The organism is Amycolatopsis sp. NBC_01480 (genome assembly GCF_036227205.1).
Lineage (GTDB): Bacteria > Actinomycetota > Actinomycetes > Mycobacteriales > Pseudonocardiaceae > Amycolatopsis.
Map to the genome: position 1 here is coordinate 506,651 of NZ_CP109442.1, position 461,373 is coordinate 968,023.

Here is a 461,373-nt window from a genome sequence, read left to right on the forward strand (position 1 = left end):
GTCTGGTCGAGCGCCTCGGCGGCCAGGTGCTCAACCTCACCGGCACCGACACCGCGTCGCAGCAGGCGATGGCCGACGCGAGCGAGCGGTACAACGCGGCCGGCTCGCAGATGGAGCAGGCGACCACCGTGGAGCAGGCCCGCCTGGTCAAGGAGACCGCGGTCGAGGGCCTCTACTACGTGCGCGCGGCGCGGCTGGCGATGGGCATGGACCCCGGCCCCGAGCTGCCGGAGGAGGCCGAGCGCGAGCGCGCCGGCAAGGTGACCGAGCACCGCGCGGTGGACGTCGAGGGCGAGCACTACGAGGCCTCGCCGGAGCCCGGCCAGAACACCCCGTACTACTACCCCGGCGGCCGCGTGGCCGGCCGGCCGGTGCCGCAGGGCTGGTACAGCGAGCCGTGGTGGAAGCCCGCGCTGGTGGCCGGCGCCTGGGGACTGGGCTCGATGTTCCTGTTCAGCGCGATGTTCTCCGGCATGGGCGGCATCGCCAGCGCCTCGGCCTGGGAGTCGGGTTACGACGCGGGCCAGCAGGACGCGCTCGACTCCGGCGGTGACGCGGGCGGAGACGGCGGCGACGGCGGTGGCTTCGACGGCGGCGGCGACGGCGGTGGCGGGTTCGACGGCGGCGGCTTCGATGGTGGCGGATTCGACGGCGGCGGCTTTGACGGGGGCGGCTTCAACGGCGGCGGTTTCGACGGGGGCGGCGGCTTCGACTTCTGACCCCCTGATGCAGACGAGGGCCCCGCGGCATGCGTGCCGCGGGGCCCTCTGTCCACACCGGACTCATCCGGTGATCGGGCGGATCCCCAGCAGCGTCCCGGAAAGGTACTCGGCGGCCTCGCTGCACAGGAACGCGGCGAACGGCACGATGTCGTCCGGCTGCCCGACGCGGCCCCCCGGGTAGGTGGCACTGACCCGGGCGATGTGCTCCTCGGACGCGGCCACGCGCATACCCGGCGTGTCCGTGAGGCCCGGTGCCAGCGCGACAGTGCGAATGCCCTGATCGGCCAGCTCCTGGTGCACGACATTGCTCAGCAGGTGCACCCCGGCCTTGGTGGCGCTGTACGGGGCGCCGCCGGGACGGCTCTGGGTGCCGGCCATGCTGCCGACGTAGATGATCCGGCCCCCGCCGCCCCGGATCATCACCGGCGCGAAGTGCTTGGTCACCAGGAAACAGCCGATCAGGTTGCTGTCGACGATCCGGTGCAGGTCCGTCAGCTCGAAGTCCAGCACCCGCATGGAACCGGCGGGCGGCATCCAGCCGGCGTTGCTGATCAGGGCGTCGACCCGGCCCCAGTGCGCGTCGACGGCCTCGGCGGCCGCGCGGACCTGGTCCTCGTCCGAGACGTCGGCGACCACGCCGAGCGGCTTCGGCGCGCCCGGCACTTTGGCGATGATCTCGTCGACGGTGCCGGCGGCCTTGGCCTCGCTGCGGGCCAGCACCGCAATGCGCGCGCCCTCCGCCGCCAGGCCGAGCGCGAGCGTGCGGCCGAGGCCCTGGGCCGCGCCGGTGATGACGATGACCTTGTCGCGGATATCCACCTGCATGGGGTGCTCCTTAAATTCATGGGCTCTAGCCTAAGTTTAGCCTCCAGCCTAAAATTGGGTAGGCTGACCCCGTGACGACAGGACGACGGGAGGCCAACCGGGCCCGGATGCGGGCGCGGCTGCTGACGGCCGCGCTGAAGCTGTTCGGCGAGCACGGTTACGAGGGCACGACCATCGACCAGATCGCCGCGGAGGCGGACGTCGCCCGGCAGACGGTGCTCAACCACTACCCGCACAAACGCGATTTCCTGCGGGAGTGGGGCCAGGACCGCCGCGACCAGCTGCTCACTGTCACCGAGTCCGACGAGCCCGCGCGCACCCGGCTGCACCGCTACTTCGCCGCGCTGGCGGCCATGAACGAGCGCGAGCGCGCCCTCACGCGGATGCTGCACGTGAGCCTGCGCCACGACGAGGTGGTCGCCACCCAGCACCCGGTGCCGGAGGCGACGATCGACGCGATCCGGCAGGGCCAGGAACGCGGTGAACTCAAGGCGGGGCTCCCGCCGCGCACCGTGGCCGAGGTGGTGACCGCGATCTACGGCGACACCCTCCGTCGTTGGCTCACCGAGGACGCACCGCCGTTCGACCTGGCCGGTGCGCTGGCGGAACGGCTCGACCTCCTGTTGGACGGCCTCGCCGCACCCAGGGACTCGTGAGTGTTCATGCCGGTTCTAACCGTCATAAACACTCACGAGCCCTGAACTCTCCCCAGCCGGACTCACGCCGCCTGGCAGCTCGGACACCAATAAAGGTTGCGCCCCACCAGTTCCTGGTGCGCGACCGGTGTCCCGCAGACCAGGCACGGCATCCCGGCGCGACGGTAGACGTACACCTCGCCGCCGTGGCGGTCCTCGCGCGGGGCGCGGCCCTGTGCGGCGGGCATGTGCTCCGGCGCGACCGTGTCGATGCGCCCGACGCGCACGCCGTGGCGCATCAGGGTCACCAGGTCGGCCCACATCTCGTCCCACAGGCCGCGGTCGAGGGCACGGCCGGGGACCATCGGGGCGACGCCGTGGCGGAAGAGCACCTCGGCGCGGTAGACGTTGCCGACGCCGGCCAGCACCGCCTGGTCCATCAGCAGCGCGGCCACCGACGTACGCGAGCGCGAAATCCGCTCCCACGCGAGGTCGGGCTTCGCGTCGCGGCGCAGCGGGTCCGGGCCCAGGCGGGCCTTCAGCGCGTCCACCTGGGCGGCGTCCAGCAGCTCACAGCGGGTGGGCCCACGCAGGTCGGCCCAGTGGGTCCGGCCGACGAGCCGCATCCGCACCTGGCCGACGGGCTCGGTCGCGGGCAGCGGCGTCTCGTTGAACGTGCCGTACAGGCCGAGGTGGACGTGCACCGTCCCCTGTGGACCGTAGTGGTGGAACAGGTGCTTGCCGTACGCCTCGGCGGAGGTGAGCACCTGCCCGTCGAGCCGCGCGGCCTCGTCCGCGAACCGGCCCTGCGGGCTGCTCACTTCGACGGGCGCGCCGCCGTACCGGCGCTTGTGCAGGCGGGCCAGCCGATGGAGCGTGTGCCCCTCGGGCATCAGGCCTCCGGCAGGGGCGGCGGGGTGCCGGTGCGCTCGTAGTCGAGCAGCTGCTGGACGCGGCGGCCGTGGCGCTCGTCCGGCGACGGCGGCGTGGCCAGGAACGCCTCGACGATCGCCGTGGCCTCCTCGGCCGTGTGCATCCGCGCGCCGACGCCGAGCAGCTGGGCGTGGTTGTGCTCGCGGCACAGCTTCGCCGTCTCGACGCTCCAGCCCAGGCCCGCGCGGGCGCCGGGCACCTTGTTGGCGGCGATCTGCTCGCCGTTGCCGGAGCCGCCGATCACGAGGCCGAGGCTGCCCTCGTCGGCGACCACGCGCAGCGCGGTGGCCACGCAGAAGGCCGGGTAGTCGTCGGCCGCGTCGTAGACGTGCGGACCGACGTCGACGATCTCGTGCCCCTGCTCGCCGAGATGGCGCACAAGGTGGTTCTTCAGCTCGAAACCGGCATGGTCGGATCCCAAGTAGACACGCACAGGCCGGAGTCTGCCATCACCCGCGGCGTCCGGCATGCTCCGGGGGTGGGCATCTGGGCGCAACCGGGCAGTGACGTGCGGCTCGAATGGGGTGGTGAGGGCGTCGCGGCGCTGGGCGGCTCGTGCGCCGTGCTGGTGGTGGTCGACGTGCTTTCCTTCTGCACCACCACGGATCTCGTCACTTCGCGCGGTGGCCGGGTGCTGCCGGTGCGCTGGCGCGACGAGCGCGGAGTCGCCGAAGCGCGCGAAGCCGGCGCCGTCGTCGCGGGTGAGGGCTCGTGGACGCTACGGCCTTCTTCTGTGACGGAGATCCCGTCCGGGACCCTGCTCGCGCTGCCCTCCCCCAACGGGGCCACGCTCTGCGCCGCGGCCGCCGCAACGGGCGCGCACGTGCTCGCCGGCTGCCTGCGCAACGCGTCCGCCGTCGCCGCGAAGGCCCACGAGCTGGCGGACGGCCGCGCGATCGGCGTCATCCCCGGCGGTGAGCGCTGGGGCGTCGACATGCTGGGCGAGGGCAAGGAATTCGGCCCGCTGCGGCCGTGCGTCGAGGATCAGCTGGGGGCGGGCGCGATCGTCGCCGCGCTGCGGCAGCGGGGCCGGTCGGCCTCGGCGGAGGCGGCGCTGGCCGCGGCGGCCTACGCGCCCACGGACGTCGCCGCCGCGCTGCGGGGCTGCTCGTCCGGCCGGGAGCTGGCCGCGACCGGCCACGAAGCCGACGTCGCGCTGGCCGCGCAGGTGGACGTCAGCGAGAGCGCACCCGTGCTGTGCCAAGGAATTCTGGAGGCACCATGAGCTGGGCCGAGGTGGCCGACGGCGTGCACCTGAGCCGCCACGAGGAGCTGGACCTGACCACTGGGCTGGTGATCGGCGCCGAACGGTGCCTGGTGATCGACACCGGCGGCGACGTCGACCAGGGCGCGGAGCTGGCCGCCGGGATCCGGGAGCTGACCGACCTGCCGTGGAGCGTCGTCTACACCCACGCGCACTTCGACCACTCCTACGGCACCACGGCGTTCCTGCCCTGCGACGTCTGGGCGCACCCGCGTTGCCTGCGCGAGCTGGTCGAGCACGGCGAAGCAGCGAAGGCCAAGTGGATCACGCACTACCGCGAAGAAGGAAAGCCCGAGATCGCCGACGCGCTCACGCGAACCGGGATCATGCCGCCCGACCGGCTCGTCACCACGCGTGAAGAACTGGACCTCGGCGGCCGCACCGCCGTGCTCGTCCACCCCGGCCCCGCGCACACCGACCACGACCTCGTGGTGCACGTGCCGGACGCGGGAGTCGTCTTCGCCGGCGATGTCGTCGAGCACGGACCCGAGGGCTTCACCGCGTACTCGTTCACCAACGAGAGCGACCTGCCCGGATGGCCCGCCGCGCTGGACGCGATCCTCGCGCTGGAGCCGCGGATCGTGGTGCCCGGCCACGGCGACGCCGTCGGGCCCGGCTTCGTCCGCGAGCACCGCGACGGGCTGCGCCGGCTGAACGAGCTGAAGGCCGCCGTCAAGTCCGGGGAAACGGGGCGGGACGAGGCGCTCGCCGCCTCGCCCTACCCCGCCGACGTCACCCGGGCCGCGCTGGCGAGCCCGTGAGACTCAGTCGAAGTTCAGGTCGCCCGTGCGGGTGCGCTTGAGCTCGAAGAAGTCCGGGTAGCTGGCGAGCGCGCGGGCGCCGTCGAACACCTTCAGCGCGTCCTCGCCCCGCGGGATCGAGCTGAGCACCGGGCCGAAGAACGCGACGCCGTCGATGTGGATGGTCGGCGTGCCGACGTCCATGCCCACCGGGTCCATGCCCTCGTGGTGGCTCTTCGACAGGGCCTCGTCGTACTCCGTGGAGCTCGCGGCCTCGATCAGCTCGGCCGGGGCGCCGATCGCGGCGAGGGACTCCTTGATCACGGCGAGCCGGTCCTTGTTGCCCTGGTTGTGGTAGCGCGTGCCGAACTCGGTGTAGTAGCCGCGCAGCGCCTCCTCGCCCTGCGACTGGGCCAGCGCCGTGGCCACGCGCACCGGGCCCCAGCCGTCGTCGAGCAGGTCCTTGTACGCCTGCGGCAGGTCCTCGCGGCCGGAGTTCAGCAGCGAGAGGCTCATGATCCGGAAGTGCAGGTCGAGGTCGCGGTGCTTCTCCACCTCGAGGATCCAGCGGGAGGTGATCCACGCGAACGGGCAGATCGGGTCGAAGTAGAAGTCGACCCTGGTGGACTGCGGTGTCGAAGTCATCTGGCTTGCTCCTGGGCGTGGCTCTGACGGTGGGCGGGTACACCTCTGACGCGTGGGGCTCGCCCCACATCGTGCAGCAACGCCAGCGGTTGCCCCGGTTGTTCCCTTGTCGCCCGCCGGGCGGCTCGCATGATTGGATGCTCTGCAGCCTGAAAACCGTAACCGAAATCGACGACCAGAGGTGCCAGTGCCCGCCCCCAACCTGACTCGTGACGAAGCCAAGCAGCGCTCCGGCCTGCTGGATGTCGCCTCCTACGACATCGAGCTGGACCTGACCGACGGCCACGGCGGTCCCGGGGAGAAGACCTTCCTCTCCACCACCACCGTGCGGTTCTCGAGCGCCCGGCCCGGCGAGTCGTCCTGGATCGACCTGATCGCCGACGGCGTCCGGTCCGCTGTGCTCAACGGCACCGAGCTCGACGTGAGCGCCTACGTCGAGGACAAGGGCATCCCGCTGCCCGCGCTCGCGGCCGACAACGAGCTGGTGGTGACCGCGGACTGCCAGTACACCAACACCGGCGAGGGCCTGCACCGGTTCGTCGACCCGGTCGACGACGGCGTGTACCTCTACACGCAGTTCGAGACCGCCGACGCCAAGCGCATGTTCGCCTGCTTCGACCAGCCCGACCTCAAGTCGGTCTACCGGGTCGCGGTGCGCGCGCCGCGGGACTGGAAGGTCGTCTCCAACGCGCTCGCCGAGTCCGCCGAGGACACCTCCGACGGCGCCCGGCACACGGTGTTCGCGGTGTCCGAGCGGATCTCCACCTACCTGGTGGCGCTGATCGCCGGCCCGTACGCCGAGTGGCGCGACGAGTTCTCCGACGCCCACCGCACCATCCCGCTCGGCATCTACTGCCGCGCCTCGCTCGCCGAGCACATGGACGCGGACCGGCTGTTCGCCGAGACCAAGCAGGGATTCGGCTTCTACCACGAGAAGTTCGGCACGCCCTACCCGTTCTCCAAGTACGACCAGCTGTTCGTGCCGGAGTTCAACGCGGGCGCGATGGAGAACGCGGGCGCGGTCACCTTCCTCGAGGACTACGTCTTCCGCAGCCGCGTCACGCGCTACGCCTACGAGCGCCGCGCCGAGACGCTGCTGCACGAGATGGCGCACATGTGGTTCGGCGACCTGGTCACCATGCGCTGGTGGGACGACCTGTGGCTGAACGAGTCGTTCGCGACCTTCGCCAGCGTGTTCGCCCAGGCCGAGGCCACCGAGTACAAGAACGCCTGGACCAGCTTCGCGAACATCGAGAAGTCCTGGGCCTACCGGCAGGACCAGCTGCCCTCGACGCACCCGATCGCGGCCGACATCGTCGACCTGCACGCGGTCGAGGTGAACTTCGACGGCATCACCTACGCCAAGGGCGCCAGCGTGCTCAAGCAGCTGGTGGCGTACGTCGGCATCGAGCACTTCCTCGACGGGCTGAAGGTCTACTTCGGCAAGCACGCCTGGGGCAACGCCACGCTGGCCGACCTGCTGGCGGCGCTGGAGGAGGCGTCCGGGCGCGACCTTTCGTGGTGGAGCGCGCAGTGGCTCGAGACCACGGGGCTGAACTCGCTGAGCCCGCGGTACGAGGTGGCGGCCGACGGCACGTTCGCCTCGTTCGCCGTGGTGCAGTCCGGCGCCAAGCCCGGCGCGGGCGAGCTGCGCACGCACCGCGTCGCGGTCGGCGTCTACGACGAGGACGGCCAGGGCCGGATCGTCCGCACCGAGCGGGTCGAGCTGGACGTCGACGGCGAGCGCACCCCGGTGCCCGGCCTGGTCGGCAAGCCGGCGGGCAAGCTCGTGCTGGTCAACGACGACGACCTGACCTACTGCACGATGCGGCTCGACCCGGCGTCGCTGACCACGCTGATCGACCGGATCTCCGACATCGACGAGTCGCTGCCCCGCACGCTGTGCTGGTCCGCGGCCTGGGAGATGACCCGCGAGGCCGAGCTGAAGGCGCGCGATTTCGTCACGCTGGTGGCGCGCGGCATCCACGCCGAGAGCGAGGTCGGCGTCGTGCAGCGGCTGCTGCTGCAGGCGCAGACGGCGCTGAACTCCTACGCCGACCAGAAGTGGGCCGTCGCGCAGGGCTGGCCCGCGCTGACCGGCCGCGTGCTGGAGCTGGCGCAGGCCGCCGAGGCGGGCTCGGACCACCAGCTCGCGTTCGTCAACTCGCTGGCCGGCGGCGTGCTCGACGAGCCGACGCTGGGCATCATCGCGGGCTGGCTGGACGGCTCGGCCCCGCTGCCGGGCCTCACCGTCGACACCGACCTGCGCTGGCGCCTGCTGCACGCGCTGGTGGCGCACGGCAAGGCGGGCCCGGCCGAGATCGAGGCGGAGCTGGCCAAGGACAACACCGCCGCGGGCCGTCGGCACGCGGAGCGCTCCCGGGCCCTGCAGCCGACCGCGGAGGCCAAGGCCGACGCTTGGCAGCGTGCCATCTTCGACGACGAGATCCCCAACGCCGTCAGCGATTCGCTCATCTCGGGCTTCTCGCACCCGGGCCAGAAGGGCCTGCTGGGCGAGTACGTCGGCAAGTACTTCGAGGTGATCGACGAGGTGTGGGCGCGGCGTTCCAGCGAGCGCGCCCAGCCGACCGCGATCGGGCTGTACCCGTCCTGGGCCGTGGAGCCCGCGGCCGTGACCGCGTCGGACGAATGGCTCGCGGGCGACCACCCGGCCGCGCTGCGGCGCCTGGTTTCGGAAGGCCGCGCGGGCATCCTGCGCGCGCTCGCCGCCCGGGAGTTCGACAGCCAGGCCTGACGCCGACTCGTGAGTGGCTATGACGGTTCTAACCGTCATAGCCACTCACGAGCAGGTCCGCCAACGACGAAGGGGACCTCCTCGGGTGAGGGGGTCCCCTTCGGGCGTTTCAGGGTGCGCGTCAGTGCTTCGGCGCGATCCCGGCCTGGTCGCTGAGCATGCGCAGGGCGTTCACCAGTCCGCCGATCAGGTCACCCTCCTTGAAGGAGGCGACCATGCTGGCCACGGCGAGCTTGGCGCCGCGGTCGGCCACCCGCTGGTACGCGTGCGTCCCGGTGACGATCTCGATCGCCCGCTGCGCCGGCGACACGGCCACCAGCACGGCGTTCGCCGGGTCGTCCGTGCCCGCGTGCAGCTTCTCCGCGCCGGCCCGGGTGTCCTCGCCGAGGTCGCCCAGGTAGACGCTGAAGTCCAGGCCGGTCTCCCGGCTCGCGAACGTCAGCGCCTCGTCCAGGCGCGCCAGCTGCTGCACCGTGAACGGCACGGCCGGCGCGGCCGGCTCGTACATCTTCGCGGCCGAACGGCGGCCGCTTCCGGTCACCACCTCGCCGAACGGCAGGTCTTTCTCTGCTGAGTCTTTTGCAAGCACGTCCACCGCGGTGGACGAGTGCGTGAGTTCACCAGCTGCCACGAGCGCCTCCTGCCGCGGTCGGGGCGCCCGTGGGCGCCGCACTGTCCACACCGGTCGCCCGGTGCCCGGCACCGACGCCGTCCGGGTTGGCGCTCCACCACATCGCGGGGTACTCCCACGGCTGACCTGGCCGGTAACGCGGCGTCCCCGAGAACTTCTTCCGCAGGGTGGCCGCTCCGACCACCAAGTAGATGGCCAAGGGGATGACCGCGTAGACCAGGATCGTCTCGACAACGTTCACGGCGGTGAGCGTATCGGATGGCCCCGGCGATCACCGCGCGGCGCCGCGCCGGGAGGCGACCGCTCGTCGTCGGAGAACGCCCGTCCGCCGCTTGGCCCGCCCGCGCTGGCACGTTGGGCCGAAGCCGGGCAGGCCGAAAGGTTGCAACTCAACGTACAGGCGGCCGTACCGGTCGCTGCCGTCTTGTCGGAACCTTGAAATCCTCGTAGCTTTTTCACCTGTACGGGCCTTGCGCCCCGCTCCTCAGCCCCAGCAGGTAACGCACCGGTCCCAGGAGGCCACCTCATGCAGAGCGTTCAGACCCCCGCTCAGGCGAGCAACGAGACCGTTTCGTCACCCACCGAAACCGAATTCACGCCCGGAACCCGTGTGACGTCAGGCACAAGGGTTACGCGGGGTACTCGGGTCACGCGCGGTACACGCGTCACGGCCGGCACCCGCGTCACCTGCGGAACCCGCGTCACGCGCGGCACCCGGGTCACCCGTGGCACCCGCGTGACCAACGGGACCCGCGTCACCCGGGGCACCAGGGTCACCCGCGGCACCCGGGTCACGGCCGGCACCCGCGTCACCTGCGGAACCCGCGTCACGCGCGGCACCCGGGTCACCCGTGGCACCCGCGTGACCAACGGGACCCGCGTCACCCGGGGCACCAGGGTCACCCGCGGCACTCGGGTCACGGCCGGCACCCGCGTCACCTGCGGAACCCGCGTCACGCGCGGCACCCGGGTCACCCGTGGCACCCGCGTGACCAACGGGACCCGCGTCACCCGGGGCACCAGGGTCACCCGCGGCACCCGGGTCACGGCCGGCACCCGCGTCACCTGCGGAACCCGCGTCACGCGCGGCACCCGGGTCACCCGTGGCACCCGCGTGACCAACGGGACCCGCGTCACCCGGGGCACCAGGGTCACCCGCGGCACTCGGGTCACGGCCGGCACCCGCGTCACCTGCGGAACCCGCGTCACGCGCGGCACCCGGGTCACCCGTGGCACCCGCGTGACCAACGGGACCCGCGTCACCCGGGGCACCAGGGTCACCCGCGGCACTCGGGTCACGGCCGGCACCCGCGTCACCTGCGGAACCCGCGTCACGCGCGGCACCCGGGTCACTCGCGGCACCCGCGTCACCATGGGCACCCGGGTCACGAACGGCACCCGCGTCACGCGCGGCACCAGGGTCACCCGCGGCACGCGCGTCACCATGGGCACCCGCGTCACCAGCCAGGCCGAATTCGCGCTCGCTGCCTGAGGCCGCGCCGTCTGGGACACCGCCCAGCGGGGCTGAGCGCGCGACGGGACCCGTCGCGTCAAGCAGGTTCACCGGCTCGCCCCGGTCGCCATCCGGCGGCCGGGGCGCCGACGTGTCCGGGGCCGTTCAGGCCGCGGAACCCAGGTACGGCCGCCAGAGCGGGTCCGCTTCCGTGGAGTGCGCGAGCAGGCGCCAGTGCGGGCCGTGCGGCGCGCGCGGGACCACGCGCAGCCGCCAGCCGATCTCCGACAGGAGCCGGTCGGCCTTGCGGTGATTGCACTTGGCGCAGCAGGCGACGCAGTTCGTCCAGCTGTGCGGCCCGCCGCGGCTGCGCGGCAGGACGTGGTCGATCGTCTCGGCCCGCCCTCCGCAGTAGGCGCAGCGGTACCGGTCGCGGTGCATCAGCCCGGCCCGGGTCAGCGGCACCTTGGCGCGGTAGGGCACGCGCACGTAGGTACTGAGCCGGATCACCGACGGGACGGGCAGCGAGACGGTCGCGGCGTGCAGTTCGACGCCGCCCGGGTCGCCGTGCACCACCTCGGCCTTGCCGCACATCACCAGCACCACAGCCCGCCGCAGCGGTAGGGCGGTGAGGGGCTCGAAAGTCGCGTTCAGCAGCAGTACGCGGCGGCGGCCCCAGGACGGGGTCGCCGGGTCCCGGCCTCTACGCTGGCCGGGCGGACGGGAGACACCCCCTGGTCGGGTTCCCGGCCCAGCCGGGACCGCTCCGCCGGATGCGGAACCTCCCGGGCAGGCACGCAGGACCGCCTCCGGCAGCTGGTCGGCCATGGCTTGGCCGGAGCCGCCGGGGGGGATGGGTTGTCGGTCTGGCACTCGACCACCTCCACCGGTGCAGGCATAGTCGACCACACATGGCCCCCCGTGCGCACCTGTCTTCGGTGACGTGTCATGTTCCGGTCACCTGCCGTCGGGGAAACTGCAGTGAAGAAAGGACTGTTCCAGCTCGTGAATCTCGTGCTCAGCGCCCCGCCGGCGTGCATATCGGACCCCAGCACCTGGTGCTCGCAGGTCTTTTCGATCACGCACAACCAGTGGCTCGCCGGCTCGGCGGACTGGATCGTGACCAAGCCGCTGCGGATCATCCTGATCCTGGTCGTGGCGTTCCTGGTGCGGTATCTCACACGGCGGCTGATCGACCGCATCACGACGTTGCCGGGCACCTCCGGGAAGATCCCCGCGCTGCTGAAGCCGCTGCGCGAGCGCGCGCCCGACGTGCTCGGCCCGGCCGTGGTGGAGCGCCGCCGCCAGCGGGCGAAGACCATCGGCTCGGTGCTGCGCTCGATGAGCACTTTCCTGATCTACGGCCTGGCGTTCATCCTCGTGCTGGGCGAGCTGGGCGTCGACCTGGCGCCGATCATCACCACCGCCGGCATCCTCGGCGTGGCGATCGGCTTCGGCGCGCAGAACCTGGTGCGCGACTTCCTGTCCGGCATGTTCATGATGATCGAGGACCAGTACGGCGTCGGCGACGTCGTGGACATCGGCCCGGCCACCGGCACGGTCGAGGCCGTGGGCCTGCGCATCACCACGCTGCGCGACCTGCAGGGCACCGTCTGGTACGTCCGCAACGGCGAGGTGCTGCGCGTCGGCAACTCCAGCCAGGGCTTCGCGGTCGCGGTGGTGGACGTGCCGCTCGGCTACTCCGCCGACGTCGACCTGGCGACCACGGTCCTGATGGGCGCCGCGAACAAGGCCACCCAGAGCGAGCCGCTGTCGGTGAACGTGCTGGAGCCGCCGGAAATGCTGGGCGTGGAGAAGGTCACGCCGGAGGGCATCGAGCTGAGGCTGACGGTGAAGGTCCGGCCGGGCAAGCAGTGGGCCGTGCAGCGCGCGTTGCGCGGGCAGCTGCTCGGCGCGCTGGAAGAGGCGGGCTTCGAACCGCCGCTCGGCCGGTTCATGTCCTCGGCACCGGCCGCCGACAAGTAGCGCGCGGCAAGGCAAGATGGAGGGGTGTCGACTGTGAGTGGCCCGGACCCGGCGAGCCTGTACGAAGCCGTGGGCGGTGAACCGACGTTCCGCAGGATCGTCGCGCGGTTCTACGCCGAGGTGGCGACCGACGAGGTGCTGCGCCCGCTGTACCCGGAGGAGGACCTCGGCCCGGCCGAGGAGCGCTTCCGGCTGTTCCTCATGCAGTACTGGGGCGGCCCGCACACCTATTCCGACCAGCGCGGCCACCCGCGGCTGCGGATGCGGCACGCGCCATTCAAGATCGGCCCGATCGAGCGGGACGCCTGGCTGCGCGCGATCCGGATCGCCGTGGACGAGGAGAACCTCGAGGAGCCCTACCGCCAGCAGCTGTGGGCGTACCTCGAAATGGCGGCGCACAGCATGATGAACAGCTTCGTGTGATGCGCCGTCGGGTGGCGGGGCGACGGCCACCGGAGGCCGCGCCCCGGCCGTCCTGGTGGCAAAACGCCGTCTTCTACCAGGTGTACGTGCGCTCGTTCGCCGATTCCGACGCCGACGGCGTGGGCGACCTCGAAGGCATCGTCAGCCGGCTCGGCTACCTGGAGCGGCTGGGCGTCGACGCGCTCTGGCTCACGCCGTTCTACCGCTCCCCCATGGCCGACCACGGCTACGACGTGGCGGACCCGCGCGACGTCGACCCGATGTTCGGCACCCTCGGCGACTTCGACGTGCTGCTCACCGAGGCACACAAGCGCGGCATCAAGGTGACCGTGGACGTGGTGCCGAACCACACCAGCAACCAGCACGCCTGGTTCAAGTCCGCGATGGCCGCCGCCCCGGGCAGCCCCGAGCGCGAGCGCTACATCTTCCGCGACGGGCGCGGGCCGGACGGCGCCGAGCCGCCCAACAACTGGGTCAGCGTGTTCGGCGGCCCGGCCTGGACCCGGGTGCCGGACGGGCAGTGGTACCTGCACCTGTTCGCGCCGCAGCAGCCGGACCTGAACTGGGCCGACGCCGAGGTCCGCTACGACCTCGAGCGCACCCTGCGGTTCTGGCTCGAACGCGGCGTCGACGGCTTCCGCATCGACGTCGCGCACGGCATGGCCAAGCCGCCTGGCCTGCCCGACATGGACGTCAGCACGGCCGGTTTCGGCGGGGACACTGTGGACGACCCCCGTTTCGACAACGACGGCGTGCACGAGATCCACCAGATGATCCGCAAGGTGCTCGACGAGCACCCGGACACCATGGCCGTCGGCGAGATCTGGGTGAACGACGAGGAGCGGCTGGCCCGCTACCTGCGCCCGGACGAGCTGCACCTGGCGTTCAACTTCCGCCTGGTGCTCACCCACTTCGACGCCGACGCGATGCGGACCTCGATCGAGCGCTCGCTGGCCGTGCCGCGCGCGGCCGGCGCGCCCGCGACCTGGACGCTGAGCAACCACGACGTCTGGCGCACCGCGAGCCGGTACGGCGGCGGGCCGGCCGGCGTCCGGCGCGCCCGGGCGATGGCGCTGGTGGAGCTGGCCCTGCCCGGCGCGGTCTACCTGTACAACGGCGAAGAGCTGGGGCTGGAGAACGTCGAGCTGCCGCCCGGGGCGATGCAGGACCCGCGGGCGCGCACGCAGGGCCCGGAGTTCAGCCGGGACGCCGCCCGCGTGCCGATGCCGTGGGACGGTGACCTGCCGCCGTTCGGCTTCTCGCGCAACCCGCGCACGTGGCTGCCGATGCCGGCGGCGTGGGCGGACGTGACCGTCGAGCGGCAGCTGGGGGACGACGATTCGACGCTTTCGCTGTACCGGCGGGCCGTCGGGCTGCGCAAGACCCATCCCGCGTTCCGGGTCGGCGACGAGCTGGAGTGGTACGGCGCGCCCGCGGGCTGTTTCGCGTTCCGCCGCGGCAAGGGCGGGCTGATCTGCGCGCTGAACACCTCGGCCAGCTCGATCGCGCTGCCGCCGGGCGAGCTGCTGCTCTCCAGCAGCCCGCTGGTGGACGGACGGCTCCCGCCGGACGCGACGGCCTGGCTGGTCTGAGCCGGGGTCAGCCCGCCACCGGGCTGGTGCGGAACGAGCGGAAGCCGCGGCGGAGGTAGTTCGGCAGGGCGTGCGGGTGGTCCTGCGTGGAGGTGTGCAGCCAGACGCGGCGCACCGGCACGTCGTCGGCCTGGGCGGCCTCCCATGCCGCGCGCACGACGAGGGTGAGCGCGTATCCGCCCAGCCGCTTCCCGACGTGCTCCGGCAGCAGGCCGAACGTGGTGATCTCGACGTCGCCGCCCGGCTGGGGCTCGAAGTCCGCGATGCCGACGGCCACTCCGCCGTGGCGGACGAGGCGATACTGGCGCAGCGGGTGGGCGAGCCACCGGGCCCACTCCTCGTCCGAACGGGACACCCCGGGCCAGTCGTAACGGGCGCCGATGCCGAGGTGCAGCTCACGGATCAGCGGGGACTTCGCGGTGATGGCCTCGAGCGCCAGGCCCCCGACGGGCGCGGCGGGGCGCAGCCCGTCGGGGGCGGTCAGCTCGAGGTGGGTGACGATGGGTTCCACACCCGCCACCCTAGGAGGGGGGCCAGGGCCCCGTCGCCGGAATTGCTGCCCGGCTAAGCGTCGGCGCGCTGGCCGGCGGCGTCGAGGCCGAGCATGGCGAGCAGGCCGCGCAGGTCCTGGGCGTCGTGAGCCTTGCCCGCGACGGTGCGGACCGCCTGGTCGCGCTGGGTTCGCAGGCCTACTTCAGCCGAAGCGCGGGCACGGGCGAACTCACTGGTTTCCAGAGAAAGGGGACGTCGTTCCGAGCGCATGCGGCTCCTCGCCGAGATCGAAGGGGCCCGGCGACCGGGTGTCCACCTGCCACGGGCGGGACTGCCGGCCGACGACGACGCCGGCCCTGATGCCGGCGCGCGGGATGTTCTCGACCGCGATGACGCTACACGAGCCGTACCCGGCGGCACCAGTAAGCAGGCACTACGGGGCAGATCAGGCAGTAGGGTCTCCCCCATGCCCGAACAAGACGCTGGCCCTTCGCTCGAGCCGACGCTGGGCGAATGGCTCAAGGCGCGGGCGGAGACCGAGGCCCACCTCAAGGCGGCCCCACCACCCGGCGCGGCGTCGGCCCAGCACCTCGCCGACCTGCTCGCGACGGAGGAGTCGTGGCAGGCGCAGTACACCGAGCTGCTCGGCCGGGACACCCCGGAGCACCGGTTCCCGCGGTCCAATCGCTGACCGCGCAACAAGATCATCATCTGTCCATAAAGGACGTACACTGTGGACGCAAAGCGCGGATTCCGGGGCGCCGCCCCCGTTCGGCAAGAGGTATGGCGTCCGGGGGCCCGGCGTGCTTTACTGTCGAAGGTCTTGTTTTGTGTTCGTGCGGTGGGTACGTCCCGCAGCCACGCTCGCAAGATGCAGCGGGCGTAGTGGTTCTCCTTCACGGGAAGATCAAACCGTCGGTTCTCGACCCGGATGCCGAGGTGGCATCTCGATTTCGTTTTTCAGTGGTGGAGATTTCTATGACGCAAGGCACCGTGAAGTGGTTCAACGCCGAGAAGGGCTTCGGCTTCATCACGCCGGACTCCGGCGGTGGCGACGTGTTCGTGCACTACTCCGAGATCCAGGGCAACGGATTCCGCAGCCTTGAGGAGAACGCGCGCGTGGAGTTCGAGATCGGGCAGGGCCAGAAGGGACCGCAGGCCACCTCGGTCACGGTTATCTGATTTTTCCCAGGCTTTCACGAAGGGCCGGCAGCCGCTAGGGTGCCGGCCCTTCGTCGTGCCCGGTCCTTCGTCGTGCCGGTCTCAGGCGGCCGCTGTCGTCACGGCGCGGCGCAGGTACCGGACCGTTCCGCCGGCCAGCGCCAGCGAGACCACCAGCTCGAACAGCGAGGTGACGAACCGCGCGGCCTGGTCGGGCCGGGCGCTGACGGCGAAGTAGCGGGCCAGCGACAGCATCAGGGGGCTGCGGGTAGCTACTGACACCGCCGCCGCGATCGCGATGGCCAGGAAGATCAGGCCGCCGCGCGCGATCGCCGCCCGGGCGTCCGCGCAACCGGTCCGCGACGAGCCGACCCACGGGGACGATCGACCCGGCGACGTAGGCGAGCACGTCGCCGGCCCCGAGGGTGCGCAGGACGTAGAAGATCAGCAGCGGCGGGACCACGTCGAGGAGGATGGCGCGCAGGGTCGCGCGCCGGGCGGTGCGGGACTGAGCAGTGTCGGCCGCGGGTGCGGAGGTCACGGGTCAAGTCCTTTGTAGGCAGTCAGTTTTGGTGGGCGGCCAAGGATCCGTGCACCTCGGGCACCAGGCTTTCGAGAGCCGGAACGGCAACGTCTTCCCCGGCGACGACCACCACCGAGGCGAGGCAGGGCCCCTCGGAAAACCAGGCGACGGCCGTGGCGGGCGCCCCGTCCCCGGCTCCGGGGAGCAGGTAGCCGCGGGCTCCCGGCACGTCCGGCAGGGGCACGGTGGGCGGGCTCATCACCGCGAGGATCGCCGCGCAATCCGAGGCACTGGCGAGTTCGAACACCATCGCATGCGCCAAGCCGACGCCGTCCTGACCGGACGCGCGCGCACGGCTGGCGGCGTCCTGGTCGGACACGTGCGCCAGGCCCGCGCCCTCCCGGCCCGACTCGTGCGTCAGGCCCGCACCGTCCTGGCCGGACGGCTCGCGGTCGTCGACGGACCAGGTGGTGACCCATCCGCCGCGCAGGCCGTGGCTCCGCATCATCAGCCGCTGGGCGTGCTGTTCGGAGCCGGAAACCGCGTAGCCGGGCGGAAAGCCGTAGCGGGCGCTGATCGGCCCGGAGGTGAGCGGCTCGCGGCGCCGTCCGCCGATGAGCGGGGTCGCGGGCACCAGGACCGAGCGGTCGGCCTGCCCCGGGGACGCGGGCTCGTCGTCCTCCCCGGCGAGCAGGGCGGCGAAGACGATGGTCATGGCCGCGGTGTGGTCGTCGCCTTCGCCGGTCCCGGGTGAGGCCGTCGCGAGCAGCTTGGCCAGCAGCTCCTGCTCTTCACGGAAGGCCTCGACCCCGGCCCCGGTCATCCGGATCCAGGTCCGCGGCCGCCGGTTCTCGAAGACCTTCTCGGTCTCGATGTACCCGTGCTCCTCCAGGACGCCCAGGTGCCGGCCCAGCCCGCCGTCGCTCTGCCCCAGCGCGTCCCGCAACTGCGAAAACGTGCACGGCCCCCGTCGGTCGAGGACGGCCAGCACACCCAGGCGCACCCGCTGGTGGACCACCTCGCGCAGCCCCGCCTCCAGCTCCCGCTCGGCCATGTTCACTCCCGATGGTTGCGTACTCTCGATTCGAGAGTACGGCGGGATCGAGAGTTTGAGGAGGGCTCGCCCGGAGAACGCCCGGACTGGGCCGGCACAGGGTGGTGGCCGGTTCGCGGGGAACCATCGGGAGGCGGTGGTCGTTGACTGGGGAGGCAGCGGCCAGGATCCGGATTGACGGACCGGCCGTACCAGCGGTGCTCAGGTCCCCGGCGCAGAGGCCGGCGGAACCACCGCGGGAACCGGCCTCGGCGCTGTGCCCCCGCAGCCGCCAGACCAGCTCAACACAGGAGTCCAGCATCGACACCCTCGACGATCCGGCCACGTCCTCCCCGCACACCCCGGTGGCGCCCTCCCCGGGCACCCTGACGGCGTCTTCCCCCAGCGCCCCGGCGGCGTCTTCAGCCGCCCTGACGGAGCCCGGCCCGGCAGGCACTTCCGCCGAAAACCCTGCCCTGGCACACAATTCGCCCACAAACACCACCCCGGCAGACAGTTCGCCAACGGACACCGACCCGGCCGAAAGCCCGGCCGGGAAAACCGGTGGGCGGGCCAGTGAGCCGGTGATGGCCGGGCGGCAGACCGCGACCGAGGCGTTCCTCGTCAAGGTGTTCGCCGTCGTGCCGCTGCTGGCGGTCGCCGCGGCGGTGCCGTTGGCTTGGGGGTGGGGGCTGAGCTGGCTGGACATCGGGCTGGCGGCCGCGTTCTACTGCCTCACCGGGCTCGGCGTCACGATCGGCTTCCACCGGTACTTCACCCACGGCGCCTTCCGCGCGCGGCGCGGGCTGCGGATCGGGCTGGCCGTGGCGGGCAGCATGGCCATGCAGGGGCCCGTGGTCGCCTGGGTGGCCGACCACCGGCGCCACCACGCGTACGCCGACCGAGACGGCGACCCGCACTCCCCCTGGCGCTTCGGCACCACGCCCGCCGCGCTGGCCAAGGGATTCTGGCACGCGCACATGGGCTGGCTCTTCGACCGCGACAAGACCAACCCGCGCCGCTTCGCCCCCGACCTGCTCGACGACCGCGACATCAGCCTGGTCGACAAGCTCTTCCCGGTGCTCACCGTCGCCACCCTGCTCGGCCCGGCGCTGCTCGGCGGCCTGATCACGATGAGCTGGTGGGGCGCGCTGACGGCGTTCTTCTGGGCCGGGCTGGTCCGCGTCGCGCTGCTGCACCACGTCACCTGGTCGGTCAACTCGCTGTGCCACATGATCGGCGAACGCCCGTATGAGGCCCGCGACCGCTCCGCCAACTTCTGGCCGCTGGCGATCCTGTCCTTCGGCGAGTCCTGGCACAACTCCCACCACGCCGACCCCACCGGCGCGCGCCACGGCGTCGGCCGCGGACAGCTGGACATCTCCGCCCGGCTGATCTGGGTGTTCGAAAAGCTGAGCTGGGCCTCCCAGGTCCGCTGGCCCCGGCCGGAGCGCCTGGCCCGCAAGCTCCGCAGCGCCTGATCAACAGCAGCCTGACCAACAGCAGTCTGACCCACAACTGCTCGGCAGCTAAAGAAAAACCCGGCGGCAGGCTCGACACGAGCCCGCCGCCGGGTCCTTTCCCCAAGCCTTGTCCTACCGCCGCAGCCTCACGTCTGCCCGGCGCGCAGCAGCATCCGGGCGACCAGGTCCTCGTCGTCGGCAGCGACCCGGGCGGGCGGGGCGCCCAGAGGCGTGCCGCCGGTCCGGGAGACCACCTCGGTGACGAACCGGCCGACGGCTTCGGGAGCGGGGACCACGTCGCCGCCGAGGCGGGCGAGCACCAGCGGCGCCTCGTCCGGGCGCGGCTCCACCGAGACGGCCCAGCCCTGGCGCGCGCTCCACACCAGCATCAGGTCGCGGCCCGGGTACGACGGCGCACGCCGGCTGAGGCCGAGGTACGCGGTGACAGTGTCAGTGACTTCGAACGACGTTCCTTCAGGCGGAACGCCGACGGCAGTGGCCACCGCGCTCACGTAACCCGCGAGTGCGCTGCGCAGCAGCTGGTGGTCGTCACCCTCGGCAAGGTCGGAAAGAAGGTCGGGTCTGGACAGGAGCATCAGATCTCCGTTCCACCGTCCCACCGCGCCGGCGAAAACCGGCAGGAGCGGTGTAGAGGCCGCGGTGCCGTTCGGAGGGACGGCAGCTGACCGCCAACGACTCTACCCGGGTTCGCGGTCAGAACCAGGGCATCAACCGCTCTGACCGCCGCTCATGTCCCCTCCGCCGCCGTTTCCGGAGTCGGCGAAACTGCTCGCGATCCACCCCGCGAACAGGGCGGCTTGCACGTACGGCGCGGCCTGCCCGACCGCCCGGCCGACGGAGCGGGTCCATTTTTCAGGGTGCTCCGCCGGCTCGGGCGCGGGCTCGCCCGCGGGACGGTCGGTGCGCCACGGCGTCTCGTCCGCGCGCACCTCGGCGAGGAAGTCCGCCGTCGGGTCACCGTCCTGCTCGCTCATGCCTCCACGATCGCACCCCGGGCGGCCCGGCGCCACGGAGCGAAAGAAACCCGCAAGGACTTCAGAACAGCAGCGGCAGCAACGCGTGCCGCCGTTTCAGCACCGCCCCGTAGCGCGCGTCGAGGCGCAGCCACGAGTCCGTGGCCGTCACGCGCACCACGTCACCGTCGATCGTGGAGTCCAGGAAACCCATGCCGGACAACGCGAACAGGCACCGCAGCTGGACCTTCACCTCCAGCTCGCCGCCGGTCACCGTCAGCACCGCCTGGTCCATCAGCGAGGCCGGCGGGGTGCCGTGCGGGCCGGCGTTGTCACGGGCCAGCGTGACGCCGCGGTCGGCCAGGTCCGAGACGACCGCGACCGGCAGCTCGTCCACCAGCTGCCACCGCCCGGACGCCGGCAGCTCCGCGTGCCACATCAGGTCGCGCGCCGGGCCGGGGTCCATCACCGGGCCGCCCGCGACGGTCAGCGCGGCGAGCAGCTCGTTGCCCGACACCGTGATGTCGGACGGCGTGATGGTCCCCGCCACCGCGCGGGTGGCGAGGACCTCGAACGGGGTGGCCGTCCAGGCCTCGACGACGCCGTCTTCGCGCTGGCGCAGCCGCACCGACGTCTGCCCGTCGAGGCGCACCGCCCGCGCGACGAACGCGCCCAGCGTGTCGCGGTCGCCCGCGTCGGGGATGCGCAGCTCAGGCATCGGCGAACACTCGCTTCAGGAACTCGGTTTCCGGTGCTGTCAGCCGGCGCGGCCGCAGCTTGGTGGTGTCGTACGGGGCCAGCACGGTCTCGGCCGTGACGGCCACCGGGTCCGACTCCTCGGGCCCGGTGTGCACGCGGTAGGCCAGCGTGATGCTGGCCGCCCGCATCTCGGTGAGGGTGATCTCCACGCGCACCGGGGTGTCCGGCGCGACCACGATCGGCTGCCGGTAGTGCACGGCCAGCTTGACCACGACCACGCCCTTGGGCAGCTCGGTGAGCCCGGCCTTCACCGCCTCGCCGAACAGCACCGGGATCCGCGCCTCTTCGAGCAGCGTCACCATGTTGGCGTGGTTGACGTGCCCGTAGACGTCCATGTCCGACCAGCGCGGCCGGACCTGCGAAACATAGGTCACCGAACCGTGCTCCGGATCTGGCGGGCCGCCACCGAAAGGGTCGCGAGGTCGAGCCGCCCGGACCGGGTGATGTCGTCGAGGGCCACGCGCGCCCGCGACAGCCGTGACGCGTTGACCTTCTCCCACTGCGCGATCTTGTCGTCGGTCGGCAGGTCCTCGTCGCTGTGGCGCAAGGCATCCAGCGTGATGGCGCGCAGCGAGCCGTACACGTCGTCACGCAGTGAGAGCCGCGCGAGGGCGTGCCACCGGTTGCCGCGCTCCAGCGCGCTGATCTCGGTGAGCATCTTGTCGATGGCCAGGTGGTCGGACAGCGCGTAGTACAGGTCCGCGGTGTCCCCCGGGCGGTGCACGATGTCCAGGCCCACCTGCTGCTCGGCCAGCTCGGCGACCTCGACCACGTCGAGCAGGCCGTAACTGTGCAGCAGCAAGGCGATCCGCCTGGCCAGGTCGGCCGGCACGCCCTCGTCCACCAAGTCCTGCGCGCCCGCCTCGACGGACTCGCGCTCACGGCCGCGCAGCAGGTCGCCCAGCCGCGGGACCAGCTCGCCGAGCACCGGGCCGAACCGGTTGATCTCGGCCAGCGGCGCGAGCGGCTGCGGCCGGTTGGTCAGGAACCAGCGCGCGGCCCGGTCCAGCAGCCGCCGCGTCTCCAGCACCATCCGGTCGGCCACCTCGGTGGACACCACGTTGTCCAGCGCGTCGATCTCGGCCCACAGCTTCGGCAGGTCGTAGACGTGCGTGACCACGGCGTACGCGCGCACCGCGTCGGTGGCGGTCGCGTTCATCTCCTCCATCAGGCGGAAGACGAACGAGATGCCGCCGCCGTCGACCAGCTCGTTGGTCACCAGCGTGGTGATGATCTGGCGGCGCAGCGGGTGCTGCCCGATGGCGTCGGTGAACCGCTCGCGCAGCGGCTTCGGGAAGTACTCCGGCAGCCGGCGCGCGAACACCTCGGAATCGGGCAGCTCACTGGCCAGCAGCTCGTCCTTCAGGTCCAGCTTCACGTGCGCGAGCAGCGTCGCCAGCTCCGGCGAGCTGAGCCCCTCGCCGGCCTTGTCCAGCGCGCGGAACTCCGAATTGCTGGGCAGCGCCTCGAGTTTCCGGTCGAACGCGCCGGCCGCGACGAGCGCCGCGACCTGCCGCGCGTGCACCGAAACCATCGGCCCCGCGTGCGCGCGGCTGACGCCGAGCACCGCGTTCTGCCGGTAGTTGTCGGCCAGCACCAGGTCGGAGACCTCGTCGGTCATCTCCTCCAGCAGCTCGTTGCGCTGCGCCTGCTCCAGGCCGCCGGTGGCGACCAGGTGGTCGAGCAGGATCTTGATGTTGACCTCGTGGTCGGAGCAGTCGACGCCGGCCGAGTTGTCCAGCGCGTCGGTGTTGATCTTGCCGCCGGAGCGGGCGAACTCGATCCGGCCCAGCTGGGTCAGGCCGAGGTTGCCGCCCTCGCCGACCACCTTGGCGCGCAACTGGTTCCCGTTCACGCGCAACGCGTCGTTGGCCTTGTCGCCGGCCGCCGCCTGCGATTCGGACTCCGCCTTGACGTACGTGCCGATGCCCCCGTTCCAGAGCAGCTCGACCGGGGCCAGCAGGATCGCCTGCATCAGGTCCATCGGAGCCATCGCGGTGACGTCGTCGCCGAGCCCCAGCGCTTCGCGCACCTGCGGGCTGACCGGGATCGTCTTGGCCGAGCGCGGGTAGATGCCGCCGCCCTCGCTGATCAGCGAGCGGTCGTAGTCGTCCCACGAGCTGCGCGGCAGGTCGAACAGCCGGCGCCGCTCGGCGAACGACGAGGCCGGGTCCGGGTTCGGGTCGAGGAACACGTGCATGTGGTTGAACGCGGCCACCAGGCGGATGTGCTCGGACAGCAGCATGCCGTTGCCGAACACGTCGCCCATCATGTCGCCGATGCCGACCACGGTGAAGTCCTCGGTCTGGGTGTCCTTGCCCAGCTCGCGGAAGTGCCGCTTCACGCTCTCCCACGCGCCCTTGGCGGTGATGCCCATGGCCTTGTGGTCGTAGCCGACGGAGCCGCCGGAGGCGAACGCGTCGCCGAGCCAGAAACCGTACTGCGCGGACACCTCGTTCGCGATGTCGGAGAACTTCGCGGTGCCCTTGTCCGCCGCCACCACGAGGTAGCTGTCGTCCGCGTCGTGGCGCACCACGTCCGGCGCCGGGACCTCGCGGCCCTCGACCCGGTTGTCGGTCAGGTCGAGCAGGCCGGAGATGAACATCCGGTAGCAGGCGATGCCCTCGGCCAGCTGCGCGTCACGGTCCAGGCCCGCGTCACCGGTCGCCGCCGGCGGCCGCTTCACCACGAAGCCGCCCTTCGCGCCCACCGGCACGATCACGGCGTTCTTCACCGCCTGCGCCTTGACCAGGCCGAGCACCTCGGTGCGGAAGTCCTCGCGGCGGTCGGACCAGCGCAGCCCGCCGCGGGCGACCTCGCCGAAGCGCAGGTGCACGCCCTCGACCCGCGGCGAGTACACGAAGATCTCGAACTTCGGCCGCGGCTCCGGCAGCTCCGGCACGCCGCTCGGGTCGAGCTTGATCGCCAGGTACGGCCGCGGGCCGCCTTCGGCGTCGGTCACGTGGTAGTTCGTGCGCAGCGTCGCGTTGATGACCGCCATCAGCCGGCGCAGGATGCGGTCCTCGTCGAGGCTGGTGACCTCGTCGATCATCGAGGTGATCTCGCTGACCAGCGTCTCCTCGCGCGTCGCACGGTCCACATCGGACAGTTGCGGGTCGCAGCGCGCCTCGAACAGGCGCAGCAGCCGGGTGGCCACCTCGGTGTGCTTGAGCACGGTGTTCTGGATGTAGGACTGGGAAAACGGGCTCCGCGCCTGCTGCAGGTAGCGCGAGTAGGCCCGCAGCACGGCGGCCTGGCGCCAGGTGAGCCCGGCGCGCAGCACCAGCCCGTTGAAGCCGTCCACCTCGGCGTCGCCCTGCCACGACGCGTGGAAGGCGTCCTGGAACCGTTCGCGCAACTCGGAAACCGCCACGTCGTTCGATTCGTCCAGCGCCTGCGGCTCGATGCGCAGGCCGAAGTCGTAGATCCAGCTGGCGCCACCGTCCTCGCGGAACAGCTCGTACGGGCGCTCGTCGACGACCTCGACGCCCATGGCCTGCAGAACCGGCAGCACCTTCGAGAGCGTGACGCCCTCGCCGCGCAGGTAGAGCTTGAAGCGGCGCTCGCCAGGCTCGGCGTCGGCCGGCAGGTAGAACGACAGCGCGAGGTCGCCCTCGTCGTTGAGTGTGTCGAGGCGGCGCAGGTCGGCCAGCGCCTCCGCGGCGGTGAAGTCTTCCTTGTAGCCCTCCGGGAACACCGCGGCGAACCGCTGCCCCTGGTCGACCGCGGACTCCTCGCCCATCATGCCGATCGGCTGGCCGTCGCCCGCGCGCTCGCGCCGCTCGGCCAGGATCGCCTCGACCATCCGGTCGTCCCAGCCGCGGACCACGGAGTTCAGCCGCTCCTGGATCCGCGTGGTGTCCGGGTCGACCTGGTGCGCCGGGTCGGTGTGCACGATGAAGTGCACCTGCGCCAGCACGGTCTCGCCGATCCGGGCGCTGTACTCGAGCTGGGTGCCTTCGAGTTCGTCGAGCAGCACCTCCTGCATCGCCAGCCGCGAGCGCGTGGTGTAGCGGTCGAGCGGCAGGTAGACCAGGCAGGAGTAGAAGCGGCCGTACGGGTCGCGGCGCAGGAACAGCCGCAGCCGGCGGCGGTCCGAAAGCGTGATCGCGCCCGTGGTGGTCGCGTACAGCGAATCGGTGTCCGCGGAGAACAGGTCCGCGCGCGGCCAGTTCTGCAGGACTTCCAGCATGCGCTGGCCGGAGAAGGACTCCATCGGGAAGCCGGCGCGGTGGATCGCCGCGCGCACGCGCTTGGACACCACCGGGATGTCGAGCACGTTCTCGTGCAGCGCGGTGGTGGTGAACATGCCGAGGAACCGGTGCTCGCCGGTCACGTTGCCGTGCTCGTCGAACGTCTTCACGCCGACGTAGTACGGGTACACCGGGCGGTACACCGTCGAGGGCGCGCTGGCCTGGGTGAGCACCAGCAGCAACGGCGAGAGCGCGTTCACCGAGCTGTCCGGGCCCGCGGTGAGGCCGCGCGCGGCGAGGCTGTCCTGGCGCAGCACGCCGAGGCCCGAGGCCAGCACGGCGCGCAGGGCGGGCTCGTCGGAGTCCGGGCTCGGGTTCTGCACCAGCTCGTACCGGCGATAGCCGATGAAGGTGAAGTGGCCGTCGGCGAGCCAGCGCAGCAGCCGGGCGCCCTCTTCGACCTCGTCCGCGGCCAGCTTCGGCGGCGCCTGCTCCAGGGATTCGGCCAGCGCGCAAGCGGTCTGGGCCATCTTGTCGGCGTCTTCGACGACCTCGCGCACGTCGCCCAGCACCGAGGCGAGCCGGTTGTCCAGCTCCCGCGCCCGGTTCGGGTCGGTGACCAGGTCGATCTCGATGTACATCCACGACTCGGCGGCCGACATCGCCGGCGGGTCGGCCGGGTCGGCGTCCGGGTGCAGGCCGATCAGCTCGCCGGTGAGGTCGCGGCTGACCACGACGATCGGGTGCACGATGCGGTGCACCTGCACGCCGTCGCGCGCGAACTCGGCGGCGATGCTGTCGACGAGGTAAGGCATGTCGTCCGTGACCACCTGGACCACGGTCGCCTCGCGCGTCCAGCCGTCCTCGGCCGTCGACGGGTTGAGCAGCCGCACGGCGGGCCGCCCGGGGATGCGCTGCTTCGCGAGCTGAAGGTGCGAGCGGACCGCACCGACCAGCGCGACCGGATCGTCGCCGACGATCTCCTCCGGCGGGATGTGCCGGTAGTACAGCCGGATCAGGTCACCGATCTCCGGCGCCTGCGCCGCCGCGGCGGCGATCAGCTCGTCGCGGCTCTGCTCGGGGCTGGTGGCGCGGCGCTGGCCGCCGGACCCGTGACCGACTTCGGTTCCGGGCTGGGACGAGACTCCCGTCGAGCTCATTGAGGCAACTCTCCACTGTGCGAAAGATCCGCGAAGCCCAAGACTGCGCGAGATCGAGACCAGTCCGTCACCACATCGTGCCGGACCACCCCACCCTAATCCGCCGCGATCGGGCGCTTCACCAAGACCGGCGGGTTGGTTTGCCCTTGTCCGGACGGGCTATAACGCCTGATCGGTCAAGCTACCGGCGAGTCCGTGACACCCGTTCACCCGCCGAACCCCTTGGCACATCCGGTGCCCGCTCGCCGCGGCCGGTGACGGGGCGGCTTCGTGATCGGTTCAGTCAGAACCGGCCCGCGTCACCCGATCACCGAGACCGCAAAAGGTTGCCTCCGCGCACTGCGAGGATTCCCACACCGAATTCGCCCGGACCGGTTGCCGGGCCGGCCCGGTCGAGGGTCAGTCGACGGACCCGTTCCGCTTCCCGTCCCGCCCGGCCGAGTGGCCGTTCATCGGGCGCTGCTGCCCGTTTTCGTCGCGCGAGCCCAGCTTTTTCACCAGCGCGGCGGCACTGGCCGTGCCGGCCTGGTGCTCGGCCAGCGCCCGCGCCAGCAGTTCGGCGAGCCCCGCGTCCGGCGGCGGCTCGTCCTCCGCGATCGCCCGGGCGTAGCTCTCCGGGAACGGCTGCGAGGTGGGCGTCCAGCTGTCGAAGTCCTCGAGCGGGTCGAGGGACGGCGGCATCCGCAGCCGCGGCAGCCACGGCTCCGCGGCGGCTTCCTCTTCGGTCAGCTCGGGCCGGGGCGGCGGTGCGAGGTCGGGGCGCTCCCGCTTCCACGGCGGATCGGCCTCGGCGGCCGGCGTGACTGCTGCGGCCTGGGTTTCGGGAACGGGTTCGGCCGTGCGCTCGGCTTCTTCGCGTGGGCCGGACTCGTCCGCCCGGCGACGGCCGCCACCGGAACCACCCGAGCCGGAAATGCCGAGCCGGTCCAGAACCGACCGCGCGGCCACGGAGCCGTGCTCGGAGTCGTGCCGGGTCTTGCGCCCGCTCTGGACTTCGCGCCGGGCCCGTTCCTCACGCGCCCACTCATCGCTTTCCCAGAGCGGCGCGGCGGTCTGGTCGGCGGGCGCCGGGGCCAGCGCCAGCTCCGGCAGGATGTCCGACAGGTCCGGCATCGCCAGCGACAACCGTGCCGGCTCGGGCTTGCGCGCCGGGGTTTCGACGACCGGTGCTTCGACAGCTGGTGCCGGTGCTTCGGCCGGGGTTTCCACCGGTGGCTCAACGGGTTCGGGTGCGGCGGCCACCTCGGGCCGCCGGAACGGCTTGACCCAGCCCGGCAACGCGGCGGGCTTGGCCGCAGCCGCACGCCGGGCGGCCACGTCTTCCTGACGCCGCCGTCCGCCACCGGTCTCCGCGACCTCACCAGTGCGTTCCACGGGCCGCTGCGGGCTTTCCGGCCGCCGCTCGACGCCACTGGCCGCCCGCCGGTCCGCGTCCTCCTGGCGCCGTTTGCCGCCGGACGACCGGTTCTCGACCGGCTGCGATTCCCTTGCCGCAGCGGGCTTTTCCCGCGGTTCGACGACCGGCTCCGGTTTCCGCGCGACGGGCTCGGCCTGGCGCGGCGAAACCGGCGCGTCCGGCCGGTCGCGGATCACCGGGATGATCGCGGTCTGCTCGACCTCGCGCTCCCCGGCCGTCCGCCCGAAGGACCAGGACGGCGTGACGCGCTCCGGCTCCGCGGGCGCCGGCGGTTCGGCCGGCGCCTCCGGCACCGATCCCGCGGCGGTGAAGTACGCGGTTTCGACGGCCGGTTCGGGAGCGGGCCGGGGCTTTTTCTCGCGGATCAGCTCGGCCGGCCGCATGAACGTCGTGGTGTCGTCGTCCCGCAAGGGTTCCACCGCGATCGGCACCGGGCGCGACGGCGGCGCGGCCAGCACGTCGTCGAGGTCGACGGCCGCGAGGGTGTCCGCGCCGAATTCGCCCGCGAGCAGACCGCAGGCCTGCCGCCGAGAACGTGAGTGCAGGTGCTCCGCGGCGCGCGAACGGTGCAGGCACGCGATGGCCTCTTCCGCCCGGCCGAAGCGTTCCTCGATCTGCGAAAGCTCGAGCCACAACCGCGCGGTGACGGCGTGCAGGCCGTGCCGCTCGGTGCTCGCGACGGCCTCGCGCACGAGTTCCGTCGCCGCTTCGCCCGCGCCGGCGGGCAGGTGGATCCTGGTCGCCACGGCCAGCCGGAGCCAGCTCGCGGGCGCGACCCCCGCGGCGCGCACCGGCTCCGCGAGCGTCGGCTGCGCGATCTCCAGCGCCATCTCCGCGTCGCCGCGGTCCAGCAGCGTGCTCACCAGTTGCAGCACGAGCCGGACGCGGACCAGGCCGCCGTCGTCCTCGGGCCGGTCCATCTTCTCCAGGAAGCCGAGCCCGGTGCGGGCGGCGTCGGCGGCCGCGGTGAGGTCGCCGTGCCGGCGGCGGTGCGCCGCGGTTCCGTTGCGCAGCAACGCCCGCACGAGCAGCCGGGTGTCGGAGTCGAGCGAATCGTCGTGCTGCACCAAGCGATCGGCCTCGACGAGCACCCGGTCCAGCTCCGCCTTGCGGCCGAACTGCGCCAGGCAGCCCACCAGGTGGCACAGCGCCTCCGCGCGGTGCACCGGCGAGACCACCGGGTCCGACAGAACCGGGCGCAGCGCGGCGATCCCGGTCAACGGCGTGCCGAGGCTGCGCGCGCACACCGCGAGATCGATCCGCAGCCGCGCGGCGATGTCGCCGTACCCGGCGTGCTCGGCTGCGCGCAGGGCGGCGACCGCGCGGCCGACCGTCGAAGGCCGGGAGCCGATCCGCACGCGCGCCGAGACCACCAGGCTCTCCGCGCGGATCCACTGCTCGTCCGCCCCGGCGGACTCGGCGAGCGCGGCGGCGCGCTCCCCGAGCACCAGAGCCAATTCCGGGGCGCGCAGGTGCAGCGCGTCCGCCCGTTCGATCAGCCGCCCGACCGCGGAAAGGGTCCCGCCCGGAGCAACGGCGGAGCGCCCGCCCACGACTGCGGGCGAGCTCGACCGGTTGTGCCTGCTGGCTTCCACGCGGGACCCCGCCCCCTTTAGTCGCGGGTCAGCTTGCGGTGGGTGACCCGGTGCGGGCGTGCCGCCTCGGCGCCGAGGCGCTCGATCTTGTTCTTCTCGTAGCCCTCGAAGTTACCCTCGAACCAGAACCACGCGGCCGGGTTCTCGTCCGTGCCCTCCCAGGCCAGGATGTGCGTCACGACCCGGTCGAGGAACCACCGGTCGTGCGAGATCACCACCGCGCAGCCGGGGAACTGCTCGAGCGCGTTCTCCAGCGAGCCGAGGGTTTCCACGTCCAGGTCGTTCGTCGGCTCGTCCAGCAGGATCAGGTTCCCGCCCTGCTTGAGCGTCAGCGCCAGGTTCAGCCGGTTGCGCTCGCCACCGGAGAGCACGCCCGCCGGCTTCTGCTGGTCCGGGCCCTTGAAGCCGAACGCGCTGACGTACGCGCGCGAAGGCATTTCGGTCTGCCCGACGTGGATGTAGTCGAGCTTGTCCGAAACCACCTCCCACACCGTCTTCTTCGGGTCGATCCCGGCGCGGTTCTGGTCCACATAGGACAGTTTGACCGTCTCGCCGATCTTGACCGTGCCGCCGTCCGGCTCCTCGAGCCCGACGATGGTCTTGAACAGCGTGGTCTTGCCGACGCCGTTCGGGCCGATCACGCCGACGATGCCGTTGCGCGGCAGGTCGAACGACAGCCCGTCGATGAGCACCCGGCCGTCGAAGCCCTTGCTCAGCTTGTCGACGTCGACCACGATGCTGCCCAGGCGCGGGCCCGGCGGGATCTGGATCTCTTCGAAGTCGAGCTTGCGGTGCTTGTCGGCCTCCGCCGCCATCTCCTCGTAGCGGTCGAGCCGCGAGCGGGACTTGGTCTGGCGGGCCTTGGCGTTGGACCGCACCCACTCCAGCTCGGTGCGCAGCCGCTTGGCCAGCTTGGCGTCCTTCTTGCCCTGGACCTCGAGGCGCTCGCGCTTCTTCTCCAGGTAGGTCGAGTAGTTGCCCTCGTAGCCGACGACGCGGCCGCGGTCGAGCTCCATGATCCACTCGGCCACGTTGTCCAGGAAGTACCGGTCGTGGGTCACGGCCAGCACGGCGCCGGCGTACTTCATCAGGAACTGCTCCAGCCACAGCACGCTTTCGGCGTCCAGGTGGTTGGTGGGCTCGTCGAGCAGCAGCAGGTCGGGCGCGGACAGCAGCAGCTTGCACAGCGCGACGCGGCGGCGCTCACCACCGGAGAGGTGGGTGACCGCCTCGTCCGCCGGCGGGCAGCGCAGCGCGTCCATGGCCTGCTCGACGGTCGAGTCGAGCTCCCAGGCGTCCGCGTGGTCCAGGTCCTCCTGGAGCTGCCCCATCTCCTCCATCAGCGCGTCGCTGTAGTCGGTCGCCATCAGCTCGGCGATCTCGTTGTAGCGGTCGAGCTTGACCTTGACGTCGCCGAGCCCCTCCTCGACGTTCTGCCGGACCGTCTTCTCCTCGTTCAGCTCCGGCTCCTGCATGAGGATGCCGACGCTGGCGCCCGGCTGGAGGAACGCTTCGCCGTTGCTGGCCTGCTCGATCCCCGCCATGATCTTGAGAACGGTGGACTTACCGGCACCGTTCGGCCCCACCACGCCGATCTTGGCGCCGGGGTAGAACGCGGTGCTGACGTCGTCGAGGATGACCTTGTCCCCGACGGTCTTGCGCACCTTCTTCATGGTGTAGATGAACTCGGCCATGCCAGCGATCGTAGAGTGGCCCGTTCCGCGCCTCGACGGCGGTCACCGTGGTACTACCGACGGTCACGCCCAGATCACGCGGACGGCATCACCGCCCGGCGTGTCTCACTCGACTCGCTTGCCGTCGGCGAGGTTCTTGAGCATCGCGTTGTACGCCGCGAGTTCCTCGCCGCCCGTGGTCTCCTCGCGCCGGTCCTTGCGCTTGGCCTCGCGCTCGTCGGCGCGCGCCCACTGCACCAGCAGCGCGATCAGCACCAGCAGCACGGGCACCTCGCCCGACGCCCACGCGATGCCGCCGCCGAGGCGCTGGTCGGTGAGCAGGTCGCCGACCCACGGCAGGCGCAGCTGCGAGTAGAAGAGCTGGCCGATCACGTTCTGCATGTTCATCAGGATCACGCCGAAGAACGCGTGGAACGGCATGGCGGCGAACATCATGCCGAGCCGGCCGATCGGCGGGATCCGCCGCGGCGCCTGGTCGACGCCGATCACCGGCCAGTAGAAGACGTAGCCGGCGAGCAGGAAGTGCGCGTTCATCGCCAGGTGCGCCCAGTGGTAGTTCAGCGCGGAGTCGAACAGGCCGGAGAAGTACAGCGCGTAGAACGAGCCGACGAACAGCAGCAGCGCGACGATCGGGTGCGTCAGGAACCGCGAGACGGGCGAGTGCACGGCCGCCAGGAGCCACTCTCGCGGCCCCGGAGGCGCGTCGCGGCCCGCGACCGGCAGTGCCCGCAACGCGAGCGTCACGGGGCCGCCCAGCACCAGCAGCACCGGCGCGACCATGGACAGCATCATGTGGCCGCCCATGTGCACGCTGAACATCGCCGGCGAGTAGCGGCCGATGCCCGAGGACGTCGCGAGCAGGATCACCAGGCAGCCGCCCAGCCACGCGACGATCCGGCCGACCGGCCAGGCGTCGCCGCGCTTGCGCAGCCGCCACACGCCCGCCAGGTAGAGCCCGGCCAGCACGATCGCGGCGGTCCCGTAAACGAGGTCGAAACGCCAGTCGGTGAGCAGGCGCCAGAACGTCGGGGCGCCGTCGAGGTTGTAGCCGATCAGCAGCTCGGTGGTGGAGGGCTGGGTGACCGCGTCGGCCGGCGGCGGCGTGCGCGCCAGGCCTGAGGCGAGGCCGATCGTGACGAACATGATCAGCACTTCGACCGCGGCGAGCCGCAGCAGCTGGCTGCCGCCCTGCCCGTTCACCAGACCGGCGACGCCGCGGCGGCGCTGCTGGTGGCCGAATACGCCGAGCAGCAGCAGCGCGACCGTCTTCGCGACGACGAGCAGGCCGTAGTCGGTGGTCAGCAGATCGCCGAGGTTGATCCGCACCAGCGCGTTGATCACGCCGGAGATCGCCATCACGATCCAGCAGACCAGCGCCATCCGGGAAAACCGGGTCGCGGCGACCGTCAGGTGGTTGCCGCGGCGCCAGCCGAGAGCGAGCAACGCGACCAGCCCGCCGACCCACAGCGCGGCGGCGACCAGGTGGAACAGCAGGCTGTTGGTGGCCATGTCGTGCGAGCCGCCGCTCGCGGAGTGGCCGGTGACCGCGACCGGGACCAGCCCGGCGACCGCGACGAAGAACAGCACCGTCGTCCAGCCCCAGGTCAGCACGAGCCGGCAGCCGAGGGCGAGCAGGACCGCGATCAGCGCCGTCCACAGCCAGGCCTTCGGCTGCTCGATCGCGTCGACCAGGTCCAGGAGTGTCTGGGGCGAAAGGACTTCCCCGAACGGCTTGCCCGCGCCGTCGGCGGCGGTGAACGCCACCGAGAGCAGCGCGGCGGCGAACCAGACCCACGCGGCGATGCCCGCGGTGCGCACCGCGGCGTACCCCTCGGGCCCGAGCGTGCCGGACTTCTGCGGGGGCACCAGGAACGCGGCCAGCAGCAGCGCGCCGATGCAGACGACCGACGCGGCCTCCGAGAGCACCCGCACGACCGTGATGCCGTAGCGGGTGACGAGCCCGGGGTCGGGCAGCCCCGCGATGAGATAGCCGGCCCCACCGGTGAGGGCGACCAGTCCCACCGCGATGAGGGCGGCCAGGACCACCCCGACCGACAGCAGCGGCAGCACGCTCGCCCGGCGCTGGGCAGGCACTTCCGGTTTCGTCACGGCATCCGAGGGCACCTCACGAGACTAGGCCGGGCCGCTTTCCCGCGGAACGGGGGCATGATGGGTGCGGTGCGGATCATCCTGCTGCGTCACGCCGAGTCGCTCGGGAACGTGGACGAACTGGCCTATACCCGGATTCCCGACCATGCCATCGCGCTGACCGACGCCGGCCGCGAACAGGCCCGCGAGGCCGGCCCGGTGATCCGGGAGCTGCTGCACGGCGAGCGCCCGGCCGTCTACCTGAGCCCGTACCTGCGCGCCCGGGAAACGTTCGCACTGCTGGGAATCGAGGGCGCGTGCGAGCGCGTGACCCAGGAGCCGCGGCTGCGCGAACAGGACTGGGGCAACCTCCAGGACCCGCGGGAGCAAGAGGTGCAACGCCAGCAGCGGCACGACTTCGGGCACTTCTTCTACCGGCTGCCGTACGGCGAATCGGGCGCGGACGTCGACGACCGCGTCGCCGGGTTCCTGGCGGACCTGGCCCGGCGCGGCGAAGATCACCCCGGGACTGTGCTGATCGTCTCCCACGGGCTCACCATGCGGCTGCTGTGCCGCCGGCTGTTCGACTGGAGCATCGACCTGTTCGAGTCGCTGTCGAACCCGCGCACCTGCGAATACCGCGTGCTGGAGTCCGACGGCGGGAAGTGGCGGCTGGACCGGCCGTTCGCGCAGTGGCGGGAATCACCCGACGGGGAGACGCAGGGCTAACGGTGCTCTGAGCCGGACGCGGGTGCCCTCGCCGGGGGCCGAGTCGATCGTGGCGTCGCCGCCGATTTCGGTGAGCCGGCCGACGATCGAGTGCTCGATGCCGAACCCGTGCCGTCGGTTCTCCGGACGGAAACCCGTGCCGTGGTCCCGAATTGTGACGCTGACACCGTCGCGTCTCGCTTCGACGGAGACGACCGCGCGTCGCGTACCCGAGTGCTTCAGGGTGTTGCGTAAGGCTTCGCGCGCCGCGCCGTGCAACGTGTCCACGGTGGCTTCGGGCAGATCGCCGAGCGCGGAGAGTTCCACGACCTCGGCGGCCAGGCCGTCCGCGGCGAGTTCCGCCGTCAGCGCTCGTAGTCGCTGTACGAGGCCTGCGGGTTCGGTGTCGTCGGTGCTGTCAAGACTGTCGAGACTGAGGCGGAGGCGAAGCGCGTGCTCACGCGCGGTCCGGCGTACGCGGTCGAGGCTGCCGACGGGGTCGACGACGTCCGCGGGCGCGGGCAGCGCGAGCGACTCCATCACCTGAAGCACGGTGTCGTGGACGGCGCGCCGGTGGCGTTCCCGCTCCGCCGCGCGACCGCGGCGCTCCCCGACGCCGAGCGCGAACCAGGCGGCACCACCGAGCAGGACGAGCACGGCCGCCGCCGCGATAGCCACCGACACGAGTCCCCCTCCCCAAACCAGCCTGAAATGACGTTCCTCGCGCATTCATTTCAGTTTATGGCGGAGTCAGCTTGCCCCGGCGGGCGTGGGGTGTCAACGGGGTCAGGCCGAGGCTGTGACCTCTTCGTGACGCCGGGCGCGCACGGCCGCCAGCGCGGCCGGGACGATCAGCGCGGCGATCAGGGCGACCACCACGAACGAGACGCGGAACGACGTCGCCTGCGCGATCCCGCCGATCAGCGGCGGGCCGGCGAGGAAGCCGGAGTAGGCCACCGTGGAGACGAACGCCAGCTCCCGCTCGCCCCCGCCGCCGTCGGCCCGTTTCCCCGCACTGCCGGCCAGGCTGAGCGCCAGCGGGAACGCCGCGGCGAGCCCAGCTCCGGCGAGCGCGAAGCCGACGTACGCGAACGCGGCGGGCGTGAAGACCGCAGCGCAGACAAGGCCGACGGCGGCGACGCCGGCGCCCGCCGCGAGAGAACGCGTTGCGCCGAAGCGTTCCTGACTCCACGCGCCGCCCAGCCGCGCGAGCGCCATGGCCAGCGAGAAGCCCGAGTACGCCAGCGCGGCCGCGCCCTGGCCGACGCCGTGGGCGGTGACCATCAGTAGGGCAGACCAGTCGGAGCTGGCGCCTTCCGCGATCGCCGAGCACAGCGCGATGGAGGCGAGCAGCCACAGCGCGGGACGTCGGATCGCGGCCTTCGCCGGCGCCGTCGCCTTGGTCTCACGCGGCGGCCGATCCCCCGGCACGGCCTTCAGCACCACCGCGAGCACGACCAGCGCCCCGATCGCAGCCACGCTCAGGTGCCGCGCGGGCGACCAGTCGTGCCCGGCGGCCAGCCCGGCCAGGAGCGAACCGGCGAGCGCGCCGAAGCTGAACCCCGCGTGCAGCGTCGGCATCACGGCCTTGCCGGTGCGGCGTTCCACCGCCACGCCGGCGATGTTCATGGCGACGTCCAGCGCGCCGACACCCGCGCCCAGCACGAAAAGCGCGCCGGCGAGCAGCACTACCGACGGGGAGAAGCCGACCAAGGCGAGGGCCGCGGCGGCGACCAGCGTGCTGCCCGCGACGGCCGCGCGCGCACCGTAACGTTCGGTCAGCCGGCCGGAAACCGGTGCGCCGCAAAGCATTCCGACGCTGGCGCCGAGCAGCGCGAGCCCGAAGATCCCGGGTTGCGCCTGCACGTGCGCGGCGATGGCGGGCGTGCGCGGCGCCCACGAACCGAGCGCGGCGCCGTTGAGGGCGAACACCGCGAACACCGCCGTCCGGTCGCGCATCTCGCCGCCCTCTCTGCCGGGAGCTGTTGGCCCAGAATGACTTAAGCGCTTCAGAAAGTCCAGGGCGCGCTATGCTCCGCCGATGACGAGCACCCGGCGACGGCGGCCGACGCTGGACGACGTCGCGGAGGCGGTCGGGGTGTCGCGCGCGACCGTGTCCAACGCCTACAACCGGCCCGACCAGCTGTCCACGCAGCTGCGCGAGCAGGTGCTGCGCGCGGCCAAGAACCTGGGCTACCCGGGGCCGAACCCGACCGCGCGCAGCCTCGCCACGAGCCGGACCGGCGCGATCGCGTTCCTGCTGGACTCCTCGTTGTCGGCGGCGTTCTCCGACCCGGCCCTTTCGGTGACCCTGGACGCGCTGGCGAAGGCCGTCGACCCGGCCGGCCACGCCCTGCTGCTCCTGCCCGGCACCGAAGCGCAGGGCGGCCCGCCGGCCGAGCGGGTGCTGGCGGCGCAGGCGGACATCGCCGTGGCGTATTCGCTGGCCGACGGAACGCCCGCGCTGGAGCCCGTGCACGACCGCGGCCTGCCGCTCGTGGTGATCGACCAGCCACTGCTGCCGGACACGGCGCGCGTCGGCTGCGACGACCGTGGCGGCGCCGCGCTGGCCGCCCGGCACTTGCTCGAGCTGGGACACCGCCGGTTCGGGGTCCTGTCGGCGCCGCGGCTTTCGTCCGCCGGGCCATCGGCCCTGGAGTCCGCGCGTTCCAGTTCGTTCCGCGGCACGCGCGAGCGGCTGGCGGGCTACCTGGAGACGCTGGCTTCGGCCGGCGTGACGGACGTAGCCGTGTCGGAAGCACCGTGGCTCTCGGCGGACAACGCGGCAGCCAGCGCCGCTTCGCTGCTACGCGGCTCGCCGCGGCCCACCGCGCTGCTGTGCATGTCGGACCAGCTGGCGCTGGCGGCCGTCGCCGCGGCCCGGCAGCTGGGCCTGCACGTGCCGGAGGACGTCTCCGTGGTGGGCTTCGACGACATCCCGCAGGCCGCCTGGGCGGACCCCCCGCTCACCACCGTCCGCCAGGACCTGGCCGGCAAGGGCAGGATCGCCGGCGAACTGGTCCTGCACCTGCTGGACGGCGGCGCCCCACCGCCACCCATCGAACTGCCCGTCTCGCTCATCCGGCGTGACAGCACCGCACCCGTTTAGCAATACCGCTCACCGATTTGTGGACAACCGCGCCCTTTCGAGCGACGGAAAACTACTTGTCCACAGACGTAGGAATGCGGGCAGACAAATCCCCCCTAACCCGGCATCGTGGAACCCACACATTCCACGGCGGCCCTCCTGGCCGCCCGAAGAGGGGGAGTTCCATTGATGTTCCGCCGAGTGCCTGAGCCTGCGTTCCCGGCCCTTCCTGCACTGCCCGCGTTGCCTTCACCGTCTCCGTTGCCTTCACTGGCGTCCCGCCGCCCGCACCAGCCTGCCCGACTGCCCCGCGTCCTCCTCCTGGCCGCGGCCGGTCTGCTGGCCGGATCGGGCATCGCCCAGGCCGCACCGTCCTCCACTTCTTCTACTGCAACAGGACCTGCCCCCGCCTTCGTCCCTGCCGCGGCTCCCGCCCTTGTCGGCGCACCCGCACCCGCTCTCACGCAGAACGGCGCTCCCGCCCCGGCACCGGCACCGGCACCGGCACCGGCACCGGCACCGGCACCGGCACCGAATGGTGGCGCCGCCCCTGGCGGCGCACCTCAAATGGACCCAGCCTGCACCGCCGGCGAATTCTGCCTCTGGTCCCAGGAGTCCTACACCGGCGACGCCCAGCATTTCGACCTCCGCACCAGCAACCCCAGCGACTGCATTCCCCTGCCCGAGGGATTCGAGTCTCATTCTTTCGTGAACCACATGACACGCGACGTCACCATCTACCAAGGCGAAGACTGTTCGACCGACGGAGATTTCCACACCTATCCGGGTGGCGGCACTTACGTTCCGAAGTCTCCGTTCGTCGTCCGCGCCATCAAGATCTGGGAATAGCCCACCCCTAGACCGGGCCCGCCGAGCCGGTTAGCTCCAGGCCGAGTCGACTCGCAGCCGATCGCCGGACCCAGGGGCCGCTCCCCCAGCGGCCCCGGCCCGTGGACGCACCCACCGCCCGGTGCGTCCACGGGCTCCTCCCAGCCCTCCCGGGGCACCGCCCCCTGTCGTTTTCCACCGGCGCCCCGGGAGCCCTCCTCCATCCGCCGCAGGTCGTGGAGCTGCCACTCCCTGAGCTGTGCGCCCGCCACTCCCGTCCCGCCTGCCACCACTGCCGCCCCATGCCCTACTGCTTCCGCGCCGCCCGCCCACCAGTCCCGTGCGGCACACCTCGCTTCGATCCCGGCCGCCCGCTGCTTCTGCCCCGCCCGCCCGCCACTGCCGTCCCGCACACCTCACTTCGATCCCGCACGTCCGGCGCCCTCGTTCCCTGCGCCCGCCCCCCGTGGCGCGTGCCCACCCGATTCCGTCCGGTGCGCCCGCCACCTCGCTCCGCGCACCTGCCAATCCCGTCCCGCCTGCCCACCACTCCCGTCCCCGGCCCACTGCCCCCGCGCCGTCTACCCACCTCTGCCGCCCGTGCACCCACCGCTTCCGTACCGCGCGCCACCACTCCGTACCGCGCCCACTCCCCGCGCTGCCTGTCCGCCACTCCCGTCCCGTACGTCCGCCACCTGCCCGCCGTCAACGCCGAAGCCTGCCCACCACCGCCTGCGCTCACCCCGCCCACCGTCGGCGATCACCGACCCACCCGTCCCCGTGCCCGACGTCGGGCGCCTCACCCCCGCGGACGACCCCGCGAGAAACCTGTGCAAATCCGTCACCGAAGACCTGAAACGATTCGACGGTGTCGAACGATCGAGAGGATGGTGACGACTAAGCTGCCGGTGCTGGAGATCGGCAACCGTCGTCGACCGGGCCCTCGTAGCTCAGCTGGATAGAGCAAGAGCCTTCTAATCTCTAGGTCGCAGGTTCGAGTCCTGCCGGGGGCACCACCAGGGAAAACGCTGTGCGCGGTCCGCGCACAGCGTTCCCGCAGCGAGAAGTCGTTCTCATGCAGCCGCCCGCAGAGGCCTACGCCCCCGGCAGCCCACAATGGACGGCCACCTCTCCCGTCCACACCACACCGCACCCCGGAAGACGGATCGTTGAAGCGGCCGAATGGTCCAACAATCCCGGCCCGAGTTCCACTTGAGACAACCTTGTTACCTCACGGGCGAAATGCCCACCAGTCGTCCAGACCACCCACCCGCGCGACGACTTGATCACACCGAGCCACAACCGCCACCCACCCAACGCCACCCGCGAACCGCCCCGCCCAGCCGCCGTTCCCCGCACAGCCGGTCGCCCACGCAGCCGCCGCTCCACGCGGAACCCGTCGCCCGTCCAACCACCGTTCCCCATGCAGCTACCGCTCCACGCGCAGCCGGTCGCTCAACGCCGCCCGCCCGGCAGCTGCTCACCCACCCTTCAAGCCGGCCCACCTCAGCACCGGCAGGCCGACCCAACCGTGCCGCGCGCGAAGCCAACCGCTCGCGCAACTCGGCCCGCAGCGCACCCACACCAGCGAAGCGACTCACCCACCTCTCGCGAAGCCGTCCACCCGCCGGCCCAGCCCACCGCTCACCCACAACCCCCGAACCGACTCAGCCACACCCGCGAAGCAGCCATCCGCACCACCCACGAAGCCAGCTGCCCGCTCAACGCACCCGCCGCTCACCCATCACCAGCGAACCGACTCACCTGCACCCCCGAACCGGCCGATCCGCACCGCCCGGGAAGCCAGCCGCTTGCTCGGCACCGTCCGCTGCCCGTCCGCGCAGTCGCTGCTGACCAGCGCCGCAGCACAGCCAGTCGGCCTCATCAGCCGCTCGTCCGCACTCTGCGCGCCGCCGGCTCGCCCAACCCTGCGGGCAGCCACTCGCCCCATCGCCATGCAGCCCTCGCCGAGCGACCCCGGACCGCCGGGCGACGTACCCAGCCTCACCGCCGGCGACCCGGCCGCACCCGCCCAAGCCCGCCGCCCGTCGGCCATTCAGCAAAGGACACCGTCGTGGAGCAGCCACCTCCCAGGTCCCGGCGCCGCGGCGCCAACGAAGCCGCCCGGGCCGCGTTTCAAGAGGCTCGACGGGCCGGTCTTGTGCGCCGCCACCTGCTGAAGCTCCGTTATCTCGCCGACCATCCCCACCTGGCGGAGGACGACTCGCTGCCGGAGGACGGCGGCCCCGTCCAGGGCCAGTTCGGCCCGGCGCCCCGACGGCGCTCCAGACGCAAGGTGCCGGTACAGCCGACCCTCGACTTCACCACCACACCGCCACCAGAACAGTCCACATCGGACGCGGAAGCAGCCTGACGCCAAGCACGGCAACGAGATCGGGCGAGGCCGTTCACGCCGGCAACCGGGCTGGCGTTGGCACGGTGACAGCAACTTTCAGGCCCCGTTCCCACCCTGTGAGACGGGACACCCGCCCCCCGACGCCGAGCGCGAGCAGGCGTTCAGCCACGACATGAACGGGAGATGAAAACAACCGGCGCAATCATCACTCCATTGGCCCAACCAAATATGGAACCCAGCAGGTCCAGGCCCTTAAACACCGGGCTCGAACCCCTCCCGGAGACCCCTTCGGGTGGCCTGACCAGGCCCTAATACCCGGGCAAGCGGGCCACGCCGGGGCAGGACTGGCAAGATGGACCCCGAGACCGGGATGTTCGTACGGGGCACCCGGCTCACAGATGAGAAAACAGGTAAAAGCATGGCTCAGGGCAGCGTCAAGTGGTTCAACGGCGAAAAGGGCTTCGGCTTCATCGCCCAGGACGGCGGCGGACCGGACGTCTTCGTGCACTACTCCGAGATCCAGGGCAACGGCTTCAAGTCCCTGGACGAGGGGCAGCGCGTGGAGTTCGAGATCGGCCAGGGCCAGAAGGGCCCGCAGGCTCAGCGCGTCGTCGCTATCTGATCCACTGGCGATAACGGGAAGGCCTTCACTCCTCGAGGGCGAAGGCCTTCCCGGCTGGCCACCAGCGCCGGACCCGCTCTGACGGCTTCCCGGACCGGGCCAGAACCACCTCATCGAGACCCACCGCGCAGGATCCTCCCAGCATCACGCTGGGGCATTCAGCACAACGGACCGCGCGGGGGCGTCCAGCACAGCAGCAGCGGAGACCGACTCACCCGGTCCGCACTGCACCAAGCCAAGCCCGGCCCGCTCCAATCCGGACCGAGTCAGGCCACTCCGCACCGAGCCAAGCCGCTCAGGTCCGCACTGCACCGGACCAACCGCTCCAGTCCGCACCGAGCCAAATCGCTCGGGTCCGCACTGCGCCGAGTCAATCGCTCCGGTCCACACCGAACCGGACCAAGCCACTCCGGACCGCGGAACCAAGGTCTGAGCCGGCCGCCTCCCATCTTCGGAGCAGACCTCGCAGACTACTTCTTTCGGGTACGGTCGGCTGTTCCGTTCGCACCGAGCAATGGCCATCCGGCCTGCCTCGGCGCAGAGCGGAGACTCGTCACTGTCAGCGGCAAAGACCATCGAGGACACCGGCCTGCGGGTCAGTCCGCATCGACTGCCCAGCGGTAGGAAACCCAGCCGCGCCACAAGAATCCATGCCCGGCCGAGCCCCGGGGTGCACCGGGCCGTGTCCGCCAGAACCCACGGAACAGTCCGCATCAGCTGCCCGGCGGCAGAAAACCCAACTGCACCACAGGAATCCACACCCGGCTAAACCCCGCAAGCACCCGCCGAGCCCGGCAGGCCCGCGGCCCGGCTCCGGAGGGGGAACCCGGCCGAGGGCCGAAACCGGCCAGCGGAGGCCGGGCCGGAAGCCGTCAGCTCCAGTCCACTTTGAACACCCACACGTAACGCCCCGCGTCGCGGGCGGCGGCCGGAACGTCGATCACCAGCGAGCCGTCCTTTTGGTGCCACGAAAGGCGACCCCGGTAACCCAGCATGGTGACCCGGTCCCCCGCCTTGATCGGCACCGGGGCATCAACGACCAGCTGGCTACCCGGCGCGACCAGCGAGCTGATGTAAAACGACGAGTTCTGCTTGACCGTGAACCGCAAATCGCCCAGTTGGGCCATGCGGGACCAGTACGTGGTGCCGTAGATCGACTCGCCGTTGGTTTTCAGCCAGGAGCCTGCGTCGCGGAGGTGGGTTTGCATCACGGACGGGATGGTGCCGTCGAAGTCGGGGCCGATGTCCAACAGGAAGTTGCCGTTCTTGGAGACGATGTCGACCAGGGTGCGGACCACCTCCTCCGCCGTCATGTACTTGTCGTCCGGGGTGGCGCGGTTGTAGCCGTACGAAAACGGGTCCAGGCCGCGGCTCGACTCCCACTTCGCGACGACCGTGTTCGGGTACGTCGTGTACTCCGGGGTCGTGAAGTCGTGATCGGGGATGCCGCCGCGGTCGTTGACCGTGACGTCCTTGGCGTGCCTGCGGTTCTTGGCCTGGTTGAAATACTCGGTGAGCACCGCGCGGCTGTCGTTCACGCCGCCGATGTCGAACCACAGCACGTCCGGGTCGTACCCCGAGATCAGCTCCAGCACCTGCGGCGCCTGGTAGTCCTTCACGAAATCCCGGCCGGCCCGATAACCCGTGTACGGCAGGCTCGCGCCGGTGTACGGGTTGCGCGGCGCGTGCCCCATCCACGGGTTGTCCGGGTTGAACCACTCCGGCAGCGAGAAATACAGGCCGTTGCGCAGATTCGGCGTGTACTTGCGCGAGGCGGCGAAAAGCTCGGCGACAACGTTGCGCTTCGGGCCCAGCTTCACCGAATTGCGATCGCTGAGTTTGGTGTCCCACAACGAGAATCCGTCGTGGTGCTTGGAAGTCAGCACGTAGTACTCGGCACCCGCGTCTTCGATCAGCCGCACCCAGCTGCGCGGGTCGAACTTCTTCGCGGTGAACATCGGGATGAAGTCGTCGTAGTTGAAGTTCTCGCCGTAAGTCTTGGCGTGGTAGGCGTAAGTCGCGCCGTTCGGGTCCTGCAGGTTCTGCCAGTACCACTCCGCGTACTGCTGCCCGACCGGCGCCCACGCCGGCACCGCGTACACACCCCAGTGGATGAAGATCCCGAACTTCGCGTCCGAGAACCAGTACGGCGCCCGGTGCGTGGAGAGCGACTCGTCCACCGGCCGGAAATCCGGCACGCCGAGCGTGATCGGGACCTGCTGCGTGGCCAGCGTGCCGCGCCCGGACGTCACCTTCACCTGCCCGTTCGTAGTCGTGCCGGGCGGGACGGCGGGGTCCGGCGCGAGGCCGAGGCGCACCAGCGACTGCTCCCCCGGCGCGAGCGACCGGATCGTCGCGGGCACCGAAGTGCGGCCGCCGGGGACGTCGACGGTCACGGTGATCCGGTCCCGCGCACCCAGCCACACCGTGCCCGCGTTGACCACGGTCGCCTCGACGGCCTGCGGACCGCCGTCAGCAAGCAGGTTCGTGGTCGAACGGCCGTCCAGGACCAGCGCGGCCCGGCCCTCGGCGACCGGCTGCAAGGTCAGGGCGAACACGTGCAGGCTCGACACGTTCGCCGCGGGCTCCGCCGTGACGGGCAGCGTGATCGCGACCGCGTCGCGCAGCGGGTCGACCCACACCTGGCCGGTGCCGATCGACACCGGGCTCTGGTCGACGCCGCCGCCCGGCGCGTACCGGAACGGCGTCACCAGCGCGCCGCTGCCGGAGTACCAGTCCGGGCCTGAAAGGCTGCCTTCGCTGGTGCTGCCGTCGACGTAGTGGACGGTGGCCGTACCGCCGGTGGTCCCGTAGCTGGCGGCAACCAGGAAATACGCCGCGAAGTACCGGCCCTTCGGCAGGTCGACGCGCTGGCCCAGCGCCACCACGTTGTTCTTCGCGCCCGCGGCGGCAGACCCCAGCCGGTACGGCACGCCGCCGGCGGTCACCGTCTGCCCGACCGGCAGGTGCTCGGCCGGGAAGGCGTAACCGGAGCCGTCGAAGTTCCCGTCGTGGACGGTCGCGCTGTCGATGCCGTCGTTGGAGAACCACTGATCGAGCGGGACGAGCACCGGGGACGGCGCGGGCACGATGGGCGTATCGGGGGCGTCCAGTGGGCCAGAGCCGGTTGCGCCGAATGCCGGAGCGTTCCCGGCGACGCCCAGTGCGACGGCGCCGCCGAGGGCCAGGCCGAGGGCTTGGCGGCGGGGGTAGGTCGTCATTGAACCTCCACAGCGAGAGTCCAGTGGTCCGATGCATCCGCATGTCGAACCGCGTCGCGGACGCGTTTGAGCGAAATTTCCCGATGAAGTGACCCGATTCATCTGATGAATCATCGTGACTAGCGGGAGGTGTGCTGTCAAGGACAAGTCGGGTGAGGCCCACACGCCGACCGGCGGCCCGCACTGTCCGAAAAGGACTCAGAGTGCCTCGAGGGCTTCCAGAAAGCTCTCGACCTGGTCCGGGGCGAGCTTCTCCAGCCGCCGGGCCAGCCCGGGGCGGACGCGAGCGGCGATCGCGGCCGTCGTGCGCTCACCCTCGGCGGTGAGGGTGACGCGCGAGCGGCGCGAGTCCTCCGGGTCGATGCGGCGCTCGATCAGGCCCGCCTTCACCAGCCGCGTCAGCGCCCGGCTCACCACGGCCGGGTTGAGCCCGAGGTCGCTGACCAGCCCGCCCGGGGTGTCGACGCCGAGCACGATGGTGCGCAGCAGGAAGAAGTCGGCCAGGTCCAGGTCGGCCGCCTCGGCGACGTGGGCCCGGGCGTCGGCCAGCGCCGACTTCTGCAGCCGGAACACGGCGTCGAGCAGGCGAAGTTCCGGGGCCGGATCGCTCATGCGACATAGCCTACCATTTGCTAACTATTGACATTTGTCAACTAAGTGCTTGACTCGGAGCCATGACCGACCCTGACCGCATCGACTTCCACCACCACGTCTTCCCCGGCGGCGAGCTGGCCGAGCTGCTCCAGCGCGCCCTCGTCGAAGAGTCCGGCTGGACCTTCCCCACGAGCGCGCCCCAGTGGACCCCGGAGACCAGCCTGGCGTTCATGGACGACCTCGGCACCCGGACCGCGATCCTGTCGCTGCCGAACGACCTGGAGCACAACCTGGAGCCGGAACGGCGCCGGGCGTTCGCGCGCGAGGTCAACGAGCTGGCGCACCAGGCCGTCGTGGACCACCCCGGCCGCTTCGGCTTCTTCGCTCACCTGCCGACTCCGACCGACGTCGACGCCGCGCTCGCCGAACTGACCTACGCGTTCGACGAGCTGGGCGCGGACGGCGTCACGCTCACGAACGTCTACGGCACCGGGGGAACCGCCCGTTCGATCGGCGACGAGGTCTTCGAACCGCTCTGGGCGGAGCTGGACCGCCGCCGCGCGCTGGTGTTCCTGCACGGCGAGCAAACCCCGGGGCGCAACCGGATGCCGAACCGGTTCCTGCCGACGCCGGTGAGCGAAGTGCCGAACGAGACGTACAAGGGCGCCGCGGACCTCGTCACCAGCGGGCGGAAACGGCAGTACCCGAACGCGCGGATCATCCTTTCGCACTCCGGCGGAAGCACCCCGTTCCTCGCCGCGCGGGTAGCGGTGCTCTCGCCCCATCTCGGCTGCGAATTGAGCCCCGAGGAAATCATCAACGACTTCCGCACCTTTTTCTTCGAGACGGCGCTTTCCGGCTTCGAGACGAATCTGGCCGCGCTGGAGAACTTCGTGCCGCCGGAGCAGATCCTGTTCGGCACCGACTTCCCCGCGGTCAGCCCGCAAATGGCGGGCTGGTACACGAAAAACGTCGACGCCTACTTCGAGGACCGCCCCGAAGTGCTCCGGAAAGTCATGCACGGCAACGCCGAAACGCTGCTGCCCCGGCTGCGGGAAGCACCACGTGGCTAAGCACCCGTTCAGCTACAGAAACCCAGTGGGGCGTCGTACTTGTCCGCCCCGATGGCACCTCCCCACTGGACGCACTTGCCCGCCGCGGCGGCCGTGACCGGACCGGCGTACCAGGAGTACGAGCCGGCGTCCTGCACCCGCTGCCCGCCTTCCACCTGCAGGTACGCGGAGGCCTGTGACGGCGTGCCGGTTCCCGTGGTTTTCATGGTGCTGACGCAGTTCTTCCCGTTCTCGGCGTTGTAGGACAGGTAGACCTGCCCGGCCGTGCCGAGCGCGTGGGAAGCCAGCACCGAATACCCCGTGCCGCACGCGGGCGCGCCCAGCTGGCTCTCGGTGAACGGCGCGTACCGGATCGAGCGGTCGGCCTTCTGGCCCGCGGCGGGCGCGGCCTCGAACAGCACCCCGGCCGACGTGCTGTTCAGCGGCACCAGGTCGGAGTACGAGGAGTCGTACGGCCAGACCAGCAGACTCGTGTCGTTCGGGGTCCAGCTGACGCCCTCGTCGAACGACGACCGGATCCGCAGCTGCTGGCGCCGGTCGCAGACGGACGGGCCGGCGAACAGGGTCCGGTCGTACGCCGCGCCCGCGGTGGTCGCGTCCAGTTCGAGGACCGAGCCCTGCATGTCGGAGATGACCAGGTCGTTGGCCAGGGTGAACTTCGCGGCGAACGTCTGGCCTCCGTCGTGGCTCACGGCGTACGCGCGGTTGTGCGTGCCGCCGTCGTCGCACCACACGGTGTCCCCCAGCGAGCGGTTGTTGCGCGCCGCCGCGTAAACACTGCCGTCGGCGAGCTCGGTGACGTTGATTTCCTCCGGGTTCATCGTCGTCGCGTCGGGCTCGGCGTCGGTCGCGCCGAGGTGCCAGGTGACGCCCTGGTCGTCGCTGTAGATCAGGGCGCCGACGTTCGGATCACCCGGCGACTGCTGGTAGCTCATCCCGGACACGAGCCGCCCGGCGTGCGCGCCGCGGGTCAGCACGAGCCCGTGCCCCGGGCCGGTCACCAGCCAGCCCGGCGCCGTGGCGAAGCCGAGCTGCGCGGTCAGCTCCTTCGGCGCCGTCCAGGTCTTGCCGTCGTCGTCGCTGTAGCTCACGCGTGGGATGCGGCCGCAGGTCGACGGGGCGCCGCACTGCATCTGGGTCAGCACGACGATCCGCCCGGTGCCGGGGACCACGAACGGGACCGCGTTGTCCTTCGTCTGCCCGTAGCCCTTGACCACGATCGTCGAGGCGCTCCACGTCTTGCCGCCATCGGCGGACCGTTTCATGACAACGTCGACGTCCCCGATGTCCGCGCAGCTCGCGCCGGTGTGCCGGCCCTCGGCGAACGCGAGCAGCTCCTTGCCGTCGGGGCCCTTGACCACGGCCGGGATCCGGAAGCAGTCGTAGCCCTCCGCCCCGGCCTGGAACGCCTCGTAGCTGGCCGGCTGGGCCACAGCCGTTGCCGATGGCCCCGCTGTGACCGCGCCGGCGGCGACCGGCGACGTTGCCAGCTCCGCCGCGATGGCGACCGCGCCCAGCACGACGGGCAGGAAGGTTTTCCGTTTCACCGCGACAACTCCGTCCTGGAACCCGCCACGGTCACCCCGGGCGGGACTCTCGAAGAGGGAGCAAGCATCGGTGTGCCGCGTACAAGTGCCGTACAACGGCGTCCGGCTCGCGGCACGCGGGGACGGGCGGACCCGCCCCCGCCGCGGCCGGATCAGGGAATCGACTTGCCCAGCGCGAGCAGCGCCGCCGGGGTGAGGAAGGTGTAGAGCGAGGTGAGCGTGAGGATCACGCCGAGCACCTTGCCCGGCAGCTTGCCGTACGTCGTGGCCGCCACCGCGAGGAAGGCGACCAGCCAGACGACCAGGATCGAGTGCAGCATCCAGCTGCCGTCGAAGAACTTCCACCACAGCAGCGGGACGATCGCGACGGGGACGGCGAGGTTGCCGATGGGCCGCAGGTCGAGCCCCTTCACCAGCGTCACGCCCAACGCGGTGAAGAAGGTGCCGTAGAAGGTGACGATGCCGGCGAGCGGGATGCCCGTCGCGGGCGGCGCGACGGCGATGATCACGGCGGCCTGCAGGAGGTCGACGATCCCGGCGAGCGCCGTCACCCAGCCGACCGAGGTCAGCGGGTTCGGGCCGTCCTCGGCGGGTTTGGCGCCAATTCCGAGAAAGGCGAGCCCGTTGAGCCAGACGGCGAGTCCGGACACGACGAAGATCACGGTGATGGGCGGCACTGTTCGTTCCTTTCCGATGCGGAATTCGGCGGAACCGCCCGCCCCGGCGACCGTGGTAATGTCGGGGACGTCGCGGCCCCGCGGGTTCGCCCGGCGGCGGAACGGGAGTCCACTCGGCACACCGCCGGTCGAAAGGTCAACGGGCACAACGACAAACGTGCGCTGCCGTCCTTGGCGGACGGGCAAGGTCCGGCTCGGGCGGCAGTGCGCACTCAGGATCCGGCCGGGGCGTTTTCAGTGGGCGACCCGGCGCGGTTACCGAAAGACCTCCTCGAGTCCTGGTACGGCCATGGTGAAGAGTTCATCGGCAAGCCATTTCGGAACGATGTCCCCGAGAACAACTTGATGTTTCCGGTGTTTCGGGAAGATGAACGCGCGCACCATTGTCACGAACATCGGCGAAGTGGTGTGAAACGCGGGGTCGGTCAGATCCGGCCGGCCCAGGATTCCCGGCGTTCCGTGCCGAGTTCGGTGTCGTACCCGTGTCCGGGGTGCACCACGGTCTCCCCGGGCAGCACCAGCAGTTTCCGGCGGACCGAATCGTCCAGCGCGGAACGGCTCGACCACGCGTCGCCGGTCAGGCCCGGGCCGCCGGCCAGCAGGGTGTCGCCGCTGAAGAGCAGCCCGTCTTCGGGCAGGTGCAGGCATACGGACCCGGCGGTGTGCCCCGGCGTGTGCAGCACGACCACCGGCGAGCCGGCGACGGTGAGCACCTGCCCGTCGGCCAGCTCCGCGTCGGGGCGGCGGCCGGGGTTGACGCGGGCCCACAGCTTCTCGTCGCCGGGGTGCAGCAGCACCGGCGCGCCGGTCGCGTCGGCCAGGGTGAGGGCGGCGTCGGCGTGGTCGTTGTGCGCGTGGGTGCAGACGATCCCCAGCACGTCGCGGCCGTCGATGGCGGACAGGATCGCGCTCGCGTCGAAGCCCGCGTCGACCACCAGCACCTCCTCCTCGTCGCCGAGCAGCCAGATGTTGGTGTCGACCGCGAACGACACCCCGTCGAAGCGATAGTTCCCGGCGGTCACCGTCAGGTCCACGTCCACGCCGGCACGGTCGCACGCCGCGAGGGGTCCGGCGGTCTCAATTAGCGACAGTCCCGACCACGCGAGGTAGTGCTTGACGAACGGCGCACCGGCTCCCTAGGTTGACCGACATAGGACGTCGGACATCCTATGTCTGATCACCTCAACGAGGAGGCGGGAACCCGGTGCCACCGATCCGCAGATTCGGCGCGATCCTGCTCGCCGCGGCCACGGTCTGGCTGCCCTTCGCACCGGCGGCCGCCGCCGCGCCCGGCTGTAGCTCGTCGGTCCCGTTCACCTCCGGCACCGAGGGCTACGACACCTTCCGCATCCCCGCGGTGGTGCGCGCGGCGAACGGGGCGCTGGTCGCGTTTGCGGAAGGACGGCGCGATTCGGCCGGCGACTCCGGCGCCATCCAGACCGTTTCGCGCACCTCCCGTGACGGCGGCTGCACCTGGGGCCCGCTCGCGGTGGTCACCACCAACGGCGACGCCACCGCGGGCAACCCGACCCCGGTGCTCGCGCGCGACGGTGAGCTGGTGCTGCTGACCGTCCACAACGGACTCGTCTCGGAGCGGCAGATCATGTCCGGCCAGGCGTCCGATCAGGACACCCGGCGCGTGTTCGTCCAGCGCAGCAAGGACAACGGCCGCACCTGGACCGCCGCACGCGACATCACCGCCGACACGAAGCTGCCGGACTGGCGCTGGTACGCCACCGGCCCCGGGCACGCGACGCTGCTGCGCCATGGACCGCACACGGGCCGGATCGTGGTGCCCGCCAACCACTCCAGCGCCCCGTCGGCCGGCTCGTCCGACGTCGGCACCGAGGCGAAGTACTACGGCGGCCACGACCTGTACAGCGACGACAACGGCCGGACCTGGCACATCGGCTTCATCGACGATCGCACCGACGGCGTCGTCGCGGCGAACGAGACGTCGATGACCGAGCTGCCCGACGGCACGCTCTACTTCTCCAGCCGCAACCAGGGTTCCGCCGCCGAGCACCGGGTCGACGGGTACAGCAATGACGGCGGGAAGACGCTAGTGCGGCCGTACCAGGTCCAGCCGACGCTGTCCGGCACGAAGGTCGAGGGCAGCGTGCTGCAGACGACGATCCCCTGGCTGATGCTGTACTCCGGCCCGGCCGACCCGGCCACGCGCGCGGTGATGCAGCTGCGGCTGAGCACCGACCGCGGGCACACCTGGCGCCCCGGACGCACGGTGGCGGCCGGTCCGGCGGGCTACTCCGACCTCGTGCAGGCCGATCCGGGCACCGCCGGATTGCTGTACGAGACGGGAAAATCCGGCCCGTACGAGAACATCGTGTTCCAGCGGATCCCGCTCGGGCAGACCGGCTGACCCCGGGCACGGCGGCGGCCCCGCCCTCCGGCAGGATCGGGGACGATCACGACGGAGGGGGAAACCGATGGCCGAGGACCGGTGGATCCGGCGTTACCACCCGGCGGACGACGCGCCGGCCCGGCTGGTGTGCCTGGCGCACGCGGGCGGCGCGGCGTCGTACTTCCACCCCGTCTCCCGGGCGCTCTCCCCGGCCGCGGACGTGCTCGCCGTGCAGTACCCGGGACGGCAGGACCGGCTGGCCGAGCCGCCGCTGCGGTCCGTGCCCGAGCTGGCCGACGCGATCACGGCGGCACTGCTGCCCTGGCTCGACCGGCCCGTGGTGCTGTTCGGCCACAGCATGGGCGCCACGCTCGCGTTCGAGATCGGGCTGCGGCTCGAGGCCCGGGGCACCGCGCCGCACGCCGCTGTCGTCTCCGGACGGCGCGCGCCGGCCCGGCACCGTGAGGAAACCGTGCACCTGCGCGACGACGAGGGCCTGATCGCCGACGTCGCGCTGCTGGACGGCACCGACTCCCGGGTGTTCGAGGACCCGGAACTGCGCGAGATAGTCCTGCCCGCGCTGCGCGCCGACTACACCGCCATCGAGACCTACCGACCGGCCGCCGACGCCCAGCTGACCGTGCCGCTCCACGCGCACACCGGCGAGGACGACCCGCACGCCGGCGTCGAGGAGGTTCGCGCCTGGTCCGCGCACACCACCGGCGCCTTCACCTTCACGGCTTATCCCGGCGGCCATTTCTACCTGAACGAGCAGGCGCCCGCGCTGATCGCGGCCCTGCGGACCGTCCTGGCTTCGGCCTCGTAGGGTTCCCCGGATGGAACTGCGAGGCGTGTTCGCCGGATTCGGCAAGAGCAAGGCGTTCGCCGCGATCGGCCGGGCGCTGATGCCGGCCGACCGGGTGCTGCTGCGGATCAGCGGCGGGCGGTTCGGCGTCGGCACCGCCCTCGGGCTGCGCACGCTGCTGCTCACCACGATCGGCCGCAGCAGCGGCGAGCCGCGCCAGGTGCCGCTGCTCTACGTCGAGCGCGCGGGCGGCTACGTGGTCATCGCGTCGAACTGGGGCGGCGAGAAACACCCGGCCTGGTCGGCGAACCTGATCGCGCGGCCGGACGCGACGGCCTCGGTCGGCGGGCGGACCGTGCCCGTGCGCGGGCGGCTGCTCGACAGCGCCGAGCGGACGGAAATGTGGGACGCGGTGGCGTCGTACTGGCCGGCCTACGACCGTTACGCCGTCCGGGCCGCGCACCGCGACATCCGCGTGTTCCTGCTCGAACCCCGTTAAGGAGAAGACGTGCCGCAGTACGCGATCCTGATCTACGAGCGCGAAACCCCCGGCGGCATGGCCGACATCCCGCCCGAGGTGCTGGCGGCGCACGGCCGCGTCGAAGGCCTCATCGCCGCTTCGGGCGGCACGCTGATCGCGGGATACGCGACCGAGCCGACGTCGATGACGCGCTCGCGGCGCGGTCCGGTCGTCACCGAAGGTCCGTTCGTGGAGGGCAAAGAGGCGATGTCGGGCTTTTTCGTCGTGGAGGCGCGGGATCTCAACCATGCCGTGGAGATCAGCGGGTTCGTACCGGTGATGGACGGCGGTGTCGAGGTCCGGCCGCTGCTCGGCGGCTGAGCCGGTTCACGGAGCCAGCACGGGCGGCAGGCCGAACAGCTCGGGCAGCGCCGGGTCCTGGAACACGACGAGGTGCGACACCCGCCCGGCGCGCACCGTGAACAGCTGCAAGGTGTGCAGGCGGTAGACGTCGTCGTGACGGCAGTAGGCGGCGAGCGTCGGCTGGCCATTGGCGGCCGACGGCATCAGGCGCCAGTGCGGGCCGCGCATCGCGAACAGCCGGACCATGAACCGGCCGTAGTCCGTGGCTCCGCGGTACCAGAGCGGCACCGGCGGCATTTCCAGCACGACGTCGTCGGTCAGCAGCGAAACCAGCGCTTCGACGTCCGCCGCTTCGAAGGCCTGCACGTAACGGTCGATCACCGTGCCGTCGGTCTCGGCCAGCCCGTCGGCCGAGGCGCCCGCGACCCCCGCGCGGGCCCGTTGCAGCGCGCTGTTCACCGACGCCGTGGTGGTGCCGAGCATCGTGGCGACCTCCGCGGCGCTGAACTCCAGCACGTCCCGCAGCACCAGCACCGCCCGCTGCCGCGCCGGCAGCAGCTGCATCGCCGCGACGAACGCGAGCCGCAGCCCCGACCGGGCGGCGGCGAGCGCGGCGGGATCGCCGAGGCGGGCGTCGGGAAACGGTTGCAGCCAAGGCACGTCGAACGACGGGGTGAGCGGGGCGTTCGGATCGTCGCTCGGGCCGCCGAGACCGGCCGGCAACGGCCGCCGCGCCCGGCCTTCGAGCGCGGTCAGGCAGACGTTGGTCGCGATCCGGTACAGCCAGGTGCGCACCGAAGCGCGCGCGGCGTCGTAGGAATCCCACGCCCGCCACGCGCGCAGCATCGTCTCCTGCACGAGGTCCTCGGCCTCGTGCACCGAGCCGAGCAGGCGGTAGCAGTGCACCACCAGCTCGGCCCGGTGTGCGGCCGTGCTGGCCGCGAAATCGGGCACGTCAGTGCGCCGGGGCGTTGCTGTAGGCGGCCACCGACCACTCGCCGCCGAGGCGGGTGAACACCCAGGTCGCCACGATCTCCCGGGCCGCGGGCACCGCATCCTCGCCCGCGAGCCGGACCCCGCCGCGGCTGACCGCGATCGCGGTGTCGCCCGCGACCCGGATGTCCTGCGGCTCGTCGAAGGCGCGCGAGCCCTTGAGCGGGCCGTCGAACCCGGCGGCCATGTGGTCGCGGATGGCGGCGCGGCCCTGCTTGAAGACGCCGGGCAGCACCACGGTGGCGCCGTCGGTGTAGAAGGCCGCGAACGCGTCGGCGTCGTTGTCGGCCCAGCTCTGGTAGAGGCGGTTCATCAGGCTGCGGATTTCGGTGTCGCTCATCGGTTTCTCCCTGACGACGGGGTGTGGTCGCAGGTACATACCGGCGGCGCGGCCGGAACTCATCGGTCCGCCGAAGAAAAGTTCGCCGCCCGGGACTGGAGGTAGCGGCGCTCGGGCAGGCTCGTGGTGCGCTTGGCCGCGCGCAGGTAGTGCTCGCGGGCCGCGGCGTGGTCGCCGTCGAGCTCGAGCAGGTGCGCGCGGACGGCGTCGAGCCGGTGCCCCTGCTTGATCCGGCTGTCGCCCTCGATGGTGGTCAGCAGCGCCAGCGCTTCGGCCGGGCCGTGGACCATGGCGATGGCGATCGCGCGGTTCAGCGTGACCACCGGGCTCGGCGCCAGCTCCTCCAGCACGCCGTACAGCTCGAGGATCTGCGGCCAGTCCGTCGTGTCGGTGCCGGCCGCCTGGTCGTGCAGCGCGGCGATCGCGGCCTGCACCTGGTACGGGCCGGCCGGGCCGCGGCCGAGCGTGCGGCTGATCAGCTCCACGCCCTCGACGATCACCGGCACTGTCCACAAGCGACGGTCCTGCTCGGCCAGCGGCATCAGCGCGCCGTCGGGCCGGGTGCGGGCCGGGCGGCGGGCGTCGGTGAGCAGCATCAGCGCGAGCAGGCCCGCGACCTCACCGTCGTCCGGCAGCAGCGCCAGCACGGCGCGGGTGAGCCGGATCGCCTCCGCGGTCAGCTCGACGCGGTGCAGCTGTTCGCCGGAAGACGCGGTGTAGCCCTCGTTGAAGATCAGGTACAGCACGTGCAGCACCACGCGCAGCCGTTCGGGCCACTCCTCGGCGGACGGCTCTTCGAAGGTCGAGCCCGCGGCGGCGATGCTCTCCTTCGCCCGGGTGATCCGGCGCGTCATCGTCGGCTCCGGCACCAGGAACGCGCTGGCGATCTCCGCCGTGGTCAGGCCGCCGACCGCGCGCAACGTCAGCGCCACCTGCGAGCTCGGGGTCACGGCCGGGTGGCAGCAGAGGAACAGCAGGGTCAGCGTGTCGTCCCGCTCCGGCGGCCGGTCCTCGCCCGGACCGGCGACGATCCCGACGGGCTGCTGGACCGCCACCGTCTCCTCGCGACGACGGCGCGCGCTCTCGCTGCGCCACTGGTCGGTCAGCCGCCGCGTCGCGACGGTCAGCAACCAGGCACGCGGGTTGTCCGGCACCTCGCTCCCGGACCACTGTTCGACGGCCGCGAGCAGCGCTTCCTGGACCGCGTCCTCGCACGCTTCGAACTGCCCGTACCGGCGCACGAGCGGGCCGAGCACCTGCGGCACCAGCGGCCGCAGCAGCTCGGCGACTGCGTCGGGCGTCAACGAGCGGGTCATCAGCCGAATTCGGTCTCGGATTCCGCGTCGGCGAAGAACACCACCGGGCGGACCTCGATGCCGAGCCCCTCGATGCCCGCGTCGGGGATCATCGCGGCGACCTCCAGCGCCCGGTCGCGGCTCTCGCACTCGACGAGGTAGTAGCCGGCCAGGAATTCCTTCGACTCGATGTACGGCCCGTCGGTCACCACCGGCGCCCCGCCGCGCACGCGGACCACGGCGCTCTCGTCCGGTGAGCCCAGCGCCTGGGTGCTGATCAGCTCTCCCGAAGCGCGGATCTTCGTGATGAAGTCGCCGTGCCCGGTCATCACCGAGTCCCGGGTTTCCTCGGACAGCGCTTCCCACACCGCGGGGTTCATGTGCATCGTCAGCAGGAACTTCACGTCGTCCTCCCCGGAGCCGGTCCTTCAGGCCCCACCCTATAAAGCTCGTGAGTGTTTATGACGGTTCTAACCGTCATAAACACTCACGAGTCCTTCAGCGGAGCCGCGCGGCGATGCCGTCGAGCAGGCATTCGAGCCCGAGGGTGAATTGGGCGTCCTCGTCGGGCGGGGCCGGGCCGTCGGCGCCTTCGCTGAGGAAACCGCGCATGTACCGGCCCAGCAATGGGTACGGCCCGACGTCGCCCTCGCCGTCGCCGAACCACTCGCGGGCCAGCCGCTGGACGTCCTCGACGCTGCCGAATGCGTTGCGCTGCAACATCTTCTGTTCCTCGGCCCGTTGCAGGGCCTGGCCGACGATGTAGCCGTCGAGCAGCCGCTGGTAGCCGAGCGCGGCCGGCAGCTCCTGGCCCTGGCGGTCGAAGCTGGCCAGCATGAACTCCTGGCGCCGGTTCGACTCCGGCCCGGCCGGCGGGCGCGTGTGCACGAGCTGGGCGAACCAGAGGTGGCGTTTCATCATCGCCCAGGAATCGAGGGCCACCCGGGTCAGCTCACCGCGCCAGTCGTCGCCCGCGTGCTCCGGCGTCGGGATCTCCGCGCCCGCGGCGTCCAGCATCAGGTCGACCAGGCCGTCCTTGCTGTGCACGTACCGGTACAGCGACATCGGCGTGGACGAGCCCAGCGCGGTGGCCACCGCGCGCATGGTCAGCGCGTCCGCGCCGCCGGCGTCGGCCAGCGCGACGGCGGCGCGCACGATCTCCGCCCGGCCCAGGCCCCAGCGCCGTTCCGGGGGCTCGGGCAGCAGCCAGATGGGTGGGGTGGGTGGTCCCTGCGCGCTCACTCGGCCTCCTGTCGCTTGTGTACACCGTACTCGACGTGTACAACGTACATAGAATGTACGACGTACACGAACAGGAGCCTGGGGATGACCGAACGAGTTCCGGTGCTGATCACCGGTGGCGGAGTGGCCGGACTGACCGCGGCCCTGCTGCTCCAGCAGCAGGGCGTGGCCGCGGTGCTGGTGGAGAAGCACGCGAGGACGTCGCCGCAGCCCAAGGCGCGGCGGTTCAACCAGCGCAGCAACGAGGTGTTCCGCTCGCTCAGCCTGGGCGACGCGGTCGCCGAAGCGAGCGCGCCGCTGGCGTCGTTCAACGGGATGCTGGCCGGCACGACGCTCGCGGACGCGCAGTGGCCGGAGATCACCGAAGCGATGCGCGCCAGCTTCGCGAAGCACGCGACCATGGGCGAGCGCAGCCCGGCGCCGAGCGTGCTGTGCCCGCAGAACGTGCTGGAGCCGGTGCTGCGTGACGCCGCGGAAGCACGCGGCGTCTCGGTGCGGTTCGCGACGGAACTGGTGTCGTTCACTCAGGACGACACCGGCGTCACGGCTGAGCTGCGACCTGCGGACAGGGAGCCGTACCGGCTGGAGGCGGAGTACCTGATCGCCGCCGACGGGTCGCGCAGCCCGATCCGCGAAGCGCTGGGAATCCCGCGCAGCGGCTACGGGCACCTGGCCGACAACCTGGACATCGCGTTCCGCGCGGACCTCACCGAGTTGGTGCGGGACAAGCGGTTCAACCTCTGCACGATCGAGAACCCGGCCGCGTCCGGCGCGTTCGTCTCGGTGAACGGCACCGACCGGTGGCTGTTCTCGACCTCGGACTTCCCCGGCTCGGCCACGCTGGACGAGCCGGGCTGGCGCGAACTCCTGCGCACCGTCGTCGGCGTGCCGGACCTGGACGTCGAGGTGCTCGGCCGGATGCCGTGGGAGTCCGCCATGCACGTGGCCGACCGGTTCGCGCACGGCCGGGTCTTCCTGGCCGGCGACGCCGCGCACGCGATGCCGCCGATGGCCGCGGCCGGCGCCAACACCGCGATCGCCGACGTGCACAACCTCGCCTGGAAGCTGGCGGCGGTGCTCCGCGGCACGGCTTCGGCGGCGCTGCTGGACACCTATCACCTGGAGCGGTACCCGATCGCCTACGCGACGGCGGAGTTCTCCAGCCTGGTCAGCGGCCACCTCGGCACGATGGTCAAATCGGTCACCAGCGGCGAAGGCCCGCGCTTCGACCCGTCGGCCGCGGTGTTCGGCGTGCAGTACGACGCGGGCGCCTTCATCCCGGACGGCCGCGGCCCGGCGCCGGTGGACCACTACGGGCCCGCCGGACGTCCGGGCACCCGGGTGCCGCACGCCTGGCTCGACGGCACCGACGCGACTGACGCGCCCGACGCGCCCCGTGTCTCCACTGTGGATCTTGCCGGTCCGGGCTTCGTCCTGCTGACCGGTCCGGACGACCGCCGTTGGACGGCCGAGGCTGACGCACTCGGCGTCCCGCTGGTCCACGTCGACAACCCCGCCTGGCTGACGGAGGTCGAGCTGGGTGACGACGGCGCTCTGCTGCTGCGGCCCGACGCCGTCGTCGCCTGGCACTCGACCTCGGACATCGGGCTCCGCGACGCGATGTCCCGCCTGCTGACCAGTCCAGTCGCAGTCAGCGCGTGAGGCCGGTGAAATAGCCGGCCGGGTCGCCGACCCGGGCGACATACCCGTCGGGCCGCACCAGCACCTCGCCCTCGCCGTGCGCGAAGACGACGTGCTCGGGCAGCCCGGCGGGCCGTTTCCGGCCGATGTGCACGAACCGGCCGCCACGCAGCAGTTCGTACAGCCGTCCTTCCGGCAGATCGGCGTCCTCGGCACGGGCGCCGACCCGGCGGTCCGCCCCGCGCGGCGGCGCGTACCGGATGCCGATGCCGGACACGACGCCCGCGGCGCGGCGGCCGAGCGGGCCGACGGACAAAGCACCGGCGATCATCCGGTCGCGGGCCGGCCACTGCTTGCCCATGGCCAGCCGGATCATCGCGCCGCTGCTGCGGAGCACGCGCTTCCCGACCGGGTGCCGCTCGGTTTCGTAGGTGTCGAGCAGGCTCTCGGGCAGCCGCCCGGACAGCACGGCGGCGAGCTTCCAGCTGAGGTTGGCCGCGTCCTGCAGACCGGTGTTCATGCCCTGGCCGCCGGCGGGCGTGTGGACGTGCGCGGCGTCGCCGGCGAGGAAGACCCGGCCGGCGCGGTAGTGCGGCGCCTGGCGTTCGTCGCAGTGGAAGCGCGAAAGCCAGCGCGCGTCGTGCATGCCGAGATCGGTGCCCAGCGAGCGGCGGGTGACATCGCGGACCTCGTCGAGGTCCAGCGGGGTGTCTTCGGGGACCTGGCGGCGGCGGTCCCACGCGGTCACGCGGTACCAGCCGTCGCCGAAGGGCGCGACGAAGGCGAACGCGTCGCCCAGGCTGTTCACCCGGATCGCGTCCTCGGCCGGCTCGGTGAGGCGGACGTCGGCGAGCATGATCGACTTCAGCACCGGGCGGCCGTCGAACGGCAGGCCCAGCTCGCGCCGCACCACACTGCGCGCCCCGTCGGCGCCCACCAGGTACCGGCCGCGGCGGCGTTCGCCGTCGGCAGTAGTGACGTCCACCCCGTCGGCGTCCTGACGCACACCCGTCACCTTGGCGCCGAGGACGAACTCCACGCCGAGCCGTTCGGCCCGGGCTCGCAGCACACCTTCGGTGCGCGTCTGCGGCGTGATGAGCATGTAACGGTGCCGGCTCGGCAGCCGGCCGAAGTCCAGGTCGGCCGGGATGAACAGCCGCAGCCGGCGCAGCCGCAGGCCGGTGGCGATCAGCTCGTCGGCGATCCCGCGCTGGTCGAACTGCTCCAGCGTCCGGGCGTGCACCCCGAACGCCCGGGTGAGGTTCGAGCCGGTGGTCCGCCGTTCCAGCACGGTGACGCTCACGCCGGCCTCCGCGAGGTCCCCCGCGAGCAGCAGCCCCGCCGGTCCGGCACCGACGATCAAGACGTCCGAGTCCATCTCCGCTCCCTAGGTCAACAAGCGTTGGTCAACACCTGTTGGCAACGGTAGGACCGGCCTCGCTCGACTGTCAACAGCCGTTGGCCTACAGTCGTTGGCATGACTTCGGTGAAACCCCGGCGTTCGGACACAACCCGGGCAGCGATCCTCGGAGCCGCACGTGAGCGCTTCGCGGCGGACGGCTACGATCGCGCGACGATCCGCGCGATCGCCGCGGACGCGGGCATCGACCCGTCGATGGTGATGCGCTACTACGGCAACAAGGAGAAGCTGTTCGCCGCCGCCGCGGACTTCGACCTGCGGATGCCCGACCTCGCGGCGGTCCCGCGCGAGGAGGCCGGCGCGACGCTGCTGCGCCACGCGCTGACCCGGTGGCAGGACGACGAGACGATGTTCGCGCTGATGCGCGCCGGCGTCACGAACGAAGCGGCGGCGGACCGGCTGCGCGCGATCATCGCGGACCAGGTCGCCCCGGAGGTGGCGAAGCTGTGCGCGGACCCGGCGCAGGTTCCGGTGCGCGCCGGGCTGGTGGCGACGCAGCTGCTCGGCCTCGCGCTGTGCCGGTTCGTGGTGCGGATCCCGCCGGTCAGCACGATGAGCACGGACGACGCCGTGCGCTGGGTCGGCCCGGCGCTCCAGCGCTACCTGCTGGGCGACTGACTACTCGAAGCGCGACGCGTCCCCCGCGCCGTACCGCACGACCTCGGCCTCACCCGAGGAGAAGTCGATCACCGTGGTCGGCTCGACGCCGCAGTCGCCGGAGTCGATCACGGCGTCCAGCACGTGGTCCAGCTCCTCCTTGATCTCCCAGCCCTGGGTGAGCGGCTCGCCGGAGTCCGGCAGCAGCAGGGTGCTCGACAGCAGCGGCTCCCCCAGCTCGGCGACCAGCGCCTGGGCCACGACGTGGTCCGGGATGCGCACGCCGACGGTCTTCTTCTTCTCGTGCATCAGCCGCCGCGGCACCTCCTTGGTGGCCGGCAGGATGAACGTGTACGGGCCCGGGGTGGTCGCCTTGATCGCGCGGAACACGGTGTTGTCCACGATCACGAACTGCCCGAGCTGGGCGAAGTCCTGGCAGACCAGCGTGAAGTGGTGCCGGTGGTCCAGCTTGCGGATCGCCCGGATGCGCTCCATGCCCTGCTGGTTGCCGAGCCGGCAGCCGAGCGCGAAACAGGAGTCGGTCGGGTAGGCGATGAGGCCGTCTTCGCGGAGCAGGTCGACCACCTGTCCCACGGAGCGCCGCTGGGGGTTCTGCGGGTGCACGTCGAAGTACCGGGCCATGCGGGGAGCTTAGGGGTGATCCACCCGGGCGGCGCGGGGGGCGGGCGGGCGGCGGTCGCGGCGGCGCGGCAAAGTGAGGCGCGAAGGAGGTTCCCCGTGGACGCACTCTGGTCGACCGGCACGCAGTGGTCGCTGCTGCCGCCGGTCCTGCTCGCGCTGGTGCTGAGCACCGCGATCGGCCTGGAACGCGAAGTCGGCAACAAGGCCGCGGGCCTGCGGACGCACACGCTGGTCGGCGTCGGGGCCGCGGTGATCATGCTCGTGTCGAAGTACGGGTTCGCCGATCTGCTGAACACCGAGCACGTGGCGCTCGACCCGTCGCGGATCGCGGCGCAGATCGTTTCGGGCATCGGCTTCGTCGGCGGCGGGCTGATCTTCGTCCGGCGCGACGCGGTGCGCGGCCTCACGACGGCGGCGACGGTGTGGCTGGCGGCGGCCGTCGGCATGGCGTCCGGCGCCGGGCTCCCGGTACTGGCCGTCGCGACGACCATCGGGCTGGTGCTGATCACTCGCGGCTTTCCGCTGCTTTCCCGGTTCATCGACCGGCATCGGCGCTCGCTTCCCATTCTGCGGTTGAGCTATGCGGACGGGCACGGAGTTTTACGAAACGTTCTCACCGCCTGTACCGGACGCGGCTGGGTCGTGCATCAGGTCGCGGTCGACCGGGAGACGGTTTCCGAAGAGGGACAACGGATCGCGGTCGTCACACTGCGCCTGCAAGGTCGCGGCGACCTCACCGATCTGACCGCGGAACTCGCCGAATTGCCCGGCGTCCGGAGTACCACGACGGGCGCGGAAGACCCGCTCGAAGATTGATCAGGGTCCCGCCGCCCACAACGGGCCGATCTTGGGGCAGTATGGATGACACACGGAAAACCCCGGCGTCGCAATGGATTCGAGCGGCCGGGGCGAAACCATCCAAATGGGAGGTGAGGCTATGGCCCCCGGCGGTGGCGAGGACCTGACGTCCGTCCGGCCGACCTTCGACCCGAGCTGGCGCGGCTACGATCGTGGCCAGGTCCGGGAATTCGTGGCCTGGACCCAAGACGAGTTCCAGCGGATGGCCGCCGAACGCGAAGCGCTCGCGCGCCGGCTGGCCCTGCTGGCCGAGCAGAACCGCGAGCTGCACGCGAAGGTCGACCGCATCAGCCGCGTCCCGATCGAACCGGACGCGCTGCAGGAGCGGTCCCGGCGGATGATCGAGCTGACCCGCGAAGAAGCTTCGGAGATCATGAAGCGGGCCAAGGAGAACGAGGAACGCTCGCGCGCCGCCGCCGAAGCCGAAGCCGTCCGCCTGACCGAGGAAGAGCGCGCGCTCGTCGCCGCCACCAAGGCCGACCGCGAGCAGCAGCGCCAGGAACACAAGGACTTCATGCGCGCCGCGGCCGCCGAACGGGCCGAGGCCGACTCCGCCGCGGCCGCCCGCCGCCGTCGCCTGGAAGACGACCTCACACAGGCGCTGAACTTCCGCCGCACCGAGGCGCTGCGCGTGCTGGCCGAGCAGGCCGCCGCCGCGAAGACGGAGGCGGAAACCCTGGTCCAGAGCGCCACCGCCGAATCCATCCGGCTCCGCGAGGACGCCGACAAGCACGCCGACGACGTCACCAAGGCCGCCGACGCCCACGCCGCCAAGGTGACCGCCGAGGCGGAACAGCTGGCGCTCCAGCTGACCACCGACGCCCGGACGCAAGCCGAGCAGGTGACGGCGAAGGCGCAGGCCCGGGCTGACCGTCTCACCGCCGAGGCGCAGTCTCGCGCCGAACAGCTGACCACCGAGGCCGAGGCCCACGCCGCCAAGGTCACGACCGACGCGAAGTCCCTGGCCGAGCGCGTAAAAACCGAGGCCGACACACACGCCGCCCACGTCACCACCGAAGCGAAATCGCTGGCCGAGCACGTAAAGGCCGAGGCCGAAGAGCACGCCACCCGCGTCCGTGCCGAAGCCGCCCAGCTCACTGCCGAGACCGAGCGTCACGCCACGCAGGTCAAGACCGAGGCGAGCGAGTACGCCACCCGCGTCACGACCGAGGCCAAACGGCGCAGCGCCCAGCTCGCGACCGAGGCGGAGACCCGCGCGAGCCGCGTGATCACCGACGCCGAGCAGCACGCCGGCCGGGTCACCGCGAAGGCCCAGCAGCACGCCGCCCAGGTCACGAAGGACAGCAACGAGTACGCCACCCGCGTCACGAAGGACGCCGACGAATACGCCGCCCGGGTCACGACGGCGGCCGAGCACCGCGTCGCCGAGCTGGCCGCCGTCCACAACCGCCTGAAGGCCAGCCTCGCCGGCTGCCGCGAGCTGCTGGCCACCGCGAACGCCGCACTGGACCCGGTCGACGAGGCGGATCCGGATCCCGGCACCGTCCCGATCCAGCGCCGCAAACCGGCATTGACCGAAGCCACTCCCTCTGCCTGACCTGCGGCAGCCCGCTCCGGCCGGCGAGACTCTCGGCCCGACGACCACGGCAGCGAGCGCGAAACGCGTGACCGCCGTGGTCGTCGCCGTCCTGCTGCTGGCCGCCTGCACCACGCTCGCCAACCGCGTCGTGCCCGGCTGGGCCTATCCCGTCTGCGGCGCCGTCACCGCCGTGCTCCTGCTCGCGCTCGCGCGGTGGGCCGGCCTCGGCGCCGCCGACCTGGGCCTGAGCCGGTCCACGTTCAAGCGCGCCCTGCTCACCGGCCTGCTCGGCGTGGTGCTGATCCTGCTCGTCTTCGGCATCGCGGCGGCGGTCCCGTCACTCCGGACCGTTTACCACGACGGCCGCGTCGGCACCCCGGACCTGCTGCAGCTGCTGTGGCTCACCCTCGGCCGCATCACGTTCGGCACGGTGCTGGTCGAGGAGATCGCGTTCCGCAGCGTGCTGCCCGCGCTGCTCGGCGCGCGCGACGACCGCTGGCGCTGGCCGCCGATCCTCGGCGCGGCCGCGTTCTTCGGGCTGTGGCACTTCCTGCCCGCGCTGGCGATCGGCCGCAACGCCGCCGTCCACGACGCCCTCGGCGCCGTCCCGCCGGTGGCCCTGCAGGTCCTGGCCATGGCCGCGGCCGGGGTCGCGGGCATCTTCCTGCATGCCTGGCGCCATTTCGGCCGGGGCGTCACGGCCTCGATCCTGGTGCACTTCACGACCAACGTCGGCGGGCTGGTCATCGCCGTCATTGTCCAGGCCTGAATACGCCGGGAGGGTATAGTTGGGCGGACACGGCGAATACGAAGGGGACGGTGCGCGATGACGGGCTACGGGAGCGAGCGGGATGCCTACCTCAAGCGCCTGCGCCGCATCGAGGGGCAGATCCGCGGCCTGCAGCGGATGGTCGAAGAGGACAAGTACTGCATCGACATCCTCACGCAGGTGTCCGCCGCGACGAAGGCCCTCCAGTCGTTCTCGCTGGAGCTGCTCGACGAGCACCTGGCGACCTGCGTCGTGCAGGCCGCGGCCGCCGGTGGCGAGGAGGCCGACCTGAAGGTCCGCGAGGCCTCCGACGCCATCGCCCGCCTGGTCCGCTCCTAGCCCGCCCGAGAAGCCCGGTCTCGTAGTCGCCGCAGTGCAGCGGATGACGCTTCCGCTGCACTGAGTGCAGCGGAAGCGTCATCCGCTACGCCAAGCCGGCCGAGCGTCAGCGCGCGGCACGGAATCCGCGCAGACGCAAGCTGTTCGACACCACGAACACCGACGAGAACGCCATCGCCGCCCCCGCGATCATCGGGTTGAGCAGGCCGAACGCCGCCAGCGGCAGTGCGGCCACGTTGTAGGCGAACGCCCAGAACAAGTTGCCCTTGATCGTGCCGAGGGTCCGCCGCGACAGCCGGATCGCGTCGACGGCCGCGCGCAGGTCACCGCGGACGAGCGTCAGGTCGCCGGCCTCGATGGCCGCGTCCGTGCCGGTGCCCATCGAAAGACCGAGGTCGGCCTGGGCCAGCGCGGCGGCGTCGTTCACGCCGTCGCCGAGCATGGCGACGACCCGTCCCTCGGCCTGCAGCCGCTTGACGACGGCCACCTTCTCCTCGGGCAGCACCTCGGCCACCACCTCGGTGATGCCGGCGGCGTCCGCGATCGTCCGCGCGGCGCCCGCGTTGTCCCCGGTCAGCAGGACCGGGCGCAAGCCCAGGGCACGCAGCCCGGCCACCGCTTCGGCCGAAGTCGGCTTGATCGTGTCGGCGACCACCAGCACCGCGCGGGCCGCGCCGTCCCAGGCCACGAACACCGCCGTCGCACCACGGGCTTCCGCGGCGGCCTTGGCTTCGGCCAGGGTCTCGTCGATCGCCACGCTCCAGTCGGCGAGGAACGCGGCGCGTCCCGCGATCACCGCCCGGCCCTCGACGATCCCGGTGACGCCCAGCCCCTCGCTGTTGCGGAACTCCTGCACACCGGGCAGCTCGCCGACCCGCTCGCGCGCACCGTCGGCGATGGCCTTGGCGATGGGGTGTTCGGACGAGTGCTCGACGGCGCCCGCGAACCGCAGCACCTCGGCCTCGGTGGTCCCGCTCGCGACGTGGACTTCAAGCAGACTCATCCGCCCGGTCGTGACGGTCCCCGTCTTGTCCAGCACCACGGTGTCGACGCGGCGGGTGGATTCGAGCACCTCGGGCCCCTTGATCAGGATGCCCAGCTGCGCGCCGCGGCCGGTGCCGACCAGCAGCGCCGTCGGCGTCGCCAGGCCCAGCGCGCACGGGCAGGCGATGATCAGCACCGCGACCGCCGCGGTGAACGCCTCGCTCGCGTCGCCCCCGCTCGCCAGCCACGCGACCAGCGTGATCAGGGCCAGCATCAGCACGATCGGCACGAACACCGCCGACACCCGGTCCGCCAGCCGCTGCACGGCCGCCTTGCCGTTCTGCGCCTGCTCGACCAGCCGGGCCATCTGCGCCAGCCGGGTGTCGTCGCCGACGCGGGTCGCCTTCACCACGAGCCGGCCGCCGACGTTCACCGTCGCGCCGGTCACGCCGTCGCCCACCGCGACCTCAACGGGCACGGACTCGCCGGTGATCATGCTGAGGTCGACCGCGGAGCCGCCCTCCGCGACCACGCCGTCGGTGGCGATCTTCTCCCCGGGACGCACCACGAAACGGTCACCGACCCGCAAGTCGCCAACCGGGACCCGGAACTCCTTACCGTCACGAAGCACCGTGACGTCCTTCGCGCCCAGCTCGAGCAGCGCGCGCAACGCGGAACCCGAACGGCGCTTCGCGCGGGCCTCGAAGTAGCGGCCGGCGAGGATGAACGTGGTGACGCCTGAGGCCACCTCGAGGTAGATGTTGCTGCTGCCCGAGCCCGGGGTGACCGTGAACTCGAAGCCGTGGCGCATGCCGGTCATCCCGGCCATGCCGAAGAACAGGGCGTACAGCGACCAGAGCGTCGCCGCGGCCACGCCGAGCGAGATGAGCGTGTCCATCGTCGCGGCGCCGTGGCGCAGATTCGTCCACGCGGCGCGGTGGAACGGCCAGGCCCCCCACACGACCACCGGCGCGGCGAGCGTGAGCGAGAGCCACTGCCAGTTGTCGAACTGCAAGGCGGGGATCATCGCCAGCAGGATCACCGGGACGGTCAGGACGGCGGAGTAGATCAGCCGTTCACGCAACGGCCGGGTCTCGTCGTCCTCCTCCGTCGCCGCGGGCTTCTCGGGCTCGGGCTTCTGCGCCGTGTATCCGGTGGCCTCGACGACGTCGACCAGGTCGTCCACGGAGACCGTGTCCGGGAACTCGACGTGGGCCTTCTCGGTGGCGTAATTGACGCTGGCCGTGACGCCGTCGACCTTGTTGAGCTTGCGCTCCACCCGGGCCGCGCACGACGCGCACGTCATCCCGCCGATGACCAGTTCGACCGTCCGGGGGGCGGTGTCCGCCGACGTGCTCATGCTGACTCCCTCTTACGCGACGAGCCGGTAGCCGGCCTCGGTGACGGCCGCCGCGACCGCGTCCGCGGCGAGCGGCGCTTCGCTGGTGACCTTGACCCGGCCGGACTCCAGGTCGACGTCGACCTCCCGGACCCCCGTGAGTTCGCCGACCTCTTCCCGCACCGCGCCGACGCAGTGCGCGCAGGTCATACCCTCGACGGTGTAGGTGGCTTCAGTCATCGATCCGGCTCCTTCGGCAGTGGTCTCGCCCGATGCCTTCTTTATACCCCTCCGGGGTACGGGTTTACCACCCGGCCCGCCTGTGGGGCCGGTTACCCGTCGCGGCAGACTGCGGGTATGCGGAAGATCTACGCGATCGGGATCGGCGCCGGCGACCCGGAGCACCTGACCGTCCAGGCGGTGGACCGGCTCAACCGGGCCGACGTGTTCTTCATGCTCGACAAGGGCGACGCGAAAGCCGACCTGGTCCGGCTGCGCCAGGAGATCTTGGACCGCTTCGTGGCGCGCCCGGGCTACCGGGTGGTGAGCGCGAAGGACCCCGACCGCGACCGCACGCCGCAGGACTACCGCGCCGCGGTCGCCGACTGGCACCAGGCGCGCGCCGAGGTCTACGAGCGCCTGATCCGCGACGAACTCGCCGACGGCCAGACCGGCGCCTTCCTGGTGTGGGGCGATCCCTCGCTGTACGACAGCACCATCGCGCTGATCGAGGCGGTGCTCGCGCGCGGCAACGTGTCGTTCGGCTACGAGGTGGTACCGGGGGTGAGCAGCATTTCCGCGCTGGTCGCCCGGCACCGCACGACGATGAACCAGATCGGCCGCGCCGTGCAGCTCACCACCGGCCGGCGCCTGGCCACCGGCTGGCCAGAGGACGTCGACGACGTGTTCGTGCTGCTCGACGCGCACACGACGTTCGACCGTTTCGTGGACGCGGGCCTGGAGATCTACTGGGGCGCGTACGTGGGGACGCCGGACGAAATCCTGCGCTCCGGCCCCCTCGACGCCGCGCTCGCCGCGGAGATCAGCTCGGTGCGGGCGGAGGCACGGGAACGGCACGGGTGGATCATGGACACCTACCTGCTGCGCCGGCCCGCCTGATCCCGCCGCAGGCGTCCAGTCTGTAAAAGGTGCTGATATAGCAGTAGGGCCCCGGGAGAACCGTTGGAGGTTCTCGACCGGGGCCCTACTGTCATGTTGAGTTCGGCGGCGTCCTACTCTCCCACAACCCTTCGGTTGCAGTACCATCGGCGCTACCAGGCTTAGCTTCCGGGTTCGGAATGGGACCGGGCGTTTCCCTGGCGCTATAACCACCGAAACACTACGAAACAACACACACCCACCACCAGAACTTCGATGGTGTCGGTGTGGTGTTTCAGAGCTGTAGAGTGGATGCGTAACATCTTCGTGGGCAAGTCCTCGGCCTATTAGTACCAGTCAACTCGACAACACATTACTGTGCTTCCATTTCTGGCCTATCAACCCAATGGTCTCTTGGGGGCCTTAACCCACATGGGGTGGGATACCTCATCTTGGAACAGGCTTCCCGCTTAGATGCCTTCAGCGGTTATCCCTTCCGAACGTGGCCAACCAGCCATGCCCCTGGCGGGACAACTGGCACACCAGAGGTTCGTCCGTCCCGGTCCTCTCGTACTAGGGACAGCCTTCCTCAAGTATCCTACGCGCGCGGCGGATAGGGACCGAACTGTCTCACGACGTTCTAAACCCAGCTCGCGTGCCGCTTTAATGGGCGAACAGCCCAACCCTTGGGACCTACTCCGGCCCCAGGATGCGACGAGCCGACATCGAGGTGCCAAACCATGCCGTCGATATGGACTCTTGGGCAAGATCAGCCTGTTATCCCCGGGGTACCTTTTATCCGTTGAGCGACACCCCTTCCACCAGGTGGTGCCGGATCACTAGTCCCGACTTTCGTCCCTGCTCGACATGTCTGTCTCACAGTCAAGCTCCCTTGTGCACTTGCACTCAACACCTGATTGCCAACCAGGCTGAGGGAACCTTTGGGCGCCTCCGTTACTCTTTAGGAGGCAACCGCCCCAGTTAAACTACCCATCAGGCACTGTCCCTGAACCAGATCATGGTCCGAGGTTGAGATTCCCAATTCGACCAGAGTGGTATTTCAACAACGACTCCACAGTAACTAGCGTCACCGCTTCACAGTCTCCCACCTATCCTACACAAGCCGAACCGAAAACCAATACCAAACTATAGTAAAGGTCCCGGGGTCTTTCCGTCCTGCCGCGCGTAACGAGCATCTTTACTCGTAGTGCAATTTCGCCGGGCCTGTGGTTGAGACAGCCGGAAAGTCGTTACGCCATTCGTGCAGGTCGGAACTTACCCGACAAGGAATTTCGCTACCTTAGGATGGTTATAGTTACCACCGCCGTTTACTGGCGCTTAAATTCTCAGCTTCACCCCCGAAGGGATTAACCGGTCCTCTTAACGTTCCAGCACCGGGCAGGCGTCAGTCCATATACATCGTCTTGCGACTTCGCATGGACCTGTGTTTTTAGTAAACAGTCGCTTTCCGCTGGTCTCTGCGGCCACCCACCCCTAGCCTGTAAAAAGCTTCAGGATGTTTGGCCCCCCTTCTCCCGAAGTTACGGGGGCATTTTGCCGAGTTCCTTAACCACAGTTCACCCGATCGCCTTAGTATTCTCTACCTGACCACCTGTGTTGGTTTGGGGTACGGGCCGTGCATGCACTCACTAGAGGCTTTTCTCGGCAGCATAGGATCACTCTACTTCGCCTCAAACGGCTACGCATCACGTCTCAGCCTCATGGAACACGGATTTGCCTATGTTCCGGCCTACACGCTTACACCAGGACAACCATCGCCTGGCGGAGCTACCTTCCTGCGTCACCCCATCGCTTGACTACTACGAAATCAGGTCCCACGCTCCACACACCCACCTAAGCCCGAAGGCTTCGCTGAGCGGCTTTGGGTGGTTAGTATCAAACGCCTCGTCATGGGCGCACATGCTCGGGTACGGGAATATCAACCCGTTGTCCATCGACTACGCCTGTCGGCCTCGCCTTAGGTCCCGACTTACCCTGGGCGGATTAGCCTGGCCCAGGAACCCTTGGTCATCCGGCGGCAGAGTTTCTCACTCTGCATTCGCTACTCATGCCTGCATTCTCACTCCCACACCCTCCACGACTCGTTCACACGGCCGCTTCCCTGGATGCAGGACGCTCCCCTACCCATCAACACGACTACACAAGGACTTCAAGAGTCCAAGCGGATCTATTGTGTCAATGACACAGCTTCGGCGGTGTGCTTAAGCCCCGCTACATTGTCGGCGCAGGACCACTTGACCAGTGAGCTATTACGCACTCTTTCAAGGGTGGCTGCTTCTAAGCCAACCTCCTGGTTGTCTGGGCAATCCCACATCCTTTCCCACTGAGCACACACTTAGGGGCCTTAGCTGGTGTTCTGGGCTGTTTCCCTCTCGACGACGAAGCTTATCCCCCGCCGTCTCACTGCCACACTCTCACACCACGGTATTCGGAGTTTGGTTGATTTCGGTAACCCGGTAAGGCCCCTAGACCATCCAGTAGCTCTACCCCCGCGGTGAAACATGTGACGCTGCACCTAAATGCATTTCGGGGAGAACCAGCTATCACGGAGTTTGATTGGCCTTTCACCCCTACCCACAGCTCATCCCCTCAGTTTTCAACCTAAGTGGGTTCGGGCCTCCACGACGTCTTACCGTCGCTTCACCCTGGCCATGGGTAGATCACTCCGCTTCGGGTCTAGACCACGCGACTCACACGCCCTATTCAGACTCGCTTTCGCTACGGCTACCCCACACGGGTTAACCTCGCCACGCAGCACTAACTCGCAGGCTCATTCTTCAAAAGGCACGCCATCACCTTATTACGGCTCTGACGGCTTGTAGGCACACGGTTTCAGGTACTCTTTCACTCCCCTCCCGGGGTACTTTTCATCTTTCCCTCACGGTACTAGTCCGCTATCGGTCTTCAGGAAGTATTTAGGCTTACCGGGTGGTCCCGGCAGATTCACAGCAAATTCCACGAGCTCGCTGCTACTCGGGAACACCACCAAAATCGATGAAACTGGTTTTCGCGTACGGGACTCTCACCCACTCCGGTCGCCCATCCCAAGGCGTTCCACTAACCAGCACACCCATCCGAGAACGTGTCAGCATTCTCAAGGCGGGTCCCACAACACCGACTACACAACCCCTGACAGGTATCACATGCAATCGGTTTAGCCTCTTCCGCTTTCGCTCGCCACTACTCACGGAATCACGGTTGTTTTCTCTTCCTACGGGTACTGAGATGTTTCACTTCCCCGCGTTCCCTCCACACCGGCTATATATTCACCGGCAGGTAACACCACATCACTGGTGCTGGGTTTCCCCATTCGGAAATCCTCGGATCACAGCTCGGTTGACAGCTCCCCGAGGCTTATCGCAGCCTCCTACGTCCTTCATCGGCTCCTGAAGCCAAGACATCCACCATGTGCCCTTAACAACTTGACCACAAAGATGCTCGCATCCACTCTACAGTTCTCAAACACCACACCAGAAACAACAGTGTGTTGCCTCAGGACCCAACAGCGTGCCAATGAACACCCGACAACCCGAGCTAACGAAACAAACGTTCCACGCGACACCCGAAGATGCTGCAGTACTTGCTTGAACCTCACTCACCATCGCCGGCGATAACCAGTAGTTCCACAATTCCTTGAGCAAGCTCGGCAACACCACAGGCGGGTGTTAAACCGTGCCCACTCCACACTCGGTTCCGGGTATCCCGGGAATGTGGATGTGTTGTGCTCCTTAGAAAGGAGGTGATCCAGCCGCACCTTCCGGTACGGCTACCTTGTTACGACTTCGTCCCAATCGCCAGTCCCACCTTCGACCACTCCCTCCCTTACGGGTTGGGCCATGGGCTTCGGGTGTTACCGACTTTCATGACGTGACGGGCGGTGTGTACAAGGCCCGGGAACGTATTCACCGCAGCGTTGCTGATCTGCGATTACTAGCGACTCCGACTTCACGCAGTCGAGTTGCAGACTGCGATCCGAACTGAGACCGGCTTTAAGGGATTCGCTCCACCTCGCGGTATCGCAGCCCTCTGTACCAGCCATTGTAGCATGTGTGAAGCCCTGGACATAAGGGGCATGATGACTTGACGTCATCCCCACCTTCCTCCGAGTTGACCCCGGCAGTCTCCCACGAGTCCCCGCCATAACGCGCTGGCAACGTAGGATAAGGGTTGCGCTCGTTGCGGGACTTAACCCAACATCTCACGACACGAGCTGACGACAGCCATGCACCACCTGTACACCAACCACAAGGGAAGCCCCATCTCTGAGGATGTCTGGCGCATGTCAAGCCCAGGTAAGGTTCTTCGCGTTGCATCGAATTAATCCACATGCTCCGCCGCTTGTGCGGGCCCCCGTCAATTCCTTTGAGTTTTAGCCTTGCGGCCGTACTCCCCAGGCGGGGCGCTTAATGCGTTAGCTACGGCACGGACAACGTGGATGTCGCCCACACCTAGCGCCCAACGTTTACAGCGTGGACTACCAGGGTATCTAATCCTGTTCGCTCCCCACGCTTTCGCTCCTCAGCGTCAGTATCGGCCCAGAGACCCGCCTTCGCCACCGGTGTTCCTCCTGATATCTGCGCATTTCACCGCTACACCAGGAATTCCAGTCTCCCCTACCGAACTCAAGTCTGCCCGTATCGACTGCACGCTGAAGGTTAAGCCTCCAGATTTCACAGCCGACGCGACAAACCGCCTACGAGCTCTTTACGCCCAATAATTCCGGACAACGCTTGCACCCTACGTATTACCGCGGCTGCTGGCACGTAGTTAGCCGGTGCTTCTTATCCAGGTACCGTCACTTGCGCTTCGTCCCTGGCGAAAGAGGTTTACAACCCGAAGGCCGTCATCCCTCACGCGGCGTCGCTGCATCAGGCTTTCGCCCATTGTGCAATATTCCCCACTGCTGCCTCCCGTAGGAGTCTGGGCCGTGTCTCAGTCCCAGTGTGGCCGGTCACCCTCTCAGGCCGGCTACCCGTCGTCGCCTTGGTAGGCCATTACCCCACCAACAAGCTGATAGGCCGCGGGTTCATCCTGTACCGCCAGAACTTTCAACAACCCCCCATGCGAGGAGATGTGATATCCGGTATTAGACCCCGTTTCCAAGGCTTATCCCAGAGTACAGGGCAGATTACCCACGTGTTACTCACCCGTTCGCCACTCATCCACCACCGAAGCGGTTTCAGCGTTCGACTTGCATGTGTTAAGCACGCCGCCAGCGTTCGTCCTGAGCCAGGATCAAACTCTCCAACAATGAACAGTTCGATCGAGACCATTCTCTCAATCATTCTCAAAGGAAACCCCGACGAGGGGGTTTCATATAAGCTCTACTGGCTTAGTTCACTAGCACACTGTTGAGTTCTCAAGCAACACACCCCAGAAGAAACCAGAACCCCTCAGGGCCAGCCTCAACCGAAGCAGTCATTCCTAGCAGTTTTTGGTGGGACACCCACTCCATCACCTTCCGGTGAGAGCTTGGTTCGTGCCCCGGCGGCCACCCGGTTTCCCTGGCGACTTGGAGAACTTTACATGCCGAAAAACCCTCCGGAACAGGGGGGTCCCTTAACTGGATCTTCGCAGGTCAAACCACGCGAACCAGCCAAGCGAAGCCAGGATCGGCCGCTCGCACCCCCGAACCTACTCGCAAACCGCCCTCAAGAACATTGCTCCGACTACATTGCGTTCCATTGCACCGATGGATAGCTCTGATTAGCGTCGGCGGCATGGCACAGCTCCAGCTCGGCGACGGCACCTGCCTCGCGTACGACGACCACCGGCCCGAGAACACCGGCCTTCCCCTGCTGCTCGTCCACGGCCACCCGTTCGACCGCTCGATGTGGCGTCCCCAGGCGGAGCACTTCGCGCGGCGCGGCCATCGTGTGGTCGTCCCGGATCTCCGCGGATACGGCGAGAGCACCGGGCCCGCCGTCGAAACCCTGGCCGGCTTCACCCGGGACCTCATCGCCCTCGCCGATCACCTGGGCCTGGCGGAGTTCGGGCTCGGCGGCCTGTCCATGGGCGGGCAGATCGTCATGCAGACCGTCCGGGACCACCCCGGGCGCGTCAGCGCGCTGCTTCTCGCCGACACCTTCCCTACAGAAGAGACAGCGGAGGGGAAGGTGGCGCGCAACGCCGCAGCTGACCGCGTGCTCGTCGAGGGCATGGCTCGCTACGCGGACGAGCTGCTCCCGAAGATGGTGTCGGCCGAGACCCTGCGAGACAGCCCCGACGTCGCGAAGCACGTTCTCACGATGATGCGTGACGCTCCCGCCGAAGGAGCCGCGGCGGCGTTGCGGGCCCGCGCCGAACGGCCGGACTACCGCGAGGTGCTCGGCCGGGTCGGCGTCCCCACGCTGGTGGTCGTCGGCAGTGAGGACGAGTTCACCCCGGTCTCCGACGGCGAGCTGATGCACCGGCTCGTCACCGGTTCCGCGCTGGCGGTGATCCGGGGCGCGGGCCACTTGCCTAACCTGGAGCGCGCGGCCGAGTTCAACGACGTGTTCGGCCGGTTCCTGGACACTCCCCGGCTCCGGCCGGCCTCAGGGGAAGAACGGTGACCCACCCCATGAAGACCGTATTCGTGACCGGCGCGAGTGCCGGCTTCGGCGCCGCGATCACGCGCCGGTTCGTCGCCGAGGGCGCGCGGGTCGTCGCCGCGGCCCGCAGCGAGGACAAGCTGGCGGCGCTGGCCTCGGAGCTCGGCGAGGCCGTGCTGCCCGTCGTGCTCGACGTGCAGGACGCCGACGCCGTCACGTCCGTGATCGCCGCGCTGCCCGAAGGGTGGGGGCAGGTGGACGTGCTGGTGAACAACGCCGGCCTGGCGAAGGGCCTCGAGCCCGCCCATCAGGCGCAGCTGGCCGACTGGGACCAGATGATCGCGACCAACGTGACCGGCCTGGTGCACGTCACGCGCGCGCTGCTGCCCGGCATGGTCGAGCGCGGCCGCGGCCACGTGATCAACATCGGCTCGATCGCGGGCACCTACCCGTACCCCGGCGGCAACGTCTACGGCGCGACCAAGGCGTTTGTGCACCAGTTCAGCCTGAACCTGCGCAGCGACCTGCACGGCACGGGCGTGCGCGTGACCAACATCGAGCCGGGCATGGTCGGCGGCACGGACTTCTCGAAGGTGCGCTTCGGCGGCGACGAGGCCAAGGCCGGCAACGTCTACGCCGGCACCACGCCGCTGACCGCCGAGGACGTCGCCGAGTCGGTGTACTGGGCCTCCGCGCAGCCGCCGCACGTGAACGTGAACGTCATCGAGATCATGCCGGTGGTGCAGAGCTCCGCCGCCCTGCAGATCTACCGCGAGAGCTGAGCCGGGAACGCCGTCAAGGACTCCTTACCGGCGCTGGACGCGGGTAAGGAGTCCTTGGCGGTGGATCAGGACGGCGCGAACTCGGCGAGGCCGAACAGCTCGTAGAGCGCCTGCTGCGCCGGGTCGCGGTCGGTGAGGATGCGGCGGGCGCGCGGGCGGCCGCCGGTGGACGGGTAGCGCAGCACCGTTTCGCCGATGCCGCACAGCTGGTCCAGCAGCTCGCCGACGGACAGGTTCATGCCCGCGTTGTCCGCCTCGCGCCGCATCACGTGGGTGACGGTGGCGGCGAGCACCGAGACGAGCGTGTGCACGGCGATGCGGTGGCGCGTCCACTCCCAGCGCGGCTTCGGGCCGACGGCGGCCGGGCCGGTCAGCCAGCGGAACGTGGACTCCAGGTGGGTGCGCGCGCGGTAGGCCGTGACCAGTTCGGCCACCGGCCAGTCGTGGTCGGTGACCAGGATCTGCTTGCCGAAGAACTCGTCGACGAGCCGGGTGACGGCGGCCTGGTCCACCTGCCAGGTCAGCCGCAGCTCACCCGGGTGCGTGCCGCTCAGCGTGGTGGTCAGCACGCGTTCGGCGCGGCGGCCGCGGGTGACTCGGGCGATCTCGGAGCGCACTTGCGCCCGGTCGCCGCGGTGGGTGCCCGCGGCCAACGCTGCGGCGAGGCCGTCCAGCTCGCGGACGGCGGTGCTCAGCTCGTCGGCGAACGCCCGTGACTGCGCGGCGTGCAGCGTGGCCGAGTGGGTGAGGATCACCCGCCTTCGCACGCCGTCGACGACGGCCCGGGTGTCGATCGCCGTGAGGCCGGCGAAACGCTCCGGGTCCACGCGCCGGCGCAGCGACGCCGGCTGGGTCAGCAGTTCCGGATGGTCGGCCAGCGGCAGTGATCCGACAAACCCACTGCGCGCGCCGAGGTCCAGCTGCGCGGCCTGGCCCGAGTGGAAGACGAGCGTGAGGCCGGTGGCGGGATAACGCTCGCCCAGTTCCCCGGCCAGCGCGCCGAACGTCGGGGCCGCGCCGCCCTCGCGCCGGTAGACCCGCGACGAGAGCGGGATCGCGCCGTCTCGCGTCACCACCAGGCCCAGCCCGGCCAGGACGTCCTGGCACGCCGAAGGCAGCGTGCAGTCGGCGGCGGTGAAGGCGGCGAACTGCGGCACGTCGACCGCGAGCGCCGACGTGCCGTCGTCGCCCAGCAGGTCGAGCACCGCTTCCGCGATGGCGGTCTCGATGGCCGTGATCCGCTCCGGGGTGAGGCGTTGCAACGCGCGCCAATGAGCCTCCGTGGTCACCGCGGCTTTCGGCGGGCGCGGGCGAACCAAGTCCTGCGCAACGGAGCCCGCCCACCACTCGCCGAGCGCGGTGCCCGGCGCGGTCGCACGGTGCAGGACGGCGAGCGCGAGGTGGAGGCCGAGCGTGGTCTTCGCGCGCTGGGGGCCGACCACGGCGTCGACCCGCCGGACGAGGTCGAGCCGCCGCAGCGTGCCCCAGACCGCGGCGATGTCGCCGAACGTCCGGTGCCGCGCGCCGCCGGGGGCCGATCCGCCGCCGGCCAGCGCCCCGGCGATCTCCTCGGCCGTGCCGAGGTAGCGCTGGCCCACCACCCGGGGCTCGCCGTCCACCCGCGCGGACTCGGCCAGGTAGTAGTAGGTCCGGCCGCCGATCCGCTTCCCGATCACCGATGCCACACTTTAGGTAATACACGCGCAACCGGTGATCGACAACCTTCCCGGGCCGCTGACCTGGGCGGACGATCTTCGGTCCCGAATGGGTGAGGCAGTGACGAGCGGGGCACTGGTCGGCGACCGGACGCGGACCTAGCGTGGCGGGAATGGCACCCGACCCTGACCTGACCGCCCCCACCCCGTCGGCGATGCGACGCGCGCTCGCCCGGGCCCGGGACGGGAAGACGCTCGACGTCGCCGAGTCCACCGTGCTGCTGCACGCGCGCGGCGAAGACCTGGCGACGCTGTCCGACCATGCCTCCCGAATCCGTGACGCCGGCCTCGAAGAAGCCGGTCGCGCGGGCATCATCACCTACAGCCGCAAGGTCTTCATCCCGTTGACCCGGCTTTGCCGCGACCGTTGCGGCTACTGCACTTTCGTGACCGTGCCGGGGCGGCTGGAGTCGCCGTTCCTCTCGCCCGACGAGGTCCTCGACATCGCCCGCAAGGGCGCGGAGATGGGCTGCAAGGAAGCGCTGTTCACGCTCGGCGACCGGCCGGAGGACCGCTGGAGCGCGGCCCGCGACTGGCTCGACGCGCACGGCTACGACGACACGCTCTCGTACGTCCGCGCGATGGCCATCCGCGTGCTGGAGGAGACCGGCCTGCTGCCGCACCTGAACCCGGGAGTGCTGAGCTGGCAGGACTTCCAGCGGCTCAAGCCCGTCGCGCCGTCGATGGGCATGATGCTGGAGACCACCGCGACCCGGCTGTGGAGCGAGAAGGGCGGCCCGCACTACGGCTCGCCGGACAAGGAGCCCGCCGTCCGGCTGCGGGTGCTGGAGGACGCCGGGCGCAGCTCGGTGCCGTTCACCACCGGGGTGCTGATCGGCATCGGCGAGACGCACGAAGAACGAGCCGAGGCCCTGTTCGCCATCCGCAAGACCGCGCGGGAGTACGGCGGCATCCAGGAAGTCATCGTGCAGAACTTCCGCGCGAAGCCGGACACGAAGATGCGCGCGACCCCGGACGCCGACCTGGAGGAGCTGGCGGCCAACATCGCCGTCGCGCGGCTCGTGCTCGGGCCGAAGATGCGCATCCAGGCCCCGCCGAACCTGATCGGCAACCAGTACGACCTGATGATCCGCGCCGGGATCGACGACTGGGGCGGCGTTTCGCCGCTGACCCCGGACCACGTGAACCCCGAGCGCGCCTGGCCGCAGATCGACCAGCTCGCGCGCCAGACCGAGAAGGCCGGCTACCAGCTTCGCGAGCGGCTGACGATCTACCCCGAGTACGTGAACATCGGCGAGCCGTGGCTCGACCCGCGCATCACCCGGCACGTGGCCGCGCTCGTCGACCCGGCGACGGGGCTGGCGCGCGAGGGCGCGATGCCGGTCGGCATCCCGTGGCAGGAGCCGGACGGCGGCTGGCAGCAGTCCGGCCGCACCGACCTGCACACCGAGATCGACACCACCGGCCGCACCGACGACCGTCGCGGCGATTTCGACTCCGTCTACGGCGACTGGAACGAGCTCGCGGGCAAGATCAAGCCGGGCCCGCAGAAGTTCGACACCGACGTGCTGGAAGCCTTGCGCAGCGCGGAAAAGGACCCCGCCGGGCTGTCTGACGACGCCGCGCTGGCCTTGCTGCACGCCGACGGCCCCGAGCTGGACGCGCTGACCAAGCTGGCCGACGACCTCCGCCGCGAGGTGGTGGGCGACGACATCACGTTTGTCGTCACGCGGAACATCAACTTCACCAACGTCTGCTACACGGGTTGCCGCTTCTGCGCCTTCGCCCAGCGACGCACGGACGCCGACGCGTACACGCTTTCGCTGGACCAGGTCGGCGACCGCGTCGACGAGGCGTGGGCCGCGGGCGCCACCGAGATCTGCATGCAGGGCGGCATCCACCCGGACCTGCCGGGCACCGCGTACTTCGACCTGGCGGCCGAGGTGAAGCGGCGGCAGCCGGACATCCACCTGCACTCGTACAGCCCGATGGAGGTCGTCAACGGCGCCTCGCGGACCAACCTGTCCATCCGGGACTGGCTGATCCGCGCGAAGGAGTCCGGAGTGGACTCCCTGCCGGGCACCGCGGCGGAGATCCTCGACGACGACGTGCGGTGGGTGCTCACCAAGGGCAAGCTGCCGACATCCGCGTGGATCGAGGTGGTCACCACCGCGCACGAGATCGGCCTGCCCACCACGTCCACGATGATGTACGGGCACGTGGACAACCCCAGCCACTGGGTCGCGCACCTCAAGCTGCTGGCGCGGCTGCAGCGCGAGGGCATGGAGAAGAACGGGCGGCGCGGGTTCACCGAGTTCGTGCTGCTGCCGTTCATCCACCAGAGCGCGCCGATCTACCTGGCCGGCTTGGCCCGCGCGGGCACCACGCTGCGCGAGAACCGGGCGGTGCACGCGCTGGCCCGGCTGCTGCTGCACGGCACGTTCGACAACATCCAGAGCTCCTGGGTGAAGCTGGGCGAAGAGGGCAGCCGCGCGGTGCTGCAGGGCGGGGTCAACGACATCGGCGGCACGCTGATGGAGGAGACGATCAGCCGCATGGCCGGCGCCGCGAACGGCTCGTACAAGACCATCAGCGACATGCGCGCGATGGTCGAGCCGCTGGGCCGCCCGCTGCGTCAGCGGACCACGGGGTACGGCACGCCTTCGGCGGAGCGGATCGCCGCGGCGGACGCCTCCGACGGGGTGGCTACGGCGGTGCGTAAGCCGCTGCTGCCGTTGCTGACTCCGTAAGGGGTTTGCTTTGAAGGGGGCTTTCCTTGCTGCGGCGGGGAAAGCCCCCTTTTTTACGGGTTTCGGTGCAGGCGCCGGAGCGCGAGGGCGAGCTGGAGCCGCAGGCGACCGTGCGGGGTGCGGACGGACCAGCCGAGCAGGTGTTCGGCGTGGGTGAGGCGTTCTTGCAGGGTGGAGTGGTGCAGGGTCAGCGCCGCGGCCGCCGCGCGCAGACTGGCGGCACGAGCCACCGCGACTAGCGTCTCCAGCACCCAAGGGGCGGCGGCGCGCGCTTTTTCGACGGCCTCGACGTCGGCGACCGGCGGGGTCGACGGGCCTACGGCATCGGCGAGGACGGCTAGGCCGCCCAGATCGGCGAAGTCCACTACGTGGGGGCCTGGATCGACTTCGGTGCCTGCGGCGGTGAAACGCAACGCGATGCGGGCGGCGGCCCAGGAGGCGGGCAGGTCCCGGATGGGGACGACTGGGCCGAGACCGGCTTGCGGGAGGTCGGACGGGGCGGTTGTGTTTGGTACGCCGGGGTTTGCGGCCCGGTCGGCTGGCGGGGCTGACTCGGCCTGGCTGCCGCGCTGGGCGACGGCGGGGTGCGACGGCCCGGCACTGGCGGGCGAGCCCGAGGAGGTCGGCTGCGGAGCACGATCGACCGAGGTCGTTGGCCCGGCAACAGCGGAGTGCTGCGACGACGCGGCAGTGCGGGCAGCCGAACCCGGGGAAGCATCGCGGGCGGCCGAAGCCGGGGAGGCAGCGCCTGCAGCGCCAGCGGCCAAGGATGTCGGCCCGGCAGCATCAACGGAGCTGGCCACGCTGGACTGCGACGGCCCGGCATCGCGGGCGGCCGAACCCGGGGAGTTCGACTCCACAGCTGGGGCAACCGAACCCGGAGCCTCAGCACCGCCAGCACGGGCGCCCGAGGAGGTCGACCCGGCAGCAGCCGAGAGGACTCCACTGGACTGCGGCGGTCCAGCGGCGCGAGTAGCCGAACCCGCAGCAGCGCGGGCGCCCGAAGACGTCGACCTGGCAGCACCAGCCGAACGGGCCATGCTGGGCTGCGGCGGCCCGCCAGCACCAGTCACGCGGGCCGTGCTGGACTGCGGCGCCCCAGCAACACCAAGGCTCACAGGCCAGTCCCCCGGTGGGGCGAGCTCCGCGCGGCCACCGGGCCGGGCCACGGCGCGGGCGGTGGCGCCCAGGCCGAGGCGGCGGGCGAGGCGGAGGCGGGTCTTCTCGTCGACCGTCGGGTCCAGGACGGCTTCCACAGTGGCCGGGTCCGGGTACGCGGGGCGGCCGCGGGTGCGGTCCAGGACTCCGCGGGCCGCGGCGGCCGCGCGTTCCAGCACCATCGCGTCGACGACGCCGCCGGGGCCGGGGCGTTCCAGCCACAGCGCGGGTGGGCCGTCGGCGCGGACCGGGGTGCTCGGCCAGGCCGGGTCGGGGTCCGTTTCGGCGGGCACGGCCCGGCCGTCCGGCTCGACGCGCAGCCGGACGTGGTGCTCGGCGTCCGCCAGGCGGGCCGGGCAACCGGCCAGCACGGCGGCCCCGCGCACGATCGGCTCCAGCCCCGCGCCCGCCTCGACCAGCTGGTCGAAGTACGCGATCACCTTGACCGTGGCCGCCGCGTCCGGGTCCAGCGCGGCGAGGTGGCTGACGAGGTCCCTCATCGCCCCATCATGCCGCCGAAACGGCTCGTGAGTGGCTACGACGGTTCTAACCGGCACCGCCACTCACGAGGACTCAGCCCAGCACCCGCCGCAGCCACGGCACGCGGGCTTCGCTGGCCTGCTGGGAAAGCGCGGCCTGCGGCGCCGTCCCGTCGAAGCCGTGGAACGCGCCGGGCCACATGTGCAGCTCGGTCTGGATCCCGGCCAGCGAAAGCCGCGTCGCGTAGGTGATCACCTCGTCGCGGAAGGTCTCGGCGTTGCCGACGTCCAGGAACGCGGGCGGCAGGCCGGAAAGGTCCGTCGCGCGGGCCGGGGCGGCGTACGGCGAGACGTCGGGGCCGCCGCGGGCGTCGCCCAGCAGCGCGGTCCAGCCGACGTTGTTGGCGGTCCGGTCCCAGCTGCCGGAGCCGGCCATCTGGTACGCCGACGGGGTGTCGTTCCGGTCGTCCAGCATCGGGTACAGCAGCAGCTGGCCGAGCAGCGCCGGGCCGCGCCGGTCCCGCGCCAGCAACGCCACCGCGGCCGCCAGCCCGCCGCCCGCGCTCGCGCCGCCGACGAGCACGCGCTCCGGGTCGATGCCGAACTCCGCCGCGTGCTCGACCGTCCACTCCAGACCGGCGTAGCAGTCCTCCACCGGCGCGGGGTGCGGGTGCTCGGGCGCCACGCGGTAGTCGATCGCGACGAACGCGAGGCCGAGTTCCACCGCGTACTGCTTGAGGAACAACAGATCCCGGCCGCGGTTCCCGCCCAGCACCATGCCACCGCCGTGCAGCCAGTAGAGCACCGGCACCGCGGTGGTGACGCCCGCCGGACGGCCGACGATCGCCGGGATCGGGCCGTTCGGGCCGTCGGCCTCGACCTCCCACAGCTCGAGCGTGCCGTCCTCGGTCAGGTCCTCGAGCGGCAGCTGCCGGGAGGCGACGGCCGCGCGCACCACGGGCAGCGACTCGACCGACTCGATCCGCGGCATCTCGGCCCGGATCACGGCCAGCGCCGCCGCCAGCTCGGGGTCGTACGGCACCGGCGGGCCGGTCTGCGGGCGGGTCGACGGGTCGGTCGCGGTCATCTCGATACCTCCAAGGGCAATGCCGGTCGGGATCGATCTTCGTCGCGAACGGCCCGTTCGCACCTCAGCCACGCGGCGGGAATACCCCGCCATCCGGCGGGGCCGGGGTGAACGAGGCCTTCACAAACGGCGGCGAAGGTGAAAGATGACCAGGCCAGGCGCCGATGGGGGCAGCCGTTCACCGGGACTGGGCCGAACGCCGCAGCGGTGTTCATGATCGACGATAGTTGTCGAAATTTTGCGTAAGTCCGTCCAACTATTGCGGTTCCCTGTCAGAAATTCGTATGATCCAGCTCACACTGTCCCCACCAGTGCACACGAGCCCAAGAAAGGTGAGTGCTGCTCCCGTGACTCCCCCAGGTGTCTTCAGCGCGCCCGAAAAACGCCCACCGGCCTCCGGAAAACGCAGAATCGCGGCATTGACCAGCGCGGTGCTGGCGGCCGCCGGGCTGACGGCGCTCACGCTCGCCGCCTCACCCGCCGCCCTGCCCGCGGCGGCCGCCCCGGCCGCGTCCGGCTCGGCCCTCGACGTCGCCGGCCGCGGCGCCACCGTCCCGTTCGTGGAGCAGGAAGCCGAGAACGCGGCGACCAACGGCACCGTGATCGGCCCCGACCGCGCGGCGGGCACGCTCGCCGGCGAGGCGTCCGGGCGCAAGGCGGTGACGCTTTCGAGCCAGGGCCAGTACGTCGAGTTCACCCTGAGCGCGCCGTCGAACTCGCTCGACTTCCGCTACAGCCTGCCCGACAACGCCCAGGGCACCGGGATCAACGGCAAGATCGCCGTCTACGTCAACGGCGCCCACAACCGCGACCTCGACCTCACCTCGCGCTACGGCTGGTACTACGGCGGCTACCCGTTCAGCAACGACCCGGGCCAGGGCAAGGCGCACCACTTCTACGACGAGGTCCGCACCCTCTTCCCGGCCAGTTACCCGCAGGGCACCAAGATCCGGATCCAGGTCGACCCCGGCGACGTCACCCCCGCGACCATCGACCTGGCCGACTTCGAGCAGGTCGCCGCGCCGAAGACGCAGCCGGCGAACTCCCTGTCCGTCACCGATTACGGCGCCACCTCGGGCGACGGAGGTGACGACGCGGCCGCGTTCGACGCCGCCGTCGCCGCGGCCAAGAGCCAGGGCAAGGAGGTCTGGATCCCGGCGGGCACGTTCGTGCTGAACCACCACGTGACGGTGGACCAGGTGACCGTGCGCGGCGCCGGCCCGTGGTACTCCGAGCTGCACGGCTCGCGCGCGGGCATCTTCGGCAAGGGCGAGCCGGCCAGCTGCAGCACCCCGACCTACCCCGGCAACCCGGCCGTGCCGGGCAGCAGCACCAACGTGAAGCTGTACGACTTCGCGATCATGGGCGAGGTCGACGCGCGGGTGGACTGCGACCAGGCCAACGGCATCGGCGGCGCGCTGGGCGGCGGCTCGGTGGTGCAGGACCTGTGGATCCAGCACACGAAGGTCGGGCTGTGGCTCGACGGGCCGTTCGACGGGCTCACCGTGCGCGACAACCGGATCCTCGACCAGACCGCGGACGGGCTGAACCTGCACCAGGGCATCAGCAATGTGCTGGTGACCAACAACTTCCTGCGCAACACCGGTGACGACGGGCTGGCCATGTGGGCCGAGCACGACGCCGACCACAACAACACGTTCTCGTTCAACACCGTGCTGCTGCCGATCCTGGCGAACAACATCGCGATCTACGGCGGCCACGACAACACCGTTTCCGACAACGTGGTGGCCGACAACCAGGACCAGGGCGGCGGCATCCACGTCGCCAACCGGTTCAGCGCGGTGCCGCTCTCGGGCACCACGACGGTCACGCGCAACACCGCGATGCGCACCGGCGTGCTCGACTCCAACTGGCAGTTCGGAGTCGGCGCGCTGTGGTTCGACGGCCGCGACTCGGCCATCACCGGCCGGGTCGACGTGGTCGACAACGACTTGCTGGACAACAACTACGAGGGCGTCCAGTTCATCGACAGCGCCACCAGCGACGTCCACTTCGACGGCCTGCGGATCACCGGCGCGGGCACGTTCGCGTGGCAGTTGCAGGCGAAGCCGACCGGCACGGTGAAGAACGTCGTCGCGACCAAGATCGGCCGCGCGGGCATCTACAACTGCATGGGCCCGGACGCGATGACCGGGCTCGCCGACCAGGGCGGCAACTCCGGCTGGACCACCACGTTCTGCGGTTCGTGGCCGACGCCGGTGTACGACGGCGACAGCGGCGGCACCTCCACCCCGCCCACCACGCCGACGACCCCGACCACGCCCACCCAGCCGCCGACCGGGAACGTCGCGCTGCACAAGGCGGCCAGCGCGAGCGGCTCGCAGGGCGGCTTCCCGCCGGGCAACGCCGTGGACGGGAACACCGGCACGTACTGGGAAAGCGCCAACAACGCGTTCCCGCAGACGATCACCGTGGACCTGGGCAGCGCCCTGTCCGTCGGCCGGCTGGTGCTGAAGCTGCCGCCGTCGAACGACTGGGGCACCCGCACCCAGACGCTCGCCGTCTCCGGCAGTGCGGACAACTCCAGCTACACCACGTTGAAGGCGTCCGCGGGCTACACGTTCAACCCCAGTAGTGGCAACACGGCGACCGTCACGTTCACCGCCGCGAGCACGCGTTACCTGCGGCTGACGTTCACCGGCAACACCGGCTGGCCCGCCGGGCAGCTGTCCGAGCTCGAGGCCTACGCGTCCTGACTCCCCGCGAATCCCCAGAAAGGTGAGTGCCCAGAAGATGTCCCCCACCTCATCCCGGCCCCGCGGCCGGGCGGCGCTGCTGGCGGCCGCGCTGGTCTCGTCCGGGCTGACCGTGTTCGCGGTCGGCTCGGCGAGCCCGGCGGCCGCGGCGACCTGCCCGGCCACCGCGTCCGGCGGCGCTTCGACGCCGTTCCGGACCGTCGAGGCCGAATGCTCCTCGACCAACGGCACGGCGATCGGGCCCGACTACACGCAGGCGAGCCTGGCGTCGGAGGCTTCCGGCCGCCAGGCCGTGACCCTCGGCCAGGGCCAGTACGTCGAATTCACCCTGCCTGCCGCGGCCAACTCGATCAACGTCCACTACAGCCTGCCCGACGGCAGCTCCGGCCGGATGTCGGTGTACGTCGGCGGCACGAAGCTCGGCAGCGGCCTTTCCGTTACCTCGCAGTATTCCTACACCGACACGCCCAGCATCCCGGGCGCAAAGACGCACCACTTCTTCGACGACGCCCGGATGCTGTTCGGCCAGAACGCCGGCGCGGGCACGAAGGTCAAGGTGCAGCTCGACTCCGGTGACGTCGGACAGGCCACCATAGACCTGGCCGACTTCGAACAGGTCGGCGGCGCGGGCACGAAACCGGCGAACGCGCTTTCGGTGACCGATTACGGGGCCACGGCGGACGATTCGTCCGACGACACCCAGGCGTTCCGCAACGGCTTGTCCGCCGCGCGCTCGCAGGGCAAGGAGCTGTGGGTGCCGCCCGGCCGGTTCGAGATCGGCTCGGCGCTGCAGATCGACCAGACCACCGTCCGCGGCGCCGGGCAGTGGTACACGGTGCTGCACGGCAACAACATCTTCAACAACGGCAGCGCGTCCGGCAACATCAAGCTCTACGACTTCGCCGTCTTCGGCTCGGTCTCCGCGCGCAACGACAGCAGCCCGGACAACGCCTTCCACGGGGTGCTCGGGGCCGGCTCGACGGTGTCCGGGCTGTGGATCCAGAACACCAAGTGCGGCCTGTGGCTGATGAGCGGCGCTTCGTCGAACCTGACGATCGAGAACAACCGCATCCTCGACACGCAGGCCGACGGCGTCAACTTCGACGGCGCCGTGACGAATTCGACGCTGCACAACAACTACCTGCGCAACAACGGTGACGACGGGCTCGCGCTCTGGTCCAACGGCCAGGCGGATTCGGGCAACTCGCTGACCAACAACACCGTGGTGCAGCCGAATCTGGCCAACGGCATCGCGCTGTACGGCGGGTCGGACAACACCGTGAGCGGCAACCTGGTGCAGGACACGAACGCGCTGGGCGGGGGCTACCTGGTGGCCAACCGGTTCAGCTCGGTCCCGCTGTCGGGCACCGTCACGTTGTCGGACAACACCGCGCTGCGGGCCGGGGCGCTCGACCCGAACTGGCAGTTCGGCGTCGGCGCGCTGTGGTTCGACGCGCGGGACCAGGCGATCAGCGGCGTGGCCATCAAGGTCAACGGCTTCACCGCGATCGACAGCCCGTACGAGGCGATCCAGTTCATCGACGGCAACGGCGCGGGCAAGGTGGTCGGCGGCATCACCATCGACGGCGTGACGGTGCGCGGCACGGGCACTTTCGTGGCGCAGTCGCAGACGCAGGGCAGCGTCTCGATCAGCAACCTGACCGCGTCCGGCGTCGGGGTCACGGGCACGTACAACTGCCCGTACCCGTCCTCGACCCCGGCGATGACGTTCAGCGGCTCGGGCAACACCGGCTGGACCGGCACCTGGGGCGACTGCTCCTCGTGGCCCGCGCCGAACTCCGGCCCGCCCCAGCCGCCGCAGTCGGGCACGAACATCGCCCGCGGCAAGCTGACCACCGCGTCCGGCTCGGTCGGGGGCTTCCCGCCGGGCAACGCGGTGGACGGCAATGCGAGCAGCTACTGGGAGAGCACCAACAACGCGTTCCCCCAGACGCTGACCGTCGACCTCGGCTCGGCCTCGGCCATCAACAAGGTGACGCTGAAGCTCCCGCCGTCGGCCGATTGGGCGACCCGCACCGAAACGCTCACCGTCCAGGGCAGCCCGGACGGCAGCTCGTGGACCACCCTGGTGCCCTCCCGCGGCTGGACGTTCGACCCGTCCTCCTCGAACACCGCGTCGGCCGCCTTCGGCACCACGACCCAGCGTTTCGTGCGGCTGAACATCACCGGCAACACCGGCTGGCCGGCCGGGCAGGTCTCCGAGCTGGAGGTCGCGGCCGCCTGAGGACGAAGGCCTCCCCGCCCGAGTGGCGGCCCGGACGGGGAGGCCTTCTTTATCGTCTACCCACACCGGAAAGTCCACATGAGACTCCTGGTCCGCGGGGCGGGTGGACGTCCCGATGCCGGGCGCACGCCGGCCGGACGCGCCCGCGGCCCACTCACCCTCGACCGAGTCGCACTTTTGCATCCGATTGCAGTAAAATTTCGGACATGACGCGTCGACTTGCCGAAGTGGCCCATCAGGTGGGGGTCAGCGAAGCCACGGTCAGCCGGGTGCTCAACGGCCGGTCCGGGGTTTCCGCGAGCACTCGCGCCGCCGTGCTCACCGCGCTGGACGTGATGGGCTACGAGCGGCCGACCCAGCTGCGCGGGGAACGGGCCCGCCTGGTCGGGCTGGTGCTGCCCGAGCTGCAGAACCCGATTTTCCCCGCGCTCGCCGAGATCATGGGCAACGCGCTGGCCCAGCAGGGGTTCACCCCCGTGCTCTGCACCCGCACCGCGGGCGGGGTGTCCGAGGCCGAGTACGTGGAGTTGCTGTTGCAGCAGCAGGTGTCCGGGGTGGTGTTCGCCGGCGGGCTGTTCGCCCAGGCCGACGCCGTGCACACGCACTACCACCACCTTGTCGAGCGGCGGCTGCCCACGGTGCTGATCAACGCCGCCGTCGACCACCTCGGGCTGCCGCAGGTCTCGTGCGACGACGCGGTGGCCGTCGAGCAGGTCGTCGGGCACCTCAACTCGCTCGGGCACGAGAAGATCGGGCTGGTGCTCGGGCCGGTCGACCACGTGCCGTCGCAGCGCAAGCTCGAGGCGTTCCGCGCGTACGCGGCGAAGCTCGGCCTGCCGGTGCTCGACGAACTGGTGGAGCACGGCATGTTCTCCATCGAGGGCGGGCACGCGGCGGCCGCCCGGCTGTACCCGCGCGGGGCCACCGCCGTGCTGTGCGCCAGCGACCTGCTCGCGCTCGGCGCCATCCGCGCCGCCCGGCGGCAGGGCCTCTCGGTGCCGGACGACATCTCCGTCGTCGGCTACGACGACTCGGCCCTGATGAACTGCACCGACCCGCCGCTCACCACCACCCGCCAGCCGATCGAGGCGATGGGCCGCGCGGTGGTGGAGCTGCTGGTCAAAAGGATCAACGGCGGCACGGTGGCGGCCGAGGAGCTGCTGTTCGCGCCGGAGCTGGTGGTCCGCGGGTCGACCGCCCGGCACACCGCGTAACCCCGGCAGTCCCCGAAGGGGGCCTTGAGGGACCACCGAGTCCCTGAAGGCCCCCTTCGGCGCGTCCGGGGACATAAGCCGGCCAACGGCGCCGCGTCCTGTTCGTAACTTGCAACTTCTCGTCGGGTTATTGCGGGCTTCCGGTCTCACACTTTAGAGTGACCGCCATCACGACACAGCCGTCGCGACCGCGAGAAGAGGCTTGAGATGAGCAGTCCCTGGTCCCGAGCGCCGAGGCCCCGCCGCACTCCCAGAACCGTGCTCGCCCTGCTCACCGCGGGTGGGCTGGCCGTGAGCCTGGCCGCCTGTGGCGGCGGGACGGACAGCGGTGCCGCGGGTGGCAAGGTGCAGATCACCGTCACCGGGCAACCGCCGCAGACGCAGCCGTTCGAACGCAAGGTGTTCGACGCCGACGTGGCCGAGTTCGAGGCGTCCCACCCGAACATCGACATCGTCCCCCACGAGGGGTTCATGGACCCCAAGACGTTCTCCGCCAAGCTGGCCGGCGGCCAGCTCGAGGACGTCTACTACGTCTACTTCACCGATCCGGCGCAGATCATCGCCCGGCATCAGGCCGCCGACATCACGGAAGCGGCCAAGAGCGTCCCGCACGTGAACGACATCCAGCCGCAATTGCTGGACAACTTCCGCGACGCGAACGGCAAGCTCTACGGCCTGCCGACCGCGAACTACACCATGGGGCTGGTCTACAACCGCAAGCTCTTCCAGCAGGCCGGGCTCAACCCGGACCAGCCGCCGACGACGTGGGACGAGGTCCGCGCCGACGCGAAGAAGATCTCCGCACTGGGGAACGGCGTCGTGGGGTACGCCGACTACAGCAAGAACAACCAGGGCGGCTGGCACATGACCGGCTGGCTGTACTCGATGGGCGGTGACGTCGCGCGCAAGGACGGCGACAAGTGGGTCGCCGACTTCGACAACGACAAGGCCCGCGCCGCGCTGAACTACCTGCACGAAATGCGCTGGGACGACAACTCCATGGGCAGCAAGCAGCTGCTGCAGGACGTGGACGTGCAGCAGCTGATGGGCGCCGGCCAGCTCGGCATGTACATGGCCGCCCCGGACAACGTGCCGGTGCTGGTCAAGCAGTTCAACGGCAAGTACGAGGACTACGGGATCGCCGGCATGCCCGGCGGGCAGGGCACCCTGCTCGGCGGCGAGGGCTACATGATCAACCCGAAGGCCTCGGCCGCGAAGGTCAAGGCCGGGCTCGAGTGGATCCAGTGGAAGTACCTCAACCCGGACCGCTTCGACAAGCACGTCAAGCAGTACGCCGACGGGCAGCAGCCGGTGGGCCTGCCGACCGAGCCGACGCCGGACATCTGGCAGGGCGCCGTGCGCGACCAGCAGCTGGCCGTGAAGAAGAAGTACGCGAACGTGCCGGCGCAGAACTACCAGGCCTACGTCGACACCGCGAACCGGATCAAGGGCAGCATCGAGCCGCCGAACGCGCAGCAGATCTACGCGGCCCTCGACAGCGTGATGCAGGCGGTGCTGACCGACCGCAATGCGAACGTCGACCAGCTGCTCTCCTCCGCGACGTCGAAGGTCAACAGTGCCCTCGCCCAGGTCAAGTGACGTTCTCGACTGGCCCGCGGCGACCCCGCGGGCCAGTCGGCCCGTCGCGACAGCGGCCGAGCGCCGCCGTTCCCGGCTACGGCGGAAGATCAAGGACAACATCACCGCGTACAGCCTGTTGTGCGCCGCGATCCTGGTGTTCGCGATGTTCTCCTGGTACCCCATCGTGCGCGGGGTGCTGCTGAGCTTCCAGCAGGTGGACTTCGTGAACCCGCCGACCTGGGTGGGCTTCGACAACTTCGTGCGGCTCTTCCAGGACCCGCTGTTCGGGGTCGCCTGGCGCAACACGTTGCTGTTCACCGGGTTCGCGCTCGTTTTCGGCTTCGCCGTGCCGTTCCTGGCCGCGGTGCTGCTGAACGAGCTGCGCCACGCGCGGGCGTACTTCCGGCTCGCGGTGTACCTGCCGGTGATGCTGCCGCCGGTGGTCACCGCGCTGATGTGGAAGTGGTTCTACGACCCGGGCCCAGGCCTGTTCAACTCGGCGCTGACCGCGGTGGGCCTGCCCGGCGCGCAGTGGCTCGACTCCAGCACCACGGCGATGCTGTCGCTGGTGTTCGTGTCCACCTGGGCGAACATGGGCAGCACGACGCTGATCTACCTGGCGGCGCTGCAGACCATCCCGGGCGAGCTGTACGAGGCCGCGGAGCTGGACGGCGCCGGCATGTGGCGGCGGCTGCGGCACGTCACGTTCCCGCAGACGCGGTTCGTGCTGCTGGTGCTCCTCCTGCTGCAGATCGTCGCGACCATGCAGGTGTTCACCGAGCCGTACGTGATGACCGGCGGCGGCCCGGACGACTCGACCGTGACCGTGCTCCTGCTGCTGTACCGCTACGCCTTCGTCTACAACGACTTCGGCTCGGCCAGCGCGATGAGCCTGCTGCTGTTCGTGGCGCTCGGGGTGTTCTCGGCGATGTACGTGCGGATGACCCGGCGAGCGGACGCTTAGGAGGTTCCGGTGACCATTACCTTGCCACACAAGAAGAAGCGTGCCGAAGCACCATCCGGGCGCACGCTGGTCTCGCCGTCGCAGCTGCGCACCCGCGGCGGCAAGACGCTGTACGTGATCGTGTTCGTGTGCACGTTCGTGGCGTTCACCATCGCGTTCCTGTTCCCGCTGTACTGGGCGGTGACCGGCGCGATGAAAACCCCGGCGGAGCTGGCCCGCACGCCCGCGACGCTGGTGCCGCAGCAGTGGCACCCGGAGTCCTTCGCCGAGGCCTGGAGCCAGATGAACCTCGGCAAGTACCTGTGGAACACCGTGGTCGTGGCCGGCGGTGCCTGGCTGGTGCAGCTCGCGGTGGACGTGCCGGCGGCGTTCGCGCTGTCGAAGCTGCGGCCGAAGTTCGGCAACGTCGTGCTCGGGCTGATGCTCGTCACGCTGATGCTGCCGGCCGCGGCCCTGCTGGTGCCGACGTACGTGACCGTGACCGACCTGCCGCTGCTGCACCTCAACCTGATCAACTCGCCCACCGCGATCTGGCTGCCCGCGGCGGCCAACGCGTTCAACATCTACCTGCTCAAACGGTTCTTCGACCAGATCCCGGACGAGCTGATCGAGGCCGCGCGCCTCGACGGGGCGGGGCCGGTCCGCACGCTGTGGCGGATCATCCTGCCGATCTCCCGGCCGATTCTCGCGGTGGTGTCGATCCTGACCATCGTCGCCGCGTGGAAGGACTTCATCTGGCCGCTGCTGGTGTTCCCGGACACCGGCAAGCAGACGCTGAGCGTGATGCTGCAGCGCGTGGCCATCGACCTGCCGCTGAACCTGCTCGTCGCGGGCATGGTGCTGGCGAGCATCCCGATGATCGCGCTGTTCCTCGTGTTCCAGCGCCAGATCTTCGCCGGGCTGACCGCCGGTTCGATCAAGGGCTGATGTGAACTCTCGAAACCCACAAGGGAGGGGTAACGCAGTGACCGCTTCGGGGCAGCTGTCCACCACCGAGGGCTCGGCCTGGTGGCGCAGCGCGGCGATCTACCAGGTGTACATCCGCAGTTTCGCGGACGGGAACGGCGACGGCGTCGGCGACCTGACCGGCGTGCGGTCCAAATTGGACTATCTCGCCGGGCTGGGCGTGGACGCGATCTGGTTCACGCCGTGGTACCCGTCGCCGATGGACGACGGCGGCTACGACGTCGCCGACTTCCGCGACATCGAGCCGCTGTTCGGCACCTTGGGCGAGGCCGAGCAGCTCCTGACGGAGGCGCACGAGCTGGGCATCCGCGTCATCATCGACATCGTGCCGAACCACTGCTCCGACGAGCACCGGTGGTTCCGGGCGGCGCTGGCCGCGGCCCCCGGCTCGGCCGAGCGGCAGCGGTTCTGGTTCCGCCCCGGCCGCGGGCCGGACGGCTCGGAGCCGCCGAACAACTGGAAGTCCCGCTTCGGCGGGCCGGCCTGGACCCGGGTGACCGAGGCCGACGGCAGCCCCGGCGAGTGGTACCTGCACCTGTACAGCTCGCGGCAGCCGGACTTCAACTGGGACAGTCCCGACATCCGCGCGGAGTTCGAGGACGTGCTGCGGTTCTGGTTCGACCGCGGGGTGGACGGGTTCCGCGTGGACGTCGCCGACGGGCTGGTCAAGGACCCGGTCCTGCCCGACGTAGACGACGGCGACGAGACGCCGTTCTCCGATCAGGAGGGGCTGCACGAGATCTACCGCTCGTGGCGCAAGATCGCCGACAGCTACCCGGGCGAGAAGATCCTGGTCGGCGAGATGTGGCTGCCCGACATGTCGAGAGCGGCGCGCTACCTCCGCCGCGACGAGCTGCACTCGGCGTTCAACTTCGACTTCCTGACCTGCCCGTGGGATCCCGGCCGCTTCCGCGACGTCATCTCCCGCACCCTGCGGGCGCACGAGGAGGTGGGCGCCCCGGCCGCGTGGGTGCTGTCGAACCACGACGTCACCCGGCACGTCACGCGGTACGGCCGTTCGGGCGACACCGGTTTCGCCTTCGCGGACCGTCTACATGGGACACCCGTCGACCGCGTGCTCGGCACCCGCCGGGCCCGCGCGGCCGCCCTGCTGACGCTGTCGCTGCCCGGTGGGCTGTACGTCTACCAGGGTGAGGAGCTGGGCCTGTGGGAGGTCGAGGACATCCCGTCCGGCCTGCGCCAGGACCCGGTCTGGGCCCGGACCCAGGGCGCCGACCCGGGCCGTGACGGCTGCCGGGTGCCGATCCCGTGGTCCGGCCAGGCGTCGCCGTTCGGCTTCGGTGAGGGCGAGCCGTGGCTGCCCCAGCCGGCGGAATGGGTTGCGTACACGGCGGAAGCGGAGGCCGGCGACCCGGACTCGATGCTGTCGCTCTACCGCCGGGGCCTGGCGCTGCGGTCTTCCCTCGGTGAGCCGGCGTTGTCCTGGCTGGACGCGGGCCCGGACGTGCTGGCCTTCTCGCGTGCGCCGGGTTTTGTGTTCCTGCTGAACTTCTCGGCCGCGCCGGTTCAGTTGCCCGCGCATTCGGAAGTCCTGCTGGCCAGCGGGCCGTTGCCGGACGGGCTGCTGCCCACCGACACGGCGGTGTGGCTGCGTTCCTGAGTTCCAGTGCCCGTCCCGGTGTTCTGACGCCGGGGCGGGCGCTGCGATGGGACAATCCCCGCTGGCGGCATCCACTTCCGCAGGGGGCGACGATGAGCAGATGTCGCTGACCGGGAACCTGGTGGTGAAAACCGGCTTCCGGGCCCTGTCACTGGGTTACCGGCTCGCCCCCGAGCACCCGTTCCCGGCCGCGATCGAAGACGCGCCCGCCGATGCTGCTGCAGTCCGGCGCCAACGAGGTGCTCCTCGACGACTCCACGCGGCTGGCCGCTCGCGCGAGGGACGCCGGGGTGGACGTGATCCTCGACGTCACCGCCGGCGTGGCGCACGGGTTCCAGTGGTTCGCCGGGGTCCTCGAAGAAGCCGATCAGGCACTCGACCGCGCCGCGCTTTTCCTTGCCCAGCAGGTCAAACGGTGAGCTTCAGGATGTCCACGCCGCGCGCGTGGTCCGCCACGTACACGTATCCGTCGTGCCAGTACGGGGCCCACGAGCTGGCGTCGGCCGGGCGGAAGTAGGCGATCTGACGCGGGTTGGTCGGGTCGCTGACGTCCAGGAACCGGGTGCCCTGCGCGTAGAACGACTGCACCAGCACGTGGCCGCGCACGTCGAAGTAGTGCGCGGAGCAGTCGTCGGAAGCGGGATCACTGCCTTCCTGGCCCTCGACGCTCCAGGTGCCGACGCTCTGCAGCCGGAACGGGGCCGACGGGGTCGAGCGCCAGCCCTCGCCGCCGTAGGAGCCGGCCAGCGACGAGATGGTCAGGACGCCGTCGCCCGCGCAGCCGTCGACGAAGTTCTCCTCGGTGGCGTACACCAGGTCGTGGCCGCGCCAGGCACCGTCGGCGGCGGGGCCGACCGGGTGGAAGCTGTTGTGCAGGAACCTCGACGGCGCGGCGGTTTCGGCCACGCCACCGCCGGCGTACGGCACCGGGGCGTCGGCCGTGGCGCGGCGGATCCGGCCCTGCACCGGGTCGTGGTGGAGGCCGGAGGTCCAGTAGCCGCGCACGCCGCCGCGGCCGGAAACCCAGGCGACGCCCGCGGCATCCACCTGGACGTCGTGCACGTAGTCGGTCTTGCCGTCGTTGCGGGCCAGCTCGATCGGGTCCGGGTGGACCTTCGGGTGGCGCGGATCGCGGACGTCGGTGACCCAGATCGGGCGGCCGCCCCAGTCGGCGGGCTGGTCGTCGGCCTTCGACGGGCCGCCGGTCCACAGGTAGCGGCAGCCGTCGACGCAGCTGGTCGTGTGCCCGGCCGGCAGGCGCACGTAGCTCAGGATCTGCGGCGACTCCGGCCGCGAGAGGTCCACGACGTAGATGCCGGACTCGCCGGTGTGCGTGTTCCCGTTGAAGGCGCGCGGGTCGCGGGAGAGGAAGACCAGCTTGCGCGCCGCGTCCACCTCGGTGTCCTCGGTCTCCCACAGGCCCGGCAGGCTGAGCTGCCCGATCGCCTTCGGCGCGGCCGGATTCCGGGTCAGGTCGTAGACCTTGAGGCCGAACTCGCCGGACACCACCATCACGTCGCGGCGGCCGTACTGCAGGAAGTTCGCCGAGATGGCGCCCTGCGCGTCGGGCAGGTTCCCGACCGCGCGCACGCCCTTCACCGCGCCCGGATCGCCCGCGGTGCGCTTGACCTGCGCCGCCGGCTTGTCGTCCTCACCGCAGGCCGCGGCGGGCAGGCCGGTGGAGACCAGCGTCGCGGCCACCGTCGTCAGAGCCAGCACCGGGCGGAGCCACCAACGACGCACACGAACCTCCCAGAACGCCCAGCGTGACTGTCGCACTGTAAGACGGTAATTAACCGGACACAACCGTCTTTCGTTCCTTGAGGCTGGTAGTAAGGCACCATGCGTTCGCGTCTGCTCGTCCTGCTCGCCACCGCGGCCGTGGCCCTCGCCGGCTGCTCCGCCGTCGAGCCGGCCCAGCCCGGTGCGCTGGCCGTCGGCCTGCAGGAGCCGGGCACGCTGCTGCCCGCCGACGTCGACGACCAGGCCGGGCGCCTGGTCACCGGCGCGCTCTGGACGCCGCTGGCCGACTACGACACCGCGTCCGGCCGCCTCACCCCGCGCGCCGCCGAATCGATCACCAGCCCGGACCGCGTGCACTGGACCGTGCGGCTGCGGGCGGGCGGCCGGTTCCATGACGGCACCCCGGTCACCGCCCGGTCCTATGTGGACACCTGGAAGGCCGTCGCGGCGGAGAACTGGGCCGCCACCCCGGTGCTGAAGGAGTCCTTGCGCGCCAAGGAGATCTCCGCCCCGGACCCGGCGACGATCCGGATCGACCTCGACCGCCCCTCCAACCAGGTGCCCGCGCTGCTGTCGGCTCCGGGGCTGGTGCCGCTGCCCGCGTCCGTGCTGGCTTCCCGCGACTGGAACGGCTTCGCGCGCCACCCAGTCGGCAACGGCCCGTTCCGCCTGGAAAACGGCTGGGTGCCCGGCACCGGCGGCAAGCTCGTGCGCGTGACACCCGCGCCGGGCAAGGCGAACGAGGTCGACCTGCAGGTCGGGGATCCGGCCGAGCAGTACGACCAGGTGCGGGACGGACAGCTCGACCTCGCCACTTCGGTGCCGGGCGAGCGGCACGAGGCGATGCACGCCGACTTCGATGGCCGGCACACCACCTGGCCGCTGCCCGAGGCCGGCTACCTGGTGTTCCCGGTGCGCACGCCCCGGTTCGCCGACGCCACCGTGCGGCACGCGTTCGCGCTGGCGGCCGACCGGGAGGCGCTGGTGAAGGGCCCGCTCGCGCAGCAGGTCGACCCGCCGCGGGCGCTGCTGCCGCCCGCCGAGGCCCCCGGCGAGCGCACCGGCACCTGCCGTCCGTGCTCGTTCGACGCGGCGGCCGCGAAATCGCTGCTCGGCCAGTCCGGCTTCACCGGCCCGGCGACGGTCTATTTCGACACCGGCGCGGGCACCTGGACCGGCGCGCTGGCCGCCGGCCTGGGCGGGACGCTCGGCGTGCCCGTGACCGCGCAGCCGAGGCAGTCCGACGGGCCGCTGGACAGTCCGTCCACAGTGGACCTCAAGGCCAACACCCCGAGCCCGGCGGAGCTGCTCACCGGTCTGGCCGCCGCGTCGGGGTACACCGATCCGGGCTTCACGCAGGACCTCGCCGCCGCCGAGTCCGCCGCGACGCCCGAGGAGTCCGGGCAGCTCTACCGCGTCGCCGAGAACCAGCTGCTGCGCGACCTGCCTGTCGCGCCGCTCTGGACCGGCCACGGCCATGCCGTCTGGGCGCCGCGCGTGCACGACGTCACCGCGACGCCGTTCGCCGACGTCAGGCTGGCCGACATCTCGGTCTGAACTCCTCAGACGGTCGCGTGCTCGGCCACGACGTCGACGAACCCCGAGGTCAGCGGGTCGGGACCGGGGCGGGTGTACGCCACGAGCCGGCGGCGGACCGGGGTGGACGGGCGCAGGACCCGGCCCTCGAAGCGCGGCGGCAGGACGTTCGCGGGCACCAGCGCCGGCCCCAGCCCGGCCGCGGCGAGGATCGGCGCCGCGGCGGTCTGCTCCGTGCGCACCGCGGGGCGCGGCCGGAAACCCGCGTCGGCGCAGGCGCGGTCCACCAGCTCGGCGAGACCGTGGCCCGGTGCGTAGTGCACCCACGCGCAGTCGGCCAGGGTGGCCAGATCGACGGTGCCGTCCGGGCCTTGTTCGGACTTATTGCCGTCGGTGGGCAGGACGACCACGAAGTCCTCCGTGCCGATCTCCCGGACGGGCCCGTCCCAGCCCTCGGGGACCGGGCCGACCGCGACGTCGGCCTCCCCCGCCGTCATCGCCTCGCGCAGCTCGTCGGCGTGCCGGTACTCGAACAGGCGCACGTCCACCTCCGGCCGTTCGCGGCGCCAGACACGCAGCGCCGGCGGCAGCACGCCGAGGCTCACCGAGTAGACCGTCGCGACCAGCAGCTCACCGGCCATCAGCCCGCCCGCCTGCCGGGCCGCACACCGGGCACGCTCGGCGTCGGCCAGCGTCGCCCGCGCGTGGGGCAGCATCGCGCGTCCCATCGGCGTGAGCCGCACCGCGCGCGGCAACCGCTCCAGCAACGGGCCGCCGACGGTCTGCTCCAGCGCGCGCATCTGGTGCGAGAGGGCCGGTTGCGTCACGTGCAGCTGTTCGGCCGCCCGCGTGAACGAACCCGTGTCGACGACCGTGACGAGGTACTCGAGCTGCCTCAGGCTTGCCATGAACAGATCTTATCGCTCTTGTGAAAACTAAGCCTTGGACTCATGGCATCTTCGGTTCCAGGATCGAGGTATGAGCACAACGCGGAACGTCGCCATGGTCGCCGGGGCGAACGGGATCATCGGCCGGAACCTGATCGAGCACCTGCGCGGCCTCGGCGGCTGGGACGTCGTCGGCCTTTCGCGCCGCGGCGGTCCCGGCGCCATCGCCGTCGACCTGCTCGACGCGGCGGACACCCGGGCGAAGCTGGCCGGCGCCGGCGACGTGACCCACCTCTTCTACGCCGCCTACCAGGACCGGCCCACCTGGGCCGAGCTCGTGCCGCCGAACCTGGCGATGCTCGAGAACCTGGTCGACGGCCTCGAACCCGCCGCGCCCGGGCTGCGGCACGTGAGCCTGATGCAGGGGTACAAGGTCTACGGCGCGCACCTCGGCCCGTTCAAGACGCCCGCGCGCGAGACCGACGCGGGGCACATGCCGCCCGAGTTCAACGTCGACCAGCAGGCGTTCCTCGAACGCCGTCGCATCGGCAAGGCGTGGTCCTGGTCGGTGATCCGGCCGTCCGTGGTCGGGGGGACAACGCTGGGCAACCCGATGAACCTGGCGCTGGTGATCGCGGTGTACGCGTCGATCTCGAAGGAACTCGGCCTGCCGCTGCGGTTTCCGGGCCGTCCGGGCGCGTACACCAGCCTGCTGGAGATGACCGACGCGCGGCTGCTGGCCGAGGCGACGGTGTGGGCCGCGACCTCGACGGCGGACCAGGCGTACAACATCGCCAACGGCGACCTGTTCCGCTGGAGCGAGCTGTGGCCGAAGATCGCCGCCTACTTCGGGCTCGAAGCCGCGCCGCCGCTGCCGATGTCGCTGGACGTCGTCATGGCCGACAAAGGTCCACTGTGGACGAAGATGGCGGCGGAGCACGGCTTGAAACCCTCGTACGCCGACGTTTCCGCCTGGGGCTTCGGCGACTTCGTGTTCTCCTGGGACTACGACATGTTCGCCGACTCGTCGAAGTCCCGGCGCGCCGGGTTCCACTCCTACGTGGAGACCGAGCAGATGTTCTACCGGCTCTTCGACGAGTTCCGCCGCGAGCGCGTCATCCCGTGATGTGCTTGCTTAACCGCGGCCGATGAACGGCATGGTGGTGGCCGTGATGGTGAGGAACTGGACGTTCGTGTCCAGCGGCAGCGCGGCCATGTACAGCACGGCGTCGGCGACGTGGCCGGCGTCGAACGTCGGCTCCGCGACCACGCGGCCGTCGGCCTGCGGGATGCCGGCGGCCATGCGCTCGGTCATCTCGGTCGCGGCGTTGCCGATGTCGATCTGTCCACACGCGACGTTCCAGGCGCGGCCGTCGAGGGAGATCGAGCGGGTCAGCCCGGTCACCGCGTGTTTGGTGGCGGTGTAGCCGACGCTGGCCGGGCGCGGGGCGTGCGCGGAGATCGAGCCGTTGTTGATGATCCGGCCGCCCCTCGGGTCCTGGTCGCGCATCAGGCGGACGGCCTGCTGCGCGCACAGGAACATGCCGGTGAGGTTGGTGTCGACGGTGCGGCGCCAGTCGTCCACGGACAGATCGGCGATGGTGCCGCCGATGGACACGCCCGCGTTGTTGACCAGCAGGTCGAGCCGTCCCCACCGCTCGCGGACGGCCGTGAACAGCCCTTCGACGGCCTCGGCATCGGCGACGTCGACCGGCACGGCCAGCGCGTTGCCGTCACCGTCCGCGGTCTCCTGAAGCGCCTCTTCGCGGCGGCCGGCCAGCGCCACCTGGTAACCCGCGCCGAGCAGCGCGCGGGCGATCCGCCGGCCCAGTCCGGAGCCCGCCCCGGTGACCACCGCCGTTTTCCCGGTCATGCCGTTCTCCTCCCGAATGCCGCAGACTGTACTGATGGGACCACGAAACACTCTCCTCGCCGGACTCGCCCGCCAGCTGGGTCACCCGCGCGGCTTGCGCGGCCGGGCCGTCGGACGGCTGCTCAACCGCGCGAACCGCGGCCGCGTGACGGCGGCGGTCGAGGCCCTGGCGTTGCGCCGGGGCGAAACGGCCCTGGACATCGGCTTCGGCGGTGGCCTCGGCCTGGACCTGCTGCTCCGAGCCACGAACGGCGGCACGGTGCACGGCGTCGAGCTGTCGGCCACGATGCTCGCCGGCGCCCGTCGCGCCTTCCCCGCGAACATCGCCGCCGGACGGCTCGTGCTGCACGAGGGCACCATGACCGCGCTGCCCTTGCCGGACGCCTCGGTGACGGCCGCGATCACGGTCAACACGGTGTATTTCGTCTCGGACCTGACCGCGGCGTTTTCGGAGATCGCCCGGGTCCTGGCCCCGGGCGGCCGCTTCGTCCTCGGCATCGGCGACCCGTCCGCGATGGCCAAGGCCCCGTTCACCGACCACACCTTCCGGCTACGCCCGGTCGAGGACTTGGAACACGCCCTCACGACGGCCGGCCTGGACATCCGCCGCCACGATCGAATCGGCGAGGGCCTGGCCGCCTTCCACCTCCTGGTCACCGAAGCGACCGGCTGACGCACCGGGATCGGGGCTGCGCAAGGAAGCACGCCCTGTTTGCCGGAGCGGCTCGAGCCCTCGCGCCCGCCCACAACACCACAAGACCCGGTGCCCGGCCCGCGACGCCCGGCACCCGACTTCCGGTTGGCCACGGCCGACCCCCGCGACCCCCGACCCTCGCGGCTCGCGGCTCGCGGCTCGCGGCTCGCGGCTCGCGGCTCGCGGCTCGCGGCTCGCGGCTCGCGGCTCGCGGCTCGCGGCTCGCGGCTCGCGGCTCGCGGCTCACCGTAACCCTCTGGCCGCCGAAGCGACGAAAGCCTCAGCGGAAGCCAAGCAACCTGAAGCCCGGCCACAAACGCAGCGCAGCCAGCCACCAGTTCACCCCTGGATCCCTAGCCACAGCCCAAGCAGTCACCAGCCACCCCCGAACCCCCAGCCGCACAGCCGCACAGCCAGCCATCACCTCAAGCCCGAACCCCCAGCCCCACAACAGCGCAGCCAGCCACCACTTCAAGCCCGGATCCCCAGCCGCACAGTCGGCACATCCCCCTCCTCCAATTTCTCGGCCCGGCGCACCGCGGCCTTCACCGGCACGACATAACGCCCGTCCTTCGGGAACAGCGAGGTCGACCAGGTGCTGTCCCCGATCCGGGCCCGGACCGGGATCATCCCCCAGCCGTAGCTCACCGACGCCGATTCCTCCCGCAGGAGCCGGCATTCCTCCTCCGGCACGGTGATGAAGTACCACGGCGCCGGACCGCGCCAGAACCACACCTCACCACCGAATTCGAACTCGAACTCCACCGGCTCACCTCCTCCGCTGCCCGGACCCTGCTCAGGACACTACCCAGCCACCCCGACAAAAACGGCCCGGCGAGCGCGCTGCTCACCGGGCCGTCCTCTTGATCAGGGAATCTACTTCGCGGGCAGGCCCAGCGCGGCCAGCGCCGGGCCGGCCATGATCACGCCATTGCCGGTCACCGGGTCATAACCGGGGGCGCCCAGGTCGATCGCGCTCGAGACCAGGGCCGTGCGGATTTCGGCCGGGGTCGCGGTCGGCTTGCCGGACAGCAGCAGGGCGGCGATCGCCGCGGCGTGCGGGGCCGCGGCCGAGGTGCCGTAGAAGGGCTGGAAACCCGCCACTGACGTGGCGACGCCGTCCGCCGCCGTGATGTCCGGCTTGGCGCGGGTCGCGCCGCCCGTCGAGGAGACGTTGCCGGGGGTGAGGGCGGTGCCGTCGGCGTTGTAGAACATGTGCCGCTGGCCGTCGGAGGTGAACCGCTCCCACTTGCTCGACGCGCTGAACAGTCCGGGGTACGGGCCGGTCGGGTTCGGCGGGTCGCCCGCCTCGAGCGCGCGGCCGAACGCCGTCGCCGCCGGGGCCGCCGCCACGCTGAACGCCGCGGCCGCCGCCGAGTGGCCCGAGGTCACGCCCGCCGTGCTGAATGCCTTGAGCGAGCCCGAATCCACGAACCGGCCGCGGATCACGTTCAGCGCGATGAACCGGTCCGCGCCGCTGGTCTTCACCACGGCGAGGCGGTATCCGGAGCCGGTGCTGGGCACGGTCGCGCTCTCGTACGGGTCCTGCGTGCCGGTCTGCCGGTTCGTGCCGGAGGCGACGACCTTGCCCGTCGAGTCGAGGATATACAGGTCGTAGTCGTTGGCGGACTTGCCCCACGGGTCGGACCAGAACAGGGCCACCGGCTTGCCCAGCGAGCCGGGCGACAGCGGGTCGCTGGTCTGCGTGGCGCTGCCGGGGTCGAAGTCGTGCGGAGTGCCGGTGACACCCGGCAGCGCGGTGTCCGAAGCGCGGAAGTCGCCCTCGTAGTAGCCGCTGGAGCCGTCGGTCAGGTTGCCGGAGTTGCCGGCCGAGGAGAAGTACTCCGCGCCGGCGGCCGTGACGTCGTTGACGGCCTGTGCGACCTGCGTGTCCTGGAACGGCGACTCGTCGAAGTAGGCGACGTCGTCCACGATCACGGTGCACTTGCCGGTGGTGCGCAGCGCACGGATGTTCGCGGCGAAGCCCGCTTCGCTGCCGAAGGCGGTCGCGAAGCCGAGCGTCGCGCCCGGAGCGAGGTCGTGCACGATCTCCAGCATCGCGGTGCCCTCGTCGCCGCTGCCGGCCTGACCGGACAGCACGTCGACGGTGGGCAGCTCGCCCGCGGACTGCGACTTCGACAGCGAGTCCACGCCGTCCGACAGCACGCACACCTTGATGCCGGTGCCGTCCACCCCGTACTTCGTGCGCGCGGTGTCGGCGCCGTGCGCCTTGTCCCCTTCCGACACCTGCACGGCGGCGACGGCCTTCGCGGCCAGCTGCTGCTGCGGACTGGGCTCGTTCCAGGTCATGGCCTGCGCCGCGGGCGCGACGGTGGTGACGTCCGTGCGGGCGGCGATCGCGTCCACCGCGGACAGCGGCAGGTCGGCGCGCACAGAACCGTCGGGCGTGGCGTCGCGGACCGTGCCGCCGGCCGCCTTGACGGCGCGCGACACGGCCGTGCCCGCCGCACCGGTGATGTCGACGGACACGGTGCTGGCCTGGCTGACCGCGACGCCGGACTGGTAGCCGGGGAGTTCGGCGGCCAGCGTCCGGTCCGCGCGCAGCCGCTTCTCGACGACGAGCTGGCTCGACTGCTTGAGTTCGGCGGGCGTCAGCGTCTTCTTGATGCCCTGCAACGCGTTGATCCCGGCTTCGGTGCGCGCCGCGGCAGTGTCGGCGGCCGAAGGCTGCGCGGCCGACACGCCGGCCGTCAGCAGCAAGGCACCCATCGCGAGCGGCACCGAGCGCGCTGCGGCACGCCTAAATCTCACCATTCGAGTTCTCCCCGTTACTGAACGCACCCGGCGCGCGTTGCGGGACCGGTCCATGACCGGCCGTGATCAGGAGAATCTAAGGAGCGGTCCGTGCCCTGACCACCCACCAAAGTTTGGATCCTCGGCGCTTCCGCATGGTGGGACGGATCAGTACAGCGTGCGCACCAGCTTGTCGCGGCCGTTGACCGGTCTCGATCTCGCCAGGCGGCCAACTCGGCACCACGGCCGTGGTCGACGAGTGCCAGGATCCGGTCGCGGTCACCTCCACCATGCGCAGGAATCCGCGTCCACCCGATCGACTGAACGCCACGGCTCTCATCTGTTGCCTGCCAAGGGTTTCCGGCCGCGTTCCCGGGACAGCCTCGCACCTCAGCCGCGCCGAAGGTCAAGTTCTTGTCGGTGGCCGCGGTTAACGTCCCATCCATGCCCCACGACATCCGCCGCGTGTCCGGCCAAGACGCCCCCGCACTGAACGCTCTGCTGCACGCATCGTCCGCCTACCAAGGCGACTACGCGTCGATCCTGGACGGCTACGAGGTGACACCCGAGTACGTCGAGCGCCACCTTGTCTTCGCCGCCTTTCCCCCTGCACCCCCTGATGCCGGCCCCCTGGGCTTCTACAGCCTCACCGACGCCGAATTGGACCTGCTCTTCGTCGCCGACCCAGCCCAGGGCACCGGTCTGGGCGCCGCCCTGATCGCGCACATGCTGAAAACCGCGCGCGCCAAGGGAATCCCGTCCGTCCGCGTTGTCTCTCACCCACCGGCGGCCAGCTTCTACGAACGCATGGGCGCCCGTCGAACCGGCACCATCCCACCTCGCCCACCGAAGATCTCCTGGGAACGCCCGGAACTGACCTTCGACACTGGAGGTGTCTGAAGTGGACGGTATCCGCGCCGGTATTTCCTTGATTGCCTTGACACTGCGGCGATGCGAAGCACTCCTGGCGACGACTTGGAGCGCACCGACCACCCCGCCCACAACCCCGATACGAGCCATCCCACGCCGCCGCAGAGTTGATGGGCGCCGCTTGCCGCGACTACGCCGGACCACCACTGAGGCGGTCAGGCCTCCCAGCCGGACGTCCCGGCTATCCTCGCCCGATGGAGCAGGACCACCCCCTCGTGCGCGACGTCCACCCAGACCTCGTCGCCGAGTTGTCGGCGCTCCTGGAAGCAGAAGGCGAACAGTGGCTGGCCATCAGCGTGCACGACATTCGCCTGGTGAGCGAGTGCAGCTGTGGTGACGACTTCTGCAAGAGCTTCCACACCGCCGACCATGAGCCGGGGAAGCCGTACGGCCCGGGGCATCGATGCGTGCCTCTCTCGCCGTCGGAAGGCATGCTGGTCCTGGATGTCGTCGACGGCCGGATCGTCTACGTCGAAGTGCTCAACCGGTCGCGCTGAGACCCACCGGGTCGATCGGGCGGCGCGCCGACTCACCGCGGCTCGGCCCGCGACCGGCGGTCGGAACGGAGCGGCGGGCCGTCCGTGTCGCGGGGACCGGCGCCGCGCTACAGCACGCAAAGGACACGCCGTCCCGGGCGGCGCCTTCACGGCCTGGCCGCGGCCTGACACCTGCCCCGACCCGCAAACCCCGCGGGTCAGGGCCGCTCCACACTCACATGTTGATCATGTGCCCGGCCAGCCCGTGCACGGCTTCCTTCACCGCCTCGCCCAGGGTCGGGTGGGCGTGCACGTTGCGGGCCACTTCGTGCACCGTCAGGTCCCACTGCTGGGCCAGAGTCAGCTCCGGCAGCAGCTCGGTGACCTCCGGGCCGATCAGGTGCCCGCCCAGCAATTCGCCGTGAGTGGCGTCGCTGATGAGCTTCACGAAGCCGCCCGGTTCGCCGAGGCCCTGGGCCTTGCCGTTGGCAGTGAAGGGGAACTTGGCGACCTGGACGTCGAAGCCCTGTTCCCGTGCTTGGGCCTCGGTCCAGCCGAAGCTGGCGATCTGGGGCTGGCAGTAGGTGGCGCGCGGGATCATCACGAAGTCCAGCTCCATGGTCTCCGCGCCGGCGATGGTCTCGGCCGCCACCACGCCCATCGACTCGGAGGCGTGGGCCAGCATGAGCTTCGCCGTGACATCGCCGATCGCGAAGATGTGGGGCACGTTCGTGCGGCCGCGGCCGTCCACGGCGATGGCGCCGCGCTCGGTCAGCGCGACGCCGGTGTTCTCCAGGCCGTAGCCCTCCACGTTCGGCTTGAACCCGATGGCTTGCAGGACCTTGTCGGCCTCCAGCACCTGCTGCTCGCCGTCCTTGGAGACAGTGACGTGGACCCGGCCGTCCGAGTCGTCGATGGCCTCGACCTTCGTGGAGGTCAGCACCTTGATGCCGAGCTTGCGGTAGCGCTTCAGCAGCTCCGCGGAGACCTCCGCGTCCTCCAGCGGCACCATCCGGTCGAGGAACTCGACGATGGTCACGTCCACGCCGTAGTTGTGCAGCACGTACGCGAACTCGACGCCGATCGCGCCGGCGCCCGCGATCACGATGCTGCCCGGCAGCTCGCTCTCCATGATCTGCTGCTCGTAGGTCACCACGCGGTCGCTGCGCGAAGTGCCGGGCAGCAGCCGCGCGGTCGCACCGGTGGCCACCACGCAGTGGTCGAACGTGAGCTGCTCGCCGTTGACCTCGAGGGTGTTCGCGTCGACGAAGGTGCCGTGGCCGTCGTACTCGGTGATCTTGTTCTTCTTCATCAAGAAGTGCACACCCTTGACGCGGCCGTCGGCGACCTTGCGGCTGCGCTCGTACGCGGCGGTGTAGTCGAAGCGGATCTCACCGTCGGAGGAGATGCCGTAGGTCTTGGCCTCCTGCTTGACGATGTGCGCGAGTTCGGCGTTGCGCAACAGCGCCTTCGACGGGATGCAGCCGACGTTGAGGCATACGCCGCCCCAGTATTTCTCCTCCACGACGGCGGCGCTCAGGCCCAGCTGCGTCGCCCGGATCGCCGCCACGTACCCGCCGACCCCGGCCCCCAGCACCACGACGTCATAGTGTGCACTCATAACGCAAAACTTACCCCCATCCGCGAGACGGGGCGGCGTGACCGTGCTCGCTCAGCGGGCCGCTCAGGGCCGGTCCGCGGGCGGCCGCACCCCGCGGATCCCGGCCAGCAGCTCGGTGATCGCGGCCATGATCCGCGCGGTCGCCTCCTCCAGCACGGCGCGGGTCAGCTCGGCCTCGCGCAGGTCCGAGAGGTCGACCGGCGGGCCGGCGACGAGGTCCACGGTCTTGCGCGGGATGCCGCGCGGCAGCCACGCCGTGGCGGGCAGCAGGTGGTGGGTGCCCCAGTTCGCGAGCGGGATCACCGGCACCCCGGTCTCGAGCGCGATCCGCGCGGCCCCGGTCTTGCCCTTCATCGGCCAGCCGTCCGGGTCCTTGGAGAACGTGGACTCCGGGAAGATCGCCACGCACTCGCCGGACCGGACCGCCACCACGGCGTCGCGGTAGGCGCCGGACGCGGTGGGCGCGCCGCGGTAGACCGGGATGTGCCCGCCCGTGCGCATGATCCGGCCGAGCACCGGCACGTCCCAGAGGCTCGATTTCGCGAGATAACGCGGCACCCGGCCGGCGCCGAGGCAAAAAGCCGTCGCCGTCGCCGGGTCCGCGAACGACAGATGGTTCGAGGCGACGACCACCCCGCCCGAAGCCGGGATGTGCCGGGCACCGCGCACCCGGAACCGGGAGAACAGCACCAGGAACTGCCAGATCACCTCGATCGCCGCGCTGTACCAGGGCCCGCGGCCGCGGCGCGCGAACCTCCGGCCGTAGGCGGACATCTGGCGGAAGGTGAGCAGTTCGCCTTCGGGGGCCGCCTGTTCGAGCGGGGTCCAGCGTTCTCGCGTCCGGTTTCGCAGCGCCATGACCGCTATTCGTAGCCGATCCCGACAACGATCGGTGGTCACCGCGGCCCGGACGCGGCGCGGATCACACCCACCGGGCCGGCACCGCAGGCTGCCGCGCTGCCCCGACGTGTCGGCGGCGGCACGCTCAGCTCGCCGCGAACCGGTCGGTCGCGCTGATCAGCTCGTGCAGGGTGCCGGGCTCGTCGAAGGCGTGGCCGGCGTCGCCGATCATCTTCAGCTCGGCGCCCGGGAGCACCTGCGCGAGTTCCCACGCGGTGGTGGCCGGGGTGACGGCGTCGTAGCGGCCCTGCACGAGCACACACGGGACGCCGGTGAGCTTGCCGGCCTCGCGGATCAGCTGGTCGTCGGCCAGCCAGCCGCCGTGGCGGAAGTAGTGGTTCTCGATCCGGGCGATGGCGAGCGCGAACTCCGGCTCGGTGAACGCGGCGACGACCTCGTCCTGCGGCGTGAACTTCACCGTCTCGCCCTCCCACCGGCTCCACGCGACCGCGGCCGGCCGGTGCAGTTCGGGGTCCGGGTGGTGGAGCAGCTCGTGGTAGACCTCGATCAGGTTTTCGCCGCGCCGCGCGTACGGCACCGGTGCCAGGAACCGGGACCACGCCTCGGGAAACAGGCAGGCCGCACCGCCACCGAAGAGCCACTGCAATTCCTTCACGCGAAGCGTCGCGACGCCGCGCAGCACCAACTCGCTGACGCGGTGCGGGTACGCCTCGGCGTAAGTGAGTGCGAGCACGCTCCCCCACGAGCCGCCGAACAGCTGCCAGGTCTCGATGGCCCGGTCCTCGCGCAGCCGTTCCATGTCCGCGACCAGGTGCCAGGTGGTGTTGACCGTGAGGTCGGCTTCCGGGGTGCTGCAGTGCGGTGTGCTGCGCCCGCAGCCTCGCTGGTCGAACAGGACGATCCGGTAACGCTCGGGGTCGAACAGCCGCCGGTGCCGGGTCGACGCGCCGCTGCCCGGGCCGCCGTGCAGGAACACGACCGGCTTGCCCGCGGGGTTCCCGCACTCCTCCCAGTAGATAACGTTTCCGTCGCCCACCGGCAGCATCCCGTGGTCGTAGGGTTCGATTTCCGGGTACAGACCGAGCATGACGCCACTATGCCCGAGAAGGCACCTTGGAGGAGCGATGAAGGCGCGGCCGCATGTGACGCTCGAGGATGTGGCACGCAGCGCGAGCGTGTCACTCGCCACCGCCTCGCGCGTGCTCAACGGCACGACCTCGGTGCGCACGGACCTGCGCGATCGGGTCGTGTCGGCTGCGGCGGAGCTGTCGTACGCGCCCAACGCGCACGCGCAAGCCCTCGCCGGTGGGACACATCGGACAGTCGGGGTGATCTGTCACGATGTGTCCGATCCGTACTTCGCGGCCATTGCGGACGGCGTGATGCGGGTGGCGGACAGCAACGGGCTCCTGGTCATGCTCGCCGGCACTTTCCGCGATCCCGGGCGCGAAGTCGCGTACGTCTCGATGCTGCGGGCCCAGCGCGCGTCGGCGATCCTGCTGATCGGGTCCGCGTTCGAGGACCGTGCGTGGGAACGCGCGATGGCCGCCGAGCTGGAGCCGTACCGGCGTGGCGGCGGCCAGGTCGCGGCCGTGAGCCGGCACCGGGGCCTGAAGATGGACACCGTGCAGCCGGACAACCGCGGCGGCGCGGCCGAGTTGGCCCGCGCCCTGCTGGGCTTGGGGCACAAGCGCTTCGCCGTGCTGTCCGGCCCGCGGCGCCTGAGCACGGTCGTCGACCGGCTGGACGGCTTCACCACCGAGCTGGCCGACCACGGAATCACCCTGCGCGAGGACGACGTGCTCGAAGCCGCGTTCACGCGCGAAGGCGGCTACGAAGCAGCGAAACGCCTTCTGGAACGCCCCCGCCGAAGCCTGCCGACATGCGTCTTCGCCGTCACCGACGTGATGGCGATCGGCGCGCTGACCGCCCTGCGCGAAGCCGGTGTCTCCGTGCCGGGCCAGGTCTCGGTGGCGGGCTTCGACGACATCCCGGTGGTCCGCGACCTGACGCCGCCGCTGACCACGTTCGCCCTGCCACTGGAACAACTGGGCGCCCGGGTGATGGACCTGGCCCTCGCCGGCTCCGGTCTCCGCCCGCGCACGGTCCGGCTCCCGGGCAAGGTCGTCCTGCGGGAGAGCACGGCCCGGCCCCGCCGCTGACCCACCTGTCGCGACGGCACATCCGCAGGCCCAGATCCACTTCGGCAACGGGCACCGCCCGCACTCACCCGGTTCCCGTCCCGATCCCGCCGCCGGTCTGTCCACAGTGGATCGTCGCGGTGGGTGGTCTGGGATTTCCCCGCGGTCGGCGGTTAGGGGCGTTGGTTACGCTGCCGGACGTGGCTCAGGTGCTGGTGGTGGAGGACGACCCGACGATCGGCGGGGTCATCGAGGGCACCCTGCGGCGGCAGGGGCACGTGGTGCGCTGGTGCCGTGACGGCCGCGGCGCGCTCGAGGTGACCTCGGCGGACCTGGTGCTGCTGGACCTCGGCCTGCCCGATCTCGACGGGCTCGAAGTCTGCCGCCGGCTGCGGGCCGCGCTGCCGTCCGCGGTGCTGGTGATCCTGACCGCGCGGCAGGAGGAAATGGACGTGATCGTGGGCCTCGACGCCGGGGCCGACGACTACCTCACCAAACCCATCCGGCTCCCCGAGCTGCTGGCCCGGGTCCGCGCGCACCTGCGCCGCGGCGGGACGGCGGCCGAGGTCGCGCCGCCGGTGACCGTCGGGGCGCTGGTGGTGGACACCGCCCGGCGACGGGTCAGCCTCGGCGGGCGCGAGCTGGATTTGCGGGCGAGGGAGTACGACCTGCTCGCGCGCCTCGCCGAGCAGCCGGGCGTCGCGGTCAGCCGCACGACGCTGATGGCCGACGTCTGGGACTCGCACTGGCGCGGCTCCACCAAAACGCTCGACGTGCACATCGCGGCTTTGCGGCGCAAGCTCGCGGCCGCGGCCGTCTCGCCGGAGCAAGTGCCCCGGATCGTCACCCTGCGCGGCCACGGCTACCGGCTGGAAGAGGCCTGACCGGTGCACCACCCGATCACAACACCCACCTGGCCGACCAGCACGCCGACGGGCGGCCCGCCGGCCACGGCCTGCCGACGAACGCCCGACCCCAGCCGCGATCCGATCACGACACTCGCCGACTCGACGCCCGCATCGGCGACCAGCCTGCCTTCGAGCTCCACCATCCGACGGAAGCCCGACTCCAGCCCCTGCCCGACGACCGCATCGGCAACCGCCCCGCCCTCAAACGCAACCAGCCGACGAACGCCTGGCCCCGCCCACCTGACCACAGCACCCGTCCAACCGACGACCACGTCGGCAACCGGCCTGTCCTCGAGGCCAAGCAGCCGGACCAAGCCCGAGCCCAGCCGCCACCCGACCACCACGCCCGCCAAGGTGACCACCGCCCTGGCAACCAGCCCGCCGCCGAACACGACCAGCCGACCAGGGTCAGGCCGCCCACACCGCCCAATCACCACGCCCGGCAGGCCTAGCACCTGCCCGCCTTCGAGCACCATCAGCCGACAAAGGCCCAACCCGACCACTGCGCCCGCCAAGCAGGCCGCTGCACCCCCAGCCACCACCACAGGAAGGAGCCCCAGCCCATGCACCGCCGCATAGTGACGCTCACCGTGCTTGCGGCGGTGCTGGCGACGAGCCTCTTCGGACTCCCCCTGGGCGTCGCGGTGTTCTGGTACTACCGCTCGGACACCACGTCGGAGCTGGAGCGGGCCGCCGACGCCGCAGCCGTGGTCGTGTCGGATGCGCTGGCGGCGGGGCGGACGCCGCAGCTGCCGGCAGGCACCGAGAGCGAAGTGGGGGTTTACGACCAGGAAGGGCGGCTGCTGACCGGGCACGGGCCGGCGCGGGCGGACGGCATCGTGCGGGGCGCGGCGGGCGCGGATACCGACATGGCGACCGGGCCGGTGGGGTCCGAGCAGGTGCTGGCGGTCCCCGTGCTCAGCGGGGCGCGGCTGACCGGGGTGGTGCGCGCGTCCGTCCCTCAAGCGGAGCTCACCCGGAGGGTCGGGCTGACCTGGCTGGCCATGGCCGGACTCGCGATCGCCGCGGTGGTCGCGGCCTGGCTGGTCGCGCGGCGGATCGCGGCGCGGCTGACTCGGCCGCTCGACCGGCTGGCCGCGGCCGCGACCCAGCTCGGCGAAGGCGACTTCACCGTGCGGGCGCCGCGGGCGGGGATCACCGAGATCGACGAGGTCGGCTCGGCCCTCGACGTCACCGCGGCGCGGATCGGCGACACCCTCGACCGCGAGCGCGCGTTCTCGGCCGAGGCCTCCCACCAGCTCCGGACGCCGCTGACCGGGCTGCGGCTCCAGCTCGAAGCCGCGCTCGAGGAGCCAGCGCAGGACCCGTACGCCGCCATCCGCGCGGGGATCGGGTCGGCGGATCGGCTGGAACGCACCATCGAGGACCTGCTCGCACTCTCCCGCGAACGCCGCGCGCCCCGCGCCGAGCTGGACCTCGACGCCGTCCTCACGGAACTCCGGGCCACCATCTGGGCCGACGGCCGCACCCTGCGGATCGAGGACCTGGACCCGCCGCCCGCGCGTGCTTCGGCGGCGGCCGTCCGGCAGGTGCTCGCCGTCTTGCTCGACAACGCGGTGGCCCACGGCCGCGGCACGGTCACCGTCACCGCGCGCGACGCCGGCGGGGCGCTGGCAATCGACGTCGCCGATGAAGGCCCGGACCTCGGCGACATCGATCCCTTCACCAAAACCGCCACCAACCACGGCATCGGACTGCGGCTGGCCCGCAGTCTCGCCGAGGCGGAGGGCGGGCGGCTGCGGCTGTCGCGGCCCGATCCGCCGACGTTCACCCTGCTCCTGCCCGGGGTGGATGGAACGAATCACCACGATCAACCGTGAAAGTGCAATGAATCACCCAGAAGTAGCTCAACAGCACAACGATTACCAGTTTTCGGGTCATAATCCGATCGATACCGTGGCTCACACCCGACCTCGACGAGGAGGAGCCAGGTGAAGTCCGTTCTGCCCGACCCCGGCCTGCGCGCGGCCCTGCTGCGCCGCAAGCCCGTCGCCGATCTGGTGGCGGAAGCCGACCACGGACGGCTCAAGCGGTCGCTCGGCCTCGGCCAGCTGACCATGCTCAGTATCGGCGCCACGCTCGGCAGCGGCATCTTCGTGGTGCTCGGCGAGGCGGTGCCGGTGGCCGGGCCCGCCGTCGTGCTGTCCTTTGTGCTCGCCGGGATCACCGCGCTGTTCTCGGCGCTGTCCTACGCCGAACTCGCCGGCATGATCCCGCTTTCGGGCTCCTCGTACTCCTACGCGTACGCGACGCTCGGCGAGATCGTCGCGTGGATCTGCGGCTGGTGCCTGGTGCTGGAGTACGGCGTGTCGGTGGCTTCGGTCGCGGTCGGCTGGGGCCAGTACCTCAACGAGCTGCTGCAGCTGGCGTTCGGCGTGGCCATCCCGGACGCGCTCAGCCAGCCGCCCGGCGCGGGCGGGCTGGTGAACGTGCCGGCGATCCTGGTCGTGGTGCTCGCGATGGTCCTGCTGCTCTCTGGCGCCAAGGAGAGCGCGCGGGCCAACGCGATCATGGTGACCGTGAAGATCGCCACGCTGGTGATGTTCTGCGCCATCGCGTTCACCGCCGTGCAGGCCAAGAACTTCACCCCGTTCCTGCCGCTCGGCCTGGCGGGCATGAGCGCGGGCGGGGCGAAACTGTTCTTCTCCTACATCGGTTTCGACGCCGCGTCGACGGCCGGCGAGGAGGCGCGCAACCCGCAGCGCGACCTGCCGCGGGCGATCCTGCTCTCGCTCGCCATCGTCACGGTGCTGTACTGCCTGGTGGCGTTCGCGGCGGTCGGCGCACTGCCGTGGCAGCAGTTCGGCGACCAGCAGGCGGCGCTCTCCCACGTGCTGACCTCCGTGCTGGACAACAAGTTCTGGGCCGGCGTGCTCGCGGTCGGCGCGATCGTGGCGATCTCCAGCGTGGTGCTGACCGTGCTGTACGGCCAGACGCGCATCCTGTACGCGATGTCGCGCGACGGACTGGTGCCGAAGGCACTGTCCACAGTGCACCCGAAGACCGGCGTGCCGCGGACGAACACCCTGGTGGTGTCCGGCTTCGTCGCGGTGCTCGCCGCGTTCATCCCGCTCGGCAAGCTGGCCGACGCCACCAGCATCGGCACGCTGTTCGCGTTCGGGCTGGTCAACATCGCCGTGCTGATCCTGCGCAAGCGGCGGCCGGACGACGCGCGGTCGTTCCGCGTGCCGTTCTCCCCGGTGACGCCGATCCTGGGCGTGCTTTGCTGCGCGTACATGATGTTCAGCCTCGACGGCGCGACCTGGATCGTGTTCGGCGCCTGGATGGCGCTCGGGCTGGTGCTGTACTTCGCGTACGGCATCCGGCGCTCGCGGCTGGCGGTGCAGTCGTGATCGTCGCCGTCCACCAGGGCCCGTACGACGAGCTGCCGGCCGCCGTGGCGGAGGCGTCCACGCGGGGTGCGCGAATCCTCGTGACCGCCGAGATGATCACCTCCGGCTATGCGATCGGCGCCGCCGCGGTCGCCGAACGCGCCGAGGCCGCCGACGGACCGCTGAGCCAGGAGCTCGGCGCGCTGGCCCGCGAACGCGGCGTCGCGCTGGCCTACGGCTACCCCGAACGCGCCGGCGACACCGTGTACAACTCGGTGCAACTCCTGTCCGCACAAGGGAAACGGCTCGCGAACTACCGCAAGACGCACCTGTTCGGCGACCTCGACCACAGCCAGTTCTCCCCCGGCGCCGAACTCGTCGTGCAGGCCGAGATCGACGGCCTGCGGATCGGCCTGCTGATCTGTTACGACGTCGAGTTCCCCGAGGCGGTCCGCGCGCACGCCCTCGCCGGAACGCAGCTTTTGCTCGTACCAACGGCTTTGATGCGCCCGTACGAACGGGTGGCCGACGAGCTCGTGCCCATCCGCGCGCACGAAAGCCAGCTGTACCTCGTGTACGCGAACCGCTGCGACGTCGAGGGCGAGCTGGACTATTGCGGCCACTCGACCATCGCCACGCCCGACGAGGTGGTGGCCAAGGCCGGTGACGGGCCCGAACTGATCCTCGCCGACCTCGACCCGGTCGCGCTCACCCGGCCGACCAACACGTACCTGGCCGACCGACGGCCCGAGTTGTACGGCTCACTGACCGAAGGACCCAGCGCATGACCTCCGCCGTCCCGACCGCGATCCCGACGGAAGAGCCCGCCGGGCGCCCGATCACCATGTTCGGCCCGGATTTCCCGTTCGGCTACGACGATTACCTGAACCACCCCGACGGCCTCGGCTCGATCCCGTCCGAGCGGCACGGCACGGAGGTGGCGGTGATCGGCGGCGGGCTTTCCGGCGTCGTCACCGCGTACGAGCTGATGAAACTCGGGCTGCGGCCGGTGGTCTACGAGGTCGACCAGCTCGGCGGCCGGCTGCGCACGCACCATTTCCCCGGTCTGCCCGACGAGGTGGTGGCCGAGATGGGCGCCATGCGGTTCCCGCCCGCGTCCACCGCGCTGTTCCACTACATCGACAAGGTCGGCCTGGAGACCACGCCGTTCCCGAACCCGCTCGCGCCCGGCACCCCGAGCACGGTCGTGGACCTCAAGGGGCAGAGCCATTACGCACGCACGCCCGACGATCTGCCGGACGTGTTCAGCGCTGTCGCCAAGGCCTGGCAGCGGACCCTCGACGAGCACGCGTCGTTCGCCGAGATGCAGACCGCGATCCGCGACCGCGACGTCAAGACGGTCAAGCGGATCTGGAACGAAATGGTGCCGCGGCTCGACCACCAGACGTTCTACGGGTTCCTGTGCGACTCGCCGGCGTTCGCCTCGTTCCGCCACCGCGAGATCTTCGGCCAGGTCGGCTTCGGCACCGGGGGCTGGGACACCGACTTCCCGAACTCGATCCTGGAGATCCTGCGTGTCGTCTACACCGGCGCGGACGACGAGCACCGCTCCATCGCCGGCGGCAGCAGGCAGCTCCCGCTGCGGCTGTGGGAGCACGTGCCGGAGCAGCTCGCGCACTGGCCCGCGGGCACGAATCTGGCTTCACTGCACGAAAACGGCCGGCCTCGCCCCGGCGTCACCCGGCTGCACCGCACCGCGCCGAACAACATCACGGTGACCGACGCGTCCGGCCACATCCGCACGTTCGGCGCCGCGGTGTTCACCGCGCAGAGTTGGATGCTGCTGTCGAAGATCGAATGCGACGAGGCGCTGTTCCCGATCGACCACTGGACCGCGATCGAGCGCACGCACTACATGGAGTCCTCGAAGGTGTTCGTGCCGGTGGACCGGCCGTTCTGGCTGGACCCCGACCCGGCCACCGGGCGCGACACGATGAGCATGACGCTCACCGACCGGATGCCGCGCGGCACCTACCTGCTCGGCGACGACCCGGACGCCCCCGCGGTGATCTGCCTTTCCTACACCTGGGCCGACGACTCGTCGAAATGGCTGCCGCTGAGCGTGTCCGAACGGGTGGAGGTGATGCTCCAGTCGTTGCGGGAGATCTATCCGGGCGTGGACGTACGGCGGCACATCGTGGGTGACCCGGTGACCGTTTCCTGGGAGGCGGAACCGCATTTCATGGGCGCGTTCAAGGCGAACCTGCCCGGGCACTACCGCTACCAGCACCGGTTGTTCACGCATTTCGTGCAGGACCGCCTCGAAGATCGTTTCCGTGGACTGTTCCTGGCCGGCGACGACGTTTCGTGGACCGCCGGCTGGGCCGAGGGCGCGGTGCAGACGGCGCTGAACGCGGTGTGGGGCGTGCTGCGGCACTTCGGCGGCCGGACCCCGCCCGCGAACCCGGGACCAGGGGATCTGTTCGACGACCTCGCCCCGATCGCGCTGCCCGACTGACGCCCGGGTCCCGTCAAGGCGTACCCGGTGGTACCAGCCGATGGTGTTCCCGGCGGCGACACCCTTCCTGATTAATCTGCCTGACTGAACCGATCATGCGAAAATATGACGTATGAACACCGAGCCGGCGCCGAGATGGCGGAGACTGGAACCGGACGAGCGCAGGGAGCAGATCTACGAGTGCGCGGCGCGGCTGTTCGGCGAACGGCCGTACTCGGCTGTGTCCACTTCGGACATAGCCGCGGCGGCCGGGGTGGCCAGGGGGCTGATCAACCACTACTTCGGCACGAAACGCGAGCTGTACCTGGAAATCGTGCGGCGCGCGCTCACCGTGCCGCGGCTGGCGGTGGAGATCCTGCCCGAGGGCCCGCTCGAGGTGCGCGCCGAAGCGGCCATCGACTGGTTCCTCGACATGGTGCGGGCACAGGAGAAAACCTGGCTCGCGGCGATCGCCCCCGAGGGCATCGGCCGTGACCCCGAGGTGGACGGCCTGCTCGAGGAGGCCGACCGCGTGTCGGCCGACCGCGTGCTCGAAGCGGTGGGCCTCTCGCGTGAGAGCGCGAACGGCGAGCAACTGAACGCCGCGGTGCGCGCGTTCGGCGGCATGGTGAAGGCGGCCGGGCGCGAGTGGCTGGTGCGCGGCTCGCTGGACCGGGCGCAGGTGCACACGCTGCTGAGCAAATCGCTCGTCACGCTCGTGGGGCAGGTCTTCCCGCTGATCCAGAACCCGCCCCGCCCGGCCGAACGCGCCGGGGAGTGACAGAACCCCTGGCACCACGAGGGGGAGGAGGGTGCCAGGGGTTCCGGCCGGCGGCCAGGGCCCCCGGTATCCGCCACGCTACGCCGTCCGGGGCACAGTTCGGTGCCGGTTCGGCTATTCCGGACCGGTGAATTTCACCGAATCCGCAGCAAGGCCCTCGCCGGACTGCGTGGTCTGGAGATCGATGGCCGGGAGTTCGGCCGGCTCGGCCTTCAGCACCCGCAGGCGCTCGGCCAGCCCGTCGAGGCAGCGGTGCACCGCGTAGTCGTACAGCCGGTCGTAGTAGTCCGCGGTGAGGCGGGGGTTGCCGGCCAGGTCGTGCATCGCGCGGCCGTGCGTGGCCAGTCCGGGCAGGTCCGCGCGGTCGCGGTAGGTGGCGTACTCCTCGGTGTTGTCCAGGCGCAGCGCGAGGGCGCCGTCGCGGTCGTCCTCCATCGCGACGAACTGGCAGGCGGTGGCGATCAGCAGGTTGAACGCCAGCACGCTCTCCGCCGCGAAGCCCGCGTCCAGCAGCATGCGCATGCCGAGGTCGAGGGGGCGCTTGGCGGCGGCCACCGACGGGCCGAAGATCACCATCCGCCGGGCGGTGCCGGGATAACGGCGCAGCACCACGCGGAGTTCGACCAGCAGCTCGCCGAACCACTCCGGCCAGTCCCGGTCCTCCGGGGGCAGCCGCAGGTAGCCGACAACCCGGTCGAGCACCGCGGCCACGACCGAATCGCGGTCGCCGACGTGGTGGTAGACCACCGCGGGGTAGGCGTCCACGGCTGCGGCGAGCTGCCGCAGCGTCCAGTTGTCCAGACCGAGCTCGGCGGTGAGCGCGAGGGCCGCGTCCACGACCTTCTCCGCGGTGACGGCCGGCAGTCCCGCGGCCGCACGGGACCGCGGGCGGCTCCCGGCTCGCGGGGACGAAGACGGCATGCGGGGTACCGTAGCCGGATCAGCGAGCCCGGTGCCAGGCCTCGTGCCGGTGGGGCACTATCGGGGTATGCCACGCGCACGGGCCAACGGCCTCGAACTCGAATACGACACGTTCGGCGACCCGGCGAACCCGCCGCTGGTCCTGGTCATGGGCCTCGGCGCCCAGATGATCACCTGGGAGACCGGGTTCTGCGAACTCCTGGCCGGCCACGGCTTCCACGTGGTCCGCTTCGACAACCGCGACATCGGCCTGTCCAGTTACCTCGACGAGCTGGGCGTCCCGGACGTGCCCGCGGTCATGTCCGGGCAGGCGCCCGCGCCGTACCTGCTGGCCGATCTGGCCGACGACACCGTCGGGCTGTTCGACGCGCTGGGCTTCGCGAAAGCCCACGTGGTCGGCGCTTCGATGGGCGGGATGATCGTGCAGCAGCTCGCGATCGACCACCCCGATCGGCTGCTGAGCGTCACTTCGATCATGTCGACCACCGGCGACCCTTCGGTGGGCCAGGCGTCGCCGGCCGCGCTCGCCACGCTGACGCGCAAGCCCGCCGCGTCGCGGGAAGAGTCGATCGAACAGAGCATCGCCGCGTACCGCACGACCGGCTCCCCCGGTTACCCGGCGACCGACGAGTACCTGCGCGAGAAGGCCGCCCGCGGCTACGACCGCGCACTGCACCCGGAGGGCACTTTCCGCCAGGTCGCGGCGGTCATCGCCTCCGGCGACCGGACCGAAGGGCTGCGCGACGTGCGGCTCCCGTTCACCGTCCTGCACGGCGAGGCCGACCCGCTGGTGAACGTCAGCGGCGGCAAGGCCACCGCGGCCGCGGTCCCGGACAGCGAGCTGGTCCTGCTGCCCGGCATGGGCCACGACCTGCCGGAGCCGCTGTGGGCGGAGATCGTCGCGGCGATCGTGCGGACGGCCGCGCGCGCCTGAGCCCCCAGAAGCCGAGGTTCCAGAAGCCGAGGTTCCAGAAGCCGGGGGTCAAGAAGACGTCAAGAAGGCGACGGCGGGCGTACGGAAAACGTCCGCTGTCGCTGCTGTCCCGGCCGCGGGCGTTGCACTGAAGGCATGCGCACCACCACGGACGGAAGGCTCCCGGGCGGGCTCGGCTTCCCGCTCGGCGGAGTGGCTGTAGTCGTCGCCGCCATCGCCGCGGACATCGCGGGCGCTACCGCGCATCCGGTGTACGCGCTGGTGGCGCTGGTACTTGTGGCGCTCGGCGCCGCGGCGGTCACGACACCGGCGGCGGCCGCGGGCGTCGCACTGGTCGCGTGGGCCGTCGACTCCGGTTTTGTGCTCGGCCGAGCAGGCCAGCTGGTGTTCGACGGCGCGAGCGGGCGAGTCGCCCTCGCGCTCGGCGCGGCGACGCTGGTGGGCCTCGCCGCCTCGGCGATCGTCCGCGCCGCCCGCCGGCGTGTCGTGATCCCGCGGGTCGCGGTCATCCCCGCGCCGCGGGTTGGTGAACCCCAGCGTGGGGCCGATCGGGTCGCCCCCGCGTGACGAGAGTCGTAATCGACTCGCCAAGGCACCGTGGGAGTGCCAGGCTGAGGCGGTCACACGTCGTCATTTCCGGAGGTAAGCATGAGTGAACCGAACCCGTCGCCCAGCGGCGAGGAGGACGACGTCAAACGCAAGTTCCGCGAAGCGCTCGAGCGCAAGCAGGCCGGTGCCCGCAGCGGCGCCGCGCACGAGAGCGCCGGCGGCAAGAACCAGCACGCCCACGGCCCCGCCGCGAACAAGCGCACGTTCCGCCGTAAGAGCGGCTGACCGCAGGCTGTTCCCGACCGAAGCCCCCTCGCCTCGTGCGAGGGGGCTTCCGTCGTTCAGGCCCAAGGTCCGTCAAGGCCTCCTTACCCGCGTCGGACGCGGGCAAGGAGGCCTTGACGGTGTTGGCCCAGGTCAGACCGTGAGGATCGAGCGCAGCCGGCCGACGTCGGCCATGCGGCGCTCAGCCAGACGGTCGGCAGCGGCGGCGGGCGGGACCCCGTCGGCCTTCGCGAGCGCGTACACGGCCTTCGTGGTGTCGAAGATGGCCGTGGTTTTGCGTTGCGCACGGGCGAAATCGAAGCCGTGCCGCTCGTCGTCCACCTGGATCACGCCGCCGGCGTTGACCAGGTAGTCGGGCGCGAACAGGATGCCGCGGTCGGCCAGCAGCTTGTCCACGCCCGGGTGCGCCTGCTGGTTGTTCGCCGCGCCGCAGACGATCTTGGCCCGCAGCGCCGCGACCGTCTCGTCGGTCAGCACGCCGCCCAGCGCGCACGGCGCGAACACGTCCAGTTCGGACCGGATCAGAGTGTCCACATCGGACACAACCTCGACGCCCGGGTAGGCCGCGCGCGTGCGCTCGAGGGCCGGCGCGGAGACGTCGGTGATCACGACCTGCGCGCCGGCCTCCACCAGGTGGCCGGCCAGGATGTGCCCGACCTTGCCGACGCCGGCGACCCCGACCCGGCGGCCGGACAGCTCCGGCACACCCCAGGTGTGGTCGGCCGAAGCGCGCATGCCCTGGTACACGCCGTACGCGGTGAGCACGGACGAGTCGCCGGCGCCGCCGTCCTCCGGCGAGCGGCCGGTGACGAAGCTGGTCTCGCGGGCCACGACGTCCATGTCCTGGACGTACGTGCCCACGTCGCAGGCCGTGATGTAGCGGCCGCCGAGCGACTGCACGAACCGGCCGTACGCGCGCAGCAGCGCTTCGGACTTGATGGTGGCCGGGTCGCCGAGGATCACGGCCTTGCCGCCGCCGAGGTCGAGCCCGGCCAGCGCGTTCTTGTACGCCATGCCCTTGGACAGCGCGAGCACATCGTCGAGCGCCGCGTCTTCGGAGGCGTAGGGGTAAAAGCGGGTGCCACCGAGCGCGGGCCCCAGCGCGGTGGAATAGATGCCGATGATGGCCTTCAGGCCACTGGCCTCGTCGTGGCAGTACACGACCTGTTCATGGCCGCTGTGCCGGCCGAACACTCCGTCGGTCACGGTGGTGACTCCTTTGTCTACCGGCGCGCGGTTCGTGGCCGCACGCAGTGTGAGGGTGGCTTGCGCGCTCTGCCCGGGCGAAGGTCGTCCGCCCGGGCATCGCGCACACCGCCAACCTAGATCCCCGCGCGAGGCGGGACCACCGGAGGTCGTCGGTATCCGGTGGTGACTAGCCGGTGACGACCTTGCCGAGCGTGCCCATCGCCGTCTCCAGCTGGGTGTCCGAAAGGTACGGCGCGGGGCCGAACCTCAGGTGCTCGCCGCGGCTGTCGGTGCGGACGCCGTGTTCGGCCAGCGCCGCGCGCAGCCGTCCGGCCTCCGGGCTGCGCAGGGAGAGGAACCCACCGAGCCGGTCCAGCGGCGTCTCGCGGTCGCGGGAGACGACGTCCGCGGGCAGGCCGAGGTCGTCGAAGCACTCCGCGAGCAGCCCGACCTGGTGCCGCGAAACCTCGCGCAGGAACTCCGGGTCCAGCCCGTGCTCGGCGAAGAACCGCATCACCCGCACACCGCGGTAGTGGCTGGACGGGTCGTAGGTGGCGCCCGCGAACCGGTTGCCGCCCGTGGCGTACGCGACCTCGCCGGGCCGGCGCGTCTCGGCGAGCGTGCCGAATTCCGCGTACCAGCCGGTCACCACCGGCCGCAGCTCCTGCGCGTGCGCGGGCAGCCGCAGGAAGCAGTTGCCCTCGCCGAGCTGGAGGTACTTGTAGCCGCCGCCGAGCACCCAGGCGTTGGTCAGGCCCAGGTCGTGCAGCGAGAACGGGACCACGCCGAGTGCGTGGTAGGCGTCCACGACCAGCTCCACCGACCCGCCGAGGCAGGCGTCCGCGAGGTGCGCGAGCCCGGGCACCAGCCGTCCGGTCTCGAACAGCACGGCCGAGACGAAGACCGCCGCGGTGTTCTCGTCCACCTCCGCCGCGATCCGTTCGGCGAGCGTCGGCACCGGCTCCACCGGGACCCGGACCACCTCGACACCCTCCTCTTCGAGCCGCGAAAGCTGACGGCGCAGGGTGTGGAACTCGCCGTCGGTGGTCACCAGCCGCGGCCGCTTCGGCAGCTCGATCGCCGACAGGAAGCGGACGACGAGCTCGTGCGTGCTCGCGCCGAGCGCGTACTCGCCGTGCGGGTCGGCGAGCAGCGCGCGGAACCCGCCACGCAGCTGGTCGGCCTTCGCGAACGCGCGGTCCCACTTCTCGTCGACGTCGCGGGCCGCGTCGGCGAAGGCCTCCAGCAAGCCCTCCTCGGCGACGTCCGGCCAGGCCTGGTGCGAATGCGCGGACAGCAGCAGCCGGTCGGCCACGCCGAAGCGCGAGTAGTGCGGCGCGAGCGCGTTCGGGGTGGCGCGCAAAGCGTCTAGCGAGGTCACAGTTGGCTCCGTACTGCCCAAAGGTCGGGGAACATCGGCTGGAAGAGGGTGGTGCGCAGGTAGGTCGCGCCGGACGATCCTCCCGTCCCGGTCTTGTCGCCGATGGTCCGTTCGACCATCTTCACGTGCCGGTACCGCCACTCCTGCATCCCTTCGTCAAGGTCGACGAGACACTCCGCGACCACTGATGGGCCGCCGTCGTCCTGGTAGACCTTCAGCAGTACCGCCTGCAGTTCGGAAGAGGGTTCCACCGGGCGAGTGACGTCTCGATCACAGCTGACGTCGTAACCACGGGCCGACAAATATTTGAGGAACGAATCGAACACCGAATCGCGCCCCATCGCGGCCGCGATTCGCTCGCGTTGCCCGCCGCCTTCGGGGTAGTGCGCGAACACCCGCTCGTCGCGCCGGCCGAGCATCGCCTCCAATTCGCGGAACTGCGCCGACTGGAAACCGCTGGACGCGTCGAGCCGGGCCCGGAAGCTGGTGAACTGGCTGGGGGTCATGGTCTCCAGCACGTCGATCTGCGCGACCACCACCTTCAGCACGGTCAGGATCCGCCGCAGGGTGCGGATCGAGTGCGCCGTCCGGCCGGCGGCCAGGCTCTCCTGCAGGAACTCGGCCTCGTGCAGGATCTGCTTGAACCACAGCTCGTAGACCTGGTGGATCACGATGAACAACAGCTCGTCGTGCTCGTCCGAACGCGGCCGCTGGGCTTCCAGCAGCTCGTCGAGCGCGAGGTACGAGGTGTAGCTCAGCGCGGCCTCGGTGTCGGCGGTTCCGGTCATGGTGTCCTCACCTCGTGGAAATGGCGGAAATGGCACTGTCGAAATGGCGCTGGGCCGCGGGGGCCAGCGCCGTGTACAGGTCGTGGAACAGCGTGATGGCCGCCGCGCGCCGCCCGGGCGCGGGGATCAGCTCGCCGGGCAGCTCCGGGTCGAGCGAAGGGAACACCCGGAACGTGTGCACCAGCCGGGTCCGCACGGAAAACGCCTCGGCATCGCTGAGCGTTTCCCGGGGGCAGCTCCCGAATTCGGTGACAAAGGCGTCGTACCGCGCGGAAAGCTCGTCCAGGTCCCAGGCGCGCCCGGCGAAGCGGCGTACGTCGAGCGCCGCCGACGGGGTGCCGAGCATCAGCCCGGCGTGCTCGGTCACGTCCAGCTCGGCCAGCAGGGCGAGCACCTCGGCCTCCCGGTCGTGCGGCGCGATCCAGGTGCCGTCCTGCACCGGGCCGAAACCGAGGAACCGCAGCCGCCGCACGAGCCGTTCGCGCGCCGGGCGCCGGCTCTCCGGGATGCCCGGCCACAGCACGGTCCAGGTGCCGGCGGGCCGGTCGCCGCGGCCGAGGCCGAAGATCCGCCGGTCGCCGTCGGCGAGCAGCGCCACGGTGCGCGGGGTGAGCGAATAGTGCACCAGCCGCCCGTCACGGTGCGGGGCGAGCAGGCCCCGGCGCACCAGCCGGGTCAGCGCGATCCGGGCGGCGCCGTCGGAGAAGCCCAGCTCGGTGAGCAGCGTGACGAGGCCGCCGGACCAGACGCGCCGGCTCTCGCGCGGCGACACGTAGCTGCCGAGCAGCGTGATCACCAGCTCCTGCGGGCCGGCGGCGTTCGGTTCGGGCACGGGACGACTCTATACACCCCAGCCCGCTGCGGTGTAGCTTTCCGGGTGTGACCTGCTTCCCAGCGTGGAGAGGAGCCGGATGACGAGGCTGGTGGTCGTCACGGGCGGAACCCGCGGCATCGGCGCCGCGATCGCCGCGCACTTCGCCGCGGCCGGCGACACCGTGCTCGCCCCCGGCCGCCGGGAGTGCGACGTGACCGACGAGGCGGCCGTGCGCGCGTACTTCGCCGGCGTCGGCCCGGTGGACGTCCTGGTGAACAACGCCGGCGTCTCGTCGAGCGCGCCCACCGCGAAGACCACTTTGGACGACTGGCAGAGCCAGCTCTCGGTCAACGCCACCGGCGCCTTCCTGTGCACCCGCGAGGTCCTGCCGGGGATGCGGGAGCGCGACCGCGGCCGGATCGTCACGGTGGCGTCGACCGCGGGCCACGCCGGTTACCGCTACACCGCCGGGTACACGGCGTCGAAACACGCGGCGGTCGGGCTGATGCGCGCGGTTTCGGCGGAGGTCGCCGGCACCGGCGTGACGGCGAACGCGGTGTGCCCGGCGTTCGTGCGCACCGACATGACGGCGGACTCGATCGCCCGCATCCACGACCGCACCGGCCGGGACGAGGCGGCCGCCGAAGCCGCGCTCGCCGCGTCGTCCCCGCTCGGGCGCCTGCTCGAACCCCGGGAGGTCGCCTTCGCGGTGGCTTTCCTGGCCGCGGACGAAGCCGCCGCGATCAACGGACAGACCCTTGTACTCGACGGTGGAGGAATCCAGAAATGAGCCCGTTCCGCGCCACGCCCCCGCTCACGAAATCGTGGGAGCACTTCGGTTTCACGGTGGACGACGGCGTCGCGACGCTGACCTTCGACCGGCCGGACAAGCTGAACGCGCTCACCTTCGACGTCTACGCGGACCTGCGGGACCTGGTGCTGGAGCTGCCGCACCGCGGCGATGTGCGGGTGCTGGTGATCACCGGGCGCGGCCGCGGCTTCTGCTCGGGCGGCGACGTCGAGGAGATCATCGGCGAGCTGCAGAAGATGGAAACGGCCGAGCTGCTGGAGTTCACGCGGATGACCGGCGCCGTGGTGAAGGCGCTGCGCGAGACGCCGATCCCGGTGATCGCCGCGGTCAACGGCATCGCCGCGGGCGCGGGCTCGGTGATCGCGCTGGCCAGCGACTTCCGGCTGCTGGCGCGCTCGGCGAAGTTCGCCTTCCTGTTCACCAAGGTCGGGCTGGCCGGCGCGGACATGGGCGCGGCGTACCTGCTGCCGCGCCTGGTCGGCCTCGGCCGCGCCACGGAACTGCTGATGCTGGGCGACAAGCTCGAGGCCGCCCGCGCCGAAACGATCGGACTGGCCACCCAGGTCGTCGACGACGAGGAGCTGCCGGCCGCGGCGCAGGCACTCGCCCGGCGTCTGGCCGACGGGCCGGCGCTGGCCTACTCCACCACCAAGGTCCTGCTGACCCGCGAACTCGACACCGACCTCGGCGGCGCCATCGAGCTGGAGGCGATCACCCAGGCGCTGCTCATGACGGCCAAGGACCACAAGGAGTTCTACGCCGCCTGGACCGCCGGCCGTAGTCCACAGTGGACGGGACGCTGAGCTACCGGTAGCTCAGCAGCCCGGCGGCGTCGCCGTCGAAGTGCGAATGCTCGTTGAAGGTCAGCAGGTTCACCCCGCCGCGGCCCGAGGTCACCTTGGTGATGCCGCCGTTGACCGTGACGCGGTTGAGCTTCAGCAGGCCGGTCTCCGGTGTGCCCAGCAGCGCGCCGCAGACCGCGCCGATCACCCCGCCGGAGGTGAACACGACCGCGTGCTCCCCCTTGCCGAGTGACGCGACGACGTCGGCGAGCGCGTCCGTGCAGCGCGCGAGGAACGTCGGCCACGTCTCGGCGCACGGCCCGTCCGCGCCCGCCTCGACCCAGGCGCGCAACGCGGCGTCGAGCACGCTTTGGTACGCGCGGGAGTCTTCCTGGGCCGCGCCGCCGGCGTAGTGCCGGGCGATGTCGACGTGGTCGTACTCGTTCCAGCGCGGGTCTTCGACCACGGAAACGCCCGCGCCGAGCGCCTTCAGCGCGGTGGCGGCGGTGTCCCGCTGCCGGGCGAGCGAGCCGGAACGGGCCTGGCTGAAGCTCACCCCGCGGCGCTTCAGCTCCGCACCGACCACAGTGGACTGTTCGAACCCGCGCTCGGACAACGCGTCGTAGTCCTCGGCACCGAACGAGGCCTGGCCGTGGCGGACGAGGTAGATGGCGCCCATTCAGGCCCTTCCCTTCGTGATGACCTCGCGGCAGCGCCATTCGAGGTAGCTGACGAACGACCCGAAGTCCTTGAACGCCGGGTTGTGCGTGTCGCCGTCACAGTAACGGCGGTAGAGCTGCTGGATCACGACGGCGAGCCGGAACAGCCCGTACACCTCGTAGAACCGCCAGTCGCCGACCTCGATGCCGGCGGCTTCGGCGTAGTGGGCGACGAACTCTTCGCGGGTGTACATGCCGGGCAGGTGCGTGGGCTGGCGCCGGCTGGCCTTCATCACGTCGTCGTCATCGGCCTGGACCCAGTAGGACAGGGTGCTGCCCAGCTCCATCAGCGGGTCGCCGAGGGTGGCCAGCTCCCAGTCCAGGACGCCGGTGATCTGAAGGGTCTCCGGGCCGTCGAGGACCAGGTTGTCGAGGCGGTAGTCGTTGTGGACCAAGCAGATCCGGGTCTCGCCGGGCCGGTTCCCGTCCAGCCAGCCGATCACCTCGGCGAAGTCGCCGACGTCGTCCGTGCGGGCTTTCTCGAAGCGTCCGGTCCAGCCGCGGACTTGGCGCTCGACGTAGCCCGCGCCCTTGCCGAGGTCGGCCAGCCCGGCCGCGTCGACGTCCACCGAGTGCAGCTGAACGAGCCGGTCGACAACCCGGCCGGACAGCTCGCGCGCCTGCTGCGGCGTCAGGTCGAGGCCGGCGGGCAGGTCGCCGCGGAGGATCAGACCGCTCAGCCGCTCCATCACGTAGAAGTCGCCGCCCAGCGGGCCGTCTTCATCGGTGCCGAATGCGAGCATTTCCGGCACGTACGGGAACACCGGCCTCAGCGCGCGCTGCACGCGGTACTCGCGCCGCATGTCGTGCGCTGAAACGGCTTTGCGGCCCGCGGGCGGGCGTCGCAGGATCAGGTCGCGGCCCGGGTAGGCGAGCAGGTACGTCAGATTGGACGCGCCGCCGGGGAACTGCCGGACCGCCGGCGGGCGGTCGCCGAGCCCCGGCACCCGGCCGGACAGCCAGGCGTGCACGGCGGCAGCGTCGAAGCTGTCCTCGGCGCGGACGTCGACCGTCCCCTCGGTTGCGCTCATGCGAACCTCCGCAGCAGGCTCTCCGGGGCCAGCCGCACGGCCAGGGACAGCGGGACCCACGGCCACGACGGCACGTACGCCAGCTTCGGCTCGGCCTCGACCGCTTTCGCCAGTGCGCGAGCGCCGGCCTCCGCGCGCGTGGCCAGCGGGCTGCCGCCGACCCGGCTGTACATTTCGGACTCGATGTAGCCGGGCCGGATCTCGGTGACCGCGATGCCCTTGCGGCGCAGTTCCGCCCGCGTGCCCGCGACAAACGCCGAAATACCCGCCTTCGAAGCGGCGTACGCGGTGGAGTTCTTGGGCAGCCCGCGGATCGCCATGAACGAGGACAGCACCGCGAGGTGCCCGTCGCGCTGCTCGCGGAAGATCCCGGCGGCGGCCTCGATCTGGGCGGCCGCGGCGACGAAGTTGGTCTCCAGCGTCTGCCGGTTGGCGTCGAACCGGCCGGTGCCGACCGGCTGGCCCTTGCCGAGGCCCGCGTTGACGATCACGCGGTCGAGCGAGCCGAGATCGGCGCGAAACCGGTCGAACACGGTGAAAACGCGGTCGTGCTCGTTCACATCGAGGCTGCTGGTGACGACGGTGATGCCCGGGTAGGCCGCCTTGAGTTCGGCGGCCAGCCGGTCCAGCCGGTCGGTGCGCCGCGCGCAGAGCGCGAGGTTGCGGCCGCGGGCCGCGAACTGCCGGGCCATGCCCTCGCCGAGGCCCGAGCTGGCGCCGGTGATCAGGATGTTCTGCCGCAGGACCATGAACCGGATCCTACCGGCTGGTAACCAAACCGGTGGCCCGGCGCTGGGGGCATCGCCGGGCCACCGGTACCAGGTACGGCCATCGGCGGTGCACGGGGCGCGGACCGGCTGCCGGGGCCGAAGAAAACGCCGCGCCGGGGGCCCGGGCGCGACGGGTACGAAGGCCATACAAACTCGGCTGCGCAGGTCCGGGCAATGGTTCACAGTTGCCAGTACTAGGCCGTTCGCTCCAACGACTACGCCCTGATCAGGGCGGACCCTGCTAACGTCTGCGTGTCGGCTTGGGCACTCCAGGTGAACGGACCAGCGGCGGGGACGGTCGGATCAGGACATGGCGGGTGGAGCTGCGAACGGCGCCGGACCGGGCGCGGCGCAGGAGCGGACCGCGTTCGCGGCCGCGCTGCGGGCCGCCATCGCCACCAGCGGGCTCTCCCTCGACCGGATCCAGGCCCGGCTGCGCGCCCGCGGCACGGCGGTGAGCGTCACCGCGCTGAGCTACTGGCAGTCCGGCAAGCGCCAGCCCGAACGGTCCGGTTCGCTGTCCGCGGTGCGGGTGCTGGAAGAGATCCTCGGCGTGCCCACCGGTTCGCTGCTCGGCCTGCTGCCGCCGCCCCGGCCGCGGGGCAGCGCGGCGCGGCGGGACCGCGCCGGCGAGGAGCCGCTCACCTTCACCCGCGAGACGCTGCAGCCGCTGCTCGACCGCGTCGGCGCGCCGAACGCGCTGGACCAGCAGAACCAGCTCAAGCTCGTCGGCCTGCACGACCTGTGCGAGATCGCCGAGGACGGCGGCCAGCGCTCGGTCACGGCGCGCGCGGTCTTCCAAGCCGGCGCGGACGGCCAGGACCGCTGGCTTTTGGTGTACACCCAAGGAGACTCCGCGACGGTGCCCGAGCTGCACGCGGTCCGCAACTGCCGCGTCGGCCGGGCCGAAGTGGACGACGCGCACGGCATCCTCGTCGCCGAGCTGCTTTTCGAACGCACGGTGGACCGCGGTGAGACGCATCTGATCGAGTACACGCTGACCAACTCGGGCCCGCCGTACCCGGAATGCCGGAACACGCACTATCGCGAGTTCCGGCGGCCGGTGCGCGAATACCTGCTGGAGGTCCGGTTCACGCCCGAGGCCGTGCCCGCGCGGTGCTGGCAGTACGCCCGCCCGAACGACGGAACGCCGTCCCGCCGCCGCCTCGAACTCGACGGCGGGCACGGCGTCCACGCGGTGGCACTGGACTTCGGGCCGGGCCTCTACGGCATCGAATGGGAAGAGGACTCGTGAGTGTTGCGGACGGTTCTAACCGTCATGAACACTCACGAGCCCTGATCAGGAAAGCTTCGAGCGCAGGACCTTTCCGGTGGCGTTGCGCGGCAGCTCGTCCAGGAACTCGACGTCGCGCGGGACCTTGTAGCGGGCCAGGTTGGCCTTCACGTACTCGCGCACGCCCTCGACGTCCAGGGTCGAATTCTCGGCCCGCACGACAAAAGCCTTGAGGCGCTGGCCGAAGTCCGCGTCCTCGACGCCGATCACCGCCGCCTCCACCACGTCCTCGCGCTCGACGAGCAGGTTCTCCACCTCGATCGGGAACACGTTCTCGCCGCCGGAGACGATCATCTCGTCGTCGCGGCCGTCGATGAAGAGCAGGCCTTCTTCGTCGAAGTGGCCGACATCGCCGCTGGAGAGCAGGCCGTCGATGATCTCCTTGTGCCGCCCGTCGGTGTAGCCGCCGAAGCTGAGGCCGCTGCCGGCGAACACCCGCGCTGTCACGTGCGGCTCGGTGATCTTCTTGCCGGTCTCGTCGTACAGCGCGACGCGGCAGCCCACCGGCGCGCGGCCGACGGTGCCGGGCGCGCGCTGCCAGTCCTCCGGCGTCGCGACGGTGACGACCGCGACCTCCGTGGAGCCGTACAGGTTGTGCACCACGGGGCCGAACTCCTCGTTCGCGCGATTGCCGAGGTCCGGTGACAGCGCGGAGCCCGCGACGAAGATGATCCGCAGGCACGAGGTGTCGTACTTCGCGCGGGTCTCCGCGGGCAGGTCGACGATCCGCTGGAGCATCGTCGGCACCAGGACCAGCGCGGTGCAGCGGTGCTCGGCGATGCCCTTGAGCGCCTCCTCCGGGCTGAACTTCCGCCGCATCACCACGGTGCAGCCGAGCGCGAAGGACAGGATGAACTGAGAAAGCCCCGTGCCGTGGAACAGCGGCGCGCCCATGTACGTCGCTTCGCCGGCGCGCAGCGGGATGCGGTCCAGGAACTGGGCCGACGCCAGTGCCGAGGTGTGCGGCCGCGGCGCGCCCTTGGGCGTGCCGGTGGTGCCGCTGGTGAGCAGCACGAACCCGCCGGGCTTGACCGGCGAGGGCACCGGCCGGTCGTCGGTGCTGGCGATGACCTCGTCGAGCACCGGGATGGCCCGGCCGGAGTGGTCCTGGACCTGGTCGACCCAGGCCAGATACCGGTCGACCGACGGCGAGATCGCGTCCAGCAGGCCGGTGAACTCCTGGTCGTAGACGAGCGCCGTGACGCCTTCGCGCTCGGCGACGTCGGCCAGCTGCGGCTTCGCGAACCCGGTGTTCATCAGCAGCAGGCGCGCGCCGAGCTTGCCGGACGCGGCCATGGTCAGCACCAGCCCGCGGTGGTCGCGGCACAGCGCGGCGATCACCGAGCCCGGGCCGAGGCCGCGCTCGGACCAGGCCCTGGCCAGCGCGTTCGACTGGTCGTCGAGCTGCTTGAAGGTGAGCGGGCCGAGCTCGTCGATGATCCCGACGGCCGTGGGGTCGCGGCGGGCGGCGATGTGGTTGGCCCCGGCGAACGGGCCGTACTTGCGGAGCGCGACCAGCGACCGCACCCCCTCGTCGAGGCGGGGGAACGGGACCAGGCCCGCGCGGCGCATCACGTCGACGCTGCGGACGGTCTCCGTCACCTTGTCCGTGACCAGGCTGGCGAGCTCGGACACACCGGCCGGGTATCTCATCCGGGCACCTCCGTTGCTGCGGCGGGAGAGAGAGCCACACCGCCGTCGGCGTACCGGCGGTATGGGGGCTACTCGACAGTAGCCGAAGCCGGGCCGGCATGCACCAGGCAGCCGCGGCCGGGTTCGGCGCCCGGAATTGTCGGTGCCGTCGCGCACAATGCGGGGGTGCAGGTGATCACCGGGCAGGAGGAGGACTCCGGCTACACGATCGACGACCCGTCGGGGCCGCTGACCGGGCTGTCCGAGGCCGAGTGGGTGGCCGAGGTGCGGCGTCGGGAGGCGGACGGGGCGCCGCGATGGGTGTTCCCGTCGGTGGCGGCGCTCTACCCGGTGCTGGTCGCGGCCGGGGTGCGGGTGCGGCGGTGCCACGACCTGAGCCTGGCCGAGGGCTTGCTGCTGGCGTACGAGGGAGAGGAGGGGCAGTCGCGGAGCCTGCGGGCGGCGTGGGCGCGGGCGAACGGGCAGGAGCCGCCGGACGACGGGCCCGCTTTCGCCGGCGGGGGTGTCGGCGAGGTGGCGCAGCCGACGCTGTTCTCACCGCGCGGGCCGGGGCTGCCGGCCGGGGTGACGGTGCTGGCCGCCGCGCGGCGGGTGCTGGCGGAGCAGGAGAAGCGGGTCGCGGCCCTGCCCATGCCCGGGCGGATGCGGCTGCTGCTGGCCGCGGAGTCCGCGAGCGCGCTGGCCGCGGAGGAGATGACGGCCGACGGGCTGCCGTGGCGGGTCGACCTGCACCTGGAGCTGCTCGAACGGCGGCTGGGGCCGCGGGTCCCGGCCGGGCAGCGGCCGAAGGTGCTGGTGGAGCTGGCGGCGCGGATCACCGAGGCGTTCGGCGGCCGGGCGGTGAACCCGGACTCGCCGCCGAGCGTGGTGCGGGCGCTGGCGCGCGAGGGCATCGAGGTGCCGTCGGCGCGTAAGCACTTCCTGCGCGAGATCGACCATCCGGCCGTGGAACCGTTGCTGGAGTACAAGGAGCTGTCCCGGCTGCACTCGGCCAATGGCTGGGCCTGGCTCGAGGAATGGGTCGCCGACGGGCGGTTCCGGCCGCACTACATCGTCGGCGGGGTGGTGTCGGGGCGCTGGGCCACGCGCGGCGGCGGGGCGCTGCAGATCCCCAAGGTGCTGCGCACGTGCGTCCGGGCCGACCCGGGCTGGTCGCTGGTGGTGGCCGACGCGGCGCAGCTGGAGCCACGGGTGCTCACGGCACTGTCCGGCGACCGCCGGCTCGCGGAGGTCGCCGCGGCCACGGACCTGTACGCCCGCCTGGGCGAGGCGCTGTTCTCCGGCGCGAGGTACGTGCCGGTGGTCGCCGGCGACACGCGCGACGACCGGTCGAAGGCGAAGATCGCCATGCTGTCGGCCATGTACGGCGGCACCTCCGGCGAGGCCGGCCCGCTGCTGGCCTTGCTGCGCCAGCGTTTCCCGGACGCCGTGTCCTATGTGGAGCATGCTGCCGCGGCTGGCGAACGCGGCGAACGCGTGCGCTCCCGCCTGGGCCGCACCTCCCCCGCCCCGTCGGCGGCGTGGCGAGCCCTGACCGGCGGCGTCGCCGACGACGAGGCCGCGGAAACCCGCGCCCGCCGCGCGTCCCGCGGCTGGGGCCGGTTCACCCGCAACTTCGTCGTGCAGGCCAGCGCGGCGGACATGACCGCAGTACTGCTCGCGACCCTGCGCCAGCGGCTGCCCGCTCCCGCCCACCTGGTCTTCTTCCAGCACGACGAGGTCATCGTGCACACCCCGGCCGCCCTCGCGGGCGAAGTGTCGGACCTCATCGAAGCCAGCGTGGCGGAATCCGCCCGTCTGCTGTTCGGCGAGGCCTGCCCGGTCCGGTTCCCCATGCACATCGCCCCGGTGGAGACGTACGCAGACGCGAAGTAGGCGGCTGTCGATCCCTTGGCAGAATGGTCATCCGGCCGAACCTGGGGGAACACGATGGCGCGCTCACTGTCCCGCACCACAACCGCGCTCTGGACCGCCGTCCCCTTGCTGTTCGGGCTCGCCCTTCTGGCCTACCTCGCGGGCGGCGCCCTCACCGCGATCGACGAGGTCCGGGAACGGTGCGCGAAGGAGATCGTCCCCGCCAGCGCCCCGCTCGACCACATGGACGGCGGTTTCCTGCCCCTGCACTGGACTTGCGTCTTCGAGGACGGCACCACCTACGAGGGCGTCCCCTCCTGGACCAATCCGGTGGTGTTCGGCGCACTGGGTGGCATCATGGCCTGTGTGATGGCGAGCCTGGTGCTGGATCGGCGTTTCCGGGGCAGGGCACGAAACTCGCCCACCTGATGCGGGAGATCGTTGCGACGCCAGGTTGTACCGCATCACCCGTCCCACCAGCCCGGCGAATGATCACCGACCACACGGCCTACCCGACAAGCCAGTCGTTCGGAGCAACGGGAGTAGCTGCTCGTACAGTTTGCGATTGTTCAACGAGCCCGAAATCAGCCGTGCAGCGCTATCGTGGCCGGGCCGTCGATCACTACGTTGAGATCACATGATGCGAAAGTCGACAAGAAAACTACTGGGAAGTCTCTGGGGATATCTTCTTCTCGCCGCCGTGGTCCTGTTGTGGTTCATGCCTTCCGTCGGTCCCGGAGCGATCGCGATCCTGTCGGCTTTTGTCGTCCTCTACTGCCTGTTCCAATCGCCGATGTGGTGTTGCGCCGACACTCGCCGGGGCGAGTTCTGCCGCAACAACGCCTACGGTCTTCTCATGGGCTGTCACTTGCGGCAGCACAAGTCGCAGAAGTTCAAGTTGATGATCCGGCAGCAGGCGTGGAGCAAAGCAGCCCGGCGAGTGTTCAGCGGAGTGGGTGGTCAGGCCGCCACTTTTTCCGCATTCGCGGGGATGCTCTCGGCGGGAGTGGCGACCGTTGCGTTCATCGTGAAATGAACGCAAGCCCTCAGGCGAACGCGTCGTCCAGTGCCTTGGTGATGCGTTTGAGCGAAACCGGATGCGCGGTTCCCAGCGTCTGGGCGAAGAACGAGACCCGGAGTTCCTCGATCATCCAGCGCACCTCGTTCAGCGCCGGCGAAGACGTGCCCGGCGGCAGGGAAGCCAGCGCCGCGCGGTACTCGCCGGTGATCCAGGCGACGTCGGCCGTGCGCTGGAGGTCGCGGGTGGGCTCGGTGGGCAGCTTCTCCAGGCGGCGCTCGATGCCGCGCAGGTAGCGGACCACGTGGCGCAGCCGGGGCGCGCCGGTTTCGGTCACGAAACCCGGGTACACCAAGCCGTCCAGCTGGGCGCGGATGTCGGCCAGTGACTCCGCCGGGCCGCGGGCGTCCGGCAGCTGCGTCTCGACGTCGTTGGCCGCGCGCAGGATGCGCTCCACCTCCGTCAGCACGTCCAGCACGGCCGGGTTGAGGCCCGCGCGCACCTGCTCCAGCAGCTTCGCGAAACCCGCCTCGGCCCAGACCGGGCCGCCGGCCGCGGCCATCAGCGAGTCCACCGCGCAGTCGACGCAGTCCTCCAGCAGCGCGGCGACGCTGCCGTGCGGATTGCGGTTCAGCACCAGCTTCGAGGAGTTCGACAGCGAGCGGGTGATGAACTTCATCGGCGAGTTCAGGTTCAGCCGCAGCATCCGCCGCGTGCCGGCCCACATCGCGTGCTCCTGCTGCGCCGGGGTGTCCAGCAGCCGCACGGCCACGGACGCGCCCTCGTCCACCAGCGCCGGGTACGCCTTGACGTCGTGCCCGCGCTGCTTGGAAGCGAACACCTTCGGCAGCTCGCCGAACGCGGGCGCGGTCAGCCCCGCCTTCTCGATGCTGTTGGCCGCGCGGGAAATCGTCTCGCGCACGCGGGGGGCCAGCCGCCGTTTCAGCTCCTCGATGTCCTTGCCCTCGGCGACTTTCTTGCCCCGCTCGTCGACGATCCGGAACGTCATCCGCAGGTGCTCCGGCACCGCCGCGAGGTCCCACGCGGAGTACGGCACCTCGACGCCGCGCAGCGCCTCCAACTCGTCCGAGAGCACGTCGACCAGCGGACCGTCCGAAGGGGACACTCGCGAAAGGACGTACTTCGCGGTGTCCGGTGCCGGCACGAAGTTGCGCCGCAACGCCTTCGGCAGCGATTTGACCAGCTGCGTCGCCAGTTCCTCGCGCAGGCCGGGCACCTGCCAGTCGAAGCCGTCGGCGCTCACCTGGTTCAGCACCGGCAGCGGGATGTGCACAGTGACGCCGTCGGCGTCCGCGCCCGGCTCGAACTGGTAGGTGAGCTTGAAGACCAGCGAGCCCTGCGTCCACGAGTCCGGGTAGTCCGACTCGCGCACCCCGCCCGCGGTTTCGTTGATCAGCATGGACTTCTCGAACGACAGCGCGTCCGGGTCGTCGCGCCGGGCCTTCTTCCACCAGCTGTCGAAGTGCCGCACCGAAACCACGTCGGCCGGCACGCGCTGGTCGTAGAACTCGAACAGCGTCTCGTCGTCCACCAGGATGTCGCGGCGCCGCGCCCGGTTCTCCAGGTCCTCGACCTCGTCGAGCAGCGCGCGGTTCTCGGCGAAGAACTTGTGGTTCGTCTGCCAGTCGCCCTCCACCAGCGCGTGGCGGATGAACAGCTCACGCGACAGCTCGGGGTCGATGCGGCCGTAGTTCACTCGCCGGTCGGCGATCAGCGGGACGCCGTACAGCGTCACCTTCTCCACCGCCATCACCGCGCCCTGCTTGCGCTCCCAGTGCGGCTCGGAGTAATTGCGCTTGACCACGTGCGCGGCCAGCGGCTCGACCCACTCCGGCTCGATCCGCGCGTTGACCCGGCCCCACAGCCGCGAGGTCTCGACCAGCTCGGCCGACATCACCCAGCGCGGCTGCTTCTTGAACAGCGACGAGCCCGGGAACACGCTGAACCGCGCGCCGCGGGCGCCGAGGTAATCGCCCTTCGCCGGGTCCTTGAGCCCGATGTGCGAAAGCAGCCCGGCGATCAGCGAGGTGTGCACCCGCTGCGGCTCGGCCGGCGTGGTGTTCAACGCGATGCCCAGCGGCTTCGCGAGCTGACGCAGCTGGCTGAAGATGTCCTGCCACTCGCGCACCCGCAGGTAGTTCAGGTACTCGCTGCGGCACAGCCGGCGGAACTGGTTGCCGGTCAGCGCCTTCTGCTGCTCGGCCAGGTAGTCCCAGAGCTTGAGGTAGGCCAGGAAGTCCGAGGTCGGGTCGGCGAACCGGGCGTGCTGGGCGTCGGCCGCCTGCTGCTTCTCCGCCGGCCGCTCGCGCGGGTCCTGAATGGACAGTGCGGCGGCGATGATCATCACCTCACGCACGCAGCCGTTGCGCGAGGCCTCCAGCACCATGCGCGCCATCCGCGGGTCCACGGGCAGCAGCGCGAGCTGGCGCCCGGTCTCGGTCAGGCGGGTGGTCTCGTTCGCGTCGAACGCGCCCAGCTCCTGCAGCAGCTGCACCCCGTCGGCGATCTGACGGCGGTCCGGCGGCTCCACGAACGGGAACGCGGCCATGTCGCCGAGCCCGAGCGAGGTCATCTGCAGGATCACCGACGCCAGGTTGGTGCGCAGGATCTCCGGGTCGGTGAACTCGGGCCGGGCGTCGAAGTCGTCCTCGGAGTACAGCCGGATGCAGATGCCGTCCGAGGTCCGGCCGCAGCGGCCCTTGCGCTGGTTGGCCGATGCCTGCGAGACGGGCTCGATCGGCAGCCGCTGCACCTTCGTGCGGTGGCTGTAGCGGGAGATGCGCGCGGTGCCCGGGTCGATCACGTACTTGATGCCCGGCACGGTCAGCGAGGTCTCGGCGACGTTCGTGGCCAGCACGATGCGACGGCCGGTGTGGCGCTGGAACACCCGGTGCTGATCGGCGGACGAAAGCCGCGCGTACAGCGGGAGCACCTCGGTGTTGCGCAGGTCCAGCCGGTTGAGCACGTCCGCGGTGTCGCGGATCTCGCGCTCGCCGGAGAGGAACACCAGCACGTCGCCCGGGCCCTCGGCGCACAGCTCCTCGACGGCCTCGGCGATGGCCTGCGTCTGGTCGCGGTCCGGGTCGGCGCCGGGGTCGTCCGGGTCGACGAGCGGCCGGTAGCGGACCTCGACCGGGTAAGTCCGGCCGGAAACCTCGACGATCGGTGCTTTGTTGAAGTGCTCCGAGAATCGCTCCGGGTCGATGGTCGCCGAGGTGATGATCACCTTGAGGTCGGGCCGGCGCGGCAGCAGCTGCTTGAGGTAGCCGAGGATGAAGTCGATGTTGAGGCTGCGCTCGTGCGCCTCGTCGATGATCAGCGTGTCGTACTGGCGCAGCATCGGGTCGGTCTGGATCTCGGCCAGCAGGATGCCGTCGGTCATCAGCTTGACCAGGGTGTCCTGTCCGGACTGGTCGGTGAAGCGGACCTTGTAGCCGACGGCGTCGCCCAGCTCGGTCTTCAGCTCGCCGGCGATCCGGTCGGCGACCGTGCGCGCGGCCAGCCGCCGCGGCTGCGTGTGCCCGATCTGGCCGCGGATGCCGCGGCCCAGCTCCAGGCAGATCTTCGGCAGCTGCGTGGTCTTGCCCGAGCCGGTCTCCCCCGCGACGATCACCACCTGGTGGTCGCGGATCGTGTCGCCGATCTCGTCCTTGAGCCGGCTGACGGGCAGCTCGGCCGGGTACTCGATCTTCGGCACGTTCTCGCGCCGGCGCTGCACCTGCAGCTCGGCGGCGTCGAAGTCGGCCGCCAGCTTTTCGGCCACGGCCTGCTTGTCACGGGCCCTGCGGGCACCGTCCAGCCGCCGCCGAAGCCGATGCTCGTCACGCGACATCAACTCGGGCAGCCGGGCGCGCAGCGCTTCGAGCGGGGATTGAGTGGACATACTTGGGCCAAGGATAGCCGTGCGTGACGGACGGGGCTCCTGAATATGCCGCTCGCGACAGCTCGTGAGTGTTCATGCCGGTTCTAACCGTCATAAACACTCACGAGCTTCTCAGGGCGTGGGCAGCAGGCGCCGCGGGAGCAGCCAGGTCAGCCGTTCCGAGCGCACCACTGCCAGCGGCCCGATCACCGCGAGGAGCAGTACGTACCCCGCGACGAACGGGGCCACCCGCTCGTCCAGCCCGGCCGTCGTGGCCATCGCGGCCAGCACCAGCGAGAACTCGCCGCGGGTCAGCACGGTCAGGCCGATGTTCACCCCCGCCTGCCGGTCGAACGAGTGCAGCCGGGCGGCGAAGGCCCCCGCCGCGAGGTTGAGCACGAGCGTCAGCGCGACGGCCGCGAGCACCGGGAGCACCGCCGTCCCGACCGCCCGCGGGTCGATGGACAGGCCGAAGATGAAGAAGAACAGCGCACCGAACGCGTCCCGCAGCGGCAGGACCAGCTTGTGCACCCGCGGGGCGACCTTCGAGCTGCCGAGCATCATGCCGACCATGAACGCGCCGATCGCGTCGGACACCCCGACCTCTTCGGCGACGGCCGCCCCGAGCACGGCGACGCCCACGAAGCAGACCGTCAGCAGCTCGTCGTCCGCCGAGCCGAAGAGCTTCGAGACCGCGCGACCGCCCCAGCGGGCCAGCGCGGCCAGCACCAGCAGGAAGCCGAACGCCTTGCCGAAGTCGGCCAGCGCCGCGCCGAAGCCGTCCGCGCCGCTGAGCACCGGCTGCAGCAACGCCAGGTAGAGCGCGAGGAACAGGTCCTCCAGCACGATGATGCCCATGATCAGCCGGGACTCGGGGTTGTTCAGCCGCCGGGTCTCCAGCAGCAGCTTCGTGACGATCGCGGACGAGGAGATGCCGATGGCGCCGGCGATCACCAGCGCCTCGCGCGTGCCCCAGCCCAGGGTGAAGCCGAACGCGAGCCCGCCGCCGACGTTGAGCAGTAGGTAGCCCAGCCCGGCGCCGACCAGCCGGCGGCCGCCGCGCGCGAGGTCGTCGAGGGAGAATTCGAGGCCGAGGTAGAACAGCAGGAACACCAGGCCGAGGGCGGCCAGCACGCCGAGCTCACCCGGGTTGTCCACAAGGGACAGACCGGGGGTGTTGGGGCCGAAGACGAAACCGGCCAGCATGAAGAGGGGAATCGTGGGCAGCCCGATCCGGGCGCCGAGGCGGGCGACGACTCCGGCGGCGAGGAACGCGCCGCCGACGGCCAGCAAAGCATGACCGTTGCTCATGGGGGACTCCTCCGGAGCTTGAGTACGGGGTGACCAGGGCGTACTCAGCCGCGCGGTGGGCCGCGGGCCTCCGGCGCGCGGACCGGCCGGAACGGGGCGTCCGGGCGAACTTCCGCGGCCATCGGGCCGACCGCCGGGCGCGGCGGCGTCACCACCGCGGGCGGTTCGGCGAACGGCAGCGGGTGCGACGCGTGCAGCGTCGGCCGATGCCCGGGCACGGCAGCCGGAGCCGGTGCCGCGGCACGGGCCGAGTGCGCCACCGCCGAGGTACTCGAAACCGTTGCGGTTTCAGGGAAAACTCCACCCAGGAACAGGGCGAGCAGCACCAGGAGGAGGATGGACCGGTGCCGTGGCGCGGAGGCGACGGCAGCAGTCATCGTGCTTCCACTTTACCATCTCTTTAACGTCCATTGTGGACCTGCCCGCCGAGAGATCGGTCACGTGCGAAGAGCCGGCCCGGCGGTAGCATCGGCGCCACACCTACCGGGAGGCACACCGATGGCCGACTACGACGTGGTCCTGTTCGGCGCCACGGGCTTCACCGGCGCGTTGACGGCGGAGCACCTCGCGCGCTCGGTCCCGCCCGGCTGCCGCTGGGCGCTGGCGGGCCGCAACCCCGGCAAGCTGGACGCGCTGCGCACCCGGCTCGCGGAGAGCGACGACAGTCTCGGCGACCTGCCGCTGCTGACCGCGGACGTCACGGACGAGGCCTCGCTGCGGGCCGTCGCCGCGTCCGCGAAGGTCGTGATCAGCACGGTCGGCCCGTACCTGGAATACGGCGAGCCGCTGGTCGCCGCGTGCGCCGCGGAGGGCACCGATTACGTCGACCTGACCGGCGAGCCCGAGTTCGTCGACCGGATGTACCTCGCCTACCACGCGAAGGCCGCCGAGACCGGCGCGCGGCTGGTCCACTGCTGCGGCTTCGACTCGATCCCGCACGACCTCGGCGCCCACTACACCGTTCAGCAGCTGCCCGAGGGCGTCCCGCTCCAGGTGGACGGCTACGTGCGAGTCGGCGCGATGCCCTCGGGCGGCACCTTCCTCACTGCGATGACGTCGTTCGGGCGCTACTCGCAGATGACGCGCGCGGCCCGTGACCGCGCCGCGGCCGAACCCGCGCTCGCCGGCCGCACCGTGCGCACCCCGGCGGGCACCCCGCACCGCGCCCCCGGGACCAGGCACTGGGCCGTGCCGCTGCCCACGATCGACCCGCAGATCGTCGGGCATTCGGCGCGGGCGTCCGAGCGGTACGGCCCCGAATTCCGCTACCGGCATTTCGCGGCTTTCGCGCACCTGCCTTCGCTCGCGGCGGGGGCCGTGGGGATGGGCGCTCTCGTCGCGGCCGCGCAGGTGCCGCCGGCCCGCCGGGCGCTTTCGCGGCTGCTCGCACCCGGGCAGGGCCCGAGCCCGGAACGCCGGGCGCGGTCATGGTTTTCCGTGCGTTTCGAGGGCACCGGCGGCGGTGAGCACGTGACCACGGAGGTCTCCGGCGGCGACCCCGGCTACGACGAGACGGCGAAGATGCTCGGCGAATCCGCGCTCTGCCTCGCCTTCGACGAGCTGCCGGAGACCGCGGGCCAGGTCACCACGGCCACCGCGATGGGCGACGCGCTGATCGGGCGGCTCACCCGCGCCGGGATGACCTTCCGGACGCTCTGACCTGCGACGCGACCCGGGTGGTGTACGCGGATCGGGCCTCGGGATCGAGCGAGGTCAGCGCCCGGTCGTCGCCGATCAGCGTGCGCGCGAGCGCCATCAGCGGCTCCGGCGTGAGCGCGGCCAGCAGGTCCCAGCCGCCGACGTAACGCGGCACCGGGATCTCCGCGCGACGGCTGCGGCAGCTGCCGACCACCGCCCGCGCGACGTCCTCGGGGTCCACTGTGGGCAGTCCCCGGCCGAGCGGCACGCCCGAGGCCAGCCCGGTCCGGACGGCGCTCGGCAGGACCGCGCTCACGCTGACCCCGCTGGACGCGTACTCCCGGCGGACCGCGGCCGTGAGGCCCACGGCGGCGAACTTGCTCGCGTTGTACACCGCCATGCCGGGCAACGGGATCTTGCCCGCCATCGACGCGACGTTCACCACGTGCCCGCGGCCGCGCGCGATCATGCCCGGCAGCACCAGCCGCAGGCCGAGCACCAGGCCCCAGACGTTGACGTCGAAGGTGGTGCGGCCCAGCTCGTCCGGCTCCTCCAGGAAGTCGCCCAGCGGCATCACCCCGGCGTTGTTCACCAGCACGTCGACGCGGCCGAACTCCTCGGTGACCGCGTCGATGAAGGCGGCGAACGAGTCCCGCTCGCGCACGTCCAGCGAGTAGGCCCGGCCGCCGAACGCGGCCGCGGCTTCCTCTGCGACCGCGGTGTCCAGGTCGCCGACGCACACCGTCGCGCCGGCGCGGGCGAACTCCTCGGCGGTCGCCCGGCCGATGCCGCGGCCGCCGCCGGTCACGGCGACCACGCAGCGGCTCAGGTCAAGGGTGGGATACCAAAAAGGCCGGAACGGTTTGGTATTTACCAGCACAGCGCGCATCGGCGGGCTCCTCTTCGGACACCAGGTAGTCGGATTCGGCGAAGGCGCCGACCTCCCCGCGCAGCCGCCCGGTCGAGAACGGCCAGCTGAAGCTGTTGCGCCCGTTGACATCCGTGTAGTAACTCGAACAGCCACCCGACTGGTACACGGTGCCCGGCAGCGCGGCCTGTACCTCGGCGTTGAAGCGGTCCTGCGCCTCGCGTCGCACTTCGAGAGTTCCCGGACCAGTGCGCAGAACGGCCGCGACGACGTGCCGCAGCTGCGCCTCCATGATCATGAACGCCGAGGTGTGGCCGGTGCCGAGGCTCGGCCCGAGCAGCAGGTACAGGTTCGGGAAGCCGGCCACCGACGTGCCTCGGTAAGCCTGCGGGCTGCCCTGCCAGTGGTCGTCCAGGCTGCGGCCGTCGGCGTCGAAAACCCGGGCGGACACGGGCATGTCGAGGATGTGGAAACCGGTGCCGAAGATGATGGCGTCGACCTCGGCCGACGAGCCGTCCGCTCCGATCACCCGTGCGCCCTCCACCGCGCGCACCGCCGTCGGGTGGACGTCCACAGTGGACCGCGTGAGCGCCCGGTAGTAGGTGTTGGACATCAGCAGCCGCTTGCAGCCCAGGGTGTAATCCGGGGTCAGAGCCCGGCGCAGCGCCGGATCTCGCACGGTCAGGCGCAGGTGCGCGAGCCCGATCCGCTGCACCTGCCGCAGCAGCCACGGGTGCCGGAAGCCGTAGCCGAGCGCCTCCATCAGCCCGTACTCGGCCGACCGCAGCGCCCGACGCAGCGCCGGGAACTGCCGCACCACCAAGCGTTCCAGGCCCGGCACAGCGTGGTCGGGCTTCGGCAGCACCCACTGCGCGGTGCGCTGGAACAGGTGCAGCCGCGCCACCTCCGGCGCGATCTCGGGCACGAACTGCACCGCCGACGCGCCGGTGCCGATCACCGCGACGCGCTTGCCCGCCAGGTCGTAGCCGTGGTTCCAGCGGGCGGAGTGGAAGACCTCGCCCGGAAACGCGTCGAGCCCCGGCAGGTCCGGGATCCGCGGCTCGTGCCACGGTCCGGTGCCGGCCACCAGGATCCGCGCGGTGTACCGGCCGTCGGAGGTCTCCAGCTCCCAGCGGGCGCCGGTCCACTGTGCCCGCGTCACCTCGACGCCGAACCTGATGCGGCCGGCCACGCCGAAGCGCTCGGCGGTGTCCCGCAGGTATTCGCGGATCTCGGCCTGGCCCGCGAACGCGCGGCTCCACTCCGGATTCGGCGCGAACGAGTAGGAGTACAGCGCGGACGGGACGTCGCAGGCGCAGCCGGGATAGGTGTTGTCGCGCCAGGTGCCGCCCAGGCCGTCGGCCTTCTCCAGCACCGCGAGGCTTTCCACGCCCGCCTGCGTCAGCCGGATCGCCGCGCCCAGCCCGGACGCCCCGGCGCCGATAACCAGCACTTCGTAGTCGCGCATTTTCGGAGACTAGCAGTATCTCAATACCGACGGTACCCCGATTGGCCGGACGTTTAGAGTGCTCCCATGGCCCGACTCACCCGCGCGGAAAGCCAGGCGCGCACCCGCGAGCAGCTCGTCGACACCGCGAAGGAGCTGTTCCTGCGCGACGGGTACTCGGTGACCTCGCTGGAGAAGGTCGCCGACGAGGCCGGGTACTCCAAGGGCGCCGTCTACTCGAACTTCCGCGGCAAGGACGAGCTGTGCCTGGCCGTGCTCGACCGGATCCACGACGAGCAGGTGAACCTCGTCGCGGGCGCGCTGGCGGGCGCCGAGGGGATGGAAGGCCTGCTCACGGCGTTCCAGGCCTGGGCCGAGCGCAGCATCGGCGACGAGGCGTGGACGGCGCTGGAGGTCGAGTTCGCCACCAACGCCCGCCGCGACCCGCACGTGCGCGCGGAGCTGGCGAGCCGCGACAAGGCCATCCGGGACACCATCGCCGACCTGCTCGCCGGCTACGCCGAGCGGTTCGGCATCACCCTGCCGATGCCGGCCGGCGACGCGGCGACGGCGCTGCTCAGCCTGGGCATCGGCCTCGGCGTGCAGCGCGCGATCGACCCGGCCATCCCGGTGCACGTGCTGCCGGACGTCATCCGGCTGTTCGCCGGCGGCGGCTCGTCCACAAAGGACTGACCCGCGGAATTCCGTTTTGCCCCTTGCCGTCTGAGTCACTCTTGGTTATCGTGGCGCTACGCCGCAGCAGCACCCGAAGCACCGTTTCCCCGGCCCGGCCAGGGAATTCGAGGCTTCGATTGTCCTGTCCACGTGTGCTCCCCCTGCGGAAAGGGATCCCCAGCCCATGCGCAAGACGATGCGGCCTGTCCTCGTCACCGGCCTTTCGGTGGCCTCGGCCCTCGCTGTCGTGATCGCCACCCCCGCCCTGTCCTCGGCCGCCCCCGCGGCGCCACCCGCGCTGTCGGCCGCCGCACCGCTCCGGATCTCCGACGGCGACCTGTCTTCGCCGGAGAAGAAGGAAATCGCGATGGAACTGGTGTCGAGCGCGGAGAACTCCTCGCTCGACTGGAAGGCGCAGTACTCCTACATCGAGGACATCGGCGACGGCCGCGGCTACACCGCCGGCATCATCGGCTTCTGCTCCGGCACCGGCGACATGCTGGAGCTGGTGCGGGCGTACACCGACGCCGTGCCGGACAACCCGCTGGCGAAATACCTGCCCGCGCTGGAGAAGGTGAACGGCTCCGATTCGCATGACGGGCTCGGCTCGGCGTTCGAGAGCGCTTGGAAGGAGGCCGCGGGGACCGCGGAGTTCCAGGCCGCGCAGGACAGCGAGCGCGACCGCGTGTACTTCGACCCGGCCGTGAACCAGGGCAAGTCCGACGGCCTCGGCGTGCTCGGCCAGTTCATCTACTACGACGCCATCGTGATGCACGGCCCCGGCGACAGCTCCGACAGCTTCGGCGGCATCCGCAATTCCGCGCTCCAGCAGGCGAAACCGCCGTCGCAGGGCGGTGACGAGACCACCTACCTCAAGGCGTTCCTCGACGCCCGCAAGGTGGTCATGAAGCAGGAGGAGGCGCACGCGGACACCTCGCGCGTCGACACCGAGCAGTTGGTGTTCCTCAACGACGGCAACCTCGACCTGCACACGCCGCTGAAGTGGCAGGTCTACGGCGACCCGTATGAGATCAACTGACGCCGGCCGCGCGGGAGGCCCGGGATTACTCCGCTCGGGCCTTCCGCGCTCGGCCATCACCCCTAAGATCGCCGGGTATGAGGCGACTTCTGGTGGTGCTGCTCTGTGCCGCGGCCGCCGCGATCTTCGGCGCGGACGGGCTTTCCGACGCCGCGCCGGGCGCCACCGCCGAACACCTGCCGCTGGCGTACAGCGGCTCGGCCCAGCAGGTGGTCACCGTGGTGGCCACTTCCCCGTCGTCGACCACGGCTGTGCTGACGGCCTGGCAGAAGTCCGGCGGACGGTGGGCGCGGGCACTCGGGCCCTACCCGGCGTTCGTGGGCGCCGACGGCGTCGGGAAGGCCGGCGAGTCCACTTCGCACACACCGGCCGGGGTGTTCACGCTGACCGAGGCGTTCGGGATCCAGCCCAGCAACGGGACCCGGCTGCCGTACCGGCAGGTCGGCCGCTCGGACTGGTGGGTCTCCGACGTGCGGTCTCCGTTCTACAACCAGCATTACTCCTGCGCCCCTGGCCACTGCCCGTTCGACGAGTCGGCGGGTGAGGACCTCGGCGCGGCCGGCCCGGTCTACGACCACGCGACGGTGATCGACTACAACCGCAACCCGGTCGTTCCCGGCGCCGGGTCGGCGTTTTTCCTGCACGTGTCGGCGGGCAGGCCGACGGCCGGCTGCGTCGCGATCCCGGGCGCCGACCTGGACGCGGTGATGCGGTGGCTGGACCCGGCGGCCCGGCCGGTGATCACCATCGGGGTGGCCTGAAGACTCGTGAGTGTTTATGCCGGTTCTAACCGGCATAAACACTCACGAGTCACTGGGCGAGCAGGTCTTCCGCCGTGCGGGTGTTGATGATCCGGTCCGCGGCCAGCCCGGCCTTTTCGGCCCGGACGCAGCCGTAGACCTGCCAGTCCAGCTGGCCGGGGGCGTGCGCGTCGCTGTCGATGGCGAATTCGCAGCCGAGTTCGGCGGCCAGGCGCAGCAGGCGCATCGGCGGGTCGAGGCGTTCCGGGCGTGAGTTGATCTCGACCGCGACGCCGTTCTCACGGCAGGCGGTGAACACCTTCTCCGCGTCGAAAACCGACTCCGGACGCCCCTGGCCGCGGACGAGGCGGCCGGTGCAGTGCCCGAGGACGCGCACGTGCGGGTTGGCCACCGCGTCCAGCAGGCGCGGGGTCATCTCGCGCGCCGGCATCCGCAGTTTCGAGTGGACGCTCGCCACCACGAAGTCCAGCCGGGACAGCAGGTCCTCGGTCTGGTCCAGGCCGCCGTCCAGCAGGATGTCGACCTCGATGCCGTGCAGCAGCCGGAACGGGGCCACCGCCTCGTTCACGCGCGCGACCTCGTCCATCTGGCTGCGCAGCCGCTCGGCGGACAGGCCGTGGGCGACGGTGAGCCGCGGCGAGTGGTCGGTCAGGACCATCCATTCGTGGCCGAGCGCGCGGCCCGCCTCCGCCATCTCCAGGATCGGGCTGCCGCCGTCGGACCAGTCGGAGTGGGTGTGGCAGTCGCCGCGGAGAGCGGCGCGCAGCGGGCCGCCGTCGGGCAAATCCGCTTCGCCGACCTTCGCCGCATACGCCGGGACGCGGCCCGCCCAGGCGTCCTCGATCACGCCGGCGGTCGCCTTGCCGATCCCCTTCAGCGCCTGCAGCGTGCCGGACCGGATACGGCTCTCCAGTTCCTCGGGCGAAAGCCGGTCGACGACGCTCGCGGCCTGCCGGAAGGCGCGCACGCGGTAGGTCGGCTCACCCGCGCGCTCCAGCTGGAACGCGATGTCGCGTAATGCCCGGGCCGGATCCATACGTCCTGTTCTACCCCCGCGGCGGGAGCTCGTGCAGCTCGACGTCCACCAGTTCGCCGCCGCGGATCTCGGCGGTCTGGTACGTGCAGAACGGCTGGCGCCGCCGGTCCGTGGGCGAGCCCGGGTTGAGCAGCCGCAGGCCGCCGGGGGTCACCGAGTCCCACGGGATGTGGCTGTGGCCGAACACGAGCACGTCCGCGTCCGGGTACAGGGCGTCGCAGCGCTGCTCGCGGCCCTTGGCGTCGCCCGTCTCGTGCACCACGGCCAGCCGGACGCCGCCGAGGTCCACCCGCGCCACCTCGGGCAGCCACGCCCGCAGCTCCGGGCCGTCGTTGTTGCCGTACACGGCCACCAGCCGCTTGCTCGCCACCGCCAGCTGGTCGAACGCGTCCAGGTCGACCCAGTCGCCGGCGTGCACGACGACGTCGGCCAGCGCCACCTCGGCCCAGACCTCCTCGGGCAGCTCCTTCGCCCGTTTCGGCAGATGGGTGTCCGCCACGAGCAGCAGCCGCACGCCGGTCACGCCTCCTGCTCCCCGATCGCGTCGAGCACCCGCTCGAGGAACGAGCCGATGTGCTTGCGCAGCAAGTCTTCCGCACCCGCGGCGTCGCCCTTCTTCGCGGCGGCCAGCACGGCCTTGTGCTCGGCCCACTCCTTGCGCCAGCTCGGGCTCGCGTCCCAGCCGACCACGGTGATCAGCGCGGCCCGGTCCTTGAGGTCGTCCAGGATGGACACCAGCAGCGGGTTGCCGCAGCCGAGGTAGAGGGCCCGGTGGAACCGGCGGTTGAGCAGGCTCAGCGCGGCGTGGTCCTTGTCCGCGAGGGCGGCCGAGGCCTCCTTCAGCGCCTCCGCGGCGTCCTCGAACAGCGACGGGTCGCGCCGCTCGACCGAGCGCCGGACGGCCTCGGGCTCGAGCACCATCCGCACGTCGTAGACCGACTTCGCCAGCTCCGCGTCGACCACGCACACCGAAGCGCCCTTGTACGGGCTGAACGTCACCAGCCCCGAGTTCGACAGCACCTTCAGCGCCTCGCGCACCGGCGTCTTCGACACGCCCAGCCGCTGCGCCAGCTCGGCCTCCACCAGCGGCTGCCCCGGCCGCAGCTCCCGGGTGAGGATGCCGCGCCGGATCTCCTCCAGCACCACTTCGGTCCGGGAGGCGGGAAGGCTGAACGTCGGTGGCATCGGGCGCTCCAGGCTCTCGCGAGATCTGTGTTGTCCAACTTAGCCAAGCGCGGCGTCGCCGGGTCCCGCGGCGCGCTCGGTGCGAATGATCGTATATCAGATGCCATACTCGGGTGGACGAGGAAAGAGGTGGGGACAACCGTGGCCATCAGGAAACCCGAGGACCTCCGCAGCCACCGCTGGTTCGGCGGCGACGAGCTGCGCAGCTTCAGCCACCGGGCGCGGGCCCGCCAGCTGGGTTATCTGCCCGAGGAGCACCTCGGCAAGCCGGTTATCGCGATCCTCAACACCTGGAGCGACATCAACCCGTGCCACATGCACCTGCGGGAACGCGCCGAGCAGGTGAAGCGCGGCGTCTGGCAGGCGGGCGGCTTCCCGCTGGAGTTCCCCGTGGCGACGCTCTCGGAGACCTACCAGAAGCCCACGCCGATGCTCTACCGCAACCTGCTGGCGATGGAGACCGAGGAGATCCTGCGGTCCTACCCCATCGACGGCGCGGTGCTGATGGGCGGCTGCGACAAGACCACCCCGGCCCTGCTGATGGGCGCGGCCAGCGCCGGGCTGCCGGCGATCTTCGTGCCCGCCGGGCCGATGCTGCGCGGGCACTGGCGCGATCAGACCCTCGGCAGCGGTACCGACATGTGGAAGTACTGGGACGAGCGGCGCGCCGGGCTGATCGGTGACGCGGAGCTGGCCGAGCTGGAGCGCGGCCTCGCCCGCTCCCCCGGCCACTGCATGACGATGGGCACGGCGTCCACCATGACCTCGGCCGCCGAGGTGCTGGGACTGACGCTGCCGGGCGCGGCGTCGATCCCCGCCGTCGACTCCGCGCACCACCGGATGGCCGCGGCGAGCGGAGCGCGGATCGTCGGGCAGGTCTGGGAGGACCTGACCATCACGAAGATCCTCGACCGGTCCGCGTACGAGGATGCGATCACCACCGTGCTCGCGCTCGGCGGCTCGACCAACGCGCTGATCCACCTGATCGCGATGGCCGGGCGCAGCGGGATCGGCCTGACGCCCGCCGATTTCGACGCCATCGCCCGGCGCGTCCCGGTGCTGGCGAACATCCGTCCCGGCGGCGCGTGGCTGATGGAGGACTTCTACTACGCCGGCGGCCTGCCCGGGCTGCTCTCGCGGCTGACCGATCTGCTGCACCCCGACCGTCTGACGGTCAGCGGGCAGACCCTCGGCGAGACGCTGGCCGAGGCGCGCGTGCACAACGACGACGTGATCCGGCCCCGGGACAACCCGCTCGCGGCCGAGGGCGGAATCGCCGTGCTGCGGGGGAATCTGGCGCCCTCGGGCGCGGTGATCAAGCACATCGCGGCGGCGCCGGAGCTGCTCACGCACACCGGGTCCGCGGTGGTGTTCGACGACTACCGCGACCTGAAGAAGCGGATCAACGACCCGTCGCTCGGCATCACCGCGGACTCGGTGCTGGTGCTGCGCGGCTCCGGCCCGCTCGGCGGCCCCGGCATGCCGGAGTACGGCATGCTGCCGATCCCGGATCACCTGCTGGCCCAAGGCGTTCGGGACATGGTGCGGATCTCCGACGCCCGGATGAGCGGCACCAGCTACGGCGCGTGCGTGCTGCACGTGGCGCCGGAATCGCACGTCGGCGGCCCGCTCGCGCTGGTCCGCGACGGCGACCTGATCACCCTCGACGTGCCCGGCCGCGTCCTGCGGCTGGAGGTCGGCGACGCCGAACTGGACCGCCGTCGCGCCGAGTGGACCGCCCCGCCGCCGCGGTACGAACGGGGCTACGGCGCGCTGTACTCCGAGCACATCACGCAGGCGGACGAGGGCTGCGACTTCGACTTCCTCGCCCGCTCCGGCGCCACCCCGGAGCCCGACCCGCGCTGACCGGTTTGTTCCCCGAGGGGCACTAGTCCGCCATGTCCGGCTCTGCCCGTACCCTGTAGCGCGGGACGCTGCAGGAGAGGTGGACAGTTGCCGTACGAACCGCGTTGGCCGGAATCCGAGGGCGAGCGGACCGAGGTCCTGCCCGTGGTGATGCCCGGCGACGTGCCACCGGACCCGGTCCCCGAGCCGTCGCGCCGCTTTGCCCGTCCTCGTTTGCGCCGCGCCGGCTGGGTGGCCGGCGGGGTGTTCGGCGTGCTGCTGGTCGCGTACCTGATCGACCTGCTGACCAGCCAGGGCAGCGTGCCGCGCGGGGTCACCGTGGCGGGCGTCGACGTCGGCGGGCTCGACCGGCCGGTGGCCGAGCGCGAGCTGCGCAGCCAGATCGAGCCGCGGCTCACCCAGCCGCTCACGGTGACCGCCGGCGCCGCCCGCTCCACGCTGTCGCCGACGCTGGCCGGGCTGCGCCTGGACTGGTCGGCCACCCTGGACCAGGCCGGCGACCAGCCGGTGAACCCATTCATCAGGCTGTCTTCCTTCTTCACCAGCCGCGAGATCGGCGTCGTCTCGCACGCCGAGGCGGACAAGCTCGACCCGGCGCTGGAAGACCTGCGCGGCCGCGTCGACCACGACGCGGTGGAAGGCACCGTGCGCTTCGAAGGTGCCACGCCCGTCGCGGTGCCGCCGCAGGCTGGGCAGAAGCTCGACGTCGCGGCGGCCAAGCGGGCCGTGCTCGCCGGCTGGGCGAGCGGACAGGAACTGGCGCTGCCGGTCGTCCCGGCGCCCGTGCGGACCACCGCGGAAGGCGTGCAGACCGCGCTCGAACAGTTCGCGAAGCCCGCCGTGGCCGCACCGGTGACGATCAAGGGCGAGGGCGCCGACGCGACACTGCAGCCCAAGGACATCGCCGCGGCGCTGTCGTTCGAACCGGCCGAAGGCGGTGGCCTGACGCCGAAGATCGACCCGAAGAAGATCACCGACGTCGCCGGGCCGCAGCTCAAGGCGTCGGAGAAGGAAGGCAAGGAGGCCACCGTCGGCTTCTCCGGCGGACAGCCCGTGGTCGAGCCCTCGGTGGACGGCAAGGCCGTGGACTGGGAGCCGAGCCTCAAGCCGCTGCCGGACGCGCTCAAGCGCGCGGACCAGCGGGAGCTGAAGGCCGTGTACAAGAACAGCCCCGCGAAGGTGACCACCGAGCAGGCGAACCAGCTGGGCGTCAAGGAGGTCGTCGGCGAGTTCACCACCGGGGGCTTCGCCGCCGACTCCGGGGTCAACATCAAAGTGGTGGCGCAGAAGGTGAACGGCGCCATCGTGAAACCGGGCGAGACGTTCAGCCTCAACGGGTTCACCGGCCCGCGCGGGAAGCCGCAGGGTTACGTCGAGGCGGGCGTGATCGAGAACGGCGCCCCGGCGCGCGAGGTCGGCGGCGGCATCTCGCAGTTCGCCACGACGCTGTACAACGCGTCGTACTTCGCCGGCATGAAGGACGCCGGGCACCGCGAGCACAGCTACTACATCAGCCGCTACCCCGCGGCGCGCGAGGCCACGGTGTTCCAGAACCCCAACGGCTCCAGCGTGATCGACCTGAAGTTCACCAACGACTCCGACACCGGCATCGCGATCCAGACCATCTGGTCGCCGTCCTCGCTGACGGTGAAGCTGTGGGGCACCAAGCGGTACACCGTCGAATCGGTGCCGGGCGAGCGGTCGAACCCGACGGACCCGCCGACGAAACCGGGCCCGGCCGAGAACTGCCACGCCTCCAACGGCGCGCCGGGCTTCACCACCACCGACACCCGCGTACTGAAGGACGTCTCCAGCGGGCGGGAGGTCTCGCGCCACACCCGGACCGTCCGCTACAACCCCCAGCCGAAGATCACCTGCGGCGCCTGAGCCCCGCACCGCCCGTTCGGCTGTTCACGCTCCGCGCCGGAACAGGTACTCTTTGCGTCCTGCATCGATCGGGGGACGTCGATGGGCGACAGGGACGGGAGTACCGCGCGGTTCCGCGACATCCTCGCCGTGCGGGAGTTCCGCGCGATCTGGCTGGCCGAGCTGCAGTCCGTGCTGGGCGACCAGCTCGCCCGGGTCGCGTTGTCCGTGCTGGTGTTCCAGCGGACGGAGTCGGCGGCCTGGCCCGCGCTGACGTACGCGCTCACCTACCTGCCGGACCTCATCGGCGGCCCGCTGCTGGGCGGGCTGGCCGACCGGTTCCCGCGCCGCGCCGTGATGGTCACGGCCGACCTGCTGCGCGCGCTCCTGGTCGCGGTGCTGGCGATCCCGGGCCTGCCGCTGCCGGTGCTCGCCGTGGTGCTCGTGGTGGTGCAGCTGGCGAACGCGCCGTTCTCCTCGGCCCAGGCGGCGGTGGTCCCGGTGCTGCTCGACGGGTCCCGGTACGTGCTCGGCCAGTCGCTGCTGAAGATGACCAACCAGATCGGCCAGCTCGCCGGGTTCGCGCTCGGCGGGGCGGTGATCGCACTGATCGGGCCGGGGCTGGGGCTGGCCGCCGACGCGGTGACGTTCGGCGTCTCGGCCGTGGTGCTGGCGCTCGGCGTGCGCTCCCGCCCAGCCGCGGACGTGCGCGCGGACCGCGTTTCGACCCTGCGCCGGCTCGCCGCCGGGGCGGGCACGATCTGGCGTGACCCGCGGCTGCGGGTGCTGGTGGGGCTCGCCTGGCTGGCGGGGTTCGTGATCGTGCCGGAAGGTCTGGCCGTGCCGTACGCGGCGGAGATCGGCGGCGGTGCGGCGACGGCGGGACTGCTGCTCGCGGCGCACCCGGCGGGCATCGTGCTCGGGGTCTTCGCGCTCGGCCGCTGGGTGCCGGACGCGGTGCGGCTGCGGCTGGTCGGCCCGCTCGCGGCGGGTGCCGTGGTGCCGTTGCTGGGGTACGCGTTCAAACCCGGTTTGGGGGTGACGGTGGTGCTGCTGCTGGTTTCCGGTGCCTGCGCCGCCTACCAGGTGACGGCCAGCACGACGTTCATGAGGCTGGTCCCGGACGCCGAGCGCGGCCAGGCGTTCGGGCTCGCCGGCTCGGGGCTGATCGCCGTCCAGGGGATCGGGCTGATCGCCGGCGGGGTGGTCGTGGCCCGCCTCGGGTCACCGTCGGTGACCATCGCGGTGATCGCCGCGGCGGGGGTGGTCACCGCGGTCCCGATCGCGCTCGTCTGGCGGCGGACGTACCGCAGCGTGACGAGCTGACCGGGAGCCGCGGCCCACGCGTCGTTTCACCAGTTCTGCCCGCGCATGTGCGCCACCCCCTCTCCCGGTCGGGCACGGTCGCCGATCACTGTAGGTGCATCAACCGACACCATCCGCACCCGGACAGCCGAGTGACAGCGAGTATCCAGGTAGCTACGGTGCTCTGGTGGCCGGGGGCGCACCTCTTGACGGAAACCCACGGACGGACCAGGACAGTCCGTACGAAGTTCACCATGCCAGGATCACCGGAGCAGGCCGCTGGGCACTATGGCGGTTACCGAACCGAGGCCTGATCGCCTTCATTCTGGTCGCCGACGCGGCCGCACTGGCCGGGGCGGTCTGGACCACTTGGGTGAACCAACCCGGCCGGGTGGACCTGTTCCCCGCGTTGGCGCTGATCGGCTGCGTGCTGTTGCACACCGAGCTTTCCCGTCCGGTGGAGCAGCTGCGCGAGCGGTTCGCGGGCACCCCGCACATCAGCCTTGACACTGTGTGGACCTTCGCCGCGGTGCTGTTACTCCATCCGGCACTGGCGGCACTGGTCATCACGATCTCGTTCCTGTACCGCTGGCTCCGCGGCCGGCCCGCCCCGTTGTTCCGGCGCGTGTTCTCGGCCGCGGCCACCGTGCTGTCCGGTTACGCCGCGGCGGCGGTACTCGTCCTGCTGACCACGGTGCCGTTCGCCTCGGCGGCGCGCGACGTGGCCGAGTTCGGCGCGATCGTGGCGGCCGGACTGGTTTTCCTGGTGGTCAACACGGCGCTGATGACGGTGGCCGTCTACTTCGGCACCCCGCACGAACGCGTGCGCGACGCCCTCGCCGGCCCGGAGGAGTACGGGCTCGAGGCCGCGACGATCGGGCTGGGCGTGCTGCTCGCGTGGGCGCTGGCGGACTGGCCGATCGCGCTGCTGCTGGTCATCGGGATCACCTTGACGCTGCACCGGAACGTGCTCATCCGCCAGCTGCGCCGACAGGCCCGCAGCGACGCGAAAACCGGCCTGCTGAACGTCGCCGCCTGGCGCGCGGCCGCGACCGAGGAGCTGGTGCGCGCCAAGCGATCCGGGCGCACCACCAGCGTGCTGATGCTGGACCTGGACCGCTTCAAGCTGGTCAACGACCGGCACGGGCACCTGGTCGGCGACCGTTACCTGCTGGCAGTCGCGGACACCCTGCGCACCGAGGTCCGCGCGGGCGACCTCACCGGGCGGTTCGGCGGCGAGGAGTTCGTGGTCCTGCTGCCGGCGACCGCGCCGGTGCACGCGCACGCGATCGCCGAGCGCATCCGCAGCCACATCGCCGCGCAGACCGGCGGACTGCCGGAGCCGATCACCGTCTCGATCGGGCTCGCCGCGGCCCCGCCGGCGGCCATGGCGGACGTCGACGCCCTGCTCGAAGCCGCCGACAGCGCCCTGTACGAGGCCAAACACGCGGGCCGCAACCGGACTGCGGGACACCAGTTGGCCGGATGACCACGAAGCAGGCCGGACCCGGGTAGTCTCCCGACCCTACGGAAGGGGGACGCGGTGGCGGACGAACCGGCGATGGGCCTGTACGGGCTGACGAAGCGCTTCGGGACCACGCTCGCGGTGGACGACGTACGGCTGGAAGTGCCGAAGGGGTCGTTTTTCGGGCTGGTGGGGCCGAACGGCGCGGGCAAGACGACCTCGCTGTCGATGGCGGTCGGGCTGCTGCGCCCGGACGCCGGACAGGCGCACGTGTTCGGCGTCGACGTGTGGCGGGAGCCGGAGCGGGCCAAGGCGCTGATCGGCGTGCTGCCCGACGGACTGTCCATTCCGGAGCGGCTGACCGGGCGGGAACTGCTGACGTACATGGGACTCCTGCGCGGGCTCGCCCCGGAAACGGTGGCGGAGCGGGCACAGGAGCTGCTCGGCGTGCTGGAGCTGGTGGAGGCCGAGCGAACGCTGGTCATCGACTACTCCGCGGGCATGCGCAAGAAGATCGGCCTCGCCATGGCGCTGCTGCACGGCCCGCGCCTGCTGGTCCTCGACGAGCCGTTCGAGGCCGTCGACCCGGTTTCCGCCTCGACCATCCGCACCATCCTGCAGCGGTTCGTCGGCTCGGGCGGCGCGGTGGTGCTGTCCAGCCACGTGATGGCGCTGGTCGAACAGCTCTGCAGCCACGTCGCGGTGATCACGCGCGGCCGGGTGGTGGCCTCGGGCGCCGTCGACGAGGTGCGCGGCGAGGGCAGCCTGGAGGACGCGTTCGTGCACATCGTGGGCGGGCGCACCGGTGGAGCGGAAGGACTGTCGTGGTTGGCGTCCTCGTCCGACTGAAGCTGCGCGTCCTGCGCAATTCCCTGCGGGGCCGCCAGGTCGCCGGCATGCTCGTCGGCGGGGTGTTCGGCCTGCTCGGCGCCGCGGGCACGCTCGCGCTGGCGATCGTGCCGATCCACGGGCCGCAGGTCACGGTCGACCTGCTGACGTCGGTGTACGCGGTGTGGGTGCTCGGCTGGGTGCTCGCGCCGGTGGCCACCGGCGGCGGGGACGACACGCTGCGGCCGGAGCACTTCGCGCTGCTGCCGATCGGGCGCCGCAAGCTCGCCGTCGGCCTGCTGGCCGCGAGTTTCGTCGGCGTGGCGGCGGTGGTCAGCCTGCTCGCGTTCCTCGGCCTGTTCGTCTACGGCCTGCGCCTGGGCATCGGCGCGGCGCTCGTCGGGCTCGTGTTCACGGTGCTGCAGCTGGCTTTCGCCGTGTTGCTCTACCGCGTGGTGATGGCGGCGCTCGGCGCGCTGCTGACCTCGCGCAAGGGCAAGGAGCTCGGCATCATCCTGGTCGCGCTCACCGGGCTTTCCGGCGTGGCGCTGAACTTCGCGCTCAACAGCCTGGGCCCGGCGATCGTGAACGGGACGGTGCCCGGCTTCATCGGCGTCGTGCACGTGCTGCCGTCCGGTTGGGGCACGCTCGCCGTGCGCGCGGCGGGCGACGGCTCGTGGGGCACGGCCTTCGGCCTGCTCGCGGCGATGATCGCGCTGCTCGCCGTGCTCGTCGCCGCGTGGGGCGCGCTGCTGACGAAGCGGGTGACCAGCCCTTCGTTCAACGGCTCGTCCCGGACGAAGGTGAAGGAGCCGGGCGCGCGAACCCGGCGAAGCCTCCTGCCGGCGACGCCCGTGGGAGCGGTGGCGCGCAAGGAACTCTGGACGTGGCGGCGGGACGCGCGCCGCCGGGTCGCGCTGCTTTCGACGCTGCTGATCGGCGTTGTCGTCACCGTGGTGCCGTCGCTGTCCGGCGGCAGCCGCCCGGTGCTGCTGCCCTACCTCGGCGTTGTGGTGATCCTGTTCTCCTGCATGCAATCGGGCAACCTCTACGGCTTCGACGGCAGCTCGCTGTGGCACACGCTGATCGTGCCGGGCGCCGAGCGCGCCGACATCCGTGGACGGCAGCTGGCGTGGGCGCTGATCGTCGCGCCGGTCGCCGTGCTGCTGGCCGTCGTGCTGCCGGGCGCGGTGGGCAAGACGGGCGCGTACCCGTGGGTGCTCGGCCTGGTGCCGGCGCTGCTCGGTGCGGGGGCGGGGGTGCTGATGCTGCAGTCGGTGTTCCTGGCTTTCCCGCTGCCGGACCAGCGGCGCACCTCGAGCCCGTGGTCGTCCGGCGGCCGCCCCGGCTGCGCCCGCCTGCTGCTGATGCTCGCGACGATGCTGCTGATGGTCGTCGGCGTGCTCCCGGTGCTGGTGCTGGGAGTCGTCGGTGTTGTGGCGGATCTGCCGGTGCTGCAATGGATCGGCGTGCCGGTCGGCGTCGTCACCGGGGTGCTGCTCGCGTGGTGGTGGGGCGGCATCGCCCAGCGCCGGCTGGTCAGCCACGGGCCGGAACTGCTGGCCACGGTGAGCAAGGAGCGCTGAGTAGCCGATGCGTCCGGTGATCTACTCGATGAGCGTGTCGCTGGACGGTTTCATCGCCGGCCCGGACGGCGACATCGGCTGGACCGTCCCGAGCGCGGAGGTGTTCCGCTTCCACGTCGAGCAGACCCGGACCGTCGCGGCGCAGCTGTGCGGGCGCGGCCTGTACGAAACCATGCTGTTCTGGGAGAACGCCGAGCTCACCGACGAGGCGGAGCTGGAATTCGCCCGGCTCTGGAAGCCGCTCCCGAAGGTGGTTTTCTCCCGCACGCTGACCTCGGTGGAGGGCACCGCGCGCCTGGCCACCGACGACGTCGCCACTGAAGTCGCCCGGCTGCGCGCCCAGCCGGACGACGGCATCGTGGCCATCGGCGGCGCGGGCCTGGCCGCCGATGCCATCGCCGGCGACCTGATCGACGAGTACCGCCAGTTCGTCTACCCGATCGTTGTCGGTGACGGGACGCCGTTCTTCCCGCCGCTGGTGCAGCCGCTGGGGCTGCGGCTGGTGGAGTCGCGGGAGATGGGTTCCGGGGTGGTTTACCTTCGGTACCAACGTTTGCGCTGACGCCGTCCGGGGACTCCGCGCCCTGCTCGCCAACAGCGGCTTCGAACAAGCCGTGCCGCTGAGGTGGTTCAGTCGGTGGACAGGAGCTTGCCCGGCAACGTGGCAAGCTGGTCACGTTCGGTGGACGTGAGCGCCGACACCTACCGCCGGGCCGTCCACGTCGCGCAGGGCACGCCGTTGACCGAAAACGACCTGCGCCGCATGAACGCCCACGGTTCCTGGCCGCGGATCGCCGGCGGGCTCCAGTACCTCTACGCCCACATCCACCAGGTGCCGGCCATCGTCATCCCCGCCGTCGAGGGCCGGCACCGACCACGCGAGCGTGACCGAGCAGGCCGGGACCTGGGGCTCCATCCTGCCCGCCGTCTGGAGCTTCATGCTCGCCGCCCGCGCCCGCGCCCGTGGCCTCGGCACGGTCTGGACCACCGCGCAGGCCCCCACTGGAACGCGAACTGGCCGCGGTGCTCGGTGTCCCCTACGACGACATCATGCTCGCCGCGTTCATCCCGCTCGCCTTCACCGTCGGCACCGGCTTCCGGCCCGCCAAACGCGTCGGCCGCGGCCAAGTCCTGCACTGGAACAGGTGGTAACCGACGGCGTTTTACGCGGTCGGGTCCCAGTCTGCGAGCTGTTCCATCGGCTCGGTGTCACCGGTGGTCTCCAGGCCGTCGAACGGGATGCGCTCGTAGAAGTAGAGGACCATTTCGCTTGCTGCGCCTCGCATCGCCAGGTCGCCCGGCTCGGCGTCGGCGGCGAGGTCGTCGCAGCGGACGCCGTCGGCGTTGAGGGTCAGGCGCCAGGAGCGGCCCTCGGCCACGTGCAGGTCGATGGTCGCCGGCTTGAACGGCCAGGGGACGGTCGTCGCCGAGACGGTCGTCAGGAACTCGTCGACGCCCTCGACCGCGACGTCCGCCGGCAGCGGCTGCGCGGCCCCCTGGGCGGACTGGACATCGTAGGTGTGGACGGCGAACTCCTGGATCTGGTGCCGGGCCACGGCTCCACTGGTCTGCGGGGCCTGCGATTGGCCCCACCAGGTCCAGCAGCCGCGGTCCGGGCCGGCCTCGCGCAGCGCGTCGAGCATGAGCCTGGTCGACTCGGCGAGCCAGGTATCCAGGGCTTCGCGGTCGCGGGGCGCGGTCGGGGCGCCCTTCGGGCTCGTCTTCGCCGGGGGCTCGGCGCCCGGGCCCGCCGCGACGATGAAGGCCTGGCGGCGGCGGCCGTCGCCGAGGTGCTGCGCCAGTTCGCGCAGCGTCCAGTCCGGGCAGGCCGGGACCTGGACGTCAAGGTCGGGGGCGGACGCGATCGCGGCGCGGAACGCGGCCGAGCGGTCTTCGATCAGCCGCAGGACCTCGGGGAACTCCAGTGTGTTGTGCACTTCGGTGGTGTATCACGCGCTCCGGCCGCCGGGTACCGAATTTCGGCGCCCGACTCCAGCATCGAGTCAGTGCTGCCCCGACGGCTCGCCCGGGGACCACACGCCGAACCACTGCTCGGCGTCGTACTCCTCGAACCGTTCCACCTCGGTGAACCCCAGCTTGGCCGCGAGGCGCATCGAACGGTCGTTGGCGGTCTGGGTGCAGAGCACCACCGGCTCACCCGGAACCGCGGCGGCGAACCAGCCGAGGACCGCCGCGCACGCCTCGGCCGCGTACCCGAGCCCCCACGTCTCCGGTTGGAACAGGTAGCCGAGTTCGGCCTCCCCCGCGTCCGGGCCGAGGTGGCCCGGGCGCTCGGCGTCGCGCCGGTCGAGCGTGACCACGCCGATCATCGCCCCGTCGAGGTCGGCCACGAACAGGCCAGGGCGCCGCCGGGGCGTCTCAGGCATCGCGCGCTCGAACTCGGCGCGCGGCCGGGGACCGCCGATGTAAGTGCCGACTTCCGGCGAGGTGAACAGCTCGATGATCACCGCGCGGTCCCGCGCCTCGGGCTCACGCAGCACGAGCCGCTCGGTCCGGATCGGGCCGGGCGGCCAAGCGACAGCACCAAGGTCAGCCACGCCCGCAGGCTACCAATGGCTGGACGCCGCCGGTCGGGATCCGGCGACCGTGGTAGTCAGTGGATGATCGTCTTTCCAAGGAGGCAAGAGCTGTGCGAGTCATCGGCCTGACCGAATTCGGCGGACCCGAGGTGCTGCGGGTGATCGAGCTGCCCGATCCCGTGCCGGGCCGCGGTGAGGTGCGCGTGCGGGTGCGCGCGGCCTCGGTCAACCCCACCGACACGCTGTTCCGTTCCGGCACCACGAGCGCGCGGTTCAACGGCCGCCCCGGGCCGTACGTGCCGGGGATGGACGCGGCGGGCGTGGTCGACGCGATCGGGCCGGACACCGACACCCCGCTCCGGCCGGGGGACGCGGTGATCACGATCGTCCGCCCGTACGAGCCGCGCGGCGGTGCGTACGCCGAGCTGGTCGTGGTGCCCGCCGCGTCGGTGGTGCCGATTCCGTCCGATGTGGACTTCCCGGCCGCGTCGACGCTGCTGATGAACGCGCTCACCGCCCGCATGGGGCTGGACCTGCTCGCCGTCCCCACCGGTGGCACCGTCGCGGTGACCGGCGCGGCCGGCGCCTTCGGCGGATATGCCGTGCAGCTGGCCAAGAGCGACGGCCTGCGCGTGCTGGCCGACGCGTCACCGGCCGACACCGAGCTGGTCACGAGCCTGGGCGCCGACGAGGTCGTGCCGCGCGGTGACGACGTCGCCGAGCGATTCCGCGCGCTCGCGCCCGGCGGGGTCGACGGCGTGCTCGACGGGGCGATGCTGCACGAGCTGGTCGTCCCGGCCATCCGGGACGGCGGCGGGATCGCCGTCATCCGCGGCTGGGACGGCCCGGCCGGCCGCGGGATCGGGGTGCACCCGATCTGGGTCAACGAGGGCGCCACCGACCATGCCCGCCTGCTCCGGCTGCGGGACCAGGCCGAAGCGGGCGAACTGACCCTGCGCGTGGCCGGGGTGCTGCCCGCCGCCGAGGCGGCCAAGGCACACCGTCGGCTGGCCGAGGGCGGGCTGCGCGGCCGGCTGGTGCTGGACTTCACCGCCGTTTAGCGGCTCTTTCACCGCTCAGACGGAGAGATCCGGCGGGGTCGTGTCGAGCAGGCGCGGATCGGGCTGTTCGCCGGACATGGCCAGCAGCCCGATCACCGCGCGGCCGAGGGTGAGCAGGTCGCGGGGATTCTTCTTGTCCAGGCCGCCGATGAGCTGCTTGAGCACCGTCAGCTGGTCGAAGTAGATGCGCTCGGTGACGAGGTTTTCGTTCTCGTCGAAGAGGAAGTAAGCCGTCATCCTGGTGCGGTGCCTGGCTTTCGTCGGCGGGATCTTGCCGAGGTAGCCCAGGTGGGTGCCCAGCAGCCAGAACTCCACGATCACGGCGTCGTGGCTGTGCCGGAGCGCGATGATCTCGTGGTCCTGGTCGGGGAAGGCGACGCGGGTGTCGTGGTAGTAGCCCCGCACCTCGCCGTCGCCGTCGTGGACGGTCATCGACGCGATCAGCTCGTAGTGCGGGTGCGGGAACGTCGACAGGGTCTGGTCCCAGTCCTGCCGGACCTCGTCGGTGAAGTGGTCGAGGACCAGCTTCTGCCGGGCCCGCAGGACTTCCTCGGACGGAAAAGTGAAGGTGGACAAGGGCTCTCCCCGATCAGGCGTAAACAGGAAACCTACGCTGTAGGAATATGCGGACGACTGTATCCCTACGGTGTAGGATTTGTCTACCGCGGCCACCGGGAAGCGGAGCAAGGGAGGCGCACATGGCCGACGGCAAGCCGCGGCGCGGTCGCCCGGCGGGCGGGAAACCGGTCCTCACGAGGGAGCGCATCGTCACCGAGGCGCTGATGATGGTCGAGCAGGAAGGCCTCGACGCGGTCACCATGCGGGGGCTCGCCCGGCGGCTGGGCGTCGACGCGATGAGCCTGTACCACCACGTCGACAACCGGGAAACGCTGCTCAACCGGATCACCGAACTCGTGCTCGCCGGCATAGAGTTGCCGCCCGGCACCGGCTCGTTCCGCGACGACGTGCACGCGATGGCCCAGGCGTTCCGCCGCGTCGCACTCCGGCACCCGCACAGCGCGCCACTGGTGCTCACCCGTCAGCTCGGGTCGTTCGCGGCGCTGGCCCCGGTCGAGGCGGTGCTGTCCATCCTGCGCGACGCGGGTTTTCCGCCTGGTTCCGCCGTGCACGCCACGCGTTCGGTGCTGGCCTTCGTGATCGGCAGCCTGCTGCGCGAGGTCTCCGCGGGCCCCACCTTCAGCGGCGACGACCTGGGTGGCGTCGAACGGCGCCTGGCCGAACTGCGGGCCTCCGGCCTGCCCCACGTCGTCGAGGCGGCGCCGGACCTGGCCGTCTGCGATCACGAGGAAGAGTTCGAATTCGGGCTCGACCTGCTGATCGTGGCGTTGGAGCGGCAACTGCAGCGGTCGTGATCGCACTCCCCCGATGTCACGTTCTTCGCCCGGGCGGTGTCCTGGAGGGGTGTTCGCCAGTCGGCGGTATCCGGAAGGGACGACCGGATACCGCCGACCTGGATGCGGCCCGCGCGTTCGCCGAAAGGCTGCGCGACAGCTAGTTCCGGTACCGGAACAAGATCCGGCCGCGGGTGAGGTCGTACGGGCTCAGCTCCACCAGCACCCGGTCATACGGCAGGATCTTGATGTAGTTCCGCCGGATCTTCCCGCTGATGTGCGCGAGGACCTTGTGCCCGTTCTCCAATTCCACCCGGAAAGTGGCGTTGCGCAGGCATTCGACGACGGTGCCTTCGATTTCGATGGCCGATGTGGTTGCCATGTCAGCGAAGCTCCATTTCCAGGCTGCTGCCCGCGCGCCGGGCGCCGACACTTTCGAACAGCGCCACGGCCGCCGCGTTGGATTCGTTCACGTCGGCCGAAGCCTCGGGATGGCCGGAACGGTGCAGTGAGCCCAAAACCCCGGCCAGCAGCGCACGGGCGATGCCCCGGCGGCGCAGGTCGGTGCGGACGGCGATCAGCCTGATGCGCGGCTGCCGCAACGGAACCAGGCGCAGCAGGCCTACGTATCGCTCGTCCTGTGCCGCCACCGCGTACTTCGACGTGTCGAACGCCGTGGCGCCGTCCGGGCGGACCAGCACCTCGGCCGGCATCTCCTGCCAGCCGACGGTGGCCTCGACCTCGTCGCGGATCACGCGGTCCACCGCGCGCAACGGGCCTTCTTGCGCTTCGCCGACGCCCAGCACCTTCACGCCCGGGGGTGGCAGCACCGAGCCGAGCCCCGTGACCGCGGGGTCGGTCGGCACGAGGTACTCCCACTCGCGGCGCCGGGTCGTGAAGCCGGCTCGCTCCCATTGGGACGTCAAGTCGACATCGGCCTCGTCGACCACCGTGTACAGCGGCTTGGGCAGATCAGGCAGCATCGCCTCGGCGAGCTGGTCGAAAACCGGGCGGTGCCACGCGTCGATGCTGACGAAGACCCGCCCGTCGGGCCGGTGTGTGGCCTCGCCGCGGCCGACCACGCGGTCGTCCTCCAGCGCGTGCCAATGCCGCTCCGCGACCCGGGTGATCAGCACGGCGTGCTCGCCCGTGCCGGCAGAGAAATGCAGAGATTCCATGGGATGACGCCTTTCACCGATTGCCTGTTCGAGGCGCTCCCGGCGACAGCTACGTCAATCGCCCGACCGTGACGGCGACAGGGAGCACCCATGCAGATGCAGCGTTCATGGGTCTCACCTCCTCGCACGATGTCACGGTCCCCGGCACGGTAGCGGGCCTCACGGCCTCCCGCCAAACCCTTTTCCGGACGCCCCCGTGACGGCCCGGTTCAGCGGGCCGCCGCCTCCTCCGGCGCGCCGAACCACTCGGTGAGTGCCTCTCGCAACGAGGGTCCGGCGGGCTCGCCAATCGTTGCGGCCCAAGCGATGTGGGCGTCCGGTCGGATCAGGAGGGCCTCGGCGGTCCGGTCGTCGGTCTTGGCGGTCCGGATGTCGACGCGATGCCGCCAGCCCTCGGCGGCATCGAGGATTTCGGGCCGCCCGGCGAGGTCCAGCAGGACGGGACGGGCGGGGTGCATGAGTTCCGCGACGGTGGTCGTCCCCTGGTCGGTGTGCAGGGTGAGGTCGGGTGCGAAAGTCCCCGCCAGTGCGTGGGAGCCGGAGGCCGGGTAACGGATGTCGGCGCCGGCGATCAGGGCGGCCATGCGGCGCGCCGCCTGTTCGTCGGCGACCAGTTCCTGGAAGACCCGCCGGAGCGCGTCGGCGGCCTCGTCCTGCCCGCGCCGCAACGCGACCTGCGCCCGGGTGTGCAGCAGCGTTCGCTCGGCGGCGCTTCGGCGTTCCTGGTCGTAGGTGTCCAGCAGGCCGTCCGGCGCCCAGCCGTGCAGCTCGGCGGCCAGCTTCCAGGACAGGTTGACCGCGTCGAGCAAACCGGCGTTGAGCGCGACGCCGGTGGCGGGGAACTGGTGCGCCGCGTCGCCGGCCAGCAGGACCCGCCCGTCTCGGTACCGTTCGGCCTGACGGGCCTGGAAGGTGTAGCGCGACAAGCGATTCGGCTCGCCGAGGGGAAGGTCCGCGCCGAGCACGCGGCGGATGCTGTCCCCCAGTTCGGCCAGGGTCATCGGCACTTCGTCGTCGTACTCGGCCGACTCGTCCTCGGTGGTCTGGATCATCAGCCCGCCGACGGCCAGCCACCCGAAGGCGAACACCCCGCGGTCCGTCCGGGTGAAGCCCGCGGCGAGCCGGCCGATCCCGGGGACGTCGAGGTCGCCGTTGTCGAGGCGGGTCACCGAATCGGGCAAGGTGAGCTGGCCCAGCCGGTTGACCTCCGGGTACGTGGTGCCGGGGAACCCGATGCCGGCGGCGGCGCGGACCCGGCTGTGCGCACCGTCGCAGCCGACCAGGTAGCGAGCGGTCACCTGGTACGGCCCGTCCGGGCCGCGCACCTCGACGGTGACCGCGGCGTCGTCCTGGCTCACCCCGGTGACCTCGTGGCCGCGGCGGACCTCGACGCCAAGCTCGCTCGCGCGTTCCCCCAGGACCCGCTCGAGCCGTGGCTGCGGGATCCCGATGCCCCGCAGCGGGGAGCCGGCCAGGTTCGACAGATCCACGTGCACCCCGCCGAACGGCACCGCGAACCCCTGGCGGGCGGGATGTGTGCCGGCCGCTTCGACGCGGTCCAGCAGGCCGCGGTAGCGCAGCAGGTCCAGGATCTGCCCGCCGAGCCCGTTGGCCCGGGCGGTCTCCCGGATCTCCGGCCGGCGTTCCAGCACCAGCGGCCGCAGCCCGGCCAGGCTCAGCTCGGTGGCCAGCATCAGCCCGACCGGCCCGCCACCCACGACGATCACGTCGACGTCCATCACGCTCCCGTTTCCCCAGGTTCCGGCTTCGGTGGGCGATCTTGCACCATCGGCCGGGTCTTGCCGCAAGCCCTGGGGTGCGCTATAAGTTGAGAGTGGGAAGGGGCTTGGTGCTCCTTCCTTTTGTCGTCTCTTGTGGACGGCAGGGTGTCGTGGCGGCGGTTTTTGTCGGTGGGTGCCGGTACCTTCGGGGGCATGGCAACACTGGTGACTTTCCACGCCCATCCGGACGACGAGTGCATCGTCACGGGCGGCGTGATGCGCAAGGCCGCCGACGAGGGGCACCGCGTCGTGCTCGTCGTGGCGACGCGGGGCGAGGTGGGCGAAGTGCCCGAAGGCTTCCTCAACGAGGGTGAAGAGCTGTGGGAGCGGCGCGTCCGGGAGGCGCACGCCGCGGCGGAGGTGCTCGGCGTGAAGCGCCTGGAGTTCCTCGGCTACCGCGACTCGGGAATGATGGGCGAGCCGACGAACGACGCGCCGGGCACGTTCTGGACCGCCCCCGTGGAGGAGGCCGCCGAGCGGCTGGCCGCGATCCTGCGCGAGGAGTCCGCCGACGTGCTCACGGTCTACGACGACTACGGCAACTACGGCCACCCGGACCACATCCAGGTCCACCGCGTCGGCATGCGCGCCGCCGAACTGACCGGTGTCAAGCGCGTCTACCAGGCCACCGCGAACCGCGACTACATGCGCCGCGGCTTCGAGGAAGCCGTCAAACGAGGCGACCTCCCCGCCGACGCCCTCCCAGACCCGGACGACCAGCGAATGGGCAAGCCCGAGTCCGAACTCACCGCCGCCGTCGACGTCACGGCCTACCTGGACACCAAACGCGCCGCAATGCGCGCCCACCCCAGCCAGATCAGCGAGGACTCGTTCTTCCTGGCCATGCCGGACGAGGGCTTCCGGTTCGCCTTCGGCACGGAGTGGTTCATCCGCGAGGGCCAAGGCCCGGGCATCACGGAGACAGACCTGATGGCCGGTTTGTGACGGCGCCCGGTACCGCCCTTGTGACCGGGGTGGGCCGCCGGGCCGGGCTGGCACGGCCGGGTTGGCGCAGCCGGGCTGGCACGGGCGGGCTGGGGCTGGGGCTGGGCTGGTTGACCAACCGGGGCTGGGCCGGCGCGCTCCGAGGTTGGGCTGGCGCGGCCCGGGGCTGGGCTGGCTGGTTAGCGCAGCCGAGGTGGGCGGGCGCAGCCCGAGGCGAACTGGCGTGGGACTGGCGCAGCCCGGCGTGGACTGGGTTGGTGCGGCCAAGGGTCGCCGACCGGCTGGAGCGCGCTGACCGGCCCGGCTGGGGGGGTCGGCTAAGTGCCTCGGGGGGTTGGGCGGCAACGGGTTTCGTTCCGGCCGCGCGTGAGCGAGAGCTTCAGGCGAGCGGGGCTGCAGCCGCTAGTGAGCAGCAGCCTCAGTCGAGCGCGGCGGTCACGTCCAGTTCCACCAGCTGTCCCGGATACCCAAGCTGCGCGACTCCCAGCAAGGTGCTCGCCGTGGTGAACGCGGCGGCGATCTCGGAGGTGGTGAAGCGTTCCCAGACTGCTGACAGGGTGGCGCGGTCGGACGTGACCACGTAGACGACCGTGCGCACCACGTCGTCCGGGTTGGCACCGGCTGCGGTGAGAGCGGTGGCCGTGTTGGCGACGACCTGGTCCACTTGCGCGAGTACGTCTCCGGGCACCACGGTGGCGTCCACTACCAACGGGCACTGACCGGCCAAGTACACGGCGCGGCGTGCCTCAGCTGTGGTCACATGGTGGTAGCCGGGGGTCGCGTGCAGGGCGGGCGGGTTCTGCCGGTGAATCGTCACCACCGGCATCCTGGCTGAACGGCAAGGGCCGAACCACCGAATAACCGAGCCGCCCAGCCCGCGGGCCAGACCGCCTTACCGGGCCAGCCTGACCAATCAGGCCACCAAGCCGGACGTTCAAGGGAACGGAGGGGACCATGCGCCGCACAGTCGACTGGGTCGACGGCACCATCGAGATCATCGACCAGGTCGCGTTGCCCGGCGAGTACCGCATGCTGCGGCTGCGGACCGTCGACGAGCTGATCGACGCTATCCGGCGGTTAGCCGTGCGTGGGGCGCCCGCGTTGGGTGGGGCGGGCGCGCTCGGAGTGGCGCTCGCAGCCTTCGCGGGTCGGGACGCCCGGGCCGGAACCACGCACACAACTGCGATCCGAGCGGAAGCCGCACGCGCGGCCGACGTCCGGGCAGAGGCCACTCCCCCAGCCGAAGCCACGAGCACAGCCGACGTCCGGGCCGAAGCCACGAGCACAGCCGACGTCCGAGCCGAGGCCAAGCGGATTGCCGAGGCGCGGCCCACCGCGGTCAACCTCAGCTGGGGCGTCACCCGCGCGCTGGCGAAGCTCGACGACGGGCCCGAAGCCGTGCTCGCCGAGGCGTTGGCTGTGCTGGACGAGGATGAGCGACTCAACCGCGCCGCGTCCGCGCATGCGGCGGAAGTGGTGCTCGGCGCTACCCGACGGCGGCCGTTGCGGTTGCTCAGTCACTGCAACGCCGGGCATCTCGCCACGGTCGGGTGGGGCACTGCGCTGGGCGTCGTCTGGCATTTACATGAGCGGGGGCTGGTGGAGTCGGTGCTGGTCGACGAGACGCGGCCGCTGTTGCAAGGCGCGCGGCTCACCGCGTGGGAGCTCGCCCAGGCCGGAGTGCCCTACCGCATCCAGCCGGACAGTGCGGCCGCCGCCGCGATGGCACTCGGGCTGGTCGACTGCGTGCTCGTCGGCGCCGACCGCATCACCGCGAACGGCGACGTCGCCAACAAGATCGGCACCTACGGCCTCGCCATCGCCGCCGCGCATCACGGGGTGCCGTTCGTGGTTGTCGCGCCGTCGTCCACTGTGGACGAATCGCTGGCCACCGGTGCGGACATCACGATCGAGGAGCGCGCGGCGGACGAGCTGACCGACTTCGGCGGGCTTCGGGTGGCTCCCGACGGCGCCGCTGTGTTCAACCCAGCCTTCGATGTCACGCCCGCTGCCCTGATCACCGCGGTCGTCACCGAGCACGGTGTTCGCACGCCATCAGCCGACGGAGCACGCGTGTGACCAGCTTCAGGAAGACGCCACGCCGTGGACCGCTCGCCGCGATTCGTACCAAGTGTCACCGACCGGCTCGCCGGCCAGGTTCCAGCTCCAGGACACAGCGGGCGTGATCCGCGTGTAGACGCCCGGCCCGACCATGCCCACCCGGTCGACCGGGGGCTCGGCGCGGCCGTAGACCCGAATCCCCCTGGCAATAAACGGGTTCAGCGACACGAGGTCGTCGATCACCAGGGACACTTGATCCTGGCCGGACTCGATGTTGCGGAACTTGCGGGTGCCGAGGACCGATGCGCCGGAGCCGCCGACCCAGAAGAACGTCCCGTCGAACTCGAAGGCCAGCGGGACCACGTCGGGCTGGCCATCCGGGCCGACGGTCGCCACCCGGGCCAGTGGCTGCGAACGCAGGTAGGCGACCTCTTCGTCAGTGAACGACACACGCATCCCCTCTCGACAAACGGCGGTGCAGCAGCACCGGCTCAGGGTAAGCGCCCAGCACCCACCAGCGAACGATAGAAACCCCGATGCGCCTCAGCCGCCGCCGACCACGTGTACCGGCGCGCCAAAACCCGCCCCGCCTCAAGATCTTCCGAACCCGACGAAAGCGCCAGTCGCAGGGCGTCCGCGAACTCGGCCGGCGTCGAGGCGAAGCGGGCGACGCCGTCGAAAACCTCGCGCAGCACGGGCAGGTCGCGCGTCACCACGGGGACTCCGGCGGCCAGCGCCTCCATCGCGGCCAGGCCGAAGCCCTCCTTCGTCGACGGGAAGGCGAACACGGCCGCCGAGCGCATCAGCGACGGCAGCTCGTCATGCGGGACCGGGCCGAGCACCACCGGATCCACCCCCAGCTCAGCGGCGCGTTTTTCCCACTGTGTCCGGTAATCCCGGTAGTCGAACAGGGTCTCGCCGCCCGCAACGACCAGGCGCAGGTCCGGCTCGTCCAGCCGGGCGAACGCCTCCAGCAGGTCCAGCGAGCCCTTCCGCGGCTCGATCCCGCCCACGGCCAGCACATAACGCCCCAGCCGCGCGCGCCAGTCGCCATAAGGAGCCGAAGAGAACCGCGAAGCATCAACGCCGTTGGGAATCACCGTGGCCCGGATCCCCCAGCCCGCCTCGACCTCCACGGCCACCGAAGCCGAAACACAAACGTGCGCGAACGGCCGGACGATCGCCCGCTCGTGACACGCCGCCAGCTCCGGCGTGGTGAACGTGTCGAGGTGGTGCACCGTCCGCACGCAGCGGTCCACGGCGTTGGCCGAGATGCAGTCCTGCGCGTGCACGATGTCGTACTCATCCGGCGTGAAAGCCGCCCGCAGCACCGAAATCGACCGCAGGATGCGCGCACCCACCGTCTCGTCCGCGACGTCCGGGAACGGCACGATCGACAGCCGCACGCGCGGGTCCACCGGCCGGAAGAAGCCGCTGTCGCCGCCGCGGCCCAGCGTCCACACGGTGACGTCCTCGCCGAGCGCGGCCAGCGCCTCCGCCAGCGCCAGGGTGTGGACGACCCCGCCACGCGGTTTCGTCGAGTAGCTCAGCAAAGCGATCCGCATGTCAGGCCTCCCGGTAAACCGCGGGTTTGCGCTCCCCCAGGTGGTGCAGCACGCGCCGGGCGTTCGCGAGCTCCTGCGCCACGTCCAGCTCGGCCACCGCGATGCCCGCCTTCGACCAGGTGCGCGCCAGGATCTCGCCGCCCGGCCCGACCACCTTCGCCTGGCCGAGGAACCGCATCCCGCCCATCGCGCCGGTCTGGTTGGACGAGGCCAGCACCACCTGGTTCTCCGCCGCCCGCGCCTGGTCGTACAGGTCGAACAGCCGCGACTGCCGGTCCTGAGTCATCCGCGGCGCGCGGTTGGTGATGCTGGTCGGCCAGGCCGACAGGCAGGCGACGATCTCCGCGCCGTCCACCGCGAGCGAGCGCGCCGACTCGGGGAACGTCTTGTCGTAGTCGATCAGCATGCCGACCCGGCCCACCGGCGTGTCGAACGCGGTGAAGGAGTCACCGGCCTCGTACGCGACGCTCTCCCCCGGCGGCTGGTGCACCTTCCGGTGCCGCCCCAGCACACCGTCGCCGGTCACGCAGGCCGCCGCGTTGTAGCGCCGCGGCCCGTCGGCCTCGCAGTAGCCGACGCAGACGGTCATCTCCGCGGCGAGCGACTGGATCGTCTTGAGCTCCGGGCCGTCCGGGTCGAGCGCGGGCGGCAGCGCCTCGGGGTCCGGATGCCGCAGGTCGGCGAGGTAGCCGCCGAGCGCCGCGTCCGGCAGCACCAGCAGGGCCGCGCCGGACTGGCGGGCGTGGTCGATCAGCGTCGCGATGCGCTGCACGTCGAACTCGAGGTCGCGGCCGAAGTGCGCGGCCACGGCGGCGATCCGGATCTGCCCCATTCACGCGACACTATCCGGGTACGCGCTGGGCCGTCGGTCGGCCAGGTGCGCCATGGACCGGCGCGCCGTGGCCAGGGCCCGCTCGACGTCCAGCTCGGCGATCGCCATCCCCTCGCCGACGCCGGTGTCGGCCAGCACGTCGCCGCCCGGGTCGACCACCTTGGCGCTCGCGACGAACCGCAGGTCGCCGAAGGTGCCCGACTGGTTCGCCGAGAGCCAGACGATCTGGTTCTCCAGCGCGCGGGCCCGGTCGAACAGGTCGAACCGGCGCTTCCAGCGGTCCTCGGCCAGGTCCGCGCTGGGGTTGGTGCGGCTGCCCGGCCAGGCGGACATGCAGATCCCGATCTGCGCGCCGTCGAGCGCGAGCGCCCGCGCCGATTCGGGGAACGCCTTGTCGTAGCAGATCATCATGCCGAGCCGGCCCACCGGCGTGTCGAACGCGGCAAACCCTTGCCCGGCACCGTAACTGGCGTTCTCCGACAGCGGCTGGTGCACCTTGCGGTGGTGGCCGAGCACGCCGTCGCCGCTGACGCAGACGGCCGAGTTGTAGCGGCGGTCCCCGTCGCGCTCGCAGTAGCCCGCGGTCACCACCAGGTCGCCGGCGATCGCGGCGAGCCGCCGGATCTCCGGGCCGCCGGGGTCCAGCGCGGGCGGCCCCTCGGCCCCGCCGTCGAGGTTCACCAGGTAGCCGCCCAGCGCCGCCTCGGGCAGCGCCAGCAGTCCCACCCCCTCGGAGCGGGCCTCGGCGACCAGCTTCTCGATCCGGGCGAAGTCGCCTTCGACGTCCCGGTCGAACGGGGCCGCCGCCGCGGCCATCCGCAACACGCTCATGACTCTCCCAATCCGGTGACCCCGCCGGTGACGGCCGGGGTCAGCTCACCGTCCGGCCAGCGCAGCTGCACGCCGGAGCCGGGCACCAGCTCGCCGCAGGCCGCGGTCACCGCCCCGTGCGCCGGGGCGGGCGCGCCCGCGGTCAGCATCGCGAACCCCGGGAAGCAGGTGAACCAGTCGCCCACCGTCGCGCCGTCCGGGCGGGGCACGCTCGCGACGTCCAGCACCGCGCCGCAGCCCGAGGCCTCCGCGAGCATGCCGAGCGAGCCGGCGATCCCGGCCATGGACACGTCCTTCGCCGCCGCGGGCCGGGCCCGCGCCACCGCGCCCAGCTGGTCCCGCAATTCCGGCGGACGCCGGCCGCTCGTGGAGTCCCACTGCCGGCCGGTGTAGCCGGGACGCCAATTTCCGCTCAGGTCGGCGGTGAGCCAGACCTGTTGTCCGGCAACACCTCCGCCACCAGGCACCGGGTGCTCGGTCCGGCCCAGCGCGGTGACCGACAGCGAAGCGGGCACGCCGAACTGCGTGTGCCCGCCCAGCACCGGCACGCCGTACGCGGTGCTCGCGCGCTTCAGTCCGGAAAGGACCCGCGAGGCGAACGACGCGTCACGCGCGCCGAGTGCGTCCAGCAGCCCGACGGGTTCGGCGCCCATCGCGGCCAGGTCGTTCACGTTGACCAGCACCGAGCACCAGCCCGCCCACTCCGGGTCGCGCTCGACCATCGACGGGATGATCGCGTCGCATGCCGCCACGAGGTCGCTGCCCGGCACGGGCACGCCGTCGTCGCCGACGAAGCCCGGCACGCCGGTGAGCCCGTGCAGCAGCGGGCCCAGCGCGCTCTTGGCCGAGCGGGCCAGCGCGGCGATCCGGTCGATCGGCCAGCGCATCAGCATGTGGTCCGTGCCCGCGACGGTGACCGGGCGGACGGACGACCAGCCGATCCGGCTGAACATCCGCTCGTTGCACGCCTGCACGGTCGCCTCGAACCGCAGCGCGCCTTCCGACTCGGCCCGTGCGCAGGCCGCTCGCACCAGCGCCGTCCCGGTGCCGTGCGGGCTGCCCGGCGCGACGACCAGCCGGCCGCCCTGCCACCAGCCCAGGTCCGGCCCGTCGTCGACCGGGCCGAGCCGGACGCCGCCGAGCACGGTGCCCGCGGCGTCCCGCGCGAGCAGGACCACCGTGCGCGGGTCCGTGTCGCGATCGTCCAGGTCGTGCCGGTCGAACAGGCCCTGCCGGTCGACGAACGCGTCGTGCCGCAGCGCGTGGTACTCCGTCAGTCCATTGTGGTCAGCCGGCTCGACGCGGAAACCGGGCCGCGCGGCGACGCTGCGGACATCGCCCAGCAGCGCGAGGATGTCGTGGTCCATCTCAGCCTCCCGCCGCGCTCAGCACACTGCACGCACCACAGGCCGCACAGCCCGCGCCCTGATCGGCGCCGGTCATCCCGGCCGCGCGCAGCAGCGTCGCGACCCGCCCGGTCACGTCCCGTACCAGCGAGGTGGACGGCGCCACCGCCCCGTCCCGCCGGGCCAGCGTGCCGAGCATCGGCCGCATCGGCACCACAAACGGGTACACGCCCCGCTCGATCAGCCGGGCGGCGCCCGCGACCAGCTCGTCCGGGTCCTCCCCGAGCCCGATCAGCAGGTACGTCGACACGTGGTTGCGGCCGAACACGCGCACGGCCTCGTCCCAGGCCGCCTCGTACTCGGCCATCGGCACGGTCGACTTGCCCGGCATCCAGCGCCGCCGGACGTCCTCGTCCAGCGACTCCACGTGGATGCCGATCGCCGTCGCGCCCGCTTCTTTCAGGTCGGTGAGCACGCCGAGCTCGCCCGGCGGCTCGATCTGCACCTGGATCGGCAGGCCCGGCACCGCCGCCAGCACCGCGCGCACACAGCGGACGAGGTGCCGCGCGCCGCGGTCCGGGCCGGAGGTGGTGCCGGTGGTCAGCACCATCTGCTTGACGCCGTCGAGCCGCACCGCCGCCTCCGCCACCTCGGCGAGCTGCGCCGGGGTCTTGGCGGCGACGGTGGACTCGGCGCGCAGCGACTCCTCGATGGTGCAGAACCGGCAGCGCTGGTCCTCGCCGTACCGGATGCAGGTCTGCACGACCGTGCTGGCGAGCACGTCCTTTCCGTGCAGCAGCGCGATCTTCCGGTATGGCACACCATCGTTTGTGGACATATCGTAGAACTTCGGCCGTGACACCGGTTCCACGGACAGCCCGAGGTCGAGCGGGCCGCGGAAGATCCGCCCGTCCCGCACGGAGTACGGGCTGGTGTCGTTCAGCGGCAGGGCGGCGTTGGCACCGTCGACGACCAGGTGCCCGTCGTCGCTCGGCCCGGCGCCCTTGCTGCGCCGCACGGGTGCGTCCATGCGCACCCCGCGGACGGCGATGTCGGCGCGGGTGTCCAGATCGGTTTCAAGGTCGTCTCGGGTGCCGACGCGCACAGGCCCGCCCTCCTAGAACATGTACGTGGAGTTGATGATCGCGCCCTTGCGCGCGTAGTGGATCAGCGCGTCCTGCACGTCGAGCGGGTGCGTCGGGATGACGCCCTCGATGAGGTCTTCTTCACGGGCGCCGTGCAGTGAAAGGCCGAAGCGGCAGCAGAACACCTTGCCGCCCTCGCCGATGAACGTCTTGAGCTGGTCGTTGATGTTCATCTCGCCCGGGAACGCGGCGTTGCCGGTGGTCGGGAAACCGCGCGTGGCCAGGCAGTTCAGCGAGCCGGGGCCGTAGAAGTAGATCGCGGTCTCGAAGCCCTTCCGCAGCGCGCGGGTGGCCTGCAGGATCGCCACGAAGCTCACCGAAGACTCGTGCGCGATGCCGTGCACCAGGGTGAAGTAGGTTTCCCCGTTCTCCGCCTGGTAGTCCGGGAAGACCTTGGTCCCGCCGTAGAGGTTCGAGCCCTGCGGCAGCGACGGGTGGGGGATCTCGTCGAGGCTGGTCTTCTCGGTGTCGGTCAGCTCTGCCATCGGTCATTTCCCTTTCTTCGGTCCGTAAAGCACTTCGAACGTGCTCCGGAAAACATGGCCGGCCAGCTCGCCGTCGCCGACCACCGCGGTCAGCTTGGCGAGTTCGCCGGAGTGGTCGCCCCACGGCTCGTCGGAGGCGAAGAGCACGCGGTCGTGCCCGATCCCGCGCCGGGAGATCTCCTCGGCGAGCCAGCGCGGGGTGAAGCCGATCGCCCAGGAAAGGTCGGTGTAGACCTGTTTCCCGGCGGCGATCCAGTCGAAGAACCGGCCTCCGACGAGTTTGATGTGCCCGCTCATGCCCCCGCCGAAGTGCACGAGGTGCAGCTTCACCTCGCTCGCGTACGCCTCGACGAGCTTGCCCACCTCATCGATGTCCGACGCGGCGCCGGGCGAGGTGTGCACGTGGACGACGAGGTCGTTTTCCCGTGCGGTGGCGAAGATCCGGTCCAGCTGCGGTTTGCAGGCCGGGTCGCTCGCGCGGCCGCCGAGCAGGAAGCTCAGCTTGAGCGCCCGCACGCCGGGCTCACCGGCGAGCTTCAACGCCTCGTCGGTCAGCGCGGCGTCCTCGGGCCGCGGCGAAACCCACAGCGCGGCGACGATCCGGTCGTCCTTCCCGGCCGCTTCGACGCACAACTCGTTGAAGGAGAAGGCAACCGCCGGGTCGGGCACCCCGTAGTTCGGGATCACCAGCGCCCGTTCGGTGCGCTCGCGGTCCAGGTCGGCCAGCAGCTCGCCGATCGTCGCGCGCGAGCCGATGGCCGGCGCGACCGGCGGGCCGCCGTAGAACGGGTACGCGGGCAGCACCCCGAGGTGGCGGTGCGCGTCGGTGATCCAGCCGCCGGCCATCACGCCACCGTCCTCGGTGCGACCCAGTCCTCGTCGCGGGGATAGGTGGCGACGGGCGTGCCGGAGATCCAGCGGACGTCGGCCGCGCGCTCCCCCGCGAGGATGCGCCGGGCCAGGTACTCCGCGTCCGCGGCGACGCCGCAGAACCGGCCGGAGCCCCAGGTGTGCTGCCACGGCAGGCCGAGGAAGAACAGGCCGGGGCAGCTCGTGACGCCGCGGCGGTGCGTCGGGTAGCCCTTGCCGTCGAACACCGGGACGTCGATCCAGCGATGGTCCCGGCCGTAACCGGTGCTCCAGACGACGGCGGAAATCCTTGCCGCGTCAAGGGTTCGCGGTCCTTCCGGCGGTGACCACACCGGGACGTAACGGGCTTCCTGCGGCGCGTCCACGCCTTGGGCGGCGATGTACTGGTCGATCGAGTCCTTGATGCCCTCGGACACCGCGTCGGCACCGTCGAGATTGCGGCGCAGGTCGTCGGCGAAGGCCAGCTCGCCCCGGCGGACGTCGCTCAGCCGGCCGTAGAGCTGCATCCCGTCACGGGCGAAGGCACGCAGGTCGAGGTCGTGCCCGCCGTCGCGGCCGGTGACGTAATGGTTGGCGCGGAAGCGAACCGCGTCCGCGTCGGCGAACTCCTCGATGCCGCGGGCGTAGTAGCCCATGTCGTCCAGCCAGGCCACTACGTCGCGACCGCGGTACCGGCGCGCGACCCGCGGCGCGGACCCGACCGCGAGGTGCACCCGCCGTCCGGCCAGGTGCAGGTCCTCCGCGATCTGGCAGCCGGACTGCCCGGTGCCGACCACGAGGACCTCGCCCTCGGGCAGCTGCACCGGGTTGCGGTACTCCGAGGAGTGCAGCTGCACGACGTCGTCCGGCAGCCGCTCGGCCAAGCGCGGGGTCAGCGGCACCTGGTACGGGCCGGTGGCCAGCACCACGTGGTCGGCGGTCAGCTCACCCGCGCTGGTGGTGAGCCGGAAACCGCCGCCCGGCAGCTGCCGCAGCCGGGTCGCCTCGACGCCTTCGACCAGGGGCACGTCGAACGAGCGCACGTATTCCTCGAGGTACGCGACGATCTCGTCCCGCACCATGAAGCCCTCGGGATCCTCGCCCTGATAGGGGAACCCGGGCAGCCGGCATTGCCAATTGGGGGTCACCAGGCAGAAGCTGTCCCAGCGGCGGGCACGCCATTCGTGCCCGGCGCGCTCGCGTTCGAGCACCAGGTGCCCGACCCCGGCTTCGGTCAGGCAGCGGGACATCGAGAGCCCCGCCTGGCCGCCGCCGACCACGATCACCGGCCGGTGCAGGCCGTCGAGCTGGAATTTCATGGGATTCAGTGCACCGGCGGATGATGTCCGATCCGTTTCATCCGGAACACCGGCGTGTTACCAGACTCGCCCTGGGTAACGCTTGGCCACACCCTGCGTTAACACCGGTTCCCTTGCCAGGGACCAAAAAGGAGCCTTTCGGCCAGCTCAGCGGTCCTTCGGAGCAGTCGCGGCCGGATCGTGGATCCCGCAATCGGCGGTGATCTCGGCCGTCGCTTGCGCCGCGGCGAAGAAGGCCTCGGCCAGCGGCGAGGTGCGCGACGCCGCCATCGCGAGGCACACCTGGTCGGGCGCGAGTTCCGGGACGGGCACGTAGCTGATGTCCGGACGTGAGTAGAAGACCGTCTCCGAACGAGCCACGAACGAAATGCCCCGGCCGGCCGCGACGTGCTCGAGCTTCTCCTCCACGCCGCGCACCCGGAGCCCGGGGTCGGGCAGCGGGCGCCGGGTCGGGTGCGTGTCCGGGCCGGCGTGCCAGACCAGCGGCTCACCGGCCAGGTCGGCCTCGGTGACCTCCTCCTTGCCGGCCAGCCGGTGGCCGGCGGGCAGCACCACCAGCAGCGGCTCGGTGTACAGCGGGGTGACGCGCAGGCCGGTCTCGTCGATGGGCAGCCGCACATAACCGACGTCGATCCGGCCGTCGAGCAGCATCGGGGCCTGGTCGTCCCATTCGGTCCGCTGCACGTCCAGGACCACGTCCGGATGCCGGACCTCGAACGCCCGGGCCGCCGGGATGACCGGGATGCCCGTCCGGAACCCGACTGCCAGCCGCCGGCTGCCGCGCGCGGCCACGGTCACGCGGCGGCGGACCGCGTCCGCGGAGGCGAGCAGCGGACCGGTGTCGGACAGCAGCTGCCGGCCGGCGTCGGTCAGCGCCACGCCGTGGCTGTCGCGGGTGAACAGCGCGGCGCCGAGATCCTGTTCCAGCGCCCGGATCTGCCGGCTGAGCACCGGCTGCGCGATGTGCAGCTCTTCGGCGGCCCGGCCGAAATGCAGCCTTTCGGCGACGGCGAGGAAGTAGCGCAGTTTGCGCAGGTCCAGATCCATGGAGCCTCCCGGTCCGGCGATGCCTTCAGGGTATCACCACTACTGAAAGAAGTCTTGGACAGTTACTCCGGTCAATGGTTGGCTGAATAACATCAGGACTTGAGGACAGGGCGCAAAACGGAAATGCTTCCTGGAATTCGTCGAGCCCTTCGTATTATTCCAATCCAGAAATCAGGAATACCCATGAGCAGCGTCAGCATTATCGGGCTGGGAACGATGGCCCGCACTCTGGCCGCCCGGGCACTCGCCGGCGGCAACGCCGTCGAGGTCATCGGCCGCGACCCGGCCAAAACCGGGGAAGTGGCCGCCGCGCTCGGCGCCACGGCCGGCGCCGTCCCCACCGGGGACATCGTCATCCTCGCCGTGCCGTACGCCGGCGCCGGGCCGGTCGTCGCCCAATTCGGCGACGCGCTGGCCGGCAAGATCGTCATCGACATCGCCAACCCCGTCACCCCCGACCTCAAGGGCCTGGCCACCCCCGACGGCAGTTCCGCCGCGCAGGAGATCGCCAAGGCGGTCCCGGCGAGCACGCCCGTGGTGAAGGCGTTCAACACCGTCTTCGGGCACGTCCTGACGCCGGGCCGCACGCTGGACGTGCTCCTGGCCGGCGACGACACGCGGGCCAAGACCAGCGTGTCGGCGTTTATCAAGAGCCTCGGGCTGCGCCCGCTGGACGTCGGCGGCCTGGAAATGGCGCGGTGGCTGGAAGGAACGGGCCTGCTGATGATCAGCCTGGCCGGCCACGGCGTCGGGAGCTTCGACTTCTCGCTCGGCATCGACCTTCTCGGCTGAGCACCACTTCACTCAAGAAGGAGCAGCAGCGTGCGCGTTTTCGTCACTGGCGGGACCGGCCATTCCGGTTCACACATCATCCCCGAGCTGATCGCCGCCGGGCACGAGGTGACCGGGCTGGCCCGGTCGGACGCGTCCGCGGCGGCGCTGTCCGCGCTCGGCGCGAAGGTGCGGCGCGGCGACATCGAGGATCTCGACGGGCTCAAGGAGGCGGCCGCGGATTCCGACGGCGTCATCCACGTCGCGCACCGGCAAGACCTGCTTCCCACCGGCGGGATCGACGCCGTGGCCGCCGCGGAGGTCCCGATCATGCTCGCGTACGGCGATGCGCTCGCGGGCACCGGAAAGCCGCTGGTCGTGGCCGGGAGCATCGGCTCGCCCGGGAACCTAGGCCGGCCGGCGACCGAGGCGGACCCGGCCCTGTCCGCCGGCGCCGAGCACCGGGGCACCCTGCGGGCCCGCAACGTCGTGGAGACCACCGTCATCGGCCTCGCCGAGCGGGGAGTGCGGTCTTCGGTCGTGCGGATCGCCAACATCGCGCACAGCACCACCGATCGGGCCGGCTTTCTCGTGCAGCTGATCGCGCTCGCGAAGGAGAAGGGCTTCGCCGGCTACCCCGGAGACGGCGCGAACCAGTGGAACGCCGTGCACATCCGCGATGTCGCGTCCTTGTTCCGCCTGGCGCTGGAGAAGGGGCCGGCCGGCCGGTACTGGCACGCGGTCGGGGACGGGGGCATCCCGCTCCGCGAGATCGCCGAGGCCATCGGCAGCCGGCTGGGCCTGCCCGTCGTGAGCATTCCCGCGGACGAGCTGATGGTGCCGGGCTATTTCGGCTTCCTCGCGAACATCGTCACGCGGAATTACCCGGCGGACAATCTCGAGACCCGCCGGACGCTCGGCTGGGAACCCGTTCAGCCCGGCCTGCTCGCCGATTTGGACAACGGCCATTACTTCGATTGACAAAAATTCCCGAGGGGACGCGAAGAATAGGACAACGGTGGGATTCATCGGCAGCGGAGCCATCGGCACCACCATCGCGCGGCTCGCCGTCGAGGCCGGGCACCAGGTCGTGCTCAGTAACTCGCGCGGCCCCGAAACGCTCGCGGGCACGGTCGCGGAACTGGGGCCGCGGGCGTCCGCGGCGACAAGCCGGGAGGCCGCGGCGGCCGGTGACCTCGTTGTGGTCACGGTGCCGGTCAAGGTCTTCCCCGACTTGCCTGCCGGGCCGCCGGCCGGGAAGACGGTCATCGACACCTGCAACTACGGCCCCGAACGTGACGGGCAGATCCCCGAGCTCGACAGCCAGTCGCTCACCTCGAGCGAACTGCTGGAGCGGTACCTCCCGGGCGCCCTGGTCGTGAAGGCGTTCAACAACATCTTCTTCAAGCACCTGCGGTCACTCGCCCGCCCGGCGGGTGCGGCCGACCGCTCGTACCTGCCGATCGCCGGGGACGCCGCGCCGGCGAAGGCGGCAGTGACCGAGTTCCTCGAAGCCATCGGGTACGGCGTCGTGGACGCGGGATCCCTGGCCGGCAGCTGGCGGCAGGCGACGGGCACGCCGGTCTGGGGAACCCCGTACGGGCCTTACTCGAACGAAAAGGGCCAGCCAGCCGCCGAGGACGCCATCCGCGCAGCGCTGGCCGCCGCCACGCGGTAGCCGATCCCCCGCAACTCCCTGAATCCCAGGGAGTTGCGGGGATCAGGCTACGGGCGGGGGCCGACGACCTCCTTGCCCGCGCTGACCGTGATCGCCATCGCCGGGCAGGAGTCCGCGGCGTCGAGCACCGTCTCGTCCGGCTCGACGGTTTCGGCGCGAGCGCGCGCGGTGGCGCCCTCCAGCTCGAAGACCTCGGGCATCAGCGACGCGCACATCCCGGAACCGATGCAGGTGTGCTCGTCGACCTCGACGTGCCAAGCCATCGTGTCACCATCCGATCGGCATCGACCGCGCTCCGCGGACGAGCATCTGGGTTTTCCACACGATATCGCCTGCCACGTGCAAGCCCGGCATTTCCCGGGTGAGCGCGCGCAGCGCCTCCTGGAGCTCCAGCCGGGCGAGCGGCGCGCCGAGGCAGTGGTGCACGCCGTGGCCGAAGCCGAGGTGGTGGTTGTCCTCGCGGGCGAGCACCAGCCCCTCGGCGTCGGTGAACTGGAGCCGGTCGCGGTTCGCCGCGCCCATCGCGACCAGCACCGGCTCGCCTTCCCGCACCAGCACGTCGCCGACCTGGACGTCCTCGGTGGCGTACCGGGCGAACCCGGCGCCGGCGCCGAGCGGCACGAACCGCAGCAGCTCCTCGACGGCCGACGGGATCAGCTCGGGCTCGGCGCACAGCCGCGCCCACTGCCCGGGCTCGTCCAGCAGCGCGTACACGAAGTTCGGGATCTGGCTCGCCGTGGTCTCGTGCCCGGCCACCAGGATGCCGACGCACATGTCCACCAGCTCCAGCTCACTGAGCCGGTCCTTTTCGTCGCGCGCGGAGATGAGCGCGGACATCAGGTCGTCCTGCGGCTGGGCTCGGTGCTCCGCGATCAGCCCGGCCATGTACGCGCGCAGCTCCTCGCGGTTGCGCTCGGCCTCCTCCGCGGTGAGCCCGCTGGTGGTCAGCGCCGCGTCGCTCCACACGCGGAAGCGCGGCCGGTCGGCGGTCGGGACGCCGAGCAGCTCGCAGATCACCGCGACCGGGATCGGCAACGCGTAGAGGTCGACCAGGTCGGCCGGCTGCCCGGCGGCCTTCATGTCCTCGATCAGGCCCTGGGCCAGCTCGGCCACCCGCGGGCGCAGCAGCTCGACGCGGCGCATGGTGAACGCCTTCGCCACCAGCGTGCGCAGCCGGGTGTGGTCCGGCGGGTCCATCATCAGGATGCCGCCGGTGCGCCGGTGCTCGGCCATCCGCGGCTCGTCCTTCTGCTCGGCCATCGCGCGGGAGAACCGGCGGTCGCCCAGTACCAGGCGGGCGTCGGCGTACCTCGTGGCCAGCCAGGAGTCCTGGCCGTGCGGCATGCGGACCCGGACCATGCCCTCGGCCTCGCGGGCGGCCGCGTAGGCCTCGTTGAGGGCCAGGCCCTCTTCCTCGTTGAACGGGTAGGCGAGCGGTTCGGTGGATGTGGTGGTCATGCGGAGAACTCCCGATCTGCTGGAAAGTCCGGTTTGTAAGCGCCTGCTTACAAAGCTACCGATGGTGACGCACCGCGTCAATGCGCACACGGTCCGCACGCCGGTTAACGTGCCCGCTAGTTACTAACCCGACTACAGCTACGGCGGAACCAAGTCACTACGAGCGGATCGCCGGCGGCCGCGTCTCCGCCTACTTCCGGTCGGCTTAGTAACCTCGTCGCGGACGGAGGCGGTATGACCGGAGAACAGCAGGCCCGCAAGCGGGACGCCGCGGCGACGAAGGCCGCGCTGCTGGACGCGGCCGAGGAGTTGTTCGCCGAGCGGGGCTTCGACCGCACGACCGTGCGGGACATCGCGAAGCGCGCGGGCGCGAACCAGGCGCTGCTGTTCCGCTACTTCGGGTCCAAGGAGTCCCTGTTCGGCATCGTGATGGCCCGGGGCGGGCTGGCCAAACTGGAGACGACCCCGCCGGAGCAGCTCTTCGAAACGACGTTGCGCACGCTGCTCGAACCACCCCGCGACGGCAGCCCCCGCCGTTCCCTTGAGACCTACCTGCGCTCGACCGGCAGCAGCGGCGCCGCCACCACGATGCGCGAGCACGTCGGCGAGGAGTACGCCCGGGTGCTGGCCACCCTCACCGACCAGCCGGACGCGGAACTGCGCGCGGACCTCGTCCTGGCGTGGATGCTGGGCATCGGCCTGGTCCGCTCGGTGACCGGCAAGGAGCCACTGGCCAGCGCCGGCGCCGAGGACATCGTCCGGCTGATCCGGCCGGCTGTGCAGACTCTGCTGGAGCGCAACGGATAATCCCGTTGGCAGGCCTCGGCCGCAGCCCTAACGTCCCGGGCATGACTCCGTTTCCGCCGACCGCGTTCGACCGGCTGACCCGCGCCGAGCTGCTCCCCCCGGTGCGCACGCTGCTGGCCTCGCTCGGCGTCCGCGGCGAGCCGGAGCCGTTCGCCGACGGTTCGCTGCCGGTGTACGCGGTGGGTGACTTGGTGCTGAAGCTGTTCCCGCCCGTCCACCTCGGCGAACTGCGGACCGAGCGCACGATGCTCGAGGTCCTGCACGGACGCCTGCCCATCCCGACCCCGCGCGTCGTCCAGGCCGGAGAGTACGACGGCTGGGGTTACGTGCTGATGGAACGGCTGCCCGGCGTCACGCTCAAGGAGGCTTGGCCACATCTGTCCACGGAGGACAAAGCCGCGCTCGCCCCGCGGCTTGGCGAGGCGCTGGCCGCACTGCACGGCCTGGACGACCCCGCTTTGGCGGTTCTCGGCCCTTGCGACTGGCGCGCTTTCCTTACCGGGCAACGAGATCAGGCTGTCGACCACCATGCCGCCACGAAGCTGGACTCGCATTGGCTGGCGCAGATCCCGGCGTTCCTGGACACGGTGGACCTCGGCGAGCCCGCGACCGTCCCGCTGCACACCGAGTTCATGCGCGACCATCTGATGGTCATGCCCGGCAGCTGGGAAGTCACCGGCCTGTTCGACTTCGAGCCCGCGATGCGTGGCGCCGCGGAGTACGAGTTCGTGGCCGTGGGCCTGTTCGTCTCCGGCGGCGACGCGGATTTCCTGCGCCGCCTGCTCCTGGCGTACGGCTACCGCCCGGCGGACCTCGGCGAGGACTTCGCGCGCCGGTGCCTGGCGTATGCGCTGCTGCATGTGTACAGCAACTTCCGCTGGTACCTCGACGTCCTGCCTGCCCCACCCGAGCCGACGCTGGACGCACTCGCCACGACCTGGTGGGGCACCGCGGGCTAGCGGTGCAAGGGACGACCCAACCCGCGCCGCAGCAACTCGGCCAAGTGCACCGCACGGCGGCCTGACTCCTGCTCGATCTGCGTACGGCAACTGAACCCGTCCGACAACACCACCGCGGAGTCCGCCACCGCACGCAGGGCAGGCAACATCCGATCCTCAGCAACAGCCTTCGACACCTCGTAGTGCCCCCGCTCGAACCCGAAGTTGCCCGCCAGCCCGCAGCAACCCGCGTCCAGCGTCGTGTTTCGGACCCCCGCCGCGGTCATCGCGGCCTCGTCCGCGGCGAAGCCGAGTACGGCGTGCTGGTGGCAGTGCACCTGCGTGACCGTCTCGACGTCCAGCGACGCTTCGAGCGGCTTCGGCGCGTCGGCCAGCAACTCGGCGAAAGTCCGGGTACGCGAGGCCAGCAACTCAGCCGTCGCGTCGCCCGGAAGCAGCGCGGCCAGGTCGCCGCGGAACAGGGCAGTACAGCTGGGCTCCAGGCCCGCGACCTCGTAACCGGCTTCGAGGTACGGCCGCAGCACCTCGAGCGTCCGCCGCAGCACCCGCTTGGCCATGTCCAGCTGACCGGTCGAGACCCACGTCAGTCCACAACAGACACCGCGGTCCGGCAGCACCACGTCGTAACCCGCGGCGGTGAGCACCTCCGTGGCGGCGTCGAGCACGTCCGGGGTCAGGTAGTTGTTGAACGAGTCCGGCCACAGCACCACCGGCCGCGGCCCGCTCGCCCACCGTCGCAAGTCCTTGCGCGCACGAGTGAACGGCACCGTCGCGAACTCCGGCAACGCCCGTTCCACAGCGATCCCGCCAACCCGCTTCAGCGCGGCGGCGGCCCAACGCCGACGTGAGAAGAAGTTCGCCACCCGCGGCGCGAGCGCGGCGCCGCGCAGCCACAGCGGCAGCCAGCCCATCGAGTAGTGCGACGCCGGACGCACGCGGCCGCGGTAGTGCTGGTGCAGGAACTCCGCCTTGTAGGTGGCCATGTCGACGTCCACCGGGCAGTCCGACAGACATCCCTTGCAGGACAAGCACAAATCGAGCGCCTCGGCGACCTCACCCGAGCGCCAGCCGTCCTTGATCACCTCACCGTTGACCATTTCGGCGAGCAGGTGCGCGCGCCCGCGGGTGGAGTGCTGCTCCTCGCGGGTGGCGCGGTAGCTCGGGCACATCACGCCGCCACCGCTGGTGTTGCGGCACTTGCCGACGCCGACGCAGCGGCGCATCGCCTGCCCGAAGCTGCCCTGGTCCTCGGGGTAACCGAGCACGGTCACGTCCTCGAGCGCCAGCGGCGCGCGCCGCACCCGCAGGTCGGCGTCCACCGGCCGCGGGTCGACCAGGATACCCGGGTTCATCCGGCCGTCGGGGTCGAAGATCGCCTTGAACCGGCCGAACAAGGCCATCATTTCCGGGCTGTACATCCGCGACAGCAGCTCGGACCGCGCCTGCCCGTCGCCGTGCTCGCCGGAAAGCGAGCCGCCGTGCGCCGCGACGAGGTCGGCCGCCTCCTCGACGAAACCGCGGAAATCCGCGATGCCGGGCGACGACAGCAGGTCGAAGTCGAGGCGCAGGTGCAGGCAGCCCTCGCCGTAGTGGCCGTAGACCACGCTCTGACGGCCGTACCGGGCCATCAATTCCTTGAAACCACGCAGGTACGAGCCCAGCCGCTCGGGCGGCACCGCCGCGTCTTCCCAGCCGGGCCAGGCTTCCGAGCCGTCCGCGAGGCGCGTGGCCAGGCCCGCGCCCTCTTCGCGGATACGCCACAGCCGCCGTTGCGCCGCCGGGTCGTCGAGCACTACCGAGCCGGTCACCACCGACTCCAGCGCAGCCGCCAGCTCACGCGCCCGCGCGGCGGCTTCGGCCGGCGACTCCCCCGACAGCTCGACGAACAGCCAAGCGCCACCCGGCGGCAGGCCGTCCGCGCGGCCGGGCTCCAGCAGTGCGACGAGCTGCGCGTCCACCCCCTCGACGGTCAGCGGCGACCACGGCAGGATCGCCGGCACCGCGTCGGCCGCCGCGATGTCCGAGGCGAAACCGAGCACGGCCAGCACCCGATGCTTCGGCAGCTCGGCCAGCGCGACGGTCGCCTCCAGCACCGTCACGCAGGTGCCCTCGCTGCCGACCAGCGCCTTCGCGACGTCGAAACCGTTCTCCGGCAACAGGTGCTCCAGGCCATAGCCGGAAACCCGGCGCGGCCAGGTCGAAAGCTCCTTGCGCAGCAACGCAAGATTGTCACGCACCATCGCGCGCAGCTCCGTGAACACCCGGCCCTCGGTGCCGGGCCGCGCCGCACGATCGTCCACTTCGGACGGTTTCATGGGGCCGACGGTGAGCCGCGTGCCGTCGTAGAGCAGCACGTCCAGCTCACGCACCACGTCGACGGTCCGGCCCCAGGCCACGGAGTGCGAGCCGCAGGCGTTGTTCCCGATCATGCCGCCGAGGGTGCACCGGCTGTGCGTGGACGGGTCGGGCCCGAACCGCAGGCCGTGCAGCGCGGCGAGCGCCTGCAAATCATCGAGCACGGTGCCGGGCGCGACCCGCGCGAGCCGGGCGTCGGGGTCGAGCCAGCGGACGCCATGCACGTGCCGCGAGGTGTCCACGACGATGCCCGGGCCGCACGAGTTGCCCGCGACGCTCGTGCCGCCGCCCCGCGCCACCACCGGCGCGCCCCGCTCACGCGCCGCCGCCACCGCGGCGACCACGTCGTCCACCGTCTCCGGTAACACCACGCCGAGCGGCACGTGGCGGTAGTTGGACGCGTCGGTGGTGTACAGCGCGAGCGTGGCGGCGTCGGTGAGGATCTCCACGCCCCCATTCAAGACACCCGGTCAGACCACCGCCGTACGGACCCCGTCGAGACGACGCCCGGACAGCGCCGCGGCCTCCGCGAGCGGCGTCGTGCCACGCGCGGCGGAATCGGACAGCAGAGCCGAAACCACGTCGCCGATCGCCGCCACCCGCGCGGACGCCGCGGCGTGGTCCAGGCCCTCGACCTCCCGCGCCACGGTGTAAACGACACCGCCCGCGCTCGCCACGTAGTCGGGCACCCAGACGATGCCGCGCGCGGCCAGCGTTTCCGCCACGCCGTCGTCGACCAGCTGGTTGTTGGCCGGGCCGACGATGAGCGGCGCGGTGAGCACGGTGTTTTTGCCGAGCACGCCGCCGACGGCCGCGGGCACCATGATGTCGGCGTCGAGTGCCAACGCCTCCGCCGGCTCGGCCCAGGCGTAGCCGAGGTAACGGGCGTCTTCGCGGGCCTGCTCGGTCACGTCGGAGACGGTGACCTCGGCGCCGGCCAGCCCGCTCGCGACCAGCCGCCCGACCGAGCCGAACCCGCACACCACCACCCGCCGTCCGGCCGGGTCCGGGGTGCCGAACACCGCCTCAGACGCGGCCCGCAGCGCGGCGAGCACCCCCTGAGCGGTCGGGCCGCTGGACGAGCCGATGCCGCCCGCGGACTCGGGCACGCAGAACGCGGGCGCGCCGTGCTCCCGCAGCACCAGCATGTCTTCGGGGCCGGTGCCGATGTCGGGCCCGGCGAGGTACTGGCCGTCCAGCGAGGCGATCAGTTCGGCGTGGTCGAGCAGCACGGCGTGCCGCTGGCCGGCGTCGAGACGCTGGCCGGGCCGCAGGGCGATCACGCTCTTCGCGCCGCCGAAGTCCATGCCCGCGACGGCGCACTTGTCCGTCATCGCGGCCGAAAGCCGCAGCACGTCACGCTCGGCCTCGTCCAGGCTGTCGTAGGCCTTCATCCGGCAGCCGCCGAGCGCGGGCCCGAGCGCCGTCGAATGGATCGCGACCATCGTGGTGACGCCGGAACGGCGGCCTCGGCGCACCACCAGCCGTTCGTGGTCCCAGGGCAGGGGGTGGACGGTCATCGAGGTCACCTTCCGCATGTCCGACGCTGTCTTCCCGGTGAAGTTAGAGTCGTGACCAGTGGTTTCGAGTCGGCGGCGAACATAATTCGGCATCGGAGGCGACGGGGACGTGCTGGACGAACTTGATTCGGCGATCGTTCGCCTGCTGCAGGAGGACGCCCGGCAGACCAACCGGGACATCGCGCGCAAGGTCGGAATTGCGCCTTCGACCTGCCTGGAGCGCACGCGGCTGCTGCGCGAGCGCGGCGTGATCCGCGGTTATCACGCCGAAGTCGACCTCCCCAGCCTCGGCCGTTCGGTGCAGGCCATGGTGTCCGCGCAGGTCCGCCCGCTCAGCCGCGCCGTGATCGACGCCTTCCAGCGGTCGATGGCGGAGCGGCCGGAGGTGCTCTCGGTGTTCGTGGCGGCGGGCAGCGACGATTTCCTCATCCACGTCGCCGTGCGCGACATCGACCACCTGCACGCTTTCCTGACCGACCGGCTCGCCCTGCGCAAGGAGGTGGTCGGGTTCCGCAGCTCGATCATCTTCCGGCACCTGCGCAAGTCCACCGTCGAAGAGCTGCCGATCGGCCGTGCGGCGGAGAACCCCTGAAAAGACGCGACATCACCCGGGAAAACACGGGAAATGCCCGGATTCCGGTGTTCCCGGGGCGAAACTGTCGGTGGTCCTTGTTCTACTGGACCATGAAAGCGAGGTACCGACATGACTGTCGAACTGACAGACACCGACATCGGCAGTGACATCGAATACGTGGCACTGAATCATCGTGAACGGGCCACCCTGGCCGCCGTGGCCGCGGGCCGCGCGCAGATCAGCTGCAGCTGTGAGCCGGACCTGTTCGTCGACGGCCTGAGCTGCTGTGACCAGGGCACCGTCCGCCGGCTGGCCCGGCTGGGCCTGATCGAACCCGTCTCGGCGGGGGCGCACGGGGAGCGGGTGCCGGCCGTGCTGACCGCCGCCGGAATGGCGGCCTTGAACGAGCCGGGCGCGATCGTGGCCGCCTAGCAGCGGGCCCGGAAAACCCGCTGGCCTCCGGGGCCGGCACCCGGCAGCATTACCGGGATGGACGTGTTCCTGGAAACGGAACGGCTGATTCTGCGCCGCTTCACCCGCGAAGACGCGGATCTGCTGTTCGAGCTCTACAACGACCCCGCCGTGATGCGTTACCTCAATGGCGGCGCACCGGCCGACCGGGCCGAGATCGCCGCGGTCGACCTCCCGGCATTCCTGGGTTACTACCCGCGTTTCGCCGGTTACGGCTTCTGGGCCGCGCTCGACCGGGAACACTCGGGCTTCCTGGGCTGGTTCCACTTCCGCCCACAGCCGGGCGACCCCCTGGACGAACCCGAACTCGGCTACCGCCTGCACCGCGCCGCCTGGGGCCGCGGCTACGCGACGGAAGGCTCCCGCGCCTTGCTGGCGAAGGGTTTCACCGAACTGGGCGCCAGCCGCGTCACCGCCGCCACCGTCACCGCGAACCAGGGCTCACGCCGTGTCCTGGAGAAGCTCGGCCTGCGTTACCTCCGCACCGTCCCCGCCGACGAGCACGACACCGCCGAAGGCGCCGAACACGGGGTGCGCGAGTACGCCATCACCCGCGCCGAATGGGCCGCGCTGCAGCATTGACCGCCGCCGCCCCGCCCCTCACCGCGCCACCCCGCGCCGCTCCTCGCCGCGCCCCTCTTCACAGCACCGCCCTCGCCGCGCCTCTCGTCGCCACCCCGCTCCGCGCCACCCGTCGCCGCGCCACCTCGCGCCGCGCCGGATGCGCCCCAATGTGGCGTTCGGTGCGTCCAGCGCACCGAACGCCACATTGGGTGCGTCCAGCGCAACCAACGCCACATTGGGGCGCTTCAGGCCGAGCGCACCCATTCCTCCCCCAGCCGGGTCAGCACGGCCTCGCCGCCGGTGAGGTCGGCGAGCCAGGCGGCGAACGGCTCCTCCTCACCCACACCGAGGCCGACCTCGAAGTGGGCAGTGGCGTCGAAGCGGGTCTCGTTCAGTGTGTACGGCGATGAGCGCAGGTCGTTCTCCAGGCGGCCCGCGCGGGTGTAGTCCACTTCGACCTCGACGAGGCGCAGCCGCCGGTACTCGACCACGCCGACCGCGTCCAGGGCTTCCGACACCGCCTGCCCGTACGCGCGGATCAAACCGCCCGCGCCCAGCAGTACACCGCCGAAATGCCGGGACACCACCGCGACCGTGTCGGTGACCGCGCGGCGCCGCAGGACCTCCAGCATCGGGATACCCGCGGTGCCGGCGGGTTCGCCGTCGTCGCTGGAGCGCTGGGTGCGGCCGTCCGGGCCGAGGACAAACGCGTGACAGTGGTGGCGCGCGGCCGGTTCGGCCTTCCGCCGGGCCGCGATCGCCGCGCGCGCAGCGGCTTCATCGGCCACCGGGGCGAGGGCGCAGAGGAAGCGGGAGCGCCGGATCTCGATCTCGTGCAGTCCCGGACTCGGCACGGAGAGATAACGATCAGTCATCGACGGCTCGCCTCATGCGACCAGTCAACCACCCTGACCGCGCGGACGAACGCCAGGTCGCGACGGCGTTTCGCCAGGTCAGCGCCGGTGTGGTCCGAGCACCGGGAGAGAAGGCCCGACATATGGGAGTACCCCGGGGGGCGTCAACGTAAGCGTGGCATTTCCCACCCGGGCCCGGCGACGTATGTCGATTACAGCGAATTCACACTATCGTCATAAGACCCGGCGAACCCGGGAGTAACACCACGCGCGCGGCCCGCCCCCCACCACACCGGCTGACCGTACCCAGCGCGTGGCTGCACCGACCACTGTTCGGCCGCCCAACGGCGTGTGGCCCGTGAATAACCCGCAGCCCGATCGACGACGACCGGGCTGGGCCGTCCCGCCTGGCTCTTCCCGTGCGCGAGCAGCAAGCTCCCGCGAGAGGGCAACGGGCGAGCCCGCGGCGAATTCCTTCCCCGACTGACCATCGCGGTTCCGGACCACTTCGTTAACCGGTTCACTGTCGAACCATCCGATGGAGTGAGTACCGGGCGCGCCAACGCCTTGGGAGGCGGCCAGCCGTGACCCACCGTGCCAGTTCCGGTTCCAGCACACCGGCCCTCGCGGGTCTGTACGACCCTTCTTACGAACACGACGCCTGCGGGGTCGCGTTCGTCGCCGACCTCGCCGGCCGGCGCGATCATCAGATCGTGGCGAAAGCCCTGGTCGCGCTCAGGAATCTGGAGCATCGCGGGGCGCGTGGCGCCGAACCGGACACCGGCGACGGCGCCGGCCTGCTGATCCAGGTGCCCGACGCCTTCTACCGCGAAGTCGTCGACTTCACGCTGCCCGAAGAAGGCGCGTATGCCGTCGGCACCGCTTTCCTGCCCCAGGAAGAAAAACGCCGCGGCCGCGCCATGACCACCATCGAGCGGATCGCCGCCGAGGAGGACATGCGCGTGGTGGGCTGGCGCGAGCTGCCCGTGGACACCGCGCACTGCGGGCCCACCGCCGCCGAGACCATGCCGCACTTCACGCAGCTGTTCCTGGCCGGGCGCCGCCACAACCGCGAAGGCCTCGCCCTGGAACGCGCCGCCTTCTGCGTGCGCAAGCGCGCCGAACACGAACTCGTCGAGGACGACGTCTACTTCCCCTCGCTGTCCTCGCGCACGATCGTCTACAAGGGAATGCTCACCGAAGGTCAGGTCGAGCGGTTCTTCCTCGACCTGACCGACGAGCGCGTGACGAGCGCCATCGGCCTCGTGCACTCCCGCTTCTCCACCAACACCTTCCCGTCGTGGCCGCTCGCGCACCCGTACCGGTACGTGGCGCACAACGGCGAGATCAACACCCTCAAGGGCAACCGCAACTGGATGGACGCGCGCGAGGCACTGCTGGAGACGGACCTCGTCCCCGGCGACCTCAAGCGGATCTACCCGGTGATCACCCGCGGCGCCAGCGACTCCGCGTCGTTCGACGAAGTGCTGGAGCTGCTGCACCTCGGCGGCCGGTCGCTGCCGCACTCGGTGCTGATGATGATCCCGGAGGCCTGGGAAAACCATCAGGAAATGGACCCGGCGCGACGCGCGTTCTACGAGTTCCACTCGACGCTGATGGAGCCGTGGGACGGGCCCGCGCTGGTGGCGTTCACCGACGGCACGCAGATCGGCGCGGTGCTCGACCGCAATGGCCTGCGCCCCGGCCGCTACTGGGTGACCGACGACGGGCTCGTGGTGCTCGCCAGCGAGGTCGGCGTGCTGGAGCTGGACCAGTCCACGATCGTCCGCAAGGGCCGGCTCGAGCCGGGCCGGATGTTCCTCGTCGACACCGCCGAGGGCCGGATCATCGAGGACGAGGAGATCAAGAGCGAGCTGGCCACCGCGCACCCGTACGACGAATGGGTCGACGCCGGGCTGCTGCGCTTGGAGGACCTGCCCGAGCGGGACCGCGAAGTGCCGCTGCACGCCGCGCTCGTGCGGCGCCAGCAGTCCTTCGGCTACACCGAAGAAGAGCTGGAGACCATTCTCGAGCCGATGGCCCGCACCGGCGCGGAGCCGATCGGCTCGATGGGCAACGACTCGCCGCTCGCCCCGCTGTCCACGCGCTCGCGGCCGTTGTTCGACTACTTCATCCAGCTGTTCGCCCAGGTGACGAACCCGCCGCTGGACTCCATCCGGGAAGAGCTGATCACCGCGCTCGGCACGCAGATCGGCGCGGAGCCGAACCTGCTGCAGGCCGACACCGCTTCGTGCCGGCGCATCGTGCTGCCGTTCCCCGTGCTGGACAACGATCAGCTGGCGAAATTGGTGCACGTCAACGACGACGGCACGCTGCCGGAGTTCCAGGCCGTCACGGTGCTCGGCCGCTACAACGTGCACGGCGGCGGCGAAGCGCTCGTACAGCGGCTCGACGAGATCCGCAGCGAAGTGTCCGAAGCGATCGAAGACGGCGCGCGGCTGATCGTGCTGTCCGATCGCGGCGTCGACGAGCATCACGCCGCGATCCCCTCGCTGCTGCTGACCGGCGCGGTGCACCACCACCTCGTTCGCGAGAAGACGCGCACGCAGGTCGGCCTCATCGTCGAGGCGGGCGACGCGCGCGAGGTGCACCACATCGCGCTGCTGGTGGGTTACGGCGTGGCCGCGGTGAACCCGTACCTGGCGATGGCGACGGTCGAGGAAATGGCGCACCAGGGCCTGATCCCGGGCGTCACCGGCAAGCAGGCGACCACGAACCTGATCAAGGCGCTGGGCAAGGGCGTGCGCAAGACGATGTCCAAGATGGGCGTCTCCACCGTCGCGTCCTACACCGGCGCGCAGATCTTCGAGGCCGTCGGGCTGGGCGCCGAAATCGTCGACACCTGTTTCACCGGAACCACTTCACGGCTCGGCGGCGTCGGGTTCGACACCATCGCCGACGAGGTCGAGCAGCGCCACCGCCGGGCCTTCCCGGCCGACGGCGTCCGCCCGAGCCACCGCGAGCTGGAGACCGGCGCGGACTACCAGTGGCGCCGCGAGGGCGAGCCGCACCTGTTCAACCCGCAGACCGTGTTCAAGCTGCAGCACTCTACGCGCAGCGGGAAGTACGAGGTCTTCAAGGAGTACACGAAGGCCGTCAACGACCAGTCGGAGAAGCTGCAGACGCTACGCGGGCTGTTCGACTTCAAGTACGGCGAGCGGACGCCGGTGCCGATCGAGGAGGTCGAGCCGGTCTCGGAGATCGTGAAGCGGTTCGCCACCGGCGCCATCTCGTACGGCTCGATTTCGATGGAGATGCACCAGACCCTGGCCATCGCGATGAACCGCCTCGGCGGCAAGTCGAACACCGGCGAGGGCGGCGAGGACGCGGAACGGCTGTACGACCCCGAGCGGCGCTCCGCGGTGAAGCAGGTCGCTTCGGGACGCTTCGGCGTGACGAGTGAGTACCTGGTCAACGCCGACGACATCCAGATCAAGATGGCGCAGGGCGCGAAGCCCGGCGAGGGCGGGCAGCTGCCCGGCGCGAAGGTGTACCCGTGGATCGCGAAGACGCGGTACTCGACCCCGGGCGTCGGCCTGATTTCCCCGCCGCCGCACCACGACATCTACTCGATCGAAGACCTGGCGCAGCTGATCCACGACCTGAAAAACGCCAATCCGGCCGCGCGCATCCACGTGAAGCTCGTGTCCGAGGTCGGGGTCGGCACGGTCGCGGCCGGGGTGTCCAAGGCACACGCGGACGTGGTGCTGATCTCCGGCCACGACGGCGGGACGGGCGCTTCGCCGCTGTCGTCCATCAAGCACGCCGGCGGGCCGTGGGAGCTGGGCCTGGCCGAGACCCAGCAGACGCTGCTGGCCAACCGGCTGCGCGACCGGATCGTGGTGCAGACCGACGGCCAGCTCAAGACCGGCCGTGACGTGATGATCGCCGCGCTGCTCGGCGCCGAGGAGTTCGGTTTCGCCACCGCGCCGCTGGTGGTTTCGGGCTGCATCATGATGCGCGTCTGCCACCTCGACACCTGCCCGGTGGGCGTCGCGACGCAGAACCCCAAGCTGCGCGAGAAGTTCAGCGGCAAGGCCGAGTACGTGGTGAACTTCTTCCAGTTCATCGCGCAGGAGGTCCGGGAATACCTGGCAGAGCTGGGTTTCCGGTCCATCGCCGAGGCCGTGGGCCACGCCGAGGTGCTCGACAAGCGCCAGGCCGTGGACCACTGGAAGGCGGCCGGGCTCGACCTGTCGCCGATCTTCCACGTGCCCGGGCTGGCCCCGCGCGCGGCCCGGCACCAGCAGGTGGCGCAGGACCACGGGCTGGACAAGGCGCTCGACAACACGCTGATCCAGCTGGCCGAGGGCGCGCTGTCCTCGGGCGACAAGGTGCGGCTGGAACTGCCGGTGCGCAACGTGAACCGCACCGTCGGCACCATGCTCGGCTCCGAGCTGACCAAGAAGTGGGGCGGCGAGGGCCTGCCGGACGACACCATCGACGTCACCTTCACCGGCACCGCGGGCCAGTCGTTCGGCGCGTTCGTGCCGAAGGGCATCACACTGCGGCTCTACGGCGACGGCAACGACTACGTCGGCAAGGGCCTGTCCGGCGGACGGCTGATCGTGCGTCCCGACAAGACCGCGGTGATCGCCGCGGAGGAGCACATCATCGCCGGCAACGTGATCGGTTACGGCGCCACCAGCGGCGAGATCTTCATCCGCGGCAAGGCCGGCGAACGGTTCTGCGTGCGCAACTCCGGCGCGCTGGCCGTCGTCGAAGGCGTCGGCGACCACGGCGTCGAGTACATGACCGGCGGCCGGGTCGTGGTGCTCGGCGGGGTCGGGCGCAACTTCGCGGCCGGCATGTCCGGCGGCATCGCGTACGTGCTGGACCTGCCGGTGCACCGGGTGAACCCGGAGATGGTCGATATCGACCCGCTCGACTCCGAGGACGCCGACTTCCTGCGTGAAACCGTCGAAAAGCATTACAACGAAACGGAGTCCGCGGTCGCGCGCACGCTGCTCGCCGACTGGGACGCCGCCATCGACCGCTTCGGCAAGGTCATGCCGAAGGACTACAAGCGTGTGCTCGCCGCTCAGGTTCAGGCCGAGCGGGATGGGCGCGACGTGAACGAGGCGATCATGGAGGCCGCACATGGCTGACCCCAAGGGCTTTCTGACCACCACCCGCGAAGAACCGAAGCGGCGTCCGGTCGATCTGCGGCTGATGGACTGGCGCGAGGTCTACGAGGACTTCGCATCGACGAAGCTGGAGAAGCAAGCCGGACGCTGTATGGACTGCGGCATCCCGTTCTGTCACCAGGGCTGTCCGCTGGGGAACCTGATCCCGGAGTGGAACACCCTGGTGTGGCGGGAAGACTGGCAGGAGGCGGCCGAGCGGCTGCACGCCACCAACAACTTCCCGGAGTTCACCGGCACGCTGTGCCCCGCGCCGTGCGAGACCGCCTGTGTGCTGGGCATCAACGACGATCCGGTGACGATCAAGCGGGTCGAGATCTCCATCATCGACCGGGCCTTCGCCGAGGGCTGGGTCACGCCGCAGGTGCCGATCGCCAAGACCGGCAAGAAGGTCGCCGTGGTCGGCTCCGGCCCGTCCGGGCTCGCCGCGGCGCAGCAGCTGACCCGCGCGGGCCACAGCGTGGTGGTGTACGAGCGGGCCGACAAGATCGGCGGGCTGCTGCGTTACGGCATCCCCGCGTTCAAGATGGAGAAGCACCGCCTCGACCGGCGGATCGCGCAGATGGAGGCCGAGGGCACGGAATTCCGGACCTCGGTGAACGTCGGCGCCGACCTCACCGTGGAAGAACTGCGGTCTTCGCACGACGCCGTGGTGCTGGCGGGCGGCGCGACGGCGTGGCGCGACCTGCCGATCGACGGCCGCGAGCTGACCGGCATCTACCAGGCGATGGAGTTCCTGCCGCCGGCGAACCGGGTGGCCGCGGGTGAGCTGGACGTGTCGCCGTACTCCGCCGAGGGCCTCGACGTGGTGGTCATCGGCGGCGGCGACACCGGCGCGGACTGCGTCGGCACCTCGCACCGCCAGGGCGCGAAATCGGTGACGCAGCTGGAAATCATGCCGCGGCCGCCGGAGTCGCGGTCGGACGCGAACCCCTGGCCGACGTACCCGATGATCTACCGCGTCTCCTCGGCCCACGAGGAGGGCGGCGAGCGGCTGTACTCGGTGAACACGCAGGAATTCCTGAGTGACGCCGACGGCCGCGTGCGCGCGCTGAAGCTCGTCGAGGTGCGCAACGAGGGCGGCAAGTTCGTCCCCGTCGAGGGCACCGAGACCGAGCTGCCGGCCCAGCTCGTGTTGCTGGCCATGGGTTTCCTGGGCCCGCAGCGCGAAGGGCTGATCGAGGACCTCGGCGTGGAGCTGGACCAGCGCGGCAATGTCGCGCGGGACAAGGACTTCCGCACCAGCCTCGACAACGTCTTCGTGGCCGGCGACATGGGCCGCGGCCAGTCGCTGATCGTGTGGGCCATCGCCGAGGGCCGCTCCTGCGCCGCCGGCGTCGACGCCTACCTCACCGGCCGCGATTTCCTGCCCGCCCCGATCGCGCCGACCGACCGGCCGATCTCCTGAGCTTCGGGCCGGGGGCACCAACGTTGTTGCCCCCGCCCGATCTGCTTACGCCCCAATGTGGCGTTCGGTGCGTTCAACGCACCGAACGCCACATTGGGTGCGTCCAGCGCACCCAATGCCACATTGGGGCGCTTCCCGACTGATCACCGAGCGAAACCCCTATCGCGCCATTCAGGTGATTTCCCGACCGGGGTGGCATCCGGGGTGCCACTGAGCGCAACCTGGAAATAAGGGAGGAACACCGCCGGTCGCCGAGGGGGCTCGGGTGCCGGTGGTGTCCGCCGGCACGGCGGGAACGGGGAGGGGACCCTGGCATGACTGTTGATCTGAGCACCACTCTGGCCTGGACCACGGCGAGCGGCGACGCCGCCACGATGCTCGACGAGCTCCAGCCCAACATCCTGAAGGCGCACGCCCGCGATCACCTGTCCGTGCTCTTCCTGCAGTTCGGCGAAACCAGGAAGGACGGCGCCGCGGCGAAGGCTTTCCTGGCGGCGCTGGCGAACCAGCAGATGAAGTCCGCGAAGACGCAGCTGCAGGAGATCAGCACGTTCAAGGCCGCGGGCACCGGGGGGACGCCGTACGTCGGGGTCGGGCTGACCGCCGCGGGGTATCACGCGCTGGGCGTGAAGCAGGTGCCGCAGGACGAGGCGTTCCTGCGCGGCATGCGCGACCCGGCGACGCGGCAGAAGCTCGCCGACCCGCCGCGGTCCACCTTCGATCCCGGTTACCACGGCGAAATCCACGCTGTGGTCCTGATCGGCGACGCCACCGACGGTGCGATGACCGCGCGCCGCAACGAGGTGCTGGCCCTGCTGCCGGACTCGGTCACCGTGCTGGCCGAAGAGGCGGGCCTGGGCCGCACCAACTCGCGCGGCGAGGGCATCGAGCACTTCGGCTACGTCGACGGACGCAGCCAGCCGCTGTTCCTGGCCGAGGACGTGGACGCGGAGAAGAACTCGACCGACGGCATCAACGTCTGGGACCCGTCGGCCCCGCTTTCGCAGGTGCTGGCCGCCGACGTCGCGGCACCGGACCCGGCCGTGCACTTCGGCAGTTACTTCGTTTTCCGCAAGCTGGAGCAGAACGTGCGGCGGTTCAAGCAGGCCGAGCTCGACTTGGCCGACACGCTCGGGCTCACCGGCGACGACCGCGAGCGCGCGGGCGCCATGATCATCGGCCGGTTCGAGGACGGCACTCCGCTCACCACGCAGCGCGAGGACGGCGCGGAAAGCCCGGTGTCCAACAACTTCACCTACGAAAGCGACCTCGGGGCCGGGAAATGCCCGTTCCAGGCGCACATCCGCAAGACGAACCCGCGGGGCAGCGGTGGTTTCGAGAAGCCCGCGGACGAGCGCCTGCACCTGATGGCGCGCCGTGGCGTGCCGTACGGCGAGCGCGCCGACGACCCGAACGCCGACGTGCCACCGGCCCAGCGCCCGGCCGGGGGTGTCGGGCTGCTGTTCGTGGCGTTCAACTCGGCGCTGGGCAGCCAGTTCGAGTTCACGCAGGCGACCTGGGCCGACAACCCGGGCTTCCCGAAGGCGCCGGTGAAGCCGGGCCTCGACCCGGTGATCGGCCAGGGGCCGCGGGAATCCTCGGAGTACGTGCCGGGCTGGGGCGGCACCACCACGGTCACCGCGCCGGCCGTGCCGCAGGCCGTCACGTGTAAGGGCGGCGACTACTTCTTCATGCCGTCGCTCGCTTTCCTGCGCGCGCTCGCCTGATCTTCGCGCGATGCGGGACGGCCCTTCCGCGGTCGGGGCGGAAGGGCCGGGCCCCGCAGTTGCTGGGGGTATTGGCCCCTTCGCGCGCCCGTGCGAAGGGGCCACTCAGTGTCAAGCCGCGCCGTGGCCGGGCCGGGGTGCTTGACTGACCCGCATGGAGAGAACCCCGCAGAAGATCACCACGTTCCTGATGTTCGAGGGCCGGGCCGAGGAAGCGCTCACCTTCTACCTGTCACTGTTCGAGGACGCCGCGATCGTGGCCATCAGCCGGTACGGCGCGGGCGGGCAGGGGCCGGAAGGCACCGTCGAGCACGCCACGTTCACCCTGGCCGGCCAGGAGTTCATGGCCATCGACAGCCCCGTCAGCCACGGATTCGGCTTCACCCCGGCGGTCTCGCTGTACGTGCAGTGCTCCGACGAGGCCGAACTCGACCGGCTCTACGCGGCGCTGGGCAAGGACGGCCAGGAGCTGATGCCGCTGGGCTCGTACGGCTTCAGCACCAAGTTCGGCTGGGTGAACGACCGGTTCGGCGTGTCCTGGCAGCTGAACCTGGCCTGAGCGGGCCGCCGGACTGGCCAACAGCCGAAGGACCCAGCGTCTGATCATTCAGCGGCGGGACTCCAGCAGGTCGAGGGCGAGCAGCCCGGCACCGAGCCGTCCGGCCTCGTCGCCGAGCTTGGCCAGGCGCAGCTCCGGCAGCCGCTGGAAGGTCAGCGCCGAGGAAAGCCAGTCGCGCACCGGGTCCAGCACGTAGTCGGCCGCGGTGAACAGGCCGCCGCCGAGCACCACGACCTCCGGGGCCAGCAGCGTCAGCAGGGTCCGGATGCCGTGGCCCAGCCCGTCGAGGGCGTCGGAGACGACGGCGACGGCCGCTTCGTCGCCGTGCCGGGCCGCGTCGACGACGGGCTGCGCGCCGTCCACCGGACGGCCGGTGTGCTCGGTGTAGCGCCGGGCGATGGCCGCCGCCGAGGAGATCGCCTCGAGACAGCCCGTGGCGCCGCAGCCGCAGAGGATGCGGTGCCCGACGTCGATGTGCCCGACCTCGCCGGCCAGCCCGTGCGCCCGGTAGAGCCGCCCGTCCAGCATCAGCGCGGCCGCGATCCCGGTGCCGACGGCGATGAACGCCGCGTCCGTGCAGCCCTGCCCGGCGCCGACGCGGAACTCGGCCAGCCCGCCCGCGCTCACGTCGTGCCCGAACGCCACCGGCAGCCCGAGCCGGCTCTCCAGCAGGTCGCCGAAGGGCACGTCGCGCCAGTCCAGGTTCGCGGAGAACCGCGCGACCCGCGCCTGCTCGTCGACGATCCCCGGCACGACCACGCCGACCGCGCCCGGCGCGCCCGTCCCGGCCTGCTCGGCGAGCACCGAGACGATCTCGGCCACCTGCTCGGCCAGCGCCTTGCCGTCCGCGCTGCGGGCCGTCGTGGCCCGCTGCGTCGCGAGCACGTTCAGGTCACCGTCGAGCAGGGCCGCCTTCACGGTCGTGCCACCCACGTCCAATGCCGCCACCAAATCAGCCATGCCGGGATTCTCACACCCCCGGCCTCACATCGAGGTGACGTTGACTGCCGGTAGCCGGATCGGCCACAGACTGTGGCCGGGTCAGGCCTTCCAATCCGGGTGCCCGGGCATCACCGGGGTTTTCGCTGTGTACAGCCAGTCGTGGAAAAACGCGCCGAGGTCCCGGCCGGAGAGCCGCTGGGCCACGTCGAGGTAGTCCTGGGTCGAGGCCGAACGGCCGTGGAAGGTGTCGTAGAAGGTCCGCTCGATCCGGTCGAACATCGGCTGCCCCACCACGTTCCGCAACGCGTACAGCGTGAGCGCGCCGCCGTTGTCGCTGCCGGAAAGCACGCCGGCGGGCGAGTTCAGGTGCGCGACCGGGCCCTCCTGCTCGAGCTGCTGGTTGTTGATGCCGTAGCGGCCGCGCATCTGCTCGTCGAACGGCTTCCCGCCGTGGGCGGAGACGTACAGGTCCTGGTAGTAGATGGCGTGGCCCTCGCTCAGCCACATGTCGTCCCAGTCGTGCACGGCCACCGCGTCGCCGAAGAACTGGTGGGTCAGCTCGTGGACCTGGGTCGGCGTCTCCCGCGGGTCGGCCAGGAACTCCGCGCCGTACGTGGGGATCGCGGCCGTCTCGAGCGCGACGCCGCCGTAGAGCGTGTCGACGCCGAGCGCGCCGGCGCTCGCGTACGGGAACGGGCGGCCGATCGTCCGCTCCAGCCAGGCGACCTGGGCCGGGGTGTCGCGGACGCGGTCGAGCGCGGCGGGCTTGGCGGCCTTCGTGACGTAACTGCGCACCGGGAGCCCGTGCGGGCCGACCTGGTCGACCTCGGTGAAGTGCCCGGCGGCGATCTGCACCACGTCGGTGGCGGCGGGCCGGTCCAGCCGGAAGACCGACGTCTGCCGGTCACCGTCGCGCTGCTTGCTCACGCGCGTCCCGCTCCCGACCGCGTCGACGTCGGACGGCGTGGTGATCCGGATCGTGTAAGTCGCGGGGTCGGCCGGCACGTCGTTCGACGGGAACACGGCGTGCTCGCGGTCGGGCTGGCCGAGCACGGCGAACCCGTCCGGGGTGTTCTCCCAGACCGGCATCGGGTTTTCGAACCCGGGCGGCAGTGGCATGACCGGGGAGACCGGGCTCTTCGCGCGGTCCACGACGTAATCCACCTTCACGCTGAACGCGTGGCCCCGCGCCACCGCGCGCGCCGGCGTGACGATCAGCTTCTCCCCCTTGACTTCGAACCGCGCCGCGCGGCCGTCGACCGTCACCGAGCGGACCTGCGGCACGGCCGAGTCGAGGCCGAACGACGAAAGCGCTTGCGTGGAAACCGCCCGCATGGTCACCGAAGCGTTCATCGTGGTGACGCCGGGCCGGTAGTCGACCGCGACGTCGTAGTCCCGCGCGTCGTAGCCGCCGTTACCCAGTTGAGGGAAGAGCCGCTCGCCCGCGCTGAGCGCGCCGGGTGTCCCGGGTTCTGCGTTCGCGGCCGCGGCCGTGCCGGTGGCCAGCACCACGGCGAGCCCGGCCACGGCGGCGTTTTTCCAGATCCGTTTCGTCATGTGTCCACAGTGCACTCCAGCGCCCGGAGCCGCATCGGCTGACCAGCCGGAGCCGCGTAACCGGAAAGTCGTACCCACGGCTGCGCGGCACGGGCGACGCGCGCGAGACCGCCGGGGCTTACGGTGATCAGCGTGCGGAACCGGCTGATCGACCTGTGCTTGGCCCTCGCGGTCACCGGTGTCCTCGTGCTGGACGGGCTCCACCGGGTCCGCACGCCGCCGTTCTGGCAGCTCGCGACCGCGGCGATGTTCGTGGTGTTCCTGCTGCGCCGCCGGTACCCGCTGAGCACCGCGCTGGCCGGCATCGCGTTGTCCTGGTTCGTGCCGACCACGCTGCTGCCGGCGACCTTCTTGATCTACAACGTCGCCGCGCGCCGCGGCCCGAAGTGGCCGACCGCCGTCGCACTGGCCGGCAACCTCGTGCTGCTGCTCGCCTTCCACCCGCCGAAGAGCCTGGCGGACTGGGAATCCACGGGCGTCGTCTCCGTGGGCTTCATCGTGCTGCCGCTGCTGGCCGGGCTGTGGATGTACCAGCGGGCGGCGCTGCTCGACGCCCTGCGCGGGCGGGCCGATCAGGCCGAGCGCGAGCGCGACCTGCTGGCCGAGCGCGCGGTGGCGGCCGAGCGCCGCCGGATCGCCCGGGAGATGCACGACGTCGTCGCCCACCGGGTGAGCATCGTCGCGCTGCAGGCCGGCGCGCTGTCGGTGCGGGCGCCGGACGAGGAAACGGGGCAGCTGGCCGAGGTGATCCGCGAGTCCAGCGCCGCCGCGCTGACCGAGCTGCGCGACATCCTGCGGGTGCTGCGCGACGACGTGCCCGATTCGCGCGCCCTGCCCAGCCCGACGCTGGCCGGTGTGGCGCGGCTGGCCGAAGACCTCACCGCGGCGGGCGCCCGGATCGTCGCCGAGCTGCCCGATCCGCTGCCGGAAGTGCCGGACCAGGTGGGCCGCGCCGCTTATCGGGTCGTGCAGGAATCGCTGACCAACGCGGCGAAACACGCGCCCGGCGCGACCATCCACGTGCGGCTGGGCCAGGAGGACGGGCGGCTGGTCGTCGAGGTGGCCAACCCGCTGGGCGGCTCGGCCGGGCTGCCGGTGTCGGGCTATGGGCTGATCGGCATGCGCGAGCGCGTCACCCTGGCCGGCGGCGCCCTGCGCACCGGCCCGGACGGCGCGGGCCGTTACCTGGTGCGGGCTTCGTTCCCGGCCGAGGAAGGAACACCGTGATCAAGGTCCTGCTGCTCGACGACGAGGCACTGGTCCGCAGCGGCATCCGGATGATCCTGGAGTCCGATCCGGAGATCCGCGTGGTCGCCGAGGCCGGTGACGGCGAGGGCGTCGCGGAGCTGGTCGAGCAATACCAGCCGGACGTGGTGCTCACCGACATCCAGATGCCGCGGGTCGACGGGCTGGAGGTGACCCGCGTGGTGGCCGCCGGACCGGGCGCGCCGCAGGTGGTGGTGCTCACGACGTTCGACCTCGACGAGTACGTGCACACCGCGCTGCGCCACGGCGCCACCGGATTCCTGCTGAAGGACACCCCGCCGCGGGACCTGGTCCGCGCCGTCCACCTGGTCCAGCGGGGCGAGGCGATGCTGGCCCCGTCGATCACCCGCCGCCTGCTGACGCACTTCGCGTCGGGGGAAGCCCTCCAGGGCGCCAAGACCCGGCTCGACGTGCTGACCCCGCGCGAACGCGAGGTGGCCGTCGCCGTCGCGCACGGTTCCAGCAACGCCGCGATCGCCGCCGCGCTGGGCCTGAGCGAGGCCACGGTGAAGGTGCACGTGGGCCGCATCATGTCCAAAGTGGACGCTACCAATCGCACCCAGGTCGCCATTCTGGTGCACGACGCGGGCCTGGCCTGACCCCTGGGTCAGGGGTGGCCGCCGGGGCGGCGGGCAGGGCAGAATCGGCCCATGGAGTTCAGGGATGTGCTGCGGGGCCGCCGGATGGTGCGGAGCTACCGGCCGGACCCGGTCGACGACGAGGTACTCCTGCGGATCGTGCGGATGGTCCACCGGGCGCCGAGCGGCGGGTTCAGCCAGGGCCACCGGCTGGTCGTGATCACCGCGCCGGAGGTGCGGAAGCGGATCGCCGAGGCGTCGGAGGAGCCGTACCTCGAAGCCGGGTTTCCGCCGTGGATCTCGCAGGCGCCCGTGCACATCGCCGTCGGCGTGCGCGAGGAGTCCTATCACGAGCGCTACCGCCAGCCGGACAAACTGGAGGCGGACGGCACCGAGACCATCTGGCCGGTGCCGTACTGGTGGTTCGACAGCGGCGCCCTGCTCACCCTGCTCCAGCTCGCCGCGGCCGATGAGGGCCTTTCGACCGGTTTCTTCGGTCCGGACGACTCCGACGAGATCGCCGCACTGCGCGCGGCCATCGGATTCCCGGACGACGTCGGGCTTTCCGGGGTGCTCACGCTCGGGTACGAGGCGGCCGGGGCGCCCGGCCCGTCCAAGTCCAGCCTGAGCCGGCAGCGGCTGCCGCTCGACGCGCTCGTGCAGTGGACGCGCTGAGGCCCGGGGTACGAACGGACACGATGGCGGGAACGTCCGAGCAGGGTCGTGGCACCGCCCCCGGCACGTGGTTAGCGTCGAGGGCAGGAGTTCGGCTAACGGAGGAGACCGCCATGGACCGGCGCACGTTCGGCAAACTCGCGGCATCCGGCGGGGTCGCTTCGGTGTTCGCCGCGAGCGGTCTCGGCGGCGCCGTGGCCTCGGCTTCGTCTGGTTCGGCGGTTTCGTCCGGCAAGCCGGGGCGCAGTGTGGTGCTGGTCCACGGCGCGTACGCCGACGGTTCCTGCTGGGCGGACGTGATCCGGGGCCTGCAGGCCGCCGGGGTCACCGCGACCTCGGTGCAGAATCCGCTGACCTCGCTGGCCGACGACGCCGCGGCCGCCCGCCGGATCCTGGACCTGCAGCCGGGCCCGACCGTCCTGGTCGGACACTCGTACGCCGGCTCGGTGATCAGCGAGGTCGGCGACCACCCGGCCGTCAGCTCGCTGGTGTACCTGTCGGCCCGCGCGCCGGAAGCCGGTGAGGACTACCCCGCGCTGGCCGCGAAATTCCCCACTCCGCCCGCGAACGCAGGAATCGTGTACGTCAACGGTTTCGGCGGTTTGACCGAGGAAGCTTTCCTCGACGACTTCGCCAACGGCGTCCCGCGTGACCGGGCGCGGGTGCTGTACGCCGCGCAGGGCCGGGTCGCGCAGACCTTGTTCGGCACCAAGACCACGGCCGCGGCTTGGCAGCACAAGCCTTCCCGGTACGTGATCACCACCGAGGACCGCACCACGGCGCCCGAATTGCAGCGGTTCGTCGCGAAGCGGATGAACGCCGAGGTGCTGGAAATCGCCTCGGGCCACCTGTCGCTGATCACGCACCCGCGTGAGGTGACGCGGTTCATCCTGGGCGCGGTGCGCGCGTAAAGCCGGTCACAGCAACGGCGGCACCGCCGGGTCGGTGGGAATCTCGAACAGGGCGGGCTTTCGCGCGGCGAGCGCGTCTTTCACCAGTGCGGCCAGCGTCGCGGGGTCTTCGACGCGGCGCCCGGGCACGCCGTAACCCTGGGCCAGGCTGACCGCGTCGAGGCCGGGCAGCTCGAGCCCCGGCACCGCGCCGGACACGTGGTTGAACCCGGCGAACGCCTTGAGGATCGCGTACTCCCGGTTCGCCATGACCACCGTCACGATCGGCGCGCCGGCCTGGGCCGCGGTCCACAGCGCGGACGAGCTGTAGTGCAGCGAACCGTCGCCGATGATGGCCAGCACCGGGCGGGACGGGTCGGCGATCGCCGCGCCGACGCCCGCCGCGAGGCCGTAGCCGAGGCCACCACTGGGGGTGGTCAGGAAACTGTCCGGAGTGGACAGCCGGACCCGGTCGTGGAACTCGGCCAGATTGGACGGTGACTCCTGCGCCACCCGCACCTGCGGGGTGATCACGCCGGCCAGGTGCGCGTACACACTGTCCGAAGTGGGCCGTCCGGTCGTCCCGGCGGCCGTTACCAGGCGGACGGGCCGGGGCTCCGGCGGCGTCCGCTTCCGTTCGGCGACCCGGCCGGCCAGCTCGGCCAGCGCCCGGCCCGGATCCCCGATCACCGAGGTGCCCAGCGGCGCGCGAGCGGCCTCGTCCGGGTCGTCGGTCAGGTGGAACAGCTTGGCGCCCGGTGAAATGTAGCGGCCCGGCGAGTACGGGTAGCAGGTGAACGCGGGCGCGCCGACCACCAGCACCACGTCGTACCCGGCCAGCCGCTCCCCGATCTGGCTGGCCCCGAACGGCAGGAAACCGCGGAACCACGGGGAAGTCTCGTCGAACACGTTCCGGCCCGAGGACGGCGCGGTGAACACCTCCAGCCCGGCCCGCTCGGCCAGGCGGTGGGCGTGGTCCCAGTCCCCCTCGGCAGTCGCCGCCGCGCCCAGCACCAGCGCCGGCCGCGAAGCGCCGTCCACGGCCCGCGCCACCTCCGCCATGGCCTCCGCGGCCGGTGCGGCGCGATGCCGGACCACGCGGGCCGCCAGATCGTCCACTTCGGACTGATCGGCGGCGGCGGACCAGTCGTCCATCGGCAGGCTCACGAACACCGGGCCCGAGGGCGCGGCCTGCGCCGTGTGCACCGCCCGCGCCAGCGCCGCCGGCACGTCCTGCGGCCGCGGCGGCTCGAACGACCACTTCACCGCCGGGCGCGGCACCGTCGTGGCGTCGACGTTCACCAGCCAGTTCTGCTGCGTGATCATCGCCCGCACCTGCTGGCCCGCGGTGACCACCAGCGGCGCCCGGCTCCACGCCGCGGTCAGCAGGCTGCCCACCGCGTTGCCCAGCCCCGGTCCGGTGTGCAGGTTGACCAGCACCGGCTTGCGGGTGACCTGCGCGTACCCGTCGGCCATCAGCACCACGGCCGCCTCCTGCAGGCCCAGGTAGTAGCGCAGGTCCGGCGGGAACCCGGCCAGCATGGTCAGCTCGGTCGAACCCGGGTTGCCGAACACCGCGTCCACCCCGAGGGCCCGCAGCATCGCCCAGACCTGCTCCCGCAACGACATGAACGCTCCTCCTGCTGTCCCGCCTTTCCGTTACTTTCGCACGCGTTCCGGGCTGGTGCCGTTCGGGTCAGCGCCGGTTCAGCGTGGCGCCCTGGGGGCCGGCGGTGTGGGAGAGGAGCTTGGCGAAGCAGTTGTCGGCGTCGATCCCGGCCGCGTCGCACCACGAGTTCGCCGCCGGGCCGGAGCTGTAGCCGACCGGCACCACGATGACCCAGTAGCCCGCGTTCTTGAACGTCGAGTAGTCGCCCGAGGACAGCAGCAGCGCGGTCGGCTGTTGGATCTTCAGCTGCCGGTAATGGGCCAGGATGGCGGCATTGTCGTAGGTGATCCCGTTGTCCTGGGTGCCCACCGCCTTGGACGACAGCTGCGGCACCCATTGCCCGGTCAGCGCCTCGACCTGGGGATAGTCCGCGGCGGCTTGGGCCCGCAGCACCGCCTCCGGGTCGGCGTCCGTGGTGGCGGGCAGGGTCTCGGTGGTGGTGACCGGCGCGGCGTACGAGGTGCTGGGATCGGGAACGTAGTAGTTCGGTCCGCTTTCGGGCGTCGCGGTGCTCTGGGAGGTCCCGCTGGTCAGCGCCGCCCCAGCCGTCGTGGTGCCGCGGGAGACCGTGTACATCACCACCGCCCCGACCACGACCACGAGCAGCCCCAGCGCAACAACGGCCGCCACGACATACGAACTACGCGACGACGGCGGCGGCACCATCGAGGGTTGCTGCGGCAGGTAAGGCGGCTGCTGGACGATCGGCAGGGGCTGAGGTGTCCCGAACCCCTGGGGCACCGGCGGCAGCGGCTGGAACTGCGTCGTGGGCGGGGGCGGCCGATGGGCGTCGGCGGCCTGGTCCAGCTGCCGGAGCGCGTTGTCGTCGAACTGCGTGTCGTTCAGCAGGAACGCTTCCCGCAGCGCGTGAACCCACTCCGCAGGCGTCGCCCTTCCGTTCTCCCGCAAGGGATCCGACAGAGTCCGGTGGAGCAGGCCGGTCAACGGCGCGGGGAAGCCGGCCGGGATCTGCGACGGCCTCGGCCAGGAACCGTCGGGGTTCTGGTCCAGGTTCCCCGGGACGAGCAGCAGGCCGCGGTACATCGCCAATGCGAGCGCGTACCAGTCGCTGTAGCGGTCGTGCGCGGTGATGGCCCCGGTGACCACCCGCGGGTCGACCCAGTGCGGGGTCTTCATGCCCTTCGGCTCGATGCGGTCCGCGGGCTGGAGCCCGTCCGCGTCGATCAGCACCGCGCCGGGCGAAGGAGCCTCACGCCAGACGATGTTGGCGTCGGAGAAGTCCCCGTGCGCCAGGCCGTTCGCCGACAGCCAGGCGAAGATCTCCGCGACGCGGATCAGCACCGAGACCCGCACCCAGGCCGACGGCGGGTTCGCCCGCGCCGTGATCATGAAGGTGAGGGTGCGGGCATTGCCCTGCGGCCGGAAGAACTCAGCGGGCACCAGGGGCATGACCACCCCGGTCACGGCGCCGGCCGGGTCGTGATCGACGTCCGTCGGCCAGCAGACCGAAGCCTGCGGCGAGCTGCCGAGGGCCACCGCGCCGCCGGGGAACACGGTCCGGCCGACGTCCACCACGGCGAGCAGCTTCCGGAGCGGCTCCGGGTCGCGGACCGGGGCGAGGTAGCGCTTGTAGACCAGTTCGCGATCCCGGCCGCGGCCGCGGAAGAGCTGGGCGGCCCCGCCGGTCGCGAAGACCATGTCGTCGAACTCGTAGGACCCGTGCCTGCCGTCAATCCTCATCGGTGCCCGCCTCCTCGGCGTCGGCGGAAGTGACCGGCTCGGCTCCGGGATCGAGCCAGACGACCACGGCCGTGCGGTCGTCCTGGGAGCCCACCCGGGCATAGCTCAGCGTTTCGAGCATCCAGCGCTCGGTGCACGGGTGCGCCCAGCGCCGGGCCAGCCAGCTCCGGATCCCGGGTGACTCGTAGACGTCGTCGGCGAGGCCGTCAGTGCAGAGCACCAGCTTGCCGACGCCGGCCGGGTCCAGCCGGCGGATCTCGACCTCCTGCCGCACGGCAGCGGACGGGATGCTCGCGGAGACCACGTTCACCGGTCCCTCGCCCGTCGCGAAGATCCCGGTGAACGGCTCGTCGGTCGCGTTCGTCGCGGACAGCACGGTCGCGTCGCCGACCCTGGCCACCAGCACCGGGCCCGCGGACCGAGCGGTCGGCAGCACCACGACCGCGATCGTGCAGGCCAGTGCCCGGCTGTCCTTGATCCCGTACGCCGGTCCCCAGACGTCGGCGAGTTCCTGTTGCGCGCGTTCGATGCCAGCCAGCAGGACCTCCTCGCCGGTCTCCGCAAGGCCGGTGAGATCGGCGGCCGCGACGGCACCGGCGATGGACCGGGTCAGGTGCCGGGCACCGAGCTGGGACAACGGGCGCGAGCCGAGACCATCCGCGACGACGAGGACCACGGCCGCACCGTCGCGCGAAAGCTCGACGGCGTAGGAGTCCTGCCGGGTCTGCCCCGACCAGCCGTGCCGCCGCCCGGCGACGCTGGCCGCGCTGACCCAGAACGGCCCGAGCGTGCCGGCGTCGAGCGCCACGTTCGACAGGTTCCACAGCCCGGTCGACGGCAGCTCGGCCGCTTCGACCCGCCGCTGCGCATCACCGACGTTCGGTGCCTCGAACGTCAAGTCGGCCACCATTCGCGGCGCCCCAGCCGGCTCCGGCACGGCCGGGAACAGCGCAGGCAGGTCGCGGGGCAGCCGGCGATGCTTGACCGGCTCGACCGGCGTGACGCACTCCAGCCGGTGACGTCCGGGCATGGCGGACATCAGACCGCCTGCACCGGCAGCGCGGTGAACTTGCTGGTGTCCACGTCGACCTGGAGGCCACCGCCCTGGGGCTCGCCGAACGACCTCGACGTCGTCCGGATGCTCGCGGTCAGCGCCGACATGATCTCTTTCACCTGCGAAGCCGGCTCCCCCTGCTTCGCCACGAACGCGAACCTCGTCGCGATGGCGCCGAGAGTGTCCTCTCTGGCATCGGCGAAGCCGAAGGTGACGATTTCGGGGTTGAACCGCCAGTTCCGGTCGGTGAGCGCACGCAGCGGTTCCACCCAGTCTTCCTTGGCGATGTGCTCACCGTCGCTCATGAAGAAGACGACCGGCTTGTAGAACCGCGTGCCCTTGCCCAGGCCGCGGATCTCGTCTTCGATCTGCTTCTTCGCGATACGGAACGCGGCGGCGAAATTGGTGCCGGCCTGGGGCGCGAGCACCGGCATCACCACCGGCCCGAGATCGCACAACGGCAGCACGGACGTCGCCATGTCGGAGAAGGTGATGATCGAAACCCGCGCGATCTCCCCGACCTGCGGATCGTCTTCGATCATTTCCCGCAGGTCCGGCAGCGCGGCGTTCACCGCGTCGATCGGCTCGCCCGCCATCGAATAGGAGACGTCGATGACAAGGAAAACCGGGAAAACCGGGTGACGCTCGTCCTGGGCGAATTCCGACATACCACTACCTGCGATTCCGCTGAGATTTTTGGTGACGTGGTTTTTCCGACGCCATTCGTGGTCGCAGTTCCGCCGGGGGCCGTTACGAAACGGTGCCAAGTACTGGCCCGGGCCCGGAGTTGGTTGCCGGCCGCTAGGATCAGCATCGGGTCGGGGGACGCCACGAGGGGACCCCTATGACCGAGCACGTGCTGCCGCCGAGACCGTCCGGGCCGAGTTACGAGGACGCGCCACCGCCGCCCGTGCCGGTGGCCACCAGCGGGTTCGCGATCGCGTCGCTGGTGCTGGCGATCCCGGCCATCAGCCTGCCGCTGAGCATCGGCTTCGGGATCGCCGCACTGGTGCGGATCCGCCGGACCGGGCAGAACGGCCGCGGCCTCGCCATCGCGGGGCTGGCGGTCAGCGGCGCGTGGCTGCTGGTGCTCGTGGTGGGCGTTGTGCTGTCACTGCTGGGTTTGAAGGCCGCGAGCCCGGCCGACGAGTTCCTGAGTGCCCACCAAGGCGACTGCCTGATCAGCCTGGACGACCAGCGCACCGACCTCCGGGCCGTCTCCTGCGACAACCCGCACGATGTCGAGGTGTTCGCCACCGTCCCGCTGACCGGCGACGCCTACCCGGGCGAGGACACCCTGCGCCCGCTCGCGCAGAACGCCTGCGAGGCCGCCCGGAAGACGTACTTCACCAGCACCGACCCGCCCTCTTACGTCCACACGGCGGCGCACTATCCCGGGCCGTCGGACTGGTCAGCCCACGCGCGCACCGCAGTCTGCACTCTGGAGAGCGACAACATGCTGGCGGGCCGCGTGGTGCACTGAGGTCACGGTGCGCCGGGCGGGACGAACGGCAGCCCATCCGGAGCACCGGAATCCAGCAGTGCCAACAGCTTGTCGGTGTCCAATTCGGACTCGACGGCGTCCGCGAGCCGTTCCAGCATCTCCTCGCGCAGGTCGGCGAAACCCGGCGCGCCCGGGACCGGGGACCACGGCACCCGGGCCTGGGCCGCGACCTCCGTGAGCCAGGCCCGCCGGAATCCGTCGTTCTCCAACGCGCCGTGCCACGTCGTGCCCCAGACCGCGCCGACTCGGTGACCGTCCAGAAAGGACTCGGCGTCGGCCGGAGCAGCGATGCCGTGGTGGATCTCGTAGGCGTCGACCCGGTGTCCGCGCCAGGTGCCGGACGGGCGGCCGAGCACCTTCTCCCCCGCGAAGGTCACGTGGGTCGGCAGCAGACCTAGCCCTTCGACGCGGCCCACGCCGGACTCGACGTCGTCCTCAATGGATTCCGCCAGCATCTGGTAACCCCCGCAGATCCCCAAAACCGGCCGTCCCGCGGCGGCGCGCGTGACGACGGCGTCAGCCAGTCCCCGCTCGCGGAGCCAGCGCAGATCGTCCACAGTGGCCCGGGATCCGGGCAGCACCACCAGGTCCGCCGCGGCGACCGCGTCCGGATCGGCGGTCAGGCTCACGGTCACGCCGGGCTCGGCCGCGAGGGCGTCGACGTCGGTGGCGTTGGACGCGCGCGGGAACCGCACCACGGCCACGTGAAGGCCGCGCGCCCCGTCACGCGCCTCGCGCCGCCAGCCCGCGGCGGCGAGCGCGTCCTCGGAGTCGATCCACACGCGGTCCAGCCACGGCAGCACCCCGAGCACCGGGCGGCCGGTCACCTTCTCCAGGCTGTCCAGGCCCGGGCGCAGCAGGCCGACGTCACCGCGGAACTTGTTCACCACCCAGCCCGCCACCAGCGCCTGGTCCTCGCGCGAGAGCAGGGCGAGCGTGCCGAACATCGACGCCAGCACCCCGCCGCGGTCGATGTCGCCGACCACCAGCACCGGCAGGGAAAACCGTCGCGCCAAGCCCATGTTCACGTAGTCGCCGGCGCGCAGGTTGATCTCCGCGGGGCTGCCCGCGCCCTCGCAGACGACCACGTCGAACCGGGCGCTCAGCCCGGCGAACGCGTCGAAGGCGATCTGCGCCAGCCCGGCCCGGCCGGTGGCGTACTCGCCGGCCTCCAGCGTGCCGAACGGCCGGCCGAGCGCGATCACGTGGCTGCGCCGGTCGCTGCCCGGTTTGAGCAGCACCGGGTTCATCGCCGCCTCGGGCTCCACTCGCGCCGCGCGCGCCTGGAGCCATTGCGCCCGGCCGATCTCGGCGCCGTCCGCGCACACCATGGAGTTGTTGGACATGTTCTGCGCCTTGAACGGCGCCACTCGCACACCGCGGCGCGCCAGCCAGCGGCAGATCCCGGCGGTGACCAGGCTCTTGCCGGCGTCGGAGGTGGTGCCGGCGACCAGCAGCCCGGTCATCGCGCCACCACCGCGGCGACGGCGAGGGCCGCGACCCCGACCGCGCGCGAGAGCCGCACCGCGCGACGCAGGTCGGCGGGTTCGGGCGCTCGGCCGTCACCCAGCGTGCCGCGCCGTTCGATCTCTCCGCCGTAGCTGTTCGTGCCACCGAGCCGCAGGTCGAGCGCTCCGGCGAAGGCCGCCTCGACCTGTCCGGCGTTCGGGCTCGGATGCAGCGAGCCGTCGCGGCGCCACGCCGTCCACGACGCCCGCGTCCGGCCACCCGCGAGCGGCGCGCAGGCCGCCGTCAGCGCTGCCCCGACGCGCGACGGCAGCAGGTTGACAACGTCGTCGGCCCGTGCGGACGCCCAGCCGAAGTTGCGGTGCCGCGGCGAGCGGTAGCCGACCATGGCGTCCAGCGTGTTGAGCGCGCGGTAGCCGAGCAGCCCGGGAATCCCCGCGACGGCGCCCCACAGCAGCGGCGCGACCACCGCGTCCGAAGTGTTCTCGGCGATCGACTCCGTGGCCGCCCGCGTCAGCTCCGCGCTGTCCAACTCCGTCGCGTCGCGCGCGCAGAGGTGCGAAAGGCGCTGTCGCGCCGCGGGCACGTCGCCGTCTTCGAGCAGCCGAGCCATCTCCTGGCCTTCGGCGGCGAGGCCACGGCCGCCGAGCACTATCCAGGTCGAGACGGCCGTCAGCGTGAAGCGGGCGAATGGGCGTCGCCGCGTCGCCGCCTGCGCAGCCAGCCCGAGCCCCGTCACGGCGCCCGCGCAGAGGGCCGTGTACGCCGCTCCGCGCGGCTTCGAGTCGGCCCACAGCCGGCGTTCGACGGCGGCCGCGGCCGTCCCGAACAGCGCGACCGGGTGCCCGCGGCGCGGATCGCCGAACAGCGTGTCGGCGGCAAATCCGGTGATCAGCCCGGCCGCGGTGACAGCTTGTCGGAGTGGCACGTGGCGAACGTTAGCGCGTGCACGACAATGCCGGGTATGACCAAGCTGACCAACCGGCTCGCGACGCACTGCGAGACCCTGGCGCGCGCCCTACGCCGGTACCGCCGCGAGGACGGCAAGGTGCTGGTCCTGGGCGGCGTCCGCTCGGGGAAGTCGCGGCACGCGGAGCGGCTCGTCGCGCATCACCCGCACCTCGTCTACGTCGCGCCCGGCCTGCCGCCGAGCGAGGACGACCCGGACTGGGCGGCGCGCGTCGCCGCGCACAAGGCCCGCCGTCCCGCGCACTGGACCACGGTGGAGACCACGGATCTGGCGACGGTCCTGCGCACGGCCACCGGCCCGTTGCTGATCGACTGCCTCGGCACCTGGCTTTCCCGGGTGCTCGACGAGGTCGGCGCGTGGCGGCAGAAGCCGGGCTGGGAGCGCCGCCTCGACGACCGGCTGGAGGACTTCCTGGCCGCGTGGACGCAAGCGCGGGTGCCGGTGGTCGCGGTCAGCAACGAGGTCGGCAGCGGTGTGGTGCCCGCGACGTCGTCCGGGCGGCTGTTCCGTGATGTGCTGGGCGCACTCAACAACCGGGTGTCCGCCGAGTCCGACCGGGTTTCACTGGTCGTCGCGGGACGGGTGCTCGACCTGCCGTAAGGAGAACACCGTGCCGCGCTTCGACATCCCCGCGCCCGACGCCGCCGCCCGGGCCGCCGCGTACGAGCGGCTCGACGGCCTGGTCAAGCCGCTCGGCGCGCTCGGCCGCCTGGAAGAGCTGGCGGCCTGGCTGTGCGCCTCGCACGGCGTGGTCCCGCCGCGCCCGCTGGACGACGTGCGGGTGGTCGTGTTCGCGGGCGACCACGGGGTGTCGGCTTTGTCGGCTTACCCGCGCGAGGTGACCGCGGCGATGGTGCGGGTGTTCCTGGCCGGGCGCAGCGGGGTGAACGTGCTCGCCGCGCAGGCCGGGGCGCGGGTGCGGGTCGCGGACATCGCCGTGGACTGGGACGGCTCGGACGTGCCGGCCGAGGTGACCGCGCACAAGATCCGCCGCGGCTCGGGCTCGATCGACGTCGAGGACGCGCTGGCCCCCGGTGAAGCGCTCGCCGCGTTCACCGCGGGCCGCGAGATCGCCGCCGAGGAGGACGGCGCCGACCTGCTCATCCCGGGTGACATGGGGATCGGCAACACCGCGGTGTGCGCGGCCGTGGTCGCGGCGTCGCTGGGCCTGCCGGCGGCGGAGGTCGTCGGCACCGGCACCGGCGTGTCCGAGGACGGCCTGGCGGTGAAGACCGCCGCGGTGTCGGCCGCGCTGGCCCGCGCGGCCGACCGCGTCGAGGACCCGTTCGACCGCCTGACCGCGCTGGGCAGCGCCTGCCTGGCCGCCACCGCGGGCTTCCTGGTGGAGGCCTCGACGCGCGGCATCCCGGTCCTGCTGGACGGCGTCTTCTCCGGCGCAGCCGCCCTGGTCGCGCGCGACATCGCCCCGGGCGCCGAGCAGTGGTGGCTGGCCGGCCACCGTTCGACCGAGCCTTCGCAGGCGTACGCGCTCAAGGCTTTGGGCCTCACGCCGATCCTCGACCTGGGCCTGCGCCTCGGCGAGGGCAGCGGCGCCGTCCAGGCGGTCCCGACCCTTCGCGCGGCCCGGGCGATCATCGCGGACATGGGCCTGCTGGCGGATCTGGCGTGACGCTCGGCCGCTTCGGCGACGCGGTCCGTCTTGCGGTCGGCACCCTCACGACCGTGCCCGTGCCGGCCCCGCGAGTCATCGACCCGCGAGTGGCCGGGACCGCGATGGTCTTGGGCCCGCTCGCCGCGGTCCCGCTCGCGGTGGTGGCTGGCGTGATCGTGGCGGTCGGCGACGCTCTCGGACTGCCCGCTCTGGCCGTGGCGGCACTCGCTCTCGGCGCCGTGGCACTGGGCAGCCGAGGCCTGCACCTCGACGGCCTGGCCGACACCGCCGACGGCCTCGGCGCCTCGTACGACCGCACGAAAGCCCTCGACGTCATGCGCCGCGGCGACTCCGGCCCCACGGGTGTCGCGACGCTGATGTTCACATTGCTGGTCCAGGTCGGCGCGATGACCGGCGCCATCGCGGCTGGGCATGGTGTCGTGGCGGTGGTGATCGCGGTGCTGGTGGGACGGTGCACGCTGTCGATGTCCTGCGCGCGAGGGGTCCCTTCGGCCCGGCCGGAGGGCTTGGGGGCGACGGTCGCGGGCTCGGTGCCGGTACTGGTGGCCGTCGTGACTGGAGTGGTCGCGGCGGCGCTCGCCGGCTTGGCCCCGGGCCTGAATTGGTGGCGTGGCCCGGTAGCCGTCGCCCTGGGTTACGCCGCCGCGGCGGTCCTGCTCGCCCGCTGCGTCCGCCGCCTGGGCGGGATGACGGGTGACGTGCTGGGCGCAGGCGTGGAAGTCGCGGTGGCCGGGGCGTTGCTGGCGCTGGCCGTCTGAGCCGAATTCCGCGTAGCCGGACCACGGCTGAAATCAGAGCAACGCGGCCAACGCGGCCAGGAACCCGTCCGTCACCTCACGGGAGCGGACGGCCAGCCGCACGTGTTCCGGGCCCAAACCGGGAAAGGTGTCACCGCGGCGGACCGCGTAACCGGCGTCGCGAAGGCGGGTGCGCAAGGACGAGTCGGGGTGGCGCACCAAAACGAACGGGCCCCGCGGATCGCCCAGAACAGCCAACCCCAGGGCGGCCAACCCCGAGACCAGATATTCCCGGTCGGATTCCGCGGTCACGGCTAGTTTCTCCGCCTCTTCCACCGCGGCCGGACGGCAGCAGGCCACCGTGGCGACACCGGCCAAAGTGGACACCGACCACGGCGGCTGGACGGCGCTCAGCCGCGCCACGACGTCCGGCGGGCCGAGCAGGTAACCCGCGCGCAAGCCCGCCAGGCCCCAGGTCTTGGTCAGGCTCCGCAGCACGACCACGCCCGGCAACGACTCCTCCGCCAGGCTCTCCGCCTCACCCGGGACCGCGTCGAGGAACGCCTCGTCCACCACCAGCAGCCGGCCCGGCCGGGTCAGCGCGCGCAGCGTCGACGCGGGGTGCAGCACGGACGTCGGGTTCGTCGGATTGCCCACGAACACGAGGTCAGCCGACGCGGGGACCTGCTCCGGGCGCAGCGTGAAACCGTCCGAAGAGGACAGTACGACGCGCGAAACCTCGTGCCCCGCCGCGCGCAGGGCCGCCTCCGGCTCGGTGAACTGCGGGTGGACGACCACCGCGTGCTCCGGCCGCAAAGCCGAAGCCAGCAAGGTGAACGCTTCCGCCGCGCCCGCCGTCACCAGCACCTCCGCGACCGTGCGCCCGTGCCGTCCCGCGACCGCCTCGGCAGCCGCCGTCGAGTCCGGGTACGCAGCGAGCGTGTCCAGAGCCAACGCCAGTTCTCGCCGCAGCCACTCCGGCGGCCGGGGCAGCCGGACGTTCACCGCGAGGTCCACCAAACCCGGCCCGACCTCGCGGTCACCGTGGTGGTGCAGGTCGAATTCATCCATGGGAATTCACCGGCGCGAACGCGCGCACCCGGGCGGCGAACCGCTGCGCCAATTCCGGATACCCGGCCCAATGCACATGCAGATACGAAGCGTGCAGCGAGTCCGAGGCGAACCCGTCCCGTAGGCGGTCCCAGCCCCACGCCGGGGTGGCGCCGTGGCCGGGGGTCACCTCGGTGCGATGGAACTCGTGGCCGGTCACGCGCGCGCCCGCCGGGGCCACCACATTGTCCGAAAGAGACACTGCGGTCCGGTAGCCGAGCTTGCCGCGCTTGGTCATCGCGGCCGTCGCGGGCAGGGCGCCGACCATCGGCAAGCCGTCGAGGGACTCGCACAGGTACAGCAGCCCCGCGCACTCCGCGCTCACCGGCATCCCGCGCGCGATCGCGGCGGCGACCTGCTCGCGCAGCTCCCGGTTCGCCGACAGCTCGGCCGCGTGCACCTCCGGGAAGCCGCCGCCGAAGTACAGCCCGGCGCAACCGTCCGGCAAAGCCTTGTCCCGTAACGGGTCCACGTCCACCACATCGACGCCCGACGCCACGAGAAGCTCGACGTTCTCCGTGTAGCGGAACGTGAACGCGGGCCCGGCGGCGGCCGCCACCACCGCGCGGGGGCCGGAAGCCGAGTCACCAGGCGTCCACATCGGACCGGAAAGCCGCGGGGCACTGCGCGCGACCCGGACCACCGCCTCCAGATCAACCCCGCCCGCGACCCATTCCGCCAGTTCCGGCAGCACCCGCTGTGAATCCGCCGCGCGCTCGGCGGCCGGGACGAGTCCGAGGTGCCGGCTCGGCGCATGCACGTTCTCGTTGCGCCGCAAGGAACCCAGCAGAGGGACGCCGGTCGCCTCCAGCGCGGAGGCGATCTCGTCCTCGTGCCGCTGCGAGCCCAGCTTGTTCAGGATCACGCCGGCGAGCCGCACGCGGGTGTCGTAGCTCGCGAAGCCCAGCACACTCGCCGCGACACTGCGCGAAGCGGCCGAAGCGTCGACGACCAGCACCACCGGCGCGTCCAGCAGCCGCGCGACGTGGGCCGTCGAGGCGTAACCCTCCGTGCCGAGCGCGCCGTCGAACAGGCCCATCACGCCCTCGATCACCGCGATGTCCGCGCCGGCGGAACCGTGGCGCAGCAAGGGAACCAGCCGCTCGTCGCCCTGCAGGAACGGGTCGAGGTTGCGGGCCGGACGGCCGGTCGCCAGCGCGTGGTAACCCGGGTCGATGAAGTCCGGCCCCACCTTGTGCCCGGACACCCGGTGCCCGGCCGCGCGCAAGGCCGCCATCAGCCCGGCCGCGACGGTGGTCTTGCCGTGCCCGGAGCCGGGCGCGGCGATCACCACCCGCGCTACCACTCGATCCCCCGCTGCCCCTTCTGCCCGGCGTCCATCGGGTGCTTGATCTTGGTCATCTCGGTGACCAGGTCCGCGGCCTCGATCAGCTCGGGCGGGGCGTTCCGGCCGGTGATCACCACGTGCTGGTGGCCGGGCCGCGAGACCAAAGTGGACACCACGTCGTCCACCTCGAGCCAGCCCCATTTGAGCAGGTAGCTGAACTCGTCGAGCACGTAGAAGTCGTACTTCTCCGCGGCCAGGCAGCGCTTGATCTCCGCCCAGCCCTCACGGCCGTTCGCCGCGTGGTCCTCCTCGGTGCCGGACTTGCGCGTCCAGCTCCAGCCCTCGCCCATCTTGTGCCAGTCGACCGCGCCGCCCTCGCCGGTCTCTTCGTGCAGCTTCCCGAGCGCGCGGAACGCGGCTTCCTCGCCGACGCGCCACTTCGCCGACTTCACGAACTGGAACACCCCGATCGACCAGCCCTGGTTCCACGCGCGCAGCGCCATGCCGAACGCGGCGGTCGACTTGCCCTTCATCTCGCCGGTGTGCACCACGAGCAGCGGCCGGTTGCGGCGCTGGCGCGTGGTGAGCCCGTCCTCCGGGACGACGGCGGGTTTCCCTTGTGGCATCAGGCAGCCCTCCCGGTTCGCGCGCGCACCGCCGACGCGAGCGACTCCGCGGCGACGTCCGCCAGCGGCACGTGCTCGGCCCCGAGATGCCCGGCCAGTTCCCCCGCGAGCCCGAGCCGCATCCGCCCGCTCTCGCAGTCCATCACGATCGCGGTCACGCCGGCGAGCAGCCCGGCCGCGGCCTGCGAGCGCGCGACGGCGTCCGCCCCGCTGGTCGCCCGCCCGTCGGTGACCACCACCAGCAGCGGGCGACGGCGCGGGTCGCGGATCGCTTCCACGCGCAGCACCCGCTCGGCCTCCAGCAGTCCTTCGGCGAGCGGCGTGCGGCCGCCCGTCGGCAGGCCTTCGAGCCGGGACGCGGCGGCGTCGACGCTGATCGTCGGCGGCAGCGCCAGCTCGGCCGAGTCACCACGGAACGTCACCAGGCCGACCTTGTCCCGCCGTTGGTAAGCGTCCATCAGCAACGACAGGACCGCCGTCTTCACTTCGCGCATCCGCGTCCGCGCGCCCATCGAGCCGGACGCGTCGACGCAGAAGAGCACGAGGTTTCCTTCGCGCTCTTCGCGCAATGCGAACCGCAAGTCCTGCGTACGCACCTTCAGGCCCGGGCCGCTGCGGCCTCGCGAACGCTGGTGCGGAGCCGCCGCGCGCACGGTCGCCACCAGGTGCGGCCGGCCGTCGCGGACACTCGGCGGCTGGACGCCGATCGTGCGCCCGCTGTCCGTGATCGCCCGCGACCGGCGGCCGCGCTCGCCCTCACCGGTGCCCTTGACTCGGAACACGCGGGCGCGGAACGTGTCCCCGGCGCCGACCGTGTTCTGTTTCCCGGGCCCGTCACCGTTTCCGGGCTGGGGTTGCTGAGCGCCCTCGCCCGGCGCCTGGTCCGACTCCGCGGGCGGCGCCGAGCCCGAGCCGGGGCCGTCGTCTTCGGGGCCATTGTCTTCCGGACCATTGTCTTCCGGACCAGACGGCGGCTGCGCGTCTTCCAGCGCCTGCTCCAGCTGTTCCTCGGAAATCCCCGGCGCGTCGAAGGGGTTGCGCCGCCGACGATGAGGCAGCGCGAGCCGCGCGGCGACGCGGATGTCGTCGGTGGTCACCTCGTCGCGGCCGGCCCAGGCGGCGTGCGCGACGGCCGTGCGCGCCGTGACGATGTCGGCCCGCATGCCGTCCACCTCGAACGACGCGCACACCTCGGCGATCTGCCGCAGCGCGTCGTCGGGCAGCTTCACGGCGGGCAGAAGGCGTTGTGCCGCTTCGATGTCCGCGGCCAGCGAAGCGTCTTCCTCCGCGTAGCCCGCCGCGAAGCCGTCCGGATCCGCTTCGTAGGCGAGACGACGGCGGACGACCTCGACGCGTAACTCCGGGTCCCGGCTGGACGCGACCTCGACGGTCAGCCCGAACCGGTCCAGCAGCTGCGGCCGCAGCTCGCCCTCCTCCGGGTTCATCGTGCCGATCAGCACGAACCGCGCAGCGTGCGAGACGGACACGCCCTCGCGTTCCACCGTCGCGCGCCCCATCGCGGCGGCGTCGAGCAGGGTGTCCACCAGGTGGTCGTGCAAGAGGTTGACCTCGTCCACGTACAGCAGGCCGCGGTGCGCGGCGGCGAGCAGGCCCGGCTGGTAGTCCGTGACGCCCTCGGCCAGCGCCTTCTCCAGGTTCAGCGAGCCGACCACCCGGTCCTCGGCCGCGCCGACGGGCAGCTCCACCAGCCGCGCGGGCCGCCGGTGCGCCGCCGCGTCAGCCGCGTGCGGGCCGTCCGGGCACAGCGGGTCCGGCGCGGCCGGGTCACACGAGAAACGACAGCCGTCCACGACGTCGACACTCGGCAGCAGGACCGCCAGCGCCCGCACCATCGTCGACTTCGCCGTGCCCTTCTCACCCCGCACGAGCACCCCGCCCACAGCGGGCGAGATCGAGGACAACACCAGCGCCAGGCGCAGGTCCGGCATCCCGACGACGGCGGTGAACGGGTACGGCTTCAACAGCACTCCTCGGGGTCGGCGTCCGGCCGATCATCGCACAGGAAACCGGTCGTCTAGCGTGGTCCGACGTGCGTGGAGAAAGGTCACATCAACCTGCCGAGGCGAGTGCGCTGCGCGGCGTGACCGACGGGGGGTCCGGGGGCGTGCCCCCGGCGCGGGGTCCGGGGGCTCGGCCCCTGGGCAGCAGAGCACGCCTGATCGTGGTCGGCATCGGGGCCGACGGCTGGTCAGGGCTCTCCAGCTCAGCTCGGGAAACCGTGCTTACGGCCGACGTCGTGCTGGGCGCGCCCAGGCAGCTGGCCTCGCTGCCGGAAGAGGTCCGCACCCAACCGTGGCCCAGTCCCCTGCTGCCCGCACTCGACGACGTCCTCGCCGAGCACTCGGGGCAGCGGATCTGCGTCCTGGCCAGCGGCGACCCCCTGCTCTCGGGCATCGGCACCACCCTGCGGGACCGCGGTCACGAGATCGAAGTCCTGCCCTCGCTGTCCTCGGTGACGCTGGCCCGCGCCCGCCTCGGCTGGTCGGCCGAAGAAACCGAGGTGGTCACCGTTGTCGGCCGCGCGGTGTCACGGGTCACCCGCGCACTCGCGCCCCGACGCAAAGTGCTCGTACTCGGCGCAAGCGCGACCGACCTGCGTGACCTGCTCAAAGCCCGCGGTTACGCCACCACCACACTGACCGCCCTGGAAAACCTGGGCGCCGAAACCGAGCAGATCGCCGACGGCTGGACGCACGACCCCGGCCCCCTCACCGTGTTCGCCCTCGACTGCGCCGGCCCCGCACTCCCCCTCACCGGCCTGCCCGACGACGCCTTCGAGCACGACGGCCAGCTCACCAAACGCGACCTCCGCGCGTCCGCCCTCGCCCACCTCGCGCCGAGCCCCGGCGAGCTGCTCTGGGACGTCGGCGCGGGCGCGGGCAGCATCGGCGTCGAATGGTCCCGCGCGCACCCGCTGAACCGCGCCATCGCGATCGAGCGCGACCCGGCGCGGGCCGAACGCATCACGCGCAACGCGGACACGCTCGGAGTGCCCGAACTCCGCGTGGTCACCGGCCCTGCCCCGGACGTACTCGCCGGGCTGCCGAAGCCGGACGCCGTGTTCATCGGCGGCGGCCTCACCGTCCCCGGCCTGCTCGACGCGTGCCTCGGCACCGGCGCGCGGATCGTCGCGCACGGCGTGACGCTCGAAGCCGAGCAGGTGCTCGCCCGCGCGTACGCGGAGCACGGCGGCGAGCTGCAACGGATCACCGTCGAACACGCGAAGCCGCTCGGCGGGTTCACCGGCTGGACCCCTTCGCGCACCGTCACCCAGTGGTCTTGGCAGAAGGACTCGTGAGTGTTTATGCCGGTTCTAACCGTCATAAACACTCACGAGCCCTTTCCGGAGAACGGAGCGGAACATGACCGTCTACTTCATCGGCGCGGGCCCCGGCGCGGCGGACCTGATCACCGTCCGCGGCCGCGACAGGCTCGCGCGCTGCGGCGTCTGCCTCTACCCCGGCAGCATGACGCCGACGGACCTGTTGGAGTACTGCCCTCCGGAGGCAGAGCGCATTGACACCGCCGGCCTGAGCCTCGACGAAATCGCGGCGAAGCTCGTCGACGCGCACCGCGCGGGCCACGACGTCGCCCGCCTCTGTTCGGGCGATCCTTCGCTCTACAGCGCGGTCGCGGAACAGATGCGGCGCCTCGACCTGGCCGAAGTGCCGTACGACGTGATCCCCGGCGTGCCTGCCTTCGCCGCCTCGGCCGCCGTCCTCCGCCGTGAACTGACCGTGCCGGAGATCGGCCAGAGCCTGGTGATCACCCGGGCGCAGGCGCGGTCCACCGCCATGCCCGGCGGCGAGACGCTGGCCAACTTCGCCCGCAGCGGCGCCACTCTCGCACTGCACCTGGCGATCAACCACGTCGAGCGGGTGGCCGCCGAGCTGGCCGGGTCCTACGGCGCGGACTGCCCGGCGGCGATCGTCGCGCTGGCCAGCCAGCCGGGCGAGACGGTGGTGCGCGGCACGCTCGCCGACATCGCCGCGCAAGCCCGGGAGGCCGGGCTGACGCGGGCGGCCACCATCTTCGTCGGCCGGGTGCTCGCGGCCGAAGGATTTCCCGACAGCTTCCTGTATTCGAGCACCCGTGACCGCGCGAGCCAACCGGAGTCGTTGTGACCAACCTGCGCTGGGGCCTGCTGGCCGCCGGGACCATCGCCGCCGAATTCGCGGCCGGCGTCGAGCAGAGCCGGCACGGCGTCCTCGGCGCTGTCGCCGCGCGCTCGGCCTCGCGGGCGCGCGAGTTCGCGACGCGCTTCGAGATCCCGAAGGCGTACGGCGGTTACGAAGACCTCCTCGCCGACCCGGACATCGACGCCGTGTACATCGCGACGCCGCACCCGATGCACGCCGAGTGGGCGATCCGCGCCGCCGAGGCCGGGAAGCACGTGCTGTGTGAGAAGCCGCTCACGGTCACCGCTCCCGAGGCCGAGAAGGTCATTGATGCCGCGCGCCGTAACGACGTCTTCCTCATGGAGGCGTTCATGTACCGGCTGCACCCGCAGACGCGGCGGCTGGCCGAACTGATCTCGTGCGGCGCGATCGGCGAAGTCCGGGCTGTCGACGTGACGTTCAGCTACGACTATGACGCCGAGCGCCTCGGCGATCCCGCGCTGGGCGGCGGCGGGATCCTCGACGTCGGCTGTTACTGCACGTCGCTGGCCCGGCTGGTCGCGCAGGCCGCGACCGGCGAGGCGGTGGTCGAACCCACCACCGTCACCGGCATGGCACGGCTTTCCGAACGCGGCGTCGACGAGTACGCGATGGGCCTGTTCCGGCTGCCCGGCGGCATCATCGCGCAGCTGTCCTGCGGGTACCGGCTCGCGCAGGACGACCACATCCGCGTTTACGGCAGCACCGGGCAGCTGTATGTGCCGAAACCCGCGTGGATCCACGAGATGCGCCCGCCGGGCACTTCGGTGATCGTGCTGACTCCCACCGGCGGCGAGCCCGAGGTGATCGAGATCGAAGCGACGCAAGGTTTGTTCACCCGCGAGGCCGACCACGTCGCCGCGCACGTGGCCGACCGGCAGGCGCCCGAGCTGACCTGGGCGGAAACCCTGGCGAACATGCGCACGCTCGACCGCTGGCGCTCGGCCGTCGGTTACGGCGGATGAGCGTCCTGGTTCTGGGCGGCACCGCGGAGGCACGCGCCCTCGCGGCCGAGTTGCACGAACGGGACTTTCGCGTCGTCTCGTCGTTGGCCGGTCGCGTCGCACGACCGCGGCTGCCGGTCGGCGAAGTGCGTGTCGGCGGCTTCGGCGGTGTCGACGGCCTCGCCGCGTGGCTGCGCGAGCACGAGATAGAGGCTGTTGTAGACGCGACGCACCCCTTCGCCGAACGCATCGGCTCCAACGCGTTCGCAGCGGCGGAGCAGACCGGCGTCCCGTTGCTGCGCCTCGAACGGCCCGGCTGGCAAGAGAGCGAAGGCGACCATTGGCACTGGGCCGGCGATCTGGCCGAGGCCGCCGCGCTACTGCCCGGCCTCGGCCGCCGGGTGTTCCTGACCAGCGGACGCCAGGGTCTGGCGGCGTTCGCGAGCCTGAACGAGCTGTGGTTCCTGATCCGCTGCGTCGACCCGCCGGAGCCGCCATTACCGGCGCACCACGAGGTGCTGCTGGACCGCGGACCGTACGAAGTGGACAGTGAGCGCGCGCTGATCACCGAGCACGGCGTGGACGTGCTCGTCACCAAGGACAGCGGCGGCGCGATGACCGCCGCGAAACTGACCGCCGCGCGTGAGCTGGGTCTGCCGGTGGTCGTCGTGCGCCGTCCGGCCCGGCCGGCCACCACCGTGGCGGCGAACGTCGCCGAAGCCGTCGAATGGGTGCTGCACCGATGATCGAAGAGTTCTACCGCGTCCTGCACAGCCGCCGTGACGTCCGCGGCGAGTTCACCGGCGAGCCGATCGACGACGGCGTGCTCACGCGCGTGCTCGAAGCCGCGCACGCCGCGCCGAGCGTCGGGCTGAGCCAGCCGTGGGACTTCGTCCTGGTCCGCGATCTCGGCACCCGTGAAGCGTTCGCGAAGCACGTCCGCGAGGAGCGCGACGTCTTCGCCGCTTCGCTCGACGGCGAGCGCGCAGACACCTTCTCCCGCATCAAGATCGAAGGCATCCTCGAGTCCAGCCTCGGCATCGTGGTCACCTACGACGCCGGGCGGGGCGCGCCCGCGGTTCTCGGCCGGCACGCGATCGCCGACGCCGGGCTGTACTCCGCCTGCCTGGCGATCCAGAACCTGTGGCTGGCCGCGACGGCGGAGGGCCTCGGCGTCGGCTGGGTCAGCTTCTACCGCGAGCCGTTCCTGGCCGAGCTGCTCGGCATCCCGGACGGCATCCGGCCGGTGGCCTGGCTGTGCACCGGCCCGGTCACCGCACTGGCCGAGGTCCCGGACCTGGAACGACACGGCTGGCGCCGCCGCACCCCGCTCGCCGACGCGGTCCACCACGAACGCTTCACCCCGCGGACATGACGACGCTTCGGACCCACGTTGACCAGGGGTCTGCGTAACCGACATCGATCACACGCTAGCCTCCGCCGATGCGTCCGATTGCCGTAGCGCTGGGGTTGCTTTCGGCTCTTTGCGCCCTGGCTTTCCCCTTCCTGCCGGTCGTGCAGGACACCGCGGAGTTCTCGTGGCCCACCGGCACCGACACCCGTTCCCTCAACGCGCCCTTGACCGGTTACTGGGCCCAGGACCTGCAAGCGGAAGTGCCGTGCCCGGCCATCCACTCCCTGGACGCGCGCACGAACGGCCCGGCGCTGCTGCTCGCGACCGTCCCGGACGGCCGCACCGACCCGCGCGCGGGCAAGGGTGTCGGCCTCCAGCTGCGCGTCGACAACGGTGTCCTTCTCGCCTCCAGCCAGGGTCAGCAGCTGGTGCAGCAACCGCTGCCGCAGGACGGCTGCACGGTGAAGCTCAGCTCGGACGCTTCGCAGATGACGCTCTCGGTCGCCGGGACCACGGTGTTCCACACGACCGGCGACGTCCGCCCGCGGGTGGTCGGCATCTACTCCTCGATCAACTCCGCGCGCGACCCGATCGCGGGCCTGCACGTGACGGTCGTGCCGGACACGCGCTACCAGACCTCGCCGACGCCGCTGAAGCTCGGCGTCGGGATCCTCGCGCTGCTGGCGTTCATCGGCTGCCTGATCGTGGTGTGGCGGATGGACTCCGGCTTCGCGCGGCGCGCGCCCCGCTGGGCGCCGGTCGGCTGGTGGCGGCTGACCGGGCGCGACGCGACGGTGATCCTCGCGCTCGGCGCGTGGGTCTTCATCGGGCCGGTGACCTCGGACGACGGCTACATCCTGACCATGGCCAGAGTCACCGAGCAGACCGGTTTCCTGACCAACTACCACCGCTGGTTCGGCGTCGCGGAGGCGCCGTTCGGCTGGTTCTACCACGTGTACGAGCTGATGGCGCACGTCAGCGTGGTACCGCCGTGGATCCGGCTGCCGTCCTACCTGCTCGGCGTGATCAGCTGGCTGCTGATCAGCCGTGAGGTGATGCCGCGGCTGGGCACGCAGGTGCGCGGCAGCCGCGCGGCGGGCTGGGCCGCGGCGGCGGTGTTCCTGGTCTGGTGGATGCCGTACAACAACGGCGTCCGGCCGGAACCGGTGGCAGCACTGGGTTCCCTGCTCGCGATCTGCGCGGTGGAGCGCGCGCTGGTCACCCGCCGACTGCTGCCGTTGTGCCTCGGCCTGACCGCCGCCGCGTTCACCCTGGCCGCGACGCCGACCGGGCTGATCGCCGTGGCCCCGTTCCTGGTCGCCGCGCGCCCGTTGTTCAAGCTGGTCCGCCAGCGCGCGACGAACGGCTGGCTGCCGATCCTCGCGCCGATCGCGGCCTCGGGCCTTCTGGTGCTGGTGGTGGTGTTCGCCGACCAGACGTTCGCCACCGTGCAGGAGGCCACGCGCATCCGCACCGCGGTGGGCCCGAACCTGTCGTGGTTCCAGGAGCTGGTGCGTTACCAGCTGCTGTTCGAAAACCTGCCGGACGGCTCCGCGCCGCGCCGCTTCCCGGTGCTGCTGGTGTTGCTGTGCACCGGAACCTGCCTGGTCGTGCTGCTGCGCCGCGGCCGCATCCCGGGAGCCGCGCTCGGCCCGAGCCGCCGGCTGATCGGCACCGTCGCGTTGTTCTTCCTGCTGCTCGCGCTGACGCCGACGAAGTGGACGCACCACTTCGGCGCGTTCGCCGCGGTGGGCGCCGCTATGGCCGCGTTGACCGCGCTGGCCACGAGTTCGACGGTCTTGCGCTCGAACCGCAACCGCGCGGCGTTCCTGGCCGGGCTGCTGGTGGTCGGCGCGCTCGCCGCGACCGGGCCGAACACGTACTGGTTCGTCTCGCGCCTCGGCGTGCCGTGGACCAACGTGGCGCCCTCGCTCGGCGGCATTTCGCTGTCCACCATCCTGCTGGTGGCGGCCGCGGTCGCCGGGATTTACGCGTTCGTGGAGAACATCCGCGCGAACCGGCCGGGCGCGGCCGCCGCGTCGCAGGAGGGCCGCAGCCGTTCCCTGCGGCTGGGCTCGCTGTCGCTGGTGGTGGTGTGCGGGCTGGCGGCCGTCGGCGAGTTCTACACGATGGCGATGGCGATCCACACCCAGTCCGGCAGCTACAGCCTGGGCGCGGCGAACTTCGGCCACCTGTTCGGCAAGAGCTGCAACCTCTCCGATCACGTGATGGTGGAGCGCGACCCGGCGAAGAGCATCCTGCACGCGCAGGCCGAGCAACGCACCGTGCCGGTGAAGCCGGAGGAAACCTCGCCGCTGCCCAACCCGGACCTCGACAACGGCCGCGTGCAGACCGGTTTCCACACCCGCCCGACCGACGACAAGGACCCGCTCGCCGAGCCGCCGCACGGCTTCACGCCCGCGCAGGTGCCGATGTGGAGCAGCTACCTCGACACGCAGACGCGCGCGGGCCGGCTGCGCAGCGACTGGTACGCGCTCACGGAAAAGCCCGCGGACGGTCAGATCGTCGTCGCCACCGCGGGCCAGGCGCGCCGTCCGACGTCGGTCAGCCTCGACTACGGCGTGAACACCGCGGCCGGGGTGAAGATCCTGCGCAGCCAGTTCGTGCTGCCGCCCGGCGCGGGCACCGGCGGCTGGGGCGACACCCGGATCAACCTGCGCGACCTGCCGCCGGAGACGAACGCGGTGCGGATCAACATCGTCGACAACGACCTGACCGAGGACGGCTGGATCGCCGCGTCCGCCCCGCGCGTGCCGACGTTCACCACGCTCACCGACAAGCTCGCGGGCAAGTCCGTGTATATCGACTGGCCCGCGTCGTTCGTCTACCCGTGCGCGAACCCGGTCACCTCGCACGACGGCGTCTCGCAGGTCCCGGACTACCGCATCACCGCGGGCAGCCTGGCCGACGAGGCCGACTGGGCGTCCAGCACCAACGGCGGCCCGAACGGCTGGCTGGAAGAGCTGGCCGACGAGCCGGAGGTGCCCAGCTACCTGCTCGGCCAGCCCAGCCAGTCGTGGGGCCAGCTGCTGCAGGTGGAGCCCTTCACCGAGGGCATCGCGCCGACCATCCACCGGAGCAGCAAAACCGTCTGGGGCTGGTGGTCGCCCGGGCCGGGTCCCAAGCAGCCCAACGGAAAGGACCCGACCCGCTGAGCCGACGCCGTCAAGGACTCCTTACCGGCGTGCCACGCGGGCAAGGAGTCCTTGACGGCACTTCAGCGGTAGCTGCGCGGCGTCCACACGATCGCCGCGCCGCCGGGCCCGGCCTCCACGCGAGTCTGCGACGAGCCCACGATCAGCAGGCACCGCATGTCCACAGTGGATGGGTCCAGCCCGCCCAGCGTGGTGACGCGGATGTCCTCCTCCGGCCCGCCCACGTCGCGGGCCACCACGAGCGGGGTGGCCGGCGAGCGGTGGCGCAGCAGCACTTCCTGGGCCGACGCCAGCTGCGTCACGCGCGTGCGTGACGCCGGGTTGTACAGCGCCAGCACCAGATCCGCCGCACCCGCCGCGTCGAGCCGGCGTTCGATGATCTCCCACGGCTTCAGCCGGTCCGAAAGCGAAAGCACGCAGTAGTCGTGGCCCAGCGGCGCGCCAACGCGGGCAGCGGCGGCCTGCGCGGCCGTCACCCCCGGCACCACGCGCACCCGCACACCCGCGCCGACGCCGGCCGAAACCTGCTCCAGCACCGCCGAAGCCATCGCGAACACCCCGGGGTCACCGGAGGAGACGACGGCCACCCGCGCACCGGCCCCGGCCATTTCCAGCGCTTCGGCCGCGCGGTCCGCCTCGACCCGGTTGCCCGACGGATGCCGTTGCTGGCCCGCGCGCTGCGGCACCCGCGCGACGTACGGCCCATACCCCACCACGTGGTCCGCCGCCGCCAGCTCCGCCGAAGCCTCCGGCGTCAGCCATTCCGGGCCCGCCGGGCCGAGGCCGACGACCACGACCTCGCCGCCTTCAGTGGTTTCAGCCGTAGCAACAGCCGGTTCGGGAGCACCGTCCACGCGGGACGCATAAGCCGGGCTTGGCAGCAGCGCCAACGAAAAGTACGGCACCGAGGCCGGGTCGACGTCCGCGAGCGGCAGCACCCGCTGCTCGCCCCAGGTCGCGCGCTCGACGTACCACGCGTCGTCCAGCTTGCCCGCCTCCGCGAACGCCTCGCGCACCGAGCCGAACGTGCGGCCCAGCTTGAGCACGGCCGCGGACTCCGTGTCGGCCAGCCGCCGCGCCAGCTCCGGCGCGGGCAGCGTGCCGGGCAGCACCGTGAACACCTCGTCGCGCTGCACCAGCGGGCGGCCGAGCACCGAGGACGCCGCGCTCACCGACGTCACGCCGGGCACCACCTCCGCGGTGTAGCGCCCGGAAAGGCGTTCGTGCATGTACATGTAGGAGCCGTAGAAAAACGGGTCGCCCTCGCACAGCACCACGACGTCACGCCCGGCGTCGAGGTGCTCGGCCAGCTTCTTGGCGCTCAGCTCGTAGAAGTCCGCGATCGCGCCCTCGTAACCGCCGGGGTGATCGGTGGTCTCCGTGGTGACCGGGTAGACCAGCGGCTCCTCCAGCTGCCCTTCCCGCAGGTACGGCGCCGCCACGGAACGCGCGATGCTCCGACCGTGCCGCGCGCTGTGGTACGCGATCACGCCGGCCTCGCCGATCAGCCGGGCCGCCTTGACCGTCATCAGCTCCGGGTCGCCGGGTCCGAGGCCGACGCCGTACAGCTTCCCGGGCGTCATTCGGCCACGCTCGCGAGCGCGTTCACGGCCGCCACGGCCATCGCGCTGCCGCCGCGGCGCCCGTGCACCACCAGGTACGGCGCGGGCGAGGCCTTCGCCAGCTCCACTTTGGACTCCGCCGCGCCGACGAAGCCCACCGGCACGCCGATGATCGCGGCCGGCGCGCCGACGCCCTCGTCGAGCAGTTCCAGCAGCCGGAACAGCGCGGTCGGCGCGTTGCCGATCGCGACCACCGAGCCGGGCAAGCGGTCGCGCCACAGCTCCAGCGCCGCCGCCGAGCGCGTGGTGCCCATCCGCTCGGCGAGGCCCGGCACACTCGGATCGTCCAGCGTGCAGACGATCTCGTTCGCCGCGGGCAGCCGCTTGCGAGTGATGCCGCTGGCGATCATCTTCGCGTCGCACAGCACCGGCGCGCCCGCCTCGAGCGCGGCGCGGCCGGACTCGACCACGTCCAGGCTGTAGCGCAGGTCGTCGACCAGGTCGACCATGCCGCAGGAGTGGATCATCCGCACCGCGACGCCGGCGACGTCGTCGGGCAGGATCGCCAGGTCCGCCTCTTCGCGGATCGTGGCGAACGAGTGCCGGTAGATCTCGGCCCCGTCCCGCAGGTAGTCGATCACGAGTTTTCCTTTCTCACCAAGGCTTCCGCCAGACGGGAGACCGGGGTCCACCGCCCGTCGACACGGTAGCCGCCGCCCTCGGCGACCACGTCCAGGTGGGCCCCGGCCGGGCGCCCGCAGCGGCGTGCACAGCCGGCGACGTGCGCGCGGACGCCACCGGGAACCAGCTGGGCGGCGTCGGCCCGGACGTCGGCGAGCGACTTCGCGCAGCCCGGCCGCCCGATGCACGCGGTGATCTCCAGCGCGGCAGGGTCAGTGCTCAGCCCCGCGGCGTTCAGCCGGTCGGCGTCGGTCGCGCCAGGCAGCACCACCGAACGCCACGGCGTCACCACGGCGGACGCGGCGACGTCGGCGAGCACCCGCACCTGCGTGGCCGTGAACTGCCCGAACCGGGGCGCGACCCCGACCGCGGAGCCGAACCGGCCCACCGTCGGATCCACTCGCACCGGCCGGTCGACCGGATGCTCGCGCGGTCCGGCGGGCAGCAGCGCCTGCGGGTCGGCCAGCTCGGCGATCCGCCATGCCGTCCCCCGCGTTTCGCCAAAAGTGGCGGCCACGGCGAGCATCGCGTCAACGGCGTCGGCCAGCGGCACTGACCAGCCGGTGTCCGCGCCAGCCAGCAAGACCGTGCCGAGCGACGGCGTGACGGCGCGCCAGCAGACATCCGCGCCCTCACCGGCGACGTCACCACGGCCGTCGTCGAAGGCGAACAGGAACCGCCCCGGCAGCGAAGCGAGCGCGGGCCGCGCGCACAACTCGATGTCCAGTGCCTGCGCCAACCCCCGGACGTCGGCGATCCCGCCGTGGAGCCCGCTGAGCGGCGACGCCAGGACGTTGCGGACGCGCTCGTGCGAAGGCGAGGGCAGCAATCCGGCCGCTGTCAGGCGCTTCGCCAGCCCGGGACGCGTGACGCCGCGAAGCTGGACGTTGCCGCGCGAGGTGAGGTGGATGTCGCCGTCGCCGAGGTCTTCGGCGCACGCGGCGAGCACCCGAAGGCGCTCCGCGGTGATGGCGCCGCCCGGCAGCCGGACGCGGGCCAGCGGGCCGTCCGCCGCGTCGTGCGTGGCGAAAACACCGGGGCACGCGTCGGCGCGCACGCGGGCGGGGCTGCACATGACGCTCACTGTAGCTGGCGAACGATTCAGCAACCCTGTGATCGGATGTAGTGCATATGCTATATTTGGTCGCACAGGTGAGATGGGAGTGGTTCCGATGCGGAATCAGGGCGAAGCAGTCCTGCGCGTCGAAGAACTGCGGATGCGCTACGGGACGAACGACGTGCTGCACGACGTCGCGTTCACCGCGCACCGCGGTGAGGTGCTCTGCCTGCTGGGGCCGAACGGCGCGGGCAAGACGACGACGATCGAGATCCTCGGCGCTGCTGCCGGACTCCGCCGTGGTGGTCGAGATCGGCCAGTCCTGGCGGCCGTGGGCGACCCTCGGCGTGCTGGCCGCGTGGGCCGTGATCGGATTGGTGCTGGCCCCGATCCTGCTGCGCCGGATGGCACGGCGGGAGTCCGGGTCTTCGGTGGCGGCACGACGGGAAAGGGCGCTGCAGCGTGCGTGAGCACCGTGAGCACAGCCGACGTACTTCCTCCCGCGGAGGCTGAATGAGCGAGAACGTCTACAACCGGATCTCGGTGCTGCGCGCCGAGCGCGGGATCTCCCGCCGCCAGCTGGCCGACGCGCTGGGCGTGCACTACCAGACCATCGGCTACCTGGAGCGCGGCGAGTACAGCCCGAGCCTGCACCTGGCGCTGCGGATCGCGGAGTTCTTCGAGGTGGCGGTGGAGGTGCTGTTCTCCACCGCCCCGTTCCCGCGGATCGGCGACCGCGAGCACACGGGCTGACCGGCGGGGTATCAAGGACGGTGTGATCGTCCCCGAACACCTGCGCGCCGCCGAGCTGCTGATCGACCACGTGCCGGCCGAGCACAACCGGTACAAGGCGTCCGGCGAGCCCGACGTGGTGAGCTGGGCCGAGCCGTGGCGCAACCACACGCAGTGCGCGTCGTTCCAGACCCAGGTGCTCAAACGCGCCTACGACTGGGCCGACGACGAGTTCTTCACCGCGCACTTCCGCTCGGTCAGCCCGCCCTCGCGCACGTACTGGTGGGTGTTCAGCCGCCGCGCCGTGCCGCACTTCGAGCCCGTTGACACGGTCGCGGGCCTGCGGGCGGGCGACCTGGTGGTGATCGACTACGGCCACCGGCGGCCGGTGAACACCGGGCACATCGTGCTGGTCCGGGGCGCGCCGGTGGCCGACGGGGCCGGCGCGTACCGGGTGCCGGTCGCCGACTGCACCGCCGATCCGCACGGCACCTCCGCGGAGTTCCCGGACAGCCGTAGCCCCGGTGGGCAGGGCGCCGGGCGCGGGCACATGGTGTTCCACGCCGACCCGGCCACCGGGGGTTTCGGCGGCTACGCGTGGAGCGTCACGGCCCGGCGCAGCCATCCCGCCGGCGAGCGGCCGATCGTCGCGGTGCGCGTGGTCTGACACGTCACCTTGACGCACGTGGCCGCACCCGGCGAGAGTGAGCGGGCACCACGCGTCGGCAGGTGGAGGAACCCGGTGAGAGTCCGGGACGGTCCCGCCACTGTGACCCGGAGTGATCCGGGGAGCCAGGAACTCCCGCCGGCGCGACCGACGACCCGGGGCGCGGACACCCCGAGTGAGGAACACCGTGATCCTGCTGCTGTCCACTTCGGACACCGACCTGCTCAGCGCCCGGGCCGCCGAGGGCGAGTTCCGCCTGGCGAACCCGGCTCGCCTGGACCTCGCCGAGCTGCCCGGCCTGCTGGACGGCGCGTCGATCGTGGTGGTCCGGATCCTCGGCACCCCGCGCAGCTGGCAGGAGGGGCTGGACACGCTGCGCGCGTCCGGTTCGCACGTGGTCGTCCTCGGCGGTGAGCAGACGCCGGACGCGGAGCTGATGAAGCTCTCGACGGTGCCGTCCGGCATCGCGGCGGAGGCGCACGCGTACCTCGCGCAGGGCGGGCCGGAGAACCTCACCCAGCTGCACCGTTTCCTGTCCGACACGCTGCTGCTCACCGGCGACGGCTTCGAGCCGCCCGCCGTGCAGCCCGCCTGGGGAGTGCTGGAGCGGCCCGCGTCCCCGAACGCCGGGCCGGTGATCGGGATCCTCTACTACCGCGCGCACCACCTGTCCGGGAACACCGCGTTCGTGCACGCGCTGGCCGACGCGATCGAGGCCGCGGGCGGGCGGGCGCTGCCGATCCACTGCGCGTCGCTGCGCACGCGCGAGCCGGAGATGATGGCCGAGCTGGGCCGCGCGGACGCGCTGCTGGTCACCGTGCTGGCCGCGGGCGGCACCCGGCCGTCGGAGGCCGGCGCCGGTGGCGACGACGAGGCGTGGGACGTCGCCGAGATGGCCGGCCTGGACGTGCCGATCCTCCAGGCGCTCTGCCTGACCAGCGACCGCGAGACCTGGTCGGGCAGCGATGAGGGCCTGACCCCGCTGGACGCCGGCAACCAGATGGCCGTGCCGGAATTCGACGGCCGGCTGATCACGGTGCCGTTCTCCTTCAAGGAAATCGACGAAGACGGCCTGCCCCGCTACGTGCCCGACGCCGAGCGCGCGTCCCGCGTCGCCGGGATCGCGCTGGCGCACGCGCGGCTGCGTCACACGCCGCCGCCGGAGCGCCGCATCGCGCTGATGCTGTCGGCGTACCCGACGAAGCACTCGCGCGTCGGCAACGCGGTCGGGCTGGACACGCCGGCGTCGGCGATCAAGCTGCTGCGGCAGATGCGTTCCCGGGGTTATGACCTCGGGGCGGACGCGTTCCCCGGCGTCGAGCCGACCGGTACCGAACAGCCGGACGGCGACGCGTTGATCCACGCGCTGATCGCGGCCGGTGGCCAGGATCCCGAGTGGCTGACCGAAGAGCAGCTGTCGGGCAACCCGATCCGCGTGCCGGCCGCGCGGTACCGCGAGTGGTTCGCGCGGCTGCCCGCGGAGTCGCGCGAGGCGATGGAGGAGCACTGGGGCCCGGCGCCGGGCCAGCTGTATGTCGACACGTCGTCGAATCCCGAAGGCGACATCGTGCTGGCCTCGCTCCAGGCGGGCAACGTGGTGATCATGATCCAGCCGCCGCGCGGGTTCGGCGAGAACCCGGTGGCGATCTACCACAACCCGGACCTGCCGCCGAGCCACCACTACCTCGCCGCGTACCGCTGGCTGGAGGAGGAGTTCGGCGCGCACGCCGTGGTGCACCTGGGCAAACACGGTTCGCTGGAATGGCTGCCGGGCAAGACGGCCGGGCTCTCGGCGGCCTGCGCGCCCGACGCCGTGCTGGGCAACCTGCCGCTGGTCTACCCGTTCCTGATCAACGACCCGGGCGAGGGCGCGCAGGCGAAACGCCGCGCGCACGCCACGATCGTCGCCCACCTGATCCCGCCGATGGCGCGCGCCGAGTCGTACGGCGACCTCGCGCGGCTCGAGCAGCTGATGGACGAGCACGCGAACATCGCCGCGATGGACCCGGCGAAGCTGCCCGCCGTGCGCGCGCAGATCTGGACGCTGATCCAGGCCGCCAAGCTGGACCACGACCTCGGCATCGACGAACGCCCGCACGACGCGGAGTTCGACGACTTCCTGCTGCACATCGACGGCTGGCTGTGCGAGGTCAAGGACGCCCAGATCCGCGACGGCCTGCACATCCTGGGCGAGGCGCCGGTCGGCGAGGCGCGGGTGAACCTGGTGCTGGCCATGCTGCGCGCCCAGCAGATGTGGGGCGGCAAGCAGGGCGCGGTGCCCGGCCTGCGCTCGGCACTGGGGCTCAAGGAGAATTCCGACACGCCATTGTCCGAAGTGGACGCCATCGAGACCACTGCCCGGACGCTGGTCGAGGCGATGGAGGCGCGCTCCTGGGCGCCTGCGTCCGTGGCCGCTGTGGTGGCAGAGGTGCTGGGCAGCCCCGACGAGCAGGTCGCGCACGTGTTGACGTTCGCGGCCACGGAGATCGTGCCGCGACTCGCGGGCACCGACGCGGAGCTGGACGCCGTGCTGCACGCCCTCGACGGCGGCTACATCCCGGCCGGCCCGAGCGGTTCGCCGTTGCGCGGCTTGGTGAACGTGCTGCCGACGGGCCGGAACTTCTACACCGTCGACCCGAAGGCCATCCCCAGCCGGCTGGCCTGGGAGACGGGTCAGGCGCTGGCCGATTCGCTGCTGCGCCGGTACCGCGAGGACAGCGTTTCGCACGAGTGGCCGCGTTCGGTCGGGCTCTCGGTGTGGGGCACGTCGGCGATGCGGACGTCGGGCGACGACGCCGCGGAGGTGCTGGCGCTGCTGGGAGTGCAGCCGGTGTGGGACGAAGCGTCACGGCGCGTCACCGGCATCGAGGCGATCCCGCTGTCGGAGCTGGGCCGCCCGCGCATCGACGTGACGGTGCGGATCAGCGGCTTCTTCCGCGACGCGTTCCCGCACGTGATCACGCTGATGGACGACGCCGTCCGCCTGGTCGCCGGCCTGGACGAGCCGCTGTCGGAGAACTACGTCCGAGCGCACGTCTCCGCGGATTTGGCTGCCCACGGCGATTCCCGCCGCGCGACGACCCGGATCTTCGGCTCGAAGCCCGGCGCGTACGGCGCGGGCCTGCTGCCCCTGATGGACTCCGGCAACTGGCGCGACGACAAGGACTTGGCCGAGGTGTACGCGGTCTGGGGCGGCTTCGCCTACGGCCGTGACCTCGACGGCCGCCCGGCGCGCGAGGACATGGAGCAGTCGTACAAGCGCATCGTCGTCGCCGCGAAGAACACCGACACGCGCGAACACGACATCGCCGACTCCGACGACTACTTCCAGTACCACGGCGGCATGATCGCCACCGTCCGCGCCCTGACCGGCACCGCTCCCGCGTCGTACGTCGGCGACTCGACAACGCCGGACGCCGTCCGCACCCGCACCCTGGGCGAAGAGACGGCGCGCGTGTTCCGCGCCCGCGTCGTCAACCCGCGCTGGCTCTCCGCCATGCGCAAACACGGCTACAAGGGCGCCTTCGAACTGGCCGCGACCGTCGACTACCTCTTCGGCTTCGACGCCACGGCTGGCGTGGTGGGCGACTGGATGTACGAGAAGCTGTCGGAGTCGTACGTCCTGGACCAGGTCAACCAGGACTTCCTCCGCCAAGCCAACCCCTGGGCCCTGCGCGGAATCATCGAGCGCCTCACCGAAGCCGCCGACCGCGGCCTGTGGTCCGAACCGGACCCCGACCTCCTGGCCCAACTCCGCGACGTCTACCTGACCTTGGAAGGCGACCTGGAAAGCGAGTGACCTGGCGGGTGGGCTGGCGCGGTCAGCGGCTGCTGCGGTCGGTGGCTGCTGCGGTCGGTGGCTGCTGCGGTAGGTGGTTGCCCAGGCATCCTCGCCGCCGCACCACTTGGCTGCCGCGCCGCCTCATCCCCAGGTGCCCAACCACTCCGCCACCGCACCACCCGGCTGCCGCGCCGCCTCATCCCCAACCGCCCAGCCACCCGTGGCCGCGCCACCCGGCCGCAGCCCGCCCTCCCCCGCCGCGAGCCGCACTCGGTCAGCCGCCGCGATCCCGGGCCCGGCCAACCCTCCCGGCGTTCGCCACTGCCGCGACCGGACCACTGGCCACAGTGGTCCCGGCGCGCGAGGACGATCCGGTTGGGCCGCCAGGGTGAACGCGACGTCACCAATCCCGGCATATCGCCCGTAGCCGCCCTACGGATGTCGGAAGCTCCGCCTTACGCCTTGACTTCGCAATGGTCTAGTCCAATGCTGTAGCGCACCTCGCCTCGACAGTTGGAGGACAGATGCGACGAAGCAGACTGGCCGCCGTCGGGATCGCCGCCGCCACCGTGCTCGGGGCTGCCGCGACCTTGGCCGCGACCGCCAACGCGCAGCCCGATGCCGCGGCCGCCCCCGCCGCGCTCGGCAACAACTGGTACGCGTCGGCCCCGTATCTCATGCCCCAGAGCAACAACCCGCCCGACCCGGTCACCGTGATGAACGCGACCGGGCAGAAGGCGTTCCAGCTGGCGTTCATCCTCGCGCCCAACGGCGGCGGCTGCTCGCCCACCTGGGACGGCACGTCCGCGGTGTCCTCGGACACGGCCGTGGCCGGTGTGATCAGCAAGATCCGCGGCGCCGGCGGCGACGCTTCCGTGTCCGTCGGCGGTTACGGCGGCACCAAGCTCGGCCAGACCTGCGGCTCCGTCTCCGCGACGGCCGACGCCTACCAGCAGGTCATCACCAAGTACGGCCTCAAGGCGATCGACTTCGACCTCGAAGAGCCCGAGTACGAAAACACCGCCGCGATCGCGAACGAGCTGGGCGCCGCGAAGACGTTGCAGGCCAACAACCCGGACCTGTTCGTCTCGGTGACCATGCCGGGCACGGCGGCCGGCACGGGCTGGTTCGGCACGCAGCTGCTCGACCAGGCCAAGTCGATCGGCTTCTCCCCCAACAACTTCTCCATCATGCCCTTCGACGGCGGCTTCAACGGCGGCTCGTCGCAGGTGTCCGCGCTGGAGGCGTTCCACGGCCTGCTCGTCAGCCACATGGGCTGGGACAGCGCCACCGCGTACTCGCACGAGGGCTTCTCCGGCATGAACGGCAAGTCCGACGCCGCGGAGATCTTCAACCTCTCGGACTTCCAGACGGTGTACGACTACGCGACCAGCCACAAACTCGGCCGCTTCACCTTCTGGTCGGTCAACCGCGACCGCGCCTGCGTGGGCACGACCGACAACGGCGTCTGCTCGAACGTCCAGCAGAACGACTGGGACTTCACGAAGTTCACCACCCAGTTCGCCGGCGCCACCCCGCCGCAGACGGGCCCGCCGACCAGTCCGCCTACCAGCCCCGGCACCTGCGCCGCCACGGAATGGTCCAAGACGCAGGTCTACACGAACGGCAACACCGTCTCCCACAACGGCCACAAGTGGACCGCCAAGTGGTGGACCCAGGGCGAGGAACCCGGTACCACCGGCCCGGACGGCGTCTGGACCGACAACGGCACCTGCTGATCCTCGCGCTCCATCGAACGCCGGGTGGTCCCCGACCCACCCGGCGTTCGCCTTGTCCGGCGCAGGCCCGTTCGCATGCACCTTGCTCGCGGTCGCTTTGTCCGGTGTCCGGCCCCTCCCACGCTCGACTTGTCCGGCACCCAGCCCGTCCCGCACTCAGCCGATTCCACGTTCGCCTTGTCGCGGCTTCGACCTGTCCTGCGCTCGGCCCGTCCGCTGTCGCCTTGTCCCGGCTTCGGTCTGTCCTGAGTTCGCCGTGCCCCGGCTTCGGGCCGTCCCGCAGTCGGCCCATCCGGCGTTCGGCTTGTCCTGCGCAGGCTCCACGGCCGGATTCCGCGACAGCTGCCTTCGACTCCGGCCCCGCCCTCAAGCCCGTGGCCGCCGACGGTTCAACCCAGCGAAGCCGAGCGTCCGTCCATCGAGAAAGTGTTTCGTACCAACAGAATCGCGTCAGGGACGAACGCCGGGCAGGTGCGTGTTCGCGCGGCGCACATCCGCGGCGAGCGCCGGGACCTCGATCACCTGACGACCGGCCGCCGTCAGCTGCTCGACTCCCTCGGCCTCCACGAAGAGTGACGGCTCGCGCCACGCCATGACCACTCGCGGGATCGCCGTCGCGAGGATCAGCTGGGTGCAGCTGCGCGGGTGTGACGCGCGGGCGCTGCACGGCTCGAGCGAGCTGTACATCGTCGCGGTGGCGAGGCGGGGGTCGTCCGGGGAGAGCTTGGCGAGCGCGGCCTCCTCGGCGTGGTTGCGCGGATCGCCCTCACCGGAATGCCCGGTGGCGAGCACGGTTCCGTCGGGGGCGGCGATCACCGCACCCACGCGGAACGTCGAGCTCGGCGGGCACTCGTCCGCGAGCGCGATCGCCTGGCGAAGCCGCAGGACGTCGAGCGCCGACGGTTCCGCCGCCACGCGGTAGTGCAGCACCGCGACGTCGCCCAGCTGGCGCACCTCCGTCAGCCGCAGCGGGCGCGGGACCGCGCCGGTTCCCAGGAACCGCGGCGCCCGCGGGTCACCGACGGTGATCGGCGCGATGGCGAGCCGCAGCTCGTCGGCCAGGCCCGCGGCGAGGAACTGCGTGTGCACGGCGCCGCCGCCCTCGACGAGCAGCCGCCGGACGCCGCGCGCGCCGAGATCGTCGAGGATCCGCTCCAGCTCGGGCGGTGTGCCTGCGTCGACGAGCGTCGCGACGTCACGCAGGTCGTCCGCGGACATCGGCGGCGCGTAAACGAGTTTCGCCGTGTCGCCGGTGGTGAAGAAGCGCGAGGTCGGGTCGAGCTTGCCGCTGCTCGTCACGGTCACCTTGATCGGCTGCTCGGGCCGGCCCTCGGCCACCCGCTCGCGGCGCAGCTCGGCCGAGCGGACGAGCAGGCGCGGGTTGTCCGCACGGACCGTGCCCGCGCCGACGAGGATCGCGTCGGACTCCGCGCGCAGCCGGTCGACCTCCGCGAAATCGTCCTCATTGGACAGCAGCAGCCGGGTGCTGCTCGCGTCGTCGAGGTAGCCGTCCAGCGACTGGGCGGCCGAGAGCACGACGTGGGGCCGGGCGGTCATCGAGGTTCGGCCATCGCTCACACCGGCAGCACGGCGTACTGGCGAACGTGCAGGTCGGTGTAGGTCACCGGCCCGCGCGGCCCCGGCACCCGGTCCAGGTTGATGCCCGTCTCGGGGACCGCGAGCAGTTTGAAACCGTCGAGCAGCCGGGTCGGCGCGTTCCAGAACACGCCGGTGCCGGTGTAGCCGTCGAAGAACGCGTCGGCCGCGGCCGGGTCCTCAGTGGCGATACCCGCCGCGAGGCCGGACGTCTGCTCGTTCGCGACCTCCACGGCCTGCGCCAGCCCAGTCACCTTCTCGACCGTGACGGTCGCTTCCCGCTCGGAGTCCAGCGCCCACTCGTACCCGACGGCGTGCTCGTGCGGCGCCAGCGACGGCGTCACCCCGCGCTCGGCCAGCGCTTCCGCGATCGAAGGCCAGACCGCGTCGTGCGCGCCCTCGTGGATGAGCAGCAGGTTCAGCCGGTTGCAGACGCCGAGCCGGTCGAGGCTGGCGGACACGAGGTCGCGTACCTTGCCGGCGTCCGCGGCCGCGTCGACGTACAGCACTCCGCCGCCGTCCGCGTGGGCCAGCGTGCCCACGCCGTGCATCGCCGCTTCCCGGGCCAGCTCGCGCGTGCTGTCGCCGCTGCCGCGCAGGATCACGAGCGGCACCAGCCCGGGCAGGCGCACCAGCGCCGACGCGGCCTCCCGCTCGACCCGAGGCACCAGCTGCACCACGGCCGGGTCGATCCCGGCGTCGGCGAGCGACGGCGCGATCACGGTCTCCCGCAGCCGTTGCGCGGAGCCCAGCGCCGCCGAACCCGTGCGCAGCACCCCGGCGTTGCGCGATTTGACCAGCTGCGAAGCCACGTCGACGGTCACGTTCGGCCGCGCCTCGTAGTTCGCCCCGATCACGCCGACCGGCCGCCGCCGCTCCACCAGCCGCAGCCCGCCGTCCAAAGTGGACACGTCGATGGACCGGGCCTGGTGCGGCGCGCCGGACAGCAGCTCCAGCTGCTCGGCCATGCCGGTGAGCCGCTCGGGGGTGATGGTCAGCCGGTCCAGCAGACCGGCGCTCATCCCCTCCGCACGCGCCTTGGCGATGTCGGCGCCATTGGCCTCGAGGATCTCCTCGCGGTACGCGATCAGCCGCTCGCCCATCCGAGCCAGCGCCCCGTCCACCACCTCATTGGTCGCGGCAGCCAGCGACGGCGCAGCCCGCTTCGCCGCCCGCGCGCAGCCCTCGACGGCCTTCGTGACCTCGTCCAACGTTACGTCTCCCTCCGCGCGGTCCAGCAGACGTCCAGTCTGCCGCACCCGCCCACATCGGAAGACGACGGGCTCAGCCCTCGGGAAACGTCAGGCCGCGCACCACCCCGCGCCCGGCTGGGCACCAGCTCGCAACCCGCCCGCACTAGTCCGCGCCCAGCTGGGCACCAGCTCACGGCACGCCCACACCAGCCCGCGACCGGCCGCGTCAGCCGGCGCGCAACGATCCGGTCAGCTCGCGACCAGGCCCAGGCCAGTTCGCGACGGACCACGCGTCACCTCGCGCCTCAGATCGCAACGCGCCCAAGTCAGCTCGCAACGGGCCACCCGTCAGGTCGCAATGCGCCCGCTTCAGCTCGCAGCTCAGGCCGCGGTGCGCCCGGGTCAGCTCGCGTACCAGGTCGTGCCTCGGCTCACAGAGTGCCCGCGCCAGCTCGAGGCTCAGGCCGCAGAGTGCCCGCGTCACTCGCAACAGGCCACGCCTGAACTCGCAAGGTGTCTGGGCCACCTCGTGTATCAGGTCGCAACGAGCCTCGGTCAGCCCGCAACCGGGCCACGCCTGAGCACGCAGGGTGCCCGGGTCGGCTCGTAACGAGCCCGCCTCAGCTCGCGGTCGGCCGTGCCAGCCGGGTCGTGGCAGGCCGATCAGCTCGCAACAGGCCGTGCCGACTCGCGGCACGCCGACGTCAGTTCGCGACGGGCTCCAGCAGCCACAGCGCGCCCGCCAGCAGGCAGCTCACCGTGAGCACGGCGAACACCAGCACCCACAGCACCGCGGGCACGCCGGTGAGCCGGCCCAACTGGTCGGCGTCGGAGTCACGCGCCGCGCCACGCCGCCGCTTGACCTGCAGCTCCGCCACCGGCCGGACTCCGCCGAACAGCAGGAACCACGTCAGCAGGTACGCGAACGGAGCCTGCACCACCGGCGGCGCCACCAGCGCCACGAGCCCCAGCACCACAGCACTCGCGACCACGGAAAACACCCCGTAGGCATTGCGCACCATGATCAGCACGCCGAGCAGCAGCAGCGCGACCACCACGAGCACCGCCGTGATCAGGTCGGACCCCAACAGACTCGCGAACAGCAGGCCCAGCACCGACGGCGCCACGTAGCCGGCCATCGCGGTGAAGGCCATGCCCGGCCCCTCGGGCTTCCCGCGTGACACGGTGACGCCCGAGGTGTCCGAGTGCAGCTTGATCCCGCGCAACCGCCGTCCAACCAGCACCGCGGCCAGCCCGTGACCGGCCTCGTGCACGATGGTGATCACGTTGCGGGCCAGCCGCCACGGCGTCCCGCCGACCAGCACCACCAGCAACGCCACACCGCCGGTGATCAAGGTGATCGCGCCGGGTGTCTGTGCCTGGGTGAGCGCGTTGTCGATGGTGGTGTCCGTCCCGCTTCCGGCAGCGGCGGCCAGCCCGGACGCACCGGACAGCCCACCCGGCACCAGGCGGCCGAAGACGGACGAGGCATCGAAGGCGGTCGAAATCACGCCGCCACCTCACCACAGCCCGCATCTGGCCCCTGTTAGCGCCCGCTGTACCTCGGCCAGCTCGCTCAGCTATGGGCGCGTCATCCCATCGCGGCTCCTTCCTCGTTTTCACGGTGTCGTTCGGTCTCAACGGTCGGTTTGCTTCACGCCGGAGGCGGGAACGCGGGCGGGGAAGGCCCTCTTGCATACGAAGCGTGCGGCACGACCGCGCCCCGCGGGCTCGACGGAGCACGGTGGCGCTCGGTCTTCCCGGTCGGGCCGCCCCGCGCCATCGCACGCGAGGTAGACAGCCTCGGCGCCACCGCACGCGAGGGACGACCGCCGAGAGGTGCGGGCGGCCGCGGCCGTCGATCGGTGCGGAGATGGCGGAGACGGTCGGGCCGGGCGCCGACGGTGCGGAGCGAGCGAGCGCCCAGAGGTGCGGGCGGCTTCCCCGGCGAGGCCCAGGGCAGGGCGGCAGCACCGCCGAGGGGCCGAGGGCGACCGGGTGTCAGGCGGCCATCACCTCCTCCATGATCGGGACCGCGTCGCGGTCGACGCGGAGGAGGAGGGCGGCCCAGCTGCGGTAGGGGCGCCAGGCGCCGGCCAGGAGTTCCAGGTCCGCAGGGCCGACGGAGTCCAGCAGGCCGTACTCCTCGCGCATCGCGTGGTGGAGGCGGGCATCGGCGCGCGGGAAGAAGTCCGAGTGGCCGGCGCCCCGGGCCAGGATCTGCTCGGCGGAGAACTGGCCGATTCCGGGGATCTCACGCAGCCGCTCGAGGGCGTCTGCCACCCGCATCTCGCGGAGTTCGGCGGGGTCGAGCCGGCCCTCCGCGGCCGCTTTGGCGACGGCGCGCAGCCGGGCGGTGCGGAAGTCGGCCAGGCCCGGTTCGAAGGGCAGGTCCGCGAGCACACCCGGCGCCGGGAAGGACAGCACCCGGTAACCGCCGACGTCGACGACCTTCCCGTATCGCTCAGCCAGCCGCCGCCGGAACCGCATCGCCTGGCTGAAGCGCATGCCTTGCGCGAGCACGGACCAGCAGCCCGCCTCGTACGGCGAAGAGAACAGCACCGGCCGCAGCCCCGCTCGCCGCGCCTGCAACCCGGCCAGCACCGGGTCGCGGAAGCCGAGGCCGGTGAAGCCGGACCCGTCGACGTCCAGGGACAGCATGCGGCCGACCTGGGCCAGGACCCGGCCCGCCGCTTCCACCGGCGCGCTCACCTCGACCTCGACGGTGCCGAAGGCGCCGGGAACCGCCGAACTCGCGGTGGACGGTGGGCGGCCGGACCGATCCGAGTCAGCCGGGCCGGTGGCGAAGGGGCTCGCGGCGACCGAAGCCGGATCGTGGGAACTCCGGCCGTACGGGCCGATGTCGGGCGAGGGCCGCAGCGGGGACACTGCGCCGAAAGCGTCGGAAGAACCGGCGAAAGCGGGGCCGGGCGAGCCGGTGGTGAAGACATCGGTGCCGGGCTCGCCGGGCGGTCTCTGCCGGATCGTGGCGCCGACATGGCGCCAATCGCCGTCGGAGGGGAAGGCCAGCCGCAGCACGCCGGGCTCCGAGGCGGCGTCCGGGCGGCCCGCCGGGCCGAAGCCGGCCAGGAAGCGGGTGGCGGCGGACAGGTCGAACGGGCCCCGCACGGCGATCTCGCCGGTGGGCAGCTCGGTGCGGGCCAGGATCGGTGTGGTCATCGCGGGTCCCTCCTCTGCGGGCTCCGGGGTTGGAGGCCGTGGTGGGGAGATTAGGAATGGGGGCTGACAATCCGGGGCCTCGAACTCCTGATCGGGGATATCTTCACTCGATCGTGGAGGGCGGATAGTGGGCATACTGCCGGTATCCGAACCCGCCGCGCCCCCAGGAGCCCCCGTGCCGACCAGCCGTCCGACCGACCGGGACCGATCCGCGGACCGGAAAGCCACGCCACCGGCCAGCCAGGACCGGCTCGCCGGCCTGCTCACCAGCCCCGTGAACGCGACCGCCGAAGGCTTCCTCGACGGCCTGGGCGACGTCCCCCAGGCCGGGCCGACGACCGGGATCGCCCAGCGCCTGATGCGCACGACGCTGCTCCCCCAGGTCTACGAGCACTACTGGCGCCCCACCCTCGGAAGGCTGTTCAAGGGCCCGTTCGGCCCGAGCATGGACGGTGAGGTCCGGCTGGCGACCGAACTGCTGGCGCTGCGCCCGGGCCAGGTCGTGCTCGACGTCGCGTGCGGCACCGGCCGGTTCACCCGCGCGTTCGGCGAGGCGGTCGGCGACGAAGGCCTCGCCATCGGCCTGGACGGTGCGCGCAGCATGCTCGCCCGCGCCGCCGCGGAGCGGAATCCGTCCAGTGTCGCCTACCTCCGCGCGGACGCCGTCCGGCCACCGCTCGAGGAGTCCACTGTGGATGCCATCTGCTGCTTCGCCGCGCTGCACCTGTTCGCCGAGCCCGAACGCGCGCTGGACTCTTTCGCTCGAATCCTGCGTCCCGGCGGCAGAATCGTGTTGCTCACCAGCGCACGCCCCGGCTGGCAGCCCGCAAGGCTGGCCGGCTCGGCGGGCGGGATCCTCAGCGGGCAGCGGATGTTCGACCGCGGCGAGATCGCCGCGAGCCTGCGCGCCCGCGGCTTCATCGCGCTCAGCGAGCGGTATTCGGGGCTGATCCAGATCGTCGCCGGGAAGCGGCCCGAGCCGAGCTGATCCACTTTGTCGGTGCCCCGGGTTAGCATCGCCGCATGACCCACTCCGCGCCCGTCCCACCCGACGACAGCCACCTGCGCGCCTTGCTCGAAGCCACGGCCGAAGCGGTCGAGGCCGCCGAACCGCTCGGCTCCGACCACACCGGAGCCGGCGCGGAAGTCCGGGCTGCCGTGGGCCAGGAAGTCCAGGCACGCGCGGAAGAACTCGTCGCACTGAGCCAAGACCTGCACGCCCATCCCGAAGAAGGCTTCGCCGAGCACCGCTCCGTCGGCGCGCTGGCCGATCTGCTGCGCGCGCACGACCATGAGGTGACGGTCGGGCTCGGCGGCCTCGACACGGCGTTGCGCGCGAGCACCGCGGACAACGGCGGCCCGCACATCGCGGTGCTGTCGGAGTACGACGCGCTGCCCGGGCTCGGCCACGCGTGCGGGCACAACGTCATCTGCACCGCGGGCGCCGGCGGATTCCTCGGCGCCGCCGCGGTGGCCGAACAGCTCGGCGGGCGCGTGTCCCTGATCGGCACGCCGGCCGAGGAAGGCGGCGGTGGCAAGGAGACGCTCGCCAGGGCCGGGGTGTTCGACGACGTCGACGCGGTGATCATGCTGCATCCGTTCAGCCACGACATCGCACTGCACCCCTTCCTGGGCCGGCGCCAGCTGGAGATGGTCTTCCACGGCGTCGGGGCCCACGCGTCCGCGCAGCCGTTCATGGGGCGCAACGCACTCGACGCCGCCGTGGCCGCGTACCAAGGTGTGTCGGCATTGAGGCAACAGCTGCCGTCGACCGATCGCGTGCACGGCGTCTTCACCGACGGCGGAGCGCGTCCGAACGTGATCCCGGAACGGGCGGCGCTGCTGTTCTACCTCCGTTCCGCGGATCCGGAGACCCTGCGCGACCTGGCCAAGCGGATGACCGCGATCGCGCACGGCGCCGCGGAGATGACCGGCTGCGGCGTCGAGCTGAGCTGGGACGCGCAGCCGGCGTACCTGCCCATCCGGTTCAACACCACGCTCGCCGGGCGCTGGTCGGCCAACCAGCTCGGCACCGGCCGCAAGCCGCTGCCGCCGGGCATCGTGCCGGAGTTCCTCACCGGCTCGACCGACCTGGGGAACCTGTCCTTCCGGATGCCGTCGCTGCACCCGATGATCGCCGTCTCCGGGGCCACGGTCGCCTTGCACACCAAGGAGTTTGCCGAAGCGGCCGGGTCGGCGTCCGGCGACAAGGCCGTGGTCGACGGGGCGCTCGGGCTCGCGCTCACCGCCGCCGACTATCTGGCCGACGAGGCACTGCGCAAGGCGGTACACGACGAGTTCGAGGCCTCCGGAGGTGCACTCGACGTCCCGTCGTTCTTCGGCTGACCGGGCGGGAATCCGGTGAACGCTGAGGAACGCCTGAGGATTCTCAGCTGATTCTTCTCAGCAAAGCCCCGGGTATTTCCACAGGATTCTCACAAGCATGAGCGCGAACCTGGGTACATGACCGAGAACGAGAGTCGGCCCGGCCCCGCCTCCACCGGTGGGCACCAGCCGCACCAGAGTGTCCACCCCCAGTACGGTCCGTACCCCCAGTACGGCTACCAGCAGCAGGCCGCGCCGAATCCGCTCTTCACGCCGCAGCCGCAGCCGGTCATCCCGCAGCCGCGGCGGAACAGCCGCAGGCTCGCGGCCGTGGTCAGCGGGACCGCGCTGGCCGCCGCCCTGATCGGCGGCGGCGCGGGTGCCGCGATCGTCGGGCTCACCGGGACGTCGGCCGCCTCCTCGACCAGTTCGTCGGCGGTCACCGGCCAGACGGTCAGCAACACGACCTCGAACGGCGACGTCAGCGCGGTCGCGGCGAAGGTCGTGCCGAGCGTGGTGCAGGTCAACGTGACCACCGCGCAGGGCGAGGCGATCGGCTCCGGCGTCATCCTCAGCTCCGACGGCCGGATCCTCACCAACGCCCACGTCGTCGACGGCGCCCAGAGCGTCACGATCACCACCTCGGACGGCAAGAAGTACCAGGCCAGCGTGATCGGCGCCGACACCAAGGGCGACATCGCCGTGGTGCAGGCGAAGAACGCCAGCGGGCTGACCGCCGCCACCCTCGGCGACTCGAGCAAGCTCGTCGTCGGCCAGTCGGTCGTCGCCATCGGCTCGCCGGGCGGGCTGCAGAACACCGTGACCACGGGCATCGTCAGCGCGCTGAACCGGCCGCTGTCGGACGTCGGCCAGCAGCAGCAACAGCAGCAGTCGCCGTTCGGCCAGCAGACCTCGAACGAGTCGTCGAACAGCGGCCCGAGCTACACCGCGATCCAGACCGACGCCTCGATCAACCAGGGCAACTCCGGCGGCGCGCTGGTGAACGCCCAGGGCGAAGTGATCGGCATCAACTCCGCGCTCTACAGCCCGTCGGCGTCGGCGAACGGCTCCGCGGGCAGCGTCGGGATCGGCTTCGCCATCCCGATCAACGACGCCAAGACGATCGTGAACCAGATCGTCAACGGCTGACCAGGTCGTGGACGGACCGCGGTCGGGGCGGCCCGTCCTCTTCCTCGCTCACTGTCGGGGCAGGCGAGGAACCCGGTGAAGGCCGCTCTCCCAGGGAATCGGGGCCCGGGGAGAGCGGCCTTCACGCTGTTCACAGGTCGTAGGACAGGGTGAACGTGTGGTGGCCCGCCTCGTCCTGAGTGATCGCGGCGGTGCCGGAAAGCCCGGCCAGCTCACCCGATCCCGAGCCGTCGAGGACGACCAGCGACAGCCCTTCGTCGCCCGCGGCGTGCCGGAGCACGAAGGTCCCCTTGCGGCCGTCCACCGAAACCGAGAGCCGTTCGAAGGCGACGTACGCGCGTGAAGTCGCGTTCGTCGCGGTCAGCATCTCGACGGTGCTGCTGCCCTCGACCGAGCCGGTGAACGTCTTGGCGATCGCCACCCGCGCGAACTCGGTGCCACCCGCCTCGTCCTGGGCCTGCGGGTCCCACTTGTCCAGCTCGAACGTGGCGACGGCGATGCAGGTCATGACGCTGGTTCTCCTCTTCCCGGGTGCCTGACTCGCCTCAGCCTGCTGGGCCTACCTGCCATCTCCTGTCAGGTTTTTCAGCGCCTCCTGTTGCCGAAGAGCCCCCGCGTGACCTCACGGCCCAGCGCGTTCGCGGCGGACCGCATGAACGACTTCACCGCCGGGTTGCTCATCGCCTGGGAGATGATGCTGGGCTCTTCCTTCTCCGGCTTGGGCGCCGGAGCGGGGGCATCCGGCGCGGCGGGCGCCTCGGCGGGTGGGGCGGCAACCTTCGCGGCCAGCTTCTCGTACGCCGACTCACGATCGATCGTCTCGCTGTACTTGGCGTGCAGATCGGAAGCGGCCACCGCGGCGGCGACGGCGTCCGCGCCGGCCGAGCCCATCTTCGACCGCGGCGCGCGCAGCCGCGTCCAAGCGACCGGCGTCGGCGCACCCCGCTCGGACAGCACGGTGACGATCGCCTCGCCGATGCCCAGCGACGTCAGCGCCGACTCGAGGTCGTAATGCGGCGTCTTCGGGTACGTCTTGACCGTGCGGGTGAGCGCCTTCTGGTCGTCGGGCGTGAACGCGCGCAACGCGTGCTGCACCCGCGCGCCCAGCTGCGACAGCACGGCGTTCGGGATGTCGGTGGGCAGCTGCGTGCAGAAGAACACGCCGACGCCCTTGGACCGGATGAGCTTCACGGTCTGCTCGATGCGCTCCAGGAACGCTTTCGACGCGTCCGCGAAGAGCAGGTGCGCCTCGTCGAAGAAGAAGACGAGCTTCGGCTTGTCGAGGTCGCCCTCCTCCGGCAACTCCTCGAACAGCTCGGCCAGCAGCCACATCAGGAAGGTCGAGAACAGCGCGGGCTTGGCCTGCAGATTGTCCAGCTCCAGCAGCGTGACGACGCCCTTGCCGTCGGACTGCCGCATCAGGTCGTGCACGTCCAGCTCGGGCTCGCCGAAGAAGTCCTCGCCGCCCTGGGCCTCCAGATTGGACAGCGCGCGCAGGATGACCCCGGCCGTCGCGGCCGAGACGCCGCCGATGCCCTTGAGGTCGGCCTTGCCCTCGTCGCTGGTCAGGTGGGTGATCACCGCACGCAGGTCCTTGGTGTCGAGCAGCGCGAGGCCCCGCTGGTCGGCCCAGTGGAAGATCAGGCCGAGCGTCGACTCCTGGGTTTCGTTCAGCCCCAGCACTTTCGACAGCAGCACCGGGCCGAAGCTGGTGATCGTCGCGCGGATCGGCGAGCCCTTGCCGCCCGTGCCGAGCGAGAGGAACTGCACGGGGCTCGCGGCCGGCGCCCAGTCGTCGCCCAGTTCCTGAGCACGTTTCGTCAGCTTGTCAGACGGCTCGCCCGCCGCGGCCAGCCCCGAAAGGTCGCCCTTGACGTCGGCCAGCACCACCGGCACGCCCGCCGCCGACAGCTGCTCCGAGATCAGCTGCAGCGTCTTCGTCTTGCCCGTGCCGGTCGCGCCCGCGACCAGGCCGTGCCGGTTCAGCGTCGCCAGCGGCAGCCGCACCGCCGCCGACGAGTCCGCCGTCCCGTCGATCACGACGGCGCCCAGCTCGACCGCGCCACCCTCGCTGACATAGCCGCCGGCGATCTCCGCCGCGGGCCCCGACCCCTGCTCGGCCACTGGCCGCACCCCGTTTCCGAGTCCGAAATCACACCGTTTCACCTGGCCGCCCGAGCGTAACGCGCCGAATGCGCAGGTAACCCCGCTGACATCCCCGTGTCGGGTTAGGGTTGTCCAGGTGACCGACCACCTAGTCTGGATCGACTGCGAGATGACGGGGCTCGACCTCGGCAAGGACGCGTTGATCGAAATAGCCGCGCTGGTAACCGACTCGGACCTCAACGTCCTCGGCGACGGCGACGGCGTCGACATCGTCATCCACGCCGACGACGCCAAGCTCGACGGCATGCCCCAGGTCGTCCACGACATGCACGCCAAATCCGGGCTCACCGAAGAGGTCCGCGCGTCCGCCGTCACCCTCGCCGAGGCCGAGCAGCGGGTGCTCGACTACATCCGCGAGTTCGTCCCGGACCCCGGCACCGCCCCGCTGGCCGGCAACTCCATCGCCACCGACCGCGGCTTCATCTCCCGCGACATGCCGGCCCTCGACAGCCACCTGCACTACCGCATGGTCGACGTGTCCTCGATCAAGGAACTCGTCCGCCGCTGGTACCCGCGGATCTACTACGCCAAGCCGGAAAAGGGCCTCGCCCACCGCGCGCTCGCCGACATCAAGGAGTCCATCGGCGAACTCGACTACTACCGCAGCGCCGCCTTCGTCCCCCAGCCCGGCCCGACCAGCGACCAGGCCAAGGCCGCCGCCGCCGAAGTGCAGGAACGCCACCGGGGGTAACCCCCTGAAAAGCGTTCGCGCGGGCACGCTAGGATTGCTCGCAGCAAGGTGACCACAAGGTTCCCTCGCAGATGGTGGGCGTAGCTCAGCTGGTAGAGCACCTGGTTGTGGTCCAGGAGGTCGCGGGTTCGAAACCCGTCGCTCACCCTATCACCCCAGCTTGGTCGGACTCTGGTGAGTCCTTCACGGGCTGGGGTTTTGCCATTTCTTGTGGGGGTCGGCCCCCCCCACACCCCCGCCGGGGGCTTGCCCCCGGACCCCCTTAGGCGTGGGGGCGTGGCGTTGTCGGGTTGGCTGCCGCGGTGAGCGTGATCACGTTGGCGACCGGAGCTCCTGGGCCGTCTTTGGGTGGTCGTTTCGGGGGTGGATGTCCGGATGAGACGGGGTCCGACCAGGGTCTGGGCGGGTGCACTCGGTTAACAGGACCCCCTTGAAACACGGCCTGAACACCCTGCTAATCTTTTCCACGTCGCCGAGGGAGACCAAAGCGGCGGGCAACACAAGCGCCATTAGCTCAATTGGCAGAGCAGCTGGCTCTTAACCAGCGGGTTCGGGGTTCGAGTCCCTGATGGCGCACCCTCACCCCCCAGGTCACTTAAAATGGTGACCTGGGGTTTTGTGTTTTCTGGAAGCAGATCTTCCGCTTTCTGACTGTCCACTGTGGTCGGTAACGTGCCCGAGACGAGCCCGAGCCGTCGCGTTGCCGTCCGCGGGATGATCTTGGCCGTCGCCTCAGCTGCGGCGAGAGCGACTTCGGGAAGCACCGTGGTGTAGGTGTCTGCGGTCACCGTGATCGAGGAATGCCGGAGCATGTTCTGCACCGTCTTCATGTCCGCACCAGCCGCGAGCGCCAACGTCGCCGCACCATGGCGAAGGTCATGCAACCGGATCGGCGGCAACCCAGCCAGACGCGCCAGCTCCTGGAACCTCGCGGTGACATCCGCCGGATGCAACGGACTGCCATCAGGCTGAGTGAACAACAGGCCGCTCTCGACCCAATCCGAGCCAAGCCGGCCGCGGGCCGTGTCCTGGTCCGCCAGATGCTGACGCAGGACGAGCACCGTGTCGCGATCCAACGCGACCAAGCCTTCGGACGAGGTGGTCTTCGGCGAGGCCTGCCCGGTTTCCCACCCGTACTGCACGATCTGATTCGCCACCTCGAGCGTCGCTGCGTCGAGGTAGGTGTCGGAGCGGCGCTGTCCGCACGCCTCCCCGCGCCGCAGCCCGACATGAGCAATTAGATGGAACAACGGATACAGCAGGTCGTTGACCGCATAGTCGAGGAACCGGCCAGTCTGTGCCGGAGTCCACACCATCACCGGCGACGGGATCTCACCCGTCAGCCGCCACCGCGCTACCCGTTCTTCGGTCCATACCTTCGGTATCGGCCGGTTCGCCGGTGGCAACTCCACTAACGACGCCACATTCACCGTCAGCAGGCCTTCCTTGACCGCAGGGCTCAGGATCGCTCGTAAGGTTTCCCGGATCCGGCGGATCGACGTCGGACCGACCGGGCGCTGCCACTTCACCGCCGCAACCTTGCGTGGGTCGCCGCTGGCGCGGCATTCGGCGATCACATCGTTGTGCTCCACGATCGCGTCGAACATGCCGTCCAGATGCGCCACGGACAGCTTGTCCCGCCGGATGTGTGCGAGGTGCGGCCGCAGGTAGAGCCGCACGTGTGACTCGTAGGAGCGGTAGGTGTTCCGGCTGCGCGTCGCCTTCTTCTTCGCGAGGAACGCGGTGAACACCCCGTCCATCAACGGATGCTCCAGCACGGCGGCACCAGCCCGCACCAGCCGACGCATACCGTCGACCTCCGGCAGCTTCTGCCGAGCCGAGATCGCCGCCGCGATCACATCCGCGATCTTGCGCAGCATGTCCTCGTCATCACCGGCCAGGGCAAGCAATTTCCCGACGTGATCCAGACCTTCCTGCGCCTTCTTCGCCGTCTCGAAGCCGCTACGCCGCCGCGGACGCCGATTCCCTGCACGGTCCTTGGGCAGCTCGACCCGGTAGCACCACTGCCCATGCCGGCTCTGCTCCAGCCGCGGGCACGCCGACCCCAGTTCGCGGCCGTTGCTGTCCCTGCAGGAACAGCGCTTGTACACCGATCCCTCCGCCATCCTTACTCACCATCTCTCGGTCGAATCAGCGGGTTGCCGCGATACTCGCGCTGCAGACCACCCTTGGGGAAGCCCGAGTCACAACAGATTCACCCGATGGACGGATCGAGACCGAGCACCCGAATAAGCCCCACGACCGGGACCCGGTACTCACCGCCCACCCGCAACACCGGACACGGGAAATCATCCGCACGCGCCAGCATGTACGCAGTCGTCCGGCCGATCCGCAACGCCCGCGCCGCCGTCATCAGATCCACCACCGCAGGCAACGCCGCCAGCTCAGCCACCGTCATCACCGCCGACGCATCGCCCTCCGGCACAGCCCCCTCAATTCTCATGACACCTCCGCAAGCCGGCGATACGCGAGGTCGTGGCAGGCCGGGTCCAGATCGACACCGACGAACGAACAGCCGTGCTCCAGTGCGGCCAGGCCCGTGGTTCCACTGCCACAGAACGGATCCAGCACCACGCCACCACGCGGGCACCCCAGCCGGACACAACGCCGGGCGACCTCCAACGTTCCCGCCGCCGGATGCCCCACCCCCGCACGCCCCGCCGGCACCCGCCACACATCCGCCGCAACCTCAGCACGCGGCCAGAGCCACGGCGACTCCGACCTGGTCAGCAGGAACACCATCTCGTAACGCTGAGCAAGCCGATCCCGCACGCTCTCCGGGCGCGCGTTCGGTTTCTCCCACACCACCGCGTTCCGCAGCACCCAGCCCCTCTCCTGCAACGAGAACGCCACCCGCCACGGCACACCGACCAGATCCTTACTTCGGTGAGCCGATTGCGGTGGCCGGTGCGCCCCATAGCTGGACGCGGACCGTGCCCGGGCGGTCCGCGCCATCGACCCGGTGGCCACATAATTTCCCCACGACCCGCCGAAGCTGTCACCGAGATTCAGCCACACCGTCCCGCCAGGAGACAGAACCCGGTGTACCTCGTCGAAAAGACCCGTCAGCCGCGCGACGTAACGACCCACAGTGGACTCGGCCCCGTGCTGACCCTCGATCCCGTAGTCGCGCAACCCCCAATACGGAGGCGACGTCACCACGCAGTCCACCGATCCCGCCGGCATCCCCGCGACCACCTCCGCGGCATCCCCCACGCACAGCGTGACCGCCTTCGCCGTCAGCCCCATGTGCTCGGGCAGCTCCCCGCTCTCAGTTCCCGGATCAGAGATGGAAGGGGCGGCATCCTCGCGCCGGCGGCAGGGTGCGATGAAGGTTCTCATGCGGCCTTCACCGTGCCGTCCGGGGCGAGGCCGAGACGTCCGAGGCCGACGTCGTGGAACTGCGGGTTGAGGTCGATCCCGATGTAGGAGCGGTCGAGCTGACGTGCGGCCATTCCGGTGCTGGCGGCGCCGCTGAACGGGTCGAGCACGACCCCGCCCTCCGGGCAACCGGCGGCGACGCACCGCAGCGGGAGATCGATCGGGAAGGCCGCGAAATGCGCTTCCCGCAGGGGGCGGGTCGTGATGGACCAGACGTCGCCAGGGTTCTTGCCACGCTGGGGCACTGCGGTGTGCTGCGCCCCGGTCGGGCGCACCTCGTCGCGGTGCCCTACCTCCGCGAAGGGGCTGGCATCGCGGTGCTTGCCGTACGCCCCGTGTCCGCGGTGCCGTGCAGTCACGTCGATCCCGGTAACGCGGTCTTTGTTCGAGCCGCCGATGAGCTTGCCCTCCCTGCGCGATGCAGAACGGGCAGGTGGTTCGCGGACCGGATCGAGGTCGAAGAAGTACTTCTGCTGTTTGACGAGCAGGAACAACATCTCGTACCGGTTGGACAGCCGGTCCCGGACAGATTCGGGCATGGCGTTGGGTTTGTGCCACACGATCGCGTTCCGCAGGATCCAGCCGTCGGTCTGCAGCGCGAACGCGACCCGCCACGGTATGCCGAGGAGGTTCTTGCGGGGCACGCTCTGGGTACGGCGGACGCCGGCGCTGCGGACGGAGTCCCGCAGCGGTGCCGCCGCGGTACGGCCGGACAGGGTGCTGGCCCGCATCGCGTCACCCCGGGTGGGGCCGGGCGGGTCGGCGGAGTAGGAATCGCCGAGGTTCAGCCACACCGTTCCGGTGTCGGCCAGCACGCGGTGCAGCTGCGCAAAGACACCTCGGAGCCGATCGACGTAGTCCTGCGGGGACGGCTCCAGGCCGTGCTGTTCGTCTTCGCGCCGGGCGCCGCACCGGCGGCAGTGCTGAGGCGCGGCACCGCGCTGCGCGGCCGACGCCGGATACGCCACGCGGGGGTGTTTCGGCTGGGGCAGGTTGCTGCCGCGGCCGGCCGCCGGGTGCGTGCAGCCGGGGTCGCCGCCGGCCCAGGTGCCGGTTCCGTAGTCGCGCAGTCCCCAGTACGGCGGACTGGTGACCACGCAGTCCACCGAGCGGTCGGGCAGGCCGGCCAGGGTGGTGGTGGCGTCGCCGGTGTAAAGCGTGACCGCGTCGTCGCGGTAGTGAACATGCTGATTCACGCCGCCTCCTGGTGGTCGCTGTCGAACGCAGTGGTGCCGGTGTCCGGGCACGCCGGCGCTTCGCGGGACCGGTGGGTGTGGACCGCCCAGAACGCGGCCGGCAAGATCAGCGCCGGGTGGCTGCGCTGCCGGGACCAGGTCCAGCACTCCGGTGGCTGGGCAGCTCCGCGCACGGTGCGGTCACGGGTGACGTAGCCGAGGTAGGCGGGGTTGGTCAGGACGGTCCGCACGATCGCCCAGCTCCATGCCCGCGGCCAGCCGGAAACGGGGTCGACAGGCAGGGGGTGCTGCTGTTCGGTCAGCCGCCGGGCGATGGCGCGGTCGCTGAGGTTGCCGTGCAGGGACCAGGTGAAGATCAGCGGCACGACCGGTGCCCGCAGCTCGTCGATGACCAGCCGAGGCCGCCGGTCCCCGGCCCGGTGGCGTTGCAGGGTGTAGCCGTAGGGCGCGGGCCCGTGCCACCAGCCTTCGCGAGTCCTCTGCCGGAGCGCTCCGCGCGATCGCCGGGCCAGCTCGCGCTGGTACGCGCGAATCCCGCGATCCGCGATTTCCCGCCTCCCGCCGTCGTTGTCGTACGGGGCGGTCAATCGCTCGGCCAGGTATTCGCGCAGCCGCTGCCGCCGGCTCCGGAATTCCGAGTCCGGCGCGCGGTCCTGCGCGCCGGGATACAGCACGGGATCGCCCCGGCGTGGCACCCGATGCGGACGGTGCCCCCGCTCAGTCGTGGTGTTCATGACGGCCCCTTCGGTGCGGCCCCGTGGGGTTCGGAAACAGCGGTGCCGGCTCATGCCGCAGCCCCCACGGTGGTCTCCGGCCGAGCCCCATCCGGACGTGATCCGCGCACGCGCCGCTGCCGTCGTCGCGGTGCGGGCGGCAGCGGGAGAGACAGCGCCGGCGCCGGTTCGGCGGCGTCGGGGTCGGCCCTGAACACCAGCACAGTGTGGTGGGCAGGCAGGGCGACCGGGTGCCCGAGTGCGCGTTCCGCCCGGGCGGCGGCGCGGCGCTGGGCGAGGGTGGCGCGGGTGAAGGCCCGGCCCCGCCGCACCGTGGCGGTGAGCGCCAGGCAACGGGCGACCGGTGCCAGCCCCGCCGTGCTGCCGAGGAGGGCGATCTGGCCGGGGACGTCGAGCAGATCGTGCCGGACGGGATGGCGCAATGGAGGGCAGGTGATGACCACGTGCCCGCCGGGCCGCACCAACGACCGGTACTGCATCAGCAACTGGTTCAGCCGGTCCAGCGCACCGGTGAGATCGCCGTACGGGCCGGTGGGCCGAAGGGTGGTCAGCAGGAGATCGACGCGCCCGGTCAGCCCCGCCGTTGCCGCGGCGGCCGCGGTACCGGGGCGGCGGTCGAGAACGAGGACCATGCCGTCCACGAACACCCCGCGGGCCTTCGTCGCGGTCACGTTGGCGCGGGCCAGGCGCCACCACCGGCGCTGCCCGGTCAGCCCGATCGCGTGCCGCCCGCAGCGCAGCGCTTCAACGACGGTCGTGCCCGCTCCGCAGTCCGGATCGAGCACCACGCCCCCGGGCCGGGTCAACGCCGCGATCGCGTAGCGGGCGACCGCCGGAGCCATCAGCGCGGGGTCGGTGCCGGTGGCGTCGTGGTAGCCGTCGTCGTCCAGCTGGGCCGCCACGCTGGCTCTGCCCGTGGGCCAGACCGACGTCAGCACCGGCCCCTCGGGACGCTCCCCTATCGGCCGGGAGAACCACTCGTCGGCGTACTCAGACATCCGAAGTTTCCTTCCCGTCGGTGGCGCCGTCCTCCGGTGTGGTGACCGGCAGCCGTCCGAACAGAACGACGTCGTGGTGCACCCGGCGAACCGGCGGCGGACCGGCGACGCCGGCGCGCGGCGATCGGCCGCGTGCAAGCGTCGCGGCTCCGGTCTGCTCGCCGACCGCGGAGCTGGCCACCCGGTCCGGTGCCGGCGCGGTGAGCACGGCGATGTGGTCGAGACACCGCAGCCCGTAACTACCCAGCGTTTCCACCATGACCGAGTATGGGTCGAGCAGCCGGCCGCCGTGCGAATCACTGTGCGTGACTGTCGCGGCGAGGCCGTGCGGGGTGAGCAGCGCGCCCCAGTCGGTGCACGCGAGCCAGTCGGTGGCGTGGGGGTCGAGCGCGGTGATGATCAGATCGAACCCGCCGTCCGGTCGGGTTCCGGCCGGGTCCCGCGGGGAGACGGAGTCGGGGTTCGGACCGGCCGACGGGCGCAGGCCGAGTCGGCTGAGTCGGGGTCGCGACCCCGACTCGGCTCCGGCGCGCCAGACCGACCTGATGTCGCCGTCGGGGTAGTCCGGACCGGGTGCTGCGGTCGCGGTGTCGACCCCGCGGCCGAGTCGGGCGACGGTCCAGACCGCTTCGGCGAGTCCGGCGTACGGGTCGCCCTCGTGCGTGCGGCAGGGGGCTCGCGAAGGAGGGCGCGGGGGCAGCGGTGGGGTGAGGAGAAGGACGCGGTCGCCGGGGCGGGTGTAGGTGGTGACGAGCGTGAGGATCGTGCGGCCGAGCCAGCCGGCGAGCAGCGCGGTGCCGGGCAGTACCTCGGCGTCGCCGAAAGGCCACAGCGTGGTCGGGCGGGCGGTCCGGATACCTCCGAGGGTGGTGGTACGGGAGCGCGTGCGGAGTCGGTCGCGGCCGGCGTGCGCCGCGGGAGTCGCGGCGCGGCGACGCAGGCGGCGGCGGGGGCGGTGTCCGGGTTCGGGGTGCGGTGTCGAGGTCATCGGTGGCCTTCCTCGCGGGTGGTCGGCGTGGTCTGCCAGGTCACCCCAAGAGGCCGGTTTCGGGCCGGATTTTCGACACCAAGAACGCAACTTTTTTCGGGACCACTCCGACGTGCCCGGCCCTCACCCTCGTGAGCGCACGTCAGCTACATGGGATATTCGCGCCCGAGCAGCACGGAAACCCGATTGTGGCGGCATCCACATTCACCAGATTGCCCGCACCCTTGACGTCGAAGCCGATGAGCGGGGCAATTTCACGGGTACCCGACGCCCGCCACCCGCAGGATGTGCGAGCCTCGAATCTCCACCTCAGGCGGTGGCCGGGCTACTAAGACTCGCCTAAAAGACCAGGCCAGACACTACTAAAGGTCGCGCGGGCGCACGCCGCCCACACCTGGCTCGGGAGTAGTCTGGATCGTTTCACCCGGGGCGGGTTTAGTAGCTTTAATAGCTCCCGAAAGCTGGTCCTTGTTCTTTTCTTGTTCTTTTCTTGTTCTTTTCTTGTTCTTTTCTTGTTCTTTTCTTGTCGTCGTTCTGGCGTCCTGACGGGGCTGATTCCGACACCTCGAACAGGAGCAGGACCATGACGAACGACGACGCTGTTTCCGCGTCTATCCGGGGCGAGCACGAGGGTCACGAGTGGCTGCCGTTGGACACTGCGCGCGATGCCTTCGGCTGGCTGGTCACCGGGCCGGAGCCGATGGCGGTGCAGGGGTCCCGGTTCCCGGGGTTGCCGCGGCGGCCGGTGCCGCTGGACGAGTTGCGGGACCGGGTGATGAGTAAGCAGTGCCCGCCGCGGACGCGCGATGACGTGTGGGCTCATCTGGTGCTGCAGTCCCGGGCCCGCGGGGGCGCGTGGACGGTGGCGTGTGTCGGGATGGCGCTGCCGTCGCTGGCCTCGAGCGCGCGGTGGCTGGCCGCCCGGTACCGGGGCGAGCGGGCGGATGTGCACGCGGCCGTGCTCGCCGGGTTCGTCCAGGCGCTGGCGACGGTGGATCTGTCCGATCCCGGCATCGTCGTGCGCCTGCACTACGCGGCTCGGCGGGCCGGGCAGGCGGCGTTGGAGGAGTCGCTCGACGCGCCGTTGCCGGCCGGGACGGGCTATCGCTCCGCGGCGCCGCGTCCGCCGTATGGCCACCCGGACTTGGTGCTCGCGCGGGCGGTCGGGGACCGGATTCTCACCCCGGCCGAAGCCGAGCTGGTCTCGGCCACCCGGCTCGGTGAGACGTCGATGACCGACTGGGCGCAGCGCCACGGCACGGTCCTCAAGACCGCGTTCAAGGCGCGCGATCGGGCCGAGGACCGACTCGTCGCCTGGCTGCGGGAGCAGGTGAGCGACACCGACTCCGAGGACCCGGTCGCCGACGCCGCACTGACCGCCCTGCACCCCGGCACCCCCGACGCGCCGGTCAGCGAAGAACCGCGTTCGTCACGTGCTGTGAGTGGCCGTCCGCGGAACGGTAAACCCGCTGGTCAGAAGAAATCTTCACGCTTGGTGTCGAAAAACGACCCGAAATCCGGCCTCTTGGGGCGCGGGGAGACCCCCTCTGGCTCTCCGCGTACCGCCGAGCACGAGCCGACTTCGGAGGTGCGCCGATGCGCCTGACCCATCGCCCCCTAACCCAGCACACCCACTCACCTCTGTCCCCGTCCACGCCGGTCCCAGCGGGTCTGACCAGGCGACAGCCACGGGCGCGAGCTGCTGCCCGTCGCCGGTCAACCCTCCACCGCAGCCGGCATGGTCATCAGATCTTTCCTGCGTCGTCCGTGCGCAACACGGTCCTGCGGTTGATCGCCGCGGAGATCGTGGCTGCGGTCATGCTCAGCCTCCTGGCCGCCGATCCGGCGCAGGCCTCCACTCAGGTCCTCGCGATCGCGACCAGCATCGAGCAGGTCTTCAGCAACGTCCGCAATTGGCTCTTCGGCATCCTGACCGGGCTGGCGACGGCGATCCTGACTTTCGGCGGGGTCCGGTACCTGCTGGCCAACGGCGACCCCGCCGAAGTCGAGAAGGCCAAGGGCGCGTTCAAGTCGGCCGGATGGGGCTACGGGCTGGCTGTCCTGGCGCCACTCGTGGTCGAGATCCTGCGCGGGATTGTCGGGGCCTGAGGTCATGGCCGAGACCCGACGTCCCCGTGAGCCCGCACCCGATCGCGGCGCCCCCGGCACCGGCGTGCGCTCCGTTCCACCGGCACGCCGCAAGCGGGGCCTGCTCGCCCCCACCACCCCCGAACGCGCCGGCCGCGGTTCCCGGCGGCGATGGCTGCGGCTGCTGGCACTCGGTCTGATCGTGGTACTCGCCGGTCTGCTGGCGATCAACGCATGGGCGGCGCCCGAACCTCCCGCACGGCCCGGCGCGCAGGAGGCTGCGCTCGCGCCGTCCGCGCCGCCGCTGCCTCTTCCCGCCGATCCGCCGGCGAACGCGTGCGCCCCGGATTCGGTGGACCCGGCGTGTCACTTGCCGACCGGGTCGCCGCGGCCGTCGGTGCCGGCAAGCCCGCTGCCGCCGGTCACCGCACTGCCACCGCCGGCGAGTTGCTTCCCCGGCCAGATCGGCTGCACACCCAGCGGCGCGAGCAGCGCGCCGAGTGCGAGCCCGGGGCCGCCGTGTGCCGGTGAAGACTGCATCCCGCAACCCGATCCCGCCCCGCCGTCCGCCGGGCCGGGGCAACCGGGTCCGAGCCTGCCCGGGGGCGACACGGACTGCGGGATCACCAACATCAGCGGCTGCATGACCGCGGCGATCAACGCCGTGTTCCGCGAACTGGTCACCTCGGCGCTCGACCCGCTCCTGAAGCTGCTCGGCGAGACCGCGTTCTCCACACCCACGCTGGATTCGCTGCCCGGCGTGACGAACCTGTGGAACCACTCGTGGCTGATCGTCTTGGCCTGCTACAGCGGGCTGATCATGGTCGGCGGAATCATCGTGATGGCGCACGAGTCGGTCCAGAGCCGCTACTCGATCAAGGAGATCGCGCCCCGGCTCATCGTGTCGTTCGTCGCCTCGATGCTGTCGCTGTTCCTCATCGACAAGGCGATCCGGCTCGCCAACGCCCTGTCCGCCGCCGTCCTCGACGGCGGCATCGACCCGCCGAAACTCGGCGACACCCTCGCCGGGGCAATCAACGGCGCCTACTCCGCCGCCGCCTCGGGCGGGTTGTTCCTGATCCTGATGCAAGGGGTTCTGGTCATCGCCGTGGTCGCGCTGCTGCTGATCTACGTGGTGCGGATGATCCTCACGCTGATCCTGATCGTCTCCGCGCCCTTGTGGGTCGCCTGCCACGGACTCCCGCACACCGACGGCATCGCCCGCTGGGGCTGGCGGGCACTCGGCGCGACCCTCGGCATCCAGATCGCGCAATCACTCACCCTGATCGTCGCGATCAACACCTTCCTCAACGGCAGCGTGCACCTGTTCAACTCGCTCGGCGGCGGCCTGATGATGCTCTTCGCCGCGCTCGGGCTGCTCTACATCCTGTTCAAGATCCCGTTCTGGTTCCTCTCCGCCACCAAGCTCGGCACCGGCCGCTCCTTCCTCGGCGGCCTGATCAAAACCTTCATCGCCGCGAAGACCTTCGGCGCCATCGCCGGCCGCGGCAGCCGATTCGCCACCTCCCGCACCCCCGCCATGCCCACACCCACCCGGAATCCCGGGATGGGCAGCCGGACCGGCGCCGGTGATCCTCCCTGGCCTCCGCCACCCCGGATGGCCCCGAACCCGGACGCGGTGAACAAGCGCATGCGCGAGCAGTACAACGCCGAGCGGCTACGCGCCGCCGGGCAGCCACGCCGGCCCTCGCAGGAACCGCGGTTCCTGCAACCCGGCCCGCAAACACCGACCCACGACCCCGCCCTGAAACTCGGCGGGCGGCAGGCCCTGCCCGAGTTCAGTTCCCCGGCCCGGCCCGCCACACCGATCCCGCCGCCGACGGCCAGGCACCGCGGGAAGCCCGCCACGACGCCGCGGTTCCAGGCACCCGGTGCGCCGGCCCGCGCGGGCAGCTCGACGCCTCCGGCGCGGCCGGTCGCGGTGGCGGCGGTCCCGCCGCACCTTCGGTTCCAGCCGGCCACCCCGGAGCCCGGGCACATGTCCCGGCCGGTCACTCCCGCAGCGCCGTCGCCTGCTGCCCCGGTGTTCCGGCCCGCGCGTCCCGAACCGCGTCTCGGCGACGCCCGGCCCCGCACCCCGTCCGTGCCGCCGCTCGCGTTCCGCGCCCCGGCCCCACCGCCGACACCGGCGCCCACGTCGAAACCGGCGCCGAAGTCTCCGTCCCGTGGAGGTACACCGTCATGACCCAGCAGCCCGTGCGCATCCCGTCCGATGTCGACCGCGAGGACCGCATCCTCGCCAACCTGACCGCACGGCAGCTGACGATCCTCGCCATCACCGGGATCGTCCTCTACGGCGCGTGGACCCTGACCCGCGAGGTCGTGCCACTGCCGGTGTTCCTCATCCTCGCGGTCCCGATCGGGACCGCGGCAGCGGTGCTGGTGCTCGGCCGGCGCGACGGCATGAGCCTGGACCGGCTCCTGCTCGCCGCGATCCGCCAGCGACTGCAACCACGGCATCAAGTGGCCGCACCCGAAGGAGTCCGGACCGCCCCGGACTGGCTGACCAGCCACATCACCACCAGCGATCCCACCGGCACAGCGGACGGCTGGCAGGTGTCCCCGGCGGCGCTGCGGTTGCCCGCCGAAGGCGTCACCGACGCCGGTGTCATCGACCTCGGGACCGACGGCGTGGCCATGGTCGCGGTGGCCTCGACGGTGAACTTCGCGCTCCGCACCCCGGGCGAGCAGGAAGCGCTGGTCGCGTCCTTCGGCCGGTATCTGCACTCGATCTCCGCGCCGGTGCAGATCCTCATCCGGGCCGAACGCCTCGACCTGAGCCGGCAGATCCGCGACCTGCACCAGGCTGCCCCTGGGCTGCCGCACCCCCGGCTCGAAGCCGCGGCCCGCGAGCACGCCACCTATCTCGATCAGCTGCGGCGCTCCACGGATCTGCTGCGCCGCCAGGTGCTGATCGTGCTGCGGGAACCGGTCCGCCCCGCCGGCCCGACGGACGGCCTCGGTGGCGCGTCCCCGCTCGCCGTGCTCCGCGCCCGCCGCGGCCGGACCCGGGCCGGCCAGGTCACCGACGCCGCGCGGCGTTCGGCGGAAACCCGGCTCGTGCGGCGGCTGGGGGAAGCGGTCGAGCTGCTGGCCCCGGCCGGGATCACCGTCACCCCGCTGGATGCCGGGCAGGCCACCGCCGTGCTCGCCACCGCCTGCAACCCAGACAGCCTGATCCCGCCGACCGCAGGCCTAGCGGGCGCGGATGAGGTGATCACCACCGCCGCCGATCCCGACGATGAACCCCCAGCCCCGCACCGGACGACAGCCGACCAGCGCGAACCCGGCAGCACGGCCCCGGCGATGGCGGCGCTCGACGAGTGGGAAGGCGGTGACCTATGAGCAGGAAGCTCGGCCGCGCCCGGCGCCGCGCGGGATCCGCGCCCGCGGGCAGGGCCGGCGCGTTCACGCCGGACTCGCTGTCGGTCGCGCCCCGGCATCTGGAGATCGGCGGCGAATGGGTCTCCTCCTTCGCGGTCACCGGCTATCCCCGTGACGTGCACGCCGGGTGGCTGCAGCCGCTGCTGTCCTACCCCGGCCGCGTCGACGTGTCCCTGCACGTCGAGCCGATCGACCCGGTCACCGCCGCGAACCGGCTCAAGCGCCAGCTCTCCAAGCTCGAGTCCGGCCGCCGGCACACCAGCGAGAAGGGGCGGCTGCTCGATCCGATGGTCGAGGCCGCCACCGAGGACGCCTACGACCTGTCCGCCCGCGTCGCCCGCGGCGAAGGCAAGCTCTACCGGCTCGGCCTCTACCTGACCGTCCACGCCACCAGCGAGGATGACCTCGCCGAGCAGGTCGCCGCTGTACGGGCGTTGGCGGCGTCGCTGCTGATGAACGCCCAGCCCACCACCTACCGGTCCTTGCAGGGCTGGGTGTCGACGCTGCCGCTGGCGCTGGACCTCATCGGGATGCGCCGTACCTTCGACACCGCCGCGCTGGCCGCCGCGTTTCCCTTCACCAGCCCGGATCTCCCGCCGGCCGACCCGACCAGCGTCGCCGCGCCGGACGGAGTCCTCTACGGGTTCAACGTCGGCAGCCAGGGCCTGGTCCACTGGGACCGGTTCGCCGCCGACAACTACAACGCGGTCATCCTCGGGCGGTCCGGGGCGGGCAAGTCCTACCTGGTGAAGCTGGAAACCCTGCGCAGCCTCTACCGCCAAGTCGAGGTCGCGATCATCGACCCCGAAGACGAATACCGGCGGCTCTGCGAGGCCATCGGCGGCACCTACATCCACCTCGGCAACCCCGAGGTCCGGATCAACCCGTTCGACCTGCCGATCGCGGTCCGCCCGGACGGCCGCCGCACCGCACCCAAGGACGCACTGACCCGCCGGGCCCTGTTCCTGCACACCGTCATCGGGGTCCTGCTCGGCGCTGAACTGTCCGCGCCACAACGGGCTGTGCTCGACCAGGCGATCCTCGTGACGTACCGGCAGGCCGGGATCACCAGCGACCCCCGCACCTGGAGCCGGCACGCGCCGCTGCTGGCCGACCTCACCGCGGTCCTGGCCGGTGCCGGTGACCCGGTCGCGGTGGATCTCAGTGCCCGGTTGCACCCGTTCATCGAGGGCGCGTTCTCCACGATGTTCTCCGGGCCGACCACGACCAGGCCGGAGGGCCATCTGACCGTGTTCAGCCTGCGCGACCTGCCCGACGAACTCCGTCCGATCGGGACACTGCTCGTGCTGGACACGGTGTGGCGGCGGGTGTCCAACCCGGCCATCCGGCGCCCGCGGCTGATCACGGTCGACGAAGCGTGGCTGCTCATGCACGACCCCGCCGGCGCGCGGTTCCTCCACCGCATGGCCAAAGCCGCCCGCAAACACTGGGCCGGCTTGACGATCGCGACCCAAGACGTCGGCGACGTCCTCGCCACCGAACTCGGGAAAGCGATCATCTCCAACGCCGCCACCCAGATCCTCCTGCGCCAAGCGCCACAAGCGATCGAGGAGATCGTGGCGACCTTCAACCTGTCCGAAGGCGAGAAGCAGTTCCTGATCTCCGCGGACAAGGGACAAGGTCTCCTGAGCACCGGCACCCAGCGGGTCGCGTTTCAAGCTTTGGCTTCACCGCAGGAAGATGCCTTGATCACCACAGATCCGGCCGAGCTGGCTCAGTACGCAGATCTCGAAGGTAGCACGGACGACAGCGGATTCGTCGACCTCGGCATCGAGGACGCCGGGCCAGGTCTTGATGCGGACGCGGACGATCACGTCGACCTCGACCGTGCCGCCTAGCGCAACTGTGGATTGCCTCAGCCACAACCGTTTCTGCTCTCTCTTTGTTTCCCGACTTTCGTTTCATGAGGTGAGGTATGTCTTCTTCCACCACCGTCTCCGGAGTTCCGGCGCGGCCGGGCCGGTTGCTGACGCAGAACCGGGAAATGCGCGCAATCGGTGTCTGGAACTGGACGCTGCCCGCGCTGGCCGCCCGGCTGCCCGACGGCCGGACACAGGTGACCTGTCCCGCAGCCTCGGCGTGCGCCCGAATCTGCTACGCCCGCAACGGAACCTACCTCTTCCCCGCGGTGAAAGCGAAGCACACCGCCAATCTCGCGTATGTTCTGGACGACCTGCCCGGGTGGGAAGCCGCCATGATCAGCGAGTTGTCGGCGCCCCGCTTCGCCGGGACATTCATCCGAGTGCATGACGCCGGGGATTTTTTCTCTGATGCCTACACCCTGGCGTGGCGCCGCGTGATGAAAGCGAGCCCACAGGCGACGTTTTACGCCTATACCAAGGAAGTCCGCCGGTTCAAGCGGTTGATCGAGCCCGACCCGCCCGGGAACTTCCTGTGGGTCTACAGCTACGGCGGTCGCGAGGACTCCGCCATCGACCCTGATCGGGACCGGGTCGCCGACGTGTTCCCCGATGCCGACGCGATCGCCGCGGCCGGGTGGTCCTCGCAGGAAGCCTCCGACCTGCTGGCAGTGCTCGGCCCCCGGCTGGTCGGGGTGACGGCAAACCGCATCCCGCAGTTCCTCAAGCGCATGGGCGAGCGGCGGCTCTCCGAATGGCAAGCCGAGATCGACGCCAAACGGGCACGCACGCGGCGCAGTCACCTCCGGCTCGTGCCCGGCGACCGGCCCACCTCGGCCCCTGCGCCCGGAAGCCGTCCGGGACCGGACGACGCCGAGCGCGACGCTGCCTGAACCCGCAGCCTCCTTCGGACTTTCCCTGCGCGAGAAGAGGTTCTTGATGTTTCCTGCTCAGTCTGTCGTCGCGCAGGCGGGGATGCTCGCCTCGCCGGTGCAGGACTACCTGCGCGATCCCGCTGGCGCGGTGCGCGCGGTGGTCACGGCGCTGCGGGACGTCGCGGTGTCCTGGGGCCCGGTCGCCGGCCCGGTCCTGGTGCTCGTGGTGACCGGTCTCGCCGTGGGGCGCCGGTGGTGGGCGCGCCGGTGCCATGACCGGATGGCCGCCGACGCCCGGGTGGTGACGGTGCTCGCCCCGCCCGCGGTCGATCCGGACGGTGCGGCGGCCTTGTACTCCAATTTGGTCGGGCTGCTGCGGTCCGGGTGGAAGCGCCGGATACACGGTCAGCCGCACGTCGTGTGGGAGTACGTGTTCTCCCACGCCGGAGTCGCGTTGCGGCTGTGGCTGCCGGGTGTGGTGCCGCCCGGGATGGCCGAGCGCGCAATCGAGGCCGCCTGGCCCGGCGCGCGTACCCGGACCACTCCGGCCAGACCACCGATCCCGCTGTCCCACCCGCCGGGGAAGTCGGTCGAGGCCGTGGGCGGCGAGCTGCGCCTGGCCCGCACCGAAGCCCTGCCGATCCGATCCGGCTTTCCGGTCGACCCGGTCCGGGCGCTGCTCGGCGCCCCGGTCGGGCTCGCCACCCACGAACGGGCCGTCGTGCAGATCCTCGCCCGCCCGGTCACCGGCGCCCGCGTCGGGACCGCGCGGCGGGCGGCCCGCCGAGTCCGCGCTGGCCGCTCCGCGACGCCGGCCGGGCGGGTGCTGGACCTGCTCACCCCGCACACCGGCTCCCGCACACCCCGCGCCACAGCGACGAAGCAGGTCGTCGATCACCAGACCTCGCTCGAAACCTCGGCGCAGGACCGGGTCATCGTGGCCAAACAGCGTGGCTCCCAGTACGAAACCCGCATCCGCTACGCCGTGGCCACCCTCGTCCCCGAGCACGCGACCAGCACGGAAAGAGGTCCGGTGCGCGAGCACCTGCGCGGACGCGGCCACGCCATCGCCAGCACGTTCGCGGCCTACACCGAGCACAACTACTACCGCCGCGCCCGCCTGTCCCACCCCGTGCAGGCCGTGGCCGAGCGGCGGCTCGGCTCCGGTGACCTGCTCTCGATCCCGGAACTGGCCGCGCTCGCGCACGTCCCGACCGACGAAGCGGTGCCCGGGCTCCAGCGTGCCGGGGCGAAAGCGGTACCGCCGCCGCCGGGCATCGCCACCGAAGGCCCCGGGGTCAAGCCGATCGGGATCACCGACTCCGGCCACTCCCGCCCGGTCGGGCTGCGCGTGGCCGACGCCCGCCACCACCTGCACATCATCGGCGCGACCGGGTCAGGCAAGTCCGAGCTGATGGCCCGGATGATCCTCGACGACGCCGACGCCGGCCGCGGCCTCGTCGTCATCGACCCGAAGGGTGACCTGGTCGCCGACGTCCTGATGCGCCTGCCGGTACGGCTCGGGGAGAAGGTCGTGCTCTTCGACGCCGACAGCCGGTCCCGCCCACCGGTGCTCAACCCGCTCGGCGGCGCCGACACCGCCCGTGCCGTGGACGACCTGGTGTCGATCTTCTCCCGCATCTACGCCTCCAGCTGGGGGCCCCGCACCGAGGACATCCTGCGCTCCGGGCTCCTCACCCTGCGCGCGCTTCCCGGTACACCCGTCCTGACCGATCTGCCGAAACTCCTCACCGTCCCCGCGTTCCGGCACCGCGCACTCGAACAGGTCTCCGACGACATCCTCACCGGCTTCTGGACTTGGTACGACGACCTGTCCGACGCCAGCCGGGCCCAGGTCGTCGCACCCTTGATGAACAAACTCCGCGGGCTGCTGCTCCGCCCGTTCGTGCGGGCCTCCCTCGCCGGCGGCGAGTCCACCGTGGACATGAGCGCGGTCCTCGACGGCGGGATCTGCCTGGTACGCCTGAACAAGGGCACGCTCGGCACGGACACCGCCCGGCTGATCGGGTCGATCATCGTCGCCCGCACCTGGCAGGCCGCCATGCAGCGAGCCCAGATACCACCGCGCGACCGCCGCGACGCGGCGTTGTACATCGACGAATGCCACAACTTCCTCAACCTCGCCTACCCGCTGGAGGACATGCTGCCCGAATCCCGCGGCTACCGGCTGGCGCTGATCCTCGCGCACCAATTCCTGCTCCAGCTACCGGCACCTCTGAAAGAAGCCATCTCCACCAACGCCCGCTCGAAGAACATCTTCGCGGCCTCACCCGAAGACGCACGTGACCTCGCCCGGCACACCGCGCCCCGGATCTCCGAACACGACCTCGCCAACCTCGGCCGCTACCACATCGCCGCACGGCTCGTGCTCGACGGCGAGGAAGCACCCCCGTTCACCGCGGTCACGGAGAAGCTCCCGCCCGCGATTCCTGGGCGCAGCAAGAAGATCCGGCACCTCGCACTAGTCAACACCGATCCGCCGTCCGCGCCGGAGCCCGTAGAGCACGTCCAGCCGGCGGCGTTCGACCCCCGCCGCGCAGCGTGACACCACCACGCGCTTTTCCTTTGCCCGCAAGCACCTTCTCACCCGGCCCGGACTGGTGAAGGGACGGTATTCCAACACTGCATTATTCTCTGACCTCGCCTGTCCTTGGCATGAGCGCGATGCTAAGCCCGACCATGGCGGCCTCGGCGTGATCGTCGACGCCTTCAGGAAGCGCGCCGACGCCGTACGGTTGCTCCGACTGCCAGCGGTAGCTCGCCCTCGCGGCTTCACCGAAGCCCCGCCACTGGATTGCGGTCGGCGAACCGAGCAAACCGGTCCGGTGCTGCGGCCTCGCAGCGCCGACCCGCGCCCGAACTGGGCCACCGTCCCACTCACACCATGTCGATATCCGTTACTCCCACCAGTCAGGGCAACGATCAGCTGGATCGTGGTTGGAACACGACAACCCATGGAGCATCTCGATCGCGAACACCGTGGATGACTGCTGCAGCGCCAGATCGTGACTCAACTCCCGCTCGTCACACGATTCGTTGCCCATCGTGGTGATGACCGGCATCCATTCGCCACCACCGGTGGCGTACTCAGCCCAGGTGTAGCCAGTGTCCACTCTGTTGTGGACAGCATGGTTACGTCTCTTCTGAGCTTTGCGTATCTGGCGTACGTGTGACTGCCAAGCGACCTTGTTATGGTTCGAAAGCTTGTCCCAAATTTTCTTCAGCAGTGCACCAGCCATCATTTTCCCAGGTTTTGCCAGTGGATCCAGCTTGCGCAGGATGCAGCCGAGCACGGCCTCGGTTTCAGCCGCTTGGGCCATGATCAGACCGCGAAGCCGTTGCATGGCGGACGTGTCAAAGCCGCCAGGCTCGCCGCGTCCGTCCTCGCTAGGTCGCCAGTAGATGTCATTGAGGATGTCCGACCACTCACGTAGCTGCTCACCGAACTGAGGCCTCTGAAGGTCCCGCCAGTCGCCGGGTGGCGAGTCGTCACGTAGATCATCCCATTCCGGCGGCACCGCCTGCTGTTCTTCCACACGGACAGTATGACCTGATCGTCATCTCAACGCCACTGAAATAACGACTGATAAAGGGTCGATGTTCTGCGAATGATTCCAGCATTCCGGTGTCCGGCTAAGGTGCACGCTTGTCATGTCAGCCTGGCCAGCAAGTACAGCGACTTCTTCATCTTATCCAATGCTGCACCAATGCAATTCCGCTCATTTCCTTGGAGGTATCCGTCATCGTGGTCAGCAATCCCACCCCGCAGCGCCAGTTGCGCACCCACCGGCCGGAACGCCCGGTGCAGCGTGTGCTCAACTCCGCCGAGCACCATGCGTGGCTGGCCCGGCATCTCACCGACCGCGACCGGTGGCTGTGCCGGATGCTGTTCGAGCACCACGTGCTCACCAGCACCCAGATCATCGACATCGCCTTCACCGGCCGCCGCGCCGCGAACCTGCGCCTGCGCAACCTCTACCAATGGGGCGTGGTGCACCGGTTCCAGCCGCACCGCGACCGCGGCTCACACCCGATGTACTACGTCCTCGACACCGCCGGAGCCGTCGCGCTCGCCCGCGAAGACGGCATCGACCCCAAGGAGCTCGGCTACCGCCGCGAACGCGAGATCGGCCGCGCCTTCTCCCTGCAGCTCGCGCACACCGTCGGCTGCAACGGCCTGTTCACCACCCTGGTCCACCAGGCACGCCAGCCCGGCGCCGCTGGACAGCTGATGGCCTGGTGGTCGGCGGCCCGGTGCGGGCGGCACTGGGGCGACATCGTCACCCCGGACGGCTACGGCCGCTGGCGCGAGGCAGGGCGGGACGTCGAGTGGTTCATCGAGTTCGACTTCGGCACCGAGCCACTGTCCCGCCTGGCCGGCAAGCTGGCCCGCTACGAACGCCTGGCCGGCACCACCGGCATCACCACCCCCGTGCTGATCTGGCTGCCCAGCGCCGCCCGCGAATCCAACGCCCGCCGGGCATTGGCCGAAGCGCTGCGCGGACTCGACCGGCCTGCCCGGGTACCGGTGGCGACCACCAGCGGCGACGCCGCCGCCGACCCACTCGACATGACCGCGCCCCGCTGGCGACGGGTCGACGAACCCGGCGCCGCCGGGCGGGTGACACTCGTCGATTTGCCCGCGCGCTGGCCTGAACTGCGCTCTTCGGCGCCGGGCAGCGGGCAGCGTCCAACGGGCGTCAACCCGGCCGCCGAGCGCCAGGACCTAGCGCCGCCCTCGCCGATGCCCCCGCCCGATCCCGTACAGCCCTGGAGGTGACAGGCGCGATGGGCAGGATCGCCGCGGCCGGGGCCTCGTTAGTGTTCGTGCTCATCCTGCTCATCGGCGGCGGCACGATCGCCGTCGTCCAGGCCGTCTTCGGCAGCTCCGGCGGGAGCGCGAACTGCGCTCCCGCCGTTGCGACCGCGACCTCGGCCGCCGGATACGGCCCGCAGGAGATGACCAACGCCGCGACGATCGTCGCCGTCGGCAAACGCATGAACGTCCCCGAACAGGGCTGGGTCATCGCCATCACCACCGCGATCACCGAGTCCCAACTGCACAACCTCGACCACGGCGACCAGGACAGCGTCGGGCTGTTCCAGCAGCGGCCCTCGCAAGGCTGGGGCACCGTCGCCCAGATCATGGACCCCGCCTACAGCAGCGAACAGTTCTACCGGCACCTGCTCGCGTCGCCGAACTGGCAGACCATGCCCGTCGCCGAAGCCGCCCAAACCGTGCAGCGCTCGGGCTTTCCCGACCGCTACGCGACAAATGAGCAGACCGCCCGCCAGATCCTCGGCGCCGTGCAAGGCGCGACCTGCAGCACCAGCGACGCCACGCCTATTCCGGTGACCGGCCCGGCGAAGATCGTCATCGACGCGGCGCGCTCGCAACTCGGCGTCACTTACGCCTGGGGCGGCGGCACCGCCACCGGGCCCAGCCGCGGCATCCGCGACGGCGGCGTCGCCGACCAACACGGCGACTACACCAAGATCGGCTTCGACTGCAGCGGCCTCACCCTGTTCGCCTACGCTCAAGCCGGAATCTCCCTGCCCCACCAAAGCGGAGGCCAATTCAACGTAGGTACCCGGATACCCCGATCGGCTGGCCTGGCCGTGCTGAATCCCGCAGACCTCGTCTTCTACAGCCCTGAGACCATCCACCACGTCGGGATCTATCTCGGCAACGGGCAGATGATCAACGCCTACGAATCCGGCACCGTGGTCCGGGTCCAGCCCGTCGACCTGAGCGAGTACGCGGGTGCCGTCCGGATCTTGCAGTGAGACGATCAATCACCCGATGATCTCGATGGAGTCGATCCGTCGTGTGTGATCAACATCGTCGTGTTCGAACGTGCACAAAGGCTCACTGAGGACTTCGGGATTCTCGTGCAGCATCTCCCGCAGTTGCTGCGCTGTTGCGTCGGTGGCGGCCTGCTGGCGGGAACATGCGGCCTCCCAGAGCTGCGCCACCATCCGGCCTTTCGCGAGCGGGTCCGGCACGAACAACTCCCGGGCTTCATCCACGGTCAGTGTCATCTCGAAGGACTGCATGAACGTCCACGAGATAAGGAAATCCGGAGTACTCATCAGTCTCTTTCCTATCGGGGCAGTGGGTGTGGTCCGGTGCGGGGACGACCTCGCTTGCCCGTCCCCACACCGGATGCGTGCTTTGCTGTTCATGAGCTGGAAGTTGCCAGTAGCCGAGGCCGCGAGCGAGTGCGCTTTACTGGCAGGGCTTCGCGCTCGGGCCGTTCACTTGTCACTATCGATGCGAAGGAGTTCGGCCAGCGCCAGCGGTGGCTTCTGCACGGGCCGCGGGGCCGCCGTCAACGTCTCTGCGTTGGCGGCGGTGTGGAGTGCGTCCAGCTTGCGGCGAACGGCGCTGAGTGACTTGTACGGATGGCCCATGGATCCGTGGTCTTGCGCCGCCTGGCTCTGCAGAGAGCACACCAACATCAACGCTTCTAATGGGCTCATCTCGAAGACGGCTGTAGTCGCGGTGAGTCGCACAGTGGCAGCCTGCTTGCTGGTCATCGTTTCTTTCAGCGCGGCAATGTTGCCCTTGGTCAGTTTGGTGAGTTTCACTTCCGACATGACATTTCTTCCTTCTATTTTCCGATTGTCGTCATAGGTTTACTGATCCGAGTTACATCGGCCTACGCATCCATTCGAATGAGGCTCCGATGGAGTACCGGCCGTCGTCATCGGCGGAGATCCGGGCAGGCAGGTAACCGTCCTCACAGGTCGACTGATAATCGATCTGCACGACGTTGTCGCCGTCCCAGTAGGCGTCGTCGAACCCATCGGAGTTGTCGTTGATCCAGGCCACGACAGCCTCCGCGACCGGACGTCGGAAGCGTGGGCATCCGGCCTTGCTCCACCCACAGCCAGCTGAGGGCAGCGCGGGAAAGGCAGGCTCAACGCTGTCGATGGCGACCAGGATTTCATCGTCCTGCGGTGTAAGCCGTGCAGAGTCGGCCTGCGCCGCGGCATCGACCCGCGGGCCAGGGGTCGGCACAGTGAGTTCCCAGCACCATCGGCGGTAGCCGATCGCATAGCGGCCGTTCTCGTCGGGTTCGATCCGTTCCGGCCGGTGCCCTTCAGCCTCCAGAACGGTCAGCACCTCGCCGTCGAAGCTGGCGGTGTCTGGCCATTCGTCGGGATCCTGCGCGTGCATCGCGTTGATACACGCGGCCACAGCCTCAGCGACCGGACGTCGGAACCGAGGCACGGCGAAGCCGTTCCACCGCTGATGGTCGATAGCAGCCGGGAACGCCTGCGTGGCGTCGTCGAGCGCGACGTACACCTCGCCGTCGACGGCGGGAATACTGGGCGTGTACATAACAAATCCTTTCCATTATTATCAAGTGGCATTACAAACAGGCATAATGCAGGTATTCACCAGAAGTAATATTTCTCAAATTCGCCGCATACATTCGGACTTAAATCGACGATCCACAGATCCACACGGGAACGAATCAAAGACGCATTGCAAATGCATTCGAATCAAGATCAGCGATACTGGGCAATTCGTGCCGCGATGACACCCGAGAAATTCCGCAGCATCGTCTTCGTGACCTTTGCCTGCAAACTGGACATTCACCGCGCCAGTGAGGCGCGTCGAACCGAGGTCGGCCGGGCCGTTCGCCGAGATCGGCACTAGCCTGCGTCGGTCCGGACCGGTTCGTCACCGACTGGCCTGACGTTAGCTGTGTGGTTTGTCTGCGTATCGAGGAACGGGCAGCAGGGAGTAGCTGGTCATAGACGGCACCGCCAGGGCTACCGTCGTCACTTCGAAGCGACGGACTTCGTCAAGATGTCTCGAAGAGTCTTCTCAGGGAGGCCGACCGCCTTGCCCATTCGTTGTGTGCCCCAGTCCGGCCGAGCGGCAGACAACTCGGCGACTGCCGCGTCTCTGGCCTGCTGGTTCTCTCGCTCGTTGTCCTTGACTTGCGCCGTCCGGGCTCGGAGGGTCTTGTGCATATCCCGGCTGGCCTTCCACCGGGCTACCGCGCGGGCGCATCGCACGACTGCATCGTCGTCGGAGTCCCCCGTCTCGGTCGGCATCTCCGTCTCGACTCCGACGAGTTGGCCAGCCCGCGCGAGCCTGAGCAGCAGGTCGACCTGTTCCCGGACGGAGGACTGCAGCTCCGGCAGTTCGTCCCCGCTGTACAGCGCCTCCACCGAGGCGCCACCCCCGCCGACGATGAACTCCCGGCATGCTTCGATGACCGCCTGAACCTCCGGCGTCAGCTCCAGCGGTTCCACCGGGTCATCACCTGCGCTTCCCTGTCGCCGCATGTCCTTGCGGCGACCCCGTCGCCGTGTCGGTCGTCGAAGTGGTGACGCTGGCCGGGTCGTCGGTTGTTCGCCCTGTTCAGCCCACTTCGGGTGACACGTTAGCCGGTCCGGGGTGGTAGGCGCCGCCGGGCGTGCTGCGTAGCTGTCCATCCCGCACCATCCTCCGGCATGACTGCTTGACCCGGTCAGCGCCGAGGCCGAGACCGGCGGCGATCTCGGTCGGTGTTCCGCCGGGGTGCTCTCGAACCCACGTTGCGATCTGCTCTCGCGTCCGCTGCGGCTTCGGCCCGGTCTCGTCCTGCAGCTCGCTGGCGTTGTCTCTGGTGTTCGCCGGCGGCTCGTCGCTCCTGGATGAGCGCTGGTGCCGATTGATCAGGTCGGACTGGGCCGGCGGCAGGCTCGTGAAGCCATAGTGCCCGTGCTCGAGACACCAGCGGCGGCGTTGCTGGTCGTACTGCAGCAGGTGCGTGGCGTACGCCAGGCCTTGCTGGGTCACGGCCAATGCGGAGGCGTTGAAGCCGGGCCCTCCGGGTGTGCAGAACGCAACCTCGACCACCGTGTGCCCGTCCACCTGTTCCGGCACCGCCAGGCGGAAGCCGACCACGTCCTGACGGTCGCGCGGCCGGGGCTCTGGTGGCCCGACCTCCACGAGCATCTCCAATTCTGATGTCTGCGCCTGCGTCACCCACTCGAAGAATTCGCTCAGCTCAGGGTAGGAATCCTTTCGGAGTGCGCTTTCGGCCAGCTCGACGATGTCAATGGCGTCGTCGGGCGTCTCGTATGAGTTGGTGTCGTCCATCGTTGTTCCTCCCATACCTGGTGTTCTGTGTGGCCGCGTGTTCCGTGTGGCCACGGCACGCGTGCATCAGCAGGCGGAGATGCACGCGACCGTGAGCGGCACGGCTTAGCTCCGGTGTCGTAGGTGGCTCTGTTGGTGCGGCACGCACGGCGCTACTCGTCCGAGTTGGATTCCTGTACCGCACGGATGATCTGGTGAGCCGTGGATGTCACCCGCTCGGCGGCTTCGGCAAACAGGTCGGTGTTGCCGTGCGCCCAGCTGGCGACGTCAATTCGGTCATACGACGCGGTGTCCAATCCAATGGCACCGGCCGCGAGTAGCGCCACCGACTGCGCCTGGGCCTCCATCTGGCCGCGGTGTAGTCGGTACTCTTTCGCGTCGTCGACGTGATTGAGCAGGATGTGCGCCAGCTCGTGGAGTGCCGCGAGCGCGGCGGCCGTATCGTCCAACGTGTCGCACACCCACACCTCGCGCGCGGCCGGATCCGTGTAACTGTCTACTCGGCCGGGTGGCCCACCTACCACGTTGTATCCGGTCGCCCGGATCTGAGCGGCAACCGCTTCCCATGCACCTGCGATCTCCTCGTCGGTGGCCAGGACCTGCGCCCCCGCGCCTGCCGGGGCCTGTTCCCCCTCGGTCTGGCTGATGTCGAATCGCGGGGACGGCCGGACGCCGCGAATCGTCATGCGCGGCTTGCCGTCGCTGTCGAAACCGCCCGGGCCTTCCTCCAACGCCTCCTCCACCGACAGCCGGTACTTGATTGGCTCGAAGATGTAGAGCGCCTTCTCGCCGGTCTTGGGATGGCGCCCGAGCCTCTTCCAGGCTTCAAAGGTCTTCACCATCGACGGGGTGAATCCGCGCTCCGCAGCCTGCAAGGTAATCAACATGAGGTTGTTGAAGCTCCAGCTGGCCCCGAAGCCCTGTGCGGTACGCAAGAACGCCGTCCAGCGCTCACCGTCTACCATTTCGGCGATGCCCGCCTCAAGCTTGCCAGTCAGCGCGTCGACCCGATCTTGACGCTCCTCCGGCGTCAGGCGCTTACGCCTCCCCTTCTGCCCCTTCGCCGCAGTGTCCGGTGACTCCGGCTCACGAGGGGCGGGTTCAGGAGAGGTATCAGGGCGCGCCGCCGGTTCGACCGGCGCCGGAACGTCTGACTTGCTCAGCGCAGCGACAGTATCGGCCATTGCCGGTGCAAGGGCTTTCGGCACCTTCACCTCAAACTTCACGTCGCCGCCGAATTTCCGGACCTCGACAGAGCCGCTGACGCCGTCACCGTATGAACCGAAGTGAACGTTGTTCTGATCATGGCTGTGAGTCCGGCCGTCGAGAGCAACCGACATGGTCTCACGCATCGCGGCGTGTTCAGCGTCTCGGGCGTCACTCTCCGCCTTGTCGACACGCGCCTTTCCGAGCGCCTCCATTACGTTCGGAAGCAATCGCCGCCGGAGCTCAGCTGCGACGTCCCGACTCGTCCGATCCCGGGACACGCTGATCATGAGGCCACTCCGGACGAAGCGCCTCAAGTCACCTGTGACCGCTTCGGACAGAAACAGCCGGTTGTTCCCGGACTTCTTGTGATGGTCCGTGCCTATGCGGATTCGGATATCCTCCGGTCCTTGAAGGTAGGCGTCACTAGCGTCAGCCATGTAGCCGGGCTCTGCTCTCCATTCCTTGCCCAGTTCTACCGCGATAGAAGTTGCTACATGAACCACATTAACCATCGAAGAAATTCCTTTCATCTACAGCGAGAATTTAGGAGGTGCATGCACAGTGAAGGAACCATGCAGACAAGGACCACACAGCACCGACACGGCGCGAACACTTCCTCTCAGTCTTCCAAGATTCCCAGCAGTCGCAGGTAACCGAGTAACGCTTCCTGAACATTCGGAACGTCCACCTCAGAACGGACAGACGGAAGATAGATCGCCCCATCGGGGAGGTCTTCCTTAGGGTCGGCAGGTAGGCCGTATTTACGTCCTATATCCAGCGGCCCATGAAACCGCGATGGAATTTCGTGCATTGCAGGCAAAACTAGCGCACGAAGCATCGCCGGGTGACAGAATGCGAACATTATAAACGCTGGATCTACCGCATCATTCGACCCCTTAACCTGCACTCGGAATCGCCCGGAAAACTTTCCTTCATGACTCTTCTTTCCCTCACTGTTAATACTCACATCAGCCCACAGCTCTGAAGAAAATCCGAGTTTCGACAGCGCGAAAGCCAAAGCTGCGATACCATGGCCGCGCTTTTTGATACTGTCGACGGAAACGACGGAACTATACGCAACCGAAGCACAGAGCACGATTACGCGACCCGATCGCGTGGTTGGAACAATCTCATAGTTGATCATGTTTTCTGGCTCTTTCGCAAGATATCTCCCCACGTCAACCTCGCAACCTGCAACATCCCATATCGAGCGGAATCCTGTAAGATCATGCTCGCGGTCCACTAGGTCAACCGATTCCGCCGCAATCTCCATGGCATCCTCGGCTTCACTAATCCAACCTTCAGAGGCAAGTTTTCGCACCTCTTCACGGGAGTTGACTCCGTGCCAGTCCTCTCGAAAGTTGCGACCTTTCAGGAACACGTCGAGATAACTTAGCCCCACCTCGGCCATTTCGGAAATCGAGTCGTATACATATTCTACTTCATTCGATAGCTGATTTACACGCATTGATTACACCTCTTAAGGTAGAATCCGAATAATCGACGTAGAGTGCGGTACTTAGCTTGACCGAACTGGCCAGCGTCAGCACGCGGCGCGGAGCTTGTTCCAATCTTTTTCTCCCATGCCGCGATGCACACGGGACTCAACCGCCGCGTCCCAGGTTTTTCCAGCGGCAAGCAGGCGGCACATGCCAACGCTTGCACGGGGCGAGATGACAACCGTCATGGCGCTCTCTTCAGCGTTTTTTCGCAAGCGTCGGACGTAGTCGAGGACTTCGAGAGCTTTTTGCTTGTCAATCCCAGTAGCCAAGCACAACGACTGCTCTAGGGCTTCATCTACTCCTATTGTTTCGATGGAAAAGCGGTCAAGGGTAGCCGCGTCGACCTGCTGGCGTCCAACGTACGCACGGTCCGGGCCGCGCCCATAGGTGTTGGCCGACGCCACACAGCGAAAGTCAGGGTGACGTTTGACCATTTGATCCGGGAACGCCATGTGGCCATTCGCCAAACTTGCATTGATCACCGCGAGCACACTTGGGTGCCCGTTGTCGAACTCGTCGAAATGGAATACTCCACCGTGCTCGAACGCTTCCCGGAAAAGCGACCTGACGTACTCACCCTCAGCCTGCATATACCCGATAATTTGAGAGGCCGCAGTCATTGGAGAAAGACTGATTGAGTAGTAAGGAATGCCGATGCTTTCCGCCGCTTGCTCCGCAATGGTACTCTTACCGGTACCCGCCGGGCCGACCATCAGCACATGCTCGCCCGCAAGCAGGTCGGTAGTCACGTCAGCAAGCTTTTCGTGAGAATTTGGAATGATCCTACGCTCGCCGGAAGCTCGCTCCACTACAGTACGCGTCGGCACGATGATGTTATCCATCTCGGATTTGATCATTGCGGCAACCTCGTCCCGATCAACTTTCGGAGCAAGACTCGCCACCAGCGATTGAAATGCAGCGAAGGCGTCACCCGCAGGAGCAGACAGGGTAGGAACAGGGGTCGACACAGCTTTCTCCTCGTGCTCGTTGGCCGGTACGGCACTAAGCTTGTTGGGTGCTTTTTCTTCCACCGCACCCGAGGTGGTGACATCGTCTCCAGCACACTTGTGCAGTGTCCCGGCGGCGCCGATTAGCACCCACTTTCCGGAAGTATCGCAGTCCTCGCAATGGTCGCCGCCCTGCTCCGTGTCATGAGCCCAGTAAAGCGACCTGTTGCCACATTTCTTGCAACCGCTCCTTATTGTTCGCCTTGAATGCTTGACCAGCATCGTAGATCATCTCCTCACGGCTTTTCTTGGCGACTTTTTACTTTGTGCTCGCTGCCGGAATTGAACCGGTCTGCAGCCTGATAAGGCAGAGGCTTCCTAGCCAGCGGCACCCGGCCAAATGGCGGCCGATAGTTTAGAGTGTCCAATACGCGCCTGGCTCTTACTCACGTCGCGCACCTGTCCAGACCTACGGAGTAGCCGTGTTTACGGTCCGCTTGGCTTTCTATTTGCGCTGTTGGTGCTGTCACCGCCGACACGTGAATCATTCACCAGGGATGGGCACTTCGTTCTCAGCGTTCACGCCTGGTCTCACAAGCCGGACAAGTCGACGGCATGAACCATGAGCGGGACGCATTCCCGCGAACGTTTGTACGTATCCGTTCCATTGGGTCGAATACGGAACACTGAGAGCTGTCTCACTATTGAGATATCAAGCTTCTTTACTGCACAAGGCGCGATTACGCGCTACACAACGGACATCGCGGCGGGTTTCCACTTCGCACCGGACAATGATCCGGCATGAAGTGCACCGTGATGACACCCCTTCCCTTGCGGCTAGCTAGAGCTAGCGCCCCACGTCACGCACTTTAATCGCGTTGCGCGACACGGCAGGAATTCACTCTCCATCTTGGCCAGCAAGCGGTTTTCCGTTCAAAGAACGGCGATCTAAGCCCAGGGGGTGGCCCGGTGTGCATGCAGTTCTCAAAGATCAAATACTGAATCGAATCGCCGCTCTTCGCGTCGGCGGGAGTCCTTCACCGGCTCCGCGTCAAGCGGTACGTCATATACATTGCCACCCCGTACGGGGATTTGCAAGATTCCCCGTACGTGATCCAAGTCACATCTGAAAACTTGCAGGTCAAGGCGCTTGAATCGCGCTTCCGTCAGCCAAATGGAGCAACGACGACGCCCAAGGGATGAGCAAGGAGGTGGGGTGGCCGTGGTTGAGACAGGAGTCAGACTCAGTGAGCAGGCGCGAGCTACGGCTAAGGGCTTAGCGTCAGAGCTAAGGGCGTGCGCAAGCTAAGGCTAAGCCGCCCAGACCCGGGCCCTAAGCAGTTCCAGGGGGCTTAGCGCGCTTACGCGCCTGTCGATCCTCTCACTGTCAGCGCTTAGCAGGTTCCAATTTATGTCCACAAAGGACACCTGTCGCCGGCGGTTGGGACGGGTAGCTGCACCACGCCGAACGGAGGCGGAAGAAGTGCTTCAGACGATGGAGTGCCGTGCTCACGAGAGGGTGACCTGCGCACTCAACATGACCCCGGAATCACAGAGGAGACAGCCGACCACCCCCACACCGACTCTTCACGTGCCTGCTGGCGACGAAGTCGGGGGGAGCGCCGGCACCGACGGTGCCTGATTGACCTGGGACAAGGAGGGAGGCTGCCCACTCCTCTCTAGAGGGATCCCGCAGGAGAAGCCAGACGAGAAGGAAGAAAGGAAGTTGGACAGGCAGACAACTTCGGATCCGAATTCGTATCTCCGCGACACCGGCCGAAGATGCTGATAGTGGCTCAGCTGGCTTGCCGGTTCTGGATGTTTGACTGTTGCAGGGCCGCGGCGAGGTTGAGAGTGCCTGGGTCCAGGCGTTGGTCGAGTCCTGCCAACGAGGTGGTGAGGATACTCAAGGTACGCGGGATGCTGTCGTGCTGGCCGAGGCGCGCTTGGACGCGCATGAGGTCGCGGTAGATCGCTTCGTTGTAGGGGTCGAGCCGGCGGGCGTGTTCGAGGAGGGCGAGTGCGCGCTCGGGGTCGTCGCCGCGGACGTGGCGGATCAGGGTGCTCAGCGCGTCGAGTACGTCGCGCCGGAGCGCTTCGCGGGGGCCGTCGATCCAGTCCGCGGCGATGCCTTCGGCGAGGTCTGCGCGGTACAGCTCGGTGACGCGGTTCAGCGCCGCGACCGCGTCGGTCGGCGAGCCCTGGCGGCTCGTGGTGAGCGCGTCCTGCAGCTGCCAGAGGTCGACGGTCACGATCGTCGGGTCGAGCCCGTAGTGGCCGTCCTGCAGGACGGTGAGGTCGAGGGTGTTGTCCTCGGTGGTTCGGCGAAGGCCGCGGCGCAGCTGGGACAGGGTGGCGTGGAAGCTGTTGTACGGGCGTTCGCCCGGCGCGTCCGGCCAGAGCGCGGCGGTCAGGGTCTCCCGGCGGCAGCCTGCGCGGTGCAGCGCCAAGTAGACCAGGATCTCGCGTTGCCGCGGCGCGAAGGCGCCGATGAGGTCGCGGGGCTCGGGGTCCGCGCGGGTCAGGTGAAGTCGGCCGAGTACCTGCAGATGCAGCCGCGTGGCCGGGTTTCCGGATGCCGGCGGGTGCCCCGCGGTCGTGGCGTCGTCGGGCACCGCGGATGGTGTGGCGAGCCCGGGCAGGTCATTGCCGGTACCCCGCAAGGACGGCCCGCTCCCCCTGGTGTCCACTGAGCTGGAGGGGACCGCCACCGGATGCCGGGCAGGGACGTCGAGGTCCGCCAAGGCAGACGCTGCCGCCGTTTCGTTACCGGGTGCTGCGGGGACGAACTCGTGCTCGGAGATGTTCTGCTCGGTTGCCGCCGGGCTCCCAGCCCGGCTCGGCCGCGGCGTGGCGGGGTCGTCGGTTGCGCCGGCGGGGTTGCGGCTCGGGCCGTCGCCGCTGGGGTCGGCCGCGTGCAGCAGCGCGAGGAGGTCACGGGCGTCGGTGCCGGGCAGGGTGAACAGCCGGGCTCCGGTCAGGTCGTCGCTCAGGGCGGGGCTGGTCGTCTCCACGGTGCCGTCGTCGCGGACGCGGACGGTGCCGCCGGGTCGCCAGGGGCCGAGGAACACCCCGGCCAGGCCGTAGCGCGCACCGTTCTCGAGGATGGTGTGCGCACGCGGGACCGTGTCCAGGGTGGGAGCCGCGATCACCAGGACGGTTCCGTTGCGCGGCTGCGGTGTGCGCGCGGGCGGGTCGTGCTTGGCGACGTCGGCTGCGTGGGTGCGCGCGAGCAGCTCGGCGTCCAGGACATCGAGGGCCGCGGGCAGATCTTCCACGATGCGAAGTTGTTGCGGTGCCCGGTCCTTGAGGTCGTGCCCCAACAGGGTGCGGGCGTCGGCCGCGGGAATCACGATAGTGGTGTCGATGCCGTCGCTGCTGGCGTGCGCGAGCACGGTCACGATCAGGGCGCGCGCGGCGGCGTGGGCGCCCGGGCCGACGAGCCCCAGCCCATGTGTGCGGGCGAGGTCGAGGGCGATGGCCTGTCCGTCGCGGACGCCGAGCGGCGTGTCCTGCGGCGTCGGCATCACGGCCCGGACCGTGGCCCGCGCCTTGTCGCGGGTCTGCATCTCGGCTGGGTGTACCCGTCCGGGCAGCGCGACCGCGGGCATGTCGTCTTCGTCGGGTGCTCGCGTGGCGGCATCGTGGGCGATGCGCAGCGCGCGGACCACCGGCAGCCCGGCCGGGTCAGCATCGTGCGCACCGGGCCGGTACCAGCGGCGACGCCGTATCCGCACGGTGATCATCGCGAGGGTGATCATCGCGAGGGTGATCAGCGCGGCCAGGCCGAGGCCAACGAAGGCACCGGTCGAGAGTGAGACACCGTTGTCGACGTGGACGGCGGGCGCCGGCTGCGGCGCGTCTTGAGGCTCCGAAGGCGCCGGCTGGGCGACCGAGACGGGCGAGTCCGCCGAGGGTTCCGGGTCTGGCGCGAGTGACGGGGCGCGTGGTGGCGCAGCGGGTGTCTCGGGTGGATCCGAGGGCGGTGCTGGTTCGGCGGGGAGGACAATGTTCCAGCTGGGCAGAAGCCGATCGGGGTGGCGGAGCGCGCGGCCGTCGGGTTGGGTGCGGCCTTCGTTGAGGTCGAAGATTTCGGGCCAGGCGGTCGGGTCGCCGAGTTCTCGGTCGGCGATGCCGGAGAGGGTGTCGGCCGGTTTCACGGTGATGGTGCGGCCGGTCGCCGTGGCGGTGTCGGCGGGGTTGGGCAGGCCGGTGGCGTCGGCTGGGAGGCGCAGCGTCCGGCGGGGTTGCAGATCCTCGGGTGTGCGCAGGGTGGGGTTGAGCCGCACGATCTCGTGGTAGCGGATACCGGCGCCGAGGTGGCGTTCGGCCAGTCCCCACAGGGTGTCGCCGTGCACGACCGTGTACGGGACCGTGTCATCCGGCGGCGCCGCGGACGCCGGGACATCAGCTGCACGGGCGGCGGGGTCGGGCCCGGTGCCGGTTGCGGTGGCGCGGGATGTGGTGGCGGGGTTCGGGTGTGGCCAGGGTAGTGCGCTGGCCGCGGGGCCGGTGGCTGCGGCGGCGGTGCCGGCGGAGGACGCGACGACAACGGCGGCGACGAGTCCGGCGATCCACCGGCCGCGCGGAACCTGACCCGCCAGACCGCGGGCGGTACGGAGGCCGTGCCGGGTTTGGCGGATCACTTCGGCGATCACGGAGATGGTCAGCGCCAGCCACCCGGCCCAGGCGACGGCGATGATCAGCCAGAGCGCGAGGTCGCCGGTGAGCCAGGCCCAGCGCAGGGCGTTCCAGATCCGCTCGGGCCACTGGCCGATCGGCACCGGATCCGACCAGCGGCCGGGAATCAAGCGGGTGGGCCCGGCGTCGAGGGCGAGAAGTCCGCATGGGATTCCGGCGACGAAGGTGAGCAGGGCCAGTGCGGCGAGCACGCCCCGAACCCGTTGCGCCGTGCGGGATGTCATGGGAGGTTGCCGGTGCGGGTGCCGACGCCGAGGTCGGCCACGGCGGTGCCGGTGGCCTGGGCGCTGGCGCCGAGCAGGCCGATGGGGGTGGGCTCGGTGACCGTGACCGTCACCCGGACGGTGCGGGTGCTGGTGATGGTGATCTGGCCGGGGTGCCCAGTGCCGGCGAGGTAGTCGGCTGCGGTGCGGGCGGCGGTGGCGGTGTCGATCCCGACGGTCGGGCCGCGGGTGTCGACGGCGGTGTTCGCGGCGCGGGCGGCTTCGGCGGCCAGCGCGTCGGCGCGGGCGATCGCCCGCAGCCGCGCGGACCCGTCGACCACCAAAGCCAGCACGAGCAGCAGTGCGGGCACCAGGACCGCGATCATCACGCTCACCGACCCGGCATCCCGCGGCGAGGGCAGCGCTGCCGGGCCGGTCACGGGGTGCCTCGGTACGGGTCGGTCGGGCTGGTGAAGGTGCCAGTGATCGTCCGACCGCCAGGGAGCGGAAGAGCGAGGTCGCCGAGCGGAACTTGGCAGGTCACGCTGGCCCGGACCAGCCCGCTCCGGCCGACGGCGATCTGGCCGGCGTCAACCGACACGCTCGACGTACGGCAGGTGAGGCCCTCGCGCCCGAGCCGTTCACGGGCCACCGCCGTGCCGGCCTGGTGCGCTGCGGCGGGACTGCGGGCGAGCGACGCGGCTCGCGCCGCAGCGGCTGCGGCGTTGTCGACCGCCTGCTGCGCGGAGGAGATGCGGGCGCCGGCGATGATCAGCAGCCCGACGAAGAGCACGCCGGGCACGAGCACGGCGGCTTCGACGCTGACCGACCCGGCATCGCTCCAGCGCTGTGCCCTGAGCCGGAGGCCGCGTGCCGCAGCTCGGCGGCTCATGAGCCGTCTCCGTCGTTGAGGGGCACGGTGAAGCGCTCCTTGCTGGCCTGTGCGCTGACGCTGACCGGGAAGTCCAGGCCCGGGATCGGGAGCAGGCGGATCGCGGTGCCGGACACCGCGACCGCGACGGTGGTCGCGGTGACGGTGGCGTGGACCTGTGGTGCGGTGAGCACGCCGCGTCCCGCGCGGTCGGCGAACGAGCGCGCCGCATCGGCCGCCGCGCTGCTGGTGGCGCCGACTGGGCGGCCGGCGTCGACTCCGGCTTGGGCGGCTTGAGCGGCCACGGCATGCGCGTGCCACCACAGGCCCCCCTGCACGGCCGAGAGGATCAACACCAGCACGACGGGGAACACCACCGCCATCCCCACCGACTCCGACCCCCGGTCGGCTGCCCGCGCCCGGCCCAGCACGCCCCGCCACAATGTCCGTATAGGACGGTCAGGGCGGACGATGTCCTGGGACTGCATCACGACACCTGCGCCATAGCCCGCTCGGGCATGTCACCCGCGTGATCGGCACGCTCGGAAGGTCCGCGTGGCGCAGACTCCTTTGCGGGCGGAGGCGTGGGCGGCGTGGACGGTTTCCGCTCGGCGACGGTCCGTTTCGTGCCGGACGTGGTGCCGGGAGCTTTCTTTCGCTTGGCAGGTGCGGGTTTGAGCGCATCGAGCCAGCGGGTGAGATCGTCGGCGGGTACGTCGGTGAACTCGGCCAGCTCGTCGATCCGGATGATGCCGGCGGAGTCGGCGAGGACTTCGCCGAGCTGATGTTCGATGGCGGCGAGCTGGTGCGCGACGGACGCTCGTTGCTGCGCAAGGTCACCGACGCGCTGTGCAACGCTAGTGCGTTGCTCGGTCAGCGGTACGTCGTTCGCGCTCACGCGACGTCCGATTTCGTCGTTGGTGGTCATGACAGGCCGGTCCCTTCCCCAACGAGGCTGCGCTGGATGCCGGGACGCCGAGCGACCTCTGCGAGCCGGCGGCCCACGGCGCGGGGAGACCAGGCGCTGCGCGGCTGTTCCCAGGGGAAAGGCCCGCCACCGGTGAGGTCGCGGGCCGCGGTCACCCGGCAGAATGTCTGCAGCAGCAGCGATTCCGCCGCAGCCGTCAAGTCGTCCGGCGCGATCATCCGCGTTGATCGGAGTTCCTGTTCGCCATGGTGGCGTAGCTCGGCGTCGTGGAGAGCACGGGTCCACTCGCGGGCGAGGGTGGCGCAGCCGGCCAAAGCCTGTACTGCATCGTCGAGCCGGTGGTCGAGCGCGGCGATGGCCTCGGCGAGCGAGTCAGCCAAGTCACTGTGAGCCGGGCGCTGGGCGAGCTGGAGGGCCAGGATCCGCGCGGTGCGGGTGCGGTCCAGGCAGCCCAGTACCTCCCACGCCAGCCGGTGCGCCGTCGAGGGGAGAGCCGGATCGAGCCACGCGCGCGCCGGGGTGTCGCGCAACTCGTCGACCGCGTCGATCACCCGGGACGCGATGGCATGGGCCGAGGCGCCCATGCCCGTGAAGTCACGGCACCGGAACAACACGATGCCGGCCACTTCGTCGAGCCTGCACAGCCCGTCAAGATGGATACACCTGCCGATGACGAGACAACGGAGGTTGCCCAGCCCGACTCCGATGCCACACAACAACATCAGTGCGCCGAGCACGGCGAACCCCGAGCCGACAGCGAAGCCGATCAGCACGAACAACCCGCCACCCACTCCCAGAAACGGGACGCCGCGAGAGAAGACGATGCGCCGCATCTCCCAGGCGCGCCGGGCCGTGGACAGATGCGGGTTCCACGACACTCTATCCGGCTCCTCGTCGAAGCGGGCAGCCATTACCCGTGCAGCGATGTCCTTGTGTGCCATGGTGTTCTCCCTCCCGGAATCGAGACCGGCGGTCATTGGAGCTGCCCTTGGTAGCGCACCACCACGGCCTTGATCGCGGCCACGAGCCCGATGGCCACGGCCAGGCACACAGCGGCGATCACGGCTTTCTCCACGGATTCCGACCCCTGATCGCCGGACGCTCGCGCCTGTTCCCAGCGGGTCCGCACGCCGGCGACCAGCATCAGGGCCAGCCCGGCCAGAGCCAGCGCAAGTTCCGCGGAGCGCCACGGGACAGCGAGCAGGTCACGATCTTTCCTGTCAGACATGGTTATCGAACTCCTTCGAGGTCGGAAATGTTTGCCCCACAACGGTTTTCTCTCCGATCTATCCACCACCTGTCATCAGGCGGATCATCGCCGGGTACAGGACCAGGAGCAGGAACGCGATCAGCAGCAGCGCCACCGGGAGCGCGAGCCGCTGCGAGCGGGCGTTGGCGTCGGTCTTCTCGGCGGCCAGCGCCGCGGCGCGCAGCGCGCCGGCTTTCGCGATCAGGGTGGTGTAGATCGCGGCGCCGTCCGCAGCGGTGGCGAGGATGTCGGCGAGGTCGGCGAGTTCGACCACGCCCATCCGCTTGCCCAGCCGGGACGACGCGTCCCACGGGGTGTGACCGGCACGGGCCGCCCGGGAGAGGGTGCGGCTGATCCGGGAGAACACCCACGAGTCCCCGACCGCCGCCGCCTCGGCCAGTGCCTGACTGGGTGCGCGGCCCGTGGCGCGTTCCTGCGCCACCAGGTCGAGATAGGCGGCAGTGGCGCGGCGGAACTCCGACCGCGCCCGGGCGGCGTCCTCGCGCACGGCCAGCACCGGCACCACCGAACCTGCCCCCGCCGCGGCCACCACGGCCAGCACCACCAGCGGGCCCGGGAACGCGAGACCGGCGAACCACGCCAGCCCCGCCACCGCCAGCACGCTGGCGATGGCGCCGGCAGCCCAGGCGAGCTGGCGTACGAGGTAGCGGTCGGCGGTCAGGCCAAGGACATCGAGGTCGGCGGCCGGAATACCCCACCAGCGGTTCGACGACCGCGCCGAGTACCCGGCCAGCCGCTGCATCCGAGCCGACCAGCGCCCCTGGTCCGGGACGCCGTCGGCGCGGCGGCGGGCACGCCCGTCCAGCGCCGCGACCGCGGCAGCGACATTGACCGGTGCCGGGCGCAGCACCGCCAGCAGGACGCACACGACCGCCGGCCCGGCCAGCGCACCGAGCAGCACCGCCACCGCCCCGGCGCTCATCGTGGCACCCCCGCACCGGAGCGGGGGACCGCGCTCAGCGTGCGTTTCGGTGTCCCGGGCGGGTTTCGTGACGCGGCTCCGAGCAGGCGTGCGGGGCGGTGGGTCCGCATCAGCAGGTGCATCCACCACCCGGCGACGCCCAGCAGCCCGCCGATCCCGGCCAACACGCACTGGCCCAGCAGGCCGTTGAAGGGGGTCAGGAAGTCGTGGGCGAAGATCACCAACCCGGTCAGCAGGACCGCGGTGATGCCGAGGATCGCGCGGACATCCGTGCGCGGTTTCGCACGGTCGGCTTCGATGTCGCGGCGGGCGACCACCTCGCGGTCCAGGGCGGTGGCGGTGGCGTCGAGGATGTCGACCAGACCGCGGCCACCGGCGCGGGCGCGCAAGATCAATGCGAGGGCGACTTCGTCGGCGGCCTCGTCGCCCACGTCGTCGGCGAACGCGCGCAACGCCTGTTCCAGGCCGCGGGTCCGCAGCCGTACCGCCAGGGTGTCGACCTCGGTGGCCAGTGCGGCGGGGGCGGTGCGCGCCGAGCTGACGATGGCCTGCTCCAGCCCGCCGGCCCCGGAGGCGAGCACGTCGGCCAGGCGCCGGACCCAGCTCGCGAGCGCGTCCAGCCGGATGATCACCTGCTGGGCGTCGTGGCCGCGGGCCAGGACCGGCACGACCATCACCGCGGCGGCGGCCAGGACCGCGGCGACCGGCCAGCCGGTCGCCCACCACACCACCACGCCTAACGGCACTGCCACGGCTACCCGCCGCGCCGGAATCCGCGCCAGCGCCTCCCGCCAGCCCGCTACCCGGCGCGGTGCGGCAGGCCCGGCCGTCCGCTCGGCCGGCGAGAGGACGGCGGCAGCCGCGCAGGCAAGGGCGAGGACCGCGGCCACCCCGAGCGCACCCGCCCACACGCCCGTCATCGCCCGCCTCCATGAGGGAAACCTGGCCCTGCACCGGCGGTGTCGAACAGGGAGCGGTCGAACCCCGCCCGCTCCAAGCGCTCCAGCAAGTCACGGCTCGGCGGGAACGCTGGGACGGCGCGGCCGTCGGCCGGGCGGGGGGCGAAGATCCGGGTGGTGTCCGGGCGGGCGGCGTCGCCGACCGGGCCGACCTCGATCACCTCGGTGACGAACCGCTCCCGCCGCCGACCCGCGGAGCTGTCGTGGTCGGTGCGGGTGACGTGCACGACGAGGTCGATCGCCGAGGCGGTCCACTGGTGCGCAGCGTCGATCGCCAGCGGCGGGACGGCTAGCTGCCCGAGTGCGGCGATCCGGTCGAACACCGCCGACGCGGACGTGGCGTGCAGCGTGCACATCCCGCCCGCCGCGCCGTTCCCGAGGGCGCGGAGCATGGCGGTGACCTCGCCGGCGCGGACTTCCCCGACGATTACCCGGCTCGGCGAGTGCCGCAACGTCTGCTTCAGCAGGTCGTCCAAGGAGATCTCTCCGACCCCCTCCGAGTTCGCGGGCCGTGCTTCCAGCGGGGTCACCAGCAGCCGGGGGCCGAGGTGGAGGCCAAGTTCGTACTCTTCCTCGACGGTCACCACATGCTCGTGGTCCGGAATCTCGCTGCACAGCGCCCGCAGCAGGGTGGTCTTCCCCGCGGCCGGACCGCCGGACACGACCACGTTGCAACCCGCCCGCACCGCCGACCGCAAGAACGACGCCAGCATCGGATCGAGGGTGCCGTTCATGATCAAGTCGTCCAGGCCGACGTCGACCAGTCGGTGGCGGCGGATCGCGACCCGCGGACGGTCGCTGATCTCCATCACCGCGGCCACCCGGGCACCGAGCGGGCCACCCGCGCCGATCCGCAGGTTCCCCAACGGCTTGCCGGCGTTGAACTCCCGCGAGGTTTGGCCGTGGCGGGCGAACATCGCCGCGAGCATGTCCACCAGCTCGCCGTCGGTGTCGGCGATCGGGTGCGGCCACTGCTCGACCGACCCGTCCGCCAGCTCCAGCAGAACCCGGTCGCAGCCGTGCACGTGGATGTTCTCGACATCGTCGCGGTCCAGCAGCTCCTCCAGCGCACCCAGCCCGGACAGCGCCGCCACCACCGCCCGGATCAACCGGCGCTCCTGCTCGGCTGGCAGCGGCGCCTGCCCCGCGTCGGCGCGCCGCTGCACCCACTCCGCAACTGCTTCCGCCACGTAGGCCCGCATCCGCGCCTGCTGCTCCTGCACCGACAGCGGAACGTCCACATGCGACTCCCCCGCGGCGACCCGTTCCAGCCGGGCCGCCACCGACTCCCGGATCGCCCGAACCACCTCCGGATCGAACCGCCCGCCCGGCCCGCCATTGCGCGGCACTCCGGGTAGGCGCGGGACCGCTGTGGCTTTCAGCGCACTGCGTCCCTGCCGCGGCAGGGTGGCCGGTGGCTCGTGGCCGGTCGGGCCGTTGACAGGGTGGTATCCGTTGTGCGGCAGCGTCATCGGACACCACCGGTAAGCAGCCGGGCCGACGCCGGCAGAGCTGGTATGCGCAGTTCGGCCGGCGTGTAGTGGTGATAGGTGCCGTGCAGGCGCCGTGCTGCGCGGCGCACGCTACGCAGCAACGGCGACCGCGACGGCACTGCGCCTGCGTCGGTGCCGTCGGAGAACACCGCCGCCGCCCGGACGTCCGCGGGAACCTCGACCGCGACCTCCCGGCCCAGTGCCGCGCGAACCTCACGGGTCCCTGCGGGCGTCGTCGCGCACACCGCCAGGCCCAGCCGGGCCGGCACGATCCGCTCAGCCAGATCGGCCAGCAGCGGGCGCGCGGCCAGCACGTGCCGCTGGGTCGGGCGCACCGCCACCAGCACCACATCCGCCGCCAGCAGCAACGACCACGGCGTGGCCGCGCTCATTCGGCCGAGGTCGACCAACGCGTCCGCCGGCTCGCCCGCCGCAGTGCGGAACGCAGCCAGTGCCGAGGTCAGGCGCGTCCAGCCCGTAGCGCCGACCGCCGCCTGTTGGCCCGGTGCGGTCAGCCCGGCCAGGAGGCCGACGTGCCGTGCGGGAGGCACCGGTTGCACGTGCTCGATCAGCGTCGCCGGGTCCCCGGCCGTCGCGTGCCGGGTCGCGGTGGCGTGCGACAGCACGCCGCGGTCGGTGCGGATCGTGCCGTCCACGACCCACTGGCCCAGCCAGCCCGGCGCCAGGTCGCCCCCGGCCGGGTCGCAATCCGCCAGCAGCACCGGCGCCGGCCAGCCCACCGCCAACGCAGCCAGCGTCGTGGTCGAGCCCGGTGCTCCCTTGCCCGAGATGATCGTGATCATCGCCATCACCCTCACCGTCCTTTCCCGACAGCCATCGCTTCTTCTCACGCACCCGGCCCGAGCTGGACCAGGACGACCTGGCCCGCGGCGGCGCTGGTCGCCGCCGCCGCGGCGTCCGTGCCGACCACGACATCGACCGTGACCACGCCGCTCGAGTCCGGGAGACCGACACCCAGCACCCGCGCCCGGAACGGCTCAGCCACTGCCGGCGCCGGTCCCGCGTCGGTCCCCGTGCCGGTCGCGACCGGGCTGACCTGCACCAGATCCCCGGCGGCTAAGCCGCGTGCGGGCAGGTGGCCCGGTTTCACCGGGAGCCCGACCAGCCGCTCACCCGGGCCGGGGACCGGCTGCGCGGACAGCTGGCCAGGCGCCAGCACGCTGCCCGCGGGCAGTGTCGAGCGCGCCACCTGGCCGACGACACCGGCGCGCTCGCTCGCGGGGATGGAGGCCAGCGGCTGACCGGGCACCGCCTTCGCCACCCCGAGATCGCCCTCACCGATCTGCTGGCCCCAGCTCACGTCGCGGGTCAGCACCAGGACATCGACCCGGGCGTCCTGTCCCGCGATCAGGGCGTAGTTGCCGACGGCGACCACCGCGGCCAGCACTACCGCGGTACCCAGCAGCCACCACCGCCGTCGCCGTGGCACCCGCGGACCATCACCATCCTCAGGCCCTCCAGCAGCGGCCGCGTCACGGCCGTGCTGTTGCGGCGGCCGGGAAAAAGACAAAGCAGTACCCACGGGAGAACTCCTTCCCCATCAAGAAATGCGGCTTTTTGATGTTTACGGAATGCGAGAAACGTCTATCTCGCAGAATTCCGTGGTGTCGTTCTTAGTTCGCGCGCAGGGCTTGGACCTCGGCGACAGCGAACACGGATCTGGCCCGGGACAGCATCTGCGGGAAGTCACCGCCCACCGGAGCATTGCCGTCCGAGCCGACCCAGCTCACCGACCACTGGATCGCCCATCCCGCGCTGGTCTGATCGTTCGACTGCCCGACCGAGCTGCGGGTGTAGACGAACCCGCAATCCGGACTGGCCGCATGCAACCCGTACGAGCGCTCATACGGTGTACCCGGCCCGGAACACGTCATCGAGCCGCCGGTGCCCGAGGAGAACGTCATGCCGACCGGCGTCGCGGTCACCTCCGCCCACACCGGACCGACCTGAACCCGCTGCACAGCCGGATGCCACACAGCTCGTTCGGTCCAGATCCAGGTGTTCTCCCCGACGATCGTCGCGTCCCGCCCATCAGGAAGACGCACATCCGGCGAATGCCGCGGCACCGGCAACGGCAACCGCAACTGCTCAAAAGCCTGCGCCGCCAACTCCGCCGGGCTCGGCAACGGCGGAGCCGCTGGCGCGCCCGCCGGAGCCGGCGCGTTGTTGACCGGCAGCGGCGGCAGGCAACGCATCCCGAACGCGCTGCCACCCGGGCGACCGGCGCCAGGAGCGCCACCCGCACCGAACCCGCCGACGAAACAACCCGGCGGAATCCCGCTCGGCGAATCGGCCGCTCCGCCCGGACCCGCCGCGGCCTGCCGGTCTCGACCGGCCCCGGCCGACGTCGATCCCGGATCCCCCGGGCGGACAGGAGCCTGTCCCCGCTGGTCCAACGCCCGCATGTCGATACGTGGTGGGGCGTACTGACCGAACTGGTCAGAGTTGTTGGGTACGACGATGACCTGGCCGTCGTCATTCGGGGTGGGCTGCGCGGGCTCAGCCTGGGACGGTGTCCCAGCAAGCCCGACGGCGCAGCAGACAGCGGCAAGTAGACATGCTGAGCAGGCGAGCGAATGTCGGATGGTCATCAGCACGGCCCACCCGGATACTCAAGCTGTGACACCTTCCACCGACCGTCCGCTACATCCCGAACCAGGTGGGCGCGTATGGGGATTTGAGATGTGCCAACGGTCTTCCGGTCGCCAGTCGCCGCATCCGCTTGCCCCGAACGAGATCCGTCCTGACAGTCGTTCAGCGTCGCGTGGTCACCATCGAGTTCAACACGACTGATGCGCGTCGTGACATCTCCATACGGCTTCACCCCAGCCTGCTTATTGCGACTCATCGCATCCAGGGTTGTGGACAATTGCGGGTCTACCGCAAGTTCGGCCATGGCATTCCGCCAGGTGTTCTCTGGTGTGCCCGGAATAGCCAACGACCGAGGCCAGAACTGGGTGTAGGCCGTTTCTACGGCCTGCCTCTGGTCCTGCCCAGATGAATCCGGCGCCGAGGGAACCTGAGATGGCGCCGATCGACTCGGCGAGGGCCCTGGCGCAGGGTCCTCGCCACCACACCCCGCCAGCAGCCCGACCAAGGTGCCAGCCAGGACGGCACTCAACAGCGAACGACGAGCGGCGAACTTGTTCAAAGGATGCCTCCTATTGCTTCCGACACCAATGCCAAGCCAGCTCCACCTCGGAAACCAGCCACTTCACCTATGTGATCAGGATGCTGGCCAGCGCACCGGCGAGCAGCGACGGCCCGGCGGGAAACCGTGAATTCATACTCTTGGACGACGCGGCGACGGCGAGTGCGACTATGCCGGTGAGTCCACAGGAGATCAGCAATCCACGCAGCAGGCCATCCCAACCAAACCAGCCCAGGTACAACGCGAGCGCCGAATACAAAGCGGTATCGCCGCCACCGGTATGCCCTGGCACCGATATCTGCGCGAGGCCCGCCAGCGCGAACACCGCCACTGCAGCCGTACATGCGAAGCCAAACTGCGTCCAGACCCCGTCGATCAGTGCGGCGCAGAGGAAGACCAAGGCACCTCCACCTGCCAACGCACCCAGGAGACGAAACGGCAGTCTCCGGCAACAGACGTCCGTCAGCACAAGGCTGCAGCCCAACGCGCACGCCCAGCACCACGCCAACCAAGCCGGCGTCATGCCCAGTTGAGCCCACCCCGCCCACCACAGCAATGCGGTCATCGCCGACATCGCCGCTGCGACCACGAAACGCGCCCGTGCCACGGTCACCAGCGACGCGCCAGCTGCCCATTCCGCCACCGTGAGTAGCCCTGGTCCCGCAGCTACGCCGGCCGCTCCGACCATCCACACCAAGATCGAATACACCGGTCCCTCCCGAATGAACATGGTGGCGTGAGCGGCGAGCTGTGAAAAGTGTCCCGAACTTCGACGGAACAGTTCCGCAGTCCGCGGCACGAGCTACTGCGCCTGCAAACAGAGCCAGGGCGCTGATCGCCAGGCTCAGGGGCAGGTGCCTGATGCAGTTCATCAGAGTCTCCACGGGATCAGCGGTGTGGGCAGGCCCGAGGTGGGCCTGCCACACCGCAGAGGGGATCAGGCAGGGCCGTAATACCCGGGCTGGCAGCCAACGCCGCCGTTCCACCAGGCGTCCCTGACCCGCCATCGAATGACCGGCTGCACGTTCGTCACACCAGGACCGACGCAGTAATGAAAGACATTCCCCCAGAGATCCTGGACATCGAGCATGACCGTCGAGCCGGTCCCGCCGTCACAGTGCCGGTACTCACCCCCGCCGAGGTAACCGCAGGCTTCCGCAGTCGACGCCGGCTTAGTCGGCTGCGCAACGGCGGCTGAGGCCTGCCCGGCGGCTGTGCCTCCGAGTACCAGAGCCGTGAAACCGACGATCGCTGAGTTCCGAAAGACTCCAATTTTGGACATAGTTCCCTCCCCGAAATAAACTGAAGAATTTTCACGAATCGATGAGAACAGTTGCTCGGCGATCAGACGATCGCGAATCCGAGGTCGATCACGGTGCCTCCGTTCCAGGGTGAGACGGCCAGTCCTTCTCGCTCTCGCTGCGTTCGGGACCGGCCGCCTCTACTTCCGTTCCGGCGCCGGATGGCCGGGACACCACCGGTCTAGCTGGGCAAGTCCGACTGAGTGCAATGTAAGTAGCCGGGTGAGCCTGGACTCACACGACAGTTCTTCACCCGTCTGGCCGAATGTGTCTCCGCGATGCAACGGGTTCGCCCGTTGCGGGGACCGGTGAGAAGTTGCTCATGGTAAGCACGCTGATGTGAATAACTGGGACGTGCCCTACCGGCAGAGCGTGCACGAAGCGCTGGCGGTGCTCAGCGGCCAATGGACCGTCGCAGTTCTCGCGACCCTCGCCCTCGGCGAGCGGCAGTTCTCCGACTTGCTCTCCGAGGTGAACGCGACCGAGGAACGGGTTGGCTGGCTCTCGCACCCGAAGCCGCTGACCGCGCGCGTGCTGACCGACACCGTTCGCCGGCTCCAAGGCCATGGTCTCGTCGAACGCCGCGCAGAGGGCACCCAGTTCAGCGCGGTCCACTACCAGCTCACCGCGGAGGGACGGACCCTGCTGAGCGCGCTTCGACCGCTCGCCAGCTGGGCGCAGCAACACCGCGAACCGGCACCGGCCTGCCCGCAAGGGAACTGAGCTATCGCGCCTCGACCACGCGAACCTGGTTGCGACCGGCGTCCTTGGCCGCGAAGAGCGCGTTGTCCGCGGCGGTCATCAGCTCCTGCAGCGTCCGGCCGGCCGCCGGGAACGACGCCGCGCCGATCGAGACGGTGATCTGGAAGGCGGCCGCGGTCTCGCCAGCCTGGATACGCGTGTCGTAGACGCGCTGCCGGATCCGGTTCGCGACGTCGAGGATCGTGTCCGATGAGGTGCCAGGCAGCAGGATGACGAACTCCTCACCGCCGAACCGGCCGCACAGGTCGTTGCTCCGTACCTCGCTCCGCAGTGCGTCGCCGATCCGGCGCAGCACCTGGTCGCCGACAAGGTGGCCGTGAAGGTTGTTGACCTGCCGGAAGTGATCGATGTCGAGGATGAGCAGCCCGATATCCGTCTCGTGCTCACGAGCCCGGTCCAGCTCAGCCTCGGCGATCGCGTTCCAGCTCGCGGCGTTGAGCAAGCCGGTCTTCGAGTCGATCGTCGCCGCCTGTTCGAACTGCCGGATCAACACGCTCCGGTGCAACGCGTAGAGCGGCACGAACACGATCATCACCAGCCAGGGCAACCGAGCCAGCAGCAACGCCGCCAGCATGCCCATGCACAAGGTCGCCAGCTCGAGGATGTTCTCGTTCAACGGGCCGAGCAGCGTCTTCGCCGATACGCGTTGCTTGATCAGCGCGATCGCGGTGGCGACCACCGCCGAGTTGACGGCGAAGTAGAGCGCTATCACGAACATCAGGCCGAACGCGGCCACCGCACCACGGTCCGTACGCGGCGGAAAGAGGTCCAGGTAGCGGGCAGTCCACGAGGCGACCAAGCAGGAAAGCACCACGTTGCAGGTGCTGAAGACGACCTTGTACGCGTAGATCCCGGACACTCCGCGCCAGCTTCGCAGCCACAAGTGCCCGTACAGCACGACGGCCACGAGCGCGGCCAGCGCAGGAGTCAGCAGCAACGCCCCGGCCAACGTCCACACCGACGAGAAGTTCACGTGCGGCGTATCGGAGAACCGCCTGCGGCGACGCTCCACCTGCCGCGTCATCTCCGCGGCAGCCATCCCCAGCCCGACCAGTACAAGACACTTGACGAGGTCTCCGAATGACACGGGCACGACGACCGACCAGGCTGCCGCACCGACGGCCATCAGGTCGATGACCAGCAGGAACACGATCGCCTGCCGTGGCGACGACCAGATCGCCCAGTTCGTCCAGCCACGCCTTCGAAGGTCGCTCAGAAGGGGCATACTGAACTCACTTCCGTTCCCAAGGAGGTCCCGGGTTCCGGCCACGCACCGGAGCTACCGGTTCCTCCTGCCGCCGGATGTCCTGGGAGGGGGCCGTCATGCGTAACAAGGATCTGTGATCACGCCATGCTGACCGGCGCGGGTTCGTCCGCGGCAGTTCTCGCCTGCCGCGGACGAGCCGCCCGCCACACCACACCTGCGCCGACCGCCGACGCGATGGCCAGGCATCCGGACAACGCCACGGTCGAGACCGGATTGATGCGGTCCGCAACCACGCCTGCTCCGGCGATCGCCACGCCTTGCGAAGTCTGCAAACAGGTGCTCAGCCGTCCCATCACGCCGCCAAGCCGTTCCTTCGGAACTACTTCCGCGGCGACGGCCTGCATCCGGATGAGATAAATCGTCGAGAACATCCCGCAGATCGCCCAGAGCACCGCGGCCACCCACGCATTCGCGTAGACCGCGGACAGCACCAGCGGGACGCCCGCGAGAACCGCCGGTCCGACGACCGCTCGCAACGACGGCACCTCCGCGCTGCCGCGCGAGCCGGCCCATAAGCCACCGAGCACGCTGCCGACCGGGTCCGCGGCCATCAGCAAGCCGACGCCGAATGCCCCGATCCCCACGGTGCTCGCGAACGGCGCAGCGAGTCCTTCGGGCACCACCAGTAACCCGGTCAACGACGCCAAAACGAAGACCGCGGCAAGACGGCCGTCCACACCGGCACGGCCCGCTCCAACGGATTTCGTCCGCTCCGAGCGAGCAGCCGGACGCGCTCTGACCCACCGCTGCACGATGATGGCGCTGATCAAGAAGGTCGCCCCGTTCAGCAGGAGCGAGGTCCCGGCGCCCCACAAGGTCACCAGGACGCCGCCAAGCCCGAACCCGGCGACCTGTGCGATCTGAGAGCTGACCTGCCGCAGACCGAGCCCGGCCTGATAGGCGTCTCGCGGAAGAACGTCCCGGAGGAGTGCCAGCTGACCAGCTTTGAACGGCGCCGCAGCCATCGCCAGCACAGCGATCAACGACCAGAGCAACCACAGCGGCAGCCCGGGAACCGCCATCGCCGCGGCGAGAGCAGCCCGCACCAGGTCGGTCACCACGATCACCGTCCGCCGCGGGAACCGGTCCGCCAGACCGGACAGAAGGAACCCGCCGGCCAGCGCGAACAAGAACGTCAGCGCGTACGTCAGCGCTGTCAACGCCGCCGAGTTCGTCCTCGCGTAGACGAGTAGCGCGAGCGCGACCCGCGCTACCTGATCTCCGAAGACGGAAAACGCCTCGGCCAACCAGAGCGCGCGATATTCCCTGACCCGCAACGCCTTCAAGAAAGGCGTGCGCTTGGTGTCGTTCATCCGGCCTCCCCGCCGTCCGACCAACCCAGCAACAACAGCTAAATCTCATGCCTGGTGATCAACAACGGTATGCCCGAAAAGTGCGTGGCCGGATACAAATAGCGACCGTTCACCTGAACGTAGGAGTCAAACTACCCTGAGTCACCGTCCGGCTTCGCGCACGCAGGAGTCGGGATAGCCATCAGGGCAACCCACAACTCGTTCATCAGTCACATGCAGTTCGAAGCGGGCCGGGTCAAAGCCGCCCGCCGCCCAAGCTGCATCACTACTCCCGAGCCGCCACTCACGGCCTGTAGCCCGTTCCCGCAACAACCAGCCCATGCTCACCTCCCAGCTCAATGCAGGACACTCACCGCCGATTCGCATGTTAGAACACTTGTTCGAGTCATGTCACCGGTCCTCTCTCCTTCCTCGACGCTGCAGGCCGAGGAGCGCTGGCGTGGGCGGTGGCGCGCCCGCCGCTCCTGCCGTAGGAGTGGGACATGGTCACTGCGGTGGTGTTCGACGTCGGCGAGACGCTGCTGGACGACTCGCGTGAGTGGGGCGCGTGGGCGGACTGGATCGGCGTTCCCCGCCACACGCTCTCGACAGTTCTGGGCGCAGTCACGGCAGCCGGGCGCGACAACGCCGAGACATTCCAGTACTTCCGCCCCGGCTTCGACCTCGCCCGCGAGCGCCGGCTGCGCGAGGAGGCCGGCCAGGGTGAGCGAATCGAGGAGACCGACCTCTACCCGGACGTCCGCCGCGCGCTAGGCAGGTTGAGGACGCAAGGGCTCTGGGTGGGAGTGGCCGGCAACCAGACTTCTCGCGCCGGCGAATTACTGCGGGCGTTGGATCTACCTGTGGACGGCATTGCCACCTCCGGCGACTGGGGCGTGGCCAAACCGTCGCGGGCGTTCTTCTCCCAGGTCGAGGGGATGGTTCCCGGCTCGGCCGCGGACACCGTCTACGTCGGCGACCACCGGGACAACGACGTGGTCGCCGCGAAGGCGGCAGGATTCCACACCGCGTTGATCCGTCGCGGCCCCTGGGGCCATCTTTGGGCCGACGACCCGCGCATTCAGCGCGACGCAGACTGGGTCGTCGGCTCCCTGGACGAGTTGGCCGACCTTCTCAGCCCCAACTAGCCCAGCCCACCGAACGCAGCGGTCCGTGGGCCGATCCACTCGGCCAGCTCCAGCAGGTCGACTCCGGGGTTTCTGGCTTCGTCGAGCAAAGCGGTGAGGGTCGTCCTGACCTGTGGATGGCCGCGGGTGTGCTCCGGCGCCGCGACTCGGGCGGCGCGCAGGCTACGACTGGAGTCGCCGTGCCGGCCGAGGTGAAGCTGGGCCCGTGCCAGGTCGATGTAGTAGTGCGAGCGGCGTTCCGCCGGGAGGGAGCCGGGCGGCGCCCAGGCCGCCGCGCGTCGAATTCCCGCGACATCGTGCAACTCCGCGGCGACGGCCAGCTCGTGGATGCGCAGCGACGCCGCGCCGAACGCAGTGCCCTGGTACACGCCTTCCGCGACCATGGCAGCGCGGTAGCGAGCATGCGCCAAATGCTCGGTGGCCCGATCATGTTTTCCGGATCGACCAGCCACGACAGCGGCGCGCATGTGGAGCGCGCCGAGCGCTGCGTCCCCGCCTGTCGCCGGCAGGTTTCGGGCTCCGTCGATAGCGAGTTCGAGCGCGCGAGCTGCCGCGTCAAGGTCACGACTGGCGAAGAAGGTCTCGGTACGCACGTACGCCACGGCCGCCAGCAGGAGCCGGTCCTCCGTCTGTTCGGCCTTCGCGCGCATCAGATCGATCAGACGGGCGGAGAGGTCGAGGTAACCGAACTTGAATGCCACCCCGTCAGCTGCTCGCAAGAGCAGCGTCATCAATCCCGCGGCGCCCCGTCGCTCGTCGGCGTCGTTCGCCAAGCAGGCGCGAGCGACTTCATGGACGAGGTCGGGCAACTTCTCCGCGAGATCCGCGTAACGCGCCTGCAACCGGTCGTCACTGGCGATGGCGACATCATTACGTAATGCGGTAACCGCCCTAGTCGGTCCGTCATCTGGCAGGTCAAGGCGGTCGAGAGCACGACGCAGCCTGGGTATCGACGCGCGCACCGCTTGGGCCTCGACACCGAGACCACGTTCGTTCGCCCCAGCGTCCTTGGTCTCGCCACCCAGAAGGGCGTCGAGTTCATGGAGCGTGACATCCAGAACCTGAGCAAGTCGCCTCCGATTGTTCGGATAAGGACTGCTGACTCCGCTCTCCCATTTCTGGTACGTCGTGAAATTGACTCCGACTGCCTGTGCGGCGTTTCGTTGGGACAGTCCCCGGAGCTCGCGGCGGCGCGCCAGCGCTTCCCTCGAATGGCCCATCATGCACCCCCTCAACACGGACCATCATCGCAGCTCAAGAGCTTCTGCGCCACCATTTGGGAGCCGGCGTCGCCCCGTGCAGTCACAACGCAGTCAAGAAGCAGTCAGGACGCCGTTGATCTCGTCGCTCGCGGCTTGTTGACTGAATATCACCAAAGCGACGCACCACTGCCGGAAGGAGACGGACATGGAGGTCCCGCAGCTCACTGAGACTTTTCCTGCTGCCCCGAAAGCAAATATTAAGGCGGGGAGCCGCGGGGGCGGCCCGTCCTTACCTCAGCGACACGCCATCATCGGTCCAGCTCGTCCGGTTCCAGAGGCGCCGGAGCAGGAGTTGATGAATCGAGTCCTTGACGGACTCCGCAAGCTCCCTGGCCGACCCGCCGCGAAGCCATTGCGCCAGCGATGAGAGGCGGCAAGAAGATGGATCTCACCACCCGACGCGCGAGCGCCGATCTCCAGCGAATCGGCCGCAGAGCCCTTGCGCTGGCGAACATCTTACCCCGGTCAACCTCGGCCGACGTCCGTGAGTTCGCCGCCAGGCTCGGCGACGCCGCGGATCTCCTCAGCTCCTATGCCGATGACCTCGACAACGAAGTCGTCCAGCCTTCACTCAAGGAAGCACCAAGACGATGAGAACTCCCAGCGCCGCAGGATCTCCCTCTGCCGTTGCGTTCGGCATGCGGCTCCGTACCGTCCGTGAGCGATACCGGGTGGGGGTGCGCCAGTTAGCGCGCGAATTGCACATCGCGCCCGGGTTCCTCTCCAATTGGGAGGCGGGTTGTCGAGCTCCTGCCGAGCCAGATGTGACGCGGATCCTCGGGATACTGCGAGTGTCCGAAGTGGACTTCGCGCAGGTTATGGAGGACTTCCGACATCTTGACAGCGACGTCCACACCGAGTTGATCACGGCCGATCGAACGCCCCTTCTCTGGGCCTACGAGAAGGTGTCCCGCAAGATCGTCGAGTGGGCTCCCCGCCTGCCTCCAGACCTGTTCCGTACTCCCGATTTCGCCCGCAGAACCTTGGGCTCACACTTCCTGGATCCGGATGAGGTCGATCGTCAGGTCTTCCTCCAGCAGGCACGAGAGGACATTCTGACGAGCGAGGACGGCCCCGAGTACACGCTCTTCATCGGAGCAGACGCGCTGCTCCCCCAAGGCCTCTCCGTCGATGTCGCCGTGGACCAGGTCCGGAACCTGCTGAAGCTGAGCCAGGAACGTCGCGTGATCGTCCGGCTCGTCGCAGCCGATCAGCAGCAACTCGGCGCGGTCGACGGATTCGCCTTCTTCCACCCTGACCGGGCTCGAGGCGCGACCGTGGTGTTGAAGTCATGGCCCTGCAACGTGTATTTCTCATCGCCCAGCCAGCTCCTGCGGTACCGGAGGATCGTCAGGGATCTCGACGGGATAGCCCTGAACGCAACGGAATCGTTCGCCGCCATGCGACAGACTTTGTCCAGGTTGGACACTCGCGTCAGAGACCTCGCCAGCTGACATTCTGCACCGCCCGGCCCCGCTGTCTCGTTCCGGGGAGTCAGGTACGTCTCCCCGCGCGATCGGCAGGCTCGCTTCGACCAGGGCAGGCGCCTTCTGCCGGTTGCCCAGGTCTTGGTCATCCAGGGCCGCGACGGCGACGGCGAGGTGCAGGGCCATCCAGTTCGTCGACTTGGTGCCGAAGATCCGGATCAGGTCGAACACCGCGTCGTCGTGGCCGTGCCGTTCGCGCAGCACGGCGAAGGTCTCCTGCAACTCGGCCAAGCGATCCTCGAAGTCGCTGAAGTAGCTGGACATCGCCGAGGGCGGATCGTCGCTCATGGGCCCGGATAATGGGTGTCACCGTTCCGGAACACCAAGTCGCTCAAGGGGCGGTGATGCGGGATTCGCCGGGGAAGTCGTCGGGTACGGCGTCCATGAACCGTCGCCTGGAACGTGAGCTATCCGGCCCTGCCACGCTCTTCGCCACACCTCTAGCGGCCGTGACCTGCTTCTCCCACCACGACGTCGGATCGGTCTTCGCCGACGACAGCGGCGTCATCGAACGACTCGACAAGGTGGCCAAGACGCCACTCGAATCAGCCATGATCATCGAAGACCGCGCACCAAGTCTGTCCGGGGGCCGGTGTTCTAGGTGTCCATCCCCGAGTCTTGGCCATTCCGTCGTCGCATCTTCCCCCTCTGCGACAGCCCAGACGGGGTGGCCGGGCCATTCCGGCAGGCACGGTCAACCCGTGCCTGCCGGAACTGGTTGACCTACCGTTACCCGAGGGCGCCGAGGGTGAGGGTGAGTGCGTCGACCAGATGGATGCGGTAGCCGGGATAGAGATTGATCTGCGGATGACCGTCCGGGCCGTCGTTGACGAAACTCAGGACCCGGCCTTCGCGGGTGAAGTCGATGGCGGACAGCGGCGTGCTGCGGATACGGTCCCCGGTGCCGTCGCGGGTCGCGGCGTAGAGCTGGTGAACCGCATCTCGGTCGGCGCGCATCAGCCGCCGCAATTCGTCGGCCTGTTCGGAGACCTCGGTGAGCGGGTCGTCAGCGCCGTAGTCACGACCGGCATCGTCGTAGTGGGCCTTCGGCACGCACAACGACCTGACCCTGGCCGGCGGACGGGTCGGAAGCGCATCCACCAAGCTCTCGACGAAGTCCCGCGGCCGGACCGGGTCGAGCTGGATCACCTCGCGATCAGTGATCAGCCGGACCGCGTCCCGCCCGGTCTCCGCGGTCAGGATCGCGACGGCAAGTCCGCCTTCACCGCGGAGGTTGCTCCATGAGTACACCTCTCGCCGAGCCGTGGAGAGCACCTCGAGCGTGGCGTGATACTGCGGAACGAGCACACCGCCCGCATCGGCCAAACCGAGGCGAGCAAGCATCTCGAGCGCACGCTCCCGCAAGGTGGCGGTGGCTTCAGCCGTCCGGTAAGTATGGTCCGGCTCCACGATGACAGGGAGTTCACCGAGCCCGGCCAGCTCCCAGGACACGAGAAACACGGACCGGGGGATCCGCACCGGCCGATCGATGACGGTCATCGCTGCTGCGCCTCAGCCACCGATGGTCGGCGGTGTCGGCGGCAACCCGGTGCGCGGATCCAGCAGCTTGCCACCGTCGTCGTCGGTCAGGCTGAAGGCAGAATCGTCATCGACGCCGTACTTGCGCTGATGCTCCTTGTCGTCCTCGCCCTTGCCTTTACCGCCGGCGGCACCCATACCGCCCATCCCCGAGGCACCGCGTGCACCGGTGGTGCCACGCCCGGCGGCCGAGCCTCCCGAGCCGCGCGCGGCGCCCTCCTCGCCGGCGCCGACACCTGACTGCGCACCGCCACCAGGTCCGCCGAACAGCCCACGACCAGTCGTTCCACCGGTGCCGCCCGGCCCGGACGACGAGCCACCGGCACCGAACCCCCCGGGCACGAACCCACCACCCAGCCCGGGAGACCAGGACGAACCGCCCCCGGCACCAGGCGAAGAACCGGCCACCGGCAGCAGCGGCATAGAACCGGGCCGCGGATCAGGAAGCGACGGCGGAACATAGCCCGCAGTCTGTGTTCCGCCTCCGCCGGATTGACCACCCGTATCGGAAGCGTTGCCCAGGGGTGTGTTCCCGCCCGCAGGAGTGTGCCCGTTCGACGCGGAACCCCCTGCCGGAGGCGGTGATGTGTGCGCGGTGCCGCTGAACTCCGACCGCGCCGACGAATTCCCGTTCGTCCCGCCAGCCGACGGGTGCTGCGACTGCGAAGGAGCCGGCCCCTGCGGGGTGATCGACACCTGGCCGTCGAATGTGTCGAGCTGCCCGTAATCAGTTTTGAGTCCCTGACCGCTGGCATGCGCCTGCTGCGCGTAACCGTGGTAGCGGTCCAGATTCTCCTGCGCCAGCTTGTTGTAGTTGTTGATTTGATCTTCGGTGTCGGTATCCCACGGCGTGGCCGTGTCGAGGAAATCCTTGTGTGGCGGCGTATTCGGCATCGGCTGCAGCCCGGCCTTCATCTCGTCGAATCCATGCGCCAGATCCGTGAGATTCTGCCCGTTGCCGGTGTAGGTTTGCGCCGCGGTCGTGGTCACGTCCGCGAACGGCTTGATCCGCGCCTGTGCCGCATCCGCGCCACCGCCGGTCCACACCGACTCCAGCCCGGTGCTCAACCGCTGTACATCATCGCTGGCCTCGTGATGCTGACTCGCCAGGTCCGTGGCCTGGCTGGCGCCTTGGTGCCAGCTCTGGGCTCCCTTGCTGGCCAGCACCTTCTGAACCAGCTCCGGGGCCGGAACCGCCTGATCACCAGTATTTCCATGCCAGACATCCGAGGCCCACTCCTCGACATCGTCGAAGCGGTCGTTCACCCACTTCACGCCATCGCCGACCCAGTCGAACAGACCCATCACGACCCCGCTTTCTGCCGCAGGTTGGTGACCACCATGTCCGCCACCCGCGGGGCCAGGTCACACGGATCCTGCTTTCCCCTGTTCGCATTGCCCAAGATCAACGTCGCCTCAAAGGTCAGCTCGTCCGTGATGCCGACACTCACCTGGCAGAACTGATTTTGGAGATCGGCGCCGATCGCCAAATGCGCGACCGCAGGGAAACCTTGAATGGGCGGTAACACCCGCCATACCTGAGACTTCGGCTTCGTGTTCTGATAAACCAGGCTGAGGCCTTCTTGCACCTCTGTCGAGTAGCTGACGGTGACCAGGGAGCCTGCGTCGCTGTTGTGCCAGTCGCAGGACGGGCCGAGCCCCGCCGTGTCCTTGTGTTCCCCTTGCGGCGCGATGCCGATGATGTCCTTGAGCTGGGTGGAGGTCAGCGCCTCCGCGCAGGGGTCTCCGGACAGGACGGACGCCGGCAACGGGTGCTCGACCTTCGGGGCGCCGCTGTGCGGCAGAGCAGCAACTGTCGGCGACGACGGCGACGTGCTCGCCGGGGCGGCAGCCGGCCCGCCGGAGCATCCCGCAGCTACCCCTGCAACCACTGCTACGCAGACCGCTGTCGTGACCGTGCGGCGTGTCATCCAGCAAACCCCTTACCCTCGTCACCGGAGGTCGCGTTCTTGACGGCAGCCCCGGCCTGTTCATCCGATGCCTCGGTAATGCCCAAGGCCCGCTCCAGCCGCGTGACCAACTCGTCGGCGTAGGCGTACTCCTGCCTGACCTGGTCCGCGCCCGCGACAAACGCACCCGGCGGCGGACCGGCATCCACCAGAAGCTTGTTGTAGCCGTTGCTCCCCGGCTCGTCCGCCGGAGACGTGAGCCTGGTCAGGGTCTCCGCTGTGGGAAGCATGCCCTGGTATTTGTCGCGCAAGCGCTTGGCGACGGTGAGCATGCCGCGTGCTTCGTCGGTGCTCATGGCGAAGCCCTGCCCCGACGGTGCAGCACCCCCGCCAGAGGCACCCCCGCCGCCTGGCTGGTCGATGATCGCGAAACCGAGCCCTTCGAGCCAGCTCGGCCCGGATGCAGGTTGAGACACTGATCTACCCCTCTGGCGACACCCGTTCACTCCGCAGAACAGTCCGCCCAAAGACCGTTTGCAAATGATGACAGTAGCGGACCGATCACTGAGCGGAAGTCACTTCCGGGAAAACGTGCCCGTCAACCCAGGGTGTTCTTGGGCAATAGTTCCTGGTGGCGGCGGGTCATGGCCTCGTACTCGACGTACGCGCGGGAGTTCTCCGGACCGCCGGCGGCCATCATCTCGTCGTGGGCAATGCCCTGGGCGGCGTTCACGCCGGCTACCTGCTCCATGTACGCAATCGCACGTCGCGCCTCGTCACATCGATCGGCGAGACCGGGCATGCCGCGCTCGGCCAACCTGCCGTACAAGTCAGCGGCGTCGGCAAGCACGCCGGCTGCTTCCTGCGCCCACACCACGTGAAGCCGAAGGTAATCACCGAACGTCATCGGGGTGCTGGCGTCGTCTGACCCAGCGTGCTCCGTCTCACCCACACCGGCATGGTGCCATGCGAAGCCAGTGCGGGTGGAATATTCGTGAGTCTGTCTCCCGGCTCCCACGACAAGGTGATCAAGTCACGTACCGGTACAGCGAACGGGATGCCGACCTCGTCACGGTGAAGCCGTGAACACGAGCGTGACCGCTCTGGACTGCCGAAGAGCAGCGCGGGTGGCCCCGTCGCCGTGTGGCATGAACGCCCACTCGACTCAATCCTCGACGAACCCTGCATTCGCTGAGGTCATCGAACAACCACTCGACCTGGCTGAGATCCAGTTCGTGCCAGAGGCAGGCCCTATCGTCACCCTGCGGCATGCTCATCAACGTCACCGTCGAGCACGACGACGACCGACGAACGGGTCTATGTCGGCGATCTCGCCCGCTGGCCGACGAGCACAACGGAGCGGCGTAAAGCAGTTCCTGCAAGTAGGGCGGGCTCAGCGCACGAGGGGGAGGGATGCGCCAAGCCCGCGCGGTCGAGCGTAGCGGCCGAAGCTGCGTTCCGGTCGAGCGTCGTCCCCAGATGCCTCGCCCGGCGGCGCCCGGTCAGGTTCACCCGGGTGAGGCCCATCTCTGGACTAGGCCGTTCGGTACCTCGCATACTCGAACGCGTGAGCGAGCTAGGCACAGTGGGTGCCGACCCGGACCCCGGCTACCCGTTTCGCTCCCCAGGCCCTCACGCACGGTGCCTGAACGGCCACTCGCTCGACCTCGCTGGTCAAACCTTGCCGTACTACCACGCCCTGGACTTGGATGCCACGCTGTGTAACCTTTGCACCGAACTCCGGCTCGACCGGCCGGGATGGTTCCCCCTCGACCACACCGCGGTCCGTCGCGTCGATGTGTCGCCGAAGTACCACCGCCCGATCGTCGAACTGGTCGCGCATCCACCGGACCAGCCCGCCGGCCTCGGCTACATCGCGCTGCAGATCAGCGAGCGCAGCGTCGCGGACATCGACGTACAGATGTGCGGCATCGACCGGCGTGGCGTCATCGAGCAGATCCGCGTCGACGATACCTACCGTCGACGGCGTATCGGCACGCTCCTGGTCGCCGCTGCCCTCGCACGCGGCCCAGGATTCCAGTGGTCCACTACGAAGGTCGACAACTCGGTGAGCGCGCGAGCCTTCTGGGCATCCCAGCACCCTGCAGAGTCGTTGAGCCTTGGCAGGCCGCGCTATTGCCCTCACATGAAGATCGTGAACGGTGAAGGTCTTTAGCGCGGTGGTTCGGTGTCACTTCGCAGCGACAGCCTCCACCAAGGCTCAACCGCGCGGCCTGGCCCGCTCGGCCTGGCCCGCGCGGTCCGCTCAGATCAGGAGTTCGTAGACGGCACGGTACTTGACCGGTCCTTTGTAGTCACTGATGCCGGACACACCCTCTATCGTCTGATTGCCAGTCGGAGGATCGGCGGAGGATCCAGCTGTGCCCCGCACCGGCAGCAAACCGGCAGTGACGCCGGCGGCAACCAGCTGTGTTCGACGCCGATGCCTCGATGCCGGAGCACGTTGGCGGGGAGGACCTGCACAACTTCCGGGTGGCCGTCTGGGACGCCGCGTCCGCGGGGAGCACGCCACGTAGGCCGCGCGCACGAGCGTGTTCTTCGGATCATCCCCGCGTCCGCGGGGAGCACACTACCTGGAAGCGCTGGCGGGCGGCTTCGTCCGGATCATCCCCGCGTCCGCGGGGAGCACCTCGGTGACACCGCCGAAGGCGTCGTCCTCAACGGATCATCCCCGCGTCCGCGGGGAGCACCTGGTCTCCGGCCTCCTCGATGGCCTCCTCGGCGGATCATCCCCGCGTCCGCGGGGAGCACCCACATCGGATGTTCTACACGTCATCTGGTTGCGGATCATCCCCGCGTCCGCGGGGAGCACGCAGCGAGTACCCGAGGGCTTCGTTCAGGGCCTGGATCATCCCCGCGTCCGCGGGGAGCACCGCGACACCCGCGGCAGATCGATCCCGAAGTGCGGATCATCCCCGCGTCCGCGGGGAGCACGCACGCGGCCTGCATCGCGGCGTTCGCGATCGCGGATCATCCCCGCGTCCGCGGGGAGCACCCGTGCCACGACACGTTGCCCTGGATCGCTGACGGATCATCCCCGCGTCCGCGGGGAGCACCCCAACCGCCCCGGAGACCCACGTCTCCGGGGCGGATCATCCCCGCGTCCGCGGGGAGCACGCTTCCTCCGCGGTCTGAGCACTCACTAACCTCGGATCATCCCCGCGTCCGCGGGGAGCACCCGCACAGTTCGACAATGGTAACGACAGTGGACGGATCATCCCCGCGTCCGCGGGGAGCACCTGGTGGTGGGTCAGGCCGTGCTGGTGCAGTGCGGATCATCCCCGCGTCCGCGGGGAGCACTGGAGGAAGTCGGCGATCCACTCGTGGTTCTGCGGATCATCCCCGCGTCCGCGGGGAGCACGTTGTCAGGCGGAGTCAGTCGCTGAGCGTGGTCGGATCATCCCCGCGTCCGCGGGGAGCACTTCCGGGTGCCGAAGGACCAGAAGGACGCCGCCGGATCATCCCCGCGTCCGCGGGGAGCACGCAAAACCTCAACAACGCCCGCCAGGGCCGTGCGGATCATCCCCGCGTCCGCGGGGAGCACACCTACGCCCGCATCGAGACGAGCAGCAACGGCGGATCATCCCCGCGTCCGCGGGGAGCACGAGTCTGGGTGGCCCACCGTTCGGCATTGGTGCGGATCATCCCCGCGTCCGCGGGGAGCACGCCCTCGCCTACGCCCGCGCCGGCTACCACGTCGGATCATCCCCGCGTCCGCGGGGAGCACCCGCCACCCGGCGTCGGCACCGACATGTCCGCCGGATCATCCCCGCGTCCGCGGGGAGCACGCGTGAACCCCGAGTAGGAGGTCCCGCGTGGCCGGATCATCCCCGCGTCCGCGGGGAGCACATGCCGAGGTAGTGCAGCTGATCGGGGGTCAGCGGATCATCCCCGCGTCCGCGGGGAGCACGCCCGGGGCTCATCCGAAGAACGTTCCCCGGGGCTCATCCGAAGAACGTTCCCGGCCGGATCATCCCCGCGTCCGCGGGGAGCACGTTCAGCAGCGTCAATGCCGCCCAGTCCCACCCGGATCATCCCCGCGTCCGCGGGGAGCACCTGGCGCTGCATCAACGAAGAACCCCACGACATGGATCATCCCCGCGTCCGCGGGGAGCACGGAGCTCCGAGGCTCGGGCAAATCGGCTCACCGGATCATCCCCGCGTCCGCGGGGAGCACTTCCGTGCCCCCGCGAGGGAATCAGGGATTGACGGATCATCCCCGCGTCCGCGGGGAGCACGTCGAGGAGGTTCAGGGTCGACGGCATCGATGCGGATCATCCCCGCGTCCGCGGGGAGCACAATTTGCGGTACTGGTAGGGCGTCATGTGCCACGGATCATCCCCGCGTCCGCGGGGAGCACAGTTCCGGTGGATGAGGTGTCGACGACGGAGACGGATCATCCCCGCGTCCGCGGGGAGCACACTTGTTAACCTGCAGAGATACACGGGGCGTACCGCTTTTTGCTTCGGTTTCGTCGCGCGACCCTGAATACATTCAGTCCTTTTTGCGAAATTTGCGGCGTGTGTTGCGGCGCTTCCAGACCGTCTCATCACGGGTCGTTGCGCCTTCGGGAGCTTCTCCGGCCGGTGCTGTGCTGTTGCGCCCGCGGGTCTTTCCCGGCACGTAGTCAGGCGCGGTCTGTCGGCGCATCAGGGTGATGCCGTCGAAGTCAACGGGTGTCCAGTCGTGTCCGTGCACCTGAAACTCGAGCCGCTGCTCACCCTGCGTGGCGTACACCATCAGGGCGCGGCCGTCAGCCATGTACTCGACGATTCTGTCCCATATGAGCTCGCGTACTCGGGCTGATACGAACCCGACGTATACGCCAGGGCTGATTTCGAGCAGCCATCGGGTCAGGTGCCCGCGAAGACCTGGCGGTACTGCGGTGAGAACGATGACGGTCACGGCTCGTCTCCGTAGGACACTCCGCCTGAAACAGGTTCCTGCCGTTCATCCCACAGTGACGCGATCGCGTCAATTTCGAAGTACTCGAAGGTGTTCGTGTCGTCGGAATCTTCGCCAAGGAGAAGGAGCTGGATGTCATGGGCGCATCGCTGCAGGAGCTTGCCTCCGTGGAGCGCGTCACGCATCTGGCGCCGGGTTTCGCCGGCGACGTCAAGGCTCGACCCGGCGGCGATGTCGAAGGCCGCGGGGATCGTGATGACGGCCTTGTACAAGTCCGCGATGTCATAGACGAACGAGCGGTGATGTCCTGTGTGGACGAACCCGAGGGCCGGCGAGCAGCCGAGTGCGACGATCACGGAGTGGACGACTCCATACAACGCTGCGTTCGCCGCGGACAAGGCCTGGTTGATCGGATCGCTGGTGTCCCAGTCTGCCCGGTCGTAGCTGCGACCGGTCCACTCGACTCCCGTCCGTTCCGCATGTTCCCGATAGATTCTGCGCACCCGCGTGCCTTCGCGACCGCGGAGCTGCTGCATGGTCAGTTCCGATACGTCTTCGTCGGGAAACCGCATCTCGTACATCGTTCGCGCGATCCGCAACCGAGAGCGTGAGTTGCTGACCGCTTCGGCCTGTGCCTGCACCAGGCGCGAAGTGCGGGCCAGTGATGCGCCGTGGGCGTAATACCGGACGCCACGTTCACCGACCCACACCACCGTGGATCCGCTGTCGGACATGAGCGCGATCGCCTGGTGGGTGATGGTCGTGCCGGGTCCCAGCAGCAGGACCCCCACCGCCGCGGCCGGGATGTGCACGGTGCCGCGTTCGTCCGTGGCGGTAATGGCGTTGCTGTCCCGGTTGATGACACAGCGGTCCAGGTACACGAACGAGATCCGGTCTGCCGCCCGCACGAGCTCCTTCGGGGACGTGGGCCGGCGACCGATGGTGCTCACGGCATCCCGTTCGCTGCCGGACGGGCCAGCGTCAGCAGGCCACAGCCGTAAGACTTGGCCCGGCCGATCCCGAACGTCAGCGACCGTTGCATCGCCGAGATGTCGAGGATCTCCAGGTGGCCTTCGAAGGTCGCGGTCGAGATGGTGACCTGGGTACCGCCTCGCCCGAAGCGGCGGACGTTGCGGTCGATCACGGCCAGGTCTGGTTCGGCCGGGTCGGCTTGGCTGGGGACGATGCGGAATCCGAGACGTTCGGCGCGGTCGAGCAGCCATTGCTGTTGCTGGGCGACGGTCACGTGGCCGAGGGGTTTGGTCTCGTTCCAGCCGTCGCAGCGTCCGGATCGGACTGGGTTGGCGGTGAGCCGGAACTGCCAGCGCTGGCCCACGCGCAGACTGCCCAGCATTCCGTCGTAGGCGGCGGTCTGCCAGGTCTGGATGGTCGGCCAGCCGGCCTGCTCGACGAGGTGTGTGAGATCTGGCTTGTCCGGGCTCGTGATGAACAGCAGCACCCGGTGGGAGCCATGCGTGTCGACCCGCCACAGCACCCGTCCGTCGTCGGTGGGACGTGCCTCGGGGAATCCGGCGAACACGGCCGCGTGCATGGCCTGTGGGGAGGACAGCAGCTTCTGCGCTCCTCGGCGCCGTGGGTTGATCTGCATTTTCGTCAGGAACACGCCTCGCCTCCCAGCAAGCTCATCGGGTCGTGCTCGGGCAGCGGCTCGGCCGTGCCGTGCGGGTTGGTGACGTCCACGGTGGCGCGCACGATCGACCGCCAGGCGTACTGGCGTCGGTTGGGATCGAAACTCACCGGGGTGTCCCGGATGGATTCGGTCGCGACCTCGCCGGGACCGGCATCGCGGACGGTGGCGAGCTGGACGACCCGGTCACGGCGCTGCTTCTGAACGCGGGTGCTCGCCAGCCACGGCCAGGTCACGAGTGCCTCGTCCAGCGACACGTCCGAGACACCCAGCGCGAGCGGGCCGGCAGGCGGGCAGGAACGGCGTCCGAGATACAGCGGGAACTCCGGTCCCCGCAGCGCCGCGTCCAGGCCCTCGACGATCGAGCGGTCTCCTTCCACCACGGCCAGGAAGACGGCGTCGGCGAGGTAGTAGCGAGCCGAGAGCGGCAGCGACTGCCACGTCACGGTGCCGGCACGGTCATAGCGGGGACGTTGCGCGGTCTGGAAGTCCCGCATCAGCTCCCCCGGCTGATCGATCCGCACACCGAGCCGCAGGTGCAGCAGGTCTTCCAGCGGATCGGTGCGGCGGATGCCGAGTGCGGCTGCGAGCAGTCCGATGACCCCGCTCTTGGTGGGGGCGGTCTCGGTGGTGCGGCGAACGAACCGGCTTCCCACGCCCCAGGACTGCATCGGGCCGGCCAGCCGGAGGGCGACGACGCTCACGACGGCTCCGTGAGCCGTGCCGCGACGAGTGCACCGAGTTCGGTCACCAGCTCCGGCAACGCAACCTTGGTGCCCAGGTCGTCGAGCGCGGCAGTGTCGGCACCGACCCGGGTCACCCAGGCCGCTACGGGCTCCTCGGCGTAGCTGGATGCGATCTCCCGGGCCTCGTCGCGCAGCGCTTCCGCGGCGGCCTTGATCCGGCCGCCCTTCTCCAGCTCACGGACCGGGTTCTCGAACGCGCCGACCAGGTTGATCGGCTGGCGGTCACGGACCTGCACGACGACCGCTTCGGGCAGGGTGCGGTTGGCGAAGGTGTTCTGTTTGCCGGTCGGCATCGACCGCACGAACGCCTCGACGAACGCGTCCACCGCGCGGCGTGTCGCGTCGAGGTCGCCGAGGTTGTCGAGCAGGCGGTTGGCGTCGACGGTGGCGTACCGGTAGAGGGTAGAGGAGTTGAATTCGACAGTGCCGATCATGCCCGCGCCGGTCTCGTCCTCGGTGTTGCGGTCGTCGACCGCGGTGAAGTAGTCGAATTCCGTTTCCACGGCGTGCACGGACAGTGCGTGCGCGACCTGAGCTGCAGCATCAACGTTCATGTCGGATTGGTCGGCGACCATGCGGCCGAAGAGAGCCACGTCGACGGAGTGGTCGCGATCGGCGAGGTCCTTGACCTTCGCTGCTTTCAGCGCCTTCGCCACATCGTCGGCGCCAGCGGCCTGGATCGCGGCGTCGGCCAGGTTCTGGATCTGGCGTGTGCTGAGGAAGACGAGGTAACCGGCTTCCTCGGCCGCGGTCTTGTCCTTGCCGGTCTTCTTCGGCGCCTTCACCTCGATGCCGACCGCGCGGAACGTCTCCGCCGCGAGCTGACCGGCCCGCTCCTCCAGTTCTGGTGCTCGCGTGGTGATCTCGGAGGCCAGCAGTTCGACGATGCGTTTGGTGCGCACGCCCAGCTCGGAGCTGTCGAGGTGATCGCGGAACGCGACGCGGGTGGCGCGTTTCCACGCCTGGCTGGACACCCGGGCCCGGCGGACGCCGCCGTAGGTGGCCGTCTTCGGGCTGCCGGTGTCGTCGCGGTTGAGGTTGCTCGGCGGCACGGTCTGCAGGATGTGGATGTCGATCAGGGTGCGGTGCACGAATGCCTCATTTCTCAGGGTCGGTCGATGCGGCGGCCGGTTCGGGGTTGCCGTTCTGCGGGGTGGTGTTGCGGTAGAACGCGCGGCCCCATGCCAGCCGCACGGCCGGTGCGCCCCCGGGCGCGACCAGCCGCGCCAGGTCATCAGCGAGCAGGGCGTAGTCGAGGCCCTGTTGCTCGGTGCGCAGCAGGGAGATCAAGCCGCGGAGGTGGGTGAGGACTTCCGCGATCGATCCGGCGGTCGCGGCGGCCATGAACCGCCGGGTCACCGCGTCCTCGCTGCGCTGTCCGCTGGAGCGCAGCCGTGCCATCGCGGAGCCGAAGGAGGTCCCTGGCATGTGTGCGGGGGTGGAGGAAGACTGCTGGTGCAAGGCATACAGGGTCAGCGCGGCGTGCGCGGCCTGCTCGGCCCAGCTCGGCTCATCTCCCTGCCAGGACAGGCTCTCCGGCACCGACCCGACGGTGAGAGCCCAGATCTCGGGGACGCTCCCGGCTGGCTTACCCAAGCCGCGCCGCAGCCGCGCAAGGTCGGCCCGCGCGGCCGGTGAACCGCGGAGATAGTCCCGCTGCAGCCGGTCGATCCGGCTGTCCAGGGCCCGGCCGAGCGGCCCCAGTCGCCGCGGGCGTTGCGCTGCCGCCGACGAGCCGTTGCCGGGCACGTCGGTCGATGTCGTTGTCATCCAGCCACCTCCACGGGAGTCTTCGCATCGATGTAAGCCAGCGGCAGCACGCCGCGAAGCGCGTTGTTGAACCACACCTCGGCCAAGGGCACGTTCACCAGGCGCTGATTCACCGGCCGGCCCGTCCACGCCGCCGTCGGGGCACCCGCGACCAGCTCGTCCCTGATCGGCCAGCACGCAGCACGGACGGTGCGCTGCCACCCAGAGCGAGCCTCGACGAGATCGCAGCCGGGCCGCAGGCCGGCCAGCCACGTCCGGTACGGCTGCTCGAGGGCGGCGTACAACCGTTCCTGCGCCGCCGCGCCCGCGCCGGATTGCGGTGGGGCGCCGGCTGCCTGAGCCAGGTTCTCCGCCAGCCGCCACACACAGCTCGCGGCCGAGTTGGCGTCGGTGACCGCGCCGTCCGCCGTCCGCCCCGCAGCAGGCCGGTCCTGCCGCAGCAGCACCGCAGGCAGCGGCAGCAGGTCGTCGAGGATCTCCGCGCACGTCGCGTTCTGCGCGCCGTACTCCATCCCGTGCACCCGCAGCCGGACGACAAAGGTGTCCGGCAGGTGACCTTCCTCGATCAGCTCGCTCAGCCACTGCAGCACGCCGGGCGCCAGCAGCCGTGCCGGGTCACCGCCGGTGCTCCCGCGCGGCGAGATCGACGGCAGGAGCGCCGCGAGACCTCGCCACACCGACCGGCTCGGGTCGTGGCGGCGCGGCATGTACACCGGGTGCCCGGCCTTCTTGCTCTGCGGCTCGCTGTAGCGCCACGCGGTGTGCGGTTCGACGTTCTGCCGATTCTGCGGCGCCATCCGATCACCGTTGGCCAGGACTACCCCGGTCACACCGTCACGACTCCCCTGCAGCCGGACCCGGCGGGTCTGCCAGGTGTAGCACTGGATAGCCCCAGCCACCGGCCGCTCCTCGGCCCAGGCGGCGCCGTCGGGATCGCGCTCCCAGGGCGGCACATCTGCGGCACCACCGACCCGCACGTAGGTCTGCGCATCACGGGCGATGAGGTTCAACAGCAGTGTTTCCCGGATGTCGGCGCCTTGGGCCAGCACGCCACCGATCTGGCCGGACCAGCCCGGCCCGATCGGGTATCCCTTGCCGTTCTTGACATGCCGGTCGCCCACCGCGCCGGACTTGATCCCCGACGGGTCGAACGCCTGCACATGGACCAGCCACCGGGCCGCCTCGGCCGCGGTGATCCGGACGAGACTGGCCGCCGAGCGTGTGGTGAACAGCGGTTCGCCGTTCGGGACGTCCGCGACGATCTTCTCCAGCGCGGACACCTCGTCCTTCGCCGTCCGCAGCCCAGCCACCTGAAAGAACGGCGCCCATGCGTCGAACAGGTCGAACCGATCCCGCACCCGATCGGCATAGGCGTGCACCCGTTCCATCGGCAAGGCCGGCTGCTCCCACAACGCTGCCCAGGCCGGCTGATCCGCCGGGCCGTCGAGGGCGCGGTGCAGGAACGCGACCAACAGCCGGGTGATCGCGAACGCCTGCGTCGACACCTCACCACCGATCACCGATAGCGCCGGTGCCTGCTCGAACACCTCGAGGATCGAGACATCCCTCTCCTGCCCATCGCCGGTGAGCACGGTGATCCACGGTTCGTCCAGCAGATTGAAGGCGTTCGAATCCCGCCCGCTAGCCATCATCATTGACACATCTCCGTTGTCAGAGCCAGCAACGCAATGGATATTCCGCGGGCAGGACCACCGTCAGGCAAACACACGAACACCAAATCAGCGGAGGACCCGGTTCAACCACACAGCGCACCGCACAAACCCAAATCTCCACACAAGCAGGGCAGGAACGAACGTCACGATCACCCAGACTGGATTCATCTCATGCACAACAGTCTGGGCTGCAACGAATAGCGAGGCGGAGGGCAAAAAGGTGACCCCGGCCGCCACGGACAAAATCGTCAACGATCTGCTGGTGAACAGGCATTCGCAATGGCACCTACCGGGTTGCGGATGCAGCTGCGCAACACCGTCCTGATCTACACTGGCCATCGTCTTCCCCTGTCGCCGTATCGGACTGCACACGGGAAGAAGGGCGGCCTCGTTCCAGCGAGGCCGCCCACCTCACGGTGGACGTCCCGCCCTTCTCCATCCCCGCCTGACGCGGGGACCACGAGCACCATCGGCCGGCGACCAGCATCGGCCCAAGATCACCCCGGTCTTCGTCCACCGGGAACAGCCGCCCGCGTGCGAGCCGAGGCTATGACAAGCATCTGCCCCTTTGATTTTGATCGCCACATGCGTCGCCATGCTCACCTGCCTGCGGAAACGCCGGGGCAGGCGAGTGTCCTGGTTAGTTGGCACGGTTGAACACTTCCAGTCCTCGTTCCGGGGTGTAGCGGACCCGGCGGTCGGTGATCTGGCCGTATCCGTCGCGGTCGACGATCAGCGCGGGCTGGCGGTAGATCAGCGGCGAGTCCTCCCAGGCCGGCGGGGTAGCCTGCCACAACTGCTCCTCGGCCTCGGCATTGCTGAAGGTCAGCGGCAGCCGCAGCACGCACGACGCCATCGCCTCCGCAACCGTCTCCGGCGGGGTTGTTGCCCGGGGAATCGACAGCCGGCCGTATCCGTCCGCGAGCCAGCCCGGGGTATGCCAGTCGCCCGATCCGTTGTCGCAGACCACCAGGACTTCCAGGCTCGGCGCCCCGTCCCGCACTTGCCCGCGGCCTTCCTGCGTGTCGTCGACTTCGCCCACCCCGGCCGAGACCCAGCCGCTGATCGCCTTGCCCGGCGGGCCCGGGTTCGCGATCTGGAAGGTTTCCGCTCTGCTCTCGCGTCGCGCCGCGCGGTCCTGCGCCAGCTGCCGGGCGGCGTTCATCGCGTCCTGCCATTGGTCGGGGCCCACGGGTTCGGCCATGTAGGCGCGCTGGACGAGGGGCGCGATCTCGTCGGGAAGCCGGATGCCCGTACCGAACCGTTCTCGCAGCACAGCGGCGGCGCGCAGCAGGGTGTGCGCGCCATAGACGTACCGCTGAGCTGCCTGCTCCAATTCCGGCGGATCCTGGGTGAAGTCCGCACCCGTCACGAACACCCGAGCCACCTGCAGCGGAGCCGGCCGATCGGACTGGTTTTCCCCGCGCTGGTGTCGGTGCAGCCGCCCAATTCGTTGCAGGACCAGGTCAAGCGGAGCGAGATCAGTGATCAGCAGGTCGAAATCGACGTCCAGGGACTGCTCCACTACCTGCGACGCGACGACGATGTGCCGGTGTGGCCGGCCGATCGCGCGGTCCGGCGGGCCGAAACGGTCCAGCAGCGCTTTGTCCTTGCGCATCCGGTCCGCGGCGATGAACCGGGCATGCGTCACCGTCACCTCGCCCGGGAACTCCGCCTCCAGACGGTCGGCCGTGTCCAGGACTCGCCGCACGGTGTTACGCACCACCAACGCCGTTCCGCCGTCGGACAGCCGCTCGCGCAACAATTCTGTGAGTTCATCCAGATCGTCGAGTCCGCCGGCGAAGGTCTCGACCCGCACGTCGGTCGACCGGCCAGACGGTCGAGCAACCCGCGACGACACCGACGCACCCGCGGTCCAGGTCAGCACCGGATAGCCGATGTCACCATCCAGACAGCTCAGATCCGCGGGACTGTCCGGGGCCTGGCCTGCCCTGTACGCCTGCACCAACGCCTGGCGCTGCGCCGCGGGCAACGTCGCCGACAACGCGACCACCGGAACCCGATAGGCCCCGAGCCAGCTGAGCACCTTGGTCAGATACGAATTCATGTACGCGTCGTAGGCATGGATTTCGTCGATCACCACGACCTTGCCCGCCAGTGCCAGGTGCCGCAGCATCAGGTGCCGCGCCTTCAGCCCCGCGAACAACACCTGATCGATCGTCACCACGGCGAAATTGGCCAGCAGTGCCTTCTTCCGCCCCGACAACCAGCCATGCGCCGCTACGGCATGCGCGCCATCACCCGGCGCATCATCACACCCGATCTCCGCCAGCCGACCCGCCCGCACCAAGCCCTGGAACAATCGGTTGAACCGCGCTCGACCATGCCCCAGCATGATCGAACCACCGACCTTCTCCTCCGCCGCGGACATCGCGTCCAGCCACGCAACGACCCGGTCGAACATCGCATCGCTGGTCGCCTGTGTCGGCAACGCCACCAACACCCCGCCCGCGCCCCACCTGGCGGCCAAAATCTCCGCCGCCGCCAACGCGGCCTCGGTCTTGCCCTCGCCCATCGCCGCCTCGACGATCAGCAGGCCCGGCTCGGGCATGCTCTGCGCCACCTCGCACGCCGCGGTCTGCACCGGCCGTGCCACCGCCCCAGCCGGCAGCCGAAACCGCGTCGCGAACAACGCCTCCGTGTCCGGCATCTGCGGCCGCCACGGCGGCGGAAGGCGCAACGTCGCCAGCGCCCGCCGAACCCGCTCCGAAGAATCCGCCAGCGCCGGCAACGGATCATCATGGAACGGCAGCAGGTCACTGTTGCTCGCGATCCAGTCCGACACGATCACCACGGCTGTGGCCAGCACCTGAAACTGCGTCGTCAACTCGACGGCCTGCCAGGACTCTAAATACCGGTCCGCGCCGGAATGGCTCGTCATCCATTCGGCCAACTCGACCTGCACAGTCGTCCAGCGGCCCTCGCCGTACAACCACGGCACACCCACCGGCGTCGCCGCCCGCTCCGCATCGGCATCCGGCGGAACTCCGTGATGACCGCCCAGCACCACACCCCACGTCCGGGCCGCAGACCTCGACCACCCTTGCCTCACCAACCAGCGAACCAGCAGATGATGACCGGCAACCGAATGGTGAGCTGCATGCCGCTCAGGCAAGGCCCCTTTACTCAACGGCATGTACAGGCCGTAGTCACACATCCGCTGCGCAAGCAGCGTGCACTGCACGGCGAACGCCGGTGTCGCCTTACCCAGATCGTGCAAGCCGGCCAAGAATCGGACCGCTGCCCGTGCCTGCTCGACATCACCACCAAAATCCGCGGCAAGCAACCGGACCACGCTCGGCGCCAGCCAACCCCCGAACAACGCATCCGCAACCCCAGCTGCGTCGTCCAGGTGCTGCCACAACGGCAACCAGCCGCCACCCTCATCCACCGACTTCGCCCAGACCGACCGCCCAGCCGCACTCACCGAAACCGGCACCGCCCACCTCCAAGCAGACCCTCGAGAGCGCGCACTATCGCACAAGCCACCGACAGAAACCGGCAAGCACGCGATTCCCACACTGGAAGCCCACCTACGCATCAGGATCCGCTCTCCAGACGAGCGCTTCCTGCGAATCAGATACCTCATTAGCGGCTTCCAACTAGCAGACAGCTACGACTCACGGTCACCGCACCGAGCAGGCTGCTGCCCAACCGCGCAGAACGCAGACCCTCCCAACTCAATCATTCCTCGGCAGCGACCTTTTACTGAGTGGCCAACCCGACCCCGTCGCACCGACAGCGGCCGACCACAAGTCGCGCTAACTAGTCTCCGGCGGCCGACCAATCGTTACGGCGACTCAACGACACGTCCGCCTGTCCCCTCCTCCTGGGGACGCCGGAGCACAGCCCACCTCGCGCCGCATGGGTTGCTTCTGCGGATCATCCCTGCGGGCGCAGGGGAGCACGGACCCGGGTTTACTTGACCGGGCCAGGGTCTCGGATCATTCCCGCGGTCGCGGGGAGCACCTGTCCATCTCGCCGTCACCCTCGTTCAATGGTGGATCATCCCCGCAGGGGCGGGGAGCACGTCGCCACCGGGGATTTTGCATCCGGTCAGGCCGGGTCATCCCCGCGGGTGCGGGGAACACACCGAGGTCAATGCGGTATCCGTTGTCATCCACGGAGCATCCCCGCAGGGGCGCACTTCTCACCAAGCAGATTCGCCGCGCCCTGCGCCGGATCATCCCCGCAGGCGCGGGGAGCACTGCCACAGGTCGTCGTCGATCTCGAACACCAGCGGATCATCCCCGCGTCCGCGGGGAGCACGCCATCAGGTACTTCGACAGGATCTCGATGCACGGATCATCCCCGCGTCCGCGGGGAGCACCTCACCGCCCGGCTGCGGACCTGTTCGTCAGCCGGATCATCCCCGCAGGTGCGGGGAGCACGGTCGATCTCACCGGTCATGCGTCGTCACCTTCGGATCATCCCCGCCGGCGCGGGGAGCACGTGGGCAGCGAGTTCTTGCTCATCACGTCGTTCGGATCATCCCCGCAGGCGCGGGGAACACGAGGGTGCCGATCACCACCGAGTAGAACAACATCAGGACCCACCACCTGCGGAATAACCTGAGCGCAGGCCCCGGGAATAACGTGAGCGTTCACACACGCCGGTGCCGTTCAGCTGGGTGACCTGCGGATCATCCCCGCAGGCGCGGGGAGCACGTCATGTAGGCGCGGAAGTCGGCGAGCTGCTTCGGATCATCCCCGCAGGCGCGGGGAGCACGAGTAGGTCGAGCCAGTCTGTAGTGCTCTCGTCCGGATCATCCCCGCAGGCGCGGGGAGCACCCGGCGCCTTGGACCACGAAGCCCTTCTTCCTCGGATCATCCCCGCAGGCGCGGGGAGCACATCCTGACCTTCCTGCACGCGGTCCTGTGGCGCGGATCATCCCCGCAGGCGCGGGGAGCACGTTCGTGACGTACGGACATGGTTCAACACCAACGGATCATCCCCGCAGGCGCGGGGAGCACGCCGTCCGCGCCCAGCCGGAAACGTCCCACGCCGGATCATCCCCGCAGGCGCGGGGAGCACGCCTTGGGCGGCGCCGGCTGCGGCCTGCTGCCCGGATCATCCCCGCAGGCGCGGGGAGCACGGGAATCCGGTCATGGTCACGGATGAACCGATAGGATCATCCCCGCAGGCGCGGGGAGCACTCGGAGGGGAATAGGTCGGCATGACGGATACACGGATCATCCCCGCAGGCGCGGGGAGCACGACGCGCCCTACAACACGATCCAGAACCTGTACGGATCATCCCCGCAGGCGCGGGGAGCACGTTCCCGTGCCCTCGTAGCGGCTGACGTGGGACGGATCATCCCCGCAGGCGCGGGGAGCACGGTGAGGTAAGCGACCGGCGAGTCCGGGTCAACGGATCATCCCCGCAGGCGCGGGGAGCACGGCGTCATGTGCCACTTGGTGAACGCGACAGACGGATCATCCCCGCAGGCGCGGGGAGCACACTTCTTGACCTGGGACTATAGGTGCCACCCTACCGCCTTTGCTTCACTTTCCTCGCGCGCTCAAGGCGCACCCAACATTCATCGGGCAGGGACCTCTGCCTCGTTGAAGTCAGCGATGACCAGACACATCTACCGGTGCGCTCTCAGGGCGCACCACCGCCACAAGACTCCGCGACGTCACCGCGCCGACCCGAAGCTGCTTCCGCAACGTCTCCGCAGAAATGGGTCGCCGGTACTGTCGCCAATGTTCAGCATCCGCCCGACGAGCACGCTTCACGAGTTCCTCGCCAAGGCCAGCGGCCTCGCCAGTCGCTGGTCCCACCCGCGCGTCTCGCTCCAGGCCTGTCAGTTCCGCTGCGTCCTGCTCCAGGCTGTCACCCACCAGATCCGCAAACGAAGACCCGGTCGGTGGCCCCGACCCTAGATCGGTGCTCGCGGCGCTTAACGCCCGAAGGAGCCCGGGACCCGCTTCGCAAACCCCGACAAGCAGGAGTGGGCCAACACCGTCGAACGCGGCCTTCCCCCAATGCCCAGCGAACACCGGATCGGCGACGTTCAACAGCAAGGTCACCACGCTCGCCGCTAACAGCAAACGTCGCGCCGGCCGCAGCACCTCCTCGCTAGCCCCAGACAGCGCCAGGTGCCGCGTACCGACGACCAACCCCAGCACCGTCAGGTCAACAGCTGGCGCCACCAGCGGCGCCACGAACGCCGGTACTTGTAGCTTCAACGCCAGGTTGAGGACGTTCCCAAACCCAAACAGGAATGTGAGCCCAATGACCATGCCCATCGTGACTGTGACAAACCGAGCAACTGCCTGCGAGTTTGCGCTCATGACGGGCTCCCACCCGGGCCCGACAACTCGAAGCTCGCCTCGACCACCAACGTGCCGATGAATAGTCCCTGGTCAGACCCGTTCCCATCCTTGTGGTGTCCTGTCGAGGATTCGAACCTGCGACACAACTCACAAAGGCGGTTCGGGCCGCATCGGAAGGGTCACATGCATACTTCACCGATCACAAGTGGGATCGGTGAACCAGCTAGCCGGAGGACACGGTCGAGGCGCGCCGTTGAGCTTGATCATCGGGCAGTCGTGTTCGCAATGTCGGCGAGGAAGATCAGCTCGTGAGGTGTGGCGTCAGCTGCACTGGGATTCGACCGAGATGGGCCGATCCGGGCAGGTCGGGCACACGAAGAGGTAGAGGTCTCCGACGTCACCGATCATCAGGTCCAACCGGTCCGGATGGGCGCTGTCGGCAGGAATGACGCTCTCCTGCACCGATTCCGACACCACTGCCCGGCCCTGGATGGTGTGGATGGCGGCGTCGAAGTGCTCGCCGAGCCCGATCGTGGTGCTGGTGGTGCAGCCGTCGGCCAGCTCGAACCGGACCTGTTTCACGAAGTCCGTCCGGGCTCGTTCCTCGAGCGGCATCCACGTCCGCCAGGACGTGTTGCCCCATTCGGCGGTGGCGACCGTGAGCAGGTGGTCCATGCGATGCCCGCGGTCGCACTCCGGCCAGCGAGGGTCCTGCACCCAGTTGATCCAGCCGCCGATCTTGGACCCCGGAGCAGTCGACAGGTGTTCGCCGTAGGACCAGTCCTGCCCTTCCTCCCACTCCGCGACCCGCTCCCGCATCTGGTCGGAGGGCAGATCCAGCCAATGCGGGAACTCCACCACCCGTTCCGGCGAGATGCGGCAGGCCGCCGGCAGGCTGTCCTCGTCGCTGAGCGCGCGATCCGGCTCGGTCGCCGCGCCCACCGCGGTCACGCTCGCCGAGTCCCGCCACCACACGACGGGCCGCGGAGAGTAGTAGGGCTCGTGCTCGGTCGGGCACCACAGGATCTGGCAGACATCGGCCGCCTCGGGAAACGGCAGCTCCGGGAAGTCACGCGCGTAGAACTGCGCGATCGGCACCATCGGCAGCGACATGGCCGGGCCGTCTGCGAACTCCGTCCGCCGTAACACCCGGATGTCGGTCTCCAGCCGCGTGAACTCCCGGCTCAGAGAGCTGCTCTCGGGGTGGCCGATCGCGCCGCTGAGCTCGTACATCCTTGCGCGGACCTCCTTGAGGCGCCGCTGCAGCTCCCGCCCCCGGGTGCTGGTCAACGGCCGAGGATCGGGGTGGTCGGCCGAGCACACCGGCCACGCCTCCTCCGCCGGCCACAGCACGGGCCCGCCCAGCGACGACTCCCGTACCGTTACCGCACTCTGCCACGGATGCAGCCGCACCGTCGTACGCGCCAGCCCCGCCAGCTCCGGAAACAACGCCCCCAGGTCCACCGGTCTCCCCGGCGTCGTGAACCCCATCAACCCGACCTCCTCCGTCGCACCCGAAAGTGCGTGGTTCCACCGGCTTCAGCCGTTACCCGGGGAGACATTCGAGGTGCGCAGCCACCATGACCCACAGCCCGAGCACCAGCCCACAGGCGCTACATGCATATCCGCACCGTGCAGAGCTAGCGGTACTCCGCGTGGGGGAGCCACTCGTCGTTACCCATGTAGGTTGACGGTACCCGAAAGATCGGGAGTTCGTGGTCGAGGCGACGGTGAAGAATGTTGTCGTCGCCGACGTGCGTGAGAATTTCCCAGATCACCTCGATGGTCCCGCCATTGTGTTCCGACCATTCGAGCAAGTCCTGGCTGTAGTAGGCCACCGGCCACTGGTTCGGGTCGTCCGGCTTAGTCAGCCAGCAGAACATGCCCCCCTGCATATCATTACCCCACGGCAGAAGCCCACCGGGTTCCGGAAACAACCGGTAGTCCGTGTCCTCCAGGTAATCCAGGTCTCTGTCGCCGATAACTTCGATCGTGTTTCGAACGTCCTCCCTCACGAATTTCTCGAAATCAGTTCGTTCATCGATCGGATTATTAAAACTTACAGCGTTTCGAAAAAAACCTGACGGGAAAATGGACATCATTTCTTTGTAGTCGTCCGGCAGCGTGATACCAATTTCCCGTTCGACAACATCCCAGCCTCTACCCTTCTTGATCCCGCCGGCCCAGTGCGCAGCTTTGGCGAGTTCTTCGATCGAGTGTCTTGCGCGTGGTTGAATCATGGCTCCTCGCTGGCTCGGTGAGGCAACTGTGCTGGTGACGCTATCAGTAGCAGCCGGCTTGGGTAACTTGTCCGCCACCGTCGACGTTTTTGATGGTGGCGTGGCAGAAGTAGCCGTTGTTGCCGACGGCGTCAATGAAAATCCACTGCGGTGCCCAGGCGGTGTTGCTGGGGTATTGCACCCAAACCTTGTAGACGATCTCCGGGTTCGTAGGAAGCGCCCGAGCGGTGGCGCTTTCGATCTTCTTGACGTCGGGGTTGTTGACCTTGATGTACTGGTTGACGATGTTGATCAACGAGCCTGAGCCGCTGAACCGGTTCGGGATCAGATGGCCACGCTGCATGGTGTTTCCGTCGAACCCAGCGGGTGTAGCACGGTAGGTTCCTCCCTTCACGCTCTTGGTGACACAGGTGATGCCGCCGCGTGCGCGTTGCGCCGGGTCGCCGAGGTAGGTGAAAGGTTCGAGCGGGTCGTTGTGGGGGTCATCGGGTTTCATGGTGCCGTTGGCGCAGTCGTCTACCATCTTCTTGTCTTTGGTGGGGTCGAGCCGGAGCCCGGGTGCGGGGTCGACCTGGGGGATGGGTTTCTTGAGTTCGTCTTCTTTGTCGATGACGGTGCAGGGGGCGGTCCCGGCGGTGGTGGCTGCGGTGAGGCTGCGGCATTTGAGCAGGTCGCGGACGAGGTTGCGGAGGTTGGTGGTGATGCGTCGGGCTGCGACGACGGCGTCTTTGAAGGTGCGGATGCCTTTGACGATGCGGACGGTGGCGGAGACGGCGTCGGGGATTTTGGAGAGGACGGAGACGAATTTGAACAGTGGGAGGGCGTTGACGACGGTCATGATGCAGGCGATGAAGTCGCCTTCGGTGAAGCATTTCTTGGCGTCGGTGTAGCCGATGAGGTCGAGCAGGACCTGGCCGCCCTGGTCGGTGATGAAGGCCATCAGGCCGGCGTTTGCCTTGGCGCGGTTGGCGTTGTAGTCGTCGACGCCCTGCTGGCCCTTCTGATTGCGGAGGGTCGTTTCCTCTTCCGCGGTCAGGGCGGGGACGTCGCTGTCGTCGTTGATCGCCTCCTCAGCGGCTTTGCGCTGTTCCTCTTCTTCGGCTTTGCGCAGCTCGTCCTGCAGCTGGGCGAGTTCGGCTTGGATCTGCTTGCCGTCTGCGGCCGCGTTTTTGGCGCGGGTTTCGGCGTCGCGGGCGTAGTTTTCGGCGTTGGTGGCTGCGTCGTAGGCGTCGTTGGCGTGCTGCTGGGCGCGGTCGGCGGCGTCGCGGGCCGCGGCGGCGTCCTTGGCGGCTTGGTCGGCTGCGCGTTGCGCGGCGGCGGCGTCCTGTTCGGCGCGGGTGGCCGCGGCGGAGGCTTCGTTGGCTGCGCGGGTGGCGTTGTCCGCGGCTTGGCGGGCAGCGCGGGCGTCGGCGGCGGCCTGGTCGGCAGACAGCCCGGCCAGTGCGGCGTCGGCGGCGGCCTGGTCCGCGGCGGCGCGGGCGGCGCGGGCGTCGGTTTGGGCTTGGGTGTCGAGGGTGTTCGCGTCCGCGGCGGCTTGGCGGGCGCCGGCGGCTTCCTTGGCCGCGTCGGCCGCGGAAAGCTGAGCGTCGGCGGCGGACTTGGCCGCGGCGGCCGCCGAACTGGCGGCGTCGGCGGCGGCTTGGTAGGCCGGGGCGACCTCGCCGGAGGCGTTCTTCGCCGCTTCGGCCGCCGCGCGGGCTTGGGCGGTGGCGTCGGTCGCTGCCTTTTGGGCGGCGTCGACCTGGCTGGTGCCGGTGTCCTTCGCCCGGTTGGCGACGATCACCGCGAAGTCGGCGTCGATGTCGGTGTCGGCGAACGGTGTGGCGGTCCCGATCGCGGTGTCGGCGGGGTTGGCGATCCCGGACGCGGACTGCACCGCCCCGGCCGCAGCCCGGGTGGCGATGCCGGCCTGGGTGGCGGCGGTCGCGGCTTCCACGGCGGAGGCGTTGGCCTCGTCCTGGGTCCGTTGCGCCGCCTCCAACGCCTGCGCGGACTTGACCGCGGTCTGTTGTGCCAGGTCGGCGGCGTTGCGGGCGTTCTGCGCGGCCTGGGCTTCGGCGGCGGTGGCGTCCGCAGCAGCGGCCTGCGCGCGCAGCGCGTCCTGATGGACGAGCGCGGCCTCGGACTCGGCCCGGACCGCGTCCTGGTTCGCGCGCGCAGCGGCGGCCTGGGCTTCGTCGGCGGCAGTGCGGGCCTGTTCGGCGGCAGCCTGGGCACCGTCGGCGGCGGCGCGGGCCTGGGAAGCGGCCGCCTGGGCACGGTTGGCGGCGGCGCGGGAGTTGCTCGCCGCGGAGTTGGCCTGGATCGCGGAGGTGCGGGCGTTGGCCGCGGCCGTGCCGGCCACGTCGGCGTCCGTGCGGGCCTGGCTTGCAGCCGTGGCGGCCTGGTCGGCGTCCGCGCGGGCCTGGTGCGCGGCAGCCCAGGCACGGTCCTTGTCGCCCTGGGCGACCTCGGCCATGCCTTGGGCTTTCTGCGCGAGTGCTTCCAGGACCTGGGCCTTGCGGGCGAGGGTGTCCGCGGACTTCGTCACCTCGGCGGCGCGGTCGCGGGCGTCGTTGGCCTGGGATTCCTGGGTGCGGGCGTCGTTGTCGGCGTCGAAGGCGATCTGCTCCTGGTGCCGGGCGTCTTTGCTCCGGTCGGCGGCGATCTGTTCCTGCTGCTCGGCGTCGCCGCGGCGCTGGGACGCGATCGTGGCCTGCGCGTCGGCGTCCCGGCGTTTCTGGCCGGCGATGTTCGCCTGCTGCACGGCGATGTCACGTTGCCGCGCGGCCTCCTGTGCTTTGGCTTCGGCCTCGGTGCGTTTGGCGGCGGCCTGCTGGCGCCAGGTTTCGGCTTCCTGGCGTTTGGCTGCGGCGGTGTCGCGCTCGCGTTCGGCCGCGGCGCGGGCGTCCTTGACGTTCTGGGCGTGCTGCTGCGCGTCGTGTAGCGCGGCGACCGCATCGGTGTGGGACTGCTTCGCGCGCAGCGCCGCATCAGCCGCGGCGGCGGCTTGATCGGCGGCGGCCTGGGCCAGCTGCTGGGCGGCCGCGGCGTTGGCTTCGGCGTTGGCGCGCCACTGCCGGGCGTTTTCCTCGTGTGCCTTGGCTTTTTCGGTGGCGTCGGTCGCGGCGGCGTCCGCGGCGATCGCGTCGATGGCGTGCGAGGCGGTGTCGCTGGCCTGTTTCGCCGCGGTCGCCGAGGCACCCATGGACTGCACGACCTTGGCCCACTCGGCGCCGTGCGGCATCCCGTTCTGCACCAGCAGGTTGGCCTGCGCGACCGCCGCACCCGCGGCGGCCTGCGCGGCCTGGGCGTCGGTGGCGGCGTTGGCGACGTGGCGGGCGACGTCGTCCTTGGCCCGCTGATACAGCTCCGCGTGGTAGGTGTGCCCGGCCTGGTCCGCGGCCAACGTCTTGGCGGTGTCGCGGGACACGTTCGCGGCCATGGTCATGTCGTCGGCGGCGCGCTCGAGCGCCCGCACAGCGTCGGCGTGGGCGGCCAGCAGGTTCCGGCGCGCGGTCATCGCGCGTGCGGTGCGCTGCGCCAGATCCGAGGCGGCTTCGGCTTCCTTGCGCTGGCGTTCCAGGTCCTGCAGGTGTTTCTCTCGCGCGTCGGCGTCCCGCTGCGCAGCTTCCAGGTAGCCGGTGGCCAGGAACTGCTCGATCGCCGCATCGCCCTGCGCCAGTGCGGCTTTCGCGGCGGCGGACACTTCGGGTTCGCCACGGTCGGCGACCATCTGCACGTGCGCCCGCCGGCGATCCTTGAGTTCCTGGTCGTAGGCGTTGTTTTTGCGGTCCTGCTCGGCGGCGATGTCGCGTTCGTAGGCCAGGAAGTTCTCCCGCGCCCGGGCATCGCCTTTCAGCGCCCGGTCCACGGCGGCGTTGAACGCTGGCCCACCTTGCCCGGCCAGCGGCTCGATCTGTGCCCGGTTGGCCGCGTCCGCGTCGGCTTTCCGCTTCGCCGCCTGGGCTTTGGCGTCCTGCTGCCCGTGGGCGAAGAACGCGTCGATCGCGCCGGTGTCCCCGGCGTCGGTGCGGCGCAGCGTGTCCCGCGCCGCCTCCCGCACCTCCTCGTCCTCGTCCTTGCCCGCGATGTCGGAGATCAGGTCCCGCTGCAACTGCTTGAGCAGCGCCGCGTCGTCCGGATCTTCAGCCGGAGCAGCCGCATGGGCGTTGTCCGCCGCGGCAGGCTGTTTCGCCTCCGCCTGCCACTGCCCCGCCGCCGCACGGGGTGCGGACTCGGCGACGGCGGTCGCGCCTTCCCCGGCAGCGCCCGCCAGCAGCGCGGCGGTCACGGCGACCACGATTCCCTGACGCCATACCGGTCTGAGCAGGGTCGCTCGTCTCGGGTTCCGGAACAGTCTGCTCACAACAAACGCACCCCATCAGGTCGGAAAGCGCACGACGAAGAACACGGCGAAAGCCGTTGCAGGTCAGGGAAATCGGGGTCAGGCCGGGTCGGTCATCCGGTCGGAGCCGGCCTGGGCCTGGGCCGCGACGTCGGTCCAGTGCTGGGTCTGGCCGGTGGCGAAGGTGTCCTCGCCGGTCCAGGCGGTGTGGTTCTTCTCGGCCGAGGCGGTGATCGTGGTCCAGATCGGGTCGGTCTGGCCGCGGTAGCGGTCGGCGACCGTCTGCCAGTACCGGGCCTGCTCTGCACACAGCCGCTGCTCGTCCTCCCACGCCTGCCGGGCCGCGTCCGCCTTGTCCTTGCTCGTGGCCCACGCCCGCGCGGCTACCGCACGGGCCTGCTCGGCCGCGGCACCACTGGCGGCCAGCGCTTCCCGCTCGGCCTCCTGCGCGTCGGCGATCAGGCCGGGGATCAGCGCGAGGTAGCTCATCCCGGCTTCCTGGCTGCGCTGACGGAAGAACTCCACGTCCAACTCCGCCGCGGCCATCCAGTCGGTCGCGTAGAACTCGCGGATGTCGGCGTCCGTGCTGCCCTGACGCAGCGCGTGCTGCGCGGCCAGCCGCACCTGCTCCCCCGGATCACTCGACGCGAGCAGCGCGACGAAGTCGCGGTCGGCCTGCGCGATCACCTGCCGATGCTGCTCGTCAGCCTCGCGGGCCTGCGTGTCGCGCGCTTTCGCGTCGGCGAACCCGGTGCGGGCGAACCACTCCCGGTCCGCGTCACTGCCCTTCAGTACCCGGTCCGCGGCGGCGTGCACCAGCGGCGAGTACGCCGCGCTGTAAGAGGCCAGGACCCGCTGCGCGAAATCCCGGTTCCGGGCAGTGCTCTGCTCGGCCCGGCCGCGGGCCTCGGCGAACCCGGTCAGCACGAACGCCTTCAACGCCGACTCACCATCGGCCGAACGCATCGCATTCCATGCCGCCACTCGGACTAATGCCTCCGAGTGATACAGCGCAACCTGCCGCACCATCGGATACCAGACCGAATCCTCAATACCCGACACACGCATCGCAGACATTCGAGAACTGCCGACAGGATCGGCTACGGAATCCGTAACACCTGTCGTGACCAGCAGGGTTGCCACCGCTACACCAGTGACAAGAGCGCGCGAAACCACCCCAGTCCCCCTTTACATCCCCTAGACCGTGGGCTCACACAAGCTTGGTCAGATTGTCAGTAAAACCCCCACAAACGCCACCATAGTGACGACGGTCACACCTTGTAACGCGCCTTTGAGTGCCACCGATAAGCCGTTCGGTAAAGTTCCGATTACCTGCGCGACGTCCACCTTTCTCGGACGTCGAGCATTCTCATTTCCGCGCGCCTCGGGGCGCGCTTTTCTGCTATGCGCTGTTCTCTGAGCAGGGGGATACTGTTGAGACGCTCGAATCACTTTTCCGCGCTACCGGAGGAATGGCCGCGCCGGCTCGTAGCGCGCGCCGCGGCCGCCTTCCTCATCACCGGCATCGTCGGGACCGCGGCACCGGGCCTCGCGGCCGCAGCTCCGAGCACCGCCGCCGGGACCAGCGCGGCCACGGGGCAGCCGGCCGCGCGACGGGCGGATGCCGGTGACCGGGACTTCCGGCTGGCCGTCGGAGGGGATATGACCCCGGCGCCCGCCCGGCCCGCAACGCCGGCGGCGCAGTCCTCGGACGTGGACAAGGGCAACGCGGCCGCGCTGCTCGGCATCGTTGCCGGCCCGGAGCTGCTGATCCTGTCCGACCGTGACTTCGTCTCGGCGATGTACCGCGCGGCCGACGACCTGGACAAGGCGCGTCCGCTCGAGCCCGAGCACCAGACCGTGCGGGAACGCGCGATCGACGCAATCATCGCCGGCGACGACGCAGCCACCGCCTACATCAAGACCGGCATGGCCGCCGCCAACATCGCCGACCAGAAGATCGTCACCGACCGGCGCGAGCAGCAACGCATCGAGCGCGAGGCCAAGGTCCGGGCCGCAGCGCAGATCAGCGCGACCGTCACCGACACCGACCTCGCGAAGTCGGTCTACGACTTCATCGTCCTGCTCGACCTCAAGGCCGACGACCACAAGGACACCGCCGTCAAGACGGCCGCGCGCGCGGCACTGCAGGGCAATGCGGACGACCAATGGCGTTTCCTCACCGACGGCATCATCGCCGAGCACGCCAAGGACACCCAGCGGCTCGTCGACGAGGACACCAGCCGCACCGAAGCCGAGAAGGCCGAAGCCAAAGCCCGCGAGGCGCGGGTCACCGCGGCCTACTACGCACTGGGCCTCAGCATCACCGCAGACGACCCCCTCGCGAAGCTGCCCGACCAGAACTTCCTGCGCGAAGTCCTCAAACGAGCCCCGAAAGACACCGAGGTCTACACCGCTGCCTACGAAGCGCTACTCAGCTCCGCCCCGGCCGACTGGAAAGCCTACGTCGACACCGGCGCCCAAGCCGCGTGGCAGCGCGACTTCGACAAGGACATGAAGAAGCACGACGACGAGAACATCAAGGCCATCACCGAGATCCGCACCCGTGCCGCCAAGAGCGCTGTCCACCCCGACCTTGTCGCCGCGGCCGACGCCGCGCTCGCCGGCACTCCGCTCGACCGGGCTCGTTTCGTCGCGACCGGCCAGAGCCAGCATCAGAACCAGACCATCCGCACCGTCGGGTGGTTCACCGGCGACGACTCCTACATCACCGACGCCGGCACCAGCGCCAAGCTGGTCACCTGGACCCAAGGCAGCCACCCGGAGATGACGTGGAAGGTCGGCGCCGGGCTCAGCGACCCGAGCTGCTTCTCCTTCGAATCCACCACCCACCCCAACTCCTACCTCCGCTGGCGCCCACCCACGGACGGCAACCGCGCCTACGCCGACATCGCACCTACCGACGGCACCGACAGATTCCGGCAAGAAGCGACCTGGTGCGTCAAACCCCTCAGCGGGGAGAATCTCGACGTGGAGATCCACCCGATCGGCGCGCCGAATGCCTACCTCTTCCTTCCGGGCGCCCGCGATCCCAATCCCGACCCTGTCTATGCCCAGGTCTGGCACTTCGACACGCCGCAGGCACCGACGCCATTCGACCGGCGCTACAACGCGGACAAGAACCTGCAGACCCGGCTGGGCAAGCCGACCGGCGACCCGGTCCTCACTGCCGACAACACCGGCTACCGCATCTACGAGAAGGGCCGCCTCTACCTGACCTACGACGAGAACAAACGGCCAGTCGTCGCAGACGTCTACAACGGACCGGCGCTCGACAAGCTCATCTCCTTCTTCGGCGATTCGCTGCTGCAGCAACACATCCGCGGTCAGTTTGACGATGAGGATGAACCCGGTGGACAGATCATTGCCGTGCTCAGGCCAGCGGACGGGCTTGATCTCCAGATCCTCTGGACCGCCCAGACCGGCGCCCACGAGATCCACGGTCAGATCTCCATCACCTGGAACCAAAAAACGCATTTCGAGGTCGGCTATCCGACCACCGACACGATCTCGTCGCCCACTGGCGGTGCGGTCTACAACCGCTTCGCACGCGGCTCGATCTACTGGAAGCCCGGTATCGGCACCCGCGTGGTGTCCGGCGAGATCCACAAGAAGTACGCGTCGCTGAACTACGAGAGCGGCCCGCTCGGCAACCCCGTCACCGAAGCCACCCCCTTCGGCACTAACGGCGGCCTCGTCCAGCGGTTCGACGGCGGTTCGATCTACTACACCCCCGCAGGTGGCGCCACCGTCGTCTACGGCGACATCGCCCGCAAGTACGCGGAATTCGGCAACGAGACCGGCAGCCTCGGCTCCCCCGTCTCCGACACCACCACCGCCAGCGACGGCAAAGGCCAGTACGTCACCTTCAGCAACGGTGCCGCGATCTACTGGTCACCCGCCACCGGCGCCCACGCGGTCTACGGCAACATCCTGATCAAGTGGAACCAGCTCGGTGCCGAGAAATCCTTCCTCGGCTACCCGACCAGCGACGAACTCCCGCTGCCCAAGGGCCGGCGCACCACCTTCACCGGCGGCCGCATCGACTGGAGCAGTGAAGGCGGCGCCACCGTCGCCTACTCCACCATTCCCGTCACCGCGAGGGCCGTCGAGTTCAAGGGAGTCCAATCCGGACGCTGCATCCAGATCGCCGGCGTCGGCAACGACGCCCTCGCCGACTTCGCCGGCGCCGAGCTGTGGGACTGCGGCGCCACCGCACCCAAACAGATCTGGGACGTCGTCGACCTCGGCAGCAACAAGTACGCCTTCAAGAACCGCAACTCCGGAAAATGCCTCGACCTGTACGACGCCGGTGCGGGCAACGGAGCAAACATCGCCCAATACAGCTGCCACTACGGCGCCGCCCAGCAATGGGAAATCACCACCGCCCCCGGCAGCGCCATAGCCCTCCGCAACATCGCCTCCGGCAAAGTCATCGAAGCCGCCAACAGCCAAACCGGAAACGCCACACTGGTCCAGCAATGGATGGACCTCGTCCACCCCAACCAACAATGGACCATCATCCCCGTCTAGCACCGCGACACCACGAGAGCCGGGCACCGCCGACACATTCGGCGACGCCCGGCTCTCGCCATCCGAATCACCAGCGCGACGGACTCAACCCAGCAACCCGCCAAGCACGACAACCTATCCAAATTTGTGCAAACCGGGAATGCAAAACACCTCCCGATCCTCTAGAAAGAACCTGGTGCGTACCTGCATGATTTCTTGCAGGCTGGCGCAGAGGAACTCGGAGTGCAGGAGGGATGCTATGGGACAGTCAGGCCAGGTATCAGTCTGGGTCCCCATCGCCGTTGGCATGATCGGTCTAATTGGCGTGATCGTCGGTCAACTCATTAATGCCCGACGAGAGGATCGACGGTGGAAGCGTGATCAGCAACGTGAGGACGTTCGGTGGAAACGTCAGCGCGAAATTGAGCTACTGCGACTCACCCAGGAGAGTCGAGCCCATTGGCGCGATATCAGGTTGCAAACTTATGGAAAGCTGCTCCAAATCGTAAATCGGATCGTACAGCTCTCACGCGAGGCTGTGTATGCGCCAAAGACCGAGGTGGAAGCCCAAGCCGTATTCGATGAATACAATCAAAAAAAGGACGAATTCCTGAGCGCAGCACTCGAAGCGGTCATAATGACGGAATCATCCAGGCTTGGTAGTCACATCGGCGAATACATGAACCATCTTGGTATATTCTTCCCCATTGTACGAATGCGGAAGGTACTCGCCGAAGGAAAAACTTTCCACTTCGATGATGACGAGCGAAAACGTGCGTCAGACGTACATAGGAGAAACCTTAACTATTTTCTTAGATTGCGCGATCTAATCAAGGAAGAACTGGGCGTAGTCGTGAAGGGTGCCGAAATTTCCAGCGAGGGTTAGTCCAGCACTGGACACAATGTCGTGCGCGTACTTACCGCCGCAAGTCGGACATAGTTCCGACTTGCTGCACACATCAGTCCCGCCGCGGCCAAGGCCTCCGTGCCATACGCCGTCGGCGCCACCGCCACGAACCCCGACCAGGCAGATCCAGTCGATCCTCACCACCCACGGGCTCTTTGCTCACCCAGCGAATCTACCCCGCTCCGCGCCGCGGACAGTGAATCACACGGACCGGCGCGCACAGCCGACGCGAGCACCGTGCAGCGCCGGTCGCTATGGACGAGTCGCGGTTCCCGCGGCGGAATCAGGGCGTCCTCGCCCGGTTGTCAGCCGATGCCGAGGACAGATTCGGCGGTGGTCCAGTCCGTCAACAGGGCGCGCTGGGCGGCGGAGAGGGTGGCCTTCTTCGCGCAGACGGCCTTCTTCACTGCGTTCTCGACGGAGTCCTTGCTGCGGGAGTTCTCGTTGCCGGCATGTGGTTCGGGCCAGAGGTTCTTCGGGTCCCGCGGCGCGCCGCCGACTTCGAGCGGGAGGAAATGGTCTTCCTCGTAGTCGCTCATGTTCGTGTCGGTGTACCCATAGTCGGCGATGCCCTGCTTCTTCAACGCATTGGTGTAGGACGTGGGCGGGCGGACCGTGGCGGTCCAGCCGGACACGCAGATCGTCGACCCGATCGTGGCTTGGGTGACGTCCGGGTTCGTGGCGCCCGGGGTGCAGGCCGGGTCCGGCAGCGGCAGGTAGGACTGAGAACAACTCGCCGCCGGCGCCGCCACACCTGTGATGGTGGTGGCCTCCGCGGCCGGCATCACCAGGCACAGCGAACCGGCCACCAGGACGGCAGGCACCGCAAACCGTGAAAGTCGAGACATCGAATGCTCCCTCCCCGGGAAATCGGTGCCCACAGCGTCCGGCACAAGCGGAGCAAACGCCACCGAACTTCGCAGGAAGCCGTGAAGAATTTACCTACAGCTCAACCAGACTGACCTCAAAGCGTGCAATCAGGAAGGAATCGTCGCGACGACGCGGCACGGGCCACCGCAGCCCGAGCCGGCAGAGGTCGCCGGCTTCGCCTTCGGACGACACAGCCCCGTGCTGGATGCAGATCGGCGGGTCCTACATGAAGACGACGAGGCGCCGACACCGTCACCGCCTCCGGGGTTGAACGATGGCGTACGAACGCGACGGCGCGGCAACCGGCGAGACCACGCTGCGGCCGGCTCGCGACACGACTGGGACAATGTTCGAGGTCTACGAGTTCGCATTGCTCGTGACTGATCGAATGGGCGCCTCTTCGGCAGCGCGTCGGTCACCGGAGCGCAGGCGGGACTGCGCGTCGTTCTAGTGGCCGTGGCCTCGTCCGTCGTCTCGGTCTTGCCGCAGTCGGCTCATCCACCGGTACATGTGGACGGGCACGTAGTGCTCCACCACCGTCTGCCACTGCCGGTCCGCCGAGAGCAGTTGGTACTTCACCAGGCCGAGCCGTCCGCCGTTCGCCCACGACACCTCGGCCACCAGCATCCCGGCGGCTTCGTAGCTGGTCTGAATACCGCCTGGCGTCGACTTGTGCAGGTGGTGTGGCGGGACGGGGAACAACCTGGGCACGTTCACCCAGACAGGCCGCGGCGGATCAATCCGCCGCCAACCAGACGGCCCCGATGATGTCGAACACATGTTCGACATCATCGCTGGACGAGTGGTGGTTCGCAACAGCGAGAGCGGTGCCGCAGCAGGTCACACAGACACAGGGTAGCTAACTAGCTACGACTGGCGCGTCCTTGCTGACCGCGGTCAGCAGGTATGCGGACCGGGCTTGTGGCCGACGATCAACCAGTGCTCGCCGTTAGCTTCCACCATGTACCTAACGGTGAAGATGCCCAGGGCCGGCCCGCCGGTGATCCCGTCCGCGCAGGAATCGATGGTGACGATGTCACCGACCTGCTCCTGGCCGGTTCCGCTGTGCGGCTGAAGGGATTCGTAGTAGCTGTTGAGATTGGTGACTTGACGGCCCAGGCCGATGGCAGCAGCGCGGCAGTCCAGGTAGCCGGTGTCGGCGGCGAACTGGCGTTGCGCTTGATCGGACATCACGGCGCAGGCACGGTCCGCCGACTGGTCCTGGGGCTGGGACTGGGGGTCGTGGGCCTCCTCGATTCCTTTGTATACGTAACGCACGGCCTCGGTGGGCGTCAAAGGGAGCACAGTCCACCGGTCGTCACCCGAGCCGCTGGGCGTTGCCGTCTTGCTCATGTCCAGCGTCGTGATGCCCGGCGCGGTCGCTCCCGCGGCTTCGCACGGAGTGCCGCTCCCGAGGTGGGCGCCGAGGAACCCGGCGCCGGTGAGCAGCGCGATCAGGGCCACTCCGCCGAAAGCGAGTCCGCCGGTGCCGACGCGCAGGGTGTGCTTGGAGTTGTCGACGTCGCCGCCAGCGACGATGCTGCGGCGGACCGTGCCGCCGGAGACCTCGACGTGCGTTCCGGTCCACCGGTGCGCCGAGACACCCGCCGCGGCCGGGACCAGACCGGCGAGCTGCTGCGCGAACCCTGAGTCACCAGTGGCGATGTCCTGCAGGACCGCAGCCACCATATGCTGACGCTCCGGGAGCTGCGGCTCCTCCCGCAGCTTCTCCAGCGCCATCGCGCCGGAGGCGGTGCCGCGCAGCCGCGGCTCAATCAGCCCGTAGAGCCGTTCGGCCGCACCGTCCTTGACCTTGTCCGCGACCTTCCCGGCGATCGCCGCCAGATACCCACCGGCCGCCGCGGCGGCCTGTGCTGCCAAATCAGCGATGTCCACGCAGTCCTCCCCGAATGCAGCGTTCACTTGAACACGACGGGTGACCTTACGCCTGTGACGCCAGTACGGACTCGGTGTTTGGCAGGCCAGCGGCGGTGATCGCTTGCCCCCCGAACGCGCTTTTCGACGCTTTGCGCGCGATTCCGCGGACGCGGGGCCGGATGTGATTGGCTGACCGTGTGACCGACCACCACCCGGCCTTGACGTACTCGATGATCAAACGGGGCCTCCGGCCGGCACGGACGGTGATCGTCTTCGACGGCGGTGACGCCTGGACATACTGGGCGCGCCGCGCGCTCTTCCTGGCGAACCAGGTCTGGGGAGGTACGGGGTTCGCGCTCGTCCCGCACCGCGCAGGCGTGGTCGATCCCGTCCTGCTGCGTGCCTGCCGTGCCTACGACCCCGACTACGTAGTCACCTTCGGACGCACGATCGCCGAGATCGACCACTTCCATCCCGGGGAACCCGGGGCTCAGGACGTCCGCGGCGCCCTGCTCACCGAAGCTGTTCACGCCGCCGCGAGGTCTGAAGGGTCCCCGAGTCTGGGACGTCCCAGCGCGGAGGACAGGCAGGCCCGCGACGTGGTTTCGAGTGCCTGCGCGCCGTATCAACTCGTAGGCAGCGGAGGACCGCTCGACGACATCTCCAGCCTCGTCTGCCCGTCGCCCGAGTTTCCCGCGGCCCTCGACGTCCCCGGCGCCTACCGCGGCCATGTCCTTCACTGCCCACCCTCGTGGGGAGGCCTGCTCGGGGTGGCGGTCGCGTCCCGGGCCGGTGTGGTCGACCCACCAGACCTCGCAGCTGCCGAACCGCCAGAGAACGCGGAGCCGTGGAAGCTGATCCGCTGGCTGCTCGATCAGGCTCCCGGCAGTCTCCCACGCAACCTGCTGTGGTTCCCGAACAACATCAGCACCGGCGTGCTCGCCGAGCAGTCCCCGTACGCGTTCGACCGAACGACAACCGGCGTCGGCCAGGTCGCCAGCCCATGGGGCGGCGACAAACCAGACACAGCCATCCTGGGCGACACCGCCGAGGACTTCGCGCTCGCGCGGCTGCGTCACCTGACCTATGGCCGCACGATCTGGCTGCCCAGCATCCTCGGCACCGAAGACATCACGCTCACCTTCCCGATCGTGTCCAAGCTGTACGGCCTGAAACACCGACCACGTGGGTGGAAATCCGGAGACCTGACCCTCACCTCGGTCTCCCGTCCGCGCGAAGAGCTGGTGGACTTCTGCGGACGGCTCGTGGCCAGCACCGCGGCCACCCTTCGCGCCGATTCCGTGCCCGCAGACGGAGCGCAGGCTGTTCCAGCCGCGGAGCTGAGCTGGCCAGGAACCGGTTTCACCTATCTGGCCGTCAACGAGCAGTTCGACGACATCCTGCCCGTTCCCACCGTCACCGACGAGACCGGCACCACCGAGATGATGGCTCCCCTGGCCGCACCGGTACTGAACAACCCGGCGCTCGCCGCGCATCACGGTTTGTCCTGGCACGTCGACATCACCTGGCCCGACCACCACGTCATCCGCGGTCGCCGCGTCGACGGGAGCCAGCTGTTCGGCGCCAAAACCAGCGAGTGGCTCACGCTGGCACGCAGCAGCCGCAACGGGATCTCCCACCGCGCCGACCGCCTCGACTCGGTACCCGCCGGGATCCAAGCCGACAATCAGCTCGCCCGCCCAACCTTGCGGAATCTCAGCCTCGCCACCTACCTCGACGCGAAAACCAACGAACGCGACATGATCACCCGCATCAGCGACGCTGGACAGCGCACCGCCCAGCTGACCCGCATGCTCGGCGGCCGCTCCCAATTCATCGCCCTGTTCGGCGGTCCGCTGCTCCCAGCGCTCCGCGACCTACTCCCGGCCAATTCGTCCACCTCGGACGCCTATCCGGCCGGCGACGGCGTCGCCCTGCACGCCGGCGAGGGCGTGCTCAGCTTCCCCGGCATCGTCGACCGCACCGGCAAGCTGTCCGACCAGGAGATCCGCGCCGAACTCGACCGAGCCCTGCGCGCACGGGTCCTGCGCCGCGGGCTGGTGCTGCGCTGCCAGTCCTGCCAGAGCAGACAGTTCCTGGTCGTCGACAAACTCGGCCAGACCTGGCCCTGCGAACGCTGCGACAGCGCAAACGATTTCGACCACACCACCTGGCACCACTCCACACTCGAGCCGACCTGGTTCTACGGCCTGCACCCGTTGGCGCAGCACCTGCTGCACGACCACGGCGACGTCCCCGCACTGCTGGCGGCCCATCTGTCCGGACCCGAGCGCGGGCGCCCGGTGAAGTACCAGGACGTCCCGGAACTGGAGTTCTTGAAAGACAATGAAGCGCAGGTCGAGGTCGACCTGATCGCCTACCGCGAGGACACCCTCATCGTCGCCGAATGCAAACACAGCGACGACCTGGGCGGAAAGGTGAAAGCCGCCCGGCGCACGGAGATCGACAAGAAGTGCCAGGCCGCCGCCTGGATCCAAGCCGACCAACTCGTGTTCGCGACCACCGCCCCGGCATGGAAGCCCGGCGCCGTAGGAGCGATCCGCGCTGCCGTACGCGAATTCAAGGACTGGCCGGTCTGCACCACGCCTGTCGTACGGCTCATCACGGGCCTCGGAGCGACCCGCCCACCCCAGGATGAAGTCCTCACATTCAATACATGACGCGAAGCGCAACCCAGTGGGCGCTTTCGGAACTCCCCGCGCGAGGCCCGCTCAGGCCCCGCGGGCGGGCTCGGAGTGGCTGGTGATTTGCAAGCGGGCCGACGTCGCCGGTGATCTGCAGCAGCCCGATGCCGAGGCACGATTGCTGGTGCAGGCCCGAGCATGGCTCGATGTGTCACGTCGGTAGGCTGACGGCCAGGCGGCGATCTTCTTGCGCGGCAACGGGATCAGCCGCTCGCGCCGCAGACTGTCCGGCGACCGTCAACCCGGCTGCCCTTCCCGCCCGAGGCCACACAGCTTCCACTGTACGAAACGCCGTGGACGCTACTGGTCACGGCGGGGTACAACGACGAGGAACTTGCAATATAAACGATGGCCGCAGAATCGATCGCGGAGACGCCGCGAGAGTGTCGTTCGTCGACGGCTTCGACGGAGCGGATGACGCGGTAAACCAGCCGTTTCGGCGGTCGAACTCCTCGCAAAGTCGGCTCGGCGAACGACCAACCAGCCGAGAAGGGCGCCAGCCCCAACCGGGTAAGTCCGAGTCATGACCAACTGCACGCCACAAGCTGCCCACTCCGAACTCTCGCAAGACGATTGCATTGGCTGTGGAGCCACAGGCGATCAACACACGAGCCCAATAGGGCGACTAGAACCGCCACCCTTGGCGGGTAACGAATCCGACCAAGTTCAGCCACGGCACGCCGAGCGCGTTGCAAACGTCGGGAATACGAGGCTTGTCCAGCCGGCCGCTAAGCGTTTCTTCGGTGACGACGATGCCTAACCGGGCGATCGCTAGGCCGATCACGAACGGGTCGGCGCCGTTGCGGCCACCACCGATGCCCATGAGCTTGGGGTGAGAATGTAGGACTTGCGACGTGGCCTGCTGGATGTCGGTCTCAAGCGGGACAAAGAGACCGCTTCGTTGCCTGGCCCATGCACAAGCGTCATCATCGCGCTTGCCGAGTTCGTCCCGAACAATGTCGACAGCACGAACAGTTCCGTTGTCGACCATGGTTTCGATGTTGGCCCACAGAGTGCTGAACACAGTTGGGGGCAGCAGGTCGCGCCTGCCGTTCAGGATCGAGCTGGTGTCGAAGGAATACAAGGCCATACTCCTACACCGCTTCCCGCACGGCGGCTGACTCCGCGAGCCGGTCGATCTGACCAACCTTGACGTTGAGGTAGCTGGCCGCGGTGTAGCTGTCGATGATCCGCCGACGGTGAGCGTCCGCCACTCGTCGGACGTAACCCTTGCCGAGGTCTCGGACGGTGTTGCGGTACCAATCGCCGCCAGAGACCCGCGTCCGGGCCTCCTCATCCTCGTAAGCTCGCAGGAACTCGACGCGACGCACCTGGTAGAAGGCGGCGGTCACCCTGCCGAGCGTAAGGAGCCTGCGGAGAAACGCCTCGGCGCTAACGCCGAATGGCGCTGCAGCGCCGCGGAGCGACTCGTAACTCCAGCTCTCCCGCTGGTTAACGCGTGCGACGACCTCGGGCCGATTGAGCACCTCACGGGCAGGCATCAGAATGGCGGCAGCGAGTGCATTACAGCGGGCCTCGAGTTGACGTTCGGGAGTCGTGGCTCGGAGATCCGTCGTTGTGTCGCACAGTCCGTTGGTGTGCAACAACAGGTGGGCGTACTCATGCAGCAGGGAGAACAGCCGACCACGGGCACTGTCGGCTCCGTTGACCATAATCACCGGAAGATGATCGAAGTACAGCGAGAACGCGCGCATCTCCTGCGGCGAGACCTGCCCGCGTGAGGTCGCCATCACCAGAACCCCGGCCCGTTCGAGCGCGGCGACCCACGTGTTGAGGTGGTCATACGGCGTGCTCGCGTTTGCCAGCCGAAGGGGCGACAGTTCCAGCAGTGTGCGCCGCGCCAACGCAGCGAATGCCTCGTCGTCTCCAGGAGAGGACAGACGCCAGTCCGACGATGGCTCATCATCATCCAGCTCGAAGAGTTCGAGCGCGTTGTCCCGCTGCGCATGCGCTCGGCGGTACTCGGTGTGCAGCTCGGGCGTCCACTCCCCGGTGGCTGCGCCTTCGTGACGCCGGAAGTCACGGAGAGTGTCGAAGCCGGCGGGAGGCGCGGCGAGGAAGAACACCCCAAGAGCTCGGTTGTATGCCGTCGCCGCCTTACGGAGCTGGGCAATCGTGGGCTGTGTGTCCCCAGACTCCCACTGTGCCACACGGTCATCAGGCACGCCGATCTTACGAGCCGCGCCCACCTCGGTCAGTCCAATGGACTCGCGAGCCCACCGCAGGACGGCGGGCTCAACGAGCGCGGGGATCGATGTGGCCACACCCCATCTTGTCGCACCGGCCCGACACCGGCCAGATGCCGCGCCGCCACCCTTCCGTGCCATGCGCGACAACTTCAGAGAGGTCAGGCTGAGGTTCCCCCTTCGGGCCGGACACTCTGAGCCCAGACAGTGGTCTGGGGAAGGATGTCCTGGTGCCACGTCCGTCGAAGTATCCCGAGCAGTTCCGCAAGGACGCAGTCGAGTTGGTCCGCAACTCTGATCGTCCGCTGCGCCAGGTCGCCCGCGACCTGGGCGTGAACCACGAGACCCTGCGCAACTGGGTCAAGACCGCCGAGAAGCAGGCCGGGCAACCGTCCGCTGTGTCGGGCGCCGATCAGGACGAGCTGCGGACACTGCGTAAGCGGGTGGCGGAACTGGAGGTGGAGAAGGAGATTCTGCGGAAAGCGGCCGCCTATTTCGCGAAGGAGATGGGTCGTTGACCTGCAGCTACCGGTTCATCTCCGAACACCGCGCCAGCTTCGCTGTCGCACTGCTGTGCCGGGTCCTGGGTGTCCGCCGCCCCGGGTTCTACGAATGGATCGCAGCCGCCCCTGTCAGGGCCGCGCACGCCGCGACCGAGGAGGAACTGGCCACCGAGATCGCCGAGGTCCACACCGAGCACCGTGGGCGCTACGGCTGCCCGCGGGTCACCGTCGAACTGCGCCGCCGGGGCCGGGTGGTCAACCACAAACGCGTTGAACGGATCATGCGCCAGCGCCGGATCGTCGGGCTGACCCGCCGGCGCCGCCGGTCCCTGACCAAGCAGGACACGACCGCCGCACCGGCACCAGACCTGATCAGCCGGGACTTCACCGCCGACGCTCCCGGCGAGCGGTTCGTCGGCGACATCACCTACCTGCCCACCCAGGAAGGATGGTTGTATCTGGCGACCGTGCTGGACCTGCATACCCGGGAAGCGGCCGGTCACGCGATGGCTGAGCACATGCGTGCCGAGTTGGTATGCGATGCGGTCGATCTCGCCGTGGGACGTGGTCTGACCAGTGCTGATGCGATCTTCCACTCCGATCGTGGTTCCCAGTACACCTCCTCGACCTTCCGCGCCGCACTCACGGCGGCGGGTATGCGGCCGTCGATGGGGCGGGTCGGGTCGTGCTACGACAACGCCGTCGCCGAGTCGTTCTTCGCGACCCTCAAAACCGAGATCGGGACCCAGGTCTGGGCCACCCGCGACGACGCCCGCCGGGCAGTGTTCGCCTACCTCAGCTACTACAACCACGACCGTCTACATTCGACACTCGGATACCGAACACCCCACGAAACCCGCATCAGCTATCGTCAACCTATCGCCCTCGCGGCATAAAACCCCGGTGTCCGGATCCCGGGGGGAACCTCAGGCCACCTCTAGCGCTGGGTTGGTCGCGCCGACCGGAGCTTTCTCCGGACGAACCACGGCTACCAGAGCCCGCGACGTCCTCGCGCCGACCCGGAGTTGCTTCCGAAGTGTCTCCGCGGAGATCGGGCGCTGGTGGCGTCGCCAGTGTTCGGCATCCGCGCGCCGAGCCCGCTCCACAAGTTCCTCGTCGAGATCAGCGATCCGGCGGGGCACCACTCCCACCTGTTCATCACGCCGCAGCGTCGTCGTGTACCCCGCTGCCCGTTCTGTGCCGTCATCCTTCGGCTCTGCCGGCGACGAGGTGGGCAGCTGCGCTGATCCGAGATCGATGTTTGCGGCACTCAGCGCACGAAGCAGGCCGGGGCCAGCCTCGGCCCAACCGATCAGCAAGAGCGGGCCGACCGCGTCAAACGCGGCCTTACCCCATTGACCAGCACATACCGGGTCAGCAACGTTCAGCAGCAGGGTCACCACGCTCGCCGCCAGCAGCAGGCGTCGCGCCGGCCGCAGCACGTCCTCACTGGCCCCGGACAGGGCCAAGTGTCGCGTACCGACGAGCAACCCCAGCACCGTCAGGTCGACAGCAGGCGCCACCAGCGGCGCTACGAACACGGGGACCTGCAGCTTCAACGCCAAGTTCAACACGTTGCCGAACCCAAAGAGGAAGGTGAGCCCGATGACCAGCCCCATCGTGACCGTGACAAACCGAGCAACTGTCTGTGAGTTGGCGTTCATGACGGGCTCCCACCCGAACCCGGAAGCTCGAAGCTCGCCTCGACCACCAACGTGCCGATGAAGAGTCCCTGGTCAGCCCCGTTCCCATCCTTTGGTAGTCCTGCCGAGGATTCGAACCTGCGACGCAGCTCGTGGTGCCCCGACCCTCTGAAGGTGGCGAACGGGGCGAGGCCCCGTCCACTGGCCACCGATTGGCTGTTAGACGCGGGCGGCGATGATCTCGTCGTGGGTCAGGGCATGGGTCGCGGGGCCGCCATCGCCGCCATGGTCTCAGGGGTACAGCGGGTGGTGCCGCTTGCCGGGACGGTACGGCTGGCGGTACGGCTCGTGGGGATCCACCGATCTGGCGTAGCGGCTGGGCCCGCGGACGATCATGTCGTCGTTGACCCAGGACGTGTACGGGCGCCACGCCTGCGAATACCCCGGCGAACGCGATGACGACATCCGGTCAGGGTTGTGCCTCCGCCAGCACCCGTCGGCACAGCGAGTCCGCGCGCCGCGTCGTCTCCGGAAGGCGATAGCTCGTCGCCAGCGCCAGAGTCGCATCGCTCGCCTTCGCCAAACCGATCCGGTGACCTACTGACACGAAGACCGGCTTGACACCCGACCGGGTACGCAGTGCGCGGCCAACCACTTCCTCCCCGTCCAGCAGCGGCGACCAATCGCCTCGCTCCGGGCCAGGCTGGTCGTACGCGAAAACGAACGGCGTCTTGGCGACCCCGACCGTTCGCAGACCGGTCAGAACCCCGAGATGGCTGGCCAGGCCGAGGCGACGTGGATGCGCCAGCCCGTAACCGTCACACAGCACGAGATCCGGGACGTGACGCAACGCCGCCAAGGCGTCCAAGACCGGCGGAAGTTCCCGGAACGCGAGCAAACCGGGCACATACGGAAAGCTGACCGAGCCCACCACAGTCGACTCCTCAACCGTCACCAGCGAGGTGAAGTCGACCAGCACCGCCGCCGCGACGACCAAGTCCCGCGCATCATCGTAGGCAACATCGACACCGGCCACCAAAGCACCGTCGCCGGCCCCCGGACCATCCGGATCGACCAGAACACGCAAACGCTCCTGCTCGGCAAGAGCCTCCGCCTCGGTGGCAGGCCAGTCGTCAGCAGGTACGAACACAATTCCTCGTTCAGCGTCAGCAGGTGTCCAATCGCCTGCGCAGGCACCAAGATTCCAGGAGTGCGGCGTCAACGATAGCTTGGAACTCGATCCCGCTTGGGTTCACGCGCGCCAAGACGTCTCCAGCGCACGGTCAAGCCAGCACATCCAACTCACTCATCCAATTTCCATCCCCTCTCATTTCGCAATCTCTGCAGAATTCTCCCAGTGCCGCCGTCGAGGTCTATATTAAACTCCTCTACGATATTTCCTGCAGAATCAAATAAGACCCGGGAGACCAGAACCGAATACTCGTAAACTCCCTCTTCGACAACACGACCCGCCTCGTCGTAATTACGGTATCCTCCGTGTCGATCATTTCGAGCGAACATCATTTCAGATTTGACTTTTCCGGAGGGATACCAGTCGCGACTGGACCCGTCCTGCAGCCCAGAACTATACATCACCTCCGAGCGGCCAAGAGTCGGCGAATCCTCGTAGGCCACCCCCGTGAACGGCTCGCCCTGGTACATGTACACGAGGTCCGATTCGAAATCCAGCTCTGAAGCTCGGATCATTGGCAGATTGACCACTAGTGGAGGTCCTTCACGTCGCCAAGGATTGCCGAACAATTCTTGCACATATCTATTTGATCCAATGCGCGCGACCCTCGAATACGGACACTGTAGAAAACGAAGTCGGCAATTACAGAACCTTCACGAGCGAATAAACCTTGGTTTATTGCATTGAATTCCGAATGCGAGCCTCGCTCCCCCTTGAACGGAACCGGAGGACCTATGAAGGATCCTAATGTCGCTTCGAGTACGGGATGAACGGGGTCAGGAATCCCGGTATTCTGACCAAAGAATATTCCACCCGTCTTAAGGTCCATCGCACCAGTCAACACTGGCCCCCTCTCTCGGTTCGACTGCTCGTCCATTACACGTACGGCTTCCGCATTGACCGCGGCTCGGAGCTTTTCACCGTAGTCTACTGCACCAGTACCGATGTCCGAGCCGTCTGCGCCGGCACAGCTCAGTGCGCTTTTCGACCAGGTTTCGCCGTCGAAGCGCCATTGCGCGCCAGTGCAGGCGGCACCGTCGTAGGTGGCCTGAGCGGGGGCAAGTCCTCCTGGCCATGTTTCGGGGCTTCCGGGCTGGACGTGCGGGTCGAAGGTGGCGGGGGTTTCGCTGGGGTTGAGGGCCGCGACGAGGTTGGTGATGATGGGTGAGTCGGAGGCGCCTGTGTCGGGGCCCTTCGTGCCGGGTTGCGGGATGATGCCTGGGCCGGTGATCTGTCCGCTGGGGCGCTCGTTGAGGGGTGTCTCGTAGACGCGGGCCGCGATGATCTCGTCGTGAGTCGGCGGTTTCGGCTGGGGGATCGTGACGTGGCCCCTGTGGCCCGGGGCGGGTCGGCCGTGTCGGTGGCTGGTGGGGCGGTGTCGTCCGTTGCCGCGGCCGCTGGGGCCGGGGCTGTCCGGCCAGTAGAGGAGGTCTCCGGCGGAGAGCGCGGCGCCTGAGTAGTCGTAATTGTCGAGCCCATAGTCGTATTCGTTGTACTGCTGGGGACGCGATGACGACGTCCGGTCTGGGTTGTTCGTTCCGTGGTAATCATCGCCGGCCAGCAGGCCGTCCAGCGCGCCGAGGATCCACATGAGGGGCCCGCCGTCGACGACAGCCTCGGCGGCAGGGGTGTCGGCCATACACAGGGTCGGCTCGTCCAAGCACGGCACCGTGAAATGCCCGCTGGGGTCGTTGCCGCCGAGGGGATTGTTGTTGCCGTAGCTGTAGGGGTTGGCGGCCGCGGCGGTGCCGGTGATGGTGCTGGTGGTGTCGTGGCTGGTGAAGTCGCCTTGGGCTGGGTTGTACCAGCGGCTGGCGGTGCCGACGAGGGTGGTGGCGGGGTCGGTCCAGCCGCCTTGGTAGCCGAGGTCGGCTTGGGTGCCGGTGCCGGCAATGACATTGCCGTAAGGGTCGAAGGCCTTGGATCCGGTAAGGCTGGTCCCGGCCGGGGTGAACAGGCCGGCGACGTCGTCGTGCTGGTCGGTGAACGCGGCGGCCGCGGCGGTGCCGGTGCCGACGGCGAGCAGCTGCCCGCGGGGGTCGCGGCTGAAGGTTTGAGTGCCGTCGCCGGTGGGGGTGGTGTCGGTGCCGTCGTAGGTGAAGGTGGTGGTGCCGGCGGTGGTGAGGCGGCCGAGGGCGTCGTGGGTGTAGGTGGTGGCGCCGTTGTAGGCGGCCATCTGGTCGAACGCGTCGTAGGTGTAGGTCTGGGTGGTGGTGCCGTCGGTGGTGGCGGTGGTGGCGCCGCGGGCGTCGTAGGTGTTGGTGGCGGTGGTCGTGCCGTTGACGGCGGTGACGAGTTGGTCGCGGGCGTTGTAGGTGTAGGTCGATGGGCCGGCTTGGGTGCGGTTGCCGGCGTTGTCGTAGGCGTAGGTGGTGGTGGCGGTACCGGTGGCCCAGGAGGTCAGCCGGGCGGCTTGGTCGTAGGTGTAGGTGTTGGCTGCGGCGCCGGCGGTGCCGGTGGTGGTTTTGCTGGTGAGGTTGCCGTTGCCGTCGTAGCCGTAGGCGATGGATGCCTCGGTCGTGCCGCCGGGCGCGGTGAGGGTTTGGGTCGCGAGCCGGTGCGCGTTGTCGTAGGTGTTGGCCTGGGCGGCGTTGCCGGTGCCGTAGCCGATGCCGGCGGGCTGGTCGAGGGTGTTGTAGGTGTAGCTGGCGGTGGTGGCGGTCAGCGGGTCGCTGGCGGTGGCCAGCTTGCCGGTCGGGGTGTAGGTGAAGCCGGTCGTGCCGGTGGTGTCGGCACGTGAGACGAGCTGGCCGTTGGTGTTGTAGCTGTAGCCGGCGATGCCGGCGGGACCGGCGGCGGAGAGGATCAGGCCGCGGTCGTCGTAGGTGAACGTGTCGGTGCCGGTGGGTGCGCTGGCGGAGGTGAGGTGTCCGGCCAGGTCGTAGCCCAGGGTGCGGGTAGTGGTGGCGGTTTCGGCGCCGGTGCCGCCTTGTGAGGTGAGCCGGCCGAGTTCGTCGTAGCCGAGAGTCTGGGTGACTCCGCCGGGTTCGGTCAGCGTGCTCAGGCGGCTGGCGGCGTCGTAGGTGCGGGTCGTGGTGGTGTCGGCCGCGGTGGTGTAGCCCGGGACGGTGGGGGCGACAGTGGTTTCCGGCAGTTGCAGGGAGTTGTAAGTGTAGATCGTGCGCTGGTTGTTGCCGTCGGTGTAGCGGGTGGTCTGGCCCGCGGCGTCGTAGCCGTAGCCGGTGGTGATCGACGCTGTGCTCGAGACGGGCTGGACCTGTTGCGTGACGCGGTTGCCGGCGTCGACGGTGAACGTCGTGGTGATGCCGTTCGCGTCGGTGGCCGAGATCTTGTTGCCGGCCGGGTCGTAGCCGGTGCCGAGCGTGCGCACGGTGGCGCCGGCGGTGTCCAGCTGCGTGGTCGCCGTGGTGCGGCCGGCCGGGTCGAACGTGGCGGTGGTGGCGGAGCCGTCCGGGAGCGTGGTCCGGGTCGGGTGTCCGTCGGCGTCGTAAGTGGAGCGGGTGGTGTGGCTGTTGGCGTCGGTGACCACTGTGGTGTGGCCGGCCTTGTCGTAGCCGTACTGGCTTTTCTGGCCGCCGGGCAGGGTGACCGTGAGCGGCTTGTCCAGTGGGTCAGGTCCCAGGGTCTGGGTGGGGTCGTAGGCGAGGGTGGTGGTGTCGGCGGCGTTGCTGGGCTGGCGGACCAGGGCGGTGGTGGTGAGGGTCTGGCCGAGTTCGTCGTAGGTGGCTTGGGTTTGCGCGCCGGTCGGGTCGGTGGCCGAGAGCCGTTCGCCGTCGGTGTCGTAGGTGGCGTGGATGGTCGGGCTGGTGCCGCCGACGGCGGGCTGGGTGGTGGTGACCCGGTCGCCGAGCTGGTCGAGGGTGTAGCTGGTGGTGCGGCCCAGCGGGTCGGTCGTGGAGGCCGGCTGCCCGAGCGGGGTGTAGCTGTACTTGGTCAGCGGGGTGATCGACGTGGAGGAACCCGGTGGTGTGTAGGCGGGCTGGGAGACGCCGAGCAGTTCGGAGTCCGCGTTGTAGGTGTTGGTGGTGATGTTGCCGTCGGGGTCGGAGACGGTGGTCCGGTCGCCGAAGGTGTTGTAGCCCACCTGGCTGATCGGGTGGGTGGAGGCGGGCGCGCCACCGTTCGTTTCGGTGGTCACCGCGGGGCCGATGACGGTGGCGACCCGGCCGGCCGCGTCGTTGGCGACGGTGGTGGTGTAGTCGGCGGGGTTCGCACCGGTGACGGTGCCGCGCGGGTCGACGACGCTGGTCAGTTTGCCGCGCTGGTCGTAGGTGCTGCTGGTGGTGAGGGTGGCGGCGCCGTTGTGCACGGCCTGGGAGACCTGGTCGCCGAGGGTGTCGTAGCCGTAGTCGGTTTCCTCATTGACCGTGCCGTTGGCGACTGTCTTCGTCGCCACCTGATCATTCGCGTCATAGGTGAACGTCGTGACGTGGCCATCGGCATCGGTGCTGGTGGTGACGCGGCCGGCCGCGTCGTAGGTCGTCGTGCTCGCCCCGGCCGCCGACGACAGGTCGAACTGCGAGGTCGGGTGCCCGGCCGCGTCGTATAAGGCGGTGGCCACGCTGACCGCGACCTGCGTGCCGTGGCCGTCGTGGTAGTTCGCCAGGACAGCGGACAGCTGCCGCCCACTGTCGTCGTAGGTGTAGCGGGTGGTGCGCCCCATCGCGTCGGTGTCGGACGCCAGCAGCCCGTCCGGGTCGTAAGCCCGAGAGTCCAGCACGAGGTTCGTGGCGGGGATGGGGTTGTTCGGGTCGCCGGTCCAGTTCGTCAGGATCGTGCCGGTGTGATGGCCGTCCGCGTCGAAACTGTCGCTATAGGTGTTGCCGGCCGGGTCGGTGGTGCCGGTGCGGTGGCCGTAGCTGTCGTAGCAGTAGCTGGTCTGCCGTTTGGCGGGGTCGGTGGTCGTGGTGAGCTGGTCGTGTGGGTTGTAGGTGTTGGTGGTGGTGCGGGTCGCGTCGCCGCCGGTGGTGTCGGCGGTGGCCTGGGTGAGGACGTTGCCGTCCGCGTCGTAGGTGTAGCTCGTCTGCGGGGTGTGGATGGTGCCGGTGACCGCATCCGTGGCCGCGGGCCCGGTCTGCGTGCTCAGCCGGTTCTGCCCGTCCCACGTGTAGCCGGTGGTGACGCCGTTCGGGAACGTGTCCGACGTCTGCGTGCTGGTCAGCTTGCGGCCGAGTGCGTCGAATGTCGCGGTGGTGGCCATGCCGGAGGGAGCCACGGTGTCGGCGGTGTCGCCGGCGGCGGTGTAGCTGTAGGTCGTGATGTGTCCGAGCGGATCCTTTTGCGTGGCCAGCAAACCGGCGGGTTCGGTGCCGCCGCCGACCGCCGTCTCGGTGCCGGCGGTGTAGGTGTTGGCGGTGACCGACCCGGCTGGGTTGGTCATCGTCGCCAGGGCGCCTGCCGTGCTGTAGGTGTAGCTCGTGCGGTACGTCGTGTCGCTCGGCCCGGACGAATCAGCGGTCAGCGTCGTGAGCGGTTCGTCGTTCCGCGGATCGGTAACCGCGTACGTTCCGGCAGCGGGGAACGTCGCGTACGTCGTGGCCCCGTAGCCGCTCGAATCCCCGGTGGTCCGCGAGAGCGTGTTCCCTCGCAGGTCGTGGGTGTCGGTGACGTAGTTGCCGTCCGGGGCGGTGGTGGTGTAGCCGAACCCGTTGGTGTCGAAGGTGTAGTGGGTGGTGTTGCCCAGCCCGTCGGTCGCGGCGATCAGCCGGGACCCGTTGTGCGGGTCGTACCGGTAGGACAGCTGATGGTTGCCGGGATCGGTGACGGTGGCGGTCGTGACCGGCGTCGGGCTGGTGTTCGCGGTCTGTGCCGCGGAGTAGAGCCCGCTGACGGGGCCGGCGGTCAAGGGCGTGTTGTAGAAGGCGACGTCGGCGACCGACCCGGTGAAGTAGCCGCCCGGGTTCGCGGTCGCGTTGCTCGCCGGGGCACCGCTGCCCCAGGGGCCGGAGCCGATGGTGGCGTTCTGCAGGCCGGGCGCGTTGATGATCGGCGCGGTCGCGGTCGCCGCGGACTTCCCGTCGAGGAACTCGGTTTCGGAGATGCTGTTATGTGGGAAGTCCGCGGTCTGGGAGACCACGACGTAGTGCCATTTACCATCGGTGACAGTGCCCGGAGTGCTGACATAGCCGCTGCCGTACCAGGCATACAGCTTCCCGTCGGTGCCGATGTAGAGCAGTGCGTGCCCGCCCCACCCGGTCAGCACCCCACCGGCGGTGGAGGACTTGAACCACAACCCGATCGACTTGCCGCCCACCGCCCACGCGGTGCTCTGCACCGGAATCGTCAGGCTGGAACCGGTGCCGTTGAACGACACCGCCGTGTCCCCGGTGGACGGCATCGGCCCAGGCTGACCGAGAGTGACGCCCGCGTAGGTGCCGTCCCCGTCCGCGGTCGCGCTGATCGCGCCGGTCGGGACCTGGTTGACCGCCTGGGTGCCGGTGGTGTCGGTCAGCGGCCAGAAGTCCGTCGGATCACCGGCGAACACCGCGCCCCGGTACTGCGCCGACGACCCGCTCGAGGCCGGTGGCGCCAGCGCCCACGCTCCCCCGTACTGATCGGTGACCTTCGTGGCGCGATCGAGGACATTGTCGTAAACGACCTGGGCGTGCGTGTTGCCCGCCGGAGTGGTGATCGAGGTCAGCTCCGCGGCAGGTTGAGTTCCGGCCGTGTACTGCTGCGCGACCGCGGGGGCGCCGAGGGCGTGGGTGTAGAACGCGACATCGGCGATGTTGCCGGTGAAGTGACTCCACCCAGCGGCGGGCCCGTTCGTCCACGGGTTGCTGTTGACGTAGCCGGCGCCGACGAAGTTCATCGGGTCGGTGTTGGACAGAGTCCCGGCCCGGGTACCGACGAGCGCACCGTCGAGATACATCGCCTGCGTGTCACCCTGGCCGACCAGCGTCACCTGGTGCCACGCCGAATCATTCACCTTCGACGCCGTCACGATGGGGGCGACGCTGCCGGTCCAGAACTGGCCGTAGAGCTTGCCGTCGGTGCCGACGTAGAGCATGGGCATCGCGCCCTGGTTCGGGTTCGCGGCGCCGATCGCGCTGTGCCCGGTCGACAGCAGCACCCCGGCCGGGCCGTTCGGCGTGGTCTGGAACCACAGCTGGGTGCTCGCATAGGTCGCCGACGAGACGAGATTGTTGGGCAGCTGCAGCGATCCGGCGCCGTTGAACCAACTCGAGGCACTCGGCGACCCCGGGTGCGGGGTCGAATCACTCGGCGACACCGTGGTGAACGCCCCGTTGTCCGCACCGAGGTTCGCGCCGACCTCGTCGACCGCGGACGCCCCGCTGGAGGCCTGGTTCAGGCGCCAGTACGCATACGGCTGGGCATCGAGCACAGCCGAGCGGTAATGCGAGCCGGGTGCGGCGCCGGTGGTGTAGCTGTAGGCGGTGCACGCCGTGGTCGACGTCGGCGGGCACACCGTGGCCAGCGTCGAGCCGCTATAGGCGTAGGTCCACGTCAGCGGCTGCCCGCCCGCTGTGGCTGGATCGGTGGCCACCGTCGCGACGTGCCCGCCGGACCAGGTGACGTGCAGGGACCGGTTGCCGCCGATGTTGGCGACGGTCGCGAGGTTGCCACCCGCGTCATACGACAGAGTCTGGCTGCGCCCCGCCGCGTCGGTGATCGACGTCAGTTTCCACGCGTTCCCGGCCTGGTGCGCGAAGGTGTAGATCGAGCCACCCCGCGCCGTCAACGTGTAGCCACCCCCGGGCACGGGACTGAACGTGGCATACGTGCCTTGCGGCGGGGTGTAGGTCGTACCATCGGCGTTGAGTCCGAATCGGACAGTATGCCCGTCCGGGTAGGTCACCACGACGGTGCCGGAGCCGTCGGAATCAGGCGCGGCGGCCATGTCGTAGACGGTGGACCAGCCAGTGCCGAAAAGACCACCGCTGCGCGGATCCAGCGAGTTGTAGGACCGGGTGATCGCCAGCGCGGGACCGGCGGTGGCGACGCTGGCATCAGTGGCACTGCTGGTGTAGTCCCCGACACCCGGGTCGAAGTTCTGCTTGCCCGTGTTCGCACCCAGGTGGGCGGTGATCAACGGCTGCGGCACCGCCGTGGAGAAGTACGCCGGCGTCGACTGAGGTTCCCCCTTCGGGCCGGACACTCTGAGCCCAGACAGTGGTCTGGGGAAGGATGTCCTGGTGCCACGTCCGTCGAAGTATCCCGAGCAGTTCCGCAAGGACGCAGTCGAGTTGGTCCGCAACTCTGATCGTCCGCTGCGCCAGGTCGCCCGCGACCTGGGCGTGAACCACGAGACCCTGCGCAACTGGGTCAAGACCGCCGAGAAGCAGGCCGGGCAACCGTCCGCTGTGTCGGGCGCCGATCAGGACGAGCTGCGGACACTGCGTAAGCGGGTGGCGGAACTGGAGGTGGAGAAGGAGATTCTGCGGAAAGCGGCCGCCTATTTCGCGAAGGAGATGGGTCGTTGACCTGCAGCTACCGGTTCATCTCCGAACACCGCGCCAGCTTCGCTGTCGCACTGCTGTGCCGGGTCCTGGGTGTCCGCCGCCCCGGGTTCTACGAATGGATCGCAGCCGCCCCTGTCAGGGCCGCGCACGCCGCGACCGAGGAGGAACTGGCCACCGAGATCGCCGAGGTCCACACCGAGCACCGTGGGCGCTACGGCTGCCCGCGGGTCACCGTCGAACTGCGCCGCCGGGGCCGGGTGGTCAACCACAAACGCGTTGAACGGATCATGCGCCAGCGCCGGATCGTCGGGCTGACCCGCCGGCGCCGCCGGTCCCTGACCAAGCAGGACACGACCGCCGCACCGGCACCAGACCTGATCAGCCGGGACTTCACCGCCGACGCTCCCGGCGAGCGGTTCGTCGGCGACATCACCTACCTGCCCACCCAGGAAGGATGGTTGTATCTGGCGACCGTGCTGGACCTGCATACCCGGGAAGCGGCCGGTCACGCGATGGCTGAGCACATGCGTGCCGAGTTGGTATGCGATGCGGTCGATCTCGCCGTGGGACGTGGTCTGACCAGTGCTGATGCGATCTTCCACTCCGATCGTGGTTCCCAGTACACCTCCTCGACCTTCCGCGCCGCACTCACGGCGGCGGGTATGCGGCCGTCGATGGGGCGGGTCGGGTCGTGCTACGACAACGCCGTCGCCGAGTCGTTCTTCGCGACCCTCAAAACCGAGATCGGGACCCAGGTCTGGGCCACCCGCGACGACGCCCGCCGGGCAGTGTTCGCCTACCTCAGCTACTACAACCACGACCGTCTACATTCGACACTCGGATACCGAACACCCCACGAAACCCGCATCAGCTATCGTCAACCTATCGCCCTCGCGGCATAAAACCCCGGTGTCCGGATCCCGGGGGGAACCTCAGACCACGCCGACGATCCCACCGTGTCGTTGTCCGACACCGTCCAGTAATAAGACTGATTCCAGCCCAGTTTCCCAGCCGGCACACGATAATTGCCGCTCGCCTGGGATCCGGAATCGACCACCAGCGCCGGGGTTCCACCGCCGGCGGGCACCGAATAGACACGGAAGTCGAAGGTGATGCCCTTGCCCGGGTAGTTGTCCGGGTCGTGCCCGGTGACGAACAGCTGCGGCTGCAGCGACGACACGACCGCATTGGACGGTGGACTGGCCGTGTCGATCTGCGGTGGGGTATTCGCCGAGTTGATCAGCTCGCACGGCGAGTTCACCTCGTAGCTGATGTTGAACGAGGTGTTGCCGTTGAACATGTCCCAGCACAGGTAGTACTGACCTGGCGCGACCGGGCCGATCGCGGCGGTCATCGTGACCGATTGATTCGGCGCCACCGATCCCGGCAGATTCGTCCACGGATCAGGCGGATTGGTGATCCGCAGATTTTTCCAGCTCAGGTCATACAGCTGGTACCACAAGTGATTGCCAGCCGTCGTCCACGTGCTGGTGCCCAGGTTGGTCACGGTGACCTGCTGCGACCCACTCGCGGTTCCGGTCGGCGGGGTGTAGTTCACCGGCGACTGGTAAGACGCCCCGTATGGGCTGTAGGTGACCGTCAGGTACGGCGGGTTGGGCGAGTTGAAGCTCGCGAACTTCTTCCACCCGTAGGTATCCCAGCTGTCGGCGGTGACCGCGAGCCCGTTGTTAGCGCCGCCGTGGGTCCACGACTCGACCAGCTGCGTGCCCGCGGCCGTGGAGTTGTCGCCCAGGTCCACGGTCACCCATGCGGGACCGGGGCAGCCGGAGTCGTGGCCGATCGCGACGTTGCTCTGGCCGATCGCCCCGTCGATCGACACCCACGGATAGGTCTTCTGCCCGCCGACGTCCCAGCCGGAGGTGATCGGCGAGACGTACACGGGGCGGGCCTGGCAGGAGTAGGACCAGATTTCGTCCAGGTTCAGCGATGCGGCTTCGACGTAGGTGTTGCTGATGCCGCTCAGGTCGAACTTCAGGTAGGAGTTCGCGACGTGCGAGCCGCCATCGTAGGTGCCGGCGTCCAGTTCGGTGTCGCCGCTGTAGTCGTTGTTGAACGGCGACATCACATACGTCGAGCCGGTGGTGTTGAGGTTCGCGACCGACGGGTCCACCTGCACCGGGAACACGCGTGCCTTGTCGTGCAGCCAGCCCGAGTCCAGGCTCACCTGCAGAGCCGGCGAGCCGTTCGCCGTCGTCAACGCGTAGGTCACACCGGTCGAGAGGACCCCGTCGCCGGAGCGAGGGTCGATGTTCGAGTCCCGCATGAATCCGTGTGCGATCGTGTCCACAACCTGCCCGGTCGCGTCGGTGAACACGACCGCGCCGTCGGCATTCACCGATGAGGTCACGCCGGACAAGGTCAGCGGGAACACCCACGTCGCCGGAGCGTCCGCGGAGTTCAGCGTCACCGTCTCCTTGACCCCGCCGGTGGCAGTGGCCAGGTAACTCACGTCCGAGTGCGCCGCGACGCCGGGATAGGTGATCGTCGACCCGGACACCTGCCCGGTCGAATGCGCGGCACCCTGCAACCCAAACGCGACACTCTTGCCCGGACCGACCGGGACCGACGCCAGCGTTGGGTCGTCCGCAACCGGAGCGAACGTCGTCGACGCCGAGTCCGCCTTCTCGCCCCACCGTCCGCTGCCGCCCTGGGCGAGTGTGGTGTCGATGTCCGCCCAATTTCCGGTGGAGTCACGGAAATGCACCGGCCGCGTGTACACCTTCGCCGTCTGCGTCCCGTCCGGGTTCTCGAACACCGACTTCGTCGCCGTCCGCTCCGCGGTCAGCTCCTTGCCCGTACTCGCGGGCGGCCCTGTGCGTTGGCGAGTCTCCGCAGCGACCGCGTTCGCACTACCGCTCACATTGGACAGATGCGGGTCCGATGCCGCCGTACGCGGGCCGGACTCTCCGGCCGCGCCCGCCGGGGTCGCCGGGGCGACACCCTTCTTCGTGGAGCCCAGCGCAGTGTCGGCAGTGTGCTGCGACCCGTCCGCGGAACTCGAACGCTGCTGTGGCGTCGGTGGCATTGCCTGTGCCTGTGTCGACGCCCACGACGACTGCCCGCCGAGCGACACCACCATCAGCACGACGGTCACGAGGGTGAGGGCACGCCGGGCGATCACCCATCGCAGCACCGGGCGGCTCCCGTGACCGCGCGTGATCCAGCGTTTCGAAGCAGCCATCGCCGCATCCCTCTCACCCCAGGGGCCCCTCCCCCATGGAGTTGCGCCGCAACGGATTTCACACGCGCACAACAGGCCGGGCAACCGTGCCCCATGTCACAGTAATGAGCGGCGTGCGATCAGCGATGAGATGCCCTCACTTCCTCCGACCGACCGTCCGAAGAGACCATTCGGAGCAGCACAATGCGGACTCGCCCGCCAAGAATGGACGCTCCCACACAAAAAGGATTCATCCCTATGTACCAACGATTTCCGCTTCGCAAGCCGCGACCCGGCGTCTACCGTCCAACCAGGACACGAGATCGCCGAGGCGGCAGAATGCCGTTCGCACGGCGGAAATCGAGGGGCAACGATGACAAGAATCCGGCGGTTGTTTTCCGCCTTACTGAGATACTGGAAAATCACCGCCCCTGCTACCGTCGTCGTCATCGGCGCAGCCGTCGCGGTCATCGTCGCGACAACCGACCCGGAACCCGCCGCAGTCGCCTACGCCAACGTTTCCCGCAACTTCCGCGCCTGCATGCTCGCCACCACCAACGACACACCGGAAGCCAACCGGGTGTGGCCGGCAATCCAAGCGGCCGCCGCACGTGCGCCGATCAACGCCGAACGTGTCACCGCCCCTACTGGTACCAGCGACCAACTCGTCCCCTACGTCAACAGTCTCGTGGCACTGCACTGTGGCGTCATCATCACCGCGGGACCCGAGCTCGCCGCCCCAGTCGCGGCCGTCGCGAAAACCCATCCCGGCCAACGCTTCCTCGCCGCCGGTCAACCGCCGACAGCGGCCAACATCAGGCCCCTCCCCAGTCGACCCGAGGACCTGACGACCGCACTGATCACCACAGCCCAACACGGCAACCCCGCCCACTGACCCTCCCCCGCGCCCAGCGCAAGGAACAACCCGCGAAACGAATCGCCGCCGCGCTGGCCGTCACCGTGCCGCCACCACCGACCCATCTGGTGCACCAGCCACGACAGGGTCGCGATCCTCGGCACCTCCGCCGGCACCGGCTACGGGACCACCGGCTACTCCTCCATCGAGGAAACCTACGCACCGATCGCCCACGGGTGGACCGCCAAAATGAGCCAGAACCTCACCGCCCAAAGGGGAACCACCACCGCCAGCTACTCCCACAACGGCGCAATGGCATCCGACTGCCTTCCCCGAGTGTCAATGGTCAGTTTTTCCTCCCCGTATGCGGCCAGATGTTCTCCCCGCTGGCGTATTGGTCCAGGACATGCTGGACAGGTTGGAACCGGGACATGTTTGACGGTTCGGGGAGATGCTTGACGGCTCGTGGTCGTCGGTAGGCCATGATCTTCCGGTGACCGACGAGCTGAATGAGGACTTCGACGATCGGACGTGGCGGGTTGAGCACCGGCGGCGGGCGGTAATGGAGGTCCTCGACGGTGTCCCGGTGGCGCAGGTGGCGCGGCAGTTCGGGACGTCACGGCAGTCGATCCATTCCTGGCTCAAGCGGTTCGAGACCGAGGGTGAACAGGGCCTGGTGGAGCGGTCCCGGCGGCCGAAGACATCCCCGACCAGGCTGTCCGTCGAGGTCGAGGCGCTGGTGTGTGAGCTGCGCCGACAGCATCCTCGGTGGGGTCCTCGGCGCGTCGCCCACGAGCTGGGCCGACGAGGGATATCGCCAGCGCCGGGCCGGACCACGGTCTACCGGGTGCTGGTTCGCAACAACCTGGTCGAGCCGCAGGAGCAGCAGCACCGGCGCAAGTACCGGCGTTGGCAACGGGACGCGCCGATGCAGCTGTGGCAGCTGGACATCATGGGCGGGGTGTTCCTGGCCGACGGCCGGGAGTGCAAGCTGGTGACCGGGATCGATGACCACTCCCGGTTCATGGTGATCACCCAGGTGGTCGTCGAGCCGTCCGGCCGCGCTGTGTGCCAGGCGTTCACCGACGCGATGGCCCGCTACGGTGTCCCGTCGGAAGTGCTGACGGACAACGGAAAACAGTTCACCGGTCGGTTCACCAAGCCGTTTCCCGCGGAGGTGCTGTTCGAACAGATCTGCCGGGAGAACGGCATCACGGCCCGGTTGACCAAACCCCGGTCGCCCACGACGACCGGGAAGATCGAGCGGTGGCACCAAAGTCTGCGCCGAGAGCTGCTGGATGAGTGCGGGCCGTTCGAGTCGCTGCAAGCGGCCCAGGCTGCGATCGAGGCGTGGGCCCACGGCTACAACCACGACCGGCCGCACCAGTCCCTGGGTATGGTCACCCCCGCCTCGCCGTTCCGTCCGGCTCGCGCGCTCACCCGCGTGTCAGCACCGGAACCGACACCTGCCGTGCCGCCGGAGACGCGGCGCGCTTCTGCTCGCAGTGAACCGGATGCCGCGGCAGTAGAGCTGGACATGGTCATCTCACCAGGCGGCCGGTTGTGTCTGCCCGGCAATCAGCAGATCAAGTTCAACCAGTCGCTGGCCGGGCGCCCGATCATCGTCTGGGCCGATCACCGCAGCATCCACGTCGTCCTCGACGGCGAACTCATCCGCACCCGCCAGTCGCGGCTGTCCACCGATGACCTGGCCACCCTGCGCCTGCGCAGCGCCCGGCCCGCCGGTCCGGAACCCGGCACCTCCGCAGGGAAAGTGGCCGTCGCTTCGGTGGTGGAGGTTGAGCGGACCGTGTGATGGCGCTCTGCGAGATGGGTCCTGTCGCAGATTGCGTGATCAACATCGCGGAGCCCGCCGAGGCCGTGGTCACACCGCTCTGTGATCATGATCCGAGTGCGATCATGATCAAGTAGCTGGCCTGCTGCCGCACCTTGCCGACATGACGGTCGAGAAGATCGAACGACGTCATTCGGGCGTGCGAATCTGGGCACGTGCCAGGTCGAACGTCGGTGTCTGCCGGTCGTGTGGAGTCGGGTCGAGCCGAGTTCATGGCCGCTATCACCGTCGGGTTGCTGACGTGCCCATTGCGGGGGTGCCGGTGGTCCTGCGCTTGCGCATGCGCCGGTTCTTCTGCGACAACACGTCGTGCACGGCCAGGACGTTCGCTGAGCAGGTCGAGGGCTTGACCAGCGCACACGCCCGACGCAGCCATCCGCTGCAGCGGATGCTGGAATCGATCGGCCTGGCGGTCGCTGCCCGCGCGGGAGCGCGGCTGGCCGGTCGCCTCGGGTTGATCACCGGCCGGGATACGTTGCTGCGCTTGGTCCGCGCCGTGCCCGACCCCGCAGTCGGGTCTATAGCAGTGCTGGGCGTCGACGACTTCGCGTTCAAACGCCGCGCCACCTACGGGACCATCCTGCTGGACATGGCCACCCACCGCCCGATCGACCTGCTCGCCGATCGCACGGCGGACAGCTTCTCCGCGTGGCTCCGCCAGCACCGCGGCGTCTCCATCGTCTGCCGTGATCGTGCCAGCGCGTATGCCGAAGGCGCGCGCGTGGGCGCACCCGGAGCTCAGCAGGTGGCCGACCGCTGGCACCTCTGGCACGGACTCGCAGGCTACGTCGAGAAAACGATCAGGCATCACCGCCACGACCTACGCGACCCTGATCACGATCTCGACGAACCTGATCGGAACACAGACGCCGAAGTGGACATCGAACAGATCGCGATCGCCGCGGACATCGATCGTGTCGAAGCGCAAGCGATCGTCGTCCGGATCCGCGAGCATCACCAAGCAGTACAACGACTTCTGACCGATGGCGAATCGATCAGCGGGATCTCGCGATCGCTGCGACTGGACCGCAAAACCGTGCGACGCTTCGCAAGTACCGCGAGCGTGGAGGAGTTGCTGGTCAAGCAGCGGGACGGGCGGCCGGGGCAATTGGAGCGGTTCAAGCCCTACCTGCGTGAGCGATGGAACCACGGCTGCACGACAGCGACCGTCCTGTTGGCCGAGATTCGCGAGTTGGGGTACGGCGGCAGCTACCCGGCTTTGACCCGATATCTGCGTCTGTTCCGGACCGTTGGCTCCGCGCCGCCGTCCACTCCAGCACCGCCGAAGGTCCGCGACGTGACTCGATGGATGCTGCAGCATCCGGATGACCTTGATGACCGCGACCGCTACCGACTGAAGGAGATCCTCGCCCGCAGCTCGGCACTGGAGCGGTTGTCGTTTCATGTCTCGTCGTTCGCGGAGATGATGATGGGCCGGCACGGTGAGCGGCTCGACGCGTGGATCGCCGCGGTCGAAGCAGACGACTTCCCGCACCTGCACTCCTTCACCGCCGGGCTCAAGCGCGACCACGCGGCAGTGGTCAACGGGCTCACTATGGAACACAGCTCCGGCGCAGTCGAAGGCGCTGTCTCGCGTCTGAAATCGATCAAAAGGAGCATGTACGGGCGGGCGAAGTTCGACCTGCTGCGCAAGAAGGTCCTCTGCCGAGTCTGACCAAACCCCATGTTGATCACGCAATCTGCGACAGGACCCTAATCACGAAGCGCCATCACGCTCGCGCACCAGCCAGCTCAGCCCGTCCACCTCCCAGCCTCGCGTGTCGTCTCAACCTGCTCCGGACCACCACGGCAATACTAGAACATATGTTCGCAACGGCCGAAACCCATTCCGCGGGCAGCAGGCAACGATGGCGGCCAGCCAAGCTCGACGGGTGCGTCGGACAAGCGGCTGGCTGGTGACGGTGGCATTATGCCGTCGGTGAGGTGCAAGATTCGCCTGTCCGCAGCTGGTGTTCACCTATTCGACCGCGTCTCCGGAACGAACGTGCTGCTCGACGAGGTATCTGTCCCCTCTGATCAGTTCTCCCGCGCTCCGCGGTACCTGTCCGTCGCGCTGACCAACGCCTGCGAACTGCGCTGCACCTACTGCTACGCGCCCAAGCACGCCGCCGCGCTCGACAGAGAGCGTGTTGTCGCGTGGGCGGTCGAACTCGATGCTGCCGGGTGCCTCGGTGTCGGCTTCGGAGGAGGCGAACCGACCGCGTACCGAAGGTTCACGCAGCTGTGTTCGGACATAGCCCAGTCCACGTCTATGGCGGTGACCTTCACAACCCATGGGCACCGGCTCACACCCGCACTCGTCGAATCCTTGCGCGGGGCCGTGCACTTCGTCCGCCTGTCAGTCGACGGAGTCGGAGCCACCTACGAACGACTCCGCAGCCGACCGTTCGCGGCCGTGGTCCAGGCGGCGGCGTTGCTCGGCTCCCTTGCCCCGTTCGGCATCAACGCCGTCATCAATGCCGACACGGTCGGTGAACTAGATGACCTCGCCGAGTTCGCCGACACGGTCGGAGCGTCGGAACTCCTGCTTCTGCCGGAGCAGCCGACCGCAGCAACTCCCGGTATCAGTGACACCGACGCTCAACGCCTCGTCGAATGGGCCGCGACCACCACAAACGGCGTTCGGCTCGCGGTCTCCCGTACCGGCCTCGAAGCCGCGCTGCCCACAGCGGAGGCCATCCCAGGCGAGCGCCCCCTCGAAGCGCACATGCACGTCGACGCGACCGGCGTCCTGCGCCCTCACGCCTACGCGCCCACCGGATTGTCAGTCGGAAATTCCATCATGGAAGCCGTACAGGCGTTGAGGGAGGCACGATGAGGATCTGGAACGGCTACGGCTCGGAGCACTCGATGGACCTGGTCTTGATCGGCCGATTTCAGACAGTCACCGGTGCGAAAGCAGCGGAAGAGCGCATGGAGGCTCTGAAGGCTCTTGCCGAGGACACATGGTCCGATGACGACTGGCGGAACCCTGGCGAGCGCATGCCTCGCGAACTCGGCAAAGCACTCGCCGACATGAAGTTGTACGACATGGGGAGGTACGACGTCGACATCTTCGCCCTTGACCACACCGTCACCCGCACCGGAGAGACGGTCCGGATCTGGACCGACGAGTCTGACGTCCAGGGATTCCTGAAGGCGCTTCTCCACTACGGCGCGAAAGTCGAGATCTTCTCCCGTCACCAATGGGACGAGGACACGATTACTCGGTCGGATGCAAGCACTGGGAGCGACAGTGGATCTGACTGAGCTGGAACGTCTGCCCGGCGCCGCCGACCGGAACTTCGAAGCGCTCACTCGGGCCATCGTGTCCCGCCGCTACGGCGCGCTGGGCACGATGCGGGAGCGTCGGAACCAGCCGGGCGTCGAGTTCTACCTGCGTGTAGACCATGGCGGTGTCCTGGGTGAACCTGGCAGGGTATGGGGTTGGTCGTGCAAGTGGTTCATCCTCAACAGCAAGAATGAGCTCAGCACAGGACAACGCAAGCAGATCGAGGAATCGCTCTCCAAGGCGATCAAGCACGTCGCCGGCCTGACCGACTTCGTGCTTTGCCTTCCACAGCGGCCCGCCAAGGGGGACGAGGAGTGGATCGACGGACTCAGCCAGCCGGGCGTCAGAGTCAGACTCTGGTCCACCGAGAACTACGACGAGCAACTCGCGGGACACGACGAGCTCCGCTCCACCTTCTTCGGTGAACTCGCCCTCACCACGGACGTACTGGCTCAAGCCCACAAGCGATCTGTTGCACCCATCGAGGCACGGTGGATGCCACGGCTGCATACCTCCCACCACGTGGAACATCGCATCGACCGGGCCTCGCTGCGCCCCGTGTCGTTCGAGTGGTTGCAGCAGCGCACTGACGACATCGCAGTCCGGATCCAGGCACTGCGCGCAGCCATCGACGGCCTCGACACCACCTTCCGCCAAGGCACCGTAGAGATTGCTGACGACCTGGACCGATTCGTCCACGACCTGCGGGAGATCCTTGACGCCGGAAGGTGCCTCCGGCCCTGGGAGGTCCGCGAGCGCCTCGCCGAACAGGGGCCGCCCGCAACCTCTCCCCGAACGCTGCGGCGCCTGGTGCTCGAACTGAGGAAGCGTCGCCTGCCCGAGGCGCTGCTGGTCACCGGTCTCGGCGCGGAGATCCGCGACATCGTCCAGTGGCTGCGCAATACACGAGCGGACACTGAAGCCCCCCTGCTCGCCGTCATCGCCGCCGCGGGACAGGGCAAGACGCACCTTGCCGCGCAGATGACCTCACCGAACGACCAGCCCACGGCAGGAGTCTTCATCCAGGGCGGGAACCTGCGCGCTGGCGGAACCCTGAACGACCTCGCGCGAAAGATCCCCGGACTCAAGGTCGACTACTTCGGGGACCTGCTGGAAGCTCTCAACTCAGCCGGTAACCGCGCCGGCTGCCGGATTCCGTTGATCATCGACGGCCTGAACGAGGCCGAACGGCCCTCGGAGTGGAGGACTCTGCTCGCTGGATTGGCACCTGCCCTAGGCGCCTACCCTCACGTGGCGGTGATCGTCACCCTCCGCGAAGTGCGCGCCGACCTGGCCCTCCCGAAGGACACGGTGCGCCTGGAACTGGAGTGGCAGCGCGCGGAAGTCGACGACATCCTCCGCGTCTACTTCCGTCACTACCTGATCAACCCGGCCGGCGCCTGGCTACCGATGGGAGAGCTCCACAACCCGCTCTTCGTCCGCATGTACTGCGAGGCCGCAAATCACGACCGCCGAGAGCCGGTGGGTGTGGAGGCGCTGCCTCAGTCCCTCATCGGCGTCTTCGAGTTGTATCGCGAGGGCGTGGTCGAGCGGCTGGCCCAGGATCCGGCTCGCATCCCGGTGCCGGCCGACCAGATTAAGCGCCGCCTCACGGCTCTGGCGAGACACATGTGGACGGACAACGTCCGCCGGCTTCCGTTCGACGAAGCGCGAAGAATCCTTGACGTCGACCAGCCGAACTGGGACGAAAGCCTGCTCCGGCGTCTCGTAGAGGAGGGAGTGATCTTCCGCGAGGAGGTCAGAGGTTCCGACGACACTGAGTGCGGCTTCGTTTTTGACCGCCTCGCTGGATACTTGATCGCCGACGCGATCCTGGAGCGTATTACCCCCGCGGACGTCAACGAGAAGCTCGCGGAAGAATCTCTCTGGCAGTTCCTCCTGGGGGACCAAGTGCACCCCCTCGGCGACGACATCCTCATTGGCCTCATCTCTCTGGTGCCACGCCGCTTCACCCGGCACCACCTGTGGCGCGTCGCCCCGGATGAGCACCGTTCGTTTGTGCTCGCTCAGGAACTCACCACCGAGTCGGACTTTCTCGACAACGAGACCGTCGACGCGCTTGCAAACGCGCTCGTTACCGCACGCCCCGGCGAGAGGAAGGGCCGACCAGCATTCGGCCGTCTGTGGGAGATCCGCAGCTCGGCCCCGCACCGCCTGAATGCTGTATTTCTCGACCGTGTCCTGCGTCAGCTGCCCCTTCCCAAACGTGACCTGCGATGGAGCGAATGGGCTCGGAACCAGGCTTCAGACCGCCTAACGGCAGATGTGGAACTAGCGATCGACAGGTGGTCCGGAAGCAGCGACCGCGCCGAGAGCGACGACCTGGACGCACTGGCCATTGCTTGGCTGCTGACTTCCACGGACACGAGCATGCGGGACCTGGCGACGAAAGCCCTGCAGCGCTACGGTCGGCCAGAACCCAAGCGGCTGTTCGACCTGGCCACCCGGATGCTCGATATCGACGACCCGTATGTCATCGAACGGGTCGTCGGCGCAGCGTTCGGCGCCGTCAGCGCCCATCAGATGCCCGACCCCGGCGGGCCGCTCGAAAGCGCGTTGCGGGGCTGGCTGGTGCAGCTGCGCGATCGCTTCCTCGACGGGACCACACCCACGTCGCACGAGCAACTGCGCGGCCACATCCGGGCCACCTACGAGTTCGCCGGCACCCTCCATCCCGCTGCCGTCCCGGATCAGGTCGACGCCTTCGCGCTGACGTTCGCCGCCGCAGCGGCGGCCGAGGTGATGGAGGACGACGACCCCAATGCCGAGGAGTGCGACCGTACTTTCGGCATGGACTTCGAAAACTACATCATCGGGGGTGCCATCAACGGCAGGGGCAACTACGACTTCGACCACCCCGAGTATCGCCAGGCCCGCGCCGAGGTCATGGGCCGCGTTTGGGAGCTTGGCTGGCGCCGTGAGGATTTCGGCAGCGTTGACGAGTCCATTGCCGCGGACGCCGAGCGGCGCTACGGATCCAAAAGGAAGGTTGAGCGGTACGGTAAGAAGTACGGTTGGATCGCCTACCACGAGATGGTCGGCCGCCTCGTGGATGTCGGTCGCGCACCGGCCTCCTTCGGTGAAGCAGAACGCTTGATGCCCGACATCGACCCGACCTTCCCCGACGAGCCCCCGGTAGCACCCATGCCCCTTCCGCTGTGGGCGCCCGTGGAGCCCACTAACGACCAGACCTGGCTCACCTCAGGGACGGTGGCCGTCTCCGACCAGCTGTGGTCACCCGAGGAGATCCACGGAGTGGACGGCGGCTGGCTTCTGGTCGAGGGATATCTGGACCACCGCCGCGATGGACGGGAGGTGTTCGGGTTCTTCCGAACCCTCGTGCTGGAGCAGGAGGACGCTGAACCCGCCCAACAGCTCGCCAGTGAGCAACAGTATCTCGGGAACGACTTCTTCCCTCGGCTGCCGATGGTCCGCGACGTGCTGGCCGCTGAGATGCCGTGGAGCCCCCGGTTCGAGCTGACCTTCGACGACAATGCCCCGGGCGCCTTCTCGCGCCGCGCTCTGTGCCGCGACTGGCAGGACGACGGCATCAGGTTCGACCAGGTCGCCGTGGATTTCACCCCCGACAGCACTTCGGAGGTCGGGCTCGGCGGGGGCTACGACGTGCCGTCGTTCGAGTTCGCCGCCCGATTCGGACTACGCCAGTTGCCCGGCACCGTGGACCTCGTGAGCCTGGACGGCCGACGTGCCTCCGCCACCTTCCGTGCGGACAAACCCTGGCGCGGCCATCTGCTCTTTCTGCGCCGCGATCTTGTCGAGGACTTCGCCGATGATCGCCGGATTATGCAGGTGGCTTGGGGCGAGCGTCAGGTGGCCACCGATTGGAACTCTGTTCCTTCCTGGATGCGCGCGGCGTACCGCAGCTACGCCCATGTATGGCGGAACATCCGAATGCTTGGATCGGATTAGCGCTGCGAAGTGAGCCATCCGGAGGTCCGGATAATCAGACGTACACTCACCGTCGGTTATCGAAGAACTGCCTTCTACAGACAGAACCGGGCGTGGTTCGGCCTACAGATCATAAGTTGAGGTCAAAGGGTCGGGGTCTGAATCCTTGCCCAGCACCGCAGCCAGTCGGTCAAGCACAGTAGAGGCTACCCTCGGATGAGCGATGAAGGCTGCGGGCTCAACCCAGCGTGTGACAAGCAGTGGAACGACGCGCCACGGAAGATCGTCTTCTACCCCACAGGCTTTGGCTGCTTGTCGGGCGTGCTCGCCGATCACATCAGCCTTTGACAGCAGTTTGGCAACGTGCCCGTCGCCTTTAACGAAGCTCCTGATGTGCCGGAACAGCGCAGGTGGCGAGTATGCTGCTTGCGGATCCTTGATCTCGCACACCCACAGACGGCAATGTTCGACGTCGGCCACCAACAGGTCGATTTCGCCGGCCTGCGCCGGGATGCCCGCCCTCACCGCATCTCCCTGGGTGAAACGAAATCGGCGAGGTAGTCCGAGGTTGTTGACGACCGACGAAACTTCGTCCTCCAGTTCGTTGTTCTGCTGTTGTCGTCGGCGCTGCATGAGGTTGAGCAGGTGTTGGGGTAATGCGCGCAGGGGAGGAAGGCGACTGTCCATCAGGTACGTGACGTACGCGGTGAGGCCTGCATGGGCGATCCAGGGACCAATCAACACCACGCCGTTGACCATGGGCAGGGGCCGAAGCGGCAATCGATCAGGTCGATCTTCCAGGTCAGCGACCTGCTCAGCGCTCAAGGGTTCCAGAGTCTCGCGGTCAAGTGTCAGCGTTTCGAGAGCGGCGTTCACTTCGGTATCGGGTAGCCGACTCCAGGCCGTTGCGTCGGCCACCAACGCTCCCGGCTCTACTCGGGCCAGCCCGTCGTTACCGACAGGCCAGGCTTGCGCCGTGTGCAAGACGGCTCGGATGGCGTCCAGGCCGGTGCCCGTCGCGCCACGCAACCCATCGTCGGCTTGACGGAGGATCTCGTCGGCGACGTCATGAAAAGGTGCGAACGGCTGCGGCGATCGCTCTGTCACGTATATGGGCATCCGCTGTCTGTCTCCCGGCTCGGCGGCCGGGCTTGCGGCACGCGCCAGGAAAACCTGCTGGTCACGGCGAGCGCGTGAGTACGCGTCGTGATCGAAGCCCTGGCTGGCGAGGTCGGCGTCGGCATCATTCGGTTCGTCGGTGAAGGCGAATACTCCGTCGGCGATGAGAACCGCGAAGTCCGAGAGATGCTGGTCGGCAGTGCGGATGCGCGTCGCCGTACTCAGCACGAGATCAGCCAGCGCTACAAGGTCAGCGACATCGAGGACGTCTGCGTCTCGATCCCCACCTGGGGGGTAGGCCAGGACGTACTCGAACAGGACCTCGAGCGGACGCGTCGCCGCCGCGCCTTCCTCGGCTGCGAGCGCGTGCTCGATCCAGTTGTCTGCGAACGGGCCGGCGAGCGAGCGGGCGATAGTGGCCTGCTCCACGAATCGCGTTGCATAGGCGGCATTGAGCCGGCGTAGAACCTCATCCACAAGGCTCGGACGGTAGGTACGGGCGCGAGCGACGAGAGCGTCTTCCAGCGCCTGCAACAGGTGCTCACGGCACACCTGGACAGCGGATTCGCCGGTGTAGCTACCGGACGGTATGCCGCGCTGACGCACGGTCCGTGCCACAGCCTCGATTGCCCGCATCCTCATGTGAGGACCGCGTGGCAGCGCATCCGGCTCAGGCAGGGCCGGAGTATCGGACTCGACGAATGCCACAGTCGTTACTGGCGGGCAGGAATCCCACGCAGCGGAAAACTCCTCGCGGGAGAGGCCGGGTACGTCGCCGCGGGCTTGCCGCAACCGTGCTACGGCCTCGTACAGTGCAAAGCCGAGTGCACTGTGCCCCTCCAGGCCGTCGCCCTGAAACAGTGACATCGCCTCCGGGACAATGCCGATCTCGATGACTGCACGATCCGCAGACATCCCGACGCGATACGGAACGCCTGCGATTTCTTGATCGTGCACCGATGCCGCTTCGGGCAGCAGACGAAGTGCCAGGCTGAGCGGAACGCGGTCACCTAAGTTCAGGTGCGACGAGATTGCCGCGGCGCGACCTACCGTGACACGTACCCCGTCGGCGAATCCGAACAGCGCATCCGGGCTCATGCCAAGTTGCTCGGCCTCGCCGAGGAATGCGTAGATCACGATGCCCGGATCTCGGCGTACCAACAAGGCGATGCCGTCTCCGCGATCGAACAGGTCTGCCTCATCGCCGTCCTGGCTCAGTCGCGCGACCGGCCACCCGACGGAGGCAGGTACGGCCGCGTCGGACAAGAGCTGCTCAATCGGTTCCCAAGCCGCGGCTCGCGCCCACGGCAGATCGTCGGGTTGGTCGTACCGCTCCTCCCAGACGCCATCGAAGTCAACGGGTGGGACGAGGTAGCCGCGGCGTCGCCACACCGACCACGCATCCAGGACGTCATCCAGGAAGAGCGGCGTCTCTGAATCTGGCCGATAGAGATCGTCCAGGAAGCAGGCGAGCAGAATCTGATCACCCTGGGCGTCCGCAAGGATCTCGACAAGTTCCTCGACGTGCAGCCGGACCGTATCGGTGATCTGTTGAGCGGCGAGCACGGCCGGCCCGCCGTAGATCACGAGCCGCACAGGCGGCCGAACCTTCTCAGGTCGATCTGCAGATTCCCGTGCCCAGCGGTAGTCCGCCCAATCCAAGGCGAGCCCCAGATCCCCCGAGCCCAGGCCGCTCACGATCACCGTCGCGTGCCGCGGTCCCTGCACCACTTCTGGATCCAGCAGCCGACCGCGAACCTGCTCGGTGCGTCGCCGCGCCTCACCCCGGACGACGGCGGATACCGGTTCGTCTGGAGGCATCACCCACCGGGCCTCGATCGATGAGGCGGCATCATCGACCGCCTCCTCGGTCAACTCCACTGCCGTGTGACCCATAAGTACCCGAACAACCCGCCGCTGAACGACCGCGTTAAGCCGATGATGGGACAACGCCGACTCCGCCGCCTGATCGGCCAACTCCCGGGTCGCCGCCGCCAACGTAGCCATGGTCAGCGCTGCTGGCACAAACACGCTTCGGGAGCCACCGTCGACCACCAGAGTCGGCCCCAATGCCGGCTCAGTCGGCCGAGACGCCACTTTGATCGCGGATGCAGGGCGGGTCAACCACGTCAACGCCGCCGCCGCCCGCGCTGGGTAGCGACACTCCGTAACCAACTCCTCCGGACCAACAGCCATCCCGTCCCGCACGACCGCGATTTCCGCCTCGCTGACGACCGGCTCGGCCGCTTCCCAGAAAGCAGGCCCGTCAGGCCGCGCCCCGGGCCACGCAGGGGCGAGAGCCGAGACCAGCTTGTCGGAGTGCCCGAGGACCACTTCCATCACATCGGCCAACCCGAACCCTCGAACCGGCACCAACACGGGATCTATCACCGCTGCGGTCATCGACACTGACCGGAGAAACACCTGTGGATGAACGTGGTCACCTGGATGCACCCGCAGCCGGCGACCAGCGATCTCATGTCGAACGATCGACCGCGCGTCCACCGCCGCGAAGTAGCCGTTGGAGACCCGATCAGGCGCCGCCCGAACTGCCTGCTCCACAAGGCCGACGAGATCGGACGATGTCGCCTCTACGCTGCCGCGGGGTGGTAGACGAACGGCACGCGCCCACAACAGCAGCAGCTGCCTCTCCCACAAACGACAGACCGGAGAGTCGATGGCTGCACCCAACAGCGCCAACACGGACTCGGCTTCGTAGTTCGCCAGAACACGATCAATCAGACGCCAACGTACGCCGCCACCCCGCGGTACCACGCCCGTGCGCCTGCCGGATTGCCCTCGTCGCGCCGCCCCCTCGACCATTTGACCGTCCCATTTAGATCTCGCTGCGTTCTGGCTGGACATCCTAGGCCGTTGGCCCCGCCCCAGCATGTTCTCCGGCCGACTGGGAACGACCCGGCCGGACGCTCAGAACACGTGGGGCGGCGGTTCCGCCAGACAGAATGACAGGGGCGCCGGCCAGATAGATCATGCGACGTCTGCTTGTGACCGGTCGAGGGCTCAACACCTGACAATTGGGCGGTCGGGTGTTGTCCTGCGCGCCCGAGGCCATGGCCGCGTGGAACCCGTTCCGCAAGGAAGGACGGCGCCGCTGAGAACGGCGCAGACGAGCACCAGAACTCCAGTATCCTAGACGGCTATGGAAGCTGAGAGGTTCCCTTCGCCGCCTTTCCCTGCTCCGGACTCACCCGTTCTGGGCATGATCATCGAAGGTGCCCTGGCGGCCTACGAGTCGGGCGAAGCGGACGTCCGGGTCGCCGTAACGCATGCAGCGGTGCATGCCTGGTACGAAGGCCACCTCCAAGGCGAGGACGCTTGCCCAGGATGCAACTTCCGAGGTGACTTGCCCAAGCAGCACTGGAAAGGCGCGGACAACCGCGACGACTTCGCTGGCCAGCATTGGAACAGGGAACCGCCCCAGTAATGACGTGAGACCGTGCCCTCAGGACATGGCTACGGGTGACGCTGGCCGCGTTGCAGTTCGACGACGTTCAAAACCCCGCCGACCTGACCGGGTTGTGGCCGCCGCACTCAGCAACCGGCCAGACGGTGGTGACCACTCGCTGCCGTGACGCCGCGCTGGCGGACGTCTGAGTAACCATCAATGTCATGCGGAAATACTCCGCTCGGCACGCACCAGCCTCACGAGCGTTCGCGACCGCTCCGCGCCTACCCCCAACGCCTTCCTGAGGTTCTCAGCAGAGACCGGACGCTGGTGACGCTCACGATGCCGTTGATCCTCCTGCCGCGCCCGCTCCAGCAACTCGTCATCTACGCTCGCATCCCCTGGCTCTTCCGCAGAAGTGCCGTCAGAGTCGCCGGTGTGCGGCTGCGCCATCCTGGTCGACCCCCCAGCTGCTTGTACATCGGCCAGCGCCTGCAGCAGAACCGGCCCAACCTCCGCCCAGCCGATCAGCAGCAACGGACCCACCGCATCGAACAATGCCTTTCCCACTTCGCCGACGATCAAGGGCTCGGCAACGTTCAACGCCAAGGTCACCACGCTCGACGCCAGCAACAGGCGGCGAGCCGGCCGGATCACGACATCAGGGGCACCCCGCAACGACAGATACCGAATCGCGATCAGCAACCCGACCACGGACAGGTCCACCGCAGGCGCCACCAACGGCGCAACCCACACCGGCACCCCCAGCCGAAGAGCCAAAGTGAACACGTTCCCGAAACCGAAGAGGAAAGTCAGACCCACGATGATCCCCACGATCAGCGTGACCGCCGACAGCACCGGATCGCGACCCTCGCTCGGGCTCCTCACGACAACCGGCCTCCCGCCGAGCCCTTACCGGAACCCGCGCCCAACCTGCACGAATACCTCGACAGAATCCGGCACGGACGTGCCCGAGAAGTGCCCGAGAGGTCGCGCACACGATGACAGGGACCGGTATCGTCTGACACATGTGATGGCCCGCGACCAGTCGAAAAGGTCTTGTTCGTCATCACTCGACACCATCCGACAGCGAGAGCAGCGAACTCTTAACCAGCGGGTTCGGGGTTCGAGTCCCTGATGGCGCACCCTCACTCCCCAGGTCACTTAAAACCGTGGCCTGGGGTTTTGTGTTTTCTGGAAGGCTTTCTTCCGCTTTGTGACTGTCCACAATGGTCGGTGACGCGCCCGAGACGAGCCCGAGCCGTCGCGTAGCCGTCCGCGGGATGATCTTGGCTGTAGCCTCGGCTGCGGCGAGAGCGACTTCGGGCAGCACGGTGGTATAGGTGTCGGCGGTCACGGTGATCGACGAGTGCCGGAGCATGTTCTGCACCGTCTTCATGTCCGCACCAGCCGCGAGTGCCAACGTCGCCGCACCATGGCGAAGGTCATGCAACCGGATCGGCGGCAACCCTGTGGGTGCCGAAAATTACATCCACGCATGTCAAACGGCATGTCTGTACTCATGGAGGACTCCGCCGAGTCGGTCCTGCCGGCGTATCACGAGGCGTTCGATCCGGTCAGGTTCAAGGGCCTGAGGCCGGGCTCGCAGGGGTGCCGCGGCGGCCAGTGCCGGTGGGTTCGATGCTGGTTGTAGTGCCGCTCGTACTCGCCAAGCGCATGCCGGAGGTGAGTCTCGTTCCAGATCAACGTGCGGTCCAGCAGTTCCGCGCGCAGCGTCTTCACCCAGCGTTCCATGATCGCATTCATCCGAGGCATCCGGACACCGCTTAGCACAGTGGCGATCTTGGCGTCGCGGAGGATCTCATCGATCAACGCGGGGTACTTGGCGTCGCGGTCGCGGATGAGGAACCTGAACTTGGGCGACGTTTCCTGCGTCCGCCAGGTCCATCAACAAGTTGCGGACAGCCTGCGTCACCCAGGCATGGGTGGGGTGCGCGGTGGTACCGAGAACGCGGACTCGCCGGCCAGCGTGGTGGATGGCAGCGAGGATGTACTGCCGCTGCCCGGTAAGGGTGACAGTCTCGATGAAATCCATCGCCAGGATCGCCTCAGCCTGGGACCGCAGAAAGTCAGCCCACCTGACGGTCGTCCGTTGCGTGGCCGGATCGACACCGTTGACCTTGAGGATTTCCCACACAGTCGAGGCAGCGATCTTGATACCGAGCAGGACGAGTTCGCCGTGGATGCGTCGGTAGCCCCACGAGGGGTTCTCGGCCGCCATACGGAGGACGAGGCGACGGATCGAGGCGAGAGTACGCGGACGCCCAGGCCCTCGATTCGCGCTCACGCGGGCATGACGGTGTTTCACCAGATCGCGATGCCACCGCAGCACCGTGTCCGGACTGACCACAAGCCGAAGCCGACGCAACACCCCGCGCGACAGAGGCACCAGCAACATCGAGAGGAACATCCTGTCCTCAGGCCGAAGTCGCGGGCGCTGGTCACCCTGCTGTCGTTGCAAGATGGTCAGTTGGTGGCGCAGGGCAAGGATCTCCACGTCCCTCTCGCGGTCGGTCATCGACAGTAGCCGCAGCACGGCGAACACATGGACAACGGCGAGATAGATGAAGCGAACCAGCACAAGACGCGATCATGCCGGATCGCGAGCGGTCACCCACCGACGGCGATTGACCTGCACGGACGCATTTGTCGGCACGCACAAGCCAGGCCAGGCGCAGGACGGCTCGCCGGATCCACAGCTGTGCCGTGCTGCTGGGCAGGAACCAGCGTGCGCCTCGCCGCGCGACTTCCTGTTTCTCGGTGACGACCGGGCGGACCAGCCGTTCGTATTCGGTGAACGCGGCTTCGGGGGTTTCCGCCGCAGCCAGCTGCTCACCGAGCACATAGGCGCCCATGATGCCCAGCGCGGCCCCCTGCCCTGCCAAAAGCGAGACGGCGTAGCAGGAGTCGCCGACCAGCACGACCCGACCGCGGCTCCAGCGCGGCATGACGACCTGGGCGACTTGGTCGTAGTAGATCGATTCCGGCGGCGGACAGTGCGTCAATGCGCGCGGTACCAGCCAGCCCAGCGTCCCGTATGTCTTCTGTAGCTCGGCCCGCGGATCATCGGGCAGAGTGGGATCGGCTGCCCGGTGCACCGCGAACGCGGCGGTGTGGAATCCGAGGTACCGCACAAACCGGGTCTCGTCGCCGAACACGAGCCGGCGGACCGTGGAGTGGACGCCGTCCGCGCCGACCAGCAGGTCGGCCTGGCCCGATGCTCCAAGACAAAGGACACGTGCAGGCGCTTGAGGGTGACAGTCTCGACCTGGAAGAAGTTAATCGCAAGGATCGCACTGGCCTGGGCTTGCAGGAACGCGCGCCAGGCCGGACCGTCGTCCGCGTCGGCGAGGGCGGGATGCCGTAGCTTCGCGGCGTCGTCCGGATGGTGGGGCGGCAGCCCGGTGCCCCAGACGTGGGCATCCGGGCGGTCGAGGCTGACGCCACTTGGCCGCGACCAGGCGCCGATGCCAGCACAGCACCGTGCCCACGGCGACCAGCCGACGGGCGCGGAGGTCCTTGGACAGCAGCCGAATCAATGCCGCGAAGAATGCGCGGCATACAGCTAGCCCAGTTCAGGCGCGGCTTGGGATTGGTCCGGCGCAAGACCGCGGCCTCATGGCGCAGCACAAGACTCGATCATCCCGAATCGAGCGCAGCCGACCGCACCGGCCCAGGTCAGACCTCGTATCAGAGTTGTTGAAGAGCGCGGGCCATCGACTGATCGGATGCGCCGAGCACAATCATCGCCGCGGGCGTCGACTCCGCGAGCAGCCCCTCGGACGAAGCACGACCTCGGGTGTCAGCTCCGGCGCGACCTCGGCCGAAGCGGCCCGGGCCCGCTTCGAGCGATACGCTGCCCCGCGCACCGACTATCCACACATCGGTGGGAACTTCGACGGACTCTACGAGCTGGTCAGGTCCGCCGCCGGACTACCCATCCGAGCGGGCGTCCCAGCCGAGTAACGCACCGAACGCCCCCAACGGCGCGCGGATCACGACCCCGGTGGGTGCCCCCCGCCCGGCGAACCGGCGCCGACCACGACTTCGCCGCCGGCCGCCGGCCGCGGGGAAGTTCCTGGCCGTGCTGCGGACCGTCACCGGGTTCGTGGTCCGGTGGGCGTCCCTCGACAAGCTTTTCGGTCTGGGCTACGCGACCGCTGCGAAGGGCGCCTGGATCAGCGGCGGCTCACCGCCACGAGCTTCCGGCCCCGCAGCCACCGCGTGTCCAGGAAGGGCAAAGGGCCGTTGCCGTTGTCCGCCACTGGGTTTCGCCGCGCTCGCCGCTGCCCGGCTCTCGGCGGGGCGCTCTTGACGGGCTTCGCCGTCGGTGTGCTGACCGTTGAAGATTTACGGTCTCGCCATCATCGCCGGCGGCGGCAGATCCGGATGATCAGTGCCGCCAGCACGAAGGCCGCGATCAGGGCAACCGCGACGAGCAGGTGATTCATGGACGCTCCGTTCCGGGTGTGGGGTTCCGCGGCTTCGTCAGCTGAACAGGAAGTACCGCAGCCAGAGGTACGGCGCCGCGACCACCACCGTGATCACGGTGACGATCGCGCCCTTGCGAGTGAACTCCCAGAACGAGATCGGCGAACCGGACCGGGCCGCGATGCCGAGCATCACCACGTTGGCGCTGGCGCCGACCGCGGTCATATTGCCGCCGAAGTCGGCGCCGAGGGCCAGGGACCACCAGAGCGCTTCGGAATGCGACGGGTCCGGGATGTCGTTGGTGAGCGCCAGGACCAGCGGGCTCATTGTCGCCACGTAGGGGATGTTGTCGATGACCCCCGACAGCAGTGCGGAAACCCCGAGGATCAGGAAGACCGCCAGCAGGGCGTTGCCGCCGGTCGCGTCCGCGGCCAGGCGCGCCAGGCTGTCGATCACACCGGTCTTGACCAGCGCCCCGATCATGATGAACAGGCCCGCGAAGAACAGCAGCGTCTCCCACTCCACCCCGGCGAGGTAGTGCTTCGGCTGGGTTCCCGACACGAGCACGAGCACCCCGGCGCCGAGCAGCGCGACCACCGAGGGATCGAGGTGGACCACCGAGTGCAGCACGAACCCGGCGAACACCAGGGCCAGCACGAGCCCGGACTTGAGCAGCAGCTTCGGCTGCCCGATCGCCTCGCGCTCGTTGAGCGCCATCACGTCGGCGACCCGCTCGGGGTCCACGGCGAAGGAGCCGCGGAACAGCCGGGGCAGTACCAGGACGAGGACCACCAGTTCGATCGCCACGATCGGGGTGAGGTTGAGCAGGAAGTCGTTGAACGTCAGCCCGGCGCGGCTGCCGATGATGATGTTCGGCGGATCGCCGATCAACGTCGCCGTGCCGCCGATGTTCGACGCCAGCACCTCGGCGATGAGGAACGGGGCGGGCTTGATGTCGAGCCGGTCGCAGACCAGCAGGGTCACCGGGGCGATCAGCAGCACGGTCGTGACGTTGTCGAGGAACGCCGACGCGACCGCGGTGATGAGCACCAGCAGGATCATGATCCGGACCGGGGAGCCCTTGGCCCGTTTGGCGGCCCAGATCGCGACGAACTCGAACACCCCGGTCCGGCGCAGGATCCCGACGATGATCATCATCCCGAGCAGCAGGAAGATCACGTTCCAGTCGACGCCGGTGTCCTCGGAGAAGAACGCGTCGGCCGAGCCGCTGACCCCGGTGGCCAGCACCACGCCCGCGCCGGCCAGGGCCGCGGTCATCTTCGGGATCTTCTCGGTCGCGATGAAGACGTAGGCGACCACGAACACGGTGACCGCGATGATCGTGCTCATCGCGCCACCGCCCGGGTCAGCGCAGGGCGAGCTCCAGCAGCCGGGAGGCCGAGACCACGCCGAGCAGCGTCCGTCCCGCCATCACCGCGACGAGCGGGCAGCGCAGCCGTGCCATCATCGCGGCCACCTCCACGACCGTGTCGTCCGCGTTCACCCGCGGCAGCTCCGCGGGCTCGGCCGGCAGCAGCTCCCGGACCTTCCGACCGCCGAGCTTGTCCGCGATCCGGTCCGCCATCGACTCGTTCAGCACCCCGGCCAGCGACGGGTCGTCCCGCACGTACGAGGGCACCAGGAACTGCACGACCTCCGACGCCGGCAGGACCGATTGCGGGCAGCCGTCCGCGTCGGTCACCACCAGACCGGGCAACCGCCGCTCCGCCAGCAGGCGGGCGGCAGCCAGTGCGTCGGAGTCGAGGTCGACGACCGGGTACTCCTCGGCCATCTCGGCAGCGTGCATCCGTCCAGGCTACGGCGAACCGGGCCCTTCCGCCGGGACTCATCCGCTGCTCCTGTCGTTTTCCTGATGGTCGCCCGCGTGCGCGGGACGGCCGGTGGGCAGGTTGTCGGGCGGTTCGACGCGCAGCATCTTCGCGATCGGCACGTCGGTCGAGGAGTGCAGCACGATCGACAGCGCGATCGTCACCGCGACCAGGTCGAACACCAGCTCGCTGTCGGCGATGCCGGACTGGAGCGCGAGCAGGCCGTAGACCACCGAGGCGAAGCCCTTCGGGCCGAACCACGCGGCGGTCGCGCGCTCTCGTCCGGACATCGGCGTGCGCAGCAGCGACAGCAGCATCGCGGCCGGGCGCACCAGCGCGATCGCCAGCACGGCCAGTACCCAGCCCCCGGCGCTGAGGTGGGAAAGCCGGTCCGGGGTGATCAGCGCGCCGAAGACCAGCAGGGCGGCGAACTTCGTGATCTCCGAGAGGAGGTCCCCCAGCGGCTCGAAGTGTTCCGCGGCGGTCTTGTCCAGTGTGGCCAATGTGGAGCCGGCGGCGAAGGCGGCCAGGTAGGGGTTCGCGTGGGTGAGGTGACAGCCCGCGTAGAGGATCACCGCGACGGCCAGCGGCCCCAAGGCCTGCAGCCGGGGCTCGGCGGTCAGCACCCTGAGCCGCCAGGCGAGGCTGACCAGCGCCGGCACCGCGCTACCGAGGACCAGCCCCAGCACCAGCTCGATACCCACGGTGCCGAGGTCGGACGAGGTGTGGGTCGCGGTCGCCAGGAAGATCAGCACGAACGGCAGCGCCAGCCCGTCGTTCAGGCCCGACTCGACGTTCAGCAGCCGCCGTAGCCGCAGGGGCACATCGTCCCGGCCGACGATCGCGGCGGCGAACACCGGGTCCGTCGGCGAAAGGATCGCCCCGAGCAGAAGTGACGTCGGCCAGTCCAGCCCGACCAGGAAGTGCGCCGGTACCGCGATACCGACCATCGTCAACGGCATGCCGAGCCCCAGCGCCCGGCCGGACAACCGCCAATTCTCCCGCAGCGCCGGCAGGTTCGCGCGCTGCCCGTCGGTGAACAGCACCGTGAACAGCGCGATGTCGGCCAGCGAGGTGACCAGCGGGTCACGCGGCGCGATATGGATCAGCCCGAAGCCGCCCCCACCGAGCAGCGCGCCCGCCACCAGGAACAGCAAAGCGGTGGACAGCACGGTGCGCGCGGCGACACCGGAGAGCGACACGCTGACCAGCAACACCACACCGAATGCGAGGACGAGCGCCATCCGACTCCCTGGGGTCGACCGGTCCGCTCGTCACCCGGCCGGGCACGAGCAGGCCGACCAGACTTCCCGGCACTCCACGCGTAAAGACCTGGATCCACCGATGAGTTTGTTGGTGATCTTGGTGTGGGTTGGTGATCTTGGGTTGGGGTGTGGGCGTGCTGGGTCGTGCTGGCTGGTCCAGCGCGTCCACGTGTGGTTTCCGGTCAGGCCCTGTTTTCGGGGTGGGGCGGGTGGGGTTCAGGCTGGGTGTGGTGGTGGGTGGGTGCTGGTGAACAGGGTGGTGAAGGGGGCTGCCCAGGGCCAGTTGCGGGGCAGGTGCAGCACGATCTGGCCGGAGGGGGTGCGGGTGATGTGGGAGGCGAGGTGGATGAGGTGGCGGCGGATGGTGCCGGTTCTGGCTTTGGCGTGGAAGGTGGAGGCGAGGTGGCCTGCGGCGCGCAGGAGGTTGTGGGTGAGGGCGGAGAGGGTGAGCCAGGCGGCGTTGGCAGCGAAGCGGCCGGAGGGGAAGTGGGCGAGGGCGGCGTCGGACAGGTCGGCGAAGACCTGCTCGATGGCCCCGGCGCGGGCGCGGTGGTGGGCCTCGATGGCCGCCGGGCCGGCGGGATAGTTGGTGAAGATGGCCTGGTAGCGCCAGGCGGTGAACAGTCCCGGCGCCTCTTCTGGGGTGTGGGCGGGGGTGCGGCGCACGACCAGGTCGGCGGTGATCCGTTGTCCGCGCTGGGTGGTGGGATTCGTGAACGCGGTGTAGCGGGTGAGGGCGATCTCGGCGGTGTGGATCCGTGTCCCGGTCTCGCCGTCGTGGACCGGTTGGTCGTAGGTGATGGTTGTCCAGGCGGTCTCGGGGATCGCGGCGATCGCGGCGCGGATCGGTTGGCGTTGCGGCGCGGTGACGCTGAACCAGTGCCCGGCGTCGGTGACGGTCTTGATGACTTTCCCGACGTAGAACCCGGAATCCATGCGCACCCACAGTTTCTGTCCTGTCCCCAGGGCGTGGGCCGCGGTGGTCAGGTTCTGCCGCAGGAACGACGCCGCGCCGCGGCGGGTGTCGGCGTTGCCGCCGCGCAACCGGGTGCCGGTGATCACCGGCGCGCTCCGGTCCCGGCCGCCGGAGAGGGTGGCGGCGAGGAAGTTCAGCCCGCGGACCTTGGTATAGCCGAACGCCGCGCCTTCTTTGCTCCGCCCGAACACCTGGCTGATCTTGGAGTCCAGATCGAGGAACACCGGCCGCCCGGCCGCCTCCGGCACCGGCAGCACACCCGGGGCCAGCTCACCGAGACGGGCCAGGACCTGCCCGGCCGTTCTCTCCAGCTGCGCCACGTGCCCGATCGTGAAATGCCGCAGGAACGTGCCCAGCGTCGACGGCGCCCGGATCCCGCCGAACAGGGCCGGTAACCCGCCGTGGCGCAGCACATCCAGATCGTCGATCGAGTCCGCGCCGGCGACCATGCCCGCCACGATCGAGGCGATCTTCGCCCCCGCGTTCGACCCTTTCGTGCCACCCAGGGTCAGCAGCTCGTCGGCCACATCCGCCAGCCCGGCGTGCTCGGCCAGCCGCATCACCGGAACCACACCAGCCTGCGACACGAGATCCGGATCATCACAGCGCACCGACAACGCGCCAGCCATATGAGACGATCGCATCAGCAGATGCCCTCCCACTCGTGGACTCTTGTTCCGTCGCAAGAACAATCATCCCAAGTCAGAGGGCATCTGCGCATCCACGACACGACCCACCACCAAGATCATCGGTGGATCCAGGTAAAGATGACGCAAAGACGAGCACAGGGCAAACCGGGGCACCGCTCACCCGTCCCGGGATCCGCGGCTCACTCGCGTCGCCTCGGCCAACCGGGTGAAGGAACGCGGCTATCCCGCCGCGGCCGGAGCGAACGCCACCGCGTGGGCCGCCGCAGCCACCTCGGGCCAGCGTGGATCGTCCGCGGCGGCCGGGAAGCCCAGGCGCGGCGCGATCTGCGCCCAGGCCCGCGGGTGGGCGAGCTGGTACTCCCGCAGCACCGCCACCGTTTCCGCCGGTGCCAGCAGGCGCTGCCGAGGGCGCGGCCACCGCCGGGGACCGAGCCGGACCTCCAGGGCGGGCTCCGCCTGGAGGTTGCGGTACCACTGAGGCGTCCCGCCCCAGGCGGCCACCACCACGGCCTCGGGCCCGTCGGCCCGGAACCGGACGACCTCCACCACGACCTCGCGCCGCAGCCCGCTCGACCGGCCACGATGCGCCAGGTACAGCAGCCGGTGGCCGAACAGCCCGCCGAGCCCGGCGCGGTAGAACCAGATCGGCGCGCGCAACAGCGTCCGCACCAGACCGGTCGGCGCTCGATCCGTCAGGGCCATGCCCATACCCCCACTCTGCCGGTTGCCAGGCAAGACTCTTGCCCAAGACAACAGTTTGCCGGTCAGGCCTCGCCAGCGGCAAGTGGCGCGGGTGCGGCACACTGGAACCATGCCTCGCCCCACGACCACCGCGACCGGCACCGACGTCGACGCGGTCACCGACGCCGTGCTCACCGCGTCGCGGCTGCTGGTGGCCGTCTCCGCGCGCTCCATCGCCGCCGCGGGAGACCTGGTCACCCTCCCGCAGTTCCGGCTTCTGGTCGTCCTGCACTCACGCGGGCCGCTCAAGCACGCCGCGCTGGCCGAACTGCTGGGCGTCAACCCCTCCACCGCCAGCCGCATGGTCGACCGCTTGGTCACCGTCGACCTGGTCGCCCGGCAGGACAGCCCCTCTTCCCGCCGCGAAATCGTCATCGAGTTGACCGGTGAAGGCGCCCGTGTCGTCCGCCTGGTCACCAGTCGACGCCGGCGCGAAATCGCCAAGATCGTCGCGAAGATGCCCGAACACGCGCGCCACGGCCTGGTCGAGGTGCTCACTGCCTTCGCCGAAGCGGGCGGCGAACCACCCGCCGGCACCGCCGCCGAAGCGATCTGGGCCTGAGCAATCGTCAGGTAAGCGTCAGGTGCAGCCGTGCTGTGCCCGGCGAGAATGACGGCGTGGACAGCGAGCCCTCCCCTCAAGATCCAGCCGGCCGGATCTGCCCCGAAGCCATCGATGAGCGGCTGGGCCACCAGGAGGCGAGGTGACGCGATACGCCCAGCACTGCCCGGTGACCGGCGCGGCCGAGGTCCTCGAGCAACCGTGGACCCTGCTGATCATCCGGGAGCTCCTGCACGGCGGCACCACACCGCCGGAGCTGGCCGACGGCCTGCCCGGCCTGTCCCGTGGCCTGCTGGTCAAACGCCTCCGGCAGCTGGCCGATCTGGGACTGGTCACACTCTCGCGCTCTGGCGACACGCTTCGGCACTGCACGTTGACCGAGGCGGGCAGGGCGCTCGACACCGTGGTCGAAGCGCTCGGCCGCTGGGGCCGGCGCCGGCTGCCGCCGCCCCGGCCCGATGACCTCGACCCCGGCTTCCTGCTCTACGACATCGCTCGTGGCATCGACCTGGCCCAGTTGCCCGCGGCACCGGTCAGCGTCCACTTCCGGTTCGGCGAGACCCCGGGGCAGCGCTGGTGGTGGCTGGCGCTCTCGGCGGAGGCCGCCACCGTCACCGCCGAGGACCCCCGGCTCCCGATCGCCGCCCAGGTCGAATGCACACCCTCCGCGCTCGCCTCCGCCTGGCTCGGGCGCACCAGCTGGCTGGACGCGGTCAGGGACCGCACGATCCGCTTCACCGGTAGTCGTGACGCCGTCCGTTCGGCGGTCGCGTGGCTCGGGACGAGCCGTTACTGCGAGCCCGCGGCGCCACCCTGGTGAGCCCGGTGCCGTCCCGGACCGGGCGGGGGCGTGGGCGCGGGCCGACCGGCCAGGGACGGGCGGTCGGCGGCTCCGGCCGGTTCACCCAGGAATCGAAGAGCAGCACCACTCCGGCGGCCACCACGCACACCGCCCCCAAGGCCACCGCGCCCATGACGGCCAGCAGCGCGGCCACCAGCAGCATCGGCAGGACCGCCAGCCAGCAGTACGGGTCCAGCCGGCCGAAGTACCTCCGCTCAGTACCCGGCATGACGGCTCCTGTGCATCATTATTGCATTATGCAACATTTCGCCGATACATCAATTGTGGGTTTCGTCATGGGGCGCCAGCCGATCGCGGAGCCGGGCACCGTCCCTCTGCTACGGTTGGGACCGGTGTGCCGGGAAGTCTGGTCGGCGTCGTGACGACCGACGGCCAGGAGGGACCGGGTTCGATGAGCGTGCGGGTGCTGCTGGTCGAAGACGACACGATGATCAGCGAAGCGCTCGCGCTCGCCCTCGCCGACGAAGGCTTCGAGGTGACTGTCGCCGGCTCCGGCGAGGAGGCGCTCGGCAGCCCGGGCGTGCTGACCGTGGATGTGGTCCTGCTCGACCTGATGCTGCCGGGCATCGACGGCCTCACGGTGTGTCGCACGCTGCGCGAGCGCGGCGACCTGCCGGTCATCGTGATCACCGCTCGCACCGACAGCCAGGACGTGATCGCCGGGCTGGAGGCGGGTGCGGACGACTACGTGACCAAGCCCCTTGTCGCGGGCGAGCTGGCCGCCCGGGTCCGTGCGCTGCTCCGCCGAGCCGCACCCCCGCGGCCGTCGAGCCTCACCGTCGGCGACCTGGTGCTGCGGCCGGACGACGAGAGCACCGACCGGCGCGGCGAGCCGGTCCACCTGACCCGCACCGAGTTCCGGCTGCTCGCCGAACTGGCGGCCGCGGACGGACAGGTCGTCACGCGTGAGCAGCTGCTGCACCGGGTCTGGGGGCACGACTACTTCGGGGACACCAGATTACTGGACGTCCACATCAGACGGTTGCGGCGCAAGGTCGAGCCCGACCCCGACGCGCCCAGCGTGGTGCTGACCGTACGGGGCATCGGCTACCGGGTCGGGCCCCCGGCGTGAACCGCGGGCCGCTGCCCCGCCTCTCCCTGCGCTGGCGGGTGAGCGCGGTGTTCGGGCTGGGCCTGGTGCTCGTGATCAGCACGCTGGCCGTCGCGACCTGGAACCTCGCCACCGGGTACATGCTCGGCCAGCGCGAACAGAGTGCGGCACGGCAGGCCGAGGTCAACGTCCGGCTGGTGGACGCCGCGATCGGCGCCCACTCCGACAGCCTCGACGAACTGCTGACCGGGCTGGCGACCGGCCCGGACTCCACCATCCTGCTGTCCCGGCCTGAAGGCTGGCTGACCACCGGCCGGCAGATCGGCCCCGAGGCGGTGCCGCCCGACCTGCTCAAGCAGGCCCGGGAGGGCCGGCCCGCCCGGCAGCGTTTCAGCGCAGGCGGGATCCCCGTGCTCGGTGTGGCCCTGCCCATTTCCGCCGAGAACGGGCTCTACGTGGAGCTGTACCCGCTGCTGGAGCTCGACCGGACCTTCCGCTACCTCAGTACCGTGCTGATCGCCGGGACCGTGGCGTGCGGCCTGTTCGGCGCCGGGCTCGGCGCATGGTCGGCTCGGCGCGCGCTCCGCCCACTGACCGCGCTCACCGAGGCAGCTTCACGGGTCGCGCGCGGCGACCTCGCCGCCCGGCTGCCCGAACAGGCGGACCCGGAGCTGGCGCCGCTGGCGACGAGCTTCAACGCCACAGCCGATGCCCTCGAACAACGGGTACGCCGCGACGCGCAGTTCACCACGGACGTCAGCCACGAACTGCGCTCCCCGCTCACCACGATGACCACCGTCGCCGAGGTCCTCGAACGCCGCAGCGCGTCGATGCCCGTCCCGGCGCAGAAAGCGCTGCGGCTGCGGCTGCTGCTGGCCGAACTGCACCGGTTCCGGCGCATGGTCCTCGACCTGCTCGAGATCTCCTCCGCCGACCAGCAGGACCCTGGACAGGCCCCGGAACTGGTCGACGCCGGGGCCCTGGCCCGCAACGTCGTCGCCAGCCGACCCGGTCCCGCTCCCGAGGTGGAAACCGGGCCCGGGCCGCTGCTCGTCGCCGGCGACCGGCGCCGGCTCGACCGGGTGCTGGCAAACCTGCTCGACAACGCGCAGCACTACGGCGGCGGCGCGGTCCGGGTCGCCGTCCTCGGTCACGGGGGCGTCGTCCGGCTGGAGGTGGACGACGCCGGGGAGGGAGTGCCCGAGGCCTTGCGCGAGCGCGTCTTCGAGCGCTTCGCCCGGGGTGTGCACTCCGGGCGGCGCGGACCGGATTCCGGCAGCGGCCTCGGCCTGGCCATCGTCGCCGACCACGTCCGCCGCCACCACGGCCGGGTACGCGTGGAAGATCGTCCGGGCGGGGGCGCGCGGTTCGTGGTCGAGCTTCCGGAGGCACGCGGATGAGGCGGCCGACCGCCGCGGCGCTGGCCGCGGTGATGACCGTGGGCGTCACCGCCTGCGGCGTCACGACCGAGAACGAGCCCGAGCTCATCACGACACCCTCCCCGGTCTCCACTCCCACGATGAGCCGGCGGCCCGAGCCGTCTCCGGCGGTGGCCCCGGACCGAACGTCAGGCAGTCGTCAGGTGCGGCAAGGCTGCCCGCGGAGAGAATGAGACCGTCCCCGGCACCGCCAGGAAAGAGGATCGATGACCGTGCAGCACCACTTGATCGACGACGCCTGTGCGGAGGTCGGCGAACGGCTCGCCGGTGAGTTCGCCGGGTGGCTCTCCCCCGCCGCGGTCGGGCACATCGTGCGCGCGGCCGCACGCGACCTCGACGGCCAGATCGTGCCCGAAGCGCTGGGCGAGATGCTCCACCGGCTGGCCGGATTCCGCATCGCCCGCCTCGTCGGCGCCACCCACGGCACTTACCAGCCCTCGCGCGACCACGCGTGGACGCCCTAGCGCAGCAGCTTACTGTGCCGGTCGTTACTAATCCGACTACCGTCCTCGGCGGAAACGGTTCCCTACAAGCAAATCGGCCGAGGCCCGTGTCCGCCTACTTCCGATCGGATTAGTAACCCGCCGTGACAAGACGATCCCGAACTTCCGGGGTCCGCGGGCAGCTCCACGATCACCGGTGCCGGTCCCCTTCCACGGAGAGCCGGGACAACATGGCGTTGTAGGCCCGCAGTGCTTCGTCATCGTCATCGACCTGGACCTCGCCATCGAGGTCCAGGGCCGAGCGGCGGGCCGACTCCAGCCACGAACCCAGGTCGTCGCCGCGCTCACTCGAGCGGAGCCAGCCGCCGATCACGAAGACCGCGAGCGCCGCCATCATGGCGTCTCCGCCGACCCACATCATCGCCCCGCCCCAGTGCAGGTCCTCGACCAGGCCGGGGCCCCAGTCCCGGGCCACGGCCGCGTAGGCGGGGAACGGCTCGTGCGGGGTCATCATCAACGCGACCCCGACCAGGGAGTCGACCACCATCGCGGCGAACAGCAGCACGAGCCGCAGCAAGTACGGCAGCGGGCGGCGCCCCGGCCGCACGCCGACGACCGGCGAGAGCAGCAGCAGACCGGCCAGCAGGTACAAGACCTCCTCCAGGCCGTGCAGCACGGGCACGGTCAGCGCGCCCTGCAGGAACGGCGTCAGGTGCGTGCCCGCGACCACCACCGTGTACAGCAGGAACCCAGCCAGCGGATGGGACGGCACCGCCAGGGACCGGCCGCCGCCGGGCAGCAGCTCGAAGGGCCTCCCGAGCAGCAGCAACGCCGGGGCCACCATGATGAGCAGAAGGTGCTGTGCCATGTGGACAGTGAAGAGCACGCCGCTGTAAGCGTTCACGCCGCTCGCGACCGCCACGAACACCACCAGCAGGCCGCCCAGGAACCACACCGTCCGGCGGACGGGCCAGGCGCCCGCCCGCTTCGCCGCCCAGAAGTACCCCAGCGCAACAACCCCGATCAGGACGGCGGCGACGACCGGGACGTCCCAGTCCGTCACCAGCACGGCGGCCGTCAGTGGCGCGACGCCCGTCACCAGGATACCGAACCGCACAGGGTAACGTTTGCAGTAAGCAACACTTGCCTGATGCTACTCGCTGCCCCGGCGGCGGAGAGGAGCGGCGGGGATGACCACAGCCTCTCCTGCGCAGCCGATAGAACTCGCCATCGATGGTATGACCTGCGCCGCCTGCGCGGCGCGGGTGGAACGCGGGCTGAACAAGCTCGACGGCGTCCGGGCCAGCGTCAACTTCGCCACCGGGCGCGCGGTCGTCCACAGTGCCGCGCCGCCGGACGAGCAGGTGCTGCTCCGGCAGGTCAGCCGGGCCGGCTACCGGGCCGAGATGCTGCACCGGGGCCGTCCCCCACAGCAGCCCGACGACAAGACCCGGCCGGCCTGGCACCGGCTCGCGGCGGCGTTACTGCTCGGCGTTCCGGCCGCCGACCTGTCGTTCACCCTCGCCCTGGTCCCGTCCCTGCGCTTCGACGGCTGGCAGGCGGTCGTCCTCGCGCTGGCCCTGCCCGTGGTCGTCTGGTCGGCGTGGCCGTTCCACCGCAAGGCGGCGATGGCACTACGCCACGGCGGCACCTCGATGGACACCCTGGTGTCCGCCGGGATCCTCGCCGCGACCGGCTGGTCGGTGTCCTCGATGTTCGGCGAGGACGCCGCGACCGGCGGCGAAAGCGTGTGGGGGCTGCTGCTGCGCCCGGCCGGTTCGATCTACCTGGACGTCGCCGTCGGCGTCACGGTGTTCGCTCTCGCAGGACGGCTCTACGAAGCCAGAGCCAAGCGGACCGCGGGCCTGGCACTGCGCGCGCTCTCGGAACTCGGCGCGAAAGACGTGTGCCTGCTCGACGAGGACGGCACCGAACACTGGGTGCGCACCGCCGAGCTGCGGCCCGGCGACCGGTTCGTCGTCCGCCCCGGCGAGACGATCGCGACCGACGGAGTGGTCCTCGAGGGCGTGTGCGCGGTGGACGGGGCCGCCATGACGGGAGAGTCGGTCCCCCGCGAGGTGACCGCCGGGGACCCGGTGCTCGGCGCGACGGTCGCGGTCGGTGGCCGGCTGGTCGTGCGGGCGACCCGAGTCGGCGAGGACAGCCGGCTTGGGCTGCTCACCCGGCTGGTCGAGCGGGCACAGCACGACAAGGCCGCCACGCAGCGGCTCGCCGACCGGGTCTCGGCGGTGTTCGTCCCGGCCGTCATCACGCTCGCCGCGCTCACCGTCGCCGGCTGGCTCCTGTCCGGAGGCGGACCGGGGCGGGCGTTCGGCACCGGTCTCGCAGTGCTGGTCATCGCCTGTCCGTGCGCGCTCGGCCTGGCCACGCCCATGGCGCTGCTCGTCGCGTCGGGACGGGGAGCCCGGCTCGGCCTGTTCCTCAAAGGCGCGGCGGCGCTGGAATCCGCGCGGGACATCGACACCGTGGTGTTCGACAAAACCGGCACGGTGACCACCGGGCGGATCACCGTCACCGGTGTCCGGGCCGACGGGCTGGCGCGTGAGGAAGTGCTGCGGCTCGCCGGCGCGGTCGAAGCCGCTTCGGAGCACCCGATCGCCACCGCGATCACCGCCAAGGCGCGTGATGAAGCCGGGGAACTGCCGCCGGTGCGCGGATTCCGCGCGTTGTCCGGCTTGGGCGCCCGCGGAACGGTCGACGGCCACGACGTGGTGGTCGGCTCGGTGCGGCTGCTCGCCGGGCAGGGGGTGCCGCTCCCGGAAAGCTTCCGGACGGACGCGGCGAGCTGGGAGCAGGCCGGGCTCGGCGTCGTCGCGGTGGCCGTCGACGGCCACGCGGCCGGCCTCGTCGCGATCGCCGACACCCTGCGTCCCAGCGCACCCGCCGCCGTCGCGGCCCTGCACCGCCTGGGACTGCGCACGATCCTGCTCACCGGAGACCGCGAGGCGACGGCGCGCGCCATCGCCGCCCGGGCCGGCATCGAGGAGGTGTTCGCCGAAGTACTGCCGGATGGCAAGGCCGCGGTCGTCGAACGGCTGCGGAACGAGGGCCGCACGGTCGCGATGGTCGGCGACGGCGTCAACGACGCTCCGGCGCTGGCCGGCGCCGACCTCGGCCTGGCGATGGTCACGGGCACCGACGTGGCCGCCGGGGCCGCGGACATCGTCCTGGTCACCGCCGACCTGACCGCCGTCCCCCGTGCGGTCCGGCTCGCCCGCGCCACCCTGCGGACCATCCGCGGGAACCTGTGGTGGGCCTTCGGGTACAACGTCGCCGCGCTGCCGCTCGCCGCCGCAGGCCTGCTCAACCCCCTTGTCTCGGCCGCCGCGATGGCGCTGTCCTCGCTGTTCGTCGTCTCCAACAGCCTGCGGCTGCGGAAGTTCGGACGGTCCTGAACCGGACCGCCATCAGTGAGCAGCGACCGGTTCCAGCGCGGTGAGCACCGCCTGGTGGGTGATCCAGCCGCTGAGCCGGTCCTCGCCGGCCAGGACCGGCAGCCCGGTGCCAGGCGCGTTGGTCAACGCCGCCAGCGCGTCGGCGAGGCTGGTCTCCTCAGTCACCAGCGGCGGCAGCTCCGCGAGATCACCGACCACGCCGGTGCTGTCGTCAGCCAGGGCCTCCGCGACGGCGCGGGCCGTCACGCACCCCTGGTAACGGCCGTCCGCCGCCACGACCGGCAGGATCCCGTGCCCGGACACCGCCAGCGCGTGCGCCGCGCGCTCCAGCGGCAGGTCCCCGGCCAAGGGTTCCGGCAACGCCTCGGCCACGGCCGCGACCCGGGTGCCCTCCAGTCTCCGGGCGTCCGGGTGCTTGTCCAGGTCCACGCCGCGGCGGCGCAGCTTGAGCGTGTAGATCGTGTCCTTGCTCAACGCCCGGCTGGTCGCGGTCGCGATCACGATCGCGGTCAGCATCGGCAGGATGATCGTGTACTGGCCGGTCAGCTCGAACAGCACGATCACCGCGGTGATCGGCGCCCGGGCCGCGCCCGCGAAGGCCGCACCCATGCCGATCAGCCCGTAGACGCCGGGCGACGCGGTCACCCCCGGCAGCCACGTGTGCACGACGATGCCGAACGCGGTCCCGGCCATCGCGCCGATGAAGAGCGAAGGCGCGAACACCCCGCCCGAGCCGCCGATCCCGATCGTCAGGCTGGTCGCCACGACCTTGCCGACCAGCAACAGTAGCAGGAACCCGATCACATACTTGCCCTCGACCGCGTTCTGCAGCACCGGATACCCCACGCCGTACATCTGCGGCAGAACCAGCAGCAACCCACCCAGGAACACCCCGCCGACAGCCGGGCGCAGCCACTCCGGACCGCGCCACAACCAGTCGCACAGATCCTCGACCAGATAGAGCACCCGGGTGAACAGCACCCCGCACGCCCCGACCACCAGCCCGAGCACGATGAACAGCAGATACTCGACCGGGCTGCGCAAGGTGAACGGCGGCAGGGCGAGGAACGGCACGTCGCCGAACACCGCCCGCCCGACCACGCTCGCCGTCACGCTGGCCAGCACCACCGCCCCGAACGACTCCGCCGCGAAGTCGCGCAAGATCAGTTCCATCGCGAAGAACGGCCCGGCCAGCGGCGCGTTGAAGGTGGCCGCGATCCCGCCCGCCGCACCGCACGCCACCAGCACCCGCAACCGCGACTCCGGCAGCTTCGCCACCCGCCCCAGCGTCGACCCGAGCGCCGAGCCGATCTGCACGATCGGCCCCTCCCGCCCCACCGACCCGCCCGAGCCGATCGTCAGCGCCGAAGCGAGCGCCTTGACCGCGCTGACCTGCGCCGGGATCCGGCCGCCTCGTTCCGCGACCGCGTACATGACTTCGGGCACGCCGTGCCCGCGGGCTTCCGGCGCGAACCTGTACACCAGCGGCCCGTAAACCAGCCCGGCGACGACCGGGGCCAGCAGCAGGAACCACGGCCCCAGCTCCGGGAACCACGGATGCGCCGCCCGCCCCGCCGCCGAGTAGTCCGCCTGCCCGGAGAACAGGTGGGTGAACGTCGTGATCAGCCACCGGAACACCACCGCGCCCAGCCCCGCGCCCGCGCCGATCACCAGCGCCAGCCCGATCAGCCCCGTGGTGCTCTCCCGCAGCCACCGTCCCAGCGGCTGCCGCGCCGGCACCACCAGCCTTCGATCCGTAATACCGCCACCCGTAGACACCATTGCAGTATGCAACACTTGCCATAGTCATCATAGGCGGCGTTGCTCACAGCGATAGCAAGGCGATCGTCAGGTGCGCCGCGCCGTCGCCACGCGATGATGGGAGCCGGACCTGCCGCTCTACCGGCAGGTGAGCCCGACCAGGTCCGACCACGCTACCGAGACCACGGCAGCGGAGGCCAGCCTGGTACTCGCCACCGTCAACGGCGTTGTATTCCTCGCCGGGCAGTGGCTGCTGCTCCCCTCTTTCACCGTTGGCCTGGACCAAGCGGACACAGCACCACCGGATCCTGGAACGACGCGCACTGCGGCGGCACGCTCGTGCTGCTCGCCGCCGCGCCGTTCGCACACCCACGTGGAGTGCTCGGCTGGACTCTCACCCGGATCCCAGTGGGCGGCTGGTCGCTGACTGCCGCTACGCGCTGGACTACGGCTCGGCACCCGTGCCGACCGGCACCGTGATGTCCGGAGCTAAGCCGATCCTGGCCGCCTTCGACAGCTCCGCGAACGCATGGCACGCCCCCGCTGGGCATCGGGAAGCCTCGAGCACCCGGGCGCCACTCATCATCGGCCACGCCTTCGACTCCGTTTCGCGACCCGTCCGGGCCGATCCTCGGCGACCGGGCCGGCCCCGCTCCGGTTCGCCCACGCCCGTGCACGTGCTGCGGGCGGATCCATTCCAGGCGTGGATACCGGTCTGACGAGGAGTATTCCCGCAGGTCACAGCGTCCCGGGAGCGAATTCCGGACCACCTGCCGGAATTCGCCGGGTCGACACGCCGCACCCGCACGCTGCTCGTCGTCCGCTTCCGCCCGCACAGTGTGGTGCACCGGAGCCTGTCCGGGACGATCGGGCAGGCACTCCTACGACGCTCGACGATCCCCGTCGCGATCCGGCCGGCCCGCTGACCGGGCCCTCACCTCCGAGCGCTGCGCGTAGGTGAGCGCCGCACTGGCCGCGCCCAGCCCGAGCAGAAGCACCCCGCAGAGCACATCGTTGACCGTGGCCCGCACCGAATCACCCGGGGCGGCGAAGAGGAAGGCCGTGGCGACCAGCCAGACTCCGGCCGCCGCGTTGACCACGCTCAGTACGGGCAGATCCTTGGGCACCGTCATCCGGACGAGGGCGGACGCCGAGATGAGCATCGCGACCAGGACGTCGTCGGGCTCGACGAAGCCGGTGCGCGCCGCGACCCCGAAATGCAGCACGAAGGGCGCGAAGCCCAGCCACAGCGCCACCAGGAACACCAGCGAGCTCGGCAGGCTGGGCGTCAACCGCTCGTCCGTGCCCGGCCCGATCCAGAAGTGCCGGCTCGTCGCCACATCCACCACCACGGCCTCCTCATCCCGAGACGGATCGCCACGGCAATTATTGCACCAAACAATGGTTTCCGCAGCAGCCGCGGCCCGATCCGGTCCGCGGCGAAGACGCGGAGCGAAAGTCCCGTCAGAGAAGGGTCACCCAGTAGCTCCAGAATTCCTGGAGGATCAGCGCCACGATCAGGACGTACCACAGGGCGAGTATTCCACTGTGGACCCGACGCAGGACGCCTCCGATCCTGGTGCCGCTGAGGTTGTGCAGCGTGGTGTACCAGAAGATCGCGATCGTCACGACCCACACGACCATGCAGTACGGGCACAGCGCGTGGATCCGGTACAGGCTCGCGAAAATCAGCCAATGCACGAACACGACCCCGAACGTGGCGCCCAGCTGCATGCCGAACCAGACCCAGCGCGGCGGCTCGTAGCCGGTCAGCAGCACCACCCCGAACGTGACGACGACCGCGAACGCGGCCACCCCGATGATCGGGTTGGGGAACCCGAACGCCGCCGCCTGCGGGCTGTCCATCACCGAACCGCACGACAGCACCGGATTGATCGAGCAGCTCGGGACGTAGGACGGGTCCTTCAGCCGCTCGATCTTCTCCAGGGTCAGCGTCACCGCCGCGATCAGGCCGAGCGCACCGCCGATCGTGTACAGCCACGCCAGGGGCCGGCTCACGCGGCCAGCGCCTTGTCGATCTCACTGCGCAGCTGGCGCGCGATGTCGGGGTAGGTCTGGCCGGCGGGCTGGAACTGGTTGCCGTTGACGAAGATCGTCGGCGTGCCCGAGACGCCGGCCTTCGCGCCGTCGGCCTTGCCCTGGTCGATGCGCTGCTGCACGACCGGCGACGCCATATCGGCGCGGAACTTCGCCAGGTCGAGACCGATCTCCGTCGCGTAGCTCTCGAACTTCGCCTGCGCGCGGGCGGTGTCGTCGCTGACGTTCTGCCCGTCGGCGGCCAGGGCCCAGGCGGGGTAGTCGCCGTACAGCTTGTCGAACATCGGCTGGTACTTGCCTTGCAGCGACGCCGCTTCGGCAGCCTTCGCCGCCGGTACGGCCAGCGGGTGCATCGGGAGCGGGAAGTTGCGGGTCACCATGGTGATCTTGCCCGCGTAGTCGTGCTCGACGGATCTCGTGACGTTCTGGTAGTAGGCCTCGCAGACCGGGCACTGGTAGTCGATGAACTCCACGACGGTCACCGCGGTGTTCGGCGACGTGGTGAGGGTGTTGCTGTCCGGGTGGCGCAACACGTCCGCAGCGACCGCGCCCGGCGCGGGGGAATTCGAGCCGCCGCGGTTGAACACCAGCACCCCGCCGATGACCAGGACGGCGACCACGATGACGACGATCGTCGTCCAGGCGTTGGCCGACAGGCCCTTCTTCGCGACCACCGCTTTGGACTTCTTCTTCGCCATCAGTCGAGCCTCTCCTTGTCACCGGAACCGTCGAACGAACGCAGCCGCAGGCTGTTGGACACCACCAGCACCGAGGACAGCGACATCGCCGCGCCCGCGATGAGGGGGTTGAGCAGGCCGAACGCGGCCAGCGGCAGTGCTGCCACGTTGTAACCGAACGCCCACGCCAGGTTACCGCGGATGATCCGCAGCGTCCGGTCGGCGAGCCGGATCGCGTCCGGCACCACCAGCAGGTCATGACGCACCAGCACCACATCCGCGGACCGCAGCGCGATGTCGCTGCCATGGGCCATCGCCATCCCGAGGTCGGCGGTGGCCAATGCCGGGCCGTCGTTGATGCCGTCGCCGACCATGGCGACCCGGGCACCGGTGGCCCGCAGCTCGTCGATCGCGCGGGCCTTGTCCGCCGGCAGCACCCCCGCCCGGACCTCGTCCACGCCGATCTCGGCGGCGACCGCACGCGCCGCGACCTCGTGGTCGCCGGTGAGCAGGACCGTCCGCAGCCCGTGCGCGCGCAGGGCGGCCACGGCCGCCGCGGCGGAGGGCTTGACCACGTCGCGGACCTCGAGCAACCCCACGACCTCGCCGTCGACCGCGACGAGCACCGGGACGGCTCCGGCCGCCTGGACGTCCTCGACCTGCTCGGGCCCGCCGATTCCGCGTTCGGCGAACAGGCGGGAGCTGCCGATCAGCACGGCGTGACCGTCCACAGTGGCTTCGGCACCCAGGCCGGGCAGCGCCGCGAACGCGGCGATCTCGGGGAGTTCGGCCAGTTCCGCGCGGGCAGCCGTCACGACGGCGGTGGCGATCGCGTGCTCGGAACCAGCTTCGACCGCGCCGGCGAACCAGAGCAGCTCGCCGCGGTCACGGCCGGGTGCCGGGTGGCAACCGGTGACGGTCATCCGGCCGGTGGTGACCGTGCCGGTCTTGTCCAGCACCACGGTGTCGACCTTCCGGCTGGCCTCCAGCGCGTCCGGTCCCTTGATCAGGATGCCCAGTTGCGCGCCGCGGCCGACCCCGGCCATCAGCGCGGTCGGGGTGGCCAGGCCGAGTGCGCACGGGCAGGCGATGATCAGCACTGACACGGCGGCGGTGAAGGCGTCCCGGACCGGGTTCCCGGTGAGCAGCCACCCGCCGAGGGTGAGCAGGGCCAGTACCAGCACGACGGGGACGAACACCGCACAGATCCGATCGACCAGCCGCTGCACCGAAGCTTTGCGGGCCTGGGCCCGCTCGGCGAGCGCGGTCATCTGGGCGAGCTGGGTGTGCGTGCCGACCGCGGTCGCACGGACCAGCAGCCGGCCCTCCCGGTTCACCGAAGCGCCGATCACCCGGTCGCCCACGGCGACCTCGACCGGCACCGGCTCGCCGGTGACCGCGCTGACGTCCACAGTAGACCGTCCATTGTCGACGACACCGTCGGCGGCGAACGCCTCACCGGGCTTCACCACGAACAGGTCGCCGACGGCCAGCTCGCCCACCGGGACCATCCGCTCGACGCCCTCGTGCAGAACGCGGACCTCCTTCGCGGCGAGTGCGTCGAGCGCGGCCAGCAGGCCCGCGGCACTGCGCCGGGACCTGCCCTCGAAGTAGCGGCCAGCCAGCAGGAACGTCGTCACCCCGGCCGCGACGTCGAGGTAGATCGCGTCGGCGCCGGCCGCGGTCGGGCCGAATCCGACCCAGTACCCCGGCTCGTGCCCGTCGAACACCGTCGCCCAGGCCGACCAGAAGAAGGACGCGAGCACGCCCAGCGACACCAGGGTGTCCATACTGGACGAGCGGTGCCGCAGGTTCCGCAGTGTCGCCCGGTGGAACGGCAGCGCGGCCCAGAACACCACTGGCACGGCCAGTGCGAGACAGAGCCACTGCCAGCCCGGGAACCGCAGCGACGGCACCAGAGCGAGGGTGATCGAAAGATCGCCCAGCGGAACCGCGAGGACGGCGGCGACGATCAGCCGGCGGCGCAGGTCGCGCACCCGCCGCAGGGTGAGGTCCTCGTCGTCGTCACCCCGCAGGTGTGCTCCGTAACCCGCCTTGCGGATGCGCTCGATGAGCACGTCGTCGCCGACGTCGGCAGGCACGTGCACGGTGGCGCGCTCGGTGGCGTAGTTGACGGACGCGCGGACCCCGTCGAGCTTGTTCAGGGTGCGTTCGACCCGCGCCGAGCAGGCGGCGCAGGTCATTCCGGTCACAGCCAGGTCGACCGTGCGGACTTCCCCGGTGACCGGGGCGGCGGTTGTCATGCGAGTTCTCCGTGGGTGGGCCTGGTGCCTGGGCTGGTGATGGGCCGGGCGGCCGCCGGAGTCGCGGTCGCGAGATTACGACGCCCGGGAACTTCGCCCGCCATCGGGCCGACTACTGGACTGGTGATGGACCGGAAAGCCCCGGAGAACGGAGATCGCAAGCCAGTCAGCCCCGTCGTTCCGCGAGTTCGGCGAGCATCGCGTTGTAGGCGTCGAGGTCGGCGTCCCCGCTGCGGTCGGTCCGCTTGGCGCGGCGTTCGTCGTCGCGCGCCCACTGCGCCAGCAGCGCGACAACCATGACGACCATCGGGATTTCCCCGCTGGCCCAGGCGATGCCGCCGCCGAGCCGCTGGTCGGCGAGCAGGTCACCGGCCCACGGCAGCGCCAGGTAGTGGTAATAGGTGTAGGCGATCACGGTTTGCTTGCTCATCAGGATCACGCCGAAGAACGCGTGGAACGGCATCACCGCGAAGAGCATCCCGAGCCGCGCCACGTGCGGCAGCTGCCGCGGGGTCCGGTCGGCGCCGACCACGACCCAGGCGAACAAGTAGCCCGTCACCAGGAAATGCACCTTCATCAGCTGGTGCGCCCAGTGGTAGAGCATCGCCTGCCCGAACAGGTCCGAAAAGTACAGCGCGTAGAACGACCCGGCGAACAAGACCGCCGCGACCGCCGGGTGGGCGAAGAACCTCGTCACCGGCGCATGCAGCAGCGACGCGACCCACTCACGCGCACCCGGCACATCGCCGTGCGCGCCCGCCGGCAGCGCGCGCAACGCGAGGGTCACCGGACCGCCCAGCACCATCAGCACCGGTGCGAACATGTTCAGCGCCATGTGCGTGACCATGTGCAGGCTGAACGTCCCCGGCGAGTACACCCCGAGCCCCGACGATGTGATGACCAGGACGATCACCCAGCCGGCGAGCCAGGCCACCACCCGTCCCGGCGGCCAGTGGTCGCCGCGGCGCCGCAGCCGCCGGACCCCCAACAGGTAGGCCGTCACGGCAAGTACGGCAACCGGGGCGAACAGAAGGTCGGGCCGCCAGTCCCCGAGCAGGCGCGCGAAGGTCTGCGGGGCGTCCAGGCCGTAGCCGAGCACGGTTTCCTGCACCGTCGCCGGATGGTTGACGAACGCGGGCGGAACCAGCACGGTCAGCGCCGTCGACCCACCGGTGCCAAGCGCCAGCAGCACCAGCTCCGCCACCACGAACCGCACTCCCGCCCGGCGACGGCGCCACACGGCGATCCCGATCCCGGCGAGCAGCAGCAACACGGTCTCGATCGCCAGGATGAGCCCGTACCGGCTCACCAGGCCGTCCGGCCGGGCGAGCACGAACCCGGCCACCGCCCCGGACAGGGCGGTGACCACGAAGCAGGTGACCGACAACCGGTGGTAACGGCGCAGCACGAAGTCCGGAACAGCGGTGCCACGGCGCATCCGGGCCAGCAGCGCCACCAGCGCACCGAGCCAGGCGCTCGCGGCGGGCACGTGCCAGAACATCGCGTTGGTCGCGAAATCATGCCCGGCCCCGACCGACACGTGCCCGACGGACACCAGGGGCAACAGCCCGATCCCCGCGGCGGCGGCCGCGGCGACGACGGTGCGCCAGGCCATCGCGGGCCACGCGAACGCGGTCGCCACGGCCGCGGCGACCGCCACGCACAACCAGGCCTTGGGTTCTTCGGTCGCACTCAACGTCGGCAGGAACACCTCCGGCCGGAGCACCCGCGCGACCGGCAGGCCCGAAGCCGCCGCCGCCGAGAACGGCACGGCGACAACCGCGGCGGCCAGCCAGCACACCGCGCAGCCCGCGGCGAACCGGCTCGCCGCGTACGCGTCGGCCGACAAGGCACCACCTCGCCGTCCGGGCGCCACGAAGGCGGCGAACACCAGACCACCGAAACACCCGGCGGCCGCCGCGGTGGCCACGAACCGGACGATCGCGAACCCGTAGGTGGTCAGCGGCCCGGGATCGGAATTGCCCAGAGGCGCATACACGTCGCCCGCGGTCGCGACGACGAGCAGCAGCAGGGCGAGCCCGGCCACCACCGCCGACACGACCACGGCGCGGAACCAGGACGTCCTCACCCTCCACCCGTCGGCCGGGATCTGACCACAGTTCCCGATTGTGAGCCACTTCACAGTCTATTGAGGACTGTTGTATCAGGCCACGGTCAGCAGCATCAGCGCCATTCCCAGCGCCATCACGCCGTCCGCGCCGCCGCCGGCGCTGCGCAGGGCGGGCCGGGCCCCACGCGCGTCGTCGATCGCCCGGGCCAGGAAGACCAGGCCGGCCAAGACGAACACGACCACCAGCACGACCGCGACGGTCCTCACGTCGGCGGGCGCGCCGCCCCCGGCCGCGGATGCGGGCATGGACATCCCCGGCATCCCCGGCATGTCCATCGTCCCGCCACCGGCAGGCATTCCCCCCATCACGCGCGGCATCACGAACACCATCCACGCCATCGCGGCCATCATCACGACGTGGTAGACCGCCGCCGGGCGCCCGCCGTGGTCCGCGTGGGACGCACCGCTGACCGCCACCCCGGCGAACCAGACCGCGGCCAGCGCGAAGAACACCGTCTGCGGCCAGCGCGCGAAACCCGCTGTCGCGGGCCAGGCCATCACCACCATGGCCACGCACATCACCACGTGCAGCCCGTCGCCGGTCCGCTCCGCGGCCGTGCCCTGCCGCAGGCAGCGGTAGGCGCAGAACACCCCGGCCACCGCGAACGCCGCGGTCAGGATCCACCGCAGCCCCTCCGCCGTGATCATGCGGCCACCTTCCGCCGGCGCATCTCGAGCAGACCGTCCAGGATCAGGAAGCCCAGCAGTGACAACCCGAACAGCGGCAGGTAGTAACCGATCACCGCGACCACGACGAGCACCGGTGCCAGCACCCGCCCCGGGATCCGCCGCCACGTGCCCCGCGCCGGCGGCCGGCCGGCCCGGGCCGCCCCCCGCGCCGGGCGGCGCAGCCACCACATCCGGTAGCCCCAGACGATCACCGCGATCAGCGCGACCGCGAGCAGCGTCAGCACGATCTGGTTCCAGATCCCGAACAGGAAGCCCATGTGGGTGTCGATCCCCCACGTGCTCAGCTTGGCCGCGAGGTTGTAGTCCGCGAACCGCAGCGTGCCGGTGATGGTCCCGGTCGACGGGTCGACGGCCATCGAATCGGCCCGCACGGGCCAGGTGCGCCCCACCTGCGCCACGACGTAGGCCTTCCCGGGCGCGGCCGGCGGACGGACCTCGACCGGGCCGGTCAGCCCGGCTCGCACAGTCGCCTCGCGCACGCCCTCGAAACCGATGTCACGGCCGCTCGACACGGGAACTGCCGCCGGCACCGAGGGAGTGGTCCAGTTCAGCTGGGTGCGCAGTTCGGTGATGCTGCTGCCGGCGTACTGCGACCACGTCAGGCCGGTGGCCGACAGGAAGAGCAAGCCGATCGCCAGAACCAATCCGGTGCGGCCGTGCCAGGACAGCAACCTCGCCCGGCGGCTCGCCGCGGCGCGTTTGCGCCGGCGCCGGCCGAACCAGAGCGCCAGCCCGGCCAGCACCACGACCCACAGCCAGCTGGCCGCCAGCTCGGTGTACAGCCGGCCGAAGTCACCAAGATGCAAACTCCGGTGCAGGACGTCGATCCAGCCCCGCAACGGCAGCGCCTGCCCCGAGCCGTAAGTCTCCAGCTGGCCGCGGACGTCGCCGGTGTGCGGGTCGACGAACACCGTCCAGTGGTAGCTGGGCTCCAGGCCGGGCCGGGTGAAGATCACCTGCGTGCTGTCGGTGGGCGCCGGCCCGGGCCGCACCCCGGTCAGCGTGCCACCCGGTACGAGTGCCTTCGCCGTCGCTGCCTGCTGGTCCAGCGAGACGGTCCCGGCCGCCGCCGGAACGTGCAGCTCGTGGTCGTAGACAGCCTGCTCCACCTGCGGAGCCCACACGTAGGCGAGCCCGGTAACCGCGGCCACGAGCAGGAAAGGGCCGATGAACACCCCCGCGTAGAAGTGCAGCCGCAGCAGCAACGGGCGAATCACGGCCCACCCCGAACGGAACGCGGCGACCGGATCGGCCATGGGCTCCGCAGCCGGTTCCTCGCGCTGGTCGATGGACATCGAGCTCCCTTCTCTTGCCCTCCACTGCACGAGTCGTTCCGCGACCGCGGCAGGTTCCCGCGATCGCGGTGACCTGGCTCACGGCGTCCACTAAGGACGGTCGACGAGTGCGCCCGTCGCACGGCACTACACTGGCGCCCCAAGGAAAGCCGGTCGCCCCCACCGTCCGGACGACCCGCAGGGCCGAGTGTGGCGAGCCGCTCGGCGATGCCGAACCGCAGCAACCGCGTCAGCGCGGTCGCCCCCTTCGCGAACTCACGACAACTCGGATACCGGATCGAGTGGCACGGCAACGGCTTCTTCGGCTACGGCTGTCTGGCCGCGCAGAAGGGGGCCGGTCAGCGCGTCCAACGGATTCCCGGGAACTTTGTCCGGCGAGGAACCGACCACTGGATCGCGGGGACGACCACGACGCGGTCGGGGCCGCGTTCCGTTCCCGTGATCGGCCCGGCGGCCCCGCGGGGGTTTTTCCGCTCCTGAGCCTCCCCGGGGCCGCCGGCCCGCTCAGCTCGTCTTGGCCAGCACGTTGTCCAGGACGCCGGACTTCACGTCGGCGACCAGCACCGCCAGCTGTTCGCGGCTCATCTCGATCCGCTGCCCGAAGTCGTCGGTGATCACCACCTCGCGCTCGGCTGGAGCACCGTCGACCAGAAACAGCTCCGGGCACCCGCAGTTTCACTGGCCGCAGAAGGTCGCGACGTGCCGCAGACCCGGACCACCCTCGGACATGTCCACCAGCTCCTCCTCGCTCGTTCCACTCCTCCGGTAGTCGGCTGATACCGAGCTTCGGTTCCCGCGGGTTCAGGCAGCCCGGCGTCCGGTGGGCAGCTGGGGAAACCGGCGGCGATGCGCACTTTTCCGCGCCCGCGTTTCCGTGCCCGGCCCGTCGGCCGCGTCCCCGGTCCCACCCCGGGCGGGCCGGCGGCCGGTCGACGGCGGCGCCGGCCGGCGCGCGTGTTGCCTGCGCACGACGAAGAGCAGCACCACGCCGGCGACGACCCAGCCGTGGGAGGCCACCCGCTCCACCGCGACCTGCCCGGTCGACAGGTCGATCCCAGAGACGACGCCGAGCACCACGACGAACCCGCCGAGGGCGGGCAGCAGCCCGGCTGCCGCAGCCGGCCGCAACGCGGCCCACAACAGCCCGATGCCGACCGCGACGTTCCACGCCCCGCTCTCGTTGCCGAGGTGCACCGCGGCCAGGCCGCCATGCCCGGCGTGGCCGACGTCGGTGCCCATCAGCTCGGCCAGCCCGAGGCCGCTCTGCACCAGTGCCACCAAGCCGAGCCCCAGGCGCAGGCGCCACTGTTGCGGCTGCGGCGCGGGAGCCTCGGCCAGGATCCGCGCTGTCAGGTCGGGGACCCGCGGTGCAGCTCGCACCAGGGTCACCCGGCGCAGCGCGGCCGCCCGCTCCTGCCAGGCCCGGCACGCCGGGCAGCCGGCCAAGTGCCGATCAAGCACGTCAGCGGCCACCACGGGCTGCTCCCCGTCAACCCGGGCCGAAAGCGATTCGCGCAAGTCAGAGCAGTTCACATCGTCAATGGTCGGCCACCGGGCAGGCGGAGTTCCCACCGGTGCCGACTACCGTGCCGGCCGGGCCTCCGGCAGGGTGGCCGTCGACCACTTCCGCGCACCTCCCCCAGACTCCCAGCCACAACTGGGAAACCGAATCAGACCCGCCGTTCCGGCGCCCGATTCGGAGACCTCGCCGAAGCCTGCGAGATCGGTCAGCGCGATCAGCCGACGCAGCCACGAGCTCACGCCACCGAGGCGTGACACCGGCAGGTGTTGCCATCCTGGCACCCGCAGCCGCAGACGGCGGCACATCCGCAACGCGCCGTGCCGACGCCCCATACGACGGCGTGGTCCGGCACACAGCACGGGCGGGTTCGGGAACATCGATGGTCGTCGCTCGGCTGCAGCTGTTCCATCGGTGCGACGACGCTCGCGCCGGTGGCGAGTCGCCCGGTCACCTGTAGATCGAAGATGGCGATGAGATCCGGGGCGAAGTCGCGGCACTGCACGGCGGGCCGGATCCGCAGACGGCGGGTGATGGCGGCCATCTGCTCGGACGCTGCCCGGCAAGCCTGGCAGCGAGCAAGGTGTCTCCCGGCTACGGCTTCCTCACCGGGAGCAGCCTGCCCATCGACCATCGCCGAGAGCGCCTCCCTGCAACGCTGACAGTCCATATCGGATAAGTCGGCTGGAACGACAGGCGGGTTCCCGGGAACCCGCGGAGGAACGATTCCCAGGAACCGGATCCGTCCCTCGCCGCGGAACTGTGCCCGGATCCGGTGTCCGCCACCCGGCAGGCGGTCCCGGACCCGCGGAGTGTCGGCTACCGTGTCGGCGTGACTTCCGGCAGGGACCGTGACGACGAACGGCTGACCGCGCTCGCCCTCGACGCCGGCCGCGGCGACCATCGCGCCTTCGAAGCCTGGGTCCGCATGACCCAGCCCGACGTCTGGCGCTTCACCGCCCACCTCGCCGGGGCCGGCCTTGCCGACGACCTCACCCAGGAGACCTACGTCCGAGCCGTCACCGCACTGGCCCGGTTCGCGGGCCGATCCTCGGCCCGGACCTGGCTGCTCTCCATCGCCCGGCGGGTGGTCATCGACCACTTCCGCGCACGTTCCGTCCGCCCCCGGACTTCCAGCCACGACTGGGAAACCGCCATCGAAACCGAATCGGCCCGCCGCACCGGCGCCGGATTCGAAGACCTCGTCGAAGTGGGCTTGCTCCTCGACGAACTCGACCCGCAACGTCGCGAAGCCATCGTCCTCACCCAGCTCCTCGGCTACTCCTACGCTGAGGCCGCCGAAGTCTGCGACTGCCCGATCGGGACGGTCCGCTCCCGCGTCGCCCGCGCCCGCGAAGACCTCCTCACCGCACGCGACGAGCACGGCACCGCGATCTGATCGCTGCTCACCCCGCGGTGAACACCCGCCGGTACTCGCTCGGCGTCGTCCCGGTGGCCCGCCGGAATTGCTGCCGGAAGTTGGCCGGGGTGCCCAGGCCGCAGCGAACGGCGATGTCGTCGACGCTCGTGCCGGTGGTCTCGAGGAGCTCGCGGGCCCTGGTTGACGCGAGCGGCGTTGAGCCACTTCATCGGGCTGGCACCTGTCTCGGCGGTGAAGCTCCGCGCGAAGCTCCGGAGCGACATCCGGGCGGGCGCGGCGAGATCGGCAACCGACAGCGGTGCATCCAGGCGGGTCAGCCCACTCCAGGGTGTCCCGCCCCGGGTTTGATGGAGACATCGAACACCCGGAGGATTCACGGTCATGGCGGCACCACGGAAGTACCCTGACGAGTTGCGGGAGCGGGCGACGCGTCTGGTAGTCGAGGCTAGGCGGGATCCTGCGTCGGCGGCCGGGGCGATCAAACGGATCGCCGACCAGCTTGGTGTGCACCCGGAGGCGTTGCGGACGTGGGTGAAGCAGGCCGAGACCGACGAGGGGGCGCGGCCGGGGACGACCTCGGCCGAGGCCGCGCGGGTCGCCGAGCTGGAACGTGAGGTGCGTGAGCTGCGCCGGGCGAACCAGATCTTGAAGTCAGCGGCGTCTTTCTTCGCGTCAGAGCCGGACCGTCCCTCGCGATGAAGGTCGAATTCGTTGACTCTCAACGGAAGGAGCACGGTGTCCAGCCGGTCCTGCGGGTGCTTGAGGCGAACTACAGCGTCTACGGGGCCAGGAAGGTCTGGGCTGAGCTGAACCGCCACGGCGTCGAGGTGGCCCGGTGCACGGTGGAGCGGCTTATGCGCGAGGCCGGGTTACGAGGGTTGCTGCGGGACAAGTCTCCTCGCACGACCCGGCCGGCGCCGGAGACCGGAAGGCCGACTGACCTGGTGGAACGTGACTTCACGGCGACGCGGGTGAACGAGTTGTGGGTTGCGGACATCACCTACGTGCGCACCGCCGCGGGCTGGGTCTACGCGGCGTTCGTGCTGGACGTGTTCTCCCGCCTGATCGTCGGCTGGCAGGTCGCCACCAGTCTCTACACGGATCTGGCGCTGGACGCGCTGCAGATGGCGATCTGGCGCCGCCATGCCGACCGCGCCGACCTGACCGGGCTGGTCCACCACAGCGACCGCGGCGTGCAATACCGAGCGATTCGCTACACCCAGCGCCTGGCCGAGGCCGACGCCGTCGCATCCGTTGGCAGCAAAGGAGATTCCTACGACAACGCGATGGCCGAGGCGTTCAACTCGCTCTACAAGGCCGAACTCATCCGCAACCGCGGCCCCTGGCGCGGCCTCGACGACCTCGAGATCGCGACGGTCGAGTACATCGACTGGTACAACAACCGGCGCCTGCACGGCGAGCTCGGACACATCCCACCCACCGAGTACGAGGCACTACACGCGATGACCCACCCGGTCACCACAACCCAGGAAACCAACTAATCCAGTGTCCATCAAACCCGGGGCTTGACAGTTCTCCGACGTCGGTGAACCCAGATACTGGCTACCGTCATCGCACGCGGCGACCAGCAACACGCACGCGGTCATGACCGCGACGAGAGGTGTTCGACAACACATATCTGGGCGCTTCCTAAGGTGCGGGGACCGTCAACGCTGTCAAAGGGTGATCCCACAGCCTCACCCAGACTGAGGTTCCCCCCGGGATCCGGACACCGGGGTTTTATGCCGCGAGGGCGATAGGTTGACGATAGCTGATGCGGGTTTCGTGGGGTGTTCGGTATCCGAGTGTCGAATGTAGACGGTCGTGGTTGTAGTAGCTGAGGTAGGCGAACACTGCCCGGCGGGCGTCGTCGCGGGTGGCCCAGACCTGGGTCCCGATCTCGGTTTTGAGGGTCGCGAAGAACGACTCGGCGACGGCGTTGTCGTAGCACGACCCGACCCGCCCCATCGACGGCCGCATACCCGCCGCCGTGAGTGCGGCGCGGAAGGTCGAGGAGGTGTACTGGGAACCACGATCGGAGTGGAAGATCGCATCAGCACTGGTCAGACCACGTCCCACGGCGAGATCGACCGCATCGCATACCAACTCGGCACGCATGTGCTCAGCCATCGCGTGACCGGCCGCTTCCCGGGTATGCAGGTCCAGCACGGTCGCCAGATACAACCATCCTTCCTGGGTGGGCAGGTAGGTGATGTCGCCGACGAACCGCTCGCCGGGAGCGTCGGCGGTGAAGTCCCGGCTGATCAGGTCTGGTGCCGGTGCGGCGGTCGTGTCCTGCTTGGTCAGGGACCGGCGGCGCCGGCGGGTCAGCCCGACGATCCGGCGCTGGCGCATGATCCGTTCAACGCGTTTGTGGTTGACCACCCGGCCCCGGCGGCGCAGTTCGACGGTGACCCGCGGGCAGCCGTAGCGCCCACGGTGCTCGGTGTGGACCTCGGCGATCTCGGTGGCCAGTTCCTCCTCGGTCGCGGCGTGCGCGGCCCTGACAGGGGCGGCTGCGATCCATTCGTAGAACCCGGGGCGGCGGACACCCAGGACCCGGCACAGCAGTGCGACAGCGAAGCTGGCGCGGTGTTCGGAGATGAACCGGTAGCTGCAGGTCAACGACCCATCTCCTTCGCGAAATAGGCGGCCGCTTTCCGCAGAATCTCCTTCTCCACCTCCAGTTCCGCCACCCGCTTACGCAGTGTCCGCAGCTCGTCCTGATCGGCGCCCGACACAGCGGACGGTTGCCCGGCCTGCTTCTCGGCGGTCTTGACCCAGTTGCGCAGGGTCTCGTGGTTCACGCCCAGGTCGCGGGCGACCTGGCGCAGCGGACGATCAGAGTTGCGGACCAACTCGACTGCGTCCTTGCGGAACTGCTCGGGATACTTCGACGGACGTGGCACCAGGACATCCTTCCCCAGACCACTGTCTGGGCTCAGAGTGTCCGGCCCGAAGGGGGAACCTCAAACTTCCGAGCCCCCGCCCACAACGCCTGTGGTAGCTCCGATGCCGCATCCTGCTGCCAAGTTCGCATGGTCGAGGGCCACAATGGCGAGCCCGCCGATGGACCACCCGACGCCAACCGCCTCGTCCTCGTCGACCTGTGGAACACCCTCGGCGTGGAGGCGCGAAGGCGCCCGGCGCGTTTCGATCATCGCTTGAAGCAGGCCGGGATCGACTACTGGTTGAGGGCACCTGTTCGAAGCTAGCGGCTGTACGGTGGCGCGGTCTCGGCCGGATTGGGAATCGGAGTGGGCGTGGTGACGCTGTGGGTCGTGTAGATCGGAAAACTGGGCGCTTGTGGGCGGCCGTTGATCGGCGGCTCGTTGACGCGGTCGCGAATGATCCGGTCGCTCGGGGCCGAGTCGCCGGCGGCGGTGCCGGCGGCGTCCGTATGCGCCTTGGCGGATGCAGGCGGAGCGACTGGTGGTTTGGCCGGGATGGCGACGACCGAGGTTGCGGGCGGGGCCGTGGGCGGGGGTGTCGCGATCGTGGGAGTGGGCTGCGGGGCGCTGGTCGATCCCAGCGGTCCAGCGGCCGGCCGGTTGCCGGTTGGTGATTCTCCACCGGTCAATCCGATAACCACGGCAGCCGTGCCTCCTGCAACGAACAGGAAGCCAGCCGACAATACGACCAATTTTCTTCGCGACACAAGAGTGATCAAATAGTTGCTTTCGCTATCTGTCAATATTTGAGACGCAGTCGGTATGTCACACTTTTGACAGTTCAGTTCACAGTGGAGTTCCGTTCCCGGAGGACGTGTCACGCGATGGCCGTCTCTCGGTCGCTGCAGCAGCACGGGCGGGCTCTGGTCCGGAGACCTCGGCCATCATCGCCGTGCTCGCCGGAGCGCTGACTACTGCGCTGCTCGCCATCGCGCTCCGAAGCTGAAACGCACGCGCCCCGCCGGCTGCATCGGACTCGCCGGCCACGCCGCCGTCCGCGCGGAAGCCACAGCCAGCCAGGACCGGCTGTCGTAAGCACAGGGCACAGCGACGCGACCGTTCACGCGACAACGTCCATAGCCCTGTTCGGCACGCCGCCCCATTCCGCCCGGACCGCACGGCTCAAAACGCGAGAAATCCGCCTTGCGAAGCTCCCGCGGCTGAAACCGGCCGCTGATGGCGCTCACGATGCTCCGCATCGATCTGCTTCGCACGCTGCACCAGAGCGGGATCGAGTCCAGCAGCAGCCGTACTCGGGACCTTCGACGAAGGCTCACGCGCTTCGGCCACCGGAACGACAGGAGGCTGCCCGGCCGCGGCGAGAGGCTGCAGCGGACCCGGGTGAGGTCGACTCGGGGCGCGGTGCCGGCCTTGCGGTCAGTCCGTTTCCCCGAGCCGGGCTTCCGCACCGGACATGCGCCTCTCAACACATCCGGCGCTCCGCAAACCCCGCTGGCCGGTCCTCGCACGTCATGCTCGGCCATGGTGACGGAATCTTCGTTCCCCGATGCATCAGCGTCGCAATCATGCCTCCGCTATGTCCAGAAGAACTTTGCCGACCGCTCCTTGTTCGACAGCGTCCTGCGCCGCCGCGGCTTCTGCGAGGGGGAAGTGATGGATCGGGAGCCCGGAGTCCTCACCGATGCGGAAGCCACCAGTGGCGATGGCCGCCGTCACGTCACTGGCCGCTCGCGCCAATGCCCCGGCGTGCAGGGAGTACAAGACCAGGTACTGATACCGAAGGTTCTTGAAATAGGTTTCCAAAATGGGCACCGAGTATTCGTCTCCCCCGTTCTTGGCATAGATCGATACGGTTCCGCCGGTTTTCACAACAGCAAGGTCCAGCGCGTTATTCTGGGCTGGAGCGACCTCCACCACCAAGTCCACGCCGTCGGGCGCGGCCGCGCGTACCGCGCTCTCGGCGTCGCCCTGCCGATAGTTGATCACATGGTGAGCACCAGCGGCCTTTGCCAACGATTCCTTCCTTGTGGAACTCACCGTTGTGACGACGGTTGCGCCCGACCAGCGCGCCAACTGGACCGCGGCGTTGCCAACCGCGCCCGCACCGCCCTGCACCAGGACCGTCAGTCCGGTCATCGCGCCTGGCCCCAGCTGCGAGGGGCCGCCATCGTGCACTGTCAGAGCACGATGCGCAGTCAGGGCTGGAACCCCGATGGAGGCACCGACGTCGAAACTCACTCCGTCGGGTAAAGGAACGACGCGGCTGATCGGTTGCACTACGTACTCAGCTGCCGTACCGAAAGGCTTTTCATGCTGGGCGAGAATCAGCCAGACGCGATCGCCGACCGCAAAATTGGCCACCTGCGGCCCCACCGCGTCGACGACGCCAGCACCGTCTTGACCCGGCGTCACTTCATCGAACGGCAGCGGCCGGATTCGGAATCGCCAATCGGTGGGATTGACTCCGGAACGCATCAGGCGGACCCGAACTTCGCCCGGACCGGGCTCGGGAATCTTGCGCTCGGTCAGAGACAGAACGTCGGAGGATCCGGGGCGGTTGTAGACAATGGCTCGCAAGTCGAGGCTCCCGCCTAGAGATTGAGGTTGGGTTTGCCGTTGCTTCCTCGATAGTGAAGGAAGTTGACCCATTCATATGCAGAGGCAGCGTCGAGGGTCAGGTTGAGCTGTTCGGCCACTCGTCTCTTCACAACACGCTTGGTCAGAGCAAGCGCATAGGCGGACTTCGACAGAAGTTGACGAACCATGCCGTCCACGACCTGATCCAGTTCAGCCGGCGGCACCGCGTAATTGATCGCACCCATTTTTGCCAGTTCCGCGGCCGTATAGGGCTTCGCCAGAAGCAGGTACTCCATCGCTTTGGCCGGGAACATGTGCAAGGGCACCAGCGCACCTCCGCCGTCACCCGGAACCGTGTCAAAACCGAAGATCTTCTGCAGGTCCATGTGCACATCAGCCACTATCGCATCTTCCCTGGCGACGATCAGGTCGCAGCCGAACATGATGCTTTGGCCGAACCCGATACAGTCTCCGTTGACTCGAGCGATCACCGGCTTCTCCATTTCGGCCAGCGTTTGCTGAGTCAGGCGCACACCCTGGAACCCTTTCCACATCCAATCCGGAAAGTCGATCGGCTCGGGATCGAGCCTGTTGCCCTCTGCATAGGGCGGAGCCGGCAGAATCCACGGCTCGCCATCGTCGATGCCAGTGATGACCACAACTCTGACCGCGTCATCCTCCCGCAATCGTGCGAGCGCCCGGCCGAGGTCGAAGTGGAGTTCAGCTTGAGAGCCCTGCGCGCTGAGAACCGCTACTCGTTCTGTGGTCAACAACCTCACGGTCGCCACAGCCCTGCTGATCTCCACTTCGACCGATTCGAACAACTCGTAACCAACGGACGTCCCCATGCGACACCTCCTCACCTTCAGATTTCTCAATGAGCGCGACGAGGAGGACCGCCACGTCGCGTACCCGGCGGGCACGCTCCGGGTCCTCACGGTCGGACCGAGGCTATGTGGAAGAAACTGTTCCATCTTGCGCTCACCGTACCGCGGCTCGAGAGAAGATGGAAGCATTACTTCCGGATGCTAGGCTCGAGTCATGGGTGTGAAGCCACTACGACGAGATGCGATGGAAAGCCGTGCCCGGATCATCAGCGCTGCGCGAGGGGCTTTCGCCGAGCATGGGTGCGAGGTGCCGCTGTCCGAGGTCGCTGCTGCCGCCGGGGTCGGTGTGGCAACGCTTTCGCGCCACTTCGACCGCGCGCAGCTCGTCCAAGCCGTCATCGAACAGCGCCTGCAGGAGCACGTGAACACCGCTGACGAAGCGCTCGCGTTGGCTCCCGAAGAGGCGATCCTCTCCTACGTGCGGGGCCTGTGCGCTCGCGGGCTCGTCGATCGCAGCCTGGTCCGAACGTTCACCCTCCCTCTGCCGGACTCGCAGATTGCGGGTCGCTTGCGTCGCCAGCTCCGGCAGCGGCAACTGAAGCTCATCAGGGCCGGGCAGGATGCGGGCGTGCTGAGGGCGGGCGTGGTTCCCGAAGATCTTCTTCTCGTTCTCCTGGCTGTGCAGTGCAGCATGGAGAACACGACCGGAGGCGCCGCGTGGCAACGCACGCTGGCAATCCTTCTTGCCGGGCTGACCGATTCCGCCACAGATCGCGAGTTGCCGAGACCCCCTCGGCTGGACGACCTCATTCAACCTGCCAACGGTCCACGACCGGGGCGGCGGCCCAGCTCGCTCTCGAACTGAACGCGACGAGCCGAGCAGCTCGTCAGCGGTGTGGGTCAGCGGTGTTCCTGTTGGCCACGCTGGCTTCCAGGTAGGCCAACCAGTCGCGTTGCACGCCGCCCGCAGGGTGTTGACCAGCAGCATGACGATCGTCGTCGGCCCGCCCCGCTTGGGACGGTGTGAGCGGCCGGCGACCGCACACACCTCGGAGAAGCGGACATCACCGCGCAGCCCCTCCCCGTCCTCGCTGCCGTCCTCCCTGCCTCCGCCCGCGCTGGTTTGGGCCGAGCACGCTGCAGTCCCTGTGACCGCCGCACCCCGTCGTCGCTCACATTGCTTGGCCCGGATACCTCCGCTCCCTCGCTCTCGCCGGGTTGATCCGCGCGGCAACACAGCTGTGACCGGCACGGTGGTGCACCCGCCGTGCGGAGGTTGGTCAGGTCAGACCGCGGTGCGGCCGCCGTCGACGTTGAGGATCGCGCCGGTGATGTAGCTGGCCTTGTCCGTGGTCAGGAACACGATGGCGTTGGCGATCTCGTCGGCGTCGGCGACATAGCCCAGCGGCGCCTGCTTTCCGAGCTCGTCGAGCCCGTCGCCCATGATGCCGACGACCTTCTGGGTGCGGGTGGTTCCCGGGCTGACCGCGTTGACCCGGACACCGGCCGGGCCGAACTCCGCGGCCCAGGATTTGGTGAGCAGGTTCAGTGCGGCTTTGGTCGCGCCGTAGACCGCCATGCCCGGGGCGGCGAACTGGCCGACCATCGTCGAGGTGTTGACGATCACGCCCTTGCCGCGCGCGGCCATCTTCGGCGCCAGCTCCCCGACGAGGAAGAAGTGACCCTTGAGGTTCGTGTTGAACGTCGTGTCCCAGCCCTCCTCCAGCGTCTCCGCCGTCGGGCCGAACACCGCCGTCCCCGCGTTGTTGACCAGGATGTCGACTTGGCCTCCGGAAATCGCCAGTGCTCGTCGGGCCAGCTCGCGTGCCGACGCCGCGTCGCCGAGTTCGGCGCGCACGTAATCGGCCTTGCCGCCGGCTGCGCGGATCGCGGCGACGACACCGTCTCCGAGCTCTTGGCGACGACCGGCCACGATCACGTGCGCCCCGTGCCCGGCGAGCTGCTTCGCCGTGGCCTCGCCGATCCCGCTGGTCGAACCGGTCACGAGCGCCGTACGGTCCGCGAGGTCTTTTTCTGCCATTGCTTCTCCTTGTCGATGCTGGTGGCGGTGGGTGTGCTGGTGAGGACCACGTTCGATGAAACGGCGTGTCAGTTCCAGCCGCCGTCGGCTTCGATGGTGGTGCCGGTGATGTAGGACGCGTCGTCGGAGAGCAGAAACGCGACCGTGGCGGCGATTTCCTCAGGTTGGCCGAGCCGGCCGAGTGCGCTCATCGAGCGGAGGAGGGCGGGGAACGGGACGTCGGTGAGCGCGGGGTGGACGTAGTGGGGGGCGTAGCCGGCCATGCGGGTGGCGGTGGCGCCGGGGGCGATCGCGTTGATGGCGATGTTCCGCTCGGCCAGTTCGGGAGACAGATTGCGCACCATGGCCGGGATGGCGGCCTTGCTCGCCGCGTACAGGGCGTGGTGGCGCACCGCCAGGCGCGTGCTGACCGAGGAGCTGAGCACGATCCGGCCGCCGTCGGTCATCGCGGCCACCGCCGCCTGGGTGACGAACAGCTGTCCGGCCACATTGGTCCGGAAGAGGTGCTCGAAGTCGGCCTCGGTGATGGTTTCCAACGCGCCGAAGTGCTCGACCCCGGCGTTGCTGACCAGCAGGTCCAGGCCGCCGAACTCGGACACCACCGAGCCGACCAGCTCGTGGGCCCGCGCCGCGTCACTGACGTCAGCCTGGAAAGCCGATGCGGTACTCCCGTTGCCACGCAGTTCGCCGACGAGCGCGTCGGCCGCGTCCCGATCGGAGCGGTAGTTGACCGCGACCGTGGCTCCCTGAGCGGCGAGCCGCCGCACAATCGCGGCACCGATCCCGCTGCTGCCTCCGGTGACCAGGACCCGCTTGCCCGCCAGGCTTGCCGTTGCCGTCATGGCGCTACCTCAGTGCTCTCTGTTTTTCGATTTTGTCAGATACATTTACCAACTTAGTCATACGATGGCATCGATGGCAACTGGCCCGGAGTCCGGCTCGCCGCCGTTGACGTAGGGTGTGAACCTCGTGGGATCGGGTGGGCGATGGAGTCGAGCGGCATGGACGACGAGCAGCGTGTTGATCTAGGGGTGTCGTTGTTCATCCCGTACCGCTACATGGAGGACCGGATTTTCCGGACCCTGCAGGAGGCCGGGTTCGACGACTGGACCCTCGCCCAGTGCCGGGTGTTCCAGCGCATCCACCCGGACGGTTCACGCCTCACAGACCTCGCCGACCAGGCGCAGATGAGCAAGCAGAGTGCCGGTGTGCTGGTTGACCAGCTGGAGCGGCTCGGCTATGTCCGCCGGGTTCCCGACCCCACGGACGGGCGCGCCCGGTTGATCGTGATCGAGCAACGCGGCCGGCGGGCGGTCGAGGTGGCCATGGCGACACGGGACGAGATCCTCGCGGAGTGGCAGGCCTACCTGGGCACCCGCAACTTCGCGTTGCTGCACCAGATCCTGGCGCAGCTCCGCGAGATCACCGACCCCTACGCGCTCTGAAACCCGGCCCCAGCCACCCCCCGACTCCCAGTCCCCGCCACCCCGGACCACTGGGAAAGCGAGGCTCCGGCAGGATTCGACTCCGCCTTGACATCGTCAGAATGACTGACTAGCTTTATCAATGATTCTGACGAACGTCAGGCAATGGCCGAGTGGTAGCCACGGTCCAGACGAGTCCGGCTCGCCACCACGCCGTCCGCAGCCCCGCGCTGCCACCGCACCAGAGCGGCGCCCCCAAGAAAGGGAAACACCATGTCCATTGTCATCACCGGAGCTTCAGGCCACCTCGGCCGGCTCGTCGTCGACCGGCTGCTGGCCGCCGGAACACCGCCCGCGCAGATCGTGGCCACCGGCCGGGACGCCGGCAAACTCGCCGGCCTCGCCGAGCGCGGGGTCGTGGTGCGGCGCGCGGACTTCGCCGATCCGCGAACCCTCGACGACGCATTCGCCGGCGCGGACACGATGCTGCTGGTCTCGACCACGACGGTCGGGGAACGATTCGACAACGCCCGCAACGCCATCGACGCGGCGGCCCGGGCCGGGGTGTCCCGGATCGTCTACACCAGCATCGTCAACGCCTCGACCGCGCGGATGACGCTCGCCGCCGAACACCGCCGCACCGAGGAGTACCTGCGGGACAGCGGTTCGGCGTTTGTCATCCTGCGCAACGGGTGGTACCTGGAGAACTACACCGACCAGCTGCCGATGATCGCCCAGTACCACGCATTGCTCGGCAGCGCGCACGACGGCCGGGTCAGCGCGGCCGGCCGGGACGACCTGGCCGCGGCCGCGGTCGCGGTGCTGACGCAGGACGGGCACCTCGGCGCGACCTACGAGCTCGGCGGCACCCCGTTCACCCTGACCGAACTCGCCGCCACGATCAGCGAGGTCCTCGGCACCCCCATCGCCTACCAGGACATGCCGGTCGCCGACTACACCGCGACGTTGACCGGCGCCGGGCTGCCGCCGGAAATGGCCGCCGCGGTGGCCGACGCCGACGCCGGCCTCGCTCGCGGCGAACTGTTCACCGCCAGCGAAGACCTGGTGAAGCTCATCGGCCGACCGGCGACCACCGCGCACGAAGCCGTCCGGAACGCCGTGGCTGCCGGGGAGTCACGGTGAACACCTCCGGACCGGGCGTCGACACCCACGAGATGGTGCTGATGCACCGCGTCATCCGGCGCGAGTTCGGTCAGCTCCCCCGGCTGTTCCGCGCCGCGGCCAGCAACCGTGCGCGATCCAAGGTCGTCGGCGCGCACGCCCGGGAGATGCTGGACTTCCTCCACACGCACCACACCGGCGAGGACGAGCTGCTTTTCCCCTTGCTGCGCAAGCGAACCACGCTCGACCCGGAACTGATGGACCGGATGGACGCGCAGCACGCGCAGGTCGACGACGCCGTCGCGGCCCTCGGCAAGGACCTGCCGGCCTGGACAGCCACCGCGGACGCCCCCACTGGCGAGCGGATGGCGGCTCTCGTCGACGCCACGATGCCGACACTGATCGAGCACCTGGCCGAGGAGGAGGAGAAACTGCTCCCGATCGTCTCGGCCACGTTGACGCAAAGCGAATGGGACGCGCTGGGCAAGCACGGCATGAGCGCGATTCCGCTCACCCGGCGGCTGGTCATCCTCGGCCACATCACCGAGGAAACCGATGACACGGAACGGCAGCGGTTCCTGCAGGTCATCCCGGCCCCAGCTCGTTTGGCCTACAAGCTGATCGGCCGCCGTCAGTTCACCCGCGAAACCACCACCATCCGCAGCTGACCCACCCATAGTTTCAAGGAGATCCAATGAGCTTCGATACCCGCGCGGGCACGCGCGGCGGCAAGGTTCCCGCGGGACGGTTCGTTCGCGCGTTCAACAAACTGGCCGAGCGATGGCTGCGTCTTAGGGGTGGCCGTGTCATGGGTTTCAGTGCGCTGGTGCTGACGACCACCGGCGCCAAGACCGGTGCCGAGCGCACCACGCCGGTCGGCTACTTCCCCGATGAGGATGGAAGCTGGCTGATCGTGGCGTCCGCGAATGGCGCGGCGGGCAATCCGGGCTGGTACTACAACATCGGCGCGCATCCGGACAAGGTCCGCGCGGAGGTCGATGGCCGCGCGGTCACCGTCGTGCCCCAGCAGTTGCACGGTCCTGAGCGCGAGGCGGCGTGGAAGCAGATCACCGCAGCATCATCCCGGTTCGCGCAGTACCAGGAGAAAACGGACCGCGAACTGCCGATCATCCGCCTGACGCCCCAGTACTGACCTCGCTCGCAATCAGGTCCCGCGCGGTCGGCGCCAAATCCGTCAAACTGATACACGCCACGAAAAACAAGGAAGGACGCAGAGGTTCACCATGTCCGAGCTGCGGGGTCCTGCAGGAAAGAACGTTGTCGTCACGGGTGGCGCCAAGGGGCAGTGCTACCGCCACGTGCTCGCGTTCCCGGCCAAGGCCGTCGAGGAGCGCGGTGTGCGTTGTCGCCAAGCGCCGCGCATCGCCGCATGAGCGCCGCCGATGTCCACATCGACCTGCGTGGCCGGATCGCGCTCGTCACCGGAGGTACCGGAGGGATGGGCCGGGTCATCACGACCGAATTGGCCCGGGCCGGCGCTCACGTCGTCATCACCAGCAGGGACCACCAGCGCGGAGACGATCTGCGCCGCCGAATCGCGGCCGAGGTGGGTGCCGACCGGGTAGAGGTGCTGACCGCAGATCTCTCCTCCCGCGCCGACCTGTTCCGGGTCGCCGCCGGGTTCTCGGCCCGGCACGACGCTCTGCACATGCTCATCAACAATGCCGGTGCGCATTACCGGCACCGATGGCTGACCGTCGACGGCGTCGAAGCGCATCTGGCGGTCAACCACCTCGCCGGGTTCGGCCTTACCCACCTCCTGCGTGACCGCATCCGGGCAGACCCCCCGGCCCGTGTGGTCAACGTCGTCTCGGCGGCGATGTCCAACGTCCGCCTGCCGCCGTTCGGCCGGCCGCGTCCGGTTCCGCTCGACCTCGGCGGCGTTGCCGACGTGCGCGAACTCAATCCGGCCAAGGGGTTTACCCCGTTCGCCGCCTACGCCAGGGCCAAACTGCTGGCCACCATCTGCGGCTACGAATTCGCCGACCGGTGGCGGGACGAAGGCGTGACCGTGAACGCCGTGCACCCGGGAATCGTCAGCACCGGCATCGTCGACGACATCCTGCCCACCGGGCTCGCACCGTTCCGCTCGCTGATCCACCGGCGGCTGCTGACCCCCGAGCAGGGCGCCTCGGCAGCGCTACGCCTGGCCACCGACCTCAGCCTCGCCACCGCGTCCGGCCGCTACTACATGCGCGACCAGGAAACGCGTACCCCCAACATCTCCTACGACCCGGTCACACGCGCTGCGGCTTGGCAACTCAGCCTCAACTGGGTCACAGCGGCAGACTGACCTATCCCATCAGATCGCTACCACTGGTCAGGCACCTTGGTGTCCGCTGTGGACAAAGGAGTAGTCGATGCGACATCTTGCAGAGGTAGGAAAAGCGCGGCCGGTCGCCATCGGGACCCGGCCGGTGATGAGGGAAAGGGGCGCCGGAGAGTGAGAATCCTGTTCAGCTCCGTCCCCTCGGCAGGGCACCTGCTTCCACTGCTTCCGCTGGCCGACGCCGCAGCCGGCGCCGGCCACGAGACGGCCTTTCTGTCCGCCCCGGACATGGCCCGCCACCTCGGCGACCGAACCCTGCTGCTCGCCGGACCCGAGGGCTCCGCCATCCTCGCGGAAACAGAACGGCGTACCGGTGGTGGGGACGCCAGGCATCCGGGCGAAGCCGCCGTCGAGCACTTCGCCGGGGCACGGGTCGACCTCACCTACGACGAGGCACTGACCCAGGCCCGCCGGTTCGCCCCCGCGCTGATGGTGTGTGAGGCGCTCGACTTCGTCGGTCCGATGGTCGCCTCCGCGCTCGACATCCCCTGGGCGGCCCTCACTGCCACAGCACCACTGCCCGCACCGCTCGCCGAGGCCATGCGGGAACGAGCCGATACCCAGCACACCGCCCGCGGGGTGCGTCCCCGCGAGCGCCTCGCGCTCATCGACCCGCTGCCGGACGCGCTGCGCACGACCGGTGAGCAGAAACCGCCGGACAGCATTGCGGTACGCCCTGTCGCACACCGAGGAGAACACGACGAGGGCGCGCGGCCGCGGCCGGCGAGCGGAACACCGCTTGTGCTCGTAACCGCGGGCACCACCGTCCGAGAGCCGGAACTGCTGGCCGGTCTGGTCGCCTCGGTCACCGACGCCGGATACGAGGTGGCGGTCACGGTGGATCCCGGCACGCTCCCGGAGGATCCACGGGTCCACCAGGTGGGCTTCGTACCGCTCGCCCGGCTCCTGCCCACGGTCGAGGCGGTCGTGGGCACCGCCGGGCTCGGCACCGTTCTGGCGACGCTCGCCGGCGGGCTGCCCACCGTGCTGCGGCCGGTATTGGCTGACCAGCCGTGGAACGCCCAGCTGGTCGCCAAAAGCGGCGCGGGCATCGCCATCGAGGACCCCGCCGAAGCAGGCTGGGCGGTGCGGACCGTCCTGTCGGACCCTGCCTACCGCGCCGCCGCCCAGGCGGCGTCCGACTCGATCCGAGCAATGCCCTCCCCTGCGGCCGTTTTCGAGGAACTCCTGGTCCGGGCAGGCCTGTCCGCACGCATGTGACCGCTTCGCCGCAATCAGCCCACCGCACCACACACCGGCAGGACCGTGCGTCGAACCGCGGCGCCTGCCCGGCGGGAACGCGGCCGCTTTCCTCGTCATTCGGTTCCGCCGAAGTCCGGGCATGCTCACCGCGGTGCTCGAGGTGTTCAACGGGTCGCCGGTGGCGGGAGTCGCGATGCGCTGCGGGGCATCGCGACAGTCGATTCTCGGTGTTCAAGCCAGCGGCAGCACCGCCTGCTCGGCTCGGTGATGAGCGGCCGGGACGTGGACGACTGCACCCGCTTCACCTGGAACGCGGCAGGGCGCCGGTTGCCGCTCGGCCGCGCGGTTACGACGCGGACGCGGCGCGGTCCGGGCGGCGGCCGGCGACGAGTACCGGGCCGCCTCGCACCGTGGGGATCTGGCGCAGGTCCCGGAATCCGAGGTCGCCCAGCGCCTGGCTCATCCGCCGGGAGGTCAGCGCGCTGCCGCCGTTGCGTGCCGCGGTCCAGTCGGCGACGGCCGCGAGCAGCGGCTCGCGCGGTGCCGGGTTGGTGCCGGCCACCAGCCATCCTCCGTGGGTGAGGGCGGCCGCCACGTGCGGAAGACAGGCGCTCAACACGGCGTCGGAGAGGAACGGCGCGGGCAGCCAGATCAGATCGTAGAGATCCCGTTCGCGCACATCGACGACGTCCTGATGCCGCACCTCGACTCGGTCGGCGGATCCGGGTCCTGCCTTGTCCAGTTCCCGGCGGGCCAGCCGGATCGCCCGCGCCAGGCTGTCAATCCCGGTCACGTGGACGTGCGGCAGGTTCTGGGCCAGCGCGAGGGCGAGCGCCGCGGTCCCGCTGCCGATGTCCAGAATGCGGCTGCCCGGGGTGGCGAGCCTCTCTGCGAGTCCCCGCAGAGAGGGAACGAGACGGGTGGCGAGCGCGTGCCCGGTGCCCGCGGAGGCGCGTCCCTGATCGATCAGTACGTCGTCGCTCTGCGCGTCCCACCCCGTCACGGCCTCGCCGGCGGCGGCGGCGACCGCCTGCCGCATCGAGCTGAGCCGGGCGGACGCCATGCTGGAGGAGGTGGGGCCGAACTGCAACACGGGGGCGGCGGTAACCCTGTCCCCGTCCCGTCGCACCACGCCGGCTGCCTCCAGCACCGCGGTACGCGCCGGGTCCGCCGCGAGAGCCTCCTCCAACGAGTCCGTCCCGGCCTCCCGCAAAGTCGCGACCACGGCGGCCAGCGCCCACACCTGACCTTCCAGCAGGGCCACCGGATCACTCTGCTCGACGTCGTCGTTCATGCCTCACCCCTCGTTTGAAAGCCCGCGTTGCGTGGCAGCCACGCTTCCCATCGCCGGAATCGTCCGTCCAACCACGAGTAAGTCAGTTAATCTTACTATATCAAGGAGTGGTCTAGGCCTGCTGACACCCCCAGATCAACTCACCACTCGTCGCCCATGCCGGTCCCAGCTCCCACACCCATTTACTCCCAAGAGGTTCACGCCCAACATCAACACTGCCGACCCCCCGGTGCGACCTCGCGCTTGTTGTCGCCGGTGCCGCCGTACAGCCATGGTAGTAAATCTATATGACCGGTTTGTCAGGGCGAGCAGTTGCCTGATCAGCTCAGGCCCGAACGCCTGCGACGGGCCGAGGAGAAGCCAGAACCTTGTGCCGTTCCCCGGATTGGTGGATCTCACCGCCGCCGTCGCGGTTCAGGCGAAGGCCGCGGCGTGCTCGGTGATGAAGGTGCGCAGGCTCCGCGGCGCGATGCCGGTGAGTGTCGCCACGTCGCTGGTCAGCCAGGCCGCGTCGCCGTCGGCGATCAGCCCGAACGCCTGGGCGTTCGAGGTTGCCACGGCCTCGGGAACACCGGCCCGGATCATCGCGGCCCGATGCTCGTCCGGGCGAAGCCGGCGGTACTCGATCGCGTGTCCCAGCGTGGCGGAGAGTTCTTTCGCGACGTCGGTGTATGTGATCAGGTCGGGGCCGGTCAGCCAGTAGGTGCGGCCCGCGTGCGCGTCCGGCGAGGTGGCGACCGCGGTCGCGGCGGCGGCGACATCCCGGCCGTCGACCATGCCGACCTGCCCCTCGCCGGCCGACATCGCGAAACCCCGGGTCTGCTGGACCACCGGTGCCAGGGCGAGCAGATTCTGCAGGTACGCGTTGGGCCGCAGCAGGGTGGAGGTCAGGCCGGTGGCCGCCAGGTGTGCCTCGATCCGCGCCTGCCCCCGCCGTCGGTCGACCGGGGAATCGGCCGACGCCTTGCTGGTGATCTTGACGACGTGGGTCACGCCCTGCCGGACGGCGCTGTCGATGACCGCGATCTCCTGGGCCGGCACGGCCGGGCTCACCAGAATGACGGTGTCGATGCCGTCCAGGGCCACGTCCAGCGTGTCCGGCCGGTCGAAATCGCCGATGACGATCTCGATCTCGTCGGCGAGGTCATCGCGGTGCGCCACCCGGGACGGGTCACGGACCAACGCCCGGGTGGGCTGGTGCCCCGCGGACAGCAGCCGCACGGCTTCCGATCCGACCGTGCCGGTCGCGCCGGTAACCAGAATCATGATGTTCCCCTCGAATGTGTCGACTGTGGACGGACCGGGACGAGCGGACGGTCAGAGCGTGGCGACCCGGCCCGCGTCCACGGCGAGAACGGCGCCGGTGATCGGCCGGGCCTCCTCGCCGGCGAGGTAGGCGATGACGCGGGCGACCTCGTCGGGTTCGTTCGCCCGGCCCAGCGGACTGGCCGCCGCGAGAGTGTCGAGCAGGTCGCCCATGCCCTGCGTGACCTCCGTGCGGCTGGGTCCGAGCGCGACCGCGTTGACGCGGACACCGGCCGGACCGAACTCGGCCGCCCACGAGCGGGTCAACGCCTCCAGCGCCGCCTTGCTCGCACCGTACGCAGCCATACCCGCGGCGCCCCGGGCGGCGACCATGGTGGAGACGTTCACGATGGCCCCACGCCCCCGTGCGGCCATCGGCGGAGCCAGCGCCGCAGTGAGGAAGAACGGGGCCTGGACGTTCACCGCGACCATCGCCTCGAAGCCCGCCTTGGTGGTCTCAGCGGTCGGGCCCAACTCCCAGTAGCCGGCGTTGTTGACCAGCACGTCCACCTCACCGGCCTCGGCGGCCAGGCGACGCACATCCGCGGGTGCGGTGAGATCGGCGCGGATGAAGCGCCCGCCGGTCTCGGCGGCGACCTCCTGTCCCCGGGCCTCGTCGCGGCCGGTGACGATCACCGTGGCCCCGCGTTTGCCGAACAGGTGCGCGGTCGCCCGGCCGATGCCCGACGTTCCACCCGTGATCAGCACCGTTGTCAACTCAGCACTCACTCGCTGCTCCTCCATGGATTGGATCTGCCTATCCAATCTAAGAGCGGTAGGATTGGATAGTCAAGTCCAGTCTTGGAGGGGTTCGTGTCGACACGCGCGGCGTCGCAAGAGGCGCCCAGTACGCGGAAGGGGCGCGCGACGCGCGAGCGGATCGTCGCGGCCGCGGCCGATCTCATGTACCGCCACGGCGTGGTGGGCACCAGCACCCCCGCGGTCCGCGATGCCGCCGGGGTCAGCTCGTCGCAGATCTATCACTACTTCGCCGACAAGGACGACCTCACCCGCGCGGTCATCGCGTTCCAGTCCGAGGCGATCCTGTCTCACCAGGCGCCGTTGCTGGCCAGGCTCGACAGCGTCGAGGCACTGCGGTCCTGGCGCGAGGTGGTGGTCGACGCCGCCCGCCGGCAGAACGGGGCCGGGGGTTGTCCGCTGGGCAGCCTGTCCAGCGAACTGTCCGACGGCCATCCGTGGGCGCGCAACGCTCTGGCCGCCAGCTTCACCGCGTGGTCCGAGGCGATTCGCACCGGCCTGACCGCGATGGTCGACAACGGCACCCTGCGGCCGGAGACCGACGCCACCGCGCTGTCCCTCGCGCTGCTGGCGGCGGTGCAGGGCGGCCTGGTGCTCGCGCAAGCCCAGCACACCACCGACGCCCTCGAAGCCGGCCTGGACGCCGTGATCGCCCATATCCACGACCACGCCGCACGGCCGGCCTGAACGCGCGGTTCGGCGTTACCCGATCTGCCCGGAACGTCTGCGCCCTCGACCTGGCCGAGATCGACGGCGACGAATCCGTCGCCCGCACTGTCTTCGCCGCCTGACAGCGCCGCTCCGGGCAGGCGGCGGTGACAGCCCCCGGAGATACCGCTGGACCTTGGCGCCGCGTCGCCGTTGGGAACGTCCGCACCTGCCGCTGGTCCGGCGTTTGGCCGACCAGCGGTCAGGTCGAGCGGCATGTGTCGTGGGCTCAGGCATGGCGATCGAGCCGGGAGATCCACCCGATTGCCACGCAGCGCCCCGCGCAACGACGGTGGCCCGCGTCGCAGCCACCGGTTCGTCCCTGCCTTGCTGGTGCGGCGGCCGTCGGGCGATGTTCGCGATCCTCGTCAGCCTCGACCGGTTTCGACCAGGGCACGCTGGACCGGGCTTTGACGGCATCTGGTCAGGACCAGATGCCGATCTTCCTGCTCGGCATCGCAGGCATGGGCATCCCACCCGTCGGCACCGGACTCGCCGTCCGCCTCACCCCCACCCTCGCCGCAGCACTCTCCGCCTCGGCCTTCAACGGCGGCACCGCCCTCGGCACCTGGCTCGGCGCAACAACACTCGGCTCCTCGCTCGGCGTCGTGGCCCCAGTGATCGTCGGGATCGTCATGGCCGCGCTCGGGCGCTCACACTCCTCGCGATGGCCGCAACACGCGTCACGAAATCCGCAGAGCCCACGAATCCGGCAAAGCGCCCGTCGTTGCGTTACCAGTGCAGCCGGCTACAAACGGGGCTCCAGCACCGACGTGGTGCCGGACTGGCCCTGGGCACACGACGGCACTGGCGCATCCCCCGACATCTTCCGGCTCAACGCCCACCTCACCCGCACGACGAGCACCGCTGCCCCCGATGCCTGGCGCCGCCCCGTCGCCATGGCCCTCGACGGCCTTCATGCCTCCTCAGCCACGCCGCTGCCGTTGGGACCCGAGAGTGTCGCAAACCCTCCCTGCTCTTCTCGCCGACGACGCCATCGCTCCGTGACGCCAGGGAATCGGAGACATCCCCACGCGTTCGGGCGACGTTGCCGACGGCGACAACCATGCCCGGAAATCGGCCACTCCAAAACCTTCTGAGGCGCGACGCTCGGAGTGACCACCCCTAGCCCAGCTTGACACTTCCGAACCTGGTCACCGAGGGCCTATCCATCGCCGGGTCCCCGCTGGCTGCCAGCGCCGGCATCCTCCTCGAGCTGGAGAACGCGCTGTATGACCCGGCGGCCTGGGCGTGAGGTGCGACGCTGTTACCACGGGGATATCGGCCGCACCCCCACCCGACGGCCTTCCTCGCCCAGCAGGTGCCCCATCCGTTTCTCCGTGCGCAGCCCCACGATCCGGTCCCTGAGCGACATCGCCGGGACGCGTTCACTGATCGCGGCTTCCAAGCGTTGGGCATCGGCCGGATTGCGGACCCACAGAGTCGCGAAGATGTTCGCCCGGCCCGTTACAGCGGCGACCAGCCGGCATTCTGGCAAGGCCGCGAGCCCGCGGCAGATTGAGTCCAGCCCCGACGCCGGAGCACTGCCCAGCAGCGACACCGGGATCGGCCGTCCGGCAAGGGAATGTGCGACGTCGCAACGGAAAGCGACCACCCCGGCGGTGCTCAGCCGCGTGATGCGGCGCCGCACCGTGGCAGTGCTGACACCCGCCCGGTGCGCGAGCTCGACCCACGCCAGGCGGCCGTCGCGTACCAGTTCGTCCAGCAGCGCGTGATCGACGGCGTCGAGCCCGACCGGTTGCGGCACCGGCATCGACCGCTCGTGTGCGAGCGCGGCCACCTGCGTCGCGTCCAGCGACCGCAGCCGCCACCGCGTGCCCTCGAAGTACACCGACGTGATCAGGATGGCCTCCGTCGACACGATGCCCTCGACCTGATCCAGCTCCTCGGTGAGGACCCGGCCGAGCTCGCGCAGATCGGACGCGAACACGTCGCACAGCAGGTCGGTGCTGCCCAGCGTCGTCTCGATCGTGACGACCTCCGGCCGTTCGACGAGCCATGCCGTGACGCGGTCGCGGGCACCGGGCCGGCAGCGGATCGTGGCGAACGCGCTGCAGATGCCCAGCGACGAGTCGCGCCCCGGCACCGCGGCGACCCAGGCGAGCCCGGCGCCGGACAGCCGCGCCCACCGTCGCGCCAGCGTGCTCGCCGTCGCGCCGAGCGGTCCGGCGAGCTCAGCCCAGGCCGCTCTAGGCCGCACCTGGAGGGCGTGGACCAGGGCCAGGTCCAGCTCGGTGACCGATTCAAGCACTGATGCCCGCTGGACGGCCGATTCTCGCGAATTCAGAGTTGCCATGGGCTGAGCCTCGCACAGTATCCGCAACACGCGATCGTGCTTTCCCACAGCGAGGTGGCCATGACCACGAGGATCCGCCCGACATCGGTCGGGACGATGCTGACCGCGATGGTGTCCGTCGAGGTGTGCAGCGGTGTCGTGCAGGGATACCTGCCGCCGCTGCTGCCCGCGCTCGGCCTCGACCTCCATATCGACACCACCGGCCAGAACAACGTCTATCTCCTGTCCCAGCTGGCCGCGGCGGTGCTCACGCCACTGCTGTCCCGGCTCGGCGACCTCTACGGCCACCGCCGTCTCCTGCGCTGGTGCCTCGCTCTCGTCGCCGCAGGCTCGCTGCTCATGGCCGCTGTGCCGAGTTCCGCCACGCTCATGGCCGGCGTGGCCATGCAGGGCGCTGTCGTCGGTTTCCTGCCCTTGCTGATCGCGATCCTTCGGTCGCGTGCTCCGCGGCACAACCGCTTCGGGATCGGCCTGCTCGTCGGCGGGCTGCTGGTGGCGATCGGGCTCGGTGGACTCGTCGCCGGGGTACTCAGTGAAAGCCACGCCGAAGCCGGGCTGTGGGTCGCGGTTCCGGTGGCGTGTTTGGCTATGGTCGCCGGGCTGGTGGTTCCCGACAGCGACACTGAACGCGGCGGCCGTTTCAACGCCGGGGCGGCCGTCCTGCTCACCGGTGCGCTGATCGGCATCGTCCTCGCCGTCGCACAGGGGCCTGAGTGGGGTTGGGGCTCCCCGGCGGCGCTCGGCACAGCAGCGGGCGGCGGCGTGCTACTGGCGCTGTGGATGATCGTCGAGGCCCGGTCGGCGCACCCGCTCGTCGACGTCCGGATGTTCGCCAACCGGCGCCTCGCCGTAGTCTGTGCGACGACATTCTGCGTGTCGTTCGGGACAATCGGATTCCTTGGCGCGAACGCGACGTTCCTTGGCACGTCCACAGTGGATACCGGCTACGGCGCCGGACTGGGGCCGCAGACGATCGCGATGATCTCCTTGGCGATGGTGCTCACAGGCTTTGCCGGTTCGACGCTCACCCGGCGGCTCGCCGGGCGCCTCGGCGACCGCGCAGTGCTGATCACCGCAGGCGTGCTGGCCGTGGCCGGTTTCGCTTTGCTGTGCGTGCTGCACGACTCGCTCGGCGAATACCTGATCGGCGCTCTGACCGTCGGATTCGCCGACGGGCTCACCGAAGCGATTACTCGCACGTTGTCGGTGGAGGCCGTCGCAACCGAAGACACGGCGCTCGCCGCCGGCCTCAACGAGCTGTCTCTCTCGATCGGCGCGGCCATCGGATCCGCGGTTATCGGCGCACTGTTCGCCGCACATCCGTTGGAGCACACCGGAGACGTCGAACTGTCCGGCTACCTGTGGTCGTGGGGCACGTGTGCCGCACTCGCCGCCGCCGGTGTCGCGGTCGCACTCGGCTACCGCAGCGCCCGCTGCACGGACGACGCCGTGCCCGCGGCCCCGCCACTGACCTGAGAGGAGAAACCGTGAACCGCCAACTTCAGTCCATAGTGGACAGATGGGCCGACCGGCTAGTCGAGCTGAGCCATAGCCTCCACGCCGAGCCCGAGACCGCATTCGCCGAGCACCGTTCCGCCCGCAAGATCGCGGATCTGCTCGAGCTCGCCGGCTTCGACGTGACGCGCGGCGCGGCCGGCCTGCCGACGGCCTTGGTCGCGACGCGAGGCACGGGGCAGCTGAACATCGGCGTATGCGCGGAATACGACGCGTTGCCCGGCATCGGACACGCCTGCGGCCACAACGTCAACGGCGCGGCGTCAGTCGGCGCGGCCATCGCACTCGGTACAGTCGCCGACGAACTCGGCCTCACTGTCACACTGCTCGGCACGCCCGCCGAGGAGGACTACGCGGGGAAGGCGCTGCTGCTCGCGGCAGGGGTGTTCGACCACGTTGCAGCCGCGATGATGGTCCACGCGGCCGGGGAGGACAGCGTCGGCGCGTCGTCATTGGCCGCCGCATCGTGGGACATCACCTTTACTGGCACCCCTTCCCACGCCGCCACCGCACCATGGGAAGGGGTGAACGCACTCGACGCGATCACCTTGGCGCACAATGCCCTTGGCCTGCTCCGGCAGCAGCTTCCGCCCGGGGTGCTCGTCCACGGGATCGTCACCGACGGAGGCCATGCCAGCAACGTCATCCCGGCCCGCGCCGCGGCGAGGTACGAGGTCCGCGCCCGGACGCTGGAACAGCTGCACGCAGTCCTCCCACGGGTGCACGCGGCGTTCGAGGCGGGTTCGGTCGCGACGGGCGCGGAGCTGGACATCCGCCCGCGCGGCAGTGATTACGCCGAGCTGCGGCAGGACGCGTTCATGACGTCCGCCTACCTGACGGCAGCGCGATCGCTGGGCCGGACCGTCGTCGAACGCCACGGAGAACCCGTCGCGTCGACGGACATCGGCAACGTTTCCCATGTCCTGCCGACGATTCAGCCGACCATCGGCTACCCCGTCGGCGGTGCCGCGCACCATACACCGGAGTTCGCGCGCTATGGCACGAGCGCCGGTGCGGACCTGGCCGTGCGGGACGGTGCGCTCGCGCTCGGATGGGTGGGCGTCGAACTCGCGACTGCGCCGGGGCACCGCGGCCGCCTGCTGGACGGTATCCGGGCGCGATGATCCGCCCACCTTCGGTGGCCGAAGCGGCCGCGCTCCAGGGCACCGACGGCGGGAGGTCAGCGACAGGGAAAGTAGTGTCGAGCATGTCGGGTGTCGCTGGGCGGCTGAGTGACCGGCGCGGGTGACAGCAGCGCGAGACCGCTCAGTGAGGGCGGCGAAGTCCTGCACCAGTGGCTCGACCCGACGGCGGCGACTACGACGCTGCCCGCAACCACTGTCTGCAAGGCGTCACCCTGCACCGCGGCACGAGGACTCCGCCGGCGAGGCCAGCACTCTGGACGGCCTGGGCCTCATCAAGCACCACATCGGCCACTGCACCGGGGCGGTCCACACTATTTCCAGGAGCCCTTCGCCCAACCCGCGCGCTCGACAACGAACTCCCGACCATCTCCGCCACACCTACGCCATCCTCGGCCAGCACACCCAAGCCCCAACGCGTGGCAGGAAGTTCTGGCGCTATATCGGCAGTCAGGCCGCAATGCTGACGCCGAACGCGTCCAATGGCGAATCAACGAACTCGAAAACCCGAACATTGCCGCTGACTCTCGCAACTGAGCAGTTGCGCCTGTGCTGCGTCCCCGCATGTACACCGGCGACTGCGGCACCACCCTCCACGTCTACCTGCAGCAGCACTGATCGCAGCGGGCCACGGTTGAAGCGGGTCACGATTGAAGCGGGACGCTCATCGCGAGCAGTGCGGTGTCGTCTTCGACGCCGTCCCCGAAGCCGGCCAGAAGCTCGGTGACAGCATGGATCACGGCGGGCGCGGTGGTCGGTGCCAGGCCGGTGAGGTCCGCATGCAGCTGTTCTTCGCTGTAGCGGCGGCGGCCGAGAGTGCGAGCTTCCGTCAGCCCGTCGGTGTACAGGAGCACGGTGTCACCGGGCTGCAGCACGGCGGTGACCGCGACGAACCGGGCGACGGGCAGGGCACCCACCAGCTGCCCACCCCGGGCTTCCAGGAACGAGGGCGTACCGTCGGCGCGGATGAGCAAGGCGGGCGGGTGGCCGCCCCCGGCTAGGGTCACAGTGGCGCCGGTGCCGTCGTGCGGCCGGACGTGGCCGTGCAGGACGGTGCAGAACCGCGGGTCGGGGCCTTGGAATTCCTGGTGCAGGACGGTGTTGAGCGTCTGCAACGCGGCGACCGGGTCCGGGTCGTGGACCGCGGCCGCTCGCAGCGTGTAACGCGCCAGTGACGTCACGACGGCCGCGGCAGCGCCTTTGCCGGATACGTCGCCGAGGAAGAAGCCCCACGTGTCGCCGGTCAGCGGGAACAGGTCGTAGAAGTCGCCGCCGACTTGGTCTTCCGACGCCGGGTGGTAGTAGGCCGCCACCTGCATGCCGGGCACGTCCGGCAAGGTCGGCGGCAGCAACGTCTGCTGCAGGGTCTTCGCCAGCCGGCCCACCTGGTCGCGTTCGCGCTCGGCCACATTGCGGGCCCGTAGCAGCTCCTGCTCGTAGGCACGCCGATCGCGCGCGTCGAACACCGTGGTGCGGATCAGCTGAGCCTCACCGTCCGGACTGGTCTTGACCTTCGACGTCACCAGCACCGGCAGCCGCCTGCCATCCGCCGTCTTCATCTCGACAGCGATGCCGCCGAGATCACCTTGCATCCGCAAGAGCGGCGCGAAATGCGTCTCGTGGTAAAGGCGGCCGCCGACGGTGAGCAGGTCAGAGAACCGCTGCCGGCCGACCAACTCTTCACTGGTGCGCCCCAGCCAGTCCAGCAGCGTGGCGTTGATCTTGGCGATCGTGCCGTCCAGCAAGGTCGAGACGAAACCGCAGGGGGCGTTCTCGTAGAGGTCCTCGGCGCTGTCTTCGAGCAGAGCAGAGAACGCGGGATCGGCGTCACTGCCGTGGTCGGCGCTTTCTCCCGCTTCGCGGATCACGGGCTGGCCACGAAGTCGGTGATCGCGGCGGTAGTGGCTTCGGGTGCGCTGAGCTGGGGGCAGTGCCCGGTCGCGTCGAGCGTCACAAGCACGCTGCCGGCGATCTGCTCGTGGGTGAACTGTCCGACCTCGGGCGGCGCGATGGCGTCGTCGGAGCACTGGAGGACGAGCGTCGGCACGCGGACTTCGGCCAGGTCGTCGCGGTTGTCGGAGAGGAACGTGGCGCGCGCGAAGACCCGGGCGATCGCGGGGTCGGTGCGGCAGAAGCTGTTGGTCAGCTCTTCGCCCAGTTCCGGGCGATCCGGGTTGCCCATGATCACCGGTGCCATCGCCGCTGACCAGCCGAGGTAGTTCGCTTCCAGCGCTTCGAGCAGCTCGTCGATGTCGGCGCGGCTGAAGCCGCCGCGGTAGCCGTCGTCGTCGATGTAGCAGGGGGACGGCGTGAGCAGCACCAGTTTCGCGAACCGGTCCGGCTCGCGGTTGGTGGCCAGGACGGCGATCATCGCGCTGACCGAGTGCCCGACGAGCACGACATCGGTCAGGTCGAGTTCGTGACACAGGGCGAGGATGTCGTCGGCGTAGCCGTCGAGGGTGCCGTACCGTTCGGGCGTCCAGGCGGACAGGTCCGACCGCCCGGCGCCGGTGTGGTCAAACAGCACCACGCGGTACTGCTGCGCGAAGGTGGGGACGACGAGGCGCCACAGATTCTGGTCACAGCCGAATCCGTGCGCGAGCAGCAGCACCGGCCCGTCTTCCCGGCCGGTGACGACGACGTTGTTCCGGGTCCGCATGCTCATCCGCGACATCTTGCCACGCTGAACGCCCCGTGTGATCACCAGGCAGCGGATTCGCCGAACGTCCCAGCGAAACCGGGTAGTCCACTCGGTTGACCAAAAACCGTATGGCCTCGCAGGAGGCACGTGGCGAAGTCCTCGTCGTCTGCTCGTCCCCTCCCGGGTCCCGCGATCCGTCGCCGATGTCGACGGTGACGGTTTCGACCAGGCCTCCACCCTGCTGACACGCGTGAGCCGGCGGATGGCCTCAGCAGTCGTATGGACGGTCGCCCTCGTCCTGCGTGCCGTCAGCACAGACCGATCACCGACTCTCCGGGGTGCCGGCGATGGGCGTGGTCACTGCCCGGCCGGCTCAGTCCAGACGAGGTTTCGGGTGGCCTCTGCGCAGCACAGCGACCTTATGACGTAACACCAGCAACTCGACGTCCTTGGACGCCGACAAGTGACCGAGCAACACCAGCAGTCTCACCAGCCGAAGGAAGATAGATAGAGCAGACGCAGCCTCATGGCTGGCGATCATGCCCTGCCCGTCGAACGTGCCCATCCCCGCTGGTCAGAATGCAAGAGCCAACTTCTCGAACCCCACAGGTCACGTCCGGGTCTCCGCTGAACAACAACAGGTGACCGAGCTCATCGAGTTCGCGGCGGACCGCGCGCTGCAAAGCGCCGACCAGCTCCCGGCGCTCGGCCTCGTCGCCAGTCACGAAACGCCGCTTCCACTCGTCACCGCCCACCAAGGTCGCAGCGGCCCGGCCGTCAACGACGTCGACGAAGACGTGAAGATCCGCAGTCATCACACTCCCCCGGCGACCGCGGCGCGGCGCCGGAACGGAGCCTTCATCCGGCGTGCCAGCAGTGGGACCACGAGACACACCAAGAACAAGCGCACGCTCTGCACCGCCGACACGACAGGGACATCCACCCGGGCCGAATCCGCCGTGGCGAGCACGGCGTTGATCCCTCCAGGAGTGGTCGCGAGGTACGCTTCGAGGAACGGCATTCCGGTCGTCACAGGCAAGAGCGCAGCAAGACCGGCGCAGATCGCGCAGACGAGCACCGTCGACCCGAGCACCAAGGGCAGCCGTTTGCCGATATGGCGCATCGACGACCGAGTGAACTTCAGCCCCACTTCCAGACCCACCACAACGAAGACGACATCCCGCAGCGGGCCAGCGGGCGTGAACCCGTTCACCCCGCCCGAGGCGCCGGCGACAGCCGCGACGAGCATGCTGCCGAGCAACACCGGCGCGGGCAACGCGAGCCGCCTTCCCAGCTGCGCACCGAGCAGACAGACCGCCGCCAGCACCAGGAGCCCGGCCACTTCTCCCGAGGCGTCCACGAGATGTCCTGGTGCCGGAAACCCAGCCACCACCGCAGTGCCACCGGCGAAGGAAGGCTGGGCCAGCAGCACCACGAACGGAGCGGTCAGGGCCACCATCCCGACTCGGACGTACTGGGTGAAAGCCACGAACCGTGCGTCCGCACCGACGTCCGCAGCACAAGCGACGATCGCCGCGGAGCCACCGGGCGTCATCCCGAGCGCGGAGTCAGGCAACGGGATCGTAGTCAGCCGCGCCAACGTATAGGCGACGCCATAGCACGCAGCCACGCTCGCCACTGTGACCACCAGAAGCGGCGCAACCGCAGTTGCAAGGGACCCCAATGCTCCGACCTGCAGGTAGCTGCCCATCAAGGCGCCGACGACGGCATGACTGGGGCGCACCATCCGCGCCGGCAATGGGTGCCGGATCCGGCCGGTAAGAGCCAGCGCCACTCCGACCAAGATGGCCACGAGCAATTGGGCTGCAGGCACTGAAATCGATTCCGCGAATTCGGCGAGCACATAGCACAGCACGACGGCCCCGACCGCGGGTGCCGCACGTCGAAGCGCAGCACTGGGGCGCACTACCCTTGTTCCGGAAACATTTATCACAACAACACCCTCGAGTTCAGACAGCGAGCGAACTGGGCCCGAGCAACAACGGTCGGGGAGTCACGACACAACGAAGTTATCACAGGTAAGGAACATTCCACACCGACCGTCGCCTCGTCATCCGACTCGGTGAATTCGGATGAATTCTGTTCCCCGATCTTGACTTGAGACAAAATATATCGACACCCCGCTTCAAGTGCATTCTTTCCTTGGTGGCCAGCTGACGAACTCCAGAAGTTACCGAAGCCCATATCGGGCGTTCACCTGAACATGTCAGACAATTGAATTCCGCGCTAATGATCGGTCCGAGAAACAGTTCGCGACACTGTATGATCTTAGCCTCGATCTTGCATGGGGCAGTGGGGTCCTTGGTTGTCGGGGCGGGGGCGGGGTTCAGCTGGGCCAGGGGGCTGCGCGGAGCCGGGCGAAGGCGGTGGCCAGGTGCCGTGCCCAGGGCCAGTCCTGGTCGAGGTGCAGGGTGGTGACTCGGGCGGTGCGGGTGAGCTTTCCGGCGATGGCGCAGATGCGGTAGCGGAAGGTGGCGGGTTCGGCTCGGGTGAGGTCGCCGGTGAAGCACAGGGCTTGGGCCCAGGTGAGCAGGTCAGCGGCGGCGAGGGACAACTCGAGCCAGGCTTTGTTCTCCGCGTAGCCGCGGCAGGGGAAGTTGCGCAGGCCGGTGGTTTTGCCGCAGCGGATCCGGTCTTCGGCCCGGGCGTGTGCTCGGTGCCGGGTTTCGAGGTCGGCGGGCTGCCCGCCTTCGGTGTCGGTGATGAACGCGGTGAACCGGTGCCCGTCGGCGTCGGTGAACCGCAGTTGCGCACCGGGGTGGGGTCGTTCGCGGCGGACGAACACCCGCGAACGGGTCGGCCATGTCGTCAGGTCGAGCATGCCGGTGATCTCCGCGACCCACGCTCCGTCGCGGGGCTGGCCGTCGATGTCGTAGGCCGGGACCCACGCGTGGTCGGGAATGGCCAGGACCGCGGCCTGGACCTCGGTGCCGATCGGGAATCCCATGGAGAACCCGCAGCCCGCGGCGCGGACCGCGGCGGCGAAGGCGTGGGTCGCGCCGGCGGCGTCGGTCCGGATCATCACGCGCGGCGCGGCCGGGTTATCGGGGTCGGGCCGGGCATGGGCCGGGAGCGTGGCAAGCGCCATCGTGAGGATCTCGATGTGGTCGGCGGCGGTGTTCGACCCGGCCTTGCCCGGTCGCAGGATCCCGGCCAAGGCTTCCCCGCCCGCGATCTCGGGCCGGTCGAGGTAGGCCAGCAGCGGGTGGAACCCGAACGTCTTCTTCCACGTTTTCGCCGCGTTCTCCTTCTCGCTGTGCGCGACGGTGATCGTCGCGTCGATGTCGATCGTCAACCCGATAGCGAGATCAGGACCCGCTCCGGCGGCCCAGGCCCGGTCCCGGGCTGCCGCCCGGACGGCCCGCAGGCGGGTGAGGTGCTCGTCATCGACCCGGTCGAGCACCCGCCAGGCGGTGGCGTCGCTGGCCACCGCCCCGAAGAGCTTGTCCTGGTCCCGCAGTGTCGCCAGATGCGCCAGCGCGTCACCACCGTCGGCGATCATCACCGCCAGGTCGGCCAGCACCCGGCCGGGAAGGTGGACCGGCGTCCCGTCATAGGTGTCGAGAAGTGCCTGTGACCAGCCGGTTCCCAGGCCGGTGCTGACCGTCAGCTCCCGCAGCAGCGCCACCCCTGCACGGGACACCAGCCCCTCACCGTCGGCGGTGACCCGCACCGATGAGGCCTTGCTACCCTGCACCAAGGGAGTGCCTTCCTGTTGAGTGAATCTTGGACCGTCGCAAGCCCAATTTTCCCTTACAGGACAGGCACTTCCTCCATCTTCAGGCTCTGATCTACATCACATCGCGTGAAAGACGCAGGCTAGGCCCGCACCGGACAGCATCAGCGACCAGGCCCGGCGTCCGAGTTCGGCTCGGGGGGTGGTTGCCGTGGCGAAGGCGGGCAAGACGTGGCGGCCGATCACGATGTCGTCGGATCCGGTGCCGGAGATGTCACCGGACACGTCCAATCCCAGCTCCCTCGGCTTCGAGATCGCGCCGATCAAGGCCAGGTCGTTGCCGGACGCCACGCGCGAGTGGTACGGATTCTCGCCCGGAGCGCGGACGAGGTCCTGACGGAATCCCATCAGCGCTACCGTGACCTGGGTGATCAGCTCGGCCAGGCAGATGCGCTCGAGCGGATCGGCATCGGGCAGTACCAGCTGGGCTCCCACGACGAGGCCACCCGGACGTTGACCGAGGCCCACCGGCTCTACCTCCGGCTGGGAAACCGCCTGGGGCAGGCGCACACCCTCAGGCACCTCGGCATCGTGGGACGGACGCGTGGCCGCAACCGGGAAGCCGCCGAGCTGTTCACGGCCGCACAGCAGCTGTACGCGGAAATCGGCGACCGGCTCGGCCAGGCCAACGCCCTCAAGAACCTGGGCACGGTGCGCTACCAGCAAGGTGCCTACGACGCCGCGATCAGCACCCTCACCAGTGCGCTGCACCTCTACGTCGACGGGGAACACCGGCTGGGGAAGGCGAACACCGTCCACGAGCTCGGCGTCGCGCACTTGATGAAGGGCGACCTGGACAGCGCGACCCGCGCGCTGACCGCCGCCCACCAGGCGTACGTCGAGGTCGACGCCCAGCTGGGGCAGGCCACGTCGATCAAGAACCTGGGCGTCGCACTGCGGCTGGCCGGGCGCTATCCGGAGTCGGCCGAGAAGCTCACCACCGCCCACGAGCGGCTGAGCGCAATCGGCGTCCGGGACGACGAGATCGACGCGCTGAACGACCTCGGCGACCTCGCGCTGGACTACCCACCGGCCGGCGATCCGCGCGACTACTTCGGCCGGGCCCTCGAACTCGCCCGCGAACACCGGCTCCAGCTCCACGAAGCGCGGGCGCTCACCGGATAAGCCCGCAGCCTCATCGCGACCGACCCGGCGGCCGCGGTGCCCCTGCTGCGCGAAGCACACGCGATTTACCGCAGCTATGAAGCGCCGCAAGCGGACTCGCTGGCCGCCACCCTCGACCACGCTCCATCACGGTGAAGTGCGGCACTGCTAAACGACGGGCGCAGGGCCAGTCCCGCGGGGAGCCAGCGTCATGGCCACCAGCCCGAGCACCGCGGCAATGGCGAAAAAGTAGAAACCCCAAGGATAAGCGACGCCCCCGGTGACCAACACGCCCGTGATCAACGGCCCGGTGATGGCCCCGAGACGGCCGACGCCGGAGGTGACGCCGAGGGCAGCGCCGCGGATTCGGTCCGGATAGGACTGTGCGACGTAGGCGTAAACCAGTACCTGGGCTGAGAACACGAACACGCCGGTGAGGAAGATGACCAGGTTCAGCACCAGACTGACCTGGATGCGGATGCTCAGCACCGCCAGCAGGACCGCGCCCACCCCGAACCAGACCAGCGAGGTCCGGCGGATGCCGCGGGCGTCGCCGACGTAGCCGGCCAGGAGCATGCCCGCGATGCCGCCGGCGTTGAGGACGAACAGGAGCGTGATCGACGTCGACACCCCGTAGCCCGCGGTTTTCATCAGGCTCGGCAGCCAGGTGTTGAGCCCGTACACCAGGAGCAGGCCCATGAACGTGCTCACCCACACGGCCAGGGTGGTGCGCAGGAACCGGGGCCGCACCAGGTCCACCACGGTGACTCGCTCGGCGTCGGCGTCCCGGCGGACGGGCGCGGTTTCGGGCAGCTTCCACCACATGACCGCGGCGATCACGAGCCCGGCCGCGCCGCCCGCGTAAAACAGGATCTGCCAGGAGTTCCCGGCCGCCAGCGCGAGCAGCGACGCCAGCACGGCGCCGCAGTGGTAGCCGGTCATGGTGGTGGTGCTGGCCCGGGTCCGGCGCTGCGCGGGCCGGTGTTCCGACATGACCGCCAGCGCGGTCGGCATGCAGGAACCGAGCCCGAGCCCGGCCAGCAGGCGCAGCACCGCGAACATCACGAAGCCGGACGAGAGCGGCAGCACGAGCGTGAACGCGGAGAAGGACGCGACCGAGGCGATCAGGATGGTGCGGCGCCCGAACAGATCGGCCAGCGGCGTGACCAGTGCCGCGCCGAGCGCGACGCCGACCAGTGACACGGTGGCGACCGTGGTCAGCCGGGACGGGGTGAACTCCAGACCCCCGGCGTGCTGCAGCGCGAGGCTGGTCGCGCCGAGCGCCACCAGGTCGAAGCCCTCGATCAGCACGGTGAGCCAGCACAGCACGGCGGCCCAGGAAAAACGGTTCCCGGCGAACGGCATGTCTCTCTCCACGGTGAGTGAGGCGACGATCAGAACGGATAGCCGGCGATTTCGGAGCGGACGGTGAGCCACTGGGTTTCGGTGAAGGCCTCGATGTTGGCACGGGCGCCGCCGAAGCGGGAGCCGTTGCCGGAATCGCCGATCCCGCCGAAGGGCACGTTCGGCTCGTCAGCGACGGTCTGCTCGTTGATGTGGACCTTGCCGCTGTCGAGTTCGTCGGCCAGCCGCATCGCTGTGCCGACGTCGCCGAGGATGCCGACCGACAGGCCGTACGGCGACTCGTTGACCAGGCCGGCCGCCTCGTCGAGCCCGCCGAAGGTCAGCACCGGGGCGACCGGGCCGAAGACTTCCTGCTGCCAGACGGGCGATCCGCTGCCGCCACACGCGAGCACGGTCGGCGGGTAGTAGGGCGCCGCGGGCTCACCACCGGCGAGCACCCGGTCCCCCGCCTTGACGCCCTCCCGCACCAGCCGGTCGATGTGGTCGAGCTGCTTGCCGTCGATGATCGGGCCGAGCGCGACCGGCTGGGTGGCGGGATCGCCGACCGGCAGCTTGCGGGCGATGGCGGCCAGCGCGTCGAGGTACGGGCCGGCGACCGACTCGTGCACGAGGTGACGGCCGGTGGCCATGCAGATCTGCCCCTGGTGGTTGAACGAGCCGAACGCGCCGGCGCTCGCGGCCCGCTCGACGTCCGCGCCCGGCAGCACCACCAGCGCGTTGTTTCCGCCCAGCTCCAGATGCACGCGCTTGAGCAGCGACGAGGCCCGCTCCCCGATCCGGCGGCCGACCGCGGTGGAGCCGGTGAACGAGATGACCCGCACCTCGGGCGCGTCGATGGCCGCCTGCCCGACGTCCGCGCCGCCGGGCACCAGGTGCAGCAGTCCTTGGGGCAGCCCGGCTTCCTCGAAGATCCGCACCAGCGCGACGCCGCCGCAGACCCCGGTCCGCGGGTCGGGCTTGAGCAGCACCGCGTTGCCGAGCGCGAGCGCCGGAGCGACCGACCGGATCGACAGGATCAACGGGAAGTTGAACGGCGCGATCACCGACACCACCCCGGCCGGGCGGGAGCGCGCGAACGACCAGTGCGGTTCGTCCGACGGCAGCACCTCGCCCAGCGGATGGGTGGGCAGCGCGGCCGCCTCGTGGCAGATCCCGGCCGCCAAACCGGTTTCGACGGCGGCTTTGGCCGGGACCGAGCCGGCCTCCCGGACGATCCAGTCCTCGATCTCCGCCCGGTGCGCGACCCACAGGTCGCCCGCGCGGCGGAGCACAGCCGCCCGCTCGGACGGCGGCGTTCGCGCCCACCCGCGTTGCGCGGCGGCCGCGGTGACGGCGGCCCGGCGCACGTCGTCCGGGTTGGCCAGGCCGAGCCGGCCGAGGGTGGCGCCGGTCGCGGGCTCGACGACGTCCGTGGCCCCGCCGCCGCCTGCTCGCCACTCGCCGGAGTAGATCCGGGCGGCCCAGGTTTCCGGTTCCAGCAACATATTCGGCTCCGATCAGGCAGGCGTGGTGACAGCGGTGTCGACCTGGATGAGCCTCGGGCCATCGAGCGGTTCGGCCAGCAGCGCACGGAGCTGGGCCAGATCCTCAGCCTGCGTGGCATGGACGCCGTAGCCGCGCGCGGTCGCGGCGAAGTCAAGCCCGGGAATGGTCGTTCCCGGCAGCCCGACCTCCCGGGCCCCGCCGCCAGCCCGCCACCCACCGGAGGAGATCCGGCCGGCCCAGATTTCCCGTTCCAGCAACATGTTCGGCTCCGATCAGGCGGGAGTGGTGACGGCAGTGTCGACCTGGATAAGCCTCGGCCCATCCACCGGCTCAGCCAGCAGCGCACGCAACTGGGCCAGATCCTCCGCATGCGTGGCGTCGACGCCATAACCACGCGCGGTCGCGGTGAAGTCCAGCCCAGGAATGGTCGTGCCCGGCACATCCGGCGTGCCCAGCAGCCCGGCGAACCACTCCAGCGCGCCGTAGGTTCCGTTGCGCAGCAGCACATACGTGATCGGCAAGCGCCACTGGGCGGCGGTCCACAGGCCGGTGATGCCGTAGTTGGCGGACCCGTCGCCGATCACGCCCACCACCGGCCGGTCCGGCTCCGCCAGTGCGACGCCGACCGCGGCGGGGATCCCGAAGCCCAAGCCGCCGGCCGCCGGGAAGTAGTACGAGCCCGGGCGGCGCAGGTCCATCTGCCGCCACCAGGAGCCGTTGGTGGAGGTGGATTCCACCACGTAACCGGTGTCCGGCGGCTGCGTGTCGCGCAGGGCGGCGAAGACCTGCTCGGGATGCAGCAACGCGCCGGTCCCGTCGGCCGGTACCGCCGGAATCGTGTGCTCCCAACGCTTTTGCGGGCGCTCCGGCAGAAGTCCGAGCAGGCCTTGGATCACCGCACCGGGGTCGGTGACGAGGGCCTCGCCGATCGGGGCGCGGGCCGCGGCCGAGGCGTCGTCGGTGACCTGCACCAGCCGGACGCCGGGGCGCAGGTGCTCACCCGGCAGGTATTCGTGGTACCGGAACACCGGGGCGCCCAGCACCAGCACGAGGTCGTGATCGGCCAGCGCGTCGGCAATCGGCGCGATCCCGGCGGGCAGCACGCCCCGGAACAGCGGGTGCCGGTTCGGGAACGGCAGCCGGAACAGCGACGGCGCCGCCCAGACCGGTGTCTCGAGCCGTTCCGCGAGTGCGGTCACCGCGTCGAAGTGGCCGTCGCTGTCGAGGTCACCGCCGAGCACCAAGGCCGGCCGCCGGGCCGCGCGCAGGTCGGCGGCCAGCGCCTCGACCTCGGCGGGACTGGGGTACGCGGACCGCCGGACGGTGCGGGCGAGGACCGCTTCCGCGCCCGGTTCCGTCTCGGCCGCCCAGTCGTCGTACGGCACGGAAAGGTAAGTGGGACAACGCCGCAGCCGCGCCTCGAAGATCGCCTGGCTCAGCGAACGCGGGACGTCGCCCGCGCAGCTCGGCTCGGCGGCCCAGCCGACCAGCGGCTTGGCCAGCTGCGCGGCGTCCACATTGGACAAGATGGCCTCCGCGCCGATCGCCGGGCGCACCTGCTGACCGGCGACGACCACCAGCGGGGACCGGCTGTACACGGCGTTGGTCAGCGCCCCCATCGCGTTGCCCGAGCCGGACGCGGCGTGCAGGTTCACCAGCACCGGGCGGCCGGTCGCCTGGGCGTAACCGTCGGCCATCCCGACCACGGCCCCCTCGTGCAGGCCGAGCACGTAGCGGAACGAGTCCGGCAGCCCGGTCAGGAACGGCAGCTCGTTCGAGCCGGGGTTCCCGAAGACGGTGTCGAGTCCCTGCCGCCGCATCACCTCGTGCGCCATCTCGCGGATCAGCACGGCACCCTCCTGGCTTCGTCGCGGGTGTGCTTCACCGTAGAGACGGGTGTAGTACTAATCCAATAGATGTTTTGCCGCCGCCACATAGATGAGATGAATATGGCTGACTTCGATCTCAACCTGGTCCGGGTCTTCGTCCTGCTCTACGAAACCCGCAGCGTCACCGGCACCGCGACGGCCCTGCACGTCAGCCAGCCGACCGTGAGCTACGGGCTGGGCAAGCTGCGCCGCCGGTTCGACGACGTGCTGTTCCACCGCAGCCGCGACGGCCTGGTGCCGACCGCGCTCGCGGACCGGCTGTACGAACCGCTGCAGCACTCGCTCGCCGGGATCGAGCAGGCCGTCGAGCCGGCGTCCTCGTTCGACCCCGGCACGGCGCGGGCCCGGTTCACCATCGGCCTGTCCGACCTGGGCGAGGCGTCGTTGCTGCCCCTGCTGGTCGGTCCGCTGCGCGCGCTCGCACCCGGGGTGTCCCTGTCGATCCGCCCGCTGGACCTCGCCGACTCGCCGCGGCAGCTCGAGCGCGGCGAGATCGACGCGTTCGTCGCGACCCCGGTCGTGTCCGCGCCACAGATCCGCCGGCACGCGCTGTTCGCCGAGGGCTACCTCGCCATGGTCGCCGACGACCACCCGCGCGTGCACGGCCCCGCGATCAGCAAAGCGCAACTGCGCGCCGAAGGGCATGTGCTGGTCGAGAGCCCGTCCGGCCACATCGGCCCCAGACTCGCGCTGGCGACCCTCGACCTGCTCGACCGGGTCGTGCTGGAGGTCGCCAAGTTCTCCGTGGTGCCGTACCTGATCCAGCAGTCCGAACTCGTCGCCATCGTCCCGGAACTCGCCGGTCGCGCCTACGCCGCCAGCCACCCCGTGCGCCTGGTGAAGCTGCCGATCGCGCTGGAGCCGCTGGAGATCGCGCTCTACGCGCGTCCCGAACGATCCCGCTCCCCCGCCGAGCGCTGGCTGGTCGAGTTCCTGCAGCAGAAACTCAGCTCGCCACCAGGGGCCAGGCCCGGCAAACCTTGACAAAACCTCCCGTCTTGTGTGCTTATTACTGCACATTATGACCCGACACCGAGCATAATCTTGCATTTCGGGAGGCTCAAGTGCATCGACGACTGGCGTACGCGGCAGCCGGGCTGGTCCTCGCGGGAACCGTCGTGGCCCCCGCCGCCGCGGATTCGCTCTCGTCCGTCTCGGTGCCGCGAGGCCCCGATTCCCCCGGCTACCAGCTGCGCATCAACACCGCCCGGCTGGGGATCAGCGTTTCGCGCGGCGGTGAGCAGGTGCTGCGCACGGCGTCGGACGCGTTCACCTTCGACGGCGGCGTGGCGACGCGGGTCCGGTCGGTCTCGCGGGACGGCGCGACCGTCGTCGCCGAGGCCGACAGCACCGCGGGCCGTCCGGTGACCCTGCGGATCACCCCGCGCCCGGACCGGTTCGACCTGAGCTGGTCGGTCGGCGGGCTCGCCGCCGGGCAGCGGGCGACCCATTTCGACCTGGCGACGTCCGGCTATTGGTACGGCGGCGGCGAAACCAGCGAAGGAAAAGCCCAGCCGTACCCGCTTTCCGCCGGCGTAGTCGACGAGCCGGAGTTCTCCCCGGCCAGCTACATGATGCAGGAGCCGTACTTCTTCACGTCGAAGTCGGTCGGCCTCTACGTGCGCACCGCGCAGCCGATGAAGGTCGCGCTGGCCGGCGGCCGCGCCGACCTGACCGTCACGAACTCCGCGGAGTACACCAGCACGGTCTTCGTCGAGTCGAGCCGCCGCGCGGTGTACGACGACTACATCGGCGAAGTGGGCAAGCCCGCCAAGAGCGACGCGACCGACGCCGAGTTCAAGAGTCCACTGTGGAATTCCTGGGCGCAGTACTACCGGGACATCGACCAGGACAAGGTGCTCTCGTGGGCGCGCGACCTGAAGAACGTGGGCGTCGCCGGGCACACCGTGCAGCTCGACGACAAGTGGGAGTCGAACTACGGCAACCTGACCTTCGACGCGAAGACCTTCCCGGACCCGAAGAAGCTGGCCGATGACATCCACGCGATGGGCCAGAAGTTCGGCCTGTGGACGACGTTCTGGGTCAACCTCGACTCGGCGAACTACGCCTACGCCCGTGACCACGGTTATCTGGTGCACGCCAAGGGAAACACGTCGACACCGTGCACGGTGACCTGGTGGAACGGCACCGCGGGCATCATCGACCTCGGCAACCCGCAGGCCCGCGACTGGTACACCGGCAACCTGCGCAAGCTGATGGCGGACTACGGCGTCGACGGCTTCAAGTTCGACACCCGCTTCTTCGACGACCGGTGCGCCACCACCGGGAGCCTGACCCCGCAGGACTACCAGAAGCTCGGCGCGGACATGACCGACGCGTTCGACCAGCAGGGCGCGGGCATCCGCACGCACTGGGGCAACCAGCACTACGGGTTCGTGATCCGGGCGGTCGACGCCGACACCAGCTGGGACGGCCTGCGCACCTCCCTGCGCCGCGCGTCGGCGATCTCGGCCGACGGCTACCCGTTCGTCGAGACGGACATGATCGGCGGGTCGAACAGCATGCCGCCGCCCACCCGCGAGGTGCTGGTCCGCTGGGCGCAGGCCGCGTCGCTGATGCCGCTGATGTACGCGTCGACTTCCCCGGTGAGCACGGTCGACACCACGACGGGCAAGACGGTCGTCTACCCGGCCGACACGGCGAAGCTGTACGCCGACGCGGTCCAGACCCACGCGAAACTGGCCGGTTATCTGAAAACCCAGGTGCAGCAGGCGGTCGCGGACGGCACCCCGATCATGCGCCCGGTGTACTTCGACTTCCCGACCGACCACCGCTTCGACACGATCGACGACGAGTGGCTGCTCGGCCCCGCTTTGCTGGCGGCACCGATGATCACCGCCGGCACCGCCCGCGACATCACCCTGCCCGCCGGGCTGTGGTTCGACCCCCACACCAAGCGCATCGAAACGGGCGGCCGCACCCTGCACAACTACCCGGCGCCGTTGGACACCTCGCCGATGTTCGTCCGGGTCGGCGCACCCGGCTGGACGGATCTCGTCCGGGATCTGACGCGCTGACCCTCGTTCAGGCCAAGTGGAAGGTGGACGGCGACCTGCAGCCCACCACCCGGCCGAGCCGTCAGCGTAAGCCCACCCCCATGCGCGATCACAACGGCGTCCACAATAGACAATCCCAGACCGATGCCCCGATCGGTGTGGATGCGGGCGCCGTCGCCGCGGGCGAAGGGGGCACGGAGCTGGTCGACCGTCGACGCAGGGATCAACGGGCCAGTGTTGCCGATATACAGGAAAGCCCGGTCGTCCGTGGTACCAGTGGTGACCTCGATCCGGCCGCCCGGACAGTTGTGCCGAACAGCGTTCTCGACCAGATTCCCACACATCCGTTCCAGCAGAACAGGTTCACCGCACACCAGCGCAGGACGCAAGTCGGCCCGCACCGTGAAGTCCACGCCGTCCAAGGCGGTCGCCACCAGATCCGCCAGGTCGACGCCGTGGCGGAGGCCAACCCCGGCCTGGCTGCGGGCCAGTGCCAACAGCCCGTCCAGGATGCGTTGGCTCTGCTCGACAGCAGTGCGGACGTCCGCGGTCATGGCCAGGAGTTCTTCCGTACCAGGCTGATTGTCGAGGGTGACGTCGATGGCGGTGCGCATGGTGGTCAGCGGGGTGCGCAGCTCGTGGGCGGCGTTGGCGGTGAAGAGGCGCTGGCTCGCGAGAACCCGGTCGCGGTCGGTGATGCCCTGCTGGATGCGGTCCAGCATGCCGTTGACGGTGCCGGCGAGGGTGGCGAGTTCGTCGGCGGGCGTGGTGACCGGCATCCGCTCGGACAGGTTTTCCGCCGAGAGACGGTGGGCGGTGGCGGAAATCGTGCGGATGGGGCGCAGCACCCGCCCGGCCACCAGCCAGCCCAGGACCGCGGCCAGCACCGTCACCACCGCGAGCGCGATCGCGGCCTGGCTGATGAAGTCGGTGAGGGTGACCGCCTCGATCGACGGCGGCAGTGGCGGGATCCCGCTCGGCGAGGGGCTGAGCATGATGACCGACGTCCGATGGCCGCCGTTTCCGCGTATCAGCAGGTACGTGAGCGTGGTCAGCAGCGCAGCGGCGGCGAGAACCAGTGCGGCGTAAAGGATCGTGAGCCGGGCGCGGGCGGTCATGGGACGGTCCGGTAGCCGGCGCTCGGCACGGTCTCGATCAGCGGCGGGTCACCGAGCTTGCGCCGCAGGGTGCCGACGGTGATCCGGACAGCGTTGGTGAACGGGTCGGCGTGCTCGTCCCACACCTTGTCCAGCAACGTTTCCGCGCTCACCACCACCCCGCCGGCGGCGAGCAGCTGCTCCAGCACACCGAACTCCTTGGGCGTCAAGGGAAGGAGCCGGCCCGCGCGTTCCGCGGTGCGTCGCGCGGGATCGAGGACCACGTCGCCGGCGCGCAGGACCGGCGGCGTCGCGGGCGCGCTGCGGCGGGACAGCGCCCGCACCCTGGCGACCAGCTCGGAGAACGCGAACGGCTTGCCCAGGTAGTCGTCGGCGCCTAGCGTCAGGCCGTCGACGCGGTCCTCGACCGTGCCGGACGCAGTGAGCATCAGAATCCGCGACACCCCGCGCTCGGCGAGTTCGCGGCACACCGCGTCCCCGTGCACCGCAGGCAGATCCCGGTCGAGCACCACGACGTCGTACGGCGTGACCACGCACTTGTCCAGCGCGGTGCGCCCGTCGAACGCGACGTCGACGGCGAACCCGTGTTTGCGCAGGCCGGCCGCGACGTACTTGGCCAGCGGCCGTTCGTCCTCGACCAGCAGCACCCGCATCCGGCCAGTGTCCCGCGCGCGACATATGGATCACGTATGGACCGGCCATCGCTCCCCGATCGGCCGTCCTCGATAGACCTTCGGCCATGACCACAACACGACGATCCGCACTGGGCCTGCTCGGCGCCTCCGGGGCGCTGCTCGCCACCGGTGCCGGCTCGGCCTCCGGCGTCACCCCCACATCGACCTCCGCGGACGTGCGCGCGATCGACCAGTTCGTCAAGGAACAGGCCGCCCAGGACCAGTTCTCCGGCAGTCTCCTGCTGCTCAGGCGAGGACGCCCGGTGCTGGCCCGGTCCTACGGCCGCGCCAACCACGCCGCCCCCAACGGCCCGGACACCCTGTTCGCCATGGCCTCGGTGACCAAGCTGTTCACCGCGGTCGCCATCGCCCAGCTCGCGCAGGCCGGCAAGATCTCCTACACCGGCACGCTGGGCACCTACCTGAGCGGTTTCCCCGCCGAGATCGCCGACACCGTGCGGGTCCACCACCTCCTCACCCACACCTCCGACCTCGGCGACACCTTCACGATTCCCGGCTATCTGGCGGAAGCGCTCACCTGGACCGACGTCGACCGGGTGATGAACGGCACCACGGACTACATCCGGCGCACCTCGCTGGCGTTCGCACCGGGAGCCGGGTCCCGGTACAGCAACGCGGCGTACCACCTGCTCGGCGCGATCGTGGCGCAGGTTTCCGGAAAGTCCTATTACGACTACGTGCGCGAGCACGTGCTCCGCCCGGCCGGCATGACCACCACGGACTTCTACACCCGGCCGCACTGGCACACCGATCCCCGCATCGCGCACCCGTACGCGAAACAGCCGTCCGGCGGCCGCGCCGACACCATCGACCAGCGGCTGTACGTCGGCACTCCCTCCGGCGACGCCTTCACCACGTGCGCCGACATGGCGCGTTTCGCCTTGGCACTACAGGGTTCCAAGCTGCTCGATCGCGTGTACACGGGCATCACGCTGGGCGGCAAGGTACCGCCGCCGCAGCCGCCCGGCCCGGCGCCCGGGGTCCCGCCCGTCGGCTTCCAGTGCTACGGACCGGTGACGCTGCTGGTCCGCGACCAGTGGGTGACCGGGCACGGCGGCGGCGCCCCCGGCACGTCGACCGACTTCCAGATGTACCCCGACCGCGAATGGGTCACGGTGATCCTGAGCAACTACGACTACGACGGCGGGCCCCCGCCGGCCGTGGTGAAGACGCGCGACGTCCTCACCGCGTGACCGCCACGGCTCACCAAGCGACGGGCAGAGCGGACAACCCTCCCGCGAGCTGATCGTCCGGAGTGCTCAGTTCCGACACCGGGTGCACCAGGCGCAGCTCGGGGAAACGCCGTAGCAGCGCGGAAAACGCGAGCCGCAGCTCCATCCGCGCGAGCGGCGCGCCGACGCAGTGCCAGATGCCGAACGAGAAGGTCAGGTGCTGGTTCGACGTGCGGGTCAGGTCGATCCGGTCGGGTTCCTCGAACACCCGCCGGTCGGTGTTCGCCAGCGCCAGGTCCAGCAGCACCAGGTCACCGGTCTGGATGCGGACTCCGTCGACGTCGAGGTCTTCCCGCGCGTAGTGCGGCATGATCACGCCGCCGGCGCTGGCGGTGCGCACCATCTCCTCGACCGCGGCGGGCATCAGGCCGGGATCCGCGGTGACGGCCGCGCGGAGTTCGTGGTCGCTGCACAGCCGCGCGACGCCGAAGGCGAGGTGGTTCACGACGCCGCGGCCCCCGAAGATCACCCCGGCGATCACGTTGGCGATTTCGGCGTCGGGCAGCCCGGCAGCGCAGGCGCCGGAGATCATGTCGTCCCGCGGGTCCTGCCGCCGGAGGGTGACGAGCCGCTCGATCACCGCCTCGAGCGGGGCCAGCCCTTCGGCGTCGCCGCCCAGCATGCTCGCCGCGGCGAGCAGCGGTCCCAGCTCGTCACGCTCTTCGGCGGGAATGCCGATCAGCTCGCACAGGACCGCCATCGACAACGGGTTCGCGAACACCGTCATCAGATCCGCCGGCGGGCCGTGGGATTCGAGCGCGTCCACCGCTTCGTCGACGAGCGCCGACACCGCGGGCTCGAGCGCGGCCATCCGCTTGCGGGAGAAGTACGGCGTGAGCACCGCCCGCAACTGATGGTGATCGGCGATCTCGTTCGCGTAATCGCTCTGGCCGGTGGCCTCGTCGAGGATCGCGGAATTGATGAACTGGGGCGCATTCGCCGGATCCGGATGCGCGCGCCCCACTCTCGAGCCCATCAGCAGTTCCTTGATCTCGGCGTACCGGGTGATCAGCCACGCGTCGTCGCCGGCGTAGGTCCGGACCCGGACCACCGCGCGGGATTCCTGCAGCGCCCGCCAGTCCGGCGCCGGCTGGAGCACTGGCGAGGACAGCGCGGCCAGACTGGGCAACTGCTCAGGGGGGCTCGACATTTCAGACTCCATTGCGGGATCGACGACGTTCCGTACCTCGGAGTCGAAGATCCCAGCGTCGTGGAACTGCTGTCAAAGCTCCTGGCAAAAGGGTGGGGAAAGCACCAACGGTTCCCCGGTTTTGGTCAGAATCCGGGCTCTTGATCAAGATCCGGGGACGCGGCCGCCGGGCTGGCGGAGCCCGAACCGGGGATGCTCTCATGCAGCCGGTCCATGAACAACAGCCGAACACGCAAGTCCATCTCCGGCTCGTCGGCCGCCCGCCGCCCAGGGTCCGGTACGCCTGCGGCGGTGCGACGAGCCCGGCCATCGGCAGGCCTGGCGACCGTTCGTCGGCCGGTGTCCAGTCGGTAGCCAGTCCAATGCGGACCGCAGCCTTGCCACGGATCTCGCGCACCTGCCAGCAGCTCGGCGTCCTCGTCGACCTCGGCGAGTTCGCTGGCCGTGCGGCCGAGTTCGGCGGCAGTCACCCAGGCGCAGCCCAGTCGCGCTGCTGGTCGTGCCCGCGCAGTCGGACGCCGGTGATCCCGGAATCGACGATTTCCTGCAGGGCCTTCCGCGGTCCGGGCCGATCCCGTCCTGCGGCGGCGTTCCGGGTACGGCCACGCCGGCAGCGTGACCGCCGGCGCCGCGGCCTGACTACCTCCGCGGGGTGATGCCACGGCGGATGTCGCCCGGCAGGGGGCGGACGCGTTGCAGGTCGCGGCGGTAGGTGGACCGCAGCTGCCAGGGCACGCTGACGACCATGATCCCGGGCTCGAACAGCAGCCGGCCCTTGAGCCGCAGGGAGCTCTGGTTGTGCAGCAGGTTTTCCCACCAGCGGCCGACGACGTACTCGGGGATGTAGACGCAGACGGCGTCGCGGGGGCTGAGCCGGCGGAGGTTCTTCACGTAGGCCACCACCGGCCGGGTGATCTCGCGGTACGGCGATTCGACCACCTTCAACGGGACCTTCATGTCACGTTGCTCCCACTGCCGCTGCAGGGCGCGGGTTTCGGCGTCGTCGACGTTGACGGTGATCGCGGTCAGCGTGTCGGGCCGGGTGGCGCGGGCGAACGCGATGGCCCGCTGGCTGGGTTTGTGCAGGGTCGAGATCAGCACCGCGGCGTGGATCCGGCTGGGCAGCAGCTCGCTCTCGTCGTCGGCCAGCAGCTCCTCGCGGACGTGGCTGTAGTGCCGGTGGATGCTCCGCATCAGCACGTACAACGCGGGAATGGCGATCACGACCAGGTAGGCGCCGTGGGTGAACTTGGTGATCAGGACGACGACCAGCACCACCGCGGTGAGCACGGCGCCGAGCGCGTTGATCAGCCGCGAACGCTGGAAACCGGCGCGCTGTGCGGCACTGGTCGCGGTGGCGAGTTCGCGGTTCCAGTGCCGGACCATTCCGGCCTGGCACAAGGTGAACGAGGTGAACACGCCCAGGATGTAGAGCTGGATGAGCCGGGTGGTGGACCCGTCGAACGCGAAGATCAGCACCGCGGCCGCGACCGAGAGCGCGACGATGCCGTTGGAGAACGCGAGCCGGTCGCCGCGGGTGCGCAGCTGCCGGGGCAGGAACCGGTCCTGCGCCAGGATCGAGGCCAGCAAGGGGAATCCGTTGAACGCGGTGTTGGCGGCGAGGATCAGGATCAGCGCGGTCATGGCCTGCAGGAAGTAGAACATCACCGCGTGGTCCCCGCCGAACACCGCGGCGGCGATCTGGCTGATCACGGTGCGCTGCGGGTCGGTGGTGCAGTCGCCGGCGAAGCCGATCAGGTCGCAGGTGTTCTCCGCGATCCGCACGTGCGTGATCAGGGCCAGCACGGTGATCCCGACGAACATGACGATGGCGATGGTGCCCATCGCGGTCATCGTGCGCGCGGCGTTGAGGCTCTTGGGCTTGCGGAACGCCGGGACGCCGTTGGAGATGGCCTCCACCCCGGTCAGCGCCGTGCAACCGGAGGAAAACGATCGCAGCAACAGGAACACCAGCGCGACGCCGGTCAGGCCGGCCTGCTCGGGGCGGATGCCGTAACCGGCGCTCTCGGCCACCGGCGTGTCCCCGGCCACGGCCCGCCCGATGCCGAGCGCGATCATGATCATCACACCGGAGATGAACAGGTACGTCGGGACGGCGAAGGCCCGGCCGGATTCGCGGATGCCGCGCAGGTTCATCGCCATCAGCACGACGATGAACCCGATGTCGATGCCCACGCGGTAGTCGTTGAGCGAGGGGACGGCGGAGATGATGTTGTCCACCCCGGCCGCGACCGACACCGCGACGGTCATGATGTAGTCGACCATCAGCGCGCCGGCCACGACCAGCCCGGCGCCGCTGCCGAGGTTGCGTGACGCCACCTCGTACGACCCGCCGCCGCTCGGGTAGGCGCGCACCACCTGCCGGTACGAGAGCACCACCACGGTCAGCAGCACCACCACCGCCAGCCCGATCCACGGGGCCAGGTGCAGGAACGCCAGCCCGCCGAGGCTGAGGATCAGCAGGATCTCCTGCGTCGCATACGCCACGGACGAAAGCGGGTCACTGGCGAAAATGGGCAGCGCGAGACGTTTCGGGAGCAACGTCTCCCCGAGCGTGTCACTGCGGAACGGCCGGCCGAGGACCAGCCGCTTGATCCATGAGGTGGGTGCCGGCACGTCCCGGAGCGTGCCTGGCGACCGCGCGGGTCAACGTAGATATTTCGTCAAGATCCGCGCATATTCGTATGGATTTCGTCAACGGCCCCGGTGACGCCCGAAGGATGCCGATTTGGGCTCCCGCTGAGCACGTCCAGGTCAGCTGGCAGACGGCCGACGGCTGCCGCACCGCCTTCGCGGTGCCGGCGCGTCAGAATCTCGTCAAAGCCATCGGCGGACGACCTGGGCGCCGAGCCCGGCCACGACCGCGGCCACCGGACCAGCCGGACGCGAGTAGCGCGGGTCAGGCCTTCTTGCGGGCGACCACGCGATAGGCGTTGGACATCCCGCGCTTACGCCCGATCGGCGCGCTGATCCGGTCCACGATCCCGGCGATCACGAAAACCGGGATGCACACGATGAAGCCGAGCTTGCGCAGCAGCGCGCGAGTGCGGGACGGGCGGTTCCGCCGCCAGGCCAGGTCTTCGCCGCCGATCGTGGCCGCGTTCACGGCCAGCATGACGGCGGCCACCAGGTCCATGGCGGAGTGCGGCTCGGCCCGTTGCTCGGCGACGACGGTGAAGCCCAGCTCGGCGAGTTCGTCACGCAGGTTCCCGATCGGGATCAGGTTCAGGTGCTGCGGCTGCAGCCACGGCAGCCACCACCGGCCCAGCAGCCGGCCCCAGCGCGACTCGGGATCGGGCAGTTCGATGGCGAGGTGCCCGCCCGGGGGCAGCGCCACCGCGGCGGCGGCCAGCTCCTTCTTCGGCTCCGGCGTGTGTTCCAGATAGTGGTACATGCTGATCACGTCGTACCGGCCGGACAGTTCCTCGGCCAGGTCGACGAAGTTGCCCCGGTAGGCGCGGCGGATGCGGTTGTCCTGCTGCGCCAGCTCGACGCCGTCGGTCATGTCCAGACCGTCGAACTCGGTGTCCGGCAGCACTTCCTTGGCATCGCGAGGGAAGTGCCCGTGCCCCGTGCCGACGTCCAGCCACTGTCCGGGCGTGCAAATCGAGGCGACCAGACGAGCCCGGCCCGCATACCCGGCGCGGTTGCCCTCGAACATCGAGTTCATGTTCTTCTCGCCGAGGCCGTCGTAGCAGTCCCGGTAGTAGAAACCGAGGCCTTCGCCGGTCAGCCGCGGGTTCTGGAAGATGTGGCCACAGTCCTGACAGGACTCCAGGACGAACTTGCCGGGTTTGTGCTGAAGCAGGTCCGTCGTCCGCAACCGGACTTCGAGCCGCTTCGAGTCGCACCACGCGCAGGTCTCACGGCGCTCCTCGAAGAACCGCTCGGTCCCGTCGGCCAGCTCGGACAGGTAGGCGGGCCTGCGTTCGGCAACCGCGTCGGTCTCCGTCATGGGCGTGGAGTGTATGGGCGCGGCGCGGATCGGCACCACCCGCCGACGTCGGTAACGGCCCTATCGTGGCGAGATGAGCGATGACGTCTGGGCCGGTCTGGCCGACCAGTTCGCCGACCGGGCGTACGCCACGGTGAAGGGGCGCGTGCGCACGTACGTCCTGCACCAGCAGTTGCTGGAGCACTTGCCACCGCCGCCCGCGACGGTGCTCGACGTCGGCGGGGGCGCGGGGCATCAGTCGTTTCCGCTCGCCCAAGCCGGTTACGACGTCACTTTGCTCGACTCGTCACCGGCGATGCTGGAGAAGGCGCGGCAACGACTTGAGCGGCTGCCGGTCGAGGCACGGCGGCGAGTCACGCTCGTCCAGGCTGACGGCGAGAACGCCGAGGAGGCGGTGGACGGACAGCGCTTCGCCGCCGTGTTGTGCCACGGCGTGCTCGGGTACCTCGAACAGCCGGATCCCCTGGTCGGCCAGCTGTGCCGGTGCGCCGCGGACGGCGGCTTGGTCTCGATCATGACCGGCAACGCCCACGCGATGGCCGTCCGCCCGGCTCTGGAACAGCGGTGGGAAGACGCGCTGGCGGCGTTCGACGCCCGCACCGAGATCGGCGTGCTGGGGGTGCCGGGCCGGGCCGACACCGTCGAAGAGCTCAGCGGCCTGCTGTCCGGCCACGACGTGGAACCCGTGCGCTGGTACGGGGTGTGGCTGTTCGTCGACTGGCTCGAGTTCGGCGGGGCCGAGCTGGACCCCGGCGACGCCGAGCGGGTGGCGGCGGTCGAACTCGAAGCCGCCCGGCGCGACCCCTACCGCGCGCTCAGCCGGGTCTTTCACCTCGTCGGGCGGAAAGGCCCGTCCGGCCATGAACTTCTGGCCGATCGGCTTTCGCAAGGGCTCATTTCGACCGACCTCGAATAGATTGCCCGGACGCTTTCTTCTTGATTGACTCGGTGCTGCCGGAGATTCCGCACACCGAACAGGGGAGAACACATGCGATCCATTCTGGGCAAGGTCGGCCTGACCCTGGCCGCCGCCGCGGCCATCGCTTCCGCCGGCGTCACGACGGCCTCCGCGGCCGAGTCCGGCCCGGCTGCCGGGGCCCGGCCGGCGTCGGTGCTGGAGACGCCGAAGGAATGCGAGCAGGCCCACGTCAACCACGACTGCTACGACTACGTCACCTGGTTCTGGACCTACGACGCCTGCAACAAGGACAGCCGGCGCACGAACTTCGACCGGTCGACGTACGACGATTCCAAGTGCGCCCAGTTCTCCAACGGCCTGAACGTCGGGCTCTACTGGCACCGCCCGTGACAATGGGGAGTGGGCGCCGCCGCCGGTGGCGCCCACTCCTCTCCCGGTCGAAAAGAAATCCCCCCGACGGCGGACAACCGCGTGGCCCATTCCGCGAGACCAAAGTCGCGACATTCGCAGACCTCGGACCATGGCCCGGACCGTCGATCCGGCGCGAAACTATCCGGGTGCAGCCGCCGAACAACGGCGCACGGGAATCGGCTGGGGGAGAAAAAATGACATCGGCGACCGTAATGCCGGAACGGGCTGCGATCGCGGCCCTGCTCGGACCGGCCCGCGCCCGGGTGCTCGAAGCGACGAGATCGGGCGCCTCCACCACGGAGCTGAGCCGGTACGCCGGGATCTCGCTCGCGTCCGCGAGTTACCACGCGTCCATCCTGCGCGCGGCCGGGCTGGTGGAAACGCGCCGCCGGGGCAAGGCCGTGCACCACGTGCTCACCCGGCTGGGCGCGAGCCTGCTGGCCGGGGCCCGGGCGCCCGGTCACTCCGCGTCGCGCACCAGCAGGGCGATCTGGACCCGGTTGGCCACCTCGAACTTGACCAGGATCCGCGAAACGTAGGCCTTGACCGTCGCCACGCTCATGAACTGCGCGGCGGCGATTTCCGCGTTCGACAGCCCCTCGCCGACCGCTTCGGCGACGCGTCGTTCGCCTTCGGTGAGAGCGGCGAGCGCCGAGCGGGCCCGGACCAGCCGGCTCTCGTCGCCGCCGGTCATCCGGGCGATGAGCTTGCGGACGATGGCCGGCGACAGCGTCGGTTCGCCGGTCGCGGCCCGCCGGATGGCCGCGACCAGGTCGGCCGGCGGGGTGTCCTTGAGCAGGAACCCCTCGGCCCCGGCCCGCAGCGCCCGGCGGACCAGGTCGTCGGTGTCGAAGGTGGTGAGCACCAGCACCGCGACCGGCAGGTCCCGCAGCCGGGCGGTGGCGGTGACCCCGTCCGTGCCGGGCATCCGCAGGTCCATCAGCACCACGTCGGCCCGGGTGGACCGGACCAGCTCGACGACGTTCGCGCCGTCGCCCGCCTCGCCCACCACGGTGATGTCCTCGGCGCCGGACAACATGGTCGTCAGCCCGGCCCGGACCAGCCATTCGTCGTCGACCAGCACTACCCGCACCGGTTCCATCAGGCCTCCCAGGGCAGCCACGCCCGCAGCAGATACTCGTCGCCGGCCGGGCCGTGCTCGAGCCGGCCGCCGGCCAGCGCGGCCCGTTCGGTGAGCCCGGCCAGCCCGGTCCCGGCGCCCGGGATCGGCAGCCCGCCCCCGGCCGAGGGCAGCGGCTGGCGGACGGCCACCCGCACCCCCGGGCCGGCCGCCCCGCCGACGGTCACCGTGACCGGCCGGCCGGGCGCGTGCTTGCGGGCGTTGGTGAGTCCTTCCTGGACGATCCGGTACGCGGTACTGCCGACCAGCCCGGAAATCGTTGCCAGCGCGGGGGTTTCGGGCATCTCCAGGCGTACGGCCGTGCCCGCCTGCCGTGCTTCGGCCACGAGGTCCGGCACGCGGTCGAGCGCCGGGGCGCGGAGCCCGGAGTCGTCCGCCGGGTCCTCGCGGAGCAGGCCGATGACCTCCCGCAAGTCGATCAGCATCTGGTGGGCGCCGCTGCGGATGATGCCCGCGGCGCGGGAGATCTCGGCCTCGGACGCGGCGGGATTGAATTCGAGCGCGCCCGCGTGCACGCTCAGCAGCGACATCCGGTGTGCCAGGACGTCGTGCATCTCGCGGGCCAGCCGGGTGCGTTCCAGCCGGCGCGCCTCGACCAGCCGGCCGGCGTGCTCCTCCTCGACCAGCCGGGCACGATCGGCGAGCGAGACCAGCAGCTGCCGCCGGGCGCGGACCAGCCGGCCCAGCCCCACGAGCACGGCGGTGGCCAGCACCCCGATGGTCGTGCCGGCCCACAACGGCACGTCGGCCGACTGCCGGGTGAAGGTGGCCACGACCGAGGTGACCACGCCGAGCCCGGCCACCCACACGACCACCCGCGGCCGGCAGTGCACCGCCGCGAAGAACGTCGCCACCCCCGCCGCACCGCCGACCGTCAGCGAGACCGCCGAAAGCCCCACCAGCACCAACGCGAGCGCGGCCGGCCACCGGCGCCGCAGCAGCAGCGCGGCGCACCCCACCCCGCCCAGCACCAGATCGACCACATCGGCCGAGCTGATCCCGCCGAACAGCGACGGCAGCAAGCCGAGCAGCCCGACCACGACGGCGATCAGGATCCCGGTCACGTCGACCACGACATCCCGGACCGACCGCCCCCGCCCGCGCCCGGGATCCACGTCCGCCCACAGCGATCCGGGCAGCCACTGCCAGAAAATCGGCACACCCTCCCCGTTCCCCGATCCCGGCGGCTTCGTGATTACCGGGCACTCCCGCCATCTTCGGCCCCGGGCCGGTGCCACGTGAAGGGAGATCGACCAAAGTCGATCCGATCCGCTACCTGTGGGGGATCGGGGGCCATCCCTGCGGCGCGGTTTCGGGAGTCGCCAGCGCCCCGGCAGTGGTCAGGTCACCATGCCTGCGGGTGACCGCTTGCGACGGCAGCCGGAATGTCCGAAATGGCCGGGCCAGGATCGGGTCATTCTGCCTGGCCCATCTCCCGCGACCAGCTGTGGTGACCTTCCGGCCGATGAGCGCGGCAGCGATCGTCCTTTGTGGACCAGGTGCAGTGAATGCGGCGGTTGGTGCGTCCAGCGCACCAACCGCCGCATTCACTCCATCGGAAACGCTGTTTTTCTGTGGCGTGTGGGGCGTCTGATGCTGCTGGTGTCATCGAGGCGAAAGGGGCGCCCCGCGCACGCTCGCTCCAACCCGAGATCGCCGGTGAATCCGAGACGTGGCCTGAAGCCGCCGTTCGGGCTGACCACGACGTAGAATCCACACAATCGCAGAACACCAGGCATTGCTCAGGCGACCTTGATGACCACCTTGCCTGCGCTGTGACCACTTTCCACAGCCGCGAGTGCAGCCGGAGCGTCCGAAAGCGGATAGGTCGCGGTGATCACCGAGGCAAGCACACCGTCGAGGGCCAGCCGAGCCGAGCGTTCCAGGTTCGCGCGGTCCAGGCGGCGCTCGACGAAACGCCCGCCGATCTCGGGGACCGACTGGTCTCCCACGGCGATGACGTTGCGGGGCTCGCGTGCCAGCGGGGCGACCGTCCTCAGCGAAGTACCGCCGACCAGGTCGACGATGCCGTCGAAGCCGTCCGGGACCAGGTCGCGGGCTGCAGCGACCACGTCGTCGGCGGTGTAGTCCAGGAACTGCGCCCCGACGGCCTCGGCGTGCTCGCGCTTGGCGGCGCTCCCGGTGCCGATCACCCGCAGCCCGCGCCCGGCGGCCAGCCGCGCGACGGCGAGGCCGACGCCGCCCCCGACGCCGTTGACCAGGACCGTGGCCCCGGCCGGGAGGTCGAGCTGGTCGAGCGCGTCCACCGCGGTCGTCCCGGCGATGGGCAGCGTCGCCGCCACGGTCGTGGACAGGCCCGCCGGGATGCGCGCGGTGTTCGGCGCGGAGAGCACCGTCGTCTCGGCGTACGTGCCGCCGCCGGTGAGTGCGAAGCCGAAGACCGCGTCACCCACCTCGAGCCCGTCGACGTCCTCGCCCCGGGCGAGCACCGTTCCGGCGGCCTCCACGCCGAGTACCCGCGGGAACGGCCGCCCGCCGTCGAGCCCGGGGACCAGGCCCGCGCGCAGCAGGTGGTCGAGCGGGTTCACGCCGGCGACGTCGACCCGGATCAGCACCTCACCGCGGCCCGGGACGGGATCGGGACGGTCGAACAACTCCTGCACCTCGGGCCCGCCGAACCTGCCGAAACCCCACGCCTGCCCCATTTTCCGCCGCCTCCCGGATGACCGGGCCCGGCGCTTCCGGGCCCTGCGGCCATCCTGACCGCTGACACCGATGTCAAAGGCAACCGGCTGAGGCACAGGTCACAGGGTCAGCCAGGCTCAGACAGGGTCACGCGGACTGCGCCACCGGTTCCGCGGCCATCCCCGCCCGATGCCGGCTGTTGGCCTTGATCAGCACGTCGAGCGCCGCCCGGGTCTCGAGCAGGTGCGCGATGTCGGCGTCGATCCGGTCGCGCTCGCGCACCATCGTCGCGTACGCCGAATCGACGACGTCCGCGTCGGCCGGAGTCTCCACACACGGCAGCACCGACGCGATCACCCGGCTCGACATGCCCGCGTCGAACAGCTGCCGGATGAGCGAGACTCGCTGGACCTCGTCCTCGGAATAGTGCCGCTGCCCGGTGTCCGAGCGCGAGCTGGTCAAAAGGCCCTGCGCTTCGTAGTACCGCAAGGAGCGCGGACTCACACCCGTGCGCTTGGACAGCTCCCCGATCCGCATTCCCCGAGCCTACGCCGATCGCTGGGAAGAATTCGTGCGGGAATGGCAGCACTTCTCCCGAGTGCGCGAACTGGCCGGCCATTACGTCGCCGATGGGAATGGCTCACCGAATTGGACGGTAGACCAGCCGTCGCGGTTCGCCGGTGGGCTCTGGTTCACCCCGTCCCCGACGGCCGGACCGTGACGCTCGGGTCTGCGCGGGCGGCTCCGAACTCGGCGAGATCCGGCTCCTCGACGTCGCGACCGGAGCCCGGCTGCCGGACCGCTTCGCCCTTCGCACGCGCCACGACGACGTCACCGGCAGCACGAGCTTGGTACTTTCCTTGGCGGATAAGCAAACACGCCAGCTGACGTCTCCGGCGGCGTAGAGCCACCCGTCGCCGATCGGCTCGCCATCGTCCCCGACGAACCGCATCGTGTGCCGCTATCGCGACGAGCGGCTCGTCGGCTTCGATCTGCTCACCGGTGGTGAGGGTGACCGACACCGTCGTACGCAGTGGTCTTCGTGTCAGTTCACCTTCGCGGAGCGGCCGAGGCGGATCGCCGAGACGAGGAAGAAGATGCCGCCGAGCACGGCGTAACCGGCGACGGTGGAGAGCGAGGGGTTCGGCGCGCCGGCGCTGAGGATGAAGTTCGCGCCGGCCAGCACGGAGATGCCGCCGCTGAGGATCATCGGCCACTGGCCGCCCAGCTTGCGGCGGGTGAGGGCCACGATCAGCTGGATCAGCCCGGCGATGATCGCCCAGGCGCCCCAGACGCGCAGGACCGCCGGCACCCCGGAGGCGGCGGCGATGCCCAGGCCGATGGCCGCCAGCAGGCTGATCGCCATGTTCACGTACAGCCCGCGGGCCGACCCGGTGGCGCGCGACGAGCGGGAGTCCACGACCGCCGCCCCGACGTCGAACAGCGGGTACAGCACCACCAGCGCGACGCCGATCGGCCCGACCTCCGACTTCGAGGTGACGAACAGCAGAACCGCCCAGACGATGGCGAATCCGAACCGCACGAAGTACAGCCGGCGCAGCGCCGACGCGATTCCTCCGACGGCGGGTGAGTCAACGGTGGTCACGATGATTCCTTTCGAGGTGCTGTTGAGGAGTGCCTGCGCGGTTCGACAGCGAGACCGAACGTTCTATCCGAGATCAGCATGGCGGCTCGGCCAAACCTTGTCAAGACAGAACGTTCTATCTCCTACGTGGCTCACCATGGAGCACTACGAGTCCGCTCGTTGCCGGCACTCCTCCAGGATCGCGAACCGCGAGTTGGTGCGCGCGAGCCTGGACAGACCGGCCGGGGATCCGTGCCTGCGTCACCGGCCACCGCACGGCGCCCGGCGGCATCGCTCAGATTCTCTGCCGCCTTCAGGACGTCTCCGCTCCCGCGGTCGTCACATCCGGAACAGCGCGGTAGCGCCGATCACCGCCGCTGCAGGATTCCCTCGACGCCTTCGAGGAAGGCGTCGCAGACCTCGGCCGGGTCCGACAGGCAGCCCGCCACCATCGCGCCGTCTCGCAGCATCACGAAGTGCCGGCCCGCGGACTCCGGCGGCGTCTCGCCGACCTGCGCGAGCACGTCCGTGACGGTGCCGCGGAACCACTCCCGGTGGGCGAGGACGGCCTGGTGCACGGGATGCTTGGGGTCCGGGTACTCCGCGACCGCGTTGAGGAAGGCGCAGCCGCGGAAGTGGGCCGACCGGATGCCCTCGGCAATCGACTTCGCGATGGCTCGCAGGGTGTCGGCCGGCGGCAGGCCACCGGCGAGGGCCTTGTCGATCCCTTCGCGCTCCATCTCGTGGACGCCCTGCAGATACGCGACGACAAGGTCTTCCTTACCGGGAAAGTGCCGGTAAAGCGTGGCGCGGGTGACCTTCGCCTCCGCGACGATCCGGTCGATCCCCACAGAGTGCAGGCCCTCGGCGTAGAAGATGCGGGTGGCCGTCGCGAGCAGCCTCGACCGCGCTTCGGAGACCTGGCCTCGAGAGTTGCGCACCATCCGGTCAAGTCTAACAGAGAGAACGGTCGGTATTCCCACTCCGACGAGCTACCGTTTGCGGTCCGAGGCGAACATCGCGGTGACGCCGTCGAGCGCGCCCTGGGCGGCGACCCACGCTCCGCCACAATCCCGCGGTGGCCGGCTCAAGCACCGATCGCGCACGGCGCGCCATGCTCGAACGGCGCCGTTCATACGCGGCTGTGCGGCCGGTCCCACACGCCGGAGGGCTTGCCGAAACCACGGGCCCGCGGATTAGACTGCGGCCATGCCCCTCACCGTCCGCTTCGCCCGTGGCCGCCGGCCGCGCGGCTGCCAGGCGCCCGCGCGGCGCGTGCGCGGGCGTCGGGTGCGGTACGCGATCGGCTCCGAGGCGGGCCAGGTCGACGGGATGCGATGGCAGTGTGCGCCGCGCGTCGCGTGGGACCGCTGAGGGACGTTTTCCCGGCTGGCCCCGCGTGTTCGTGCGCTCTGGTGAACCCACACCCGCCACGAACCGCCCGTGACTGACGTCTCGGGTCAGGAGCACATCTGCCATGAAAAACGAATTCTTCTTCCCGGCCGCGCCGGGAACCCTTCCCGACGCCGCGGGCTACTTCGGCGCCTTCGGCGGCCAGTTCGTCCCCCAGGCGCTGGTCGCCGCCATCGACCAGGTCGCCGCCGAGTACGAGCGGGCCAAGACTGATCCCGCCTTCGTCGCCCGGTTCGAGGACCTGCTCGCGCATTACGTCGGACGCCCGAGCGCGCTCACTGAGGTGCCGCGGTTCGCCGCGCACGCCGGCGGCGCGCGGGTGTTCCTCAAGCGCGAAGACCTGAACCACACCGGCTCGCACAAGGTCAACAACGCGCTCGGCCAGGCGTTGCTGGCCGTGCGGATGGGCAAGACCCGTGTGATCGCCGAGACCGGCGCGGGCTCGCATGGCGTGGCCACCGCCACCGCCTGCGCGCTGACCGGCCTCGCCTGCACCGTCTACATGGGAGAGACGGACATGCGGCGCCAGGCGGTGAACGTCGCGCGCATGGAACTGCTCGGCGCCGAGGTCGTCCCGGTGACCTCAGGGTCGCGCACCCTGAAGGACGCCATCAACGAGACGTTCCGCGACTGGGTCGCGCACGTGGACAACACGCACTACCTGTTCGGCACGGTCGCCGGGCCGCATCCGTTCCCCGCGATGATCCGCGATTTCCAACGCGTCATCGGCGTCGAAGCGCGCCGCCAACTGCTGGCCCGGACCGGACGGCTGCCGGACGCGGCCATCGCCTGTGTCGGCGGTGGGTCCAACGCGATCGGCCTGTTCCACGCGTTCCTCAACGACCCCGGCGTGCGCTTGATCGGCTGCGAGGCGGCCGGGCACGGCGTGCGCAGCGGGAAACACGCGGCGTCGCTCTCGGCTGGCGAACCCGGTGTCCTGCATGGCTCCCGCTCGTACGTCCTGCAGGACGACGAAGGCCAGATCCTCGAAGCCTGGTCGATCTCGGCCGGGCTCGACTACCCCGGCGTCGGCCCCGAACACGCGCACCTGCACGATTCCGGCCGCGCCGAATACCGCCCGGTCACGGACGACGCCGCGATGCACGCGTTCCGGCTGCTCGCTTCGACCGAGGGCATCGTCCCGGCGATCGAGAGCGCGCACGCGCTGGCCGGGGCCCTCGACGCCGGCGCCGAACTCGGCCCGGACGCCGTCATCCTGGTGAACCTTTCCGGGCGCGGGGACAAGGATCTCGACACGGCAGCCGTCCACTTCGGACTGGAGGTCGCGCGATGAGCGGGAACCTGCGGTTGCTCACCGACACGCTCGCCCAGGCGAAACGAGCCGGCCGGGCCGCGCTCATCGCCTACCTGCCGGCCGGCTTCCCCACCGTCGAAGGCGGGATCGACGCGCTCCGGGCGACCCTCGACGCGGGCGCGGACATCGTCGAAGTCGGCCTGCCGCACAGCGACCCGGTGCTGGACGGGCCGGTCATCCAGACCGCCGACGATCTCGCGCTGCGCGGCGGAGTCCGGATCGCGGACGTCCTGCGCACGGTGCGTGAGGTCCACGCCGCCACGGGCAAGCCGGTGCTGGTGATGTCGTACTGGAATCCGGTGTCCCGCTACGGCGTCGAGCGGTTCGCCCGTGAGCTGGCCGCGGCCGGCGGCGCGGGGTGTGTGCTGCCGGATCTGCCGGTGGCCGAGTCGGTCTTGTGGCGCCGACACGCCGTGGAGCACGAGCTGGCCACCGTGTTCGTGGTCGCGCCGAGCAGCACGGAGGCGCGGCTGGCGGAAACCGCCGCGGCCGGGACCGGGTTCGTCTACGCGTCCGCGCTGATGGGCGTCACCGGAACCCGTGCGGCGGTGGACGAAGCCGCCGCCGTCCTGGTGAGCCGGCTCCGCGGTCTCACCGAGCTGCCGGTCTGCGTCGGCATGGGCGTGGCGGACGCGAGCCAGGCCGCCGAGGTCGCCGGTTTCGCGGACGGGGTGATCGTCGGGTCGGCCCTCGTCGGAACCCTGCTCGATCCGGCTCGGGGAACGGCCGCGCTCGAACAGCTCACCGGACAGCTCGCGGCCGGGGTGCGCGTCCCCACCGCCTGAGCGGTTGCCGGGCTCGCGCTGCGGTGGGGCGGGCCCGGCAGCTACTTGTACAGACACAATCGACCAGGCTGGACAAGTCAACGCCCGGAACCGGCGGCCGGGCCTTAGCCTGGGCGCATGGTCAACAAGGACGAACAGGGCCCGTCGCTGTATCGGCGGATCGCCGACGAGCTCAAGGCCGAGATCAGCGCGGGCACGTACGCGCCGGGCGACGCGCTGCCGTCGGAGAGTGAGCTCGCGCAGCGCTACGACGCGTCCCGGGGCACGATCCGGCAGGCGTTCGCCGCGCTGCGGACCGACGGGATCATCTCCTCCCGGCGCGGCGCGCGGCGGCTGGTCCAAGGGGGACCGCGCCTGCAGGACTTCGCCGCGTTGCGCAGCTTCTCCCGCTGGGGCCGCGCGATCGGCGAGGAACCGAGCGGCCGCGTGGTCGAGCTGGCCCGCCGCGAAGCCACCGAAGACGAGCGTGAGCACCTGAACCTGCCCGAAGGGGCGTACGCCTACCACCTCACCCGCGTGCGCCTGCTCGACGGCCGGCCGGTGATGATCGAGCGCACCGCCTACCCCGACCGGATCGGCGCGCTGGTCGCCGGGATGGACCTCGACCGCGAGTCCATCACCGAACGGCTCGAGGAGCTCGGCACGACCTTCGCCGACGCGGAGCACACCATCGACGCCGTGCGGGCCACGGCCGTCGACGCCCGCCTGCTCGGCGTCCGGCCGGGCGCCCCGCTGCTGCGCGAGCGCCGCCGCACCACCGATCCGGCCGGGGCCGCCCTGGAGTGGTCCGAGGACCGTTACCTCGGCGACCAGGTCGCGTTCACCGTGCGCAATTCGGCCGACCGCAACACCCTGTCGCGCTGGCACTCCGCGCCCGGCGCCGGCTGAACCGGTTGACGTCCACGGTAGCCTCAACATGTATAGCCAAGTTTAAACATGGAGGGACACCCGATGACGACCACGACCACCGGCGACGACGTGCTGGTGTTCCCGCCGATCTGGCTCCGGGACAACTGCCCGTGCGAGCACTGCCGCGACCCGCGCAACGGCCAGAAGCTGTTCGGCATCACCGACCTCCCGGCCGACCTCACCGTTCGCGGCACCGAGGTCTCGGCGGACACGATCACCGTCACCTTCGGCCCCGACGGGCACCGCGGTCCCTTCTCCCGTGCCTGGCTGGACGCGCAGCTGTCCGCCTCGAGCGGGGACGGCCGCACCGAAGCCGGCAAACGGCTGTGGCAAGCCCAGGACCTCGACGGCCGGCTGCCCGCCGCGGACTGGGCCGCCTACCGCGACGATCCGGCCGAGCGCGCGCGGGTCCTGAGTGCCGTGCGCGACCTCGGATTCGCCCTCCTGCACGGCACCCCGACCGAGGAGGAGACCGTGCTCGCCATCGCCCGGACGTTCGGCTATCCGCGCGAGACGAACTACGGCACGCTCTTCGACGTCCGCGTCGAACCCGATCCCAGCAACCTCGCGTTCACCGGCATGCGCATCGCGCCCCACACCGACAACCCCTACCGCGACCCGGTGCCGACGCTGCAGCTCCTGCACTGCCTGGCCAACGCCGCCGACGGCGGCGACTCCGGCCTCGTCGACGGGTTCACCGCCGCTTCCCTGCTGCGGGCCGAAGACGAGGAGGCCTTCCGGATCCTCAGCACGACCCTGGTGCCGTTCGCCTGGTACGACGCGGGCACCAGCCTCCGCGCGGACCGCCCGCTGATCGACGTCGACCCCGAAGGCCACCTGCGCGAGGTCCGCTTCAACAACCGCTCCATGCAGGCCCTGCGCCTGGACCCGGCCGCCACCACCGCGTTCTACGCCGCGTACCGGCGCTTCGCCGAGATCATCGCCCGCCCCGAGCTGCTGCTGACTTTCCGGCTCGACCCCGGCGACTGCGTCATCTTCGACAACACCCGGCTGCTGCACGCCCGCACCGCGTTCGCCGAATCCGGCGCCCGGCACCTGCAAGGCTGCTACGCCGATCTCGACGCGCTCACCAGCACCCTGCGCACCCTGGAGGGGACCGCGTGACCACGACGAACCCCGTCGACCGGATCGCCGCCCTTTTCGCCGGCCCCGGTGCCGAGGACTACCTCGGCGAAGCCGTCACCCAGGCCGAGCACATGCTGCAGGCCGGCGCGCTCGCCGAGCTGGCCGGAGCCCCGGACACCCTGGTCGCCGCGGCCCTGCTGCACGACGTCGGCCACTTCCACGGCGCCGTCACCGGCCGTGACCTGATGGCCGGCACGGACAACCGGCACAGCCACAGCGGTTCCAGCTGGCTCGGCCGGTGGTTCGGCCCCGCGGTCACCGAGCCCGTCCGCCTGCACGTCGCCGCCAAGCGTTATCTCTGTGCCGTGGAACCGGATTACTACGCCAAGCTCTCGCCCGCCTCGGTCTACACCCTCGAGGTCCAGGGCGGTCCGATGACACCGGACGAGGTCCGCGAGTTCGAGGCCGAGCCGCATTACCTCGACGCCGTCGCCCTGCGCCGCTGGGACGACGAAGCCAAGGACCCTGAAATGGACACTCCCGGTTTTGAGCACTTCCGGCCACTCCTGGACCGGCTCGTCAAAACGGCCTAGGTACGCAGCTTCGCGGCGAGGTCATCGCCGACCGTTTTCGCCGCGAACTGGACGTCGCGGTCGTCCACGCCGCGGAGTTCGAGGGCGTGGAGCCGGTCGGCCAGCGGGCGCAGCCGGGCCAGGTCGGCGAGGGGGTACGGGTCGTGCAGGACGAGGTGGCGCAGTTCGGGCAGCTCGGAAAGGGCCGCGACGTCCTCGGTCTTCAGCACACCGTTGACGGTCACCTTTTCCAGTAACGGCAACCGTTCGATGCCCAACAGCGACCGGTCCTCCGCGCGGTTGTGAATCGCCAGCTCGGTCAGGGCCAGCTCCGACGGAATCGGGTGCAGGCCGTCGGAGAGCGCGGGATGCCGGAGCGACAGGGAGCGCAACGGAGTGCCGGCCAGGGTGTCGAGGGCAGGGTACGCCTGCACCGTCTTGCCGATCGTGAGCAGGCGGAGCTTTTCGACCGAGGAACCGTCCAATCCGGACAGATCCCGCAGCCGGCTGTACGCGGAGATGGTCAGCACCCGCAACGCGGCGCAGTCCGCCAGCGGGCTCAGGTCCCGGACCACCTCGTTGGACGCGATCTCCAGCCGCCGCAGCTTCGGCACGGCGGCCAGCGGGCGCAGGCCGTCGCGGTCGCTGACCAGCGCGATGTCGCCGATCAGCTTCACCGCGCGCAGTGTGGTCAGATGCCGCAGCGGATTCAGCATGCCCCACCGGTGCACGTTCAGCACCCGGTCGCCGAAGTCCACTCTGGACAGCAGCTCGGCGGCGTAGGCGTCGGAGAACTCGAACGCCCGCCAGCCGCGCAGCAGCTCATCGACCACAGTGGACTGGTGCATCGCGGTGAACGGCCGGATCTTCTGCCAGGCCTCCTCGCCGCCCACCAGCGCGAGGGTCCGCAGC

399 protein-coding genes, 3 tRNA genes, 3 rRNA genes, 7 pseudogenes, 2 CRISPR repeat arrays and 1 riboswitch (2 of these 415 only partly in view) are annotated in these 461,373 nt (G+C 70.0%); of the genes and pseudogenes, 179 read left to right on the forward strand and 233 right to left on the reverse strand.

Annotated features, from left to right (window positions below):
- A protein-coding gene (locus tag OG371_RS02480; RefSeq protein WP_329065099.1) for a hypothetical protein crosses the window boundary here: on the forward strand, nucleotides 1–719 show its 3' portion. Its footprint begins 124 nt before the window's first position; 719 of the gene's 843 nt are visible here — the last part of the coding sequence; the start codon falls outside the window, past its left edge; its stop codon occupies nucleotides 717–719.
- Between the two features lie 63 nt (nucleotides 720–782).
- Here OG371_RS02480 and OG371_RS02485 read toward each other — a convergent pair whose 3' ends face one another.
- Nucleotides 783–1,547, reverse strand: coding sequence for an SDR family NAD(P)-dependent oxidoreductase (locus tag OG371_RS02485; RefSeq protein ID WP_329065100.1), 765 nt, complete (start codon nucleotides 1,545–1,547; stop codon nucleotides 783–785).
- A 71-nt stretch (nucleotides 1,548–1,618) separates the two neighbouring features.
- Here OG371_RS02485 and OG371_RS02490 point away from each other — a divergent pair, with 71 nt between their 5' ends.
- Nucleotides 1,619–2,203, forward strand: coding sequence for a TetR/AcrR family transcriptional regulator (locus OG371_RS02490; RefSeq protein WP_329065102.1), 585 nt, complete (start codon nucleotides 1,619–1,621; stop codon nucleotides 2,201–2,203).
- 62 nt (nucleotides 2,204–2,265) lie between these two features.
- On the opposite strand, the gene OG371_RS02495 is transcribed toward OG371_RS02490, so the two are convergent.
- Nucleotides 2,266–3,075 (reverse strand): Fpg/Nei family DNA glycosylase, encoded by an 810-nt coding sequence (locus tag OG371_RS02495; protein WP_329065103.1) that lies wholly within the window; start codon nucleotides 3,073–3,075, stop codon nucleotides 2,266–2,268.
- Nucleotides 3,075–3,548, reverse strand: coding sequence for a ribose-5-phosphate isomerase (locus OG371_RS02500; RefSeq protein ID WP_329065104.1), 474 nt, complete (start codon nucleotides 3,546–3,548; stop codon nucleotides 3,075–3,077). Before OG371_RS02500 ends, OG371_RS02495 begins: the two co-directional genes overlap by 1 nt.
- Before the next feature lie 45 nt (nucleotides 3,549–3,593).
- Between OG371_RS02500 and OG371_RS02505 the strand changes: the two genes are divergently transcribed.
- Nucleotides 3,594–4,340, forward strand: coding sequence for a 2-phosphosulfolactate phosphatase (locus OG371_RS02505; protein WP_329065105.1), 747 nt, complete (start codon nucleotides 3,594–3,596; stop codon nucleotides 4,338–4,340).
- A complete protein-coding gene (locus OG371_RS02510; RefSeq protein ID WP_329065107.1) occupies nucleotides 4,337–5,140 on the forward strand; it encodes an MBL fold metallo-hydrolase in 804 nt (267 codons plus the stop codon). Before OG371_RS02505 ends, OG371_RS02510 begins: the two co-directional genes overlap by 4 nt.
- A gap of 3 nt (nucleotides 5,141–5,143) precedes the next feature.
- Here the strand turns inward: OG371_RS02510 and OG371_RS02515 are convergent, their stop codons facing one another.
- The gene (locus OG371_RS02515) at nucleotides 5,144–5,764 is read right to left on the reverse strand and encodes a mycothiol-dependent nitroreductase Rv2466c family protein (protein ID WP_329065108.1); all 621 of its coding nucleotides are present in this window, start codon (nucleotides 5,762–5,764) and stop codon (nucleotides 5,144–5,146) included.
- A gap of 187 nt (nucleotides 5,765–5,951) precedes the next feature.
- Between OG371_RS02515 and pepN the strand changes: the two genes are divergently transcribed.
- Nucleotides 5,952–8,519, forward strand: coding sequence for an aminopeptidase N (pepN, locus tag OG371_RS02520; RefSeq protein ID WP_329065110.1), 2,568 nt, complete (start codon nucleotides 5,952–5,954; stop codon nucleotides 8,517–8,519).
- A 121-nt stretch (nucleotides 8,520–8,640) separates the two neighbouring features.
- Here pepN and OG371_RS02525 read toward each other — a convergent pair whose 3' ends face one another.
- Together OG371_RS02525 and ctaJ are read right to left on the reverse strand one after the other, a co-directional pair.
- Nucleotides 8,641–9,150, reverse strand: a complete 510-nt coding sequence (locus tag OG371_RS02525; protein ID WP_442876074.1) for a DUF5130 family protein — start codon at nucleotides 9,148–9,150, stop codon at nucleotides 8,641–8,643.
- Nucleotides 9,137–9,391 (reverse strand): aa3-type cytochrome oxidase subunit CtaJ, encoded by a 255-nt coding sequence (ctaJ, locus tag OG371_RS02530; RefSeq protein WP_329065112.1) that lies wholly within the window; start codon nucleotides 9,389–9,391, stop codon nucleotides 9,137–9,139. The genes OG371_RS02525 and ctaJ overlap by 14 nt, the downstream gene beginning before the upstream one ends.
- A 495-nt stretch (nucleotides 9,392–9,886) precedes the next feature.
- On the opposite strand from ctaJ, the gene OG371_RS02535 reads away from it, so the two are divergent.
- Nucleotides 9,887–10,642: a hypothetical protein gene (locus OG371_RS02535; RefSeq protein WP_329065114.1), complete on the forward strand. Its 756-nt coding sequence runs from the start codon at nucleotides 9,887–9,889 to the stop codon at nucleotides 10,640–10,642.
- Between the two features lie 126 nt (nucleotides 10,643–10,768).
- Here OG371_RS02535 and OG371_RS02540 read toward each other — a convergent pair whose 3' ends face one another.
- Nucleotides 10,769–11,263 (reverse strand): HNH endonuclease, encoded by a 495-nt coding sequence (locus tag OG371_RS02540; RefSeq protein WP_091619668.1) that lies wholly within the window; start codon nucleotides 11,261–11,263, stop codon nucleotides 10,769–10,771.
- A 345-nt stretch (nucleotides 11,264–11,608) separates the two neighbouring features.
- Between OG371_RS02540 and OG371_RS02545 the strand changes: the two genes are divergently transcribed.
- The 3 genes from OG371_RS02545 to OG371_RS02555 are packed head-to-tail and all read left to right on the forward strand — an operon-like array spanning nucleotide 11,609 to nucleotide 14,604.
- Nucleotides 11,609–12,589 (forward strand): mechanosensitive ion channel family protein, encoded by a 981-nt coding sequence (locus OG371_RS02545; RefSeq protein WP_329072889.1) that lies wholly within the window; start codon nucleotides 11,609–11,611, stop codon nucleotides 12,587–12,589.
- 33 nt (nucleotides 12,590–12,622) lie between these two features.
- Nucleotides 12,623–13,012 (forward strand): globin, encoded by a 390-nt coding sequence (locus tag OG371_RS02550; protein WP_425425322.1) that lies wholly within the window; start codon nucleotides 12,623–12,625, stop codon nucleotides 13,010–13,012.
- The gene (locus OG371_RS02555; protein WP_329065117.1) at nucleotides 13,012–14,604 is read left to right on the forward strand and encodes a glycoside hydrolase family 13 protein; all 1,593 of its coding nucleotides are present in this window, start codon (nucleotides 13,012–13,014) and stop codon (nucleotides 14,602–14,604) included. Before OG371_RS02550 ends, OG371_RS02555 begins: the two co-directional genes overlap by 1 nt.
- A 7-nt stretch (nucleotides 14,605–14,611) precedes the next feature.
- On the opposite strand, the gene OG371_RS02560 is transcribed toward OG371_RS02555, so the two are convergent.
- Entirely contained in the window at nucleotides 14,612–15,115 is a 504-nt protein-coding gene (locus tag OG371_RS02560; RefSeq protein ID WP_329065120.1) for a GNAT family N-acetyltransferase, read from the reverse strand.
- Nucleotides 15,116–15,168: 53 nt separating this feature from the next.
- Nucleotides 15,169–15,366 (reverse strand): hypothetical protein, encoded by a 198-nt coding sequence (locus OG371_RS02565; RefSeq protein ID WP_091619682.1) that lies wholly within the window; start codon nucleotides 15,364–15,366, stop codon nucleotides 15,169–15,171.
- A gap of 196 nt (nucleotides 15,367–15,562) precedes the next feature.
- Here OG371_RS02565 and OG371_RS02570 point away from each other — a divergent pair, with 196 nt between their 5' ends.
- Together OG371_RS02570 and OG371_RS02575 are read left to right on the forward strand one after the other, a co-directional pair.
- Nucleotides 15,563–15,787, forward strand: a complete 225-nt coding sequence (locus OG371_RS02570; RefSeq protein ID WP_329065123.1) for a hypothetical protein — start codon at nucleotides 15,563–15,565, stop codon at nucleotides 15,785–15,787.
- A gap of 287 nt (nucleotides 15,788–16,074) precedes the next feature.
- Nucleotides 16,075–16,278 carry a cold-shock protein gene (locus OG371_RS02575; RefSeq protein ID WP_091619686.1) on the forward strand — a complete coding sequence of 68 codons (204 nt, stop codon included), beginning with the start codon at nucleotides 16,075–16,077 and terminating at the stop codon, nucleotides 16,276–16,278.
- A gap of 81 nt (nucleotides 16,279–16,359) precedes the next feature.
- On the opposite strand, the gene OG371_RS02580 is transcribed toward OG371_RS02575, so the two are convergent.
- Together OG371_RS02580 and OG371_RS02585 are read right to left on the reverse strand one after the other, a co-directional pair.
- Entirely contained in the window at nucleotides 16,360–16,539 is a 180-nt protein-coding gene (locus OG371_RS02580) for a hypothetical protein (RefSeq protein WP_329065125.1), read from the reverse strand.
- Between the two features lie 281 nt (nucleotides 16,540–16,820).
- Nucleotides 16,821–17,834 carry a transcriptional regulator gene (locus OG371_RS02585; protein WP_329065127.1) on the reverse strand — a complete coding sequence of 338 codons (1,014 nt, stop codon included), beginning with the start codon at nucleotides 17,832–17,834 and terminating at the stop codon, nucleotides 16,821–16,823.
- 566 nt (nucleotides 17,835–18,400) lie between these two features.
- Here OG371_RS02585 and OG371_RS02590 point away from each other — a divergent pair.
- A complete protein-coding gene (locus tag OG371_RS02590) occupies nucleotides 18,401–19,294 on the forward strand; it encodes an acyl-CoA desaturase (RefSeq protein ID WP_329065129.1) in 894 nt (297 codons plus the stop codon).
- Nucleotides 19,295–19,422: 128 nt separating this feature from the next.
- On the opposite strand, the gene OG371_RS02595 is transcribed toward OG371_RS02590, so the two are convergent.
- The 8 genes from OG371_RS02595 to OG371_RS02630 all read right to left on the reverse strand — a co-directional run bounded on the left by OG371_RS02595 (nucleotide 19,423) and on the right by OG371_RS02630 (nucleotide 33,192).
- A complete protein-coding gene (locus OG371_RS02595) occupies nucleotides 19,423–19,872 on the reverse strand; it encodes a DUF6292 family protein (RefSeq protein ID WP_329065131.1) in 450 nt (149 codons plus the stop codon).
- A 132-nt stretch (nucleotides 19,873–20,004) separates the two neighbouring features.
- Nucleotides 20,005–20,271: a hypothetical protein gene (locus tag OG371_RS02600; RefSeq protein ID WP_329065133.1), complete on the reverse strand. Its 267-nt coding sequence runs from the start codon at nucleotides 20,269–20,271 to the stop codon at nucleotides 20,005–20,007.
- Nucleotides 20,272–20,332: 61 nt separating this feature from the next.
- Nucleotides 20,333–20,968, reverse strand: coding sequence for a hypothetical protein (locus OG371_RS02605; RefSeq protein WP_329065134.1), 636 nt, complete (start codon nucleotides 20,966–20,968; stop codon nucleotides 20,333–20,335).
- Nucleotides 20,961–21,383: an acyl-CoA thioesterase gene (locus tag OG371_RS02610; RefSeq protein WP_329065136.1), complete on the reverse strand. Its 423-nt coding sequence runs from the start codon at nucleotides 21,381–21,383 to the stop codon at nucleotides 20,961–20,963. The genes OG371_RS02605 and OG371_RS02610 overlap by 8 nt, the downstream gene beginning before the upstream one ends.
- Nucleotides 21,380–26,362, reverse strand: a complete 4,983-nt coding sequence (locus tag OG371_RS02615; protein WP_329065138.1) for an NAD-glutamate dehydrogenase — start codon at nucleotides 26,360–26,362, stop codon at nucleotides 21,380–21,382. Before OG371_RS02615 ends, OG371_RS02610 begins: the two co-directional genes overlap by 4 nt.
- Nucleotides 26,363–26,761: 399 nt before the next feature.
- Nucleotides 26,762–29,374, reverse strand: a complete 2,613-nt coding sequence (locus OG371_RS02620) for a hypothetical protein (RefSeq protein WP_329065140.1) — start codon at nucleotides 29,372–29,374, stop codon at nucleotides 26,762–26,764.
- Between the two features lie 17 nt (nucleotides 29,375–29,391).
- Nucleotides 29,392–31,068: an energy-dependent translational throttle protein EttA gene (gene ettA, locus OG371_RS02625; RefSeq protein ID WP_329065143.1), complete on the reverse strand. Its 1,677-nt coding sequence runs from the start codon at nucleotides 31,066–31,068 to the stop codon at nucleotides 29,392–29,394.
- 105 nt (nucleotides 31,069–31,173) lie between these two features.
- Nucleotides 31,174–33,192 carry a cytochrome c oxidase assembly protein gene (locus OG371_RS02630; protein WP_329065146.1) on the reverse strand — a complete coding sequence of 673 codons (2,019 nt, stop codon included), beginning with the start codon at nucleotides 33,190–33,192 and terminating at the stop codon, nucleotides 31,174–31,176.
- Between the two features lie 54 nt (nucleotides 33,193–33,246).
- Here OG371_RS02630 and OG371_RS02635 point away from each other — a divergent pair, with 54 nt between their 5' ends.
- Nucleotides 33,247–33,885: a histidine phosphatase family protein gene (locus tag OG371_RS02635; protein WP_329065148.1), complete on the forward strand. Its 639-nt coding sequence runs from the start codon at nucleotides 33,247–33,249 to the stop codon at nucleotides 33,883–33,885.
- Here OG371_RS02635 and OG371_RS02640 read toward each other — a convergent pair.
- Together OG371_RS02640 and OG371_RS02645 are read right to left on the reverse strand one after the other, a co-directional pair.
- On the reverse strand, nucleotides 33,859–34,548 hold the full coding sequence (locus tag OG371_RS02640) for a sensor histidine kinase (protein WP_329065150.1): 690 nt from the start codon (nucleotides 34,546–34,548) through the stop codon (nucleotides 33,859–33,861). The genes OG371_RS02635 and OG371_RS02640 overlap by 27 nt on opposite strands.
- Nucleotides 34,549–34,650: 102 nt before the next feature.
- Nucleotides 34,651–35,823 (reverse strand): MFS transporter, encoded by a 1,173-nt coding sequence (locus tag OG371_RS02645; RefSeq protein WP_329065152.1) that lies wholly within the window; start codon nucleotides 35,821–35,823, stop codon nucleotides 34,651–34,653.
- Between the two features lie 82 nt (nucleotides 35,824–35,905).
- Between OG371_RS02645 and OG371_RS02650 the strand changes: the two genes are divergently transcribed.
- From OG371_RS02650 to OG371_RS02670, 5 genes are all read left to right on the forward strand, one after another.
- Nucleotides 35,906–36,973: a LacI family DNA-binding transcriptional regulator gene (locus OG371_RS02650; RefSeq protein ID WP_329065154.1), complete on the forward strand. Its 1,068-nt coding sequence runs from the start codon at nucleotides 35,906–35,908 to the stop codon at nucleotides 36,971–36,973.
- Nucleotides 36,974–37,519: 546 nt separating this feature from the next.
- Entirely contained in the window at nucleotides 37,520–37,801 is a 282-nt protein-coding gene (locus tag OG371_RS02655) for a peptidase inhibitor family I36 protein (RefSeq protein ID WP_329065155.1), read from the forward strand.
- A gap of 918 nt (nucleotides 37,802–38,719) precedes the next feature.
- Nucleotides 38,720–38,796 (forward strand) — tRNA-Arg (locus tag OG371_RS02660).
- A gap of 1,058 nt (nucleotides 38,797–39,854) precedes the next feature.
- Nucleotides 39,855–40,154 carry a hypothetical protein gene (locus tag OG371_RS02665; RefSeq protein ID WP_329065157.1) on the forward strand — a complete coding sequence of 100 codons (300 nt, stop codon included), beginning with the start codon at nucleotides 39,855–39,857 and terminating at the stop codon, nucleotides 40,152–40,154.
- Between the two features lie 400 nt (nucleotides 40,155–40,554).
- The gene (locus OG371_RS02670; protein WP_091629631.1) at nucleotides 40,555–40,758 is read left to right on the forward strand and encodes a cold-shock protein; all 204 of its coding nucleotides are present in this window, start codon (nucleotides 40,555–40,557) and stop codon (nucleotides 40,756–40,758) included.
- An 872-nt stretch (nucleotides 40,759–41,630) separates the two neighbouring features.
- On the opposite strand, the gene OG371_RS02675 is transcribed toward OG371_RS02670, so the two are convergent.
- Both OG371_RS02675 and OG371_RS02680 read right to left on the reverse strand, forming a co-directional pair.
- Nucleotides 41,631–43,979 (reverse strand): alpha-L-fucosidase, encoded by a 2,349-nt coding sequence (locus OG371_RS02675; protein WP_329065159.1) that lies wholly within the window; start codon nucleotides 43,977–43,979, stop codon nucleotides 41,631–41,633.
- Nucleotides 43,980–44,177: 198 nt separating this feature from the next.
- Nucleotides 44,178–44,591 (reverse strand): MarR family winged helix-turn-helix transcriptional regulator, encoded by a 414-nt coding sequence (locus tag OG371_RS02680; RefSeq protein WP_329065161.1) that lies wholly within the window; start codon nucleotides 44,589–44,591, stop codon nucleotides 44,178–44,180.
- A 62-nt stretch (nucleotides 44,592–44,653) separates the two neighbouring features.
- Between OG371_RS02680 and OG371_RS02685 the strand changes: the two genes are divergently transcribed.
- Complete coding sequence (locus tag OG371_RS02685; protein WP_329065163.1) at nucleotides 44,654–45,646, forward strand: amidohydrolase family protein; 993 nt, start codon at nucleotides 44,654–44,656, stop codon at nucleotides 45,644–45,646.
- Nucleotides 45,647–45,654: 8 nt separating this feature from the next.
- On the opposite strand, the gene OG371_RS02690 is transcribed toward OG371_RS02685, so the two are convergent.
- The 3 genes from OG371_RS02690 to OG371_RS02700 form a co-directional block, all read right to left on the reverse strand.
- Nucleotides 45,655–47,193, reverse strand: coding sequence for a sialidase family protein (locus tag OG371_RS02690; RefSeq protein ID WP_329065165.1), 1,539 nt, complete (start codon nucleotides 47,191–47,193; stop codon nucleotides 45,655–45,657).
- A gap of 152 nt (nucleotides 47,194–47,345) precedes the next feature.
- A complete protein-coding gene (locus tag OG371_RS02695; protein ID WP_329065167.1) occupies nucleotides 47,346–47,870 on the reverse strand; it encodes a hypothetical protein in 525 nt (174 codons plus the stop codon).
- A 425-nt stretch (nucleotides 47,871–48,295) separates the two neighbouring features.
- A complete protein-coding gene (locus OG371_RS02700; RefSeq protein ID WP_329065169.1) occupies nucleotides 48,296–48,910 on the reverse strand; it encodes an MBL fold metallo-hydrolase in 615 nt (204 codons plus the stop codon).
- 164 nt (nucleotides 48,911–49,074) lie between these two features.
- Between OG371_RS02700 and OG371_RS02705 the strand changes: the two genes are divergently transcribed.
- The 4 genes from OG371_RS02705 (at nucleotide 49,075) to OG371_RS02720 (ending at nucleotide 51,878) form a co-directional block, all read left to right on the forward strand.
- The gene (locus OG371_RS02705) at nucleotides 49,075–50,250 is read left to right on the forward strand and encodes a sialidase family protein (RefSeq protein ID WP_329065171.1); all 1,176 of its coding nucleotides are present in this window, start codon (nucleotides 49,075–49,077) and stop codon (nucleotides 50,248–50,250) included.
- Nucleotides 50,251–50,317: 67 nt separating this feature from the next.
- The gene (locus tag OG371_RS02710) at nucleotides 50,318–51,058 is read left to right on the forward strand and encodes a thioesterase II family protein (RefSeq protein WP_329065173.1); all 741 of its coding nucleotides are present in this window, start codon (nucleotides 50,318–50,320) and stop codon (nucleotides 51,056–51,058) included.
- Between the two features lie 16 nt (nucleotides 51,059–51,074).
- Nucleotides 51,075–51,536: a nitroreductase family deazaflavin-dependent oxidoreductase gene (locus OG371_RS02715; protein WP_442876139.1), complete on the forward strand. Its 462-nt coding sequence runs from the start codon at nucleotides 51,075–51,077 to the stop codon at nucleotides 51,534–51,536.
- 9 nt (nucleotides 51,537–51,545) lie between these two features.
- Entirely contained in the window at nucleotides 51,546–51,878 is a 333-nt protein-coding gene (locus OG371_RS02720; protein WP_329065177.1) for a YciI family protein, read from the forward strand.
- Nucleotides 51,879–51,884: 6 nt separating this feature from the next.
- Here the strand turns inward: OG371_RS02720 and OG371_RS02725 are convergent, their stop codons facing one another.
- From OG371_RS02725 to OG371_RS02745, 5 genes are all read right to left on the reverse strand, one after another.
- Entirely contained in the window at nucleotides 51,885–52,814 is a 930-nt protein-coding gene (locus tag OG371_RS02725; RefSeq protein ID WP_329065179.1) for a sigma-70 family RNA polymerase sigma factor, read from the reverse strand.
- 1 nt (nucleotide 52,815) lies between these two features.
- A complete protein-coding gene (locus tag OG371_RS02730; RefSeq protein WP_329065180.1) occupies nucleotides 52,816–53,193 on the reverse strand; it encodes an SgcJ/EcaC family oxidoreductase in 378 nt (125 codons plus the stop codon).
- 59 nt (nucleotides 53,194–53,252) lie between these two features.
- Entirely contained in the window at nucleotides 53,253–54,509 is a 1,257-nt protein-coding gene (locus tag OG371_RS02735) for an RNA polymerase sigma factor (RefSeq protein ID WP_329065182.1), read from the reverse strand.
- The gene (locus OG371_RS02740; protein ID WP_329065184.1) at nucleotides 54,509–54,892 is read right to left on the reverse strand and encodes a YciI family protein; all 384 of its coding nucleotides are present in this window, start codon (nucleotides 54,890–54,892) and stop codon (nucleotides 54,509–54,511) included. The genes OG371_RS02735 and OG371_RS02740 overlap by 1 nt, the downstream gene beginning before the upstream one ends.
- Nucleotides 54,893–54,986: 94 nt before the next feature.
- Complete coding sequence (locus OG371_RS02745; RefSeq protein WP_329065186.1) at nucleotides 54,987–55,730, reverse strand: TetR/AcrR family transcriptional regulator C-terminal domain-containing protein; 744 nt, start codon at nucleotides 55,728–55,730, stop codon at nucleotides 54,987–54,989.
- 84 nt (nucleotides 55,731–55,814) lie between these two features.
- Between OG371_RS02745 and OG371_RS02750 the strand changes: the two genes are divergently transcribed.
- Nucleotides 55,815–57,392, forward strand: a complete 1,578-nt coding sequence (locus OG371_RS02750) for an FAD-dependent monooxygenase (protein WP_329065188.1) — start codon at nucleotides 55,815–55,817, stop codon at nucleotides 57,390–57,392.
- Here the strand turns inward: OG371_RS02750 and OG371_RS02755 are convergent.
- The gene (locus OG371_RS02755; protein WP_329065190.1) at nucleotides 57,382–58,749 is read right to left on the reverse strand and encodes an FAD-dependent monooxygenase; all 1,368 of its coding nucleotides are present in this window, start codon (nucleotides 58,747–58,749) and stop codon (nucleotides 57,382–57,384) included. The two genes, OG371_RS02750 and OG371_RS02755, sit on opposite strands and share 11 nt — an antisense overlap.
- 99 nt (nucleotides 58,750–58,848) lie before the next feature.
- Here OG371_RS02755 and OG371_RS02760 point away from each other — a divergent pair, with 99 nt between their 5' ends.
- A complete protein-coding gene (locus OG371_RS02760) occupies nucleotides 58,849–59,409 on the forward strand; it encodes a TetR/AcrR family transcriptional regulator (protein WP_329065192.1) in 561 nt (186 codons plus the stop codon).
- Here OG371_RS02760 and OG371_RS02765 read toward each other — a convergent pair whose 3' ends face one another.
- The gene (locus OG371_RS02765; protein WP_329065194.1) at nucleotides 59,410–60,030 is read right to left on the reverse strand and encodes an L-threonylcarbamoyladenylate synthase; all 621 of its coding nucleotides are present in this window, start codon (nucleotides 60,028–60,030) and stop codon (nucleotides 59,410–59,412) included. It lies immediately after the preceding gene.
- Nucleotides 60,031–60,126: 96 nt separating this feature from the next.
- On the opposite strand from OG371_RS02765, the gene OG371_RS02770 reads away from it, so the two are divergent.
- The 4 genes from OG371_RS02770 to OG371_RS02785 all read left to right on the forward strand — a co-directional run bounded on the left by OG371_RS02770 (nucleotide 60,127) and on the right by OG371_RS02785 (nucleotide 63,536).
- Nucleotides 60,127–60,846 carry an MgtC/SapB family protein gene (locus OG371_RS02770; protein WP_329065196.1) on the forward strand — a complete coding sequence of 240 codons (720 nt, stop codon included), beginning with the start codon at nucleotides 60,127–60,129 and terminating at the stop codon, nucleotides 60,844–60,846.
- Nucleotides 60,847–60,967: 121 nt separating this feature from the next.
- Nucleotides 60,968–62,446, forward strand: a complete 1,479-nt coding sequence (locus OG371_RS02775) for a DivIVA domain-containing protein (RefSeq protein ID WP_329065199.1) — start codon at nucleotides 60,968–60,970, stop codon at nucleotides 62,444–62,446.
- Between the two features lie 67 nt (nucleotides 62,447–62,513).
- Nucleotides 62,514–63,197: a CPBP family intramembrane glutamic endopeptidase gene (locus OG371_RS02780; RefSeq protein ID WP_329065201.1), complete on the forward strand. Its 684-nt coding sequence runs from the start codon at nucleotides 62,514–62,516 to the stop codon at nucleotides 63,195–63,197.
- Nucleotides 63,198–63,254: 57 nt separating this feature from the next.
- Nucleotides 63,255–63,536, forward strand: a complete 282-nt coding sequence (locus OG371_RS02785; RefSeq protein ID WP_091629665.1) for a metal-sensitive transcriptional regulator — start codon at nucleotides 63,255–63,257, stop codon at nucleotides 63,534–63,536.
- Nucleotides 63,537–63,642: 106 nt separating this feature from the next.
- Here OG371_RS02785 and OG371_RS02790 read toward each other — a convergent pair whose 3' ends face one another.
- Both OG371_RS02790 and OG371_RS02795 read right to left on the reverse strand, forming a co-directional pair.
- Nucleotides 63,643–65,880, reverse strand: coding sequence for a heavy metal translocating P-type ATPase (locus tag OG371_RS02790; RefSeq protein ID WP_329065206.1), 2,238 nt, complete (start codon nucleotides 65,878–65,880; stop codon nucleotides 63,643–63,645).
- Nucleotides 65,881–65,892: 12 nt separating this feature from the next.
- Nucleotides 65,893–66,099 carry a heavy-metal-associated domain-containing protein gene (locus tag OG371_RS02795; protein WP_329065208.1) on the reverse strand — a complete coding sequence of 69 codons (207 nt, stop codon included), beginning with the start codon at nucleotides 66,097–66,099 and terminating at the stop codon, nucleotides 65,893–65,895.
- 117 nt (nucleotides 66,100–66,216) lie between these two features.
- Here OG371_RS02795 and cobF point away from each other — a divergent pair, with 117 nt between their 5' ends.
- Nucleotides 66,217–66,978 carry a precorrin-6A synthase (deacetylating) gene (gene cobF, locus OG371_RS02800; RefSeq protein ID WP_329065210.1) on the forward strand — a complete coding sequence of 254 codons (762 nt, stop codon included), beginning with the start codon at nucleotides 66,217–66,219 and terminating at the stop codon, nucleotides 66,976–66,978.
- A 100-nt stretch (nucleotides 66,979–67,078) separates the two neighbouring features.
- On the opposite strand, the gene rrf is transcribed toward cobF, so the two are convergent.
- The 3 genes from rrf to OG371_RS02815 form a co-directional block, all read right to left on the reverse strand.
- Nucleotides 67,079–67,195: ribosomal RNA gene (gene rrf, locus OG371_RS02805) — 5S ribosomal RNA — on the reverse strand.
- Between the two features lie 89 nt (nucleotides 67,196–67,284).
- Nucleotides 67,285–70,406, reverse strand: a 23S ribosomal RNA gene (locus OG371_RS02810).
- A 304-nt stretch (nucleotides 70,407–70,710) separates the two neighbouring features.
- Nucleotides 70,711–72,229: ribosomal RNA gene (locus OG371_RS02815) — 16S ribosomal RNA — on the reverse strand.
- Together the 16S, 23S and 5S rRNA genes form the textbook arrangement of a ribosomal RNA operon.
- A gap of 469 nt (nucleotides 72,230–72,698) precedes the next feature.
- Here OG371_RS02815 and OG371_RS02820 point away from each other — a divergent pair.
- Together OG371_RS02820 and OG371_RS02825 are read left to right on the forward strand one after the other, a co-directional pair.
- Nucleotides 72,699–73,532 carry an alpha/beta fold hydrolase gene (locus tag OG371_RS02820; RefSeq protein WP_329065212.1) on the forward strand — a complete coding sequence of 278 codons (834 nt, stop codon included), beginning with the start codon at nucleotides 72,699–72,701 and terminating at the stop codon, nucleotides 73,530–73,532.
- A gap of 8 nt (nucleotides 73,533–73,540) precedes the next feature.
- Nucleotides 73,541–74,293, forward strand: a complete 753-nt coding sequence (locus OG371_RS02825; protein ID WP_329065214.1) for an SDR family oxidoreductase — start codon at nucleotides 73,541–73,543, stop codon at nucleotides 74,291–74,293.
- Nucleotides 74,294–74,358: 65 nt separating this feature from the next.
- Here the strand turns inward: OG371_RS02825 and OG371_RS02830 are convergent, their stop codons facing one another.
- The gene (locus OG371_RS02830) at nucleotides 74,359–75,978 is read right to left on the reverse strand and encodes an IS1634 family transposase (protein WP_442876075.1); all 1,620 of its coding nucleotides are present in this window, start codon (nucleotides 75,976–75,978) and stop codon (nucleotides 74,359–74,361) included.
- A gap of 143 nt (nucleotides 75,979–76,121) precedes the next feature.
- Here OG371_RS02830 and OG371_RS02835 point away from each other — a divergent pair, with 143 nt between their 5' ends.
- Nucleotides 76,122–78,719, forward strand: coding sequence for a bifunctional FO biosynthesis protein CofGH (locus tag OG371_RS02835; RefSeq protein WP_329065218.1), 2,598 nt, complete (start codon nucleotides 76,122–76,124; stop codon nucleotides 78,717–78,719).
- 53 nt (nucleotides 78,720–78,772) lie between these two features.
- Here the strand turns inward: OG371_RS02835 and OG371_RS02840 are convergent, their stop codons facing one another.
- Nucleotides 78,773–80,377, reverse strand: a complete 1,605-nt coding sequence (locus OG371_RS02840; protein WP_329065220.1) for a helix-turn-helix domain-containing protein — start codon at nucleotides 80,375–80,377, stop codon at nucleotides 78,773–78,775.
- Between the two features lie 73 nt (nucleotides 80,378–80,450).
- Nucleotides 80,451–81,443, reverse strand: coding sequence for an alpha/beta hydrolase (locus OG371_RS02845; protein ID WP_329065222.1), 993 nt, complete (start codon nucleotides 81,441–81,443; stop codon nucleotides 80,451–80,453).
- A gap of 347 nt (nucleotides 81,444–81,790) precedes the next feature.
- On the opposite strand from OG371_RS02845, the gene OG371_RS02850 reads away from it, so the two are divergent.
- The 9 genes and pseudogenes from OG371_RS02850 to OG371_RS02890 form a co-directional block, all read left to right on the forward strand.
- Nucleotides 81,791–84,160 carry a discoidin domain-containing protein gene (locus OG371_RS02850; protein ID WP_442876076.1) on the forward strand — a complete coding sequence of 790 codons (2,370 nt, stop codon included), beginning with the start codon at nucleotides 81,791–81,793 and terminating at the stop codon, nucleotides 84,158–84,160.
- A 37-nt stretch (nucleotides 84,161–84,197) separates the two neighbouring features.
- Nucleotides 84,198–86,405, forward strand: a complete 2,208-nt coding sequence (locus OG371_RS02855; protein WP_329065226.1) for a discoidin domain-containing protein — start codon at nucleotides 84,198–84,200, stop codon at nucleotides 86,403–86,405.
- A gap of 206 nt (nucleotides 86,406–86,611) precedes the next feature.
- The gene (locus OG371_RS02860; protein WP_329065228.1) at nucleotides 86,612–87,619 is read left to right on the forward strand and encodes a LacI family DNA-binding transcriptional regulator; all 1,008 of its coding nucleotides are present in this window, start codon (nucleotides 86,612–86,614) and stop codon (nucleotides 87,617–87,619) included.
- A gap of 207 nt (nucleotides 87,620–87,826) precedes the next feature.
- A complete protein-coding gene (locus tag OG371_RS02865; protein ID WP_329065231.1) occupies nucleotides 87,827–89,218 on the forward strand; it encodes an ABC transporter substrate-binding protein in 1,392 nt (463 codons plus the stop codon).
- A complete protein-coding gene (locus OG371_RS02870) occupies nucleotides 89,196–90,164 on the forward strand; it encodes a carbohydrate ABC transporter permease (protein WP_329065233.1) in 969 nt (322 codons plus the stop codon). Before OG371_RS02865 ends, OG371_RS02870 begins: the two co-directional genes overlap by 23 nt.
- A gap of 9 nt (nucleotides 90,165–90,173) precedes the next feature.
- The gene (locus tag OG371_RS02875) at nucleotides 90,174–91,091 is read left to right on the forward strand and encodes a carbohydrate ABC transporter permease (protein WP_329065236.1); all 918 of its coding nucleotides are present in this window, start codon (nucleotides 90,174–90,176) and stop codon (nucleotides 91,089–91,091) included.
- Between the two features lie 37 nt (nucleotides 91,092–91,128).
- Entirely contained in the window at nucleotides 91,129–92,751 is a 1,623-nt protein-coding gene (locus OG371_RS02880; RefSeq protein ID WP_329065238.1) for a glycoside hydrolase family 13 protein, read from the forward strand.
- A 100-nt stretch (nucleotides 92,752–92,851) separates the two neighbouring features.
- A pseudogene (locus tag OG371_RS02885) lies at nucleotides 92,852–92,933 on the forward strand (hypothetical protein); the annotation flags it as partial.
- A 24-nt stretch (nucleotides 92,934–92,957) separates the two neighbouring features.
- Nucleotides 92,958–93,170 (forward strand): annotated as a pseudogene (locus OG371_RS02890) (alpha/beta hydrolase); the annotation flags it as partial.
- Here the strand turns inward: OG371_RS02890 and OG371_RS02895 are convergent.
- Nucleotides 93,160–94,494: an LVIVD repeat-containing protein gene (locus OG371_RS02895; protein WP_442876140.1), complete on the reverse strand. Its 1,335-nt coding sequence runs from the start codon at nucleotides 94,492–94,494 to the stop codon at nucleotides 93,160–93,162. The pseudogene OG371_RS02890 and the gene OG371_RS02895 overlap by 11 nt on opposite strands.
- Before the next feature lie 99 nt (nucleotides 94,495–94,593).
- Here OG371_RS02895 and OG371_RS02900 point away from each other — a divergent pair, with 99 nt between their 5' ends.
- Nucleotides 94,594–96,051 carry a peptide ABC transporter substrate-binding protein gene (locus tag OG371_RS02900; RefSeq protein ID WP_329065242.1) on the forward strand — a complete coding sequence of 486 codons (1,458 nt, stop codon included), beginning with the start codon at nucleotides 94,594–94,596 and terminating at the stop codon, nucleotides 96,049–96,051.
- 5 nt (nucleotides 96,052–96,056) lie between these two features.
- Here OG371_RS02900 and OG371_RS02905 read toward each other — a convergent pair whose 3' ends face one another.
- Nucleotides 96,057–96,938, reverse strand: a complete 882-nt coding sequence (locus OG371_RS02905; protein WP_329065244.1) for a LysR family transcriptional regulator — start codon at nucleotides 96,936–96,938, stop codon at nucleotides 96,057–96,059.
- A 70-nt stretch (nucleotides 96,939–97,008) separates the two neighbouring features.
- On the opposite strand from OG371_RS02905, the gene OG371_RS02910 reads away from it, so the two are divergent.
- Nucleotides 97,009–98,043: an SDR family oxidoreductase gene (locus OG371_RS02910; protein ID WP_329065245.1), complete on the forward strand. Its 1,035-nt coding sequence runs from the start codon at nucleotides 97,009–97,011 to the stop codon at nucleotides 98,041–98,043.
- Between the two features lie 9 nt (nucleotides 98,044–98,052).
- Here OG371_RS02910 and OG371_RS02915 read toward each other — a convergent pair whose 3' ends face one another.
- Nucleotides 98,053–98,790, reverse strand: a complete 738-nt coding sequence (locus OG371_RS02915; RefSeq protein ID WP_329065247.1) for an SDR family oxidoreductase — start codon at nucleotides 98,788–98,790, stop codon at nucleotides 98,053–98,055.
- A 34-nt stretch (nucleotides 98,791–98,824) separates the two neighbouring features.
- Here OG371_RS02915 and OG371_RS02920 point away from each other — a divergent pair, with 34 nt between their 5' ends.
- The gene (locus OG371_RS02920; protein WP_329065249.1) at nucleotides 98,825–99,463 is read left to right on the forward strand and encodes a class I SAM-dependent methyltransferase; all 639 of its coding nucleotides are present in this window, start codon (nucleotides 98,825–98,827) and stop codon (nucleotides 99,461–99,463) included.
- Nucleotides 99,464–99,955: 492 nt separating this feature from the next.
- Here the strand turns inward: OG371_RS02920 and OG371_RS02925 are convergent, their stop codons facing one another.
- Both OG371_RS02925 and OG371_RS02930 read right to left on the reverse strand, forming a co-directional pair.
- Nucleotides 99,956–100,249: a DUF1905 domain-containing protein gene (locus tag OG371_RS02925; RefSeq protein ID WP_329065251.1), complete on the reverse strand. Its 294-nt coding sequence runs from the start codon at nucleotides 100,247–100,249 to the stop codon at nucleotides 99,956–99,958.
- 111 nt (nucleotides 100,250–100,360) lie between these two features.
- Nucleotides 100,361–102,259: a S8 family serine peptidase gene (locus OG371_RS02930; protein ID WP_329065253.1), complete on the reverse strand. Its 1,899-nt coding sequence runs from the start codon at nucleotides 102,257–102,259 to the stop codon at nucleotides 100,361–100,363.
- A gap of 423 nt (nucleotides 102,260–102,682) precedes the next feature.
- Between OG371_RS02930 and OG371_RS02935 the strand changes: the two genes are divergently transcribed.
- Together OG371_RS02935 and OG371_RS02940 are read left to right on the forward strand one after the other, a co-directional pair.
- Nucleotides 102,683–103,138 (forward strand): GNAT family N-acetyltransferase, encoded by a 456-nt coding sequence (locus OG371_RS02935; RefSeq protein WP_329065256.1) that lies wholly within the window; start codon nucleotides 102,683–102,685, stop codon nucleotides 103,136–103,138.
- A 224-nt stretch (nucleotides 103,139–103,362) separates the two neighbouring features.
- A complete protein-coding gene (locus tag OG371_RS02940) occupies nucleotides 103,363–103,665 on the forward strand; it encodes a hypothetical protein (RefSeq protein ID WP_329065258.1) in 303 nt (100 codons plus the stop codon).
- Nucleotides 103,666–103,879: 214 nt separating this feature from the next.
- Here the strand turns inward: OG371_RS02940 and lpdA are convergent, their stop codons facing one another.
- The 3 genes from lpdA to pip form a co-directional block, all read right to left on the reverse strand.
- On the reverse strand, nucleotides 103,880–105,265 hold the full coding sequence (lpdA, locus tag OG371_RS02945) for a dihydrolipoyl dehydrogenase (RefSeq protein WP_329065261.1): 1,386 nt from the start codon (nucleotides 105,263–105,265) through the stop codon (nucleotides 103,880–103,882).
- A 63-nt stretch (nucleotides 105,266–105,328) separates the two neighbouring features.
- Nucleotides 105,329–106,123 (reverse strand): lysophospholipid acyltransferase family protein, encoded by a 795-nt coding sequence (locus tag OG371_RS02950; protein ID WP_329065263.1) that lies wholly within the window; start codon nucleotides 106,121–106,123, stop codon nucleotides 105,329–105,331.
- A 127-nt stretch (nucleotides 106,124–106,250) separates the two neighbouring features.
- Nucleotides 106,251–107,213 carry a prolyl aminopeptidase gene (pip, locus tag OG371_RS02955; RefSeq protein ID WP_329065265.1) on the reverse strand — a complete coding sequence of 321 codons (963 nt, stop codon included), beginning with the start codon at nucleotides 107,211–107,213 and terminating at the stop codon, nucleotides 106,251–106,253.
- Nucleotides 107,214–107,250: 37 nt separating this feature from the next.
- Here pip and OG371_RS02960 point away from each other — a divergent pair, with 37 nt between their 5' ends.
- Nucleotides 107,251–108,288 carry a LacI family DNA-binding transcriptional regulator gene (locus OG371_RS02960; protein ID WP_329065267.1) on the forward strand — a complete coding sequence of 346 codons (1,038 nt, stop codon included), beginning with the start codon at nucleotides 107,251–107,253 and terminating at the stop codon, nucleotides 108,286–108,288.
- Between the two features lie 179 nt (nucleotides 108,289–108,467).
- On the forward strand, nucleotides 108,468–109,151 hold the full coding sequence (locus OG371_RS02965) for a response regulator transcription factor (RefSeq protein WP_329065270.1): 684 nt from the start codon (nucleotides 108,468–108,470) through the stop codon (nucleotides 109,149–109,151).
- Here the strand turns inward: OG371_RS02965 and OG371_RS02970 are convergent.
- A complete protein-coding gene (locus OG371_RS02970) occupies nucleotides 109,130–109,651 on the reverse strand; it encodes a hypothetical protein (RefSeq protein ID WP_329065272.1) in 522 nt (173 codons plus the stop codon). The two genes, OG371_RS02965 and OG371_RS02970, sit on opposite strands and share 22 nt — an antisense overlap.
- 87 nt (nucleotides 109,652–109,738) lie before the next feature.
- Between OG371_RS02970 and OG371_RS02975 the strand changes: the two genes are divergently transcribed.
- The 5 genes from OG371_RS02975 to OG371_RS02995 all read left to right on the forward strand — a co-directional run bounded on the left by OG371_RS02975 (nucleotide 109,739) and on the right by OG371_RS02995 (nucleotide 115,767).
- On the forward strand, nucleotides 109,739–111,016 hold the full coding sequence (locus OG371_RS02975) for a sensor histidine kinase (RefSeq protein WP_329065275.1): 1,278 nt from the start codon (nucleotides 109,739–109,741) through the stop codon (nucleotides 111,014–111,016).
- A gap of 111 nt (nucleotides 111,017–111,127) precedes the next feature.
- Nucleotides 111,128–112,549 (forward strand): amino acid permease, encoded by a 1,422-nt coding sequence (locus OG371_RS02980; RefSeq protein WP_329065277.1) that lies wholly within the window; start codon nucleotides 111,128–111,130, stop codon nucleotides 112,547–112,549.
- Nucleotides 112,546–113,316 (forward strand): carbon-nitrogen hydrolase family protein, encoded by a 771-nt coding sequence (locus tag OG371_RS02985; protein WP_329065280.1) that lies wholly within the window; start codon nucleotides 112,546–112,548, stop codon nucleotides 113,314–113,316. The genes OG371_RS02980 and OG371_RS02985 overlap by 4 nt, the downstream gene beginning before the upstream one ends.
- The gene (locus OG371_RS02990; protein WP_329065282.1) at nucleotides 113,313–115,007 is read left to right on the forward strand and encodes a flavin monoamine oxidase family protein; all 1,695 of its coding nucleotides are present in this window, start codon (nucleotides 113,313–113,315) and stop codon (nucleotides 115,005–115,007) included. Before OG371_RS02985 ends, OG371_RS02990 begins: the two co-directional genes overlap by 4 nt.
- A 112-nt stretch (nucleotides 115,008–115,119) precedes the next feature.
- The gene (locus OG371_RS02995) at nucleotides 115,120–115,767 is read left to right on the forward strand and encodes a TetR/AcrR family transcriptional regulator (protein WP_329065283.1); all 648 of its coding nucleotides are present in this window, start codon (nucleotides 115,120–115,122) and stop codon (nucleotides 115,765–115,767) included.
- Between the two features lie 114 nt (nucleotides 115,768–115,881).
- Here the strand turns inward: OG371_RS02995 and OG371_RS03000 are convergent, their stop codons facing one another.
- Complete coding sequence (locus OG371_RS03000) at nucleotides 115,882–116,688, reverse strand: TetR/AcrR family transcriptional regulator (RefSeq protein WP_329065285.1); 807 nt, start codon at nucleotides 116,686–116,688, stop codon at nucleotides 115,882–115,884.
- 67 nt (nucleotides 116,689–116,755) lie between these two features.
- Between OG371_RS03000 and OG371_RS03005 the strand changes: the two genes are divergently transcribed.
- The 3 genes from OG371_RS03005 (at nucleotide 116,756) to OG371_RS03015 (ending at nucleotide 118,456) form a co-directional block, all read left to right on the forward strand.
- Nucleotides 116,756–117,622 carry an alpha/beta fold hydrolase gene (locus OG371_RS03005; RefSeq protein WP_329065287.1) on the forward strand — a complete coding sequence of 289 codons (867 nt, stop codon included), beginning with the start codon at nucleotides 116,756–116,758 and terminating at the stop codon, nucleotides 117,620–117,622.
- Nucleotides 117,623–117,757: 135 nt separating this feature from the next.
- Nucleotides 117,758–118,189: a hypothetical protein gene (locus OG371_RS03010; protein ID WP_329065289.1), complete on the forward strand. Its 432-nt coding sequence runs from the start codon at nucleotides 117,758–117,760 to the stop codon at nucleotides 118,187–118,189.
- 81 nt (nucleotides 118,190–118,270) lie between these two features.
- On the forward strand, nucleotides 118,271–118,456 hold the full coding sequence (locus OG371_RS03015) for a DUF5302 domain-containing protein (protein ID WP_091626574.1): 186 nt from the start codon (nucleotides 118,271–118,273) through the stop codon (nucleotides 118,454–118,456).
- A gap of 132 nt (nucleotides 118,457–118,588) precedes the next feature.
- On the opposite strand, the gene OG371_RS03020 is transcribed toward OG371_RS03015, so the two are convergent.
- The 4 genes from OG371_RS03020 to OG371_RS03035 all read right to left on the reverse strand — a co-directional run bounded on the left by OG371_RS03020 (nucleotide 118,589) and on the right by OG371_RS03035 (nucleotide 122,645).
- Complete coding sequence (locus OG371_RS03020) at nucleotides 118,589–119,662, reverse strand: Glu/Leu/Phe/Val dehydrogenase dimerization domain-containing protein (RefSeq protein ID WP_329065291.1); 1,074 nt, start codon at nucleotides 119,660–119,662, stop codon at nucleotides 118,589–118,591.
- Nucleotides 119,663–119,831: 169 nt separating this feature from the next.
- On the reverse strand, nucleotides 119,832–121,025 hold the full coding sequence (locus OG371_RS03025) for a kynureninase (protein WP_329065293.1): 1,194 nt from the start codon (nucleotides 121,023–121,025) through the stop codon (nucleotides 119,832–119,834).
- Complete coding sequence (locus OG371_RS03030; RefSeq protein ID WP_329065295.1) at nucleotides 121,022–121,813, reverse strand: tryptophan 2,3-dioxygenase; 792 nt, start codon at nucleotides 121,811–121,813, stop codon at nucleotides 121,022–121,024. Before OG371_RS03030 ends, OG371_RS03025 begins: the two co-directional genes overlap by 4 nt.
- A 7-nt stretch (nucleotides 121,814–121,820) precedes the next feature.
- Nucleotides 121,821–122,645: a PaaX family transcriptional regulator gene (locus OG371_RS03035; RefSeq protein ID WP_329065297.1), complete on the reverse strand. Its 825-nt coding sequence runs from the start codon at nucleotides 122,643–122,645 to the stop codon at nucleotides 121,821–121,823.
- Nucleotides 122,646–122,724: 79 nt separating this feature from the next.
- On the opposite strand from OG371_RS03035, the gene OG371_RS03040 reads away from it, so the two are divergent.
- Entirely contained in the window at nucleotides 122,725–123,417 is a 693-nt protein-coding gene (locus OG371_RS03040) for an SDR family NAD(P)-dependent oxidoreductase (RefSeq protein WP_329065299.1), read from the forward strand.
- Nucleotides 123,414–124,241 carry an enoyl-CoA hydratase family protein gene (locus OG371_RS03045; protein ID WP_329065301.1) on the forward strand — a complete coding sequence of 276 codons (828 nt, stop codon included), beginning with the start codon at nucleotides 123,414–123,416 and terminating at the stop codon, nucleotides 124,239–124,241. Before OG371_RS03040 ends, OG371_RS03045 begins: the two co-directional genes overlap by 4 nt.
- A gap of 1 nt (nucleotide 124,242) precedes the next feature.
- Here the strand turns inward: OG371_RS03045 and OG371_RS03050 are convergent, their stop codons facing one another.
- Genes OG371_RS03050 through OG371_RS03060 form a run of 3 tightly spaced genes read right to left on the reverse strand, consistent with a single transcriptional unit; the run spans nucleotide 124,243 to nucleotide 126,719 of the window.
- Nucleotides 124,243–124,899, reverse strand: a complete 657-nt coding sequence (locus OG371_RS03050) for a histidine phosphatase family protein (RefSeq protein ID WP_329065303.1) — start codon at nucleotides 124,897–124,899, stop codon at nucleotides 124,243–124,245.
- Nucleotides 124,900–125,970 (reverse strand): phosphotransferase family protein, encoded by a 1,071-nt coding sequence (locus OG371_RS03055; RefSeq protein ID WP_329065304.1) that lies wholly within the window; start codon nucleotides 125,968–125,970, stop codon nucleotides 124,900–124,902.
- Nucleotides 125,967–126,719: an SDR family oxidoreductase gene (locus tag OG371_RS03060; protein ID WP_329065307.1), complete on the reverse strand. Its 753-nt coding sequence runs from the start codon at nucleotides 126,717–126,719 to the stop codon at nucleotides 125,967–125,969. Before OG371_RS03060 ends, OG371_RS03055 begins: the two co-directional genes overlap by 4 nt.
- A gap of 331 nt (nucleotides 126,720–127,050) precedes the next feature.
- Between OG371_RS03060 and OG371_RS03065 the strand changes: the two genes are divergently transcribed.
- Nucleotides 127,051–127,995, forward strand: a complete 945-nt coding sequence (locus OG371_RS03065) for a hypothetical protein (RefSeq protein WP_329065309.1) — start codon at nucleotides 127,051–127,053, stop codon at nucleotides 127,993–127,995.
- 45 nt (nucleotides 127,996–128,040) lie between these two features.
- Here OG371_RS03065 and OG371_RS03070 read toward each other — a convergent pair whose 3' ends face one another.
- Nucleotides 128,041–129,687, reverse strand: a complete 1,647-nt coding sequence (locus OG371_RS03070) for an acyl-CoA synthetase (RefSeq protein ID WP_329065310.1) — start codon at nucleotides 129,685–129,687, stop codon at nucleotides 128,041–128,043.
- A 165-nt stretch (nucleotides 129,688–129,852) separates the two neighbouring features.
- Here OG371_RS03070 and OG371_RS03075 point away from each other — a divergent pair, with 165 nt between their 5' ends.
- The 3 genes from OG371_RS03075 (at nucleotide 129,853) to OG371_RS03085 (ending at nucleotide 132,577) form a co-directional block, all read left to right on the forward strand.
- On the forward strand, nucleotides 129,853–131,562 hold the full coding sequence (locus tag OG371_RS03075; RefSeq protein ID WP_329065312.1) for a bifunctional 3'-5' exonuclease/DNA polymerase: 1,710 nt from the start codon (nucleotides 129,853–129,855) through the stop codon (nucleotides 131,560–131,562).
- Nucleotides 131,563–131,616: 54 nt separating this feature from the next.
- Nucleotides 131,617–131,970: a hypothetical protein gene (locus OG371_RS03080; protein WP_329065314.1), complete on the forward strand. Its 354-nt coding sequence runs from the start codon at nucleotides 131,617–131,619 to the stop codon at nucleotides 131,968–131,970.
- 208 nt (nucleotides 131,971–132,178) lie between these two features.
- Nucleotides 132,179–132,577 carry a hypothetical protein gene (locus OG371_RS03085; protein WP_329065316.1) on the forward strand — a complete coding sequence of 133 codons (399 nt, stop codon included), beginning with the start codon at nucleotides 132,179–132,181 and terminating at the stop codon, nucleotides 132,575–132,577.
- Between the two features lie 10 nt (nucleotides 132,578–132,587).
- Here the strand turns inward: OG371_RS03085 and hrpA are convergent, their stop codons facing one another.
- The 3 genes from hrpA to OG371_RS03100 all read right to left on the reverse strand — a co-directional run bounded on the left by hrpA (nucleotide 132,588) and on the right by OG371_RS03100 (nucleotide 138,130).
- On the reverse strand, nucleotides 132,588–136,412 hold the full coding sequence (hrpA, locus tag OG371_RS03090; RefSeq protein ID WP_442876141.1) for an ATP-dependent RNA helicase HrpA: 3,825 nt from the start codon (nucleotides 136,410–136,412) through the stop codon (nucleotides 132,588–132,590).
- 162 nt (nucleotides 136,413–136,574) lie between these two features.
- Nucleotides 136,575–137,753 (reverse strand): cation:proton antiporter, encoded by a 1,179-nt coding sequence (locus tag OG371_RS03095; protein ID WP_329065320.1) that lies wholly within the window; start codon nucleotides 137,751–137,753, stop codon nucleotides 136,575–136,577.
- A gap of 44 nt (nucleotides 137,754–137,797) precedes the next feature.
- On the reverse strand, nucleotides 137,798–138,130 hold the full coding sequence (locus tag OG371_RS03100) for a hypothetical protein (RefSeq protein ID WP_329065322.1): 333 nt from the start codon (nucleotides 138,128–138,130) through the stop codon (nucleotides 137,798–137,800).
- Nucleotides 138,131–138,251: 121 nt separating this feature from the next.
- On the opposite strand from OG371_RS03100, the gene OG371_RS03105 reads away from it, so the two are divergent.
- Nucleotides 138,252–139,412 (forward strand): saccharopine dehydrogenase family protein, encoded by a 1,161-nt coding sequence (locus tag OG371_RS03105; protein ID WP_329065324.1) that lies wholly within the window; start codon nucleotides 138,252–138,254, stop codon nucleotides 139,410–139,412.
- Here OG371_RS03105 and OG371_RS03110 read toward each other — a convergent pair.
- Together OG371_RS03110 and OG371_RS03115 are read right to left on the reverse strand one after the other, a co-directional pair.
- Nucleotides 139,378–140,280, reverse strand: a complete 903-nt coding sequence (locus OG371_RS03110; protein ID WP_329065326.1) for an SDR family oxidoreductase — start codon at nucleotides 140,278–140,280, stop codon at nucleotides 139,378–139,380. The two genes, OG371_RS03105 and OG371_RS03110, sit on opposite strands and share 35 nt — an antisense overlap.
- Nucleotides 140,222–141,727, reverse strand: coding sequence for a flavin-containing monooxygenase (locus OG371_RS03115; protein WP_329065328.1), 1,506 nt, complete (start codon nucleotides 141,725–141,727; stop codon nucleotides 140,222–140,224). The genes OG371_RS03110 and OG371_RS03115 overlap by 59 nt, the downstream gene beginning before the upstream one ends.
- A 66-nt stretch (nucleotides 141,728–141,793) precedes the next feature.
- On the opposite strand from OG371_RS03115, the gene OG371_RS03120 reads away from it, so the two are divergent.
- From OG371_RS03120 to OG371_RS03130, 3 genes are all read left to right on the forward strand, one after another.
- Nucleotides 141,794–142,399 carry a TetR/AcrR family transcriptional regulator gene (locus tag OG371_RS03120; RefSeq protein ID WP_329065330.1) on the forward strand — a complete coding sequence of 202 codons (606 nt, stop codon included), beginning with the start codon at nucleotides 141,794–141,796 and terminating at the stop codon, nucleotides 142,397–142,399.
- Between the two features lie 166 nt (nucleotides 142,400–142,565).
- Complete coding sequence (locus OG371_RS03125; protein WP_329065332.1) at nucleotides 142,566–143,420, forward strand: chitosanase; 855 nt, start codon at nucleotides 142,566–142,568, stop codon at nucleotides 143,418–143,420.
- 77 nt (nucleotides 143,421–143,497) lie between these two features.
- Complete coding sequence (locus OG371_RS03130) at nucleotides 143,498–144,181, forward strand: L,D-transpeptidase family protein (protein ID WP_329065334.1); 684 nt, start codon at nucleotides 143,498–143,500, stop codon at nucleotides 144,179–144,181.
- 49 nt (nucleotides 144,182–144,230) lie between these two features.
- On the opposite strand, the gene OG371_RS03135 is transcribed toward OG371_RS03130, so the two are convergent.
- Genes OG371_RS03135 through OG371_RS03145 form a run of 3 tightly spaced genes read right to left on the reverse strand, consistent with a single transcriptional unit; the run spans nucleotide 144,231 to nucleotide 146,402 of the window.
- Complete coding sequence (locus OG371_RS03135; RefSeq protein WP_329065336.1) at nucleotides 144,231–145,217, reverse strand: PHP domain-containing protein; 987 nt, start codon at nucleotides 145,215–145,217, stop codon at nucleotides 144,231–144,233.
- Between the two features lie 10 nt (nucleotides 145,218–145,227).
- Nucleotides 145,228–145,731 (reverse strand): metallophosphoesterase family protein, encoded by a 504-nt coding sequence (locus OG371_RS03140; protein WP_329072892.1) that lies wholly within the window; start codon nucleotides 145,729–145,731, stop codon nucleotides 145,228–145,230.
- A 5-nt stretch (nucleotides 145,732–145,736) separates the two neighbouring features.
- Nucleotides 145,737–146,402 (reverse strand): GntR family transcriptional regulator, encoded by a 666-nt coding sequence (locus OG371_RS03145; protein ID WP_329065339.1) that lies wholly within the window; start codon nucleotides 146,400–146,402, stop codon nucleotides 145,737–145,739.
- 147 nt (nucleotides 146,403–146,549) lie between these two features.
- Between OG371_RS03145 and araD the strand changes: the two genes are divergently transcribed.
- The 7 genes from araD (at nucleotide 146,550) to OG371_RS03180 (ending at nucleotide 155,880) form a co-directional block, all read left to right on the forward strand.
- Entirely contained in the window at nucleotides 146,550–148,268 is a 1,719-nt protein-coding gene (araD, locus tag OG371_RS03150; protein ID WP_329072894.1) for an L-arabinonate dehydratase, read from the forward strand.
- An 87-nt stretch (nucleotides 148,269–148,355) separates the two neighbouring features.
- Complete coding sequence (locus OG371_RS03155; RefSeq protein WP_329065341.1) at nucleotides 148,356–150,155, forward strand: VanW family protein; 1,800 nt, start codon at nucleotides 148,356–148,358, stop codon at nucleotides 150,153–150,155.
- A gap of 81 nt (nucleotides 150,156–150,236) precedes the next feature.
- A complete protein-coding gene (locus OG371_RS03160; protein ID WP_329065343.1) occupies nucleotides 150,237–151,460 on the forward strand; it encodes an MFS transporter in 1,224 nt (407 codons plus the stop codon).
- Nucleotides 151,461–151,812: 352 nt separating this feature from the next.
- A complete protein-coding gene (locus tag OG371_RS03165; RefSeq protein WP_329065345.1) occupies nucleotides 151,813–152,928 on the forward strand; it encodes a GGDEF domain-containing protein in 1,116 nt (371 codons plus the stop codon).
- A 54-nt stretch (nucleotides 152,929–152,982) separates the two neighbouring features.
- Nucleotides 152,983–153,753 carry an ABC transporter ATP-binding protein gene (locus OG371_RS03170; RefSeq protein ID WP_329065347.1) on the forward strand — a complete coding sequence of 257 codons (771 nt, stop codon included), beginning with the start codon at nucleotides 152,983–152,985 and terminating at the stop codon, nucleotides 153,751–153,753.
- Nucleotides 153,729–155,318, forward strand: coding sequence for a hypothetical protein (locus OG371_RS03175; protein WP_329065349.1), 1,590 nt, complete (start codon nucleotides 153,729–153,731; stop codon nucleotides 155,316–155,318). Before OG371_RS03170 ends, OG371_RS03175 begins: the two co-directional genes overlap by 25 nt.
- A 7-nt stretch (nucleotides 155,319–155,325) precedes the next feature.
- Nucleotides 155,326–155,880, forward strand: a complete 555-nt coding sequence (locus OG371_RS03180) for a dihydrofolate reductase family protein (protein ID WP_329065351.1) — start codon at nucleotides 155,326–155,328, stop codon at nucleotides 155,878–155,880.
- Between the two features lie 111 nt (nucleotides 155,881–155,991).
- Here OG371_RS03180 and OG371_RS03185 read toward each other — a convergent pair whose 3' ends face one another.
- Nucleotides 155,992–156,258 carry a hypothetical protein gene (locus OG371_RS03185; protein WP_329065353.1) on the reverse strand — a complete coding sequence of 89 codons (267 nt, stop codon included), beginning with the start codon at nucleotides 156,256–156,258 and terminating at the stop codon, nucleotides 155,992–155,994.
- A gap of 83 nt (nucleotides 156,259–156,341) precedes the next feature.
- On the opposite strand from OG371_RS03185, the gene OG371_RS03190 reads away from it, so the two are divergent.
- Nucleotides 156,342–156,470, forward strand: a complete 129-nt coding sequence (locus OG371_RS03190) for a hypothetical protein (RefSeq protein ID WP_329065355.1) — start codon at nucleotides 156,342–156,344, stop codon at nucleotides 156,468–156,470.
- A gap of 11 nt (nucleotides 156,471–156,481) precedes the next feature.
- On the opposite strand, the gene OG371_RS03195 is transcribed toward OG371_RS03190, so the two are convergent.
- On the reverse strand, nucleotides 156,482–157,255 hold the full coding sequence (locus tag OG371_RS03195; protein ID WP_329065357.1) for a maleylpyruvate isomerase family mycothiol-dependent enzyme: 774 nt from the start codon (nucleotides 157,253–157,255) through the stop codon (nucleotides 156,482–156,484).
- Nucleotides 157,256–157,321: 66 nt separating this feature from the next.
- Nucleotides 157,322–157,876 (reverse strand): GNAT family N-acetyltransferase, encoded by a 555-nt coding sequence (locus OG371_RS03200; RefSeq protein ID WP_329065359.1) that lies wholly within the window; start codon nucleotides 157,874–157,876, stop codon nucleotides 157,322–157,324.
- A gap of 92 nt (nucleotides 157,877–157,968) precedes the next feature.
- On the opposite strand from OG371_RS03200, the gene OG371_RS03205 reads away from it, so the two are divergent.
- Nucleotides 157,969–158,919, forward strand: coding sequence for an NADP-dependent oxidoreductase (locus tag OG371_RS03205; protein ID WP_329065361.1), 951 nt, complete (start codon nucleotides 157,969–157,971; stop codon nucleotides 158,917–158,919).
- Nucleotides 158,920–158,934: 15 nt separating this feature from the next.
- Here OG371_RS03205 and OG371_RS03210 read toward each other — a convergent pair whose 3' ends face one another.
- Nucleotides 158,935–159,495, reverse strand: coding sequence for an ester cyclase (locus tag OG371_RS03210; RefSeq protein WP_329065363.1), 561 nt, complete (start codon nucleotides 159,493–159,495; stop codon nucleotides 158,935–158,937).
- A gap of 122 nt (nucleotides 159,496–159,617) precedes the next feature.
- On the opposite strand from OG371_RS03210, the gene OG371_RS03215 reads away from it, so the two are divergent.
- Nucleotides 159,618–160,292, forward strand: coding sequence for a TetR/AcrR family transcriptional regulator C-terminal domain-containing protein (locus OG371_RS03215; protein ID WP_329065365.1), 675 nt, complete (start codon nucleotides 159,618–159,620; stop codon nucleotides 160,290–160,292).
- Between the two features lie 139 nt (nucleotides 160,293–160,431).
- On the opposite strand, the gene infA is transcribed toward OG371_RS03215, so the two are convergent.
- From infA to OG371_RS03230, 3 genes are all read right to left on the reverse strand, one after another.
- On the reverse strand, nucleotides 160,432–160,653 hold the full coding sequence (infA, locus tag OG371_RS03220) for a translation initiation factor IF-1 (RefSeq protein ID WP_329065367.1): 222 nt from the start codon (nucleotides 160,651–160,653) through the stop codon (nucleotides 160,432–160,434).
- 1 nt (nucleotide 160,654) lies between these two features.
- Nucleotides 160,655–161,449, reverse strand: a complete 795-nt coding sequence (locus tag OG371_RS03225) for a GNAT family N-acetyltransferase (protein ID WP_329065370.1) — start codon at nucleotides 161,447–161,449, stop codon at nucleotides 160,655–160,657.
- 209 nt (nucleotides 161,450–161,658) lie between these two features.
- Nucleotides 161,659–163,188, reverse strand: a complete 1,530-nt coding sequence (locus tag OG371_RS03230) for an FAD-dependent oxidoreductase (RefSeq protein WP_329065372.1) — start codon at nucleotides 163,186–163,188, stop codon at nucleotides 161,659–161,661.
- 195 nt (nucleotides 163,189–163,383) lie between these two features.
- Between OG371_RS03230 and OG371_RS03235 the strand changes: the two genes are divergently transcribed.
- On the forward strand, nucleotides 163,384–164,175 hold the full coding sequence (locus tag OG371_RS03235) for a PIG-L family deacetylase (RefSeq protein WP_329065374.1): 792 nt from the start codon (nucleotides 163,384–163,386) through the stop codon (nucleotides 164,173–164,175).
- 418 nt (nucleotides 164,176–164,593) lie between these two features.
- Here the strand turns inward: OG371_RS03235 and OG371_RS03240 are convergent, their stop codons facing one another.
- Entirely contained in the window at nucleotides 164,594–164,992 is a 399-nt protein-coding gene (locus OG371_RS03240) for a RidA family protein (RefSeq protein WP_329065376.1), read from the reverse strand.
- Nucleotides 164,993–165,129: 137 nt separating this feature from the next.
- On the opposite strand from OG371_RS03240, the gene mtnA reads away from it, so the two are divergent.
- Nucleotides 165,130–166,254, forward strand: a complete 1,125-nt coding sequence (mtnA, locus tag OG371_RS03245; protein ID WP_329065378.1) for an S-methyl-5-thioribose-1-phosphate isomerase — start codon at nucleotides 165,130–165,132, stop codon at nucleotides 166,252–166,254.
- A 6-nt stretch (nucleotides 166,255–166,260) separates the two neighbouring features.
- Here mtnA and OG371_RS03250 read toward each other — a convergent pair whose 3' ends face one another.
- From OG371_RS03250 to OG371_RS03295, 10 genes are all read right to left on the reverse strand, one after another.
- Nucleotides 166,261–166,686 (reverse strand): PPOX class F420-dependent oxidoreductase, encoded by a 426-nt coding sequence (locus tag OG371_RS03250; RefSeq protein ID WP_329065380.1) that lies wholly within the window; start codon nucleotides 166,684–166,686, stop codon nucleotides 166,261–166,263.
- Between the two features lie 41 nt (nucleotides 166,687–166,727).
- Entirely contained in the window at nucleotides 166,728–167,801 is a 1,074-nt protein-coding gene (locus tag OG371_RS03255) for an MSMEG_0565 family glycosyltransferase (protein WP_329065382.1), read from the reverse strand.
- A gap of 1 nt (nucleotide 167,802) precedes the next feature.
- On the reverse strand, nucleotides 167,803–168,633 hold the full coding sequence (locus OG371_RS03260) for a carbon-nitrogen hydrolase family protein (RefSeq protein ID WP_329065384.1): 831 nt from the start codon (nucleotides 168,631–168,633) through the stop codon (nucleotides 167,803–167,805).
- Nucleotides 168,634–169,464, reverse strand: coding sequence for a carbon-nitrogen hydrolase family protein (locus OG371_RS03265; RefSeq protein WP_329065387.1), 831 nt, complete (start codon nucleotides 169,462–169,464; stop codon nucleotides 168,634–168,636).
- A complete protein-coding gene (locus OG371_RS03270; RefSeq protein ID WP_329065389.1) occupies nucleotides 169,461–170,831 on the reverse strand; it encodes an MSMEG_0567/sll0787 family protein in 1,371 nt (456 codons plus the stop codon). Before OG371_RS03270 ends, OG371_RS03265 begins: the two co-directional genes overlap by 4 nt.
- A 1-nt stretch (nucleotide 170,832) precedes the next feature.
- On the reverse strand, nucleotides 170,833–171,915 hold the full coding sequence (locus OG371_RS03275) for an MSMEG_0568 family radical SAM protein (RefSeq protein ID WP_329065391.1): 1,083 nt from the start codon (nucleotides 171,913–171,915) through the stop codon (nucleotides 170,833–170,835).
- A 12-nt stretch (nucleotides 171,916–171,927) separates the two neighbouring features.
- Nucleotides 171,928–172,440, reverse strand: a complete 513-nt coding sequence (locus OG371_RS03280) for an MSMEG_0572/Sll0783 family nitrogen starvation response protein (protein ID WP_328603182.1) — start codon at nucleotides 172,438–172,440, stop codon at nucleotides 171,928–171,930.
- Nucleotides 172,441–172,443: 3 nt separating this feature from the next.
- The gene (locus tag OG371_RS03285; protein WP_329065396.1) at nucleotides 172,444–173,286 is read right to left on the reverse strand and encodes an amidohydrolase family protein; all 843 of its coding nucleotides are present in this window, start codon (nucleotides 173,284–173,286) and stop codon (nucleotides 172,444–172,446) included.
- Nucleotides 173,286–174,608 carry an MSMEG_0569 family flavin-dependent oxidoreductase gene (locus OG371_RS03290; RefSeq protein ID WP_329065398.1) on the reverse strand — a complete coding sequence of 441 codons (1,323 nt, stop codon included), beginning with the start codon at nucleotides 174,606–174,608 and terminating at the stop codon, nucleotides 173,286–173,288. Before OG371_RS03290 ends, OG371_RS03285 begins: the two co-directional genes overlap by 1 nt.
- A 147-nt stretch (nucleotides 174,609–174,755) precedes the next feature.
- Complete coding sequence (locus tag OG371_RS03295) at nucleotides 174,756–175,655, reverse strand: LysR family transcriptional regulator (RefSeq protein ID WP_329065400.1); 900 nt, start codon at nucleotides 175,653–175,655, stop codon at nucleotides 174,756–174,758.
- A gap of 183 nt (nucleotides 175,656–175,838) precedes the next feature.
- Between OG371_RS03295 and OG371_RS03300 the strand changes: the two genes are divergently transcribed.
- The 3 genes from OG371_RS03300 to OG371_RS03310 are packed head-to-tail and all read left to right on the forward strand — an operon-like array spanning nucleotide 175,839 to nucleotide 178,104.
- Nucleotides 175,839–176,447 (forward strand): NADPH-dependent F420 reductase, encoded by a 609-nt coding sequence (locus OG371_RS03300; protein ID WP_329065402.1) that lies wholly within the window; start codon nucleotides 175,839–175,841, stop codon nucleotides 176,445–176,447.
- 30 nt (nucleotides 176,448–176,477) lie between these two features.
- Nucleotides 176,478–177,407 carry an SDR family oxidoreductase gene (locus OG371_RS03305; protein ID WP_329065405.1) on the forward strand — a complete coding sequence of 310 codons (930 nt, stop codon included), beginning with the start codon at nucleotides 176,478–176,480 and terminating at the stop codon, nucleotides 177,405–177,407.
- Between the two features lie 37 nt (nucleotides 177,408–177,444).
- On the forward strand, nucleotides 177,445–178,104 hold the full coding sequence (locus OG371_RS03310; protein ID WP_329065407.1) for an NADPH-dependent F420 reductase: 660 nt from the start codon (nucleotides 177,445–177,447) through the stop codon (nucleotides 178,102–178,104).
- Between the two features lie 47 nt (nucleotides 178,105–178,151).
- Here the strand turns inward: OG371_RS03310 and OG371_RS03315 are convergent, their stop codons facing one another.
- Together OG371_RS03315 and OG371_RS03320 are read right to left on the reverse strand one after the other, a co-directional pair.
- Entirely contained in the window at nucleotides 178,152–178,367 is a 216-nt protein-coding gene (locus tag OG371_RS03315; RefSeq protein ID WP_329065409.1) for a ferredoxin, read from the reverse strand.
- A gap of 4 nt (nucleotides 178,368–178,371) precedes the next feature.
- Entirely contained in the window at nucleotides 178,372–179,562 is a 1,191-nt protein-coding gene (locus tag OG371_RS03320; protein ID WP_329065411.1) for a cytochrome P450, read from the reverse strand.
- 234 nt (nucleotides 179,563–179,796) lie between these two features.
- On the opposite strand from OG371_RS03320, the gene OG371_RS03325 reads away from it, so the two are divergent.
- Nucleotides 179,797–180,369: a TetR/AcrR family transcriptional regulator gene (locus OG371_RS03325; RefSeq protein WP_329065413.1), complete on the forward strand. Its 573-nt coding sequence runs from the start codon at nucleotides 179,797–179,799 to the stop codon at nucleotides 180,367–180,369.
- A gap of 41 nt (nucleotides 180,370–180,410) precedes the next feature.
- A complete protein-coding gene (locus OG371_RS03330; protein ID WP_329065415.1) occupies nucleotides 180,411–181,328 on the forward strand; it encodes an aminoglycoside phosphotransferase family protein in 918 nt (305 codons plus the stop codon).
- On the opposite strand, the gene OG371_RS03335 is transcribed toward OG371_RS03330, so the two are convergent.
- Nucleotides 181,325–184,132 carry an FAD-binding and (Fe-S)-binding domain-containing protein gene (locus OG371_RS03335; protein WP_329065417.1) on the reverse strand — a complete coding sequence of 936 codons (2,808 nt, stop codon included), beginning with the start codon at nucleotides 184,130–184,132 and terminating at the stop codon, nucleotides 181,325–181,327. The genes OG371_RS03330 and OG371_RS03335 overlap by 4 nt on opposite strands.
- A gap of 21 nt (nucleotides 184,133–184,153) precedes the next feature.
- Nucleotides 184,154–185,203 carry a Glu/Leu/Phe/Val dehydrogenase dimerization domain-containing protein gene (locus OG371_RS03340; protein ID WP_329065419.1) on the reverse strand — a complete coding sequence of 350 codons (1,050 nt, stop codon included), beginning with the start codon at nucleotides 185,201–185,203 and terminating at the stop codon, nucleotides 184,154–184,156.
- Between the two features lie 112 nt (nucleotides 185,204–185,315).
- Here OG371_RS03340 and OG371_RS03345 point away from each other — a divergent pair, with 112 nt between their 5' ends.
- The 3 genes from OG371_RS03345 (at nucleotide 185,316) to OG371_RS03355 (ending at nucleotide 186,830) form a co-directional block, all read left to right on the forward strand.
- On the forward strand, nucleotides 185,316–185,795 hold the full coding sequence (locus tag OG371_RS03345) for an Lrp/AsnC family transcriptional regulator (RefSeq protein WP_329072896.1): 480 nt from the start codon (nucleotides 185,316–185,318) through the stop codon (nucleotides 185,793–185,795).
- 111 nt (nucleotides 185,796–185,906) lie between these two features.
- Complete coding sequence (locus OG371_RS03350; protein ID WP_329065421.1) at nucleotides 185,907–186,209, forward strand: hypothetical protein; 303 nt, start codon at nucleotides 185,907–185,909, stop codon at nucleotides 186,207–186,209.
- Between the two features lie 57 nt (nucleotides 186,210–186,266).
- Nucleotides 186,267–186,830 carry a GNAT family N-acetyltransferase gene (locus OG371_RS03355; RefSeq protein ID WP_329065422.1) on the forward strand — a complete coding sequence of 188 codons (564 nt, stop codon included), beginning with the start codon at nucleotides 186,267–186,269 and terminating at the stop codon, nucleotides 186,828–186,830.
- Between the two features lie 227 nt (nucleotides 186,831–187,057).
- On the opposite strand, the gene OG371_RS03360 is transcribed toward OG371_RS03355, so the two are convergent.
- Nucleotides 187,058–187,687 (reverse strand): YigZ family protein, encoded by a 630-nt coding sequence (locus OG371_RS03360; RefSeq protein WP_329065424.1) that lies wholly within the window; start codon nucleotides 187,685–187,687, stop codon nucleotides 187,058–187,060.
- Nucleotides 187,688–188,250: 563 nt separating this feature from the next.
- Here OG371_RS03360 and gltB point away from each other — a divergent pair.
- From gltB to OG371_RS03380, 4 genes are all read left to right on the forward strand, one after another.
- The gene (gltB, locus tag OG371_RS03365; RefSeq protein WP_329065426.1) at nucleotides 188,251–192,795 is read left to right on the forward strand and encodes a glutamate synthase large subunit; all 4,545 of its coding nucleotides are present in this window, start codon (nucleotides 188,251–188,253) and stop codon (nucleotides 192,793–192,795) included.
- Nucleotides 192,788–194,239 (forward strand): glutamate synthase subunit beta, encoded by a 1,452-nt coding sequence (locus OG371_RS03370; RefSeq protein WP_329065428.1) that lies wholly within the window; start codon nucleotides 192,788–192,790, stop codon nucleotides 194,237–194,239. Before gltB ends, OG371_RS03370 begins: the two co-directional genes overlap by 8 nt.
- A gap of 314 nt (nucleotides 194,240–194,553) precedes the next feature.
- Nucleotides 194,554–195,966 (forward strand): Dyp-type peroxidase, encoded by a 1,413-nt coding sequence (locus OG371_RS03375; RefSeq protein WP_329065430.1) that lies wholly within the window; start codon nucleotides 194,554–194,556, stop codon nucleotides 195,964–195,966.
- Nucleotides 195,967–196,120: 154 nt separating this feature from the next.
- A complete protein-coding gene (locus OG371_RS03380) occupies nucleotides 196,121–196,525 on the forward strand; it encodes a VOC family protein (protein ID WP_329065432.1) in 405 nt (134 codons plus the stop codon).
- Between the two features lie 48 nt (nucleotides 196,526–196,573).
- On the opposite strand, the gene OG371_RS03385 is transcribed toward OG371_RS03380, so the two are convergent.
- Together OG371_RS03385 and OG371_RS03390 are read right to left on the reverse strand one after the other, a co-directional pair.
- Nucleotides 196,574–197,485, reverse strand: a complete 912-nt coding sequence (locus OG371_RS03385; RefSeq protein WP_329065434.1) for an ROK family protein — start codon at nucleotides 197,483–197,485, stop codon at nucleotides 196,574–196,576.
- 81 nt (nucleotides 197,486–197,566) lie between these two features.
- Nucleotides 197,567–199,024: a M1 family metallopeptidase gene (locus tag OG371_RS03390; protein ID WP_329065436.1), complete on the reverse strand. Its 1,458-nt coding sequence runs from the start codon at nucleotides 199,022–199,024 to the stop codon at nucleotides 197,567–197,569.
- 132 nt (nucleotides 199,025–199,156) lie between these two features.
- Here OG371_RS03390 and OG371_RS03395 point away from each other — a divergent pair, with 132 nt between their 5' ends.
- The 4 genes from OG371_RS03395 to OG371_RS03410 all read left to right on the forward strand — a co-directional run bounded on the left by OG371_RS03395 (nucleotide 199,157) and on the right by OG371_RS03410 (nucleotide 202,454).
- Nucleotides 199,157–200,251, forward strand: coding sequence for a sensor histidine kinase (locus OG371_RS03395; RefSeq protein WP_329065438.1), 1,095 nt, complete (start codon nucleotides 199,157–199,159; stop codon nucleotides 200,249–200,251).
- Nucleotides 200,248–200,889, forward strand: coding sequence for a response regulator transcription factor (locus OG371_RS03400; protein WP_329065440.1), 642 nt, complete (start codon nucleotides 200,248–200,250; stop codon nucleotides 200,887–200,889). The genes OG371_RS03395 and OG371_RS03400 overlap by 4 nt, the downstream gene beginning before the upstream one ends.
- A gap of 51 nt (nucleotides 200,890–200,940) precedes the next feature.
- Complete coding sequence (locus OG371_RS03405; RefSeq protein WP_329065442.1) at nucleotides 200,941–201,543, forward strand: nitroreductase family protein; 603 nt, start codon at nucleotides 200,941–200,943, stop codon at nucleotides 201,541–201,543.
- Between the two features lie 113 nt (nucleotides 201,544–201,656).
- Nucleotides 201,657–202,454 carry an alpha/beta hydrolase gene (locus tag OG371_RS03410; protein WP_329065444.1) on the forward strand — a complete coding sequence of 266 codons (798 nt, stop codon included), beginning with the start codon at nucleotides 201,657–201,659 and terminating at the stop codon, nucleotides 202,452–202,454.
- Between the two features lie 6 nt (nucleotides 202,455–202,460).
- Here the strand turns inward: OG371_RS03410 and mdlC (OG371_RS03415) are convergent, their stop codons facing one another.
- The 4 genes from mdlC (OG371_RS03415) to OG371_RS03430 all read right to left on the reverse strand — a co-directional run bounded on the left by mdlC (OG371_RS03415) (nucleotide 202,461) and on the right by OG371_RS03430 (nucleotide 207,525).
- On the reverse strand, nucleotides 202,461–204,062 hold the full coding sequence (gene mdlC / locus OG371_RS03415) for a benzoylformate decarboxylase (RefSeq protein ID WP_329065446.1): 1,602 nt from the start codon (nucleotides 204,060–204,062) through the stop codon (nucleotides 202,461–202,463).
- A 67-nt stretch (nucleotides 204,063–204,129) separates the two neighbouring features.
- Nucleotides 204,130–205,803 (reverse strand): hypothetical protein, encoded by a 1,674-nt coding sequence (locus OG371_RS03420; RefSeq protein WP_329065448.1) that lies wholly within the window; start codon nucleotides 205,801–205,803, stop codon nucleotides 204,130–204,132.
- Complete coding sequence (locus tag OG371_RS03425) at nucleotides 205,793–206,833, reverse strand: protein phosphatase 2C domain-containing protein (RefSeq protein WP_329065450.1); 1,041 nt, start codon at nucleotides 206,831–206,833, stop codon at nucleotides 205,793–205,795. The genes OG371_RS03420 and OG371_RS03425 overlap by 11 nt, the downstream gene beginning before the upstream one ends.
- Nucleotides 206,834–206,841: 8 nt before the next feature.
- Nucleotides 206,842–207,525, reverse strand: coding sequence for a vWA domain-containing protein (locus OG371_RS03430; RefSeq protein ID WP_329065452.1), 684 nt, complete (start codon nucleotides 207,523–207,525; stop codon nucleotides 206,842–206,844).
- A gap of 176 nt (nucleotides 207,526–207,701) precedes the next feature.
- Here OG371_RS03430 and OG371_RS03435 point away from each other — a divergent pair, with 176 nt between their 5' ends.
- Complete coding sequence (locus tag OG371_RS03435; protein WP_329065454.1) at nucleotides 207,702–208,340, forward strand: DUF4190 domain-containing protein; 639 nt, start codon at nucleotides 207,702–207,704, stop codon at nucleotides 208,338–208,340.
- A gap of 2 nt (nucleotides 208,341–208,342) precedes the next feature.
- Here OG371_RS03435 and OG371_RS03440 read toward each other — a convergent pair whose 3' ends face one another.
- Nucleotides 208,343–209,827, reverse strand: coding sequence for a cobyric acid synthase (locus tag OG371_RS03440; protein ID WP_329065456.1), 1,485 nt, complete (start codon nucleotides 209,825–209,827; stop codon nucleotides 208,343–208,345).
- Nucleotides 209,824–210,756 carry a cobalamin biosynthesis protein gene (locus OG371_RS03445; protein WP_329065458.1) on the reverse strand — a complete coding sequence of 311 codons (933 nt, stop codon included), beginning with the start codon at nucleotides 210,754–210,756 and terminating at the stop codon, nucleotides 209,824–209,826. Before OG371_RS03445 ends, OG371_RS03440 begins: the two co-directional genes overlap by 4 nt.
- Before the next feature lie 36 nt (nucleotides 210,757–210,792).
- Between OG371_RS03445 and OG371_RS03450 the strand changes: the two genes are divergently transcribed.
- From OG371_RS03450 to OG371_RS03460, 3 genes are read left to right on the forward strand one after another with little or no spacing between them, the layout of a single operon-like run.
- Complete coding sequence (locus tag OG371_RS03450; protein WP_329065460.1) at nucleotides 210,793–211,398, forward strand: bifunctional adenosylcobinamide kinase/adenosylcobinamide-phosphate guanylyltransferase; 606 nt, start codon at nucleotides 210,793–210,795, stop codon at nucleotides 211,396–211,398.
- Between the two features lie 10 nt (nucleotides 211,399–211,408).
- Nucleotides 211,409–212,428, forward strand: a complete 1,020-nt coding sequence (gene cobT / locus OG371_RS03455) for a nicotinate-nucleotide--dimethylbenzimidazole phosphoribosyltransferase (RefSeq protein ID WP_329065462.1) — start codon at nucleotides 211,409–211,411, stop codon at nucleotides 212,426–212,428.
- A complete protein-coding gene (locus OG371_RS03460) occupies nucleotides 212,425–213,189 on the forward strand; it encodes an adenosylcobinamide-GDP ribazoletransferase (RefSeq protein WP_329065464.1) in 765 nt (254 codons plus the stop codon). The genes cobT and OG371_RS03460 overlap by 4 nt, the downstream gene beginning before the upstream one ends.
- A gap of 33 nt (nucleotides 213,190–213,222) precedes the next feature.
- On the opposite strand, the gene cobC is transcribed toward OG371_RS03460, so the two are convergent.
- The 4 genes from cobC to OG371_RS03480 are packed head-to-tail and all read right to left on the reverse strand — an operon-like array spanning nucleotide 213,223 to nucleotide 218,174.
- Nucleotides 213,223–214,239 carry an Rv2231c family pyridoxal phosphate-dependent protein CobC gene (cobC, locus tag OG371_RS03465; RefSeq protein WP_329065466.1) on the reverse strand — a complete coding sequence of 339 codons (1,017 nt, stop codon included), beginning with the start codon at nucleotides 214,237–214,239 and terminating at the stop codon, nucleotides 213,223–213,225.
- Complete coding sequence (locus OG371_RS03470) at nucleotides 214,232–215,584, reverse strand: cobyrinate a,c-diamide synthase (RefSeq protein WP_329065468.1); 1,353 nt, start codon at nucleotides 215,582–215,584, stop codon at nucleotides 214,232–214,234. Before OG371_RS03470 ends, cobC begins: the two co-directional genes overlap by 8 nt.
- A complete protein-coding gene (cobO, locus tag OG371_RS03475) occupies nucleotides 215,578–216,192 on the reverse strand; it encodes a cob(I)yrinic acid a,c-diamide adenosyltransferase (RefSeq protein WP_329065469.1) in 615 nt (204 codons plus the stop codon). Before cobO ends, OG371_RS03470 begins: the two co-directional genes overlap by 7 nt.
- Nucleotides 216,192–218,174: a putative cobaltochelatase gene (locus OG371_RS03480; RefSeq protein WP_329065470.1), complete on the reverse strand. Its 1,983-nt coding sequence runs from the start codon at nucleotides 218,172–218,174 to the stop codon at nucleotides 216,192–216,194. Before OG371_RS03480 ends, cobO begins: the two co-directional genes overlap by 1 nt.
- Nucleotides 218,175–218,371: 197 nt before the next feature.
- Here OG371_RS03480 and cbiE point away from each other — a divergent pair, with 197 nt between their 5' ends.
- The 6 genes from cbiE (at nucleotide 218,372) to OG371_RS03510 (ending at nucleotide 225,844) form a co-directional block, all read left to right on the forward strand.
- On the forward strand, nucleotides 218,372–219,511 hold the full coding sequence (gene cbiE, locus OG371_RS03485; protein WP_329072898.1) for a precorrin-6y C5,15-methyltransferase (decarboxylating) subunit CbiE: 1,140 nt from the start codon (nucleotides 218,372–218,374) through the stop codon (nucleotides 219,509–219,511).
- Between the two features lie 64 nt (nucleotides 219,512–219,575).
- Entirely contained in the window at nucleotides 219,576–220,337 is a 762-nt protein-coding gene (gene cobM / locus OG371_RS03490) for a precorrin-4 C(11)-methyltransferase (protein ID WP_329065472.1), read from the forward strand.
- Nucleotides 220,334–221,335, forward strand: coding sequence for a Gfo/Idh/MocA family protein (locus OG371_RS03495; protein WP_329065474.1), 1,002 nt, complete (start codon nucleotides 220,334–220,336; stop codon nucleotides 221,333–221,335). The genes cobM and OG371_RS03495 overlap by 4 nt, the downstream gene beginning before the upstream one ends.
- Nucleotides 221,332–222,060, forward strand: coding sequence for a cobalt-precorrin-6A reductase (locus OG371_RS03500; RefSeq protein WP_329065476.1), 729 nt, complete (start codon nucleotides 221,332–221,334; stop codon nucleotides 222,058–222,060). The genes OG371_RS03495 and OG371_RS03500 overlap by 4 nt, the downstream gene beginning before the upstream one ends.
- Complete coding sequence (gene bluB / locus OG371_RS03505; RefSeq protein WP_329065477.1) at nucleotides 222,057–222,689, forward strand: 5,6-dimethylbenzimidazole synthase; 633 nt, start codon at nucleotides 222,057–222,059, stop codon at nucleotides 222,687–222,689. Before OG371_RS03500 ends, bluB begins: the two co-directional genes overlap by 4 nt.
- 68 nt (nucleotides 222,690–222,757) lie before the next feature.
- Nucleotides 222,758–225,844 carry an arabinosyltransferase domain-containing protein gene (locus OG371_RS03510; protein WP_329065479.1) on the forward strand — a complete coding sequence of 1,029 codons (3,087 nt, stop codon included), beginning with the start codon at nucleotides 222,758–222,760 and terminating at the stop codon, nucleotides 225,842–225,844.
- Nucleotides 225,845–225,906: 62 nt separating this feature from the next.
- Here OG371_RS03510 and OG371_RS03515 read toward each other — a convergent pair whose 3' ends face one another.
- The 3 genes from OG371_RS03515 to OG371_RS03525 are packed head-to-tail and all read right to left on the reverse strand — an operon-like array spanning nucleotide 225,907 to nucleotide 229,162.
- Nucleotides 225,907–227,427 (reverse strand): precorrin-2 C(20)-methyltransferase, encoded by a 1,521-nt coding sequence (locus OG371_RS03515; protein ID WP_329065481.1) that lies wholly within the window; start codon nucleotides 227,425–227,427, stop codon nucleotides 225,907–225,909.
- Nucleotides 227,424–228,047, reverse strand: coding sequence for a precorrin-8X methylmutase (locus OG371_RS03520; RefSeq protein ID WP_329065484.1), 624 nt, complete (start codon nucleotides 228,045–228,047; stop codon nucleotides 227,424–227,426). Before OG371_RS03520 ends, OG371_RS03515 begins: the two co-directional genes overlap by 4 nt.
- Nucleotides 228,044–229,162, reverse strand: a complete 1,119-nt coding sequence (locus OG371_RS03525; protein WP_329065486.1) for a precorrin-3B synthase — start codon at nucleotides 229,160–229,162, stop codon at nucleotides 228,044–228,046. The genes OG371_RS03520 and OG371_RS03525 overlap by 4 nt, the downstream gene beginning before the upstream one ends.
- 142 nt (nucleotides 229,163–229,304) lie before the next feature.
- Here OG371_RS03525 and OG371_RS47325 point away from each other — a divergent pair.
- The 6 genes and pseudogenes from OG371_RS47325 to OG371_RS03555 all read left to right on the forward strand — a co-directional run.
- Nucleotides 229,305–229,379: pseudogene (locus OG371_RS47325) on the forward strand (hypothetical protein); the annotation flags it as partial.
- A 40-nt stretch (nucleotides 229,380–229,419) separates the two neighbouring features.
- A pseudogene (locus OG371_RS03535) lies at nucleotides 229,420–229,614 on the forward strand (ABC transporter permease); the annotation flags it as partial.
- Between the two features lie 43 nt (nucleotides 229,615–229,657).
- The gene (locus OG371_RS03540) at nucleotides 229,658–229,897 is read left to right on the forward strand and encodes a helix-turn-helix transcriptional regulator (protein ID WP_091626801.1); all 240 of its coding nucleotides are present in this window, start codon (nucleotides 229,658–229,660) and stop codon (nucleotides 229,895–229,897) included.
- 22 nt (nucleotides 229,898–229,919) lie between these two features.
- Nucleotides 229,920–230,543, forward strand: coding sequence for a hypothetical protein (locus OG371_RS03545; RefSeq protein WP_329065489.1), 624 nt, complete (start codon nucleotides 229,920–229,922; stop codon nucleotides 230,541–230,543).
- Between the two features lie 65 nt (nucleotides 230,544–230,608).
- Nucleotides 230,609–230,678, forward strand: a riboswitch (cobalamin riboswitch).
- 52 nt (nucleotides 230,679–230,730) lie between these two features.
- Nucleotides 230,731–234,342 (forward strand): cobaltochelatase subunit CobN, encoded by a 3,612-nt coding sequence (cobN, locus tag OG371_RS03550; RefSeq protein WP_329072900.1) that lies wholly within the window; start codon nucleotides 230,731–230,733, stop codon nucleotides 234,340–234,342.
- A gap of 506 nt (nucleotides 234,343–234,848) precedes the next feature.
- The gene (locus OG371_RS03555; RefSeq protein ID WP_329065491.1) at nucleotides 234,849–236,063 is read left to right on the forward strand and encodes a chitinase; all 1,215 of its coding nucleotides are present in this window, start codon (nucleotides 234,849–234,851) and stop codon (nucleotides 236,061–236,063) included.
- 450 nt (nucleotides 236,064–236,513) lie between these two features.
- Here OG371_RS03555 and OG371_RS03560 read toward each other — a convergent pair whose 3' ends face one another.
- From OG371_RS03560 to OG371_RS03575, 4 genes are all read right to left on the reverse strand, one after another.
- A complete protein-coding gene (locus tag OG371_RS03560) occupies nucleotides 236,514–237,620 on the reverse strand; it encodes a dihydrofolate reductase family protein (protein ID WP_329065493.1) in 1,107 nt (368 codons plus the stop codon).
- Nucleotides 237,621–237,637: 17 nt separating this feature from the next.
- Complete coding sequence (locus OG371_RS03565) at nucleotides 237,638–238,870, reverse strand: aldehyde dehydrogenase family protein (RefSeq protein ID WP_329065494.1); 1,233 nt, start codon at nucleotides 238,868–238,870, stop codon at nucleotides 237,638–237,640.
- Nucleotides 238,871–239,556: 686 nt separating this feature from the next.
- The gene (locus OG371_RS03570; protein WP_329072902.1) at nucleotides 239,557–240,252 is read right to left on the reverse strand and encodes a M50 family metallopeptidase; all 696 of its coding nucleotides are present in this window, start codon (nucleotides 240,250–240,252) and stop codon (nucleotides 239,557–239,559) included.
- Nucleotides 240,253–240,853: 601 nt separating this feature from the next.
- Nucleotides 240,854–242,032, reverse strand: coding sequence for a DNA-3-methyladenine glycosylase family protein (locus OG371_RS03575; protein WP_329065496.1), 1,179 nt, complete (start codon nucleotides 242,030–242,032; stop codon nucleotides 240,854–240,856).
- 175 nt (nucleotides 242,033–242,207) lie between these two features.
- Here OG371_RS03575 and OG371_RS03580 point away from each other — a divergent pair, with 175 nt between their 5' ends.
- The 3 genes from OG371_RS03580 (at nucleotide 242,208) to OG371_RS03590 (ending at nucleotide 245,506) form a co-directional block, all read left to right on the forward strand.
- Nucleotides 242,208–243,020 carry a class I SAM-dependent methyltransferase gene (locus tag OG371_RS03580; protein WP_329065498.1) on the forward strand — a complete coding sequence of 271 codons (813 nt, stop codon included), beginning with the start codon at nucleotides 242,208–242,210 and terminating at the stop codon, nucleotides 243,018–243,020.
- A 35-nt stretch (nucleotides 243,021–243,055) separates the two neighbouring features.
- Complete coding sequence (locus OG371_RS03585) at nucleotides 243,056–244,378, forward strand: M20 family metallopeptidase (protein WP_329065500.1); 1,323 nt, start codon at nucleotides 243,056–243,058, stop codon at nucleotides 244,376–244,378.
- Between the two features lie 117 nt (nucleotides 244,379–244,495).
- A complete protein-coding gene (locus tag OG371_RS03590) occupies nucleotides 244,496–245,506 on the forward strand; it encodes a S1C family serine protease (protein ID WP_329065502.1) in 1,011 nt (336 codons plus the stop codon).
- Between the two features lie 130 nt (nucleotides 245,507–245,636).
- On the opposite strand, the gene OG371_RS03595 is transcribed toward OG371_RS03590, so the two are convergent.
- Together OG371_RS03595 and OG371_RS03600 are read right to left on the reverse strand one after the other, a co-directional pair.
- A complete protein-coding gene (locus OG371_RS03595; protein ID WP_329065504.1) occupies nucleotides 245,637–246,014 on the reverse strand; it encodes a DUF3224 domain-containing protein in 378 nt (125 codons plus the stop codon).
- A 77-nt stretch (nucleotides 246,015–246,091) separates the two neighbouring features.
- Nucleotides 246,092–247,630, reverse strand: coding sequence for a helicase HerA-like domain-containing protein (locus OG371_RS03600; protein WP_329065506.1), 1,539 nt, complete (start codon nucleotides 247,628–247,630; stop codon nucleotides 246,092–246,094).
- 118 nt (nucleotides 247,631–247,748) lie between these two features.
- Here OG371_RS03600 and orn point away from each other — a divergent pair, with 118 nt between their 5' ends.
- From orn to OG371_RS03615, 3 genes are all read left to right on the forward strand, one after another.
- Entirely contained in the window at nucleotides 247,749–248,363 is a 615-nt protein-coding gene (orn, locus tag OG371_RS03605) for an oligoribonuclease (protein ID WP_329065509.1), read from the forward strand.
- Between the two features lie 74 nt (nucleotides 248,364–248,437).
- Nucleotides 248,438–248,510 (forward strand) — tRNA-His (locus OG371_RS03610).
- Between the two features lie 356 nt (nucleotides 248,511–248,866).
- Nucleotides 248,867–248,939, forward strand: a tRNA-Lys gene (locus OG371_RS03615).
- A gap of 197 nt (nucleotides 248,940–249,136) precedes the next feature.
- Here OG371_RS03615 and OG371_RS47330 read toward each other — a convergent pair.
- A pseudogene (locus tag OG371_RS47330) lies at nucleotides 249,137–250,171 on the reverse strand (tyrosine-type recombinase/integrase); the annotation flags it as partial.
- Between OG371_RS47330 and OG371_RS03620 the strand changes: the two are divergent.
- Nucleotides 250,065–250,286, forward strand: a complete 222-nt coding sequence (locus OG371_RS03620) for a hypothetical protein (RefSeq protein WP_329065511.1) — start codon at nucleotides 250,065–250,067, stop codon at nucleotides 250,284–250,286. The pseudogene OG371_RS47330 and the gene OG371_RS03620 sit on opposite strands and share 107 nt — an antisense overlap.
- Before the next feature lie 292 nt (nucleotides 250,287–250,578).
- On the opposite strand, the gene OG371_RS03625 is transcribed toward OG371_RS03620, so the two are convergent.
- The 6 genes from OG371_RS03625 to OG371_RS03650 are packed head-to-tail and all read right to left on the reverse strand — an operon-like array spanning nucleotide 250,579 to nucleotide 255,681.
- Nucleotides 250,579–250,827: a DNA-binding protein gene (locus OG371_RS03625; RefSeq protein ID WP_329065513.1), complete on the reverse strand. Its 249-nt coding sequence runs from the start codon at nucleotides 250,825–250,827 to the stop codon at nucleotides 250,579–250,581.
- Nucleotides 250,824–251,726 carry a DNA-methyltransferase gene (locus tag OG371_RS03630; RefSeq protein ID WP_329065514.1) on the reverse strand — a complete coding sequence of 301 codons (903 nt, stop codon included), beginning with the start codon at nucleotides 251,724–251,726 and terminating at the stop codon, nucleotides 250,824–250,826. The genes OG371_RS03625 and OG371_RS03630 overlap by 4 nt, the downstream gene beginning before the upstream one ends.
- The gene (locus tag OG371_RS03635; RefSeq protein WP_329065516.1) at nucleotides 251,723–252,961 is read right to left on the reverse strand and encodes a DNA-methyltransferase; all 1,239 of its coding nucleotides are present in this window, start codon (nucleotides 252,959–252,961) and stop codon (nucleotides 251,723–251,725) included. Before OG371_RS03635 ends, OG371_RS03630 begins: the two co-directional genes overlap by 4 nt.
- Nucleotides 252,958–253,695, reverse strand: a complete 738-nt coding sequence (locus OG371_RS03640; protein ID WP_177231873.1) for a recombinase family protein — start codon at nucleotides 253,693–253,695, stop codon at nucleotides 252,958–252,960. Before OG371_RS03640 ends, OG371_RS03635 begins: the two co-directional genes overlap by 4 nt.
- 50 nt (nucleotides 253,696–253,745) lie before the next feature.
- Nucleotides 253,746–254,693 (reverse strand): DNA methyltransferase, encoded by a 948-nt coding sequence (locus OG371_RS03645; protein WP_091629842.1) that lies wholly within the window; start codon nucleotides 254,691–254,693, stop codon nucleotides 253,746–253,748.
- Nucleotides 254,686–255,681 (reverse strand): hypothetical protein, encoded by a 996-nt coding sequence (locus OG371_RS03650; RefSeq protein ID WP_329065523.1) that lies wholly within the window; start codon nucleotides 255,679–255,681, stop codon nucleotides 254,686–254,688. Before OG371_RS03650 ends, OG371_RS03645 begins: the two co-directional genes overlap by 8 nt.
- Before the next feature lie 583 nt (nucleotides 255,682–256,264).
- On the opposite strand from OG371_RS03650, the gene OG371_RS03655 reads away from it, so the two are divergent.
- On the forward strand, nucleotides 256,265–257,287 hold the full coding sequence (locus OG371_RS03655) for a hypothetical protein (RefSeq protein WP_177231874.1): 1,023 nt from the start codon (nucleotides 256,265–256,267) through the stop codon (nucleotides 257,285–257,287).
- A gap of 161 nt (nucleotides 257,288–257,448) precedes the next feature.
- On the forward strand, nucleotides 257,449–257,790 hold the full coding sequence (locus tag OG371_RS03660) for a pilin (protein WP_329065525.1): 342 nt from the start codon (nucleotides 257,449–257,451) through the stop codon (nucleotides 257,788–257,790).
- 345 nt (nucleotides 257,791–258,135) lie between these two features.
- Here OG371_RS03660 and OG371_RS03665 read toward each other — a convergent pair whose 3' ends face one another.
- The gene (locus OG371_RS03665) at nucleotides 258,136–258,309 is read right to left on the reverse strand and encodes a hypothetical protein (RefSeq protein WP_177231875.1); all 174 of its coding nucleotides are present in this window, start codon (nucleotides 258,307–258,309) and stop codon (nucleotides 258,136–258,138) included.
- A gap of 103 nt (nucleotides 258,310–258,412) precedes the next feature.
- On the opposite strand from OG371_RS03665, the gene OG371_RS03670 reads away from it, so the two are divergent.
- From OG371_RS03670 to OG371_RS03690, 5 genes are all read left to right on the forward strand, one after another.
- Nucleotides 258,413–259,975 (forward strand): hypothetical protein, encoded by a 1,563-nt coding sequence (locus OG371_RS03670; RefSeq protein WP_329065527.1) that lies wholly within the window; start codon nucleotides 258,413–258,415, stop codon nucleotides 259,973–259,975.
- Nucleotides 259,972–261,135, forward strand: a complete 1,164-nt coding sequence (locus OG371_RS03675; RefSeq protein WP_091629846.1) for a PrgI family protein — start codon at nucleotides 259,972–259,974, stop codon at nucleotides 261,133–261,135. The genes OG371_RS03670 and OG371_RS03675 overlap by 4 nt, the downstream gene beginning before the upstream one ends.
- Nucleotides 261,132–263,033, forward strand: coding sequence for a VirB4 family type IV secretion system protein (locus tag OG371_RS03680; RefSeq protein WP_329065532.1), 1,902 nt, complete (start codon nucleotides 261,132–261,134; stop codon nucleotides 263,031–263,033). The genes OG371_RS03675 and OG371_RS03680 overlap by 4 nt, the downstream gene beginning before the upstream one ends.
- Nucleotides 263,034–263,110: 77 nt before the next feature.
- Nucleotides 263,111–263,947: a GP88 family protein gene (locus OG371_RS03685; RefSeq protein WP_091629089.1), complete on the forward strand. Its 837-nt coding sequence runs from the start codon at nucleotides 263,111–263,113 to the stop codon at nucleotides 263,945–263,947.
- Between the two features lie 46 nt (nucleotides 263,948–263,993).
- The gene (locus tag OG371_RS03690) at nucleotides 263,994–266,495 is read left to right on the forward strand and encodes a type IV secretory system conjugative DNA transfer family protein (RefSeq protein WP_329072904.1); all 2,502 of its coding nucleotides are present in this window, start codon (nucleotides 263,994–263,996) and stop codon (nucleotides 266,493–266,495) included.
- 352 nt (nucleotides 266,496–266,847) lie between these two features.
- On the opposite strand, the gene OG371_RS03695 is transcribed toward OG371_RS03690, so the two are convergent.
- Entirely contained in the window at nucleotides 266,848–267,486 is a 639-nt protein-coding gene (locus tag OG371_RS03695) for a hypothetical protein (RefSeq protein ID WP_143086492.1), read from the reverse strand.
- Between the two features lie 191 nt (nucleotides 267,487–267,677).
- Here OG371_RS03695 and OG371_RS03700 point away from each other — a divergent pair, with 191 nt between their 5' ends.
- Nucleotides 267,678–268,730, forward strand: a complete 1,053-nt coding sequence (locus OG371_RS03700; protein ID WP_329065538.1) for a replication-relaxation family protein — start codon at nucleotides 267,678–267,680, stop codon at nucleotides 268,728–268,730.
- A gap of 8 nt (nucleotides 268,731–268,738) precedes the next feature.
- Complete coding sequence (locus OG371_RS03705; RefSeq protein WP_091629096.1) at nucleotides 268,739–269,737, forward strand: C40 family peptidase; 999 nt, start codon at nucleotides 268,739–268,741, stop codon at nucleotides 269,735–269,737.
- A 9-nt stretch (nucleotides 269,738–269,746) separates the two neighbouring features.
- Here OG371_RS03705 and OG371_RS03710 read toward each other — a convergent pair whose 3' ends face one another.
- From OG371_RS03710 to OG371_RS03820, 23 genes are all read right to left on the reverse strand, one after another.
- The gene (locus OG371_RS03710) at nucleotides 269,747–270,043 is read right to left on the reverse strand and encodes a DUF802 domain-containing protein (protein ID WP_091629098.1); all 297 of its coding nucleotides are present in this window, start codon (nucleotides 270,041–270,043) and stop codon (nucleotides 269,747–269,749) included.
- A 165-nt stretch (nucleotides 270,044–270,208) separates the two neighbouring features.
- On the reverse strand, nucleotides 270,209–270,550 hold the full coding sequence (locus OG371_RS03715) for a hypothetical protein (protein WP_091629100.1): 342 nt from the start codon (nucleotides 270,548–270,550) through the stop codon (nucleotides 270,209–270,211).
- A gap of 52 nt (nucleotides 270,551–270,602) precedes the next feature.
- The gene (locus tag OG371_RS03720) at nucleotides 270,603–271,298 is read right to left on the reverse strand and encodes a hypothetical protein (protein WP_091629102.1); all 696 of its coding nucleotides are present in this window, start codon (nucleotides 271,296–271,298) and stop codon (nucleotides 270,603–270,605) included.
- Between the two features lie 446 nt (nucleotides 271,299–271,744).
- Nucleotides 271,745–272,224: a hypothetical protein gene (locus OG371_RS03725; RefSeq protein WP_091629104.1), complete on the reverse strand. Its 480-nt coding sequence runs from the start codon at nucleotides 272,222–272,224 to the stop codon at nucleotides 271,745–271,747.
- A gap of 109 nt (nucleotides 272,225–272,333) precedes the next feature.
- Complete coding sequence (locus tag OG371_RS03730) at nucleotides 272,334–273,056, reverse strand: hypothetical protein (protein ID WP_091629105.1); 723 nt, start codon at nucleotides 273,054–273,056, stop codon at nucleotides 272,334–272,336.
- 152 nt (nucleotides 273,057–273,208) lie between these two features.
- On the reverse strand, nucleotides 273,209–274,777 hold the full coding sequence (locus tag OG371_RS03735) for an ArdC family protein (RefSeq protein ID WP_329065545.1): 1,569 nt from the start codon (nucleotides 274,775–274,777) through the stop codon (nucleotides 273,209–273,211).
- Between the two features lie 107 nt (nucleotides 274,778–274,884).
- Entirely contained in the window at nucleotides 274,885–275,733 is an 849-nt protein-coding gene (locus OG371_RS03740) for a DUF7192 family protein (RefSeq protein WP_329065547.1), read from the reverse strand.
- Nucleotides 275,734–275,808: 75 nt separating this feature from the next.
- Nucleotides 275,809–276,996: an AAA family ATPase gene (locus OG371_RS03745; RefSeq protein WP_091629109.1), complete on the reverse strand. Its 1,188-nt coding sequence runs from the start codon at nucleotides 276,994–276,996 to the stop codon at nucleotides 275,809–275,811.
- Between the two features lie 1,514 nt (nucleotides 276,997–278,510).
- Nucleotides 278,511–281,639 (reverse strand): LysM peptidoglycan-binding domain-containing protein, encoded by a 3,129-nt coding sequence (locus OG371_RS03750; protein WP_329065550.1) that lies wholly within the window; start codon nucleotides 281,637–281,639, stop codon nucleotides 278,511–278,513.
- Nucleotides 281,636–282,058 carry a hypothetical protein gene (locus tag OG371_RS03755; RefSeq protein WP_329065552.1) on the reverse strand — a complete coding sequence of 141 codons (423 nt, stop codon included), beginning with the start codon at nucleotides 282,056–282,058 and terminating at the stop codon, nucleotides 281,636–281,638. The genes OG371_RS03750 and OG371_RS03755 overlap by 4 nt, the downstream gene beginning before the upstream one ends.
- Complete coding sequence (locus OG371_RS03760; RefSeq protein WP_091629113.1) at nucleotides 282,055–282,510, reverse strand: TadE/TadG family type IV pilus assembly protein; 456 nt, start codon at nucleotides 282,508–282,510, stop codon at nucleotides 282,055–282,057. Before OG371_RS03760 ends, OG371_RS03755 begins: the two co-directional genes overlap by 4 nt.
- Complete coding sequence (locus OG371_RS03765; protein ID WP_442876077.1) at nucleotides 282,507–282,920, reverse strand: TadE/TadG family type IV pilus assembly protein; 414 nt, start codon at nucleotides 282,918–282,920, stop codon at nucleotides 282,507–282,509. Before OG371_RS03765 ends, OG371_RS03760 begins: the two co-directional genes overlap by 4 nt.
- Nucleotides 282,921–282,976: 56 nt before the next feature.
- The gene (locus OG371_RS03770; protein ID WP_329065556.1) at nucleotides 282,977–283,417 is read right to left on the reverse strand and encodes a hypothetical protein; all 441 of its coding nucleotides are present in this window, start codon (nucleotides 283,415–283,417) and stop codon (nucleotides 282,977–282,979) included.
- On the reverse strand, nucleotides 283,414–284,358 hold the full coding sequence (locus tag OG371_RS03775) for a hypothetical protein (protein ID WP_329065558.1): 945 nt from the start codon (nucleotides 284,356–284,358) through the stop codon (nucleotides 283,414–283,416). Before OG371_RS03775 ends, OG371_RS03770 begins: the two co-directional genes overlap by 4 nt.
- Nucleotides 284,359–284,390: 32 nt before the next feature.
- Nucleotides 284,391–284,645 carry a hypothetical protein gene (locus OG371_RS03780; RefSeq protein ID WP_091629120.1) on the reverse strand — a complete coding sequence of 85 codons (255 nt, stop codon included), beginning with the start codon at nucleotides 284,643–284,645 and terminating at the stop codon, nucleotides 284,391–284,393.
- 58 nt (nucleotides 284,646–284,703) lie between these two features.
- On the reverse strand, nucleotides 284,704–285,609 hold the full coding sequence (locus tag OG371_RS03785; protein WP_329065561.1) for a type II secretion system F family protein: 906 nt from the start codon (nucleotides 285,607–285,609) through the stop codon (nucleotides 284,704–284,706).
- Nucleotides 285,606–286,529: a type II secretion system F family protein gene (locus OG371_RS03790; protein WP_329065563.1), complete on the reverse strand. Its 924-nt coding sequence runs from the start codon at nucleotides 286,527–286,529 to the stop codon at nucleotides 285,606–285,608. The genes OG371_RS03785 and OG371_RS03790 overlap by 4 nt, the downstream gene beginning before the upstream one ends.
- The gene (locus OG371_RS03795) at nucleotides 286,526–287,875 is read right to left on the reverse strand and encodes a CpaF family protein (RefSeq protein WP_329065565.1); all 1,350 of its coding nucleotides are present in this window, start codon (nucleotides 287,873–287,875) and stop codon (nucleotides 286,526–286,528) included. Before OG371_RS03795 ends, OG371_RS03790 begins: the two co-directional genes overlap by 4 nt.
- A 161-nt stretch (nucleotides 287,876–288,036) precedes the next feature.
- Entirely contained in the window at nucleotides 288,037–288,864 is an 828-nt protein-coding gene (locus tag OG371_RS03800) for a hypothetical protein (RefSeq protein ID WP_329065567.1), read from the reverse strand.
- A 44-nt stretch (nucleotides 288,865–288,908) separates the two neighbouring features.
- Nucleotides 288,909–289,511 (reverse strand): SAF domain-containing protein, encoded by a 603-nt coding sequence (locus tag OG371_RS03805; RefSeq protein WP_329065569.1) that lies wholly within the window; start codon nucleotides 289,509–289,511, stop codon nucleotides 288,909–288,911.
- A 184-nt stretch (nucleotides 289,512–289,695) separates the two neighbouring features.
- Nucleotides 289,696–290,679, reverse strand: a complete 984-nt coding sequence (locus OG371_RS03810) for a hypothetical protein (RefSeq protein WP_329065571.1) — start codon at nucleotides 290,677–290,679, stop codon at nucleotides 289,696–289,698.
- Between the two features lie 621 nt (nucleotides 290,680–291,300).
- Nucleotides 291,301–291,942 (reverse strand): methyltransferase, encoded by a 642-nt coding sequence (locus OG371_RS03815; RefSeq protein ID WP_329065573.1) that lies wholly within the window; start codon nucleotides 291,940–291,942, stop codon nucleotides 291,301–291,303.
- A gap of 228 nt (nucleotides 291,943–292,170) precedes the next feature.
- Complete coding sequence (locus OG371_RS03820) at nucleotides 292,171–292,515, reverse strand: DUF6355 family natural product biosynthesis protein (RefSeq protein WP_329065575.1); 345 nt, start codon at nucleotides 292,513–292,515, stop codon at nucleotides 292,171–292,173.
- 358 nt (nucleotides 292,516–292,873) lie between these two features.
- Between OG371_RS03820 and OG371_RS03825 the strand changes: the two genes are divergently transcribed.
- On the forward strand, nucleotides 292,874–293,257 hold the full coding sequence (locus OG371_RS03825) for a winged helix-turn-helix transcriptional regulator (protein ID WP_329065577.1): 384 nt from the start codon (nucleotides 292,874–292,876) through the stop codon (nucleotides 293,255–293,257).
- Nucleotide 293,258: 1 nt separating this feature from the next.
- Here the strand turns inward: OG371_RS03825 and OG371_RS03830 are convergent, their stop codons facing one another.
- Nucleotides 293,259–294,521 carry a GGDEF domain-containing protein gene (locus OG371_RS03830; protein ID WP_329065579.1) on the reverse strand — a complete coding sequence of 421 codons (1,263 nt, stop codon included), beginning with the start codon at nucleotides 294,519–294,521 and terminating at the stop codon, nucleotides 293,259–293,261.
- Nucleotides 294,522–294,640: 119 nt separating this feature from the next.
- Nucleotides 294,641–295,876 (reverse strand): MFS transporter, encoded by a 1,236-nt coding sequence (locus OG371_RS03835; protein ID WP_329065580.1) that lies wholly within the window; start codon nucleotides 295,874–295,876, stop codon nucleotides 294,641–294,643.
- Between the two features lie 482 nt (nucleotides 295,877–296,358).
- Here OG371_RS03835 and OG371_RS03840 point away from each other — a divergent pair, with 482 nt between their 5' ends.
- Nucleotides 296,359–297,003: an HAD family hydrolase gene (locus OG371_RS03840; RefSeq protein WP_329065581.1), complete on the forward strand. Its 645-nt coding sequence runs from the start codon at nucleotides 296,359–296,361 to the stop codon at nucleotides 297,001–297,003.
- Here OG371_RS03840 and OG371_RS03845 read toward each other — a convergent pair.
- Nucleotides 297,000–298,226: a helix-turn-helix transcriptional regulator gene (locus OG371_RS03845; protein WP_329065582.1), complete on the reverse strand. Its 1,227-nt coding sequence runs from the start codon at nucleotides 298,224–298,226 to the stop codon at nucleotides 297,000–297,002. The two genes, OG371_RS03840 and OG371_RS03845, sit on opposite strands and share 4 nt — an antisense overlap.
- A 420-nt stretch (nucleotides 298,227–298,646) precedes the next feature.
- On the opposite strand from OG371_RS03845, the gene OG371_RS03850 reads away from it, so the two are divergent.
- Both OG371_RS03850 and OG371_RS47335 read left to right on the forward strand, forming a co-directional pair.
- Complete coding sequence (locus OG371_RS03850) at nucleotides 298,647–298,859, forward strand: hypothetical protein (protein ID WP_329065584.1); 213 nt, start codon at nucleotides 298,647–298,649, stop codon at nucleotides 298,857–298,859.
- A gap of 44 nt (nucleotides 298,860–298,903) precedes the next feature.
- Nucleotides 298,904–299,719, forward strand: coding sequence for a Scr1 family TA system antitoxin-like transcriptional regulator (locus OG371_RS47335; protein WP_442876142.1), 816 nt, complete (start codon nucleotides 298,904–298,906; stop codon nucleotides 299,717–299,719).
- Nucleotides 299,720–300,481: 762 nt separating this feature from the next.
- On the opposite strand, the gene OG371_RS03865 is transcribed toward OG371_RS47335, so the two are convergent.
- The 5 genes from OG371_RS03865 to OG371_RS03885 form a co-directional block, all read right to left on the reverse strand.
- Entirely contained in the window at nucleotides 300,482–301,252 is a 771-nt protein-coding gene (locus OG371_RS03865) for an ESX secretion-associated protein EspG (RefSeq protein WP_329065590.1), read from the reverse strand.
- A 12-nt stretch (nucleotides 301,253–301,264) separates the two neighbouring features.
- A complete protein-coding gene (locus OG371_RS03870; protein WP_329065592.1) occupies nucleotides 301,265–302,596 on the reverse strand; it encodes a PPE domain-containing protein in 1,332 nt (443 codons plus the stop codon).
- Nucleotides 302,596–303,222, reverse strand: coding sequence for a DUF3558 domain-containing protein (locus tag OG371_RS03875; RefSeq protein WP_329065594.1), 627 nt, complete (start codon nucleotides 303,220–303,222; stop codon nucleotides 302,596–302,598). The genes OG371_RS03870 and OG371_RS03875 overlap by 1 nt, the downstream gene beginning before the upstream one ends.
- The gene (locus OG371_RS03880; RefSeq protein WP_329065596.1) at nucleotides 303,219–303,557 is read right to left on the reverse strand and encodes a hypothetical protein; all 339 of its coding nucleotides are present in this window, start codon (nucleotides 303,555–303,557) and stop codon (nucleotides 303,219–303,221) included. The genes OG371_RS03875 and OG371_RS03880 overlap by 4 nt, the downstream gene beginning before the upstream one ends.
- A 242-nt stretch (nucleotides 303,558–303,799) precedes the next feature.
- Nucleotides 303,800–304,153 carry a hypothetical protein gene (locus OG371_RS03885; protein WP_329065598.1) on the reverse strand — a complete coding sequence of 118 codons (354 nt, stop codon included), beginning with the start codon at nucleotides 304,151–304,153 and terminating at the stop codon, nucleotides 303,800–303,802.
- A 615-nt stretch (nucleotides 304,154–304,768) separates the two neighbouring features.
- Between OG371_RS03885 and OG371_RS03890 the strand changes: the two genes are divergently transcribed.
- Nucleotides 304,769–305,377: a GNAT family N-acetyltransferase gene (locus tag OG371_RS03890; protein ID WP_329065600.1), complete on the forward strand. Its 609-nt coding sequence runs from the start codon at nucleotides 304,769–304,771 to the stop codon at nucleotides 305,375–305,377.
- 384 nt (nucleotides 305,378–305,761) lie between these two features.
- A CRISPR array of direct repeats spans nucleotides 305,762–307,643; the repeat unit is 29 nt; unit sequence CGGATCATCCCCGCGTCCGCGGGGAGCAC.
- A gap of 73 nt (nucleotides 307,644–307,716) precedes the next feature.
- Here OG371_RS03890 and cas2e read toward each other — a convergent pair.
- The 13 genes from cas2e to OG371_RS03955 form a co-directional block, all read right to left on the reverse strand.
- Entirely contained in the window at nucleotides 307,717–308,127 is a 411-nt protein-coding gene (gene cas2e / locus OG371_RS03895) for a type I-E CRISPR-associated endoribonuclease Cas2e (protein ID WP_329065602.1), read from the reverse strand.
- Nucleotides 308,124–309,077 (reverse strand): type I-E CRISPR-associated endonuclease Cas1e, encoded by a 954-nt coding sequence (cas1e, locus tag OG371_RS03900; protein ID WP_329065604.1) that lies wholly within the window; start codon nucleotides 309,075–309,077, stop codon nucleotides 308,124–308,126. Before cas1e ends, cas2e begins: the two co-directional genes overlap by 4 nt.
- Nucleotides 309,074–309,751, reverse strand: a complete 678-nt coding sequence (gene cas6e / locus OG371_RS03905; protein ID WP_329065605.1) for a type I-E CRISPR-associated protein Cas6/Cse3/CasE — start codon at nucleotides 309,749–309,751, stop codon at nucleotides 309,074–309,076. Before cas6e ends, cas1e begins: the two co-directional genes overlap by 4 nt.
- Nucleotides 309,742–310,479, reverse strand: a complete 738-nt coding sequence (cas5e, locus tag OG371_RS03910; RefSeq protein WP_329065608.1) for a type I-E CRISPR-associated protein Cas5/CasD — start codon at nucleotides 310,477–310,479, stop codon at nucleotides 309,742–309,744. Before cas5e ends, cas6e begins: the two co-directional genes overlap by 10 nt.
- Nucleotides 310,476–311,612: a type I-E CRISPR-associated protein Cas7/Cse4/CasC gene (gene cas7e / locus OG371_RS03915; protein WP_329065610.1), complete on the reverse strand. Its 1,137-nt coding sequence runs from the start codon at nucleotides 311,610–311,612 to the stop codon at nucleotides 310,476–310,478. The genes cas5e and cas7e overlap by 4 nt, the downstream gene beginning before the upstream one ends.
- Nucleotides 311,613–311,619: 7 nt before the next feature.
- Entirely contained in the window at nucleotides 311,620–312,291 is a 672-nt protein-coding gene (gene casB / locus OG371_RS03920) for a type I-E CRISPR-associated protein Cse2/CasB (RefSeq protein WP_329065613.1), read from the reverse strand.
- A complete protein-coding gene (casA, locus tag OG371_RS03925; RefSeq protein WP_329065615.1) occupies nucleotides 312,288–313,946 on the reverse strand; it encodes a type I-E CRISPR-associated protein Cse1/CasA in 1,659 nt (552 codons plus the stop codon). The genes casB and casA overlap by 4 nt, the downstream gene beginning before the upstream one ends.
- A gap of 658 nt (nucleotides 313,947–314,604) precedes the next feature.
- Complete coding sequence (gene cas3, locus OG371_RS03930) at nucleotides 314,605–317,424, reverse strand: CRISPR-associated helicase Cas3' (protein ID WP_329065617.1); 2,820 nt, start codon at nucleotides 317,422–317,424, stop codon at nucleotides 314,605–314,607.
- A gap of 1,199 nt (nucleotides 317,425–318,623) precedes the next feature.
- Nucleotides 318,624–319,446: a CRISPR direct-repeat array (repeat unit 29 nt).
- A gap of 110 nt (nucleotides 319,447–319,556) precedes the next feature.
- Nucleotides 319,557–320,282, reverse strand: coding sequence for a hypothetical protein (locus OG371_RS03935; RefSeq protein ID WP_329065619.1), 726 nt, complete (start codon nucleotides 320,280–320,282; stop codon nucleotides 319,557–319,559).
- 303 nt (nucleotides 320,283–320,585) lie between these two features.
- The gene (locus OG371_RS03940; protein WP_329065621.1) at nucleotides 320,586–321,755 is read right to left on the reverse strand and encodes a hypothetical protein; all 1,170 of its coding nucleotides are present in this window, start codon (nucleotides 321,753–321,755) and stop codon (nucleotides 320,586–320,588) included.
- A 149-nt stretch (nucleotides 321,756–321,904) separates the two neighbouring features.
- On the reverse strand, nucleotides 321,905–322,504 hold the full coding sequence (locus OG371_RS03945) for an SMI1/KNR4 family protein (RefSeq protein WP_329065623.1): 600 nt from the start codon (nucleotides 322,502–322,504) through the stop codon (nucleotides 321,905–321,907).
- 43 nt (nucleotides 322,505–322,547) lie between these two features.
- A complete protein-coding gene (locus OG371_RS03950; protein WP_329065625.1) occupies nucleotides 322,548–326,786 on the reverse strand; it encodes a DNA/RNA non-specific endonuclease in 4,239 nt (1,412 codons plus the stop codon).
- Between the two features lie 144 nt (nucleotides 326,787–326,930).
- The gene (locus OG371_RS03955; RefSeq protein WP_329065626.1) at nucleotides 326,931–327,797 is read right to left on the reverse strand and encodes a hypothetical protein; all 867 of its coding nucleotides are present in this window, start codon (nucleotides 327,795–327,797) and stop codon (nucleotides 326,931–326,933) included.
- Between the two features lie 438 nt (nucleotides 327,798–328,235).
- Here OG371_RS03955 and OG371_RS03960 point away from each other — a divergent pair, with 438 nt between their 5' ends.
- Complete coding sequence (locus OG371_RS03960) at nucleotides 328,236–331,385, forward strand: RICIN domain-containing protein (RefSeq protein WP_329065628.1); 3,150 nt, start codon at nucleotides 328,236–328,238, stop codon at nucleotides 331,383–331,385.
- A 238-nt stretch (nucleotides 331,386–331,623) separates the two neighbouring features.
- Complete coding sequence (locus OG371_RS03965) at nucleotides 331,624–332,250, forward strand: hypothetical protein (RefSeq protein WP_329065630.1); 627 nt, start codon at nucleotides 331,624–331,626, stop codon at nucleotides 332,248–332,250.
- 326 nt (nucleotides 332,251–332,576) lie between these two features.
- Here the strand turns inward: OG371_RS03965 and OG371_RS03970 are convergent, their stop codons facing one another.
- The 3 genes from OG371_RS03970 to OG371_RS03980 form a co-directional block, all read right to left on the reverse strand.
- Nucleotides 332,577–333,119: a hypothetical protein gene (locus tag OG371_RS03970; protein WP_329065632.1), complete on the reverse strand. Its 543-nt coding sequence runs from the start codon at nucleotides 333,117–333,119 to the stop codon at nucleotides 332,577–332,579.
- Between the two features lie 469 nt (nucleotides 333,120–333,588).
- Nucleotides 333,589–333,858 (reverse strand): hypothetical protein, encoded by a 270-nt coding sequence (locus OG371_RS03975; RefSeq protein ID WP_329065634.1) that lies wholly within the window; start codon nucleotides 333,856–333,858, stop codon nucleotides 333,589–333,591.
- A 180-nt stretch (nucleotides 333,859–334,038) separates the two neighbouring features.
- Nucleotides 334,039–335,037: a hypothetical protein gene (locus tag OG371_RS03980; RefSeq protein ID WP_329065636.1), complete on the reverse strand. Its 999-nt coding sequence runs from the start codon at nucleotides 335,035–335,037 to the stop codon at nucleotides 334,039–334,041.
- 245 nt (nucleotides 335,038–335,282) lie between these two features.
- Between OG371_RS03980 and OG371_RS03985 the strand changes: the two genes are divergently transcribed.
- The gene (locus OG371_RS03985) at nucleotides 335,283–337,700 is read left to right on the forward strand and encodes a hypothetical protein (protein ID WP_329065638.1); all 2,418 of its coding nucleotides are present in this window, start codon (nucleotides 335,283–335,285) and stop codon (nucleotides 337,698–337,700) included.
- A gap of 649 nt (nucleotides 337,701–338,349) precedes the next feature.
- Here the strand turns inward: OG371_RS03985 and OG371_RS03990 are convergent.
- Together OG371_RS03990 and OG371_RS03995 are read right to left on the reverse strand one after the other, a co-directional pair.
- Complete coding sequence (locus tag OG371_RS03990; RefSeq protein WP_329065640.1) at nucleotides 338,350–338,814, reverse strand: DUF4411 family protein; 465 nt, start codon at nucleotides 338,812–338,814, stop codon at nucleotides 338,350–338,352.
- A 4-nt stretch (nucleotides 338,815–338,818) separates the two neighbouring features.
- The gene (locus OG371_RS03995; protein WP_329065643.1) at nucleotides 338,819–340,009 is read right to left on the reverse strand and encodes an XRE family transcriptional regulator; all 1,191 of its coding nucleotides are present in this window, start codon (nucleotides 340,007–340,009) and stop codon (nucleotides 338,819–338,821) included.
- Nucleotides 340,010–340,161: 152 nt separating this feature from the next.
- Between OG371_RS03995 and OG371_RS04000 the strand changes: the two genes are divergently transcribed.
- Nucleotides 340,162–340,449: a transposase gene (locus tag OG371_RS04000; protein ID WP_329057890.1), complete on the forward strand. Its 288-nt coding sequence runs from the start codon at nucleotides 340,162–340,164 to the stop codon at nucleotides 340,447–340,449.
- Complete coding sequence (locus tag OG371_RS04005; protein ID WP_329057889.1) at nucleotides 340,446–341,330, forward strand: IS3 family transposase; 885 nt, start codon at nucleotides 340,446–340,448, stop codon at nucleotides 341,328–341,330. Before OG371_RS04000 ends, OG371_RS04005 begins: the two co-directional genes overlap by 4 nt.
- Nucleotides 341,331–341,360: 30 nt before the next feature.
- On the opposite strand, the gene OG371_RS04010 is transcribed toward OG371_RS04005, so the two are convergent.
- The 5 genes from OG371_RS04010 to OG371_RS04030 form a co-directional block, all read right to left on the reverse strand.
- Nucleotides 341,361–342,098 (reverse strand): hypothetical protein, encoded by a 738-nt coding sequence (locus tag OG371_RS04010; protein WP_329065645.1) that lies wholly within the window; start codon nucleotides 342,096–342,098, stop codon nucleotides 341,361–341,363.
- Between the two features lie 270 nt (nucleotides 342,099–342,368).
- Complete coding sequence (locus OG371_RS04015) at nucleotides 342,369–342,542, reverse strand: hypothetical protein (RefSeq protein WP_329065647.1); 174 nt, start codon at nucleotides 342,540–342,542, stop codon at nucleotides 342,369–342,371.
- A gap of 4 nt (nucleotides 342,543–342,546) precedes the next feature.
- Nucleotides 342,547–343,227 (reverse strand): endonuclease V, encoded by a 681-nt coding sequence (locus tag OG371_RS04020; protein ID WP_329065649.1) that lies wholly within the window; start codon nucleotides 343,225–343,227, stop codon nucleotides 342,547–342,549.
- A 152-nt stretch (nucleotides 343,228–343,379) separates the two neighbouring features.
- On the reverse strand, nucleotides 343,380–343,799 hold the full coding sequence (locus tag OG371_RS04025) for a toxin-antitoxin system YwqK family antitoxin (protein ID WP_329065651.1): 420 nt from the start codon (nucleotides 343,797–343,799) through the stop codon (nucleotides 343,380–343,382).
- Nucleotides 343,799–351,349 carry an RHS repeat-associated core domain-containing protein gene (locus tag OG371_RS04030; RefSeq protein ID WP_329065653.1) on the reverse strand — a complete coding sequence of 2,517 codons (7,551 nt, stop codon included), beginning with the start codon at nucleotides 351,347–351,349 and terminating at the stop codon, nucleotides 343,799–343,801. The genes OG371_RS04025 and OG371_RS04030 overlap by 1 nt, the downstream gene beginning before the upstream one ends.
- 37 nt (nucleotides 351,350–351,386) lie before the next feature.
- Here OG371_RS04030 and OG371_RS04035 point away from each other — a divergent pair, with 37 nt between their 5' ends.
- Both OG371_RS04035 and OG371_RS04040 read left to right on the forward strand, forming a co-directional pair.
- A complete protein-coding gene (locus OG371_RS04035; RefSeq protein ID WP_329057890.1) occupies nucleotides 351,387–351,674 on the forward strand; it encodes a transposase in 288 nt (95 codons plus the stop codon).
- Complete coding sequence (locus tag OG371_RS04040; RefSeq protein ID WP_329057889.1) at nucleotides 351,671–352,555, forward strand: IS3 family transposase; 885 nt, start codon at nucleotides 351,671–351,673, stop codon at nucleotides 352,553–352,555. The genes OG371_RS04035 and OG371_RS04040 overlap by 4 nt, the downstream gene beginning before the upstream one ends.
- Here OG371_RS04040 and OG371_RS04045 read toward each other — a convergent pair.
- The gene (locus tag OG371_RS04045) at nucleotides 352,531–354,855 is read right to left on the reverse strand and encodes a DNRLRE domain-containing protein (protein WP_329065655.1); all 2,325 of its coding nucleotides are present in this window, start codon (nucleotides 354,853–354,855) and stop codon (nucleotides 352,531–352,533) included. The genes OG371_RS04040 and OG371_RS04045 overlap by 25 nt on opposite strands.
- 352 nt (nucleotides 354,856–355,207) lie before the next feature.
- On the opposite strand from OG371_RS04045, the gene OG371_RS04050 reads away from it, so the two are divergent.
- The 6 genes and pseudogenes from OG371_RS04050 to OG371_RS04075 all read left to right on the forward strand — a co-directional run bounded on the left by OG371_RS04050 (nucleotide 355,208) and on the right by OG371_RS04075 (nucleotide 364,788).
- The gene (locus OG371_RS04050) at nucleotides 355,208–355,729 is read left to right on the forward strand and encodes a hypothetical protein (RefSeq protein ID WP_329065657.1); all 522 of its coding nucleotides are present in this window, start codon (nucleotides 355,208–355,210) and stop codon (nucleotides 355,727–355,729) included.
- A gap of 454 nt (nucleotides 355,730–356,183) precedes the next feature.
- Nucleotides 356,184–357,503, forward strand: a pseudogene (locus tag OG371_RS04055) (IS481 family transposase); the annotation flags it as partial.
- Nucleotides 357,504–357,648: 145 nt separating this feature from the next.
- Nucleotides 357,649–359,220 (forward strand): ISL3 family transposase, encoded by a 1,572-nt coding sequence (locus OG371_RS04060; protein WP_329065659.1) that lies wholly within the window; start codon nucleotides 357,649–357,651, stop codon nucleotides 359,218–359,220.
- Between the two features lie 255 nt (nucleotides 359,221–359,475).
- Entirely contained in the window at nucleotides 359,476–360,384 is a 909-nt protein-coding gene (locus OG371_RS04065; RefSeq protein ID WP_329065661.1) for a radical SAM protein, read from the forward strand.
- Complete coding sequence (locus OG371_RS04070; RefSeq protein ID WP_329065663.1) at nucleotides 360,381–360,815, forward strand: DUF6375 family protein; 435 nt, start codon at nucleotides 360,381–360,383, stop codon at nucleotides 360,813–360,815. Before OG371_RS04065 ends, OG371_RS04070 begins: the two co-directional genes overlap by 4 nt.
- Entirely contained in the window at nucleotides 360,802–364,788 is a 3,987-nt protein-coding gene (locus OG371_RS04075) for an NACHT domain-containing protein (protein WP_329065665.1), read from the forward strand. The genes OG371_RS04070 and OG371_RS04075 overlap by 14 nt, the downstream gene beginning before the upstream one ends.
- A gap of 102 nt (nucleotides 364,789–364,890) precedes the next feature.
- On the opposite strand, the gene OG371_RS04080 is transcribed toward OG371_RS04075, so the two are convergent.
- Together OG371_RS04080 and OG371_RS04085 are read right to left on the reverse strand one after the other, a co-directional pair.
- Nucleotides 364,891–368,751: a hypothetical protein gene (locus tag OG371_RS04080; protein ID WP_329065667.1), complete on the reverse strand. Its 3,861-nt coding sequence runs from the start codon at nucleotides 368,749–368,751 to the stop codon at nucleotides 364,891–364,893.
- Between the two features lie 340 nt (nucleotides 368,752–369,091).
- Entirely contained in the window at nucleotides 369,092–369,307 is a 216-nt protein-coding gene (locus OG371_RS04085; RefSeq protein WP_329065669.1) for a hypothetical protein, read from the reverse strand.
- A 59-nt stretch (nucleotides 369,308–369,366) separates the two neighbouring features.
- Here OG371_RS04085 and OG371_RS04090 point away from each other — a divergent pair, with 59 nt between their 5' ends.
- Complete coding sequence (locus tag OG371_RS04090) at nucleotides 369,367–369,501, forward strand: hypothetical protein (protein WP_329065670.1); 135 nt, start codon at nucleotides 369,367–369,369, stop codon at nucleotides 369,499–369,501.
- 13 nt (nucleotides 369,502–369,514) lie between these two features.
- Here OG371_RS04090 and OG371_RS04095 read toward each other — a convergent pair whose 3' ends face one another.
- The 10 genes and pseudogenes from OG371_RS04095 to OG371_RS04140 form a co-directional block, all read right to left on the reverse strand.
- Nucleotides 369,515–370,147, reverse strand: a complete 633-nt coding sequence (locus tag OG371_RS04095) for a hypothetical protein (RefSeq protein WP_442876143.1) — start codon at nucleotides 370,145–370,147, stop codon at nucleotides 369,515–369,517.
- A 214-nt stretch (nucleotides 370,148–370,361) separates the two neighbouring features.
- Nucleotides 370,362–370,760 (reverse strand): tyrosine-type recombinase/integrase, encoded by a 399-nt coding sequence (locus OG371_RS04100; RefSeq protein ID WP_329065674.1) that lies wholly within the window; start codon nucleotides 370,758–370,760, stop codon nucleotides 370,362–370,364.
- A gap of 89 nt (nucleotides 370,761–370,849) precedes the next feature.
- The gene (locus tag OG371_RS04105) at nucleotides 370,850–371,125 is read right to left on the reverse strand and encodes an integrase core domain-containing protein (RefSeq protein WP_329065676.1); all 276 of its coding nucleotides are present in this window, start codon (nucleotides 371,123–371,125) and stop codon (nucleotides 370,850–370,852) included.
- On the reverse strand, nucleotides 371,115–371,894 hold the full coding sequence (locus OG371_RS04110) for a hypothetical protein (protein WP_329065678.1): 780 nt from the start codon (nucleotides 371,892–371,894) through the stop codon (nucleotides 371,115–371,117). Before OG371_RS04110 ends, OG371_RS04105 begins: the two co-directional genes overlap by 11 nt.
- A 13-nt stretch (nucleotides 371,895–371,907) precedes the next feature.
- A pseudogene (locus tag OG371_RS04115) lies at nucleotides 371,908–372,525 on the reverse strand (FAD-dependent monooxygenase); the annotation flags it as partial.
- Between the two features lie 1,276 nt (nucleotides 372,526–373,801).
- Nucleotides 373,802–375,094 (reverse strand): ArsB/NhaD family transporter, encoded by a 1,293-nt coding sequence (locus OG371_RS04120; protein ID WP_329065680.1) that lies wholly within the window; start codon nucleotides 375,092–375,094, stop codon nucleotides 373,802–373,804.
- 16 nt (nucleotides 375,095–375,110) lie between these two features.
- Nucleotides 375,111–375,551 (reverse strand): CBS domain-containing protein, encoded by a 441-nt coding sequence (locus OG371_RS04125; protein ID WP_329065682.1) that lies wholly within the window; start codon nucleotides 375,549–375,551, stop codon nucleotides 375,111–375,113.
- A 39-nt stretch (nucleotides 375,552–375,590) separates the two neighbouring features.
- The gene (locus OG371_RS04130) at nucleotides 375,591–376,817 is read right to left on the reverse strand and encodes a cation:proton antiporter (RefSeq protein ID WP_329065684.1); all 1,227 of its coding nucleotides are present in this window, start codon (nucleotides 376,815–376,817) and stop codon (nucleotides 375,591–375,593) included.
- A gap of 237 nt (nucleotides 376,818–377,054) precedes the next feature.
- Nucleotides 377,055–378,443 carry an IS1380 family transposase gene (locus tag OG371_RS04135; protein ID WP_329062161.1) on the reverse strand — a complete coding sequence of 463 codons (1,389 nt, stop codon included), beginning with the start codon at nucleotides 378,441–378,443 and terminating at the stop codon, nucleotides 377,055–377,057.
- A 240-nt stretch (nucleotides 378,444–378,683) separates the two neighbouring features.
- Nucleotides 378,684–379,166, reverse strand: a complete 483-nt coding sequence (locus tag OG371_RS04140) for a nitroreductase family deazaflavin-dependent oxidoreductase (RefSeq protein WP_329065685.1) — start codon at nucleotides 379,164–379,166, stop codon at nucleotides 378,684–378,686.
- Between the two features lie 109 nt (nucleotides 379,167–379,275).
- Here OG371_RS04140 and OG371_RS04145 point away from each other — a divergent pair, with 109 nt between their 5' ends.
- Together OG371_RS04145 and OG371_RS04150 are read left to right on the forward strand one after the other, a co-directional pair.
- Nucleotides 379,276–379,767, forward strand: coding sequence for a MarR family winged helix-turn-helix transcriptional regulator (locus tag OG371_RS04145; protein ID WP_329065688.1), 492 nt, complete (start codon nucleotides 379,276–379,278; stop codon nucleotides 379,765–379,767).
- A 142-nt stretch (nucleotides 379,768–379,909) separates the two neighbouring features.
- Complete coding sequence (locus tag OG371_RS04150) at nucleotides 379,910–380,587, forward strand: winged helix-turn-helix transcriptional regulator (RefSeq protein WP_329065690.1); 678 nt, start codon at nucleotides 379,910–379,912, stop codon at nucleotides 380,585–380,587.
- Here OG371_RS04150 and OG371_RS04155 read toward each other — a convergent pair.
- Nucleotides 380,502–380,837, reverse strand: coding sequence for a hypothetical protein (locus OG371_RS04155; protein ID WP_329065692.1), 336 nt, complete (start codon nucleotides 380,835–380,837; stop codon nucleotides 380,502–380,504). The genes OG371_RS04150 and OG371_RS04155 overlap by 86 nt on opposite strands.
- 183 nt (nucleotides 380,838–381,020) lie before the next feature.
- Between OG371_RS04155 and OG371_RS04160 the strand changes: the two genes are divergently transcribed.
- From OG371_RS04160 to OG371_RS04170, 3 genes are all read left to right on the forward strand, one after another.
- Nucleotides 381,021–381,701 (forward strand): response regulator transcription factor, encoded by a 681-nt coding sequence (locus OG371_RS04160; RefSeq protein WP_329072906.1) that lies wholly within the window; start codon nucleotides 381,021–381,023, stop codon nucleotides 381,699–381,701.
- Nucleotides 381,698–383,080: a sensor histidine kinase gene (locus tag OG371_RS04165; protein WP_329065694.1), complete on the forward strand. Its 1,383-nt coding sequence runs from the start codon at nucleotides 381,698–381,700 to the stop codon at nucleotides 383,078–383,080. Before OG371_RS04160 ends, OG371_RS04165 begins: the two co-directional genes overlap by 4 nt.
- Nucleotides 383,081–383,325: 245 nt before the next feature.
- Complete coding sequence (locus tag OG371_RS04170) at nucleotides 383,326–383,583, forward strand: hypothetical protein (RefSeq protein ID WP_329065696.1); 258 nt, start codon at nucleotides 383,326–383,328, stop codon at nucleotides 383,581–383,583.
- Between the two features lie 169 nt (nucleotides 383,584–383,752).
- Here the strand turns inward: OG371_RS04170 and OG371_RS04175 are convergent, their stop codons facing one another.
- A complete protein-coding gene (locus OG371_RS04175) occupies nucleotides 383,753–384,679 on the reverse strand; it encodes a cytochrome c oxidase assembly protein (RefSeq protein ID WP_329065698.1) in 927 nt (308 codons plus the stop codon).
- A gap of 73 nt (nucleotides 384,680–384,752) precedes the next feature.
- On the opposite strand from OG371_RS04175, the gene OG371_RS04180 reads away from it, so the two are divergent.
- A complete protein-coding gene (locus OG371_RS04180; protein WP_329065700.1) occupies nucleotides 384,753–386,978 on the forward strand; it encodes a heavy metal translocating P-type ATPase in 2,226 nt (741 codons plus the stop codon).
- A gap of 12 nt (nucleotides 386,979–386,990) precedes the next feature.
- On the opposite strand, the gene OG371_RS04185 is transcribed toward OG371_RS04180, so the two are convergent.
- From OG371_RS04185 to OG371_RS04230, 10 genes are all read right to left on the reverse strand, one after another.
- Nucleotides 386,991–388,760, reverse strand: a complete 1,770-nt coding sequence (locus OG371_RS04185; RefSeq protein WP_329065703.1) for a chloride channel protein — start codon at nucleotides 388,758–388,760, stop codon at nucleotides 386,991–386,993.
- An 860-nt stretch (nucleotides 388,761–389,620) separates the two neighbouring features.
- Nucleotides 389,621–390,088, reverse strand: a complete 468-nt coding sequence (locus OG371_RS04190) for an SPW repeat domain-containing protein (protein WP_329065705.1) — start codon at nucleotides 390,086–390,088, stop codon at nucleotides 389,621–389,623.
- A gap of 115 nt (nucleotides 390,089–390,203) precedes the next feature.
- On the reverse strand, nucleotides 390,204–390,758 hold the full coding sequence (locus tag OG371_RS04195) for a vitamin K epoxide reductase family protein (RefSeq protein WP_329065707.1): 555 nt from the start codon (nucleotides 390,756–390,758) through the stop codon (nucleotides 390,204–390,206).
- Complete coding sequence (locus OG371_RS04200; RefSeq protein ID WP_329065709.1) at nucleotides 390,755–391,495, reverse strand: DsbA family protein; 741 nt, start codon at nucleotides 391,493–391,495, stop codon at nucleotides 390,755–390,757. Before OG371_RS04200 ends, OG371_RS04195 begins: the two co-directional genes overlap by 4 nt.
- Nucleotides 391,495–393,738: a heavy metal translocating P-type ATPase gene (locus tag OG371_RS04205; protein WP_329065711.1), complete on the reverse strand. Its 2,244-nt coding sequence runs from the start codon at nucleotides 393,736–393,738 to the stop codon at nucleotides 391,495–391,497. The genes OG371_RS04200 and OG371_RS04205 overlap by 1 nt, the downstream gene beginning before the upstream one ends.
- A 166-nt stretch (nucleotides 393,739–393,904) precedes the next feature.
- Nucleotides 393,905–395,827, reverse strand: coding sequence for a cytochrome c oxidase assembly protein (locus OG371_RS04210; RefSeq protein ID WP_329065713.1), 1,923 nt, complete (start codon nucleotides 395,825–395,827; stop codon nucleotides 393,905–393,907).
- A gap of 75 nt (nucleotides 395,828–395,902) precedes the next feature.
- The gene (locus OG371_RS04215) at nucleotides 395,903–396,517 is read right to left on the reverse strand and encodes a DUF5134 domain-containing protein (protein ID WP_329065715.1); all 615 of its coding nucleotides are present in this window, start codon (nucleotides 396,515–396,517) and stop codon (nucleotides 395,903–395,905) included.
- Nucleotides 396,514–397,854 carry a PepSY-associated TM helix domain-containing protein gene (locus OG371_RS04220; protein ID WP_329065717.1) on the reverse strand — a complete coding sequence of 447 codons (1,341 nt, stop codon included), beginning with the start codon at nucleotides 397,852–397,854 and terminating at the stop codon, nucleotides 396,514–396,516. Before OG371_RS04220 ends, OG371_RS04215 begins: the two co-directional genes overlap by 4 nt.
- Before the next feature lie 801 nt (nucleotides 397,855–398,655).
- Complete coding sequence (locus tag OG371_RS04225) at nucleotides 398,656–399,387, reverse strand: zf-HC2 domain-containing protein (RefSeq protein WP_329065720.1); 732 nt, start codon at nucleotides 399,385–399,387, stop codon at nucleotides 398,656–398,658.
- Between the two features lie 224 nt (nucleotides 399,388–399,611).
- Nucleotides 399,612–399,917 (reverse strand): hypothetical protein, encoded by a 306-nt coding sequence (locus tag OG371_RS04230; RefSeq protein WP_329065721.1) that lies wholly within the window; start codon nucleotides 399,915–399,917, stop codon nucleotides 399,612–399,614.
- 288 nt (nucleotides 399,918–400,205) lie between these two features.
- On the opposite strand from OG371_RS04230, the gene OG371_RS04235 reads away from it, so the two are divergent.
- On the forward strand, nucleotides 400,206–400,772 hold the full coding sequence (locus OG371_RS04235; RefSeq protein ID WP_329065723.1) for a sigma-70 family RNA polymerase sigma factor: 567 nt from the start codon (nucleotides 400,206–400,208) through the stop codon (nucleotides 400,770–400,772).
- A 7-nt stretch (nucleotides 400,773–400,779) separates the two neighbouring features.
- Here the strand turns inward: OG371_RS04235 and OG371_RS04240 are convergent, their stop codons facing one another.
- Nucleotides 400,780–400,887, reverse strand: coding sequence for an AraC family transcriptional regulator (locus tag OG371_RS04240; RefSeq protein WP_329072908.1), 108 nt, complete (start codon nucleotides 400,885–400,887; stop codon nucleotides 400,780–400,782).
- Between the two features lie 248 nt (nucleotides 400,888–401,135).
- On the opposite strand from OG371_RS04240, the gene OG371_RS04245 reads away from it, so the two are divergent.
- Nucleotides 401,136–402,256, forward strand: a protein-coding gene (locus OG371_RS04245) for an IS3 family transposase (protein ID WP_442876078.1) whose coding sequence is annotated in 2 segments (ribosomal slippage) — nucleotides 401,136–401,445 and nucleotides 401,445–402,256 — 1,122 coding nt in all. Because the reading frame shifts where the segments join, the coding sequence is not laid out codon by codon here.
- Between the two features lie 238 nt (nucleotides 402,257–402,494).
- Here OG371_RS04245 and OG371_RS04250 read toward each other — a convergent pair.
- The 4 genes from OG371_RS04250 to OG371_RS04265 all read right to left on the reverse strand — a co-directional run bounded on the left by OG371_RS04250 (nucleotide 402,495) and on the right by OG371_RS04265 (nucleotide 407,091).
- Nucleotides 402,495–403,379, reverse strand: a complete 885-nt coding sequence (locus OG371_RS04250) for an IS3 family transposase (RefSeq protein ID WP_329057889.1) — start codon at nucleotides 403,377–403,379, stop codon at nucleotides 402,495–402,497.
- Nucleotides 403,376–403,663: a transposase gene (locus OG371_RS04255; RefSeq protein WP_329057890.1), complete on the reverse strand. Its 288-nt coding sequence runs from the start codon at nucleotides 403,661–403,663 to the stop codon at nucleotides 403,376–403,378. The genes OG371_RS04250 and OG371_RS04255 overlap by 4 nt, the downstream gene beginning before the upstream one ends.
- Before the next feature lie 1,566 nt (nucleotides 403,664–405,229).
- Entirely contained in the window at nucleotides 405,230–406,243 is a 1,014-nt protein-coding gene (locus tag OG371_RS04260; RefSeq protein WP_329065725.1) for an NADPH:quinone reductase, read from the reverse strand.
- 14 nt (nucleotides 406,244–406,257) lie between these two features.
- Nucleotides 406,258–407,091 carry an enoyl-CoA hydratase/isomerase family protein gene (locus tag OG371_RS04265; protein ID WP_329065727.1) on the reverse strand — a complete coding sequence of 278 codons (834 nt, stop codon included), beginning with the start codon at nucleotides 407,089–407,091 and terminating at the stop codon, nucleotides 406,258–406,260.
- A 193-nt stretch (nucleotides 407,092–407,284) separates the two neighbouring features.
- Between OG371_RS04265 and OG371_RS04270 the strand changes: the two genes are divergently transcribed.
- A complete protein-coding gene (locus tag OG371_RS04270; protein ID WP_329065729.1) occupies nucleotides 407,285–407,935 on the forward strand; it encodes a TetR/AcrR family transcriptional regulator in 651 nt (216 codons plus the stop codon).
- 420 nt (nucleotides 407,936–408,355) lie between these two features.
- Here OG371_RS04270 and OG371_RS04275 read toward each other — a convergent pair whose 3' ends face one another.
- Both OG371_RS04275 and OG371_RS04280 read right to left on the reverse strand, forming a co-directional pair.
- Entirely contained in the window at nucleotides 408,356–409,111 is a 756-nt protein-coding gene (locus tag OG371_RS04275) for an SDR family NAD(P)-dependent oxidoreductase (protein ID WP_329064180.1), read from the reverse strand.
- A 68-nt stretch (nucleotides 409,112–409,179) separates the two neighbouring features.
- On the reverse strand, nucleotides 409,180–409,953 hold the full coding sequence (locus tag OG371_RS04280; protein WP_329065730.1) for an SDR family NAD(P)-dependent oxidoreductase: 774 nt from the start codon (nucleotides 409,951–409,953) through the stop codon (nucleotides 409,180–409,182).
- Nucleotides 409,954–410,112: 159 nt separating this feature from the next.
- Here OG371_RS04280 and OG371_RS04285 point away from each other — a divergent pair, with 159 nt between their 5' ends.
- The 7 genes from OG371_RS04285 to OG371_RS04315 all read left to right on the forward strand — a co-directional run bounded on the left by OG371_RS04285 (nucleotide 410,113) and on the right by OG371_RS04315 (nucleotide 415,228).
- The gene (locus tag OG371_RS04285; protein ID WP_329065732.1) at nucleotides 410,113–410,556 is read left to right on the forward strand and encodes a MarR family winged helix-turn-helix transcriptional regulator; all 444 of its coding nucleotides are present in this window, start codon (nucleotides 410,113–410,115) and stop codon (nucleotides 410,554–410,556) included.
- 252 nt (nucleotides 410,557–410,808) lie between these two features.
- On the forward strand, nucleotides 410,809–411,678 hold the full coding sequence (locus tag OG371_RS04290) for an SDR family oxidoreductase (protein WP_329064184.1): 870 nt from the start codon (nucleotides 410,809–410,811) through the stop codon (nucleotides 411,676–411,678).
- The gene (locus OG371_RS04295; protein ID WP_329064186.1) at nucleotides 411,675–412,325 is read left to right on the forward strand and encodes a hemerythrin domain-containing protein; all 651 of its coding nucleotides are present in this window, start codon (nucleotides 411,675–411,677) and stop codon (nucleotides 412,323–412,325) included. Before OG371_RS04290 ends, OG371_RS04295 begins: the two co-directional genes overlap by 4 nt.
- A 26-nt stretch (nucleotides 412,326–412,351) precedes the next feature.
- Nucleotides 412,352–412,810, forward strand: coding sequence for a nitroreductase/quinone reductase family protein (locus tag OG371_RS04300; RefSeq protein ID WP_329064188.1), 459 nt, complete (start codon nucleotides 412,352–412,354; stop codon nucleotides 412,808–412,810).
- 91 nt (nucleotides 412,811–412,901) lie between these two features.
- Complete coding sequence (locus OG371_RS04305; RefSeq protein ID WP_329065734.1) at nucleotides 412,902–413,051, forward strand: hypothetical protein; 150 nt, start codon at nucleotides 412,902–412,904, stop codon at nucleotides 413,049–413,051.
- Complete coding sequence (locus tag OG371_RS04310) at nucleotides 413,048–413,971, forward strand: SDR family NAD(P)-dependent oxidoreductase (protein WP_329065735.1); 924 nt, start codon at nucleotides 413,048–413,050, stop codon at nucleotides 413,969–413,971. The genes OG371_RS04305 and OG371_RS04310 overlap by 4 nt, the downstream gene beginning before the upstream one ends.
- 150 nt (nucleotides 413,972–414,121) lie before the next feature.
- Entirely contained in the window at nucleotides 414,122–415,228 is a 1,107-nt protein-coding gene (locus OG371_RS04315) for a glycosyltransferase (RefSeq protein WP_329065737.1), read from the forward strand.
- Between the two features lie 328 nt (nucleotides 415,229–415,556).
- On the opposite strand, the gene OG371_RS04320 is transcribed toward OG371_RS04315, so the two are convergent.
- From OG371_RS04320 to OG371_RS04330, 3 genes are all read right to left on the reverse strand, one after another.
- Entirely contained in the window at nucleotides 415,557–416,504 is a 948-nt protein-coding gene (locus tag OG371_RS04320) for an SAM-dependent methyltransferase (protein ID WP_329065739.1), read from the reverse strand.
- A gap of 414 nt (nucleotides 416,505–416,918) precedes the next feature.
- Nucleotides 416,919–417,770 (reverse strand): NmrA family NAD(P)-binding protein, encoded by an 852-nt coding sequence (locus tag OG371_RS04325; protein ID WP_329065741.1) that lies wholly within the window; start codon nucleotides 417,768–417,770, stop codon nucleotides 416,919–416,921.
- A gap of 51 nt (nucleotides 417,771–417,821) precedes the next feature.
- A complete protein-coding gene (locus tag OG371_RS04330) occupies nucleotides 417,822–418,538 on the reverse strand; it encodes an SDR family NAD(P)-dependent oxidoreductase (protein ID WP_329065743.1) in 717 nt (238 codons plus the stop codon).
- An 84-nt stretch (nucleotides 418,539–418,622) separates the two neighbouring features.
- Here OG371_RS04330 and OG371_RS04335 point away from each other — a divergent pair, with 84 nt between their 5' ends.
- Both OG371_RS04335 and OG371_RS04340 read left to right on the forward strand, forming a co-directional pair.
- Nucleotides 418,623–419,255 carry a TetR/AcrR family transcriptional regulator gene (locus OG371_RS04335; protein ID WP_329065745.1) on the forward strand — a complete coding sequence of 211 codons (633 nt, stop codon included), beginning with the start codon at nucleotides 418,623–418,625 and terminating at the stop codon, nucleotides 419,253–419,255.
- Nucleotides 419,256–419,710: 455 nt separating this feature from the next.
- Complete coding sequence (locus OG371_RS04340; protein WP_329065746.1) at nucleotides 419,711–420,376, forward strand: hypothetical protein; 666 nt, start codon at nucleotides 419,711–419,713, stop codon at nucleotides 420,374–420,376.
- A gap of 167 nt (nucleotides 420,377–420,543) precedes the next feature.
- Here the strand turns inward: OG371_RS04340 and OG371_RS04345 are convergent, their stop codons facing one another.
- Nucleotides 420,544–421,593 carry an Lrp/AsnC family transcriptional regulator gene (locus tag OG371_RS04345; RefSeq protein WP_329065748.1) on the reverse strand — a complete coding sequence of 350 codons (1,050 nt, stop codon included), beginning with the start codon at nucleotides 421,591–421,593 and terminating at the stop codon, nucleotides 420,544–420,546.
- Nucleotides 421,594–421,653: 60 nt separating this feature from the next.
- Here OG371_RS04345 and OG371_RS04350 point away from each other — a divergent pair, with 60 nt between their 5' ends.
- Nucleotides 421,654–423,069, forward strand: coding sequence for an MFS transporter (locus OG371_RS04350; protein ID WP_329065750.1), 1,416 nt, complete (start codon nucleotides 421,654–421,656; stop codon nucleotides 423,067–423,069).
- 11 nt (nucleotides 423,070–423,080) lie between these two features.
- Nucleotides 423,081–424,232 (forward strand): amidohydrolase, encoded by a 1,152-nt coding sequence (locus OG371_RS04355; RefSeq protein WP_329065751.1) that lies wholly within the window; start codon nucleotides 423,081–423,083, stop codon nucleotides 424,230–424,232.
- 662 nt (nucleotides 424,233–424,894) lie between these two features.
- Here the strand turns inward: OG371_RS04355 and OG371_RS04360 are convergent.
- From OG371_RS04360 to OG371_RS04385, 6 genes are all read right to left on the reverse strand, one after another.
- A complete protein-coding gene (locus tag OG371_RS04360; protein WP_329065755.1) occupies nucleotides 424,895–426,118 on the reverse strand; it encodes a PP2C family protein-serine/threonine phosphatase in 1,224 nt (407 codons plus the stop codon).
- Nucleotides 426,115–426,915 carry an alpha/beta fold hydrolase gene (locus OG371_RS04365; protein ID WP_329065757.1) on the reverse strand — a complete coding sequence of 267 codons (801 nt, stop codon included), beginning with the start codon at nucleotides 426,913–426,915 and terminating at the stop codon, nucleotides 426,115–426,117. Before OG371_RS04365 ends, OG371_RS04360 begins: the two co-directional genes overlap by 4 nt.
- A 500-nt stretch (nucleotides 426,916–427,415) precedes the next feature.
- Nucleotides 427,416–427,706, reverse strand: a complete 291-nt coding sequence (locus OG371_RS04370) for a hypothetical protein (protein WP_329065759.1) — start codon at nucleotides 427,704–427,706, stop codon at nucleotides 427,416–427,418.
- The gene (locus OG371_RS04375) at nucleotides 427,706–428,845 is read right to left on the reverse strand and encodes an AbrB family transcriptional regulator (protein ID WP_329065761.1); all 1,140 of its coding nucleotides are present in this window, start codon (nucleotides 428,843–428,845) and stop codon (nucleotides 427,706–427,708) included. The genes OG371_RS04370 and OG371_RS04375 overlap by 1 nt, the downstream gene beginning before the upstream one ends.
- Nucleotides 428,846–429,238: 393 nt before the next feature.
- Nucleotides 429,239–430,612: an IS1380 family transposase gene (locus OG371_RS04380; protein ID WP_329065763.1), complete on the reverse strand. Its 1,374-nt coding sequence runs from the start codon at nucleotides 430,610–430,612 to the stop codon at nucleotides 429,239–429,241.
- Between the two features lie 96 nt (nucleotides 430,613–430,708).
- Nucleotides 430,709–431,158: a hypothetical protein gene (locus OG371_RS04385; protein ID WP_329073471.1), complete on the reverse strand. Its 450-nt coding sequence runs from the start codon at nucleotides 431,156–431,158 to the stop codon at nucleotides 430,709–430,711.
- Here OG371_RS04385 and OG371_RS04390 point away from each other — a divergent pair.
- Nucleotides 431,072–431,773: a tetratricopeptide repeat protein gene (locus OG371_RS04390; RefSeq protein ID WP_329072910.1), complete on the forward strand. Its 702-nt coding sequence runs from the start codon at nucleotides 431,072–431,074 to the stop codon at nucleotides 431,771–431,773. The two genes, OG371_RS04385 and OG371_RS04390, sit on opposite strands and share 87 nt — an antisense overlap.
- A gap of 147 nt (nucleotides 431,774–431,920) precedes the next feature.
- Here the strand turns inward: OG371_RS04390 and OG371_RS04395 are convergent, their stop codons facing one another.
- The 4 genes from OG371_RS04395 to mdlC (OG371_RS04410) are packed head-to-tail and all read right to left on the reverse strand — an operon-like array spanning nucleotide 431,921 to nucleotide 436,452.
- Entirely contained in the window at nucleotides 431,921–433,117 is a 1,197-nt protein-coding gene (locus OG371_RS04395) for an MFS transporter (RefSeq protein ID WP_329065764.1), read from the reverse strand.
- Nucleotides 433,118–433,146: 29 nt separating this feature from the next.
- Nucleotides 433,147–434,601, reverse strand: coding sequence for a benzaldehyde dehydrogenase (locus tag OG371_RS04400; RefSeq protein ID WP_329065766.1), 1,455 nt, complete (start codon nucleotides 434,599–434,601; stop codon nucleotides 433,147–433,149).
- Nucleotides 434,602–434,613: 12 nt separating this feature from the next.
- Nucleotides 434,614–434,862 carry a hypothetical protein gene (locus OG371_RS04405; RefSeq protein ID WP_329065768.1) on the reverse strand — a complete coding sequence of 83 codons (249 nt, stop codon included), beginning with the start codon at nucleotides 434,860–434,862 and terminating at the stop codon, nucleotides 434,614–434,616.
- Nucleotides 434,863–434,874: 12 nt separating this feature from the next.
- Nucleotides 434,875–436,452: a benzoylformate decarboxylase gene (mdlC, locus tag OG371_RS04410; RefSeq protein ID WP_329065771.1), complete on the reverse strand. Its 1,578-nt coding sequence runs from the start codon at nucleotides 436,450–436,452 to the stop codon at nucleotides 434,875–434,877.
- Between the two features lie 99 nt (nucleotides 436,453–436,551).
- Between mdlC (OG371_RS04410) and OG371_RS04415 the strand changes: the two genes are divergently transcribed.
- The gene (locus tag OG371_RS04415) at nucleotides 436,552–437,475 is read left to right on the forward strand and encodes a LysR family transcriptional regulator (RefSeq protein ID WP_329065774.1); all 924 of its coding nucleotides are present in this window, start codon (nucleotides 436,552–436,554) and stop codon (nucleotides 437,473–437,475) included.
- Between the two features lie 80 nt (nucleotides 437,476–437,555).
- Entirely contained in the window at nucleotides 437,556–439,529 is a 1,974-nt protein-coding gene (locus OG371_RS04420; protein WP_329065776.1) for a TIM-barrel domain-containing protein, read from the forward strand.
- On the opposite strand, the gene OG371_RS04425 is transcribed toward OG371_RS04420, so the two are convergent.
- Nucleotides 439,442–440,626 (reverse strand): sensor histidine kinase, encoded by a 1,185-nt coding sequence (locus OG371_RS04425; protein ID WP_329065778.1) that lies wholly within the window; start codon nucleotides 440,624–440,626, stop codon nucleotides 439,442–439,444. The two genes, OG371_RS04420 and OG371_RS04425, sit on opposite strands and share 88 nt — an antisense overlap.
- Nucleotides 440,623–441,279 (reverse strand): response regulator transcription factor, encoded by a 657-nt coding sequence (locus tag OG371_RS04430; RefSeq protein WP_329065780.1) that lies wholly within the window; start codon nucleotides 441,277–441,279, stop codon nucleotides 440,623–440,625. Before OG371_RS04430 ends, OG371_RS04425 begins: the two co-directional genes overlap by 4 nt.
- Nucleotides 441,280–441,365: 86 nt before the next feature.
- Here OG371_RS04430 and OG371_RS04435 point away from each other — a divergent pair, with 86 nt between their 5' ends.
- Nucleotides 441,366–442,514: a serine hydrolase domain-containing protein gene (locus OG371_RS04435; protein ID WP_329065782.1), complete on the forward strand. Its 1,149-nt coding sequence runs from the start codon at nucleotides 441,366–441,368 to the stop codon at nucleotides 442,512–442,514.
- 10 nt (nucleotides 442,515–442,524) lie between these two features.
- On the opposite strand, the gene OG371_RS04440 is transcribed toward OG371_RS04435, so the two are convergent.
- The 4 genes from OG371_RS04440 to OG371_RS04455 all read right to left on the reverse strand — a co-directional run bounded on the left by OG371_RS04440 (nucleotide 442,525) and on the right by OG371_RS04455 (nucleotide 447,679).
- Nucleotides 442,525–443,703 (reverse strand): cytochrome P450, encoded by a 1,179-nt coding sequence (locus OG371_RS04440; protein WP_329065784.1) that lies wholly within the window; start codon nucleotides 443,701–443,703, stop codon nucleotides 442,525–442,527.
- Between the two features lie 125 nt (nucleotides 443,704–443,828).
- Nucleotides 443,829–444,173, reverse strand: a complete 345-nt coding sequence (locus tag OG371_RS04445) for a hypothetical protein (protein WP_329065786.1) — start codon at nucleotides 444,171–444,173, stop codon at nucleotides 443,829–443,831.
- A 169-nt stretch (nucleotides 444,174–444,342) separates the two neighbouring features.
- Nucleotides 444,343–446,340, reverse strand: a complete 1,998-nt coding sequence (locus OG371_RS04450; protein WP_329065788.1) for an APC family permease — start codon at nucleotides 446,338–446,340, stop codon at nucleotides 444,343–444,345.
- 283 nt (nucleotides 446,341–446,623) lie between these two features.
- Nucleotides 446,624–447,679: a class I SAM-dependent methyltransferase gene (locus OG371_RS04455; RefSeq protein WP_329065790.1), complete on the reverse strand. Its 1,056-nt coding sequence runs from the start codon at nucleotides 447,677–447,679 to the stop codon at nucleotides 446,624–446,626.
- 73 nt (nucleotides 447,680–447,752) lie between these two features.
- On the opposite strand from OG371_RS04455, the gene OG371_RS04460 reads away from it, so the two are divergent.
- The 3 genes from OG371_RS04460 to OG371_RS04470 all read left to right on the forward strand — a co-directional run bounded on the left by OG371_RS04460 (nucleotide 447,753) and on the right by OG371_RS04470 (nucleotide 449,548).
- The gene (locus OG371_RS04460; protein ID WP_329065792.1) at nucleotides 447,753–448,595 is read left to right on the forward strand and encodes a methyltransferase; all 843 of its coding nucleotides are present in this window, start codon (nucleotides 447,753–447,755) and stop codon (nucleotides 448,593–448,595) included.
- A 72-nt stretch (nucleotides 448,596–448,667) separates the two neighbouring features.
- Nucleotides 448,668–448,988, forward strand: a complete 321-nt coding sequence (locus OG371_RS04465) for a hypothetical protein (protein WP_329065795.1) — start codon at nucleotides 448,668–448,670, stop codon at nucleotides 448,986–448,988.
- Between the two features lie 215 nt (nucleotides 448,989–449,203).
- The gene (locus tag OG371_RS04470) at nucleotides 449,204–449,548 is read left to right on the forward strand and encodes an ArsR/SmtB family transcription factor (RefSeq protein WP_329065797.1); all 345 of its coding nucleotides are present in this window, start codon (nucleotides 449,204–449,206) and stop codon (nucleotides 449,546–449,548) included.
- Here OG371_RS04470 and OG371_RS04475 read toward each other — a convergent pair.
- The 6 genes from OG371_RS04475 to OG371_RS04500 all read right to left on the reverse strand — a co-directional run bounded on the left by OG371_RS04475 (nucleotide 449,470) and on the right by OG371_RS04500 (nucleotide 455,325).
- Nucleotides 449,470–450,132 carry a response regulator transcription factor gene (locus OG371_RS04475; protein WP_329065799.1) on the reverse strand — a complete coding sequence of 221 codons (663 nt, stop codon included), beginning with the start codon at nucleotides 450,130–450,132 and terminating at the stop codon, nucleotides 449,470–449,472. The genes OG371_RS04470 and OG371_RS04475 overlap by 79 nt on opposite strands.
- Complete coding sequence (locus OG371_RS04480; protein ID WP_329065800.1) at nucleotides 450,111–451,310, reverse strand: sensor histidine kinase; 1,200 nt, start codon at nucleotides 451,308–451,310, stop codon at nucleotides 450,111–450,113. Before OG371_RS04480 ends, OG371_RS04475 begins: the two co-directional genes overlap by 22 nt.
- A 582-nt stretch (nucleotides 451,311–451,892) precedes the next feature.
- Entirely contained in the window at nucleotides 451,893–452,816 is a 924-nt protein-coding gene (locus OG371_RS04485; protein ID WP_329065802.1) for an NADP-dependent oxidoreductase, read from the reverse strand.
- A 127-nt stretch (nucleotides 452,817–452,943) separates the two neighbouring features.
- Nucleotides 452,944–453,333, reverse strand: coding sequence for a MerR family transcriptional regulator (locus tag OG371_RS04490; RefSeq protein ID WP_329065805.1), 390 nt, complete (start codon nucleotides 453,331–453,333; stop codon nucleotides 452,944–452,946).
- Between the two features lie 508 nt (nucleotides 453,334–453,841).
- Complete coding sequence (locus tag OG371_RS04495) at nucleotides 453,842–454,402, reverse strand: hypothetical protein (RefSeq protein WP_329065808.1); 561 nt, start codon at nucleotides 454,400–454,402, stop codon at nucleotides 453,842–453,844.
- Nucleotides 454,403–454,749: 347 nt separating this feature from the next.
- Nucleotides 454,750–455,325 (reverse strand): TetR/AcrR family transcriptional regulator, encoded by a 576-nt coding sequence (locus OG371_RS04500; protein WP_329065809.1) that lies wholly within the window; start codon nucleotides 455,323–455,325, stop codon nucleotides 454,750–454,752.
- Between the two features lie 265 nt (nucleotides 455,326–455,590).
- On the opposite strand from OG371_RS04500, the gene trpM reads away from it, so the two are divergent.
- The 6 genes from trpM (at nucleotide 455,591) to OG371_RS04530 (ending at nucleotide 460,482) form a co-directional block, all read left to right on the forward strand.
- Nucleotides 455,591–455,755 (forward strand): tryptophan biosynthesis modulator TrpM, encoded by a 165-nt coding sequence (gene trpM, locus OG371_RS04505; RefSeq protein ID WP_329065812.1) that lies wholly within the window; start codon nucleotides 455,591–455,593, stop codon nucleotides 455,753–455,755.
- Between the two features lie 103 nt (nucleotides 455,756–455,858).
- A complete protein-coding gene (gene trpB / locus OG371_RS04510) occupies nucleotides 455,859–457,088 on the forward strand; it encodes a tryptophan synthase subunit beta (RefSeq protein ID WP_329065813.1) in 1,230 nt (409 codons plus the stop codon).
- An 8-nt stretch (nucleotides 457,089–457,096) separates the two neighbouring features.
- Nucleotides 457,097–457,894, forward strand: a complete 798-nt coding sequence (gene trpA / locus OG371_RS04515) for a tryptophan synthase subunit alpha (RefSeq protein ID WP_442876144.1) — start codon at nucleotides 457,097–457,099, stop codon at nucleotides 457,892–457,894.
- 117 nt (nucleotides 457,895–458,011) lie between these two features.
- Nucleotides 458,012–458,782 carry a GntR family transcriptional regulator gene (locus OG371_RS04520; protein WP_329065817.1) on the forward strand — a complete coding sequence of 257 codons (771 nt, stop codon included), beginning with the start codon at nucleotides 458,012–458,014 and terminating at the stop codon, nucleotides 458,780–458,782.
- A gap of 63 nt (nucleotides 458,783–458,845) precedes the next feature.
- Nucleotides 458,846–459,928, forward strand: a complete 1,083-nt coding sequence (tmpA, locus tag OG371_RS04525) for a 2-trimethylaminoethylphosphonate dioxygenase (protein WP_329065819.1) — start codon at nucleotides 458,846–458,848, stop codon at nucleotides 459,926–459,928.
- The gene (locus OG371_RS04530) at nucleotides 459,925–460,482 is read left to right on the forward strand and encodes a phosphonate degradation HD-domain oxygenase (protein WP_329065821.1); all 558 of its coding nucleotides are present in this window, start codon (nucleotides 459,925–459,927) and stop codon (nucleotides 460,480–460,482) included. Before tmpA ends, OG371_RS04530 begins: the two co-directional genes overlap by 4 nt.
- On the opposite strand, the gene OG371_RS04535 is transcribed toward OG371_RS04530, so the two are convergent.
- Nucleotides 460,479–461,373: the 3' end of an NACHT domain-containing protein gene (locus OG371_RS04535; RefSeq protein ID WP_329065823.1), read on the reverse strand. Its footprint extends 2,228 nt past the window's final position; 895 of the gene's 3,123 nt are visible here — the last part of the coding sequence; its start codon lies beyond the right edge, outside the window; its stop codon occupies nucleotides 460,479–460,481. The genes OG371_RS04530 and OG371_RS04535 overlap by 4 nt on opposite strands.

Bases quoted from the DNA above. Each gene is read 5' to 3' on its own strand.
- OG371_RS03145 (WP_329065339.1), bottom strand. From the start codon at position 146,402: ATGCCACCGACGTTCAGCCTTCCCGCCTCCCGGACCGAAGTGGTGCTG.
- OG371_RS03845 (WP_329065582.1), bottom strand. From the start codon at position 298,226: ATGATGGGCCATTCGAGGGAAGCGCTGGCGCGCCGCCGCGAGCTCCGG.
- OG371_RS03575 (WP_329065496.1), bottom strand. From the start codon at position 242,032: ATGACCACACCGATCCTGGCCCGCACCGAGCTGCCCACCGGCGAGATC.
- OG371_RS03645 (WP_091629842.1), bottom strand. From the start codon at position 254,693: ATGTCTGAGTACGCCGACGAGTGGTTCTCCCGGCCGATAGGGGAGCGT.
- OG371_RS04425 (WP_329065778.1), bottom strand. From the start codon at position 440,626: ATGACCGCCCGCGCCCGGCTCACGATCCTTTACGCCGCACTGGTTCTC.
- pip (WP_329065265.1), bottom strand. From the start codon at position 107,213: ATGCTCGGTCTGTACCCGGAAATCGAACCCTACGACCACGGGATGCTG.
- OG371_RS04155 (WP_329065692.1), bottom strand. From the start codon at position 380,837: ATGCCGGGTACTGAGCGGAGGTACTTCGGCCGGCTGGACCCGTACTGC.
- OG371_RS03160 (WP_329065343.1), top strand. From the start codon at position 150,237: ATGGGCGACAGGGACGGGAGTACCGCGCGGTTCCGCGACATCCTCGCC.
- OG371_RS03315 (WP_329065409.1), bottom strand. From the start codon at position 178,367: ATGGCTTGGCACGTCGAGGTCGACGAGCACACCTGCATCGGTTCCGGG.
- OG371_RS03510 (WP_329065479.1), top strand. From the start codon at position 222,758: ATGCGTCCGATTGCCGTAGCGCTGGGGTTGCTTTCGGCTCTTTGCGCC.
- OG371_RS02960 (WP_329065267.1), top strand. From the start codon at position 107,251: ATGAAGGCGCGGCCGCATGTGACGCTCGAGGATGTGGCACGCAGCGCG.
- OG371_RS02670 (WP_091629631.1), top strand. From the start codon at position 40,555: ATGGCTCAGGGCAGCGTCAAGTGGTTCAACGGCGAAAAGGGCTTCGGC.
- OG371_RS03735 (WP_329065545.1), bottom strand. From the start codon at position 274,777: ATGGTTAATGTGGTTCATGTAGCAACTTCTATCGCGGTAGAACTGGGC.
- OG371_RS04500 (WP_329065809.1), bottom strand. From the start codon at position 455,325: ATGGTGCGCAACTCTCGAGGCCAGGTCTCCGAAGCGCGGTCGAGGCTG.
- OG371_RS03105 (WP_329065324.1), top strand. From the start codon at position 138,252: ATGGCCGACTACGACGTGGTCCTGTTCGGCGCCACGGGCTTCACCGGC.
- OG371_RS02820 (WP_329065212.1), top strand. From the start codon at position 72,699: ATGGCACAGCTCCAGCTCGGCGACGGCACCTGCCTCGCGTACGACGAC.
- OG371_RS03820 (WP_329065575.1), bottom strand. From the start codon at position 292,515: ATGTCCAAAATTGGAGTCTTTCGGAACTCAGCGATCGTCGGTTTCACG.
- OG371_RS04230 (WP_329065721.1), bottom strand. From the start codon at position 399,917: ATGGCCGCCATCACCCGCCGTCTGCGGATCCGGCCCGCCGTGCAGTGC.
- OG371_RS04305 (WP_329065734.1), top strand. From the start codon at position 412,902: ATGTCCGAGCTGCGGGGTCCTGCAGGAAAGAACGTTGTCGTCACGGGT.
- OG371_RS47335 (WP_442876142.1), top strand. From the start codon at position 298,904: ATGCGGCTCCGTACCGTCCGTGAGCGATACCGGGTGGGGGTGCGCCAG.
- tmpA (WP_329065819.1), top strand. From the start codon at position 458,846: ATGACGACCACGACCACCGGCGACGACGTGCTGGTGTTCCCGCCGATC.
- infA (WP_329065367.1), bottom strand. From the start codon at position 160,653: ATGGCAACCACATCGGCCATCGAAATCGAAGGCACCGTCGTCGAATGC.
- OG371_RS03390 (WP_329065436.1), bottom strand. From the start codon at position 199,024: ATGACGAAACGGATCTGGAAAAACGCCGCCGTGGCCGGGCTCGCCGTG.
- OG371_RS02565 (WP_091619682.1), bottom strand. From the start codon at position 15,366: ATGCGCTCGGAACGACGTCCCCTTTCTCTGGAAACCAGTGAGTTCGCC.
- OG371_RS02575 (WP_091619686.1), top strand. From the start codon at position 16,075: ATGACGCAAGGCACCGTGAAGTGGTTCAACGCCGAGAAGGGCTTCGGC.
- OG371_RS03080 (WP_329065314.1), top strand. From the start codon at position 131,617: ATGGCGCGCTCACTGTCCCGCACCACAACCGCGCTCTGGACCGCCGTC.
- OG371_RS03770 (WP_329065556.1), bottom strand. From the start codon at position 283,417: ATGACCACCAACGACGAAATCGGACGTCGCGTGAGCGCGAACGACGTA.
- OG371_RS03870 (WP_329065592.1), bottom strand. From the start codon at position 302,596: ATGGGTCTGTTCGACTGGGTCGGCGATGGCGTGAAGTGGGTGAACGAC.
- OG371_RS04125 (WP_329065682.1), bottom strand. From the start codon at position 375,551: ATGCACGCTGCCGAGATGGCCGAGGAGTACCCGGTCGTCGACCTCGAC.
- OG371_RS04135 (WP_329062161.1), bottom strand. From the start codon at position 378,443: ATGGCTGGCGCGTTGTCGGTGCGCTGTGATGATCCGGATCTCGTGTCG.
- OG371_RS03420 (WP_329065448.1), bottom strand. From the start codon at position 205,803: ATGAGGATTGACGGCAGGCACGGGTCCTACGAGTTCGACGACATGGTC.
- OG371_RS03110 (WP_329065326.1), bottom strand. From the start codon at position 140,280: ATGCGCGCTGTGCTGGTAAATACCAAACCGTTCCGGCCTTTTTGGTAT.
- OG371_RS03740 (WP_329065547.1), bottom strand. From the start codon at position 275,733: ATGCGTGTAAATCAGCTATCGAATGAAGTAGAATATGTATACGACTCG.
- OG371_RS03500 (WP_329065476.1), top strand. From the start codon at position 221,332: ATGAGCGTCCTGGTTCTGGGCGGCACCGCGGAGGCACGCGCCCTCGCG.
- casB (WP_329065613.1), bottom strand. From the start codon at position 312,291: ATGACAACGACATCGACCGACGTGCCCGGCAACGGCTCGTCGGCGGCA.
- OG371_RS03775 (WP_329065558.1), bottom strand. From the start codon at position 284,358: ATGGCACACAAGGACATCGCTGCACGGGTAATGGCTGCCCGCTTCGAC.
- OG371_RS03850 (WP_329065584.1), top strand. From the start codon at position 298,647: ATGGATCTCACCACCCGACGCGCGAGCGCCGATCTCCAGCGAATCGGC.
- OG371_RS03060 (WP_329065307.1), bottom strand. From the start codon at position 126,719: ATGGTCCTGCGGCAGAACATCCTGATCACCGGCGCCAGCTCGGGCCTC.
- OG371_RS04490 (WP_329065805.1), bottom strand. From the start codon at position 453,333: ATGCGGATCGGGGAGCTGTCCAAGCGCACGGGTGTGAGTCCGCGCTCC.
- OG371_RS03745 (WP_091629109.1), bottom strand. From the start codon at position 276,996: ATGCTGGTCAAGCATTCAAGGCGAACAATAAGGAGCGGTTGCAAGAAA.
- OG371_RS02995 (WP_329065283.1), top strand. From the start codon at position 115,120: ATGAACACCGAGCCGGCGCCGAGATGGCGGAGACTGGAACCGGACGAG.
- OG371_RS03325 (WP_329065413.1), top strand. From the start codon at position 179,797: ATGACCGGAGAACAGCAGGCCCGCAAGCGGGACGCCGCGGCGACGAAG.
- OG371_RS03255 (WP_329065382.1), bottom strand. From the start codon at position 167,801: ATGCGGATCGCTTTGCTGAGCTACTCGACGAAACCGCGTGGCGGGGTC.
- OG371_RS03260 (WP_329065384.1), bottom strand. From the start codon at position 168,633: ATGGGGCAGATCCGGATCGCCGCCGTGGCCGCGCACTTCGGCCGCGAC.
- OG371_RS02605 (WP_329065134.1), bottom strand. From the start codon at position 20,968: ATGCCTGAGCTGCGCATCCCCGACGCGGGCGACCGCGACACGCTGGGC.
- OG371_RS02555 (WP_329065117.1), top strand. From the start codon at position 13,012: ATGCGCCGTCGGGTGGCGGGGCGACGGCCACCGGAGGCCGCGCCCCGG.
- OG371_RS02865 (WP_329065231.1), top strand. From the start codon at position 87,827: ATGAGCAGTCCCTGGTCCCGAGCGCCGAGGCCCCGCCGCACTCCCAGA.
- OG371_RS04045 (WP_329065655.1), bottom strand. From the start codon at position 354,855: ATGGCTGCTTCGAAACGCTGGATCACGCGCGGTCACGGGAGCCGCCCG.
- OG371_RS02485 (WP_329065100.1), bottom strand. From the start codon at position 1,547: ATGCAGGTGGATATCCGCGACAAGGTCATCGTCATCACCGGCGCGGCC.
- OG371_RS04465 (WP_329065795.1), top strand. From the start codon at position 448,668: ATGCGATCCATTCTGGGCAAGGTCGGCCTGACCCTGGCCGCCGCCGCG.
- OG371_RS04440 (WP_329065784.1), bottom strand. From the start codon at position 443,703: ATGTCGAGCCCCCCTGAGCAGTTGCCCAGTCTGGCCGCGCTGTCCTCG.
- OG371_RS04395 (WP_329065764.1), bottom strand. From the start codon at position 433,117: ATGCCGTTCGCCGGGAACCGTTTTTCCTGGGCCGCCGTGCTGTGCTGG.
- OG371_RS04065 (WP_329065661.1), top strand. From the start codon at position 359,476: ATGCCGTCGGTGAGGTGCAAGATTCGCCTGTCCGCAGCTGGTGTTCAC.
- OG371_RS03030 (WP_329065295.1), bottom strand. From the start codon at position 121,813: ATGACCGGAACCGCCGACACCGAGGCCGCGCTGAGCTACACCTCGTAC.
- mtnA (WP_329065378.1), top strand. From the start codon at position 165,130: ATGCGCCGCACAGTCGACTGGGTCGACGGCACCATCGAGATCATCGAC.
- OG371_RS03940 (WP_329065621.1), bottom strand. From the start codon at position 321,755: ATGGGGTTCACGACGCCGGGGAGACCGGTGGACCTGGGGGCGTTGTTT.
- OG371_RS03070 (WP_329065310.1), bottom strand. From the start codon at position 129,687: ATGAGATACCCGGCCGGTGTGTCCGAGCTCGCCAGCCTGGTCACGGAC.
- OG371_RS03330 (WP_329065415.1), top strand. From the start codon at position 180,411: ATGACTCCGTTTCCGCCGACCGCGTTCGACCGGCTGACCCGCGCCGAG.
- OG371_RS04430 (WP_329065780.1), bottom strand. From the start codon at position 441,279: ATGCGGGTGCTGCTGGTCGAGGACGAACGGCCGCTGGCCAAGTACGTC.
- OG371_RS02915 (WP_329065247.1), bottom strand. From the start codon at position 98,790: ATGACCGGGAAAACGGCGGTGGTCACCGGGGCGGGCTCCGGACTGGGC.
- OG371_RS03295 (WP_329065400.1), bottom strand. From the start codon at position 175,655: ATGGATCTGGACCTGCGCAAACTGCGCTACTTCCTCGCCGTCGCCGAA.
- OG371_RS03130 (WP_329065334.1), top strand. From the start codon at position 143,498: ATGAGGCGACTTCTGGTGGTGCTGCTCTGTGCCGCGGCCGCCGCGATC.
- OG371_RS03705 (WP_091629096.1), top strand. From the start codon at position 268,739: ATGGGCAGGATCGCCGCGGCCGGGGCCTCGTTAGTGTTCGTGCTCATC.
- OG371_RS04130 (WP_329065684.1), bottom strand. From the start codon at position 376,817: ATGGCGCTCGTCCTCGCATTCGGTGTGGTGTTGCTGGTCAGCGTGTCG.
- cobC (WP_329065466.1), bottom strand. From the start codon at position 214,239: ATGGATGAATTCGACCTGCACCACCACGGTGACCGCGAGGTCGGGCCG.
- OG371_RS03115 (WP_329065328.1), bottom strand. From the start codon at position 141,727: ATGCGCGACTACGAAGTGCTGGTTATCGGCGCCGGGGCGTCCGGGCTG.
- OG371_RS04320 (WP_329065739.1), bottom strand. From the start codon at position 416,504: ATGAACGACGACGTCGAGCAGAGTGATCCGGTGGCCCTGCTGGAAGGT.
- OG371_RS03640 (WP_177231873.1), bottom strand. From the start codon at position 253,695: ATGAACACCACGACTGAGCGGGGGCACCGTCCGCATCGGGTGCCACGC.
- OG371_RS03270 (WP_329065389.1), bottom strand. From the start codon at position 170,831: ATGGACCACGACATCCTCGCGCTGCTGGGCGATGTCCGCAGCGTCGCC.
- OG371_RS04015 (WP_329065647.1), bottom strand. From the start codon at position 342,542: ATGTCGTCATCGCGTTCGCCGGGGTATTCGCAGGCGTGGCGCCCGTAC.
- OG371_RS04050 (WP_329065657.1), top strand. From the start codon at position 355,208: ATGACAAGAATCCGGCGGTTGTTTTCCGCCTTACTGAGATACTGGAAA.
- OG371_RS03430 (WP_329065452.1), bottom strand. From the start codon at position 207,525: ATGTCGGAATTCGCCCAGGACGAGCGTCACCCGGTTTTCCCGGTTTTC.
- OG371_RS02645 (WP_329065152.1), bottom strand. From the start codon at position 35,823: ATGCGCGACCGGACGGCGGTGTTCGCGGTGTTCGCCCTCAACGGCGCC.
- OG371_RS02990 (WP_329065282.1), top strand. From the start codon at position 113,313: ATGACCTCCGCCGTCCCGACCGCGATCCCGACGGAAGAGCCCGCCGGG.
- OG371_RS03685 (WP_091629089.1), top strand. From the start codon at position 263,111: ATGTCTTCTTCCACCACCGTCTCCGGAGTTCCGGCGCGGCCGGGCCGG.
- OG371_RS03670 (WP_329065527.1), top strand. From the start codon at position 258,413: ATGACCGCGGCGATCAACGCCGTGTTCCGCGAACTGGTCACCTCGGCG.
- OG371_RS02680 (WP_329065161.1), bottom strand. From the start codon at position 44,591: ATGAGCGATCCGGCCCCGGAACTTCGCCTGCTCGACGCCGTGTTCCGG.
- cobM (WP_329065472.1), top strand. From the start codon at position 219,576: ATGACCGTCTACTTCATCGGCGCGGGCCCCGGCGCGGCGGACCTGATC.
- trpM (WP_329065812.1), top strand. From the start codon at position 455,591: ATGCCCCTCACCGTCCGCTTCGCCCGTGGCCGCCGGCCGCGCGGCTGC.
- OG371_RS03970 (WP_329065632.1), bottom strand. From the start codon at position 333,119: ATGTCTCGACTTTCACGGTTTGCGGTGCCTGCCGTCCTGGTGGCCGGT.
- OG371_RS03280 (WP_328603182.1), bottom strand. From the start codon at position 172,440: ATGGCAGAGCTGACCGACACCGAGAAGACCAGCCTCGACGAGATCCCC.
- OG371_RS03300 (WP_329065402.1), top strand. From the start codon at position 175,839: ATGAGCAGCGTCAGCATTATCGGGCTGGGAACGATGGCCCGCACTCTG.
- OG371_RS03780 (WP_091629120.1), bottom strand. From the start codon at position 284,645: ATGTCTGACAGGAAAGATCGTGACCTGCTCGCTGTCCCGTGGCGCTCC.
- OG371_RS03590 (WP_329065502.1), top strand. From the start codon at position 244,496: ATGACCGAGAACGAGAGTCGGCCCGGCCCCGCCTCCACCGGTGGGCAC.
- OG371_RS02860 (WP_329065228.1), top strand. From the start codon at position 86,612: ATGACGCGTCGACTTGCCGAAGTGGCCCATCAGGTGGGGGTCAGCGAA.
- OG371_RS02970 (WP_329065272.1), bottom strand. From the start codon at position 109,651: ATGGTGCTCGAAGGCGGGCAGGTGCTAGGCCTGCCGGGCGTGGTGATT.
- OG371_RS04080 (WP_329065667.1), bottom strand. From the start codon at position 368,751: ATGTCCAGCCAGAACGCAGCGAGATCTAAATGGGACGGTCAAATGGTC.
- OG371_RS04265 (WP_329065727.1), bottom strand. From the start codon at position 407,091: ATGGGGACGTCCGTTGGTTACGAGTTGTTCGAATCGGTCGAAGTGGAG.
- OG371_RS03750 (WP_329065550.1), bottom strand. From the start codon at position 281,639: ATGACATCCCGCACGGCGCAACGGGTTCGGGGCGTGCTCGCCGCACTG.
- OG371_RS03355 (WP_329065422.1), top strand. From the start codon at position 186,267: ATGGACGTGTTCCTGGAAACGGAACGGCTGATTCTGCGCCGCTTCACC.
- OG371_RS03650 (WP_329065523.1), bottom strand. From the start codon at position 255,681: ATGACCTCGACACCGCACCCCGAACCCGGACACCGCCCCCGCCGCCGC.
- OG371_RS03710 (WP_091629098.1), bottom strand. From the start codon at position 270,043: ATGAGTACTCCGGATTTCCTTATCTCGTGGACGTTCATGCAGTCCTTC.
- OG371_RS03385 (WP_329065434.1), bottom strand. From the start codon at position 197,485: ATGGCTGATTTGGTGGCGGCATTGGACGTGGGTGGCACGACCGTGAAG.
- OG371_RS03435 (WP_329065454.1), top strand. From the start codon at position 207,702: ATGACCGAGCACGTGCTGCCGCCGAGACCGTCCGGGCCGAGTTACGAG.
- OG371_RS04185 (WP_329065703.1), bottom strand. From the start codon at position 388,760: ATGGTGTCTACGGGTGGCGGTATTACGGATCGAAGGCTGGTGGTGCCG.
- OG371_RS03935 (WP_329065619.1), bottom strand. From the start codon at position 320,282: ATGAGCGCAAACTCGCAGGCAGTTGCTCGGTTTGTCACAGTCACGATG.
- OG371_RS02615 (WP_329065138.1), bottom strand. From the start codon at position 26,362: ATGAGCTCGACGGGAGTCTCGTCCCAGCCCGGAACCGAAGTCGGTCAC.
- OG371_RS02755 (WP_329065190.1), bottom strand. From the start codon at position 58,749: ATGGACTCGGACGTCTTGATCGTCGGTGCCGGACCGGCGGGGCTGCTG.
- OG371_RS04455 (WP_329065790.1), bottom strand. From the start codon at position 447,679: ATGACGGAGACCGACGCGGTTGCCGAACGCAGGCCCGCCTACCTGTCC.
- OG371_RS03320 (WP_329065411.1), bottom strand. From the start codon at position 179,562: ATGACCACCACATCCACCGAACCGCTCGCCTACCCGTTCAACGAGGAA.
- OG371_RS04300 (WP_329064188.1), top strand. From the start codon at position 412,352: ATGAGCTTCGATACCCGCGCGGGCACGCGCGGCGGCAAGGTTCCCGCG.
- OG371_RS02750 (WP_329065188.1), top strand. From the start codon at position 55,815: ATGACCGAACGAGTTCCGGTGCTGATCACCGGTGGCGGAGTGGCCGGA.
- OG371_RS04485 (WP_329065802.1), bottom strand. From the start codon at position 452,816: ATGGGGCAGGCGTGGGGTTTCGGCAGGTTCGGCGGGCCCGAGGTGCAG.
- OG371_RS03830 (WP_329065579.1), bottom strand. From the start codon at position 294,521: ATGCCCCTTCTGAGCGACCTTCGAAGGCGTGGCTGGACGAACTGGGCG.
- OG371_RS03675 (WP_091629846.1), top strand. From the start codon at position 259,972: ATGACCCAGCAGCCCGTGCGCATCCCGTCCGATGTCGACCGCGAGGAC.
- OG371_RS03835 (WP_329065580.1), bottom strand. From the start codon at position 295,876: ATGAACGACACCAAGCGCACGCCTTTCTTGAAGGCGTTGCGGGTCAGG.
- bluB (WP_329065477.1), top strand. From the start codon at position 222,057: ATGATCGAAGAGTTCTACCGCGTCCTGCACAGCCGCCGTGACGTCCGC.
- OG371_RS03790 (WP_329065563.1), bottom strand. From the start codon at position 286,529: ATGACGGGCGTGTGGGCGGGTGCGCTCGGGGTGGCCGCGGTCCTCGCC.
- OG371_RS02855 (WP_329065226.1), top strand. From the start codon at position 84,198: ATGTCCCCCACCTCATCCCGGCCCCGCGGCCGGGCGGCGCTGCTGGCG.
- OG371_RS03440 (WP_329065456.1), bottom strand. From the start codon at position 209,827: ATGACCGGGCTGCTGGTCGCCGGCACCACCTCCGACGCCGGCAAGAGC.
- OG371_RS04340 (WP_329065746.1), top strand. From the start codon at position 419,711: ATGCCGATCTTCCTGCTCGGCATCGCAGGCATGGGCATCCCACCCGTC.
- OG371_RS02735 (WP_329065182.1), bottom strand. From the start codon at position 54,509: ATGACCCGCTCGTTGACGCCCGACGCAGTCGCCGAGCTGCTGCGGCCG.
- OG371_RS03655 (WP_177231874.1), top strand. From the start codon at position 256,265: ATGACGAACGACGACGCTGTTTCCGCGTCTATCCGGGGCGAGCACGAG.
- OG371_RS03515 (WP_329065481.1), bottom strand. From the start codon at position 227,427: ATGACGCCCGGGAAGCTGTACGGCGTCGGCCTCGGACCCGGCGACCCG.
- OG371_RS03235 (WP_329065374.1), top strand. From the start codon at position 163,384: ATGGCAACACTGGTGACTTTCCACGCCCATCCGGACGACGAGTGCATC.
- OG371_RS02590 (WP_329065129.1), top strand. From the start codon at position 18,401: ATGGCCGGGCGGCAGACCGCGACCGAGGCGTTCCTCGTCAAGGTGTTC.
- OG371_RS03540 (WP_091626801.1), top strand. From the start codon at position 229,658: ATGAGCGAGAACGTCTACAACCGGATCTCGGTGCTGCGCGCCGAGCGC.
- OG371_RS04220 (WP_329065717.1), bottom strand. From the start codon at position 397,854: ATGTCCATCGACCAGCGCGAGGAACCGGCTGCGGAGCCCATGGCCGAT.
- OG371_RS03665 (WP_177231875.1), bottom strand. From the start codon at position 258,309: ATGCAGTCTTCACCGGCACACGGCGGCCCCGGGCTCGCACTCGGCGCG.
- OG371_RS02835 (WP_329065218.1), top strand. From the start codon at position 76,122: ATGGCACCCGACCCTGACCTGACCGCCCCCACCCCGTCGGCGATGCGA.
- OG371_RS03050 (WP_329065303.1), bottom strand. From the start codon at position 124,899: ATGGGCGCCATCTACCTCGTCCGCCACGGCCAGGCCTCGTTCGGTGCC.
- OG371_RS03360 (WP_329065424.1), bottom strand. From the start codon at position 187,687: ATGACTGATCGTTATCTCTCCGTGCCGAGTCCGGGACTGCACGAGATC.
- OG371_RS02585 (WP_329065127.1), bottom strand. From the start codon at position 17,834: ATGGCCGAGCGGGAGCTGGAGGCGGGGCTGCGCGAGGTGGTCCACCAG.
- OG371_RS03265 (WP_329065387.1), bottom strand. From the start codon at position 169,464: ATGAGCGTGTTGCGGATGGCCGCGGCGGCGGCCCCGTTCGACCGGGAC.
- OG371_RS02760 (WP_329065192.1), top strand. From the start codon at position 58,849: ATGACTTCGGTGAAACCCCGGCGTTCGGACACAACCCGGGCAGCGATC.
- OG371_RS04070 (WP_329065663.1), top strand. From the start codon at position 360,381: ATGAGGATCTGGAACGGCTACGGCTCGGAGCACTCGATGGACCTGGTC.
- OG371_RS04520 (WP_329065817.1), top strand. From the start codon at position 458,012: ATGGTCAACAAGGACGAACAGGGCCCGTCGCTGTATCGGCGGATCGCC.
- OG371_RS03715 (WP_091629100.1), bottom strand. From the start codon at position 270,550: ATGTCGGAAGTGAAACTCACCAAACTGACCAAGGGCAACATTGCCGCG.
- OG371_RS02940 (WP_329065258.1), top strand. From the start codon at position 103,363: ATGGAGCAGGACCACCCCCTCGTGCGCGACGTCCACCCAGACCTCGTC.
- OG371_RS03405 (WP_329065442.1), top strand. From the start codon at position 200,941: ATGGAGTTCAGGGATGTGCTGCGGGGCCGCCGGATGGTGCGGAGCTAC.
- cobO (WP_329065469.1), bottom strand. From the start codon at position 216,192: ATGCCACAAGGGAAACCCGCCGTCGTCCCGGAGGACGGGCTCACCACG.
- OG371_RS02655 (WP_329065155.1), top strand. From the start codon at position 37,520: ATGGACCCAGCCTGCACCGCCGGCGAATTCTGCCTCTGGTCCCAGGAG.
- OG371_RS03525 (WP_329065486.1), bottom strand. From the start codon at position 229,162: ATGTGCAGCCCCGCCCGCGTGCGCGCCGACGCGTGCCCCGGTGTTTTC.
- OG371_RS04200 (WP_329065709.1), bottom strand. From the start codon at position 391,495: ATGGCGAAGAAGAAGTCCAAAGCGGTGGTCGCGAAGAAGGGCCTGTCG.
- OG371_RS03730 (WP_091629105.1), bottom strand. From the start codon at position 273,056: ATGGACGACACCAACTCATACGAGACGCCCGACGACGCCATTGACATC.
- OG371_RS04345 (WP_329065748.1), bottom strand. From the start codon at position 421,593: ATGGCAACTCTGAATTCGCGAGAATCGGCCGTCCAGCGGGCATCAGTG.
- OG371_RS02775 (WP_329065199.1), top strand. From the start codon at position 60,968: ATGGCCCCCGGCGGTGGCGAGGACCTGACGTCCGTCCGGCCGACCTTC.
- OG371_RS02825 (WP_329065214.1), top strand. From the start codon at position 73,541: ATGAAGACCGTATTCGTGACCGGCGCGAGTGCCGGCTTCGGCGCCGCG.
- OG371_RS03000 (WP_329065285.1), bottom strand. From the start codon at position 116,688: ATGCCGTCTTCGTCCCCGCGAGCCGGGAGCCGCCCGCGGTCCCGTGCG.
- OG371_RS04470 (WP_329065797.1), top strand. From the start codon at position 449,204: ATGACATCGGCGACCGTAATGCCGGAACGGGCTGCGATCGCGGCCCTG.
- OG371_RS02785 (WP_091629665.1), top strand. From the start codon at position 63,255: ATGACGGGCTACGGGAGCGAGCGGGATGCCTACCTCAAGCGCCTGCGC.
- OG371_RS03375 (WP_329065430.1), top strand. From the start codon at position 194,554: ATGACTGTTGATCTGAGCACCACTCTGGCCTGGACCACGGCGAGCGGC.
- OG371_RS04365 (WP_329065757.1), bottom strand. From the start codon at position 426,915: ATGAGCATGCGGACCCGGAACAACGTCGTCGTCACCGGCCGGGAAGAC.
- ettA (WP_329065143.1), bottom strand. From the start codon at position 31,068: ATGGCCGAGTTCATCTACACCATGAAGAAGGTGCGCAAGACCGTCGGG.
- OG371_RS03945 (WP_329065623.1), bottom strand. From the start codon at position 322,504: ATGATTCAACCACGCGCAAGACACTCGATCGAAGAACTCGCCAAAGCT.
- OG371_RS02765 (WP_329065194.1), bottom strand. From the start codon at position 60,030: ATGGCCCGGTACTTCGACGTGCACCCGCAGAACCCCCAGCGGCGCTCC.
- OG371_RS03880 (WP_329065596.1), bottom strand. From the start codon at position 303,557: ATGAGCACCGACGAAGCACGCGGCATGCTCACCGTCGCCAAGCGCTTG.
- OG371_RS03100 (WP_329065322.1), bottom strand. From the start codon at position 138,130: ATGACTGCTGCCGTCGCCTCCGCGCCACGGCACCGGTCCATCCTCCTC.
- OG371_RS03625 (WP_329065513.1), bottom strand. From the start codon at position 250,827: ATGAGAATTGAGGGGGCTGTGCCGGAGGGCGATGCGTCGGCGGTGATG.
- OG371_RS04010 (WP_329065645.1), bottom strand. From the start codon at position 342,098: ATGAACGCCAACTCACAGACAGTTGCTCGGTTTGTCACGGTCACGATG.
- OG371_RS03350 (WP_329065421.1), top strand. From the start codon at position 185,907: ATGACTGTCGAACTGACAGACACCGACATCGGCAGTGACATCGAATAC.
- OG371_RS03595 (WP_329065504.1), bottom strand. From the start codon at position 246,014: ATGACCTGCATCGCCGTCGCCACGTTCGAGCTGGACAAGTGGGACCCG.
- OG371_RS03010 (WP_329065289.1), top strand. From the start codon at position 117,758: ATGCGCACCACCACGGACGGAAGGCTCCCGGGCGGGCTCGGCTTCCCG.
- OG371_RS02510 (WP_329065107.1), top strand. From the start codon at position 4,337: ATGAGCTGGGCCGAGGTGGCCGACGGCGTGCACCTGAGCCGCCACGAG.
- OG371_RS04405 (WP_329065768.1), bottom strand. From the start codon at position 434,862: ATGTTGCTGGAACGGGAAATCTGGGCCGGCCGGATCTCCTCCGGTGGG.
- OG371_RS03045 (WP_329065301.1), top strand. From the start codon at position 123,414: ATGAGCCCGTTCCGCGCCACGCCCCCGCTCACGAAATCGTGGGAGCAC.
- OG371_RS04205 (WP_329065711.1), bottom strand. From the start codon at position 393,738: ATGACAACCGCCGCCCCGGTCACCGGGGAAGTCCGCACGGTCGACCTG.
- OG371_RS04060 (WP_329065659.1), top strand. From the start codon at position 357,649: ATGACGGTCGAGAAGATCGAACGACGTCATTCGGGCGTGCGAATCTGG.
- OG371_RS03585 (WP_329065500.1), top strand. From the start codon at position 243,056: ATGACCCACTCCGCGCCCGTCCCACCCGACGACAGCCACCTGCGCGCC.
- OG371_RS03875 (WP_329065594.1), bottom strand. From the start codon at position 303,222: ATGACACGCCGCACGGTCACGACAGCGGTCTGCGTAGCAGTGGTTGCA.
- trpB (WP_329065813.1), top strand. From the start codon at position 455,859: ATGAAAAACGAATTCTTCTTCCCGGCCGCGCCGGGAACCCTTCCCGAC.
- OG371_RS04170 (WP_329065696.1), top strand. From the start codon at position 383,326: ATGACCGTGCAGCACCACTTGATCGACGACGCCTGTGCGGAGGTCGGC.
- OG371_RS02930 (WP_329065253.1), bottom strand. From the start codon at position 102,259: ATGGTGAGATTTAGGCGTGCCGCAGCGCGCTCGGTGCCGCTCGCGATG.
- OG371_RS03285 (WP_329065396.1), bottom strand. From the start codon at position 173,286: ATGGCCGGCGGCTGGATCACCGACGCGCACCGCCACCTCGGGGTGCTG.
- OG371_RS03680 (WP_329065532.1), top strand. From the start codon at position 261,132: ATGAGCAGGAAGCTCGGCCGCGCCCGGCGCCGCGCGGGATCCGCGCCC.
- OG371_RS02570 (WP_329065123.1), top strand. From the start codon at position 15,563: ATGCCCGAACAAGACGCTGGCCCTTCGCTCGAGCCGACGCTGGGCGAA.
- OG371_RS03960 (WP_329065628.1), top strand. From the start codon at position 328,236: ATGCGCTGTTCTCTGAGCAGGGGGATACTGTTGAGACGCTCGAATCAC.
- OG371_RS04415 (WP_329065774.1), top strand. From the start codon at position 436,552: ATGGCTGACTTCGATCTCAACCTGGTCCGGGTCTTCGTCCTGCTCTAC.
- OG371_RS02935 (WP_329065256.1), top strand. From the start codon at position 102,683: ATGCCCCACGACATCCGCCGCGTGTCCGGCCAAGACGCCCCCGCACTG.
- OG371_RS03380 (WP_329065432.1), top strand. From the start codon at position 196,121: ATGGAGAGAACCCCGCAGAAGATCACCACGTTCCTGATGTTCGAGGGC.
- OG371_RS03560 (WP_329065493.1), bottom strand. From the start codon at position 237,620: ATGACCGCCCGGCCCCACGTCGTGCTCTCGGCCGCCCAGTCGCTGGAC.
- OG371_RS02730 (WP_329065180.1), bottom strand. From the start codon at position 53,193: ATGAGCGACACCGAAATCCGCAGCCTGATGAACCGCCTCTACCAGAGC.
- OG371_RS03555 (WP_329065491.1), top strand. From the start codon at position 234,849: ATGCGACGAAGCAGACTGGCCGCCGTCGGGATCGCCGCCGCCACCGTG.
- OG371_RS02600 (WP_329065133.1), bottom strand. From the start codon at position 20,271: ATGAGCGAGCAGGACGGTGACCCGACGGCGGACTTCCTCGCCGAGGTG.
- OG371_RS04270 (WP_329065729.1), top strand. From the start codon at position 407,285: ATGGGTGTGAAGCCACTACGACGAGATGCGATGGAAAGCCGTGCCCGG.
- OG371_RS02840 (WP_329065220.1), bottom strand. From the start codon at position 80,377: ATGAGGGACCTCGTCAGCCACCTCGCCGCGCTGGACCCGGACGCGGCG.
- OG371_RS03055 (WP_329065304.1), bottom strand. From the start codon at position 125,970: ATGAGCGCAACCGAGGGGACGGTCGACGTCCGCGCCGAGGACAGCTTC.
- OG371_RS02495 (WP_329065103.1), bottom strand. From the start codon at position 3,075: ATGCCCGAGGGGCACACGCTCCATCGGCTGGCCCGCCTGCACAAGCGC.
- OG371_RS04400 (WP_329065766.1), bottom strand. From the start codon at position 434,601: ATGTTGCTGGAACCGGAAACCTGGGCCGCCCGGATCTACTCCGGCGAG.
- OG371_RS03955 (WP_329065626.1), bottom strand. From the start codon at position 327,797: ATGCGTTCGGCCGATGGTGAGTCGGCGTTGAAGGCGTTCGTGCTGACC.
- OG371_RS03840 (WP_329065581.1), top strand. From the start codon at position 296,359: ATGGTCACTGCGGTGGTGTTCGACGTCGGCGAGACGCTGCTGGACGAC.
- OG371_RS04460 (WP_329065792.1), top strand. From the start codon at position 447,753: ATGAGCGATGACGTCTGGGCCGGTCTGGCCGACCAGTTCGCCGACCGG.
- OG371_RS04180 (WP_329065700.1), top strand. From the start codon at position 384,753: ATGACCACAGCCTCTCCTGCGCAGCCGATAGAACTCGCCATCGATGGT.
- OG371_RS03965 (WP_329065630.1), top strand. From the start codon at position 331,624: ATGGGACAGTCAGGCCAGGTATCAGTCTGGGTCCCCATCGCCGTTGGC.
- OG371_RS03410 (WP_329065444.1), top strand. From the start codon at position 201,657: ATGGACCGGCGCACGTTCGGCAAACTCGCGGCATCCGGCGGGGTCGCT.
- OG371_RS04325 (WP_329065741.1), bottom strand. From the start codon at position 417,770: ATGATTCTGGTTACCGGCGCGACCGGCACGGTCGGATCGGAAGCCGTG.
- OG371_RS04140 (WP_329065685.1), bottom strand. From the start codon at position 379,166: ATGGCCCTGACGGATCGAGCGCCGACCGGTCTGGTGCGGACGCTGTTG.
- OG371_RS03180 (WP_329065351.1), top strand. From the start codon at position 155,326: ATGCGTCCGGTGATCTACTCGATGAGCGTGTCGCTGGACGGTTTCATC.
- OG371_RS03785 (WP_329065561.1), bottom strand. From the start codon at position 285,609: ATGAGCGCCGGGGCGGTGGCGGTGCTGCTCGGTGCGCTGGCCGGGCCG.
- cobF (WP_329065210.1), top strand. From the start codon at position 66,217: ATGCGGAAGATCTACGCGATCGGGATCGGCGCCGGCGACCCGGAGCAC.
- OG371_RS03425 (WP_329065450.1), bottom strand. From the start codon at position 206,833: ATGCCCGGACGTCACCGGCTGGAGTGCGTCACGCCGGTCGAGCCGGTC.
- OG371_RS03760 (WP_091629113.1), bottom strand. From the start codon at position 282,510: ATGAGCCGCCGAGCTGCGGCACGCGGCCTCCGGCTCAGGGCACAGCGC.
- OG371_RS03065 (WP_329065309.1), top strand. From the start codon at position 127,051: ATGGCGGGTGGAGCTGCGAACGGCGCCGGACCGGGCGCGGCGCAGGAG.
- OG371_RS03005 (WP_329065287.1), top strand. From the start codon at position 116,756: ATGCCACGCGCACGGGCCAACGGCCTCGAACTCGAATACGACACGTTC.
- OG371_RS02650 (WP_329065154.1), top strand. From the start codon at position 35,906: ATGACGAGCACCCGGCGACGGCGGCCGACGCTGGACGACGTCGCGGAG.
- lpdA (WP_329065261.1), bottom strand. From the start codon at position 105,265: ATGAGTGCACACTATGACGTCGTGGTGCTGGGGGCCGGGGTCGGCGGG.
- OG371_RS04275 (WP_329064180.1), bottom strand. From the start codon at position 409,111: ATGGCAGAAAAAGACCTCGCGGACCGTACGGCGCTCGTGACCGGTTCG.
- OG371_RS02920 (WP_329065249.1), top strand. From the start codon at position 98,825: ATGGGACCACGAAACACTCTCCTCGCCGGACTCGCCCGCCAGCTGGGT.
- OG371_RS04435 (WP_329065782.1), top strand. From the start codon at position 441,366: ATGACCACAACACGACGATCCGCACTGGGCCTGCTCGGCGCCTCCGGG.
- OG371_RS04370 (WP_329065759.1), bottom strand. From the start codon at position 427,706: ATGACTGCGGATCTTCACGTCTTCGTCGACGTCGTTGACGGCCGGGCC.
- OG371_RS03290 (WP_329065398.1), bottom strand. From the start codon at position 174,608: ATGAAATTCCAGCTCGACGGCCTGCACCGGCCGGTGATCGTGGTCGGC.
- OG371_RS02910 (WP_329065245.1), top strand. From the start codon at position 97,009: ATGAGCACAACGCGGAACGTCGCCATGGTCGCCGGGGCGAACGGGATC.
- OG371_RS03450 (WP_329065460.1), top strand. From the start codon at position 210,793: ATGACCAAGCTGACCAACCGGCTCGCGACGCACTGCGAGACCCTGGCG.
- OG371_RS04310 (WP_329065735.1), top strand. From the start codon at position 413,048: ATGAGCGCCGCCGATGTCCACATCGACCTGCGTGGCCGGATCGCGCTC.
- OG371_RS02710 (WP_329065173.1), top strand. From the start codon at position 50,318: ATGGCCGAGGACCGGTGGATCCGGCGTTACCACCCGGCGGACGACGCG.
- OG371_RS02790 (WP_329065206.1), bottom strand. From the start codon at position 65,880: ATGAGCACGTCGGCGGACACCGCCCCCCGGACGGTCGAACTGGTCATC.
- OG371_RS03340 (WP_329065419.1), bottom strand. From the start codon at position 185,203: ATGACCGTCCACCCCCTGCCCTGGGACCACGAACGGCTGGTGGTGCGC.
- casA (WP_329065615.1), bottom strand. From the start codon at position 313,946: ATGATGATGGCTAGCGGGCGGGATTCGAACGCCTTCAATCTGCTGGAC.
- OG371_RS02950 (WP_329065263.1), bottom strand. From the start codon at position 106,123: ATGGCGCTGCGAAACCGGACGCGAGAACGCTGGACCCCGCTCGAACAG.
- OG371_RS03135 (WP_329065336.1), bottom strand. From the start codon at position 145,217: ATGGATCCGGCCCGGGCATTACGCGACATCGCGTTCCAGCTGGAGCGC.
- OG371_RS04085 (WP_329065669.1), bottom strand. From the start codon at position 369,307: ATGCTGGCCAGCGAAGTCGTCGCGGTTGTCCGCGCCTTTCCAGTGCTG.
- OG371_RS03230 (WP_329065372.1), bottom strand. From the start codon at position 163,188: ATGGACGTCGACGTGATCGTCGTGGGTGGCGGGCCGGTCGGGCTGATG.
- OG371_RS04160 (WP_329072906.1), top strand. From the start codon at position 381,021: ATGAGCGTGCGGGTGCTGCTGGTCGAAGACGACACGATGATCAGCGAA.
- OG371_RS03120 (WP_329065330.1), top strand. From the start codon at position 141,794: ATGGCCCGACTCACCCGCGCGGAAAGCCAGGCGCGCACCCGCGAGCAG.
- OG371_RS03800 (WP_329065567.1), bottom strand. From the start codon at position 288,864: ATGATCACGATCATCTCGGGCAAGGGAGCACCGGGCTCGACCACGACG.
- OG371_RS03040 (WP_329065299.1), top strand. From the start codon at position 122,725: ATGACGAGGCTGGTGGTCGTCACGGGCGGAACCCGCGGCATCGGCGCC.
- OG371_RS04350 (WP_329065750.1), top strand. From the start codon at position 421,654: ATGACCACGAGGATCCGCCCGACATCGGTCGGGACGATGCTGACCGCG.
- OG371_RS03990 (WP_329065640.1), bottom strand. From the start codon at position 338,814: ATGGCCTTGTATTCCTTCGACACCAGCTCGATCCTGAACGGCAGGCGC.
- OG371_RS03215 (WP_329065365.1), top strand. From the start codon at position 159,618: ATGGCCGACGGCAAGCCGCGGCGCGGTCGCCCGGCGGGCGGGAAACCG.
- OG371_RS04290 (WP_329064184.1), top strand. From the start codon at position 410,809: ATGTCCATTGTCATCACCGGAGCTTCAGGCCACCTCGGCCGGCTCGTC.
- OG371_RS03015 (WP_091626574.1), top strand. From the start codon at position 118,271: ATGAGTGAACCGAACCCGTCGCCCAGCGGCGAGGAGGACGACGTCAAA.
- OG371_RS02795 (WP_329065208.1), bottom strand. From the start codon at position 66,099: ATGACTGAAGCCACCTACACCGTCGAGGGTATGACCTGCGCGCACTGC.
- OG371_RS02685 (WP_329065163.1), top strand. From the start codon at position 44,654: ATGACCGACCCTGACCGCATCGACTTCCACCACCACGTCTTCCCCGGC.
- OG371_RS03865 (WP_329065590.1), bottom strand. From the start codon at position 301,252: ATGACCGTCATCGATCGGCCGGTGCGGATCCCCCGGTCCGTGTTTCTC.
- OG371_RS03125 (WP_329065332.1), top strand. From the start codon at position 142,566: ATGCGCAAGACGATGCGGCCTGTCCTCGTCACCGGCCTTTCGGTGGCC.
- OG371_RS04280 (WP_329065730.1), bottom strand. From the start codon at position 409,953: ATGACGGCAACGGCAAGCCTGGCGGGCAAGCGGGTCCTGGTCACCGGA.
- OG371_RS04120 (WP_329065680.1), bottom strand. From the start codon at position 375,094: ATGAGCACGATCATCGCGGTCACCGTGTTCGTGGTCGCCTACGTCTTC.
- OG371_RS04285 (WP_329065732.1), top strand. From the start codon at position 410,113: ATGGACGACGAGCAGCGTGTTGATCTAGGGGTGTCGTTGTTCATCCCG.
- OG371_RS02845 (WP_329065222.1), bottom strand. From the start codon at position 81,443: ATGACCGCGACCGACCCGTCGACCCGCCCGCAGACCGGCCCGCCGGTG.
- OG371_RS03185 (WP_329065353.1), bottom strand. From the start codon at position 156,258: ATGAAGCTCCAGACGGCGGGCAGGATGGAGCCCCAGGTCCCGGCCTGC.
- OG371_RS03370 (WP_329065428.1), top strand. From the start codon at position 192,788: ATGGCTGACCCCAAGGGCTTTCTGACCACCACCCGCGAAGAACCGAAG.
- OG371_RS02595 (WP_329065131.1), bottom strand. From the start codon at position 19,872: ATGCTCCTGTCCAGACCCGACCTTCTTTCCGACCTTGCCGAGGGTGAC.
- OG371_RS02975 (WP_329065275.1), top strand. From the start codon at position 109,739: ATGCACCGCCGCATAGTGACGCTCACCGTGCTTGCGGCGGTGCTGGCG.
- mdlC (WP_329065446.1), bottom strand. From the start codon at position 204,062: ATGTCGTTGCGGGAGCAGGTCTGGGCGATGCTGCGGGCCCTCGGGGTG.
- OG371_RS02905 (WP_329065244.1), bottom strand. From the start codon at position 96,938: ATGGCAAGCCTGAGGCAGCTCGAGTACCTCGTCACGGTCGTCGACACG.
- OG371_RS02515 (WP_329065108.1), bottom strand. From the start codon at position 5,764: ATGACTTCGACACCGCAGTCCACCAGGGTCGACTTCTACTTCGACCCG.
- OG371_RS03225 (WP_329065370.1), bottom strand. From the start codon at position 161,449: ATGGAATCTCTGCATTTCTCTGCCGGCACGGGCGAGCACGCCGTGCTG.
- OG371_RS03690 (WP_329072904.1), top strand. From the start codon at position 263,994: ATGTTTCCTGCTCAGTCTGTCGTCGCGCAGGCGGGGATGCTCGCCTCG.
- OG371_RS02675 (WP_329065159.1), bottom strand. From the start codon at position 43,979: ATGACGACCTACCCCCGCCGCCAAGCCCTCGGCCTGGCCCTCGGCGGC.
- OG371_RS03720 (WP_091629102.1), bottom strand. From the start codon at position 271,298: ATGTACACGCCCAGTATTCCCGCCGTCGACGGCGAGGTGTACGTCGCG.
- OG371_RS03085 (WP_329065316.1), top strand. From the start codon at position 132,179: ATGATGCGAAAGTCGACAAGAAAACTACTGGGAAGTCTCTGGGGATAT.
- hrpA (WP_442876141.1), bottom strand. From the start codon at position 136,412: ATGTCGCGTGACGAGCATCGGCTTCGGCGGCGGCTGGACGGTGCCCGC.
- OG371_RS03095 (WP_329065320.1), bottom strand. From the start codon at position 137,753: ATGAGCAACGGTCATGCTTTGCTGGCCGTCGGCGGCGCGTTCCTCGCC.
- OG371_RS02900 (WP_329065242.1), top strand. From the start codon at position 94,594: ATGCGTTCGCGTCTGCTCGTCCTGCTCGCCACCGCGGCCGTGGCCCTC.
- OG371_RS04145 (WP_329065688.1), top strand. From the start codon at position 379,276: ATGCCTCGCCCCACGACCACCGCGACCGGCACCGACGTCGACGCGGTC.
- OG371_RS04215 (WP_329065715.1), bottom strand. From the start codon at position 396,517: ATGATCACGGCGGAGGGGCTGCGGTGGATCCTGACCGCGGCGTTCGCG.
- OG371_RS03630 (WP_329065514.1), bottom strand. From the start codon at position 251,726: ATGAGAACCTTCATCGCACCCTGCCGCCGGCGCGAGGATGCCGCCCCT.